We start from the raw sequence: 461,373 nt of genomic DNA on the forward strand, positions 1-461,373 counted from the left end.
ACGAAAAATGGCAGTGTTAAATCTGGCAGCTTCATACTGCCACCACGTCGAATCCAAATTGCTTCCTGCACATAGTAGCGGATCGGTAATTGGCGGTTACTGGCGATAAAAATATCCATAGAAAACTCCCTTCAGTGTCTAATTACAGCCTAATGGAAATGCATGCAGTCGTCAAAAGAAAACAGAGAAAAAGTTGTTCAGTGGAGAATCTGCTGAACAGCTTTTTTATTAGGGGAAGGATAGTTTTATTAAACTGACGGATAGATTCCCCAAATTGACGGATAGAATTTCAAAATTGACGGATAGAACCCTCAAATCGTTGGATAGTCATAAGCTTCTATGGCTTCTAAAAAATGCGTTAGGATGGGAGATTGTACTTCATCCTTACGATAAATAAACCATGTAGGAATATGTGCTTGCTTGTTCTTTATCTTGTGCAATGTTAATGCTTGTGTTGCCATATATTTTTCCGCAATGGCACGTGGTAGCAAGGTAATACCTAACCCAGCAGCAACACAGCCAATAATACCGTCAAGCGTACCAAGCTCCATGCGATTTTGTGGTCGAACCCCTTCTTCATGTAACCAATGTTCCAAGATGGCTCGATAGGAACAGCCATGGCGGAATGTAATCATGGTGCTTCCCTCTAAATCCTGTAGATGCTTAATAGATTTATGCTTGCTAGAAGTGAGAATAACAAGCTCTTCACAGACAAACTCTTTCATCATTATATTTTCTTTATAAACAGGTCCTGTAACAAATGCACCATCTAGTTCATAGTTTTCTACCCGTTCAATATTGTGCAGAGAAGGGCCTGTTAGTATCGTGATATCCACCTGTTCATGTGCTTGATGAAATGTTGTTAAAAGAGTTGGTAAATGCAATGCAGCAGTTGTTTCCATCGAACCAATTCGTAAAACGCCTCGTTGTTCCTCCGTATCTTGCATGACTTCAAAAGACTTTTCATAGAGATGAAGCATTTTTAGGACTAATTCATAAAATTGTTCTCCTTTTGGTGTTAGCCGTATCCCTCGATGTCCACGATAAAAAAAGGTTGTTTCGTAGAGTGCCTCAAGACTTTGTATTTTCATAGAGATGTTGGATTGCGTGTAATTAAGTGCTGTGGCAGCTTTAGAAAAGCTACCTGTTTGGACGACTGTTCGAAAAATCGTTAAATCATTAATATTCATATGCCCTCCAGCTATCAATTTTATTGATACTTATTATAAAGAATTGGGTCTATTTATGATACCTAGATATTCGATATAGTGAAATTGAAGGAGTGATAATATGCACAAGCAAACCGTACGATATTTAATCGGGGGCATTTTTGCTTTAGTAATCGCTATGGGCATCGGCCGTTTTTCGTATACGGTTATTTTACCTTATATGCAAGAAGCTCTTGAATTTAGCCGATCAACAGCAGGTTACTTAGCAACGAGTAATTACTTAGGCTACTTGGTTGGCGCCTGGGTGGCAGGCCGTTTACCAATAGGGAATAAACGTATTCTTTTTTTGCAAATTACACTTGTTGCCAGCATTTTAACAACAGCCTTCATGGGCTTTACAAATGCAATCATCATTTGGTACATATTACGGTTTATTTCAGGTGTTATGAGTGCTTTTATTTTTGTTGTTATAACAAGCCTTGTATTAGACCAATTAGCCAGCAGTAGTCATATGCATCTATCAGGGCTGTTCTATAGTGGGGTGGGAATAGGGATTGCATTAAGTGCGGTGATTGTTTCACCAATCCATGCAATTTTCCATTGGAATGGTACTTGGGTCGTATTAGCTCTATTTTGTATTGTAATGTTTGTCTTGGTAGTGCTATTTATCAAACCCATTCCACAAAGTAAACAACGAGTAGAAAGCCAGAAAATTATTTCACAGAAAACGCTTCCTGGGTCTTGGATGAAATGGTTAATCATCGCTTATAGCTTAGAGGGGCTTGGCTATATTGTCACAGGTACATTTATAGTATCGATTGCACAGGAGTCGACAAGCTTTCATGGAGATGCCGCCTTTGTATGGTTTGTTGTTGGGGTTGCAGCAATTCCCTCATGTATCGTATGGTCTAAGCTAGCACAGCGTTATGGCTATGTGAAAATTTTGCTCATCTCTATGCTACTGCAAGCGATAGGCATTGTTTTACCTGCGCTAGCTACAAATTCGGCGACTCTTTATGCGAGTGCCTTTATTTTTGGGGCAACCTTTATGGGAATCACGACTGTTTGTACAACATTAGCAAGGGAAATTGCACCAGTGAATAGTCATCAAATGATAGGCTATTTAACGGCTGGCTATGCACTCGGACAAATGATTGGTCCATCCATTGCAGGAACACTTGCAAATTATACAAATAGCTATCAGTATGCCTTAGTCGGGGCTTCCTTCGTCGTAATGCTGGGAGGATTATGTTTAATAGGTGGCGTAAAATATGATAGAAGCAATTAAAAAAAGTAAGTAAGGCATGATGCGCCTTACTTACTTTGAAATTAATGGATATCTCGTTTCTTAAAGTTACCACCACGAACTTCTGACACATCAGAAATGACAACAAAAGCGCCCTCGTCGATGTCCTTAATAATCGAAACTAATTTATTTTCTTCCATACGGTTAATGACACAGTTTAAGATTTCTGTTGGTTCATTGGAGAAACCGCCACGTCCATGTGTATAGGTAACACCACGTCCTAAGCGAGCTTGGATAGCGTCTCCAATCTCCTCAGATTTTCCACTAACCACACGAACTTCTTTTGATTTCTCTAAACCAACTTGGATAATATCAATAACGTTTTTGGCAATATAGTAAGTTAACGCTGAGTAAAGAGCACTCTCTAAGCCAAAGATAAAGCTTGCCCCTAAGAAAATAAAGGCATTAATAAATAATATAATATCGCCGACTGAAAATGGAATCTTACGTGATAATAATACTGCTAAAACCTCTGAGCCATCTAAAGCGCCACCATTTCGTAGGACAATCCCAATCCCAACACCAAGCAGCATACCACCCGATAAAACAATTAAGAGGGGATCATTTGGGCCTAAAATGGTTTTGACGTCATGTAAAAGAACGGTCGAGATCGATAAAGCTGCAATACCAGCACTACTCATTAAGGCAAACGTTTTTCCAACTTGCTTATAGCCGATATAAATGAACGGAATGTTTAATACAAAGAGCAGTACGCCTAACGGGATACCAAAGAGGTGTGCTCCCATAATACTAAGACCCGTTACACCGCCATCAATGACAGCATTAGGAATTAGTACTGCCTCTAGTCCGTAAGCGGCAATAACAGCACCAATAATGATCATAATTAATTTTCGTGTATTTTCTAGTGACTTTCTTTTTTTCATAAATCTTCTCCATTTCTTTACGTCAATAGTACCTAAGGTTTTGGAATAATATTTAGAGCAATTGTTTTAGTCTCAAAACCTTTATTTGAGTCGGTCATATTATAGTATTTAGTAAATAAATCGTTTAATTCATTTTCAAAATTCTTGAATTGATCGTTCGTTAATGTTAGGTCGATTAAAGAAAATGTTGCTAAATCTGTCGTGCTTTCTTTTTCATCAAGTGAATGCAAATAATTTTGATATTGAGATAGTAAAGCTAGTTGATAGTAGGAAATATAATTTAACTTTTGCTTGGTTGTGAGTTGGGTCCAATCCTCCTTACTAAGTTTTGCTGCTCCTTCATTTAATGCATAAAACTTCTCTGTAACAGAACGAACTTTTCGCTCTTTCACAATTTTTATGATGTTTTCATCGACTAAAATTTGGATATGACGATATAGAGTGGCTTGTGGTACATCCTTAATGACAGAAATCATCTCCAATGTGCTTAAGCCCTCTTCTTTATTGTGCATCAGAGCTTGTAAAATTTTCATTCTCACAGGGTGCATTAATACCTCTGCTTTATTACGCATAAACCGATCCTCCTACCAGAAAATGAGATAGTATCAAGGGAAGCATTCAAATGTTATCAATTTGAGAACATTATCAAAAAATATACTATAGCGTTTTTTTATAGATGTACAGTAAAAAGGTAATGAAATTTTTTTATCTTTTTGTTATCATTATTGATAATGATAATGAAGGAGGCTATTACAATGAAATTACACTATGGTTTTGAAGACTTAAATCAAATTGATTGGGCAAGCATACTGCCAATTCTTTTACCATTTGTACTCGTAGGTTTTTTACTTATCACTGTTGCACTAATTGATTTATATAAACATCGAGATAGCAGAGAAAACATACTAATGTGGGCAATTATTATTTTGTTCTTTAATACAATTGGTTCTGTTCTATATTTCGTGATGGGGAGAAAGGATGTCAATAAACGTGCGCTTAGAAATTAACAATATTACGAAAAAATTTAATCAGAAAACGGCCGTAAGTAGTTTTTCAATGGTTATAGATTCGAATGAATGTGTAGGGCTTATTGGACCAAACGGGGCAGGGAAATCCACATTAATTCAGATCATTGCTGATATTCTTTATGCAGATGAAGGGGACATTGTCCTTGATGGACAAAAAATTTCAAAGATGAAAAATCATATTGGTTATTTACCGCAGTATCCTAATTTCTACTCATGGATGACAGCATCTCAAACCTTATCCTTTATGGGGACGCTTTCTGGTATTGCGAAAAATCAATTACAAAAAGATATTCCACTTCTTTTAGAAAAGGTAGGCTTAGGGAAGGAAGCACATGCTCATGTTGGAACATTTTCAGGTGGTATGAAACAGCGTCTTGGCATCGCACAAGCTTTATTACACAAGCCAGCTTTCATCATTATGGATGAGCCAGTATCAGCACTAGATCCAATTGGTAGGCGTGAAGTGCTGAATCTATTAAAAGACATAAAAAAAGAAACGACCATTTTACTTTCTACACATATATTAGGCGATGCAGAGGAAGTTTGTGAGCGCTTTGTAGTCATTAAAAATGGTTACAAAATAGAAGATGCAACAAAATTAGAGTTACTTAATCGCTATCAGGATTCAGCTATCTTTTTAATGGTTCAAAAGAAAGATGTTAAGTGGCTAACAACGATTGAACATTTACCTTATGTAAAGAAAATCGAAAGTTGTGGTGATGGTTTTAAAGTATATGTCAATCACTTGGAAGCGGATGCCCATCGATTGCTACAGTATGGATTGGATTCAAACGTAATATTTACAAAGTATGATCTAGGCATGCAGGAAAGCTTAGAAGAAATATTTTTAGAATTGGTGGTGTAACCTGGAGTGAATACGTTTATAGCATTAAGTAAAAAAGAAATGAATCAAATGACAAAGGAATATAAAGTCGTTTGGCTACCGATTGTCTATATCCTACTAGGCTTAACTCAGCCGATCATGATGTATTTCTTACCTACTATTTTACAATCAATGGGTGGTATTGAAGGGATTATGATTGATCCTACAATGGCAAAGCCAGGGGGAGAAGAAGTGCTCGCCTCAACACTGAATTCGCAATTTGATCAATTAGGTATAATCATACTTGCCATTGCAACGATGGGTATTATTCAGGGAGAAAAAGCCAATGGGATGATGGCATTCATTTTAACAAGGCCAGTATCTATCTCATCCTACTTAAATAGCAAGCTTCTTACTCATTATGTTTTAGCTGTTCTATGTATTACGCTTGGCTATGCAATGTCCTTTGGCTATACATCTTATTTATTTACCTCTGTATCGATAACTCGTGCATTGATAGCTTTAGCATTTTATTGTATTTGGCTGTTGTTTGTCATTACATTTGTTGCTATGATTAGTACATTTTTTAATAGTGCACCATTTATTGCATTAATCAGTATTGGTGTCTTATTTATTAGTCGTTTCTGTGCTGGCTTACATCCATTCTTAGATGTCATTAATCCTGCTAGTAATAGTTTGCATGCTACAACGATATTAATGACAGGTGACGTTGAAACATGGTATGGCTTCACTATTGTTATCACACTGTTACTTGTACTATTCATGATGGCTAACATGCATCATTTTATTGCCAAAAAGAAATTTTAATATAGAGGAAATTCTCGACAAATGAATGTAACAATAAATCGAAGAAGCAAAACGCCATATTATCAGCAACTCACACAGCAGGTGCTTTTAGCAATAGTGACTGGAAATTTAAATAAGGGAGACCATTTGCCTTCCATTCGCAATTTAGCGGCACAAACAAATCTCAATCTGCATACGGTTCATAAAAGCTACAAAGAGCTTCAAAAAAAGGGGATCATCACCATTAAACCTCATTCTAGAGCATTTGTTATTGTAGATCCTAGTAAAGCAACGACTATTTCACTTCAACAAATAGCTATGAATATGGAGCAACTATTAATAGAGGCTTATATTTTAGGAATGAAAAAATCCCAACTAAAAGAAATGTTTTATGAGATTTTAAAAAAGTATTATACGGAAAGTGAATGAGATGGCTACTAATATAGTGACCATCTCTTTCCCTTTGGATGAAACTAAATTAAAAACACCGCCACAATTGTCGTCACAATCAGTCCAATGACTACAGGGATCAAGTTTCGTCTTGCCAGCTCAAATGGGCTGACATTACAAATTGCAGCAGCTGGAATTAATGCCCATGGAATTAATGTGCCGCCACCAATCCAAATGGCTGTAATTTGCCCTAAAGCAGTTAAAGTGGCTGTTCCTCCACCAATGGCATTGCCGAACAAACTACCGACAGAGCCAGCAAGAGAAATGCCTGAGAAGCCAGAACCATCTAATCCTGTAATAGCACCAACAACTGCTAGCGTGACAACAGCAATTTCCTTTGTTAACGGAACTATTGCTGCAAGACCGACACCAAGATCATTGACAATACCGTGTGAAGTAGCGGGGAGGTGATCTCCAAGAATTTGTGTAAAGCCAGCATCTCCAAGATAGAAGAAAGCAGCAATTGGAATTACGGGTCCGAAGACTTTAAAGCCGAATTGAAATCCTTGAATCAAATAACTTGTTGTCTTTTCTAAACCCGCTGATTTATGAGCAACCATACTAAGCAACAATAAAATAAAAACAGAGGTTCCCCCGATTAAAGCCGTTGCATCGCCGCCCGTTAAATCGAATACTGACATAGCGATAACGTCTAAGATAAAGGCAATAGGAATAAGTACGGCGAAGAATCGTTTTTGCCCAATTGACAGTAAGTTTTCTGCAGTTTCTTGTTCAACATCCATCTCCTCATTGTTGCCAGTATTTAAAAGTAGCGTTCCTCGTTTCATATCACGTCGTAAAAAAATATAAGCAACAATTGTCGTTACAACACCCATTGTGATAACAAGTGGAATACTAGCTGAAACAACATCTCCAACAGGAATACCCGCAGCATCAGCCGTTAATTTTGGAGCCCCTTGAATGACAAAATCACTCGATAACGCAATACCGTGCCCAAATAAATTCATCGCCATGGCAACCCCCAGCGCTGGGAGGCCCGCCCGAATCGCAACAGGTAAGAGCACTGCTCCTAATAGCGCTACTGCAGGTGATGGCCAGAAAAACCAAGAAATAAGCATCATTAATAGTCCAATTGTCCAATAAGCGAGTGCAGGTGTTTTAATGATCTTTGTGAAAGGGGCCACCATAACCCCATTAATACCTGAAGACATCATGACCCGACTCATCGCTACGATAATCGAAATAATAAGAATCGTTGATAGCAGCTCAGTTATGGCATAAATAAAGCTGTTAAACACACCACTTATAGACGAAGTAAAATCACCAGTAGCAACAATTGCTAGCATAAAGATGCCTACTACACAAATGAGGGTGGTATCGCGACGTTTAACCATAAATCCGATGATGAGCACAATAAAAACAACATAAATCCAATGGAGAGCTGTGAATTCAATCCCCATACGTTTCCCCCTCAATATTCTGATTCTATAGAATATGAAGAGAAAAAAAGTTGGTGATGGTTTCAAAAAAATCTGAAAAATTAGTTGCAAACTTAAAGTAGGAGCTAATAACAAGTTTAGTCGAAAAGTAGAAAATGTCATTTCATTAAATCGTTATCCTTTAGTTTTAAGGGGAGATCATAGAATGTCTATTGGAATATTAGCTGTTGAGAATTTAGGTGTCATTTCGCAAATGCACTTGGTAATCTAAATATATGGAAGTTTATTCTTTCACTATAGTTTGAGATGGACTTTATTCAAATGATGCACCATGTGTTGGGACTTCGATTGTAGTATTAGTTGCTGTTTCACATAAGAAACAGAATGATTTAAATTAGTTGTTTAACTAATGGATGCCTTAGAGGAATAACAAGTACAAAAATAATCAAATTTTATTATTAAAATCCATGCTAAGTAAAAGGATAAATCTATTTTAAATAATCATTTTTAAAAATGAAGTTTGTTTATGTAGCTTTAAGATTTTAAATCAAGAATTACTCAACAATGGAAGTATTGTTAAAATTATAAATTATTTCCAAGTAAAACGAGGATGCATTTCTAGATAATTTCGCAAAGTATATATACTGTAACAAGCAATTCTTAGTATTTATGACATAATACGTTATCTACCTGAACTCAGAACTGAAACATTACGGTCATGTCATTTGTCAAAAAAACAACGCTTTCAAATCAGGTTTTCTGAGAGTTTATTTTAGCTTTATTGTGTAAATATAAGGTTGAAAATTATGAATACATTTATTAATATGTATTTAAATGTAAATACAGGAAAATTAGTTTGGGGGTCATACTATGAAAAAATTTGTAAAGTTATTATTTACATCCTTTTTATGTTTGAGCATTTCCTTATCATTAATCACCTGTGTGTCTGCAAGTGAAAATGTAAATCTTGAAAAATCTATTAGTCCATATCAGGAAGTGCTGAATAAACTGACTAATGAATTTGGCGTAGAATTTTATATTAATCCAGAAAAAAAAGGAACACTTTTATAACAATGTAGGAGATATGAGCACAGATGAATTAGAAAAATTACTAAGAGAACAATATAAAGAGTTCTTAGATAATTTTTATAATGATAAGCTATCTAATAGTGACTCTGCGGTTTCTCCATTATCTATTAGTGAAAATATTACTCAACTAGTTGCATTAAGCTATAATTCTTCAATGTACTTGAACTCAAATGTTTTTAGTGCATCAGGTAATCAAGGAACTTTTACTTATCAAAGTATAAAATCATATGGAACAACTTGGCCATCTAGTTTTACAGGTTATCATTGGGAAGTTGATAGTGCTTCACATAAATTAAGTAGTGATTTAAAAAGTTGTACAGTCTCTCTAAGAGGACATCCAGAAGATGCTAATGGTGTTGCACTTGCACTTTCTTTAACAGCATCAAATACATTCTATGCAAATTAGTTGTTTTATTTATTTAAAACAGGCATACAATTATAATGTGTGCCTGTTTAAAAATGAAAAAAATAAAGATGTGTTTATTATTAAATAATTCGGATATAAGTAAGGGGAAAGGAACAATAAAGGAGAGAAAAAGCATGAAGAAGATAATAAATATTACATTGATTTGTATCATGGTTTCTGTTTTTTGTTCAACTACTCATTATAATGCTGAGTCAACATATGACAATGATATTGAGTTATTACTCGTACCTTACAATAAAATATTGATAAAACTTAGTAAAGAATATGGGATAGAAATGTATATTCCAGAAAAAAACAAAGAAAAGTTTTTAAATAGCATTCAAAATATAACACCTAAAGAATTTGAAAACCGACTAAGACAACAGTACAAGGAATCAAAGAAATATATTAATCAATCTAATGGAGAAAGCAACTTTTTTTATCCTCAACCAATCCCTAATGCAGAACAAGTTGTACCGGCAATTCCGTTAAATTAATAACTATAGCAAAGGTCAGGTGCATAAAGCCTGATCTTTTTTATTGCATATTTATACAGTTTTCTATTGTGGCTTTTTGGAAAGTTCGAAGTATCTCTTGGGCTTTTAATCGAAGCAGTAAATGACAATACAACTTATTACTTCAAAAAAAGAATATAAGTAAATCCTATTTAGAAGTTTATTGTAAAAATAGGCACTCTAAAATGAAATGCTTAGTGCTTTGGAATATTTGATCCACCTCTCTGCGAACAATCCCGCTGTACCTCGCTCATCAGCTTAATAACACTTTCTTAGAATTTGATATTTCTTTTAAAAGATACTATATCCGAAACAAGATAATTGAAAGAAATGAATTTATAGATTAGAATATTTTTATAGATTATCGATAATCTATAATCTATAATCCATAATATATAACACTTTTAGCTAATCACCCTATACACTGAACTATGTTAAAATAAAAAGATATAAATTTATTGGAGTGGTTTAATGGGGTTTGATGAAAATTCAATTTCAAAAAAAACAATTTCTGAGCAAATAGCTGAACGATTATTATTTCGTATATTTTCTGGTTACTATGAACAAGGTCAGCGCTTAATAGAGGCGGAAATTGCAAAGGAGTTACAAGTAAGTCATGCACCTGTCCGTGAGGCCCTTTATCTTTTACAAAAAGATGGTGTAGTTGAAAAAGTACAACATAAAGGTGTAAGAGTGAAGATTATAACGGATCAGGAATTAAAGGATTATTTGGAAGCGCTTTATCATCTATTGGATATTGCACTTACCAAATGTGAATCTAAATGGACTGCTGATTTGCAAAATGAACTATTACATCGTTTTGAAGCGATGAAACAAAGAAAGTCTGCTGAAAATATTTATGAATATGTTGTTTCGTTTGCCCACTTGTTACAATTGTTTTTTGATGTTACAGGAAATATTGCGATGCTACGATTCTTTAAAGAAACAATATTTGTTACAAATGTAGCTGCACAAACAAAATGGAAGATGAATCTAGTTGAATCCTATCATATGTCCATCAATACTTTTATCAAGTGTATAGAAGTGTCGGATTTTGATCATGCACGAGTAGCTATTAAGGATGTTATTTTATGGTACCAATTTAAATAATTTTATGGGGGTAACATAAATGAAAGCTGCAGTTTGGCATGGTGTGAAAGATATTAGAGTTGAAGAGGTTGAATTACGCGCTTTAAGAGAAGAAGAAGTGAAAGTAAAAGTAGCGTGGGCTGGTATTTGCGGAAGTGATTTGCATGAATACGAAGAAGGTCCGGTTTTCGTACCAGTTAATGAAAAAGCTGAATTAACAGGTGAAGTTGCCCCACTTACAATGGGACATGAATTTGCTGGTATCATCGAAGAAGTTGGCTCTAAGGTTACTGACTTTAAGGCTGGGGACCGAGTTGTCATCAACCCTACATTAACATATAGAAATAAACATGAAGAAGTCGATCGTTATGATGGATTTAACTTCATCGGTTTACATGGAAACGGTGGATTTGCGGAATATGTTAATGTCCCTGTAACGAATATACATCGATTAGCAGATAACTTAACATTACAAGATGGTGCATTGGTAGAACCAATGGCTGTTGCTGTACAAGCTGTCAAAGATGCTGGGGTTACATTAGGTGATTCTGTTGCTGTATTTGGGGCTGGACCTATTGGATTATTAACTGTCATCGCTGCAAAAGCATCAGGCGCTAGTAAAGTTATTGTATTAGATTTATCCGATGATCGATTAGAAAAGGCAAAAGAATTAGGTGCAACCCATGCTATTAATTCAGGGAAAGAAAATCCTGTACAAGCAGTTCGCGCGATTGTTGCAGATGGGGTTGATGTATCCTTTGAGGTTGCGGGGGTTGCCCCAACCTTTAAACAAGCAATTGATGTAACAAAACCTCGTGGTAACATGATGATTGTTTCGATTTTTGCAAGACCAATCGAATGGAATCCAATGCAGCTTACAAACACAGGTGTTAATGTATTATCATCCATTGTTTATACACCGTCAATTTTCCAACGAACAATTGATGCAATGAGCGCTGGTCAACTAAATCCTCAAGGGATCATCACAAGTCAAATTGAATTAGATGAGATTGTTGAAAAAGGATTCAAAACGTTAACAAATGACAAAACACAATCTAAAATTTTAGTCGAGATAAGCGGAGAAAATTAATAAAATTGAGAGGAGTATGGCTGATGACAGCCATGCTCTTTTTTATAGTCTGGTGGAGCATGGAGCTTAAGAAAAAATGACAAAAGGAATCGAGAATGAACTTCTCGACTCTTTCAGAACTTAATCTCTTTCTCTTGCCTGCTGTGTGTCTCTAATATTCTTTTGAACCGTGATGGATGCAAATAAACTTAGAACAAATGACATACCATAAAACCCTTTTTCGCTTAAAACAATACTTCCAGCATTATATAGCCCAATGCCCATTAATGAAATCGACACAATAAGTGCAACCCAACTAATACCATAATAAATATTCGTAACTGGTATTCCCTCTTCTTTATCTCTTACAGCTTTTTGTAAGGATATTGCTGAATAGAGTCCAAATACTAAAACAGCTAGGTAATATCCTTTTTCGTTTAGTTGCATCGTTGCATTAAACAAGCCTATAAAATAAGCCGTCACACCTACTAACAATGCTGCCCAGGAAGCCCCCTTGAAAGCAGCAGTAGGTTCTCCCTCTTTTCTTTCTACTTTAACTTTCGGATCAGGCTGTTTTTCCTTATCTAATGAAGACTCATTTTGATTAGACAATATCTTTCTCCTCCTTCTATCACTGTATAAAAACATTCTATCATTCTATAGGGAGGTTATGAGAATAGAAATTTCTCTAAATCTCGCTCTTCAATAATAAAAGTAATTCTCCTTAACGGAGGCTGCTTTAATTTGACTGTTATTTTGCTGGGGGTATAGCGTCAATATGGGTTCATCAAATCTGAAGGATCTGTCCTTCGTTGCAATGATTTTGATACAGATAAGAGCTAGGTGTATAGCTTTTTTTCATATTATTCAACTTGACAGCTAAATATGTTTAGGTCTGTGTGACTGCCTGAGTTACTTTGTTCACTGCTTTTTACAATTCGCGTCAACTATGAACGAATAATTATGGTTGATAAAGCTATGAACCATCGTTTATAGATAAAATAATCGGTAGTCCCAGTTTCCAACAATAAGTTAAGGAACATGAATTAGCCAAAGTTCATTCGACAGTCCGATCACTTAGAAAGCGATTGCGCCACTGTAACCAATTTTTTTACTCCTTCACTTAGCTGTTTTTCATTAGCATAAGAATAGCTTAAACGTATCCAGGATGATAGCTGTTTTAGTGGATCACAAACTTGACCTGGGACAAAGGATATCGATTGTTCGATACTTTTAGATAATAATAATTCAGTTGGAACATCATCTGGGAGCTGTACCCATAAATTCAGACCGCCTTTTGGGCTGATCCAACGCCAGCCTGTTACAGTTAGCTCCTCCTCCATAATTTCCTTCCGAATCTGCAGGGCGATCCGAATTTTCTCCAATTGTTGCTGCAATCTTAGTGAGGAGAAGTAATGGAGAAAAATTTTTTGGTTGAGAAGTGGTGAGCCATTATCAGCTAGCGATTTTTCTGTTAATAGTGATTTCATCAATGATGATGGACAAATAACAGTCGCAATTCTCAAACCAGGAGAGATATATTTGCAAAAGCTTCGGATATAAATGACTGTCCCAGCACTATCATATGTGTAAATCGGTGGAGGTGGGGCTTCATCAAAATAAATGTCGTGATAGGCATCGTCTTCTATTATTAGAAACCGATAGTGCTCAGCTAATTCTACTAACTTTTTGCGCTGCTCGATTGAAACCGTATAACCAGTTGGATTATGGAAGGTGGGGTTGAGATAAAATAGGCGAGGTTTGTATTGTTTAATATAGTATTCAACCTGTTCTAAATCGTAGCCCTCAGGATGGATATCCACGGTTACAATTTGTGCTCCTTGTGCGCTAAAAATATCAATCGCAGCACTATAGCTTGGACGTTCCAATAAAACGACGTCTCTTGGCTTAATAAAAGCTTGAGCAACTAAGTGAATGGCTTGCTGTGAGCCAGACGTTATTAACAGATCATCTGCACTGAGATGAGTTTTATACTGGTTGATAAAATATTGGGTAAGTGTTTCACGCAGCTCTAAATCACCTTGCACAGTGGAGTAGGTTGCCAGTACTTTTGGATAAAGGTCAAACACTTCCTTTACGTAATCAGAAAAATAATGATTTGGCAAAAGATTAGGATCAATCAATGCCTGAGAAAAGTGATAAGAAAAAGATGGTTGATGGATTTCGGATAAATGATTTTTTTTTACGTATGCTGAAATAATTGGATTGTCCGGATTTAGATATTCAAGATTTTTCGATACAGTTGATTGGACAAAATAGCCTGATTTATCTTTTACATAAACTTTGTCATGCTGTTTCAATAATTGATAAGCCTTTAAAACCGTTAGCCGATGAACATTCATTTCAGATGCTAATTGCCGGACGGAGGGAAGCTTTTCATCTTCTTTCCATTCTTTACGCTCTATTCTGTGCAGTACATTATCATAGATTTTCTTAAAAAGATAATCTTCATTTTGAATTGCTTTGCCCACATCGATCCCTCCTATTCAAAACGATTGTACCACGAACTGCTCTAATCTGTTCTATCCTTTTCAATCTGTTCTATCCTCCTTCTTTTATGATAGAAAAAGAGGAGGAGTATGATATGGTAATTTTTAATTATTTCTTTATGTGTTTGATTTTTGGGACAACATTTTTAGCAATTAAAGTTGGGGTTGATGCAGGAGTTCCTCCGTTTTTATCAGCTGGTCTTCGTTTTCTCATTGCTGGTTTACTACTATTTAGTTTTATGGTTTGGCGCAAAAAAACGACAATCCGGTTATTATTTCGGAAAGAAATGTTTTTTACAGGAGTGGGCTTAACCTTTGGAACGTTTGCCACATTATACTGGGCAGAACAGTATGTGACATCTGGAATCGCGGCTGTCTTATCTGCTACAGGTCCGATGATGATTATTGTGATTCAGACATTCCTATTGAAGCAAAAAGGAAATCGGAAATCATTTATTGGCTGTGTCGTCGGAGTCATTGGTGTTACGTTCTTAATCTTACCTAGTTTTGCAATTGAGATTAGTCCTCTCTGGATGGTTGGTTGTTTCGCTATTATTTTAGGTGAAGTTTTTTACGCATCTGGAACGATTTATACAAAGCATGTTATCCAAAAATTCGGAACAACATCCCCAATTGCTTTAAATGCAGCACAAATGATGCATGGAGGGATTTTATTAATCATTTTGTCACTTTTTACTGAGAACATTCAGCTTCATTATCTTTTAAGCCCAGCTTCAATGGGTTCTCTTTTTTATTTGATTATTTTTGGTTCAATGATCGGTCACACTATTTATTATTGGCTTGTTTCACGAACAAATCCTGTTTTTCCGTCCACATGGCTGTATATCTCACCAGTAATTGCCGTTATATTAGGTGTTACCTTCTATCATGAATATATTTCGTGGCTAACAGGAATAGGTACTATGACAATTATTGTTGGAACGATTCTAGTCAATTTCGAAACGTTGAGAGAGTTGCTTTGGCGGAAGGGGACTGTTCTTCAGGATGTAAAAAATTAACTTGTTCCTGAATAATAAAATCTAATTATAAAGGGGAAGAAAATGAAAATTTCTAATGGAGTAGAGATTCTGGAGCTTGAATTTAATGGGGCCTTCATTCATCCAACGCTATTATGGGATCAGGAGATGGCTGTTTTAATTGATACTGGATGTTCAGGACAAATGGAAGATCTACGTATAGCAATGGATAAGGTAGGCGTGTCGTTCGACCAACTAAAAGTTGTGATATTGACACATCAGGATATCGATCATATAGGCAGTCTTCCTGAGATATTACAATATTGTGGAAGTCATATAAAAGTATATGCGCATGAATTAGATAAGCCCTATATTCAGGGGGAATTACCATTGTTGAAAGACGGGCATCTAGCAAATCCACCCAAGAGCAAAGTAGATGAGATCTTGAAAGACGGTCAAGAACTACCATATTGTGGGGGAATACGAGTTATCCATACACCAGGACATACGCCTGGCCATATCAGTTTATATTTAAAGCAAAGTAAAACGCTTGTTGCAGGCGATTCGATGTATAGTATAAATGGTACACTGGGAGGGATTCATGTTCCAACCACTTTGGATATAGAGGTTGCTCAACAATCTTTAAAGAAATATGCAGACCTAGACATTGAATCTGTGATTTGTTATCACGGTGGATTATGCAAGGTGGATATTAAAGAGCAGATTCAAAAGCTTTGAATTTTTAAAAAGATTGATTAAAGATGTAGGCTCCTTAGAATGCCAAGTGCTGGGAGGCTTGCTTGAATCGTAACAGGCAAGAATTCCGTTTTCTAGCACGAGTCAAAGGCTTGTCAAAATCTATTTTATTGTGAGTCAGCTCATGTTATAATGAGGCACTTAAGGTACTTATAACGGATGCCAGGAAAAGCCTCCGCAGAACGATCAAATATGGAGGTGTAAGTGAATGAATAAACGTTGGACGATTGGTGATATTCAGAAATTTGTTGAGAACAATTCAGAAAGTAAGTTGTTAACGACAGAATATCATGGTTTTTCTCAAAAGCTACTATTTAAATGTGCATGTGGTAGTAACTTTGAAAAAACATTTACAAAATTTAAAAATAAAAACCAACGAAAATGTGATGTATGCCAACCGCCAAAAGAGTCACGCTAAACATTTTGCGGCCGTTCATTAATCATATTAGTGAACATTAAAAACATCTCACTTCTATATTTTTTATAGAGGGAGGTGTTTTTTTGATTGGATTATTACAGAGTAAGATTGTAATATGCTGAAGAAAATTGAGAAAAACATTCAATTTAACATACTTTAATAAAAAATACATAGAAAAAAGCCAAACCCTTTATATATGTGAGTTTTGGCTTTTTTTGTCATTTTCGCTACGGGAGAATTCCTTATGAACGAAAAAAAAGATTGTAAAATAACAATCAGTGATATATATTGGAGATTATGATTTTTTTCGACATCTCAAAATCATAAACAAAATTTCATCAAGACAAATTTTGAGAGGGAAGTGAATAATCAAGATGTATCTTTATCCCCTATTAGTAGTGATTGCAGCTAGTAGTTTTGGTATCGTTTCAACTATTATAAAACTGGCAATGCGTAGTGGCTTTTCTGTAGCTGAGGCAGTTACAAGTCAGTTTTTTATCGGGTTTTGTATAGCAGTATGTATTTCCTTAGTTACAAATAGATCAAACTTTAGCTTTAAAGGCGTTAAAATCCTTTTATTTGCAGGCTTGTTAACAGGGTTAACAAATATTTTATATGGTCATTCATTAAACTTTTTGCCTGCGTCCTTAGCAGTAGTATTACTGTTTCAATTTACATGGATCGGTATGTTGATTTCTTGTATCACAAAACGACAATTTCCAAGCAGAATTGAATTCATCTCTTTAATTATATTAGTAGCTGGAACCATACCAGCCGCTGGTATAATTGATGTTGATTTGTCTCAAATACCTTTTCAAGGGTGGTTATGGGGTTTAGCAGCTGCTCTTTGTTACTCCTTATTTTTATATGTAAACGGAAAGACAACCGCAAGTATGACAACCTCCAACCGTTTAGTTTTGGTTTCTTTCTTTGCATTCATGACGACGGCGGCTTTTCAGTCTCCAGAAATTATTTGGAATGGGACTTTGTTTAACGAGGGACTGTGGATTTATGGTTTAGCATTAGGGTTATTTGGCATGATTATACCAGTTTTCTTATTCACAATTGCAGTGCCTAAAGTGGGATTAGGTATGTCATCCATATTGAGTGCTGTTGAATTGCCAATCGCGGTGATGGTATCCGTTATTCTCTTAAGCGAAACGGTTACAACTTTGCAAATAGCAGGTATCGTAACAATCGTTATCGGCATCAGCTTACCTACATTGCTTGATAAAGATGGATTGTTAAAAAACGTCAAAACGAAATACAAAAAATCCAGCAAAAAATTCGCCAAAGGATCTTCGATTTGAAGATCCTCTCAGACTGTAGACAAACTCAATGAATTTTGAGTTTGCCTACAGTCTTTTTTCTTTTACAATAAAATAAAGTAAAGCCGTTGATTTCCACTACGGGCGGACGCTTTCCGCGGGCGGGGTCGAGCTGCTTCCCTCGCTTCGCTCAGTCCAGGATCTCGACTTTCCCGCTTTTCCCGCAGGAGTCGCCACCCTTCGTTCCAATCAACTTCTACATAAAGAATTATTGATAAAAAGTACACTTTCGAGGTGATCAACCATGATGACGAAAAATCAAATCAATGAACGTGAACAATTAGAAATGCTAACGATTGATCAATTAGTTCCCCAAGATCATTTAGTACGAAAACTAGAGGCGGCTATTGATTTTTCATTTATCTATCCTTTAGTAGAAAACCTCTACTCTGCTAAAGGACGCCCTAGTATTGATCCTGTTGTTCTCTTTAAAATGACGTTTATTCAGTACGTTTTTGGTATACGGTCCATGCGTCAAACCATCAAAGAAATTGAAACGAATATGGCGTATCGTTGGTTTTTAGGATTTGGCTTCCATACAGAAGTCCCGCATTTCTCTACCTTCGGTAAAAATTATGTCCGTCGCTTTCAAGACACTGATATATTTGAGCAGATATTCTATCGTATATTAAAAGAGATTATGCATCAAGGACTCCTCCATGCAGACCATTTATTTATCGATTCTACGCATGTGAAAGCGAGTGCGAATAAACGGAAGTATGATAAAAAAGTTGTACGAAAAGAAACACGGGCTTATGAAGAAAAACTTCAATTAGAGTTAAATATGGATCGTGAAGAACACGGAAAAAAGCCCTTTCCCCCGGAGAAGTTTGAAAAGGAAGAATGGAAAGAAATAAAAGAAAGCACGACAGATCCTGAAAGTGGCTATTACGTGAAGGATGAACGTACGAAGCAGTTTGCGTATTCCTTTCATGCAGCGACAGATGAAAAGGGCTTTGTCTTAGGTGCCATTGTGACTCCGGGAAATGTGCACGATAGCCATGTATTGCAGCCACTTGTGGAAAGAGTCATTCAAAACGTTCAAAAACCAATCGCTGTTGCGGCAGATGCAGCCTATAAAACACCAGCGATTACGAACTTTTTATTAGAGAATCAAATGTTGCCTGTTCTTCCGTATACACGACCTAAAACGAAAGATGGATTCTTCCGAAAGCATGAGTATATATATGACGAGCATTATAATTGTTATCTTTGTCCACAAGGACAGATATTGAAGTATGCAACAACGACGAAAGAAGGATATCGGCAATATAAATCGAATCCTTTGATTTGTGCGAAGTGTCCAAGCCTTTCCCAATGTACAGAAAGTAAGCATCATCAAAAACTCATTCAACGCCATATCTGGGAGTCGTATGTGGAGGAAGCTGAACATTTACGCCATTCCTATGACATCAAACAAATTTATGCAAAGCGCAAAGAAACGATTGAGCGTGTCTTTGCCGATGCAAAAGAAAAGCATGGTATGCGATGGACAACCTTAAGAGGTCTGAAAAAATTGTCCATGCAGGCGATGCTTACTTTTGCTGCCATGAATTTAAAGAAACTGGCTACTTGGACGTGGCAGGCAGCTTAAGAAGGTAGCTATGCTCGAAGAGTATGTTGAATTTGGTAGTATATTACCAAATGTTAAAGATAAAATAGGAAGAAAAATGACAAAAGCCCATCGAGAGTGAACCTCTCGATGGCTTTTGTCTACAGTCTGAAAGGATCTTCGATTTGAAGATCCTTTTTTTCATATCAATTAAGTAGTGCCATAACAAATGGATCCTTGGACCCTCTCTATATTTTATATAACGACGTACTATTTTTTTGTTCATACTCCGTTCATATGATTGTCATAGGCAGTACACCTTCATTGTATAAGCTATCCTTAATCACTATTTATATCGTACAAAAGCAAAGGAAATCGTTAAAAACTTTAGAGAATTTTTTTGAACAGAATAAACTGAAGTGATTCTCAACTGAGTGCAAAAGACCAATTATCAAACTATAGCCCTGATCAGCATTTTGTCATTGGATAGTATATCCCTCTGAACAGCAAGTATTTTATCTTGACCACAATTAGTTAATGAAACAACTAACCAGGCGCTTAAATGAGAACCTGGTCTTTTTTTACTATTTGTGAACCCTATGTTTTAATGCCAATGTTTAGATCTCAGAACGGAAGTTGTTACCAAGGTTGCTACCCAAACCAAAATAATGACGAAAATTATAAATGAGAGGACTCCATTTATTTGGGTCAATATGATTTTCTTCTATAATTATATCCTCATGGGCATGAACATGTATCGTTTGGGTCTCAACAATAGCAAAATTAGGAGAATAATCTGGGATGCGAATATGTTTTACCTGGGCTTCGATTTGAATTGGACACTCCATAATTCGAGTAGGAATAACCGTTGTAGATCCAATAGGTGTTAAGCCACTAATATCAAGTTTCTCTTTTCTGAATGTAAAGCCAATCTGTTTCTTAAATTCTGGAACTGGATTTTTTCCTGTGTATGGAGCTAACTGTTCCACGTTCTCCCATAGAGAGGGGGCAGGAATATTAATGACACATTCAGGATGTCGCTCTAAATTTTCAATTGCTTTTCCACCAAGTCCAATGCCTAAGACAATACAGTCTCCTAATACCCAAGAAGAAGATAAAGGGCTAATATTCACTGTACCATCCTCATTTAACGTACTCAGTAAAATTACAGGAAATCCATAATATAAAATTTTAGGGTTTATTATTTTTGTATTTGGTATTTGTTTCATTATTTTCATTATAAGTTCCTCCCGTAAAATATTTTCACTATCAGAACCCATTGTAAAAGATAAATATTTCGACATTCATCGAAGTGTTGATTACAAACAATTGCCCCAACCTAAAAAACGATTGAGCAAAGATAAAGCTCACACTTTTCATTCTTCTACTAGATAAATATCCATAGTTTTCCACTAATTATCGATAATTTTGAGATAGTGAGAGCCCCTAAACGATCTCCTTTTGTTGTTCCTAAACTTGTGCCTCGGTTATTCATGCATCAGTATTTTTCTTCTATACCATCCATTTAATCCAATTTCGCTAAAGATGAGTTCATCTATATAAGTAATTGCATATATTTGAATCCTGATGAAATTTAAGGAGTATAAAAATAAGCGTTTAAAGGAATTATTATTATATTAAAAAAATACTAGAACAAAATTGAAGAAAAAAATAGGTGTCTGTAAAATTCATCCAAATGGATTGTTTTGTCGCACTTCAGCATAATGTTTCCTTATTTTAGAAATTTTTTATGAAAAGATTCCCTACATAGCCAATGTAGTATTAATATTACCTTATTTTTAGCGTTTATTTATTGGTAATGAAGTTATATTATTGTGTTGTAAAGCAAATTACAGTTTGATTGGGATATTTAATCATGGAAAATTTAGAAGATTGCTTTACATATAATTGGTTAAATTATTATTTGTGGGAACGATTTATACATATTTTTATAATTTTATAATTAAATAGCGCGATAATATTGTTCTCACAGAATAATATAATTTATTTAAATTCTGGAGGAATATACTATGACAAAACAAAACAAGGGTCGTAAATTTTTCGCAACTACAGCTACAGCAGCACTTGTAGCATCAGCAATCGTACCAGTAGCATCAGCTGCTGAATTTCAAGATGCAGCTAGCATTTCATCTTGGGCAAAAGAAGCTGTACAATTTTTAACTGATAAAGGCTACATCCAAGGCGATGAAAAAGGAAACTTCAACCCAGCTGGTACACTTACACGTGCAGAAGCTGCTGAAATTTTATCTAAAGCATTAGATTTAAAAGCTACGGGCACAGAAGATTTTTCTGATGTAAATGAAAATGACTGGTTCTATAACGCAGTACTTGCAACTTCACCAGAATTATTTGATGGTATGGGCAATGGTAAATTTGAGCCTAAAGCTCAATTAACAAGAGAACAAGCTGCTAAAGTGATCGTTCAAGGTTACCAATTAACAGGTAAAGCAGATCTTAGCCAATTTGCAGATGCTTCTAAAGCTTCTAAATGGGCTGTATCTTACTTAGAAACAGCTGTAGAAAATGGTGTAATCAATGGTAAAGGGTCATTATTAGCACCACAGGATAAAATCAGCCGTGAAGAATTCGCTACAATGGTAAAACGTACAATTGATGCAACAACTAAAGAGGTAACACCAGCTGTAGATTCTGTAAAAGGACTTAATGCAAAAGAATTGGAAGTGAAGTTCAATACAGCTGTTGATGCTAAAGATGCTGCAGTGACAGCGAAATATGCTATTGAAGGTGTAGCTATTACGAATGCAAAAGTATCTGAAGATGGAATGACTGTTACTTTAACAACTGATAAAGAGATTAAATTAACAAATGGCAAAGTGACTGTAAAGCCAATCAAAACAAAAGCAGATGCAAAAGTTCTAACAGAAGAGTTTAACAAATTGATCACATTTGCAGACACTACTCCTGTAAGTGTAAATACTGTTGAAGCAAAAGGTACTACAGCAGTTATCACTTTCGATGAGCTTGTACAAAGTGAAGGAACTGTAAGCTTAAATGGTGCTGAACTTGCTAAGGATCGCTACACGTTATCTGGTAAAACATTAACAATCAATGGTTTAACTGCTGAACAAACTTACAAAGTAGACATCGTTGGCGCAACTGACTTTGCTAATAATATTGCAAATCCGATTGCTGTTAACTTCACAGTTCTTAAAGCAGACGTTGATAACTCAAAACCAACTGTTTCAACAGCAGTGAACGGTACAGAAATCACTTTCGATTTCTCAGAAGAATTAAAGAAACAAGATTTTGTTGTTGATAAAGATAATACAGTTAAAGGGTATGCAAAAGTAACTGTTGGATCAACTGTTTTCTATTTAACAGATGCTGATATTAAAGATACAGAGGATAAAACTGTATTTACAATTGATGCAAAAACTGCATTAGGTACTGCTACATTCATCAATACAAATGTTAAGGTAGAAGGACAAAAAGATTTAGCTGGTAATGCTGGAGATGCATTTGAGTTCAATGCTATTCTTTCTAAAGATTTAACGCCTGCTTCTTTAGTAGCTGCTTCTTCTAAAATGTTAGTGGCTGATGATGTAAATGCTACTACAGACGTAGATGCTTTATACCTTACTTTTAGTGAACCAGTAAAAGTAGATGGTAAATTAACAGTTAAAACTCAAAATGGTATTGCTTACACTACTGGGAAAGAAACAGCAGTAAAAGCTGTTGCTGGTTTCGATGTAGATGGTAACGGTAAAATCGAGGGTGCAGAGAAAAACACTGTAAAAGTGGACATTGATTTAGATAGCAATTCAACATACACATTTGAATTATCTGCTAAAGCAGTTTCAGATTTAGCTGGCAATGTAACTGCTGATACTGTTACTTTCAATGTAACAACAGGCGTATTTGAAGCTACACCTGAAACACCAACAGATTCATTAGTATTCGGAGCTACTCCAGTTGTTGTAACTGACAATAACGTATTCACAGTTGAGTATGCTAAAGATGTGACTGCAACAGCAACAAATCCTGCTAACTACACAATTGGAGGAAAAGAGCTACCTGCTGGCACTCAACTTCAATTTGTAGATGGTACTAAAAAAGTACGATTCACTTTACCAGAAGGTTCTATCACTGCTAATGGTAGTTATGTACTTGAAGCTAAAAATGTAGTAGATACAAAAGGTAATACACTTAAAGGTGGAAAAGCTACAATTCTAGTAGCACTTAAAGAAAATATTGTGCCTGTAGCATCTAAAGTAACAGTAGTAGATAGCAAAACATTTACTGTTGACTTCACTGAAAGTATTGCTGACCAAGTTGCACCAACAGGTTTAACAGTTAAAATTGCTGGTTCAACTGTAGAGGTTGCTTCAGCTGCTGTAGCTAATGGTAAATTAACTGTGACAACTAAAGCGGATTACGCTTTAACGGATAGTATTGTAGTTGAATTCAAATCTACAAACTTAGTTGATGCTAATAACAACAAAGTAAAAGACGGTTCAATTGCAAAATAATTAAATCGTTCATTGAAATGCCCTGTGGAGAGGTCTCTACAGGGCTTTTTTAATTAGTTTCTTCTTATTAATAATGTATCCCTGAAGAAACCCAAATTTTTTTAAAATATAGCAAGGGTAAATAGGCTCTCAAAGAAATACATAGCCGGTTGACGGAAACTAATCGACAACTGGCTGTGTATATAGAACGGCTATTTGTAAGGGAATTTGCTTGGGATAGGACCAAAGGCAATCCAATGGTACTTAAAGAATCTGCCCATCAATAGTACGACCATCCATGGAACGAAGAGAGAAAAGATAAAGCCCCCAATGCTCCAAAGGTGATAGATAATACTATTACCGCCAGTACTTAATTGACTATAAAGGAAAAGGAAAAATGGATGTAGTAGATAGATGCCAAATGATACTGTTCCTAAATTGATTAAGCCATTTACAATAGCTTGGTTCCATTTATCATAGATCCAGAAAGAAAGCTGTAATAAGACAATACAGGCTGTAAAAGATTGTAGCTGAAAAACTAGCTCAAATATTGTGCTGTTCACTAGATAGGTTTGTGATGAATAAACATAGTAATATAAATATACATTATATATCGTAGAACTTAGCCATATACACCACAAAAAAAGTATCGTGATAGGAAAATTTTCTTTTTTTAGTTGAAGCCATCCTTTGTATTTTTCAAAATAGATTCCTAAAAATGCCCCTGTTAAGAAATAAAAGAGATAAGAGAAAGCGATACTCCCTCTATAGGGATACTGCCAAAACTCCGCATTTAATAGAATAAAGACCCATTGAAGAGCAAAGCCAATCAAAATTAAATGAGGAGATAGGGCTGGTTTTTTCTTTAAAATATATAGGAGTAATGGGAACATAACATAGAATTGGACAATAATAAAAATATAGTATAGATGGGTATACGCTTTGCCTAATAATAGTTTTTCCAGAAATTCGATACTAAATAGGGAGCGCCAAGTTTCTGCTAAATCATATGTCACATAAAATTGCATCGCTACATAATAAAAGATAGAAAAAAAGAGGTAAGGAATGAGAATTTGTGTCACTCTTTTTTTATAAAAATTTTTAATAAGCTCCTTTGTTAAATCCTTTTGTATATAATTGTAAAATAATACAAATCCACTTAAGAAAATAAAAACAGGAACAGCGAATTTAGGGGAAATATTAAAAAATATATAAAATGGATATAGTTTTGAGTCACTAGATAAAGCCGTTACAGGGGTACTAGTAGAATGAATAAGAAGGACAGCTAGAATGGCTAATGCTCGTGTAATATTTAATTCATTAATATGTGCTCGCTTCATACGCTCATCTCCAAAATTTTAATTATAGTATTGAATTCCCAGAAAGCTGTCTACATACTCTATTGGTATGCTTGTTAGTACTAATTTAGACAAGTTTAGGTGCCTAAATTTGTCTAAAGGAAACAGGTGGGTCGTTCATGAGTTACTATAAAGCGCATATATGTCAGGGAGATGTCAACCATAAAAAAAGCTACCACGCTCGCTATGCGTAGTAGCTTATTTGACCACTAGAATTATTTTCTGGGAAATACAATGGAGAAGGAGGCTTGATGAAACTCCTTATAATGTAACAAGGATTCTGCCCCTTGCTTGACCCTTCAGTAAGATAGGTAAAACATCAGGAAGTTGTTGTAGTGTTACCTCTTGCTGAATGAAATCATTAAGGTTTGCTGGTTTGAAATCAGTCGCTAATCGATGCCAAATGTTCAATCGAATGTCCATTGGGCAATAAACAGAATCAACTCCAAGTAAACTCACGCCTCTTAAAATGAAGGGAAATACACTTGTAGGAAGCTGTGTACCTGCTGTTAAACCACTACTTGCAACAGCCCCACCATATTGAATTTGGCTTAATAAAGAGGCAAGTGGCTCTCCACCAACAGAATCAACAGCAGCAGCCCATTTTTGTTTTCCTAATGCTCTAATCTTTCCATCATAAACCTCTTCACGATTTACTATTGTAGTAGCTCCGAGTGATTGTAAATATTCATGTTCAGATTCTTTTCCTGTGCTCGCTTCAACTTGATAACCCAGTGTTGAAAGAATAGAGACAGCAAAGCTACCTACACCACCTGTAGCCCCTGTCACAAGAATTTTTCCCTTTTCAGGATGAATACCATTTTCCTCTAACTTTTGAACAGATAATGCAGCTGTAAATCCTGCAGTACCAATTACCATAGCCTCTTTGAGGGAAAGTCCTTTTGGAAGCGGTACAATCCATTGTGCTGGGATGCGAGCATATTCACTAAAACCACCAAAATGAGAGACACCTATTTCATAGCTAGTCGCGATGACCTCATCACCAATTTTAAAGCGAGAATCCTCAGAAGAAACAACAGTCCCAGCTAAATCAATGCCAGGAACAAAAGGATAAGACGTAACGATTTTACCATCAGGAATAGAGGCAAGACTATCTTTATAATTAATACCTGAATAACTAACTTTAATTAAAACCTCACCTTTTGGTAGATCTTCTAAAGTTAACTCGTTCACTTTCACTGTAAATGCATCGTCTTTATTGACTACTAACGCACTAAAATTTTCTACCGTCATCGTAAACGTCCCCCTATAATTTTATTCCATTAAACAGTAACAAAATTATTCTGACCGGTCAACATAAAATTGGATTGTTGCTACTCTTCATGTATAATAACTTCTATCAAATCATCGGAGGCTCCTATGAAAAAGAAAGAGGAAGAACGTAAAAAACAGATTATGAAAGCAGCCTTTAACGCTGTTTCACAATTAGGGTATGATAAGGTTACACTACAAGACATAGCCAATCATGCCAGTGTCTCAAAAGGGGTAGTTCACTACTACTTTACAAGCAAACAAAACATTTTATTAGAATTACTGGAATCCACTACGAGCAAAATCTACAGCTATGAAATACAAGAAATAGGCAAGCATCAAACAGCTATAGACAAGCTCCAGGCCTACTTAAATGCTGTTTTTGTATCCCCTATAGAAAATAAAAAATTTTACAGCGTTTATTTAGATTTTTTAGCTCAGGCAAATAGCAATGAAGAGTACAAAAAAATTAACTTAAAATTTTATGAGAATTGCTGGAGAATTGGACAAGAAATTATTGAATTAGGAAAAAGTGAAGGGGTTTTTAGTCCAGACATTCATTCCTTAACCTATGCAAAAATGATGAGGGCAATAATTGATGGTTCATTAATCCAGTGGTTAACCTGCGATTTAGAAGAACAACATAAATTTTATAAAGAAACCTGTTTGAATAGTATTGTGCGATTATTAAAATAGGTGATTGAAAAGCCTTATTACTATTGTAGTAAGGCTTTTTTTGCCGTAAAAAAGAAGAAAAATTGGATGGTTTTAGAGATTATTTATTAATATATAGCATTTATAGATAAAATTACCGACGAAATTTTCGGAAAAAACTATAAAAAAAGAACAGTTTTAATATTTTGTTTAGTAATTTCTTACAAAAAAACACGTTTAAAAGGAAAAAAATGTTTTGTTATGCATTGAAATAGCGTTTATGCATTCGTTTATACAGGAATAAATCTATGTTTTTAATAATTTAAACTGTATAAAAATTTAAAAAAATGTCGAGTTGAGTCAATGTTCCAAATTCTTTATACTGTGAAAGTAATTAGTGGAGAGGAGAAAACATCATGAATAAAGAAGTGACAATTATTGGGGTGCCCATGGATTTAGGTCAAACAAGAAGAGGCGTAGACATGGGACCAAGTGCTATCAGATATGCGGGGGTAACTGAACGACTTGTGGGCCTTGGTTATTCGATTTATGACGAAGGAGATTTAACTATTGACTTCGTACACGAAGATAAAGACGCAGAAGGAAAGACAAACTTAAAAAATTTAAAAACTGTCACAGAAAGTAACGAGAAGCTAGGCCAAAAAGTAGACCATGAAATTTCTTTAAACCGTTTTCCTTTAGTATTAGGTGGAGATCATAGTATTGCTATTGGAACATTAGCAGGAGTTTCCAAGCATTATGAGAATCTAGGGGTCATTTGGTATGATGCCCATGGCGATTTAAATACTGGTGAAACATCTCCTTCAGGAAATATCCATGGCATGTCTTTAGCTGTAAGCTTAGGCCTTGGGCATCCAGCACTTACAAATATCGGAGGCTATGCTCCAAAGGTAAAGCCTGAAAACGTTGTTATTATTGGTGCTCGTGATTTAGATCCAGGAGAAAAAAAACTTATTAAGGAAATTGGTATTAAAGTATACACGATGCATGAAATTGATCGTTTAGGAATGACGAAAGTGATGTCAGAAACGATTGACTATTTAAAGGAGCGTACAGACGGTGTTCACCTATCATTAGATTTAGATGGACTTGATCCAAATGATGCACCAGGTGTAGGTACGCCCGTAGCAGGTGGTATTAGCTATCGTGAAAGTCATTTGGCTATGGAAATGCTGTCAGAAGCAAATATTATTACTTCAGCAGAATTTGTTGAGACTAACCCAGTATTAGATCAATACAATAAAACGGCTATTGCTGCAGTAGCTTTAATCAGCTCTCTATTTGGCGATACATTACTTTAAGCCATGAATAGAAGTCATTTTGTATACCAAAAGGAAGAACTTTCTTAAAAAATTAGGTCGCGACAACCAACTATAAGAAAGTAGCTCTCCCTATATTAAGTTTACAATACAATTTAGCTAATCAATAGCCTTTATTTTGTCAGAAAATTGACAGTTCATAAAATATATAAAACAGTTTATCTATTAAACATTCAAATTTTAGATTGTTATCTGTTTTGCACGAAAAAAAGAAAGTGCTTACAAGATAATGAATGTAAGGAGTTTTTTATGGCAGCAGAACAATATGAATTAAAAAGAAGTATGAAAGCAAGACACTTATTTATGATTTCACTTGGCGGATGTATTGGAACTGGTTTCTTTCTTGGATCAGGCTACACGATTAACCAAGCTGGGCCAACTGGTGCCATCCTCGCTTACTTAGTAGGCGGAGCAGTTATGTATTTAACAATGCTATGTTTGGGTGAATTGTCTGTTGCTATGCCGGTATCAGGCTCGTTCCAAACGTACACGACGAAATTTATCGGTCCTGCTACTGGTTTTGCCGTTGGATGGCTATACTGGCTAGGTTGGGCAGTAACTGTTGCTCTGGAATTTTTAGGAGCTGGACAACTTATGCAAAGATGGTTCCCTGATTCACCAGTATGGATGTGGTGCCTAATATTTGCTGCACTGCTCTTTGTATTGAATGGTTTATCAGCAAAAGCATTTGGTGAAGCAGAATTTGTTTTCTCCAGCATTAAGATATTAGCAATTATTATGTTCCTTGCGGTTGGTGGAGCAGCTATGTTTGGGCTAATCGATATGAAAGATGGAACAAATGCACCTTTCCTTACTCATTTTTATGAGGGTGGACTATTTCCGAATGGCGTAACAGCACTGCTTATTACAATGATTACCGTGAATTTTTCATTCCAAGGTACAGAATTAATTGGTATTGCTGCTGGGGAGAGTGAAAATCCTGAAAAGACTATCCCTAAATCTATTAAGCAAACTGTTTGGCGTACGTTGTTCTTCTTTGTGTTATCGGTATTTGTACTTGCAGCTATGATACCAATGGATAAAGCAGGGGTTGTGGAAAGTCCATTTGTAGTTGTATTAGATAGCATAGGTATTCCATATGCAGCAGATATTATGAATTTTGTTATCCTAACAGCCTTATTATCTGTCGCAAACTCTGGTCTTTATGCTGCAACACGTATGCTGTTCTCACTATCTGTCGAAAAGATGGCAAGTCCCGTTTTAGGGAAGGTTAATAAAAGAGGTATCCCAATGAATGCATTACTAATCACACTCGCTGTAGCAGGTCTATCATTACTGTCAAGTGTCTTCGCTGCTAATACAGTCTTTGTGTGGTTATTATCTCTAGCAGGCTTAGGTGCACAAATTGGTTGGATTGCGATTACAGCATCTCAAATTGCATTTAGACGCTCCTATATACGTCAAGGAGGAAAAGTAGAGGATTTAAAATTCAAAGCGCCATTGTATCCAGTGATCCCTATATTAGGTTTATTAGCGAACTGTATTGTAATGGTAAGCTTGGCTTTTGATCCAGCACAACGTTTAGCACTCTACTGTGGTGGTGCATTCTTCATTGGATGTTATATCGTTTATTATTTAAAAGTGAAAAAAGTGACGAACTTAGAAATAAACCAACAAGAAGTCCAATTAAAATTAAATCAAAAAATATATCTTTAATTTCAAAGAGTAGCTGCTTATGTGGCTACTCTTTTCTTCATGAATAAAGAACAACAAAGACGTATTTAACTAGAAATAGTTTCGATATTAAAAGAAAAAATTTATCGTTTTTCGATAAATAAATATTGAAATTAGATAATTTATCGTTTATTCTTCATACAAGAAGCATTAAATTATGAACAAGTTCATTTGAGGTGGATTCATGTTGAAGAATTTTATTAAAGACTTAGGAGTCTTTACGTATCATCAATCATTATCTTGTATTTTTCCTGTTGTGATATTTGCTACACTTGCACTCTCTAAAGCCATTCAAATACCTGGGGTAGGAAGATATGACTTTATTCTGGTTATCTGTCTATTGACTCAGTACTTGATGTATAAATTTGGTTTAGAAACAAAGGATGAAATAAAAGTCATTTGCTTGTTTCACATTATTGGGCTCGTGCTCGAACTATATAAAGTGAATTTCAATTCATGGTCATATCCTGAGGAAGCGTGGACAAAAATAGGGGGTGTGCCTTTATATAGTGGATTTATGTATGCGAGTGTGGCAAGTTATATTTGCCAAGCCTGGCGTAGGTTTGATTTAAAAATTGTAAGTTGGCCAAAAAGTTATGTAGCTATTCCACTTGGAGCCGTTATCTACTTAAATTTTTTCACACACCATTTTATTTATGATTTTAGATGGCTGTTAATGGCACTACTATTTATTGTGTTTTATCGTACTATTGTAAAATTTACCGTACGGAACAAAGTCTTTAAAATGCCCATCGTTGTATCGTTCTTTTTGATTGGCTTTTTCATTTGGATTGCGGAGAATATTGCAACGTTTTTTGGAGCATGGTCATATCCGAATCAGGAGGTATCTTGGTCGATTGTTCATTTTGGTAAAATCAGTTCATGGTTTTTACTTGTAGTCATTAGCATTATGATTGTTGCACAACTTAAATTATTCTATCGTGATGCAGGTGAAAATTTGGAGAAATAATAATTCACTATATGACATTCATTTGTTGAATGATATTTGCGATGAACTATTAAATATAACACTTAGAGATTTGCAAAGCTTCTAAGAGAAATAGTATGGGTTTCTGATAAACTAGTATTTTTACCTTGTACCCATTCCCTTTCATCAAACTGTCCCTTTTTTAGTGTGCAATAGTGCTGTAGACTCCTTTTTAGAAGAGGATGGGGGAATGATCATGGTAACAAATATTCGGATGATCAATAGAGCTTGTACAGACGACAAACAAATTAAGCATTTTTTAGAAGATGCCCAAACTGCATTTCTTGGTTTAGTGGATCAACATATGCCATATGTTATTCCGCTAAATTATGTCTACAAAGACGGAAGTTTTTATTTCCACGGTGCCAACGAGGGAAGAAAAATAGACATTCTAGCAACCAATCAAAATGCATGTATCACAATAAGTGAAAATTATGGAACAATGGTAGATCCCATTCCAGCTAAGACTGATACGGCTTATATGAGCATAATCGCAAATGGCTTGGTGGAAATTGTCACAGATTTAAATGAAGCTACTGCTGCTATGCAGGCCATGCTTGATAAATATGTACCAGATTATTACCAAGTGCCTTTGTCAAAAAAGCATATCGATAAATATCAATCATCTTTAGGGAGCAAAACGCTTGTTCTGAAAGTGAAGCCAACCAATTTAACTGCAAAAGAGAATAAATTAAATAAACAAATGCTATATTACTCAGGCAGGGTGGTAACACAGGATATGAGTAGAAAATCTACTGCTACAGCAATCAATCCAACAAATGAATCACGAGAAACATGAAAGGTTAAGCCTATTGTTTGTGTAGTAATCGTTCATTATTAAGCTATAGCGTATCCTGAGGAAAATAACTTGAATATTTTTTTCGTGTAGCCCCTTTGCTAACATAAACTATCGCAAGTAGAGTTGGAAAGAAGTATTCCATCTCTACTTTTTTCATTAGCTTTCAAAGGTACTACCTTATTAATAGATATAGTCATACGTAAGTGCTATAATGCCTGTGAAAAATCATTGGAAAACAAGTGGGGAGAAGGAGAGGGCAATACAGTTGAATATATTAGTTGTTGACGATGAAAAGGAAATTGCAGATTTAATAGAACTTTACTTGAAAAATGAAAACTATCATGTATTTAAATATTATACAGCGCAAGAGGCTTTGGCATGTATCGAGCATGAAAATGTAGATCTAGCTGTGCTGGATATTATGATGCCTGATATAGATGGCTTTACTATTTTAAGAAAAATACGAGAAACATTGAATTTTCCAGTGATAATGCTTACGGCAAAGGAAGAAGAAATTGATAAAATTAATGGGTTCTCTCTAGGAGCAGATGATTATATAACAAAGCCATTTCGTCCATTGGAGTTGGTTGCTCGTGTAAAGGCGCAAATACGAAGATTTACCTTGTACAACCAGGGCTCGAAGCAACATGAAGATATCATTGATTTTGCTGGCCTGGTGATTAACAAAAACACACGGCAAGTCTTTTTAAATGAAAGGCCTATATCCCTTACACCAACGGAATTCGCTATACTTTGGTATTTATGTGCAAATCGAGGAACAGTTATTAGCTCAGAGCAATTATTCCAAGAAATATGGGGGGAAAAGTACTTTAGCAGCAATAATACAGTAATGGTTCATATTCGACATTTACGGGAAAAAATGAAAGATTCTGCGGAGAACCCAAAGTATATTAAAACGGTTTGGGGAGTGGGGTATACCATTGAAAAATGAGTTTGGTAAACTGAAAAGGAAAATGGTTCTACAAATTATTTCGATACTTGTCATCGCAAGCATCCTAGGCTTTTTTATTAATTTTGCATTTATTGATGGGGTCTTACAAGCTCCCTTTGCAGATGCTTTTATTGCCTTTTGTGAAAATGTCTTGCAGCTTGATTATTATGCCGCAAGTAGTGCCTATCATGTGTTATTTCGACAAAATAAACCGCTTTGGCTAGCCATAGGATTTATTTTATTATTGTTGATTATTTTTTATATCGCCTTGTCTCGATTTACCCGATATTTTCATCAAATTAGTTCAAGTATCACGATGCTTGCAGATGAGTCAGGGAAGGAAATTGAGCTCCCAGCTGAACTCGACTTTTTGGAGAAAAAATTAAATAACGTCAAATATAAATTAGAAAAGCGTGCAAGGGATGCGCAAGAAGCGGAGCAACGAAAGAATGATTTAGTTGTCTATTTAGCGCATGATATTAAAACACCCTTAACCTCCATTATTGGCTACTTAAGTCTTTTAGATGAAGCGAGGGATATGCCTGTAGAGCAGAAAGAAAAATATGTGACGATTACATTAGAAAAATCTTATAGACTGGAACAACTAATCAATGAATTTTTTGAAATAACCCGATTTAATTTACAATCTATCATTTTAGAGAAAGATCCTATTCCTTTACATCATATGTTAATGCAAGTGGTCGACGAGTTTTATCCATTGCTGGCACCAAAGGGGCAAAAAGCCATCGTCAAAATAGATGAAGATATTACTATCTATGCAGACGGTAATAAATTAGCAAGGGTATTTAATAATATTTTAAAAAATGCAATTGCCTACAGTGATCCAAATAGTACAATTGAAATTAGTGCGCAAAGCGAAAATAATCAGACATTTATTTCGTTTACGAATACAGGGAAGACGATCCCTCCTGAAAAATTAAAAATGATATTTGAGAAGTTTTACCGCTTAGATAGTGCAAGGTCTACCCAAACAGGAGGTGCTGGGCTTGGTTTAGCCATTTCTAATGAAATTGTACAGGCCCATGGCGGAACGATTACCGCAACTTCTAGTAATGATACAACCGTATTCACCGTGATGATTCCCACCAATTCTTAAGAAACCTTAAGAATTCACTAATAGTAAATTAAAAATAAGCTCCTTTTTTTATGGTTGAATAAAAGCATAAAGAGAAGGAGTTGTTTTTATGTTCAAGAGAAAAGGTATATTGAGTTTATTGTTTTTATTCGTGATGATATTTATTTATTTACTATTGAAAGAATCGCCAATGGCTTTACGTCAGGAAATAGATCATGCACCAAAAGTAGTACAAACAGCCAGTCAGCATATGCTTGATCTTGATATATACAGTTCGAATGCAATTTTAGTGAATTTAGATGAAAATCAAATTCTCTTAGATAAAAAAAGTGAGGAAAAGATTTATCCTGCTTCTTTGACAAAAATGATGACGGTACTAGTCGCGATTGAGCAGATCTCCAATTTACAAGAAGAAATCATTTTACCTAAACATATCTTTCAGGATTTAATAGAGGAAAATGCTTCAGTAGCTGGATTTCTCCCAAATGAAAAGCTGACATTAGAAGATTTATTGTATGGCTCCATGTTGCCATCAGGTGCAGAGGCATCACTAGGTTTAGCTGAATATGTTGCGGGGTCAGAACGTGGATTCGTGAAACTGATGAACGAAAAGGCGCAGCAGCTAGGCATGAAAAATACGCACTTTGTGAATACAACTGGACTGCACCATTCAGATCATTATACAACTGTAAAGGATATGTCTTTACTTTTACAATACGCCTTAACAAACGATGAGTTTCGAAATGTTTATACAGCAGAAAGATATTCTATAAAATCAACAAACCTTCATCCTGAAGGCATTACTTTTACCAGTCGCATGTTTCAACATATGCCGTCAAGTATATTGCCAGGAGGAGAAATCTTAGGTGGGAAAACTGGCTATACAGAAGATGCAGGCTTATGTTTAGCAAGCTTAGCTCTTATAAATGGACAAGAATATGTGTTAGTGACAGTAGGAGCGGACGGCAACCCGAGAACGGAGCAATATAATATTACTGATGCTATTTCGGTATATAGTCAATTATAACTTCATTACTAAATGGCTAGCCCCTAATAATGTGTGATTGGAGAATATTTCATTTTCTAATCACGCATTTTTGTAGTTATATTATAGAAAATTTCTATTGTTATTATAGAAATAATAGAATTGATTAATAGTTGGGAGATTCCATATAATTCTCTATAAACGAACGTGTTGTTGGTATTACAAAAATAATTTATTAATTTTAATCTTCAGAAAAATGATATATAGTAAATATGATCAAAAACTTTCATCTTTAAGGAGGATATTATGGGGAGATTAGTTCATTTTGAAATTCATGTAAGTGATATGGAGCGGGCAAAGGATTTTTATGGGAAAGTATTTGGATGGTCATTTCAGGACTGGAGTGAATATGCAGGCATGCCTTACTTCGGTGCCGTGACAGGTGAAGATGATGAACTTGGCATTAACGGTGCTTTAATGCAACGCCAGGGTCCTCCACCAGAAACAAACCAAGCATTGAATGGCTTTGCTTGTACAATGGGCGTTGAAAGCTATGATGTAACGGAAGCAAAAATTCTTGAAAACGGTGGTAAAGTAGCCATGCCTAAGTATGCATTACCAGGGATGGCATGGCAAGGCTACTATATTGATACAGAAGGCAATGTATTTGGTATTCACCAGCCTGATAAAAATGCCAAATAGTATTGAGGGGTGAATCGCCTTGACTGGAAGGGCATTCGCTCCTAATAAGGTTAGAGCCGCTCTTAATCAGATGAAAAAACTATAAAGCAGAAAGACCTATGTTCGAGAAAGCGAGCATAGGTCTTTTTTGATCACCTGATAGGTACATGGGGAGAATTGTAAATATGTAATGTTTTATTTTGGTAAATTTGGTATGGTTGAAATAGAGAAGTTATCAAGCGATACATAGCATTCAAGGAGAAATGGCAATGAAAAAAAGTAGGCTTATGTTATTTTTATTCGCACCAATATTGATTTTAGCATCTTGTAGTGGTGAGGACGAAAGTGCTACTGCTAATGAGAAAAAGTATATTTCATCGATTCAGAAAAAGGAAGTCTATGAGATTCAACAGCCTGCAAAAGTCAATATTGCTAGAGGTTCAATCATCAAAAATATGAATAATGCTTTAAATATTAATGAAATTGAAAGAGGACTCATGAATTTATCGGTGAATCATTTTTCAACAGACAAGTTTTATATGCAGGAAGGTCAATATCTGGAAGAGAAAACGATCAGTCAATGGTTAAGCAGAAAAACAGATGAAGGTATTGGGTTAAACCCAGCAATCGAAACGATCAGTGACAATGTGCTAGAGGATGAAAAAAAGTATCCTTTGATTCTCTCACATGTATTAGAAAAAAATTTTATTAATAAAGAAAATAACAAAGTAGAGGGACTATCGATCGCGATCTCGTTAAATGAATTTTATGATATACGAGTTTCCGATGCCAATGGTTTAATTTACACAGGCCAAGTGAAAGTAGACCAAAATAATGATGATATCAACGATGTTAAAAATTATGGGAAGGAAGTAGCTAAAAGGATTCTTGAGGATATTAGAAAAAATGAAAAGTATCCGAGAGTTCCTATTTATTTAGCTTTATATCAAGAATCTAATATAAACGATATTATGCCAGGCATATTTTTAGCTGAAACCTTTATTCCGAAAGATGCAGATACCATAACAAAATGGTTTGATATAGATAAAAAGCATTATATATTCCCATCAGATGCTTTATATAGTTTGGACCAAAATATGTATAATAAATTATTAATTTTTAAAGAGGATATTCAAGGTGGATTTAAACATTTAAATCCTAAAATCATGGGAAAACTTCGTTATGAAGATGGTAAATTAACAGATATTAATCTAGAAATACATGTACCACTGATTAATGATATTGAATTAATTGGCTTGTTACAGCTCACTAGTACAAAAATAAATACAATTTTATTTGACTATATTCCCATTACCATTCGGGTAATCGATCAGAAGCAGGATGTTGGAATTGTTCTCTGGGACCCAACGGAAAAACAAATTTTTGCATCACCTATTTGAATAGAAAAAAGCTAAAGGGTTATATCTACTGTAATTAAAGCTCATTGAACCCTGACCTGTTGGAAGAGTAGCAGGTGTTGAAAGAAGCATGGGAGAACCATCATCCATTCCATCACTTTGACAGCTGTGTTAGTAGAATGAGGTTCTTCAGCAGTAGCAGCTAAGGTAGGCGGAATAGACAAACTGTTTATATGATCAGCTATATATGATGCTCATCACGTGGAAATATAAAAAAGAGGCAAATTTTCTCATGGTTCCTCCGTCTTTACTACTTTAATATCAATACAATAATCTAACTTACTGGTAAATATTAGTTTGGGTGCTCGTTAAAATGGAGTGCCTATTTTTCATTTGTAAATGACCTTCAAAACTTAAAAAGTATTTCATTGCAATCTCTGCCACGAATGATTATTATGAAAATGATAATCATTTTCAATTGGAGGGGGAGTAGCAATGAAAAGACATCTTATTATTGGAATGCATTTAGCTGTTCACAGTAATCATGCCAAAAAGGGCGCGTTTATAGATGATCATATCGCATTTGCACAGCGTGCTGAGGCAGCGAAATTAGATTTTGTATTTAAGGCCGATTATTTAATAGCTCATCCAGAATTAATGGCTAAAATGAAAGGTACAGTTGGCATAGATCCTAGCTTTTTAATGGCGATGGTGGCAAGAGAAACGAAACAGATTGGCTTAGTAACAACGATTTCCACATCATTTACGCCACCTTATCTGATTGCGCGTCAATTGCAGTCTTTGAATTGGATTAGTGATGGGCGAGTGGGATGGAATATCGTGACCTCTATAGATGGAGCACATAATTTCAGCAACGAGCCTATGCCTTCTTCAGAGGCGCGTTATGCTAAAGCGGCAGAATGTACAGAGGTGGTCAAGCAGCTATGGCATAGTCATCCCTATGAAGTGTTAGAAACGGATGGGAATATAGAAAAAATAAAAGAGCTTGTCAAGGCAATTGAGCATGAGGGAGAGTTTTACCATATTAAAGGTCCCCTAAATCTCCCTATGCATCCAGCAGGAGAGATTCCGCTCTTCCAAGCAGGTGCGTCGGATGTTGGGCGTCAATTTGCGGCTACTGTTTCCAATGCGATTTTCGCTGCTACACCAGCTATGGAGGTGGGCATTGAGATGCGGAATGATTTGCGTCAGCGTGCTATAGAAGTAGGTCGTTCAGCCGACGATATTCGCGTATTACCGGGGCTCTATTTCTTTATAGGTGATACATATGAAGAAGCACTCGAAATGCACCGACAAGCACATGCACATTTAACACTTGAGCGACGCTACAGTGCGTTAGAATCTGTGATTGGTATGGATATTTGTCATTTGTCACTTGAAGATCAGGTAACGGTTGATATGCTACCACCACAAGATCAAAAAGTACGTAGTAAAACACATGCAGATTTGGTACGTCGTTATATTTTAAATAATGAACCAACTGTCGCGGTATTGTTAGCACGTCCAGAGGTAATTGGCTCAGCCCACCTTGTAGCAATCGGTACACCACAGGATATTGTCGATCAAATCGTTACTTTTTATGAAGAGGGTGCATTGGATGGCTTTATTGCTGTACCAGGTGGCCCGGCGAAATCTTTAGATTTGTTCTTTAGCGACGTTATTCCCCTGTTAGTAGAGCGGGGGTTATTCAGAGCGGAATATGAAGGGAGCACATTACGTTCCCATTTAGGCTTAGATGGGCGATCCCCCATTAATAGCTGAAAAAGGGCAAGCCATAAGCTTTGCCCTTTTATTGCTAGAAACTCATTCGAATATTGATAGGATAAAGATAAGGGGATTCGGGTTGTTCAATTGTTACCCAATCATCAATATGGATAACAGGTAAGCTTGCACCCTCATATGTTGTTTGACTAATTGTACCAACTACTTCAATCCATGTATCTTCTGTGAGAGTGGGAGCCTCCGGAAATTCTGTCAGAAAGCCGACGATACTTGCATCGGCAACACAATGTGTAATGAGAAATCTTGAAATAACTAGTTGGTTTTCTGTAAAACTTTCTTCTTTTAAAACAAAGCCCTTCAGCTGTATTTTCTTCCCTAAATAGTTTTCTAAATTTTGGTTAATTTCCTCATAGTAGATTGTATAGTCCTCATCGGTCATTTTCAGCATAGATTGTTGGGATAGCTGTTGCTTTAATTTGTCATATTGCTTTTTTGTCATTTCCAGTTTTTCCTCCGTCAGTCGGGGATCAGCTTCATGCTCATCAGAGATGTTTTCATCAATCGTTTCATTTGAAGTGAGGTAATCCTCTATTTTAGCTGATTGATTTTGCTGGGTGAGAATAAAGGCACCACCTTTTTTATCAGCGATGGCAGCATCTAAAATTTTTGCTGGCACGAAGAAGCCTGTCATTATTGGTGTCATGATAATAAGGTAAGCAATCATTTTTTTACGTGTAAAGGCTGAGTGACCATGGTCGTGATGGGAGCAGCAAGCTTGTCCTGCTTGATCACATGAATGGGGAGCCTTTGAAAAAGATATTACTCTTGTCACTTGAACAAGAAATAGTATAAAAAACAAAATGGCGGCTGTTTTACTCAGCCCTTCATATTTCGGGTTGATGAATTTTGTTAGTTCACCGGTCCAATGCAGGTTGGCTATCATAGCTGAAAAGGCAAGTAATAGTAAGGCTCTTAGCGCTAGTTGAACATGAAATTTCATGGTTTTCCCCCTTAGAGATACGCTGAAAGAATCCATATACTAATGTAGACGACTGTAGCCACTAAGGCGATTAACCAAAATACAAATTTTAAGCGAAATACGCTCATCAACATAATGGTATTTTTCAAATCGATCATAGGGCCAAAAATAAGAAAGGCCAGAATGGATGGAGTGGAGAAAATAGCACTAAAGGATGCGCCAATAAAGGCATCTGCCTCTGAACAAAGTGACAGAATGAAGGCTAAGCCCATCATAACTAGAATGGAGGAGGAATCACCATCTCCAATGGCTACGAGTGTTTTCGTAGATACATAGGTTTGTACAAAGGCAGCTAAAAATGCCCCAATTATTAAGTATTTGCCCATATCAAAAAATTCATCGATGGCATGCTTGACCATATTTACTAGTTTAGTGATGAAGGATGTTTGTTGACTAGTGGTTGTCAATGAGTAGGACTGTAAGGAGACCTTAAATTGTGAGCCTTTAAAAAACAAGCTGATAATTAATGCTACTACAATAGCGATGACAAAGCCAATGAGCATTCGAAGGCTCGCTATTCTTAAATCATTGCCAAATGCCATATAGGTAGAAAGGATTACAATAGGATTAATAAGTGGACCAGTTAACATAAAACCCATAGCTGCATGTATTGGTACGCCTTTGGCAATCAATCTTCTAACAATCGGAACAATCCCACATTCACAGGCTGGAAATAATGCACCTACAAAACAACTCATAATAACAGCCATCACAGGATTTCGAGGGATCCACCTTTGGATATGTTCCTCTGTAATAAAAATCTGAATAAAGCCTGCAATCAGTATTCCAATTAAGACAAATGGTAATGCTTCAATTAAAATACTTAAAAATATCGTATTTAAATTGAGTAGAGAGGAACTAAGGTCGTTTAGTGCTGAGACGTTGAATAACAGTAGTGGTAGCATGCCTATGAATAAAATGAAAAGGAACCAAAAATTCAATACATATTTAGAAAAATGAAGACGTTCCACATAGACCTCCTTAAAGTGTAATGATTACGTTTTAATACAGGGTATGACATAGAGGATATGGTTAGTACTTCAAAAAAGGAAAGAGAAAGTAAAAGTTGATTCCTACCTTCTTTTTACTTTCCCTCTATAACGAATTATTTATGAGAATACTTAGTTCTATATTGTTTAGGAGTGATCCCTGTAAATTTTTTGAAAACTTTAATGAAATAGCTTTGATCTGTGAAATTAAGTAATGAGCCGATATCTAGGATTGGATAGTTGGTAAATGTTAAGAGTTTTTTCGCCTCATCAATCCTTTGCTGCTGAATGTATTCACTAAAGGAAGTCCCTACTTCCTTTTTAAATAAAGATGAAAGATAGTTGGGGCTTAGATGGCAAATAACTGAAAGCTGTTCGAGTGTTAGATCCCCATATAATTGATTTTCAATATAATGGATACAGGTTGTAATGGGTGCTGAATATTTCATTTTATTGGCTTCCGATACTCGGCTTGTAAAGTCGTAAATAGCCTCCTCCATTAACGAAAGAATATCGATTAAGCTGTTTTGATCCTCTAGCTTTTGAATGTAAAAATCATTTAATGTAAAGGCTGTTTCTTCATTTAATCCACCCTCAATCGCTGCACGGCAAATAAGTGCAATTCCTGTAATCATCAAATATTGAATACTTCTTAAATTATTACGTTTTGAAAGTATTCCAAGTTCTGCTTGCTCGACAATGGAATAATTCAAAACTTCATTTAATTTCTCCATACGCCCATTTTTCACATTGTCTAACAATATTTTTTCGTAGTAAAGATTTGTATGAATAATATCATTTCTTCTAGCATGGGAGAGCTCAAGCGCCGTATTTTCCTCATGACGAATGAGCGGTTTTAATGCCTGGTTGTGATAAATAACAGCTGTTTTATTTAATTTCTTTTGATAGATGGAGTAATACACAAATAAACTAATGGCTAAACATTGCTGATAATGAAGGATAGGGATCAGCTCTTGATTAACATTTGCCTTTATGTCTTCCACTTCTGCAGAAAAGGAAGGACCAACTACAATTGCCCCTAAATATTGATCATCTGTCTTCAAGTTAATATAGAAGAAATTAAATTCAGCATAAGAGAAAAAAATTGGATAATCATTTGAATTAGTATGGTAAGGGTATGTTTTGAGCTGCTCCTTTAAAGAAATGTAAGATGAATTATTTGTTGATGAATAGTTAAAAATTATTTCCCCCAATGAATTAATATAAGTGACTGGAAGATGGTGTGTTTCATAGATTAATTGGCTTATGTATTGAAGATCGATAGTGGTAATTTTCATGTTCCTATACCTCAGTTCGTAATAGTGCTATCAAAATGAAAGCATTTACATTTTTATTGGATAGACATTGAGAAAGTACTATTTTGTGTAGAATAATACAATAAATGAAGGGGAAGTAGCAATAAAATAAATAATGACTTCAAAATGTTAGGGAGGAAGAGAAGATGGATCTTTTGAATAAAATTGCAGTAGTAACGGGCGCAGGAAGCGGTATTGGAAGAGCCAGTAGTTTGAAACTTGCTAGCAATGGCGCAAAAGTGGTAGTAGTGGATTTCAACAAAGAAACAGGAGAAGAAACAGTAAGCTTGATTAAAGAACAAGGTGGAGAAGGTATCTTCGTTCAGGCTGACGTTTCAAAAAGTGAAGATGTTCAGAAATATGTCAATGCGGCTGTTAATACGTATGGACGCATTGATATATTTTTCAATAATGCTGGGGTTATTCAGAAAATTTCTCCACTAACAGAGATTGAAGATGCAGAATATGACCGTATTATGTCAATCAATGTGAAGGGTGTATTCCTTGGCTTAAAACATGTTTTAAAAGTAATGGAGGGACAAGGAAGCGGCTCTATTATTAATACAGCTTCGACAGCGGGTGTTCGTAGTGAGCATAGTATGGCTGTCTATTCAGCAAGTAAGCATGCAGTAGTTGGTTTAACAAAATCTGCCTCTTTAGAGTATGTAAAAAAAGGTATCCGTATCAATGGTATTTGTCCAGGTGGAGTAGAAACGGCATTAACAAACAGTGTAACGGCCATGTTTGAAACAGGTGGCTATGTGCCAGAGGAAATTCCAAACATGAGAATGGGACGCTATGCGAAACCAGAGGAATTAGCAGAAATGGTTGTGTTCCTAGCATCGGACAAAGCAAGCTATATGACAGGCTCCATCGTATTAGTTGATGGTGGCTTAACTTTATAATGAAAGAAGAAATCCAGTGAATCATTTTCATTGGATTTCTTCTTGTTGTTGAAAAAGATGATGTCAACGGCAGAAGAAACTTTGCAAGGTGAGAGGTTGATTTCCGTTCCGCCAGCGTCCTTTCCAGGGTGCGTCCGATGAGCCGCTTCACTCACTTACGTTCGCTCCAGAGTCTCATCTGTGACGCTAAATCCCCTAGGAGTGACGCTGGCTCCTCTCCAATCAACTAGTAGAATATAGCCTATTATCTGTATTCTTAGTGGGGATAAGCTCATATTTTCAATTCAATGTGGAGAAGTTATGCGTGACAACACCTCTTCATAAAGAGTAGTGAACACCTTCGCTAAAAAGGTAACACTTTTGTAGGTTCAAATGGAAGGCTATTTGACTCCCGTGGGATAGCGAAACAGGGGGCCACTAAATGGAGCGGTAGCGGAGAAAAACGACTCGGTGCTCGCCCACAATAAAGCAAGTAGCCTGCAACGGAAATCCATTTCTACCTTTTAATTGACTGTTTTGTTTTTCAACCATAAGAAGAAATCCAGTGAATCATTTCACTGGATTTCTTGCGGGAAGGAACCGAATCACTATAGGGTGAATTTTTTGAGCTCATTCATCAACGTATCCGTCATTGCCTGAAGCTCGTCTATTTTAGCACTAATTTTTTGGAAGGACAGTAACTGTTCTTGCGTTGATGCGGATATTTCTTCTGTACCTGCAGCCGTTTCTTCAGTAATGGCTGATATATTTTCAATGGTACTATTTACTTGCTGGCTCATTTCATTCGTTTGCGCCATTTCCTTTGTGAGGTATTGTAAATCGTGATGGATATCTGTTATATGCATGGCAATAACAGCAAATGATTGTTCTGTTTCTACCATCGACTGTGATTGCTCATTTGATAGCTGATAACCTCGTTCAGCCGTAGTAAGGATGTGCGTAATGCCATCTTGAATATGCGTGACCATGGAAGTGATTAAATTCGTTGCATTCTCCGTTTCAGAAGAGAGCTTTTTAACCTCCTCGGCGACAATGGCGAACCCTTTGCCTGCTTCTCCAGCTCGTGCAGCCTCGATGGCAGCATTTAGGGCTAATAAATTTGTTTGGCTGGCAATCGTATGGACAGCATTGGCTGCTCCTTCAATTTCTGAAGTAAATTGAGAGAATTGGGTAACAGCTTCTTTAATATCAAGTGAGGTAGTTGAAATATCCTTTGCAATGGAAGATTGTTTTTCTAAAGAATACTGACCATTTTGAACAGCCTCCAGAGCTTGTTTGCCAGTGTCAGCCGATTGCTCACTTGTACGCATTACATCCTTAAATTGATCTGCCATATTATTCATTTTCATTGCCACTGATTGAATGTCTTCAGACATCGTATAGCTGCCTTTTGCTAATTCGTCTGTTGAGGTAGCGACTTGATTACTACTTTCATGAATATTATTCATATGGCTCGTCACTTCTTGTGTAAACAAATTAACATCCTTTCCAATATAATCGATGGATTGTACGGTACTTTTTAAATTATTCATCATCTCTGAAAAGCTTTTTGTTAGTTGATCAATCTCATATCGACTGTTTGCTTGATAGAAAAGGGTAGATGTATCAATGGTTAAGTTTCCTGTTGCTGCGGCCTGTGCACAATCTACAATCTGATTAATGGGTTTGGTAATTCTTTTCGCAGCCACATAGGAATAAAGTATCGTAGCAATAATTAATAACACACTACCTATGATAGTAGTGGTTGTAATGAAACCTATTTTTTGCTTTGTTACCTGAATCATGTCTTGATACCATTCGTTCGTTTCTTTTTTGAGCAAATGCATATCGTTTAAAATCCCTTTTATTCTGATGGACTGCTTTTTAATTTCAGAGCGATTGTTTTCTTGAAAGCCGCTTTCAGTCGCTTTTTCTAGATTTTCAAATTTACTAGCTATTTTTTCGACGATTGTCTGATGCTCAGGCATTCTCGTTAGGGAGGCTAATGCCTCTATATTACTTTTTGTTTCTTGCAAAATAGCGAGCGCTTCGTTTTTATTGGCTTCACTATCCAGGTAGGTAAAATTATTTAAAGATTGGCTGGCAACAACTAAACTTTGCTCTAGTTCTTTCACTGCAAGTAAAAGTTTCGTATCATCCTGTGCTGTTGTTTGGATCGTGAATGTTTGTAGGATAATAAAGCCAATCATTGCCATAGCCAATACGATTGGAATCAATGTGTTCATAAATAATTTCTTACGTAGTGTCACTGGTCATTCCTCTTTTCCGCAGTAACTTTTATCGTACCTGAAATAATGGCTTCTTTGGCTTTTTCGATAGCAGTCTGTTGCTCAGTTGTCAGTTGAATTACACGAATATCTGCTAGTCCCACACCCTGATCCGCTAAACCTAATGCAAAGGATTTTTCTGTAATTTTACCATTTTCCACTAATGTCTTAGCGAGTTGATAGACGGCTAGATCAACATTTTTAAGCATGGATGTGACAACTGTTTTTTCGGCAACAAAAAACTGATCGATATCAACACCTGCTGCATAGATCCCCATTTCCTCTGCCTTTTTTATCGCCCCAAAGCCAGTAAAGCCTGCTGCATGGTAAATAAAATCAACTTTATTTTTGATATATCTTTCTGCTATTGCTGCACCAGCCTGGGTATCGTCAAAGGTACCAGCATAGTCACTCATAATTTCAATCGATGGCTGTACATAACGTGCCCCTTCGATAAAACCATTTTCAAAGTGATGGATAACAGGAGCATCTGCTCCACCAATAAAGCCAACTTTTCCTGTTTTACTTGTCATAGCAGCAATCATGCCAACTAAAAAGCTACCTTCTTGTTCTTTAAAGGTAATCGAAATGATGTTGTTAATATCAGATTGCCCGTCAATCAGTATAAATTGCTGAGAGGGATTTTGTTTTGCAGTCTTTTCTAGTGCTTCTTGTACAGAGAACCCGAGACCAATGATGATATCATATTTTTCTGCTACAAGTTCATTCAGCTTTTCCTCGTATTTACCATCAGGAGCCTCTTTGTAATCAAACAAAATGCCTAGCTCATCGCGCGCTTTTTCTAAGCCTTTAAAAGCGGAATCATTAAATGATTCATCGCCTAGTCCTGCATCTGATAGTAAAATTCCTATCTTATATCCTTCAGTTGATGTTTCTGTCGGTGCTGAGGAACAGCCTGCTATCAACAGAGTGATCAAAAGAATACTAGTGAATAATTTCTTCAAATTTTGTGTACCTCCTGTTGTGTATAAAATATATATCGGCAAAAACTTAATATTTTTAGTCTGATGTCAGACATCCGTGCAAAAAATTTTTAGGATGTCTAAGAATAATGAATCATTTCTATATACATAATAAGTTAATAATATAAAGCTAGATTACTAATAAAGTAATTGATTTATAAAGGTTTTCGTAGCACTTCTTGTATGTACAGCACTATAAAAGCCTAACGCAAATAGCGTCAGGCTTTATATGTTCTAAACAGCGCCGAATAATTTTAATAAATTAATAATAATAATGCCGATTACCCCAAAGTCTGAATCACCGAAGGTTGTGCCCTCATAGCCAATGTCTCCCATAAAGATAAGGAGTATGGCTGGAATAAAGCTAATTAATAAACCATTGGCAAAGGCTCCGGACATCGCACCAATTCTACCGCCAGTAGCATTTCCAAAGACACCCGCCGCAGCACCTGTGAAGAAATGTGGAACAAGACCTGGTACGATGACTTTTAGTCCGATGAAGGGGAGTATAAACATGGAAACCAGCCCTGCTATAAAACTAAAAATGAAACCAATAATAACGGCATTTGGTGCAAAAGGAAAGATGGTTGGACAATCAAGTGCTGGTTTTGTGTTTGGTACAAGTTTATCTGCAATGCCTTTGAAGGCTGGAATAATTTCAGCAATTAACATCCGTACACCTGCTAAAATAATATAAACACCCGCTGCAAATGTAATCGCTTGCATAATAGCGAAAATAATAAAATTTGAGCCAGCTGATAATTGTGACTCAATATAGGAAGGGCCAGCAAAAAGGGCAACAATCACAAAGAACACACTCATTGTTAAAGAAATAGCCACTGAGGTATCTCGTAAAAAGCCTAATGATTTCGGAACCTGTATGTCCTCTGTGGATTTCGTTTTATTGCCAAAGAGCTTACCAATCTTTGCAGAAACATAATAGCCAACACTGCCAAAGTGACCAACTGCAAAGTCGTCACTACCTGTTATTTGCCGAACCGTCGGCTGCAAAATGGCAGGGAACACGACCATACAAAGCCCAAGAATAATAGACCCGACAATAATAAGAGGTGTCCCATTCATCCCCCCAACTGACAATGAAGCAGCGATTAAACAAGCCATAAATAATGTATGATGTCCAGTTAAAAAGATATATTTTAATGGCGTAAATCGCGCAAATAGTAGATTCATAATCATACCAAATACCATGATTAATGCAGTAGCTGTACCAAAATTAGTCTGAGCAGCTGCCACGATGGCCTCATTGTTGGGAATGACTCCCTGTACCTGAAAGGCATGATCAAACATTTTACTAAAATGATCTAAGGAGCCAATCAAGACAGTGGCCCCTGCTCCGAGGATGACGAAGCCCATTATCGTTTTTAATGTACCTGACAGAACAGTGGAACTTGATTTTTTTTGAATGAGTAAACCAATAAAAGCGAATAGGCCGACTAATATAGCTGGTGTTCCTAAAATGTCATGCATGATAACATCTAACATATCAACACCTCATCCTATCCAATTTTTTTATGCTTAAAGCAATGGTTCAAGCTTTTCTTTTATTTCTGCAATACTCATCATATTAACGATGCTCACAATGATTCCTTTGTCTTTCGCTAATTCATTCACGATATCAGCGGCCCCTAAATAAATATCTGCTTTCTCCGCCTTGGCAGACGCTAAATCTGTATGCGTTACCTCTGCATCTTTCCCCAATACTTCTAATGCTTTTTTAACATTCAATTCTAAAATAAAGCTACTTCCTAAACCGCTTCCACACACGACTAAAATTTTCATTCTGTTGACTCCTTTGTCGTATATTGTTTGATTTTCTCCCATATCGTGTCCGCATGTTGACAGGCGATTAGGTCATCAATCTGATCGGGTTCTTGTAATACTGATGTCAAATCAGCCAACACCTGTAGATGTGAAGCATTGTCAATGGCAGCTAGCACAATCAGTAGGTAGACAGGGTGATTAGGGCTAAAAAAAACAGGCTTTTGTAACCGTAGCAAGCTTATGGCTAGTTCATGAACCCCATCAGATGGCCGTGCATGAGGAATGGCTACTTTGGGTGTGATGACAACGTAAGGACCATAGTGTTCAATAGATCGAATCATGGCTTCGACATAGCGCTGTTCAATTTTGTGTTGCTGTACTAATGGGCTAGCCGCTAAATGAATTGCTTCTTGCCATGATTGGACAAAGTTTGCAAGCTGTATACAATCTTTTGTCAACAGCTTGGTTAGCAAGGACAACCCTCCTTTCATAAAAATATCTTCCCATTCCATGTTATTACGACTGTATGTGGAATTATGTCATCGTAGAAGACATTTTTAATTGCTTTGCTATTTCATAAACCGACATTTTTACAAATTCATCCATTTTATGATCTAAGCGCGTTTTCGGATAAATCAATTGAATTTTTCTATTTAGTGTTACATCATGTAGATCTTTCTTCAGCAGTACACCTGATTTTAATTCTTCTTCTATTAAGGAAACAGATAGAAACGCCAAGTTTTTGCCAAAGGTCAGCATCTTTTTAATCGTGCTCACAGAATCCAGCTCAATTGTGTAAATAGAAGGCTGAAAAGGGTCCATCCACTTTTCAATGAAGTGATTCGTGGAGCTAGAGGATGTATGCAACAATAGCTTGTACTTAAGAATATCTTCTTTAGTGATGTCTTTTTGTGCTGCTAGCTCGTGTGATGGGCTGAATGCCAATACAAGTGCATCTTCACCGATCGTTTCGTATTGAAGTAAAGGATTTTCCTGCTTAGTCTCCATGATGAGCCCGAAATCTAATTCTTGTAGTGCTACCTTTTTTTCAATTTCGGGTGCTGTTTTTACTTCTAATGAAATGCGAATCTCAGGATAGGTCGTTGAAACTTGATGAATTAAATCTGGCATAAAAATATGGGCAGGTAAGCCACTCGCCCCAAATCGTAATGAACCGATATGGCCAGCTAAAAGATTTTCAATAAAACGATCCATATCCTTTTGAAGTTGAACCATTTGTCGAGCGTAATGATACACACCTTCGCCCGCTTCTGTTAAACGGTATCCTCCAGCATTTGTTCGAAATAAACGAATACCGTATTCCTCCTCTATAGAGCGAATATGAAAGGATACGGTGGGGGCTGTAATGCCAAGTGCTTTGGCGACAGGGGCTAATTTCTTTAATTCTACAAGTAAGCAAAATGCCTGTAATTTACTATTGTTCATTTTATCCTCCTAAAGAAAATTAGAAAAAATCTTGTATTTGCTTTAGTTTATTAGATTTTTTTTAACGTGTTATTAATAGTAGATTAATATTTTCTAAATATCTGGAATTTATAGTTGTAAGTAACGAGGAGGACACTTATGAAAATCTCATTAAAAAATATCGAGAAAAAATATGGGCAGTCTCAAGCATTATGGCCGATCGATGTGGAGTTAGATCAGCAATTTATTACGATTCTCGGACAATCAGGCTGTGGCAAAACAACCTTATTAAAGTTGATAGCTGGTCTTGAACAGCCATCAAAAGGAGAAATACGATTTGATGACACCGTCATTTATTCTTCGGCGTCTCGTAAAAATGTCAAACCAAATAAACGTAATATTGCCATGGTTTTTCAAGATTTTGCTCTATGGCCACATATGACCATCTTCCAAAATATTGCCTTTGGTTTAAATGGCATTATTCCGAAATCAGCTATTCCTGAACGAGTCGAGCATGTGATGCGATTGGTAAAAATGCAAGGCTATGAGAAACGAAAGCCAGGTGAATTATCGGGTGGACAGCAGCAGCGAGTGGCATTAGCTAGAGCTTTAGCGACCAAACCGCAATTAATTTTATTTGATGAGCCTTTATCCGCTCTCGATGCTGTTTTAAGAGAACAAATGCAAGATGAAATTATGCACCTCATTCATGAGCTTAATTGCCAAGCCATTTTCGTAACACATGATCAAACAGAGGCCATGACAATGTCTGATCAAATTATTGTTATGGAGGCAGGGAGGATTGCTCAAATTGGCTCGCCTGAGGAAATTTATCGTGCACCAGCAACGCCCTATGTGGCAGATTTTATTGGCAAAGTGAATTGGCTTCACAATCGACAATCAATTGTGCGACCTGAAGGGGTTTCGAGAGTCTCGCGTCCTGGTACGATTGCCAAACAAGCGCAGATTGTGAAAAGTACATTTGTTGGCGATCGTTATTTAGTACAAGCACAGGTAGATGGACAGCCTTGGAGCTTTTATGAGAAGCAGCCATTAGAGCATGGAAAAAGATTGCAAGTTTTTATTGATGAAGAACAAATCTATCAATTGGAGGGTTTACATTGAAGAAACGACATTTTAAATTATGGGCAACTGTTGGCATTTTATTGACCTTAGCATTAGCTGGCTGTGGTAATAAAGAGGAAAAAGAGACGAATGAAGCAAGTGCAAAGACACAGGAGGAGAAAGTACTGACAGTGTATTCTGCTGGACCAGATAGTTTAGCTGCAAATATTCAGCAAGCATTTGAAGAAAAAACAGGGATTAAAGTGGAAATGTTTCAAGGAACTACGGGTAAAATTCTCTCTCGTTTAGAAGCGGAAAAAAATAATCCTGTAGCTGATATTGTTGTGCTTGCCTCTGTTGCCTCAATGGATGGGTTAAAAGCAACAGATCAATTGCAAAGCTACGAAGCGGCTAAAAACAAGGACAAAATCAACAGTGATTGGTCGGATCAAGATGGATATTTTTATGGCTACAGTGCCTCGGCTTTAGGTATTGCCTATAATACGAGAAATACGACACAAGCGCCTACGGATTGGTCTGATTTAGCAAAAGCTGATTGGCAAAATAAAATAAATATTCCCGATCCAAGTCTGTCAGGATCTGCTGTTGATTTCTTATTTGGCTACACAGCAGCAGAAAAAACAGCTTGGAGCACGATTGATAGTTGGAAGAAAAATGGCTTACAAGTCAATGGTGCGAATAAAGAAGCCTTGGATGCGGTTATTACAGGCGAGAAAAATGCCACGATTGCAGGTGTAGACTATATGGCTTATAAAGCAAAAGCAGATGGTGAGCCAGTGGAAATCATTTATCCGACGAGTGGGACAGTTGTTAGTCCAAGAGCAGTAGGTATTTTAAAGGATGCACAACATGTAGAATCTGCACAAGCCTATGTTGATTTTTTATTGTCAGATGAAGGGCAAAAGCTAGTAGCAGATGCTTACTTATTACCAGGAAATAAAGATATTGCTGTGAGAAATCGTGCAGCATTAGATGAAATACCACAGTTAACAGTTGATTGGATGGGTGCGGAAGCGAAACAGCTGGAAGTACTAACAAAGTTTACGGATTTATTTCGTTAAATAAAGGGAGGTTAATATACCTCCTTCTAGTTTTCATAGAGAAGGGTTGAAATCGTCATGATAATGGAAGGAAGACGAGCTTTTGGATTTTTACTAACAATTGTCATCATATTTGCTATCGCACCGTTGATGGCCATTTTATTTTATACCTTTATAAAAGAGGGACATGTTGATATTTCACAGTTTAGTCGAATGTTTGCACACGATAGAATATGGAAAACACTTGGGAATTCGATGGTTTTAGGGGTTTTCGTGATTATTGGGACAACAATTATCGCATTACCTATGGCTTTGATTCGCACGAAAACAAGTTTATCTCAATATGAATGGCTCGATATAGTGTTAACAATTCCATTTATGACACCTCCCTATATTGGTTCAATGGGCTGGATTTTGTTTATGCAGCACAATGGTTTTTTACAGCAGCTTATTCCAAGTGCTGCTTGGATGACAGATTCCTTCTTTTCCTTATTTGGCATGGTAATGATCATGTGCTTACACCTGTTTCCGTTTTTGTATTTAATGCTGAAAAATACATTGCTTCGCATAAATGGCTCATTTTTAGAGGCAGCGCTGATTTTTGGGCGAAGCTCTTCGCAAAATTGGCTAAAGGTTGTGTTACCCCTTTTATTTTCAAGCTATGTTTTGGGAAGTCTGCTTATTTTTATTAAGACGCTTGCTGAATTTGGAACGCCAGCTACATTCGGCAGTCGGATTGGGTTTCAAGTGTTTACAACCGAAATTCATTCCTATTTATCAAGATGGCCAGTCGATATTCGCATGGCAACCTCGCTATCCTTATTCTTATTGTCTGTTTGCTTAGTCATTTGGTATTTCCAAAATCTCATTGGACGCAAATATACATATGGTGTGCTATCAGGAAAAACACCTGCTAGACGTGAGATCAAAGACAAATGGTATATAAAAACAGCTTCGTGGACTTTTGTAGGGCTTGTCGTATTGCTATCTATCGGCATTCCTTATTTCTCTATTATCGTGACCTCTTTGCAAAAGGTACGGGGAGATGGTTTACAGGCAGGGAATTTCAGTTTGGCTTCTTATCAAGAGGTCTTCACTAGTGGAAGCGCAGGATTGACAGCATTTTTAAATAGCATCGTTTTCTCTATCATGACGGCCTTGATAACCGCCATAATAGGATTATTCATCGCTCTTTATATTAAAAAAGGTGAAACGAGAAAGCAGCAAATATTAGACTTCTTTAGTTTAATGCCTAATATTATTCCGGGGATTGTCTTTGTTGTAGGTTTAATTATGTTTTGGAATGCTCCTTGGCTTCCCGCAACGATTTATAACACAAAGGCAATGGTAGTAGTCACATACTGTGTATTGTTTTTGCCTTATTCGGTGCAGTATATAAAGTCTTCTTTTTCACAATTAGATGCCTCTATCTTTCAATCAGCCGCTATTTTTGGACGTAGTAACATTACTGTTTATCGTCGTATCATCCTACCACTTTTGATGCAGGGTATTTTAACGGGAATGATGATGACCTTTATTATTTCAATGCGGGAGCTTGTAGCTGGCCTTTTAATTTTGCCACCATCAGTAGAGACAGGGGCAACCTTTATTTATAGCCAATTTGAGCAAGGTAATGTAGGGGTTGGGATGGCAGTAGCTGTTATAACCGTCCTTATGACAGTTATTTTTATGTTCCTATTAGGTTGGCTGCAAAAACGTGGAGGGCAGGCCAATGCTTAGTGTTGAAATTTTAGGTGGTGTAGGCGAATATGGGCGCAATTGTTTTTATATTGAAAATCAGAGGCAGGCTATTTTATTGGATTGTGGCATTATGAAAGATACACAAAAAACGCCACCAAATATTACATCTAATCATATTGAAAAGCTAGCTGCTGTCTTTATTTCTCATTCGCATATTGATCATGTAGGGGCATTGCCATTACTACAGAACATGGGCTATACGGGACCGATACTAATGAGTCATACAACTGCTCAGCAGCTTCCACTGCCTCTTCCACAAGTCCGAACTTTCTATCCAGATACGGTTGGAAAATGGATAGAGGTCAATGAATATCTTGCCTTTCAATGGGGATATAGTGGGCATTTAATTGGAAGCGTGTGGTACAAAATTCGTTTCTTTGATGAAATGATTTTTTTCTCTGGTGATTATGTAGTCGATTCGTATTTATTAAAGGCGACCTTGCCAGCGGAGGATGGAACGGTTTATGATGTAGCGTTTATTGATAGTGGACATGCGGAAAAATGCATTCGAAATCTTGAGGTGTTACAGCAAATGGCTATGTATGTAAAGGCTCATCCCAATCATTCATTTATATTCCCCTCCTCTTTTTCGGGCAAAACAGTTGATATTATGACGTATCTTTCCGAACATACAACTCGAGCCATTCGTGTAGATGTAAAGCTACAATCTTTATTGGCGCATTATGAGGAAGAGCATGAAAATATTTGGCCGAATAAAGTGATGCTTTTAGAACGACTCAAGCAAAAACAGGACAGTGACCATGTATTGTATTTTGTCTCAGAGCAGGATGCGGCTCAAGTGGAGGAGCTTGCAAAGGATTATCCGACGGCAATTTTTGTTCATACAGGCTATTCTCGTCATGCTTACAATCCAGCTAGCTTAAAGCATATCTCTGAGGAATTCTTCTATAAAACACATCCAGACTATTGGGATGTAGTGACACTGTCGCAGAGACTTCGTGCACGACAAACAATCTATTTTCACAGTACACATACAAATTTAACAACAACATTTCCGAAGGAGGAATTAAAGCATGACTAAACTAAAAAATTGGGCATTATATATATGTGTCTTGGGCTTGATAGTGATTAGTATGATGAGTGTGAATACAACACAAGCGAAAGCAGCCATTGAGCCGGGCCATGAAATTAAATTCAATATTAAACCTGAGATTTTTAAGGAATCAACTATTGTCCAGGTTTTTCAAGCAACTAAAAAGGATGACGTAAAAGTTTATTTTTATGATACGCTTGACCAATCGTTTCTCCATAATGATTATATACATCGCTTACGTGTATATAAGGGTAGTAATAAAATGGATGTAACCTACAAAAAGCGTTTTTTAAACACACCTTTAAGTGAAGCAATGGCAGAAACAATGAATCATGGTTTTACTGGTTCTGAGTCAAATTATAAGTTTGAGCTAGATATTAAGGGAGATCATCGTACATTTACGATTAGCCGGAAGGAATCCTTGAAGACTTCTGCTGAGGTCTCTTATGATTCAGTTGATACAAATGTTGCTAAAAAACTAATTCTTGAAAATGCGCCAAAGAAAATTGTAAATTGGAACTCCGAAGCATGGTATAAAAATACGTTGTCTCAAGTTGTCGTATATGGGCCTGCTAGTGCTATGACCTATAAAGGAAGCTTTTTAGGACATGAAGCGGATATAGAGGTATGGCAGTACAAAGGAGACATTATGGTTGAACTTTCTACGAAGGTAGATGATGCGGCTCAAGCAGCTACTATAGAAAAGCAATGGTATGAGCAGCTATTATCCACTGGCTATCTAAGTGGGGATCAACGTGGTAAAACGGCATTTGTTATGGATAAATGAATAGGACGGTAATGATTTCGCCTCATATAGAAATGAGGCGAAATTTTTCTTTGGCCACAGAGAGATTAAAAAAGTAGGCCCATGTTTGTTCTAACTTTGATAATTTCGCTTACACTTACTATAGGACAAACTTTGGGTGATATGAGGGGGAAATAACATAGCGAAAAAAATGGGCATTGTTACACTACTACTTTTCGGTGTTTACGTGCTTTGTATGTACTGGTATATATTCCACAGCGGCGGTGGTAAAATACCGAGTGCCTTACAAGGAACGGCTGCAGATCCAGTGATGTTTATGTCTGGCAAGGAGCTTTTTTTAAGTGGTGAATATTCAAAAATACGGAACTTTTTATTCTTTGTAGCCACCCCTTTAGAATGGCTTATTTACTTCTTTATTTTACTAATGGGTGTATCCCGTTATTTCGAAAAAGTGACGACCTCCCAAACGAAGTGGAAGCTATTGCAAAATGCAGGCTACTTATTCCTATTATCTTTATTACTCTATATCGTGCTATTCCCGCTTGATTATTATCGCTATCATCTTAGCAAAAGCTATGGCATCAGTACACAAGCATTTGCATCTTGGATGAAGGATGGTGTCATTGATTTTTGGGTGAACTTTGGCACTAGCTTGATTATTGTTACGGTGATTTATTGGCTCATTAAAAAGAGTGAAAAAAGGTGGTGGCTCTATGCTTGGCTTTTAACCATCCCTTTTACAATCTTTGTGATGTTCATTCAGCCAGTTGTCATTGATCCTTTGTACAATGATTTTTATCCATTAAAAAATAAAGAGCTGGAAACAAAGATACTTTCACTTGCTACACAGGCGAATATTCCGGCAGAGCATGTTTATGAGGTTAATATGGCAGAAAAGACAAATGCCTTAAATGCTTATGTGACAGGAATTGGGAGCAATTCGAGAATTGTGCTATGGGATACTACATTAAATAGGCTAACGGACAATGAAATTTTATTTATCATGGCACATGAAATGGGACATTATGTAGAAAAGCATATTTATTTTGGCATTGCAGGCTATTTATTGCTAATACTGATAGGGCTATGGCTCACGGCGAAAATTATGCGTCGCTTGATTTCACGGTATGGGCAGGTTTTAAAAATTAATAAAATCAGTAGCATTCGTTCCTATCCATTATTTTTACTCATTACCTCTATTTTACTATTTGCCTCCAATCCAGTATCCAATTTTATATCGAGATATCAGGAAACGAGAGCCGATCAGTATGCGATTAACCTTATGAATGATCGAGAAGCGGCTGTAACAGCATTTCAAAAGCTAACGATTTCAGGCTTAAGTGAAGTGAACCCGCCACTCTTAGTGAAGTGGTTCCGTTATACACATCCACCGATGCTTGAGCGAATCTATAAAGTTGCGGATACCGGGGAACATAAACAAAATATGCCTTTAAAGGAAGAACAGAAGAAAAAGTAAGAGGATAGGTTTTTCATGAGGGAAAATTGGGTAGTCTATGACAAAGATGTATCAAAATTTGGTCGTTGATTGATAGGGGATAGCATTATGCGAAATGTGATTATAATTACACTTTCTTCCATTTTAGTGGCCTTTGCCTATAATTATTTATTGATTCCCCATGAAATCTTGAGTGGTGGGTTGAGTGGTATTGCCATCATGCTTGGGATTATTACCCCTTTGAATACAGGCGTGTTAAATTTACTGCTTAACCTGCCTTTACTGATTTTAGGTGTGATGAAGCTCGGTAAGCGATTTATTAGCTACACCATTCTTTCGGTCGCTGTGTTGTCAGTGAGTTTATATATTATTCCAATACACAAAGCGACACAAGAGCCGATCCTCGCGTCCTTATTTGGTGGTGTTATTGTAGGCTTTGCAATGGGCATGATTTTCCGAGCAGCTGGCTCCTCAGGGGGCTTTGATATTATTGCTATGCTACTTAGTCGCAAACGCGATTTTCCACTCGGTACGTTAATTGCAGCTATGAATGGTATCGTAGTGGCAGCTTCTGGCTTTGTCTTTAGCTGGGATGCAGCATTGTTAACCCTTGTTTCCATTTATGCAACTGGAAAAGTAGTGGATACAATTCATACAAGCCATATTAAATTAACGCTGATGATTATTACGAGTAAAGGGGAAGAGGTCAAACAGCAGCTATTAGAAAAGCTACATCGTGGGGTAACAATTATCGATGCAAAGGGAGCGTATTCAGGCGAGGGTCGGAAAGTATTAATTACTGTTATTACGCGTTACCAACTAGCTGATGTGAAAAGCACGATTAAGGAGACTGATCCAAAGTCGTTTGTGAATATTTTACAGACGACGGAAGTAATCGGAATGTTTGACCGTGGTACAACTAAATAATGCTATTCTCTACACACGTTTTAGGTTATACTTACCATAATCGAACGTGTGTTTTTATTTGAGGGGACGGGGATTGTAAAGATGGAAAAAGAAATAATTTATGCTTACTGTATACAGCTTCATGGAACAACGTATGACTATCAAGAGGAGTGGCAAGCAGATCGCTATCATATCGGTGGAAAAATGTATGCCATGCTTGGAGGAAATAGAACAGGTAAGCCTGTTCTTACATTGAAATGTGAGCCTTCTCGAGCGGAGGAATTACGAGAAGCCTATGCAAGCATTATACCTGGTTACTATATGAATAAAACCCATTGGAATTCCATTTATATGGATGCTGAGGATGTCCCGATGGATTTGGTAGAGAATCTTATTAAGCATTCGTATGAACTTGTTTTCAATAAACTAACGAAGAAAGCACAGCAGGAAATTCAATTGATTGGCAATGCATCAAACAAGTAATGAATAGCGCATTTACCTTTTTGGCATATGCACTATTCTATAATGACTAATTATAACCACGCTCACCATAAGGCTTTAGTGTCTCAAGCCATTTTTGCTCCAGCTTTTCGAGCTCTTTTTTTTCATCGAAATAGCCTTCTTCTTTTTTCTTTAAATACTCAACAATTTCCACCTCAAAGGCTTCTTGACCATATAAATTGTAATCTGCTTGAAGCTCCTTGTTCGTATGTGTATTGGTTTTTAGCATAAATTGAAAGCCATTTAAACGCTTTAAATTATTAAAGCTCCCCACAAATACTTTGTCTGTTTGTGTATTTGTCATTGTAAAAACGCCAGCTTCAATTTTCATCTCTTTATACATTTCTTTTAACTCTTTTTTATGATCCATTTTAATAACCTGCTTTCTTAATTTTTTACCCAATAGGCACTACCATCTGCTTTGCGGTCCAGAAAACCGTATTCAATTAAGTAACGACGTATATGAACATAGTCTTCATACATCGGCTTGATCACTTCATTTAATTCTTTTTCAGTATAATGCTTTTCCTTGTCAAAAAGATTTGCGATAGCACGCAGTACTACAATTTTCTGCTTTTCACGCTTTGGAAAGCGTACCAGTTCCTTTCCAACGCCATTTGGAAATAATTTCGCTAATAATTGCTGCTCTTCCGTGAGGGTTACGTTATAGCGATCGTCAACCATAGTAGCTGTTTTATGAATAGGCACAAATGACTCCTCCTTCTGATCTTGTTCCTTTAATAACTCCATCATTACTAATAATGTTTTGGCTTGGCGTTCCTTTTCTTTTAAAGCAAAACGGTGATGGCGAATCGTTGTGGCACTGCCAATCTCTAATTCTTCTTTTATCTCCTGATCTGATTTTCCCTCATAAAATAAGCGTAAAATATGACTTTGATGTTCTGTTAAGCCTGTCATTTTTTTATTGAGACCGTTTAAATAATGAAAAACAGAATGGTGAGCCAATGTAATATGGTGTTGCATCATTTTCTCTGCTTCATATAATAAGCCCTCTTGAGGATAAATAATGCCTTTTTCTACTTTTTCACCGCATAGTAGGCAGGTGAAGTGTGTCGCTTGATCGATATATCCCTTTTTTAGATCATCGATAGGAGCTTGCCAAAATAATTCATTTACATCCATTGCAATCCCTCCTTAACAAAACAAACGAATTATAAATTTGTTTGTTATTTAATATTTAAAATAACAAAATGTTTGTATTAAAGCAATAAAAAACACATCGTATTCTAAACGATGTGTAAAATGGTTGGCTCATATTTAGTTATACTTTCTCTTAAATAAGATCATAGATGCTAGAGAAAGAACTACGATTGTACAGGCAATCACAATTAGACTTGTTGTGGAGCTAAGTATATGTCCATTTAGTTCATAAACAATGCCATAATTCATTTTATAATCTTCCACATAAGAAACGGGCACACCATCAAAAACATTTGCAATAGAGCTCTCCATAAATGCATTGCGTAATAATAGTGTTGTATGGCTAATTGGAAAGTACATGATTATATGTTGTGCAAAGCTTGGTAGAGCCCCAAGAGGTACATAAACACCACATAAAAATCCAAGTAATGTACCAACAATTGTGCCGAGTGTTGAGAAAGCATTTTGGGTCGACACAAATAACGAAAGAAATAAATTAAAAACACTCGCAAGCAAGACAGATAAAAACAGTATGCTCAATACCTGAACAAAACCACCGAAACTTAGAAGCTTACCTCCTGTTGTGACAATAAAGATTTCACAGCCAATGAGCGCGATAAAGGAAAAAATACAGCCGATAATAAATGCATTGAGTACATAGCTCAACTGAATGGTTGCACGAGAAAGAGGAGCTGTTAAAAAGTCGGCTTGTACCTTGGATTCTTGGTCTTTAACAGCGATACCATAGGCACCAAGTGTAGTCGAAACAGCAATCATGGATAGTAAGCCTGCTACAAGCCACTCATTGACCATGGTGATCAATTCAGGTGTAGCTTCTGTTAGTTGTTCAATGGCATCTACCTGCATTTTTTGGAGAAAGACAGCGTACAGCACAATGACAATAATGACGGACAGTAGGGAGAAGAACACCTGTGTTTTATCCCGTCTAAATATTTTGTTATTACGTAGAACTAAACTAATTAATGCCTCCACTACGCAACCTCCTCCTCTGCCATAATATGAAGAAAGACATCATCCATTGATCCTTTAATGACTTCGAAGGAGGCGATAAGTGGTTCAGCCTCTTTTAAAAGGGGAAGCGCTTGTAAGGTAGAAGTTAAACGGATGGTGTATATCCCTTGGTTCTCGGTAAAGGAAATCGCATTTTCCTCAAGAAATTTTGCTCCCTCCTGAGTATTATGAAAAACAAGAGCCATTGAATCATAGGCATATTTTGTTTTAAGTGCATCGGGCGTTCCCTGTGCAACAATTTTTCCCTGCTTTAAGACCGTGACTTGGTGAGCGACTGCCGCTTCCTCCATATAATGGGTCGTTAAAAAAACAGTCATATTGGTTTCCAGTTGAAGCTGCTTGATTGCCTGCCAAACAAATTGACGTGTTTGTGGATCTAACCCCGTTGTAGGTTCATCCAGAAATAAAATACTTGGACGATGAATCAGTGCACGAGCAATATCTGCTCGCCTTTTTTGTCCCCCAGATAATGCTCCATATTTTTTCTTTTCAATATCCTCTAAATGCAAATAGGTGGAAACAAATTGATAGTTATCGGTAAGCTGTGCTTTCGATAAACCATATGTTTTCCCTCGATGGAGGATATTTTCACGTACAGTTAATCGCTCATCTAATAGACTTTGCTGGAACACGACACCAATAGATTTACGGATATCCGCGTTATCATTGCTTGCGTCGAGTGTGAAACCATTAATAGTTACTTGACCACTCGATTTTTTTAGTAAAGTACATAGTATTTCAATCGTTGTAGATTTACCTGCACCGTTTTCACCTAAAAAAGCGAAGAGGGTGCCTTGTTCGACTGTAAAAGAAATGCCTTTGACAGCTTGCTGTTCACCATACTGTTTACATAAATTTTCAACTTTTATCGCAAACGTCATGAGTGGTTAATCCCTTCTCTTTTGAATTTCTTTATTGATTTTTTCAATATCATTTAATTGAAGAACATATAGAATACACCAAACAATCAAGTAAATAATGGCTTCCGCAATAAGTACATACCATACCCCTGAATCAAACCAGCTACCAAAATAGCCTGCGGTTAGTACACATGCTGTCACCGCTACTAAATGGAGAAGAAGCTGAACTGTAAAAGGCAGTGGCTCAATATCAAAAATGAAGGATAGCAAACCAATAGCAATTCCAAGAATGGCTGCGATCACAATTTGCTCGAATAACTCTGTTCCTGACGCCAACGCATTATTTGATAGGACGCTAAGTGTCACTAAGACATAAGAGGAGCTAAGGGAAATGAGTAGACCGATAATCATCATGCGTAAATACTTCATGCTATGAATCCCTCCCAATACCTAAGTGTCTCTTTAATTCTTTTAAATATTTTCGGCTGACATGAATGGCTACTTCATTTTCAAGTAATAGTTGTGTAGTGCCAATTTTGCCCATTTGAATAGAGGATATTTTATGGATATTGACGAGTGTAGACTTACTCACGCGCACAAAATCTTTGGCTAGCTGAGCCTCTAGCTCATATAATTTTCGCTTTGACTCAAACTCTTGCTCATCTGTCTGCAAAAATACTTTAGCATCCTCTGCGTAAATGGAATAAATATCGGAAATTTTTAATAGATGAATTTCCTGTTGATCATACCCATCTAGCATCGTCGTTTGGGCTGCTTGAAGCTGTTTCATCAATCTTTCAATTTGCTCATTATACTCCTTGGCATGAATATGAACCTCTGTTTCTTCGAGCTCATGATTGATGGTTAAATGAATTTTCATAGGAGGCCTCCTTTAAAAACGCTGAATCAGGTATTACTAATGTAGCATAGATGTTTTTAACAAGGATAAATTGTTCGATAAGAGGTTTTATTTGATGGATAACAGGTTCATTTTAAGCGATAGCATACAGCTCAAAGTCAGTCCACTAGAAAATGCGGATTATAAAGGTCATAATAGGTTTATCGAGTTGAAGGGGTTGCTACCATGTTTGTTTTTGATAAGCATATGTTCATCACATTATGCATTGGATTAATAGGTGCTGTAGTTTTTCAATTTTTACATATACCGATGCCTTGGCTGTTAGGAGCGATTACAGCGGTGCTCACCGTGCAGCTATCCACCAACGTCCAATTAAAATGGCATCATTCTTTCCGCAATTTTGGTTTAGTCGTAGCGGGTTATTCTATCGGCTATGCCTTTACACCAGAAGCAGTACAGGACATCAAGCTTTTTTTAGGAAGCATGGTCGTGTTAAATATCATATTTATTTTGTTATTTTTTGCAGTAAGTTTCCTTGTTGCCAAGCGTACAGATTTGGATTTTGCGACTGCCTTAACATGCTGTGTTCCTGGGGGCATGTCGCAGGTTGTGGCATTTGCGGAAGAGCAACAAGAGATGGATATGGTGGTCATCACATTCTTTCAAATCCTCCGCGTCCTTTTAATCGTTGGCTTTGTTCCTTTAATGGTGGCAGGAGCAGGTGGCAATAGTTCTATGATTGATGGAACATACACATGGAACCTTGTTGGTATACTTGTGGTATGTGGTGGCGCAGGGTGGCTAGCACAAAAGCTAAAAATTCCAACAGGCTATATGCTAGGCCCCGTGTTTTTACTAATGGGCGTTAATATGGCAGGAATAGAAGTACCAAAATTACCATTATCACTTCTACACATTGCTCAGCTCATGCTAGGAATTTATATCGGATTATTATTGAAAAAAGAGGATTTACATTTATCGAAGAAGCATATCTTTTATGCGTTTGTTTCAGCGGGCATTTTTATAGGGGCAGCCTATGGTTTAACATTTGTGATGGCAGCGTTGTACAGCCTTGATTTTAGGACAAGCTTTTTAAGTATTGTTCCTGGTGGTCTTGATCAAATGGGGATTATTGCCGCTTCAGTCCATGCAAATGTCACGATTGTCACGGCCTTTCAGCTTTTTCGTGTCCTAGTTGTCTCGATTTTCCTGGTGCCTGTGGTAAAAATATTTGTGAAAAAAGTGAAAACATGAGGGGCTATGAATCAACCTCTCATGTTTTTCTTTGTGCGAATTTCAAATAGAACTTTGGAATAATGATAAATGAACGTTAAATTTTCCCTTTCCAAATAATTCGAATAATGCTATGATAGCCATAACTACTATGAACGGAGGTGAGAAGGAATGAATAAAAACGCTACGAAAACATGTGTAAAAGTGGATACGGCTATGTATTTTGCACGTGTGATTACTTTCGATTTTGCGAACAACGGGATAGGTCTGTCCATTTTTAAGCAAAATCAAATAACAAACGTAGCGAATTAACCATTCTTTTTCACACATTTAATTGAGAAGAGGACTGCTTGTTAATGAGCAGTCTTTTTTGTGTTGTAAAGATGTTTTCGCACGTTTCATTGGAGGAAAAAACGATGCAAATGAAAGCTGAACAAATTCAAAAAATTATGGGTGGCAATATATTATTCGAGAACCTACAGCTAGAGGTAAATAGTGGTGAACATGTGGCGATTGTTGGTGTAAATGGCAGTGGTAAAACGACTTTATTACAACTGCTTGCAGGGGTAGAGATACCAGACAAGGGACGAATTATTAAAAGTAAAGAAGCGACGATTGGCTATTTACACCAAATTCCACATTATCCACTACATGCTGTGAAAGAAGTGCTGGAGGAAGCATTTGCGGATATTTATGCAATAAAGGCAAAAATGACGGTACTTGAGCAAGAGATGCAGTCGACGGTCACGGATAAAATATTACTGCAATATGGGCAATTGCAGGAGCGATTTATGCTATTAGGGGGCTATGAAGTAGATGCGCAGCTGGCAATGATTGCAAATGGACTGGGTATTTCAGATATGCTAGAGCAGCCATTTAGTAGTTTAAGTGGTGGGGAAAAAACAAAGGTTATGCTTGGACAAATTTTATTGAAAAAGCCCTCTATTTTGTTATTGGATGAACCAACGAACCATCTGGATATGCAAGCCATTGAGTGGCTTGAACATTATGTGCGAAACTTTGAGTGGCTTGTCATTGTCGTATCCCATGATCGTCAATTCATGAATCAAGTAGCCCAGAAGATTATAGAAATCGAGGATGGGGAGGCTTTTACGTATAACGGCCATTATGATGCTTATATAGCACAAAAAGAAGCAAAAATTGAGCAACAGTTTGCAAATTATGAAGAGCAGCAAAAGAAAATTAAAAAGATGCAAGAAACGATAAAACGATTAAAGCAGTGGGCAAATGAGGCGAATCCACCAAACGCATCGATGCATCGACGTGCTAAGAGTATGGAAAAAGCATTAGCACGTATCGAGCGAGTAAAGAAGCCCCTCGCTAAAAGGAAAATGAATTTAGCGTTAACGATGGCTGAACGCAGTGGTAAAGAGGTTGTGCTCTTGCAAGCCATTGATCATGGCTTTGATAAGCCTTTATTGAAGGACAGCAATCTAGCTGTTTATTTTGGCGAAAGATTAGCAATTGTTGGGAGCAATGGTAGTGGAAAATCAACATTATTAAAAATGATGTTAGGGGAAATCATTCCTAATCAGGGAGTGTGTCAGATTGGAAGTAATGTGAAATTTGGATACCTTTCCCAACAATTTGAACATCAAAATCCTGCTATTCGATTAATTGATGCCTTTCGTGAAAGTGTCGCCGTGTCAGAGGCGGAAGCTCGCCATATACTCGCACGATTTTTGTTCTATGGCTATGATGTCTTTAAAAAAGTGAAGGACCTAAGTGGTGGAGAAAAAATGCGTCTTCGTTTAGCACAATTAATGCATGAGGATATCAATGTCTTAATCTTAGATGAGCCAACGAACCATTTAGATATTGAAGCAAGAGAAGTATTGGAAGAGACACTAGAATCCTTTGAAGGCACGATTATTGGGGTATCGCATGACCGCTATTTCTTACAGAAAATTTTTACGAAAACGGCGTGGATTGAAAACCAGGCTATTCAGGTTTTTGAGGGAGATTACGAGTGGGCTAGAGGAAAACGACAGGAACTTGCAATGAAAACGATTGAAAAACAACCAGTAAATAAAACGCAGCCACCTAAAAAAGAATTACCGATTGAACAACAAATTGAAAAATTAGAGACAAAACTACAACAACCATCGCTTGCTAAAGAACAACGGCAGAAGCTTGAACTGCAATTAGAACATTTATATGAAAGATGGTTAGAAGGGGGTACAGAGCATGTTTAATTTAGAACGCATTATGCAGCTTGATATAGAGTATGTGAAGAGTTTCAGTGAAGTGGAGGTTTGTAAGGAGGGGGTCTTATTTTACAATCAGGCTATCCCAACCTATTACGATGCAAATCATGCACAGATTTGGAGAAAGATTGCACAACCTGATTTATTTTTACAAGGCATCAAAGATTTCTACCAATCAAAGTCTCTGATTCCGCGGATTTATTTATATAATCTGGAAGAAAACCAGCTATGTATAGAGGCATTAGAGACGCACGGCTTTCAATATGAGCATTTTGTCAACGAAATTCAGTACTGGGACGGTGAATATGCGATACTTCCACCTAATCCTGCCATTCAAATTGAGCGTGTAACGGATGCAAATAGGGAGGAAGCATTAGCAGTAGAAATGAGCATTGCTGCATTTGGGGATCCTTCATTAATAAAAAAGGCATTTGAGCAAACCTATCATTCGCCACTTTTTACGTATTATCTATTAAGACTAGATGGGGTGGCGTGCTGCTCAGCGTCTATTTTTGTGTCAGGAAATCAAGGAAGGATTGAAAGTGTTGCAACAACTGAAAGCTATCGTGGTCGTGGTTTAATCGGCTATATGCTGCAACATATCCAACAGCAATCGGTCGAGCTGGGATTGGACGATCTTTGGATATTACCGATTAGTGAACAGGTTGCCAAAGTCTATGAGAAGGCGAATTTTAAATCGGTGGGCTCCATTGCATCGATTCATGCGTTTACTGAAGGAAAGAGCATTCAAGACATCCGCCAACAGGCTTAAATAGCTACACATAAAGCTCGCCAAATTCCTTTAGTGCTTACAAGGAATTTGGCGATTTTTTAGATCTGTACTTGCCAATATTGATACAAGCTGCTTTGATGAAGGGATGTTTTAAAATATAATCAGCAAAAATTTTTTTCCTGCTCCTGTAGCACGATAGCTGCTCATTACGACATCAAATTCCTCAGGCCTCAGTTAACAGCATTGTTTTTAATCCATTGTCATCTATTGTTTTGATATGAATTTGCGAGATGCAACCATACATGGGTTAGTGGAGCAGGTGGATAGGTGTTAAAGGATAAGTAGGAATAAATGAAAACTAGTAAAATCGTGAATAGTATCGACTATTCGGGATTTTTGTTTTATTGTTAAAAAGAAGGATTTTCAATTATTAAAAGTTTTTTACTTGAAAAAATGCCGTATTCGATTTATTGTCTTTAGAGATACTTGTTTAATGGACTTGGAGGATATGAAATGCACGGAATTTATATACGCTATAATGTCTCAGATGAAACCCAAGCAGCACAATGGCCCAAAAAAATGGATGCATTTGCGTATGTTCAACGAGGAAAACCACAACAAGACAATGATAACTTGCTGTCAAAAGAGGAGCTAAAAAGCCATGCAATTCGCTATATTAAAAGCTTGAAAGACAATGCAAGTGTCCATTTAGTAGAGCAGCGCAACGGTGAAATTGAACATTTTGATCGACGCTATATGGAATCATTAAAGTTAAAGGAAAGCATCGATTCACAACTTATTAATCTAGAAGAAATACGCTTATTATTGCAATTAATGAATGTCTTGAATTTATCCCATGCTTTTGGAGAAAATGCTGGAAAGCTCTTACGTCAAATAACGCCGTATGCCAAAGAGGTAGAGCATCCAACATTCCAAACAACACGCGTCGAGCGCCATTTTTATTCGGAACTAATAGAACAAATAGAAATGGTTTACGCACGAATTATGCGTCAGCACAACCCATCTACTACGGAAATGCAACAATCAGAAAAGCTATGGACAACAGTCTGTGAGCAAGCAATAGAAAAAGTAGAAGCACGAATCGAACGTTTATCTTCTATTAAGTTAAAGCATGAGAAAAATTTACTAGAGTTTAGTCACTTAAAACAGCAAAATATCGAAGCAAAGGAACGCTTAGATCTAGCTGTCCATGAACTGGACGCCATTTTAAATGTATTAGAATCATAAGAAAAGCATGTCTCTGTCAAAATCGGAGACATGCTTTTTATGTTGTTGTCGGATAGAAGGACAAAAGTGACGGATAGTGCTGTGAATGTAGCGGTTAGCAGTGCGAAAGTGGTGGAAAGCTTCGTAAGGTTGACGGATAGCTATGCTTTACTTCGCTTTCTCCTCTGTTTGATCCCGCTTAGATTGGCGTGAAAGGCGGATTAAATCCAATCCAAGCAGCACAACAATAATATAGAATAGAGGACTTGTGAACGATAAGCCAATTTGTGACTGACCGCCAAGTAATGTTAAAACAATCCATAATCCAACTGTATACAATGTTAATCCGATATAAGCCTTTTTGGATAATCTTTTATATCTACCCTTGTCGAAGGCTAGCTGAATGATGACAAGCCCAACTAATATAAGCAATATTATTTTTTTAGTCAGCATCGCAGCAATAGCTGTATCAGGGAAGAAATCATTAACGAATAATAACGTGAAAAAAATTAAAATTACAAAATTTAAGATTGTCGAAAGCTTCATGCCATTTCTCCTTAGTTGTCAGAATACTTTTCTATTGTAACATGGTTCTAATGAAAGCAAAAAATAATACTTTAAAGAAGAGTTTGAAAAATTTTGAAACTTTTCCTGAGGTACATCCGTATAGTAGGTAATATGATGAAAAGGGGTGAGCAACTTGACGCTATTTGGCTATTCACTCGAGCAGATCTTTTTGGTGGTTTTGATTTTCGCCGGCCTTGCCACAGTATTGGTTATGTTTTTTGGTGATGCAGTCGAAGGTATTGGGGAAGGACTGCCCATTTTTAATCCGAGTGTCATTCTATCTTTCATTACGTTGATGTCAGCAGCAGGTTTTATCTTAGAAAAACTAGCCTGGTTCTCTAGCGTTTGGAACATCATTGCTGCATGTATCATCGGCGCTATTTTAAGTTCCATCTTTTATTTATTTGTCCTCGTTCCGCTACGTTCCGCTGATGTTTCATTAGCTTACACAGAGGAGTCGCTGGGCGGCCAATTAGGAAGAGTTATTGTGCCAATTCCAGTAGATGGTTTTGGAGAGGTTGTTATCGAAACGACAAGTGGTATGATTTCAAAACGAGCAACGGGCTATGATAATGAAGCCATTGACTATGATGAAACCGTACTTGTTGTGGATGTGAAGGACGGAACACTTTTTGTAAGAACGTACGAGAAAAAATTTGTTTAAAGGAGAGATATGTCTATGTCAACCGATATTTTAATTGTTTTAGGAATTGTAGCATTTGTTTTAATTGCCCTAGTTGGCTTATATGTGACAAAGTATCGTACGGCGGGTCCTGATGAAGCACTGATTGTGACAGGTAGCTATCTCGGCTCTAAAAATGTACATAAGGATGAGTCGGGAAATCGTATTAAAATCATTCGTGGGGGCGGTACATTTGTCTTCCCTATTTTCCAACAAGCACAGCCGTTAAGCTTACTTTCTAGTAAACTAGAAGTGACAACGCCTGAGGTGTATACAGAGCAAGGTGTTCCTGTTATGGCAGATGGTACAGCTATTATTAAAATTGGCGGTTCCATTTCAGAAATTGCGACAGCAGCAGAGCAGTTTTTAGGAAAGCAAAAGGCGGAGCGCGAAGGGGAAGCACGTGAGGTGCTAGAAGGTCATTTACGTTCGATTTTAGGGTCCATGACGGTTGAAGAAATCTATAAAAATCGTGATAAATTCTCCCAGGAAGTTCAACGTGTTGCTTCACAAGATTTAGCGAAGATGGGTCTTGTCATTGTATCCTTTACGATTAAGGATGTACGAGATAAAAATGGCTATTTAGATTCACTGGGGAAACCGAGAATCGCACAGGTAAAACGCGATGCTGATATTGCGACAGCAGATGCAGAAAAAGAAACACGTATTAAACGTGCAGAAGCGTCTAAGGAAGCACAAAAGGCAGAACTAGAGCGTGCGACGGAAATTGCTGAAGCAGAAAAAGAAAATCAATTAAAAGTAGCTGAGTTCCGACGTGAGCAGGATATTGCGAAAGCCCGTGCTGACCAAGCGTATGAGCTTGAAACTGCTCGTGCAAAGCAGGAAGTAACAGAGCAAGAAATGCAAATTCGCATTATCGAGCGTCAAAAGCAAATTGAATTAGAAGAAAAAGAGATTTTACGTAGAGAAAAGCAATATGATTCTGAGGTTAAAAAGAAAGCAGATGCAGACCGCTATGCAGTGGAGCAAAATGCCGCAGCTGAAAAGATGCGCGAGCTTGCACAGGCTGATGCGGAGAAATATCGTATTGAATCATTGGCAAAAGCAGAAGCAGAGAAAATTCGTTTGGATGGTCTTGCCAAAGCAGATGCAGAGCGGGCACAAGGGGAGACTGAGGCTGATATCATTCGTCTTCGCGGTCTGGCTGAAGCTGAAGCTAAACGTAAGATTGCCGAAGCCTTTGAATACTATGGTCAAGCAGCTGTACTAGATATGGTTGTACGCATGATGCCAGAGTATGCAAAAGAGCTTGCAAGTCCACTTGGCAATATCGATAAGATTACTGTGGTCGATACTGGTGGTGGAGAAGGCAGTGGCGCTAATAAAGTAACGTCTTATGCTACTAATTTAATGTCTACACTACAAGAAACATTAAAAGAAACTTCTGGTCTTGATGTAAAAGAGCTGATTGAAAGCTATGCTGGGAAGCACACATTGCGTCCAGAATTAGAGCAGATTGCTTTAGGACTTGAAAAAAAGCAAGCACCTGAAGAAACGAAAGAAGCGGTAGAGCAATCCTAACAAAAAGCGACCTGATGAGATATTTCATCAGGTCGCTTTTGTTATTGTTGTTGCTGCCATTCACTGACAAGCATGCCATAAATCACGTGATTTACATAATGATCGTAGAGCCATTCTGCAGCTCGAATGGTTCCTTCTTGCATGAATCCAAGACGTTCTGGGATTGCGCGACTTTTGTGATTGGCTTCCGCAACACGAATTTCAACTTTATGAAGCTTCAATGTTTCAAAGGCATATTGCAATAAAGCTTTTACCGTTTTCGTCATGATGCCATGTCCTTGTGCTCCTTCGCTCAACCAATAGCCAATAGTGCCGATTTTATTGCTCGGGTTAATCGCGTTAAAGCCTGCAATGCCAACAATTTCATTTTTAAAGAGAATGACTAGGGAGAGGCTACTGTTCGCTTCATGCCCCTTCATACAGCCCTCAATATAGGCTTTTGTATCTGCGAGCTCTTTCGTATTATCTAGCCATGGTAGCCATTCTTTCAGGTATTCCCTTGAGGCATCCGTTAATGCAAAAACCTTTTCTGCATCCTCAAGTGCGATCATCCGTAAAGCTAAATCTTGGTTAATGGTAATTTGCATGTTGTTCACCTCATTATTATTTTAACGCATCATGCATAAAGCCTTTCATTTCTCGGCTAAGTACGGTTAATTCTTCTATAATTTCGCTGAAATCTTGTACGAGCTGTGCTTGCTCATTTGTGGCATCATTGATTTGTCCCATATTTTGTTTTAAATTATCTAGATTTCTATTGATATTCCGTAAGGACGACTCTATATTTTCCGTTGCGCTAGATGTCTCGAAGGACAATTTTCGAACTTCCTGTGCCACAATATTAAAGCCTGCACCATGCTGTCCAGCACGTGCAGCTTCGATGGATGCATTTAAACCTAGTAAATTAGTTTGGCGAGAAATACTTTTAATTAAATCAGTCACGGCATTTGTTTTTTCAGAATCCTCTAGGGCATGCTGTGCTTGCTTATTAATTTCCTCACTAGTGGCCGCTAACTCCTCGGAATGGGAAGCAATTGTATGTACTTTATCCTGTAGACTGTTGACGATCTTATCCATCGTAGCCATATAATCTTCAAGTTTGAGCTCATTATCTATTGGTAATCCAAAAGCTAATGCACCAACTACTTGACCATTTTCACGAATGGGGAATGAAAAAGCATTGATTGCTACGCCGTAAACATCCTCTGGAATCACCACATCTGCATTTTGGCCATTAAAGGCGATGAAAACATTCTGGTCATTGGCATTAACTTTTTGTCCATCGTGATAACCGGAATCCACACGTTTACCTGCTAAATATTTAACGACTGTCTCACTTTCCTTTTCGACAACAGCTACAATGGCTTCTTGCTTTAATGCTAGATGAATATAAGGTGTTGCAAGGGCTAATGCTTCAATAATTTTCATAAAAATTCCTCCAAGTCTAGTCAATGAAAATGGTTGTGTCATCTGTCATCATTGTGACAATGGTTCTAGATGATTACTTTTACTGTAGCACAATATTTGCCAAGTCAAAATAGCTATTTATTTTTTATTAAAAGACGTTTATACAAATTTGACATGCTTTTATTTGTCAATTATTTTTTGTGATTCATAGGTGAAAATAATAGCTTTTTTGTCTAATTTTTGACGAGGAGACGTGTGTTTTGCGAAATATTGTATTAGAATAATAGTAGCATGGGGAAGAAGTTAAGGAGAGAGTTTCATGGACTATATACAAAAGGGTACGAGGGCGTTTCATAAAGCGAATTGGGCCTTATTTTTAGCAGGCTTTATTACGTTTGCTAACCTATATGTAACGCAGCCATTACTACCAACATTTTCAGAAGCATTTCACGTCTCACCAGCTGTAGCAAGTTTATCTCTTTCAGTAACTACCTTTGCATTAGCGGTGAGTTTAATAATTGTCAGTTCGTTATCAGAAGCATGGGGAAGAAAATCATTGATGACGATTTCTATTTTTGCAGCTTCTGTCCTGACACTAGCTCTTGCATTTTCACCTAACTTTGAAACAATTTTAGTTTTGCGTGTTGTACAAGGCATCGTTTTTGCTGGTTTACCTGCAATCGCTATGGCTTATTTGGGAGAAGAAATGGAACCAGCAAGCTTAGGGATTGCCATGGGCTTATATATTAGCGGTAATTCAGTTGGGGGACTTAGTGGACGAGTTATTATTGGTACCTTAACGGACCATTATAACTGGCATACAGGCATGATAGTATTAGGAGGGATCAGCCTGCTAGTTAGTTTGTTGTTTGTCTGGATGTTACCAAGCTCCAAACATTTCAGCGCGCGACCTTTACAATTAAAAGCATTGACCAAAACCCTACTGCAACATTTAAGAGATCCTTCTATGCTGTGTCTTTATGGGATGGGGTTTCTTTTAATGGGAAGCTTTGTCACGCTTTATAATTATATTGGCTTTAAATTAATGGCTCCTCCCTATAATTTAAGTGCCACAATTGTAGGATGGATATTTGTCATTTATTTAGTTGGGACATTTAGCTCAGCATGGTTTGGCAGTTTAGCCGATCGTTTTGGTCGCCAACGAATGCTCTTACTGGCCATTGCCATTATGTTAGCAGGAGCTATAGTAACGCTCAACGGGCTCCTTACTTTAAAGATTATAGGGATAACAGTTTTTACCTTTGGCTTTTTTGCAGCTCATTCAATCGCAAGTGGCTGGGTGAGCAAACGAGCATCCCACGATAAAGCACAAGCATCTTCTCTCTATTTATTTTTTTATTATTTTGGTTCAAGTGTTGGAGGAACAGTAGGTGGCCTTTTTTGGATGAAATATGGGTGGATTGGTGTTATAGCGATGATTGCGCTGTTTTTATTCATTGCTTGTGTCCTATCATTTTTATTAAAAAGATTTATTGTTAGACAACGTATCACAACATGATATGAGGTGTCATTTTGCAGGAATTACTTTTCTATTTTTTCATTATTCTAGCAGCTTCTATTTTACAAACAAGTACAGGATTTGGTTTTTCTGTTATGGCAACGCCTTTTTTACTGTTGCTATTTACTCCACAAGAGGCGATGCAAATAAATATAATTCTGTCCCTTGTTATTTCGTTCTCTCTCGTATGGAAGGTGAGACATGATAATGATGTAGCTTTGCTTAAAAAGGTGATGATCGGTAGTGTTGTGGGTGCTCCATTTGGTAGTCTACTCTTTGCCTTAGTCGATGTGACGACATTTAAGCTGCTCATCGCTATCCTTCTTATAGGGCTTACGATTCTGTTGATTAAAAATCTCTCTATTCAACAAACAGGGAGTAGAGATTATGGCGTTGGTTTTATATCAGGTATGTTCACAACCAGTATTGGGATGGCTGGACCACCACTGTTACTCTATTTTGCGAGCACACATAGAGATAAAGAAACCATTAGAGCTGTTTCACTAGCCTATTATATTTTTATCTATCTTATTAGCCTACTTTCTCAAGTTATTTTTGAGGGCACAAGTAAAATGGTTTGGGTATATAGTATGTACGCCTTGCCAATTGTTTTCTTAGGGCTTATTTTTGGACAAATGCTATTTACTCGATTAAATCAAAAGTTGTTTAGAACATTAATTTATATTCTACTAGTAGCAGCAGGATTAATTTTGTTGATCCAAAGTTTATGGACAATGCTATAAACAACAAAAGAAGTATGGGGGATGATACATCCTCCATACTTCTTATTTGTTAACCCATAATATTGTAGCCAGCGTCGATGTAGATTGTTTCACCAGTGACACCACGGGATAGGTGAGATAGCATGACAATCGTCATATCTGCTACTTCGTCTTGTTGAACATTCCGTTTTAAAGGAGCTGTTTCTTCGATTTTGTGTAAAATTGTGTTAAAGGAAGGGACACCTTTTGCAGCTAGTGTACGAATAGCACCAGCTGAAATAGCATTGACGCGAATATTATCTTGGCCGATATCAGCAGCAAGATAGCGCATAGAAGCCTCTAAAGCAGCTTTTGCTACGCCCATCACATTGTAGCCATCAAGTACTCGTTCTGCACCTAAGTAACTCATCGTAACGATAGAGCCACCCTCTGTCATGTAAGGATGAGCTGCTTTTGCTGTCGAAATAAGTGAATAGGCGCTTGTATCTTGTGCAAATGCATAGCCCTCTCGAGTTGTTTCAAGGAAGCGGTTGTGTAAATCTTCTGCATGTGCAAAAGCCACTGAATGGACAATTCCATGAATAACGCCAACCTTTGAGCCGATTTCATCAAAAGCTGCTTTTGTGCTGTCATCACTATTCACATCACATTGAACAACAAGAGAATCAGATTGTCCGATATTTTCTAATTGTTTTTGTAATTTTTTTAATGAGCGTTCTTGACGATACGTGAAGATGACATTTGCCCCAACGTCAAATAAACGTTTTGCAATGCCCCAAGCAATACTGCGATCATTTGCTACGCCCATGACAACAATGTTCTTATCTTTTAATTGTAATAAATTATCCATCATTATGAAGAACTCCTTTGTGAGATAATATCTGTTATTAGTACCAACTACTAAAATCTTATCATACATAAAATATCGTTGCAATAACAAGATGATAAGAGAAGTAGTTTAGAGAGCAAAAAAAATTCATCTCTTGACAGTAGAGACGAATTGAAAAGTGTGCTATTTTATTGTGTTACATAATGATCATACATATCTACTGCTCGATTAACAGCACTACTGACAGTGATTCTAAAGCAATTCTTTGACCGAACGACCTGTGCCAATATTTTGATTGCTCTTGTTTGATTCTTATGGAATAAAGCATTGTCAGTTTGAAAATCATCGTCTAAAAAGGCAAGATAATAAGGTATTCGATTTTGTGGCTGTAATAAATCAGATTCTGCACTTTTTTCAAGTGTATTGTACACCCATAAATCGATGGCATTTCCTAAGTGAAAGGCAGCAAAATACTGAAAATCATCATTGTCGCATTCTTTTATTTTTTGAATTATTTGAATTTTTTGGAGCTCATCTATTAAGAATGTATTGATGGAATAATAGATAGCCTTAGAAGGGTTGAGAATGAGCTCATCGGTCTGCTGTGATTTTAAGAAAACCCAGTTATTTAACACGTTTGCCCAGGCGTCCACTGTATTCAAACATTTTGCACAAACATCTGGAAATATTGATTGCCACTTTGCTGCAAGATTTTTAAATCTATTCATATGGTCTTGATCAATATAAAATAAACTATGCTCAACTTGTAACTGCTCAAACATTCACATTCCTCCAATAGATTGGTATGTATAGCAATGGACCATATGCCTATTATCTTGATGCAAAAGTTAGCCAATATTTTAATCAATAAGAAGGCATCCCCTGAAGGATGCCATTTAAGATATACATCTACTGAAGACTATTCAAATTTTAATGAGTCACCATCGAATGTTTCATCTGCTACTTTGATAGAGTCTGTTGGACAACCTTCAAAAGCGTCCTGCATATCTTCTAATAGATCTTCTGGAACTTCAGCAGTTCCCATGTTATCATCTAAAATAACGAAGGCAATGCCTTCATCATCATAATCATAAATGTCTGGCGCTGCGGCTCCACATGCGCCACAAGCGATGCATGTATCTTTATCAACTATTGTGTATTTAGCCATTTTATTCTCTCCTTTAATGATGTTCCTACAAAGCTTCATACTCATTTTAAAGATGTTTATCTTACATTTCAACTTAAATACTATTAAATTGGAGGAATTTGCGTCAATGTTTCATCAAATTCTATTGCAAATCTTTCAAAAACTCAATAAAGAGCGGACGATTTCGGCTGCCTATCATGTCCTAAGAGGGAAGCGTTCAGGTCAGACAATTCAAGATATTGGTCTTTTTCAATTGCATCAATATTTTGGCCTATTGCCAAAACTATCTCGTACTACTTTTGATGAGGCTGTCAACTTATTTATGCAGAATAGTTGGTTAAACGTGCAGGAATCTGGTCATTTTTACATGGAAACGCTCGGATTACAACGTGCACAACAAACGCCAACCTTTTTCTTTGATGGTTGGCACTATCGGGGAAATGAGCATGTGTTTTTTGCGAGACTCTCTCTCATTGTACAAAGTTTGTCACATCAAGCCGCAGCCATTCGTACCTTTTCACCGATTAGTAGAGATACAATGATTCAAGCGTGGGTGCGATCATTTTTACAGGAGCATCATTATAAGGAAGGTCATTTACAGCAACAATTATTGACAGAATGTACTCATTTGCTAACTAGTCTCCCTGTGTCAGATGCAAGCAAACAGCTTGTTCTGTATCGTTTAAGTGGTTATCAATTACCAGGATGGACATGGCAACAACTTGCAGATAAACGGAAGGAAACCGTACTAGATAGTCAATTAGCTTTTATTGAAACCCTACATATATTATTAAATGAAGTGCATCAAAAAATCGATGATTATCCATTACTAGGGCACGTGGCAGAAGGATTAAAAGTTAAAATATTGCTAACAGATTCTGCACAACAAACCGCACAATTATATGAACAAGGTTATTCAATGGAGCAAATTGTACAAATGAGAAAACTAAAACAAAGTACAATTGAAGATCATTTTGTAGAATTAGCCATGTATGAACCGAACTTTTCTATTGGCCCATTCGTCTCCTATGATGAAGCCCAAAAAGTGTGGCAGGCATCGAAGCAGTATCAAACAAAAAAATTGAAAATATTACATGAAGCTTTAACCGATATGAGTTATTTTCAATTAAGGCTTGTCCTTGCGAAAGGAGAAGTATAAATGGAACTTGAACAATTATTGCATAAGCATTTTGGTTATTCATCATTTCGACCAGGACAAAAAGAAGTCATTGAGGCCTTACTGCAAGAACAAGATGTTATTGCGTTATTGCCAACAGGAATGGGAAAATCACTCTGCTACCAGCTACCAGCCTATACATTAGAGAAACCTGTACTAATTGTTTCACCATTACTGTCATTAATGCAGGATCAAGTTGAAGAGCTGAAGCGTTTTGGGGAAAAGAGGGTGGTAGCTTTAAATTCCTTTTTATCACTAACAGAGAAACGTTATGTATTACATTATTTAGAGCAATATCGTTTCATTTTTACTTCCCCGGAGATGCTACTCCAGCAACAGGTACAAGAGAAACTGGCGCAGATGAAGCTAGGTTTAATCGTAGTAGATGAAGCACATTGTATCTCCCAATGGGGCTTTGATTTTCGACCAGATTATTTACGAATAGGTGACTGGCTATCGAGAGAAAATCGTCCGCCAATTTTGGCATTATCTGCTACGGCAACAAAGAAGGTTGTTCGAGATATACGGGAAACTTTAACTCTCAAAGCTCCATTCGAGTTTATGTATAATGTTGACCGCCCGAATATTCATCTAGGTCGTGTAGTAGTGGAGGATAAGACTGATAAAGCTAGATGGCTCCTGCACCATGTTACGGAAACGGCAGGACCTGGTATTTTATACGTTTCCTCACGTAAACGTGCGCAACAATATAGCGAAGCCTTATTACAAGCTGGCGTTCGTGTTGCTGCCTATCATGCTGGCTATGGGGCGGAGGACCGTCAATTTATTCAACAGCAATTTATAGCTGGAGAACTTGATTGGATCGTTGCAACAAATGCTTTTGGCATGGGCATTAATAAGCTTGATATACGGCAGGTTATTCATGAATCAATGCCAGCCAATATCGCGAATTATATGCAGGAGATTGGACGAGCAGGGCGGGATGGTCACTCTGCACTTGCTATTTTACTGTATGCTGAAGGTGATGAGGAGCTGGCTAAATTTGTTGTGACAGGTGATTTACCAACTTTACATCATGTTGACCGCTATCAGGAACTGCTATCTCAGCAAATACAGCCAATCCAAATGTTGAAAAATGGGGAGTTAAGTGAGACAGCCTTCCGTGTGTTAGATTATTGGCTACAACGAGAGTCTTCGGAACAAGTGAAGGTCCGATTAAATCATTTAGCACTAGAGAAATACAATGCAGTGAATGAAATGCTTCAAATCATACAGACAAAAGACTGTATTCGTGAACATTTAGTCGGGTATTTTGGGCAAAAATTGCAGAAAAAACCGGAAAACTGTTGTGAAAATTGTGGAATCCATTATGATGTAATCAAGAAAGTACGCTTAAAAGAGAAAAAGAAAGTAGAAATGGCAACGTGGGAAAGTCGATTGCAACAACTATTAATGGGTAATTAGACTAAAACTGACGGTCATTTACTTTTTTCGTAAAATTCGTCATAATAGAGATGATAGAAAGCGTAGTAAGGTTGGGGGAAAGGCGAATGAATAAAGAAGATTATCGCGATAAAATAGAAGAGCATCGTCAATCATTTGAAGATGAGCAAAAAGAACAGCAATCCTTATCTAGAGTTTCCAGAATGAATAAAAACGGTAATAAAAACAAAAAGCCAAAAGATTCGAAACGTAAAACACCATTAATGACGATTCTTTTTGTTATTTTTATCCTGATACCATTAACGATTCTTATCTATTTTTGGAAATTTTATGAACCAGGAAAAACGATTGAACAAGCAGAAAAGGATACAGCTGAACAGGTTGTCGAATTAGATCCTTCAGAAGCATCTGCGTCAGATAAAGATAAGGATAAAGAAGATAAGGGTCAAGACGCTCAGGGGGATAAGAAGGCTCAGGAGCAGTCTCAAAAAGATGCTGAAAAATTAGCAGCTGAGCAAAAAGCTGCTGAAGAAGCGAAAAAGGCTCAAGAGGCGAAAAAGGCAGAGGAAGCAAAAAAAGCCGAAGAAGCTCGAAAAGCTGAAGAAGCAAGAATAGCTCAACAACAAGCAGAGGCAGCAAGAAAAGCAGAAGAGGCTAGAAAAGCGGAAGAAGCAAAACAAAATGCTAAAGCAACGACACATACTGTAAAAGCAAATGAGAACTTATACCGAATTGCATTAAATCACTATGGCGATGGCAGTGAAGCGACTTTAGCTAAAATTCGTGCTGCTAATGGGATGTCCTCTAATACTGTAATGGTTGGGCAAGTCATTAAGCTACCTTAATAGAATTTTTTTATCGTTATATAGTTTTTCTAGTATAAAATTACAGACAAACGTTCACACCAAAACGTACGTCTGATTTAGCAAAAAGGCGATTCTTCTTAAAAAACGAATCGCCTTTTTGCTGTCGTAAGGAGAAGTGAGAAAATGCTATATTTAGGGCTATTTCTTTTGGTAGTCATCGCCCTTCTACTTTATATGTGGAAGGTGGCACATGAAAATAATGTATTGTCTCACCAGCTTTCATTACAGGGTGAACAGGAGAAGGTACGATTATTTTTTATTTCAGATGTTCATTTACGTAAAATAAGTAAGAAAATGATTGCACAGTTACAGGGACATCATTTTGATGCAGTAATTATTGGCGGTGATTTTGCGGATAGCCGTACACCGATTGAACGTATTCATGAAAATTTAACATTATTAACGTCCCTTGGACCAACCTATTTTATTTGGGGCAATAATGACAGAGAAATTGGGGAAGAAAGACTGAAGGACATTTTACAGGCATACCATGTTCAAATCATTGTCAATGATGCCGTTCAACTTCCGCTTAAAAATCGCTTTTGGTTAAGTGCTATTGAGGATACAACCGTAAAAGAATATAGTTTTGAAAAAGCTTTTGCAAAGATAGGAGATCAGGATTTAGTTGTTTTCATCGCCCATAATCCAGGGGTTTTTGCGAAAGTTCGTACAAAGTTCCGTGCGGATTTAATGATGGGGGGACATTTACACGGAGGGCAAATCCGATTCGGCCCATATGGTGTCCATCCAAATGGTTCCTATCGTCGACGTGATGGTGTTATGACTTTAGTAAGCAATGGCTATGGGACGACATTAGTGCCTTTTCGATTTGGTGCAAAGCCCCAATGTCATATAATTGACATTGATATTTCGAGTAAATAAACAACCAAAACGTGTGAGAAGGCGTATAATAAAAAGGTATCGTCTATTCTATGATAATGTGAAAGCATGGAGCAGCAATTTTTGCTGTTCAAATTCGATTGGAGTGTCAAGAAATGCAGCAAGCAGATGCAATTATTGTTGGAGGAGGCCCATGTGGCTTAGCAGCAGCAATAGCTTTGCAAAATATTGGTTTACAACCTATCGTGATTGAAAAAGGAAATATCGTCAATGCCATCTATCATTACCCTACACATCAAACATTTTTTAGTACGAGTGAACGGTTAGCCATTGGTGATGTACCATTTATTATTGAAGGACGTAAGCCGAAACGCAATCAAGCCCTTGTCTATTATCGAGAGGTCGTCCGTTTAAAGAATATACAAGTTAATCGCTTCGAAAAAGTACAAAGTGTTGTAAAAAATAATGATTTATTCACTGTTACATCTGATAAGGATACGTATATAACGCCCTATGTTGTCATTGCAACAGGATATTATGATCATCCAAATTATTTAAATATCCAAGGTGAACAGTTACCTAAAGTATTCCATTACTTTAAAGAGGGCCATGAATTTTTTGATACGGATGTTCTAGTTATAGGTGGCAAAAATTCAGCGATAGATGCCGCATTAGAATTAAATAAAGCCGGCGCTCGTGTAACCGTAGCCTATCGTGGCAGCGAATACTCTCCAAGCATCAAGCCATGGGTATTGCCAGAATTTGAAGGGGTAGTCAAAACTGGAGAAGTTGACATGCTTTTTAATACAAATGTATTGGAAATACGAGAGCACGAAGTTGTGTTAGAAGTAGAGGGCCAAGAGAAAATAGTAAAAAATGATTTCGTTTTTGCTATGACTGGCTATCATCCTGATCACTCCTTTATTAAAGCGATGGGAGTGGACATAGAGGAAGAAACGGGTCGTCCTTATGTTACGCCTGAAACGATGGAAACCAATGTTGAAGGACTATTCATTGCAGGTGTTATTGCAGCAGGAAATAATGCCAATGAAATTTTTATTGAAAATGGTCGTTTCCATGGCGAATGTATCGCTCGAATTATTGAGCAGAGAAAAAAATAATGATCGAGGCTGTATAGGCATGTAGCTTATACAGCCTTTTTAGCAAGGAGGCAACTCAATGATTGGCTTGTATTGGCTCTTAAGTTATTTAATAGGAAACATCTTGACGGCTTATTTCGTTGGTAAGATATACGGTGTCAATTTGCAGGAAGAGCGTAGTAAAAATTTAGGCGCACGTAATGCGGGAAGTGTGATTGGGAAAACGGCGTTTATTTTGACTCTTCTTGGCGATTCATTAAAAGGTGTACTTGTTGTTGGATTAGGACGCATGTGGCAATTGGATGAATGGGTCGTGATTGGCGGAGCTGCGTGGGTGATAATAGGGCATCTATTTCCGATGTGGCTGAAATTGAATGGAGGGAAAGGTGTAGCTACGTTTATTGGTGTGGGTCTCGCCTTATCGCCAAGTCTTTTTTTATGGATGATCCTTGGTACTGCACTTATATCTGCATTTACTAGAAGTCTGACACTTGGCATGGTTGGGGGCTTTGTTTTCTATATAGCCGCAATTATACAAGCGGGGGAAGTAGAGTCATATGGACTTTTAATCATGGCAATCGTGTTTATGCTTATAAAGCATATGTCTAATATTCAGGAATCATTGAAAAGAGGGAAGTGAAGGAAATGTATTGGTGTAAAATTGCCAAGACAGATGAAGAATTTGAGGCGATTGCTCGATTGAATTATGAAACATTTGTAGAAGAAATTCCTCAGCATGATGCGAATGCATCGCGAAAAAAAGTTGACCGATTTCATCAGGAGAATACCTATGTCGTTGTTTATAAGCAAACAGAATTAATTGGCATGGTGGCGTTTAGAGATCAACGACCATTTTCTATTGATGAAAAGATTGGTAAGGTCGAACAGTATTTATCGAAGGAAAATTGTGAGAAGCTTTGTGAAATTCGTTTGCTTTCTGTGAAGAAAGGTTATCGAACGGGTCGAGTTCTATTAAAGCTTACTCAAGCCTTAACTACATTTGCCTACGAAAAAGGCTATTCTGCGGCAGTGATTTCAGGTACAACGAGAGAGGAAAAACTATATAAGCAGATGGGTTTTCAGCAGTTTGCGCCAGCTGTCGGGGAAGAGGGTGCGATGTTTTTACCGATGGTGCTCACTAGACATGAATTTGAGCAATCTTTACAACATAGACTAACGACGGAAACCTCTACATTTTATCCTGGACCAGTGAAGCAATTAGAGACAATCGCTCATTCAGATTTATCACATCGTTCACTACCTTTTAATGCGCTTTATGAACGAGTACAGAAGAAGTTGCTACATCTATCGAATGCCAATCATGTTGGTGTAATCGTAGGGACAGGAACGCTAGCAAATGAAGTGATGCTTGCGCAACTAAAGGCACAGCAATTAGGAAAAGGGCTTATTCTAACAAATGGAGAATTTGGTGAGCGTTTACGGAAGCAAGCCGCTCGTTGGTCATTACATTTTGAGGTCGTAGAAAAAGAGTGGGGAACGGTATTTGATGACAAAGAACTGGCTTCACAGCTTGAGACGGGGTCTTATCAGTGGATGTTGGCCGTACATGGTGAGACTTCCACGGGAACTTGTAATAACTTAGACATTCTTAAAAAGCTTGCTAAACAATACAATGTAAAGTTATGTATAGATTGTATTAGTTCGTTCGGTGCCATGCCGTTTTCTTTACAGGACTGCTATTTAGCTACGGCTGTGAGTGGTAAGGCCATTGGTGCATTAAGTGGGCTAGCATTTGTATTTTCGCAATCACTGGTACCCTCATCTGCTACTCTACCCGCTTATCTTGATTTAGCAAATTATCAGCAAGGTGCCATACCATTTACATTACCTGCTGTATTACTGAGCAATGTGGAGACGGCATTGCAAGCCTATCCAGCACGTTATGAGCAGCTACAGCAACGCTTTCAATCACTGCTGCAGCTACCAATCATGCAATTTCAATATCCAACAATTCAATATCCGATGCTGATAACGGTTCAATTGCCTCATACTTATGCTAACGTACTTATTGATTTAGCATTAAACGGACTATTCGTTCATGGTGAAAGCCAGTATTTACGCCAAAAGAATTTCATTCAATTTTCTGTGATACAACCAGATTTTGATGAAGCTTTTCCTCGGCTTAGTGAGATACTGAGCTATTATGAACAGGTGATCGAGGTATGAGGAAAGCTACTTTCACGTTACAGGAAAAAGTCCTTTAAATTTAAAGGCGAGCCAGTTGTGTTAAGGCCTATTAATAATTTTAAGCGTGCCTTTTGGCCATTAATACCTGTGGCAAATATGGCGCCTAAGTCTTCTAACATTTTACCACCACCCACATAGCCATAAACACCTTCTGCGATACCATTAAAGCAGCGGGAAACAAGTACAACTGGAATGTCTCGCTGTATAAGGCTTTCAATTCCCTTTACAACAGATGGTGGGACATTCCCTTGACCTAGTCCTTCTAGCACAACACCATCATATTTGCATGCAAGCACGACATCCAATAAATCTTCTTCCATACCAGCATACACTTTTAGCATTGCGACACGCTTGGATAAATTGTTAACATCTACATATTGTCGACGAATTGGTGCGTGATGGAATAAGATTCGAGATTTTGTAATAAGTCCAATCGGTCCATATTGTGGAGATTGGAAAGTATTTACTGAACTTGTGCTTGTTTTTGTTGTATTTACAGCAAGATGAACCTCATCATTCATCACAACAAGCACACCTTTATCACGTGCTTCTTCATCAACAGCTACTCGGACTGCCTCCACTAAATTATAAATCCCATCTGCTCCAAGTTCGTTAGAGGAACGCATAGCTCCTGTTAGCACAATAGGAATGGCTAAGTTCGTTGTTAGCTCTAAGAAATAGGCGGTTTCTTCCAATGTATCCGTACCGTGTGTGATGACCACACCGTCTATTGGCTGTGCGTCAATTTGTTCCAAAATCAAGTTACGCAGTAAAAGCATCTCTTTCGGTGTGATATGTGGAGAAGGAAGGTTAAAAGCTTCTATTTCGATAATGCTTGCTAGGGAAGCTAGTTTATTACTTTCCTTCATTAGAGGATTTTCCTTATTTGGCATGACCGCTCCTTCAGCACTCATCGCCATGGAGATTGTGCCGCCAGTATGAATTAATAAAATTGATTTTTTCATAAAAAATAAATCTCCTTTTAAAAAGTTTTTTTGTCATTACATGGTATAATAATAGCAGTCTATTGTTGAAAGGAGCCGGCATCATGATCATTTTATTATCTGCTGCCATTGCTCCCGGTCTAGCGCTTTTTAGTTATTTCTATTTGCGCAATCAGATGGCTACGGAGCCAAGAAGAACTTTACTACAAACGTTTTTATACGGCGCATTTTTAACGTTCCCAATCATGTTTTTACAGTATGTATTAACAGAGGAAGGGGTTTTTCGATATCTTTATCTTCAAGACGTACTATTTTCAAGTGTCATTGAAGAGTTTTTTAAATGGTTTGTCCTATTAATTGCCATCTATAATCATATAGAATTTGATGACCCTTACGATGGGATATTGTATGGGGCAAGCATTTCACTTGGGTTTGCTACGATTGAAAATGTTCTTTATTTACTCTCATTTGGCTTGGACACGGCATTTATGCGGGCCTTACTACCCGTATCAAGTCATGCTTTGTTCGGTGTCGTAATGGGCTATTATTATGGACGGGCTAAGTTTTCGAAACTTGTGAAGACAAAAGAAATGATTGCTATGGCACTATGTGCGCCAGTCGTACTTCACATTCTATACAATACAATATTATCATTCAAAGGTCACTGGGTTTATTTAATGATTCCTTTTATGTTGTTTTTATGGTGGTTTGGCTTGCGCAAGGTGAAGCTCGCACATTATCATCTGGTGCAACATCTGCATATGCAAAAGAAAATATAAAGCGTAGAAATCGTCAAAGATTTCTACGCTTTATTTCTTTTTTTCTATGTATAAATTCGTCCTTTTGTTTCAAGCTATAAAAAAAAGGAGTGATAAAAGTGCGTTTAATAAGCATACTTTTTGCTTTGATATTAGGAATTAGTATAATTGCGATTCCTCAAAATGATGCGAATGCATTTAGCGATCAGCAAATTACTCGAGGTGCCTATGGAGATGATGTCATTGAATTGCAAGCAAGGCTACAATACTTAGGTTTTTATAAGAGTAAAATTGATGGCAAATTTGGCTACAACACATACTGGGCTTTACGTAATTTCCAAGAAAATTATGGGTTACCAGTAGACGGGATTGCAGGCGCTAAGACAAAGAAAGCGTTAGCAGGCTTTTCAGATTATGATGAAAAATGGGTGAAAGCTCAATTAAATGCAGGAAATCAATTTACTTATTATGGTGGTAAGCCACTTGATCAACAAGTGAAAAAGAATACTAGTGGTGGCAATGTCAATAGCAATAGCAGTGGAAGTAGCAATAATAATGGAACACAGACACAAGTTCCTCCTAAATATACGGAACGTGATTTACAGCTAATGGCGAATGCAGTATATGGAGAGGCAAGGGGAGAACCTTATGAAGGACAAGTAGCAGTTGCTGCAGTTATTTTGAATCGTTTGGAAAGCCCAGATTTCCCAAATACGATTTCAGGTATCATTTTCCAACCGTTAGCATTTACGGCCGTTGCAGATGGACAAATTTGGCTTGAGCCAAATGAACGAGCAAAAGAGGCAGTTATTGATGCAATGAACGGCTGGGACCCTTCTGAAAATGCATTGTATTATTTCAATCCAAAAACAGCAACGAGCAAATGGATTTGGTCACGTCCACAAATCAAACAAATTGGAGAGCATATTTTCTGTTCATAGAAAGGAGGAAACTAGATGAAAACTTGGCTCGTGGTCTTAACGATTGCCGTTATTGGGTTAGGGGCATACAGCATTGATTTACATGGAGATAAAGAAGATTTACAACGTACCGTGCTAGCACAATATACAGATAAGTTAACGGATGCATCTGAAAAACTTTCCCATCTTCAACGCTCAGTATCACAATCCCTGTTGTTTCAAGATGAGCAGGCGATTCACAATGAACTAGATTCGGTTTGGCGTTTAAGCTCAGAAGTTCGTTCTTCAATTGCGAATATTCCAATAGGACAAGAACTATCAAGTGAATGGATGAACTATCTAGGGCGACTTGGCGATGAAGCAAAAAGGACAGCGAAAACAGGGGATTATGAAGCTTGGCGTGAAAAAATGCCCCAGGTTTCAACGAATTTACAATCTCTTTCCGATGAATGGACAGCTGCTACCGTCGATTTCTATAAGCATGATGGGAAAATGGATGTTTGGCTACAGCAAGTAGATAATAAAAATCCAAATAGCCAATTTGATACTGTAAAAGATACATTAAAGGGCTACGGCGAAAAGGATTTCCCATTAACTTTATCTGAATCTGATTGGCAGAAAAAAATTGAGTTAAAGGCATTACAGGATGCAGTTATTACCGAAAAAGAAGCACTAGAAAAAGTGAAATACTTATTCCCAGTCATTAAAGATGCTACATTTACAGTTACAAAAAGTAGTGATACAGCACCATATCCTTTTTATCATATCCAATTCCACCAAGGGATTCGATTAGGCTATGTTGATTTAACAGAAAAGGGTGGACATTTATTATCCTATTTAGTAGAACGTCCTGTGGATGAAGCCAAGTTATCACAAGAGGAAATCATGAAAAAAGCGCAGGAATATGTGAAGAAATTAGGCATGAAAGATGTAGCCTATGTGGAATCACGAGAAAATCATCAAGCTTGGCATGTGACATTTGCTCGTGTCCATCCTGGAGATAATGCGTTAATCTACGCTGATGGTGTTCAATTGAAAGTGGCGAAAGATACAGGTGAGCTGTTAGGTGCAAATGCAATGGAATATATTCAAGAAGAAAATATTAAAAAGCAAACAGCTAAGCCGATTGATTGGAAAACGTTCTTCCAAGACGATATCCAAGTACAAGAGGTAAAAAATATCTACACAGATAATGGACAATTTGAGCAACGTCTTTGCTATGAGGTCATTGCATTGCGTGATGGTAATACGCAGGAAACATTTAGAATTGTTATTGATGCGGAAAACCATAATGTATTAAAAGTGGAATATCTAACTTAATCAATGATGCTTCCGCTCTGTATCAACTTGACATGAAAATACTACCAATTTTTATAGCCAAAATAAGCTTCTCATGAGATAATTAAACTATATTTTTCGCACGGGGAGATGCTCATGGAAATAAAAATTGGTACACAATTACAACTTGAACCAACTTATACAGAGCGTTTGGAGAAATTCCGCTGTAAAGTTGTAGAGCAAAAAGATAATATTCTATATATTGATTATCCGGTTAATATGGCAACAAAGAAAACGGCATTTTTAATAGATGGCTCAGAATTTAGAGCAACTTTTCGTACCGAGGATAAACAATCCTTTGCCTTTAATACAGAGGTAGTTGGCCGTAAAGCAGGTAATATCCCAATGATTATGTTGCATTGTCCAACACCAGAGGAGTTTATAAAAATTCAGCGACGAGAATACGTTCGTGTGGAGACACAAGTAGACGTTGCTATTCAGTTGAAAGATTATAAGTATCAGCTTGTGACTGTGGATATTAGTGCAGGAGGCCTAGCAGTCATGTTGAAAGGTCAAGTAGCTTTCACTGAGGGTGATGAAGTAAAACTAACTATTGTATTGCCATTTGCCAATGGAGATGTCAAGTATGTCATTACGGAAGCGCTGATCGTACGTATTTTTGAAAAAGAGGATAAACGCATTGCAACAATCCAACTAACAGATACAGATGACGTCGATCAACAGCATATTGTCCGTTTTTGCTTTGAACGTCAATTAGTCAATCGTCGTAAAGAAATGAACCCTTTTAATGTTTAATATCCTTTATGAATATTTTGATGAAGCCCTCTCCTAGTAGAGGGCTTTTTTGAGGTTATATGATACAATAAGAGGTGAAGAAAGTAGGGAAGAATATGAAGAAAAACATTCAAATTGCGATAGACGGGCCTGCTGGTGCTGGCAAAAGTACAATCGCGAAAATTGTTGCTGAAGCACTTGGCTTTACTTACATTGACACAGGGGCAATGTATCGAGCAGTTACGTATAAAGCGATGCAACAAAACATACATTTAGATGATGAAGCAAAATTAGCAGAGATGCTTGAAGTAAGCACAATTGAATTAAAACCATCACCTCAGGGACAGCTTGTTTTTTTAGATGGTCACAATGTGTCAGCGGAAATACGCTCTAATGAGGTCACTTCATCAGTCTCACAAGTAGCTGCCCATGCGAAGGTTCGTGAGCTATTAGTTGCTCAACAGCAAAAACTTGCAGCTAATGGCGGTGTTGTCATGGATGGCCGCGATATTGCTACACATGTCTTAAAGGATGCAGAACTAAAGATTTTCATGTCTGCAACAGTAGAGGAGCGTGCTAGACGACGCTTGATTGATAATCAAAAAAGAGGAATTGAGTCCTCTCTTGAAAAACTTCAGGAAGAAATTGCGCTACGTGATAAAAAGGATAGTGAGCGTGAAGCATCGCCACTGATTCAAGCTGAAGATGCGATTTTTTTAGATACAACAGCATTGTCCATTGATGATGCAGCACAAGCTATTTTAAAATTAGCAGAAGAAAAAATGCTATAAATCCTAAAATTTCAGACATTTTTAGAATTTAAAGGATTTATTTTTGTCTTTGTCTTCAATATCGAATAAAATAGTAAGGGAAGATGCGAAGGAGGGTTACATATGTCTGAAGAAATGAACTATGCAGAACAAACGTTTAACGAGGGTGATATCGTCAAAGGCATTGCCGCGCAAGTTGATGAAAAGGCAGTATCTGTATCAATTCCAGGTGCTCCGTTTGATGGTATTGTACCGATTAGTGAATTATCTAGCTTACACATTGAGAAAGCGTCTGATGTCATCTCAGTTGGAGATGAATTAGAATTGATGATTACAAAGGTAGAAGAAGAAAACTTTGTCCTATCAAAACGTAAAGTGGATGCTTTAAAAGCATGGGATACACTGGAGCAGAAATTTGCCGCTGAGGAAATTTTTGAAGCGGAAGTTAAGGATATTGTTAAAGGTGGTCTTGTCGTAGATTTAGGTGTACGTGGCTTTGTACCAGCATCGCTTGTGGAGGACTATTTTGTCGATGATTTTGAAGGCTATAAGGGACAAACATTAAGCTTTAAAATTGTTGAGCTTGATAAAGACAAGAATCGCCTTATTTTATCTCATCGTGCAGTAGTTGAAGCAGAGAAAGCTTCACAAAAGAAAAATGTTATTAATCAAATAAAAGCTGGCGATGTATTGGATGGTAAAGTACAGCGTCTCGCATCATTTGGTGCATTCATCGACCTAGGTGGTATTGATGGCCTTGTACACATCTCGCAAGTATCACATGAGCATGTGAGTGATGTGAGTGAGGTTTTAGCTGAAGGACAAGATGTAAAAGTAAAAGTTCTGTCAGTGGACCCAGAAAATGAACGTATTTCTTTATCTATTAAAGAAACTATTCCTGGACCATGGTCAAATATTGAAGAACGTGCAGCAAAAGGCACTATTTTAGACGGCAGAGTGAAGCGACTTACTTCATTCGGCGCATTTGTGGAAGTATTCCCAGGCGTTGAAGGTTTAGTGCATATATCGCAAATTGCGCATAAGCACATTAACACGCCACATGAAGCATTAAAAGAGGGACAAGAAGTACAGGTGAAGGTCCTTGATGTCAATGCTGAAGAAGGCCGTCTAGCCCTAAGTATTAAAGAATTACTAGAAAATCCAGAAGCAGAAGAAGTAATCGACTATGAATTACCTGAAGAGAACACAGGCTTCTCATTCGGTGATGTCATTGGCGATAAACTGAAAAACTTTAAATAATGTATAAAGCGAGGATGCTTGAATGTATCCTCGCTATTTTTATGGCTGATAGGATTTTGAAAGTGAAGGATAGCGATTGAGGAGAGGATAAAATCTTTGAATTGACGGTTAAAACTTTAAAAGTAGCGGATAAGATTTCAGAAATGAAGGATAAAACTTTAAAAGTAGTGGATAAGATACCCGAATTGAAGGATAGCAATTAAGAATAGGATAAAATCTTAGAAATGAAGGATAAAACTCTAAAAGTAGCGGATAAGATTCTCAAAATAAAGGATAGTAATTAAAAAGGCGATAAAACCTTTAGAACACCTGATAGCACGCTCAAAAAAAGAGGTAACACCTTTTATCGCCATACATAGCGTTCTACATTATGGATATGATATGATATAATGGCATTTTTCGTGTATAATAGCGAAAGACAAGAAGTTGGAAGGATGAAGTACAGATGACGAAACCAGTAGTAGCCATCGTAGGTCGTCCGAACGTAGGTAAGTCGACGATTTTTAATCGTATCGTTGGAGAACGTGTTTCGATTGTGGAGGATATCCCAGGCGTAACACGTGATCGTATTTATAGTTCGGCAGAGTGGTTGACACATGATTTTAATATTATTGATACAGGTGGGATTGAAATTGGAGACGAGCCGTTTTTAGAGCAAATTCGTCAACAAGCTGAAATCGCCATTGAAGAAGCGGACGTTATTATTTTTATGACAAATGGTCGTGAGGGAGTAACGGCAGCAGATGAGCAAGTTGCTAAAATTTTATACAAAACTAAAAAACCAGTCGTATTAGCGGTCAATAAAATTGATAATCCTGATATGCGTGAAATGATTTATGATTTTTATGCACTTGGCTTCGGTGAACCTTGGCCAATCTCAGGTTCCCACGGCTTAGGCTTAGGGGATTTATTGGACCAATGTGCGAAACATTTCCCGCAAGAAGATGAAGAGCAATATGGCGATGATGTCATTAAATTCTCTTTAATTGGTCGTCCGAATGTTGGGAAATCGTCTTTAGTGAATGCTTTCTTAGGGCAGGAACGTGTTATTGTAAGTAATATTGCTGGGACAACACGTGATGCAATTGATACGCCTTATGCGTATGATGGACAGGAATATGTCATTATTGATACGGCGGGTATGCGTAAAAAAGGAAAGATCTATGAAACAACAGAGAAATATTCTGTGTTACGTGCGCTCCGTGCCATTGAACGCTCAGATGTTGTTTTAGTGGTACTGAATGCAGAAGAAGGCATACAGGAGCAAGATAAGAAAATTGCTGGCTATGCGCACGAGGCTGGAAAAGCTGTAATCATCGTTGTGAATAAATGGGATGCCATTGAAAAAGATGAAAAAACAATGAATGTCTTTACACAGCAAATTCGTGAGCACTTCCTATTTTTAGACTATGCACCAATTATTTTTGTGTCGGCGAATACAAAACAGCGTGTACATCAAATTTTACCGATTATCCAACGTGTCAGCGAGAATCATGCGATGCGTATTCAGTCCTCTATTTTAAATGAAGTGATTGAGGACTCAGTGGCACGTAATCCTGCACCGACAGATAAAGGGCGTCGTTTACGTATTTACTATGCTACGCAGGTAGCAATTAAGCCACCAACATTCGTTGTTTTTGTGAATGAACCGGAGCTTATGCATTTCTCATACGAACGCTTCTTAGAAAATCGCATTCGCGAAACATTTGACTTTGAAGGAACGCCAATTCGTTTAATTACACGTGCGCGTGCTTAAGGCAATAGCTATACACATACAATACGCCAACCCGACATTATTGTTGGGTGGCGTCTTTTTACAAGAAAGAACTTACTTATAGACAACCCAACAAAGGGAGGATTTTGTTATGGAAAAAGTTTGTGTGTTAGGGGCAGGGTCATGGGGTACTGCACTGGCAATGGTACTAGCGGAAAATGGACATGATACGCTTGTATGGACACATAGAGCTGAGCAGGCAGAAGAAATCAATCAACTGCATACGAATAAAAAATATTTACCAGAAACCATTCTACCTGTAAATTTACATGCGACGAGTGATATGGCGAAGGTAGCTTCTCATGCAGAGACCATTGTTGTGGCTGTTCCAACAAAAGCGATTCGTGAAGTATGCGAGAAACTAACGGCTGAATTAACAAAAAAAGTGTTGTTTGTCCATGTTTCGAAAGGAATTGAGCCTGACTCTTTAAAACGAATATCTGAAATTTTAGCAGAGAGCTTACCTGCTATGTATGTGGAAGAAATTGTTGTTCTTTCTGGGCCAAGTCATGCAGAAGAAGTGGTGTTGCATCATCCTACAACAGTTACGGCAGCGTGTGCCAATATTGATGCTGCTGAAAAGGTACAGGATTTATTTATGAATCAGTTCTTCCGCGTCTATACAAATGAGGATATCATTGGTGTAGAAATAGGGGGAGCGTTGAAAAACGTCATTGCTTTAGCGGCAGGTATTACTGATGGCTTAAATTATGGAGACAATGCGAAAGCGGCACTTATTACACGAGGTCTTGCAGAGATTTCACGGTTAGGTGTAAAAATGGGTGGTAATCCATTTACGTTCTCAGGGCTTACAGGTATGGGGGATTTAATTGTAACCTGTACAAGTGTCCACTCACGAAACTGGCGTGCAGGAAATATGTTAGGGCAAGGTATGAAGCTACAAGAAGTACTGGATCAAATGGGCATGGTCGTAGAAGGTGTCCGTACCACGAAGGCAGCCTATCAATTAGCAGAAAAATATGATGTAGCCATGCCGATTTCAACAGAGCTCTATAGTGTGCTATTTAATGATGTTGAACCGAAAGTGGCAGTAGATGCCTTAATGATGCGTATGAAAAAACGAGAAATAGACGATATGAAGCATTAATATTAATTTTTTGATTAGACTTGTCATAAAACGGACATAAATAAGGTGTCTCAACGAATCTGTTGAGACGCCTTATTGTGTGCAACTAGTTGAATAGAAATACATGCTAAAAGAGTTGTCCATTTCTTGATAGTTATGGGACAACTATTTCTTTTTAGCAAAAGCACATAGTATAATATACTTTGATTGTGTCTTGACATTCAAAGAAAGGTGGTTATTTGAAATGGGCCCGTTAGCTCATATGCCTGCACTTGATGTAATGTGGGTGTCGTTTTATTGCATCGCATTTATGATTATATCAGTCGGCTTAATTTATTTAGCTCGAAATAAGATTTCAAATGTATTTTTACGAACAGTCGTAAATTTATGTGCATACATACTGTTTGGACTTGGCACATTTTTAATGGTACTTGTAGTTGCCACTTGGCCAGCATAAAAAATAATGAGGTGTCAGTAACATGAAAAAACTAAGTGCTTTGCTGTTGGTATTTGCAACCGCCATATTGCTAGTAGGATGTGCGTACCCAGAAGACGAAAAAAGGGCTAAGGTCACGCCTGATGTCGATCAACTAGCTGCAGTTCAACGAGCCGTAGATGAATACCGTGAAGCAACAGGTGGGCTAGTACCAATTAAAAATAGTGAGCTAGATACGGATATCTATATCAAATATTTAATCGATTTTGAAAAACTTATGCCGAAGTATTTGACGACAATTCCTGGGAATGCCTATGAAAAAGGTGGAATATATCAATATATCATTTGGGATCCTGAAAATGAGGCATCGGTCAAATTAGTAGATTTAAACGCAGCAGAGCGTATACGGGAAATAGGTATTCGTAAACTATCTACACAGTATTTACCAATAAAAGGGTCAATTTCGGATAATGTTTATCAGATCAACTATAAAGATTTGGGTTATAAAACAGAGGTAACTGTAAAAAGTCCCTATTCTGGCGTCGAGTTACCGCTTTTCATGACTGGTGATGGTGAATTACATGTAGACTATGCTGTGGATTTAGGCCAGCTTTTAAAAGAGGATAAGCCGAATGTAAAGCCTGGTGATGATATTCGCCAATTGCTTGTCGACAAATATCCTGTAGTACCTGCCTATTCGATTCCATATACAGTGGACGAGAATGGAGAGCCAATCTATGATATGGAAACGTATAATGCGGATGTCAAAAAAGCGAAAGAACGACAAAAACAAGAGGCAGAAGCCGCCGAGAAAAAAGAAAAATAGCAAACAAGCTCCTTACATTTGTGAGGGGCTTTTTCATATTTGTCTACAGGCTCGCATATAGTGAAAAAGCGTAGATAAAGGAGGCAGAAACCTTGAGTGAAGCAGTATTTAGAGAAATTGCAGAGCGCACAAATGGCGATGTTTATATTGGTGTTGTCGGTCCAGTACGTGTAGGTAAATCAACATTTGTAAAAAAGGTAATGGAATCAGTCGTGTTACCAAACATTGTGGATGAAACGGAAAGAATGCGAGCACAAGATGAGTTGCCACAAAGTTCTCCGGGGCCAGTCATTATGACTGCTGAGCCGAAGTTTGTGCCTGCTCAAGCAACCCGTATTGTGGTCGGTGAAGATGAAATGCCATTCCAAATTCGATTAGCAGATTGTGTTGGTTATATTATTGATGGGACAAAAGGCTATGAGGATGAAAATGGACCAAAATTTGTTCATACGCCTTGGCATACGGAGCCTATTCCATTTCAGGAAGCCGCTAAAATTGGCACAGATAAGGTGATTCGCGATCATGCGAATATTGGTATTGTCGTGACGACTGATGGTACAGTGAACGGAATCAGTCGCCGGGCAGCAGAAAAGGCAGAAGAGGAAATTGTAGAGCAATTAAAAGACATCGGCAAACCATTTGTCATCCTACTCAATTGCCAAATGCCCGCAAGAGAAGAAACAGTTCAGCTTCGTAATGAATTGTTTGAACGTTACAATGTTCCTGTTATTGCGATGTCCATTGATCAAATGAGAGAAACGGATATTCAATATATTTTACAAGAGGCGTTATTTGAATTCCCAATTCGTACAATTGAGGTGGAGAAACCAGACTGGCTGGATGTATTAGATGCCACACATCCATTAAATGTTGCATTGATTGATTCAATGGAGGAAGTCCTTTCCTCTGTAATGAAAATTCGAGATGTGCAACAGGCTTCGGATGCCTTTAAAGCCATTGACTTTATTGACCAAAGTGAAGTAGTTCATGTAGATGCAGGTGTTGGAACGGCAGTGATTCGGGTATCCCTCCAGGGTGAACTGTATAAATCAGTTTGTAATGAATGGCTAGAGGAACCAATTGAAACGAAAAAAGATTGGTTACTCTTTATCAAAGAGGCAGCAGAGGCAAAAGAGGCCCAAAAACGCTTTAAAAGTGCTATTCACGATGCTGATACGACAGGCTATGGTGTGACATTGCCAATGATGCAGGAATTTGAGCCAACAGCCCCAGAGCTCATTAAACAGAATAATTTCTTTGGCGTACGAATGAAGGCGAAAGCACCATCCTATCATATTATTCGAGTTGACATGGAGTCAGAATTTGCACCTTTAATTGGCTCAGAATTCCATAGTCAGCAACTTCTAAAAGATTTAAATCATGCTTATTTACATGATCGTGATGCCCTTTGGAATACACAACTTTTTGGCACACCATTGCATGAAGTATTAAAAGAAGGAATTCGTTATAAAATGGATGCAGTTCCACCTACTGCCAAAAAACGTATGCGTCAGACGATTGAACGTATGGTCAACGAAGGAGATCGTGGTTTAGTAACATTTATTTTATAGTGATAAAATTCAGAAAAAATGCAAAAAATATACGCAGGGCTTTTCGTTTTTATGCGAAAAGTCCTTTTATTTTTGTTTTTTGGGTGAAAAACTGATTTTTTGGTTATAATCATGTATGAATACAGTTGCGTAGCGGTTTTCTATGTGTTACTCTTTTTACAGAATTGGTTCATGACCCTTTGAGAGGAGGTGAATGGTGTGAATAAAACAGAATTAGTAAACTCTGTTGCTGAAGCTGCAGGTCTTTCTAAAAAAGACGCTTCTAAAGCAGTTGAAGCTGTATTTGATACAATTCAAGATGCTCTTGCAAAGGGTGACAAAGTACAATTAATTGGTTTTGGTAACTTTGAAGTACGTGAACGTGCGGCTCGTAAAGGTCGTAACCCACAAACTGGTAAAGAAATCGAAATCGCTGCTAGCAAGGTGCCTGCTTTCAAACCAGGTAAAGCGCTTAAAGACGCGGTAAAATAATACACGTCTAGTAGTTACATAGAGCAGCCTTCATGTTAACGAACATGAAGGCTGCTCTTTTTAACTTCAAATTTAAATTTTACATAATAATATACAGTGATTTGCTAATCTAGAAACGAATTTCTGATGAATCAGGTAAGTCATTTTGCGCTTACCTTTTGGATGTGCTACGATGCATAGGGAAATGTGTAATGTTTTGATACGCAGGAGGGTTTTTTGAATGTCGAATATTGATTTATTGAAAATAGAAGAAGCGGTAAAAATGATTTTAGAAGCAGTAGGTGAAGATGTAAATCGTGAAGGTTTATTGGATACGCCGAAGCGTGTAGCAAAAATGTATGCTGAAATGTTCAGCGGCTTACATGAGGATGCTAAGGATTATTTTAAAACGGTGTTTCATGAGGATCATGAAGAATTAGTGCTTGTCAAAGATATTCCATTTTATTCGATGTGTGAACATCATCTAGTTCCTTTCTATGGCAAAGCACATGTTGCATACATACCAAATGACGGTGTTGTTGCTGGGCTGAGTAAATTAGGACGTGCAGTGGAGACGATTGCCCGCAGACCACAACTACAAGAGCGTATTACCTCTTCAGTAGCGGACACGATTATGGAGATGCTTGTGCCAAAGGGTGTTTATGTTGTGATCGAGGCTGAGCATATGTGTATGACAATGCGTGGATTGAAAAAACCTGGTTCCAAAACGGTGACATCTGTTGCACGCGGTATTTATGAGGAAGATGAAGTGAAACGTAGAGAAGTGCTGTCATTTATTCAAATGTCTTAAATTGCGTGTCTAATTATGTTATGATGAACTAAGAATTTGTCGGATTTAAGGAGTGTACAAAGATGTCACAAGATTATATTGTTATACAAGCAGAAGAAGATGGTGTACATGTCATTGGATTAACACGTGGAACAGATACGAAATTCCATCATTCAGAGAAATTAGATACCGGCGAAGTAATGATTGCACAATTTACAGAACACACGTCTGCCATGAAAATACGCGGTAAAGCGCAAATTCATACAGCACATGGCGTGATCAATAGCGAAGCGAAAAAATAAGAAAATTTGTTTCTGACGATAGTTTTAATTTTGTTTAGCGTACAACAAGCACATATAAAAACACTAGATGTGAAAAACTGAGTATAAGGTTTATGGGCAGTTAGCATTCCTACATTTAATTATGGGAAAGCTTTACTGCCTGTCCTATGAAGAAAGCAAATTTTTTTTATTCCGCATCGTTGCGTATGCTATAATGACTCAGTAAGCAAGCGTTCAGCCTTGTATAGGGCTAACGTATCTGAAAGTGAAATGGAGTAAGGTCTATGAATGCAACATACATTCAAAATTCAATTGCACAGTTAAAAACAGAGATTTTCATGGATGTTCGTCATAGAACTTTGCAAAAATACACAGGTGTACCTGTGCTAGATGAAAATCAATTGTTTTATTTGCTAATCCCGTTTTTGAATGGTGAAGAGTGGCAACAAGAGCAACAAGAGGCTGCAATTACTGTTGGCATAGTGTACGCAGCATTAGCGGCTCACGATCATATAAAAGAATTAGACGCAACATCAAAAGAACAGCAGCTTACCGTTTTAGCTGGGGATTTTTATAGTGGTCGTTATTATGAAATATTAGCGATGTCAGGGAATGTCGCATTGATTCGAAACCTGTCACAAGGTATTGTGGTACGTTGTGAACAACAAATTAAAGTTTATGAAAATGAACAACGAACAATCGAACAGTGGTATGCATCGATGAGTACGATAGAATCTGGGTTAATTGCTCAATTTTTTGATCTTTATTCTTTCGGTAAATATATACCGCTTGTAGAAAAAAGCTTATTAATCTTGCGTTTAGAAAAAGAATGGACAGCTTATCAACGTGGTCAAATGTCTTTAATGGGTAAGGCACTAGAAGAAAGTGTCAGACGTAATGGCGCAACCTTTAATAGCGTCATCCAAAGGAAAATTGTGCATTTAAAAACAGAGCTATCACAGATTATTAATCAGGCAACCTTTTTACAAAGTGATATCAAACAAGCTTTACATGCACATGTAGAGGCATCCATTGCTTCTACTAACGGATAAGAGAGGTTTTTCAAAATGGCTAAAACGAAAGAAGAACACGTTCACGAAGTATTTGAAAGTATTTCGGAAAACTACGATAAAATGAATGGTGTAATTAGTTTCCAGATGCATGTTGGCTGGCGTAACGATACGATGAAGCACATGGCAGTCAAACCTGGATCAAAAGCACTTGATGTATGCTGTGGCACGGCAGACTGGACGATCGCATTGGCAGAGGCTGTTGGTGAAAGTGGAGAAGTAAAAGGGCTTGACTTTAGTCAAAACATGCTAAAAGTTGGCGAGAAAAAGGTAGAGCCATACCCACAAATTGAACTAATTCATGGAAATGCGATGGAATTACCTTTCCCAGATGATACGTTTGATTATGTGACGATTGGCTTTGGTCTTCGTAATGTACCTGATTATTTACAAGTGTTGAAGGAAATGCATCGTGTTGTTAAACCAGGTGGTATGGTGGTATGTTTAGAAACATCTCAATCTGAAATTCCTGGTTATCGTCAACTGTTCCGTTTTTATTTTAAATATATAATGCCGATATTTGGTAAAATATTTGCGAAAAGCTATAAGGAGTATTCTTGGCTTCAGGAATCTGCGAATGATTTCCCAGGTATGAAGAAGTTAGCGGCATTGTTTCAGCAGGCAGGATTAGAAAAAGTAACGTACAAAGCATACAGTGGCGGGGCTGCGGCAATGCATATGGGCTTTAAAAAGGTACGTTAATGGGGGAAGGTTTTCACACGTGGAAAAGATGAAGTTAAAACTACTCTATTCCGATTTGAAATCAGATATCGATATCATTGAACGAGAGTTAGAAAAAGCGGTGGACTCGTCTTCATATTTGATCAACGATGCTTCTCTCCATTTATTACAAGCTGGTGGCAAACGGATACGACCAATTTTTGTGTTACTAGGCGCAAAATTTGGTGATTATGACATTGAGAAGATGAAGGATGTAGCAGTACCTTTAGAACTCATTCATATGGCATCGCTTGTACATGATGATGTCATTGACGACTCCAATATGCGAAGAGGGCGCCCGACTGTCAAATCACAGTGGAATAACAGGGTAGCGATGTACACAGGCGATTTTATTTTCGCACGTGCGCTAGAATATATAACAAAGTTAGAAGACCCACTTGTTCATCAAATTTTAGCCCGTACGATGGTGGAGATTTGTAACGGTGAAGTCATTCAAATAGAAGATAAATTTAGATTAGATCAAGGTTTAAAAGATTATTTTAGAAGAATCAAACGCAAAACAGCATTACTTATTTCTTCAAGCTGTGAGCTAGGGGCTGTGGCAGCTGGGGTTGATGCTAAAACAGTTCGGCATTTAAAGCGCTTCGGCTACTTTGTGGGCATGAGCTTCCAAATTATCGATGATGTTTTAGATATTATGGCAACCGATAAAGAACTAGGGAAGCCAGCAGGTAGTGATTTACTGCAGGGCAATATTACTTTACCGATTTTATTATTGAAAGATGATCCGGAGATGCAGCCTTACTTAGTTAAAGTGTTTGCAGGCACGTTAACAGAATCGGAACGTCAAAATATGTTGCAATATGTGCGTAAATCTCATGCAATTGAGCAAGCTAATCGTATGAGTGATAAATATTTGAAAAAAGCCTTACAGGAAATTGATGCTTTACCAAAACATCCCGTTAAGAAAAAATTACGTGATGTTGCATTGTTCATGGGTAAGCGCAAATTCTAGCTTTTTGTTGTACAAAGGCTCATTTTTTGTTAATATTTATCGGTAGGTGTAAAACCTGTTAGACGAATTTAAGGAGTGTTTTAAACATGGCAATTGAACAAACTTTTTTAATGGTTAAGCCTGACGGCGTTGAACGTCAAGTAGTAGGAGACATCGTTGATCGTTTTGAACGTCGCGGTTTTGTAATGAAAGGTGCTAAATTAATGGTAATTCCTAAAGAATTAGCTGAAAAGCACTATGCTGAGCATGCTGAGCGTCCATTCTTCGGTGAATTAGTTGATTTCATCACTTCTGGTCCTGTATTCGCTATGGTATGGGAAGGCGAGAACGTAATCAAGCTTGCTCGTACAATGATGGGTGCAACAAAACCTGAAGAATCTAACCCAGGTACAATCCGTGGTGACTACGCAACAACTGTTTCTCACAACATCATCCACGGTTCTGACTCTCTTGCATCTGCAGAGCGCGAAATCGGCTTATTCTTCGGTGAAGATTTAGTTTAATTTCGAATAGATCAAGCAATCTCAATTTATGAGATTGCTTTTTTTATTGCGCAAAAAGGGGAGGGAACATCCCGATATAGAATTGTTAAAAACTTCTTACTCATGTACAATAAATAATGTAATATTCTGATAATTAAGTTAGGAATAGTTTAGTAGACTCGTCAATAAACTATGAGGATGACGTGAAAAAGGGGTTATGGACATGAGAGAAGTGGTGATTGTAGCAGCTGTGAGAACTGCTGTAGGTAGAAGTAAGGGCGCGTTAAGTCAAGTTCGAGCAGATGATTTAGCAGCGGATGTATTACAGGAGGTTGTAAAGCGTGCAGGCATTGGTAAGGAACAAGTAGACGATGTTATTTTGGGATGTGTGACGCAAACAGCTGAACAAGGGGCAAATATTGCGCGTACCTCTTTATTAATGGCTGGATTCCCAGATAGTGTGCCAGGAGTAACCATTGATCGTCAGTGTGGTTCAAGCCAACAAGCCGTGCATTTCGCGGCACAGGCCATTTTAGCGGGAGATATGGACATTGTCATTGCTGGTGGCGTAGAAAGTATGTCAAGAGTACAAATGGGCTCAAACATGCAACACGCACATGCTGGTAAACGCTTACAGGAAAATTATGATATTATTCATCAAGGATTATCAGCAGAGAAAATTGCTTCCCAATGGTCTTTATCGAAAGATCAGCTAAATAGCTATGCTTATCAAAGCCATCAACGGGCAATTTCCGCCATTGAAGCGGGTCATTTCCAAGCTGAAATACTACCTATTCAAGTTCCACAAGAGGATGGCACGGTGACAACAGTTGCTGTTGATGAGGGTCCTCGAGCAGAAACTACCGTTGACATTTTAAATGGATTAAAAACCGTTTTTCAGGAGAATGGTGTGATTACTGCGGGCAATGCGAGCCAAATGAGTGATGGGGCCTCAGCTGTAGTCGTGATGGCATTGGATAAAGCAAGAGAACTGGGCATTCAACCACTCGCTAAAATTGTGACAAGAGTGGTCGTGGGCTCTGATCCGACATTAATGCTGACAGGGCCAATCGAGGCTACTAGAAAAGCATTAGAACGGTCAGGTCTCAAGATAGAGGATATTGACACATATGAGGTAAATGAGGCCTTTGCACCTGTGCCGCTCGTATGGCTGCATGAAATAGGAGGAGACCCAGAAAAGCTCAATCCTGATGGTGGTGCAATTGCACTGGGACATCCATTAGGGGCAACTGGTACGAAATTGTTAACGACTATGCTATATCGCATGGAGCGAGAGAATTATCGTTACGGCTTGTTGGCTATTTGTGAGGGAATGGGAATGGCCAATGCCACAATCATTGAAAAAATGTAAAAGGGGATATGTCTGATGAAAGAACATGAAGTGGTGGCAGTCATAACAGGGGGTGCCTCTGGGTTAGGAGAGGCAACCGTTCGGAAATTGGTAGGGCAGGGTGGCAAAGCGATTATTTTTGATCTGAATGATGAGCGTGGACAAGCTCTAGTGGAGGAATTAGGTCAAAATGTCCTTTATGCACGAGTGGATGTCACAAAGGAAGAGGACGTGGCGGCAGGCCTAGAGCAGGCTGTTGCAGCTTTTGGTAAGGTCAATGTTGCAGTGAACTGTGCTGGCATAGCAGATGCGAGTAAAGTTATTTCAAAGCGCGGTATACATGCCCTTGCTCTATTTGAAAAGGTGATTACGGTTAATTTAGTTGGTACATTTAATGTCATTCGTCTAGTTGCGGATAAAATGCAGCATAATGAGCCAAATGAGGATGGACAGCGTGGCGTCATTATTAATACCGCGTCTGTGGCTGCATTTGATGGGCAAATTGGACAAGCTGCTTATAGCGCGTCAAAAGGGGGCGTAGCGGCGATGACGTTACCGATTGCAAGAGAGCTTGCGGAAATCGGTGTCCGAGTGATGACCATTGCGCCTGGATTAATTGAAACACCGATGTTTGCTTCGTTACCTGAGCCTGCAAGAACAGCCCTTGCTCAAATGACACCGTTCCCTAAACGACTTGGTAAACCTTCGGAATATGCTCTTTTGGTTGAAAGTATTATTCATAATGGCTTGTTAAATGGAGAGGTCATTCGATTGGATGGTGCCATTCGTATGCAACCAAGGTAACGGCCAATTCTCGTTTAAATTGTTTTAGTGTTGATCGTTTCAAAAAATCGTAGATGAAGGGAAGCGGTATAATGCATATGATGGATACACCTTTATTATTAACAAGTTTTTTGAATCGCGCAGAACGATTTTTTCACTCAAAGAAAATCCATTCTCGAACAAGTGCCACTACAATTCACGAATTTACGTATAAAGATTATGTCAAACGGACTCGCCGATTAGCTGATGCTCTGACGAAACTGGGTATGAAGCAAGGAATGAAGGTGGGCACATTTGCTTGGAACCACCATCGCCATTTGGAAGCTTACTTTGCTGTACCATGTGCAGGAGCCGTATTGCATATGATTAATATTCGATTATCCCCTGAGCATATTGCTTATGTCATCAATCATGCTGAGGATGAAATATTATTAATAGATGATAATCTCGTGCCATTGATTGCACCAATCGTATCTCAGCTGAAAACGGTGAAGCATTTTATTATTATGGGTGATGCTGTTGCGGTAGAAACTTTATCGATTCCCAATGCTCTTTCCTATGAAGCGCTACTTGCAGAGGCAGATGAACATTTCACATTCCCAGAAGATTTAGATGAAAATACACCTGCAGGCATGTGCTATACAAGTGCAACGACGGGCATGCCAAAGGGAGTAGTCTATACACATCGCAGTATTGTACTCCATAGTTTAGCAGCTGGTCTTGCCGACAGTATTGCGATTTGTGAGTCGGATGTAGTGTTACCTGTTGTTCCTATGTTTCACGCGAATGCATGGGGATTACCATTTGCCAGTGTCGCATTTGGTTCTACACAGGTTTTACCTGGTCCGATGTTTACACCACAGCTATTGCTTGAATTATTTGATGTGTATAAAGTCACATTGACAGCAGGGGTACCGACCATATGGCTAGGCGTACTACAGGAGCAGCGTCAAAATCCTCGTGACCTATCGTCTATGCGATTAATTGTTTGTGGAGGTTCTGCCTCACCACTTGGTCTTGTTCGAGGTTTTGAGCAAGAACTTAATATCCCGTACATGACAGGTTACGGTATGACGGAAACCTCACCTCTTGTAAGCCTATCCACATATTTAACACATATGCAGGACTATACGGCTGATGAAAAAATGAATGTTCGGATAACACAAGGTATGACGATGCCTCTTATTGATACTAGGATTGTCAATGAAAATGGTGAAGTGCCTTGGGATGGCAAAACGATGGGAGAGCTTACGATTAGAGGCCCATGGATTGCCAATGCATATTATCAGGATGAACGAACGGAAGAGGCCTTTAAAGACGGCTGGCTTTATACAGGCGATATTGCAGTGATGACAACAGATGGCTATATAAAAATCACCGACCGTACAAAGGACTTAATTAAGAGTGGTGGCGAATGGATTTCTTCAGTAGAGCTTGAAAATGCATTAATGTCCCATCCAAAGGTCTTTGAGGCGGCTGTTATTGCCATTCCACATGAAAAGTGGTTGGAGCGACCATTAGCTTGTGTCGTAGCAAAGCCAGAGTTTAAGGATTCGATTACTAAAGAAGAATTACTAGAGAGTCTACAGCAACAATTCCATAAAACATGGATTCCTGATGATATTGTCTTCATTGACGAGGTACCGAAAACGTCTGTAGGTAAATTCTTAAAGGCTAAATTACGAGAAGATTTAAAAGAATACCGCATACAAGTCTAACGATAATGGATAGAATGAAGGTGGTCAAAACTACCTTCATTTTATATTGGAATAAATTCCTGAAAAATGAAACTATTTTTTCCATTTTGCCGTATAATCGTAATAACGAAAGGAAGTGAAGGGATTGTCAATTGCCATTGTAGCGATAATTGGAGGCGTCATTATTTCTTTAGCTGGAATTTTTACAGACGCTCGTACTAGACAACAAAAAATAAAACTGAAAGCTGTTGAAAAAGAAGTAGAATTAGAAAAGCTTAGGTTAGAAACGTATACGATTGAAACAGAAAAAATGAGACTTGAATTAGAACAGTCAAAAGTATTACTTTTAGAGGAAAAACAAAACGCAAGCAAGTAGATTTGCTTACATGAGAAAGACTATTTCAGGATTGGGACTTTTCCGCTATAATGGTAATACGACGCTAGAGGGGAAGATGACCATATGTCTGATTATGAACAGTTTATAGAAGGTATTAAGCGCAAAACAGGAATAGATTTAGCGTTATATAAAGAAGCGCAAATGAAAAGACGATTAACCTCTCTTTATGAGAAAAAGGGCTATCGTAATTTTGTAGACTTTCTAAAGGCACTTGAACAAGATCGTGATTTAATGAATGAATTTTTAGATCGTATGACGATCAATGTTTCTGAATTTTATCGCAATGGAAAGCGCTGGGAAGTATTACAAAAGAAAATATTTCCGAAGCTCTTACAAACTAATAAGCGTTTAAAAATTTGGAGTGCTGCTTGTTCGACAGGAGAAGAACCATATTCTTTAGTAATGGTTTTATCTCAATTGGTGCCTTTATCTCAAATTCAAATTATTGCCACTGATTTAGATGAGAATGTGATACAAAAGGCGAAGTTAGGTGTCTATCCTGAACGCTCTTTAGCAGAGGTGCCAAGTGATATTAAAGCAAAGTATTTTGAGCAAGAAGGCTCCTTCTATCGGGTGAAGGATGAAATTAAGCGTTGTGTAACCTTTAAGAAACATAATTTATTGAATGACGCTTATGACAGCAATTATGATTTAATTGTTTGTCGCAATGTCATGATTTATTTTACAGAAGAAGCGAAAGATCAAATTTATAATAATTTTAGTAAAGCACTGCGCAAGGATGGCGTTTTATTTGTTGGATCGACAGAACAAATTTTTAATCCAGCACGTTATGAATTTGATGTGGAAGACACGTTCTTCTATCGTAAAAATAATTAATAATATGGATGAAAAGCTTTGTACAAATGACACAATTGTACATATAGTTGACCAAGCATTAAACATAGATAATTCATACGCTTTTCGCTTATCATAAGCAAAGGCGTATTTTTTATAAAATTTAGCTAGTTGTTTTTTTACAACTTTCATTCAGAATATTCACATTTAGATCTATGAAAATGGTAACTACTTAAAAGACATTCGTAAAAGGACTGTTTTTTTAAAGAATATATGTTATAGTGAAAAATACATACTTTAGCGAGTTGAAGGGAGAAAGTGTTTATGCGTTACTTAACAGCAGGTGAGTCACACGGACCTCAATTAACGACAATTATTGAGGGTTTACCGTCACTCTTACCCATTACAGCAGAAAAAATTAATCACGATTTAAAACGTCGCCAGGGAGGTCATGGACGTGGGCGCCGCATGCAAATCGAAACAGATACAGTGGAGATTGTAGCTGGTGTTCGTCATGGTCAGACACTTGGATCTCCTGTTGCACTCGTTGTCACAAATGATGACTGGAAGCACTGGACAAAAATTATGGGGGCAGAGCCACTAGCTGACGATATCAATCCTGAAGATATCAAGCGTCAAATCTCTCGTCCTCGACCAGGTCATGCTGATTTAGTCGGAGGCATGAAATATGGTCACCGTGATTTAAGGAATGTATTAGAGCGCTCCTCTGCGCGTGAAACAACTGTACGTGTAGCAGTTGGGTCTGTGGCAAAGGCGTTACTTAATGAACTAGGCATTTCCATTGTTGCACATGTTACAGAGATAGTGGGAATCAAAGCCGATACATCTTTAATAGAAGGAAAAACAACAGAAGAAATTCGTGCCATTGTCGAAGCGGATCCTTGCTACTGTGTAGATCCAATCGCCTCTGCGAAAATGGTTGAGGCAATTGATGAAGCGAAAAAAGCTGGTGATTCGATCGGTGGTGTTGTAGAAGTCATAGTGGAAGGCATGCCAGCAGGTGTAGGGTCTTATGTACATTATGATCGTAAGCTGGATGCGAAACTTGCAGCAGCCATGCTATCCATTAATGCATTTAAAGGAGTAGAATTTGGACTTGGCTTTGAAATGGCACGTCGAAAGGGTTCTGAAGTGCACGATGAAATCATTTGGTCTGAAGAAGAAGGTTATACTCGTGCAACTAATCGACTTGGTGGCTTAGAGGGTGGTATGTCAACAGGTATGCCAATTGTTGTACGTGGTGTGATGAAGCCAATTCCTACTTTATATAAACCATTACAAAGTGTAGATATTGAAACAAAAGAGCCGTTTAAAGCGAGTGTTGAGCGCTCTGATAGCTGTGCAGTACCAGCAGCATCTGTAGTTGCAGAACATGTTATTGCCTGGGAAATAGCGAATGCAATTTTAGAGCAATTCCATAGTGATCAACTACCACAATTACAAGCTCAAATTGACGAGCATCGTCAATATACAAAGGGGTTCTAAGTTATGCGTGTACCAGTAGCAACAAAATCGCATCAATATGAAGTTGTTCTTGGGCATCAATTTCTAACTGAAGCTGTGGAGGCATTTGCTGATAAACTGCAAAAAGCGGATAAGCTCTTTGTGTTTACAGATGTCAATGTTTGGGCAGCACAGGGAGAGTACTTCAAAGCAAATTTCCCGTACCATTTTGAGGTCTTTATTTTGCCAGGTGGTGAAGCATGTAAAACCTTTGATCAATACAACGCAGCTCAAACATTTTTATTAGAGCAAAAATGCTCCCGAAAATCCTTCATTTTTGCCTTTGGAGGAGGAGCAGTTGGCGATTTAACAGGCTTTGTTGCGGCAACCTATATGCGTGGGGTTCCATTTATTCAAATTCCAACGACTATTCTAGCGCATGATTCCGCAGTTGGTGGAAAAACGGCCATTAATCATCCGCTAGGGAAAAATATGATTGGCGCATTTTATCAGCCAGAAGGCGTGATATATGATACAGCCCTTTTAGAAAGCTTATCAGAGCGTGAGGTACGTTCAGGAACAGCAGAGTTAATTAAGCATGCCATGATTTCTGACCCGACCTGGCTAGAGGAATTAATGACAGGAGATTCGGTGATTCATTTTAATCAAAATGAACTAGCAAAGCAGTTAAAAAAAGGAATTGAAGTGAAAGCACAAATTGTTGCTGAGGACGAAACAGAGCAATCCGTTCGAAAGTTTTTAAACCTAGGCCATACATATGGACATGCCATTGAGGCAGCTGCGGGTTATGGCAAAGTGGCTCATGGTGAGGCGGTTATGATTGGACTCGTCTATTGTCTTCTATTGAGTGAACGATATGGAGAACTCGATCGTACGTTCACCCAATCCTTTTTACAGTTTGCGATAAAAAACGGCTATCCTTTTAAGGCTGTGAGTGATTATTCATTTGAACAATTATCTAGCTACCTAATGAAAGATAAAAAAGCGGAATATGGCATTTTACAATTCGTTCTTTTGGATAAAATCGGAAAACCTTTTGTCAAAGCTATTGATTTAGAAGAATGTCAAGAAATAGATGCTGAATATAGACAGTTATTAGCGGAGGTGCTTGTATGATTCGTGGACTTAGAGGAGCAATAACAATTGAATCTGACAAGCCAGAGCTTGTATGGGATGAGACAGCAAGATTAGTGCGTGAGGTTGTGGCAGCAAATAATGTGGACATTGATGATATCGCATCGATCCTCATTTCAACAACGCCAGATATTACCTCAGCATTTCCTGCTCGTGCAGTACGCTTGATGGATGGCTGGCAATATGTCCCTGTTATGTGTACACATGAGATGGATGTGCCAGAAGCGTTACCATTATGTATTCGTGTATTAATACATGCAAACGTAGAGGTTGCCCAAAAAGATGTAAAGCACTTGTATCTCAATGATGCAGTGAAATTAAGACCAGATTTGGCCCAGGCTAAATAAGTAGAGGAGATGTTTTAGATGAAGTGGAAACAACAATTGGACGGTATGCAAGCGTATAAGCCAGGTAAACCAATTGAAGAAGTACAACGTGAATATGGCTTAAAGGAAGTTATTAAATTGGCGTCGAATGAAAATCCATTCGGGTGCTCACCTAAGGTAACAGCTTATTTACAAAATAATGCAGTGAATCATGCACTTTATCCAGATGGCTATGCACAAAACCTACGTACTGCTGTGGCAAATCATCTAGGTGTGAAAGAGACACAGCTTCTTTTTGGTAACGGCTCTGATGACATCATTGCTATTATTACTCGTGCTCTGTTGTATCCAAGGGTAAATACGGTTATGGCCGACCCTTCCTTCTCTCAATACTGGCACAATGCTGAAATTGAAGGTGCTGAAGTACGTAAAGTGCCTTGTCAAGATGGAGCACATGATCTAGAGGCAATGTTGGCTGCAATTGATGACCAAACTTCTATTGTTTGGGTATGTAGTCCAAATAATCCGACTGGCGTTGTCATTCCTGATGCTGCATTGCGTGCCTTTCTTGCAAAGGTTCCAAGCGATGTCCTTGTCGTGCTTGATGAGGCATACATTGAATATGTTACACATCCAGACCACAAGGATACGTTACCAATCATTGATGAATATCCGAATGTTCTTTTACTGCGTACATTCTCTAAAGCTTATGGCTTAGCTTCGTTCCGCGTTGGCTATGCAATTGGCCAACCTGATGTTATTGCTAAGCTAGATCCTGTTCGTGCACCATTCAATAATACAATCTTAAGTCAAGCTGTTGCTGCCATTGCGCTCAGTGACCAAGAATATATTGAAGCCTGCCGTGAAGCTAATGAAATAGGCAAAAAACAATATGTAGAATTTTGTGAAAAGCATAATTTAAAATACTTCCCATCTGATACAAACTTTATTTTCTTTGATACTCATGCTGATAGTGATGTTGTTTTCCAAGAGCTGATGAAAAGAGGCTTTATTGTGCGCAGTGGTAATGCATTAGGGTTACCAGGATTTATCCGTGTGACAATTGGAACAGAGGCTCAAAATGCAGCATTACTTAGCCAACTTGATGAAGTGTTAAAACAACAAGGGGTATTTGCATGACACGCAAAGTACTCGTTATAGGGCTTGGATTGATCGGTGGTTCTATTGCCCTTGCTTTGCAAAAAGCACCTGAAACAAAAATTATTGGCTATGACATGGACGCACAAACACGTGAGCATGCGAAAACATTAAATATTGTGCATGATATTGTCGCAGATCCACTGGCTGTTGCGGCTGAGGTTGATGTTATTATCTTCGGGACACCCGTTAATGCAACACTGGATTGGATGGAGCAATTAAAATCATGGCCATTGAAAAATAAAGTCATCGTAACAGATACAGGGAGTACAAAAAAATTAATTATGCAAAAAGCCAGCGAATTACGAGAACTTGGGATAACGTTTATTGGTGGACATCCAATGGCGGGGTCTCATAAAAGCGGTGTGCTGGCTGCTAAGGCGCATCTTTTTGAAAACGCATATTACATGCTTACGCCACTCGCTGGGGAAGAAATTGTTCATATGGCACAGCTTGAAAGTTTGCTGAAATTTACCCATGCAAAAGTAGTCAGTGTATCTGCCAGTGAGCATGATCACATGACAGCGGTGGTGAGTCATTTTCCACATGTTATCGCGGCCTCACTTGTCCATCAATTAGGTGGCGAAAATGGGGAGTACCCAATGACACGTTCTCTTGCAGCAGGAGGTTTTCGTGATGTGACACGAATCGCCTCTTCGAACCCCATCTTATGGCGAGATATTACGCTGCAAAATCGCGAGGAGCTCCTCACGCAATTAGATGGCTGGGAAAAAGAAATGACGCGCATTAAGAAACTGCTAATGGAGGGTTCTTCACAGGATATTGAAAACTATTTTGCAGTTGCTAAAGAACTGAGAGATGAATTACCGATTAGTGCAGGGGCTATGTATACACCATTCGACCTCTATGTTGATGTTCCTGACTATCCAGGTGTTATTTCTGAAGTGACGGGCTTTTTAGCGGATGAAGCAATTAGTATTACGAATCTACGCATTGTTGAATCACGAGAAGATGTTTTCGGTATTCTAGTCATTAGCTTCCAAAGTGAAAATGATCGCGAACGTGCTGCAGCCTGTATTCAAAAACGAGCAAATTTCGAAACGTATATTTCTTAGCATAAGAAAGCGTCGGCATTTCGGCGCTTTCTATCTTCATATTGGAGGGAATAAAGTTCATGAGTGAAAAAGTATTGCAATACAACAAGCCTTCTTTACAGGGCTCTTTAACCGTTCCAGGCGATAAATCTGTATCCCATCGCTCTGTGATGTTTGGTGCCATTGCTAGTGGAACAACGACAGTAGAGGGGTTTTTACTAGGTGAAGATTGTTTAAGTACAATTGATTGCTTCCAGAAACTTGGCGTTCAGATTGAGGTGGAAGGGACAAATGTAACCATTCATAGTCCAGGGATGGAAGGCTGGCAGGAGCCGACAGAAGTGTTATATACGGGTAACTCTGGTACAACAACACGCTTAATGCTAGGCATTTTAGCTGGTTCTACTGTTCACTCTGTCATGACAGGAGATGCATCCATTGGAAAACGACCAATGCGACGTGTTATAGATCCACTGCGTCAGATGGGTGCACAAATTACAGGGCGTGCAGATGGGCAATATACACCACTAGCCATTCAAGGTACAAAATTACAAGCCATTGATTACAAGATGCCTGTAGCAAGTGCACAGGTGAAATCTGCTATTTTACTAGCGGGCTTGCGTGCTGAAGGAACAACCATTGTTAGAGAAATGGATGTTTCGAGAGATCATACAGAGAGAATGCTGCGTCAATTTGGTGCACATGTAGAAGTAGATAATGGCGTAGTATCCATTGAAGGAGGACAAGCTCTCAATGGGACGCATGTTTCTGTGCCAGGAGATATATCATCGGCTGCCTTTTTCTTAGTGGCAGGAGCCATTTGCAAAAATAGTCAGCTAACACTAAACAATGTGGGCATTAATCCAACACGTGATGGCATTATTGAGGTGCTGCAAAAAATGGGCGCCACGATGACGGTAACGCCGAATGACGATAATCAAGCTGAACCTACAGCAACAATCCAAATCGCGACCTCTTCTTTAACTGGTACAGTAATTGAGGGGGACATTATTCCTCGTTTAATTGACGAAATTCCAATCCTTGCATTACTCGCTACGCAAGCACATGGTCAAACGATCATTAAAGATGCCGAGGAGCTAAAGGTGAAGGAGACTGACCGTATCACGGCTGTTGTGACTGAATTGAAGAAACTTGGTGCCCAGATCGAAGCAACAGAAGATGGTATGATTATTGAGGGACCAACGTCTTTAAAAGGAGCAAACCTTCAAACATATGGCGATCATCGTATCGGCATGATGGGTGCTGTTGCAGCTTTAATAACAGATGGAGCTGTTACACTAGATGATGCACAATGTATTGCTGTATCCTACCCATCGTTTTTTGAGCATATTGAGGCAGTGAAGTAACAATTAAAGAGAGGCTCTCCAAGCTTTTGGGGAGTTTTTTCTTGTTTCAGAAGTAAATGTTTTGTAGCATAAAGGTATCAACGAAAGAATAGGTGAATGACTGTGAACAATGCGATGACTGAAATGATGCAAGCACTTGAACAAGGGGATTTAGCATTAATAGATCAGCTACTAGAATCATTTTTAATGAAGGAGCTACCCGAGGAGATCTATGCTCTTGCGGAGATTTTTATGCAGTATGGGTACATGAAGGAAGCTGACCGTGTGCTGGAGCATTTACAATTTTTATTCCCAGAAGAAGCACAGTTAAAAATAGATCGTGCCAATGTCCTAATGGAGCTTGGTAATGAAGATGAAGCATTAGATTTATTATTAGAAATTGAAGAAACCTCCCCAGAATATCCACAAGCGTTATTGGTTTTAGCTGATTATTATCAAATGCAAGGGTTATTTGAGGTTGCAGAAAAGCGTATAAATGAAGCATTAGCGATTTTACCAGACGAGCCATTATTGCATTTTGCAAAAGCCGAGCTTTTATTTGAAACAGGCCGTTTTTTAGAGGCAGCAAGACTGTATGAGGACTTATATGAGCAGCAAAATGAATTTGCTGGTATTCCACTTGTCGAACGACTAGCGGAAGTTTATCGTGCAGGTGCAGCCTATGAGACGGCATTCGATTATTATGTCAAAGCCCTTGAAGATGAAGTAAAGCCCGATATCTTATTTGGAGCTGCTTATTCAGCCTTCCAGTCACAAAAATACGAGATGGCTATTAAACAACTAGAGGAATTGAAAGAATTAGATCCTGATTACTTCTCAGCCTATTTATTGCTTGCGGAGAGCTATGCAATGACAGAGGATAATCAAAAAGCGTATGCGGCCATTCAAGAGGGGTTAAAGCGTGATGAATATGATAAATCACTTTACTTATTCGCTGGTAAAATGGCCTTGAAAAATGGTTTGCCAGAAGAAGCTGAGCAACATCTGAGAGAAGCTATAGCGCTCGATCCTGAATATATGGAAGCGGTACTGGCACTTATTTCTGTGTTTGGTCAACAGGAGCGCCATGAGGATGTGATCGAGCTATTTGAGACATTACAGCAAAATGATTTTGAATGGAGCACTTTATACCCTTTTGCGGCAGAGGCATATGAAAATTTAGAATTGTACGACCGTGCATACGAATTTTACCGTTTGGCATATAATGATTTTAAGGAAGACGCAACATTTTTAGAAAAATATGTTTACTTTTTATTAGAAGAAGGAAAGCGTTCAGAGGCAAAAGAGGTTCTTAGACAATTAATCAACATTCAACCGGGTGAACCAGAGTGGCAGGAGAAGTTAGAAACCTTAGAATTTGAGTAAAGGAGGGAGTGGGTATGACTGCTTCTGTATCAGTTGTTGATAAAAAAGCATTTGTTCGATGGTTTTTAAAAAATTATCAATTGAAACGTCGTGAGTGTGTATGGATTTTAAATTACTTATTAAGTAATGATGACTTATTAAAAAGAATCCGCTTTGTGGAAGAAGCTCACTATTGTCCTAGGGCAATGGTGATGTCGACAGTAGACTCAACAGGTGTGCCTTTTCGTTTCTATAAAGGCAATGTGATGACGGCAGATGCTGAGAAGTCTTTCCATGATTTACGCTTACATGAACAAGAAGATATGTATATACAATTGAATTTTCCTAATATACCACCAAGTGCACAATACTTAGCAGTTCTTGAAGAAAACCCTTATATGCCAGAAACACTGCTCGTCAGTGAAAAAGATCGTATACTGGCAGAAGAGCTGCTTTCCAATAGCTTACTCGTATTCCAAGAAGAGAAATTACTCGCACAAATTGATGAAGCCCTCGACCAGGGAGATGAAGCGCGTTTTTATGAATTGTCTAATTTGTTACAAGCATTGAAGGAAACGGCTAATTTACGTTAATTATAGGTAAAAATTGAATGTCCTTTATCCATTTCAATATGGTAACATTACTAGTGAATGATTGTTTTCACTTTTAATTGGGTATCCTATTGTAGAGTGGAAAAGGACATTTTTATTTGCGATAAAAGGAGGTTTGTTGAATGTATTTTAATGCAAACGATGTTACATCGTTTATGGCACAAAAAGATTTTATTGATACCGCGATTGTTCCACTTGTATCCATTGATCTCTCTTCTGAAAAAATGAAACAAAGTGGTGCCGAGGTAGATTTTGTCATGTCTTTAACTTCTTTTATAGAGCAGCAGTTTAAAGGACGACTACTAGTCATGCCACCATTTTCTTATATGACAACTTTAAAAAACGATGATTTACCACAGCAATTAGAAGCACAATTACATAATGCTGGATTTAAGCATGTGTTCTTCATTACTTGTGACCATTATTGGACAAAGAGTGGAGAGATAGTCAATATGATTTGGTTACCAGCGATTCCGTTAGAAAGTATGGATGCCAGTGTGAAAAAATCCATTCTAGAAGATCAATTACGTCAAGTGATTCCAATGCTTTCGACTAAATGGGCACAGATTTAACAATTAGTTTCAATAAATGTTCACATTCTCCAGCTTTCCACAGAATGCTATATTGACCAAGCTATGGACTTGATATATCATATATATGTCCTAGTATTACTATTTGTAAAAGTATGTCCGTTGGACTGACCTTTAAGTTAGAGGGGGGAAAATAATGAGTAATAATCGAGTTTCACGTCGTCAATTTCTAAGCTATACACTTACTGGTGTAGGTGGATTTATGGCGGCAGGCATGTTAATGCCAATGCTTCGATTCGCAATTGATCCAGTGTTACAAAAACATGATGGTGGAGATTTTGTAAAAACAGAGCATAAAATCGCTGATCTCACTGATGAACCTGTTAAAGTTGACTTTTCATTCGAACAAGTTGATGCATGGTACAAATCGGACGTTACAAACGTAGCTTGGGTATATAAAAATGGCGATCAAATCATTGCTCTATCACCAGTTTGTAAGCATTTAGGATGTATGGTTGACTGGAATGGAGATTCTGCACACCCAGAACAATTCTTCTGCCCATGTCACGCAGGTCGTTATGAGAAAAACGGGAAAAACATTGCAGGTACACCACCTCTAGGTCCGTTGGATGAATTTGAAGTAAAAGAACAAGATGGCTATTTAATGATTGGTCCAGCAAAAGCAAATACTCTAGTTAAATAAGTAAGGGGGTACGACAACTGTGCTAAATAAAATTTATGATTGGGTCGATGAACGCCTAGATATTACACCGATTTGGCGTGATATTGCCGACCACGAAGTGCCAGAGCACGTTAACCCTGCACATCATTTTTCAGCATTCGTTTACTGCTTTGGTGGATTAACATTTTTCATCACAGTAATTCAAATTCTATCTGGTATGTTCCTAACAATGTACTATGTACCAGACGTTGTGAATGCCTGGAAATCAGTTTATTATTTACAAAACGAAGTAGCATTTGGTGAAATCGTACGCGGTATGCACCACTGGGGGGCTTCATTAGTTATCGTAATGATGTTCTTACATACACTTCGCGTGTTCTTCACAGGTTCTTATAAAAAACCTCGTGAGTTAAACTGGATGGTTGGTGTAGGTATTTTTGGTGTAATGATGGGTCTTGGCTTTACAGGATACTTATTACCATGGGATATGAAAGCATTATTCGCTACTAAAGTAGGTATCGAAATTGCAGCATCTGTACCGTTTATCGGTGGGATGATTAAAGTATTATTAGCGGGTGACACAACGATTCTTGGTGCTCAAACGTTAACTCGATTCTTTGCGATTCATGTATTCTTCTTACCTGCAGTATTGTTTGGGTTACTTGCAGCGCACTTTATCATGATTCGTCGTCAAGGAATTTCAGGACCGTTGTAATTGTCTTGACGGTTCGATGATCTTTAAAAGGAGGGGACACTATGCATCGCGGAAAAGGAATGAAATTTGTCGGCGATTCTCGTATTAAAGCGAATCACAGAATGCCGAACGTTCCAAAGGATTATTCCGAATATCCAGGTAAGACGGAAGCTTTCTGGCCGAACTTCTTACTGAAGGAATGGATGGTAGGTGCTGTATTTTTAATTGGATACTTATTACTAACTGTCGCTCACCCGTCACCACTTGAAGGGCCGGCAGATCCAACTAGAGCATATACACCACTACCGGACTGGTACTTCTTATTTATGTATCAACTTTTAAAATACTCATTTGCTTCTGGTCCATACAATGTAATCGGAGCTATTGTAATTCCAGGTCTTGCATTTGGAGCGCTATTATTAATGCCATTTTTAGACAAGGGTCCAGAACGTCGTCCATCTAAACGTCCATTGCCAACAGCGTTTATGTTATTAACTTTAGCTGCTATGTTCTACCTAACTTGGGAGTCAGTTGTTAACCACGACTGGGAAGCTCAAAAAGCTATGGGTGCAATCGTAGAAACAGTTGAGTTCGATAAAGAATCAGAAGGTTATAAAATCTATGCTGGTTCTGCATGTATTACATGTCACGGTGAAGGTTTAGAAGGTGGAGCTGGTGCGCCATCTCTAATGAACACTGGTTTAACAGCTGATGAGATTAAGGACATTGCACATAATGGTCGCGGCAACATGCCACCAGGATTATGGACAGGTTCAGATGAAGATCTTCAAAAACTTGCTGAATTCATCGAAAGCTTAAAAGCAGAGTAATAGTAAAAGAGTCAGGAAACTGGCTCTTTTTTTTCTACCTTGTTATACTATTGGGACTGGAAGCCATACAAAAAGGTTCCCTTGTATAAAGAATTTTAGCGAAAGATGTCGAAAAAACATTTATTCTTGAAACAAGTAAGCGAATTAAAACAATAAATTAACACATATTGATGGTGAGATACAATTGAAAGGTAGAGTAAAGCTCTAGAATTTCACAACTATACATAAATAATGGATTGTTTTTATCGGAAGGAGTTAACATCATGCAACTAACAATAGCAAATATTTGGTACCTTCTGACCCATAAATCATTCTTGATTGCACTGCTAATTATTAATCTACTAGGTACAATTTATGGCTATTATTGGTATGGGTGGCAGCTCGCCATCACGGAGCCTATTTTTTATATTTTTGTTCCAGATAGTCCGACAGCCAGTTTATTCTTTTGTTTTGTGTTGCTTGCTTGGATTATGGGGAAAAGTTGGCCACTAATGGAAGTACTTGCCCTTGTTACGTTGGTGAAATATGGCTTATGGGCAGATGTGATGAATATTTGGACATTAATTGAAACAGGTTCTATTGGCTGGCAGGGGTGGATGCTAGTTGGTTCACATTTTGCCATGGCTGTACAAGCTGTACTATATATGAGGAAATATGTCTTCACTTATTGGCATGTTGTGATAGCAGCTGTTTGGACACTGCATAATGATGTCATTGACTATGTATTTGGGCAAATGCCTATGTATCGAGATTTAGCCAATTACACAAGCTATATTGGTTACTTTACATTCTGGTTATCAATTGCATGTATTTTACTTGCCATTTTCTCAATTAGGTGGCGCAAATATTTGCCGAATTAGGGTATAAATTATAGAATTATAGTATCGAGGTAGAAAGGGGTTAGAAAATTGTCAACGAGCATGTATATTGTTTATTTTGTGATTATTATGCTGCTTCCACTTTATGCTCAAATGAAGGTAAAGGGTACGTATAATAAATTTGCAAAGCAACGTACAATGAAGGGGCAAACTGGTGCAGAGGTAGCGCGTGCGATTTTAGATGCAAACGGCTTATATGATGTACGAGTTGTGCCAACGCAAGGTGTGTTGTCTGATCATTATAATCCGGCAACCAAAACAGTGGCTTTATCCGAAAGTAACTTTTATGAAGCAAGTGTTGCAGGTGCTGCGGTTGCTGCCCATGAGGTAGGTCACGCCATCCAACATAAAGAAGCTTATTCGATGCTTACATTACGTAGTAAGCTAGTCCCAGTGGCAAATATTTCTTCAAATGCGTCTTGGATTTTCGTAATGATTGGTATTTTTGCAAGTAGTACGAATTTCTTGCTATTAGGTATCATATTATTAGCAGCAGGTGTTGTTTTCCAATTAGTGACACTACCGGTAGAGTTTGATGCTTCCAAGCGAGCATTAGTTCAAATGAATTCACTTGGTATTATTACAAATGAAGAAGAACGACCAGCACGAAAAGTATTAAGTGCTGCAGCATTAACTTATGTAGCAGCGGCAGCGGTAGCTGTACTAGAGTTATTACGTTTAATTTTAATTTTTACCAATATGCGTAGCGACGACTAAAGAAAAAAACTTGTTATAGTGGTACACCACTATAACAAGTTTTTTATCTTCAATGAAGAGGTTGTTTTTGATCGTCTAGTGTGAAGCCTTCTCCTGCCACATCTCGTACTTCAATGATGGAAACAAATGCGTGAGGGTCAACTTCATGCACAATAGATTTTAACCGTACAACTTCATTGCGACCAATCACACAATAGATTACCTCTTTAGGTTGTTTGGTAAAATGACCATGTCCTTCTAAAATTGTGATACCACGTTCCATTCGAAGAGCGATTGTTTCAGCAATGGCTCCAGACTTTTCCGATATGATGAGCGCACCACGAGCCGCATAGGCACCTTCTTGTACAAAGTCAATGACACGGGCTCCAACAAATACGGCTACTAATGTATACATCATCGAACGGGCATCCAAGAACGTCAGCCAAGAAAGGATGATGACGATGGCATCGAAGACAAACATGGTTTTCCCCATACTCCAGCCAAAATATTTATGCCCTAGTCGTGCCAAAATATCGACACCACCTGTAGTGCCACCGAAACGAAAGACAATCCCAAGTCCCAATCCAACAAAGACACCAGCAAAAAGTGCCACAAGCAACATGTCATCCTCTAAATGGATAGTAAATTGATATTTTTGGAAAATTTTTAGAAAAAGAGATACGGATAAAGTGCCGACAAGCGTATAGACAAATGATTTTTTTCCAAGTAATCGATAACCTATGATAAACATGGGAATATTTAATAACAGGTTCATTAAGGCGGGGTCCCATCCTAATGTAAAATATAGTATGAGTGTAATCCCACTTAGTCCACCTTCACCCAGTTGATTTTGGATGTTGAAGTGAACAAAGCCGAAGCTGAAAACGGCTGCTCCGAGCATAATCGCGATAATATTACGAATTTTAATCTGTTTTAGCATTTGACCTCCTGTAGTTCCAAACAAATGAAGTAGTGTTATCTATTATCTGACATTTTATTGGTTTTGACAACAATGGTGTAAATTTTATACGATGGTAAATAGGAGTGTGATTTTTATGGCAGATCAACTAACAATGCAAGCATTACAACAGCGTGTCGATGACTATATAGGTCAATTTAAAGAAGGATATTTTCCACCATTCGAATTACTTGCACGTCTAACAGAAGAATTAGGTGAACTTTCACGCGAAGTTCAGGATGTCTATGGACAAAAAAAGAAAAAGAGTACTGAGGATACAAACAGTATAGAAGAGGAGCTAGGAGACTTTTTCTTTGTACTTGTCTGTTTTGCAAATGCCCAAGGTATTAAACTAGATGAAGCACTTTTACGCGTCATACATAAATTTGAAACTAGAGATAAGGATCGTTGGACTAGAAAGGATGAAGAATGATGTCGATTCGTGTAGCTATTGCGGGAGCAAGAGGAAAAATGGGAGCTGAGGCTGTACATACGGTCATGAAACATGACAAAATGGAATTAGTAGCTGTACTAGATTATAAGGAAGTAGGAAAAACTTTAGCTGATTTAGATATGTTTCCAGCAAGCTATACAGTGCCTATATTTACAGAAATGCATGATCTTGTAGAAGCAACTGCACCGGATGTACTAGTGGATTTAACTAATCCACATGCAGTCTACAAACATACAAAGGAAGCACTGAATTTAAATGTACGACCTGTAATTGGTACAACAGGATTTACAGATGCACAACTAGAGGAATTATCAGCCATGGCCAAAGAAAAAGAGTTAGGTTGCATTATTGCACCAAACTTTGCGATTGGTGCTATCCTAATGATGAAGTTTGCAAAAGAAGCGGCCAAATACTTACCAGATGTAGAGATTATAGAAATGCACCATGATCAGAAGCTTGATGCACCATCTGGAACGGCGGTGAAAACGGCACAGTTAATACAAGAAGTCCGTACGTCAAAGGCACAAGGACATCCAGAAGAGAAAGAAACCATTGAAGGTGCAAGAGGTGGAGACTTTGACGGTATGCGCATTCACTCCGTACGTTTACCTGGATTAGTGGCACACCAGCAAGTATTATTTGGAGGGGATGGGCAGCTACTAACGATTCGCCACGATTCATTAAACCGTAATTCTTTTATGTCTGGTGTTGCTTTTTGCATAGAAGAGGTTATGAAAATGGATCAGCTTGTTTATGGTTTAGAAAACATCATCTAAAGATTGGGATGGAAGCTATATGAAAATCGCATTGATTGCACATGATCGTAAAAAAGATAATTTAGTACAGTTTGCTATTGCTTACCAAAATATTTTACAAGAACATACGCTATATGCTACCGGTACAACAGGACAACGTGTCATCGAAGCTACTGGTTTGGAGGTTACACGTTTTCGTTCAGGGCCACTTGGTGGCGATCAACAAATTGGTGCAATGATTGCCAATAATGATATGGACATGGTGGTATTTTTCCGTGATCCATTAACAGCACAACCACATGAGCCAGATGTTTCTGCACTAATCCGTCTTTGTGATGTTTACCAAGTGCCACTGGCAACAAATATGGGAACAGCAGAAATATTACTAAAAGGCCTACAAGAAGGCTTTGTGGATTGGAGACTGATACAAGAAAGACGAAATTAACAAAAGACGTGATTCAGAAAGGATGATCATCGAATGAAAAAGCTAAAAATCGGCATTACCTGTTATCCTACAGTTGGTGGCTCTGGTGTCATCGCAACAGAATTAGGCAAAATGCTTGCAGAAAGAGGACATGAAATTCATTTCATCACCTCAAGCGTACCATTTCGATTGAATAAAATTTATCCAACCGTCTTTTTCCATGAAGTCGAAGTTAATAATTATTCAGTATTTCAATATTCTCCATACGATATTGCATTAGCGAGTAAAATGGCAGACGTCATCAAGGATGAAGAGTTGGATGTGCTGCATGTGCATTATGCTATCCCACATGCAGTATGTGCGGTGCTAGCACGTGAAATGAGCGGTCGAGACATTGGCATCGTCACAACCCTTCATGGTACAGATATATCGGTGCTTGGGCAAGATTCTACGCTCTCACAGGCCATTAAGTATGGGATTGATAAATCTGATATTGTGACAACCGTGTCACAGGCATTAAAAGAACAAACCTATGAACTGATTGATACAGTAAAACCAATTGAAACGATTTATAACTTTGTGGATGAACGCGAATACTTCCCACGAAATTCAGGAAACTTAAAAGAGCAATTTGGTATTCAAGAAGATGAAAAAGTCCTCATTCATGTATCCAACTTCCGTAAAATAAAGAACCTTCCACACATTGTAGACGCCTTTATGAAAATCCGTGCCAACATGAAAGCAAAGCTCTTATTAGTAGGGGATGGCCCAGAAAAGCATCGTGTCATGGACCAAGTAAAAGGAAGTCCGTATATGAAGGATGTTTTATTTTTAGGGAAACAAGAAAACTTAGCTGAACTGTATGCGATTAGTGATCTTAAGCTATTATTATCACAGCAAGAATCGTTTGGACTGGTGTTATTAGAGGCGATGGCTTGTGGTGTACCTTGTATTGGATCAAATGTAGGTGGTATTCCTGAAGTCATTGAGCATGGCGTAGATGGCTATATCGTGGAATTAGGGGATACAGATGCAGTTGCGGAGTATGCAACCCATTTATTGCAAGATGAGGAACAATTACTGCGCTTCCGAGAAGCGGCCATCCGTGCAGTAAGTGAAAAATTCCACTCATCCAAAATTGTGGAACAATATGAAAATCTGTACGAGAAGGTTGCGGAAAGAAATCATGCAAAACAATAAAGAATGGCAAGCAGCCTATTCAGTCATTGAACAATTAGAACAAGCAGGCTTTGAAGCGGTTATTGTTGGTGGAGCTGTAAGAGATGCTTTACTCGATCGTCCTGCCCATGATGTAGATGTGGCTACAAATGCCTTGCCTGAAGAAGTAAAAACTGTGTTTCAAAAAACTGTAGATATTGGGATTCAGCATGGGACGGTACTTGTTATCGTACCCGCTGGACCTGTGGAAGTGACTACCTATCGGACAGATGGGGAATATACAGATCATCGAAGACCACAGAATGTCCATTTCGTTCGATCTCTAAAAGAGGACTTACAACGCCGAGATTTTACGATGAATGCCATTGCCATGCGTCGTGATGGCTCTTTTGTAGATTATTATGGTGGACGTCAAGATATTGAAAAGCGCGTGATCCGTGCGGTAGGAGAGGCAGAAAAACGGTTTGCAGAAGATGCTCTACGGATGTTACGAGCGATTCGCTTCTCTGCACAGCTTGATTTTACGATTGAGGTGAATACATTAGCAGCCATCCAGCAAAGGGCTGCTGATTTGACCTTTATTGCAAAAGAACGCATTAAAGCAGAGCTTGATAAGCTTTGGGTAGGACAAACCGTTTTTGGGGGTATACAAAAACTAGAGGACAGCGGATTAGCGGCCTATTTAACAGGTGATTTTCAAGCTGCGCAATGGCGTAATTTCCAAACACAGGATGCTCTTCTTGGTTGGGCATACTTTGCCTTACTACAAGGAACGGCATGGCGTGAGGTAGTGCGCGATTATCGATTATCTAATAAGGAAATGGCGTTTATTAAATCCGTTTTAACCGCTTTTGAGGCTTTAAAAGATGGTTGGACAAATCGTCATTATTTTATCTATACAGAGGAAGAACTAGTGGCTGCGCAATATTTTGCACGACTTCTCCAATTAGATGCTTCAATCCCTCAACAATCTATTCGAGAATTACAGGCAAAGCTACCGATTCAACATAAGCAAGAATTAGTGGTGAATGGGGCTGATTTACTGAAATGGTCTGGCAAAAAAGGTGGACCGTGGGTAAAAGCCACATTGGAGGATCTGCTGACAGCCATTCTTCATCATGAGCTTCAAAATGATCGACAACAGATTAAAAGCTGGCTTGAGCAGCAGGATCTTACTTAAAGCCAAATACATGATAGTCAAAAGCCGTCTCTCATTTTCGGGAGATGGCTTTTATTAAATTCCCCATCGTTGGTGGTCATTTACGTTAATTTACAGTATGATTAAGACAAAATAAGTTACATAACAAGAGTACAGTTAACTAAAGGATTGATGTGAAGATGACAAATTCCATAAAGGACGAAATTTTAAAAAGAATATTGGCTGCTGACGGAGAAGCGGTTTCAGGTCAGGAGTTAGCAGATTCTCTTGGTGTCTCAAGAACCGCTGTTTGGAAGCATATGCAAACATTACAAGAGGAAGGGTATACATTTGAAACAATTAAGAAAAAGGGGTATGTATTGACAGGCGTACCAAATAGCTTGAGCCCTACACAGATTGAGCTTTTTTTAAAGACAGAGCATTTTGGACGTGAGATCCATTATTATGATGTAGTTGATTCTACACAAACGATTGCACATAAGCTTGCACAGGAAGGAGCCCCACACGGTACGATTATCATTGGTGAGGAGCAAACAGCGGGGCGTGGTCGTATGGCTCGTCCTTGGGAGTCTGCACATGGGACAGGTATTTGGATGACCGTTATTGTTCGGCCAGATGTTACGCCCCAACAGGCCTCATCCTATACACTTGTGGTGGCAGTAGCTGTCACGATGGCCATTAAAACCTTATATAAACATGTAGAGCCAGCGATTAAATGGCCTAATGATTTATTGATTAATGGAAAAAAATGTACGGGTATTTTAACAGAAATGCAGGCTGAGGCGGATCTTGTGCAAGCTTTACTTGTTGGAATTGGCATAAATGCGAACCAAGCAGCAGCTGACTTTTCACCTGAAATCGCGGATATTGCCACTTCATTACGATTAGAGGCAGGGGAAGAAATCAATCGTGCAGCACTTGTGGCCTCTATCTTACACTATTTAGAACAGTTTACAGAGCTATATGTCAAAGAGGGGTTTGCGAGTCTAAAAACACTATGGCAGCAATTGTCCTGTACAATTGGTCAACGTATTGAGGTAACGACGATACGCGAACGTTTTGAAGGGGTTGCAAGTGGCATTACAGACGATGGTGTCCTACAGCTGACGCAGGATGATGGAACGATTCGCACGATCTATGCGGGAGACATCAAACTATTATAAAAAGAAGCTGCGAGTAACGTTCATACTTGCAGCTTCTTTTATTGACTATTCTTTATTTTAGTGACACATCTATATCACCATGTGATAAGGAAACATTCAGTTGGTGCTCACCCTTCGTTACTTGAGTCACGGTGCCACTTTGTTCTTCATCATTAATGGTCACATCACCGAAATCTGTTTTGAGAGCATAGCCTACATCACTTTGTTTGTTTTGTAAGTGAAGCGTTGTATCGCCAAAACTTGAGGTAATGGTTGATTGGCCATTTAATGTGCCATCTATATCGATATCTCCATGCTCGCTTTCAATAGTCAAGCCGTTACTAATAAGTTTCTGAAGCGTCAAATCACCAAAGGACTGCCTAATCTCTGTTTTGTCACCAGTCGTGTTATTGAAAGTAATATCTCCAAAATCCTGGATGAGATGAAGCTGCTGATACTGTAGCCCATGAATGGCTGTATCGCCAAAATTACTGTCGATCACAATCGCCTCTATTTTTGTATCTTCTGGCACATAGAGTTTGATTGAAGGGGAAGAGAGGTTACCGAAGCCAAATTGAATACCATCCTTTTTCTTTGCCATTGTTTCGATGGTTAAAGTTCCGTTATCTATATGATATGTTACATCTTCTTGCTCACGGACCTTTGTGTCTAATTTATAGTCACTATCACTTGCAACAATTTCCACATCTCCATAATCATTTACGATATTAATACTTGTGAATGCATCTAAAGCATGTGACTGACTTATTAATTTAGTATTACTTGGGACGTAAAGCCCCTCTGAATCTTTTAGAATCAGCCAGCGACCCCCTGAAAAATAGCCAATCAATGCAAGTAAAATGCCTAATGCAATCATTGTCATGGCAATAAGGGTATTTTTTGACGTCATTTTAGAAGTCCCCCTTTTTTCGCTTCTTTGTCATTTTGTGGAATAGTCTGCCTAATGTTTCAACAGAGACAACAACGGTTTTCTTGATAACACGAGCAACAACTGGGAACAGTAAGACTCCCAAGCCCGTTACGATTAACCCGACACCCATAAAAAGCAGTGCAGTCGGCCAATGCTCTGTTAAAATTAAGAAACCTGAAATGATCGCCACAACGCCACCGACAAAAATGCTCATAACAGTTGCGACAATAGCAAAGATTAAGCTGATAATGACTGCGCCAAATGAAAAAATGAGTGCAATGGCTGTTGCAAGTAATGGCAGTGAAAGGGGCGCAGACAGTATAGCTAGAATAATGAGCCAAATGGCAGACATATTCTTTTTTGTTGATTTTGCCGAGGAGGTTTCTAAATCCTTTAATGCGAAATCAGCTAATATTTGTGAGGCGACATGTGAAGGAGAGCCAAGTTGTGAAATGACCTGATGTTCATTTTCCTCTCCAGCTTCCTCAAAGTATTCTTCATAATAGGCAAGCGCAGCGTCTAACTCATGCGCAGGAAGCCGACGTAATTTTCCTCGTAGCTGTTTCAAATAGCTTGCTCTATCCATCTAAATTCCCTCCTAAAAGTACACAATCAACCTTTTCCTTATACATTTGCCATTCTTTTAATAGCTCTAATAATCGTATACGTCCTTGCTCTGTAATTTGATAATAGCGTCTATTTCTACCTTGATAAGGCTGATCGTACGTTGTTAAGTAATGCGCTTTTTGTAAGCGGCGTAATACAGGATACAGTGTAGACTCTGAAATCTCCATGACTGATTGTACCTGCTGTGTTAAAGAATAACCGTAGGCGTCCTCCTTCTCAACAATAGCCAGTACACAAGCATCAAGTAAAGCTGAACCAAGCTGAAATGTCATCTTTTCACCTCACATGTAATACCTATACTTCATTTTATATTATATGGCATATAGTATGTGGATAGTATATGACGTATAACATGGAATGTCAATTCTAAAAGAAAATTTTTTCCAATGTTGTTAGACGAAGATATTGTAAGAAAATAATATTTGAAGATTAGTAGGAAAATCTGTTATAGTATGTGCGAAGGGCAGTATCCATTGTGAACGGCACCTTCAAAAACGCAATAGACTATACTACCAAATATCTGCCTTGATCTTTTAGACAGGGACGGAAGAAAACGATACGTTCAAATATAGCTTTCATTTGCAAGCTATTGCCTCTTTATGGGGTCTTTTTATCATTGAACGACACACTACCCTTCTGTCCATTTTCGACACAGAAGGGTTTTTCTGTTTTCTTCCTTTAAAAAAGGAGGACTACAAAATGAAAACGACAACAGATTTTTTAAAGATGAAAGCGGCAGGCGAGAAAATCGTGATGGTAACAGCCTATGATTATCCAGCTGCTAAATTCGCGGAAGAAGCTGGTGTTGAGATGATACTAGTCGGGGATTCACTTGGAATGGTCGTGCTTGGCTATGATTCTACAATGCCTGTGACTGTAGCGGATATGGTTCATCATGCAAAAGCAGTAAGACGAGGGGCAAAGGATACGTTTATGGTCGTTGATATGCCATTCGGTTCTTATCATGGCGATGTCAATGAGACACTAAAAACAGCCATTTCGATGATGCAGCAAACAGGAGCAGATGCTTTAAAGGTTGAGGGGGCAGGAGAGGTTATACCTGTCATTCGTAAATTAACGTCAGCTGGTATTCCAGTAGTAGCTCACTTAGGCTTGTTGCCTCAATCAGCGGGCGTGCTTGGTGGTTATAAGGTACAAGGAAAAACAGCTGAACAGGCTGCTACACTGCTTGAAGAAGCAAAACAATGCGAAGCGGCTGGTGCATGTGCAGTCGTGTTAGAATGTATTCCTCATCAGCTGACAGAGATCGTTTCAGCTAGTCTTGTTATTCCAACCATCGGCATAGGCGCTGGTGTTGAGGCTGATGGACAAGTGCTCGTGTATCATGACATGCTAAGCTACGGTTCGCACCATGTACCGAAATTTGTTCAACAATTTGCTGATATGGGCAAAGAGGTAAGCACGGGTATGATTCGTTACGTAGAAGCGGTGAAAGCGGGTACTTTCCCCGCTCCAAAGCATTTCTTCACAATGAAAGAGGAAGCGTTAGATCAGCTATATGGAGGCGTTAAATGATGAAGGTCGTTACGACGATACAGGCATTAGCCAAAGAAATTCAAGCAGCTAAGCAGTCTCAAAAAACGATTGGACTTGTTCCGACAATGGGCTATTTACATGAGGGTCATTTAACATTAGCACAAACAGCTCGTGCAGAAAATGATGTCGTTGTAATGAGTATTTTCGTCAATCCAACGCAATTTGGACCAAATGAAGATTTTGAAAGTTATCCTCGTGATTTGCCTAGAGATACTGCATTAGCTGAATCTGTCGGTGTGGATATTGTGTTCGCACCAAGTGTGGAAGAAATGTATCCCCAAGATGGAGGGATTCGCCTACATGCAGGTGAGCAGGCAACGATTCTTTGTGGTGCGAGTCGCCCTGGTCATTTTGATGGTGTTTTACAGGTTGTCTCTAAATTATTTCATTTAACAATGCCAAATCGAGCTTATTTCGGGCAAAAAGATGCGCAGCAGGTTGCGATTATTGCGACGATGGTACGTGACTTTAATTTCCCTTTAGAAATACGTGTTGTCCCAATTGTACGCGAGGAGGACGGTTTAGCAAAATCTTCACGTAATGTCTATTTAAGTGGGGCAGAGCGACAAGAGGCTCCAGCGATCAATGAAGCATTGCAGTTGGCACGCGATAGCTTTTTAGCGAATGGTGATGCTGATAGCGCACTTGCTAAAGCAAAAGCTCATATTCAGACAAGAACACATGGCCGAATTGATTATATTGAATTATTAGCCTACCCCGATTTAACACCAGTGACAGCTACAACACAGCAAGTCTTGTTGGCAGCAGCTGTTTATATAGGTAAAACACGTTTAATTGATAATTGTATTTTTACTGTGAAAGAGGGATTATAGTATGTTACGTATGATGATGAATAGTAAAATCCACCGTGCAACAGTGACACAGGCAGATTTAAACTATGTAGGCTCCATAACAATAGATGAAGATATTTTAGATGCAGTAGGTATGCTGGCAAACGAAAAAGTACATGTCGTTAATAATAATAATGGCGCTCGCTTTGAAACATATATTATAGCGGGTGAACGAGGGTCAGGTGTCATTTGTGTCAATGGCGCAGCAGCAAGACTTGTACAGCGTGGTGATATTGTCATCATTATTTCCTATGTGTATGTAGATAATCATGAGGCTAAAGACCATCAACCAACTGTAGCCATCATGGGAGAGGGCAACACGATTAAGGAAATGATCGCACACGAGCCAGAGGCAACGGTGATGTGAATTCAGCAATAGTCTAAATTAATACTAGAAAGGAGGATGGCAAAGCAATAGCCAATCCTCCTTTTTTGCGATTACGTTTATACCAAAAGTTACTGGCAAAAATTTGCTTTTATTACTATTAAACTAGTTTATAAAATTATAATTTTACAAATGTTCTAGTATTTTGCGTCATATTTATGTAGAATTTAGTTGTTAGTACATCATTTTACTAGTGGAGGTATCATTTGTCATGGAAAATAAACGTAACAAATTTTTAACAGTTACTGCGGCAGCATTAGCTGTAACAGCGGTAGCGGTAGTACCAGCATCAGCAGCAAGTCCTTTTTCGGATGTAAAGGAAAGTCATGCAGATTTTGAAAGCATTGCTACACTTTATGCAGCAGGGATTATTAGTGGTTACCCAGATGGTACATTCAAACCAGATTCAAATGTCACACGTGGACAAGCTGCAAAAATGATTGCAGGCGCATTAAAATTGGATACAAAAGAAGTAGTGGATCCAAAATTTACGGATATTAGTACATCAAATCCTTATTATGGCTCAATTGCAGCCCTTGTAGGATTAAATGTCATTACAGGTTATGGAGATAATACTTTCCGTCCAAACCAAACAATTACACATGGTGATTTAGCAAAAATCTTAGCATCAATTCCAACATTACCAGAGCTAGAAAGTGCAAAAAATCATGCGGCTAGTGAAAAAGTTACACGTGGACAACTGGCAACATTCATTGCAGAAGCTCTAACAAAATCAAATCCAGAAACACCAGAAAAACCAGAAACTCCTGAATCAGAAGATGCATTCTCATTATCGATTTTACATGTGAATGATACACATGCTCATGCAGATAACTTACCTAAATTAGCTACAGCAGTAAAAGAACAACGTGACACAAAGAAAAACGTTTTAACATTACATGCTGGGGACGCATTTAGTGGTACACTATACTTCAACGAGTTCCACGGTAAAGCAGACCTAGCATTATTAAATGAAATTGGCTTTGATGCAATGGTATTTGGTAACCATGAATTTGATTTAGGTTCATCACCAGAAGGCCATCAAGCATTAGCTGATTTTGTTAAAGGGGCTAAATTCCCATTTGTAGATGCTAATACTGATTTCTCAGCAGATGCTAAATTCACAGGCTTATTTACAGATTTAGTTTCAAGTGAGCCTGAGAATGGTAAAATTTATTCTGGTATTGTGAAAGAAATTGATGGAGAAAAAGTAGGTATTTTCGGCTTAACGACTGAGGAAACGATGGATATTGCTTCTCCTGATAAAATAACATTTACAAATTATATTGATGAAGCGAAAAAAGCAGTGGCAGCCTTTGAAGGAATGGGTGTCAACAAAATTATCGCTTTAACACATATTGGCTATAATGATAATCCAAATGTAGATAATGATATTTTATTAGCTAAAAATGTACCAGGGATTGATGTCATCGTTGGTGGCCATGACCATACAAAACTAGAAAAACCATTTGTTGTGGATACAAATACAGTTGGTGAAGCAAAAGATGCTACATTAATCGTACAAGCTAATGAATATGTAAATTATTTAGGTACACTTGATGTAACATTTGATGGCAATGGTATTGTCACGAAGTATGATGGAGAATTAATCGATCTTGGTAAAGTAGTAGAAGATGAAGCGTTAGTGAAAATCCTTGAGCCATTTACAGCAAAAGTAAATGAAGTTAGCAACAAGGAGATCGGTGTTAAAATTGCTGAGGAATTAGCGAATCCACGTGCAACTGAAGACAATCTAAACAGTGTTCGTAGCAATGAAACAGCTTTAGGAAATATTATTACAGACGGTATGCTAGCAAAGGCACAAAAATATACAGATAAAACAGTTGTAATGGCATTACAAAATGGCGGTGGTATTCGTGCTGCAATTCCAGCGGGCAATATTACTGTAGGTCAAGTGATTACAGTATTACCATTTGGTAACACTTTAGCATTAATGGATGTTACAGGTGCAGAGCTTAAAGCAGCATTTGAAGTATCCTTGAAAAATGCGCCAAAAGAAAACGGTGGCTTCTTACACATCGGTGGAGCAAAACTACAATATGACTCTTCAAAAGAAGTAGGCTCACGTGTTGTTTCTATCGAATATTTAGATAAAGCGACTGGTAAATATGTTGCTTTAGAAGATGGTAAAACGTATACAGTGGCGACAAATGCTTTCACAGCTAAAGGTGGAGACGGCTTCGATATGTTTGCTAAAGCATATGAAGAAGGTCGTGTTACAGATTTAGGCTTATCTGATTGGGAAAACCTTCAAGAGCAATTACTATCACTTAAAGAAGTGAAAACAACAACAGAGGGTCGTATTGTTGATGTTGCCAAAAAACAATAAGCTTAACATTGTTGGAGTAAACGCTTAATAACGATTCCACAACGCAACCTTAGGGGATTTCTCTAAGGTTGCGTTTTTTTGTATGGATGCGGTTAGTCAACAAAGGAGGAGAAAGGATGCCGCGGCGATCATTATATGATAAAATTCAACTTATCTAATGTGAACTGTGAGTTGAGATGTATGATGGAAAGTCAAAAATATGCAATTGTAGATTTGGAGACAACTGGTCATTCACCAGCCAATGGGGACCGGATGATTCAAATTGCCATTGTTATTATGAAGGATTGGGAAATTGAGCGTACCTATACGAAGTTCATAAATCCAGGGAAAGCTATTCCCACTTTCATTCAAGATTTAACGCATATAACGAATGAGGATGTAAAGGATGCCTTCCCATTTGAAGCGCATGCGGATTACATATATGAGCTACTTGCTGACTGTGTATTTGTCGCACATAATGCAGATTTTGACTTATCCTTTTTACAAGCAGAGTTTAAACGTGCTGGACTTCCAAAGTGGCAAGGTAAAAAAATGGATACAGTGGAGCTGGCTAAAATTTTATTCCCTATGTCCCTTGGTTTTAAGCTAGGCGATTTAGCGGCTGATTTAAATATTGAGCTAGCAAATGCACATCGAGCGGATGACGATGCACGCGCGACAGCAGAGCTATTCAAGCATTGCTGGAAGGAGCTACTAAGTTTACCACAGCTAACGCTTGAACAGATGCATAAGCGTTCATTTCGCTTGAAATCAAATATTTCTCAGCTTTTTTTTGAGGCGTTGCAAATTAAGCGCCAGCATACAACGGGCCGCGAAAATGTGCATTATTACCGTAATTTTGCGATTGGCAATGGCCGAAATAAGTATGAGCATGTGACAGAAACGATTGCCTACCCTCAATCCGTAGATGAGAAAATAGCTTTAATGTCAAAGGCACTGCCGAATTTTGAGGAACGTCCTGCACAATTTGACATGATGGACACGATTTGGCAGGCATTACATGAACAACAGGAGTGCGTGATTGAAGCTTCTACAGGTATTGGTAAAACGGCTGGCTATTTACTTCCAGCTATCTTATTTGCTCGTGCTGTCAATAAAAAGATAGCCATTAGTACGTATACTTCCTATTTACAAGAACAGCTTGTAGAGGAAGAACTACCAAAGATCGAAAAAATCCTTGGGACAAAAGTGAATTTGTGTGTGCTGAAGGGAATGCAGCATTATATTGATCTCGAACGCTTTGAGCAATGTATGGCACATGCTGATGAATCTTATGATGATACATTTACTATTTTACAAATACTTGTGTGGTTGACCAAAACAGAGACAGGTGTGTTGAGCGAGCTCAATGTTTCTGGTGGTGGACAACTGTTTTTAGAGAAAATCCGAAAAATACCGAATGACAAGCCTTCAAAGGGCTTTGATTTCTATGAGCAAGCTTTAAAAAACAGTGTAGTTGCTGACTGTATTGTAACGAATCATGCCATGGTTTTAAGTGATTTAGTGCGTCAAACACCACTCTTTACAGAAATAGATGGCTGGATTATTGATGAGGCGCATCAATTTATTCAGGCTGCTATGCAGCAGGATGAAGTGGTTTTCTCGTATACACAGTGGAAGTATATTTTTGGACAAATTGGTACGATGGAGGACACGGCTCTATTTCAACAGTTTTGCCAGGCAGCGAAGAAAAAACAGCGAGTGGCCATGCAAAATTTACAGCATCTAGATGCACAATTTATACGTTTGCAGCGGACATTTGATGAAACAATCCAGAGAACTATTCAAAAATTGCAGCAACAAATGAAAGGGAAACAAGCAGGTAGTAAATGCACCTTGTTTTTAGAGGATGTTTCACTTGCGAAAGAATCGTTTGCACAAGTAAGCAAACTAACCCAGCAATGGCTGGATCTCGCTACTAGCATTACACAGTCGTTCGAAAATGCGATTGAGCAGCTAGATAAAAACGATCAATATGTATTATCTGAATGGCAATATTGGATTCGAGAAGTGAAGATAAAAATTGCTGAATGGGACGATATTTTTCTGTCACCACAGGAAGGCAATTCTGTTTGGTTAGAATTTGATGTACGGAGTGTCCCTGGCAGTCTCCATGTTTTTAAGAAGCCTGTCAATGTGACGCCGATAATTGAAAAAGTATTAGCACCATTACGCCAGCAAGCAAGTATTGTTTGGACATCAGGCACATTAACGGTACCAGGCAATGAGCGCTTTGTTACACGCCAGTTAGGCATTTCTGATAATGTTGAAGTCTTGAAACTACAAGCTCCACCAGCCTACTATGCTGGGGCTAAGGCATTTATCGTCACCGATATGCCAGATATTCAGCACGTCAGCCAAGAAGAATACATTGAGGCTGTTGCCCATGCAATTACGCGGACTGTTCGAATGACAGAAGGGCGTTGCTTTGTACTCTTTACAGCACAGGATATGCTACGAAAAACAGTTGAGCTTATCCAAGATAGTGAACTATTAGATGATTACATGCTATTTGCACAAGGTGTTACAGGCGGTAGCCGTATGCGCATTCTAAAATCCTTCCAAAAATTTAGTCATGCCGTTCTATTTGGCACAAACAGTTTTTGGGAGGGGGTAGATGTTCCAGGAGATGCACTTGCCTCTGTTATTGTCGTACGATTACCATTTTCTTCACCAGAAGAGCCTGTTTTTAAGGCGAGGGCAAAGCATCTAACTACTCTAGGCCGCAATTCCTTTACTGAGCTTTCCTTACCAGAAGCGATCATGAGGTTTAAGCAAGGCTTTGGTCGATTAATACGTTCTTCGCAGGATAAAGGAGCTTTTATTGTCCTAGACCGACGAATTACTAGTAAGTCATATGGGAAAGAGTTTATTAAGGCATTACCACCTATCGATGTAAAGAAATTGCAGCTACCCGAATTGTTAAAGGAACTAAATCATTGGCAAAAATAGCAGAAACCCCTTTTAGCATTGCTAGAAGGGGTTTCTTACATACGTTTGAAGAGTGGCAATGTTATATTACTTGCATAATTATTGTTGTTTGTTTTTATTTTGCTCATCAAAAAGATTGGCATTACGAACAATCTCTGTAATATATTTCATAGCGATTTCAGCATCATAAACTTTGTCTCTTTCTATGTAACGAGCAACTCATTGGTATAATCTTGCATGCATCTCATTGTTGCAAAAAATAGAAGATGCGATATTTCTAAAAAATAATTGTTGAAAGTAGCACTGTTGTAGCCTGCTTTATCAGCAAACCTTCGGATCGTGACTTATTCCAGCCCTTCTTCCTGAAATATACCTTTATCACATCTTAATATTAAGGAATGAATGTATCATCCTTCACAAAGCATATCACACCAAAGCTACTTGGTTTGTGACCAACAACTGGAAACGAATGCTGTTCAAGCTGCAGTCTTAGATTTTCAGATAGCTGCACAACATCCTTTAATAAGTATATGGACAAATGACTAAAACACTTCATCACCCCTTCTACCAACGATGTATCCGGCTCGTACATTATTTTCAATAGCTCTGCTACATTCTGTAACACGATAGCACCTACCAGTTGGTCTTATTCATCATTGACGGCTTATCCATATCACAAAATTAGTACAGACCATAACAGCAAGATTGAGGACGAAATAAACGGATAGTTCCTGATAATATAAGGTCTAACAAACAGTATGGAGGCTTATATTATGTCAAAAATTCAGCAATTTCATGATTTACATTTTTCACAAGAGCTATTATTTATTGGGAATGCTTGGGATGTGTTATCCGCATTAACATTAGAAAAGGCAGGCTTTCAAGCTATTGGGACAACAAGCTGGGGCATAGCGAATTCGCTAGGCTATGCGGATGGTGAACAGATCGATTTTCAACGACATCTCACCATTATTCAATCCATTACAGAGCAAGTGAATATCCCCGTATCAGCAGATATTGAAGCAGGGTATGGCCATGATGAGCAGAAAATTATCGACAATGTTTTAAGAACGGCAGATGTGGGGGTAGCAGGGATTAACATTGAAGATTCCCTTAAACATCAAGCAGGCTTAAGAAGCATAATTGAACACTGTCATTTGTTAACAAATGTGAGGAAAGAATTAGATAATCATGGTTATAAAAGTTTCTTTATAAATGCCCGAACAGATACGTATTTTCAATTGGAGCGACCATTTGAGGAAACAATGACAAGAGCAAAAGCTTATATCGAAAGTGGAGCAAGCGGTGTATTTATCCCAGGCTTAACAGATGTCAATGAAATAAAAGCGATGGCTTGTAATGTAAATGCGCCCATTAATCTTCTTTCTTTACCTGGTTTAACGAATGTCAAGCTATTAAAAGAATTAGGGGTAAAGCGTTTTAGTATTGGCAACGCACTTTCAGATAAAATAATTGCGCATTTAACACAACATGCTGCACAATTATTAAAAGACCAAGATACTTCTTCGTTATATGTATAGCCAATAAGAATGAGGTGAGATAATCGTGGACAATGCAATCCATTTATCTTTTGAGGAGAAGTGGGAAAAAATTATAGCTTGTGATCAAACCTATGATGGGCTTTTTTATACAGCGGTTAAAACTACTAAGATTTATTGCCGTCCTTCCTGTAAATCCAGAAAACCGAAAAAAATGAATGTTGAATTTTATGAAGATATCCAAGAGGTGGAGGCGGCTGGCTATCGGGCATGTAAACGATGTCAGCCTGAAATCGAACATTCCCCACATACGCAATTAATTAAAAGTGTCACGACTTTTATCATTAATGAATATAAGCAAAGAGTGACTTTACAGGATATGGCGGAGCATGTTGGCCTCAGTCCCTTTCATCTAGAACGACTATTTAAACAAGAGACAGCTGAGACGCCCCGAACGTATTTAGAAAAAATTCGAATTGATAAGGCTGCCCATCTATTAAAACATACAGACTATACAAATTTAGAAATTTGTTATGAAGCAGGCTTTCAAAGTCCATCTAACTTTTATAAAGTTTTTCGACGACTGAAAAATTGTTCACCTACAGAATATCGTAACCTATCGTAGCAGGGGGACATGATATGAAATGGACGAACAATGGTGGTTATTTAGTTATCGAGTTACCACAAGCATTTAATTATAGAGAGTGTTTGCAGTTCTTAAAGCGTTCACCTCACGAAATTCTTCATCATATAAAGGATGATGTGCTCTACAAATTATTGAAGATGAATGACCAAATTATTTTATGTGAAATAACTGAGCAAGATCATAAAATAATAGTCACATTTCCAATGAAACAGCCAGCTAGCCATGAACAGGCAATCATCGCACAATATGTCGCAGAGTGGTTTGATTTAACAACGGATTTGCAGGGGTATTACCAGATGGCTGAAAACGATCAAATCTTAAAGCCACTTGTGAAAAAATATAGCGGATTACGGTTAATCGGGATTCCTGATTTATTTGAAGCAATCGCTTGGGCGATAATTGGTCAACAAATAAATTTAACTTTTGCCTATACGTTAAAAAAGCGATTTGTCAACATTTTGGAGAATATGTTTACTTTGAAGGGCAAAGCTATTGGTTGTTTCCAACGCCAGAGAAAATAGCGGCTATTCAGGTAGATGATTTGAGAAACCTCCAATTTACACGGAGGAAATCAGAATACATTATTGATATTGCCAAAAGTATAGCAAGCGGTCAATTGACAAAAGATTTGCTATGTCAAAAAGAGGGCTACGAAGCCATGAAAAAAAGTTTAATGGACATTCGAGGAATTGGTGCATGGACAGCAGATTATGTGCTTATGAAATGTCTGCAACAACCGACAGCATTTCCGATAGCAGATGTTGGTCTGCATAATGCTTTAAAAATACAACTAGCATTCGAACGAAAACCAACGATGGAAGAAATGAAGAACTACGCGAAACATTGGCAAGGCTGGCAAGCGTATGCCACCTTTTATTTATGGAGGTCACTGTATGAAACGATATAAATTAGATTATCCATCACCAATTGGAATTATAGAAGTTGAGGGAAATGATACAGCAATTGATGCCATTAACTTTGCAGAGCGAGAGCAGGTCGTCAACACTCCTCAGCATGACACACCTGAAGTTTTACTAGAGTGTGTTAAGCAATTGCATGAGTATTTTCTAGGTGTACGCCAGGCGTTCTCATTTCCTTATGTATTTCAAGGTACAGACTTTCAACAGGCTGTATGGCATGCATTACCGAGTGTAGGTTTTGGTGAAACGGCTTCATATAAGGATATCGCCATTGCCATTAACAATGAAAAAGCTGTAAGGGCTGTTGGCAGTGCGAATGGTAAAAATAATATCAGCATTGTTGTGCCATGTCATCGAATTATCGGCTCCAATGGAACGCTGACAGGTTATGGAGGCGGGATGTGGCGCAAAGAATGGCTGCTTCAGCATGAGCAAACACATAAAAATCCATCCAAGTAATACCGTTCATCAGAGTACGTCATTACGCCATTTGTACACAGTATAAAAAAGTTGTTATTGCAAAAAATAAGACCGTCAAAACGGCGGTTGTAATGACTAGTCTTTGTCATTTTATCGCTTTTTATGACACCTCCCTGCTAAGAAATATAGCTTGGAGTATTGATGATAAAGGAGGTGTACACATGAGCGTGCTATATAGAATCGCCTTAGTATTAGTTATTATAGGTGCAATCAACTGGGGACTCATTGGATTCTTTAGATTTGATTTAGTGGCTTATTTATTTGGTGGACAAACGGCGGTCTTATCTCGTTGGATTTATGCACTCGTTGGTCTTGCTGGGCTAATTTCGATTCCAATTCTTGTAAAGCGATTTGAAGACGAGGATGATGTGGATACATTCACTCGTATGGATAGAAATCCTAGCTATGGCATGGAGGCTGGGGAAGAAGCAGATTTCTCTGAAGTAAGAGAAAAAGAAGTGAAAAAAAAGAACAAGTAGTTAAACTGTAAAAATTGGTGACCCTGTTGGCTTGTCAGTTTTTTCAATAGCAAGCATAAATATTCGCGTAGCTTCTGACTACGCGAATATTTGTTTTTTAGTCTTGATTACTTGGAAATGCAAAGGATGAGGTAACATCATTCCCTTGTTCTATCCACTTTTCTGAAATGGTTTTCGCTTTAGTGAAGAAACGTACTTGGTCAGGTCCAAACATATGCCCCTCCCCAAACCTCGAACGTTTCCAGCCACCAAAGTTATGATAGCCTACTGGAATAGGAATCGGTACATTAACGCCTACCATACCTACTTCAATTTCAGTAGTAAACTTTCGAGCGGCTGCACCATTGTTCGTAAAGATGGTTACACCATTTCCTAATTCATGGGCATTAATAAGGGCGATAGCTTCCTCTAATGTTGCCACGCGGACGATATTACGTGCAGGCCCAAAAACCTCTTGCTCATAAATTTCCATTCCAGGCTTTACATGATCGAGTAATGTAGGTCCAAGATAGAAGCCGTTCGATTGTTTGGCAATTTCCGGATTTCGTCCATCGCAGACCAGTGTAGCGCCTTCTTCTAGGCTACGATTAATATAGCCAATGATGGCGTCCTTTGATTGCTGCGTGATGACTGGTCCAAAATCAACTTCGGCATCTGTATAGGGACCCACTTTTAATTTGGCAATTTTATCGGCAAGAATACCCACTAATTTATTCGCTGTATCCTCACCAACAGGAATAATGGTTGACAGTGCCATACAACGCTGGGAGGCAGCTCCATAGGCAGCCCCTAAAAAAGCATTTGCTACATGTTCTAAGTCAGCATCTGGCATAACCACCATATTATTTTTACCTCCGCCTAGTGCTGTGACACGCTTCCCATGTTTAGAGGCTGTAGCATAAATGGCTTCTGCAACTGGCGTAGAGCCTACAAAGGAAATCGCTTCAATGGCTGGATGACATAATAGTTCATTAACAGCATCTTTATCCCCATTAATAACTGTCCAAACCCCATCAGGTAAGCCTGCCTCTTTCCACAGTTCTGATAAAAATAAAGCAGAGCAAGGAACCCGCTCTGACGGCTTCAGAATCACACAGTTTCCTACAGCCACCGCCATGCTTGTAATTGCTAGTGGTACCATGACAGGGAAATTAAATGGTGAGATAGCTGCTACTATGCCTAATGGTTCTTTCAGAGAATAAGCATTGATATGACCACCAACATTCACAGAATACTCTCCTTTAAGTAAATGTGGGGCATTGATCGCTAGATCAACAGATTCTAAACCGCGTGTAATTTCGCCCTTGGCATCCTCAATCGTTTTGCCACTCTCCGTGCAGATCATATCAATTAGCTCATCGATATTTTCTGTTATGAGCTGGCGGAATTTAAGGACAATTTCAGCTCGTTTACCAACGGATAAGGCGCGCCAAGCAGGAAAAGCCGCTTGGGCAGCATTGATTGCTTCCTGTACCTCTTGTTTTGTTGCCAAAGGAACACGAGCAATGACAGCACCAGTGCTTGGATTGTAAACATCTGAAAACTGACCGCTTTTCCCTAGAGCTGTTTGCCCATTGATAAAATGACCTAACTCCTGTATGTCTGTATTCGTTACCATCTGGCTATTCCTCCTACAGTTTAATAGAATGTAAGGCTTGCACAAATTTTTCAACAATGAAATTCTTCTCATCTGAGGAAATAATCAGAGGAGGAGATAAGGTTAACACATTATTGAAGCCTGCAACGGTTACACCGTTTTTCCCAATGATTAACCCTTGTTCCTTACATTGTGTGATCACTTTGTTCACAAGTGTAATGTCGAGTGGTGTTTTGCTGACTTTATCTTGCACTAGCTCTACGCCAATTAATAAGCCTTTCCCACGAATATCTCCAACATTCGGGTGCTCCTTTAATTGCTCCTGTAATGTAGTGAGTAATGTAGCACCTAGTGTAGCCGAGTGGGCAAATAAATTTTCCTTCTCCATTATTTCAATATTTTTTAATGCGACGGCACATGCTGCTGGTGATCCACCAAATGTGTTGACATGACGGAAAAAGTCATAGTCCTCAGTTCCAGCAAACGCCTCATAAATTTCACGACGAACCGCTGTGGCAGATAGTGGCATATAAGCGCTTGTTAAGCCTTTCGCCATTGTCACAATATCTGGCTGGATGCCGTAGTTTTGGAATCCAAAAGCTTTGCCTGTACGACCAAAACCGCAAATTACTTCATCGACAATGAGTAGTGCGCCATGCTTCTCACAAACAGCTTTAACTCCTTGTAAGTAGCTGTCGTGGGGCATAATTACACCACCGCCAGTAATAATAGGCTCCATTATGACTGCTGCTATGGAATCTGACATTTCCCAAGTCATGACATGATCGATTGCTTGGACGGATGGTAATGCACAAGGGTCCTTACTTTGAATATGGTCTTCATTGGCACGATAAGTGTCAGGTGGTGTGACATGTAAAAAACCTGGTGCCAGTGGCTCATATTTATATTTTCGTTGAGCTTGTCCAGTTGCTGCTAGTGCACCCATGGAGCTACCATGATAGGCACGGTAACGAGAAATAATTTTTGTTCGATTGACGTGACCTTTTTGTTGATGATATTGTCTAGCAATTTTGAAGGCCGCCTCATTTGCCTCGGAGCCACTATTGGAGAAGAAGACAACATAATCATCCCCTAAAAGTTCACTAATTTTTTCGCTTAATTGAATAGCAGGGATATGCCCAACAGATAAGGGTGTATACGTATTTTCTAGCAATTGCTCATAGGCAGCTTTGGCAATATCCTCTCGTCCATAGCCAACGTTTACACACCATAAACCTGCCATTGCATCTAAATAGCGTTTGCCTTCAATGTCGGTAATCCATGCCCCTTTAGAGGATTGGACAATCATTGTTGCTTTTGGATTGTATGGCTTCATAGAGTGCCATACAAATTGTTCATCTTTTACTTGCCAATTGGGACTTGTTACATTTGTCACGAAGCTTCACTCCTTCTGAACAGGTAGTTGATTAGCATGCATATGTTTTCGTCAGATGTGGACAACAAAAATGCACAGTCGACCCCATTTGTACTTTATATGTATGCTTCAAGAATTTTAGAAGGAGTATTTAATGAGAAAGAAAATTCAGTTAATTTAAAGGCGTAACAGGCTACTGATGCATTAAGACATCTTCAATTAAAAAGGCAATATATAAATTAGTCTTTGTAAAGGGATTGCTTAAGTCCATATCCAATAGCATTTCAATTTTCTTAATTTTATAAAGGACCGTGTTACGATGTATAAATTGACGTTCACTAATCCTGCTTGTACTGCCATTTTCCTCAACAAAAATACGTAAAAAAGGTACATAGTCTGTCCCATGTAATTCATCATAGCGATAAAGCTGTCCTAAAATGTCCTGACTGAACGACTTCATGAGGGGCTGGTTTTTTACAGCCATCAATATTTTATAGGCACCAATTTCTTTGTATTTATATAAATAACGATTGTTATGAAGCTGTGCGAAATGAATGACGGTTAAGGACTCATCATAGCTTTTGCGAACATTTTCTAGCTCTTTATGAAAGTTGCCTTTGCCGATAATAATATCCAAGTAGCCATTTTTTAACGTGATTTTTTCATAGATTTCTTCTACAACTTTTGAGAAAGGTATATTAGGTGTATTGATTTGTGCTTTATCAATTAAAAAGATGAGGTGATTTTTATGCTTTAATTTTAAGAAGCGTTGATAGCGATTTTGAAAAGCGAATTGGATCATCACCTCATAACGATCAATAGCTGCCTGAGAGCCAATGGTTGTACAAGTTATGATCGCTAGTTCTCTTCCTTGAGGAAATCCTAGCTGTGCTAGTTGATCTTTCATTGTGTTAGCGTTTTGTTTGAAATGAAATAGTAGATTGAAAAGAACCTTTTCTTCGATAGAAAGCTCTTGATGGTGATTGGCAATAAATTGAAAGGTAGTTTTTAATAGATCGGCAATGCGATAATTCCATGGCATTTGAAAAATAGGGAAATCATGTTGATTGGCAAAAGAGATGACGGCTTCTGGAATTTTAGGAATGAATGGTCCTGTATTAATGATAAAGCCAGCTACTTTTTTCGTGTAAGCCTGTTTGACAAGCTGTTCCAAGGAATCTTGCTGTGCATCTAAATGAATGCCTGTTGTGACGACCAATTCATTGGGTCTACAAAACATGATTAAATCACTGCTTTCCACAACATTAATACCAGTAACTCTGCGATACGTACCACTATGTCCAGCGACTAATGTGAGCATTGGGAATTGAACTCCCTCTACAATTTTACGAATCGTCCCCATACTTCCCCCCCTTAATTATGAACATAACTTACCATATATGATGTGCAGTTGCACATATTTTTTTAGTTTACTATCCATATCTCACAAATTTTATCTATTTTAGAATGTTTATTAACTACTGTGAAAGAGAGGACTTGCATATGTATAAATGTAATAGTAGACGATTGCAAGAGTTAATTGAACAATTTAGTCAATTTGGAGCCACTGAAAATGGTGGCGTCACACGTTTGTCTCTTTCGAATGAGGATGTATTAGCAAGAAACTATTTTTGTGAGTGTTGCAAAGCGTTAGGGATGGCTATCCAGGTGGACGATATGGGCAACATCTATGCCACTCTCCCTGGCAAAAAAAATGTGCCACCCATTGTCATGGGCTCCCATCTAGATTCAGTTGAAAAAGGTGGAAGATTTGATGGCGTGTTAGGTGTACTAACAGCGATCGAGGCCATTCGAACAATAAAGGAAAATGATATCGAGGTGGACATTCCACTTACGATTGTCAATTTCACGAATGAAGAAGGGGCACGTTTTGATCCAGCCATGATGAGTTCAGGCGTTATCACCTCGAAATTCGACAAAGAAAAAATGCTACAATCCACAGATAAACATGGCATACGTTTTCAAGAAGCTTTACAAGCAAGTGGCTATGAGGGAGAGCAAGCCAATCGTCTGAAGGAAGCACTTGCTTATATCGAATTGCATATTGAACAAGGGCCAGTATTAGAAGCAAAACAGCAGGAAATTGGTGTGGTTGAGGGTGTACTAGGCATGGTCTGCTATGAAATTACAATTAGTGGGCAATCAAACCATGCAGGTACAACACCAATGTCAATGCGTAAAGACCCGATGATTGTGGCATCGACCATCATTACAGAGCTATATGAGCAATTAGGAAAAATTGACGAACAACTTGTTTTTACTTTTGGTCGTATGAATGTTTCCCCGAATATTCATACTGTCATCCCAAATAAGGTAACATTTACAATTGATTCACGTCACCAGAAACCAGAGGTCATGCAACAGGTTGAGGATATTCTCAACGCGCTTCCAGAGACAGCAGGCGGATGCCATATTCAGCCTGTCAAGTTATGGGGCAGGGATACCGTGTATTTTGATAGTGCGATTTGCAATGAAGTAGAAAGAGCTTGTCAAAGCTTTGGCTATTCATCTCATCGTATGTTTAGTGGCGCTGGACATGATGCACAGTATATGGCAAGTATGGTTCCTTCCGCGATGATTTTTGTTCCAAGTATTGAAGGGAAGAGTCATTGTGAAGAAGAGGAAACAGCCTTTGAAGATTGTGTAAAGGGCGCAGATATTTTATTGGAAACGGTGTTAACGCTACAAACGAAGTTTAGTATGGGCGAAACATATACACTGCATTAACTATCAAGCATTCTCTAATTTTGTGATGAAGGGTGAGAGGCATAGTGAAAAAAATCATTAAAGGTGGAAGAGTAGCAACAGCTGCTGATGTATTTGAGGCAGATATTTTAATTGATAACGGTAAAATTGTTCAAATTGGACAAAATTTAACGGATGCTGGCGCTGAAATTATTGATGCTACAGGCAAGTACGTATTGCCTGGTGGCATTGATCCCCATACGCATTTAGACATGCCATTCAATAACACGGTGACAGATGATGATTGGAAATCAGGCACCATTGCAGCGGCTTTTGGTGGGACAACTACTATTTTAGATTTCTGCTTAACAGCAGGGGAAGAAAAATTATCGACAGCCGTAGAGAAATGGCATGACAAGGCAAAGGGAAAGTCAGCTATTGACTATGGCTTCCACTTGATGATTGGTGATTTAACACCTGAAACCGAAGCCGAATTACCGCAGCTATTGGAGCAAGAGGGCATTACCTCTGTAAAAGTTTTTATGGCGTATGCAAAAGAATTCCAAGCGACAGATCGTACACTATTTAAAGCCTTTAAAATCGCCAAGGATCTCGGTGCGCTTGTGATGGTCCATTGTGAAAATGGCTCTGTTATTGATGAGCTAGTAGAGGAAGCAAGACGTGCAGGACATAAGGAACCCATCTATCATGCACTGACTCGTCCAGCGGAATTGGAGGGCGAAGCAACAAAGCGTGCTATCGAATTAGCTCATATAGCTGGTGCGAAGCTCTATGTGGTGCATGTGACATGTAAAGAAGCGGTAGATGAAATTATCGCTGCCCGTGAGAAGGGCTATGATGTTTATGGTGAAACTTGTCCACCGTATTTAACGCTCGATCAATCAGCACTAGCACAACCTGGCTTTGAGGGAGCCAAATATGTTTGGTCACCTCCACTTCGACCTAAATATCATCAGGAACATTTATGGAATGCCTTAAAGGCGAAACAGCTTCAGACAATCGGCTCAGACCAATGCTCCTTTAGCTTTAAGGGTAAAAAGCAGCTAGGCTTAAATGATTTCTCGAAAATTCCAAATGGCGGACCATTCATTGAAGACCGCTTCAGTATTTTATACTCAGAGGGCGTGGCAAAAGGTAGAATTTCCATCAATGAATTTGTTGATATGATCTCTACTAGTGCCGCAAAAATATTTGGCTTATTCCCGCAAAAAGGAACGATTGCAATTGGTTCAGATGCGGATATCGTCATTTTTGACCCAGATGCACAGCGCCAAATTTCGGCTAAAACACATCATATGAATGTGGACTATAACCCATATGAAGGCTGGGAGGTAACAGGTGAGCCTGTTAGTGTACTCGTACGTGGGGAATATGTCATTAAAAATAAAGAATTTGTAGGGGTACTTGGCAGCGGGCGATACATTAAACGTCCATTAAAAACGGTAGCTGCGGAAGCACTAAACATTTAGCTTCCTGTAGGATAGGACCGATTGTTTTGACTGGAGAGCAAAGCAATCGGTTTCGTAATTAGGGTATTGGAAAAAATGAACACATGAGGGGGATGTGGAAATGGCTCCGATTCAAGAAAATGCAATGACCGTGCAGCTTAGACGTAATTTTGTAGAATTAAAAGGTAAGATGACAAAGAATGAGGCTATTGAGGAAGCTAATCGTTGTTTGTATTGCTACGACGCACCATGTATTAAAGCGTGTCCAACAAGTATTCAAATACCAAATTTCATAAAAAAAATTGCATCTGGTAATATGAAGGGTTCTGCGACGACTATATTAGAAGCAAACCCAATTGGTGCAAGCTGTGCAAGAGTTTGTCCAACGGAAGAACTGTGTGAAGGGGCGTGTGTCTTAAATTCTTCAACAAAGCCAATTAAAATTGGTGAGTTACAACGTTATGCAACGGATTGGGCAATGGAAACCAATGCTCAGCTATTTAAGGCAGGTCCACATAATGGACAGAAAGTAGCCATTGTAGGGGCAGGTCCTGCTGGTTTGTCGGCAGCACGTGAACTCAGTCGCTTAGGCTATCAAGTAACTATCTATGAGGCTGAAGCGAAGGCTGGTGGCTTAGGAAGCTATGGAATTGTAGCGTTCCGATTACCAAATGATGTCGTAGATTGGGAAGTAGAGCAGATTGAACAGCTCGGTGTGGACATTCAAACGAATACAGCTGTAGGTGAGGATATTTCTGCTGATGAAATTTTGGCTCAGTATGACAGTGTGATTTTAGCTGTCGGTATGGGTGCTGTCCCAAATTTGGGCATTGATGGGGAAGAATTAGAAGGGGTACATGATGCCATTGAGTTTATTCGAAAAACAAAAATGGGACCGCTTACAAATGATATTGTAGGGAAACGAGTAGCCATAATCGGTGCTGGAAACACGGCGATAGACGGTGCTACAAGTGCGGTACGTTTAGGCGCAGACAATGTACAAATTCTTTATAGAAGAACACAAAAAGAAATGACGGCATACAAATTTGAGTATGAATTTGCCAAGCAGGATGGCGTGGAATTTAAATGGCTAACGGCACCAAAGAAAATTATTGGCAATGAAGCAGGTAAGGTGACAGGGATTGAATGTGTGAAAATGAAGCTCGGTGAGGCGGGTCCTGATGGTCGACAACGCCCAGAAGAAGTAAAGGGCTCCAATTTTATCATTGAAGTGGATGCTGTTATTAAAGCCATCGGGCAAACTCGTTTTGTATCGTTAATTGAAGCCTTTGGTTTAGCTCATACAAATGGTGTTGTCGATATTGATGAGACAACAATGCAAACGTCCAATGACAAGGTATTTGCATGTGGAGATGTTGTCTTTGGCAATGGACAGGGTGAAGCGATGGTAGTGACCGCTGTACAGCAAGGAAAAGATGCAGCATATAAGATTCATGAACGCTTAAGAAAACCAAGTGAGATTGCATAAAGTGAACCTTCAATCAGTGGAGGCTCCTCTGATTGTTAGATTCACCAATCGGGTTTTTACAGGCTGTTAATCCCCCATCTGAAAGAATACATGATTCGATGTTTTGAAATGATGGTCATACAGCCTGTTAATACGGGATAAAGTGAACCTTCAATCAGTGGAGGCTCCACTGATTGTTAGATTCACCAATCGGGTTTTTACAGGCTGTTAATCCCCCATCTGAAAGAATACATGATTCGATGTTTTGAAATGATGGTCATACAGCCTGTATCTGGCACTATGCTTTCAGTTGACAAAAGATTGTTAGTACGGATAGAGGGGGAACTTATATGGCAGACTTACGCATTAATTTAGCGGGTATCAAATCGCCGAATCCATTTTGGCTAGCATCTGCTCCACCAACGAATTCAGGCTATCAAGTACAGCGTGCATTTGAAGCGGGCTGGGGTGGCGCAGTCTGGAAAACGTTAGGAGAACCGATTTTAAATGTGTCTTCCCGTTTTGCAGCCGTTAGCTATAATGGCCAACGTGTGGCAGGCTTTAATAATATTGAATTAATTACGGATCGGCCATTAGAAGTGAATTTACAAGAAATTTATGAGACGAAAAAGAAATTTCCTAATCACGCAATTATTGCCTCGTTAATGGTGGAACCAAAGCAAGAAAAATGGCATGAAATTGTCAAACGAGTAGAAGATGTGGGGGTTGATGGTCTTGAGCTTAACTTTGGTTGTCCACATGGGATGGCAGAACGAGGCATGGGTTCTGCCTCTGGTCAAGTCCCTGAATTGGTGGAAAAACAAACGTACTGGGTAAAGGAAGCGGCACGTACACCCGTCATTGTTAAACTAACGCCAAACATTACGGATATTACCGTGACGGCCGAAGCGGCAACACGAGGTGGCGCAGATGCTGTTAGTATGATCAATACGATTAACAGTTTAGCAGGTGTTGATTTAGACTCTTGGAATACCATACCACATGTGGCTGGCAAAGGAGCTCATGGGGGCTATTGTGGCCCAGCGGTTAAACCAATTGCACTGAACATGGTTGCAGAATGTGCCCGTAATCCATTAGTCAATGTACCGATTTCCGGCATTGGGGGGATCTCCAATTGGCAAGATGCAGCGGAATTTATCCTAATGGGTGCGACAGGCGTACAGGTATGTACAGCAGCAATGCATCATGGCTTTAGTATTGTGGAGGATATGATTGATGGGCTGAATAACTACTTAGATGAGAAAGGTCTAGCTTCAGTCATGGATTTAGTTGGTCGCTCTGTGCAAAGGTATTCAAACTGGGGTGATTTAGATTTAAATTATAAAATTGTTGCAGAAATTAATAATGATGTTTGTATTAATTGCAATAAATGCCATATTGCTTGTGAGGATACATCCCATCAATGTATTGACCTTTATACGGAGGATGGTCGTCCAATGCTAAAGGTTCGTGAGGAAGACTGTGTAGGCTGTAATTTATGCTCAATTGTTTGTCCTGTCGATGGCGCCATTTCAATGGTTGAACGTCCATCCACAATTCCGTCAATGACATGGAATGAACGCCAATCACTTCTGAGCAGTCTATCAAAATAAAGCACCTATGTTCAATTTTGAATAAAGATTAAAATCGAAATTCCACCTTCCTTCAGCATTTTTGGGTGAAGGAAGGCACTTCAAGTAGGTTGTCACGGAAATTAGAAAAAAAGGAGAGAAACATTATGGAACGTGAAGGGAATTATTTAAAATCCCCAGATTTACTTCCAGTGACACATCAACAAAGAAATATTGGAACATTTGGTTTTGCAGTGATTTGGATAGGAATGGCAATTGTATTAGCGGCTTTTGCCATTGGTGGTTCGGCTATCATGAATTTATCCTTACCAATGGTGATTGTGGCAACATTGGTAGGTTCTTGTTTAATCGGCGTCTTTATGACGTTAATTGGTGATATCGGCATAGAGCATGGATTATCTTTCCCTGTTTATATGCGCGCACCATTTGGCACATTCGGTACGCATATACCTTCCCTTGTACGTGGTGTTACAGCTGCCTGTTGGTTTGGTTTGAATACGTATTTTGGTGCATTAGCAATAAACGGAATTTTAAATTTATTGTTTGGCTTTGATAATTGGTTTATCTGCTTCCTTGTGTTTGCAGCGCTTCAACTCTTTAATACATCTCTTGGTATTAAATCCATTGAGCGCTTTGCTGATTTAGCAGCCCCTGTCATTATTTTAATTTCTTGTTGGATGTATTACACATTGGCAGATAATGCAACATCTCAGGGGAAAAATATTTGGACGTGGGTGGAAACCCCAACAACAGGCTTCGCTGCTTTTACCGCCTTTATGGTAGTGGTGATGGCAAATATGGGCTTTTGGGCAACACTAGCAGCTGATATGCCGTCCTTGTCCCGATTCTTTAAGGCACCTAAAAATGAGCGTAATTGGTTCAAGCGTAATAAAACACAGCTTGTAGGCTCTTTAATTGTCATGCCCATTACAAATACATTCATTGTGACAATTGGTGCAGTTTGCTATATGGCAGTTGCATCGGCAGACCCAATTAATGCCTTACAGCAGAGTGCGAGCGGCTTTATTCTTGGGATTCTATTGCTGATGATTGTATTAGCACAATGGTCGACAAATACCTCTGCCAACGTTGTACCAGCAGCTACTATTTTCTCTAATATCGGTGGACCGAAAGTGCCATTCTGGGTAGGGGTTGTGATTGCAGGGATTATTGGTATTCTTGCACAGCCTTGGAGTCTATTTGATGTCATGGTCAATGTCCTATTAATCATTGGCGGTATTTTAACAGCGATTGTAGGGATCTTATTTGCTGATTACTACCTGATTCGTAAACGGCGCGTACATGTAAAAGAGCTTTATGAATTAGACGGGCAATTTAAATATTATAAGGGCTTTAATATGGCTGGGTTAATCGCCTGGGTAATCGGCGGTGCAGTGGCCAATATCTTTTCAACTTACTCTTCTTTAGTAGGGTTCGCTGTAGGGGCGATTGTATATTATGTATTAGCGAAGTATTGGTGGTTTAAAAAGTATCCACAAGCTGAGCTAGATGATCCAAACGATGCAAAATATTTAGGTATTACAGTCGGACATAATTTAGACGAAATATTTGGCCAACCAGCAGCTCCAACGGCGGTCCCAGATGAAGATGAACTGGTGGAGCAACCAGATCCTCTGTTAGAGATGAAGGGTGCCGAGTAAGAGAGACAACATCAAGACATTTTCAAAAGAAGGTGAGGTGATGGCATGTCTGAATTCCAACAAAGCACAGAGGAAATCCAAAAAGTAGATCATTATTTAGATAGTGGCTTTAAAATCAAATATGTCTACGAGAATTTAAGTGGGATGTTTGTAGAATTTGCTCGTCAAGAAGAAGTGACATTGCTACAAATTCTAACAGCAGATGCACGTAAATATTTCTCTGCAAAATTACAGGAACAAACATTACTACAATAAAGACGTAAACTCTATTCCTTTCGTTAAATTGGGAATAGAGTTTTTTGTGTTTTCCTTGTATTAAAAAGGGGCGGATTGAGCAAAAAAATCGTGTCTATAGCTGAAAAAGATTTTTTGGCAAAGAGTGGGGTTGCTTTCCGTTCCGCCAGCGTCCGATGAGCCGCTTCACTCGCGTTCGCTCAAGAGTCTCATCTGTGGCGCTATATCCTTTTGATAATTGGGTGAATTACTTTTGTGAAATAAAATATAAAAGAGTGAATTTTCTGAGTTTTATGAAATAAAAGAGGGCAATTTGCTGAAACTATCAAATTATCATTAATTTTTGTTTTTCCTAAAAATACATTTGTCTTTTTTAGAATAATTGTTTATGATTTTTAAAGGATAGTCAACGTAGAAATTACATCAGGAAAGAGGCGTTATGGAGTGGCCAATAAGGAATTGAAAAGAGGATTAGAAGCACGTCATATTCAAATGATTGCACTTGGTGGTACGATTGGTGTAGGGCTATTTATGGGCTCAGCAAGTGCTATTCAATGGACAGGACCTTCTGTACTCCTTGCCTATGGTATTGCAGGTATTTTTATTTTTTTCATTATGAGGGCAATGGGTGAGATGCTTTATATGGAGCCAAGTACAGGCTCTTTTGCCACATTTGGCTATAAATATATTCATCCTTTAGCAGGGTATTTAACAGCGTGGAGTAACTGGTTCCAATGGGTTATTGTTGGGATGTCTGAAATTATAGCAGTAGGAACGTATATGCAATATTGGTATCCGGAATTACCCGCTTGGATACCTGGTTTAATTGCAATGGTGATTTTAGGTGTGGCGAACTTCATATCTGTCAAATCATTTGGTGAATTTGAATTTTGGTTTGCGATGATTAAAATCGTTACAATTATTTTAATGATTATTGCAGGCGTCGGACTCATCTTCTTTGGCTTTGGCAATGATGGGATAGCAATAGGCTTATCTAATCTGTGGCGTCACGGTGGCTTCTTTACGGGTGGTTGGACAGGCTTCTTCTTTGCCTTATCTTTAGTCGTTGCTGCCTATCAAGGGGTGGAGCTTATTGGGATTACAGCAGGTGAAGCAAAGAATCCTCAACAAACGATTACCAATGCCATCCAAAGCATTATTTGGCGTATTTTAATTTTCTATATCGGGGCAATTTTTGTTATTGTTACAGTATATCCTTGGGATGAGCTTGGCACAATTGGTAGTCCTTTCGTGGCGACATTTGCTAAGGTGGGTATCACAGCTGCTGCAGGTATTATTAATTTCGTCGTCATCACAGCGGCAATGTCAGGGTGTAACAGTGGAATTTATAGTGCTGGACGTATGTTATATACTCTTGCTATGAATGGACAAGCACCAAAATTTTTCGCTAAGCTTTCTAGTAATGGCGTGCCTTTATTTGGAACAGCGGGTGTACTAGTTGGATTAGTCATGGGTGTTATCCTAAGTTATATAGCCCCTGAAAACTTATTTGTTTATGTGTATAGTGCAAGTGTTTTACCAGGGATGATTCCATGGTTTATCATTTTAATAAGTCAAATTCGTTTTAGAAAAGCAAAGGGAGCGCAGCTAGCAAAGCATCCTTTCAAAATGCCGTTCGCACCGATTACAAACTATGTAACCATTATCTTTTTAATCATGGTACTAGTCGGCATGTGGTTCAATGATGATACACGCGTGTCATTAATAGTGGGCATTATTTTCTTAGTTCTCGTAACAATTAGCTACTATGTATTTGGTATTGGTAAAAACCGATACAGCAAAGATTCTATAGAATAACCTTTAAGGATGTATCTCTAATTGGGATGCATCCTTTTTTTATGGCTATTTTTGCTAGCACAATTTTTACATAATTAAATGAAAAAAAGACAAACTAATAAAACTGAAAATATGAACTGGTATTTATCGGAACAAAGGGGTGGAGCGCAAATGAACGAGATACCCGAGCAGATTGTCGCTAAATTAAAGCAGGAGATTAACGAAGTCGATGATGTAAAACTGAAAATGATCGCTACAGAGGAAGGGGATGTGACGGTCATTTATTTCTCCTCACTCATCGAGAAAATGACCTTACAAACCATGGTGACGATTCCATTAGCTAATAATTTGAAACAAATACATCAAATGGCTCAATATGTTGACCCGAAGGATGTGCAGGGTGTCGTTAAAAAATTGAATGCGGGGCAAACCCTTCTTTTTTTCCACGAAACCAATGCCCTATTAAGCATCGATACGTATAGTGCGCCTACAAGGGCCATTACGGATACGGAAACAGAGTCAACTGTAATTGGTCCACAGGATGCATTTACGGAATCACTAGAAACGAATATTTCGTTAGTGCGAAGACGTATTCAAAGCTCTATGCTAAAAAATGAAAACCGAATTGTAGGGTCTGAAGCCAATATTAAAATATCAATTATGTATATGGATAATATCGTGAGCCATGAAAATTTAGATGATCTAAGAAACCGTATTGACCAGGTAGATTATCCGTTATTTACAGATATATCCGTGTTGAAGCAATTAATAGAGGATAATCCATTATCGCCCTTTCCTCAATACTATATGACAGTCCGTCCAGATAGTATTTGCCGTTATCTTCTGGATGGGAGAATCGTCGTTTTTATGGATAATAGTCAACTAGCTATTGTCTGTCCCACATCTTTTTTTGAAATGTTCGTGTCAATTGAGGATTACTACAACCGTTGGACAACAGCATCTTTATTAAGGATGTTGCGCTTTTTTGGTTTTTTCTTAACGATCATGATTACACCAATGTATATATCAGCCTTAACTTTTCATCCAGAAATTTTGCCATATGAATTATTACTAAATCTTCAAGAATCAAGAAGTAAAGTACCTTTTCCACCACTGATTGAAGTGTTATTTATCGAGCTTATTATTGAAGTGTTGCGAGAAGCGGGCTCCCGAATGCCTGCTAAGGTCGGACAAACAATTGGTATCGTAGGAGGGATTGTAATTGGTACTGCGGCCGTAGAAGCTGGATTACTCAGTAATATACTCATTGTATTAGTCGCTACCTCTGCGCTACTTTCCTTCTTACCGCCAATTTTCTTAATGAGTAATACGAGCCGATTTATCCGTTATATTTTTATCTTATCAGCAGGATTATTCGGCTTGTTTGGACAGATGCTCGCCTTTGCGTGGTTAATCCACCATTTATTAAGTCTCAAATCTTTAGGAACGCATTATATGACACCTGCCATTCCAAGAAAGCCAAGCGATTTATTGGATAGTGTCATGCGATTTCCAACTAAATATATAAGAAGTAAAACTGGTATTTCAAAAGCACAGAAAAAATAGTGTCAGAATGGGAATGAGGTGGTTAACTTTGAATACAACAAAAGGAAAGGTGTTAAATCGTTATCATGTCATCTTCTTAGCGCAAAGTATTATGATTGGTACCGGTATCCTTTCGCTCCCTCAGAAATTAAGTCCTATGGGCTACACACAATCATTTATGCCTCTTCTCTTTGGTGTGATTGCTAGCCTGACACTATTTGCGATGGTATGGCTTTGTTCGAAGTTTCCCAATGATGATTTATTTCGAATGAATGAAATATTATTGGGAAAATGGCTCGGAAAATTTATAAATCTACTCGTCATTATTCAATTTATTATTTTTAGTGCAGGGATTATTAGTAATTATATGCACTTAATTCAAAGTACAGCATTGCAAGAACAAACCATCACCATGCCTGTCCTTTGCTTTTTACTGCTACTTATTTACATTGTAAGTGGGGGTATTAAATCTATTGCACGGTTTTGTATAATGACATTTTTTATTACCATTGGATTATTCTATTTTACGCGCTGGGCCATTGAAAAAGGTGATCCAAGTCATTTTTTGCCTCTATTTAATTTTACGCCTAAGGAATTTTATGAAGCATTAAAGCAAGGGTATTTTTCGATCCTTGGTTACGAATTAATTCTATTTTATTTTCCATATATCATCGATCAAAAAAAGGCATTTCGTCATTCCTTAATCGGTATTTGGATTAGTATATTTTTATGCTTTATCACAACAGCTATTAGCGTCATGTATTATTCAGAGTGGCAATTAAAAAATGTAGAGTTTTCAGTATTAAACCTATTTAAGGCAGGAGAATTTACCTTTATTGAACGAATCGATATCATTGGCATTACGCTTTGGGTTTTTCTAATCTTATCCTCGATTACAGCCTATGTATGGTGTGCAAAAAGGGGTATGGATACCTTCCTTAAAAAGAAAAAGCAAAGTTATCAGTTGTATATCATCGCCTTGATCATTTTCTTTATTGTAAAAATGCCCTTTTCGCGTGAATTCCAGGAAAAATTATTTATGGCAAGTAACTATGTAGGCTATGTGCTGGTAAGCTGGCCAGTGTTTTTAATCCTGATATATGTTATTCGAAAAAAGCAGGTGCAGGTATGAAAAATAAACGTCTATGCATCATTTCTTTTTTGATTTTCGTTTTACTTGCAGGCTGTTCTAAAAAAGAAATAAAAGTTCCTCTAGAGGATGTTGGGATGGTAGATTCGATGGCTTTTGACTATATCGATGAGAATCAGATGAGACTCACAGTAGCGATCCCCCAATATTCTCCAGACGCAGAAAAAGACACACAAACTTTTTCTATCACAACAGATTTAGTATCAAGCGGCATCGTGGAAATAGAAAAGCAATCCGATAAGAAAATAGTCTTCAATCAATTGCGAGTTGTCTTAGTAAACGAAGATTTTGCACGGAAAGGGAATGTTCGAAAAATCGTTCAGCACTTGTATCGCAATGCGGAAGTAGGTAATAAAGTATTGATAGCTGTTGTGAAGGATAATGCGGAAGCGATTTTAAAAGGGGATTATCCTGATAAGCCGAGTATTACTTTCTATTTGAACAATCTATTAGAGCCTAGTATAAATACTGCTTTTAATCCAAATACCAATATACATGATTTTATGTATTCGATTACCAATCCAGTAGTTGATACAGTATTACCTTATGTTGAAAAACGTGGGGAAAAATTAGAGATTAAAGGCGTTGCCATATTTAAAGGGAATCATATGCATGAATTAATTAAACCTGAGGAAGCACTCGTTATTCAAGCTTTAAGTGGACAGAAAAACCTTGCTCCTTTGCATCTTGATTTAAATGCAGGACATGGAGAAGAAAAGGTAATGATTGATTTAATCGAGAGCAGTGTGAAAAAAGAGAGTAATAAAAATATGGAATCACCCAAATTAACGATTTTCTTAAAAATAAAGGGTAAGCTAAGCGAATATAAGGGAGAAAGAGAATCACATTTATTTACAGTTGAAAGTATTAGTGATCTGGAAAAAGATGTGAATAAACAGCTTGAACAGGATATTAGTGAATTTTTAGCGCGATTAAATAAAACAGAGGTAGACCCAGCTGGCTTAAGTGAAGAATTTAGAATGTATCATCATGGAAAATGGACATCGAAAAAAACAAGAGAGCTTATTAGAAAATTAGACGTGAACGTCCATGTAGAAACGTCCATTATTAGTACAGGTACTTTAAAATAACAGCAAAGACCCATTCGATAAGAAGGGTCTTTGCTGTTAGTGTGTTTTTCGCATAATAAAGCTTAAATGTCTTCCAGCTTGTTTATCTTGACGATAAGAAAAGCCATCGGGGCTAAGGAATGTACAGGTTTCATCAATTTGTATTTGATTCGCTGGAATACCTGCAAGCTCACATTGTCTTTTAACTGTCTGCTGATTATCAATATGGTATTTTTTCGTTTCTGCATTGTAATACATAAATTCTTCGGCATAACCAAGACTGTGAAATTTTTCATATACATCTGCGTCTACCTCAAATTTCTGCTGACTCAGCGCCATCCCGATTTGAACATGAAAGTCCTCAGGTCGACACTGTTCTTCATTCATTAAATGCTGAAACAGCTTGGGTGTTATTTCTTTGACTGTTCCTTGCCATCCCGAATGAATCACACCGACAAGTCCATTCACAGCATTATAGAAAATAACTGGAACGCAATCAGCCGTAAAACTACATAATAGTAAGTTAGGCTCTACTGTATAAAGCGCGTCTGTATCCTTCACCGCTGTATCCATTTGCGCAGCTCCACGTCCTTGATCCGCTAATGTGACTTTATGAAAGTTTGCACTATGTGTTTGCTCTGTACAAATAAAATTTTGCAAATCACAGTTCAATGTCGTGGCTAAATGTTGACGATTGTCAATGATAGCTTGAACATCATGGCAGCTATGCAAAGCCATATTATTGTGTTCTACTTCCATCTCATCTTTTAAGGTAGTCCCCGCGATAATTTGCTCATTATCTATATACATTTTTATTTTCATTCAATCACCTCGTTTTACTATATAGGATTGCTTATGGAATGTATAGGTTGCCGTCATTTAATATTTAGCTACTCCTTTACCCGTCTAGCAAACTTTTAGACATAAAGAATTGATTTCCTCATATAGTAGAAGGAATGCTAGAGAGGGGGAGAGCGTGTATGTTGAGTGACCGAGATATATTATTAATTTGTCAAGTAGGCATGGGTCTTTTTTGGATTTTTACATATATACTTGTTATTTATAAGGGATGGCAAGATAAAACCTATGGCATGCCTATGGTTGCTATTTGTGCCAATATTTCATGGGAATTTATCTTTGCCTTTTTCTACCCACAAAATGACCTCCAACGCTATATTACGCTGATTTGGTTTGTATTGGATGTCTTTATTTTGATGCAATTTTTACGTTATGCTCCAAATGAATATCGTAAGATGCTATCAAAAAAGCTATTGTATTTCTCCTTTTTGATCACGTTAATCTTTAGCATGCTGATCATTTTAGGTATAGTCTATGAATTTCAAGATTTCGAAGGTAAGTATGTAGCATTCTTCCAAAATCTTATGATGTCGGGACTATTTATTGCTTTATTATTGCAAAGAGGGAATTTAGCTGGTCAATCAATGGGGATAGCAGTTTGTAAGATGGTGGGTACATTATTTGCAGCGGTTGGCTTTTATCTATACTTCCGCACACCATTAATTACCATTATTTCTGTAGCAACGCTCTTTTATGATTGGCTCTATATTCTCTTAATTTATCGATTACAGCGTAAGCAATTAGCAAAATAGGATATATTGTGCAGCTATTGATCGCTGAATCTATTAGTAATGTATGCCAATTACAAACATATTGCAACTTGATGACAAGCCGAATGGTAAAGAATAGCGGGATAAAGGGCTTTAATCAAACATATGGAGAGCTTGTCATACAATTGTAAAAATCCTTCCAAATATTTTGTGATGATTATGGCTCATAAACTATTTACGATAATGGTAGAGCAATTAGGAAGGGTGATTAACATGTTTAAAAAAATAAAAAAAGTAGCACTAGCTTCAGTAGTAGCAACTTCATTATTAGTGCCAGTTGCAGCAATGGCTGCCGAATCCTATACAGTGACATCTGGTGATACTCTATGGAAAATAGCATTAAAAACAGAAACGGGTGTACAGGAATTAATTGATGCCAACCCACAACTTGCCAACCCAAATCAAATTTCTCCAGGGCAAAAAATTAACGTCCCTGTAAAAGTACAGGCAACAGTTGAACAAGAGGTTGTGAAACTTGTCAATGCAGAACGGGCAAAAGCAGGTCTTGCAGCATTGCAAGAAGATTGGGAGCTATCTAGAGTAGCTAAATTTAAGTCGCAAGATATGCACGATAAAAATTACTTTGACCACACAAGTCCAACGTATGGTACACCTTTTACAATGATGAAAAACTTCGGTATTACGTATAAATCTGCTGGCGAAAATATCGCACAGGGCCAACGCTCCGCACAGGAAGTTGTAACTGCCTGGATGAACAGTGAAGGACACCGTGCCAATATCCTTAATAAAAGCTACACGCATATTGGTGTAGGCTATGTACAGGACGGTAACTACTGGACACAAATGTTTATTCAAAAATAAAAGTCTGTTTATAAAATAGAGTTGAAAAAGAAGAGTATCTATTGGCTTTTGGGATAGCTAGTAGATGCTCTTTTTCTCGAATCATTCCTCCTAAATCATCGGCAAACTTTAAAATGTTAATCAAGTACAGGAATGGGGATGAAAAAACAACTTTACACGTTGATGTTCATCTTTCAAAACCTCAAACAATCTGGAGTTATGTCAGGCGTAAGGATAATGTAGCGAGTTTTTGCTGTCTTGACAAATAAAATAACCAAAAAACAACACACTATGAGCAATAGACGAATAAGATGTCACTGTAGTATGAAGATAGAGGTGGTGTTTATGGTTGAAAAAGAAGTGGTTAGCTACATGCTGCGTTATCTGTATGATGGGTCTAGTTGGTTGTGAAAAAGAAGCAGTCCATCATAACAAGCTAGAACAAGAAATTCAACAACGTGAGGAAGTACAGCAACCTGTTACATATGAACAAGAACAAATGATTGATCCTATTGTAGAGGTTGTTGATCCAACTACGAGTAAGGTACTTAAAACGATATCTCCAAAGGAATTTGGCTTTGATACAGACCCACAAGCCTATCAAAAACATCTAGAGCAATTAGCAAGGGAATGGGCGAGAGGAACGGACACATCAAATGGCTATGATCAGCGTATGATGCTTGATCGTTTGGATGAAAACGGGCAAGTGATCAAGGGGAAGCCGCAAATCATTTTAAAGGAAAGTGAGCTAGTCGAGCGTATTATCGAAGCTTCTGCGACTGGGGGTCAGGTAGAAATGCCGCTCTATATAACAGAAAGTGGCTATTATTTTGAGGACCTTCCATTATTAGAGGAAGTAGTTGTTGCATCTTATACGACATATTTCAATCGTGCTGATTTAGGAAGAAATAAAAATATAGAGCTTTCTGCCAGAGCCATTCATAATGTGATCGTAGGAAGTGGCGATTATTTTTCTTTTAATACAATTGTAGGTCCAAGAGATGAGGCAAATGGCTATCAACCCGCACCTGAAATTATTAATAAGAAGGTAGTCATGGGAATTGGTGGTGGAATCTGTCAAACTTCTTCAACCTTGTTTAATGCAGTTGACCAAATTCCCATCAAATATGTTGAGCGCCATCATCATTCGTTAGATGTAGGATATGTCCCAAAAGGAAGAGATGCTACGGTTTCTTATGATACGTTAGATTTTAGGTTTCAAAACTCAAATGATGTACCATTTTTAATTAAGGCAAGCTATAAGGACAATTCTCTAACAATTGAAATTCGAACGGCAGAAAAATATGTAGAATTATTGAAAAAATCATAATGTTGTATCGAGACACCACTGGACGTTGGTGTCTTTTTTTGGATCGCATGATATAGTTAAATTGATACAGTTCAGAAAATTTTAGGGAGGAAAAGACAATGCATCCTAAACTACAAGCAACTATTGATTCGATTGATTTATACCAAGCAACTTACCCAGAGGATGCTTGTGTCATCGTGGCAGATACGGAAAGCGTGCTTGCCTACAAACCAGGAAAAAAGATTGATTTAAAAGTTGGGGTTGGTGACCCAGTACATAAATATCGAGGTACAGCAACAGAAATAGCGTTAAGTTCAGGGAAATTTGTGAAAGAGGAGCGTAGTGCAGAAGGTTTTGGTATGGCCTATATCGCCTCTGCCCAGCCTATTTTTGAAGGAGGACGTATTATTGGCGTAGTAAGTGCCATTATTTCGAACGAAAAAATGGATAGTATGCGTCTATTGGCAACCGAGCTTTCAAGTGCTGTAGAAGAAATGACAGCTACAAATGAAGGATTAGCCACTGCCAGTAAGGATGTCTCCAATCGTCTGGAAGAGCTATCTAATTTCTCAGAATCGATGACAGGTGATATTGAACAAATTAATGTGATTGTCAATTTAGTAAAAGATTTAGCTATGAAATCGAGAATCCTTGGTCTAAACGCATCGATAGAAGCGGCACGTTCAGGTGAGCATGGGCGTGGCTTCGCGGTGGTCGCGTCTGAAATACAAAAAATGTCCCAGAGTAGTACAGAAAGTGCTAATAGTATAACTGTGCAACTAGAAAACATTAAACAATCCATCGATCAGGTCAATGCATCATCTAATCAAATTGCAGCGTTTACACAGCAGTTTGCTGCGAGTATGCATGAATTAACAGATGCCTACAAAGGGGTTAATCGTACAGCAGAAAAGCTAATGCAAATTAGTGACATCAAAGGATAGTTATATAAAAAGGATAATAGACAAGTGCTATTATCCTTTTCATGATTAAATGATCTCTAAAATTTCCTGTGGTGTTGTGACACTGTATTCAGGTTCGTCATTTTGCACGACCTCTTTGGCATCATAGCCCCATTCCACCCAAATAATTGGTACACCAGCTTTCTTACACGCAACAATATCCCTTTGTTCGTCTCCAATGTATACGACGTCAGACGAGTCGACATTCGCTTCCTTTAAAAACTTTTTCATTACTTTGTCTTTACCAAAAATGCGGTTGGAGCAAAGTACATCTGCTACACAATGAATACCGTTCATTTTAAGAAATTCTAAAATATTCTCTTTAGAGTTTGAGGAAATAATCAGGATTTTATAGCCTCTTTTATCAATCTCTATTAATACTTCCTTCATTCCCTCGAAAAGATGAACATCATTTAATGATTGACGATACAATTTATAAAATTGCGGTAAAATCATAGGCAATTTATACATTGGGAAGTCAAATAATTTACTGCGTTCTGAAATTGATAATTTTTTTAATGTATCAATTTCCTTCAATTCAATGCCTTTAAATTTATATTTTTGGGCTAAAGTATTCCATGCTGATGCAAACACGGCAGTAGAATCTGCCAGCGTCCCATCAAAATCAAAGATAATATGCTTCATTGCAAACTTTCTCCTTTTTCATCTCGTTGTATTGACGTTCTATGCTAAAAAATGTTACATGGAATGGGCGATCTAGTATTCTTGTAATAACAACCATTTTGAGCGTACGTAAACATCTTATGGTAAATATTATCAGAAAATGCGGCGATTGCAATGAAAATGGTACAACAAAAGGAGGTGTCTCAAAAGTACATGGAGACACCTCGGCATTATTGTGTTTTTTTCAAAAAGAAAGAGAGTATGACATTCATTATTGCCAGTACAAAACTGATAGTAAAGACAAAGGCTGAACCTGAAGCCGCTGCTTCTTGCGTATTAGTTGTTATGTCACTTAGGAGCTGCTGTTGTTTTGCTGAGAACAACGACACCATTACAGCAATACCAATTGCACCAGATACCTGCTGAGAGGTTTGTGTAATCGCAATACCATCTGGAAAGCATTGTCTAGGTAAGGCATTCAGCGTATTTGTTTGGACAGAGGCTAATACCATCCCAACTCATAAAGTCCATAGCCAATCACAACAAGTATAGTACCAGGCGTAAATTTTGGACAAACTTTTTTGACATAGCATTCATTTTTTGAGTGATAAGAGAAGAAACAACGAGCATCTATCACATATGCATGATAGGTGCTCGTAACTGTTTACGAAAGTTTTTCTGTTTTTTCGCGTGTACGAATTAAATAATAGGCATTGATAGAGGAGGCAATTGGAATAATGAGTGCAATGCCGATACCTGCACAAAGAATGGTTGTCATTTCGGCACTAAAAACCTTGGAGTTAATAATTTCCCCAATCGAATAGGAGAGGTCCTTGAACCAGATTAATAAGCTTAAATAGCCACCAAAGAAAGCAAAAAATAACGTATTAGTATCGGTTCCTAATATATCTCTCCCGATACTTAACCCAGCTGTATAAAGTTTTTTTCTACTAATTGAAGGGTTGCGATAAAAAATCTCGTGCATGGAGGTAGCGATAGAAATAGCCACATCCATAATGGCACCTATCGTACTCATAATAATAACTGATGCACCAATTTGCACAAAATTAACACCAATATAGAGAGAAAAGATGCTGATTTCTTCAGTTGATTCTTCACCAAACCCTTGGATCATCGACTTATCCGTTATTAAGGTAATAAATAGCAGTAATACAACAATCGTCACCATTGTCGAGATAAAGGCTGTAATGGTTTTACTATTTGTTTTATTGATATAGAAAAGACTAATACAGCTAATGATCGTACAGGCTATGAACGTCAAGATGATTGGGCTATTTTTAGGGTTTGTCATTAAAAAGATGGTGACAAAGAGCACACCAAAGTTGAGGAATAAAGAAAGAAATGACCGTACTCCCTGTTTACCTCCTACTATCACCATCAACGCAAATAAAATAACTGCTAATAAGACGATAACATTCATTCTTGAACCCTCTTTCGATTAATGAAAAATATAGCGGTATACTGACTGATAGGAATCGTAAGGACAACACCAATACCCCCTGCTAAGGCACGGGCTAATTCTAAAGAAAGATTTAAGGACAATGTAAGCCCTAATGTGGAAGAATTTTTTAAATAGAGAATAATCATAGGTATGGAGCCGCAAAGGTAGGCAAAGAATAAGATACTTGTAATGGTACCCATAATATCTTTACCGATTTCATGTCCCGAAGATTTCAGAGCCTTGACAGAGATTGTAGGATCTTGCTCGTATAAAGCAAAAATTGAGGAAGCCATTGTAATAGAAACATCCATTACTGCCCCAAGTGAGCCAATAAATAAACCTGCCATAAAGACGGTACGATAGGGACGTGTTAAAAATTGCATTTCTTCATAACGAAGACCATTTTCACCTGTCAACCACATTACAATAGAGCTTATGATAAGCGCTATAACAGTGCCTAAAAGTGTGGACACGATGGCTACATATGTTTTTGTATGCAATCCACTAATAAGTAGGAGCGAAATAATCGTAAATAGCAGGGCACAAATGCCGCTGACTAATAACAGGCTTACGCCCCCATGCTTCACATAAAGATCTAATGCGAATGATAAAATCACAGCATTGACACTCAAACTAATGATAGAAAATAAGCCTTGTCTTTTACCTACAATAAGTAGGGCAAAAATAAAAATCCATGCAATCATTACCATGGTTTGATCTCGTTTTAAATCGAGAATGGTTCCTGTTAAAACAGATTGTGTTGTGCGATCATCTAGCGTGACAAAGATTTCATTGCCTACATGGTATTCTTGATCAAAAGCACCAGACGAAGAATAGTCATTCGTCAAATGAATGGATTGCCCCTTATGCTGACCATTTTTGATAATGGCCATAATCTCCTGTGTAAACAAAAAATCCTCATTTTCATACATATCTGTCATCGGTTCTGATGCTGTTACATCCACTTGCGTTATTTCCGCTATCGGTCGATCATAAAATTGTTCGTTATGAAGTACGAAAACGATCGAAACCCCACAACAGAGTGCTAATAGGGCATAGAAAATAGCTTGTTTAAAAGGTATATTTTTAAAAAATGTCAAGTAAATGACCTCCAAACTGCTAGACTGAATAGTCACTTGTAAAGGAACGTTTTTTTGATTAAGAAGTTCCATAAACAGGTTAAATGTCATCATTTTAATAACATCTTTTACATTTTTCAAGTCGAGTCAAAGCTGTTTAAAATTTATGCTTCGAAAAAAATTTAAAAAGAAGGATGGATAATATAATAAAATAGTGTTATCGTAAGACTAGCTAAATAAAAATATTCTTCGGGGTAGGGTGAAATTCCCGATCGGCGGTGATGAAGCAATTCAAAGTCCGTGAGCGCAAGCTGATTTGGTGCAAATCCAAAACCGACAGTTACAGTCTGGATGGGAGAAGGGTAAAAATGCGAACTTTTTAAATTGATTCTAATTTAGAAGGTTTATTTGACTATGCATTTATTACAAAACTTCCCAATCATCTTGTGGGAAGTTTTTTTATTTAGCTACAATCGAATAGAAGATGTTCTTCGGGGTAGGGTGAAATTCCCAATCGGCGGTGATGAAGCAATTCAAAGTCCGTGAGCGCAAGCTGATTTGGTGCAAATCCAAAACCGACAGTGATAGTCTGGATGGGAGAAGAACGAGTGAGATGACAGTCTATGAAAAAATTGTTTTCAAATAGGCTTATTTGTTGATGTCTTATACTCCCAAAACCCCTTTGATGTAAAGGGGTTTTTATTTTTTATTGCTAACGAGAGAAGGGAGAAGGATAAGGCACAAAAACAGGTGGATCAACTTTAAAAGTTAAGGATAGAAGTGCTAATAAAGTAGAGTAGGTGATGGAATGTTTACAGGACTTGTAGAGGATATTGGTATCATAAAAGCCGTGCAAAGCGATCGGGACAGTATGAAAATTACGGTTCAATCAGCCAAGATAACGGAGGATGTCAAGCTTGGTGACAGTATAGCGGTCAATGGCGTTTGTTTAACGGTGACAAATTTCACACAACAGCAGCTTACGATGGATGTTATGCCTGAAACAGTCAAAGCAACAAATCTACAGCAGCTGGCAATAGGTGATTCTGTTAATTTGGAGCGTGCCATGCCTGCTAATGGGCGATTTGGTGGCCATTTTGTTGCTGGTCATGTTGATGGAGTCGGCAAAATTTTGCGAAAACGTCCAGTAGCAAACGCCGTATATATTGATATCGAAATGTCAGAGGAGCTAACCAACTTTTGTATTCCAAAGGGTTCCATAACAATTGATGGCACAAGCTTAACCCTTTTTCATGTTGAAGCCAAGAGTGTCACAATTTCACTTATTCCTCATACTTACAAAGAAACCGTTTTAGGTATGAAGAGGGTTGGAGCAATCGTTAATATCGAAACCGATTTAGTTGGAAAATACATTATAGGGCAATTAAAAAAGGGGCAAACAACGCCAGCTATTACAAGAGATTATTTAGCACAACATGGTTTTTAAATCACAGAATAGGAGTTGATCATCGTGCTACATTCAATTGAAGAAGCCATAGAGGATTTAAGGCAGGGCAATATGATTGTGGTGGTTGATGATGAGGATCGAGAAAATGAAGGAGATCTTCTGGCACTCGCTGAATTCATCACACCAGCAACAATCAACTTTATGGCAACCAATGGTAGAGGTTTAATTTGTACGCCGATTTCACAGCAGCTTGCACAAAAGCTAGATTTATATCCAATGGTTCAGCACAATACAGATAACCATCAAACCGCATTTACGGTAAGTATCGATCATGTAGAAACAACGACAGGGATTAGCGCCTTTGAGCGTGCGCTAACGATACAAAGGATGGTAGAAAAGCAAGCTAAGCCGACTGATTTTCGTCGACCAGGCCATATTTTTCCGTTGATTGCGAAAGAGCAAGGCGTGCTGGAACGGAGAGGACACACGGAGGCCACTATTGATCTAGCGAAGCTTTGTCATAGCGTACCTGCAGGTGTTATTTGCGAAATTATGGGTGATGATGGGCACATGCTTCGGTTTGAAGAACTAACAAATTACGCTGCACATCATGGCTTAAAAATGATCTCGATAGAAGCATTGGTTGCTTATCGTCAACAATTATCCACTAATAAAACTAAAATTTCTATGTAAAAAGGAGAAGGAACAATGGGTCAAACATTTGAAGCACAATTAATTGGAACGGATTTGAAAATTGCAGTAGTAGTGGGTCGTTTTAATGAGTTTATTACTAGCAAATTATTGGATGGGGCAATGGATGGTTTAACTCGTCATGGGGTTGATTCTGCATCTATTGATGTCGCATGGGTGCCAGGAGCTTTTGAAGTTCCTTTTATAGCGAAACAACTGGCAGAAACCAAGAAATATGATGCTATTATTGGTTTAGGTACTGTTATTCGTGGCTCTACAACACACTATGACTATGTTTGTAATGAATCGGCAAAAGGCATTGCCAATGTGTCATTGTCAACGAATGTACCTGTTATTTTTGGAATTGTTACTACCGAAAATATTGAACAGGCAATTGAACGTGCAGGAACGAAATCTGGTAATAAAGGCTATGATGCTGCAATGTCTGCAATTGAGATGGCAAATCTAAAGAAAATGATTGGATCAGGACAATTTGAATAGTCGTCACAACATTTGTTTCTTTGAATATTTTGAACAACCATGGGAAAAATATGCTTAAGTGTATTTATTGAAGGTGATTGTTTCATAAATGTACTAATCTTGAGCTGGCTCAGTAGGAGATGAGAAGTATTTCATCAATTGAACAAATTAATTTGAAAATGTTGAAATCACTATTTCAACGCTCTGCTGATGTGATTTTCCAACAATATAATTTTCAGCAATATACAGTACATTTGATAACTTGTGATGCAATGGTCAATGAGCAAATACTTCAAACTGTGGTTGTTCAACGTGTTCAATCTTTGTTAAGCAATGTCACGGAGGACATGCTAGAAGAAGAAATTGAACAGCATTTACACATTCCCTATTTACAAAAGATTTTATCGAAAGAGGATGCGGTAACTAGGATCTATAAAGGCCATGTTTTACTGTATTTTGAAGAAAATCAATTACTTTATTCTAGTGATATTTCAAAAAGACCCAATCGGGAGCCTGGGGAAACAACATTAGAACTAGTGGTAAAGGGACCTAGAGATGACTTTATTGAAGATGTTTTTATTAATATTGCTTTATTAAGAAAACGATTACCGACTAATTCTTTTAGTGTAGAGACATTAGAAATTGGTAAGCGTTCTAAAACAACCGTAGCCATACTATATATGGAAGACATTGTGAATTTAAATATGCTAGAACAAATTCGACTTCAATTACAAAAAATTGATACGGATATTGTTATCAATGGCGACTTATTAATGGAAAAAATTGAAAAGACAGCGACAATTCTTCCAAGACATGATTATACAGGAAGACCTGATTTTGCTATGCAGGCGTTAATTAGAGGAAGAATACTCTTAATGATTGATGGTGTGTCCTATGCCATAATTACACCTACAAATATTATGTTGCTCTTTAAATCGGCAGAGGATAATGAGTACCCACTCATTGTTAGCTCGATGGAACGATTACTCAGAATTGTCGGTATATTAATAAGTATGCTACTGCCAGGTTTTTGGCTTGCATTGACGACTTATCATCAAGAGCAGCTTCCGTTTCTTCTACTTGCTACGGTTGTAGAATCGAGGTCAGGATTGCCCTTTCCAACCATTCTAGAAATTTTAATGATGCTATTTATGTTTGAATTGTTTCGAGAGGCTAACTTGCGCCTTCCTAGTGCAATCAGTGGCTCAGTTAGTGTGGTAGGGGGACTAATTATTGGGGATGCAGCGATTAAAGCAGGTGTTACAAGCCCCTCAATGATAGTTGTGATTGCCATTTCTAGTATCGCTGCATTTACATTGGTCAATCAATCCTTTGTGACGGCTATGAGTATTTTTCGATTAATCATTATTATGGCTTCGGCGTTTTTTGGCTTATTTGGTTTTTTTATAGCCGTGTTTTTCATTCTTTTATACACTGCAAATATGAAAGTCTTGGGAGTGCCGTATGTAAACTTTAGTGCCGATTTCGAAAAAGGCAATATACGTAAGTCCTTATTGCGACTGTCTCCAAAAGGTTATAGTAAACGACCTACCTTTTTAAAGCCACAGGATCAAACACGTACTTCAAGTAAAAAATAAGCAAATTGTATTAAAGATCAGGTATTGCTGGCACCTGATCTTTTTTTGTTACCTTTTCTTTAGTAGTCTTTTCATTTTTCCATTTAAATAGGAAATGAGACATAAAACGTTATTCCTTACCTTTTTAGTTTACTTTCTTGTCAAGGATTATTAAACTATTTGTTACGGTGTGTAATTTTGGGTATGAATAAAATAAAAATTGATTTTGTGTTTTAATTTATGTAGGATATACAAGCAATGTTTGCTTTACAAACAAAAAATAGAGTTAATTATAATATAATAGTATTCTAGAATATTTACAGATGAGGAAGTACCGTGTTTTATGAAAAATAGAAAAATAAAACTAATATTAATTCTATCAACGATTTTATTATGTTTGTTTACAAGTTTAAACATCTTTACATCCTATGTAAAAATAAAAAAGACCGTTGAAGAGTCGATTGCCAATCAAAGTTTAGAGGCAGCCCGTTCTATTGCTGCATCCATCGATACCGATGCCTATCAGCAATTTTTAAATAATCCACAGGAAAATGATTATTATTGGAAAGTAAGAAATTATTTAAACGACGCAAGGATAAAACTAGGTGCACTATTCGTATACACCTTAAAGGTGGACAATCCTGAAGTATCAATAGCCATGATTACAGGGATGCCAAAAGAAATGAAAGAGGGCTTCGGTATAGGAGTGGTTTGTACTGTTCCTGCAAAGCATGTTGAAAAAGCCTATAATGGTGAAACCTATGTTACAGAGGTAATTCATGATTCTGAACATGGGTCTTATTTATCTGTTGGTGCACCCATCAAAGATGATAATGGAACAATTATCGGGTATTTAGGCATTGACATTAGTGCAGATACACTAAATGGTATCAAGGGTAAAGTCATTGAAGACAACCTTTTTAATTTTATTTTTAATGGTGTACTTATTTTAATAGTCATCGGTTCTTTTTTCTTTTTACAAAGATGGTATCAAAAAGAGGTGGCGAAGGAAGTTGGCGCTACAGAGGACACGTATTTAGCAGAAATCAAAACATTGATTACTTCGGTGTCGTCACTACGTCATGATTTTACAAATCATATTCAAGTGTTACATGGTTTATTGCAATTAGAAAAAACAGATCAGGCGAAACAATATTTATCCTCACTTTCGAAAGAGGTTCAAGCCATTAAATCATTAAAATTAAATATTGATCATCCAGGTTTGTCCATCTTATTGCAAACGAAGAAATTAACGGCTCAAAATCTTCATATTGATATGGATTTTACGCTTTCTCAAAATGACTTTAATAGGATTAAAACGACAGATTTAATCAAGATTCTATCCAATTTAATTGATAATGCGATTGATGCAGCTGTTGAATTACCTGAGGAACAACGTAAAATTAAAATTTGCTGTACAGCAGATGAGGTACAGTATGAATTTAAAATTACCAATACAGGGCCAAATATTGCGTATCCTGATCAAATATTTAATCAAGGATTTTCAACGAAAAAACATGAGAATGGAAGAATAAGAGGACAAGGCTTATTTATTGTGAAAGAAATTGTCACGAAATATAATGGTCATATTTCAATTGATTCATCAAAACATTTAGAAACGACTGCTATTGTCAGAATTCCAATAAAATAACAGAAAAAAGCTCCCTACCAAAAATAAACTGTACCCTATAAGATAGACACTTTGAAAAAAGTCTATCCTATAGGGTATTTTTGTTTATAATGAGAAAAAAGATGTTGGGGTAGAGTGAAATGACCAAAAGATATTTTACGAAAATGGAACAAGAACAACTAAAATGTAATCCAAATGTGCAAGCAGTTAGCGAGAAAGCGATCACATATACTGACGAATTTAAACGTCATTTTATTGCGGAAAATGAAAAAGGTAAATTCCCAAGAGAAATTTTTGAAAATGCAGGTTTAGATGTTGAATTAATCGGTATAAAACGAATCGAATCTTCAGGCAAACGCTGGCGAGCTTCTTATCGTAAAGCAGGTGTCGGAGGTTTACAAGATACACGTAAAACAAATTCAGGTAGACCTTCCGAACGCGAATTGACATTAGAAGAAAAATTGAAGCGTTTAGAGGCGAAAAATCGGTTACTTGAAGCAGAGAATGAATTGTTAAAAAAGCTCGATCTACTCGAAAGGCAGATGTTGAAGAAGAAATAAAAATCGCTACGACACTAAAATTTGAACTCATCCATCACACGATGAAAAAGTATAAATTAAAGCGTTTAGTCAGCTATTTATGTGATGTGATGGGTATATCTCGGTCTGGCTATTACAATTATTTTTTAGAAAAATCAGCTCAGAAGCGTGTGGAGCAAGAACAAGCAGATGAAGTGGTAAAGGAAATCATTTTAAAAGCGTATCATTTCAGAGGGCGAAAAAAAGGAGCACGTCAAATTAAAATGACGTTAGAAAATCAATATGGAATTACGTACAATCTGAAACGTATTCGCCGTGTGATGAAAAAATATCAGATTATCTGCCCGATTCGAAAAGCGAATCCAACTCGACGTATGGCAAAAGCAACGAAAGAACATCGTACGTGCCCAAATGAATTACAACGCAACTTTAAACAGGGTATGGCCGGAAAAGTGTTACTGACAGATATCACCTATTTAACGTATGGAAGCAGTAAACGCGCTTATTTATCAACGATTAAAGACGCTGAAACGAATGAAATTTTAGCGTATGAAGTGTCGTCTTCATTAAGTATAGATATTGCCCTCAATACGCTTCATCAATTGAAGAAACACCGCCATTTAACGGAAGATGCCTTTATTCATTCGGATCAAGGATTCCATTATACCAATCCACAATTCCAAAAACTTGTGAAGAAAATGGGGTTAGGACAATCCATGTCTCGCCGTGGAAACTGTTGGGACAATGCGCCACAAGAATCATTTTTTGGACATTTTAAAGATGAAACAACTATCGAGAAATGTGAAACATTAGAAGAAGTCAAACGAGAAATTAAGAGTTATATGATGTATTACAACCATTATCGAGGGCAATGGCATTTGAAAAAGCTGCCGCCTGCAAAATACAGACAGCAGCTTCAACAAGTTACCTAGCTTTTTTTAAAATGTCCTTTACAAAGGGTACAGTTTAAAATTGTGGGGAGCTTTTTTCTATGTATAACACATACATTACAAAGTAGAAGTGATATGATGAAGGAGATGAAGAAAATGGAAAATGGTCTCCTGGCGCTATTAAGAAAGGGTGGGCTAACGTTATATGCAAGACATGGGACAGCGACTGTTGGTGTAGATCAAGCATATGGCACATTGCAATGTTGTCAAAATCAACGGAATTTATCCGATCAAGGCCGGAGGGAGGCAATTTATTATGGTCAAATGCTGCGTTATTGGCAAATTCCCATCCTTTCCACCATTAGAACCAGCCCTTTTTGTCGGACGATTGAAACTGCCCGATTGGCATTTCCAAACAGCAATATCCAAATTGACCCCTTCTTGTTTGAAATCTTTATGCTAGGTGGCAACCTCCCTCCAGTAGTGCAAAGCAGTATATTAACGATTTCTACATCAATGCTGGAAATCATCCCACCCGAGGGCATAAACAACATAATTATTGGTCATAGCTTTCCAAGAGATGTGGGGCTGGGTATCATTTCGAATATGGGGACAGTTGTCATAAAGCCTAAAGGTCAAGGACAAGGTTATGAGATTGTGAGAAAACTAACCTTAGAAAATTTAGCAGCATTAGATTCCATTTGAAGAGAGGGAGCATATGAAGATTAAAACAGTAGCACAATGCACATTGGATGAAGTATTGAAAGCATGGAATAAAGGCTTTGAAGGCTATTTTATTGAAATCAATATGACAGCAGAAATGTTTTTACAGCGACTAGTGGGGGAGGGGTTATCTCCTGAGCATTCGATCGTCGTTTTTGATCAAGAGGAACCGATTGCCATTGTGATGAATGGCTTTCGTACCATCGATGGCAAAAAGACAGCTTGGAATGGGGGGACTGGTATTTCCCCAGCGTATCGTGGTAAGGGCGTCTCGCGCCTTTTAATGGAGGAAACCCTAGCTATTTATCAGCGAGAAAATGTAGAATTGGGTACGTTAGAAGCCATTAAGGAAAATCAGGTAGCCATTGCTTTGTATGAAAAATATGGTTATGTGATTGCCAATCAATTACTATTTTTAAGCGGCGAGTATGAAGCAAAGGTGACACCTACAGCAGCCCTTCGTATGGCGACCATTCGCCCAGAGCAGCTAGCACATCTATCTTTCTATCGGGAAAATGTTCCCTGGCAGTGTAGCTGGCAGAGCGTGAAGCAGGGAGAAGCAAGGGTATTTTATAATGATAGCAATGAACCACTTGGCTATATGCTATACAAAACCTTGTGGAATGAATGTGGTGAGGTGGAGCGTATTCTACTTTATCAAATGGCAGTACTAGAGGAAAGTAATGTAGAGTTAATAACACAGTTTTTAGCAAGTATTACAACAGATAAAGTCCATTTGACGACAGTGAATTTCTTAGCGAGCAATCCAGCAACGAGCTATTTGTTAAAGCATGGAATAAAGGTGACAACAGAGCAGGTACAGATGACAAAGCAACTATAAGCCAGGCTGTCGTTCAGTATACTAAGTGAAGTGGAAATAGAGCAATGAAGTATATAATGCAATAGGATCATGTTTTAAACAGAGAAAAGTAATCTATTATTACAAAACAAGCAGGTACTCCTTATGGTGATGTATACACCATAGGAGTACCTGCTATAAAAAATAATGGACCTATTGATTAATTTGAGGGCCTTGGGACGCCTCATTCTGGTTATTATCAGGATATTTCTGGAGTTGCACCGAATTAATTGATGTGTTCGATAGCGAATAAGTTCCTTTCGCCAAAATCAGAACCTTAGCAACATATTCTGTAGATGAATCAAGTTGATTACCAAATGCATCTACTGGTGTGCTTAGCGCTTGGCTAACGTTGGAGAGAGGATTCGGATGAATTCTGGTACTATTTGGATTGCTAATAGCATCCTCCAATTTGAAACTTTCTGCTTTATCCTTCGGCAACATAAACACTCTATACTCCGTTACGCTTTGACCATTTTTGACATCGAAGCTAATGTTTATATCGTTATATTTATATCCCTTATTCAAGAGACTAAGTGTCACTTTCTCCACTGATCCAGCGGCTGAAAGGTCTTCCAAAACAATGTAAGGAGATGGGTAGGATAAGCTATACATTTCCTTAGAATTTCCACCACCTACAGACAATATATATACGCGATATTCTTCGCCATTCGATATAAGTCTTCCGTCTGTATCTCTACTAGTAGCCCCCAATTTCATACTATATTGGCCTTTACTCCAACCTGTATAATTAGTTGCTCTAATAGCTGTGTTCAGATCAAAGTCATTTGCCTTTGATGCGGGTACAACTAGAATACGGTAACTATCTATATTTGATTCATCAGAAGGTTTTGTAAACGATATCTGTAGATCTCGACCATCTCCATAATCACCAACATCGCTTACATTAATATTGCTTACTGCCTGAACAGCTTTGCTTTTACTAATTGTAATCACAGATGAAGGAGAGGATAGAGCAGAGGCGTTTGAAGAGTTACCATTTGCAACAGTCAGTACATAGACGCGATAGCTAGTTCCTTCTGTAATAAAATTACCTCGTACATCCCTAATCCCATCTAACGTTCTATTCGCTACTAAATTTCCACCTTTGCCTTCTGTGATATAGTAAGAGCTGCTATTGGCTTGTGAAAGATTAAAGCTACTGTAATATGCAGTTGGAACCATTAGAATCCGATAATGATTAACATTCGATTCATCTGTAGGCTTCGTGAACGTTACTTGCACATCACGGCCATCCCCTTTATCATCTATATCTGCAACATTCAGATTAGTTACAGCTTGCACTGTGAAGTTTTTAGTTAGTGTAATCGAAGATGTTGCGGCAGTTAGCGCATTGTTTCCTAAGGTATTTCCATTGGCAACCGACAAGACATAGATACGGTAGTTCGTACCTTCTTTAATAGTATTTCCGCGCACATCCCGAGTATTTTCAGATAATACTTGCTCATATGTGGATTTCCCAGATTTGTTAACAGTCGTGTAATTGCTGCTGGATACGCTATTAGCATCCGTCAGACTAAAATTATTGTAATTTGCTGTTGGTACCACCATAATCCGATAGTGATTAATAGGTGCCTCATCAGCAGCTTTATTAAATGACACAAAGAGGTCACGACCGTTACCATTATCACTCACATCGCTGGCAATGATATTCGACACTGCACCGACATTGTTGCTTAGCAGCGAAATCATATTGGAGGCTGGAGAAAGCACATTATTTGCAGAGTTATTAGTTACTGCCATAATAAATACACGGTAACTAACGCCATTTTGAATGGCATAACCGTCAGTATCTTTTGCTCCTGCAGAGAGCACCTGCGTAATATTGTTGCCTGTTTTGTTCACTTGTGTGTAATAAGTGTTAGGTAAACTGTTGGCTTTTGTCAATGTAAAGTTCATATAGTTGTTAGCTCTTACAACAAAAATTCGGTAAGAGAGAACATTCGATTCATCAGACATTTTGTTGAAGCTAACTCTCAAATCGCGTCCATCGCCAAAATCATTAACATCATCTACTTGTGTAATAATCGGAGTAGATACAGTAAGCGTTACTGATAATGAAGCAGGTGAGAGTTTATTCATGCTAGAATTTGTATTACTTACAGACATAACGAACGCTGTGTAGGATTCGTTATTCTTTATAAAGTCACCTGAAGTATCTCGTGTTGAGGAGGACAGAGTTGCTATCAACGTACTGCCGTTGCTTCCCGATTTGTCCACTGTTGTATAATAATTGCTGGATAAATTATTCGCAGTGGTAAGACTAAAATTGTTAGCATCCTTGGTCTTTACTATAAACACACGGTAATTGGATGTATTGCTATCATTCTGTGGACGAGTAAAGCTAACTGAAACATCACGTCCATCGCCAAAATCGTTAATATCGCTAATCTTCACATTTGTTACTGCGGTAACAGTAGACATGTTTGTTAGAGTAATCTTCGGAGAAGAAGTTGATAATACGCTAGAATAAGAACCTTTACCAATCGCAAGTATATAAACCACATAAGACTGATCATTTTTTATGTAGTCTCCGTCCACATCTCGCGAGCTTTGCGATAAAGTTACGACACGATTCGAATTTGAAGTCGATACCACCGAATAATTAGATGAGGAGACTTTAAGAGCTGATGACACATTGAAACTTTTAGAAGCCTTCACAACCATAACCCGATAATGATCTACATATGATTCTGTAGACGATTTAGAGAAGCTAACCTCAAGATCACGCCCATCTCCCTGATCATCCACATCTCGAACCGACACATTGCTCACTGGCGCAATACTATTATTACTTGGCGTGTCAGTTTTAATAGATACTTGCTGTTTTTCCGAGTTCCAATCAACATCCTGACCAAGTGCTTCACTGACGAAGCGTACTGGCACCATTGTTCTACCTTTTAATACCTGTGCTGGTACATCAAGCGTTACTGTCTGGTTATTAATAGTAGCTGTCTTCGATTTAATCTTGAGAACTACCGTTGTATCCCCTTTTATCCCTGTGACTGTTTGAGTCTTTGGGTTCCAGTTTACGCTTGCATTTAATGCTTCAAAGATCGCTCTAAGTGGTAGCATAACACGTCCTTGAATCATCGCAGGCGGCTGATCGGTTTTTAATTGCACTCCATCCACATTAATTGTGATGGCTTTTGCCGCTTGTGCGGTTGCCGGCTGCAATACTAACGGTACAATAAGCATCACAGCAAAAAGTAAAGTCCATATTTTTTTCATAAATTCCACCCTTCTTCATGCCATTTGATTGACTTAGCAAGACATCTAATTAAACGTATGAGCAGTCTAAAAGTTTCACCCTTTTACCTTTTGAAGAAAATTTAACCAATACGCAGTTTTGATACTTATTCTGGCTTACTTTCCTTACAAGTAGACTGAAAAGAGTAAGGGAATTTTGAGTGGATAACGTTACACTATTCGACGTAGGAGAGTTGAATAAAGCAGGTTCAATTGAAGTGTTACAATTTACAGGAAGTGCAATTTTCTTAAAAATAACCGCACGAATGTATGTATATTACCAACTAAATTTTTTATGACATATTTTTTGTACACTTTCACCAAACTAATGGAAAGGCAGAGGAAGGTGAAAAGATGCAACAACCATTTGATGTGGGAGATATTGTTTATATTTTTTACCGCAATCCACATATTCAAGATGTAACGAATATACAGGAAGCGGCAGTAGTGAATCATCCAGAAAAACCAGAGGAGCTAGCGCTATTTTTATTTGAAACATATTATCCAATCACGAATGATATGGTAATTTTTGTAAGTGAGATGGCGGCTGAACAGGCCTATCATCAGTATTTTCATTAAGGGAGGACTCGCATGATGAAGCCGTTTACCCCTCAGCTTGTTTATTTTGAGCCAGATGCTCTCCACTATCCACTAGGTCAGGAGCTAAAAGAGAAATTTGAGCAGATGGGGATTGAAATTCGCTATACAACTTCGCACAATCAAGTGAGAAATCTACCTGGTGACAATGATTTTCAAAAGTATCGGGTAGCAAAATCGACCTTAGTAGTGGGCATTCGAAAAACATTAAAATTTGATACATCTAAACCTTCAGCGGAATATGCCATCCCATTTGCGACTGGCTGTATGGGGCATTGTCATTATTGCTATTTACAAACAACGATGGGCAGCAAACCTTATATTCGGACATATGTTAATGTCGATGAGATTCTAGAACAGGCCGATCATTATATGGCTGAACGAGCACCTGACATCACACGCTTTGAGGCTTCCTGTACCTCTGATATTGTAGGAATTGATCATCTTACACACACCTTAAAGCGAGCCATTGAGCATTTTGGACAAAGTGAGCTAGGTCAGTTACGATTTGTAACGAAGTTTCATCATGTGGATCATCTATTGGATGCCAAGCATAATGGTCGGACAAGGTTTCGTTTTAGTGTCAATGCTGATTATGTCATTAAACACTTTGAACCAGGTACATCACCATTGGAAAAGCGCATTGAGGCAGCGGGGAAAGTGGCAAGAGCTGGATACCCACTCGGATTTATTGTTGCGCCAATCTATCTTCATGATGGCTGGCAGGAGGGCTATTATCATATGTTTGAGCGATTGGATGCTGAATTGCCAAAGGATGTGCGCAATGACATCACCTTTGAATTTATTCAACATCGCTTTACAAAGCCTGCCAAACGAGTGATTGAAAAAAATTATCCAATGACAAAGCTAGAGCTTGACGAGACGGTAAGACGATATAAATGGGGCAAATATGGCATTGGTAAATATATCTATCAAAAAGAGGAAGAGGAAGATATAAAGGAGCATCTGTACGATTATATGCAGAAATTTTTCCCTCAAGCAAAATTAGAATATTTTACATGACAATTAGAGAGAGAACGGCTTGTTTTCTCTCTAAATTAATTGTGTGATATATGGTTCAATATATCGACGATCTTTTAAATCGTTTGGTAAATGGTAAAGAGAGAAATATTGCATTGTCTCTGATTCATTGTAATCAATCACTAAATTACCAAGCACATTTCTTGTATAGAAGACTGCTATAACGGCGTATAATTCGTCCCCATTCGAAACTTTAAGGTAACAATCCGGACCAGAAAAAACACCTAGTAACTGTAAATCTGTGATGGCTAGTCCTGTCTCTTCTTGTACCTCTCTTTTGGCAGTATCCTCTAAGCTCTAGCCTAATTCCATTAAGCCTCCAGGGAGCCCCCAACCGCCATCATATCTTTTTTGTAGTAATATTTCGTTTTCAGTATTAAGAATGAGAACCACCGAACCAGGTAAAATAATTGGTTGGTGTCCTACATACTGTCTTAAAAATTTATAGTATTCCATAATGACACCCCTTTCTCTAAATAATTATAATTGGTAAATTCTTCTTAATTATGATCCTTGTATAATCCGAAAGTCAATGGTAACGCTAACAGAGATCGTCGTGAAGAAGGAGAGAATACTTGAATGGATTCATTTCAACTAAATTGTTGGTCAGAACATGGGGAACTGAAAGCGGTAATGCTTTGTGCACCCTCCATCGTAGATGTAACGGATCTAAAAATAGCGGAGCAGGTTGGTTGGAGTGCTACGGTCAACCATCAGAAGGCAATGGAGAATTTCATGGCATTAAAGACAACATTAGAAAACGCTGGGGTACATGTACTAGATTATGCAAGGGAACTAGCTCACGATCAGCAGCTATTAAGTGAGCAGTTGCTGAATCGTTATTTTGTGCGTGATCTCGCCTGTGTCATTGGTAATCGACTATTGCTTGGAAAGGCAGGAAGTTCGCTTAGAAGACCAGAGTATCCTCTTGCACATTCATTTTTAGAGAAATGGTTTCCACAACAATGGCTAGCAAAATCACAACCGCTTCATTCATTCGAGTGTGGCGATTTGTTAATTTTAAATAAAGATGCCGTGCTCATTAACCTTGGGATGAGAACAACGATAGAAGCTATCGAAAGCTTGAAGGAAAGCATTTTTCAAGAGGGATTTTCTGAAATCGCCATAATTGATTTACCGAAAAGCAATGATACGCTGCATTTAGATATGAATTGTAATGTTGTGAATCCGAATCTGGTAGTTGCTAAAAGCTTTGTACGCCATTTTCCTGTACAGGTGTTAACAGCTCAAAGCAGTCGTTTTGACATGGTAGAGCCATTTTTAAAGCGTCATGGTTTGGATGTTTACTGGCTTGACTCGTATAAGACCATTCCTGACATCAACTTTATTAACCTGAATCCAGAAACAATATTAATAAGCAAGCAGGCAACACCACAACAATTATTGACGCATCCTCTGCTGAAGAATAAAAATTTGCTTGAGGTTGACGTTACTGAGCTTGAAAAAGGCGGTGGTGGCATTCGATGTATGACATTACCTTTGGTAAGAACGTAACGAGGGGTTGATAAAAATGACTTCAAAAGCAGCTAAGGGAAGTATGGCCTGGTGGCAGCTTTCGCTTCTCGGTATCGGTTGTACTTTGGGAACTGGTTTTTTTCTTGGGACAAGTATGGCCATTCATAAAAGTGGGCCTGCGGTATTAATTCCTTTTTTGCTAGCAGCCATTTGTACGTATATCGTGTATGATGCACTTGTTAAAATGTCTGTGGAAAACCCAGATAAAGGCTCTTTTCGTACCTATGCCAAGCAAGCCTTTGGACACTGGGCAGGCTTTAGCAATGGCTGGGTGTACTTGATTTCTGAGCTATTAATCATGGGAAGCCAGCTGATGGCGCTCGGCATTTTTACGAAATTTTGGTTTCCGGCGTTACCACTCTGGATTGCTGCATCGATTTATGCTGCTATCGGTTTAGTCGTAATTCTCACAGGCATGAAGGGCTTTGAAAATTTCCAAAATATCTTCGGTGCCTTAAAGGCAGCGGCCATCATTATGTTCATTATTGTAGCAGTGGTCATCATCATGAGGGGCACATCATCTACTACGATGGCTTCACTTCAGGCTAATTATGAAGCATTTTTCTCACAAGGAATAAAAGGTATTTGGCTCGGATTACTTTATGCCTTTTATGCCTACGGAGGAATTGAAGTGATGGGTTTAATGGTCATCGATTTGAAAAATCCGAAAGAGGCGCCAAAAGCAGGGAGAATTATGCTGAGCGTGATTACCTTTATTTTCATCATGGCCATTGCCCTTGCATTGGCACTCGTTGCATGGAAAGACTTTTCGATTGATGAAAGTCCTTTTATTACTGCGCTTCAAGGATACCATATACCTTTTGTGGCAGATATTTTTAATGGTGTGCTGATCATTGCTGGTTTTTCAACAATGGTTGCCTCGCTATACGCGGTTATTACCATTCTCACTACACTTGCTGAAGACCATGATGCACCGGCAATACTCGCAAAGAAAGGAAAAATGAAAGTTCCTTTTCCCGCCTTTTTGTTTTTAACGAGTGGTTTAGTGATCACGATTGTGATTGGTTTTTTGATGCCAGAAAAAATCTTTGAATATTTGATCACGGCTGCGGGTTTAATGTTGATCTATAATTGGCTCTTTATTTTGGTGACCTACTGGAAGCTCATGGAGTTAACGAAGTGGGGGCATGTAAAGAATGGTATAGGGATGTTGCTCATTGCTGTGACGGTGTCTGGCACTTTAGGTGAAAAAACAAGCAGACTCGGTTTTTACGTGAGCCTGCTCTTTATAGTCTTAATCAGTGTGGCGACCTGGATTGTTGTGAAAAGGCAAAGAAACATTACGGAATGAACCGTTTTCCTGAGACATCCTTAAAAAAGGACATTTGGATGGACTATGGTTATCATCACTTAAAAAATACTGCTTCCATTCATAACTATCCTCTTGCCCGTACCATTTTAAATCTGGATGTCCTGGAACTGTGTCATAGTCTGCAATTCGCTGACGAATGAGCTTTTTGATTTTTCGTCCAAAGGCCGTTGAGTTGTTTATATCATCGAATATCCAACGTGGCTGAATGGCCATTAATAAGGTGGAAAAATGGCGACTCTTTCGCAATTTATGGGCTGGTGTTGCACAAGAGATAAAATAGGGCTCTCCATGAAAGCAAAACTCCCATTCATGGTGAGTAGGCTCCATTGGTATACTCTTAGGCCATTCCATCTCATCCATATTGGTTAAATTATTTAAGATAGACCAAAATAATTGCTGATAATCTGCCACCTCAAAGCGATCTCGCATATCGTGAGGGGTATGAAAGAACACAGTGAGTGTTGTATACTTCCCGAAAGTTCGTGAGGCTTTTGTATAGTCCTTTAAGCATTGTGCTAACATCCTAATCGATTGCTCCTCGCGTGGATCCCCGACAAAACTATAGCGCAAATGGTTTGATAAAAAGCCCATTCTTGCTGGTATACACGGAAACGTATTCGCTTCATCTGCAATCGTGGCAGCAAAATCAGTATAGGCTGACTGTTGCCATAATGGAAGTGTTTCAAACTGTTCCTCAATCCACTCCCGATCAAACACTACTACTTCCACTTAAGACTCCTCCTTCTACTCACCTTTATACTATTAAAGAAAAGACAAAGTGGTTACGAATCTCGGGTGAGTGACACGGGTATGCTGATAAAGATTTTTTAATGATTCATTTCAAGTTATGGCTAACCTTTTTGCGTGAAAGATGAATAATTCCAAGAAGAATGAGTAGCTTTTGGTTTAGAAGAGATCACTCCGAGCAAGGAAATGAGCAATTTTGAAGTAAAAGAGAGCGCTTCAAGCCAAGGAAAGAGCGGCTTTGAATCAGAAGCGAGCACTTCAAACTAAGAAAGAGCAATTTCAGTCAAAAAAGATCTCGTTCCCTGCTTCACGAATAGTAGCGATCACCACACCCCAAAAGCAGCATGGTCTTAGCCATTTTGGCGTAAAACCTTTTCCTCTAAAATGGCTAGAGCATGCTGGATGTCCTTTAGATCATCCTGTGTTGCGTGTTGGATAAGCTGTAGAAAGCGTTCTTCGATACAGGCAAATGCCTCCTCCATCATTTTTTCACCTTCTTTGGACAAACGGACATACTGCTTTCTGCGGTCGGCTGTGTCGCTAAATTTTTGGATTAGCTGCCGTTCCTGCAATTTCCGTAGTTCACGGCTTGTATTGGGTAAGGACATATGCTGACATTCACTGATTTCGGTTGGTGTGACGGGTTGGCTTACTTTAATATATTCAAGAATTTTATATTGTAGCGGTGTGATATTCGCAGCGGTAATATTTTGTGTGAGATCATGTGTCACTTGATGGATTGTAGCTGTAAATGCTACAAACTGATGAAATAAAGCGCTTTTATTCAATGGGATCACCTCTTACTGTCAAGATAACAAATAACTTGTCCTAAAACAATTATCATTTGACAACTAAAATGAAGTGAACTATTATTTTGTTATCAAATGATAAGTAATGAGGAGGCACACATTGAAAACGTTAATTGTTTATACATATCCCAACCATAAAAGTTTAAATTATGCTTTTTTACAAGAAGTGATAAAGGGGTGTCGAGAAAATCCTGCCATCGAGGAGATTCAGATACTAGATTTATATGAAGAACAGTTCGATCCACGCTTAATTTTCCATGAACATAAACGACGTCGTGATATGTATCGAGATCCGAAAATGGAAAAATACCGTCAACAGCTCTCTTGGGCAGATCAAATTGTATTTGTTTATCCAATCTGGTGGGGGAGACCGCCAGCCATGCTGTTAGGGTATATTGACCAATTATTTGCGGCAAACTTTGCTTATCGAGATACAAAGGGGTTATTTCCAGAGGGTCTTTTAAAAGGGAAGTCTGTAGTCTGTGTATCCACGATGAAGGGACCAACCAATTATCCATTTTTATGGTTGAACAATGCACATAAAATTTTGATGAAGAGAGCGTTGTTTAAGTTTGTTGGGATGAAAAAAGTGAAGTTTTTTGAGTTTGGTAACATGGAAAGCGAAAAAGGAAAGCAACAGCAAAAACTAAATAAAATATATCAATACTTTAGCAAAGTAGTTTACTAGAAAAAATAACTCGTGCAGACGGTTTTAGTCGTTTGCACGAGTTGGCGTACTGTCGATGGGTACAGTAATCAAAAATTTTGTATATTCAGCTATTTTGCTCTCTACAGCAATGGTTCCTTGATGCATATCAATTATTTTTTTGACAATGGCCAGCCCTAATCCGCTACCGCCATTTCCAGCAGTTCGCGATTGATCGGCCTTATAAAATCTTTCAAAAATATGCTTTTGTTGTTCTTCGGTTAAGCCAATGCCAGTATCTTCAACCATCACGGTTATCGTGTCGAATTGCTTTTTCATAGATAATGTGATGGTTCCATTGGTAGGTGTAAACTTAATACTGTTTGTCAGTAAATTCATCCAGACTTGATTTAGCAAATCCTCATCTGCAGTGATGCTCAGGTTATCAAGATCGAGATCGAAGTCAATTTGTTTGGCTAACCAATTCGGTTCAAGTGCCAGCACCACATTGCGTAATTGTTTATCCAGTCGATAATTTGTAGGCTCAAATGGATGATGCTGCGATTCTAAGGAAGTGAGCTTGAGTAAGTTGTCGCTAATTTTTGATAATCGATTACTTTCTAATTCAATTATGTCTAAATAATGCTGACGCTTTTCTTCAGGTAGATTAATATTCTTCAGTGCCTTTGCAAAGCCATTAATAGATGTTAAAGGTGATTGAATTTCATGGGAGACGTTGGAAATGAACTCCTGACGCATTCTTTCCAGTTCACCTAACTCAACGGCCATATGATTAATACCATGAATCAATTGCCCAAATTGATCCTCCTCATCTGCCCTCAGATCCAACTGAACATCAAAATCACCTTTTGCCATGCGGCTTAATGCATCTACAATCGTATCCCAATAGTTGCGTTGTCGATTTAATCCGATTAAAAAGATAATGGCAGCTGAACAGGCAAAAAGTGCAAACACACCAATCACTGTACCTAGCTGTAGCCAAAATCCATGAGGCTCAGTCCCTAACCGTCCATACAGCCATGAAGTTACATGATAGGAAATAAAAGCGAAAACGGTGTTTGCAATCAGAAACAGGCAAAAGACCATCGCTAATCTTAACATGAATCTTCGTTTTCTCATGTGCTTAGTTCCAAGCGGTAACCAAGACCACGAATGGTGCGAATGACAAAGCCGCTTGTCTCCTGTGGAAAGCGTTCTCGTATTCTTTTGATATGGACATCAACTGTTCGTTCATCTCCCTCATAGTCGTAGCCCCAGATTTCTTCGATCAACTGTTCACGGGAAAAGGTTTTGCCAACATAGCTTGCAAGTGTAAATAATAGCTCGAACTCCTTCAAACGAAGCAGAATCGTCTCGCCGTTCATTTCCACTTCGTGTGTAAGGCGATTTAGTTTAACATTACCAGCCTCTACAACTTGAGAAAGGGAAATACGATATCTTTTTAAAATAGACTTAACACGTACGATTAGCTCGGCAGGCTCAAATGGCTTCACAAGGTAATCATCTGTCCCTAAATGAAAGCCCTTGATTTTTTGAGAGGTTTCTCCTTTAGCTGTAAGCATAAGGATTGGTAGATCTGTATTGAATGAACGTATTTCCTCACATAATGCCCAGCCATCCATATTGGGCATCATAATGTCCATCACGACCATATCGACTTTTTCAGTGTCTAATTTAGACAGTGCATCAACACCATCGATAGCCTCTATCACTTCTAAGCCCTCATTTTGCAGAAACACTTTTACCAATTCTCGAATATGTGCATCATCATCCACGACTAATAGTTTTGTCATCTCAACAAACCCCTTTATTCAACGTCTTTAATGCGTAATTGCTGCATGGCAAACTCACGATACATAGCATGTGTTTCAAAGAGAGTTTCGTGTGTACCACAGCCTGTAATATGCCCTTTCTCGATAAACAATATTTGATCGGCATCTACCACTGTCGATAAACGGTGCGCAATGACTAGTGTTGTGCGCCCTTGCATTAAGTTGTCTAATGCCTTTTGTACATAAATTTCTGATTTACTATCTAAGCTTGATGTTGCTTCATCTAGCATTAATATTTGCGGATTACGTAAGAGCGCTCTTGCGATAGAGATACGCTGACGTTGTCCTCCTGACAGCTTGATGCCTCGTTCTCCAACTTCAGTGTCAAACTTATCTGGAAGCTCGTTAATAAATTGATCTGCATAGGCCATTTTTGCCACTTTTTCTAGCTCATCATCTTGTACTTCACGGTCAATACCATAGCAAATATTTTCTCGAATTGTTCCTGATAGCAGGGCACTTTCCTGCGCCACATAGCCGATTTGACTGCGCCAAGAGTGGAGTGAGAATGTTTCGATTGGTGTATCGCCTAGTGTGATACTGCCGTTCGTTGGCCGATAATATCGTTCTAGCAGTGAAAATGTGGTTGTTTTACCGCCACCGCTTGGCCCTACGATGGCTGTTACTTTGCCTGGCTCAATTGTGAAGTTAATATCATATAAAATGGGCTCCTCACCATAAGAAAAATCAACATTTTTAAGATAAATGGGTTGATCTATTTTTTCTACTGTTAAGCCTTCTTCAATATGTTCTTCCTCGTATTCAAGCAATGCACTAATTCGTTCTGTAGCACCCATGGCTTTTTGGAGCTGGGTAAAGAACATCGTTAATTGCGTCATTGGCATAATGATTTGGATTAAATATAAAATAAATGCCACCATATCGCCAGCCGTCAGCTCTCCAGAGGAAACACGGACACCACCATAGCCAATAATAGCTACAAGCACAGACATCAGAACGAATGAAATCAGCGGGGAAATAAGGGCATGGATTTTTGCTTCTTTTAAGCCAAATGTAAAGAGATTAGTAATGCCCTTTTTTCCACGCTCATATTCAATTTGCTCAGCATTTGAAGCCTTGACTAGGCGCGTTTCAGGTAAAACTTGATTTAATACAGACGTAAATTTCGCTGTTTCATCTTGCATCCCTTTTGAAATCACAAACATACGTCGCCCTAACAACATTAAGATCACCATTGCCAGTGGTACGGCAATCAGCATGACCAATGTCATTTTCCAATCTAAAAATAGAAGAATGATGATAGAACCTATAATGGAGATAACGCCAGATAAACAGTTTGCTAAATGCTCTGTTATAAGCTCTTTCACAACCGCTGTGTCATTCGTAACACGGCTCAATGTTTCACCTGTGTCATGTTCATCATAATAGGGGATTGGTAAATGCAACAGCTTTCTCCATAGCTGGTCGCGTAATTTTGCCACAACATGATGGCCAACTCGATTTAAATAATAAATGGATAATCCACTGGCAATAGCCTGTGCGATAAAGGCAATCCCCAGTATAATGATTTGCCAATAATTAAGCGATTCTAACGAAAAGCCATCCACTAGTTGTTTTGTAAATAATGGAACAATAAACCCTACACCTGTCGTTGCTAAACTCATCACTAAAGCGATGACAAGTAGCCAAATCGGTGGTTCGGCACGTTTTACTAATTGTATAAAACGGCGCCAATCTTTTTGCTTAGATGTATCATTTGATGTTTCTTGCAAAGAAATAAGCCTCCTTCATTGTCCGAAAACAATGTATTTCGTTTCTATGGCTTTTACTATAGCATGCGTTTATGAACTGAATATGAAATGAATAATCATCAAAAAAAGGGGGATGCGATCACCAGCTTTTGATGCTAGTCTGCGAATTCATCGTGGTATAAAGACTTACCAAGCAAGCGATAGATTCTTAAGGCTAGCTGGATTTGTAACAGCTCCTCATAGCTTTTTAGATCGGTTTTTAAAATTTCTTTAATCTTTTCAATTCGATAAATTAACGTGTTGCGATGAATAAACATTTCCTTGGCTGTTTCACTTATATTCATATGATTGATAAAGTAATTTTCTAATGTAAGTAGGTAGCTTGTCCCATGTAATAGATCGTGCTCAAAGACAGCACCCAAGCTTTCTAAGAAAAAGTCCTTTAGTGGCACTTCGTTAATATTCGAATCTAAAAAATGATAAATGGAGTGATCCGCATAATGAGCCACTGCTCCACGTTCTTCGAAGCGGCGCATAAGACGGAGTGCTTCATGTGCCTCTGCAAAGCTTTTATGAACAAAACGAATATGTTTATATTCTTTGCCAATTCCAATTAAGAAGGAGGTTTGCGTATGTTGCTGTACTAATAATTGGAGAATGTTTTCTGCGTATTGCTTAGTTTCATTGATCGTGAAATCTTGTTTGCCGTCTTGCTGTCCAACTAATACGATGATTTGGTTGTTGCGATAAAGGCATGTGATCTCTCCATTGATCGTGCTAGAGTGCTCATAAATTAAGTTCATACATTTTTTTGCAATATTATCGGTTTCGTATTTTCTAGAAATTAAATCATGCTGGTTTTGAAGGTTTTCATGGCTAAAAGAGATGACGACGCAATAATATTTATGGTTGATCTTTAGACCGTGGAGATCACATAGTGTTTGTAGCGTTTCAAGCGAAGTGATTTTTCCAGTCAATAAATCATCAAAAAACTCTTGTTTAATTTTTAGACGTACACCCTCAATTTCCTTCTGTTTAATCCTTTCTAGTGCCACGATCGTGGAGGCTTGCTCTAAAACGATGAAATCAAACTCATTCAGATCCCGTACAGTTTGCCAAATGACAATATAGCCATAAATATAGTTGGCCACTGCAACAGGGAGAATTCTACATGTTACTGCTAGATCTTCTAATTGATAGATTCGTGTAATGGATTTTTGCATTTCGTTGAGATCGTTTGGAATGGTATCAATAAAATCCTTTGAAAATGTTGGACGATTCTTCTTTAGGTTGATCCCATAGGCAAGTGGCACAGGATTCGTATCAAGATCTGTATAATGCAGTAAATTCCAGTCATTATCTAAAAAGATTATCGGGTTATTAATTGTTTCGGCTAATTTTGAGGAAATGGATTCAATGCCTCCTCCTTCAAGCGCCACCTTAAATAGCGTATTGTGCATATCCAATGATTTTCTATTTAATAGATCATAACGTCCAGATGCCTTTTCATTGATGATCGAGATCACCTTAGACAAGGTGTAATTATAAGGCAACTCCAATAACGGCAATCCGTGCTGATTGGCAATATCGATCATGTTTTGAGGCGTCTTTTGTAAATAGCGCCTCATTTTAATAACAAGGCCTGCACAATTAATTTTAGAGATTTCTTGGATAATTTTATTTTGTAATGCTTCATCATCTTGGAAGATGTAACCAGTCGTTAACAGTAATTCATTCGGTGTCAGCCAATCAAAAGCATCAGGATTTTCAATAATGTTTACAAGGGCAATTTCATTGTGAATTCCTTGTTCTCCAGCAACAATTTTAATTCCTTCAAGTGCTTTTATCTCTAATATATCTTTAATTGTTAGCAAATGATTTCACTCCTTTGCCATCATCTTATCACAAAACATTGTACATATTGCCTAAATCATCTCCATTCTTTTTGGTATTGCTAAACAATGATATACACGGCATAAGAGAATAAAATAAAGCATGTAAGACGGAAATGTGAAAGTAGTAACATTCTCGCGGTTTATTTCTTTTTAGTTGAAATGAACAATAGGTCAGAGAAATGGAGGAAAGAAATTGGTAGATATGAATGTGGTCTCAGATTTTTTAACTGCAGCCGAAGCAGGTGATATTAACGCTCTGAAAGGTTATTTACAACAAGGTGTGGATATTAATTCTCAAAATAAGCGCAAGCGTACAGCAATTTTACTTGCTGCGATGAATGATCAATTAGAAACAGTAAAATTTTTAATTCAGGAAGGGGCAGATATTGACCTTCAAGATCAAATTTGTTTAAACCCATTTTTGTATGGATGTATAAATGGAAAGTTAGAGCTTGTGAAAATAATGCTACAAGCAAACACAGATTTAGAGCGTTTAACACGCTTTGGTGGTGTAGGGATTCATCCAGCAAGTGAGAAGGGCTTTGTTGAGGTAGTTCGTGAACTTGTAACGACTACAGACATCAATGTCAACCATACAAATATTTGTGGATGGACACCATTGATTGAAGCCATTCTCCTCAATGATGGGGGAGAAAAGCAACAAGAAATAGTTCGTCTATTAGTAGAACATGGAGCAGATACACAATTAGTGGATCAATATGGTGTGACACCATTAACAATGGCTAAAGAAAAAGGATTTACTGAAATTGAAAAAATTCTACTAGAAGCAGGAGCGAAATAGTAGTACTCCTACGACATAAAGAGGTGTACATATGATACATGCCAAATTGGGTGATGATTATTTCCTGCAGCAAATAGTGGCGACGTTTACGGGAACGGTTCATAGTGTGTTTAAACATGCCTTAAATATACGGAGTGATGGTAATGATGAAATTTTTACACTTGCTACGAAGGCAATGGATCGGGCACCCAATACACTTGTCATTGATCTTGATACATTGGATCACCTGGGCATTCAGCAACATGACAGGGTATCGGTTCGCCATAATCAACTATTAATAGAAGAAAAATTAATAATAGCGATCCCAACCGCCTCTCGTTGGCAATGTCAGCTACCTATTTATCCAGCAAATTGTACACGCTTAAAAATGAATATGATCCGTGTAAAACAATTCATTGATTTACATGGGAAAGGCGGCGGCATAAAACGTAATGATTCTCCCGTCAGTGAATTTGAAGCGGAGACATCGAGATTATTACAGCAGCGTACAACTTTACTTTATGAGGAAATATTGAATCAACGTTTGGATCGTTTTCAGGCATATGCTGCTGATTTAGTAGGCTTGGGGCCAGGGCTAACACCATCAGGGGATGATTTTTTAGTAGGCTTATTTGCTATCATTCACTTACAAAATAGCCCGTGTTCTATGTATAAACCTTTGTGTGAAAGCGTCATCAAAGTGATTCAGCCTTTGACCAACGAGATTAGCTTTACAACATTGAAGAAGGCAGCATATGGACAAGTAAGGGAGTCCATCTGTTCATTCATACACGCCATTTTATATGGCACAGAAGTGGAATCCATTGAGGCTCTGAGAAAGGTGCTTGCTATTGGCTCTTCCTCAGGAACAGATATTGCCTTAGGGCTGATAAGTGGCTTAGAAGCCAATATAAAATTAGGAGGATAATGATGAGTATTAAAGTCGTAATTAAGCGCAACACATATTTTGATTCAGTGTCATTGATGTCACTATCTACAAAAGCGAATCAAATTGAAGGCGTTGAGCAAGCAATTATTGGTATGGGTACGGAAATGAACAAAGGAGTCATTCGTAACGTTGGTTTGATGACACCAGAAGTGGAGGAAGCAACAGCAGGGGACTTAATGATTATTGTCAAAACTCCTAGTGCGGATCAAACAGAAAGCGCTTACCTAGCAGTGGAAGAATTACTAACAAATAAAGATAAAGCACAAGCAAAAAGTGATATTAAATATGCAACGATTGATTCTGCTGCACAAGGAATCCCTGATGCAAACTTTGCGGTCATTTCCGTCAATGGTGCATTTGCCGTTCGCGAAGCACGCAAAGCACTTGAAAATGATCTACACGTGATGCTGTTCAGTGATAATGTAAGCGTTGAAGACGAAGTAGAATTAAAAACTTTAGCACATGAAAAAGGCTTATTAATGATGGGACCAGACTGTGGTACCGCCATTATTGGTAATACAGGACTTTGCTTTGCAAACGCTGTAAGAAAAGGCAATATCGGTATCGTAGCGGCATCTGGTACAGGTAGCCAAGAAGTAAGTGTTCGCATTCATGACTTCGGTGGGGGTATTACACAACTGATTGGTACTGGCGGAAGAGATTTAAGTAAAGAAGTGGGCGGTATGATGATGCTTGATGGCATCAAAGCACTAGATGCCGATGAAGCCACAAAAGTGATTGTACTTGTGTCGAAGCCACCTGAAGCAAGTGTTGAGAAAAAAGTACTCGCACAAATTAAAGAATGCAGCAAACCGGTAGTGGTTTACTTTATAGGTGGTAATGAAGAGGCTGTAGTGGCAGCTGGTGGACAATTTGCTAAAACATCGAAAGAAGCAGCATTAAAGGCAGTCTTACTAGCAGGTATTGATGAAGCAGGCATTAACAAACGTGCACTTAACATTCCATTAGTTGAAGAGGTTCGTGCAAAATTAGCGCCAGAGCAAAAATACATTCGTGGGTTATTCTGTGGCGGTACGCTTTGTGATGAATCTATGTATCTAGCGATGGAAAAATTAGATAATATTTACAGTAACATCCAAAAGAATCCTGATTTCTTATTAAAAGATATCAATGTGAGTCAAGAACATACGTTCATTGACTTCGGTGATGATGATTTTACAAATGGTAAACCACATCCAATGATCGATCCATCTTCTCGCATTGAGCGCTTCTTACAAGAAGCAAAAGATCCGACAGTTGGTGTCATTGTGATGGACTTCGTATTAGGCTTTGGCTCTCATGAAGACCCAGTAGGCGTTATGCTTCCTGCCATCATTGAAGCTAAACAATTAGCTGAAAAAGAAGGTAGACATTTAGAGATCATTGGGTATGTCCTTGGAACAGACTTAGATACACCAAACATAGATGAGCAAGTGGAAAAATTAGTCAATGCAGGTGTTACACATGCAAGCAGTAGTACAAATGCAGGATTACTTGCTAGAGAAATGGTGTTGAAAGGAGAAAATCATGAGTAAGATTAATGAACTTTTCACAAGTAAAATTAACGTAATTAACGTAGGTATTGAACTTTTTAAGGATGATATATTAGCACAAAATGCAAGTGCTACACACCTAGAGTGGTCACCACCAGGTGGAGGTAAGCCAGAAATTATTGCAGCACTAAACAATATCGATAAAGCAGAACTTGCCGAAAAAATCGAAGCAGCAAATCGTCTTGCGGTGGAAAAAATTGTGAACTCTCAACCCGTGCTGATTGGTTTCGATCAAGCGATCAATGTTGTACCTGGCATGACGAAAAAAACAATCTTACACGCAGGACCACCCATTACTTGGGAAAATATGAATGGACCAATGAAGGGCGCTGTTATGGGTGCTCTTGTATTCGAAGGATTAGCGAAAGATTTAGAAGAAGCAGCAGAGGTAGCGGCGTCTGGAGATATCACATTCTCACCTTGCCATGAGCATAATGCAGTTGGTTCAATGGCTGGGGTAACATCTGCTTCGATGTTTATGCACATCGTTGAAAATAAAACGTATGGCAATATCGCCTATACAAATTTAAGTGAGCAAATGGCAAAAATCTTACGGATGGGTGCCAACGATGATAGCGTTGTCGAGCGATTAATATGGATGCGTGATGTGTTAGGACCAATTTTACGTGATGCAATGAAATTAAATAAAGATGGCATCGATCTACGATTAATGCTTGCACAAGCGCTCCACATGGGCGACGAATGCCATAACCGTAATAATGCAGGTACAAGCTTATTAATTCAAGCACTGACACCATATATCTTAGAAACAGATTATCCTGTTGAACAGAAGCGAGCAGTATTTGATTTCGTGGCAAGTAGTGATTATTTCTCAGGTCCTACATGGATGGCATGCTGTAAATGTGCATTAGATGCTGCACATGGCATCGAATATAGTACAGTCGTGACAACAATGGCACGTAACGGTGTAGAATTTGGTGTTCGTATTAGTGGCATGCCAGGTAATACATGGTTTACTGGCCCAGCACAAAAAGTAATCGGACCGATGTTTGCTGGCTACAAACCAGAGGACTCAGGTCTTGATATAGGGGATAGTGCTATTACAGAAACTTACGGTATTGGTGGTTTCGCAATGGCTACTGCACCAGCAATCGTTGCTTTAGTAGGTGGAACAGTGGATGAAGCAATTGGTTATTCTCGTAAAATGAAAGAAATTACGACGACAGAAAACCAAAATATTACCATTCCATTATTAAACTTCATGGGAATTCCTACTGGTATTGATATTCGCAAAGTCATCCAATCAGGTATTCTTCCAATTATTAATACAGCGATCGCACATAAAGAGGCTGGAATCGGTATGATTGGTGCTGGTATTACAAATCCTCCAATGGAAGCTTTTGAAAAGGCATTAATTACAATTAGTGAGAAGTGGGCTTAAGCCCACTTCCTATAAGTAGGAGGAGCTTTCTATGGAACATGCAAAAATTGAACAGTCCAATCAAGATTATAGAGCACTTGGCTATTCGGAAGAACTTTTACCAAAAGGTCCTCAAGAAAGAGACTGGGGAATCTTTAACTACATTACCGTGTGGATGGGCGCAGTTCACAATATTATGTCTTATATGACGGTTGCAGGGTTTTTTGTCTTAGGATTATCAGTTAATCAAGTTTTCTTAGCCATTATGCTTTCAGCAGTAATCGTCTCAGCAGGCTATTGCTTAAATGGATATTCCGCCTCTAAATATGGCATTCCATTTGCCATATTACTAAGAGATTCATTTGGAGTGAAAGGCTCTATTATTCCGGCGTTATGTCGAGGGTTGATTGCAGGGGTTGTATTCTTTGGAACGACGACCGTTGTGGGCGCTCAATCCCTTAATGTATTATTTGCAAGATTCATTCCGAACTATATGTCTATTGGTGGAGACTTCGCTATTTTTGGCTTAGATGTTCCGACTATGATTTCTTATATTATTTTATGGGTAATTACAGTTTTACTATTTTTAGGCGGCATGGACATGCTAACAGTCTTCGGTAAATACTCATCACCAATTGTTTATATTTTCATTATTGGCGCAGCGATTTGGGCAATTAATATTGCTGGAGGAATTGGACCAATTTTAGACTATAAGCCTTCAACAACGATGGAAAGTCCATTGGTCTTTATTGCATGTGTTAGCGCATTGGTGTCTAACTGGGCTGGTCCAATTGTAAACATTGCAGATTTTACGCATAGAGCTAAATCACCAAAAGCAATGATCTATGGCTTATCCATTGGTATGATCGGCTCGTATCTATTATTTGCGATTACTTGTATTAGTTTAATAGCAGGGACAGAAATTGCTTTCGGGCAACCAATTTTTAATATTGTGGACGCTATTGATAAAATTCAAAATCCCTTTTCAGTAATTGTGTTAATTTTAGCCTTAAATGTGGGCGCAACAGCTTTTGTAGTTTTCGGTAATTTATTACCATCTGGATTACAAATGACAGCTTTATTCCCTAAAGTCTTTACTGTCAAAACAGCAGGTATTTTAACAGCGATTATTGGCACAGTCATTTTGCCTTGGAAACTCGTATCGAGTACAGAGACGTTGTTTTTCTTCTATAGTTTTATAGGCTCTATGTTTGGACCAATCGCAGGTATTATGTTGTCTAGCTTCTTTATCGAGCGTAAAAGACGTTTAGATTTATCTTTGATTTATGTGGAAGAAGGTCATAATGGCGCTTATAAATCTGGCTATAACATCGTAGCATGTATCGTTCTATTAATAAGCTTCCTCTTACCAATGTCAGGTGCTTTCCTGAAAAGTGTGCCGTTTTTAGTACAGCTAAATAACTTTGCTTTCTTTAGCGGACTGATCGTGTCATTCATTTTATATACGCTGTTATATAGATTTAATCAGCAAAATGTTCAAAATAGTGTAGAAAAAGAAGTAGGGGTGTAGTTGTGAATAAATTAGTAATTGTAGCAATCGGCGGTAACTCGTTGGTAAAAGATAGTGGTAGCGAATCCATTCAAAGTCAGCAACAGGCAGTTGCTCAAACTGTTGAACATATCGCGGATATGATTCAGGAAGGATATAAAGTGGTTGTCACACACGGCAATGGTCCACAAGTTGGTTTCACATTACAAAGAAGTGAAATTGCTAATGAGGTATCGGGTATGCCAGCAATTCCTCTAGTAAACTGTGTGGCTGACACACAAGGTGGAATTGGCTATTTAATTCAGCAAGCATTAATTAACGAGCTGGCTAAACGTCAAATTAATAAAAAGGTAGTTAGTGTAATTACACAAGTTGAAATCAATGAACATGATCCCAACTTTATTAACCCTACAAAGCCAGTTGGTTCATTCTTTACAAAGGAGCAAGCGGAGGCGATGCTAGTAGAGCATCCAGATTGGAAAATGGTAGAGGATTCTGGCCGTGGTTATCGTCGCGTTGTGCCTTCACCAAAACCAATCGATATCGTGGAAAAAGATGCGATTAAATCATTAATTGATAATGATTATGTCGTGATCGCTGTAGGCGGTGGTGGAATTCCAGTTGTGAAAAAAGAAAACAACGTCTACGAGGGTGTAGATGCAGTCATTGACAAAGACTTTGCGACAAGTCTATTAGCGGCACAAATAAATGCAGATTCATTAATTATTACGACGGGTGTTCCTCGTGTGTTTATTAACTTTGGAAAACCTGAACAACAAGCACTTGAAGAAATTACTGTTGAAGAAACAAAGCAGCATGTTCAAGATAATCAGTTCCCGCCAGGAAGTATGCTACCAAAAATCGAAGCAAGCTTAAGCTTCTTAGAAAATGGTGGTCATCGAGTAATTATTACAAACCCTGAAAGTCTGAAAGAAGCGATCAATAATCAGGCTGGTACTCATATTATTAACTAGGAGGAATCACGGTATGGATTATATTCAACTAGCTGTTGACAAAACAAAAGAAGGTATCGAACAAAATATTGGTGGACCATTTGGTGCAACCATTGTAAGAGGTGATGAAATCATCGCTGTTGTTGGCAATACAATGATGCGTGATACAGACATCACTGCACATGCAGAAATAGTAGCCATTCGTGAAGCCTCTAAAAAGCTTGGCACAATGGATTTATCGGATTGTGTTATCTACGCTACTTGCGAACCATGTCCAATGTGTGTGGGCGCTATCATTTGGTCTGGTATAAAAGAAGTTCATTATTGTAATACAGCAGAAGATGCTCATGTACATGGCTTCTCTGATATGCATCTACGTGATTACTTAACGGGTAAAGATAAAAGTGTACTGAACATGCAAAAAATTGAAACGACCGAAGAATGTGATGCATTGTTCCATCATTTCAATGACAAAATGGCGAATAGTAAATAGATTGGAGCAGTCATAGTCTGCTTAAGTCTTTCCAGTGAATTAGAGTAGGGATCTCGTTATGGAGAATCCCTTTTCTAATTTTCAATCAAAAAAGTGTAAAAGAATTGATACAATGAAAAAAGATACTATACAAGCGTACATTTGGTTGATTTTCATCTTCGTAATTCTTCAAAAGGAGCTGTTTACATGATCTATAAAGAACGTTATCAACAATTACTAGATAAAATGAATCAATACAATTCAGGCGAGAAAGGAATTACGAGAGTTGCCTATACGAATGAAGAACAGGCTTGTTTACATGCCTTTATTCGTTTATGTAAAGATGAAAATCTTCAAATTCATATTGACCATTGTGGTAATCTTATTGCTCGAAGAGAAGGCAGTGTGCCAGGATTGCAGCCTGTTGTCATGGGATCCCATTTAGATACTGTCTATCAAGGCGGTAAATATGATGGTGTTGTGGGCGTAACTGCTGCCCTAGAAGTCATCAAGCGATTAAACGAGCGATCTATTGTGACAGAACATCCAATTGAAATTATCGCCTTTGCCTGTGAGGAGTCTTCAAGATTTGGTGTGTCGACAGTAGGCAGTAAAGCAATGGCAGGACTAATCGATAAAGAAAAATATCGCCATTTAGTTGATCGAGATGGTATTACGATGGAGCAGGCTTTTGCGCATTGTGGACTTGATTTTAGTAGTGTTGATCAAGCAACAAGAGTAGAGGAGGGATTCCATGCCTTTTTTGAATTGCATATTGAACAGGGACCATTGCTAATTAACTATGAAAAGAAAATTGGTATTGTCACAGGGGTAGCAGCACCAGTTCGCCTTTTAATGAAGTTAAATGGAAAAGCGTCCCATTCAGGCACGACTCCAATGAATATGAGAAAGGACGCTCTTTTAGGAGCATCCGAATTGGCATTAGAATTGGAAAAAGCAGCGATAGCAGAGCAGGAGTTTGGCACTGTGGCAACAGTTGGGATACTAGAGGTCGTGGCAGGTTCAATGAACGTAGTTCCGGGTGAAGTGGAGTTAACTGTAGATAACCGATCATCCTCTGTGGAATCAAGAGAAAGAGTTCTTCAGCATTTTTATACGGTTATTGCAAACGTTCAACAAAAGAGACAGCTTACGATTGAATACAATGTCATTAGCTCAGAGGAGCCTGTCCTACTTTCTCCAAAGCTAATGCAAGATTTAGAAACGATTTGTGTAGAGAAGAAACTCTCCTATCACTATATGCAAAGTGGAGCAGGTCACGATTCTATGAATATGACGAGGCTCGGACCAGTTGGCCTTATTTTTATTCCTTCAGTGGATGGTTTAAGTCATCATCCTGATGAACATACAGAGCTTGAAGATATATTAATAGGAATTGATGTTTTAGAGGCAGTTGTTCTAAAATATGCTTCAGTCAGCTAATTAGCAATTATCATGTGAAGACGCTACATGTATTGCCAGTGTCACCCCCTGTAGGCAATACAACAAAGGCGCAAAATCGATTCCATTATCAAAAGACGACCTTCCTTGTTAGAAAGTCGTCTTTTTCATGTGAATAGGATGTATTTGCGGTTCCTTCTGGTTTCCAATTTTAAGTTGAATCAAAATCATCACAATGACGAGGATAATCATGCCAATAATGGCAGTTGTAAAATTGCCTGTGAAATCTCGAACAAGACCGACAAAGAAAGGGCCCAAAGCAGCAAATACAAAGCCAACTGATTGTGTCATGGCAGCTAAGAAGCTAGCCTCGTGAATATCTTTTGCCTCATCAATTGGCAATGTTAGCCCTAATGAGAATAGCCCACCTGCACCAATGCCAATTAGCATACTGCTCAGCCAAGGATTATAAGAAAACAGTAGCATCAATAAACCAATTAATTCTAATGATGAACTACCTACTAGCCATACGGCTCGATGCTGAAAACGGTTATTTAAAATAGGCACTAAAAATGTAGCTGGCATTTGGGCAACAGTTAATAGTGTCAGCATCATTCCAGCGTCGTGTTTGCTATAGCCTAAATTTTCAGCGATGGGAGGTAACCAAGCCATGATGGTATAAAACATGAAGGCCATCAAACCAAAAAAGCCTGTTAAAAGCCATGCCTTTTGACTCAGTAACATTTGCTTCGCATTGATGCTTAAACTAGGTGAATCTGTGACTGTTGCTGTAGCTGCTTTCTGTTCGATTGGCTTCCACCAAAAGAATAAAGCGATTAAAGCAAGAATAGCCCAAGAGGCAACAGAAGCTTGCCATGAATGAAAAAGATGGCTTAATGGAATAGAAAGCCCTGAGCCAAGTGCAGCTCCTACTACAAGTGCTAGCGAGTAAATACCTACTACACGGGAAGGGTTTGCAAATTTCTCCTTAATATAGCCTGATAATAATGGTCCCACGATGGCAATGCCAATGCCTGATAGCAAGGCCGTTACTAGCATGGCCCAGGCAGTATTAGCAAAATATCTGGCTGCAGTTGCTAGTCCAATAAGAATAAGAGCGTAAGCGATAGTTCGCTCGATGCTCCAACGATTGGCTAGTTTGATTGCGAAAGGTGCAAATAAGCCCATACAGAGCACAGCTAAAGAAGTTAGCAAACTAGCAGTAGCTGCGCTCATTTGTAAAGTCTGACGAATAGTTCCTAATAAAGGGGACACTGAAGTAATGACAGGCCGTAAATTAAAAGAAGCTAAAATAATGGCGATAATTGGTATAATTTTGCGATTTATATGCATTGTCTTTTCTCTCCGTCATATCAAATAAATAGTAAGCCCAAATTGAAGTCTATAGGAATTAGAATGATTGAACAATACTATTATTACTATTACAATGATAGTTATAAACTATGATAGGGCGTGATCCATGTGGAAATACGGCATCTGCATTATTTTATGGCAGTCTGTGAGGAGCTACATTTTACAAAAGCTGCTGAGAAACTTGGCATCTCTCAGCCAACATTAAGCCAGCAAATACGAGTGCTGGAGGATGAGCTAGGAATGCCATTGTTCGATCGTATTGGCAAAAAAATTGTTGTGACTGAGGCAGGCTCCCTTTTGTTTAGCTATACGACAGAGGTATTTAATACATTACAAAATGTCAAAGATTCGATTAAAGATTTACAGGCGCTTGAAGGGGGACAAATAAGTATTGGCATCATGCCATCTGACCTTGATTATCGGATCACACAGCTTGTGATAGATTTCCATCAAAAGTTTCCAAAGGTAAAATTAAAGATACTTGCTTCCATCGATATTATGCGGCAGGTTCTCGAAAATGAAGTGGATATCGGTATTGGGACGAATGTTGAATCAGATGATCGATTGGTCATTATCCCTTTATGTAAAGAAGAATATGTACTAACCGTTTCAAAGGAGCACCCATTGGCAAAGCAAACAGTGATCCCAATTGCTGAATTAGAGGGCCTTCCTATGGTGATGTATCCAGAAGGCTTTCTTGGTAGAGAGGTTGTAGAAGAGGCTGTAAAAAAGCATGGTTTTCATCTCCATTCTATTCTTGAGACAAGCTCTGTCACGTCCATTCTGAATCTTGTTCGAGCCAATATTGGTGTAACAGTGCAACCCTATCCTTTGCTCCAACAAATGAATGATCCTACATTGTGCAGTATACGTATTTCAAATGGTGCTCCAAGCCGTAGCTTATCCATTATTTACCGCGTAGATCGCTATGTCAGTCAGGCAACAACAGCTATGATTGAGCAAATTAAACATTACTTTAAAAGCAAATAGGAATAACAAAAAGGAAGATATAAAAATATGTTCCTTTTTTTGGAGCGTTCACATATACTATTTATAAACCGACAGTCAGTCTATTTCTGTAGGGCAAGACCAAGAAGCTTGTAAAGCCTCAACTTGCGCCTACATTTTTTTAACACATTAAATGACCGACTGTCGGTCTAAGAATAGTAAGGGGTGTTTTTTATATGGAAATGCTAGTCAAAGAAAAAGGCTTTTCGAAAGATTTTATCATTATGGTAGTGGGGCAGATTATTTCTATTTTGGGCTCTGCGCTTTTAAGATTTGCTCTTTCACTTTTTGTTTTAGATATAACAGGACGGGCAGATCTTTTTGCTGTACTTTTTGCAATTTCAAGCCTACCTGTTTTACTTACACCATTTGGTGGTGCTCTAGCAGATCGTTTTAATCGACGAAATCTAATGGTCCTATTTGATTTTATCAGTAGTGGCATTGTATTGATTTTTTTTATTGTATTACTAACAGACAATCATTCTGTACTATGGATTGGCTTGGTTATGGTGCTTCTTTCATTCATTAGTGCAATGTACACGCCAGCTGTAATGGCTAGTATTCCGCTATTAGTTAGCGAACAAAAGCTTGAGCAGGCTAATGGGATCGTCAATGGGGTCCAGGCATTAGCAGGAGTGACAGCACCTGTGCTAGGGGGGATACTATATGGAATGCTTGGCCTCAAACTTCTCGTCATAGTAAGTGGTTTATTATTTTTCTTTACGGCTATTGTAGAAATGTTTATGACAATCCCATTTGTGAAACGTAGCTATGATGGTCATTTGATGCCGACCTTAATCAAAGACATGAAAGAAGGTTTTACTTATGTGGTGAAGCAAACTTTTATTTTAAAATGTACGCTACTTGCTGCTTTATTGAATTTACTATTGACTCCACTTTTTATCGTTGGTGTGCCTATTATTCTTCGTGTCACGATGAAAAGTAGTGATACATTGTATGGAATAGGAATGGGCATTATTGATTTTGCGACGATTTTAGGCGCGTTAACAATGGGTTACTTTGCAAAAAAGCTGCATATTCACACCCTCTATATTTGGGTATTGGTGTCAGCCTTTTTGGTAATTCCCATGTCTATGGCTGTGCTCCCTCGCGCACTTCAAATTGGCTATTATCCCTCGTATAGCTTATTTATTGGCTGTGCTCTTATCATTGCGATGATGATGACGATCATCTCCATTTACGTAATAACCCTTGTCCAAAAAGAAACACCCAATGAACAATTAGGGAAGGTCATGGCGATTATGATGGCAGTATCACAGTGTATGGCACCACTTGGGCAAATGGGGTATGGGTTGTTATTTGAGTTCTTTCAAGGCAACATCTATATACCAGTCCTTATGATATCTATGTGTGTATTATTATTAGCCTTCGTAACGAAAAAAATATGGCGATTGGAGGCTAAATAAATTGCTAGAACAAAGAAAACCACCTTTTCATTGGTAGTTTTCTTTGTATAGCAATACTTAGCTAAAATCTTCGGGTTCTACGCTGAGGCCTATTTCTGCTGGTATTAGTATTGGAAGGAAGGGCTGGAAACAGTAGTGTTGGCATATGTTGTGTATTATCTCCTATATGAAAAGTAATGGATTCCTCTTCAGTAGGTGAGTCTACCCTTTCTTCCTCATGTGATGAGTGTTCTACCGCATTTAATAGTGGTGCTGAAGATTCGCTATGATGGGTAGTACTTGTCGTGCTCGTAGGATTTGTGGGAGCTGTTGCTTCTTGATGTGTTGCTGGATGTTCTACTGCTACATGCGGCTGCTGGACAGCATGGACGTCTTTCATAACGAGAATGGGTCGCATCATATCATGATCCTCATGCTCTAGGAAATGACAATGCCACATATAATTCCCGATATGATCTTTCCAATGCATAATAATTTTCGTCACCTTTCCAGCGTCAGCCTTCACCGTATCCTTCCAACCTCGCTCATAGTCTCTTGGTTCTTCAGGCGGCCCTGTAAATTGAACGATGCCTTCATTTTGATAGATATCTAAATCAAACGGCCTTCGTTCCAGAATTTTAAATTGAATGAGATGCAGGTGAATAGGATGGATAAAGGGTGTCGCATTAATAAAATTCCAAATTTCCACACTATCTAAAGAAGGTTTTTCCGTTGCCGGATCATGGTACATACGATCATTTAATAGCAACATAGGTCGCCCAAACTCATCGGTAGTCGCCGTCAATGGTAGTTGTCTTTCAATATGTGCATGGTGTGGATGTAGATCCATAGAAACGGCAAGTCTTTCTGGAATATCACTTGTATCTCCACATTTCAAAGGCACAGTTACTCGAAACTGCATAATCACGTTTGTATGTTCATCACTAAAATCGGTATCAGTATTAAGTAAGGTAATTTCCTGTCCAGCACAGCTTGAAAAATCGATAATGACATCCGTACGTTCAGCTGGTAGCAACTCGACAGATTGAATAAGTTGTGGGGCTGGTAAGAAACCACCATCTGTACCAATTTGAAACATTGGCTGATCATTTGACAGACTGATGACATAGCCACGTCGATTAGAGCCATTTAGAAAACGAAATCTATATTTACGTGGCTCTACATCTAAATAAGGCCATAGTTTTCCGTTAACCACTATCGTATTGCCAACAAAGCCTGGTGTGATAGAGGGGTGAACGGGCACGGGAAAGGGGGGTTCATCAGGATAAAACAATGAGCCATCCTCATTAAATGATTTATCTTGTATTAAAATCGGATATTCATAGTCGCCACATGGTAAGTTAGAGCGTTCCTCAAGGGCATCCCTGAGTAAATAAAAGCCTGCTAATCCTGCATATACATTTAAACGTGTTAAAGCCATGGCATGGTCATGATACCACATGGTAGTGCCAGGCTGATGGTTCGTATATTCATGTATTTCCTTATTAAATTTTGGACCAGTATGCCGATAGTCTCTTGTGTACCATGCTTCAGGATGGCCATCACTCTGCCAATCCACATTGGCACCATGTAAGTGAGTAACTGTTCTTACTTCTTGTGAATCGTTGGCAGCATGAAGTGTAAAATCTACTGGCAAAAAGTGCTGTAAGGGCAGCTGATTTTTATATTTCACATAAATCGTTTTATCTTTAGAAGCTTCGATGGTTGGTCCTGGGTAAAGCCCATTGTAGCCCCAAATTAATGAGTTTGGAAAATGCTTATGAAAACGATGCTGGCCTTCCATCATGACCAATTCGTAATAATCATTCTTCTGTTGCCCTCTGCTGTATTTTGGTTTGGCGATCATTGGTTTTGGAAGTTCATCTACAAATTTTGGAATCGTTGCTGGATCAGAAGGGTTAATTTGCATACTCACAACATCACGTCCCTTTTCGATACTAAAAAAGCTAATTGACTCATCATATGGGTAAAAACAACAGGTAACGGGGACAAAAATGGAGAAAAATGTGTAAAGAACATAAAAAATTTAACTACATATTATGGGAATAAAATGATTCATTTTAAAGCAAACAGATGTAAGGTTTTTAAACAATCATCACAAGAGATGTATGCGTTGTAGGTAATAGTTGGTATCTTACGAAAAAGGCGGACGAAGTGAATAAATATGTCTTATAATTGAGAAAGCACAAAGTAAACTGGATGATATGGAGCATGGAGAAGTGGTGAAACGGTGGAATTAACATTAGAAGAATTAAATAAAACGATAATGGAGATGCGCACAAAGGGGTATTTAACGGAAGCACTAAAGCTTGCTGATCAAGGTCTTTTAGTCGCATTAGAGAGCAATAACTATCCATATGCTATGGATTTGTACTATCAAAAAATATTAGTTCATCATTCTTTAGGTGACACATTAAGCATGGTCAGCCTAATTCATGAGTATGAGGCCATTTGTCAAGATTATGGTACGACAAAAGATTTAATGCAGTATCATTTAGTGATGTCCTTAATCTATGATTTAGTTGGCATCCGTGAAAAAACGGTGGAGATGACAAAAAAATCTATCGCCTATGCACAGGAGCTACAAGATCCTATCATGCTTGTTCGCTGTCATAATAATCTGTGCTATTTAGAGGTAGAGAAGGGCTGTACAAAGGAAGCACTTCAAGCGGGGCTATTAGCTAGAGAGTATAATAAATCCTTAGCTAGAACAATGCCTGATCTAGCAAAATTACATGATATTCGTATTAATAATAATTTAGCAGATGTGTATATTTTAGAAGGGGATTTTATAACGGGGAAGGCATTGCTGGACAGGACGTTATCTTCTGACATTATTCATCACCATAAACGAGAAAAGGTAGCGGCATTGTTTGGCTACGGTTTTTTATTTGAAAAGCAACAAAAGCTTGAAGAAGCCGTATTCTATTATAAACAAGCCATAGATCTTGCCCAATCTTATGGAGATAAGCCTATTACAAAAAAAGTGATGCGCTTACTCTTAAATGTATTGTATCAATTGGATTGGCGAGATGAAATTTTTGATGTACAGCGTGAATATATTGATCTCTCGGAAAAAATGAGTGTTGCAAATTTATTACAACAAGTAATGAATTTGGAATTTAAGCGACAAAAGGAAAAGCTTGAGAAAAAAGCGCATTATGATCCATTAACAGGCGTTTTAAATCGTCATTTTTTAGATTATGAGCTACAGGAATGGCTCAATGCAGCCGAAATAACGCAATCCTATGTATGTATTACGGTTTTGGATGTCGATTATTTTAAACTATTTAACGATACGCATGGTCATTTATTTGGAGATATGATTTTACAGCTTTTAGCTAACAGCTTGCAGGATTTTTTACAGGATGAAGATGTGAAAATTATTCGTTATGGTGGAGATGAATTCATCCTTTGTTTCAGGCATTCGCAAAAAGACTATATCAAAACATTGGTCCATAACACACATGCCTATTTGCTCTCACTAAAGCTCGAACAAGAACAGCAAAGCTATCCTTTACGTGTCAGTATGGGGGCTTGTGTGAATAATCAGAAAAACTATCAATACAAGGAGCTATTTGAGCAAGCAGATAGCTGTTTATACCAAGCAAAAGCGAATGGTCGTGCTAGCTGCGTGCTATACGAATTATCATAATGACAGAGAGGCTGGGACATAACTAGCTTCAATTAGTGAGAAATCCGAATTTGAATGAATTCAAATTCGGATTTCTCTATTTTTATGTAGTCTTCCTATAGATCTTAGCTAATGGCTGTGAATTTTCTTAAATTCACGGCCATTAATGCGAGGCCCATCTCGTTTTCAACCTTCGATTTTCCTCGTACAGAAAATCGGGTGAAACGCAAATTAGCCTTCAAGAATCCAAAAACTGGTTCCACGTCAATTTTACGTTGACGATAAATGGTACTTGTTTTTTCTTCTGAAAGCTTTGCTCGCACATATTCTTTTTGTTCTTCCCACTTCTCATTCACCATTATCTTACGATTATTTCCTTCTTTTGCTTTTGTACACGATGAACGGAGAGGGCATCCGGAACAGTCTTCACATTCGTATATCTTAAACTCACGCTTGAAATCATATTGATCTGTTTTCGTGGTACGATATTTAAATACAAGCTGTTGTTGGTTTGGGCAAGTGTATCGATCATGTTCTTTATCATAATCCCAGTTCGCTGTATTGAATTCGTTGTGCTTATGCTTTTTCTTCTGTTCTTTTAAATACATATTGTACGTGATTAAGGCTTCTCTCTTACGATTCGAAAGGATATCATCATAATTTTGTTCACTGCCATATCCGGCATCTGCGACAATGTGTTTGGGTAACTTAAAATAACGTTGTTCGATTTCATCTAAAAATGGGATTAATGTACGTGTATCTGTTGGGTTCGGAAAAATGCTGTAGGCAAGCACATACTGACCTTCTGTTGCCACTTGTATGTTATAACCTGCCTTCAATTGACCATTTTTCATATAGTCATCTTTCATACGCATAAATGTCGCATCCGGGTCTGTTTTCGAATAACTATTTCGTTCGTCAAAGATTTCGAAGTCTCTTTGATATTTTAGTTTGCGTTCAATATAGTCGATTAATTTTTTCCGAGCTTGCTTTGGGAATTTCCGTTCCGTTCTTAAAGCCTTTCGCTCTGCTACATCTGATGAATCCTCAATTTTTCGATCATATTCAGAAATTACTTCATCTACTTTTTCAACCATTCGAGCGAGGTCTTCCAATGCTAATTCATTTTCATTTTCCCGTTCAATTTCTGGCATGATTTCTTTTTCAAGCAGCTCATCGTAAAGCTGGTTTGACTTTTCAATTAGTCCGTTATGATATTTTTCAATCGACTTTTTCCACACGAATGTAAACTTGTTCGCATTCGCTTCAATCTTTGTTCCATCAATAAAAATAGCTTCCTGGTCAATTAATCCCCCTTGTACCAACTGGCAGCGGAATTGAACGAAGCATTGACGAATTAACTCTTTTACGTCTGGTTGGACACGGAATCGGTTGATTGTGCGGTAGGTTGGTTCATGCCCTTGAGCTAGCCACATCATCCGAATACTGTCTTTTAAAAGCGCTTCAATTTTACGACCAGAAAAGACAGATTGCGTGTAGGCGCATAAGATAATTTTAAGCATCATTCGTGGATGGTAGGCAGGACAGCCCTCATTTCGAAGGAATGGTTCAAACGCTTCAGGCGGGACACTTTCGACTAAATGATGGACATGGAAGGCAATATCATTCTTTTGTAATTTTACTTCTAAATCTAAAGGCAAAACTAATTGATTCATGTTATAATCTTTAAACATAAGGATCCTTCTTTCTGTATAATTTGGTTGTGGTGACTTAATTTTATCAGAAGTGGTCCTTATTATTTATGAAAAAATTTAAAGCCGATGAAATTTTACTAATCGTAAAATTTCATCGGCTTTTTAGTTTAGAGATGGGTTTTGTCCCAGCCCCTTTTTCTTGTGAAAGGACCATGTTTTTTATACCCAAAATGAGGCTTCTATGTGGTGGAATGAAATTTACTGTAGTCATCATTTGAAAACGTTGTTCTAGCAACGTACAATATATGAAATTAAGAAACACGACAGCACAAAATTGTTGTATAATGTTGTGGTATGAGGAAAGAAAGCAGGTTGACAAAATGGAAAGCAAAATGAATGGTTACACAGTTATAGACACACACATGCATCAGCTATGTGTTATGCCAAAACAGCTCGATGTGAAACATAAGGTGAATAGATGAAAAACTGGTTAATTTTCATTTCTGTCTTTATTGTTTCGTTGTCACTTGTCATTAGTATTTTAGTACTCTGGAAAGCCGAGGCTCCGTTCCGTTCAATTGAAGAGCAGGCTGAACAGTTGGCACTCGATGCCAAAGCCCTCGCAATTGTATCGGAGTCCTACACATATAATGGCAAACATTCGTATGTTACTGTGTTCGGGGTAGACGAATACGGTGATAAAAAAGCTGTCTTTGTTCCGACGAATCTAGACGAGGATTCCATTCAGGAAGTGTTATTAGAAGATGGTATTACGGAAAAGCAAGCATTATCGGTTTTTAAAAATGAAGGAAATGTACAAAAAGTCCTCCACATGAAATTAGGCTATGAGGAGCCTGGCGCAGTTTGGGAAATTACGTATTTGAACGACCACGACCAGCTCAACTATGTCTATATTTTGTTTAAGGATGGCGACTGGTGGAAGCGCATTACGAATTTATAAGAGGAGTAGATCCCGAATGAAAAATTTATTAGCAACACGTGTAAAAACTTTAACACCATCTTCAACATTAGCGATTACTGCAAAAGCAAAAGCATTGAAAGAGCAAGGTATTGATGTTATTGGTCTTGGAGCTGGTGAACCAGACTTTAATACACCTCAAAATATTTTAAATGCTGCCATTGATTCAATGGAAAAAGGATATACAAAATATACACCTGCTGGTGGACTTCCAGTTCTGAAAAAAGCCATTATTGATAAGCTTCAACGTGACAATAGCCTTGCCTATCAGCCAAATGAAATCATTGTTGGTGTAGGGGCAAAGCATATTTTATACACGCTATTCCAAGTGATTTTAAATGAGGGCGACGAGGTTATTATTCCAATTCCTTATTGGGTGTCTTATCCAGAACAAGTGAAATTAGCTGGCGGCGTACCAGTATATGTTGAAGGTACACGTGAACAAAGCTATAAAATTACAGCGGATCAACTGAGAGCAGCTGTGACAGACAAGACAAAAGCAGTGATTATCAATTCTCCTAGTAACCCATCAGGCATGATTTATTCTCGTGAAGAGCTAGCAGAACTTGCTGCTGTTGCAGAAGAAAAAGATATTTTAATCGTGTCAGATGAAATTTATGAGAAGCTTGTATACAATGGTATTGAGCATTTTTCAATTGCACAACTTTCTGATGCAGTGAAAGCACGTACAATCGTTGTAAATGGTGTGGCAAAATCTCACTCTATGACAGGCTGGCGTATTGGATATGCTGCAGGTGACGCAGACATTATTAAAGCAATGACTGACCTTGCATCACACTCAACATCTAATGCGACAACAACAGCACAATATGCAACTGTGGAGGCGTATAATGGCTCTCAGGATGCGGTAGAGGAAATGCGTCAAGCATTTGAATCTCGTCTTGAAAAAATTTACCCGCAGCTAAGTGCTATTCCTGGCTTCCATGTATTAAAGCCGCAGGGTGCATTCTACCTATTACCAGACGTTGCAGAGGCTATGGCTCACACTGGCTATGATTCAGTAGATGCATTTGCTGCGGATATTTTAACAGAAGCAAACGTAGCAGTGATTCCAGGCTCTGGCTTCGGTACACCAACTACTATGCGATTATCTTATGCTACATCTTTAGACTTATTAGAAGAGGCAGTCCGTCGTATTGATACATTTGTAAAATCAAAATGGCAAGACTAATCCTTCTAGTCAACTTTGGAGGATTTCTATGAAAAAAATTATGATTAAAGATATGCCACAGCATATCGGTGAAACAGTCAAAATTGGCGCTTGGTTAGCCAATAAACGTTCAAGCGGAAAAATCGCGTTCCTACAGCTACGTGATGGCTCTGGCTTTGTACAAGGCGTTGTAGTGAAAGAAGAAGTAGGCGAAGAAATTTTTGCTACGGCAAAAGGGATGACGCAAGAAACTTCTATGTATGTGATTGGAGAGGTGAAAGCTGACGAACGTTCAAGCTTTGGCTGTGAGCTTGCTATAACTGGTATCGAGGTACTACATGCAGCAACAGATTTCCCAATCACACCAAAAGAACATGGTCCAGAATTTTTAATGGATAACCGTCATTTATGGCTACGCTCTCGTAAACAACATGCCATTATGAAAATTCGTAATGAAATTATTCGCGCTACATACGAATTTTTCAACAACAACGGTTTTACAAAAATGGACCCACCAATTTTAACAGGTTCTGCGCCTGAAGGTACTTCAGAGCTGTTCCATACAAAATATTTTGATGAAGATGCTTATTTATCTCAATCTGGTCAGCTTTACATGGAAGCGGCTGCGATGGCTTTAGGAAAAGTATTCTCATTCGGTCCAACTTTCCGTGCTGAAAAATCTAAGACTCGTCGCCATTTAATCGAGTTTTGGATGATTGAGCCTGAAATGGCATTCGTAGAATTTGAAGAAAATTTAGAAGTACAAGAGCAATATGTAGCGCACATCGTACAATCTGTACTTGCAAACTGCAAATTAGATCTTGAGCGACTTGGCCGTGATACATCAACACTTGAAAACATTAAAGCGCCATTCCCTCGAATTTCTTATGATGATGCGATAAAGCTTTTACACGAAAAAGGCTTCGACGATATTGAGTGGGGCGATGATTTTGGTGCGCCACATGAAACAGCGATTGCGAATTCATTTGACAAACCAGTATTTATTACTTGTTACCCAGTAGGCATTAAACCGTTCTATATGCAACCACACCCAGATCGTGATGATGTTGTATTATGTGCTGATTTAATTGCACCAGAGGGTTACGGAGAAATTATTGGTGGTTCTGAACGAATCCATGACTACGATCTATTAAAATCACGTCTGGAAGAGCATAACCTATCATTAGATGCCTATGCTTGGTATTTAGAGCTTCGCAAACATGGCTCTGTCCCGCATTCAGGCTTTGGTCTAGGGTTAGAGCGAACTGTAGCATGGATTTCAGGCACAGAGCATATCCGTGAAACAATTCCATTCCCACGTTTACTGAACCGCTTATATCCATAAGCTAATCAATTTAAAAGTCGCGTAGTGAACTATCTACGCGGCTTTTCTACTTACTTAAAGAAGGAGTCTGGAGAATAATGAACGTAAATAATCATCGACTCCGTACATGGACTGAGCAGAGAATGATTCCCATTCCTCAGCTTTTTTTTCAGTTTTATAAGGAGTTAAATATGGAGGATGAAGAGGCACTAATTGTCATGCACTTATTAGCCTTTCATATGGAGGAGAATGACTTCCCAACACCTAATGATCTAAAGAACCGTCTCACAATGTCTGACAATGACATTACATCACGTTTGCAGCGATTAATGCAGAAGGGTTTTCTTGAAATTACACGAGATGTTGATGCGGGTGGGAAGCTTTATGAAAAGTATTCCGTATACCCGCTATGGGAGCGCATTTTGCAGATGATCGATATGAAAGAGCAGCAACAAACGGCAGTGACACTTCAACAAGAAGAAGGGGAGATATTCCGTCTTTTTGAAGAGGAAATGGGGCGCCTTTTATCTCCTTTAGAACTTGAAAAAATTGGATGCTGGCTTGATGAGGACAAGCATAGTCCAGCACTCATCAAAGAGGCGCTCAAGGAGGCTGTCTTTGCTGGGAAACTGAGTATTCGCTATATTGATCGCATTTTATTAGAATGGAAAAAGAAAAATATTACAACACCACAAGCAGCACAAAAGCAAAGTGAACAGTTCCGTGAGAAACAGACCATTAACAGAGCACCAGCTCGAACAGTTCAACAAGAAACACAATCAACGGGTAGAGTTCCTTTTTACAATTGGTTGGAAGAAAGAGAATAGGGGGCATCCAGTTTGTTAACGAAAAAACAGTGGGAGCATTGTCTAGAAGAAATGGATCGAATGTTTCCCGATGCACATTGTGAGCTCGTCCATGACAATGCTTTTGAGCTAACGATTGCCACATTATTATCTGCACAATGTACAGATGTACTAGTCAATAAAGTAACGAAAACCTTATTTCAAAAATATAAAACACCAGAAGATTATTTAGCTGTTTCTTTAGAGGAGTTGCAACAGGATATTCGCTCTATTGGCCTTTATCGCAATAAGGCGAAGAACATTCAGGCTCTATGTCAACGTTTACTAGATGAGTACGGTGGCGAAATCCCTGCAACACGTGAAGCATTGGTGACATTACCAGGTGTAGGAAGAAAAACGGCCAATGTTGTGCTGTCAGTAGCCTTCGATATTCCAGCGCTTGCAGTGGATACCCACGTGGAGCGAGTATCCAAACGCCTTGGGCTCTGTCGATGGAAAGATTCGGTGCTTGAAGTGGAAGAAACGATTATGAAGAAAACGCCAATGGACAAATGGTCAAAAACACATCACCAATTAATTTTCTTTGGACGTTATCATTGTAAGGCCCAAAATCCTGGATGCCATACTTGTCCTTTACTCGACGATTGTCGTGAAGGGCAAAAGCGTTTAAAGAAAGGCCTGGTGAAGGAAGCATGAATAGTGAAGCCATTGCAAAAGACAAAGTAGATGCATGGTTTGCCCAATGGACTACACTACAAGCCGCTATCCATACAGCGCATGATGCCAGAAACGGTCTAGCAAAAGGGCTAATGGAAGAAGCTATTGAGCTATTTGAACAACTAGTGCAAGCTGCAGGCGATGAAGTGCTACCCATTAATGGGGTTGAGCGACTAGCCTTTATCAAAGCTAAGCCAGGTCAATATGCATGCTATCGTCAACTAGATGAGCTATTTAAAGAAACGAAAAAGCGCACAGCACGACTGCGGATTCAAGCTAGTAAAAGCTAGAGTAGATGGATAGGACGCGAAAAGTGGCGGATAGACTGTGTAGAGTGAAGGATAGAGTGTAAGAAGTGGCGGATAGAACGTCAAAACTGACGGATAGCCTCCTCAGATCCTTCATTAATAAAAAACCGAGAAGCAGTGAATGAACTGCTTCTCGGTTTTTTTTATTCTGAGCTTTGGTCTTCTTCATTTGGGTTGGTAGGCTCTGTAGGAGGTGTTGGCTGCTGATTACCATCATTATTGCCATTGTTTCCACCATTGCCGTTATTACCATGCCCATTGCCATTACCATGCCCATTATTACCATTATTATTGTTGTTATTGCCGTTATTGCCATTGCCATTATTGTGATTACCTTGATCATTGTCCTCTTGACCAGGATCAATCGGTAAATCAATATCTGGTTCATCTGGATCTTCCGTTTCCAAATCTTCCTCAGAGGTACTTGTAATCTGGAAGGTAGTTGTTCCAGGCTCACTGCGTGTGCCATCTACAATAGCTACGACAGAGATTGTATAATTACCATCTTCAAGCGTGTTGGCAACCGTTAAGCCTTTAGTATCTGCTGTGCCAAGGATAACCGTTTCTCCACCTTCACGTGTGGCAGAAACTTCAAATGAAGTTGGTAATGGTTCATCCGTTTCTGGATTTAGGATGGCATCATGTTCCCAAGAAATATTGATAGACTGTGCTCCTAAATCTAAGCTTGCTGAAACATTATAAGGTGTAGATAATTCTGGCGCCTCATATACCTCAGAAACCTCTGTTGGTTCAGTTCCGCGAACGAATAACTCTGTTTGCCGTAGTTCGCTAGGTGTATAGTCACTTGCCAATCTTAAAGGATTAGAGCCTACTTCCACCGTTGCTTCTACAACAGTACTTGGCTTTTTAAAGCTAGCTGTCTCAACATTCGCTGAAATTTCTTGCATAATCGTCTTAAATAAGTTTTGTGGTAAACGACGTTCTTCCCACGTTGTAATTGGATCAAAGTGTTTTTCATAGCCACTCCATATAGCGATGGAATAGTTAGTTGTGTAACCAGCAAACCATGAATCTGGCACACTTGTATTTGGTAAATTATATTTGTTAAAGTCTTCTGCTGAATAGTTGGTTGTACCTGTTTTACCTGCGATATCTAAGCCAGGCACATTGGCAGCAGTTCCTGAAGCATCAGGCTTATTGCTGACTACATCACGTAGCATGTCTGTTACCATATAGGCCGTATAATCATTCATAGCCACTTTAGACTCAGGTGTATAGTTTTTAGACGTTTTACCATCACGATAAACAATTTTTGTAATCGAATGTGGATCTGTATAGACCCCGTTATTACCGAAAGCAGCATAGGAAGCTGCCATTTGAATAGGAGAGATAGTAATAGCACCACCGCCAATTGCATCTGACTCATAAAGGTTTTCTGTTTCAATTCCTAAACGTCCAACAAATTCCTTGGCTTTGTCAGTGCCTACCTCCTGTAATGTTTTGACAGCTGGAACATTTCGTGAAGCATATAATGCTTTACGTGCAGTCATGGCACCCATATATCTGCCATCCCAGTTTGTGATTGTTTGCTTTGTACCTGTATAATTCATTGGTTCGTCGACAAGTGTTTGACCTGTAGACCATTTTAAATATTCGATTGCTGGCCCATAGTCAACTAACGGTTTCATTGTGGAACCTGGTTGATTATTTGTTAAGTCCTCGGCATAGTTCCAGCCACGTTCTGCACCATATTTACGACCGCCACCAACGGCTTGAATGGCACCTGTTTTTGTATCAACAACCGCCACACCTGACTGAATATCTTCAGTTGGGAAATTACTATCATCATTCATCACATTTTCTACAACTTGTTGAGCATTTGGATCAAGCGTCGTATAGACTTTGATTCCTTCTGCCATTGCCGAACCGTCACCATTATTTTCTAATTCGTTAATAACAACATCAAGGAAGGCATCATATTTGGAACCTGCAAATGATTGTCGTGTTGCGTCATCCGCTAAACCTGATTGAACTTCTGCTTTCTTCGCTTCTTCCATTTCGGCTTTAGTAATTTTTCCATGTTGATACATTAAACCTAAAACAGTATTACGTCTTTTTTTTGCAAGCTCAGGGTTTTTTAATGGATTATACGCATTTGGTCGTTGCACTAACCCTGCTAATAATGCTTCTTCATCTAATGTTAAATCTTTTAATTCTTTACCATAGAAATATTGTGCGGCTGTGCCGAAGCCATAGATACGACCTGACATAAGCATTTTATTGAAGTACATTTCAAAAATTTCTTCTTTTGTATACTTACGCTCTAATTGGAAGGCAAGCCATGCTTCCTGTGCTTTACGCTTTAATTTCTTCTCGTTTTGTAAAAATGAGTTTTTGACTACTTGCTGTGTTAAAGTCGATGCACCTTGCGCACCAAAGCCATCACGGAAGTTTGCTAGAATAGCACCGCCTAGACGATAAAAATCCATACCATGATGCTCAAAAAAGCGTACATCTTCTGTAGCCAGAATAGCATTGATCATATCTTCAGGTATATCTTCATATTTTATATATTTACGGTTTTCAGCACCGATTGTTGCAAATAATTCACCGTTTTTATCGTAGAACTCTGAAGAAACGGGATCTTTCAGTAATTCTTCATCGAGCTCTGGAGCCGAGCTTGCATAGAAGGCAAATAATGCAGCTCCTCCGATTAAGCCTGCTACACCGATTGCTAAGACTGTTAAGAAAATGCGTTTAAACCATGACTTAGCCGATGAGGCTGGTTTCGTTTTTTTCTTTTTATTTTTTTCAGCGAGAGCTTTTTGATGCTCTCCACGTGTTCGACGACGTTCAGTCATTCTTATTTCTCCTCACTTTCAGACCCGTAGCATTTTGCATCAATCAATTGTTGGATGATGGGTAAATAATCGATACGCGGATAATAGCTCGTGGGAATTTCATATGCCTCTTCTTCGATGATCGAAAAGGGTATCGATTTACGATCGCCATTCTCCATTGCTTGCCAGGCCTTTTGTAAAACTTCATATGGCACAATAAAATATCGTTCATAAGCAGAAAAGCGAACGATAATAAAAGCCACACCATTTTGTTCCGTCACTTGCTGCATATGTGTCATTTGATGCTCATGAATATTTTTTAAGGGGAAACTCGTTTTGGAAGCTGTTTCCTTTGCATCAAAATCTATATAATGCCCATTCCAAACACCATTGTAGTCGGTTGTAGAGGGTGTTCGAAAATAAGCTTCACGAATGACAGCAGCACTTCGTGAAGGGTACTCTACTTTGACGATTTGCACAGGAACAGGTTTCTTATGAATGATAGCAAGTCGCCTTTTTATATAATAGTCGTTTGCTTCATTAATTTCATCTTCTAGCGTCTTCCCACGATTACTAAAAGATAAATCTTTGTTTTTGCTCTTTTTTTCTGTTTTCTGTACAGAAGCATTTGGGGTATACAATTTCCCGTTTGGATAACGAATTGTCATTAAGCTCACCCTTTACCTTACTGCTTTTCTATCCACTAGTTTACCATGTTTTAATAGCGGTTCTCTACCTCCATCAGTCATGAAATTGTTACTAGAATAGTAGAAAACAGATGGTAAGTATAAATAATTTGCGTCGAAAAATCGCCAGCTTCATTATTACTCAAATCGTCAAAATAACTGATAAATTTAAGTAGGTCATTGGGATGAAAATATACTCACACAGTGACCTTTCATTCATGACGATTTTTTTGGTGGGAGGTTCGCTCTTAAAATTTTATCGAAAATCTTCTTCTTTCAGCTAACTTACGCTTATTTTGTCACGTATGAAGGTAATTCTATACATACGAGGAATACTAAAGTAAAGCAAAGGAGGCGTTATTTTGAACAAGTTAGAACAATTAGTTGCGCAGTTAGATCTGGTCAATCAATTACTTTTCACGAGAGTGTCACTGGAAAACAATGCTCATCGTTTGCATTTTTTTATGCAGCTCAAAGCGGTTAGCCAGAAAGTAAGCTTAGCAGAAAAGAACTGGCAAGTAAAGAATGCTTGTTCGCCTATTAGTAGTGAAAAATGATAGACTTTGGTACACTTATCTCATAGCAATTGAAGTAACGCAATAGCATGAAGAATGATACAATATTTGCCATAATGCTGTGGTAAATTGGTGTCATCAGCAGTGATATTTCCATAGCTGAAGTGGTGGACAAGACATACTCACCATGTATATGCCATCACTACGAAATATATTTGCTATTTGTAATTGATGAGAGATGAGGTGCAAAATTGTTAGTTATCCAGCAAACATCCAAATTAATAGATGAATGTGATCAATGCGTTTCCCGGTTTTGGCAAATGCGTGAGGAAGATCGAACACCTGATTTTTTTCAAGAGGTAAAGCCACATGCAGATGAAATCCATCAACTTTTGAAGGAATGGCAGCAAGAAGCCAATACATGGATTCAAAAAAATCGACCGAAATACATGCATACGCAACAAATTGCTTCAGCCGTAGAGTCGATGGAGCAATTTGTTGTGCAATCTTTTTATAAAGAAACGAGTAAAAAACGTTTTTTAGATGCGATTCATTCTACTTCCTATACATTGAAAATATTTGAACGATTAGTAAAGGAGGCAGTAACGGATGCTATCGAAGAAACGAACGATTAGTGAGCTTTTACAAGAGTGGAGATATGATGAAGAACTGAAAGAGCGTATCCTGCACTGGCAAACATTAGAAGGTCGCCCGGCTAACTATGCACCTTTTCCGAGGAATTTACATCCGTCATTAGTGAAAGCCTTACAGGCACGTGGTATTGAGCAGCTTTATACACATCAGCGAGAGGCTTTTGATTTGGCGCAGAGTGGTACGTCTTTTACTGCGGTGACGCCAACTGCTTCCGGTAAATCCTACTGCTATCATCTACCAGTGCTACAAAAAATAATGGAAGATAAAAATGCACGTGCCATTTATTTATTTCCAACAAAGGCACTGGCACAGGACCAGAAAAATGATTTGAATGAACTAATCGAGCAAAGTGGTGAGGAGATTTTAAGCTATACCTATGATGGAGATACAGCTCCAGGTATTCGCCAAAAGGTTCGTAAGGCGGGGCATATCGTGATGACGAATCCAGATATGCTTCATTCGGGGATTTTGCCGCATCATACAAAATGGGTTTCACTCTTTGAAAATCTACAATATATCGTGATTGATGAATTGCATACATACAAAGGTGTGTTTGGTTCCCATGTGGCGCATGTTATTCGGAGATTAAAAAGAATTTGTGACTTTTATGGTAGTAAACCTGTGTTTATTTGTACATCAGCTACCATTAAAAACCCTAAAGAGCTTGCTGAGCTGTTAACGAATGAATCACATATGCTCATTGCTGATTCGGGTGCTCCAGTTGGTAAGAAAACCTTTCTTTTTTACAATCCGCCGATTATTCATAAAACATTTGGCGTGCGTAGAAGTGCAGTATTAGAGGTTAGTGATTTAGCTAAAAGGCTGTACACGGCCGGCATTCAATCCATTATTTTTGCCAAAAGTCGGGTACGAGTAGAAATGATTGTAACCTATTTAAAGGAACTGACACGTAATAAGCTACTCGATGAATCTGTACGTGGCTATCGCGGTGGGTATCTACCATCTGAGCGACGTGTCATCGAAAAAGGCTTGCGTGATGGGACGATTCAAACAGTAGTTAGCACCAATGCATTAGAATTAGGTGTCGATATCGGTCAATTACAAGCATGTATTATGACCGGTTATCCAGGAAATATTGCGAGTGCTTGGCAGCAAGCAGGACGTGCAGGGAGACGTCAGGATGAGGCATTGATTATTTATGTTGCGCAATCTTCGGCATTGGACCAGTATGTGGTCAATCATCCACTATTTTTACTAGGCAGTACACCAGAGGAAGCACGTATTTATCCAGAAAATATGTTGATTTTAATGGATCATTTGAAATGTGCCGCCTTCGAGCTACCTTTCTCAACAGGCGATACGTATGGAGAATATGACATACAGGAATTGTTGGAGTATTTAGCAGAGGAAGGGGTAGTATTTAAGACAAGTGATAAATGGCATTGGATGAGTGATCGTTTCCCGGCACATGATATTAGCTTACGTTCAGCGTCACAGGAAAATGTAGTCATTATTGATCTTACCATTCCTGCACAGACAAAGGTTATTGGTGAAATGGATCGTCATAGTGCCATGACACTCTTACATGAAGAAGCCATTTACTTGCACCAAGGTATTCAATTCCAAGTAGAGAAGCTTGACTGGGAGGAAAAGAAAGCCTACGTACGTGAAGTAGATGTTGATTACTATACAGATGCCAATCTAGCCGTTGAAATGAAAGTTTTAGAGGAAGATCGTAACCGTTCATATGCGGGCGGTACGATTTGCTTTGGCGATGTTGGCTTAGTTGCACAAGCAACGATTTTCAAGAAAATCCGCTTCGGCACACATGACAATATTGGCTCAGGACCTATACATTTACCACCAGATGAAATGCATACAAGTGCTTCGTGGCTATCGTTTACAGCACCAGATAAATGGACTGAGGAAGAGCTAACAGATGCTATGACTGGAGTAGCCTATGCGATGAACGCCTTCATTCCTTTATTTATCCAATGTGATAGTAGTGATGTAGCCGTTGTACCGCAGGTGAAGGCTACACATAATGAGCAGCCAACGTTTTTTGTCTATGATAAGTATCCTGGTGGCATCGGCTTAAGTGAAAAGGTATATGAACTCTGGGAAGAACTAATCATGAAAACATATGAGCATGTCGCAAATTGTGCATGTGAATCAGGCTGTCCTTCCTGTATTGGGGCACAAGAATCATTGCTTCAAACAAAAGGGAAGGTAGCTAAATTACTGCAACAATTAATGGCTTAGCAAACAGAGGGTGAAGAACGCGAATTGGTTCTTCCACCCTCTTATTTGTATTCATGGTAAGTCGAGGCGAAGAATATTTTGAATGAGGTTAACAATCATGTTACTCTTGCAAAAGAGATGTCTTATACTATAAGCAGAAAATGAGTGAAATTCATGTCTTACGAAAATAAAATATTACAAATGAAAAAAATGCTTGGAAAAAAACCAGTGACTGCTAAACAAAAAGTTGAAGAACCAGCGTTCCAAAAACCTGCTAGGCCGAGCTATACAGAGCAATGGAAACAGGCGGGATTAACGGTTGTTGAAAATGATTTTGGCATCGTCTTTAAGCGTCAAGTAAGCTATCCGTTTAGCTATCAGCATGGTTATTATCAGCTAAAAACATTCTTTGAAGCCCTGAAAAAATGGCAAGATGCTGAGTTTGATCATCCTTATGCGCTCGATATGGAAGAGTCCGTCTTATTTTTTGATACGGAAACAACAGGTTTAAAGGGCGTTGGGACCCATATTTTTTTGCTTGGATTTTTAGAGGTAGCTGAAGAATCCTTCATCCTCACACAATATATTATGGCAGATCCAGCACATGAAGCAGCCTTCTTGTTTGAATCCAAGCTTTGGCAAAAGTCGGCTACCGTGATTACCTATAATGGGAAAAGCTTTGATTGGCCACAGCTTGAAACACGATGGACATTGCATCAAAAAACTTTACCCAAATTACGCTCGCAGCGGCAGATCGATTTGTTGCATAGTTCGAAGCGTTTATGGAAAAATGATATGGAGCGCTTAAAATTAAAATCTGTCGAGGAAGAAAAGCTTGGTTTTTCGCGTAAAGGGGATATCCCAGGCCATCTCGCACCTATTATTTATTTGGATGCTGTAAAAAGTGGCGTACCTGATGCACTTATGAAGGTATTGCATCATAATGAGTGGGATTTACTATCACTAATCACACTGTATAGTCATTCTACGTATTTATTGTTTGAGCAGGACCAGGAAGAATCGGCAAAAACTTTCACCAACATCGGGAAATGGTATGGTGATTTAAGAGAAAGCACACAAAGTGTGAGGGTTTTAGAAAAAGTGACATCGAAATTTGATGCACTAGAAGCGGGCCATGCTCAATATTATTTAGCAATACAGCACAAAAAGAATAAACGCTACAGTGAAGCTATTGACTCATTCGTGGCCTCTCTTCATTTTGTTGAAGCAAGAACAAAGTTACATGCCCTTGAGCAGCTAGCCATACTTTATGAGCACCAAATGAAGGATTATGAGCAGGCCCTTTATTATACGCAAGAAGGCATACGTCTCATTCAAGATCATGAGCAATGGAGAGCAGAACAAAAACAAAAATGGGAAATTTCTTGGGAAAAGAGACTACGCAGATTAGGAAATAAGAAATAAATTCCTAGGTAAGCGCATGAAACGACAAGTTTAGCCTTACAATTAGTGTTTTCAGACGATATAATGTGATGAAGTATGCTATTATAATGTATATGTGTATGTAGTGTGAGGAAGGGCGATGTGAATGGACATTAAATTAACGTCAAAAATGATCCTTGAAAAGGAATTTAAAAAGAACTTTAAAGGCTACAATGTAGAAGAAGTAGATTCTTTTCTTGATGAAATTATTCAAGACTATGAAACGTTTGAAAAAGTGGTGGCCCAACTACGTGAAGAAAATAGACAATTAAAAGAAGAAATTGAAAGCACACCTAAGAGACAACCTGTTGCTTCAGCGGCAGCTGGTACAACGAATTTTGATATTTTAAAACGTCTTTCTAATTTAGAAAAACATGTATTTGGTAGCAAGCTGTACGAATAATTTTAGTCAATTATATTGTATTTAACATAAAACTCTAGTATAATCTTTCGTATCATCACGAAATTCTGGTAATCGCTGCGGCGCTAGACGTCGTAGAGGAAAGTCCATGCTCGCACGGTTCTGAGATGACCGTAGTGTTCGTGCTTACTGAAAAAATAAGGTAAGGCAGCTATTAAGGCTGACGGCGGAAGGAAAACCTAAGTCCTTTGGATATGGTTGACACTTCCTGAAAGTGCCACAGTGACGAAGCTTGCTTGGAAACTTGCAAGGTGGAACGAGGTAAACCCCACGAGTGAGAAACCCAAATTATGGTAGGGGCACTCTCTAGAAGGAATTGAACGGATAGAGGGACAGAGTTTGCTCTGTAGATAGATGATTACCACCCGATCGTACGAGGCGCAAGCTGTTTGAGTACTCGGGAACAAAACATGGCTTATGGAATTTTTTGATGCTTATCTACGAAATAACAAGCGCTCTCCAACTCGGTGGAGAGCTTTTATTTTGAATTCATGAGGAAAAAGTAACCTTGTTAATCAAGTCTTGGTATGCGCTATACGTTTGAGAAGTATCGCTACCGCTTCTAAGTCACAACATCTGAAAACGGTTATCGCATCAATGTGATGTATTGATCTTGACTGCTCACATATTTTGTAATGTAAGCAAATGCGCCAGGTATCCAGGACAAACAGTTCTTTAAATGATTTATCATTTTAGATGATGTAGTGCTACCTGTTCATCAAGAGATTGCCTTAGGCGATTGTCACAGATTTACGTGAGACGCTTTTCGAGCTAGTTCGAAAAATCTGGACGCATTCATTGCGCGAAAGAGAAGCGTCAGTGACAATTACGCCGAGCGTAATAGATTACATAGTGGTTGGCCTGACGAAATGCCCTTCTGAGGGGGAGTATAGAGAGATAGGATGGAGCGGAAACATGAACGGAGTAAACAATTGGGAAAGTACGGATAAACTGAAACTGATATCTAAATATCCGACTACCTTAATACTTAAAATCTTCGAAAATGTATCTGAAGGTATCATGATTACTGATGAATACAAAAAAATAGTAATGGTTAATCCTGCCTTTGAATTTGTGACAGGCTATACATGTGATGATGTGGTTGGCAAAACGCCAGCCGTTTTACAATCTGGTGTACATGAATTGCCGTTCTATTTAGAGATGTGGGAGCAGATACGACAAGAAGGCATTTGGCAAGGTGAGATATGGAATCGTCGTAAAACTGGAGACGTATATCCTGAATGGTTAACAATTGTTTGTGTAACCAACGATGAGGGTGAGGTTACAAATTACTGTGGTATTTTCACAGATTTGTCTGAAAGAAAAATAGTAGAAAATGAATTAGAAAAGCGTTTGCTCACGGATTCATTAACAGATGTATCCAATCGTTTTGCCTATATCGAAAGAATGGATAATCTTTTGGAATCGACTTCTGCTATTTCTCATTCAGTGCAGCATGCGATCTATTTCTTAGATTTGGATCGATTTAAGCAAATTAATGATACATTAGGCCATGCTGTTGGAGATTCAATTTTAATAGAAGTAGCAAATCGACTAAAAAAATTACTGAAAAATAAAGATATTATTGCAAGATATGGCGGAGATGAATTCGTCATTACATTAACCAATGTGAAAAATGTGAAAGAGGCTGCAAAATTCGCTGAACAAATTATTAGTAGTATTGAACAGCCAATGATGATAAATGATCAGGAAGTTTTTATTTCTACAAGTATTGGTATTAGCGTTTATCCAGTTGATAGTAAGAACACAGAAGAACTAATCAATTGTGCAGATAGAGCAATGACGTATTCAAAAAAGAATGAATTGAACGGCTATTCCTTTTATTTTGATGAGCTGCAAACAGACGCACAACGAGTGCTATTGCTAGATTCTGAGTTAAGAAGAGCAATAGAAAACCGTGAATTTGAACTATATTTTCAGCCAAAGATTGCTATGGAAAATGAGCAGATTCAAGGTTTAGAAGCACTAGTCCGCTGGAATAGCGAGAGGCTAGGCTTTGTGTCGCCTGCGGAGTTTATCACTTATGCGGAGGATACAGGTCTAATCATTCCATTAAGTGAGCTTATTATCGAAAAAGCATGTGAGGCAGTCATTCAAATGCAACAATATGGTTGGAAAACACCTGTCGCCATTAATATCTCGAGCATTCACTTTAAACAGCAGAATTTTTTGGAGTCGATACAAACAATATTAGAGCGCTATAATATGCCAGCTAACAATTTTGAAATAGAAGTGACAGAGCGAACGGTGATGAATAGTGCCAATGAGACTGTCAGTAAATTGGTTCGTTTAAAACAATTAGGCTTTAAAATCTCAATCGATGATTTTGGGACAGGCTATTCGTCCTTAAGCTATTTAGTTCGCTTCCCATTAGATTGTTTAAAAATTGATCGTAGCTTTATTCAGCATATTGGATCACTCGATGAAAAACAGGCAGTTGTAGATGCTATTATTCAAATGTCCCATCGCCTAAAAATGAAAGTTGTTGCTGAAGGTGTAGAACAAGCACAACAAGTGGATATACTACGTAAAATGAACTGTGATATTATCCAAGGCTATTATTACAGCAAACCACTCCCGTTAAACGAATTGATGGAGTTTATGGAGTATTGGGAAATTGAGCATCAAGGAAGGAAATAATTTATGGCAAACTATCAATTAGTAGCTACGTCAGCAATGGGCTTAGAAGCTATTGTGGCACAAGAAGTAAAAGCACTTGGCTATGAAACAACCGTTGACAATGGCAAAGTATATTTTGAAGGTGATGAAACGGCGATTGCTCGTACCAATTTATGGCTACGTGTAGCGGATCGTGTAAAGATTGTCGTTGGGCAATTCCCAGCAAAATCGTTTGAACAATTATTTGAAAGTGTGAAGGCACTCCCTTGGGAGAAGTATTTACCAGTGGACGCTGCTTTTCCTGTTTCAGGAAAGTCCGTAAAATCGAAACTATTTAGTGTACCTGATTGTCAAGCCATTACCAAAAAGGCAATCGTTGAGCGAATGAAACAGCATTATAAACGACTTGGCTTTTTAGATGAATCTGGAGCGACTTACAAAATTGAGGTTTCAATTTTAAAGGATATGGCGACACTAACGATTGATACATCTGGTGCTGGCCTACATAAGCGTGGCTATCGTCAGGCACAAGGTGAGGCACCATTAAAAGAAACATTAGCTGCTGCACTTGTACAAATTTCAAAATGGAATCCAAATCGTCCGTTTGTTGACCCATTCTGTGGCTCTGGTACTATTACATTGGAAGCGGCGATGTTTGGACAAAACATAGCTCCTGGCTATAACCGTGAATTCATTTCTGAGGACTGGCCATGGATGAAAGCTGCAATCTGGGATATGGTTCGTGATGAAGCAGAGAGTTTAGCGAACTATGATCAGCCATTAGAAATAATTGGCTCCGATATTGATCACCGCATGGTCAGCATTGCACAAGAAAACGCAACGGAAGCAGGCTTTGGAGAGTTAATCACGTTTAAGCAAATGCAAGCACGTGATTTTACAACACAGTTAACGGATGGCGTCATGATTGGAAACCCGCCGTACGGAGAACGTATTGGTGATGTGGAAGTCGTGGAACAGGTGATCCGTGATGTTGGGAAGGTCATGAAAAACTATCCAACTTGGTCTGTATATATGCTATCCTCCATGAAGAATTTTGAAGAATTATATGGACGCCAAGCGACGAAAAAGCGTAAATTATTTAATGGTTTTATTGAAACAAATTATTATCAGTTCTGGGGTCAAAAGTCTAAAAGAGATTAACGAATAGTAACGGAAGATAAGATTTTTTCTTATCTTCCGTTTCGTCGCGTATAATAGCATCAGATAGTTAGAGGGGGAACACTAATTGCGTAAATCTTTACCATTTGCATTATCAAAGGACCGTTCATTTTTCGATTCATTAGGTGACTGGATGGGCGATGTTCTTTATGATGAATTACCAGAAAAGGGCTTTGAATGCCGTGATGAGCAAATCTTTATGGCTTATCAAATAGAACAAGCACTAAAAGAAAAGAATGTTCTTTTTGCAGAGGCAGGAGTGGGAACTGGCAAAACGATCGCTTATTTGCTTCCAGCCATTTCCTATGCACGCTACACAGGGAAACCTGCGTTGATTGCTTGTGCAGATGAAACATTAATCGACCAACTTGTAAAAGAGGGGGGCGATATTTATAAACTCCAAAAAACGTTAGGACTTGATATTGATGTTCGTCTAGCAAAATCGAGAGATCAGTATTTATGCTTAAAACGCTTTGAGGAAGCAGAAAAAGTGGAGTCGGATGAATGGATTGACGATATTGCCTTTTCTATCCCTGATGGTGTTTATGCACAGGGTTCGATGATTGCTGTTCATCCATATGGGGAACGCAGTGATTATCCAACTGTCAGTGATGAGGATTGGCAAAAGGTTAATTACAATTCGATTATGCAATGCTCGGTTTGTGATCTTCGTAATCGCTGTGGGCAAACATTGCATCGCTCTCATTATCGAAAATCAACTGATCTTGTTATTTGTTCACAAGATTTTCTAATGGAGCATTTGGCTACAAAGGAATCTCGTGAGCGTGAAGGTCAGCTAGCATTACTGCCTGAGGTATCAATGATGGTGCTGGATGAAGGACATTTATTGGAGTATGCTGCGCAAAAAGCGATGACCTATAAAGTACAGGCAACGACCATTGTGCAATTACTGGAGCGCTTGATGGTAGATGGTGTACGCGAGCGCACACTGTATGCAATGGAGAAATTACAGGATGATCATGAACTATTTTTTGATCAACTTCGTGATGATATCGTCGCTTCTAATGAAGATCGCAAACGCATAAACAAATCAAAAACATTGCTCGCTTACGGGAAGCAGTTAATAGATGATGTAGAAACATTGATGGAGGAATTCGTTTTTGAATCAGAAATGTACATGATTCCTGAATATGAGCTAAATATGGCGGAAGAATATTTAGAACAATATGAGGCTTCATTGCGTATTTTCATCGCACAGGGAGATGCAGTAGATTGGTTAGAGGAAACAGATGGTGAAGAAACGCTCGTCATTATGCCTCGTTTAATCACAGAAGTTTTAGCAGAAAAATTATTCTCTAAAAAGCTTCCAATCGTCTTTTCTTCTGCCACGTTATCGGTCAATAAAGACTTTTCTTATATTGCCTATAGTTTAGGAATTCGAGATTACCAATCATTTTCTGTACCATCCCCATTCGACTATGAAGAGGTTATGAAAATCTATTTACATGAGCTTACACAGCGAGACAAAACAGCGCGTGTTCAGCAGTTGCTGCGTGATGGCGAGCAAACGTTAATTTTATTTAAATCGAAGCAAGCCATGCTAAACTTCAAGGCGGAATTACCGCTAATGGAACGTATGTATGTAGCATTTGAGGGAGATCGAGAGCTATCAGCCATTGTTCGAGACTTCCAGCAAGGAACAGTTAAAACATTATGTTCATATCATTTATGGGAAGGGTTAGATTTGCCTGAGGAAGCATTAACGCGTGTGATTATTTATGATTTACCGTTTCCTCCACAGGACCCATTATTTGATGCGAAACGTACATTTGCCGAAAACCCATTTGAAGAGGTGGAGCTACCTTTCATGCAATTACGCTTGCAGCAAGGGATGGGGCGTTTAATTCGGACATCGAATGACCATGGTGATATTCACATATTATTAAATGAAGATGAACAAAAACAGCGTGCAGCCTTTGAAAATATAGTAGCAGTTGTTCCAGAAATCATGTAGAAAAAAGCGAGTTTACCCAAAAGGTAAGCTCGTTTTTTGCTATTTTAAAATAACATTATGTGCGTAGTTAAATTATGGTTCTTTAAAAAACTGTTGAATATTTCTCTTTTAAGCTATATAGTTCTTTGTAATGCAACGAAATCTTGTGGAAGAATATATTTTTTGTATTGAAAATAATTTCACAAAAGGTTTATAATAATGACAAAGATTTTTAAGAATAGTCAATTTGCTTGCTGACTATTCCTTGATAGGGGGCTTGAACCTGTCGAACATTCAATCATTGTGTAGAAAATATACAAATCTATCGGCAACGGATATTGACAAGTTAATAGAAATAGAGGCTACGCTAACGTATTATGCTGAGTTGACTGATTGTTACATGTTCATAGATTGCTTGTTGGAGAATTTACCGCATGCAATTGTTGTGGCAGAGGCATTCCCAAAGAAAGAGATTGGTTTATACGAAAAATCAGTTATCGGAAAATTCGTATTTGAAAGTTTTGAACCAGCCGTATTTGCTGCGTTTAAACATAAAGAAAAATCATCCATTTCCAGAGCAATTACGCAGGAAGGCATTACGGTGGAGCAAAATGTCATTCCCATTTTTAATGAGCAGCAGCAAGTAATTGCTGTATTGATTCAGGAAAAAATGGTGAAGATGCAAACGACACCGAAGGATGATTTTCAGAATATGCCTTTTGCATTAATTGAGCATATTGTTGAACCAAATTCTCAACCGATTCCAGTTGTTTCTGATTTACTCGTAGAGTCGATTATTCTCACAAATCACGAAAATAAAGTGATTTATAGTAATCCTGCTGGCTATCATTTTATTTCAGAGCTATCTGGATTAGAAAATTTTGACAATGTAGCATTGGATAAAATCTTACCTTTTTTACAGGAGGTCTATGATAAAGGCGACGATGTCTTTTTCCTTGAAATTACGATTGATCGTAAATCCTTTATTGTGAAGAAAATTCCAATTCGCAGTCATAACGAGAAAGTCACACTACTCATTATTCATGATCTAACAGAGCTTAAGCTGAAAGAAAATGAGCTAATGATGAAAACATTTGCGATAAGAGAAATTCACCACCGCGTGAAAAACAATCTTCAGACAGTGACAAGTCTATTACGTTTGCAAATGCGCAATGAGCTGTCTGCTTCGAATGCAAGTGCTTTTCAAGAGGCATTAAATCGAATCTATAGTATTTCATCGGTTTATGAGCTGATTTTAGAAAATGAAGATAACGCTGAAGAAAGAGTAGACGTTATCGCTTTAGCTAAAAAAATTGGTCATAAAATGATTGATACGTCTAATACAGCAACTATTCAACTAGCCTTTCATCATGAAAATTTGCGGGTATTCTGCCATTCAAAAAAGGCAGTCTCTTTAGCACTCATTATTTGCGAGCTACTGCAAAATGCATTAAAGTATGCGTTTATCGGACGTGATGAAGGAATCATCGATATTCAATTCATTCAGGAAGATTCTACAATTTCGCTTCATATTTCTGACAACGGCGTTGGAATGCAAGAGGTGAAGGCATCTTTTGGTATGGAGATTATCACAAGGCTTGTAGAATATGATTTAGCTGGCTCATTTTCAATTATCCCTAGTAATGAAGGTACACATACTCAGATTCAGTTCCCTGTAAGTGAGGAGGTATTTATCGTAAATGACTAGGAAAGTTATGATTGTCGAAGATGAATCACTGATTGCGATTGATTTGAAGTTTATGTTAGAAGATAACGGCTACGAAGTTGTAGCTCAAGCGAACAATGGAGAAACTGCCATTGAATTAGCCTTTTTACATAAACCACAGTTAATCTTAATGGATATTAAAATGCCTAAACTTGACGGTTTAAAGGCAAGTAAAATTATTGAACAACAGCTTGGTATACCTGTTCTTTTCATCTCGGCATATAGTGAAAAAGAATTGTTGCTATACATGAAGCAGGATAATATATTAGGATATGTAATGAAACCGTTTTCTGAAAAAAATGTTTTGCCTGTGCTAGAGGTTGCTTTTCATCAAATTGATAAATTCAACCGTCTCAATGGGGAGATCTTGCATAAGCAAACACAATTAGATAAGCGAAAAGTCATTGAACGAGCGAAGGGCTTGCTGATGCAGGCTGAAAATATAAGCGAGGACGAGGCTTACCGTAAGATTCGCAATGAAAGTATGCAAACACAACAGGAAATGGTGCAGATTGCACAGCAAATTATTAACAACTTACAAGTCAATAGTTGAAGCAAAGGCGCTTTAAAGAGATTTCTTCTTTAAAGTGCCTTTTTTTATATAAATTTATAAATAAAAAAGGGGTGATGAGTAAGATGGCAATGATAGGAACGATTATCGTTTATATTATTATGATTTGTGCTGTTTTAGGGGCAATCGGAGCTATCCGAGATGCTGAGTATGGAATTGGGAAAGAATTTATGAATGGGATTCATACGGTTGGTCATATTTTTGTTCCAGCAGCAGGGATCATGGCAGCTATACCTTACTTAACATGGTTTATTAGTCATTTTATTAGTCCGATTTTTGAGTTAATTGGTGCAGATCCTGCGATCGCAGCGACGACGATTTTAGCCTCGGACATGGGTGGTTACCAATTAGCCAATGCGTTAAAGGAGTCTTATGAGGGATGGGTAATGGCTCTTGTTGTTGGTTTTATGTCAGGTGCTACTATCGTATTCTCGATTCCAATGGGTCTTGCGATGTTGGATAAGCGTGATCATAAATATATGGCGCTAGGAATTATGGCTGGCGTATTAACAATCCCGATTGGTGCATTTATTTCTTCCATCATGATTGTGCTATTCAACACAGAAGTACGTGAAGTCATTAGTACAACAGAGGCGCCTACATATGTATTTGCCATTTCTGTTTTACAAATATTAATTAACTTACTACCTTTATTCATTTTCGTTATCTTAATCGCACTAGGCTTAAAGCTGATTCCAAACGGCATGATTACTGGCTTCATGGTCTTCGGTCGTGTAATGGATGCGGGAATTAAACTGGTGTTAGTGTTCTCTATTGTTGAAATTTTTACAGGTATTTTTACAAAGATTTTTGGTGCGTGGGGCTTCGATCCAATCATGGCTGATGAAATCGACCAGTTCCGAGCATTAGAAACAGCCGGCTATATCGGGATTATGCTAGCGGGTGCCTTCCCAATGGTGTATCTAATTCGAAAGTATGCTTCCAAGCCACTTGAAGCAGCTGGTAAAAAATTAGGCTTATCCTCTGTAGGAAGTGCTGGGATTTTAGCAACGATTGCGAATATTTTAGCGATGTTTACACTCATTCGCCATATGCCACCAAAAGACAAAGTGATTAACATTGCATTTGGTGTATGTTCGGCCTTCTTATTAGGTGATCACTTATCATTCACGGCTAACTTCCAGCCAACTATTATTTTACCTGTTATTGCAGGGAAGTTTTTAGCGGGTGTTATTGCGATTATTTTAGCCTATAAGCTTTCAGTACCAACTGCATTAAGGTTGGAAATTGAAGATCGCAAGGCTGGCATTATCAAAGAAGGCGAGTATTTAACAGATCAAAAATCTTAATTGATTAAAAAGTGAGGTGATGACGTGTGAGTGAAGAGAAAAAACGATTTATTCAGGAGTTTGTGCCGGGTAAACAGCTAACATTGAGTCACCTTATTGCCAATCCTGATCCAGAAATGTTTCAAAAGCTAGGTATCCAAGAAGCAGGTGCACTTGGCATTATGACTTGTACACCAAGTGAAACGGTAATTATTGCAGGGGACTTAGCAACAAAGGCTGCCAATGTCAAACTTGGGTTTTTAGATCGTTTTACAGGTAGTCTCGTTATTGTTGGTAGTGTGTCAGAGGTAGAAATGGCGATGTTGGAAATCAATCGTTTTTTATCCGAGGTATTAGGCTATACACCATCAAAAATAACAAAATCTTAGGATGTGTCATATGAAAAATCGAGTAATGATAATAGGCGGTGTGCAAGCAGGAAAGTCAACATTGATGAATACATTGTTGGGCAAAGAAAGCAGTGCCAACAAAACACAAGCACTCGTTTATGATGACTGGATTGTTGATACACCAGGTGAATATGTTGAAAATCCAATGTATTACAGAAATATTATGGCAACATCTTTGGAAGTAACCCATGTGATTTACTTGCAGGATGCCACATCAGCAAGGAGTGTATTCCCTCCGCAATTCAGCTTAGGGATTCCCAAAATACAAATAGGTGTGATTACCAAGATTGATGCCCTTGATGCAGATGTAGAAAGGGCTACCACCTTATTAAAAAATGTTATGACGCAGGGCCCTATCGTGCAAACCTCTTCCTGGCAAAAGCTTGGCATTGAATTGATTGAACCATTGATTCAACTCAAGACAAATGAAGAAATTCGACAATTTGTTAAGGAAAGCGATAGTCCGTATCTCATGTATTGCTCACAGTAGCGAGAGGGAGGTGTAGGGTGAAAACAGAAAAAATATTTAGTGCAGGCATTGATATTGGGACAAGTACCACAAAAATGGTTGTCAGTAGTTTTCTGTTAAAGAATGTGGCTGGCATAACACATGTGCCAAGGATTGAAATTATTGAGAAAACGGTGTTGCATCAAAGTCCAATTATTAGAACACCTTTTATCAATAAAGACATCATTGATATGAAAAAGATAGAGGAATTTATTTCTCAACAGTATCAATTGGCACAAATTGCTCCATCTGATATTGCAACAGGGGCCATCATCATTACAGGTGAATCAGCCACGAAGGAAAATGCAAGTGAGGTTGTCCATACCATTGCTGATGGCGCAGGTCATTTTTTAGTTGCTACCGCAGGTCCTGATTTAGAGGGCATCATTGCTGCCAAAGGGGCAGGTACTTTACAGCAATCAAAGAATACATCCAAAGTCATCGCCAATATCGACATTGGTGGAGGGACAGCGAATATTGCTGTTATGCAATTTGGAGAGATCATTGGTACATGTACCTTACATGTTGGTGGTAGATTGATTGAGTTTAAGGATGGCAAGATTCAATCAATTTCTCCGCCACTCATGCGATTGATGGAACGATGGGCTAATCCGTTAGCGGTCGGTGATGCGGCCGAAGATATTCGAGTGACACATTGTATTGAAGAAATGGTGCAAACACTTGCCATGATTCTTCATGGGCAATGCAGAGATGAAAAGCATCCATTATTACTAGGGCATTTACCAAACTGGCATAAACCAGTGGATGCCATCGTTTTTACGGGTGGTGTGGCCTCTTGTATTTATGAAAATGAGTGTACACAGCGTCAATATGATGATATTGGTGAAAAATTAGCGAAAATGCTACAACAGCATGAACAGCTACAATCATTTTTATGGTTACAACCAGAGGAAACAGCACGTGCAACAGTGACGGGTGCTGGTACACAAACCACTGAAATCAGTGGGGCAACCATTCAGGTGGATGCACAAGTGTTGCCACTAAAAAATGTACCTGTCTTCAATTGTCATATAGATCCTTTAACAGACTTTAACTCGACAGTGAAGACAGCAGTAGAGAGAGCAAATGATTTATTTTCTATAGAGGACAATCGTTCGCCATTTGCACTTTATTTTAGTGAATTGCCGTATTTAAGCTTTCAGGATGTACATGCATTGTGTCAGGCCATTTTGCTACATTTGGCAACAAGATGCTCTAAGGACATACCAATTATCATAGTCATTCAATCAGATTATGCAAAGATTATTGGACAGACCATACAAGCCATAAATGCGACAGTACCAATTATTTGCATCGATCAAATTAAAGTGGAAACGGGCGATTACATCGACATTGGAGAGGTTCTGCCATCTGGCGTTGTTCCTGTTGTGGTAAAGACCCTTGCCTTCCATTCAAAGTAAGGAGGATGAATGTGAACTTATCGGTGATATTTGGTGGAGAAAAATATAATTTTAAATCATTAAAAGATGTTATGGCTAAGGCCAATGAAGAAAAATCAGGCGATCAGCTAGCAGGTATTGCCGCTGAGACGGTTCAACAACGAATCGCAGCAAAGGCAGTATTAAGTGAGCTTTTAGTTAAAGATATCCGCGAAAACCCATTAGTGCCACAAGAAAATGATGAGGTTTCACGCATTATTGAGGGCGATATTAATGAGCAAATATATGGAGAAATCAAAAACTGGAGCATCGAGCAGCTACGTGAATACATTTTATCAAATGACACGGGTGATCGTGAATTAAAGCGTTTAAGTAAAGGGATGAATTCCGAGATTATTGCTGCTGTTACAAAACTAATGTCCAATTTAGATCTTGTGCACGCAGCCAATAAAGTTGAAATACTTTCAACGTGTAATATTACGATTGGTCAAAAAGGGACGCTGTCATCTCGTCTACAGCCAAATCATCCGACAGATAATATTGATGGCATCATCGCCTCTCTAAAAGAAGGACTGTCCTATGGTATTGGGGATGCTGTTATCGGCATTAATCCTGTAGATGATTCAGTTGAAAGTGTCAAAAAAGTGCTTACGGCTACAAAGGAATTCATCAATGATTGGTCTATTCCTACGCAAAACTGTGTATTGGCTCATATTACAACACAGATGAAGGCAATTAAACAAGGCGCCCCAGCAGATATGATTTTCCAAAGTATCGCAGGGACAGAAATTGCTAACCGTTCGTTCGGTATATCTGCTGATTTAATAAGAGAAGCAGAGGAGCTCATTAAAAAACAAGGAACAGGTACTGGCCCAAATTTATTCTACTTTGAAACAGGTCAAGGCTCAGAACTATCGGCAGAGGCACATATGGGCATTGACCAAGTAACACTGGAATCGCGCAATTATGGATTTGCTAGACATTTTAATCCTTATATTGTGAACACAGTAGTTGGTTTTATTGGCCCAGAGTATTTATACAACAATAAACAAGTAATTCGAGCAGGTCTTGAAGATCATTTCATGGGCAAAATGCATGGTATTCCTATGGGGGTAGATATTTGCTATACCAACCATATTAAGGCAGACCAAAATGATGTGGAAGATTTAAGTGTACTGCTGACAGCAGCTGGCGTTAACTTTATTATTGCTGCGCCAATGGGCGATGATGTGATGCTCAACTATCAATCGATGAGCTTCCATGATGTGGCTACATTACTCCAAACATTTGGTAAAAAACCAGCACCAGAGTATTTAGCATGGTTAGAGAAAATGGGCATTTATGAAAATGGTCGACTTTCAGCAAGAGCTGGCGATTTATCCATTTTTGAAAGGTAGGTGAGTCAAGTGAATGATCAATTAGTTTCAATGATTACACAGCTTGTCATGGAGAAGATGGAGAAAAGTACTGGTAGTCAAGCACCTGAAATAGCTACTGCTTCAACAGAACAACCACTTATTAAATTTTATGATACAGTGGAAAATCGTTCTTCAGGAACAACAGAAGCTACAGCAACATCACAGGAGCCATTAATTCAGCTGTATCAGCATGGAGCTCCCCAGGAAGTAACAACGTTTGCTTCTACTACTTTCAACCAACCAGTAAATGACGCTGTGCCCATCAAGCCCTTTCAGTTTGAGGAAGAATCGTTAACTGAAAGTGTACAGGCTGCTAAGAAACATACACCTGCTCGTATTGGTGTAGGGAGAGCAGGGACAAGACCGAAAACGAAAACCTGGTTAAAATTCCGACTCGATCATGCTGCTGCGGTAGATGCTGTGTATGGTGAAGTGTCAGAAGATCTTTTACAAAAGCTTGATGTCTTTCAGGTCACAACGAAAGTCACAGATAAAGAGGAATACATTACAAGACCTGACTTAGGGCGTCGTTTATCAGAAGAATCAAAGGCATTGATTCAGCAAAAATGTAAACCACAGCCAAAGGTACAGATTATTATCTCGAATGGCTTGAGTGCAAGTGCAATTGAAGAGAATGTTCAAGATGTTTACTTAGCCCTTCAGCAAAGCCTTAGCAATTTAAATATTGACATCGGTACTACGTTCTATATCGATAAAGGGCGTGTTGCTTTAATGGATGAGATTGGTGAGCTGCTACAGGCAGAGGTTATTGTTTACCTAATTGGTGAGCGTCCAGGGCTCGTATCGGCAGAATCAATGAGTGCATATTTATGCTACAAGCCAAGAATTGGGACAGTGGAAGCGGAACGCATGGTAATTTCAAATATCCATAAGGGTGGTATCCCACCATTAGAAGCGGGCGCTTATCTTGGCACAGTCGTAGAAAAAATCCTGCATTATCAGGCAAGTGGCGTAGATCTTGTCGCAAAAGAAGGTTAGGAGGCTGAAATATGTATCCTCAAAAAATTATGGCGCAAATCTTGGCGATGCAAACCATTCCAAGAGTCAACAGTGAACTAGCAGAGCAGTTAGATTTAAAGCCACATCATCATAGCATTGGGCTTGTCACACTGACAATCGACGATGTTGGCTACGTAGCCTTAGACGAGGCGACGAAAAAGGCAGATGTCGATGTTGTCTATGCAAAAAGCTTTTATGCGGGAGCGGCACATGCATCTGGTCCATTGTCAGGTGAAGTGATTGGCATTATTGCTGGAAGCTCACCTGATGAAATTCGTAGTGGTCTTGATGCCATTCAACAAAAAATTGAATTTGATACGTATTTTGAAGCCATTAATAATAATGACAATCATGCCTTGTTTGCCCATACCGTGGCAAGCTGTGGGACGTATCTTGCTGAGCTTGCAGATGTAAAGGTTGGTACCCCACTTGCTTATTTAATCGCACCGCCGCTTGAGGCAGTTGTTGGATTAGATGCAGCATTAAAGGCTGCAGATGTTGAGCTAAAGGTTTTCTTTGGTCCTCCATCTGAAACCAATTTTGGGGGCGGCTTATTAACTGGCAGTCAATCTTCATGCGAGGCTGCGGCACATGCATTCAGAGAAGCTATTGAAAATATAGCTAGAAACCCAGTGATCTAGAAGGGAGGCGGCTTTATGGCCACATTAGACAAAGACTTATTAGCGATTCAGGAAATGAGAGATGCCGTTAAACATGCTAATACAGCACAGGCTGCCTATATGCAATTTTCTCAGCAACAAGTAGACAACATTGTAAAGGCTGTCGCGGATGCTGCCTTTAAGGAAGCAGATCGTTTAGCAAAAATGGCTGTGCAAGAAACAGGAATGGGTATTCCTAACCATAAAAAGATGAAAAATGAAGTAGCTTCACGAGATGTCTATGAAGATATTAAAGAATTAAAAACAGTTGGTATTGTGGGCTATGATCGGATGAAAAAAGTAGCCGAAATTGCAAGTCCTTTCGGTGTCATTGCTGGTATCGTACCAACAACAAATCCAACCTCTACAGCGATCTTTAAGACACTTATTTCTTTAAAAACGAGAAATGGGTTAGTGCTTAGTCCACACCCATATGCAGTGAAATGTACAAAAGAGGCTTTAGATATTTGTCGAGTAGCTGCTGAAAAAGCAGGTGCGCCAGAAGGATTACTACAATGTTTAACAATGTCCTCCATGGAGGCAACACAGCAGCTAATGAAGCACCCAAACATTCATTTAATTTTAGCTACGGGTGGTGGTGCATTGGTAAAGGCTGCCTATAGCTCTGGCAAACCTGCCTATGGGGTTGGGCCAGGAAATGTACCAGCTTACATTGAAAAATCGGCTAATATTCAAAAATCTGTACGTCAATTGGTGCAAAGTAAATCATTCGATAATGGCACAATCTGTGCAACAGAGCAAGCCATTATTGTGGATAAGGTGATTGCAGAGCAAGTGCAAACAGAATTAAAGAAAAATGGTGCCTATCTATTAAATGCCGAAGAAAAAGCTAAAATGGAAAAATTGATCTCGCCAGTTCCTGGGAAAGTAAATCCCCAGATTGTCGGTAAATCAGCTACTTGCCTAGCTGATTCTGTTGGTATTACAGTACCAGACGATACAAAAGTTCTTGTGGGCTTAGAAACAATGATTGGTAAAAATATTCCGTTTTCTCTTGAAAAACTATCACCAATCTTTGCGCTTTATATTGTGGAAAACAGTACAGAAGCCAAGCAGGTGATGATTGACCTGCTAAATATTGGAGGACGCGGACATACATGCTCAATTCACACTGAAAATGCAGCATTAGCAGAGCAATTTTCTGTCGAATTACCAGTATCACGGATTGTGGTTAATACATTATCCTCAATTGGTGCAGTAGGTGGCACAACGGGCTTAGCGCCATCCTTTACATTAGGCTGTGGGACATTTGGCGGCAATATTACGTCAGACAACATTACAGCAAGACATTTATTAAATATCAAACGTATGGCGTATGGCATTAAAGATGTCGAAGTGCCAAAACCAGAATTCGAAGTACAGTCCGTTGTTGAGTCGGTAGTTTCACAAGAGCCTGCTCTAGATACAACAATGGTTCAACAAATTGTCGATCAAGTATTAAAACAAATCACATTACAAAACAAATAAATTATTTGGAGGAATGACAAATGAGTACAGCATTAGGAATGGTAGAAACAAAAGGTTTAGTAGGAGCAATTGAAGCAGCAGACGCAATGGTAAAGGCAGCAAGCGTTAATCTAGTAGGAAAAGTTCATGTTGGTGGCGGGATCGTAACAGTTCTTGTACGTGGTGATGTAGGTGCAGTAAAAGCAGCAACAGATGCAGGGGCAGCAGCAGCACAACGTGTAGGAGAGCTATTATCTGTCCATGTAATTCCACGTCCACACCACGAATTAGAAATGATTCTACCAAAAGCAGAAGCATAATTTCATATTCTTTGGATAGAAAATTCCCAACGCTATAGATGGAAAAATAACTACCATTTATAGAGGAGAGCTGGATCTAACTTTAGAACAGCTCTCAACTTGTTCTGATAATACAATCCATAAAATAAAGAGGTGGCTAACATGACAACAGCAATAAAAACTTTTCCAGTGGCCATTTCGGCTCGTCATATCCATCTAAGTGAAGCGGATTTACAAGCACTTTTTGGCCCAAATGCGACTCTAACGAAAGATTTTGACTTATCACAGCCAGGGCAATTTGCTGCAAAAGAGCGCGTCTCTATTGAGGGACCTAAAGGCGTTATTCATAATGTCCGTGTCCTTGGACCTGTAAGACCAGCAACCCAAGTAGAGGTAAGCCGCACTGATGCCATGAAGCTAGGAGTGACACCACCTTTACGCCAATCAGGTGATATAGACAATTCTGCGGGCATTAAAATACTTTCTCAAGACAAAGAAATAGAGATCCAGCAGGGAGTCATCATTGCGCAAGCGCATATTCATATGACTGAGGAAGATGCCAAAGCATTGGAAGTACGCAATAATGAAATAGTTTCAGTGGAAGTTGTAAGTGATCGACCTGTCACTTTCCGAGGTGTCGTTGTACGTGTTTCCAATGATTTTAGTCTGGAAATGCACATTGATACAGATGAAGCAAATGCTGGTTTTATCGAACAGCAGGCACAGGGTAAATTAATAAAAGTATCATCGTAAGGAGGAGGCAAGATGCAAGAAAATTTAGTGCAAAAAATTGTGGAAGAAGTTCTGCAACAGGTCTTAAAAAATCAATCTTCCCCTCCACATGACGGTAAAATTCCGATTGGTGTTTCTGCCCGCCATGTCCATCTTGCACAAGCAGAAGTGGAACAGCTCTTTGGTGAAAATTATCAGCTCACACCGAAATTCGAGCTTTCACAGCCAGGGCAATTTGCTGCGGAGGAAACTGTAGTAATTGCAGGTCCAAAAGGGTCAATTGAGCGCGTGCGTATTCTTGGTCCCGCTCGTTCCTTATCTCAAGTGGAAGTAAGCTGGACAGATGCTATGAAATTAGGTCTGAAGCCACCATTAAGAATTTCTGGTGATATTCAAGGTTCCAGTCCTGTTACATTAATTGGTCCAAAGGGAAGTGTTGTGTTAAAGGAAGGCCTCATTATTGCACAGGCACATATTCATATGTCCCCAGCGGATAGTGCGAGATTCCAAGTCGCAGATGGGCAATCTGTCCAAATTAAGGTAGAAGGTATTCGCCCAATTATTTTATCGAATGTGGTTATCCGTGTTTCAGAGCGTTATCGCTTAGAAATGCATATTGATACAGATGAAGCAAATGCAGGGTTAATTCAACAAGGAACGCTTGCAGAAATCGTGCATCATCAAGTAAGTGAACCTATGATCACTGTGAAAGAGCAGTCGCCAGTCGTACAGAAAGTAGAGCAACCGTCCGTCTATCATTATGACAAAAAGCTACTTTCACAAATAGAAGTGCTCGATATCGATGCACAAGAAATTGTCGTTCCAAAGAAAACCATTGTGACAGCATTGGCTTATGATAAGCTGCGAGAGTTAAATAAAACATTAACGATTCGTTCAGAGTAATTAGACAATGTGTGTCGCATAAAGAGGGTGAAGTTCATGCAAATGGGAAGAGTGATAGGCAGTGTATGGGCAACACGCAAGGAAGAGGGACTGAATGGTTTAAAGCTACTAATCATTCAACCTATTGATTCCAATCAACAGCCGATTCGCACAGAAATGGTTGCAGCTGATCGTATAGGAGCGGGTATTGGTGATGATGTCCTGATTACAAGTGGTGGGTCATCTCGCTATATCATGAAAGATAATCCGTTACCGATTGATGCAGTTGTCATTGGTATTATTGATTCTACGGAAGTAATGAGAGGTGAGGACAATGAGTAGCGCAATTGGAATGATCGATACAAAAGGATTAGTAGGCTCTTATGAAGCTGCTGATGCGATGATTAAAGCGTCAGACGTCACAATCGTCAAACAAGAGTTTGTGGATGGTGGCATCGTGACGATTGTCGTGAAGGGTGACGTAGGTTCTGTACAAGCCGCAGTAGAGGCTGGAAAAGCAGCCGCTATGCGTGTTGGTGAATTATTAGGCGCTCACGTCATTCCGAGACCTGATGAAGATGTCTTTAAAATGATTAAAGGACCAGAGGCACCAAAGAAAAAGGCTGTCTCTGCACCAGCAGCAACGCGTGCTAAAAAAACAACAGAAACAACATCAGCGACAGATAATCGAGGTGATGCATAATGGCATTTCGTAAAAATAAAATCGCTGTTATTGGAGCAGGCCACACCGGTTCCACACTGAGTTTATTTTTAGCACAGAAAGAATTAGGCGATGTAGTGCTTGTTGATATTCCAGAGGCCGAGAACCCGACAAAAGGGAAAGCTTTGGATTTGCTACAAACAGGCCCCATCGAAAAATTCAATGTGTCCATTAAAGGCACGAGTCAATATGAAGATATCGCTGGTGCGGATATTGTTGTCATTACAGCAGGTATTCCACGTAAACCAGGGATGAGTCGTGATGACTTAGTCACAACAAATGCTAAAATTATTCAACAGGTTTCAAGACAAATTAAACACTATGCTCCAAATAGTATTGTTGTTGTGTTGAGTAATCCTGTTGATGCCATGACGTATGTGTGTCATAAGGAAACAGGCTTTGCCAAAAATCGTATCATTGGTCAATCTGGTGTATTAGATACAGCTCGCTTCAACACATTTGTGGCGCAGGAGCTTCACATAGCACCAGAGGATGTATCAGGCTTCGTCCTAGGAGGACATGGCGATGAAATGGTACCATTAATCCGTTATTCCTATGCAGGCGGCATTCCATTAGAGAAACTAATTCCTCAGGAACGACTACAGCAAATCGTGGAGCGTACGCGTAAAGGCGGCGGTGAAATTGTTGGCTTACTAGGTAATGGTAGTGCCTACTATGCACCAGCAGCAGCGTGTGCCCAAATGGTTGAAATTATTATCAAAGATCAACGAAAAATTATCCCTTCTATTGCCCTATTAGAAGGAGAATATGGGTACCACGATCTCTTTTTAGGGGTACCAACTATTTTAGGTGGCAATGGCATCGAATCTGTCATTGAATTGCACCTAACAAATGAAGAACAAACAGCCCTTCAGCACTCTGCAGAGGCTGTGAAACAGGTAATTGCTATTTGCCAAAACATTGAATAGAGTAAACAGACTCTATTTTTCAATGGATCGAAAGAATCCCCAACTTTCTTTCCAATAAAGCTTCATGATAGCTCAAAAAATGTTTGATTGGAAACCGAACATGACTTGAAGGCTAGTATAAATCCCCAATTATATAGAAAGCTCTCCTGTATTTATGGGAGCAGAAACTGTAGCAGACTTTAAAGTTTGCTGCAGTTTTTTTCATTCACAACTTATATCATAAAAATCATTATCGCTTCTACTATAATGAAATTAGGAGGGATGTGGATGAACAACATTGTACAGGAGATGATTGATTGGATTGAGCGTCACCTATCAGAAGGATTTTCATTGGAGCAATTAGGAAAGGATATGGGTTATTCTCCTTATTACTGTTCTTTTAAATTCCATCAGGCGACAGGGATGACGATTAAAAAATATAGATCACTACGTAAAATTTATCTTTCTACTATTGCATTAAAAGATCCCCAAAAGAAAATAATCGACATCGCCTTTCACTACGGCTTTTCATCGCAGGAATCCTTTTCTAGAGCTTTTAAAAGGTACTTTGGTATAAGTCTGAATGATTACAGAAAGTCCCCTCAACCTTTACAAACCTTTGTAAAGTTGAGATTACAGGAGGATGGAGGATGGTTGACGATGGATATTTCCCAGAAATTAAAAATTGAAGCATTACAAGAGAAGAACAATGCGCAATACGGTCAAGAGCTATTGAATGTATTAAATGGTCAAATGATGTATGAGGAGTTCACAAAACAACAATTAATGGGCAACAGTGATTACGTTCCTTTCAATGAAGCGATGTGTGCGAATCCAACGATTAATCCGATTTTCAGTGAAGAATTTAATAAACTGCGCGCTATAGGGCATGAGGTGTCTTTACAACAATATGAGCAGGTGACATTGAATCCGTTAAAGCCATTGTTAACAAATGACTATGAATGTATTGTTTTATGGTTTGGAGATGATATGTTTTGTCAGATGAATTTATTGACAGTCCTCGCTTTCCTAGAGCAACAAAGCTATCAAGGCAAAGTCTATTATTATATGGTCAAGGAAATGACCTATGAAGTGGAAGAAACAGAGATAGAACTTGGACCGTATGGGGAGGTCTATCAGGAGGTATTGATGCACCATCGTCTACCCAAGACAACGCTTATACCTGTCATGTATCAGGGCATTCAATTATTTTTCAGCTATTTAAATGAAGAGAATGAGATCACTACGTATATAAAAAAACACCTCCATCTATCCCAAAATGACCTGTTAAAGCAATTATTTTCCCTATTTCCACACTATGGATTGGGGGATAGACAATATATTAAAATAATAGAGAAGATAAAAAAGGAATATTCTGAATGATTATCCTAGAAAGTCCGCAATATACAAAATTTTCGAAAATATGATAAAATAATAACGTGAAAAGGAGGATGAATGCATGACTGTTCAACAATTTACAGACTATGTGAAGAAAATGCAGCATTATGAGGAAGCGCTCAATGTGATTTATTGGGATATGCGGACGGGTGCACCGAAAAAGGGGTTAGCACAACGTTCTGAGGTAATTGGTACATTATCAGCCTCCTTATTTGATATGCAGACGAGTGAAGAACTAGGAGAGCTTCTAGCAGCATTAGAGTCACAAAAAGCTGATCTTGACTATGTAACACTGCGTCTAGTAGAAGAAGTAAGAAAGAATTACGATCAAAATAAAAAAATTCCTGCGAATGAATACAAAGAATTCGTCATTCTTCAATCGAAGGCAGAAACGGCTTGGGAAGAAGCGAAGGCAACGAATAATTTTGCTCTATTCTTACCATACCTAGAAGAAATCATTCAATGGCAGAAAAAATTCATTCAATATTGGGGCATTAAAAATGGATCTCCCTACAATACATTACTAGATTTATATGAGCCAGATATGACAACAGATGTCGTAGATCAAGTATTTGGTGAATTACGAGAATCTATTGTGACGCTTGTTCAAAAAATTGCTCATTCATCGAATAAACCTGATACTAGCATGCTATTTAAGCATTTCCCGCGAGAGGCACAGCGTGAAATATCGTTAGAATTGCTTACTCAGCTCGGCTATGACTTTGATGCTGGTCGCTTGGATGAAAGTGTCCATCCATTTATGATCGGCTTAAATTATGGTGACGCTCGTATTACGACTAAATATGATGAAAATGATTTCCGTTCAGCTATTTTTGGCACGATTCATGAGTGTGGTCATGCGATGTATGAGCAAAACATTGATGAAAAACTTGCAGGTCTGCCATTAGCTACTGGTACATCGATGGGGATTCATGAATCCCAATCATTATTTTATGAAAACTTTGTCGGTAGAAATGAAAAGTTCTGGGAGCATAACTATGAGCGTCTTCAACACTTCTCACCAGCTCAATTTGGCGATGTTGCATTAGCCGATTTTTTACGTGCCATCAATATGGTAGAACCATCATTGATTCGCATTGAAGCAGATGAACTAACATATCCATTACATATCATGATTCGCTATGAAATTGAACGTGACCTCTTCAATGGCGATTTACAGGCGAAGGATCTCCCACAGGTATGGAATGATAAATATGAGGAATATTTAGGTATTCGTCCTGAGACAGATGCACAGGGAGTATTACAAGACATGCACTGGTCAGGTGGCATGTTTGGCTATTTCCCATCCTATGCGTTAGGAATGATCTATGCAGCGCAATGGAAGCACGCGATGGACAAGGATATTCCTAATTTTGATGAATTACTAGAAAAGGGAGAGCTACTACCTATTCGTGAGTGGTTAACAGACAAGGTCCACCAATATGGAGCATTGAAAAAGCCATTCGAGCTATTACAAGAAGCGACAGGGGAAGGCTTAAATGCGAAGTACCTAGCAGACTATTTACAAGAAAAATATACGAAACTCTATCAATTATAAAGTGAAAAGAGCGATTTCTCGTTACAGAGAAATCGCTTTTTTATAGGAAGATGCGTTTGGATGCTTACCACAATTGATAGCCTTTGGAGCCGGCTGGTGAGTTTGAAATAATATCGATAATTGGTACTGTGTAAGCGAATAAAATTAAGGCTACTAAAATAACAAGCCATATTTTAAAGTTTTCTAAAATAGCTGGTGTCGGACCGCTAAGCTCATGTACATCACCTACTGGGAATTCCTCTTCGCCTTTAGGTGCGAACCAAGCTAATTTCACCACGATATAAATGATCACTAGGATGGCGATAAAGAGAATTGTTCCACCCACAGCTTGTGCGATTTGATAAGGAATCCAATCGTAAGCCTGCTGAGCGCCACCATATTCTGAGTAATCTGAGCGACGAGGCGCACCAATCAGACCAGCAATATGCATTGCTGAAGACATAATCGTCATACCAGTAGCCCATAAGATACCAGCGAAATTACTAAGATTATTTAAAGACTTCGAAAGTGTACGGCCTGTTAAATGTGGAATTAACCAGAATGCCGCACCGAAGTAAGTTAAAACAACAGCTGTGGCAATCGTTAAATGGAAATGCCCTGTAACCCAAATAGTATTATGAATTAATTGGTTCATTTGATAAGAGGCATTGACAATTCCGCCTGCACCACCTGGAATAAATGACACCATACCGATAAATGGTACGAAGAAACGAGCATCCTTCCAAGGTAATTTTTTAAACCAACCAAATAGTCCTTTGCCACCTAATTCACGTCCACGTAACTCGAACATTGCAAACATCGAGAAGGCCGTCATGAGAGAAGGCACGATTACAGCAAATGTTAAAACAACTTGAATGAACTTCCATGTACCATCAATACCAGGCTCTGTTAACTGATGGTGAATCCCAACAGGAATAGAGAAGAGTAAGAACAGCATAAACGAAAGTCTTGCTAAAGAATCGGAGAAAATTTTCCCGCCAATTACTTTTGGAATAATCACGTACCACACCATATAGGCAGGTAATAACCAGAAGTATACGAGCGCATGGCCAAAATACCAGAAAAGGGTACGCGATAATGCCACATCGACACGCTCAATTAAACCTAAGGACCATGGTAACAATTGAATTAAAACAGAAGCTGCCACACCAAGCGTTGCCACGAACCACATTAAATTATTAACAACTACCATAAATGATAGTAATGGGCTGCGTTGTCCACTCGCTTTATTTTCTTTGCGCCACTGGACATAACGTAAAATTTGACCTGCGCCGCCAACCCAAGAACCAACTACGACGAATGTAAGACCTAAATAGAAAATCCAATGTGCCTTTAATGGCGCATAGAATGTATAAAGAACAGTTGCCTTATTCAATAAAACCATCGTTGCTGCAGCAGCTGTACCAATAGTCATTAACCAAAAACCAATCCAGCCAAGTTTTCTCTGAGTATCAGTGAATGTACCAGATGTTCGACTTACGCTTGCAATTTGGAAGCCGTAAATAAAGAATGTAGTTAATATAAGACCGAGTAATACACCATGAACTGTTAGTACTTGATAATAACCAATGCCTGCTGGTAATGTAAATTGACCAGAGCGTACAAAAACCTGTAATAAACCTGCAAGACCACCTAATAACAATGCGATAAATGCCACGTAAATATGTGCCATTGCTAGCTTTGCATCTCGACGATCCACTTTTGTCATTGAATTAGTGTGACTCATTTGAATCCACCACCTTTAGCATAGAGTGCATCATCGTATGTCCAGTACCACAATACTCATTACATACGATTAAAAACTCGCCAACCTTATTGACTTCTGTCACATATTCCGAAATATAGCCAGGCTCAAGCATCATATTGATATTCGTACCTGCAACCTCAAAACCATGCATAACATCCTCGCTTGTTGCGATAAATTTCACTTTTGCACCAAGTGGAACCTCAATTTGTGGAGGATTATAATTGAATGCAGAAGCAATTACCACCACTTCGTAATCCCAATCCTTACCTTCTACCTTATGGACACCTGGATTATCAAAAGGTGCTGTCTCTTTCACTTTCTCGTAATCTAGTGTTTTTTTACCATTGTTTGGATGGGAGCCTTGATGAAATGCTCCGATACCGAGAATGATCAGGAATGCCACTAAAGTGGTAACTCCAAACACAAGCCAGTATTTCTCATACTTATGTATGTGCATATGTTTCTGTCCCTTCTTCGTAGATTAAAACCGTCCAATGAACAAATCGAAGCAGTACACCCAAAGTAAAATGATGATAATACCTACTCCAAAAACTGCATAGAGTGAACCTTTTAAATTTTCATCTGACTTCTTTTTATTTGCCATTTTTGCTCCTCCTACGCTTTTTATTGTTGTGTTTCTTACAGTCATCATATAAAAATCCCCTGCATTTTGATGTGAAAAAAATCACACTTCTAGAAGAATTATGTGAAGAAAGTGTGAAGGATTTAAGAGAGAAAAAAAACAAGCCATCTCAAAAGTCATTGAGATGGCTTGCTTAATGATTGTAATTAACTTTTTTTAATAAAAATAATAGATTTTAAGGAAGGGAGAACAGTCCTTCTCATTCCCTTGTGGGCGAAAGGCAAATCTTACACATACATGCTGAATGTCTTGCATACAATGTCTTATTTGGAACAGACTTTAAACCTACCAAGCTTCTATTCCGCTTCTTCTTCAATTGTTAATAGAACTGTTAGGGCACCGACGCTTGGGACCGAAACTGGGAGAGCAAAGGCCTTTTCAAAGCCATATAATTTTGTATTGCCCACCATCACTGTTGGCGGAGTGATATCAATTTCTAAGCTTTCTTGCCCAACAGCTGTACATAAATTTCCTGCAATCATGTTACCAAATTCCCCTGTAAAGGATTCTAGCATTTCTCCTTCAAGCGGCATACCGAACATAGTACTACCGATCCCGCTGAACACTTCGGGAGAGGAGTCAATGATAACGCGTCCCTTTAAATCTCCGATTAAGCCAATTAATACGCCCATTTGTTGCTGTTGAAAGGGTTCAGAAATAATACTAGGCGACTTTACTTCTATATCCATAGGAAGAATGGTTTTTAAAGCGTGGATTGTCCCGTTTAAAATAGTTTGAAAGTACTTCGAATTACTCATCATTACCGCATCCTTTTTCCGACTTTTCTACATCTTACCATGTAAAAAGGGTAAGATGAAAGTATGTCTTGACGAATTAACGTGAAATTTATAATATATTAATGAGAATGATTTTCAAATTCAATGTAAACGTCTGAAAACTTAACGAAAAATAACTAAGAAGGAGCGGTTCGCAATGACTTTCGTATTGATTGGAGCAGCAGTAGTGATCTATATTGGAGTTGGAAAATACGTCATGAACCAGGCAACTGCACATTTGAAATAAGAGCTAATACTTGTTAAACATCTATAGGCATGGTCCGAATATTCGGACCATGTTTTTTTGTATTTCTAGGAATGATAAAAAAATTAAATGTTTTTTCGGAATAATTTAATTAAGATGAATTTTTATTTTTTTCTGAAAACTATTGAAATAACCAAGTTTTTCTGTTAAGATTTTAAAAAATGGAATCGCGTTTCATATTTTGGAACGGAGGGGGAAATGAGTTTGAATATTTTAGAAGTAAGCGATTTGAAAATAGGTATTCAACAAAATAAAAAAGATATTGCCATTGTGAATGGAGTATCATTTCAACTTGAAAAAGGAAAAACTTTGGGGATTGTAGGGGAATCAGGTTGTGGAAAAAGCATGACATCACTTTCACTTATGGGATTGTTACCTGCTGGGGTTAACTGGCAAGGTGGAGAAGTTTACATAGATCAAAAACAAATTAATAAAAAGTCGAATAAGGAATGGCGAAAGATTCGTGGGAAAAAAATTTCTATGATATTTCAAGAACCAATGAGTTCGCTCAATCCAGTATATAAGGTTGGTTCTCAAATTATGGAAATGATTCATAGCCATGAAAAAATTTCAAGGAAAGAAGCTCATGAACGTGCCGTTGATATGCTTCGTCTCGTAGGTATTCCTCGTCCAGATAAAGTAGTGAATGAATATCCTCATCAATTATCAGGAGGAATGCGACAAAGGGTTATGATCGCCATGGCATTGGCTTGTGGACCAGAAATATTAATTGCAGATGAACCTACTACAGCATTAGATGTGACAATCCAGGCTCAGATTTTAGATTTAATGAGAGACATACAAGAAAAACTAGATATGTCCATCATTTTAATTACCCATGATCTTGGTGTAGTAGCAGAAATATGTGAGAAAGTAATTGTGATGTATGCTGGTGAAATTGTTGAAGAGGCAACAGTGCTAGATTTGTTTAATTATCCGCTTCATCCATATACAAAAGGGTTATTAAATTCATTGCCTGACATTGAATCAGAACAAGAGTACCTTCCATCAATAGAAGGGGTGGTGCCATCACCATCCGATATGCCTTCAGGTTGTAGATTTTTCGATCGCTGCGAATTTGCAACAGATCAATGTAAAAAGAAGCCTGATCTATATACAACCTCTATTGGTACCAAAGTTAGATGTTGGCTGTACGAAGAGAACGAAGTAGGAGGGGGAATTGTCAATGGGCAGTCCATTGTTAGAAGTTAAACACTTAAAGAAATATTTTCCAGTTAAAGGATCACGTTCAGGTCATTTAAAAGCAGTAGATGATGTTTCATTTTTTGTAAATGAGGGTGAGGTTTTAGGAATTGTCGGAGAGTCTGGGTGCGGAAAGTCCACTATGGGTAAAACATTAATTCAGCTTCTAACACCTACTGAGGGTGAAATTTTACTGAATGGAGAAAATATTGCCACTCTTAGCCCAAAAGAGGTACGTCAAAAGCGCCGTGATATGCAAATCATCTTTCAAGACCCTTTTTCTTCCCTTAATCCTCGTATGAAGGTGTTTAAAATAATCGAAGAACCTTTGGTGAATTTTGGAATAGGTACAAAGGAAGAGAGAAAACAACGCGTTTATGAAGTAGCTAAACAGGTTGGACTTACACAAAAGCAGTTAGAACGTTTTCCACATGAATTTTCAGGTGGTCAAAGACAACGGATTGGAATTGCTCGAGCATTAGTGTCCAATCCAAAATTGATTGTTGCAGATGAACCAGTATCTGCTCTGGATGTTTCCATTCAATCTCAAGTATTAAATATTATGAAAGATTTAAAAAAGGAAATGAACCTTACCTACATTTTCATATCACATGATTTAAGTGTAGTGCATCATTTTTGTGACCGCATAGGGGTAATGTATTTAGGAAAGTTAGTGGAAATGGCAGATAAACACGAATTATTTAATAATCCTAAACATCCATACACAAAAGCTTTACTATCGGCATTACCAAAATCTCATCCTTCAAAAGTAAAGGAGCGAATTGTGCTAAGTGGAGATGTTCCCAATCCTGCTAATCCACCATCGGGTTGTACATTCCATACACGATGCCCAAACTGCATGGAAATATGTAAAGTGACACCTCCAAAATTCAAAAAAATTGGCGATAAGCATGAAGTTTCCTGTTTACTTTATGAAGAGCAAATGGAGCGATTAACATGAGCAAAACATTGGAAAAAGGTATTAATATTTTAACGTTATTTACTGAAGAAAAACCTTCTTGGCGGTTAGACGAGCTAGCGATCGAAACGGATATTCCTAAACCGACTTTACATAGGTTTTTAAAAACATTTACAGATTTAGGCGTATTAAAACGTCCTTACGTTCAAAGCGGTGGACAGTTAGTATTGAGTGATCATTATCTACTTGGGAATAAACTCATTGAATTAGGTGCAATTGCTGCAAATTCAATTGAAATTCGTTCTTTGGCTATACCGTATATGAAGATGTTGCAACAGAAGTTTGACTTGGCTGTTCAACTAAGCATACTGGATGAAACAGATGGTCTTTATATCGAAAAAATCGAAAGTTTAAAACCAGTTTTATTATATACACGGGTGGGGAGAAGAGCACCTCTTTATGCAGGCGCTTGTTCAAGAATACTTTTATCCTTTCAATCAGAGGAAAAAATTAGTGAGGTACTTCAAAAAACTCGTAAAAAATATGCTAGTGGAACACCTGTTACTGATGAAGAGATATTTGAACTAATTGAATTTGGGAAAAAAAATGGCTATGCCTACAGCGTGTCAGAATTGGAAGAAGGCACTGTATCAATAGCAGTACCGATTTTCAATAGTGAACGCAAGGTAGAATACTCGATTAGTATAGCGGGCATAGAGACACTCATACCAAAAGAAAAAATAAATGAATTTTTAGAAGGTCTGTGGGAAACGGCAGCTTCAATATCTGCTGAACTAGGTTATTCGATGCCATATCCTTATGGCGTATAGATAGCACAAATACAAAAGGGGATGAACAATGTATGAAGAAACAAAAATGGATTGCGCTATTACTTGTTTGTATAATGATTGTTTTAACAGCATGTAGTGGCGGTACATCATCAAAAGACGAAAGTAAAAATAGTAGTAAATCATCTGGTGAAAATCCAGCAGCAACACGTGGAAATGAATTAGTTATTCGTGTGGCAGGAGACCCACAAAACTGGGACCCAATTGATACATTTTTACTTGCTTGGAGTACAGTAGCAACATCGGTATTTGAAGGATTAGTTAGTCGTTCTTTAGATTTAGAAATTCAACCAGGGTTAGCGGAATCTTGGGAATATATAGATGATAAAACGATTGTTTTTAAACTACGACAAGGTGTTACCTTCCATAATGGCGAACCGTTTAATGCGGAAGCAGTTAAATTTACATTTGATCGTCTACTAGGAGAAGAAGGTCAACAAGGTCCGCAATATTCAAACTATACGTCGATTGACAATGTTGAAGTGACAGGTGACTATGAAGTCACTATGCACCTAAATGCCATTGACCCAGTATTATTGACTAAACTTTCAGGATATGGTGCTGTCATCGTACCACCTAAATATATCCAAGAACAGGGTGCAGAGAATTTTGACATGAAGCCTGTTGGTACTGGTCCATTTAAAATGACTGATTATCAACGTGATAAACAAGTAGTTATTGAGCGATATGAAGATTATTGGAATAAAGATGCTATTAAACTAGATAAAGTAACATTTAAAGTGATTCCAGAGACAGCGACGGCACTGGCAGAATTACAAACAGGAAATATTGATATTATGACACGTTTAGAGGTTTCGCAAGCGGCAACAGCAGAAGGAACTGATTTCATTGAATTAAAGGATGTGTCCACTCCTACAGCGTATTCAATTCGTTTTGATACAGCACAAAAGCCTGTTGATGATGTACGTGTTCGTCAAGCGATTAACTATGCCATTGATAAGGAAACAATAGTGAAAGAAATTTTAGGTGGCTATGGCAACCTCATTAGTTCGTTCCAAAGTAATCTATCTTTTGGCTATAACAAAGATTTAGAGCCATATCCATATGATCCAGAAAAAGCAAAAAAATTACTTGCAGAAGCTAAGGTTCCTGAAGGTACTACACTTGAATTCTTTATTCCAGGTACGGATGGAACATTTAAAGAAATAGCCCAAGCAGTAGCATTTTATTTACAAGAAGTGGGATTAAAAGTTTCTATTAATAGTGTGGAAAATACTACATTCCAATCAGAGTTAATACCACAAGGGAAAGCTGGTCAAATGTATAAAAATGGCTGGGGTGGTTGGACTTTAGATTTTGATAATACAGCTTATTTAATGTATCACGAAGGGGAATTCTGGAATCCATCCTATAAAAATGAAAAAGTTGAACAATTATTAGCGGCAGAGCGAGCAACGATTAATAATGAGGAGCGTCAAAAAATCTTTAAAGAGCTGACAGAAGTGTTATATGAAGATGCTGCAGAAGTTAATTTATATTCTGAGGTTGAAATATACGCAGTGAATAAACGAATAAAAGATTTCCAACCACCTCATGATGGCCGCTTTAGATTTGAAGGTGTCACTGTCGAGTAAGTAAAAAATTATGAGATAGTATGCTTGTCATACTATCTCTTTCATTTCAAATTAGGAGGATGGAATTATGCTTTCCTATATACTACGACGTTTATCGCATACAGTGTTGGTGATAATTGCTGTCTCATTAATTATATTTTTCGCCATTCGTTTAACGGGGGATCCGGTAAGCATCATGTTCGGTGCTGGGGAACCTTCACAACAAGCAGTAGAGGAACTGACAGCAAAGTTGGGTTTAGATAAGCCTATTTGGGAGCAATATATCATATTCATGAAAGATTTAGTAACGCTTGATTTTGGTACATCGTATCGTTCGAATAGTCCAGTTTTGGAAATGTTGTTAGAACGAGCATGGCCAACACTAGCACTTGCTTTAGGGGGGATGACTGTAGCATTGTTAATCGCTATTCCTATCGGTATCCTATCTGCAGTTTATAAAGGCAAGTCCATTGATATTTTTGGTCGTATTTTTTCTTTATTAGGTATCTCTTTCCCTAATTTTTGGTTAGCGTTTATGCTAATCTTGATCTTTGCTGTTCAGTTAAAATGGTTACCTGTATCGGGCTTTGATGGGTTTAGCTCATTGATCCTTCCATCCATTGCATTGGGTCTGATTTTATCTGGTATTTTAGTTCGATTAATTCGTACCTCTATGCTTGAGGTGCTTAAAATGCAATATGTGACAACTGCTCGAGCAAAAGGAATTAGAGAATGGCTTGTCATTATTCGACATGCCTTTCGAAATGCCTTATTGCCAACTGTGACGTTTGTTGGGTTACAGTTCGGTGGACTTTTAGGGGGGGCTGTTATTGTAGAGCAAGTATTTTCTTGGCCAGGAATCGGAAGATTAATTGTTGATTCTATTAATCAACGAGATTATCCAGTCGTACAGGGTGGAGTAATTCTCCTAGCTCTTATCATGATTGTCGTTAATCTAATTGTGGATTTATGTTATTCATTAATTAACCCAAAAATACGCACTGGAAGAGGTGACAATTAATGACACAGATAATGGAAGCAGAAACAGTCGAAATAAAAAAGGTTAGTAGAATAATAAGTATTTTAAAGTTTATTAAAAATAATCCAACTGGGATAATCGGTCTATTATTAGTTGTCACGACTATTCTATGTGCGATATTTGCCCCTTATATTGCTCCACATGATCCAGGAGCAGCTAGCTTAGGACATCGTCTAGATTTGCCTAAATGGTTAGACGATACTGGTAAATCTCAATATTTACTTGGGGGAGACCAAGTTGGACGGGATTTGCTAAGTAGGATTATATATGGTGCTCGTATTTCCCTTTTGGTAGGGATTTGTGGTGTGCTCATTTCGTTAGTCCTTGGAACATTTCTTGGAATTGTGTCAGGGTATTTTGGGAAATGGATGGACGATTTAATCATGAGGTTAGCTGAAGTTCAATTAGGTCTGCCATTTATTTTACTAGCAATTGTAATTATGAGTGTATTTGGAACAGGGATTGAAAAAATCATTATTATTCTTGGACTTACATATTGGGTTAGTTTTGCTAGGCTAATTCGAGGGGAGATTTTAGCTCTAAAGGAACAAGAATATATACAGGCTGCAAAGGCAATCGGAGGCACACATTTTAAAATTATCCTTAAGCACATCTTACCAAATGTTGCTTCTTCGATTTTAGTGTTAGCAACGATGTGTATCGCAGAGTTTATCTTATTAGAGGCTTCACTAACATTTTTAGGGTTAGGTGTTGAACCGACAGTACCTTCGTGGGGCGGAATGTTAGCAGACAGTCGGAATTATATGACGTCAGCTTGGTGGATTTCTGTATTTCCAGGTATTGCAATTATGTTAACTGTACTAGGCTTTAATTTACTAGGAGATTGGCTACGAGATCGCTTAGATCCAAATATGAAAGTTTAGGTGATAGTGTGAACTCTAAAATATTTTCAATTTTATTTAATAAGAATGAAACCCTAAAAAAGCCTTCTTTATTTATAAACTTACCTACAAATCTTGTTCCAATCGGATTGATTGATTTTTGTGCGAGGTTAGGCTTAGAGTCAAATGAAATAGATTTTGATTTATTTCAAGCGTCTAATCAGCAGTACTCAATGGAATTTTTACAACATAGTAGTACATTTATTTCACAGAATGGGTCTATCTTTACACTCTATTATGAGACTGAGTCTTCGCTGTCAACGTTGTTAAGTACGATAGCAAGTGAAGGAATGGCCGAAACGCATACAGATATTCCATCCTCTTATTATGAAAGTTTAAGTCATCTGTGGTCAGCCTATGGAACTGGTGAGAAGGACGAGGCACATCCACATCAGCATTTAAGTGTGAAAATTAATTTACAACAAGAAATCACGTCAAACGCCATTATAAAAGAAGTTTGCTATCTTGCATTACGTTTAGGACTGTATGCTACCTCTGTTTCTTTACCAGTTGTCACAGAAGATCATCGACAGTTCTCGATTGATATCAAGCAAGGAACTGAAAATTTCATGGAGTTAAGTTCTAGAAACGTTATTCAAATTTGTGGTACTAAAGATTGCTTACCGACTGTCCTACATTCAATAGCAAAAGAAAAGCATGTGTCTGAAGGTGGCTTATTTGGTGTTTGGGAGCTAAACGAAAAACAAGTAAATGTAGCAGATTTGTTGTATGAAACAACATGGGAAGATGAATCGGAAGCATCGTATATTTTAAATGCTTTGCAAGATGAACCAAATAAAATGCTTGATGCTGAAATCTATCTTACAGCTTCTAAAAAAAATCGAGATGAATATTGTTTAGATTTGTATAAGAAATTTTCAAATTTAAAGACAATTACAGTTCGCTCTGCGTTTAAAACAGGGTTATACTGGATATTAGAGGAAGTACTTCCATCTGTTTCGGGTCATTTTGAACAAGTAAAAATAATATGTAAAGATGGGGTTAATCAAAATGGTTTAGAACAACATAATCGCTGGATTATGGAACTTTACCCAGTGGACGAATTGATTGAAATGCAATATGGCATACCGAAAGAAAATGTACAATTTGAGCTTTCAAGCACACAGCAGCACATCTATAGTGTCTATGTTGATGATCTATTAATTGCTGAATTAAATCCGCTGATTAGTGAATTGGATTATGTTGATGGTCAGAGAAAAGTCTATCCAACTACAGCGGGGTATAGGTTATTTGAAGATGGGAAACTGGTTCAAGAAAATGCAATATTGTCAGATCGTGAGCGTTTCTATAAAACGTATATCAATGAGTTTCTTCCTCAGATAGTGGGAAAATTAAATATTGATGTAACAAATCGTGATCAAGGACAATTGTTCCCTTTATTTGATCGCATCGAAATTGACTTTACTTCATCTGGAATTGAAGAAGAATTAAACGTGAAGCAAGAAGCAAACTCGTCCTTTGAAGCGTTATACGAAGACCTTTATTTTAACACGCTTGATTATTTTAATGAACTCGGTCGCCGATTAGTTAATCAACCTTATCAAGCTCCTGGTGGTATTATTCCCTTTATTCATATAGAGGAAAATATTTATAAGCCTATTAAAAGTGTAATACGGGCATACAAATGGCATGAAAAAACCAATTTAGTTCCAGTTACAAAAAGAATTTTATTTAACCAAGAGGGGCAATTTGAAACAGTAGAAATGTATTTAGGTAATTATCTGAAAGTAATGAAAATGAATGATAATTTAAAATACAAAATTAAAAATGTTTATCAACTATCAACGCGGTATCAAAATTATTCTGAGGTCAAACTAAATTATGGGGATATATCTTACAAAGGGAATGTCATTCCATTTTTTGAAGTGACTGAGCCTATTACTAGTGACTTTTATTCAGGACTTAAAAAATCGGATGAAAAGCATACGATTGTCTTTGAAGCGGGCCATCATCCAAACGAAGTATCTAGTACACCTGCTATATTAGAGCTCATGGAAGATATTATTTGTCACCATCCTGAAATCTTAAAAAAGATTAATATAATCATTATTCCGCTATCAAATCCAGATGGTTATGAAATAATGGAGAGCTTGACAAAAGAACATCCAAAATGGAAACATCATGCTGCAAGATTTAATGCGGTAGGTTTAGAGTTTGCCTATGTCAAATTCCAAGAAAGTGTATTTGGTGAGGCAAATGTTTTACCACTTATCTTAAAAAAATGGGCACCTGATATAGTGATTGATGATCATGGAATCCCTGCTCGTGAATGGGTTCAACCATTCGCAGGATATGCGTGTCCACCTATTTTCCCTGTTTCTTACACGCTTCCAAGTGCTAAGATCTACGGAATTGGTCGATATGCGGATTATGATACGAGGGAAGTCCAGGCTACGAATCTAGAACGAGTAGCTGAAAAAGTGAATATGATTTTTGAGGGTACAATATTTGCCCAAGAAAATGCATATTGGCGTGAACGCTACTATAAATATGGCACAAAGTGGGATCCACAAAAGTACCCAATTGAAGAAATGGGAAATATAAATTTTTATCGAAGTATGGAAGTTACGCCAACATACTCATCTGTAAGTATATTACGCTACCCGCAGTGGGTGGCTCTAGATATCATTTCTGAAGTGTCTGATGAAATTGTTTATGATGAAGAATTAACTTCTTGTATTGAAGCACATAAATTATTTAATCAAGCTATTATTGAAGCAGCACTTTCTACTAAAGTAAATAAAATTAAACAATTTGGACGCTACTTTAAAAAACGTCCGATAGAAATCAGGTGACAAATATGACAAAAATATTAGTAACAGGGTTTGAACCATTTCTTGATTTTAAAATAAATCCAACAATGCAAATTGTGGAAGCATTAAATGGAAAGAAGATAGATAGCTATGATATCGTCGGACGAATTTTATCTGTTGATTTTCAGCAATCAGCGGAGCAATTAAAACAACATATAGAAGAAGTGAAACCACAAATCATCATTTCATTAGGGTTAGCAGGAGGACGTTTTAAAGTAACACCAGAGCGCATTGCCATTAATGTGAAAGACGGAGAGCCTGATAATAATGGCTATACACCCGTTGATGAGAGTATCTATGAGGAGGGGGAGGATGCTTATCTAACAAACTTACCGATTCGCAGTATGGTAAATCGTTTGCAGGCAGAAGGATATCCAGCGGAAATCTCTAATACAGCGGGTACATACTTGTGTAATAACATTATGTATGAAGGGCTTGCTTATGCCCAGCAACATAAAGGGGTTCGTGCTGGCTTTATTCATATTCCAGCATCATTTGAGCTGGCAATCCAACATGGCAAAATTCCCGGCTGGAATATCGGAGATTTGATAGCTGCAGTAAAGCTTTGTATTGAGGAGACGGCACGTGCAACCAATCATTGATTTTCCTCATTCGATGTGGATTAGTCAACATACTATTCGTTTTGCATTCAAGGAGGAAATCTCCCACTCAAACTTTCACGCGGTCCAAACGTTTAATCGTTTTCTGAAACAGCAGCTACGACATAACCTAGTTGAAAGTGTTGCAAGCTACCATACAGTAACAGCTTATATTAAACAAAATATAGATGTTGAACGTTTAGAAATGCAGTGGCTTGAGATGCAAGCCTCCACAACAATTGATAAAGGAACGAATCGATTTTTAAAAATACCTGTCTGCTATGATGAGGAATTTGCCTTAGATTCAAAGCGCGTCATGAATTTTACAGGTTTACCTTTTGAGGACATTAAAACATTGCATATGTCCAAAAGCTATTATGTGTATTTAATCGGCTTTTTACCAGGCTTTCCTTACTTAGGCGAGCTTGATTCTAAATTATTTGTGCCACGCTTACAGAAACCAAGGGCATCTGTATCAGCAAGCTCTGTTGGAGTTGGGGGTGGACAAACAGGAATCTATCCTGTCGATTCACCCGGTGGCTGGAATATTATAGGGAAAACACCGTTGGATTTATTTGATGTTCATGGCAAAGAGCCATTTTTATTTGAACTTGGTGATGAAGTTCAGTTTTATGAAATAACCAAACAGCAATTTTGGGAAATGAAAAGCAAAGGAGTGTAGCGTTTGAAGCCACTTCTGCTCGTAACAAAACAAGGGGTTTATGGTAGCTTACAAGACAAAGGAAGGTACGGCTATCGGGCATTTGGTATTCCGTTATCTGGACCAATGGATAACCGATCGTTTCAAGCAGCTCAGAGAATCTTACATCACCACCATGATCAAACGTCTTTTGAAATGTTTGTGGGTGGTTTTGAATTCGAGGCGCTTGCTGATTGTGTTTATGTATTAACAGGGGGGCATAGTACATGCTTGGTTAATCATGTACCAATCGAAATGTGGAAAACATTCCATTTAACGAGGGGAGATAGATTAGCTATCAAGGGTGTCCATCAAGGCTCTATTGTTTACTTAACTCCATTAGGAGGTTTTCGTACAAACGATGAGCTTGGTAGCCAATCCTGCCTTCCGCTTGGCAATTTGGGAACACGGATTACAAAAGGAAGTATTTTGTATGGGCAGGTATCATCGTCTTTAAAATATAATAGAGGGCTATATGCACCCTATCGTCCGAAATTTGACAGTTCCATTACGGTTCGATTGTTTAAAGGACCGCACTTTCATTTATTTACAGAAAAGAGTCAGCAACAATTTTTACAAAATCCTTTTCAATTTATCGGCGGCAATCGTATGGGCTACTACATAAAAGGACCTGCCTTACAACTTCAGGAAATGAAAGATATACTGTCAGAAGCTACACAGTTCGGTACGATCCAAGTGCCGCAAAGTGGTGATCCCATTATCCTAATGGCTGATGCTCAAACAGTAGGTGGCTATCCTATTATTGCGACAGTTCATGAAGAGGATTTACATAAAGTAGCGCAAATGCGTATGTTTAACACTATTCACTTTGTACTGGAGGAAGCATGATGCCAATTGATATTAATTGTGATTTAGGTGAAAGCTATAATGCATTTATCACAGGTAAAGACGAAGCACTATTAGACTATGTAACTTCCATCAATATTGCATGCGGCTACCATGCTGGACATCATTCGATTATGCATCAAATTGTCCGCAGTGCCATTAATAAAAATGTTCATATTGGTGCACATCCAGGCTATCCTGATCGAGAGGGATTTGGTCGCCGCAATATGGAATGTAGCCCAGCTGAAATTTATGATATGTTAGTTTATCAGATTGGTGCCTTACAAGCATTTGTGCAGATTGAAAAAGGTACGCTTCATCATGTTAAACCACATGGCGCTCTCTATAATCAATGCGCGAATGACCGTGAAAAAGCGTTAGCTGTAGTCAATGCAGTGTATGATTTTAATCCACAGCTTATTTTATATGCCTTATCTGGTAGCCTCATCGTAGAGATTGCTAGAGACATAGGGCTTCCGGTATATGAGGAGGTTTTTTCGGATCGACGCTATAACGATGACGGCACATTAGTGAACAGACAGGAACCAAATGCCTTAATACAATCGGAAGAAGAAATGCTAGTGCATGTAAAAGGTATTTTGACTGCTAATGAAGTGTTGTCAGTCCAGTCCCGAAAAATTAAAGTTGCGGTGCAAACCTTATGTATTCACGGTGATGGCCCCCATGCGCTAGATTATGCGAAAAAAATTGGAGGTATTAGACAGCAATTATAATAAAATGTAAGAATGGATGCCCTAAACAAGGCATCCATTTTATTTAGATTGTTGTCACTAGCTCAACAGCTTCTAGCACAATGGGCGTACCAGCAGAAAGTGTACCTGTGACAGTATTGAACGTTATTTCAGTTGTAGAAACTGTATAGGCACCACCCTCCTGAAGAACACCATTGATATATAAGTTATAGTAACCATTTGCGACTTCTGGGAATGCTGTTGCGGCTGTACCGCTATCATTTAAAAACGTTGTTGCAGCGACTGTTGTGCCATCTGCAATGGCTAGTGGTGCAGCTAAGACGTTAAAAAATCTTGTAGAACTACCGGTTACATTGACGTGAATATTAATAATGGAAAGTGCCACCCGTTTCACCTCCTTTCATTTCCTTTATTTTGTTGTAAAGCCTAGCGATTCAATAATAATGGGTGTTCCTCTATACAATGTCGCATTATAGGGTACGATTGTCAGGGAGGCTGGGGTTACCGTATAAATACCGCCTTCCTGCATTACTGCATTAATATAAAGGTTAACGTAACCATTGGGTGAAAAAACTGCAAACTCAGTAACGGAATTTGCTTCATCATTCCAAAAGAGATCGGCTGGAAGAGTTGCCCCATTAGATAGATCAAGATCGGCTGTAACGATATAAAAATATCGTTGGATCGTTGGTATAACCGTTCCTTCTGGGACTATTTCAGGAGGAGGATTAATGGGTATGCCGCTAGTTGCCTTTATACGGGGCCAGATAAATCGATCCTCACAGTTACATGAGCAATATTTTTCAATGATTTGATGAGGCTTAGGATTCATCATATGGCATCACACTCCCTTCATAAAAAAATATAACTTTGCCCCGAATATGCTTACTATAAAATATGAAGTAAATACAAAAAGAACTAGTTGACCATCTATCATTTGGCATAGATTTTTTGTATAAACATGTTTTTGTAAGGATGGAAACGTTGGCATATATGCTTTAAATTAGTGTTATACTTTGCTAGTTGAATAAGGTAGAATACTAATTATGAATAATTAATGATAAAGGGGTTACTGGTTTCATGAAAGATTTTGAACAACAATTGGAGGGGCTATTAAAGCAAGCCTCTTTGCAATACATAATTTATCAGCATAATGGTGATACAGAGCGCATGGATAAAACATCACTTTTTGCTCGAAAAATTCAGCAAAAAGAGTATGTGATTGGCTTTGCAGGCCATTTCTCTGCAGGGAAATCAAGTATGATTAATGCGCTGTCTGGTGAAAATCTACTGGCATCTAGTCCAATTCCAACAAGTGCGAACATCGTAAAAGTCCATAAATCAGAGGAAGACTATGCGATTGTTTACATGCACAATGAAAAGCCTGTAAAATTTGAGGCTGGCTATGATTTTAAAACAGTAAAAGAGCTAAGTAAAAATGGGGATTTAGTGTCACAGATTGAGATTGGACACAGTGCCTCTACACTACCACTAGGTGTCACTGTAATGGATACGCCAGGGGTAGACTCCACAGATGATGCACACCGCATGTCAACGGAATCAGCATTACATATTGCTGATATCGTATTTTATACAATGGACTACAACCATGTGCAGTCGGAATTAAATTTCCAATTCACAAAGCAATTAATGAAATATAATCCAAATGTTTATTTAATTGTCAATATGATTGATAAGCATAAAGATAATGAATTGAGCTTCGAAGAATTTAAAGCAACTGTTCATCAATCCTTTGCAGCATGGGGTGTTGTACCGAAGGGTGTTTTCTTCACATCATTAAGAGAGCCTGAACATCCACATAATGATTTTGAGGCAGTAAAGAAAATCGTGATGGACAGTATGAATGATTGGCAGGAGCAGCTTGTACAAACAGCTACGAATACATTGCGTTTATTGCAAAGCGAGCATGACAATTATTTAATGGAAGAAAGACAGGATCGTTTAGCAATTGATGAAGAAATTTTAAGTGCGGATGACTGGGCACACCATCAAGATATTTTAGAGCAATACAATAAATTAAATCGTCAGGTTGAATTATTCTCAGTAGAAGCTTGGAACGAAACGTTTGAGGAGCAACGTAAGGAGTTGCTCGCGAATGCTGCAATTATGCCAGCTGATTTACGCGATCGCTTACGCCTTTATTTAGAAAGTATGCAGGAAGGCTTTAAAGTTGGTGGGCTCTTTACTGCAAAGAAAAAAACAGAGGAAGAGCGAAACCGACGTAAAGAGGATGCGTATAGTGCCTATCAAAATGTGGTCCATGCACAAATCACGGGGCATTTAAAAGGCCTTATGAAAAAGGCATTGAAGGACGTTAGTGCATTAAACGAGGAACGTGCCGCTGCCATTGATGCCTATGTATTTGACTTACCTTTTTCATTAATTGAGCAGCAAGTTCAAACAGGCGCTATTTTAACAGGTGATGCTGTGCTAAACTTCGCTAACCGTGTCGCAGAAGCAACAAAGCGCTACTTCATTCAGGAGACAGATAGCTGGAAAAATGCGCAAGCGCCAACACTTGAAGCTGTAGCAACAGAAACTGCTGCACCGTCAAAATTAAAAATGGCGGGTATGCAGGACAAAGTAGATGCCATTAATGCAGTCCTTGAAATTGAAGGCTATCAGCAATATAGTGCAAGCACTATGCATCAAGCGAGCAATGAAATTCGTCAAGTTGCCAATCAACAGCTTACAAATTGGGAACAATCATTTAAGCAAGATTTAGCAGAAATTCGATTATTTGACGAGTCCATGTTGCAGCCAAAAGAGCAAATCGTCCAACAAGAGGAAGCTCAGCAAGCTATTAGTGCAACGACTCTACCAATCGAAGGTGTGATTAACCGTGCACTCCATACTGCCAATGCAGTCAAAGAGGTGCAAGGCTTTGCCGAAGTTGCCCAATACCTTGAAAATAAAGTAGAACGTTTACAGAAAAAGGATTTTACGATTGCTTTGTTTGGCGCATTTAGTGCTGGGAAATCTTCCTTCTCGAATGCTTTAATGGGAGCCAAGGTGTTACCTGTATCGCCAAACCCAACAACTGCGGCCATCAATAAAATTCGTCCAGTTACACCTGAGCACCCACATGAAACAGCGGATGTACAGCTTAAAACTGCAGAACAAATGCTAGAGGATATTCAAGGCTCCTATGCGGCGATTGGTTTGTCTGTCTCGTCATTGGAGGAAGCCTATAATCGTGCTGATGAAGGGCTTGCCGTTCAGTTAACGGACGAACGTTTAAATGTTCATAAATCATTTATTCGTGCCTATAAAGAAGGCTATCCAACCTTTAAGTCTGAGTTTGGCTCTATTCTTCGTGTAGACCGTGAAGAGTTTGAAAAATTTGTAGCACAAGAGAATAAATCTTGCTTTGTTGACAATATCGACTTCTATTATGATAGTCCATTAACACGTATGGGCGTGACACTTGTTGACACGCCAGGAGCGGACTCTATTAATGCCCGCCATACAGGCGTAGCATTTGAATATATTCGTAATGCTGATGCCATCCTATTTATTACGTACTATAACCATGCCTTTGCCAAAGCTGACCGCGAGTTTTTAATCCAGCTTGGTCGTGTGAAGGATGCATTTGAGCTTGATAAAATGTTCTTTATTGTCAATGCGATTGATTTAGCAACAACGGATGAAGAACAGGAAGATGTAAAAGGCTATGTACGCTCAGAGTTACAACGCTTTGGCATTCGCTTCCCTAGACTATATGGGGTATCTAGTCTTTTAGCGTTGAAGGAAAAGGTAGAAGGTGCCGATTTAACATCAGGTATGCCACCATTTGAAAAAGACTTCCATACATTCTTAAATGATGAATTGAGTGCATTAGCCGTTCAAGCTCTTGCAGAGGAAGTTGATAAAACAGAGCAACGTTTGGCGGATTTAATTGCCCAAACAGAGGAAAACTTAAAACGTAAAGATGAGCGACTAGAGGAATTAGCAACACTTGAAAAGCATATTCAATCGAAGTTCAGTGTGCTGAATACGAGCATGTTAGAGAGTGAAACAAAACAGGAGCTTGATGAGCTACTCTATTATGTTCTTCAGCGTGTTTATTATCGTTACCCTGAGTTCTTTAAGGAAGGCTACAATCCTTCTACCTTTGCTGCAATGCCAGCACAGCAAGCGTTGGAGCATGCATTAAAAGAAGTGATGCAAAGCTTGCGTTTTGATTTTACTCAAGAAATGCGTGTAACAAACTTCCGTTTATCGCAGTTCATTAGCAAAAAGATGCAACAACGTTTTAAAGATGAAGTGCGCGAATTGAAAGAGTTAAATCGAAGCTTCTCATTCCTAGCCTTTGAATCCTCTGAGCCAAATTTATTGGATTTTGAAGGACCGTTTGCGGATATTTCCAAATATGCTAGCGTAAAATCTCATTTCCGCAATCAAAAAGCTTTCTTTGAAAAGAATGAAAAAGTGAAGCTGAGTGAGGCATTAGAAGCTGTAACAAAACCAGATGCACAAGATTATTTAGATGCACAGAAAGTTTCCCTCATGACATGGGCGATTACGTTTATAGCAGAGGAAGCCGAAAAATTACGTTACTATATCTATCATCAAGCGCTTGAACAAATTGACACAGAAAGATTAGCCTTACAAGAAGAGAGCCGTTTAGCTTCTTGGAAAGCGATTTACGCACAATTACAATACGCATGAGGTGATTCCAATGGGAAAAGTATTCAAATCAGTGGATGAAATTCAGTTTGATAACGTCCGTTTTATCGATGCTCGTTTCGATCTTCAGGACAAAGAGGCTGGCAAAAAGGCATTCGAGGAGGGTCATGCTACTGGTGCTATCTATATTGATTTAGAACAGCAGTTATCGGATATGGACAGCAAAGACGGTCGTCATCCGATGCCAAGCAAAGAAAAATTGGCATCCGTTTTTCAAGAACTAGGATTACGCTATGAAGATCAGATTGTAGTTTATGACCAAGGAGCAGCTCCATTTGCCCCACGCGCCTGGTGGATGCTTACCTACGCTGGTTTCCCAAATGTAGTGATTGTCAACGGAGGTGCCCCTGCGCTTGAGGCGAAAATTCCTTTTACCAAGGATATTATTAAATATCCACCAACCATCATTGAGTTTGATTGGAAAGATGAGCTTTACGCACCACGCCAAGCCGTAAAAGCCATTGTGGATGGAGAGGTGAAAGCCACTTTACTTGATGCGCGCGCTGCTGAACGGTATAGAGGGGAAGTAGAGCCATTGGATAAAGTAGCTGGCCATATCCCAACTGCGAAAAACTTTGACTGGGAGCAATTGAAGTCAAATGGTCAACTAAAGGCAAACGATGCATTACGTCAAAAAGTTACACCTGATGAACAGGTTGTTGTTTACTGTGGAAGCGGCGTAACCGCCTCTCCGCTTTATGCTGTATTAGCAGATGAAGGCTATGAAAACATCCAATTATATGTAGGCAGCTTCAGTGATTGGATTACAGAATATGACGTGGAAAAAGGCACAAACGAATAACAAGAAACGCTCACTTCGGTGGGCGTTTTTTTAGCGCTTAGAGAAGTGGATAGAAAGCATAAATTGATGGATAGAACAGAAAAAGAGGTGGATAGAAAGCTTAAAATAAAGGATAGGCTTCATCGAGGTGGATAGAATGTGCAAAGTGATGGATAGAACAGAAAAAGAGGTGGATAGAAAGCTCAAAGTGAAGGATAGGCTCCATCGAAGTGGATAGAAAGCATAAATTGATGGATAGAACAGAAAAAGTAGTGGATAGAATGTACAAAGTGAAGGATAGAACAGAAAAAGTAGTGGATAGACTGCTCGAAGTATCAGATAGCACGATTAAAATAGTAAAATGTACTTAGAGGATCAAAAATAAACACTGTTTACTTTTTAAATTTAAGATGATAAAATATTCTTAAAATTTAGAAAAGGAGTGTGTGTATTGGTGCATGTTGGAGAAAAAACATATAGTTTTCGAGAATTTATTGACAAAAGAGATGCTATGAATGATTTAGATAATCCTTTTTTATTACAAGTTTTGCAACAGTTTTGTCATGAAACATGGGATGAGATGCTGCCGAGACTGGAGCCTTTTGTGAAAAAACTATCATCGGACTGGCGTGCAATAGCTGCTGAAAGTGCACGTCCGGAAAATCAGCCTAAAATAAGACATTACAATGCATATAATGAGCGCATTGATCGCATTATTCGTTCAAACCAGATGCAACAAATGGAGAAAGACATATTTGGACAGGGTCTATTTTCTAAGGAACAGTTGAAAAATGAAGGGATCATTAAGCGCTTTTTTTTACATGGTAATGGAGAAGCTGGTATTACTTGTCCACTAGCATGTACAGACGGACTGGTTGCTTTAATCGATCATTTCAAGGAGGAGGTTCCTGATGAAGTAAAGCGTATATATGAGCATGTGACAGAAGGCTATGAGGGACATTTTGGCATCGGTGCACAGTATATGTCAGAGATTCAAGGGGGATCAAACATTCCAGCGAATGTACTAATGGCTAAGCCTGAGGGCGATCATTATCGGCTATTTGGCAATAAATTTTTCTGCTCAGCGGTGCATGCCGATTATGCTGTAGTGACTGCGCGCATCGAGCACACTGATGATATTGCGGTGTTTATTGTACCTACTTGGCTTCAAGGGGATAAGGAAAAAGAGAAAAGAAATCATCACGTGATCAATCGTTTGAAATGGAAAATTGGTACTGCAGAGTTACCATCAGCAGAAATCGATTATCAAGGAGCTATTGCTTATCGCGTAGGCCCACAAAATAGAGGTGTTGCTCTTGCTGTTAGTATTGTTTTAACCCGCTCAAGGTTGGATATTGGATTTGCTAGTGGTGCTTTTTTAATGAGAGCAGCACAAGAAGCTAAGCTATACGCAAGCTTTAGATCAGTATTTGATCGGCGCATTGATGAATTTCCAATGGCTGCAGCACAGCTTGAGGATTTAGAATATGCCGCTAAACGTATTGTAGGCTCAGCCTTTTATATTTACCAAGCGTTTCTTCAAACACAACAAGAACCTAATACTCTTGAAGCGTTCGTTGTGCGTGAATTAATTTTATTGCAAAAAATTTATGCTTCTAAAGAAGCTGTAGATAAGCTAAGGTTGGCTATTTCTATTTTTGGTGGACATGGGGCGATTGAAGATTTTTCAGTCATTCCAAGATTGTTTAGAGATAGTCTAGTAAATGAATTATGGGAGGGGCCAAGAAATGTTTTATTATCTCAGATATATAGAGATCTTGTGAAGATGAGACCGCAAATTTCTATTTATGATTTAATTGCTAGTATTCTTGTAGATAGCTCGACGAAGGAAGTAAAGCGGTTTGCAGAGCAAATCGAACAATTAATGCAAGTGAATTTAACCGCGTTACCAAACTTTGAAAATCGACAAGCAGCAAGGAAATGGGAACAAATCTGGGAAGAGATTTTTACCTTATTCCAGGAACAAACGATAAAGGATATAAAGGATTTACCAATTGCACTAGATTAGTATGTGGACAAAAATTGTTTAGGGGTGACAATTATGAACATTAATATTGGTAAGTTATTACAGGATCGTGCAGTTTTAATGGGGGAGAAGGAGGCTTTTATTCACAAAGACAAGCGGTGGACATTTCAACAAATGAATGCGAGGGCCAATGGCTTTGCTCATTTTTTAAAGAAGCAAGGTTTTGCTAAAGGGGATCGTCTAGCGATTTTATCCAAAAACAATGAGGATTTCATTGCAGTGTTAATGGGAGCAGCGAAAATTGGTGTCATCACCGTTGTTTTAAATTGGCGTCTACAAGTGCCGGAGCTTCAATATATTGTGGAGAATAGTAAAGTAAAACTCATTGTTTATGATGTTGATTTTGCGTCAATGATGCAAGCATTACAAGTACAAGGTGTCAATACTGACATTCTATCACATGCAACTGTCCCTTCCTTGCAAGCTATTTTTGAAGAGAACAGTCAAGAACCTGTTTATGATGCAAGTAATGATGACGTAGCGCTTATTATGTATACATCGGGTACAACAGGTAAGCCAAAGGGAGCGATGATTTCCCATAATAATTTATTGGCTGCTGGGATGGGGTTATCGCAAACCATCGATTGGTGGGAGGATGATCGTTTTTTAATGGTGGCACCATTTTTTCACATAGGTGGCATCGCTCCGCTCATCACAAATATTCTGTGTGGTTGTACAATGGTACTCATGGAAGCGTTTGAACCTATGGCAGCTTGGAAAATTGTCGAACAAGAAAAGATTACGACCATGATGACAGTACCAACAATGTTAGCATACTTATTAAAAACGTATGAGGTTGCTAACGCTGACTCATCTTCTATTCGTAACATTACCTGTGGTGCTTCATCTGTGCCTGTGCCACTTATTTTAGGATTTCGTCAACTAGGTATTCCGATTCAGCAGGTATATGGTATTACGGAATACACAGGGGCAGTGACAATATGGAAGGAGCAGATGAATAAAGATAAGTATGATTCTATGGGCAAATCGATGATGCATGGTGAAATAGCCGTAGTTGATGTGAAATCAGGCGAAGTGTTACCTGCAGGTGAGGTAGGAGAAATCCGCTTACGTGGCCCACAAGTGTTTGTTGGCTATTTCGAAAATAGGGAAGCGACAAAGCAAGTATTAAAGAATGGTTGGTACCATACTGGAGATGTTGGTTATATAGATCGTGATGGCTACTTATATGTTGTTGATCGAATAAAAGATATGATTATTAGTGGCGGAGAAAATATTTATTCTGCAGAATTAGAATTAGCTCTTGCCAAACATCCAGCTGTTGCTGATGTAGCGGTGATTGGCATGCCGGATGAAAAGTGGGGCGAGATTCCAAAAGCTTATATAGTGGTAAAACCAAACATATCGATAACAGAAGCGGACATAATGGCGTTTTGTAAAGAAAATTTAGCTTCTTATAAAGCAGTGAAAGAAATAGAGTTTGTTGAACAGCTTCCTCGCAATGCTGTTGGAAAATTACTCAAGCATCAGTTAAAGCAGGTAGTCAAACAACCATAAAAAAATAAAAGGCAGGTATTATTTTTCCTGCCTTTTTATTGTATGGACCAAAAGATTTGTTAGTTGCTTAATATGTTGCAAATTGGAGTCTGATGAACGACCAGGTAAATTTTTATAGGTAATTAATAGGCCATTTAACGATGCGAAAAAAAGTTGAACAGTATGTTTAAGATGGTCATCAGGGAGATGTTGTCTTAAAGCTTCTCTGAAAAGTGAAAATAACTCATCGATTATGTCATGTAGCTCTTGTGAGACATTGCCATGTTGTTCGTTTTCTAGCATGAAATAGGTCATCATATGATATAAATTATCGTGCATATACATGTATTCTATATATTTTGTTGCCAGTAATTCGAGTTGATGATCTTGTCCCTCGACGGTTTGGTGCAATACGTTTAAAAGGCTGGAGCTTTCAATTTTAAATGCCGTCATAAATAAATGTTGTTGGTCATCAAAATATTGATAGATTAGACCTGGAGAAACGTTTGCATGTTTAGCGATAGCCCGCATGCTCACCTCAGCAAATGACTTTGAACTAAATAATTCGATAGCGGCATTAATAATATTTTCTCTATTGATCGTTTTCTTCTGTTGTCGTTTGGATACATGCTGAACCTCTTTTGTCTCCATAAGTATTGCTCCTTTACACTTTATATAAATAAGATTCTATAAAAAACATCAGATATTGACAATCAAATTACGTGATACTTAGTGTAATAAAATTGTATTTTTTAAGATAAATGGATTTTTTTGTGTTAACTGGGAGGTAAGCAAGTCCAGTTAACACGCAACTGTAAGAGTGTTAAAAACTTTTCATCATTGTTAGTTAGAAATTTTTACAAATGACTGGCAGGTAGTCATACATTGCTTTTGCTGACTGTCAATATATGTTTATTTCTTTATGTGTTAGCATTTCGGAAAATATGTAAAGAAAAATTCCGTTGTTGTTATCTATTCGCAAAAATGACTCGCCATTCATTATATGCTACACTTTTTTGTACAAGGGGCAAAGGGGGAAGAGGATGTTTACACGTGAGAAAAGTATAGAGATTGAACAGCATCATGATGTACGATGTGCACATGGTAAAGTAGCAGTTCAGGGGATTGGCATGAGTGTGTACAGTTTTTTTGTGGATGGGTTACTGATTGATACAGGCTCCTATTCGCTGTCGCAGGAATTCCAATCCTTTTTTAATGAAATACCAATAGAGCAATTGGCCTTAACGCATTCTCATGAGGATCATGTAGGCAATGCTGCATGGATTCAACACCATCATAAAAATGTACCTATCTATATACACCGAGATTCAGTCAGCATTTGTGCAGTGGATGGAGATTATCCGCTTTATCGTCAGGCACTTTGGGGGGAACGACCGGCGTTTGTTGCCCAAGCAATTGGCGATACTATTCAAACGAAATCAGCTACATGGGATGTCATTGAAACACCTGGGCATACAACAGATCATTTGTCGTTTTACAATCGGGAAACAGGTGCTATGTTTACAGGAGATTTGTTTATCCAGCCAAAGACGAAGGTTGTGCTTGATGAAGAAAACATCGTACATACCTTGGCGTCTTTGAGGAAAATAGTCAACTACGATTTCGATGTCGTCTATTGCTGTCATGCGGGCTTTATAGCAGATGGGCGAACAAAAATACAGGAAAAAATGGCTTATTTAGAAGACATGGAGGGAAAAGTAAAGCAATTGTTTATGCAAGGTTATACGATTGAAGAAATGACCAAAACAATTTTTCCTCGTGATTATCCGATTACGAAAGTATCTGGGGAACAATGGTCTTCCAAGCATATTATCACGGCTTTTATCCATCACTTTACGCAGGAGTCCTTAACATAAGGGCTCTTTTTTTGTTGGTTAGCTGTGACTTACATAAATACTTTGAGATACATAATAAAAAACTTTGTGAAAAAATGTGAATAAATTGTGACAAAGTCAATAAGGACAATGGATGCGCTTACAAAAGTTTGTGAAAAAATTCTCATTTACATAAGAAAAATACTATGTGAAAAGTTGAACAGGCTAAATGGCTCTATGTGTACACTTTATAATGTGTTAACAACTGCATTAATTATCTTAAAATAATTGATTGTGAAATGTTTAATTTGACAGAAAAGTGTAATGAAAGTCATTAAATAATGGTTTTTTGAAGATTAAAATAAATTGACAGAAAATTCGTTGACTATATTTTCACAAAGTATTATGATTCTGAAATATAATAAAAATTCAAAGGGAAAAGGATGGGATGGAATGGACGTAATGAAAAAGGCATTAGAAATGCATGCACACTATAGCGGGAAATTAGAGGTGAACTCAAAGGTACCTGTACAAGATTCCTATGATCTTAGTTTGGCTTATTCACCGGGGGTAGCAGCGCCATGTGTAGAGATTGAGAAAAATCCTTCGCTTGTGTACGACTATACAATGAAGGGCAATATGGTAGCTGTTGTGTCGGATGGGACAGCGGTTTTAGGGTTAGGAGATATTGGACCAAAAGCGGCATTACCTGTAATGGAAGGGAAGGCGATTTTACTAAAGCGTTTTGCCAATGTTGATGCTTTTCCAATATGCTTAGATACAAAAAATACGGATGAAATCGTCAGCATTGTGAAGGCGCTTGCCCCGACATTTGGTGCGGTAAACTTAGAGGATATTTCAGCACCAAGATGCTTTGAAATTGAAGATCGCCTACGTCAAGAATGTGATATTCCCGTTTTTCATGACGATCAACATGGAACAGCGATTGTTGTAGGAGCGGCGATGATAAATGCTAATCGTATTGTGAAAAAGGATGTAGCAACGATGAAGGTTGTGATTAACGGTGCTGGTGCTGCAGGTATTGCGATCTTACGCATTCTTGTGCAAATGGGCTATAAAAATATTTATATGTGCGATACAAAGGGTATTATTTATGAGGGTCGTACAGAGGGGATGAATCCGATTAAAGAAGCGGTTGCTCATTTGACAAATCCTAATAAGCAACATGGTACACTGGAGGATGCACTAACAGGTGCAGATGTCTTTATTGGTGTTTCTGTAGCCAATCTATTAACGGAGGCACATATTGCGTCCATGAATGAAAATCCAGTTGTCTTTGCCTTAGCTAATCCAAATCCTGAAATTACGTATGAAAATGCCAAAGCATGGGGAGTACGTGTTATGGGAACGGGCCGTTCTGATTATCCAAATCAGATTAATAATGTTCTCGCATTCCCTGGTATTTTCCGTGGTGCTTTAGATGTGCGTGCTACGGATATTAATGAGTCGATGAAGCTAGCTGCTGTAGAAGCCATTGCCTCCCTTGTGAGTGATAAGGAACTAAAGGAAGAATATATTGTGCCTAAATCTTTGGACGAACGCGTTGTGGCAATCGTCTCACGCGCAGTAAGTGGGGCAGCTGTAGAATCTGGCGTATCGGAGCTATTCCAGCAAAGTACAGCACTATCTGTTTAATAAAATTTAAAAAAGCAGATAGAGAAAAGTTACAGGCTTTTTCTCTATCTGCTTTTATTATTATGCTGTGTCGATTAAACAAAGGCTTTATCTCGAGTTTTTACATCATGCCAACACCAATAATACCGATGAGTATGACAAAGAAAAGAACAAATAATACGATGAAGATAATAATGGCTGGAATAAAGATGGTGAAGAAAGCCATCCAGTTTGAAATTTGATGTGCTTCAGCGACTACACCTACAGAAATAACAAATGACCAAATCGTCACAATGATGCTTACTAAAATAGTTGGCCAAAAAATCCACGGTAATGAACCCATAAAATTAGGATCCAATAATGAATCGGGTGAAGTCATTAACCAAATAATATAAAGTGGAACCAGCACGATATATGGGATTGCAGTTAAGCTTAACCCCTTAAATAAGTCCGAGTAAGTCCCAGTACCTTTAAATAATTTCCCGAATAGCCAAGAGATGAGTGCAGAAATAGCTGTGCCAATCATACCTGCGATAGGAGCAAAAATGACACATAATAGGACTAAAAGCCATGGCGAAAAATCAGGAAGAAATTCTGAATCAATTAATCCAGACATAAGGGAGCCAATATAACCAATAGACAAAACCAAAATTGCAAAGCCGATAGATTTTTCATTAATCATATAACGAGTCGTTTGCTTTGGATGCATCCAAACCGATAAAAATGGATTTAGTTTTGACCTTTCTTCTTTTGATGTCTCATTCAAGTTTTCCATCAAACTACCTCCAAAATAATAGAATAATTGCTTGTTACATATAGTTAATATACGAGTGAAGTAAAGAAAAGTTTCATGGAAAATAAAAATAAGCCCACACATAAAAAAAGAGTCGTAATTGTCGACTCTTTTTAGGGTTGTTTCTATTATTCAGCTAACATAATTTTCTCAAGTTCTAACGGCTCAATATACTGATCACCTTTGTAAGCACGCATATTACCGCCTGAAATTTCATCGATTAATAAAATTTCATTCGTTTTCGCATCGCGGCCGAATTCTAATTTAATGTCATAAAGCGTTAAGCCTTTTTTAGCAAGCTCTGCCGCTACAAATTTGGAAATTTCAATTGTACGTTGTTTTAAAATGGCGTATTCTTCATGAGTTAACAGGTTTAACATCGCTAAAGCATCTTCAGAAATTGGAGGATCTAAACGATCATCATCTTTGATTGTTACTTCTACAAAGGAGTCTAAATCTTGTCCTTCCTTTACATAGGCACCATAACGGCGTAGGAATGAACCAACTGCCTTAAAGCGGCAAATCACTTCTAAACCGTTACCGAAAACAGTTGCCGGTTTTACTGTCATGGTTGCATCTTCGAAGTTAGCATCAACGAAATGAGTAGGAACCCCTTGTTCGTTTAATTTTGAATAAAAATAAGAAGTTAAACGTAAACCAGCCAAGCCAGCCCCATCAATTGTTAAACCAACAGTATTTGCACCTGGATCAAACACGCCGTTTTCTCCTGTAACATCGTCTTTAAATTTTAATAAATAATGACCATCTTCTAATTTGAACACATTTTTTGTTTTACCTGTATACAATAATTCCACAAAAAACCCTCCAATATTTTTCATAGTACTCTAAAATTATAACACGAATGTTCTAAATATTTAATGGTAAAAATGTTCGTTTAAAACGTTTATTTTGATGTTTTATAACGGAATTGAAAATAAAAAATAAGGTGATAACGAATGTTCGTTACCACCTTGGTTGAAATTAAGAATATTCCGAAATCAAATCCTAGGAAACATTGAAAATAGAAGGTTATTAATAGACGCCTTCAGTAAGCATTCCATCTGCTACTTTGATAAAGCCAGCAATGTTTGCACCAACTACTAGGTTACCTGGGAAGCCATACTTTTCAGCTGCTGCTTTGCTGTCTGTATAAATATTTTTCATAATTTGATGAAGTTTCGCATCTACTTCTTCAAATGACCAAAATACACGGCTAGAATCTTGTGCCATTTCAAGAGCAGATACTGCAACTCCACCAGCATTCGCTGCTTTTGCTGGACCAAATAATACGCCTGCCTCTAGGAATTCATTGATTGCTTCAAGGTCTGATGGCATATTAGCACCTTCACCGATTGCTTTCACACCATTCGAAATTAATGTACGAGCTGACTCACCGTTAATTTCATTTTGCGTAGCACATGGTAGGGCGATATCACAAGGAATTGTCCAAATACCTGTACAACCTTCTGTAAAAGTAGCATTTGGTCGGTAATTAACGTAAGTTGAGATACGGTCACCTTTTACTTCTTTAATTTCTTTGATGGCATCTAAATCTAAGCCTTCTGGGTCATAGATATAGCCTGAAGAATCTGAGCAAGCAACCACTTTGGCACCATACTGTTGCGCTTTTTCAATGGCATACGTAGATACATTACCAGAACCAGAAACAACCACTGTTTTACCTTCGAATGAGTCATTAGCATCCTTTAGCATTTCGTTCACAAAGTAAACAGTACCGTAACCAGTTGCTTCTTTACGTGCTAAAGAGCCACCATAGCCAGGAGTCTTACCAGTTAATACGCCTGATTCATTTGCTTTTGTTAAACGCTTATATTGGCCCCATAAATATCCTACTTCACGAGCACCTACGCCAATATCACCAGCAGGAACATCGACATCTGGACCAATATGGCGGTATAATTCAGTCATGAATGCTTGGCAGAAACGCATAATTTCTGAATCTGATTTACCTTTCGGATCAAAGTTTGAACCACCTTTACCACCACCGATTGGCTGCCCTGTTAAAGCATTTTTAAAGATTTGCTCAAAGCCTAGGAACTTAATGATGGATTCGTTTACGGAAGGGTGGAAGCGAAGACCGCCTTTATATGGGCCCATGACATTACTGTATTGTACACGATAGCCACGATTTACTTGTACTTGATTGTTATCATCTTGCCATGCTACACGGAAAGAAATAATGCGATCTGGCTCCACAATACGAGATAAAATATTGGCTTTAATATATTCAGGATGTTGCGCGAATACGGGTACTAATGAGATGAAAATTTCTTCAGCTGCTTGTAAAAATTCAGCTTGATGACTGTTCTGTTGTTTAAGTTGCTCAAATACGCCATCTACGTATTCTTTTGCTAATTGTTCATTGCTAACAGTTGTAATTGTCATAAATAAAACCCCCATTTAGTTGATAGATGTATCGTATATCTATTTTTCAAACTATTCAATAAAATACTTTTAAAGTTTGTGAAAAATTGAGCAAGAGAGGTTGTTTTGAAATTATATTAATATAATTTAGTTCTAAGTGATTCATCTAATTACGAGAAAGGAATGATGCCTTATTGTGAAGGTTCTTATAGACGCTGATGCCTGTCCAGTCGTGGATTTGGCACTATCTATATCATCTGAGTTTGAGATAGAAACTATCTTATTTTGCGATACATCCCATCGTGTTGAACGTGATAATGTAATAACAATTATTGTACCCAAAGGTCCAGATTCGGTTGATTTTACGCTAGTGAACGCGCTTTCAAAACACGATATTGTTATTACACAGGATTACGGATTAGCAGCCATGGTTTTAGCACGAGGGGGGTATCCGATTGATCAAAATGGACGAGAAATGTCTGATGAAAACATCGAACGTTTGCTCGATATGCGACATGTTGGTCAGAAAATTAGAAGGGCAGGTGGACGAACAAAGGGACCTAAAAAAAGAACACAAGAAAACAATATTTCGTTTGAAATGAAATTTCGACAAATTTGTGAACGAGCAATTTTAGCCCATAAACTGGAGGAATCTACAGGTGAAAAATGAACATAAACACGAACTATTTGAACAATATCCGCAGTTGAACGAACTAGCAAATAAAGCTACTGTATTGTGGGAAAATACAAATTGGACGAAAAATCCTGGAACAACGCTCTTTACGATGCCTGAAGTGGATGATGCGGAAGCAACATTACTACGTTTTTCTTCTTATTTAAAAGTAGCTTTTCCAGAGCTTCTAGAAAGCGAGGGTTTAATTGAGTCAACGATCAAGGCGATTCCTACAATGAAAAATGCTATTGAACAAGCATATGGTGTGGCGATTCCTGGCCAATTGCTTTTAAAATGTGATCATGCACTACCGATCTCTGGCTCAATCAAAGCACGCGGAGGAATTTATGAGGTATTAAAACATGCAGAAAGGCTAGCTTTTGCAAGTGGAAGACTCAAAGAAGTGGATGATTATGCGATTTTAGCAACAGAAGAATTTCAGTCGTTCTTCCAACAATATACGATTGCAGTAGGCTCTACTGGAAATTTAGGATTAAGTATCGGCATTATGGGCAAGAAGCTCGGCTTTAATGTCGTTGTACATATGTCGAGTGATGCCAAGGAGTGGAAAAAAGCCTTACTGCGTGAAAAGGGTGCGACAGTGATTGAATATGAAGCTGATTACAGTGTAGCTGTTGAGCAGGGGCGACAGGAAGCTGAGCAAGATCCAAAATGTCATTTTATTGATGATGAAAATTCTAAGGATTTATTTGCTGGCTATGCCGTAGCTGCCAAGCGTTTAAAGGAACAGCTAGAAAGGACGAATATTTCAGTGGATGAAGCACATCCATTGTTCGTCTATTTACCATGTGGCGTAGGTGGAGGACCAGGTGGTGTTGCCTATGGATTAAAAGAAATTTATGGTGAGCATGTGCATATTTTCTTTGCAGAACCTGTTGCTTCTCCTTGTATGACGATTGGGCTGATGACAGGCTTACATGATGCAATTAGTGTAGAAGATATAGGCCTTGACAATCGAACAGAAGCGGATGGGTTAGCTGTTGGACGCGCCTCCAAATTTGTAGGAAAAGTGATGGAGACCTATATAAGTGGTTGCTATACAGTATCAGATGAAGAATTATTTACATCTCTAGGATTAGCCATGGAAAGTGAAGATTTATTTTTAGAGCCATCTGCACACGCAGGGATGTTTGGAGCCATTCGTTTATTGCAACAAGGTCAATCCTATCTTGAAAAGCATGCATTAGTAAGCCATCTCCCACAAGCCACACATCTCGTATGGGCCACTGGTGGCAGTATGGTCCCACCTACAATGCGAGCTGCTTATTTAGCAAAGGCCAAGGAATTTAATTAAAGACGATGTGGAGCTATGTTTGGATGGAAGCTCGACCTCTATTAGTTAGATCCCGCTCGAGCATAGGGTAAAGCATTCAAATAGTGAGATGCCCCGCTCCAATAGGAGACCAAAGAGCTCGCAAAATGTATGGATCCGCTCAAGTAGGAGACCAAAGCGCTCACAAAATGTGTAGACCCGCTCAAATAGGAGTCCAAAGAGCTCGCAAAATGTATGGATCCGCTCAAGTAGTAGTCCAAAGCGCTCACAAAATGTATGGATCCGCTCAAATAGGAGTCCAAAGCGCTCACAAAATGTGTGGATCCGCTCAAGTAGGAGACCAAAGCGCTCACAAAATGTGTGGATCCGCTCCAATAGGAGTCCAAAGCATTCACAAAATGTATGGACCCGCTCAAACTGGGGTCTTAAGCTCTCAAAAAGTGAAGCAACCTGCTCAGATTAGCGTCCACAAACGCGCAACGCAACTTCAAGTTTAGTAGAAAAAAATCCAATTAAAAAACAGGTGGAAAATTCTCCACCTGTTTTTGCTGTTTTAACGTTGTAGTGCTTTACGTTGTGCGGCTAAGTATACTTCTTGTGCGGCAAGGATGCCTGCTCCTAGTTCGAAATCATAGGAGAAGTCTTGTAGGGCAGCCTCGAGTAGGGAAACGGCTTGTAAAATGTCACTTGGGAAGCAATAGCCCATATGGCCGAATCTAAAAATTTTACCCTGTAGATGACCAAGTCCGCCTGCGAAATCTAAATGATAGTGTTGCTTAAGGTGCGTCAAAAATTCACCAAGATCAATTCCTTGAGGTGTTTTAATTGCTGTAATAGTTGGAGAAGCATATTGATCTTCAGTTAATAGCTCAATGTGTAATGCTTGCATTGCATTTCGCACCATGTTTTTCATAAGTTCATGGCGGGCAACCGTTTGCGTAAAGCCACCTTCCTGTTCAATTAACTTACACACCTCGTGCAGTCCATAAATCAGTGTGATAGCAGGGGTATTAGGTGTCATGCCCTTTTCCGCCCAGCTACGATAGCTTTGAAGATTCAAATAATAAGCAGGTGTTTGATTTTCTTCAATGACTTTCCAAGCTCTTTCGCTTACGCTGACAAGAGAGAGTCCAGGTGGGAGCATCATTGCTTTTTGAGAGCCTGTCACGAGAATATCAATGCCCCAAGCATCCATTTCAGCAGGAGCACCACCGATACAGCTTACACCATCAACGATAACGAGGGCATCTGTTTCTTCACGGATTACCTGTGCTAGTTCAGCAACAGGGTTTAAAATACCTGTGGATGTTTCATTGTACGTAACAAAAACGGCTTTAACAGTTTGTAATGGCTGTAAAAATGCTCGTAGTTCGTCTGCTGTGCAAGCTTGTCCCCATTCTTTTTCAAGCTTATGTACGTGGAAGCCATATTGCTCACAGATAGAAACGAAATAGTCGCCAAAAGCTCCAACTGTGATGACGACAACCTCTTCACCAGCAGATACCGTATTAACAGCCGCAGCCTCAAGTGCAGCAGTCCCGCCTGATGGTAAAAGTAAGATGTCCTGTGTCGTACCGAAAATGGGCTTTACTAATTCAATAGTTTCTCGGTATAATTCTACAAATTCCTGACTACGATGACTAAAAATATCCCGATTCATCGCAAGCTGTACCTTTTTTGGTATCGGTGTTGGTCCCGGATGTCTTAAAATATTTTCATACATATTCATCAATCCCCTTTGTTAGAAATTCTAAATTTTCTAACTATAATAATAGCATATTTATGGTGCTAGCTAACTACTTTTTTGAAAAATGATGGAAGAGATTGTCATTGTGGTACAATTTTTAAAAAGGAGGCTGTGCGAATGGAAACATCCATGCATTATCCATTTATCTATTTCTTCTACGGCACAAACCAGGTGCTAGTATACAAAATTCAAGCGCTAGAGTATATCACAATAGAAGATGTGATGAGGAAGGGGGAATGGCAGGGGTATGAGCTTGAGCCATCTGAATCATTTACAGCATTCCATCATGAACAAAGCACCCCTCAGCAGGGATGGTCTTTCTTTATGGGGCAGGAAGAGCTCTATCATTTGGTAGAAATTATGAATGATTATATTCAACAGGTCATAACCACTACTTCTGCACAAATGGTACATATTGTTTGCTCGGAATCTGCAGCAGGCTCCTTACGAGCGGCGCTTGCTCCACCGAAATATGTGATCGGGTTTCCAGAGGATTTGTCGATTGGACCATTGTGGAAACTCGATGAAAAAAGAGGACAGGCATTCCGTGATGAGTGGCTAAGAGAAAATATGAATGATGGAGTGGATGATTTTGTAAATCGTAATAAGTTGATGAACACAATTAGAGAGATACAGGATATTCCAAGCAACCTGCCGATTTACATTTGGTGTGGGTACAATGCAGAAGAACAGTGTGGTCTTAGATTTCTACTTTATTTATTACGTGATAAAACCAATGAAGTTGTGCTTATCAACACAGGTGAACAGCGGGCTATTGACCACCAATGGAACATGGAACTTTATGACATTAAGCGATTATCCACGAAGGAGCGTCTAATTTTTCAGCAGCAGTGGGAAAGTTTAGCGCAGACAAAGGATGTTTGTCGTCTATGGCTACATCAACAAATTCAAGCAGTCCACGAGAATTATTATGATCATTTGATTATGTCAACGATTGGACAACTTCATGAGGAGCAAGGGGATACTGATTTTATACAAACAGGTGTAGTCATCTCAGAGCTATTAACCAGAATGGATGCTCCCCCAAATATCTTCTTTTTAGAATATAGAATTCGCTATTTAGTATATAGCGGGGTCTTTGAGTTAAAGGGAATTCCTAAATCAATGCACCATTACTCTGTGAAATTACGTAAAAAACCTCTTTAGCCTGAGGGCATAAAGAGGTTTTAAAACAATTAAGCAACGAAAGGTCTGTTCATACGCATTAAGCCGTAGATGGCAAAGAACAATCCACCTGTTAGTACCATTAGGATTGTGTATAATACAGCCTTACCTGTTTCACCACACCAGCGGTAGAATAGGCGATACGTGAAATAGAGTGTAAAACCTGCCGCTCCTAAAGAAGCCAGAATACCGATAAATGGAATAAATGAAACAATGATTAAGCCCGCATAAATCAGCGTATTTTTTAAAGCGGTTGCACGTATTGTTTCTCGAGTATCCCCACCAGCTGTCAGCAGGAAGAGACTATATACATTAATAATGGGAATCCAAGCAATATAGGCTACATCTCCAAAACCATTTGTTTTAGATGTCATAAAATAAATAAGTGCACTAATAATGTAGGCAATTAAACCAATTGCAAGAGCGGCTAGTATAAAGATAAAAAATAAACCACCCATGGCTGCATCTAAATCTGAGTAATAATAAGAATCATTATAGTCATAATTCATCAGAAAAACCTCCCTTCATTTGAAAATACCTCCTAATCATAACAATACTCAAGTGTTTAGGCTACAACAATTTAGATGTAATATTTAGTAGAAATCACACAAATGTACTAGAATGATGTGGATTATTTAAGTCTTTAATGATGATTTTTTGAGTACCTTATGATAAAAATACAAAAAATATCCTGAGGAACATTATTATGCTAGTTTTTGAGAATCATTTTCCGTTTTATTAATTTTAACAAGTACGTACAAAAACATTACTATCCTATGATGGTAGATGCACAAGAAATGCCACAAAAAATAAAAATAGCCATCTTAACTACAGTGTAAGATGACTATTTTCACGTGTATTAAATGAATTTGGCGATGTGCTCAAGTTCAATACGGGAAGAATTGTAAGCAGGTGCGGCTGCCTTACCAATTGCAATTAAAATAACTGGGACGATATGGTCAGCTAATTCAAAGCGTTGAGCAAAGGCTTCTTTATTAAATCCACCCATTGGCACTGTATCATAGCCCATGTCTTTCGCTAGTAGCATAATCTGCATGGAAATTAGACCAGCATCAAATGTAACGATATTTTTTAACACTTCTTGGGGAAGTTGAGAATATAGATTGATTGAGTTGTTAATCATTGAATCTTTTGTTGCCTCATTGATATAGCCAAGATCGAAGTTCTTTGTATAGACAGCCTCGGCATTTTCGTACATCTTTGTATCACCTAAAACGGCAATAATTGCTGAGGAAGTTTCTACTTGTTCTTGGTTATTGGCAATAGCACGTAGCTCTTTTTTGACCGCTTCATCCTGAATTACTAAAAAGCGCCAAGGCTGTAGGTTACTAGACGATGGAGCAGACGTTGCTTCTACAAGTAATTCTTCTAATTGTTGCTGCGGGATTTTAAAGTTTTCATCGTATTTACGAACGGATTTACGCTCGTGCATAACTTTAGTTAAAGAACTTTTTGTCACTGTCATTATTTTGTCTCCTTCATGGTATGATGCGTTTTTTACTATACGATAAATGAATTCATTTTCCAAGTAAATTGCTCGAATTAAAGAGTCTTGAATCTAGGATTTAAAAGTTACAAAAAAAACATATTTTTGTAGGTATAATCCATTTATACTAGAGATGGAATAGAGCAATAATAATAGATATGGAGTGAAGGTGAATGAAAAAGCTATTAGGAAATTTAAATATTATGGCAAAAATCGCAATGCTTATTCCTGTCATCACTGTTTTTTTAGGTGGTATGACCTTCCTTAACTATTTGAACGTATCCAATGAACTTGAAAGCTCTATTGAAAATGAAATGTCTATACTAGCGGATGATGTTGCAGGTTCCGTTGAGAGCAAATTGCATGCACACATTCAGCTCATAAATAGTGCAAAGACAACAATAGAATCGGCTGACAGTCTGATGACCAGAGAGCAATTTATTCGCTACGTACAGCAGCTATTGCCTTTCAATAAGGAAACGTATGGTATGGGCTTATGGCTAGAGGAGGATGTGGCAAAGGGAGAAATTTTCGGGCCGTATGCCTATAAGGAAGAAGAAAAAATTGTCTCTACGGATGCTTATGAAGATCCTGCCTATCATTTTCACGAGCAAGAATGGTATCGCAATAGTATCCAATCGAATAAGGTAGTTCATACTGCACCTTATTTTGATGAAGCTCTTGGGGAAATGTTTATCTCATTTGGTACACAAATTGTCAAAGATTCTACGCCCATTGGTGTCATTACAGGGGATTATGTATTAGATTCAATTCAATCCATTGTTTCTGACGTGAAAATTCGAGAGAGTGGTTATGCGTTTTTAATTGATGATAGTGGCAAAATTTTAACGCACCCTGATGTAAATAAAGTGAATAAAGAAACGATCCAGCAGTTGTTGAATATGCCTGTGGAGCAGATTTCTGAGCAAAAAAAGTTAATACATACAAGCAGTGAGGGTAGTGATTTTACCTTACAATTTATGCAAATACAAGATATGCCATGGAAGCTAGTTTTACTGGTTCCGACAACTGAGCTTTACGGCGAAATACAGGCAATGCTCCAACAGCAAATCGTGATTAGTGTTGTTCTAATCTTGCTAATCGCAATTAGTATTTATTTCCTTGCTCGTTATATCCGAGGGGAAGTGAAAACGATGAATACTCATTTAGGCTTTCTTGCTACGGGTGATTTAACGCAACAAATGGCTGTTCAAACAAAGGATGAATTTGGTGAAATGGCACAGTATTATAATGACTCTGTGGAAGCATTAGGTTCGATGATGCAGCGCATTGTAGCTGAAACCGAGACAGTTGCTTCTACTGCAGAAGAATTAACGGCAAGTGTGCAAGAGGTCAATAAAACTGTCACAGAAGTTGCTGTTTCTATGCAAGAGGTGGCAGAAAATACGAGTTCACAACAACAGGTGAGTGGGGAGTTAGAGGGTGTAACAACACAGCTAGGTGGGGATATGAAGACCGCCATGGACGATTTACATGAAGCTGTCCAACAATCACAAAAAACCTCTGAGCTCGCTACTGGCGGATCACAAAAAATACATGGTTTCGTGAATGATATTGTCCACCTCCATGCACAGGTTGACAGTAGTGCCAATCTGGTGAATGGCTTGAAGGAGCACTCGATTCAAATAGAGCAGATGAGTCAGCTCATTTCGGCTATTACCGACCAAACCAATTTACTATCGCTTAATGCTGCCATTGAGGCGGCACGAGCAGGGGAAGCAGGGAAAGGCTTTGCCGTTGTTGCAGGAGAGGTCAAAGCACTAGCTGAACAAACTAGCCGTGCCTCGTTAGATATTGCAAACGTTGTGCAGACGATTCAGGAACAAATGAATGACGCGGTAGAGATGATGGAGCAAAGTCGAAAAATAGCCCATCAAGGCATTGGCTCTGTTCAACAAGCAGGCACGACCTTCGATACAATTGCCAGTGCAATTGAAGATCTCCAAAACACCATGCAAAAGACAAGCAAAACGACAGCAGAAGCTTTTGAAAAGCTGCAGGCAGTAACCGAAAAGGTGCAAGCAATTAGCAAACAGGCACTTGCAACAAATGATCATACATTAAATGTATCGGCCATCACGGAAGAGCAGGCATCTACGATGAATGAGATGTCCGTAGCCTCTGAGCAGTTGGCACAACTTGCTCAAAATCTGCAAGAAGAAGCAACTAAATTCACGATTTAATGGTAAGGTGTACATCTAGGTTTAGGTGTACACCTTTCTAAGATCTAAATGAAAAAGCTTCCCACTGTACATTATTCTTAGGAGCAGCTGATTTGAAATGCTTAATCATTTTTTCTGGTCCACATATAAAAATAGTTGTTTGTGAAGAGAAGGATAACTCATCAATAGAGAGTCTATTTCGCTGTGTTGTATCAATAAATGTGACAGTAAAATGGTCGTTTGCTTGTGCATAATCCTCTAAAAAATCTTTGTAGATGACATTATCTTGCCCGTGAAAAGAATAATATAAGTCAATTTTCTTATCAGGCTTCGTGTGTAAATAGGCAAGAAATGGGGTGATGCCCATACCTCCTGCAATCCATAGCTGCTGTGCATCCCCGCTGTCGAAGTCAAAATGACCATAGGGGCCATCTACAGCAACCTCTGTATGAACCTGAATAAGGTTGTACACCTGTTTGGTATAATCTCCTATAGCCTTCATCGTAATATTGATTTGTTGTCCACACCCTCCAGAAATAGAGAAGGGATGTGGTGCTTTTTCGATCCCCTCTTGAAAGACTTTCAGAAAGAGAAATTGTCCTGGTCGATAATTCAGCTGATTTGTAAGCTTCAGCCTAATTTCCAATACCTCAGGGGTTAGCCTTTGAATGGATGAAATATGACCTTTATAGGGAAAGAACATATCCTGATACATTGTCAGCATATAAAGGGCTGACATAAATCCAATTGTAGTTGTTAGTGCTGTAAAAATCCCTAAAGCTGAGGGTTGTAATAAATCATATTGGCTAGAAAAATAAGCATGATAAATGCCAAATGTATACGGCACAAGTAATAATCGATGAAGCCAGCGCCAATGCTCGTACTTCAGGAATTTTGCAATATAGGCAAGAATGATTAGGATGATAAAGCCGTATTGGGCAAGCTCGCCAAGATCTTTTGCGAATTCGTTGAGTGGTGTTTGTTGTGTTAGCTCTTCATCAGGAATCATTTTTTGTAATTGCCCGTGAATAAGAATCAATACAAGTGAAAGGATTGCTAGTAATTTATGATAAAAATAGACATGCTCAAGACCACTAAACCATCGCTCTAACATTTTTATTCTTGTAGCTAATAAGAATACAAGAAATAAACAAGTTATGGCTAAGCCTCCAATGACATGACTTAGTGTGTTCAATGGATGGATGGGTGCCATTGGTTTGGCAAAATACCAAAGCAAAGCACTACCGCACATAATGAATAAAATAAAAAGTATTCCTTTATAAGCTCTCATAGTTAACCTCCATTACTATGTTTATCCATAATTTAACTAACTATACAATCAGAGAGGAAAAAGTTTCGAGCATACGTTCGGAATGTATGTTCCCTTTTATGTCGAATTATGTTACATTAAGAAGGAAAAATAAGAGAGAGAAGGAGTGGAAGTAATTTATGCAAGGGAATACCCATATTGTTGGGGGCATTACAGCAAGTCTTGCCTTTGCACAGTTTTCAAATGATAACCCACTTGTCTTAGTTGGTGCAGGGGTTATTGGTGCGTTACTTCCAGATATTTGCCACAGAGGTAGTAAAATAGGTCGAACATTTCCCCTCATCGCGAAGCTAGTGACTACAGTATTTGGACACCGTTCCTTTACACATAGTTTGTTGTTTTTAATAAGCATGATGGTGTTATTACATATGTTGATTCCTTATCGAGCGATATCTATTGGAATTATTATTGGAATGGCTAGTCATATCGTACTTGATATGTGTACAAAAAAAGGGGTTAAACTATTTTTTCCTGCGTCTATCTCCATTCGTTTTCCACTTACAACGAAAACTGGTAGCAAGGTAGAAGGGGTCGTATTGATGTTGTTATCGATGCTATCCATCTATTTGAGCTATGAACTAATTGTAAGATTTATTGTTGCGATATAAATAAGAAAGCCCCAGTATTTGTTTACTGGGGCCTTTGGTGTTAGTCTGCCTGTACCTCTTCAACAGTTTGCTCAACCTCGGCACGAGTCATTTTTTCTCGTCCTTCTTGCATTGCCTTTAGTGTTTTGTGGGCTAAGGCAAGTGGTAGGCGACAGAACAGCAGAATAGTACGTTTATTGATATCCTTCATATATAAATCTGCTTTGGCTAAATTTTCTTCTGCATACGCAAATAAATCCTCGCGTGTCCATCCCTCTGGTACGAAACTTACACCACGTTCATCTAAATCCTCATGCTGATTACGTAAGATGTTGATAGCCTGCAACCCACGACCGTAGCCTATTGCTAGCTCGCGATCCGTTTGAACGCCTGCACCCCATGCCCAAAGCTCAGACAGCATTGTCCCTACAAGCCCAGCCACGTAGTATGTATAATCGTCCAAATCCTCACGTGTGCGGACCTGCCAATTCGCCTTTGCCCATTTTGCCATCCCAAAAGCCATTTCACTTGTGGAAGCCTGGACAATTTTTCGGGATTCCTCAGGGCAAAATGTCAGCCAATCTGCTAAACGAAGGGATACTTCAGGTAATAGCTCTGCATAAGGTGCGAGTAATGCCTGATAGGCTTCGTTATTGAAAGTGTCCTTTAGTAATTCACTCGTTGCTGACAGTAAATCAAATTTTACATCATTAGCAAGTTCTTCATGGTCTTCAATTTCATCAATTGCACGCATCGCTAAATAGGCAGCAGCCACTGATATCTTTAAATCATTTTTTAAAAATGTAATAGGTATATAAAACGTGCGGCTTGTATCTTTCAAAACCTGCATCGCTTCTTTGTATAGTCTTTTTTGCTCGTTCACTTGTATTCCTCCGTTCAAATGGTTCCACATCTATAGTATATCGTATCGTAAAAAAAGGGAAAGATAAAACAGATTGTTCTTATTTAGAGAGATATTCTTTGAAAACGTTTCCTAAAGATGATATAGTTTAGTAGTAAACTATTTAAAACTATACTTTTAATGTGGACGAAAGTATAGGTTAAAACCACATTTCAGAAGAGAGGAAGTTTAGAAAATGGGACGTTTAGATAATAAAATTGCGATGATTACTGGTGGTGCATCTGGTATGGGTGCAGCAATGGCGAAATTGTTTGCACAAGAGGGAGCTACAGTAATTGCAGCTGATATTAATGAAGATAACCTAGCTAAGATCTCTGAGCTAGACAATGTAGAGGGTATGAAATTAGATGTTTCCTCTGATGAAAACTGGGCAGAAGTGACAAAGGCCATTGTGGAGAAATATGGTCGCATTGATATTTTAATTAACAATGCTGGTATTTCCTCCGAAAAAGGACCAGATCAAATTACACAAGCGGACTGGTCAATCATGCATAATATCAATGCCTTTGGACCTTTCCTGGGCATTAAACATGCCTCTAACTATATGAAAGAAGCTGGGAAAGGCTCTATCGTTAATACATCCTCTTACACAGCAATTATTGGCGCTGGCTTTAATGCCTATACAGCCTCTAAAGGATCTTTACGTGCGATTGCTCGTGCAGCGGCATCCGAGCTTGGTGCTTTCAATGTTCGTGTCAATACAGTATTCCCTGGTGTCATTGAAACACCAATGACTGCTAAATTATCAGAAGCAAAAGAAGCAATGGATATGTTAGTAAGAGCAACACCAATGGGTCGCCTTGGCCAACCAGAGGAAGTAGCAAATGCTATTTTATTTTTAGCATCTGATGAAGCTTCTTACATTACAGGTGCCAAGCTTGTCATTGATGGTGGCTATTCAGCACGCTAATTAATCGTTTTAGGAAAGTGAAAGTGCCTGCTCAAGCAGTGCATTTTCACTTTTTTTATGTTTCTCATGGGGAACGTTCGATTTGGTCAGTATTTCATAAACCCCCTTTTAGCACCTTACATACTTAGGAATACAATGTGCCCATTACGATAGGCATCGTGCATGCACTAATGAGCGTTCTCCTGGAATCTGTTTAGATAAATCTTCGTGTACTGCTTTAGAATATTCGTTAAATTTCAAAAACAGCATTATGCTTTAACAAAGCTTTATTTTTTTAGTAGAATGATAATAAAGCTTTAGAAATGCGTTAAAATTCAGCGATCGAATAGAAAAAATTTGATATTTTCCATGATTTTTTCATGAAAGTTTACGAAGTTATTGCACAATCATTTCAACAGCGTTAAAGTTTAGAAAGGGCGAAAATGTCATTACACAATTTGGGGGATTGTACTGAGCGTTTAGCTTTTGTACGAACAAATTAATTGGTCAGGATTTTGGCACACAAAACTCCTTGCAAAATCCTTCGTACCAAAGAGGGCATGTACTTTATTAGTTTGCCTTAATCATCGCGTAAACTGCGTAATAAAATCAAAGGAGAATTGTATGCCAAAGGCTATAGGTATTGATGCAGGCGGCACATTGACAAAGGTTGCTTATTTAGATCAACACAATGAACTTGTTTTAACAACCTTTCCGTCTAATGATCTGCAATCTGTAAAAAAATGGATTATCGACCATCCAGATATTGAGGATATTGGTGTTACGGGGGGACGTACAGAGCAATTACTTGATGTCATTAAAACAATGAAATCGATTCATTATATAGTGGAGTTTGAAGCAACTTTAAAGGGTGTCCGATTTTTACTAAATAAAGAAGGCTACTTTTTTGAGCGTAGTATGATTACCAATATCGGGACAGGCACTTCCATTCATTATATGGAGGGCAATACCCATATTCGCGTTGGCGGGACAGGCGTTGGTGGTGGGACATTAATTGGATTGTCAGCGCTTACAACAGGGATTACAGATTACAATGAAATACGAGAAATGGCTGACAAGGGCCATCGTGAGAGCATTGATTTATTAGTTAAGGACATTTATCAGGGCATGGATACACCCATTGATGGTCATTTAACTGCAAGTAATTTTGGGAAAGTAGGCATTACCCAGTCCATGAAACATCCAGCAGAGGATATTATCGCGACGGTTCAGGGACTAGTAGGCGAAGTCATTACAACACTTAGCATTCAATATGCGGAAGAAAAAAAGGCACAGCATATTGTTTATATTGGTTCAACTCTCAGCAATAATGCTCATCTTGCCCGTGTGATTGCAAATTATACACGTACGAAAAAGCATACACCTGTCTTTATTAACGATCATGGTTTTTCAGGCGCTGTCGGAGCATTGCTCAACATTACAGAATATACAATTGTCTAGGGACGAAATAAGAATGAACATGACTAATACATTTTAGTCATGTTCATTTTTTTACAATTAGCGAAGAAACTGACCTACATAGTAACGCCTCAATTTGAACAAATTATGTGCAGGAGGTGATGTTACGTGGGCAAACGTAATAATCGAAATAACAGTAAAACCATGAATATGCGAACGCATAATCCTTTTGGTACCTACAAAAGTAAAGATCTTGATCGAAGTAATAGCAATAATAACAACCCGAATGATAACTTAAACGAAGAATTCGCAGCAGAATTTGATGCAAAAGCTAAAAATAAAAACAATAAAACGAATCATGATAAAAACCAGCAGTCCAATAAAACAAAATAGCGGAGGTGAAAATCATGGCAAAAAAGAGAAAAACAAGCTTTAAAAAGAAAAAGAAGGAAGATACGCATAAAAAGAATGATCGTGAGGAGTACTCAGCAGAGTTTAACCAAGTCATTCATAATAACCCTCAACAGCCAAAGCAATAAAGACAAGCTGCTCCAAAACTTTTTTGGAGCGCTTATTTTTTAAAGGAGTGATTCAAGTGAGGCAGTTATATTTACTTGGGCTTCTGCTTGTTTGTCTTGCTGTGTTTATACAAACACCAATGGTCGCCAATGCACAACAAGAAACACCAGCCTATGCCAAATGGGGACAAATGGCTATCAAAGAGGTAAAGACAAAATATCCTTCAGCCAAAATTATCGATTATTTGCATGAGGGTAAAGAAGTACATGGGGCGTCAACAATCGAAAAGTTTAAGCTTTGGCTCAAGCAACCCGATAAGGAATTTGGTGTCTATGTAAGAATTAGTTATCAAAGTGCAACACAAAAGGTGGAAAAAATTGAATTACAAGAAAGTACGTCATGAAAAAAGGATGCCCAGAAAAGGCATCCTCATTCATTTAATCTTCAAGCTTTTGAATAAACGCACGCATCAAGCCTGGTAAATCAGGCCATGCATGTCCACTTACTAAATTGCCATCTGTATGAAGATTGGCTTCAATATAAGTAGCGCCAGCCACTTGTACCTCTGGCTTGCAGGCAATATAGGCTGTCAGCTCACGTCCTTTTAGCGCTTCAGGAATGGTCGCGAAAATTTGTGCTGCATGGCAAACGGCTGCAATCGGTTTATTGGTTTCGAAAAAATGGGACACAAGTGGTGGAACATGCTCATTTAAACGAATGTATTCTGGCGCACGACCACCCGGAATAATCAATCCATCAAAATGTGTTGGATCAATATCAGCAAAAGAAGCATGTGCCTCTAATCCATAGGCAGGTCGCTCGATGTATGTATCGACGCCATCTACAAAATCATGTAATACGGTCTGTAATTTTTTAGCTGATGGTGCTGCAATTGTGACATCATAGCCTGCCTCAAGACAACGATAATAAGGATAAAAAATCTCTAAAGCCTCTACTGCATCTCCTGCAAGTATTAAAACCTTTTTCCCCATGATTCCATCTCCTTTTCATTGTGAATCTATTATGTTTTATTCGACACATGCAAAAAATTCCCTGCTGATGATTGAGCCATCTTTCCAAATTCCTTCCTTTACAAAGAAAAAAATGAAGCGTATAGTATTTATTTAGCTAGGTAAATAATTTTAGGAGGTAGATAGTGATGAATCCAATTTTCCATGCTTTATTCCAAAAAAATCGCTATTTAACTAATTGCTTAAATGAAGTGCTGAAGCAGCATCATTTATATAGTTCTCAATGGACCATTTTGTATTGCTTACATAAAAATGGACCCATGACATTGACGCAAATTTGGAAATATTTAAATGTAGAAGCACCAAGTATCACAAGAGCGATTACAAGGCTTGAGGCATTGGGCTGGGTACAACGATTAGATGGTGAGGATAAACGAGAAAAGATTGTGACATTATCCGCACAAGCAGAGGAACGCCTACCAGCCATTACAGCAACTATTCTAGCGTTTGAGGAAGAAATGGTTGGGTCTTTAACTGCTGAAGAACAAGAGCAACTTCTGAAGCTATTGGAAAAAATGAAAGGTTGATGGACATGCAGCAAGAAGAGAATACACAAATATGGACGAAGCGTTTCATTAGTCTATTTTTAACGAATATCTCAGTTTTTTTTGTATTTTATGGACTTGTAACGACTTTGCCACTATATGCAATAGGGGAGCTACATCAGACAGATAAGGAGGCAGGGCTTCTATTGTCTGGCTTTTTATTGTCAGCTATCATTGTACGCCCGTTTTCAGGAAAGCTGTTGGATGTCTTTGGTAAGAAGAAACTGTTAGTCCTTTCGATAGTGGGCTATTTTATATGTACCGTCTTATATTTATTTATTCATCCATTCGGACTTTTACTTGGTCTACGTTTTATTCAAGGGATTTTCTTTAGTATTATTACAACAGCTGCAGGTTCTTTAGCGGCTGATATCGTTCCAGCTAAACGAAAAGGAGCAGGCCTTGGCTATTTCACGATGTCTACAAATCTAGCTGTCGTTATTGGTCCATTTATTGGGCTATTATTAATACAATATAGTACCTTTAACGTATTGTTCATCGTTATGAGTATTTGTATTCTAGCAGGAGGAATTCTAGCGTTAACGGTCAATACCGATGATTTACCGAAGCCTATACATGAAGGAAAACTAACCTTTAAATTTGATGATTTGTTTGAGCGAAAAGCGTTACCTGTTGCTGCGATTGCTAGTTTAGTAGCCTTTTCGTATGCCAGTGTTTTATCCTTTTTATCGGTCTATGCACAGCAAAAGGATTTAATGGCTGTGGCCAGTCTTTTTTATGCAGTGTTTGCTGCATCCATGTTAATTACGCGTCCGTACACAGGTAAACTTTATGATACGAAGGGACCGCAATTTGTTATTATTCCCGGCATTATCTCCTTCGCTATCGGGCTCGTTATGCTCGCATTTGTAGAAGGACCTGTGTTATTTTTAAGTGCTGCTATTTTTGTAGGCTTCGGCTATGGAGCTGTGACGACAAGCTTGCAAGCATTAGCCGTTCAATCCACAGCCATCCAGCGAAGTGGCTATGCTACAGCAACCTATTTTACGATGTTTGACCTTGGGATCGCATTAGGTTCCTATATTTTGGGAATGGTAGCTGTGCAGGCAGGCTATGCTTCAGTCTACTTGTCAGGTGCAGGCTTACTAGGGGTTGTCTTTATTATTTATCTATTACGCCTTGCAAAGATGAAACCGAAAAAAGTTGTGAATATATAGTAAAACAGTTGGGTCTGTCCCAACTGTTTTTATTTTTGTGTGCTTTGAAAACCCCCTGCTATGCAGGGGGTTCCGGAAAGCTTTTAGCTATGGACAATAAAAAAACTCCAAACGTACAATAAAGTCAGGTCTAGTCAACCGACTTCGTACGAAAGGAGCCCCCATAAATGGATAATAAAAGTTTAGCACATACAACGTGGAATTGTAAGTATCATATCGTCTTTGCGCCAAAGTATAGAAGGCAGATTATTTATGGTCAAATTAAAGCGGATGTTGGAAGAATATTGCGCCAATTATGTGAAAGAAAAGATGTAGAAATCATAGAGGCAACAGCCTGTCCTGACCATATTCATATGTTGGTAAGTATTCCACCGAAATTGAGTGTATCTGCGTTCATGGGTTATTTAAAAGGGAAGAGTAGTCTAATGATTTTCGACCGACATGCAAATTTAAAGTATAAATACGGTAATCGTCAATTCTGGTGTCGAGGATACTATGTGGACACAGTCGGCCGAAATAAGAAAAAGATACAGGAGTATATAAAAAATCAATTACAAGAAGATATCCTGCAAGATCAAATGACGATGAAAGAATTCATTGACCCATTCACAGGAGAAGAAATCAAGAGAAAGAAAAAATAAGTAAGCCGCTTTAGCGGTTTGTGTGAAAACGGAGTGCGGTTGGCGGACCATTCAGAATGTCTTTAGACATGGGCCAGTACCCCAGCGTTTCACGCGCAGAGCAAACCACCAGTTATACTGGTGGTTCTGATTATAGGCAATCATGTAGCGTGGCCGATTTAGACCAAAATATGGTATAATAAGAGCGTAACTAGATAGAGGTTTCATGGGCGGTTGGCACAATTTTAACCTATCTCATTCAACTTATTGAAGAGAAAGGAGTTGATGCCTTTGACTATTTTTGAAGCAATAATGGTTGCGATAAGTCTATCAACACTTATTGTTTCTGTACTTGCATTGTCATTTACTTTTACACAAAAAAAGTAAACCGCCCCTGCCTCGCCAGCATGTGAGATGGTTTACTTTCATCACCTTGCAAATCGCCTTTGAAGCGATTCGTCTTGTTACTAGGACCATTGGTGTTCCAGCACCAATGGTCTTATTTACTTATATACATCTTCACTATGAATTATAACATGGATAAACGGTTTTTTTCAAATAATGTAAAATAAATTGTTATGGACTACAAATGATTTTTGGGGAATCAGTTGGTAGGGTGAAATAAACTACTTAGACGATGGATATCAAGCATTCAAAGCTTACCATGCTTTAGAAGCAATCGATCTTATTCGAGATCAAGTCAAGGTAGCGGATTAGGTTTGTCAATTACTAAAAGCCTTATTCACATCCAGAACAGCAAATTCTTATTTTTAAAAGTATATTTGTTCTAATAACGCAAAAAAATGTTAGACCAAACTTGTATATGGTCTAACATTCTTTCTTTTGTCCCATCCTCTTTTCTGTACATAAAAATCTGTAAAAAAAGAGAGCGGCATAAGCCAGCTCTCCTTTAACTTAGTTAAAATTCTTTTGTAAAAACGCCTTTGTACGGTCGTTTTGAGGGTTTGTAAAGAAGTTGTCTGGATGGTCGGTTTCAATAATTTGACCACCGTCCATAAAGACTACCTTATTTGCTACCTCTCGTGCAAAGCCCATTTCGTGTGTCACGACAATCATCGTCATCTGATCCTCTGCTAGGCTTTTCATAACCTTTAATACTTCGCCTGTCAGCTCAGGATCTAAGGCAGAGGTAGGTTCATCAAATAACAAAATTTGAGGATTCATCATTAGGGCACGGGCGATCGCTACACGCTGTTTTTGGCCACCAGAAAGATTGGCTGGATAAGCCTTGGCCTTGTCGGCAAGCCCAATTTTTTGTAGTAAATCTTGACAGCGTTTCGTAATGGCTTCTGCCGATTCTTTTTTTAATAAGCTCGGTGCCATTTCGAGGTTTTGCTGAACGGTTAAGTGGGGGAACAGGTTAAAGTGTTGAAAGACCATCCCCATTTTAGCTGTGATTGCTTTAATGTCCTGTGGCTTTGTATAATGTCCATCCTGTACAAGATAGTCACCATCTACTACAATACTGCCACCATCGATTTCTTCTAAATGTATTAAGCTTCGAAGCATTGTACTTTTCCCAGATCCAGAGGGACCGATAACTGCAATGACATCGTTCTTCTCTACCGAAAATGTAATTTGTTTCAGAACCTCCACCTGATCGAAAGATTTCTTCAAATTTGTTACTTCCATCAATGCCATATGTGTCACCTCTATTCGAATTTAAAGCGTTTTTCCAGCCATTTAAAGAACACGGTCAATACAAGGGTCATGACTAAGTAAATTGCACCCGCAATAAAGAACGGTGTAATTGTGAAGTCACGATTGACAGCTGTTTGCGCAAAATGTAGTAATTCTGGAACAGCAACTGCATAAAGCAGGGCTGTATCCTTAATTAGTGTAACGGATTCATTTGATAATGCGGGTAAGGCGACACGAAACATTTGTGGCAAAATAACACGTGTGGTCGTTTGCCATTTGGATAAGCCGAGTACCTGGGCTGCCTCATATTGTCCTTTATCGATGGCAAGAAGACCACCACGGAATATTTCTGCAAAGTAGGCAGCATAATTTAAAATAAAGCCAAGGCAAGCGGCCACAAAACGATCGAGTACTAAATATTCACCGATTACTGGTAGCATAGGTAAACCGAAGCAAATTAATAATAATTGCAGTAATAGTGGTGTACCACGCATGATATAAATATACGTATGTGCAAGCCAAGCGAGTGGTTTAATCCGACTTTTTACGGCGAGTGTTAGTAAAAAGCCGAATGGAATCGATACCAAAATGGCGATGAAAAACAGTAAAACTGTCATTTTTGCCCCTTCTAGCATCGGTAATATCATAGTTTGCCAGTAATCCGCCATAACGATGTCCCTCCAAAAAGAGTAAGAGTTCCACTAAGGAAACTCTTACAGTTGATGTATCCTGTCATTATTTTAATACTTTGTCTTCTCCGAACCATTTTGTTGAAATGTCAGCCGCAGTACCGTCTTCATTCATTTTGTCTAACGCAGCTTGTAGTTTTTCTAATAAGGCTTCATTTCCTGGTTTCACACCAATACCGTATTGCTCAGGTGCGAGTGATTCCTCTAATAATTTGAATGTGTCAGGCTCTTGTGTCATGTAATATTCTGCAACTACAGCATCTATTACCACAGCATCAACACGGCCTGTTTTTAAGTCTGATAATGCTAAAACATTATCCGCAAATTCTGTAATTTTTTTCACGTCTTTGTGAATTGGGTTACCGTTTAATGCATCTGCCGCAGATGAAAGGGATTGAATACCTACTTCTTGTCCTGCTAAATCACTTAGCTTTGTAATCTTTGAATCTGCCTTTGTTATCACAACTTGAGAGTTTTCAAGATAAGGCTTTGTAAATAAAACCTTTTCCTTACGCTCATCTGTAATGGTATAACCGTTCCAAATTAAATCAATGCGTCCACTTAATAATTCAGCCTCTTTTGTTTTCCAATCGATTGGCTGGAATTCCGCTTCAACACCCATATGCTCTGCTGCAGCACGAGCTAAATCAATATCGAATCCAACGATGTCATTTTTATCATCGCGGAAGCCCATTGGTGCAAATTTATCGTCAATTCCAATAATAATTTTTTCTTGATCTGCTGCTGTTTCGTCTTTTTCTGCTGTCTTTTCTTTTGAAGTACCGCATGCTGCTAAAACGATGACAGCTGTCAGCATCATAAATAAAGTCAATCCACGTTTCATTTTTGTTTCCCCCTATAATCTATCGCTTTCGTTTGCTAAACTACTAATGTGTTAAAGGATAACATCGTGCTTTAACAATGTCAATATCGTTTTGGATTAATCAGAAAATGAGCGGCGTTTTCTAGCATTTTTTTGCATATCATAAAATAATGAAATGGGGGATAATAAGTAACTGAAGAATAGGGGAAAGAAAAAGGGACTGCTCCTAACGAACAGTCCTGTGAAATGAGATTAACTATTTTTGCTTTGAATTGCTTTGCGGGCCAGGGCATCAGCCGCTTTGTTTTGTGAGTCGGGCACCCATTTGATAAAGAATAAATCAAAGCTTGTGGCAAGCGCTAAAGCTTTTTCTAAATAAGGTTTAAATTCCTCATTTTTCACATATTCTTTTTCCATAGAGGCGACAACGATTTTGGAATCTGAACGCACCGAGACAAGTGGGGAGCCTAGCTTTTGTGCTTCTTCTAGGCCACGAACCAATGCCGTGAATTCAGCAATATGGTTGTTTGTCTCACCAATATACTCGCTGATTTGGATATGGTGACCTTCACCTTTAATAAATATGCCTATCCCACTTGGACCAGGATTTCCTGCACTGGCAGCATCTATATAAACTTCTAACATATCATCCCTACTTTGCATTTTGACTTTCTCTATAATTGTACAACAAGGCTATGGTGCAAAGCATCCTTGTGAGCAATTCGTGTTTGAAAAAAATACGTAGGAAGCAAACAAAATAGTTGCGTGTAGAAATTGAACGCTTCATAATAGTAGGAAGTGAATTTTGGACGTGAAAGGAGCGAGAGTTCGACATGGATAAAGTGACGGTTATGAAGGATATTGACGAACTGCATGATACGTATTGTTCGGATTGCTTAGTAATTAAGCAATTACGTAAAGAACGTGGTAAACCAGGGGCTCATCGTTTCTGCATTGAAGCCTGTTCAGTTGGAGAAAAGCTACAGTTCCTAGGGGAAGAGCTTTTAAAAGTTTATAGTAAATGAACACATGAGAAAAAGCTACATGTATTAGAAACGCTAATACATGTAGCTTCTTTAATTGTCATGATTATTTCGTTTCAGCATAGCTGCTTAAGTCTTGGTAATACTTTGTAAGAGAGGAAGCCGAAATATCAAATGTTGCAGCGATTTCTTTCACGGTCATGGATAGAGACTCGAATAGTTCTTTTTCCTGACCATAACGAATTGCACCAGCTGCAATGGCTGCTTCTTTACGTGCAGTCGGTTGACCTTCAATTAAATAGTCCTCTAAAAGCTCAAGCATTGGTGCTGTTTCACGCTCATTTTGCTCTAAGAAGTCTTTTACTTGTGTCAGGACATTGCTCTCAAAGTTGGAGAATTCCTCACCTTTATAGCCATTTGATACTAATAACTCCCAGAATGCTAGGTGCTCTTCTTTTAAGAAGGAGCCAACCTTCTTCTCTGAAGCCTCAAAGCTCTTCTTGAATTCTTCAAAGACCTTCGCATGATCCTCTGGGAAGAAAATCAGTGTAGACACAGCTAAATAATGAGACGATTTCTTCGTACCATCTGGTAAAATGAAGGCAAATACATGCATACCTTCAGGGATTGGTTTGTTATTTTCACGTCGAATATAAAGCTCATCATTTGTAAGTAAATGATTAGCCTTGAAATATTTTTCCTCAACAACAGACACTGTACCAATAAATAAAGTAGGCTGAGACCAATCTTCAAGTACTTTGACCGTAGAAGGTCTTACCGCCTTTTTCTTCGTTTTCTTCAGATAATTTTTCCAAATAGATGGCTCTTGATGGAAGAAAAAGTCGTCTAAAGCGATGGCTTCGATTAGCTCTCGCTGTAAAACGCTCTCTAATTTAGGCTGCCATGTGCCCACATGCTCAATATAGGCACGAACATCTTTACGTTCAGGATATTCTAAGTAAAATGTTTGTAGCACACGCTCTAATTCTTCGATTTGTACTGTTTCCACTGTTACTTGTTGTTTGCCTTCACAACATTTTTTATATTTTTTGCCGCTACCGCATGGGCATGGATCATTACGTTTTACCATAATTAGAACACTTCCTTTAATCATTGTTAATCGTATATTGCTAAATAATTTGCGTACTATTAATAATAACGGTACTTTTGTATGAAGAAAAATGATTGTCTATTTTGAAATATCTAAAAAATGTAGAGGGACGCCCTGATTCTAGTATATGTACGTATTTTTCTACTTAGAACTAAAAAAAGAAAACGACCTACACCTTTGAATAGGCAGGACCGTTTTCTAGTTAAATTATTGCTGAACGGCTTCGATTTCCACTGTCAGACGTTCAAGCTCATCAATTAAATGGCCAATGTAGGCAATTGTATCACGAAGTGGTTGGTCGGTCGTAATATCAACCCCAGCCATTTGCGCTAACTCCACTGGTGATTTTGTGCCGCCAGCCCGAAGAACTGCTAGCCAATCTTCAACAGCTGGAGCGCCCTCTTTTAAAATACGTTGAGACACTTGTGTGGAGATGGTTAACCCTGCACTATATGTGTATGGATAAAGGCCCATATAATAGTGGGGCTGACGCATCCATGTGAGTTCAGCACCTTCAGAAATAGCGACTGTATCACCCCAGAAATCTTCCAATACGGAACGTTTTAATTGATTGAGGATGGTTGCATTCACTGCTTCTCTAGCATCAATTAATTCATAGACTTTGCGTTGATAGGCAGCTTCTAGTAAATGTGTAACAAAGTTATGATAATATGTTTTCGCTACAATATTGGAAATCACCCAACGTTTAAAGCGTAGATCATCATTATGTGTTAGTAGATAATTCGCTAACAGCATTTCATTCATTGTCGATGGCGCTTCAATAAAGTACAGAGATGGTCGACTATTAAGATAAGACTGATGCTCATACGTATTTGCAAAATGCCCAGCATGACCAAGCTCATGAATAAGTGTAAAGACTTCATTCATTTGTTCATTCCAAGACATTAAAATATAAGGATGGCTACCATACGGACTTGAGCAGAATGCCCCTGTAGATTTTCCTTTGTTTGGCGCATAGTCAATCCAGCGTTCATTAAAGGCTCTCTCCATTAATTGATTATAGTCTTCACCCATAACGGCTAAGGCCTTTTCAACATATTCTTTTGCCTCAGCCATTGATAATCTTGGATCATACTCAGGATCCAGCGCAATTTTTAAATCTGCAAATGTCATTTGGTCGATTCCGTTGGCTTTTTGAATTAACGTTGCATAACGACGCATATGCGGGGCAAGCTCTTTTGTAATTAAATCAATTTGACGATTATAGAGGGAACGATCGACATCTTGATCAAATAATAAATAATCAATGACAGAATTAAAGCCTCTTAGGTCAGCCATTGTTTTTTCCTGTTGAATATGTGTGTTATATACTTGTGCCGTTGTATGCTGGTAATCGCGTAGCTTGTTTGAAAAAGCTTGAAATGCAGCACGGCGTACATCTGTATTTGCTTCAAACTCCCAGTCATTTTCGTACAGCACAAAGCTAAGAGGATGCTTTTCGCCATTGGCTTCAAATTCGCCAAAATCCATGTCCACTAATTTCGTCGTATTGTACGTTTTATATGGCGCGTCAAATGTGGCACTGAAGGCTGCCAGCGCTTTTTCCACTTCAGGATGGAGCTGGTGTGGTTTTTGTTTTAATAATTCCTCTAGATAGCGTTTGTAAAGAGGGCTTAATGCTGCTGCTTCTTGTAAAACAGCTTCATCCAATGCCAGTAACTCGCTACGCACGAAGGATAGTGCACTGCTGACTTTTCCGATAGCTGTACCAAACTTTGCCGCACGCATTTGGGCTACATCATTTGTGCGATCTGTTTCGAGATTTAAGCTTGCATATGTGCCAATCGGAACAAACTTTTTTTGCAGCTCTTCAAAGGCTGTTAACACGTCAATTACTTTTTGTGCATTTGTAATCGTACCTTTGTATTGTTGCTCGAAGCTAAGTGCATCTTCCACTAATTGTGCTAAGGTAGGTTCAAAATCAGCCTCATTGCTCAATAAATCTGTTAAATCCCAAGTTTCTTCTGCTGCAACATCTTTTCGTAATGGTAAAACTTTCATTTATGGACACCCCTTTACATATAAGTGATTTCATTATAACGAAACTATTTCGGAAAGTGAAATAATTTCGTAGAATAGTTGAAATATTCTTACTCTAAATCGTTTCTTATGAAGGATGTTTGAAATATTGTCGGTCGGGAACAATGAGTGTATAGCCAACATCTTTAATTACGCATACTAATGGCTAGAACGAGACATATTGGAGGAGAAATTGATTATGACACAAAACTTAAACAAACAACTAAATAAGCTAGTGGCGACATGGTCTGTGCTTTATACAAAGCTACACAATTATCATTGGTATGTCACAGGTCCAGCCTTCTTTACATTACATGCAAAATTTGAAGAGCTGTATAATGAAACAACATTGAATTTAGATGAAATAGCAGAGCGTATTTTATCAAAGGATGGCAAGCCAGTGGCGACATTAAAAGAGCATCTAGAGCTATCCTATGTAGAGGAAGCTACAGGTGAAGAAACGACAGAGGACATGGTTGCAACGACAATCTCAGATTTCCAAAAGCTGATGAAAGCTTTAAACTCTACAATGGAGCTAGCTGCAGAAGAAGGAGACGACCGTACAGAGGATTTACTCAATGCCATGTACCAGTCTCTTGAAAAGCATACATGGATGTTAAAAGCCTTTCTTGACAAGTAAAAATTGACAATTGGCATGCTGGAGAAGACATTCTCTCCAGCATGTTTTTTTCTGCCCTGAAGGCATTATGTCAAATGGGCAACGTAGTTTAAGGCAATTTAACAATTATTACAGTTGAGTAAAAGGGGTTTGCTTGTGTGCAGTGCGGGTAATTATCTAGTAAGCCATACAACATAGGAGGAATTGAACATGATGAATGAACAAAATCCAAAAATTGAGGTGGCCCATACAAGGGATGAAATGCTTCACATTTTAGAGAATATGCGAATGGAAGGTTATCACCAAGACGATATTCATATTATTGCGAGAGATCCCCAACAGTTTGAGGATGTAAAATGGGATGCCGATGTGCAAACGCATGAGGCTGGAAATTGGGTAGACCAATTTAAATCTTGGTTTACAGGCGACTCAGCCGTTACAGAGGGCTTAAAACGATTTAATCTGTCAGAGGGACAAATCGCTTACTATGCACACCTTGTAGAACAAGGCAGTATTGTTTTATATGCAGAGCATGAGGATGATGTTGATACACTCCAAACATATCCAGAGACTGCTGAAGAGCAAGAGGAGCGTTTAAGAAATCAACAACGTATGATAGAGGCAGAGCAATATAGAAGATTTTTATAAAGAGTAAAACAGAGTGATCCCAGTGATCACTCTGTTTTACTGTATGACTTTTTCTTGTGCGTCTTTTTTTATAAAGCGTAGGGCATGGAAGTGCTCTAATTGAGCCACTAAATTACCAATAAGAATAAAGCTACCACCAATCATTAATTTCATTGTTAAGCCTTCTCCGATAAACATCATGGCAAACATAGCGGCAAAAATAGGTTCTAAGGAGAAGATAAGACCTGTATGTGTAGCAGAAGTATACTGTTGTGCAACAGTTTGACCCACAAAGCAAAACGCACTACAGATGATGCCAAGCCCTAAAATAGCAATCCAGGAAGTTGTTGAGTTTGGCAATGTTGGTGTTTCGAATAGAAAAGTTAACACTAGCGCATAAATACCAGCAAAGCCAAGCTGATAAATTCCGTATGAAATGGACTCTACATTTCGTGTGAATGAGCTATTTAAAAGTAAATAAATTGAATAACCTAACGCAGCAATTGCGACTAATAAATCGCCTTTATGGAAAGTGAATGTGCCGTGTGCTGTTAAGACGGTAATCCCAATCATGGTACAAATGATCGCAAAGCTAACTGCACGTGAAGGTAACTTTTTTTCAATAAAGCTACTGAAAATCGGCACTAACACGACTGTTAGGCTCAAGATGAAGCCAGCATTTGAAACAGAAGTAGACTGTAAACCAAATAAACTTAACGCGAACACAATGAATAGTAAAAATCCTTGAATAGCCGCATATTTTAATGTTTTACCATTTACTTTGATCATCCGTTTGTAAAAAATAAGTCCTGCTACGAAAAATGCGATGATACAACGTAATGCCACCACATTATAAACTGCCAACGTTTCTAGCCCCATGACCATAAAGGTATAAGAGAGCCCCCAAAACATTGTGACAATAACCATCAATACATTTGCTTTTCCTTGGATACTCATTATGTTCACCTACCATCTGTGTACTAAAACAGTTTTTATACTAAAAATTACTATATATCTTGTATTGTGATTAGTAAAACGAATGTTTATAATGAATAGGATTAAAAAAATTCATGTATATTGAGGGATTGCGGATGAGCTTAGTTAAATATGAGATTTTAACAAAGGTGGCAGAGGTGGCAAGCTTTACAAAAGCAGCGGATGCACTAGGGTTAACACAGTCTGCTGTGAGTCATGCCGTATCAAGTTTAGAAAAAGAGTTTGGCTTTGCTCTCATTCATCGAAGTCGGGTAGGTGTAACATTAACGAGTGAGGGACAAACAATGCTAAGGGCAATGCGTCAGGTTTTGGATGCTCAGGAATTATTGCAACAGGAAGCAGCTCATATTCTTGGGGTGACACGCGGTAAGGTTCGAATTGGTGTAATATCGAGTATTTCCTCGAATTGGATGCCAGAAATTGTTCAGATCATGGATAATCAATTTCCAGGGATTCAGGTGGAGTTACGAGAGGGAGATTACTATGAAATTGAACAATGGCTTTTAAGCGGTGAAGTGGAAGCAGGATTTTTGAATGGTCAAAAGTCAGAGCAATATCAGTTCACTGAGCTCCAACAGGACCCATTGTTATGTATTGTTTCGGATAAAAGTCCTTTATTTAATAAGACAGAAATTGATATCGTAGATCTAGAGGATATGCCATTTATTATGACTTCCTATAAAGGGACAAATGATGTCAAGGTGCTATTAGAGCAATATCATGTCAAGCCGAATATCCGCTTTGAGCTTTCTGAGGAGGTAGGGATTCTTTCCATGATTTCTCATCATTTAGGGATCAGTATTTTACCTCAGTTGGTTATTCAAAATTTACCGCCAACATTGAAAGCGATTCCATTAAAGCAAGGTGGCTACCGAACGATTGGTATTGCTATGAAACATCATGCTTCGCCCGTCACAAAGAAATTTGCAGAGATATTAAGTGCTTGGCTAAAAGAGCAAAACAGCTCCCTAAAATAGTGGCTATTGAAGCATATCCTTACATTACGTTAAAATAGTAATTGTATATATTTCAGAAAATAGGTGAGTGTATGGGGACATTACAGGGCAAAACCGTACTGATTACAAGTGGGGGAACACTTGAAAAATGGGATCGTGTACGAGGTCACACGAATTTATCAAAAGGCACAATGGGGTGTTATTTAGCAGAGGCGGCGCTGGCTGCTGGCGCTAATGTAGTATACATGCATGGTTACTTTGCACAGCTCCCAGAAAACCAAAATGATATGACATTGATACAATTTGAAGGCATAGAGGATTTAGGACAAAAGGTGCGTCATGCAGTTCAACAACAACATATCGATATTGTCATTATGGCGGCTGCGGGCTCTGATTGGGTCATTGACAAAGTATATGATCAATCAGGTAATTTAATGGAGGAAACGGGGAAAATGCCTTCTGACGAACCACCTATTATTCATTTTAAAAAAGCGCCAAAAGTATTAGGTCAAATTAAGGGCTGGCAACCGAATGTAACATTAGTAGGCTTTAAGCTCGAAGCCACGAATGATGAGGAATTCTTGTTAGCTCGCGCAAGACTGCGTATGGAAACAGCCAATGCTCAATTTATGGTAGCAAATAGCTCTCAGTCTTTATATGGGGGGGATGAACCTCATTGGATTGTACCTGCTGATGGACAGCCTATTAAAGTAATGGGTAAGCAAAAAACAGCAGAAGCTTTAATGATGCATTTACAAAATCAATAAATGTGAACTGTGTAGAGAACTATTTCTACACAGTTTTTTCTTGTCTAAAAGGTTAGCATCCTATAATATTTACTTAACGGTCGGTAAAAAAGGAGGGTAATAATGGGAAATAAAGAACAAACCTTTCAAAAGATTATAGAAATTGCTTATGTGATGTTTGCGGAAAATGGGTTTGAAAAAACAAGCTTAGCAATGATTGCTACAGAGGTAGGTATTTCAAAACCAGCCATTTACTATTATTTTCAATCAAAAGATCAATTAATCGCTTACATATTTGACGAATTGTATAAAGAAATTCAACAGGATATCGCTGTGGATTATAAAGAGCTTTCTTCCGCTAATTTTAAGGAAAAATTACTCGAGCTTGGCTATAAGTCTATTGAGGCACAGGGCAAGGATCCTTATTTTAATAAAATATTTAATCAATATGTACTATTAGCGGCTCGCGATGAAAACTATAAGAGACAATTAGTGGAGCTAGAAACCAGCTTTTTAACAAGCTTTGTTGAAGTCCTACAATGGGGTGTGCGGCTAGGAGTTCTAGACGATACGCCTCATATAGAAGCAAAGGCACAGATGCTAGCCCTGGTCTATGATAATATCGGTAATTTCATGTTAACAGGTAACCAATTGAACTATAGAGCTATTTGGAAGGAGGCTGTACATAGCGTTATTCAAGGGGGCAAAGATGACAAATAGAAATGATGATCGGCGCATTGAAGGTCTTGATTTTGCAAGAGCTCTCGCTATGCTTGGTATGTTCATTGTCAATTTTGGCGTCATAACAGGTTCTACAACGAATGGTTCAACACGGTTGATTGCCTTACAAAATATGTTTGAGGGGCGTGCGTCGGCCGTATTTGTCATGCTAGCAGGAATAGGAACAGCCTTAATGACTCGTCAGGCTAGAGAGAGTAAGGACCCCATGCTTCTTCGTCAGAATCGACTTATTTTGTGGAAGAGGTCGCTTTTGTTATTCGTGATAGGGATAGTACTATATGCGATCGGTTGGACAGGAGATATATTACATTATTATGGCGTGTATATGTTTGTTGCCGCATGGTTGATTGCCCAATCTAAGAAAAGGATGATGTTTATTATCGGTGTCATTCTTATCCTTTCACAATGGCTTCAAATTCAATTTAATTACCTTGCTGGCTGGCATCCAACATATGTGTTACTAGAGTATCTGGATTTTTGGACACCAGTAGGATTTATTAGAAATTTGCTGTTTAATGGCTATCACCCACTTTTCCCCTGGATTTGTTTTTTTCTGATCGGCATGTTAATCGGCACATTAGATTTAACAAATCGTACATTACGAAAAATCTTATTGGTGACTGGTTTATTGCTAGTCATCATGACTGAGGCTTGTTCAACAGTATTCATTAAGATGACAACCATTCATTTATTGGATGTAGAGAGTGCATTGTATTTATTTGATACAGGACCGATTCCACCAAATATGATGTATGTCCTATCTAATTCGGCTTCGGCTATTGTCCTTATCGTGGGCTCCATCTATCTTGTAGAGACATATAAAAATAAAGTCATTCAATCTTTAATCTTAACTGGACAAATGTCTTTAACGCATTATGTTGGCCATGTTTTTATAGGCATTGGAATACTAATTGTTTGCCAAAAGCTGGAGAACCAAACACTTGCTTTTTCTATGCTGTATGCCTGCTGTTACTTTTTAGGATGTGTCTTTGTTTCTGTATGGTGGAGGGCTAAACATCATCGAGGCCCACTTGAATTCATAATGAGGAAATGGAGCTCGTAATAAATTAATGGATTGCCATCTATTTCTCACTGACTAGGCATAAAATACTTTAGGTATAGGGAGTCTTTTAATCTAAACGACATATTGCATAGTATTCAACTAGGTTTTCTAATATTTTGTATTGACATTCCTATAGCGGAATTATAGAATTATTTTCAAGAAACGCAGTACTCTTATCAAGAGAGGTGGAGGGACTTGGCCCAATGAAGCCTCGGCAACCGAAAAACAGGTGCCAAATCCAACAGATGGTGTCTGAGAGATAGGAGGGGCTATCAATCAGTTTGATGCGTTGGCCTCTTTATGAACAATAAGGAATAAGAAAGAAGGGGTGTTTCGTATGGCTCAGTCAGTAAAAGTAGATGATAAGAAGCTAGAGGCAATTGCGAAGGCGATTCAAAATCTTGAATTTGGTGAAGTGCATATTACGATTCAAGATGGTGTAATTGTGCAAATTAATAGGCTTGAAAAGCAAAGATTTCCGCAGAAAAAATAACAATGATTTCAGTAGAACTTATGTCAAATGGCCACCTATAAGCATGAAGGATATCCTGTGCTTACAAGTGGCCCTTTTTTTGTGTGATAGGCTAGCTATAAAAGCCTTTTGGTATGGGACCGATATGACGGCGATGATAAAGCAAAGGCTCTTTTTGAGCATTTGTAATGTCTACCACCTGCCCAATAAAAATGGTATGGTCGCCCGCATCGATTTGCTGAAATGTTTTACATTGTAAATTAGCTGCTGTATCATGTAGAATCGGTAGTCCTAAAGTGGAAGTTGACCACTGTGCTTGTGCAAAGCGATCAGGGATTTTACTAGCAAAAAGTGTACATAAATGCTCTTGATCACTCGCTAAAATATTGACCGCAAAATTTGGCGCAGCCGTGAAATAAGGATGGAGCTGAGATTTTTTATCGAGTGACCACAAAATAAGGAGCGGGTCGATTGAAACAGATGCAAAGGAATTGACGGTTAAGCCAATAGGTTGTGTGTCATGACATGTCGTGACAACTGTTACGCCTGTAGGATAATTACCTAATGCCAATTTAAAGGCAGCTACTAAATCTGTCATTCAAATCACCTCTTTATGAAATTAGTGAACGGAGTTTGTAGGTAAACGAAACTTTTTTTCATATCCTACTAGTAACTCCTTTTCTTGAGTAAATTTTAAACTAATCAAACATATAGGTAAAGGTAATGGGGAAAGAAAGGGGAATGGCCATGACTTTATATTTTGATCATCTGGTTCATCAAGTGGAATCACCAGAAAATATAAAGGTTTTCTTCAATAAACGAAATGTTCATACAGTGAATGGTGGGCAGCACACGATGTGGGGGACTTATAATACGTTAAGCTACTTTGGCTTAAGCTATATTGAACAAATTGCTATTTATGATCGTGATTTATTTGAGCAAGCGGCACAATACCCATATTCCCTACATTATACGTTTAAACGTGATCAAGAGCGCCAGGGATTTTCTCGAATTGCCCTGCGTACAAAAAATATTGAGGAAGAGGGTCGGCGCTTGCGAGCATTGGGCTATGAAGTATATGGGCCAGATGCATGTAGCAGAACAAGACCAGATGGCACAGTGGTAGAATGGAAGCTACTGCATTTTGGTAAGCCAGATCTTCCAATTGATTTTCCATTTTTGATTGAATGGGCGGAGGAAGATGAAGAGCGTTTGGCTCAATTAAAGGCAAGTGGTGCCATTGATGTAAAACAGGCTATAACGATGGAATCCGTCCAATTCTATGTCAGGGACATGCAGGCAACCGTTCAGCTGTGGCAAGAGGTGCTACAGCTACCAGAGCCTACGCAATATGAGCAGTATATGTCACTACAGCTACCGAATATGCGTTTAGATTTCTACAAGGAAGAGAGTGCGAAGGCAATGACACTCGGTCATGTCAAAGAGGGACCATTTGGCGTGACATTAAAGGATCCTAAGCGAACAAAGGAAACATTAGTTTGCCCAGGTGCTTTTTATTGGATAAATCGATAATGAAAAAAGGCTGGAACATAACTAACATGGACCTTCATTAAGCCGAATAATCTTTAAACATGATAACTAGAAAAACCGACTATTCCGAAACACTTCGTAAGCGTTTTAGTGGATAGCTCGGTATTTTTATGGGCTGAAACACCTTTGCTCCAACCTCTTTACATAAGTATTGAAAAACAAACCCATTAATAGAATTTCTGATACAGGCTACTTGCTTTCCTGTGGATTTAGCGTTACACAGGAGACCCTAGAGCGAAATCAACCCCTCACCTTGCTAAAAGATCTTTTTCTAGTGACATGCTCTTTATTCAATAATATGGAAAAATCCACTTCTTTGATGAAGTGGATTTTCGCTGCCTATTATTATTCGATTGTCATTTTTTTCGGTGTTTCTGTACCTGTGTACCAATCAAACTCAATTTCAAATGAATGCTTGTCGCCCTTTTTTGTATAGGAGTATTCGATTTTGAGCTGTTCACTTGGGCTGACAACTGTTGGCTCTGTGCCTTGAACAAAAGTGAATTCACCATTTTCTTTAAGCTTTTCTGCAATCGTTTCCAGTGTTGCCGCAAATTCTGCTACACTTTGTCGTTCTTTATGCTTCAAAATAACTTCTGTCATTGGTTTTTGCATCGAAATCCTATTACTTCTATTATAACATGGAGGGGTCATTAAGCTTATAAAACAGCACAAAAAGCGGATGAAGGAAACGATTCATTTCCTAATCCGCTGCTAATCTGGAACTACACGGATAGCCCCATTATGTTTATAGTTTTACCACATTTGATGCTTGGGGTCCACGATTGCCTTCCACAACATCAAATGAAACCTTTTGACCTTCTTCAAGTGTACGGAAGCCTTCCTCCTGGATGCCCGTAAAATGAACAAATACATCTTCGCCATCATCACATTCAATAAAGCCATAACCTTTTTCATTATTGAACCACTTTACGATCCCCTGTTGCATAAGCATTCGCCTCCAATGCGCTTGAATGTAAAATAAAGTTAAATAAATGGTGCTCTCATTGAGAAAATGTGAAAAAATTGCATTTTCTCTTAGAACATACAGGAATTGAACAAAGATGTCAATTGATTGACGAAATGCTTGCGTATCTGGCTTTCTTTTTTTTCACAATTAAGACTATAATGGAAATGAACAACATAGAAAGTAGGATGCCAAATGACAACGAAAAATCAACCATTATCAGATTTAGAAATCGCTAGTCAAGCAGTGATCAAACCTATTACGGAAATTGCCAATGCTGCGGGTATTCCAGAGGATGCTCTTGAGCAGTATGGACGCTTCAAAGCAAAGATTGACCCATTAAAAATTACTGCGCAGGGCGAGGATGCAAAGGTAGTATTAGTATCAGCTATTAGTCCAACCCCAGCTGGTGAAGGAAAGTCGACTGTGACTGTTGGACTAGCAGATGCCCTTCATCAATTAGATAAGAAGGTGATGGTCGCATTACGTGAACCATCATTAGGTCCAGTCATGGGCGTAAAAGGTGGCGCAACTGGTGGAGGTTACGCACAAGTTATACCAATGGAGGATATTAATTTACATTTCACTGGTGACCTTCATGCGATTACAACTGCTAACAATGCCTTATCCGCATTTATTGATAATCATATCCACCAAGGAAATGCACTTAACATTGATCCTCGACGCATAATTTGGAAACGTGTCATGGACTTAAATGATCGTGCCCTTCGTAAGGTAGTGGTGGGATTAGGTGGTCCTGTTCAAGGCATGCCGCGTGAGGATGGCTTTGATATTACGGTTGCCTCAGAAATTATGGCGGTATTCTGTTTAGCCACAAGCATTGAGGATTTACGCGAGCGCATCGCAAGTATCGTGATTGGCTATACTTTCGAGCGTGAGCCTGTCTTTGTACGTGATTTACAGGTAGAGGGTGCCTTAACACTATTATTAAAAGATGCCTTTAAGCCAAACTTAGTTCAAACATTAGAGGGAACACCTGCTATTATCCATGGTGGTCCATTTGCGAATATTGCCCACGGCTGTAATTCCATTATGGCGACACAAACCGCTCGTAAGCTAGCTGATATTGTGGTCACAGAAGCGGGCTTCGGCTCTGATTTAGGTGCTGAAAAATTCATGAACATTAAAGCTCGTAAGGGAGGCTTTAAACCAAGCGCAGTTGTCATTGTAGCGACAATTCGTGCATTAAAAATGCATGGAGGTGTACCGAAAACAGCGCTTGTAGGCGAAAATGTGGAAGCACTCCTACAAGGAATTGAAAACTTAGCTAAACATGTAGATACTGTTCGTACATTTGGCGTTGAACCAATTATTGCCTTAAATCGTTTTATCACGGACACAGAGGTTGAGCTAGAAGCCGTTCTGAACTGGTGTCAAGAAAATCATGTTCGTATTGCCCGTACGAATGTCTGGGAAGAGGGCGGTAAAGGTGGTCTAGCCTTAGCTGAGCAAGTACTAGCTGTGCTAGAGGAAGAAAACAACTTCTCTCCTTTATATGATGTAACAGAGTCGATTGAAGAAAAGGTACGTACGATTGTGCAAAAGGTATATGGCGGGAAAGATGTACAATTTACAGACCAAGCCAAAAAACAAATTGCCCAAATCGAAAAATTCGGCTGGGACTCTCTTCCAATTTGTATGGCGAAAACGCAGTATTCTTTATCAGATCAACCAAGTTTACTCGGTCGTCCAGAAGGCTTCACCATCACAATTCGTGAAGTTATTCCTAAGCTTGGTGCGGGCTTCCTAGTTTGTCTAACGGGCGATATTATGACAATGCCAGGACTTCCAAAAGCACCAGCTGCCCTACGCATGAATGTCGATAATGAAGGACATGCGGTAGGATTGTTCTAATAGAATATTAAAAGCTGCCTACTTATAAACTGTACCCTTTGTAAAGGACATTTTAAAAAAAGCTAGGTAACTTGTTGAAGCTGCTGTCTGTATTTTGCAGGCGGCAGCTTTTTCAAATGCCATTGCCCTCGATAATGGTTGTAATACATCATATAACTCTTAATTTCTCGTTTGACTTCTTCTAATGTTTCACATTTCTCGATAGTTGTTTCATCTTTAAAATGTCCAAAAAATGATTCTTGTGGCGCATTGTCCCAACAGTTTCCACGGCGAGACATGGATTGTCCTAACCCCATTTTCTTCACAAGTTTTTGGAATTGTGGATTGGTATAATGGAATCCTTGATCCGAATGAATAAAGGCATCTTCCGTTAAATGGCGGTGTTTCTTCAATTGATGAAGCGTATTGAGGGCAATATCTATACTTAATGAAGACGACACTTCATACGCTAAAATTTCATTCGTTTCAGCGTCTTTAATCGTTGATAAATAAGCGCGTTTACTGCTTCCATACGTTAAATAGGTGATATCTGTCAGTAACACTTTTCCGGCCATACCCTGTTTAAAGTTGCGTTGTAATTCATTTGGGCACGTACGATGTTCTTTCGTTGCTTTTGCCATACGTCGAGTTGGATTCGCTTTTCGAATCGGGCAGATAATCTGATATTTTTTCATCACGCGGCGAATACGTTTCAGATTGTACGTAATTCCATATTGATTTTCTAACGTCATTTTAATTTGACGTGCTCCTTTTTTTCGCCCTCTGAAATGATACGCTTTTAAAATGATTTCCTTTACCACTTCATCTGCTTGTTCTTGCTCCACACGCTTCTGAGCTGATTTTTCTAAAAAATAATTGTAATAGCCAGACCGAGATATACCCATCACATCACATAAATAGCTGACTAAACGCTTTAATTTATACTTTTTCATCGTGTGATGGATGAGTTCAAATTTTAGTGTCGTAGCGATTTTTATTTCTTCTTCAACATCTGCCTTTCGAGTAGATCGAGCTTTTTTAACAATTCATTCTCTGCTTCAAGTAACCGATTTTTCGCCTCTAAACGCTTCAATTTTTCTTCTAATGTCAATTCGCGTTCGGAAGGTCTACCTGAATTTGTTTTACGTGTATCTTGTAAACCTCCGACACCTGCTTTACGATAAGAAGCTCGCCAGCGTTTGCCTGAAGATTCGATTCGTTTTATACCGATTAATTCAACATCTAAACCTGCATTTTCAAAAATTTCTCTTGGGAATTTACCTTTTTCATTTTCCGCAATAAAATGACGTTTAAATTCGTCAGTATATGTGATCGCTTTCTCGCTAACTGCTTGCACATTTGGATTACATTTTAGTTGTTCTTGTTCCATTTTCGTAAAATATCTTTTGGTCATTTCACTCTACCCCAACATCTTTTTTCTCATTATAAACAAAAGTACCCTATAGGATAGACTTTTTTCAAAGTGTCTATCTTATAGGGTACAGTTTATTAATTGGGCAGCTTTTTTTACTGATAATGGGTAAACATGGCTCGTAGGAGGTGACCTAATTCATCGTCTATCTACAATGCAAACATGGTATAAAAGTAAAATTTCGGATGATTTCCTCATCCATTCCTTGAGTAAAAATTCACAAAAATTAATTTTTTCAAAGCGATTTTAAGATTCTAGTGAAAACTAGGATCTTTTTTGTGTTGCAAAAAAATCATGAGAACCTTCCTTATATAAATGTGTTTGGTATTTTTTATCAATAGTTCTCTGATATTGGAAAGATAGAGCGGATTTTTACAACGAAGGACAATTGTCAAATGAATTTTTATTTAAAAAATACATTGAATTTTCTTTTTCTTTTAAATATAATTTATTTAATTCTAATTCGGAACACTGTACCGATAATAGGAACACGGAGGGATGAAGTCTTGAAAATCGCAACAGATATTGGCGGTACTTTTACTGACCTAGTTTTCACAGATGAAAAAGGAAATCTTCATTTTGATAAGGGACATACGACACCTGGTCACTTTGAGGATGGCATATTAAATGTATTAGGACGACATGTAACGGAGGATTCTCTAATTGAATCTTTTATTCATGGATCGACGGTTATCATCAATACATTAACGGAAAGAAAAGGGGGCGTAGTTGGGTTAATTACAACAAAGGGCTTCCGTGATGTTATAGAAATTGCACGCGGTAATCGACCAGACTTATATAACTTCAAATATAAAAAGCCAGAACCATTTGTAGAGCGTTACTTACGACAAGAAATCGATGAGCGAATCGATTTTAAAGGAAATATTATGAAAGCGCTTAATACCGAGGAAGTTGACGAGATCGTTCATAAATTTAAGGAATTGGGGGTTGAGGCGATTGCCATTTCCTTAATTCATGGCTATAAAAATCCAATTCATGAACAACAGTTAAAAGAAGCTATTTTAAAAATTTGGCCTGAAGTGTATATCACACTTTCAAGTGAAACGATTAAAGAATACCGTGAGTATGAAAGAACAAACACAACAGTCCTTAATTCTTATGTAAAGCCAATTGCACATGCCTACTTAAAAAGCTTAAAAGAGAAACTAAGCACAATTGGCATTACAGACCATTTAAAAATTATGCAATCAAATGGCGGGACTACAAGCTTTGATAAAGCAATGGAGCTACCGATTAATCTTGTAGAATCGGGTCCAGTAGCAGGTATGTTTGGAGCTGCAAAATTAGGTCAACTTCTCAATGAATCCAATATTATCGCTTTTGATGTTGGTGGGACAACGGCAAAATGCTCGCTGATTACAGATGGCAAAGTCAATGTCACAACAGATTACTATATTGAAAGAAATGAAAAATTTGCGGGCTATCCGATTAAAACACCTGTAGTGGATATTGTCGAAATCGGGAATGGTGGTGGCTCCATCGCACGTGTAGATCAGTTTGGCTCATTAAAGGTTGGACCAGATTCTGCGGGGGCAAATCCAGGTCCTGTAGCATATGGCTTAGGGAATACACAGCCAACAATTACAGATGCCAATGTTTTTTTAGGAAGATTATCTTTAGAAAACTTTGATAACCCGATATCCATTGACAAAGTGGAGGAGGCTCTTGTAGAAGCAATTGCGAAACCATTTAATGTGTCAGCAGAAGAAGCAGCACAAGGTATTTTAGATATTGCAAACTCCAATATGTTAAATGCACTGAAGCTGATCTCTATTCGTAAAGGCTATGACCCTGAAGACTTTACAATGGTGGCATTTGGTGGTGGTGGTCCACTACATGCGATTAATTTAGCAGAAGAACTTGGCATGAAAAAAGTCATTATTCCTTATGGCTCATCCGTCTTTTCAGCATTAGGAATGATGATGACTGAATACCGACAAGATTATATTCAAACAAGTTTAATGAACTTTGACAAAGACCATCTTGCGGCTATTCAAGAAAATATTGATCAAGTGATTGCCAATGCCTATGCAGATGCACCATTATCAAAGGATCATTATTATTTTGAAATTAATTATGATTTACGCTACAAAGGTCAAGAGCATGCCGTTAAATTAAATGCATCGACGACTACGCTTGATGAAGTGGGGCTCCTTGAATTGGCTGAAGCCTTCCACGTCAAACATAAACAAGAGTTTTCTTTTGATTTACCAGCTACGCCAATCGAGTTAGTCAACTTACATCTTACAATCTACGGTAAAGATGAGGCGGTTCAATTTAAAGAGCTAGACTTCTCTCATATCGACAATTCCACATGTATTAAGGCACAACGCAATTTATATGTGAAGGGAACAGGTTGGGTAGAGGTCAATGTCTATGACCAACAAAAATTAGTACCTGGCTATGTCATTACGGGTCCTGCTATTGTGGAAAATCCAACATCTACGGTTGTAATCAATGACAAGCAATCGATTGAAATTGATAAATATGGCAACTTGATTGTAGAGATGGAGGGGAAATAAAACATGAAAAAAGATGTTTTTGCAGTAGAAATTATTCAAGATTCATTGCTAGCTATAGGAGATGAGATGTTTGTTGCCCTAGCACGTTCTTCTATGAGCCCAGTTATCTATGAAGTATTAGACTACGCTTGTGGTTTAACAGATGCCAAGGGTAATTTAATTAGTCAAGGGAACGGTGTAACGAGCTTTATTGGGATGCTAAGTCCAATGGTACAGCGTGTTATTGAAAAGTTTGATAATGGGAAAAAACTACACGAAGGGGATGTCATTATTATTAATGACCCTTATGTTGGAGGCGGCTCGCATTTATCGGATGTCGGCTTAGTTCTCCCTATTTTCTACAACGGTGAAATTATTGCGTACTCTGCCAATAAAGCACACTGGACAGAGGTAGGGGGTATGGACCCTGGTTCGTTTACAAGTAATTCTAATGAAATCTATCAGGAAGGTTTACAGCTACCAGGTGTCAAACTTTATCATAAAGGTGAATTGAACGATGCAGTCTATGAAATCATTTCTACGAATGTTCGTTTACCAGAGCTTTCAATTGGTGATATGTTTGCACAAGTAGCCGCCTTAAAAACAGGAGAAAAACGAATCGCAGAGCTTTGTCAGAAGTTTGGTGCGGAATCGGTGAAATTGTCCATTCAAAAATTATTGGACAAGGGTAAGAAAATTGTAGAGCATGAGCTTCAACACCTACCTAAAGGTGAATTTTATGCGGAGGACTTTATTGAAGGCGACCCTTTAAAAGGTGGACCTTATCCAATTAAAGTGAAAGTCACAATCAGTGATGAGGAGTTTATTTGTGACTTCAGAGGCTCACATCCTGCGGTCAATGTGCCAATGAACTGTTCTCAATTTGGTTTAATGGCAAGTGTGCGCGTTATGTTCCTAGCATTACTGGGCGATATTGACGTAATTAACGAAGGTGTCTTTAAACGCTTAACGATTATCACAGATGACAATTCCATTGTTTCAGCCAAACGTCCACATCCTGTGTCTATGAACTTTGAGGCACGTATTGGAGCAGCAGATCTCATTTGGAAAGCTCTTGCCCCACATTTACCAGAACGCTTATCAGCAGGGCATCTACAATCTGTTTGTACGTTTATTCTCACTGGGAAAAATCCTGAAAATGATGAGTCATTCCTAATTGTTGAGCCATCTGTTGGTGGCTGGGGAGCAGCGAATGATGAGGATGGGCAAAGCGGGCAATACTGTATGGGAGATGGTGAAACTTATAATCTTCCAGTTGAAATTGCAGAAACAAAATATGGTATTCAAATTGATGAATATAGCTTAAATTGTGACGGTGCTGGTGCTGGTCAATTTAGAGGTGGCTTAGGTGTTCGTCGCGTTTATACAGTCAATCATGATGGTCAAAAGGTTTCTGTGAACTTAGGTAGACATCAATTCGCGCCATTCGGTTTAAATGGTGGTGGAGAAGGCTCTCACAACTATTTAATCATTCATAAAAAGGATGGAACGAAAATTGGACCTGTTGGCGTACTTGCCAATTATGAATTGCAAAAAGGCGATCGTATTGAGCTTGTTACAGCAACTGGCGGTGGGTATGGTCATCCACATGAACGAAGCACAGAGGCCATTGAACGTGATCTATTAAATGAATATATTTCTGTAGATGTAGCGAAAGAGCGATACGGTTATCAAAACGCTTAAAGGGAGAAATAGATGACTGTCAAGACATTAAAAAACTCATTGGATATACTAGAATGCTTTGCAACGAAAGAAAATGCATTAGGTGTTCGTGAAATTTCACGCATGATGAAACTGCCGACAAGTGTCGTGCAAAGAACCATTAATACATTTACAGAAGCGGGTTACTTAATACAGGATGAACACACGAAAAAATATAAATTAGGTTATAAAATGTATCTTTTTTATGATGTGTTATCGAATTCCAAAGACCCTCACTCGACCATTTATGAATTGATGCAAAATCTTGCCAGTGAAATCAATGAATCAGTATTTCTTACTTATATGGACAATGAATATGGTGTCACAACGAAAATAGCCGAAAGCAATAAAAATGTAAAGTATGCGGTGTCTTTAGGAACAAAGACACCCCTTTACATCGGTGCTTCCTGTAAGGTAATGTTTGCTTATTTAGATGAGGACAGGCAGTTGGAATTAATCGCCTTCTTTCATGAGGAACAATCGAAGGAAGAGCAAATTTCTTTCCTCGCATCATTAAAGGAAGAGCTGCAACAAATTCGCCAAAACAATTGGTGTGTTACCGTCGGGGAGTATAATGAACATGCATTTGGCATCAGTGTACCATTATTTAACTATAAAAAGGAAATCACTGCGTCTCTTACAATTTCTGGGTTAGTATATGATTTAGATGATCAAAGGGAGAAAAATATGCTTGAACAGTTAGTGAAAGTAGCTCAGCAAATACAATCACACATTTCAAAATTATAACAACAATAGGGGAGCTGACACTATGAATAATAAAGTATTACATCCAAGGGCTTTAGAGCCTGTAACTCTACTAATGATCGTCTTAACATCTGTTGTGGGGGCAATTATTGGGATACAGCTAATTACGACTTTAGGGATTTCTGCCAATACATCAATCGTAGGGGCAATATTTGCGATGATTCTTGGAAGAATACCGATTGGCAAGCTAATTGCCTTTAAATCTGTACACAGACAAAATATTATTCAAACGGCGATTTCTTCTGCTACATTTAGTGCAGCAAGTAGTTTAATGTTGCCAATTGGTATTCCATATGTATTAGGCTATGAAAATTTAGTATTACCATTGTTTATCGGTGTTATTTTAGCGATGTTTGTTGATGCTTTATTATTATATAAATTTTTTGATACAAAGATTTTCCCAGCAGCGGGTACTTGGCCACCAGGGGTTGCAACAGCTGAAGCCATTAAAGCAGGCGATAAAGGCGGTAAGAATGCAAAGGTATTAATTGGTGGTGTGTTAATTGGTATCGTGGGATCTGTGTTGAAAATTCCAATGTCAGCTTTTGGGGTAGCGTTCATCGGTAACATTTGGGCGCTGACAATGTTTGGGATAGGTCTTTTACTAAGAGGCTATTCTGTTCAATTATTTAATGTTGACTTAAATGCTTACTATATTCCACATGGTATTATGATTGGTGCCGGCATTGTGGCTCTTTTCCAAGTAGCGTTTACATTATTGAATAAACGCTCTGCGAAAAAGTCAGAAGAGTTAAGCTATTCGAAAGATCCAAAAGAAATTCGTCAAGGCTTCGGTGTAGGATTTATTGCCTATCTAGCCATTGCGTTATTAATCGCCATTTTAGGTGGTATTATTACGCATATGTCTTTCGGTATGTTAATAGGATTCATCATCTTTGCAACGATTGCCGCATTTGTCCATGAGCTAATTGTAGGGATCGCGGCGATGCATGCGGGTTGGTTCCCAGCATTTGCAGTGGCATTTATTACACTAATTGTTGGTATTTTAATTGGTTTCCCAGCTCCAGCACTTGCGTTATTAGCAGGGTATAGTGCCGCTACAGGGGTAGCATTTGCGGATATGGGCTATGACTTAAAAACTGGTTTCATTTTACGTGGTAATGGTAGTGATCCTGCTTTAGAAAAAGAAGGACGTAAACAGCAAATGATTGCTGGGATGTTAGCCTTCTCCATTTCAGCAATAGTTGTACTACTTTCTTATAAATCTTATTTTGCACAAGGTTTAGTAGCACCTGTTAACCATGTGTATGCAGCAACAATTCAATCAGGCGTTACAGGCGATGTAGCGAAACAATTAATGATTTGGGCGATTCCAGGTGCATTAATTCAGCTAATCGGTGGTTCAAAACGTCAAATGGGTATTTTATTTGCAACAGGTCTATTACTTGTCAATCCAATTGCTGGTTGGGCTGTATTAGCTGGTATCTTACTTCGTGTTATTTTCACATATATGACGAAAGGTAAGAGAGAATCTGAAATGACGGTCTTTGCAGCAGGTGTCATTGCTGGGGATGCGTTGTATAGCTTCTTCTCTTCGATTCTAAAAATAGGGAAATAGAAAGGGGTAATAGAGGATGACAAAAGTATTGTCCTATGAGGATGGGATTGCTGCCGTTTATGGAGGAGCAATCCTTGGCGGTGGAGGCGGTGGTCTCCTAGAGGAGGGACTCAAGCTGGTAGAGGAAATCTTTGCAGCAGGCGAACCTCAAATCGTGGATATTACCGAATTAGATCAAGAAGATTTAGTTGCCTGTGTGGCAATGGTAGGTGCGCCATCAGCAGCCGATCAATACATTTCGAATGAACAGCTTTGTTGGAGCTATCGCCATATGAACAACCATACCAATCAACGTCTAAAGGGCATCATTACCAATGAAAATGGTGCCATCACGACGATCAATGGCTGGCTGCAGTCCATCTTATTAAATGTACCGGTTGTGGATGCTCCTTGTAATGGACGAGCACATCCAACGGGAATCATGGGCTCTTTAAATCTCCATGAAAAACGAGACTATCAATCCGTACAATTTTATGCAGGAGGAAAAGATGACTTCGCCGTCCAAGGCTTTGTGGAAGGGAATTTACACAGCACCGCAAAAACGGCACGTCAAGCATCTATTTTAGCAGGTGGGCTAGTAGGGGTAACTCGAAATCCTGTGACGATTGACTATTTACAAAAACATGGAGCGCCAAATGCAATCACAATGGCCATAGAGCTTGGCTATCGCTTCTTAAAAGGGCAAACCTTTGAAGAAAAGCTAGCCCATGTGTTGCAGTATTTGAATGGGGTGCACATTATATCAGGTGAAGTCACAAATTATTCGTTAACAAAGGAAAATGGCTTCGATGTCGGGAAGTTATCAGTGGGTGATTACCATCTGACGTTCTGGAATGAATATATGACATTATCGAAGGAAGGACAGGTACAATCCAAATTCCCAGATCTCATCATGACGTTCGATACGGAGAAAATGCTTCCTGTTCCAAGTGCAAGTATCCAAGAAGGAATGCATGTCGCAGTGATTCATGTAGACCAATCTAACTTAAAATTAAGTTCAACAATGCAAAACGAAGCACTGTTGCAGGAAATTGATGAAGTGATCAAAGGCGTTCTATAAAGAAAGAAAACAAAACAGTAAAAGCTGCCATCATCTACTTGAATGTAAGATGGGCAGCTTTTATTTGTCCTTCAGCGGGAGGGTAATACATTTTATCACAATCGTTCCTACTTCCTTTTTCACTTCATACATTGATGGCTTAAATGAATTTTCTTCTTGATTTGCACAACTCATAAAACGTGATATTCACAAGCTGTAAGCAATTATTGTGTACGATTTTCATTAAAGGGAGGAGCTACGTTCATACATAATCAAGGAATTGACTAGAAGAAGGTAACAACCAGTAATGAAAAAACAATGCACTTCTGCTACAACTGGCGAAATCCTTTTGGTCATGCAACAAACTAACCTGTTGTTCACATTTTCGGCATGTACATTTGGCTATGCGGGTTAAACAAAGAATTTCTAAGGGAAAGTGTTCACTTTTATTTGTTTAGATGATTGGTTTTCAATACGCACGTCATCTTTTAAACAGTTATTCAATTGTAAGCCCGCTGAAGTTAATGTTAAATCAGTTAAACACACAGCTGTTGTACAGTGCTGAAAAATATGAGGTACAGAACAAATAGCTGTTCTGTACGTTCATCATGCAATATTCTGAAAAATTAGTCAATTGAAATAGATTTGATTTTTAATTTTTCTAGATTACCTCTTATGTAATAAAATACAGTATAATTTTGTAGGAAAGGAATGAGTGTAGACTATGGATCATTTAATGAATAAAGTACGTGAAATATATGAGCAATTTGATGCTAGTCATGATTTTCAACATATTGAACGTGTCTATCAAAATGCAGTAGCTATCCTACATAGCGAGCCAACAGCAGATGAAGAAGTTGTGAAAATAGCGGTGCTTTTACATGATGTCAGTGACAAAAAGTATACCGATAGCAAGGAAAAGGAAGAACAGCTTATTGCGGAATTACCTGTTAGCGAGGAAAAAAAGCAACATATTCGTGATTGTATTGCCCAAGTGTCCTTTAATGGTGGGAATGAGCTAGAAGCAACATCATTAGAAGCAAAAATCGTTCGAGATGCAGATCGTTTAGATGCGATCGGAGCTATTGGCATTGCTAGAACATTTGCTTATGGTGGAGCAAAAGGTCGCAAGCTTTATGATAAGGAAGAAGAAGCACGAACAACTATGTCAGAGACAGAATATCGTCAGAAAAATACCTCGTCTGTTACTCATTTTTATGAGAAATTATTATTGCTAAAAGATTTAATGGTAACGGAAAAGGGCAAGCAAATGGCACTTGAACGACATCAATTTATGGAAAGTTTTTTAAAGCAACTCCAGCAAGAAATCGGTCAGTAGCACATAATACAAAAACCGCCTTTTTTAAAATAATATAGGGTAAATAGTATAACAAAACAAAACCAGACCTTATGTTTAGAGGATTTAAGTTTGATTATATATAATCAAACTTTATAATCAAACTTTTCGTATATAAAAATACATCCATTAAATCTTTATTGAGATAATGGATGTATTTTTTATTGTGGTTTTTTAAATAAAGATTGATGATTTATAATTAAGTTCGATCATTTATAATAAAGTTTGATAAAAAAACTGTATGGAATGCAGTTTTCTTATTCCACAATCGGGCCAGATTGTGGAATAAGCAGGAACTAATAATTATTAGGAGAAATATAAAAGTATAGTTCAAATTAACGAAGAGGATTGTTATGAAATGGAGGACGGTAATTATGAAAATTTATAATACAGTTCCATATTTTTTATTAAACTACATGCCCTCGGAGCGGTTCTTAAAACACTACCATGAAAAGTTCTCACAACACTTCAAGGAATACTTTCTGTATCATTGTAAAAATCCAGATGAGAAGATTAAAAACGCAATTCAAAGATACCCTTCCAAAATGAGTGAGATAAAGGAATCGAGTGGAAAAATCGAAAGCCTAATTCAAGAAGTGGTGTTAACTTACAGACAAAAATATAATGTCGAGTTCACTAAAGATGTACATATTATTGTTGGAGCATATGGGTCAAATGCATTTACACATCGTCAAATTATTCCTGAAGTGACATTTTGTTTAGAAAAGCTCTCTTCTGATGATAAACATTTAAAAGTAATTATTGCTCATGAATTTGGTCATACTCTTCATAATATTTTATCAGATCAGGAGGGGGTGGATTGGTCTAAAGTTCAGTGGTTTCATCCCTTTACAACGTTGTTTCAGGAAGGATGTGCAACGTATTTTTCAGAACAAGTTGCTGATGCTGACAAATCGGTCTATTTTTTATATGAAGATAATGGAGAAGAATGGTTAAAATTTGCAGAAGATAACAAAAATGATATTATCATTACTTTTTTGGAAGATATAAATAAACGTACACAACCTGAAGTTATCCATGAATGGTTTTCAATTAATGGAGGTTCCTACTTTGGTTTCACACGTTTAGGGTATTTTATTGGATACAATGTGATTCAAATCTTAATTGAAAAGTATCAAGAGAAAGAGGCCGTTACACTTTGGAAAGAATCTACATTCAATAAAGAAATAGAGACTGTGCTTTTAGAACTTACTTAAAATGTTTAATTTACAGTTAAGTTATTCGACAATCGGGCGCATTTCTGTAGCAAGAATTGTGCTTTTTCTTTTTTTTGGGGGATATTATAGTGTATGGAATCTGTCATTTATCAGTGTATATTTTGGAAAAATCTGATAAAATTTAAATAATTATAATTAGAAGGAGGCGGTATATTATGAAAATCGCGAACATATTTAACGGGGTGAATCTATTTTAAGGGAAGAGCGTATAAATCCCCTATAAACTGCGTGGTCCCTAAAATCCGGAGGGAAAAAAGTGATTATTAGAGACTATAGGGTTAATGACGAGACTGGTTGGGTAAGATGCCGAACACTTGCGTTTCTACAGACTGCCTATTTTGATAATGTACTAAATAAGAAAGAATGTTATGAAAATCCAGCAATCGAGCTAGTCGCAGAGTTGGACGGTCAAATCGTTGGGCTTATTGATGTAGAATATGAAATAGAAGAACGAACAGTTTGCTCCAGGGGAGAAGGGTTAGGAGGGATGATTTGGCATATCGCTGTTCATCCGGATTTCTCCCGGCGTGGAATAGGACAACAATTACTCTATGCTGCTGAAAATAAAGCTAGAAGAGTGAATTTAAATCGTTTTGAGGCTTGGACAAGAGATGATTTATGGGTTCAGAAATGGTATGAAAAAATGAATTTTAATATCGTTGATTCCTATTATCACGTTTATTTTGAAGAAAATGAAATGAATCATCGAATTCAAAGCAAAATGCCCAATCTATACTTAGTTAATGCTTTTACTCATTACGTTGGGAAAGATATTGACCAATTTACAAATAATAAACGTATTCACCAATGTGTTTGTTTTGAAAAATCATTTTAATCATTTCTAAGTTATGAATGACATATTTATCAATAATACTATTCAACAATCGGGCGCGTTTATGAAGTAACGCTGTAGAAAATGATCAAATTTTTTTATAATAAGCAAACTAAAAAATGCTAAAGAAGCAACCATTTTGATTAATCTTTTTTCAAAATGGTTGCTTCTTATTAATCTTAATTTAAGGATTAACGAGGTGTTTTTGTACAAACTTTATTTTAAAGCTACATTTATATCTCATTAAGAATTTTTTGTATGGCAGTTACATATATGGCATTTCTCAGTGCATCTATTTCGGTATCTGCCAGATTATAAGAAGGCTCGACTATAACGACATCCTTATTTTTGCTTAGATCGTTTATAGGACGCATATCAATCGTAAAGGTTGTTTGTTCTTTAAGCAGAGAGTTTTCTCTTTTGAGCTTTTTATTCTCTGCCATAAGCATTCCAACCAATGCCTTTGTTGTTGGTTCGGAGATACTTGCTAAGATATCATCGTTTACAGGCAAAAGGCACTGATTCCATTTTTACGTTCAGACCGAATGCATGCCCATTTAGAAAAACTGCGCATTGCGCTTGAGATAAGAAGAGATCAGACGATTGCATTGTTGAATAAGCATGCACCAAAGGGCGTTACGTGGATCGAACCAAAGGGAGGGCTTAATATTTGGGTGTCTTTACCTAGTAATGGCAATACGGACGAGCTGTTATGGAAGGCTCAACAAGCCCAAATGACCTTTTTACCAAGCTCAGCTTGTTATCCAGGAGAGCCACAATATCACCATTTGAGAATTAGTTATTCTTTTCCTGAACCGCACGACTTAACACAAGGAATCATCAAACTTTGTCAGCTTATGGAATCCTATTTACAGGACATGCCACCAGTTCGTTGATAGTTTGTTGTTCTTTGTTTACCTGCTGTTTGATGTTATGATGAATAGTGGATATCAATAATCGTCTACATAAAAATCGTGTGGGCATGAACAATACCTAACATGAAAGAGATGGAATAGTGGAATGAGTCATTTAATTGTACAAAATTTAACCAAAACAGTGGGCGATAAAACGCTTTTTCAAAATATTGAATTTACCATTTATGAGGGAGAGCGGGCAGGCTTAATCGGTATAAATGGAACGGGAAAATCAACCCTGTTATCCATTTTAGCTGGGGACATGGAAGCGGATTCGATGACAGTAGATCGCCCGAATAAATACCGTGTTGCTTATTTACCTCAGGAGCCTACATTTAAGTCGGGCGAAACGGTTTTACAAGCTGTCTTTGCAGGCGATTCGCCCATTTTACAGCTGAATCGTCAATATGAGGAAACGGTTGCTGCACTAGCAAGTAACCCAACATCCGAAAGTTTACAAAAGACGTTATTTAGTCTGCAACAGCGCATGGATGAAGAGCAGGCATGGGATGTCAATGCCCTTGCGAAGACAGCTTTAACAAAGCTAGGGATTGAAACTTTTGAAAAAGAGGTACTAACGCTATCAGGCGGCCAGCAAAAACGTGTTGCATTAGCGAAGGTGTTAATTGAACCAGCTGATCTTTACTTATTGGATGAGCCCACCAACCATTTAGATGTACAGTCTACCGAATGGCTTCAAGAGATGGTCTTACGATTAAAGGGTGCAGTGATTTTCATCACCCACGATCGTTATTTCTTAGATGAATTATCAACACATATTTACGAGTTAGCGAATCAAACCTTGTATCGTCATACAGGGAATTACGGTGATTATTTAGAGGCGCGAGCTATTCGTGAGGAGATGCAAGCTGCTTCCGCACAGAAGGATCGCAATCGTTACCGTTCAGAATTAAAATGGATTCGTCGTGGTGCGAAGGCGCGTTCAACCAAGCAAAAGGCTCGTATTCAACGCTTTGAAAAGCTAGAAGAAAACCTAGAACGTAAATCAGAAGATGTTTCCTTGGATATGGGACTTGCGACAACACGTCTTGGTCGTAAAGTGCTGGAGGCTGAGAATATTTCGAAAGCCTTTGGACAGCAAAAAATCCTTGAAAACTTCTCATTTTTACTACAGCAGGGTGATCGAATTGGCATTATCGGCGCAAACGGTGTAGGAAAATCAACTTTATTGAACATGCTAGCAGGAGAGCTGACACCCGATCAAGGTGAAATTCTTGTTGGGTCAACAGTCAAGCTGGCACATTTCAAGCAAACATTGCCGAAAATGAATGAAAATGAGCGCATGATTGAATATATACGTGAGGCTTCAAATGATATTACAGATGCAGAGGGTGTCCGTTACTCAGCTGCTCAAATGCTGGAGCGCTTTTTATTCCCGCTGCATGCTCATGGTACACCAATTGGAAAATTATCGGGCGGTGAGCGCAAGCGCCTTCATTTATTACGTTTATTGATGGAGCAACCAAACGTGTTATTACTTGATGAGCCCACGAATGATCTGGATATTGAAACATTGGGTGTGCTAGAGGATTTCATCGAGCATTTCCCAGGCGTGGTTATCACGATTTCCCATGATCGTTTCTTCCTCGACCGTATTGCGAAAAAGCTATGGATACTAGATGGTCAGGGACAAGTAGAGGAAACGCTGGATCTATACAGTGAGTATCTGGAGAAACGTGAGCAGGCAGCTACTGTCAAAGTAGAAACGCCAAAAGTGGAAAAGGCCAAATCCGAAAAGCCAAAATCAGACAAGAAAAAGCTTTCATTTAAAGAGCAAAAAGAATGGGAAACGATTGCAGACGAGATAGAGAAAACAGAAACTGCTATTATGGAGACCGAAGAAGGAATCGCAAATGCAGGCTCAGATTTTAGCAAGCTACAGGAATTAACTGCTAAGTTGGATGAGCTAAATGCACAGTATGAGCATCTAATTGAAAGATGGTCGTACTTAGATGAAATAGTTAACGGATAAGGAGCGATAGACATGAAGATTATTACCATTGAACCGACGCCAAGTCCCAATTCTATGAAGATTGTTGTTGATACAGAGCTACCGTTTGGGAAAAGCTATAATTTTACAAAGGATAATAAAGACGAAGCAACTGGCGAGGCGGCTGCTATTTTAGCGATTGAAGGAGTAAAGGGCGTTTACCACGTAGCCGATTTCTTTGCGGTTGAGCGCAATGCCAAATATGCATGGGAAGGTATTTTAGCAGGTATTCGTCAAGTGTTAGGGGAAGATGTCCAAACACAAGAAGAAACGGTTGTGGCCAATGAATTTTATGGAGAGGTTTATGTGCATGTACAGTTTTACAAGCAGGTGCCTTTACAAGTAAAAGTTTTTGATAACCAACGCGAATATCGTATTAGCTGTGGAGACCGTTTTGTCGATGCTTTTAATCAAATTATTGAGTCAGCAGTAGATGAAAACTATATTTTCCAACGTAAGTGGATTGATTATGGAGTTCGCTACGGTGAGCTGGAGGAAATCGCTGAAACAGTCAAGCAGGAGATCGATGTCACTTATTCTGCAGACCGTTTAGCGGAAATTGTCGCAGCAATCAATAATGATGGTGAAAAAGCGGCTGTGAAAACGGACAAACTCAAAGTGACGGTAGAGCAGTTCCAGCAACCTGAATGGGAGAAACGCTTCCAGCTGCTCGATCAAATGGCTGATCCTGAGCTAGACGATCTACCGCTATTAGATTTAGCCTTACAGGATGAACAAATGTCTATCCGTCGACTAGCTACCGTGTACTTAGGCATGATTGAGGATGTGGCAGTTGTACCTTATTTAGAAAGAGCCCTACAAGATAAAAGTGCAGCAGTGCGTCGAACAGCAGGTGACTGTATGAGTGACCTTGGCTTTGTAGAATTTGAAGAAGCCATGCAGCAAGCCTTACAGGACAAAAACAAATTGGTTCGCTGGCGGGCAGCGATGTATTTATATGAGGTCGGCACGGAGCAATCCTTACCAGCATTGAAGGCTGCTGAGGACGACAAAGAATTCGAAGTGAAGCTACAAGTGAAAATGGCCATTGCCCGTATCGAACAGGGCGAGGAAGCAAAAGGCTCGGTCTGGAAGCAAATGACCGAATCCCGTCAACAATAATCAGGAAAAAACCAGCATGTGCTGGTTTTTTTCTGTTTTGTCATGGTTGGGATTTGCTCTCATAAGTGGTTGAGGCTGCTCCGAATAGTGAGGGTCCGCTCCAAGAAGTGAGCGAACCACTCCAAAGGAATGAAGACCTACTCCAAAAAATTGGAAAGCCGCTCCTCAGAAGTGAGGACCTGCTCAAAAGAACCAAAGACTCTTTCTCCAAATTAAAGAAATCCGCTCAAAAAAGTATTGCCCTCTTCCAAACTAACAATATTCTAACCAACTCAAAATTAAAAACAATACTCTCTTTCATTCGATGAATTGATCGAAAAACCGTGTAAAACAGAAAAAAATGTTGTTTTCTAGTGATTTATTGCTAAACAAAAAGTTAAGGGCGTTCTTTGAATCATTAACATATTGTCTAGTTTCATAGAGAAAGGACAATGTTAAAATAACATAAATTCAGAATATTCTTTAAAGATAGGAGGTCCTTTGCATGACAGTAACTAGTTTAAAGACAACAAAATCGTATGTGCGTGATCGTGAGGCGGTCATCGATCTAACACAGAAGCTCGTGCGCATTGAAAGCGTTTACCGTGAGAACGATCCGAAGGGCAATGAGCAAGAGGTGGCAACTTTTGTAGCGGCGTATTTACGAGATATCGGGATCGAGACGCATATCGAGGAGGTTGTGCCAGGGCGACCGAATGTCATTGGCATTATTGATTCGGGCAAGCCTGGGAAAACATTACTTTTCGAAGGACATACGGATGTGGTGACAGAGGGCAATCGAGAGGCTTGGGCCTATGATCCATTTGGAGCAGAAATTGTAGATGGGCGTATGTATGGCAGGGGAACGAATGATACAAAAGGGAATCTTGCTTGTATGATTACGGCTTGTCAGTCATTGCTACTAGATCAAGAGGCGTTTACGGGCAAGATTATTTTATGTATTCCTTGTGATGAAGAAGGGCTTATGCTAGGCATTAAACATTTTATTAAAAATGGTTGGGCTGATGGTGTGGATGGTGCGATTATCTGTGAACCACAGGAAAATAATGTGTGTATTGCACAACGTGGGGCTATTCGTTTACAGGTAGATATTTTCGGAAAAATGGCGCATGGTGCGATTTCATGGAGTGGCATCAATCCTAACTGGCGTATGGCGCGCTTCATCGTAGAGCTTGAAAAGCTGGAAAAAGAGGAGCAAGCACGATTAGGGCGTGATCCAATGCTGAATTGGCCATCTATTACACCTACGATTTTACGTGCGCCTGTAAAAGGCGATGCACAAATCAATGTTATTCCGGATCATTGTATGACAACACTCGATATTCGTACGGTGCCTGCGCAGGACCATGATGAACTGCTCGGCAAGATTGAAGCGATTATTAAACGATTACAAGCAGATGATCCTGATTTCAAAGTTGAACTGACGGTTCTTGATAACCGACCTGCAACTGCAACAGCGAAGGAAGACCCTGTTGTACAGGCTATTTATGAGGCTGTGGCAGAGGTAACAGAAAAGGAACCAAAATATAACGGTGTTCCAGGTGCGACAGATGGTACGTTTCTTCATGTGCATGGTATTCCCATTGTAACGGTTGGTGCAGGAGATCGAGAAATCCCTCATCAAATCAATGAGTATGTGGATGTTGAAGAATTGGCAGAAACAACAGCCATTTACCGTTTAGCAGCATTAAAATTTTTGGCGGGTGATGCACAATGACGGCTATCAAAATAGCAGTAATACCAGGAGATGGCATAGGAAAAGAGGTTATGCAGGAAGCGTTAAAAGTTTTAAATTGTTTGCAAGAACAACATAGCTCCTTACAAATTGAAACAACCATCTTTCCTTGGAGCTCCGATTACTACGTGCAGCATGGCTGTATGATGCCTAATGATGCACTGGCAACACTTCAAACATATGATGCGATTTTATTTGGTGCTATTGGCGATGCTCGTGTGCCTGATGATGTTACCGTTTGGGAATTAATTATGCCCATTCGAAAGCATTTTCAGCAATATGTGAATTTCCGTCCTATTAAATCGCTACCTGGAATAGCGTCGCCCTTGGCTAACGGAAAAGAAATTGACTTTGTGATCTTCCGTGAAAATGCAGAGGGTGAATATTCGGACAGTGGTGGCCGACTGTACCAACAGCAGCCGCAGGAAATGACGATTCAAAATACAATCATGACACGAATTGGGATTGAAAAGATTGTCCATGCTGCCTGTGATTATGCGAAGCAACACGGTAAAACCAAAATAACAAGTGCGACAAAATCGAATGCCATTATTCATTCGATGAAATTCTGGGACGAGCATACTAGCAAAACGGTGGCGCAAAGCTCACCAGCACTACAGCTTGAATCCATTTATATCGATGCACTCGTCGCCTATTTCGTAGAACGACCACAGAATTTTGAGGTGGTGGTGGCGTCCAATTTGTTTGGCGATATTTTATCCGATTTAGGCTCTGCTATTGTTGGAGGACTTGGCCTGTCTCCATCGGCCAACCTAAATCCAGAAAAGGATTTTCCATCGATGTTTGAGCCTGTTCATGGCTCAGCACCAGATATTGCAGGTAAGGGCATTGCCAATCCAATCGCTCAAATTTGGTCGCTTGCTTTATTGCTTGGCCATCAAGGCAGACCAGATTTAGAACAGCTCATTGTTAAAGCCATTACAGCAGTGCTACAAGAAGGGGTCGTGAAAACGGCAGATATTGGTGGACAAGCGACAACAGCACAAATGGGTGATGCGATCTGTCAGGAAATTATTAATAGAACTTTAACAGCAGGAGGTGTTTAGCATGTCAGTTGAGCAAAAGGTGATTGTGGTTACTGGTGCAGGAGGCGGTATGGGAAAGGCTATTATTCAAGAGCAATTAAAGCAGGGCAATCGAGTTGTTGGACTTGATCTATCCATAGATGCCTTATCAGATATTGCACAGGATGCCCTTCAATGCTTTGAGGTCAATGTATTACAGGAGGAACGTGTGCAAGACATCTGTCAGCAGGTTTTTGATAAGTATGGCAGAATAGATGGTCTTGTTAATGCACTGGGAATTGCCCAGTCAGCTACACCGATTGAAGAGGTCACAATGGATGAATGGAATCGTTTAATGGATGTTAATGTGAAAAGTTTATTTATCACGACAAAGGCAGTTGTCCCTTTTATGAAAAAACAGCAAAGGGGTTCTATTATTACAATTGCCTCCATTTCAGCAGTGCGACCAAGACCAGGCTTACAGGCTTATATTGCGTCAAAGGGTGCAGCAGAGAGCTTTACGAGAGGACTGGCAATTGAACTAGCATCTAGTCAAATTCGGGTTAATACAATTCATCCAGGACCAGCAGACACACAAATGCTTGGTCAATTTGCCACACAGGGTGCAGACGTAGAGCAGACGAAGCAAAGTGTCTTTGTGCAATCAGTGCCATTAGGACGATTAGTGAAGCCAGCGGATATAGCAGGAGCTGTTAATTATTTACTCTCAGATGCAGCAAGCATGGTCACAGGAACGACATTACATGTAGATGGTGGCCGTGGATTATAGGAGGGGTACAATGAAAAAAATTCCTATGTTGATAGATGGTGAGTGGGTCCACGGTAATGCACAGGCATACCTCGATGTTAAGAATCCCTCAACAGGTGAAGTGATTGCACAAATTAGCAACGCGAGTAAAGAACATGTAGAAGAAGCAGTACGTGCAGCTCGTGTAGCCTTTGAGCGAGAGGACTGGCGTCAATGGAAAGCCTATGAACGTGGGCAGCTATTGATCGAATTTGCTCATTATATTCGTAAGCATGCAGAGGAATGGAGTTTACTAGAATGTCGGGATGTAGGAAAGCCCTTATCACAGGCAAGAGCAGATATTGAATCAGCGGCTCGCTATTTTGAATTTTATGGCGGTGCAGCGGATAAGGTGATGGGAGATACAATTCCGATTGAGGATGGGCTATTAAATGCAGTAGTGCTAGAACCAGTGGGCATTACGGTACATATTGTGCCATGGAATTATCCGATTCAAATTACGGCAAGAAGTGTAGCAGCCGCTATAGCAACTGGTAATGCAGTCATTGTGAAAAGTGCGGAGGATACACCGCTAACAACGCATGCCATTGCAGAATGGTTCGCCGATAAGTTGCCGAAAGGGATTTTCCAGCATATTACGGGCTTGGGACGAGAGGTTGGTCCTTATTTAACCTCACATCCCGATATTAATCATATTACGTTTACAGGTTCTGTTCCGACAGGAATTGCGGTGATGAAGGCGGCTGCAGAAAATGTTGTGCCTGTGACATTAGAGCTTGGTGGTAAATCTCCTAATATTGTTTTTGCGGATGCTAACATGGAGCAGGCATTAGAGGGAGTCGTACGTGCGATTATCCAAAATGCTGGTCAAACTTGTTCAGCAGGGGCACGTTTACTCATTGAGGAACGTATAAAAGACTCCTTCATTTCACGATTAGCGCAAAGATTCCAAGCGATCCAAGTAGGACCAGGTGAAGCAGATATGGAGATGGGACCATTACTGAATGAACAACAATATAAAAAAATCACTGCATTATTACAGCAAGCAAAGGTAGATGGCTATGTTGTGACAGGTGGGGAACCATTGACATTGGCAGGCTATGAGAAAGGCTTTTATGTTCAGCCAACTATACTTGATGGTGTCGATCCAAATGATCCATTAGCTCAGGAGGAAATTTTTGGTCCAGTGTTAACCGTCTTGACATTTTCCACTGTAGAGGAGGCCATCACATTAGCTAATAGTACGGACTATGGCCTAGTGGCGGGCATTTGGTCACAAAATATCGATACGGCTCATTATGTGGCAAGTCGTGTGCAGGCTGGCCAAGTATTTGTCAATAATTATGGGGCTGCTGGAGGCATTCAAATGCCATTTGGAGGCTATAAAAAAAGCGGAATTGGTCGAGAGAAGGGCTTTGTTGCACTGCGAAACTATACGCAAATGAAAAATATCGCTATACGCTATGCACCACCTAATCAACACTGAGATGGAGGGACGCATATGGAACAGCCAAAAGAAAAAGATGTACTTTTAGAGGTCAATCACTTATCAATTAAATTCCATTTAAAGAATGGGAAAGAGGCAAAAGTAGTTGAAGATGTGAATTTTACTATTCATAAAGGAGAAACCGTTGCACTGGTCGGTGAATCGGGAAGTGGCAAAAGTATTACATCCTTAGCCATTATGCGGTTGCTACCTATACCTCCAGGAGAAATTACGACAGGCTCTATCACTTTAAACGGTAAAAATCTACTTACCTATAAAAATAAAGAAATGAGCCGTATTCGAGGCAATGAAATTAGTATGATTTTTCAAGAGCCTATGACCTCTTTAGATCCCGTTTTTACGATTGGCAATCAAATGATTGAAGGCATACGAAGACACCAAAAGGTATCGAAAAAAGAGGCATGGAATAAAGCGCTACAGCTTTTAAAAGAAGTCGGGATTGCGAATGCAGAAAAGGTCATTGCGGAATATCCTCACCAACTATCAGGCGGGATGCGACAACGCGTTATGATTGCGATCGCAATGTCTAATAATCCGCAGCTATTGATTGCGGATGAGCCAACTACTGCACTTGATGTCACGGTTCAGGCACAGATTTTAAAGCTGATGCTAAAAATGAAGGAAGAGCATCGATCGGCCATTTTATTCATTACCCATGATATGAGCGTTGTTGCAGAGACAGCAGACCGCGTTATGGTGATGTATGCAGGACAGATTGTCGAGGAAGCCCCAGTAAGAGAGCTCTTTTTAAATCCACAGCATCCTTATACAACAGCACTTTTAAAGACGATGCCAAGCCTTGAAACAGATGTCAAAAGGCTACCATCGATTCCTGGTACAGTGCCACCAGCATATGCATTACCTGACGGCTGTCGCTTTGCGCCACGTTGTCCTCATGCGCTGGCACATTGTCATCAGGAGCAACCTGCTGTTTATCATATTCAAGAAGCACATAAGGTACGCTGTCATTTATTCACGGAGAAAGGAGAGCTGGCTCATGACGGAGAAAGAAGTTTTGTTGGAAATTAATCATTTAAAAGCCTACTTTCCTGTGAAGCGTAAGTCGATGAAGGAAGAGAAAAAGGTCATTAAAGCGGTTGATGATATTTCGATTGAGATTTATAGAGGGGAAACACTTGGTATTGTTGGCGAATCAGGCTCAGGAAAGTCCACCTTTGGGCGAACAATTTTAAAGCTTGTTGAACCAACAGCAGGAGAAGTGTTGTATAAAGGACAACCCATCCAGCATTTAAAGGGGAATAAGCTACAAAGTTATCGCAATCAAATGCAAATGATTTTTCAAGATCCCTTTGCCTCTCTCAATCCGCGGATGCGAATCGGTTCTATAATCGAAGAACCGATGAAGCTGCAACTAACATTGACGAAGGAGCAACGCAAAGAGCGTGTGAAGGAGCTATTACAAAAGGTAGGGCTACCTGAGGATGCCATGCATAAGTTTCCCCATGAATTTTCTGGTGGGCAGCGGCAGCGTATTGGGATTGCACGGGCATTAGCGATTCATCCAGAATTCATAATTGCTGATGAGCCCGTTTCAGCACTGGATGTGTCGGTGCAATCACAAGTGCTCAATCTCATGATGGATTTACAGGATGAATTTCAATTAACCTATTTATTTATTTCACATGATTTAAGCGTTGTGAAACATATTAGTGACCGTGTGGCAGTGCTGTATTTAGGGAGAGTAGTGGAGGTTGGGACAAAGAAGGAGCTATATGCCAATGCGTTACATCCCTACACACAAGCATTACTATCTGCAATACCCGTTGTTAATTTTGATGAGCCCAAACAAGAAATACTTTTACAGGGCGAGTTACCAAGTCCAATGAATCCACCTGTTGGCTGTGTCTTTCATACACGTTGCCCGTATGTGATGGAAAGATGCCATCAGGAGAGACCGCAGCTTCTCAATGAAAATGATCATCAACGAGTTGCCTGTTTTTTATATGACAAAAAATCAGAAAATTATAATTATTTAAAAAGTGAGGTGTGAAGAATGTTTGGCAATATAACGGATGTGCCAGGTGTTAAGGTAGGACATCGCGAGAATAAGGAGGGCATCACAGGCTGTACGGCGCTAGTAGTGGAAAACGGAGCTGTTTGTGGAGTGGATGTTCGAGGCTCTGCACCAGGTACTCGTGAAACTGATGCGTTAGATCCCATCAATGAAATTGACCGGGTCCATGCCATTTGTTTAGCTGGGGGTAGTGCGTTTGGGTTAGATGCTGCTACAGGCGTCATGCAATTTTTAGAGGAGCAAGGGATTGGGGTCGATGCAGGGGTAGCGAAAATACCGATTGTACCAAGTGCAGTACTCTTTGACTTGTTTATCGGTGATCCGCATGCACGACCTACAGCACTTATGGGCTATGAAGCGGCACAAGCGGCACAAGTTGGCTCATTTCCAAACGGCAATGTAGGCGCAGGCTACGGAGCAACTGTAGGCAAATTAGCTGGTCCAGAATTTGCAATGAAGGGTGGGCTTGGTAGTGCTTCCTATGCGGGGAAAGATGGTCTTGTAGCAGGTGCTATCGTGGCTGTCAATGCAGTAGGAGATGTCAAGGACCCTACAACAAGGCAAATTTTAGCTGGAGCAAGAGATAAGCATTCTGGTCAATGGGTGGATTGCTGTGCCTATCTAGAGGAGCATGCGCAATCAGAGGCTTTAGCGGGTACCAATACAACCATTGGTGTTGTGGCAGTGAATGCCAAGCTAACGAAGGCAGAGGCTAAAAAGATTGCGCAGCTTACGCAAAATGCCTTAGCACGCACGATTTATCCTGTTCATACGATGCTGGATGGCGATACGATTTTTGTACTCGGTACAGGAGATCAATGCTATGCACTTGATTATTTAGGGCAGCTAGCGACAAAGGTGATGGAGGAAGCGATTCTAGCTGGCATTAAAGCCGCTGAGCAATTGGCGGATGTTGAAAGTTATACAAGCATTCAAAAGAAAAGCATTTAGGAAAAGGGGGAACAGCCATGCAATGGAAGAAAAGCGGATTGTTACTACTAACAGTGTTGATGGCAATCGTTATGGCAGCTTGTTCAAGTGATGGAGAGAAAACGACGACTACTTCAGGTACTACAGATGGTCAAACGGCAACAGATGTTCCACAGGAAATTGTTGTTCGTGTGAATGATGATCCAGATTTTTTAGATCCACATAAAGCGACAGCGTCCATTTCGTATCAAATGATTCTAAATATCTTTGAGGGGCTAATGGCTCCTGAAACGGATGGCTCCTTAAAAGAGGGACTTGCTGAAAGCTATGAAATTTCTGAGGACGGCTTAACCTATACGTTTAAAATTCGCCAAGGTGTGAAGTTTCATAATGGTGATGATTTAACGATGGAGGATATTCAATATTCCTTTGACCGTTTAATGGGGAAAAATGGTGGAGAAAAAATGTCCAATAGCTTTGATAATGTAGCATCTACAGAGGCGCCTGATGCAAGTACATTTGTGATTAAGCTAAAAGAGCCAAATTCAAATTTCTTGTATTCATTAACAGGCAGACAATCAGCTATTATTCCAAAGAGCAATGATGGGAAGCATAATGAAAATCCAATTGGTACAGGTCCATTTGCCTTTGTGAAATATGCACCAGGTACAAATTTAGAGCTTAAGAAAAATGAACAGTATTGGCAAGAAGGATTACCTTATTTGAATAAAGTAACCTTTGCCTTCCAATCAGATGATCAGGCAGCCATTATGAGCTTAATGGCAAACGAAGTTGATTTAACGAGTGTTCCTTGGCACCGTGTGAGCGAGGTAGAGGGAAGCTATAATTTATCACACCAAAATAATAACTCTTCTCTTATTGTTACATTTAACGAAACAAAGGCACCATTTGACAATGTGAAGGTTCGTCAAGCAATCAATTACGCAATTAGTAAAGCCGATATTATTGACTCTGTGTTTGCAGGCTATGCTGTGCCACTTGGCTCTAATATGAGTCCAGCGATGGGCGATTTCCAAAAGAAGGGCTTAGAAAGCATGTATGAGCGAGATGTGGAAAAAGCGAAGGCGTTATTAGCAGAAGCAGGATATCCGGATGGCTTTAAAACAAAAATTACAGTGTCTTCACACAATGATATTTACTCAAATATTGCACAAATTGTCGTAGCTAATTTGCAAGAAATCGGAATTGATGTAGAAATTGAAGTAGTGGAATGGGGAATTTGGCTAGATCGCGTTTACTTTGGCCGTGACTATGCAATGACAACGATTGACTTAACAGGTCGTGCATCTGCTTTTGAAGTGTTGAATGATTACATTTCTACAAACGATAGTGAAAACTTCTTCTTATTTAAAAATGAAGAATACGACAAAATTATGGCTGATGTTTTAAAGGAAACCGACCAAGCCAAGCAAATAGAGTACTATCATCGTGCACAGGAAATATTAGCTGAGCAGGCAACAGCAGTGTATATTGCGGATTATCAAATCGTTTGGGGATCTGACAAACAGGTGACGGGGCTCAAGAGCTATCCATTCTGGTTCCACGATATGTCAGAGGTCAAGTTTTCAAACTAGAAAGGGATGAGTGCTTATGATGTATATCCTACGTCGAATCATCCTGTTAATAACAACCATCCTTCTAGTATCCATTATTACATTTGGTGTTTTTCAAATTTTACCTGGTGATCCAGTTCGCACAATGCTAGGAACAGAGGCGGATCCCACTCAAATTGAAAATTTACGATCTGAGCTTGGCTTGGATCGTCCTCTTTATGAACAATATGTGGATTGGATGAAGGGCTTATTGACAGGGCAATTAGGGAATTCCATTCGATTTTCCATGCCAGTAAAAGAATTACTATTTGATCGACTTCCTGTCACCATGTCATTAGCAGGACTCACCCTTATCATTGTCTTAATCATCTCATTACCTTTAGGGATGTTTGCAGCAAGAAGACAAAATAAATTAAGTGATGTGTCATTATCGACTGTAACCCAGATCGGTATGGCAGTGCCTTCCTTTTGGCTAGGGATGATGCTTATTCTTTACATTGGCCTACAGTTCAGCTTCTTTAAAATAAGTGGCTATATACCTTGGACACAAAGTGTAGCAGGGGCGCTCAGTACCCTAATACTTCCAGCCTTAACGATTGCGATTCCACAAATTGCGGTGAATTTTCGTTATGTTCGTACAGCCATTTTGGAGCAGGTCCAGCTCGATTATGTCCGTACGATACGCAGTAAAGGGATGTCTGAACAAAATGTAATGTATAAGCATGTTTTGAAAAATTCCATGATTCCGATATTGACGGTTTTTGGGTTGATTATGGCGGAGGTTGTGGCAGGAACGATTATTGTGGAGCAGGTGTTTTCATTGCCAGGGATTGGTCAGTTATTGATTACGGCTATCAGTAATCGTGATTTTCCACTCGTACAAGGGATCGTTATGTATATTACAGTAGCTGTCGTCATGATTAATTTTATCGTCGATGTTTTATATTCTGTGTTGGACCCTAGAATTCGATTACGTTAAGAGGTGACTACCATGAAACAATTACAGCGCTATACTAAAAAAATCAATTTAGTCATTGGTCTCCTCGTCATTGTTGGCTTTCTGCTCGTCATGATTGTTAGCTTTTTTTATACACCCCATGATGTCAACGCGATGAATATACCTGAAAAATTGCGTGGTCCAGGTGGTGCCTATATGTTTGGAACAGATGAATTTGGGCGAGATATTTTTAGTCGCATTATGAAGGGGACACAAACAGCCTTTGCCGTGGGTCTATTAACGGTTGCGATTGGAACGATATTTGGTATTCTCATAGGCGGAATTGCAGGCTATGTTGGTGGCTGGATCGATGAAATATTTATGCGTACGATGGACGCTTTAATGGCCTTTCCAGGAATCATCTTAGCATTAATGCTTGTAGCAGTATTCGGCCCAGGAATAACGAATACAGCGATAGCGCTGGGGATTATCGCGATACCTGCTATTGCGAGGATTGCCCGCAGTGGCTTTGTGCAACAACGTGACTCGGAATATGTGCTGGCAGCGAAATTAATTGGTGTTAAGCCTTATAGCATCATGTTTCGTCATATTTTGCCAAACATTTCGTCGCAAATTATTGTGGCAGCAACCGTGACTTTTGCGACAGCAATGTTAGCCGAGGCAGCACTGAGCTATTTAGGGCTTGGGGTACAGCCACCAAACCCTAGCTGGGGTAGAATGTTAAAAGATTCACAAGCCTATTTAATCGGTGCCCCTTGGTATACGTATGCCCCTGGGGGAGCCATTACGATTCTCGTTTTAGGCTTATATATGCTCAGTAATGCTTTACGAGATTTTATGGACCCACGTTCAAAATCGTAATAGATCAGGTGCTGTCTTTTGCAACAGTTCATAGGCCTTAACAGCCATCTCAATATTGAGGCGATGGGGAGCTTGTAAAAAATCAGCACCTAGTATACTTTCTAATCGTTCTATTCGTTTGTAAAGTGTTTGACGGACAATAAACAGCTGTTCTGCTGTATCATTTTTAGCTCCATTACAGGACAGATAAACAGCTAATGTTTGAAATAAATCATGGCTACTTTTTTGATCTAATACTAAAATTTCCTGTAAATAATCTTTTACAAATTGTAGGAGAGCTGTTTGATCCTGCTGTAATAACAATCGATAAACACCTAAATCCTTATAATAGATGGAGCTCGTCAATTGATGATGCTGCATTTGGATGGCTGATTTGGCTTCCTTATAGCCCAGATGAACACTTTCGATCGTTTGATAGACATTGCTAATACCACAGCTAAGGGTAAGTTGCTCAAAAAATTGTGCTGCTTTTCTTGCAATGATTTGTGAAATTGCTTGATCAAAAGCGTCGCGATTGTCTTTCATATAATCTGCGGCAATGAAAAAGGCTAAAATAATTATCTCGTGCTGTCTTACTGAAACAGTAGGGAAAAATCCAAGCTTTTTCAGGATCGAACGAACATACATGGCATTTTGTAGCTGGATTTCCTGCCATTCTTCTTCAGGTACAGTATTGGCTTCATCATGTAGATTGAACACGACGACTCGGTAAAATAAATTACGACTTTCGATTGGTAAATAGCTTTGGTAGTATTGAATATCTACTGGCTGACCTTGAATTAAGGCTAGTATGAATTCATCTTCCCGGCTTTGCTGTCGCTCCTGAAGCATGCGGTTACGCATTAAAATATGGGCAATTGACATAGTTGCTCGTTCAAGATTTAACAAGGTGTAATCACTCTGCTTTGGCAGTTCAGAATGCATACATAAATAGCCCCACACTTGTCCAAGTCCATTAACAGGAATAATGACAAAATGGTCTTTACCCAAGGATAGAAGGTGCAAGGGCTCTTGTAGTTCTAACTGCTGACAATGCTCCTCCATGACACGTAAATATTTTTTAGCCTCCATAGGATAATAAAAGCTTTTTGTATCTTCTGAAACAAATAGAAAGGGAGCATTTGTATCTTGATGGAGCACTTGTAATATTTTTAAAATACCATTTGGCATTAATGATAATTCCATAAAAGTTTTGGATAGTGTATCTAGCTGTGTAAGTGCCTGCTGGTGTTGATTAATTATGTACGTGTGCAAATCTTGCGTAATATCAATAAATCGTACAATTTCTTCAAAGATGATGATAGGGAAATGATGGGCATTTGCCATGGCAATCAATTCTACGGGAACATGGTCAAAATAGTCGCCAATTTCGATACAAAGACCAGCTGCCTCATTACGAATAAGGTTTTGTAAGTAGGCTATTTGTGTTTCTCGTTCTAGCTGTAAACCGACACCCGTGGTTAAAATTAATTCACCACCATTGATTAAGGTTTCAAAATCTTTAATTTCTAATATATGTGTCCACAATACTTGGCGATCTAGGCCGTGCTGCCCTGCAATAAGTTTCGCCGATTCAAAATGCTTGCGCTTGAGGACATCACGTACGAGTAGAGGATGTTTCGACATCAATTAGCACCTGCCCTTCGAATGTACAATGTCTATTTCATTATGTTAGAGAAATCAGAAAATTTCAATATTAACTAGCTTAATAGGGAAAATGGTGATAGACAAAAAGACACCGATGATACACGATTGGAGGTCATGATATGGAGCGAAACGATCAGTTTACACATACTTTACAGCAAAAAGATCATGAAAACATTTGGCATCACATGTCTATCTATAACGACAAAGCACCTCCCATTATTGAACAGGGAGAAGGGGCGTGGATTACAGATAGTTTAGGCAATCGCTTTTTAGATGGTATGTCAGGCTTATGGGCAGTGAATGTAGGGTATGGGCGTGAGCGTCTTGCCAAGGTTGCGTATGAGCAGCTAAAAAAGCTTTGCTATGCTCCTTTAACACAAAGCCATGAACCTGCTATTAGGCTCGCTGAAAAAATTAACAGCCTACTTGATGATGACTATATGATGTTTTATTCCAATAGTGGCTCAGATGCGAATGAAGTGGCGTTTAAGTTAATACGTCAATACCATCAACAAAATGGGGAAGGGAACCGCTATAAAATCATTGCTCGCTATCGGGGCTATCATGGCAGTTCACTTGGGGCATTAGCAGCTACAGGTCAGGCATTACGTAAATTTAAGTACGAGCCGCTGACACCAGGCTTCTTACATGTTGCTCCACCTGATCACTATCGTCGTCCAAAAGGGCAGTCAATTGAGACATACAGCCTAGCACTTGCCCGAGAAATGGAAGAAAAGATTATTTGGGAGCAAAAAGAAACCATTGCGGCTGTCATTATGGAGCCACTCATCACGGGTGGTGGAGTGCTGATCCCACATCCTACATATGTCAAAGAAGTCGAGCGCATTTGTAGAAAGCATGGGGTATTACTCATCATGGATGAGGTCATATGTGGCTTCGGACGGACAGGTAAGCTATTTGGCCATCAGCATTTTGATATTCGACCAGATGTTATTACCATGGCGAAAGGATTAACGAGTGCCTACCTACCACTATCCATTACAGCTATACGTAAAGACATTTATGAAAAATTTAAAGAGACGGACGGCTATAGTCATTTTCGCCATATCAATACATTTGGGGGCAATCCAGCAGCTTGTGCAGTGGCCTTAGAAAATATAAAAATCATGGAAGAGGAAGGACTTGTGCAGCGAGCAAGAGATTTGGGTATTCAATTCCTACATGATTTGCAAGACCTATTAGAGCTGCCCTTCGTTGGCGATATTCGTGGGCTTGGGCTACTCATTGGCATCGAGCTGGTCGAAGATAAACAATCTCAAACACCTGCCAAGCCCGAGCTAATAGCGAAAATCATGGCTGATTGTCAAGCAAATGGCTTAATTGTTGGAAGAAATGGTGATACAGTCGAAGGCTTCAATAATATCATTACGTTAAGTCCACCGCTTTGCTGTACAGACGAGGACTTTGAGTTTATGGTTGCTGTATTAAAAAGAGTATTTGCAGCCAACGTCTAGCCTGAGGCGATTCCAAATGTGCAAAAAACACGAGGAATCGCCTTTAATACTGTCGTTTATGCCCTTTCTTCACCTCTTCCCAGTCAATTTCGATGTTATGCAACACACGTGTTAGTAGACTGTGAATGCTGTTAATCTCCTCATTGGAAAACCCCTCAAGCGCACGGGCATTGGAATATTCGCCCTCCCGTTTTAAAAAAGGATAGATGTCCATGCTTTTAGCTGTAGGAAAAAGTAATTTATTTTTCTTATTCCCTTGTTCAATTCGTTTTTCAATAAAGCCTTTAGTCTCCAATTTTTGAATAGCTCGTGAAGCCGTTGTGCGGTCTACCTTCAATAGCTCTGCGACTTTCTCTTGAATAATACCTGGATTTTCACAAATACGGATGACATATAAATATTGCCCCTTCGTCAAATCCAATTCCTTGAATTCAATATTGCTTATGGAGTCTAATGCCCGTGCAATGGCACCTATTTCACGTAAGATTTCTTTCATGTTCGATCCTCCTGAGATTTTTGTTGTAATTGCAATAAAAATCATTCTATACTAATACTATCATCTTCAAAGTGAAATTGCACCTAGAGAAGATGATTCAGGAGAAACTAGGAGGAATAGTAATGAATATAAAAAAAGTAACAACGGAAGCAGAATTACAAACAGCATTTGATTTTAGACGGAGCGTTTTTATTGAAGAGCAGCAAGTCCCTGAGGAAGAAGAATATGATGAATTTGATGCACTAGATGCTCCATGCGATCATATTTTGGTGTATTACAATGAGCAACCGGTTGGAACAGGTAGACTACGAGTTGTAGAGGGCTATGGCAAATTGGAGCGTATTTGTATATTAGAAGAATACCGCAAATTTGGCCTTGGTAAGGAAGTTATTGCGGGCCTAGAGCAAATTGCACGAGATAAAGGGCTAACAAAGGCAAAATTAAATGCCCAGTCCTATGCAGAAGGCTTTTATGAAAAATTAGGCTATCAGCGTGAAGGTGAAGAATTTATGGATTGTGGCATTCCCCATATTTTAATGAAGAAATACTGGTAGCAGATGAAAATCACACGATGATAGAACATGCCAGACTTAGCATAATACTTTGTAACTTTTTAATCGTTGCTTGGGTCTACTGCTTAAAGGGGGGATGTTGTTGAAGAAATGGATATGCCTTTGTACCATGTGTTTGTTACTGACTGCTTGCGGTAGTCAAGTCATCATCGAATGGGTTGATTTAATCAAATGGGATGGTAAGCAATATGAAGCTGTATATGAAGTAGCGTTAGCCGATCGTTCATTCATTGATAAGGAAATAGGGGAAGTTGATTTTAAAGTAGCTGATCATATCAAAAGAACTTCCTATCGTTTTAAGGATGGCGATGCAGCCTTCCACGAGAAGGGGACAAAGCTTTATGCGATAAAGGGTCTTGACGATACCATTGCGGTAGAAGATCAGTCGGTTATTAATGGCTATCGAATTTATATGATAAGAGATGAAGCTGCGCCGCGACGGAATTTTGATCAGGTTCCATTAGAAGAAGTGAAGAAAATAGAATTTTACGCATCTATGGAAGAAGGCGATCGGAAAACGGCTAGCTATACAGATCAGTCTGACATGGAAAATATAAAGGCAATTTTAGCCAACAGTAAACTAGACCCATCCTTTGAGCCAAATGGAGATACGAAACGTTATGATATACTCCTATATACAGACGATGCCATTGCTTTTCAATATGGCATACAATTTGATGGGACTACTTATTTTTGGTTTCCGTCAGAAAACGCGCTTTTATCGGATGATATACAGCCGTTTATTTCCAAAGATTAGTGTACTTCTCGAAAGACGCTTATATTGAAGGATAATGCCATGCTACCTTCTGTAATGGTTCAGTCGGATTATCACTTTAGCAAAATGCGCCAATTAAAGAAAGCTGCCCAAACATAAGGCAGCTTTTATTTATTTTTGCTTTACAACCGTACCTGCAAAGCTATCATGAGGAAGACGTTGACCGTGCTGCTGCTCGAAGGCTTGGCGATCTTTTAGATAATCGAACGTACTGATAGTATCTCGATATGCCATGCGTTTAATAATTTGACCTGCTGATAATGGACGACCATCTTCATTTTCGAGTGCTAATCCCATTGCTTTGTAGCCAATCGTTTGTCCGTTTTTACGGAGTTGTGCATATTCTAGCGCCCACAATACTACAGTTGGCGTAACGAGTGCATGAACAGCCTCATTTTTTACTTTTTTTCGTAGGAGGTATTCAACCCCAAACGTGACAGCCGTTGAAACAGCTGTATCGATTAAAAATGCTGCTGTGCGTTTTTTTGTCATCAATTCCATATAAGCCCTCCTTTAATGACCTGTCACTAGTACATACGAACAATAAGGACAAAAAGTTTCGATTTATCCTAGATTCATATCTAATGAAAGTACAGGATAGGATGGAATTGCCCCATGCTTTGTTGTTGAAATGCCCGCATATCCGTTTGCAAAAGATAGCAGAGACATTGCATACTGTTCACAATGAGCTACCACTTGATCTACTGTTAGTTGATGATGAAGAAATTGACTTAAAATCGCGCCAATAAAAGCATCACCAGCCCCAGTTGTATCAACGGTTTGTACCTTGTTAGCAGGAGCCTTCATATGATGCTTTTTCGTATATAAGGTAGCCCCAGCAGCACCATGTGTAATGATGATAACTTCTACATATCCCTTGAATAACGTTTGAACAGCTTCCTGTTCATCTTCTAGAGTTGTTAAAAACAACAGTTCTTCCTCTGAAAGCTTGACAATATGGGCTTTTGGTAAAAAGGCTAAAATGGTTTCACAACACGCCGTCTTATCCTGCCATAAAGGAAGGCGCACATTCGGATCGAAGGATATAAGGCTTCCTGCTTGATGTGCCTGTTCAATAAGGGCAAGATGTGCTTGTTTCATAGGACTCTCTACAAGATTAACAGAGCAAAAGTGAACGATATCGTGCGCTGTTAATAGCTGCGAGGGGAGGTATTCCTGTTTGTATAAGAGATCTGCAGCATGCCGGCGATAAAATTGAAAATCTCGTTCGCCATGTTCATTTAATGAAACAAAGGCAAGACTTGTTTCACCATCCGTTGATTGACGAATAAACTGTGTATCTACACCTGCTTGCTGCAACGTTTTGATTAGGAAGTCACCAAAGGCATCCTGACCGACTTGTGTAAGAAGGGCCGCCTGCTGTCCTAGCTTTGCACAGACAGCGGCTACATTGGCAGGTGCTCCTCCTGCATGTTTAGTAAAATGCTCAATGTTGGCTAGGGAGCCGTGCTGCTGTGTCGGTGTAAAGTCAACTAATAATTCTCCAATTGTGAAGAGCTTGCCCATTATGAGACCTCCTGTGGTAGTCGCTTTTTCTTAGGAACATAAATGGTATAAAAAATACCAGCGAAAATGAGAAGGATCCCCATCGTTTGCGTAAAGCTTGGCATAAAATCAAGCAATAGCATATCCAGTAAAATGGCGACAACAGGGTCGACAAAAACCAATACAGAGACAAGAATCGTAGACAGGCTACGAATACTATCAAAAAATAAATAGTAAACAAATCCTGTATGAATAAAGCCTGTGCCGAGTATATAAAACCAATTGGTTGACGTTAATCCATCAAACAGCGAGAAGTCGATAAAAGGCAGTAGTATCACGATTCCAACTGTTGTTTGAATATAGGTTAACGCATACGAGCTAAGCTTCGTGATGGTTTTGCTTGTTAGCATTGTAAGGGCATAAAATACTGCTGACAGTAATGCCCAGATAAAGCCAGATTGCATAAATTCTGAGAACGACACAAAATTATTGAGACCGATGATAAAAATACTACCGATAAAGCAAGTGATTGTTGCGACAAGTGCCTGAATGGTCATTTTTTCCTTCAAAAAGATAGCGCCTAAAATTAACACAAATATGGGGGCTAAATTATAGATGGAAATGGCAATTGAAATGGACATTTCCTCAAAGGCTTTAAATAAAAATACCCAGTTTAACACAATAAAGACACCGCAAATAAGCGTTTGAAAAATTTCTTTCTTATCCCATACCTCTGTTTTATGTCCACCAGTGATGAGCCACATACCACCTAGAAAGAGGGTTGCGCAAATGCATCTAACAAAGACAAGCTCTGTAGCGGGAACACCAGTGTGAACGGTAAAAAAGCCGATGGAACCAAACAGTGCCATGGAGACTGTTAGTTTAATGATTGCTGAGATGTTCATACGAAACCTTCCTTCTATTATTTTATTAAGCTATACGTATACAACTATTCACGAATTTGGCCGTTGCCATGAATAACATATTTTGTTGATGTTAATGCAGGCAAGCCCATTGGTCCACGGGCATGTAGCTTTTGTGTACTAATACCGATTTCTGCACCATAGCCAAATTCAAAGCCGTCCGTGAAGCGGGTGGAGGCATTATGATACACTGCTGCTGCATCGACATTGTTTAAGAACGTCTCGGCGGTTAATTGATCCTCTGTAATGATGGCCTCAGAATGATTCGTTCCAAAGTATTGAATATGCTCAATCGCTTCATAGACATTTTCCACCAATTTAACGCTTATTTTTAAATCAAGGTACTCTGTCGCATAATCATCCGCTGTAGCTGGAAGGGCAGCTTCAAATTGCTGACATACTTGCTCATCACCGATGATGGTTACACCTGCATTGTGGAGTGACGTTAAAAGCTGGACGCCGTGTTCTTTAAACCAAGCCTGATGAATGAGTAAGCTTTCTGCTGCATTACAAACAGAAGGACGCTGTGTTTTAGCATTCAGACAGATTTTTTCTGCTTTTATGTAATCCGCCATTTCATCCACGTAAATGTGACAGTTGCCTGCACCTGTTTCGAGTACAGGAACAGTCGCCTCATTGACAACTAAATCAATCAGGGCTTTGCCCCCACGAGGAATGAGCACATCTAAGTACTCTTTTAAATGGAATAGTTCTTTGGCTGTTTCGCGGTTTGTATCCTCAATTAATTGAACAGCATCGGTAGGGATAGAAGTTTTAGCAAGCGCGCGATGAATACTTGCGACAAGAGCCATATTAGAAAACTTAGCGGAGGAGCTTCCGCGCAAAATAACTGCATTGCCCGTTTTTAGAGATAGTGTTGCTGCATCGATCGTCACATTTGGTCGAGCTTCATAGATCATACCAATAACACCAAGTGGCACAATTCGTTTTTCAATGCGTAGCCCATTGTCCTTTTCAATATGTTCAACAATTGTACCTACTGGATCGTTTAAGGAGACGAGTAAATGAATGGCGTCGGCCATTGCCGCAATCCGTTCTTCATTGAGCATGATACGATCCAACGTAGATGCAGGTATACCTTGCTGCTCACCTTGTGCCAAATCCTTTGCATTTTCAGCCATAATGTCATGTTGATCGATTAATAGCTGTTCTGCAATTTTTTTCAATGCCTCATTTTTCTCGCAGGTAGTTTTAATATTTAACATATAGCTTGCGGCTTTTGCGCGTTGTCCTTTTTCTTGAATTTCACTTGTCATTTGTCATTCCTCCTTAATTCGTTTGAATTTTCAGCCATTTGTCTCGGTGAATTACCTCAATAGGGCTTTTCAGCAATGTATCAGTCCGTTTTCCCATGGCAGAGAGAAGCTCTTGGGAAGAGTACAGTACTTCGCCACGTCCTAGTAAGTCCTTCTCACTATAGACTTCTACAACATCACCATTGACAAACTCACCTTCTACACGATAGACGCCAGCAGGTAATAGACTTTTACCATTATTCATTAAAGCCTGTTCTGCACCACTGTCTATAAAAATTTTACCAGAAATTTCCGTGAGTGCAATCCACTGTTTATGATTTGTTAACACAGCGAGCTCATCATGCCCCACATAAGTGCCATCACCATGTCCTGCTAAAATTTCGACGAGCTTCTGTGCACCATGACCTGTACCGATAAATACCTTCACCCCTGCACGTAGCGCTGTTCGTGCTGCCAGAAGCTTTGAGGCCATGCCTCCTGTGCCAACCTTTGATCCTGTACCATCCGCAAAGCTTAGCAAGTCATCCGTAATGGCAGCTAATCGATCAATGCGCTCTGCCTGTGGGTTTTTATTGGGATTGGCATTATAAAGGCCATTGATATCTGTTAAAATGATGAGCTGATCGGCGTGAACAAGTCCACTGACGAGTGCTGAAAGCATATCGTTATCTCCAAAGGTTAATTCACTAATAGACACTGTATCGTTTTCATTAATAATCGGTAGCATGGATCGTTCTAATAACTCCTCGAAAGTCGCATAGGCATTTTTATAGCATTCTTTTTTAGAAAAATCTGTTCGTGTCAATAATATCTGGGCAGGCATGATATCATAAATACTAAACAAAGCACTGTACGTTTGAATGAGTAGGCTCTGTCCTACAGCAGCAGCTGCCTGCTTACCCTTCACTGTCACAGGACGAGCAGGGTAGCCGAGTTGTTTAAAACCCGCCGCTACGGCACCAGACGACACAAGCAAAACTTCATGCCCCAATTTCTTCAACTCGGCGATTGCCTGCACATGGTCCATTAAGCGAACTTTATCGATTTCACCCTTTGCATTCGTTAAAGAGCTACTGCCAATCTTAACAACAATTCTTTTTCTCTCCATCTCACGACCTCCATCATTGCTGAATCAAGATAAAAAAAGCCTTTTCATCCTAAAAATTAGGACGAAAAGACTTGCCTTCCGTGGTACCACCTACATTGAATATCATGCGACATTCCACTTTTCTCATAACGCTAGAGACTGCGCCTAGTTTGGCTAGGACGTTTCACAAAGTAGGTTTCATTAGTCTTCCTTGTACAATGCCTTGCAGCCGATGGGCATCGCTCTCTTTTCAAGCAGTGGCTAACTACTGGTCTTCGTTCGTTTTCTCATCTATTGACTAAAGGATGCACTACTTCTATAAGTCTGTCAAGCTGAATGGGTAAATTACTTGAAAGTTTTGATAAATTAAGAAAGGGATGCGTTAAAATGATGAAAAGGCCAATTATTCGATTATTTAAACCACCAAATAGCAATGAAAAGGGGAAGCATCGCCAACACAATGACAAAGAAGCTCCAAATGACCTGTTTCCCAGATGACATATTTTTGGGTTTGATGCTCATTTGTTCATATAACTGGTTAATGGCTCGTTGCTCTTTCGCATAAAGCATTGCTTGAAATTCTTCGTAATCTTGAATATAGCTAGATGGAGCACGTGGACTGAAGCGTAAATTTCGAATGGAATCCGTAATCTCTTTGTCAGCCATCCAATACGTGATGACAGGTGCTAAGCCTGCGTTTTGTGTAGCCTTCACCTCAATGTCATGGGATTTCATTTTATAGTAAACCTGTCCATGCTCATCCTCATATTGCGTGACAATATCACTTACTGCCATTATCAATCACCTCTTATGGAAGTTATCTGTTTTATCATGAGTTTCTACTATTATAATGGATTAGGGAAGAAAAGTATCGCTTGAGCGAGCATAAATTGTGAAACCGAAATTTAAAAAAGTTTTGGATAAAGTCATAAACTTACATCTAGTGAGAACAACGTCATGTAGTATAATGTAAATAGTTTTTTAAAAGAAGTTGAAGGAAGGGAAAGTTTTGGAAATCTCAACGTTATTTGCGTTTTTAGGGGCTGCGATTATTTTAACCATTATGCCAGGGCCCGATAATTTATTTGTGCTTGCCCAAAGTATTACACAAGATAAAAAAGCGGGTATTGCCACATCACTTGGATTGTGTACAGGACTACTTGTTCATATTAGTGCCGCAGTACTCGGTATTTCTGCGATAATTTATCAATCGACCATTATTTTTTCAATCGTCAAATTTGCAGGAGCAGCGTATTTATTGTATCTAGCTTGGCAATCATTTCGTGCTAAGGGGGACCCCTTTACGTTGCAACAGCAAAATACGCAAGCTTATATCAAATTATATAAAAAAGGAATATTAATGAATATTTTAAATCCTAAAGTATCGTTATTTTTCCTAGCGCTTTTACCACAGTTTGTTAATCCATCGCAAGGACATGTGGCGTTTCAAATGCTTATTTTGGGTATTGTATTTTTAATACAAGCACTTGTATTATTTTCATTGTTTAGCATATTTGCAGGGAAAGTTAGACAAGTCATTATTGGTAAACCTGCGATTGCTAAACGACTAAATACAATTCAAGGTATCCTATTCACATTTATCGGGATACAGATTGCCATCAGTAAACAGTAGGGAGGAATGGACATGTCTATTTTACATATCACCTTTAGCTTAGCAACTCAGGGTTCTATGAAACTCGCAATCCGTCAACATCGTTTGCAGCGAAATGAATCAGTTCTAAGTGTCCATGATGATCTCTCGATTGGACCTCTTCAAAACTTTGAAGAACGTAAAGCTTGGTTAGCCGCGCATATTTTAGACAATGATGACCAGCAATTGTATGATGAGATGTATGAAAACTGGAAGAAGAAAATTGCTAATTTACCCTGTGATGTGGATGTGTGGATTTGGTATAGTCACAACACACATGAACAAATAGGATTGCGCTATGTAATGAGTGAGTTAATTCATAAATGCAGTATGGTGTATGGAATTGATGCTACGGAGGGTCTGAAGAGTATTCACCCCAATCTAGACATTCGCCATACAGGCGAGCTTTCCTCAGAAATGCTAATGAAGCTTCGCCCTAGTGCAAAGCGATTCTCTGTGCAAGAATGTCAGCAACTCGCTAAGGAATGGGAAAACATCAAAGAACAGCCAAGTACATTACGGTTATGGAAAAGTGAACTATTGCATGTAGAGGAAGATGCAATGGATGCATACATTATCGCCAGTGCAAAAAATTTGCATATACAGCAAAATGAAGAGTGGCTAATGCCCACGCATATTGTGGCACAGACATTTGAAACATTTGTCCATTATGTAGGAAATGATTTTGTAGAGTATCGCTTGCTAACGCTCGTCGAACAAGGCGTATTTGCCATGAAAGGCGATACAACGGATATTTTTTCCTATCAGGTTAAATTACTTTAATACATTTAAGTGAATGAACAGTAAAAAATCAGGCGAGCAAAGCCTGATTTTTTATTGTTCCAAATGCATGAAGCTGTTTGTATTAGTAGTGCTCAAAGTCAGTCGTTTCAACATAATGATTCAGCACAGTAACTTAACCGTTTTAATTTTGATAACACTTTTCATATTCATCTTTCATCAACAAACTTTGACAAGCCAAGCCATTTTCATGATAAATTTCTTTATCAATACTTAATACTATACTTCTATTTGAATTGGTATAATTAGGCTCTTTATTAATAATGGATAATTTTTCTTCGTCTAGCCAATTCATCGAAAATTGACTTTTAGCCTCTGCATAATAGACGATTTTGTTTGTGTGAGCTTTATTATTTAAAATTTCTATCCATACATGAACACCACCACTTGGGCCTGCACCACCATATGGTTCATAATAAGCGTGCGCTGTATATTCCCCTGTAGGAGATGAGACAGATTCGGGCACCTGTTGCGTATTTTTTTTATCTAAAGTACCAAACGTAAAAAAATATTGGATATATATAAATATCCCAAAAAACAGGACTAAACCTGCCAATAGTGCTGTTAGTGTTTTTTTAGGGAAGTTTTTCTGTTTAAAAAAGAAAATCATTAATTTGATTACAAAAATGAACAATACGATCAAGGTAAATAAAAATACAAAGAAACCTAATGTATTAAGTAATAAATTCAATTTATTACCTCCCTAGTATGGTGAAACAGTGTCTTTTAGAAAATAAAGCGAGTAACATGGACATCTAGACGATGTTGTTACTCGCTCTTTCTATTTATTGTCATAAAAATCAAAGACAAATTGTTTAAACTGACGTGCAGATGGCGGTAAATAACGATTTTCGATCCAAGCCATGCCGATAATTCGTTCACATACCATATCCTCAACATGGATTTTAACGATTTTTTTCGGGTTTAAATCCTCATCATCAGGTAGTAAGGAAACGCCAAGTCCCGCACCAACAAATCCAGCGATGGTCGACACTTCGTCGCCTTCATAAGAAATTTTTGGCTTTATGCCCGCAGCATTTAATAAGCGATCAGCAGAGCGGCGTAGTGCATAGCCCTTTTTCATTAAGACAAAACTTTCATGCTCCAATTCTTTCATTTTGATGCTTTTACGATGGGCTAAAGGATGGTCAATGGGGACCATTATAAAGAGCTCATCTCGCCATAATTCCTTCCAACATACTGGCGGCTCTGTATCAATCGCAGCTAATAGGCACAGGTCTAACTCACCCGCCAGCAATTGTTTTAACTGAGAATGGGAGTAGTTTTGTGTGAAATGAAAACGGATATGGGGATGTTTCTGACGAAAGGCACGAATCAAGTCGGGTACAATACTCGTTCCAAGTGTATGTAAAAAACCGAGTGATACGTCTCCAAGCTCTGGATTATTAAGCTCCTGTAATTCTAAAACAGCCTTTTCATATTCTTTCCGCATGCGCTGAACACGATATAAAAATAGCTCTCCATATCGGTTTAGCATAATTGAGCGCCCTTGTCTGTCGAAAAGCGGTACACCTAATTCTTCCTCCAGCTTTGAAATTGAACGACTAAGTGCTGGCTGTGAAATCGCTAATGCTTCGGCAGCCCGTGTCATATGCTCTAACTTTGCAACCGTTACAAAATATTCTAATTGTTGCCACTCCATTTTTTCACCTCTTTTCTTGTTATTTTTAAGTTATCTGCATTATAACGAGAAACAGACGGGAAGTATAGGGAACAAAAAAATTTTAAAAGCAGATTGCAATTATTTAGCAGAATGGAAAAGTTAAGTAGCAGAAAGTGTGATAGTACAGCCATTAAGTTGACATCATTCATGCACGATACACATTGATTTGATAAAAACTATAAATTGTACATTATGAATAAAGGGTGATAAGATAGACACATAAAATACACAATTATTAATTTCCGTGAAGGGGATATCATAAAATGAAGTTAACAAAGCCACAACCTCTAACAATTGAGGGAGGCAAAAAAGCCGTACTATTACTGCATGGTTTCACAGGTAGCACAAAAGATGTGAAAAAGCTAGGAGAATTTTTATCTCAACGAGGTTATACTGTGCATGCACCAATTTATAGTGGGCATGGCGTAGAACCAGAAGCATTATTAGAAACAAAACCAGAAGATTGGTGGAACGATGTAGTAGAAGGTTATAACTTCCTACAAAAGAAAGGCTATGAAGAAATTGCTGTTGTTGGGATTTCACTTGGTGGCGTCTTTTCATTAAAGGTGGCAGAGACATTCCCAGTGAAAGCATGTGTAGCGATGTGTGCACCGATTACACGTGATAATTCAAAAGGCTTATTTACACGTTTGTACCACTATGCTCGTTTATATAAACACTTTGAAAATAAATCAAAAGATCAAATTATTTCAGAATTACATGAATTACGTATTTCACCGAAGGATTCATTGGACGGCGTAACACGTTTAACAACAGAAACGCGTGAAGAATTATCAACGATCAAAGCACCAACTCTTGTGTTACAAGGCTCACTAGATGATGACCTATATCAAGAAAGCGCACCTTTTATTTTAAATACTGTGGAAACAGACGACAAAGAAATCATTTGGTATGAAAACTCTGGCCACATTATTACATTGGATAAAGAACGCGATAAAGTGTATGAAGATGTTTATAAATTTTTAGATCATATTGAATGGTCAGTTGCAAACTAAGAAGGGGCTGTCAGCAGACAGCTCTTTTTTTGTTGAATCTCACTGGATAAACGAAAAAACTATTGTAATTATAATAAATGCTTGATAACATGATGAAATTGTAGTGAAAAATCATTCGATTAAAATAATTTGCTATAGTTTAAAACTTCTAAGGAGCACATCAATTATGCAACAAAAAATACCTTTTTCAACTTACGCAGTCATTGGAACCATGTTATTTGGACTGTATTTTGGAGCAGGGAACCTAATTTTTCCTATTCAAATGGGTCAATTTGCTGGGACAAATTTTTGGTTTGGATTAATCGGTTTTTTAGTGACGGCTATCGGCTTACCATTCCTCGGAATTTTGGCAATTGGCTTATCAGGTAGTAATGGTTTACGTGATCTAGCCAATCGTGTTCATCCTATATTTGGCATTATTTTTTCATTGGCACTGTACTTAACAATCGGACCATTCTTTGCCATCCCACGTACAGCAACTGTACCTTTTGTAGTAGGGTTTGAGCCATATATTCAAGCACAACATGCAACACTGCTACTAGCTGTATTTAGCTTTGTATTTTTCGCTATTGTCTACTATTTTTCTTTAAATCCAGCGAAAATAATGGATTATATCGGTAAATATTTAACGCCCGCATTTTTAGTTGTTTTATTTATTTTAATTATTACAAGCATTACGAAGCCAATGGGCCATTTCCAGCAGCCAATCGGTGCATATATGGATGCTGCCTTTATGACAGGCTTTAAAGAAGGCTATAATACGATGGACGCCCTTGCCTCTCTAGCCTTCGGAATTGTTGTCATTAATGCAATTAAAAGTGCAGGGATTACAGATCGTAAGGAAATTGCCAAGGCTACATGGACATCAGGTATTTTTGCGATGGCTTTAATGACGCTTATTTATGGTCTCATTACGTATATGGGCGCTTCCAGTATGAATGCTGTCGGGACTTTTGATAATGGTGGTTTAATCTTTGCGGCAGTGGCCGATCATTATTTCGGCTCATTTGGAGCTATTTTATTGGCCGTCATCATCGTGCTCGCTTGCTTAAAAACAAGCATCGGCTTAATTACATCTTGTAGTGAGTTTTTCCATGAGGTATTTCCAAAAATCAGTTACAAATGGTTTGTGTTCCTGTTGTGTGCCGTATCCTTTACGATTGCAAATTTTGGTTTAAACAATATTATCAAATATGCTATTCCAGTTTTAATGTTCTTATATCCATTAGCAATCGTCCTAATCTTGCTTGCTCTAAGCTCATCCTTCTTTAAGAATAAGCAGACAGTGTATGCCATAGCGATGATTTTTACATTTTTCATTAGCCTGATTGATGGCTATAAAGCGCTGGTAGAAAGTGTGCCAGATGCGAAGTTAGGTATATTGGATGCAGTAGAGAAATACTATTCTGCGATACTTCCTTTTTATGATATTGGCTTAGGATGGATACTGCCAGCGTTAATAGGGGCAGTAATTGGAAGCATGATTCCGTCTCGAAAAGTTATATAATGAAAGAAACGCGCACAGAAAATGTCTCTGTGCGTGTTTCCTTATGGATTAGTAAGCTGTCCAGCCACCATCAACGGCAATAACTTGTCCATTCACAAAGCTAGCCTCATCTGAGCCTAGGAAGATCGCTAATTGAGCGATTTCTTCTGGCTGACCAGCACGTGGATTAATGGATAGTCCTAGTGCTTGTCGTGCAGCACCAGTTTGGCTCATATTTGTCATAGAAGAGGCGATATTGGTCATCACTGCTCCTGGCGCAATACCATTACAGCGAATATTTTTATCAGCATACATAAAGGCTGTATTTTTTGTTAAACCAACTACCGCATGTTTTGAAGCTGTATAAGCAGCCCCAGCCCGTGCACCATATAAGCCACCAGCAGAGATATTATTGACAAAGACACCGTGTCCTTGCGCAAGGAAGATTTCTGTCGCCATACGCATAGAGCGCATAACAGCTGTTGTGTTTACTGCAAATACTTTTTCCCATCGTTCATCAGAAATTTCTCCAACTGGCTCCATACCATCCATAATACCTGCATTGTTGACTAAAATATCTAATTGACCATAGTTCGTTTTTGTTTCATCAAATAAACGTTGTAAGTCTTCTGTTGATGCGACATTGGTTTGAATGGCAAATGCTGTTCCTCCAGCCGCTTGAATACCCTCCACAACCGCTTGGGCACCCTCTAAATTTAAGTCTGAAACGACAACCTTAGCGCCTTCTTTTGCATATCCTTCTGCAATGGCTTTCCCCATACCTGAAGCTGCACCTGTCACAATGGCTACTTTACCTGCTAATCTCATCTCAAAGACCTCCTCATAGTAATTTCATTAGTTATTGAACATCTGTTCATTAAAATCATATAATAAAGATGAAAGCGATTTCAATATGCAAAAAAGCGGGATGTGTTGAGTAATCAACACATTTGGACAAACTGTTTATTAAGGAGCTGAAAAAATTGCGTACAACGGATTTACGGATTATTAAAACGAAGCAAGCTCTCCACGATGCCTTATTGACCTTGCTTAGCCAAAAGCCATTGGAGCAAATCTCCATTGCTGAAATTTGTAGAGAAGCAAAGGTCAATAGAGGAACGTTCTATTTACATTACGAGCAAAAAGAGGGACTCTTTGAAGAATACTTTCAGGAGATTATGGAGGATTTATATCAATCCTATGAAGAACCCTATCGTGCCGTCACGACATTGGACACAAATCAATTAGATCCCAATACTATCCGTATTTTTCATCATATTGAACGCTTTAAAATGTTTTATCGTATCGTCTTTTCTAAAAATGTCCCGTTGACCTACTATTACATGCTTTTTGATGGTATTTATTCCCTACTAAAACGAGATATTACCACACATCACCTGCATCAAATGGAGGATCATATCTCGATCGACTATTATAGTGCCTATCAAGCAAACGCCATCATCGGACTCATCATCCAATGGTATCGCGGCGATTTCAGCGATAGCGTGACCATGTTAAATCAGCAGCTAGCAGCTATTTTAAAGAATGTGAGGAGTGGCGGATAGAACGCTCAATTTGAAGGATAGAGAGAGAAGCAGTGGATAGAACGCCCGATTTGAAGGATAGAGAGAGAAGTAGCGGATAGGGCGCCCAATTTGAAGGATAGAAGAGAAAAAGTGGTGGATAGAACGCTCGATTTGAAGGATAGAGAGAAAAGTGGCGGATAGGACGCTCGATTTGAAGGATAGAAGAGAAAAAGTAGCGTATAGAACGCTCAATTTGAAGGATAGTGAGAGAAGCAGTGGATAGAACGCCCGATTTGAAGGATAGAAGAGAAAAAGTAGCGGATAGCCAGCTCAAAGTGAAGGATAGAACAGAAAAAGTAGCGGATAACCACGCAAAGAGAAGGTCTACATCAGCATGTAGACCTTCTTTTTTCTATTAAATCATCGGACTGGAGCTGGCTTAAATGTGACGATCAGCGTAGCAATGGCTAGTGTTACGAAGATAATGATGCCTAAGGAGCTACTGTTTTGCAGGAGATTGTCGGTACTACCACCAAAGATGATCGTGTAGTAGCCATCTGCTCCATAAGTGGCAGGTAGCATAGCAGCGACCTGCTTGTATCCTTCAGATAGCATGGTTTTTGGAACAAGTACGCCTGATGTTACTAATTGGAGTGAGAGAGCACAAATATTAAATACCATCCCCATATTCCCAAAGGCAATCACAAATACTTGGGCCAAGCTAAGGAAAGCAAGATACATTACAGATTGAAAGAAATAAATCGACAGTAGGCTTTCCTGACTAGCGATATTAAAAAGGTGCATCAAACCAATTGTTATGAATGGTAATGTAAAGGCTACGCCCACATTGAGTAGTTGTCGGGCGAGGAACAATTGCCATTTTGATAGGCTTTCTTGAACGAGCTGTGCTGCTTGCTGGTGTTGCATAATCATGACCATCGCTCCTACGAAGGAAGAGATGATGACCATAAGTGGGACAAAGTTTGCGGCAAATCCCTTTACATTATTTGTTTTTATAATGGTCCCATCGACGACATGGTCTTTGACATTCATTACAGTTGTTTTGACAGAAGTGGTAATTTGTTGGGCAGTTTGTTGCTCAAAGGGAAGCTGAGCAAATTGTTGAGCGAAGACCTCAACTGCTTGATTTTGTTGCATTGGATAAAGGGCTTGATTGATCTCTTCTGTTAATTGCTTTGCTACCCCCTCCATCATATTTTTCGCTACACTTGCATTGGCTTGATTAATCGCATAAATAATTTCAGCCACTTTCCCTGCTTGTATTTGATTTGTAAAATCGGCAGGAATTTGCATTATCATATTAATTTGTCGTTCGTTTAATGCGCTCTCAGCTTTCTTCATTGATGGATAGTCCTCCATTGAAAAGGGGATGGAGCCTTTGATGTTCTGTGCTACCTGCTGACCCATTGCAGAATCTTCCACAACAAGACCAATGCTTAACTGTTCAGCTCTTTCATTGACACCATCATAGGCAGTCATCCAGATCGTAAAAAAGATTAATTGAAAGGCAATGGTTGCAACAATGCCGATATAGGTTTCACGAACTCGCAATAGTGCTTGTAAACCTGTCATTTTTTATTCCCCCTAATATTAAGTAAGTACTTACTTGCATTGATTGGAAAAATTTTTTCTAGGAAACAAGTCCCCTAGAAAAAATAGCAACACTAGTTTGTAAAAGTTCTTCAGTTGGTAAGTCAGACACGATAGTTCCAAGTCGAGCACGTGACATAAAATGACCAAAATTCAAAGCAATAAGCGATAACGCTGCTGCTTCAAAATCAACTTCTCTTATTTTCCCTTGCTGATGCATTTCTTGAAAATAGTGAATGAGCTCCTTTTTGATGAGGAGAGGGATATTGGCGATTTCCTCACTAATTTCAGGAAATTGAATGGATTCCTTAAAGCCGATCATGACAAAATCTTTAATCGACATTAAAAAATGAAAATGCTTCAATGAGAAATTTAATAAATCCTTTTCTAATTCCCACGTTACATTTTGATTGATCTCCTGCTGTAGAAGAGGATAATAAGAAAATTGCTCAATGATGGCCTTTAATAAACCACGTTTGTTGCCAAAATGACGGAAAAGAGTGACCTCATTGACACCTGCTAATTCTGCAATGGTTTTGGTAGTTGCAGCTGTATAGCCTTTTTCACTGATCAATTGTAGAGCAGCTTCGATAATTCGTTGTGCAGTTCCTTTCGTTGTCAAAAACATACTTCCTTCCATGCAAGTAATTACTTACATCCTAGCATAATGTACGGTGAACTGCAACACCATGAATGAACGTTGACAATTATATCGACTGCTGATATATTTTAAGTATATCGACTGACGATATATTGATAGGCGATATAAAGGAGGATTTGTATGACGCAGGAACATCCGCCATTAACAGAAGGCGTTTATTATATTTTGTTAGCATTATATGAGGCGAGGCATGGCTATGGCATTATGCAATTGGTGGAAGAAATGAGCAATGGAAGAGTGCGCTTAGGGGCCGGAACCATATATGGTGCGATTAAAACATTGTTGGAACGAGGATGGATAGAGGCACTTGATGGAGATGGCAGAAAGAAAGAATATATTATTACTGAAACTGGAAAAACAGTGGTGGAATATGAAATTTTACGATTAAGGGAACTTTTTGACAATGGTATCCGTATAACGAGAGGAGTTGAATAATATGCATAAATATCGATTGATGATTAATCCCTATGCAATAGAGAAGTGGGTCAATGACATGGCTTGTGCGGGCTGGCATTTGAAAAAATTCACATGGATTCGCTTTACATTTGAACGGGGAGCGCCAAATAGTAATATTTATCGCCATGATGAATTAGGGCGATTCGGTTCGCCCTATGAAGAGGACTATGAGCAAGTAGATCGCTCTGGCCATATTGTATTTTTTAGAAAAGCAGCACAGGAAGGTCCATTTGATAAAAAAACGAAAATTGGTAACCTGTCAAAAAAGATGATGCTCTTACTTTCTCTTATTCTACTTAATTTGTTCATTGGTCTCATCGGTTTAATTGGTGATTTTTCGGAGAAAACAACAGACTGGGTTGGTTTCATGTTAAATACGCTGAATCTTGTGGTTGTTGTATTATTCACCCTCCCATTCTATAAGCTTATGCGTATACGTAATCGATTAAAGAGAGAATTAAATGTATTTTCGGATTAACGAAGCGTCTATTATTTTCCGGGAAATCAGAAAATAATGAAAAAGGAAGCGTGATTTTATAGTAGGGGTGATGCAAAATGAAAAAAAGAATGTTTCGTTTTTTTATTGATTACGAAAAGGAAGAACGATGGGTCAATGACATGGCAGATTGGGGGTGGAATCTTAAAAAGACAGTGGTAGGCTACTTTGTTTTTGAAAAAGGAACACCAGGTCAATATATTTATCGAAATGAATTTGTCAATAGAAAATCGAAGGATTACTTTGAGTTTCTAGACGAAATGAATATCGAGTGTGTGTCTAAGTTTGGTGGGTGGGCCTATTATCGAAAACCAAAATCGGAGGGGCCTTTTGAGATATTTTCAGATGCTTCCTCGAAAATAAACTATATTAAATCCATGAATCGCATATTTATATTTGTGTTACTGTTAAATTTAATCATTGGTATTTACAATCTATCGCTAGGTTTACAGGAATTCGCTGCAGGACCTATGAACACAAGCGTGGGGTGCATAAATTTGATTGTAGCCTTACTGCTATTCATTCCTATAGTGAAAAATGGAAATCGTAAAAAGGGCTTGAAACAAGACTTACATATATTTGAAGGATAAGGAGGATGACAACATGACGTTACAGTTACAGCATGTTACAAAGAAGTATAAGGATTTTACAGCTGTGGATGATTTGAATTTTACCATTGAAAAGGGTGAAATTTTCGGTCTAATTGGTCAAAATGGTGCAGGGAAAACAACAACATTCCGAATGATTTTAGATTTACAGGAGACGACGGCGGGAACAATTACGTGGGATGGCCGGCCAGTTAATGCCATAAACCGAGATGTCCTTGGTTATTTGCCTGAGGAGCGTGGTATTTTTCCAACAATGAAGGTAGAAGAGCAGCTTTACTTTTTTGGTGAGCTACGTGGCATGAAACGAGCAGAGCTGAAAAAGGAAATTGATTTTTGGATTCAACGTTTTGAACTGGAAGAAAAACGCAAGGATAAAGCAGAAACTTTATCAAAAGGGAATCAGCAAAAGGTACAGCTAATTGCGAGCTTTATCCATAAACCAGCGTTTTTAATTTTAGATGAGCCGTTCAGTGGGCTAGATCCCGTCAACAAAGATTTACTAAAGGATGCTATTTTACTATTGAAAGAGCAGGGTACGACGATTTTGTTCTCCAGTCACCAAATGGACAATGTCGAGGAGCTTTGTGATCATTTATGCTTATTAAAACGAGGTGTTTCTTTATTTTCTGGAAGCTTACTAGATTTAAAGAAACAATATGGTAAAACAAAGCTTGCTGTTCGTACGGATTGGTCAACGACACAGTTATTGGCACTAGAGGGTGTCAAGGATGTGCGCGTAGAGAAGGAACAAACAGTGCTTACATTAGCAGACGAAAGCTTTGCTCAAAGTATCTTTGAGCAGCTATCCAACGGGAAGTATATTGAAAAATTCAGCTTAGATTATTTATCCTTAGATGAAATCTTTAAAGATAAGGTAGGTGGCCATGTTGTCGAAGTTTAATTTATTAATGAAGCAATTATATAAAGCTAAAATTAAATCAAAATCCTTTATCTTAATGACTTGTTTATATGTCCTTGTCATGTCTGTGGCTGTCTTCTGGTCAGAAATTAAGGAACTATTCACAGGTGATGATGAAGCACAGCAAATCGCGATTATCAATGAAACCTCTGCCGATTTAAGTGGTATTTTTGTCTCGAATGGAGATATGGCCTTTATTCAGGATGAACAAGATGTTTCAGCCCTTGAAAAAAGGGTAAAGGACGGCAAGCTTGATGCTATTGTAACGATTAACGATCAAAATGGTCAGCTACATGCGGAAATTGCTACGTTCACACCACTGAAATTGAACGATCAATCTACATTATCATCCTTATTACAGTATGCTGGTCAGCATTATGCTGTTCAGCAATTATCGCTTTCGCCAGAGCAAGCAGCACAAATTATGGCGGCTCAAACAACGATTTCAACGAAAAACTTAAATGAGGAATCAGCAGGAGGAAAAAGTGAGGAAGAAAAGCAATCTGGTTTAGTGGTTTCCTATGCGGTTGGGATTTTAATCTATTTCTTTATCTCTACATTCCTATCGATGATTACGACTGAAATAGCCTCTGAAAAGGGCTCACGCGCAATGGAAATGCTCTTAGTAAGTGTCAAACCTGGGACACATTTTAAAGCAAAAATTGCTGGCGTTTTATTGCTTGCTTTAACACAGATGGGCATTATTGCGGCCGTGTTCCTTATCTATGCGAAGTTTATCAAAGGTGGGATGGTTTGGGATGCAGCTGCTAGCATTGTCAAGGAATTGTCCGTTGGCTATGTCATCTATGCTATCGTATTCCTACTGTTAACAGTTATTCTTTATCTTATCATCGGTGCATTATTCGGCTCTTTAGTATCGAAAGTAGAAGAGGCGGGTCAAGTATTAATGCCTGCGATGATTATTACGATCATCGGCTTCTATGTTATGCTGACAGGCATGGGTAATCCAGATACAATTATTATCAAAATATTCTCTTATATCCCACTAACTTCTGGCATGATCATGCCAATGCGTATTGGCGCTACAGATATCGGTGGCATTGTACCATTACTTTCATTAGGAATTTTAATCGTAACGATTGTTGTTGTGTACCTATTTAGTTTATCGTTCTATAAACGTAGTGTATTGACATATAGCTCTGGCGGTGTCATTCAAAAAATTAAAACGGTATTAAAAGTAACAACATAACATAATGGCAGCTACATGGATAATGTAGCTGCTTTTTTAGTGAGATGATGCCATTGTTAGCAAACAATGTAAAGGAATTTACGGAATGAGTCGAATTTTGGATAGAAAGAGGCTATAATTTATAAAAGGGGATGAGACGATGTTAGCTAAATCAGAGGTGGAGGCAATTCTTGACCGATCATCAAATCAGCGTTTAGCAACAATCGAAGAAAAAGCGCAGCTCTTTCAAAAGCTTCAACAGCTATGCCCTACTAGTAAAGAAATAGAAGCAATTCTTCACTATTGGACAGATATGGAAATTTTTGTTAATGATGCTCACCCTAACCAATATAGTTTGCAATATAAAGTACACCAGAATGGCTATTGTATAGCAGATTCGTATTTTTTCATCCTATAGAAAATGAAACTTTTTTACATGGTAATCGTAAGTAATTAGTAGAGATAAATTGCAGGGGGTAAAACGTATGTCTGAATTCAACAATGATCTTTTAAAATCCAAGGACCCATTCGCTTCAGAAAATCCTTTATTACAGCCAAATCCACTTTTACAGCAGGCAACTGAGCAAAAGCCGGTGCTTGTATCTGAGCAGGAGCTATCACAAATCGCACAAAATCAGCTAATGTTAAAGCAAGATCCAGAGGTTCATACACTTGCACAAAAAATTGATGTCAAAGATCAAATTGCCATGCTAGAGCTCGGTAAAGAAACAGCAAGTGGCATTTCGACCTTTTCAGATAAAATGCTCGCAACGATGAAAGCTAGTAAGCTGGAAGAATCGAGTGTGCTATTAAATAACCTGAATAAAATTATGGATAAATTCGATCCACAGGATTTTGCGGAAGAGAAAAAGGGCGGTTTCATCTCCAAGCTCTTTAACAAAGGAAAAGAGCAATTGGAAAGGTTCTTATCTAAGTATGACAGCATGAATAAAGAAGTGGATGTCATTTACCGTGAAATTCAAAAATATGAAGGGGAAATGAAGCGTAATACCATTGACCTTGAAAATCTGTATGAACAAAATTTAAACTACTTCCAATCATTAAGTAAATTTGTTGCAGCTATTGAAGTGAAAACAGAAGAGGTCCGTGCCTCTTTACCAGCACTTGAACAAAAGGCTCAAAGTGGTGACCAATTGGCAGCTATGGAATATGAAACAATGCTTCGCGCTGTGGAATTATTAGAGCAACGTCGCTATGATTTAGAAATGGCACAACAAGTATCATTCCAATCAGCACCTCAAATTCGCTTAATGCAGCAAGGGAACAATCATCTGATTGCCAAGATTAATTCTGCCTTTGTCACAACGATTCCGATCTTTAAGCAGGGGCTAATTCACGCAGTGACATTAAAGCGTCAAAAGCTGATTTCTGATTCTATGGTAGAGCTAGATCGCCGTACGAATGAAATGCTTGTCCGAAATGCTGAAAATATTAGTAAGAACAGTGTGAATATCGCTCGTCAAGCTGGTAGCCCAAGCATTAAAATCGAAACCATTGAAACAACATGGCAAACAATTATGGCTGGTATTCAAGAAACGAAGCAAATTCAAGCAGAAACAGCAAGAAACCGTGAAGAAGGTCGTAAACGTATTGAGCGTTTGCAATTGGAATATGAGAAACTGAAAAAAATGTAAGGCTAAAGCTTCTTGCAGCTATTGTTGCAAGAGGCTTTTTTTATGGAAAGTGTAGGTGAGCAAGGACTCCTTCTACGTGTGAGAAATGATCTTTGACAAAAAGCAAAATAGTGATTATGATAAAATCAAATGAGAATGATTATCAAATGAAGAGGAAGCGGAAAGATGCTGCACAAGGGTATTCGATTACATGTATTTATTCGTGGAGGAGTGAAAATAAATGGCAAATAAGATAAATGCCTCTACATTGTCGTATGAGCCTTTTAAAGATGGAACGCTTGCTCTATACACGACAGATAGCTTAATGATTGTACCGCAAAGTCGCTATCAAGAGCTTTTGCATATGGAAGAGTTACATAATGCTATGCATAAAGATTTAGATAACAAGCAAAATGGTTTAGAACGAGAACGAAAAATGTTAAAAAAACAAAATACACAGCTAACAGAAGATCTACAAAAGTTAAAGCAGCAAAACACAGTCTTGCAGAAAAAGGTAACTGAATACAATTGTGTAGTGGAGGAGATGAAGGTGCTTCGCCAAGAAAACACAGATCTTCTTATGGAGCTAAGTAAATATACAGCGATGTCAAGAGAGTCATTGACGGGGCCTGTGAAGTCGATGATTCGAGCTATGCGTGAGCAAGGAGTTGGAATTAAAGAAATCCATATTCGCATTAAGCGCCAAATCAATCCAGAGATTAGCTATAGTACCGTACGCAAGTATATTTCTGAGCTAGAATCGGAACAGAAAGGTTAACAGCTTTTAAAATGAACTAGAAATTTGGCATTTACAGCAGCTACTCAAAGTCCTATAATGAGTCTATTCTTTAACTAGTTTAAGATTATAGGAAATCGTTGACCGATTTCAATAAGAGTAGGAGCGTTAGTATCATGTCAAATGAGAAAAAAGGAGTTTTGGCTGCCTTTTTTGCCTATGCCTTTTGGGGAGCATTCCCACTATATTGGAAATTACTTGAGCATGTACCAAGTATGGAGATTTTATTATCCCGTGTCATTTGGTCCTTTGTCTTTACAGTGCTGGCAGTGATCGTATTTCGCATGCGTCATGACCTCGTAGCAGATTTAAAATATTTATGGTCACATCAAAAGCACTTCTGGCAGCTTGCGGGTGCGTCCTTTGTCATTTCAATGAACTGGTATTTATATATTTGGGCAGTGACGCATAATCATCTCATTGAAACGAGCTTAGGTTATTATATTAATCCGCTCTTGTCTGTAATCTTTGGGGTGATTTTCTTTAAAGAATCGCTCAGTCGTGCACAATGGGTAGCGACAGGAATTGCTTTTATTGCGGTGATTATTTTAACAATGAATTATGGCTCTGTCCCGTGGGTAGCTTTATTGATTGCGCTATCCTTCGCAATTTATGGTGTGCTGAAAAAGAAAATTACATTGGATGCAACAAGAGGGCTAGCCATTGAAACGTTATTGATTTTACCCTTTGCATTAGGCTATTATGTTTATCTTTTTGCTACACATCAAGCTTCGTTTTTACATGTCGATGTTAAAACAGATATTTTGATGATCTTCAGTGGCTTAGTAACAGCCGTCCCGCTTATTTTATTTGCGAAGGGTGCACAAAATATACCTTTATACTTACTAGGGTTTATCCAATATGTATCGCCAACCATTGTCCTGATTTTAGGCATCGTGCTATACAAAGAGCCATTTAGTCAGGTTGAGCTCCTTGCATTCAGCATTATTTGGGCAGCATTACTCTTATTTTCTGGTTCTAAAATTATCGAAACAAGAAAAGCCCATCATAAATCAGTTTCGTAAAAGACTTGTAGATTTTTCTACAGGTCTTTTTTTAGGTAACTTTTACCACTTCGCTTTGTAATGCACAAAACTTTTTTATTTCTTTATCGGATTGCCCGCTATTTTGTTTAATCGTATTTTAAAGATCAATAAAATTCATCCACTAATATGGTAAAAAATAAAGGTAGCTTCTTGAATTGTCTGGTTGAGATGAAGTGCCTGTTTGAAAACTATTAAAATCGCTAGAACGAATGGTAAAACGGTTACGATGGCTGCTGGATTTTTCAGTTCATGCTTTTGCTTTCTATAGAATAGCCAACAAATAATGGCAGCCATTAGGAGTGCACTGAGTAGGATGAGGCTAACAATGAATGTAGCGTGTAACTTATTCACGGCTTACTCTATATTGCATTGTCTTGACTCTCATTCCACTTAAAGTGGTCATTCTCATGCAAGACTGCATAATGAAAGCCCATTGCGTTTCTTTCATCAATCACAGTTGATGTGGCAGAGGCTGTAGGGATTATAAAAATTAATAAAAAAATAATGGTAAACAGGCAAAGGGGAGTCTTTTGTTGCATTTAGGTACTCCCTCCAAATAGAGTCTTTTTGATAGATTCGACAAAATTAGGAGAAAACCTTTTGAAGCGTAGGCACCTTTACTTTCATGCCAGCATATAGTAAAATGTCAATAATTAGATAACAATGATCAATTAATGAGAGGTGCTTTTTGTGAGTGCGGTAGGTTCTAACTAGGTAAAAATTGAATGAAATAGTGGCGATGACGACAGCAGGGGATATATGTTATGAACACCCCTTATTTTGTCATGGACCTATTTCAACAACCTATGTAGATACCTACAATACTTTATTAAGCGTGGCATAAAGGATAGAAACTTCAATTAGATGAAGTTTTATTTGTGATGCCGAGAAAACGCGCCTTTTAAAGATAGAGCTGTGGGGATTCCTCACAGCTTTTTTATGTTGTTTAAACCATCATTGCTATCTAATATTGGGTAGGTATCTTCATGTATGATAAAACATGACAATGGGGAGCAAAAAGAAATGAATAATACTACACTTGAAAAATTACAATATCATGAATTAAAGGACATCGTTAAATCCTACTGTGTCAGCGGGTTAGGAAAACAGCTTTTAGATAAATTAATGCCAAGCTCAAGCTTAACAGTGGTAAAAAATCGGTTGAATGAAACAACAGAAGCTCGTGCAATATTGGATGCAGAGGGGCATGTTCCGTTTTTAGGGGTATCGAATATTGAGCATATTATGACTAAGCTTGAAAAGGGAATGCTTCTAGATCCCAGTGAGCTAGTGAGTATCTCTGATTTTTTAAGAGGCTGCCGCAACATCAAAAAATTTATGTTAGATAAGGCATTTTTTGCGCCTGTTCTTTCCTCTTACGCTCATTCTATGGCTGAATTTAAAAGCGTGGAGGAGGAGATAAATTTTGCGATCAAAGCCAATCGTGTAGATTCGGCTGCTAGTCGTGAATTAAAACGCATCCGTCATCATATGGAAACGACAGAGGAAAAAATAAAAGAACGTTTAACGAAATTTTTAAATAACAGTGCCAATAAACCGTATATCCAGGAATTTTTTATTAGTCAAAAGGATGATCGCTATACGATTCCGATTAAGGCGACCTATAAAAATCATGTACAGGGAACAGTCGTTGAAATTTCCTCAAAAGGGGCAACCGTTTTTATGGAGCCAAGTGTTGTCGCTAAATTAAATGTTGAATTAGCTACCTTAAAGGCTGAGGAAGCGGTGGAGGAATATCAGATTTTAGCGTCTTTATCAGGGCTATTGATGGAACATCTGCATGCCATCACCATTAACATGGAGTTGATCAGTCAATACGATATGGTTTTTGCCAAAGCGAAGTTCAGTAGACAAATAGGTGGTAGGGAGCCGCTTATAAATGATTATGGTTATATTCAACTGATCAATGGTAAGCACCCATTACTACCAGGAAATGCGGTACCCCTTCAATTTTCCATCGCGAAAGACTACCGTAGCTTAATTATTACAGGGCCAAACGCTGGCGGGAAAACGGTTGTGTTGAAAACCATTGGCCTTTTAACATTAGCTACAATGTCAGGCTTCCATATTGTAGCGGACGAAGGAACGGAAATGGCTGTATTTGATCATATCTTTGTTGATATTGGCGATAATCAAAGTATAGAGAATGCACTTAGTACGTTTTCTTCTCATATGAAAAATCTTTCCGATATTATGAGAGCTGCTAATAATCATACACTCTTACTGTTTGATGAAATTGGCAGTGGAACAGAGCCAAATGAAGGAGCAGCACTAGCCATTGCGATACTAGAGGAATTTTATCAAATGGGCTGTATAACTGTGGCAACTACACATTATGGTGAAATTAAACGATTTTCTGAAATGCATCCTGATTTTATGAATGCAGCAATGCGCTTTCATGCTGAAACATTAGAGCCTTTGTATCAATTACTCATCGGCACGTCTGGAGAAAGCAATGCTTTATGGATTTCCAAAAAAATGAATGTCCGCGAAGCTGTTTTACAAAGAGCGAAGGATTATATAAATAATAAAGAATATCAGCTGACGCTCGTTCAGGACAGTAAAATTCGTAAGCCTAAAGAAGAGAAAAAAAGCTTGGCAGCAGTTTATACATTTGCCAAAGGGGATCGTGTGAAATTATTGGACTATGATGATGTGGGATTGGTATATGAAGAAATGAATCCGTACAATAATGTCAGGGTATTCTATCAGGGGCAAATACTAGAAGTGAACGTAAAGCGACTTGCTCTTGAATTACCTGCAACAGAGTTATACCCTGAGGGATATGATTTAGAGACATTATTTGTAGACTATCAGGATCGGAAGCTTCAGCACGATATCGAGCGTGGTTCGAAAAAAGCGTTACGCAAGATCCATAAACAAATTAAGAACGATCGTCAGCAATAAAAACAAGGGATTGCACAGCCTCGTGCAATCCCTTTACTCATTAGGTTATGGAATCAATCTGTGCCTTAATCGTTCGATAGACTTCCTCGATTTTTCGTTTATAGGGTAAATCCACTAAATCCAATGAATCAGTATAGGCCATTTTTGCAATTTCATAGGCTGTTGTTAGCTCACCAAAATGTGCATAGCAAAGGGCTTTATAGGAAAAGCATTCATTTAAGCTTAAAATATCATATGGATGACTAATATAGATCGGGATGTGTTTATACTGTTCAAATGCAGCTTTCGCTTCCTCATAACGACCAAGTAAATATAAGGATTTTCCTTTTTCAGCATAATAAAAGTTTGGATCAAGCTTGTCTAAATAATCATCGTGTCGAAGCTGATTAAAACGTTCTATTTCGATCAGAGCCTGCTCAAAATTATTGCTGTAATTATTATAATAATGTGCCTTCAATACAAAAATAAAAGCATCAACCTCAACACGTTCAGCAAATGCCTGATATTGCTCCAGTTTCATAAACATATGATTGGTTTGTTCAAAATCATGATCAATCATCGCACAATAGGCTCCAATTCTGTACATATTATCAATCTGATAGAACAGTTGGTTTTTATGAGCATTGGCAATCGTCTCTTGAATTAATTTTTTCCCTTCCTCATGTTCACCAATTGCAAGTTGGAAAATACTTGTATAATAAGTCATTAATAAGGCATCACGAGAATCAAGCTGATAGTCCTCTTGTTCGATAATGTCTTTTGCCTGTAAGATACGATCGTAAGCCAATGTATATTGACGTTTTGCTGCTAAAATAGCCATCTCTAGGATAAAGGTTTTGAACCAATGGCTGAGTAAATTAATTTCCTTAAAAATAGTGCGGGCTTGCTGAAGCGGGACTTCCCATGTTGTTAATCCTGCTTCATACTGGGCATCTGCGTAAATATACAATAAACGGCCAGCTTCATAACTTTGAGGTAGGCCCTCCACAGACGGCTTTATTAAATCGACAATTTCTTGATGATGATCGGCATCTCCACGTTTTACTTCTGCAAATAAACTTTCCACCTGTTCTAATAGCTGGCGAATGGAGGATGGCGTTACTTCTTCCAGTAATTCACTAGCTTTTACACCTAAACGTTCAGCAATATAGTCAAGGCTTTCCATGGAAGGCTTGGCCTTATCATTTTCTATTTGGCTTAACATTCCTTTAGTTAGACGATCACCGGCGAGTGCCTCTAATGTTAATTTTTGTTCTTTCCTTAATTTGCGAATTCGTGTGCCTAAAGAGTCCACTGCCTCGCCTCCTTTTGTTTAATTATATTAAACTTTTGCTTGCGTGAAAAGAGGGAGCTATGGTATATTTTGTTTAACTTAATTAAACTTTTTAATTTAGTTAAATAAAGGAGGGGTTTAAATGAATGAGGTAGAAAAATTAAAAAAGGCGACCTACCACTTATGGACGTTCACTGCGAGTAAAATGATTGCCATGTTGGGTGCAAATGTCATGGCATTTGGTTTCAGCTTGTATATTTTAGCGATGACTGGGTCAGCAATGAGCTTTGCTACCAATATGATTTGTTCCGTATTACCACGCGCTCTTGTGGCACCATTAGCTGGCTATGTCGCAGATAATTTTTCAAAAAAGCGTACGATTTTACTAGCACAGGCAGGCACCATTTTGACAGTAGGGGGATTACTGCTTTATACAGAAACAGTAGGAATGTCCGTTTATGCTATTTACATAGCTACTGTTTTTAATACGATTTGCTCAGCCTTTTCTGGTGTAACGTTTTCATCGGCTATTGCCACACTTGTCAATCCAGAGCGATTACAGCGTGCGATGTCATTTAACCAAATGTCAATGTCTGTAGCTGCAATTGGAGGACCAGTCATTGGTGGTATGATGTATGGATTTTTTAATATGGATGTATTTTTAATGGTGAATATGGTGGCCTATGCGATTGCCTTTTGTTTAGAGGCAACAATGGATTTTAACCTTTATAGTACAAGAGGGGAAGATACGAAAAAAGAAAAGATGTGGGAAGGGCTGAAAAGTGGTTTTCATTATATCAAGCAACGTAACGTCATTAAGACCATTATGTGGGTTGCATTGTGGATCAACCTATTCTTTTCTGCCATCGCTGTTGGAGGAACGTACATCATTATTGAATTGCTAAAAGTAAAATCTACACACTTTGGCTTTATTGAAGCGTCTGGTGCATTAGGTATGCTCTTGGCATCCCTTTATTTCGCAACAAGACCTGAAGTAAAGGTCCCTTTACGCTTTTCCAAAATCAGCTTATTACTATTGGCGGGAAGTGTTGGCTTAGCAGTCATCCCATTAGTCACTGATTTTTCCTATATTGCTATCGTGATCTTCTATCTCATCATTTACTTTATTTTCGCAATTTTCGAAATAGGGATTAATATGCCCATCGGGGTGTATATGCAAAAAATCATTGCGGAAGAGTACCGTGGGCGTGTTTTTGGGCTAATGGAGACGATGGCGATGTCCATGATGCCGATTGGTATGGTAGTCTATGGCATGTTATATGATACATTACCAGCAACGATTATTTTACCAGTAACGAGTATCATTATTATTATCATTTCACTTGTGATGCTGCGCTCCTCTATTTTAAAAGAGGCACATCCAGAGTATTATGAAAAAGCAGCTCTACCAGAAGGGGTCGCGAACACAACAACGTAAAAGAACAGGCATGCATTTCACTGCATGCCTGTTCTTTTACTGATCCTCAATGACAATATAGGTTGCTTGAATAGGACCATGAACTCCAACGATAAGAATCATTTCGATATCGGCTGAGTTGCTTGGTCCCGTAATAAAGTTAATACAGGAAGCAATTTTTTCACCCTGACGGATTTTTTCACTAATCCAGCGTGCTGCCTGTGTCATACGAGGTACAATTGTACTTTTAGGAATGAAAATGATCGACTTTTCGGGTAAAAAGCTAATGCTTCTCCCTTTATCTTTGCTACTAAAGAGCACGGCAGTTCCCGATTCTGCTAACGTCATTTCACTAATTGTCATTCCGATATTTGCCTTTTCAGCTTGTCGTATATTTTCCTCAGGATGCTGTGGATCCCATTCATAAAGCTGAATATTGGCTTGGGACCATTGTTCGTTCATAAGCGCGGATAATCCATAATCTTGGAAACGTTTATCCTTCCATGTAATAACGGACTGACCTCCATAATTATCAACAACTTTCTGTAAATCCTGTGGAAGTGTGGCAGTACTAGAAATGACAATATCGGTATGAATGTTGGCGCACTGCTGGATTAATATTTCTACCAATTCATCCTTTGTCGCATCTTTGAGCACACGATCTTGAGGCTGATACTGCCAAGTTGGTCGTGGAAGTTCTGTCTTAGGCGAACGTCCGAGTTGCTTCGCGATATTTGCTAAAAAGGTTTCTCGCTGCTGAATCATACCAGTCATTATTGCTCGCCTCCTTTTGTACGATGCTTCATCCAGTCTCTAAAGCTGTCTTTACTCGGGGCAGGAAAATCCCTTGCCTCGGTCCAGGCTTTTAATGGGCCTGGCCCTTTAGAAATGGTCTTGTCTTTGGTAAATGGAGACATGGCAGGTGCAGCCATTTTTGTCGCCATTTTATAAAGGGTAGGGGAGGAAGCCCCTAGTCCAAATGCCTTCATTAAAAGCTTTTCAGAGATAGGTGCCTTGCCCTCATTTTCAACAATGACCTGACGATGGCGATGAATGAGCTGATGTAATGGAATTTTAACAGGGCATGCATCTGTACAAGCACCGCACAATGTAGAAGCATAGGGCAGTTCTTTAAAATCATCGTAGCCTCCTAAAAGTGGAGAGAGCACAACACCTACAGGTCCAGAGTAGATAGAGCCATACGTATGCCCACCCACATGACGATAGACAGGGCAAGCATTAACACAGGCAGCACAGCGAATGCATTGTAAAATAGGCTGGAATTCACTACCTAAAATAGCCGAGCGTCCATTATCAACAATAACTAAATGAAATTCCTCTGGTCCATCCGTATCCTCTTCGTCCTTTACGCCTGTTAACGTTGTAATATAGCTCGTTAGCTTTTGACCGACAGCACTTCTTGTTAATAAACTAACAAGGACCTCCATTTCTTCAAATGTAGGAACTATTCTTTCCATTCCCATAACTGTGATTTGTGTTTTGGGTAGCGCTGTTACTAAATCAGCATTGCCCTCATTCGTAACGAGTGTAATCGAGCCACTTTCAGCAATAGCAAAATTACAGCCTGTAATACCAATATCGGCTGTTAAATATTCCTGTCGTAATTTTTCACGTACATAAAGGGCAAGTTCCTCTGGCTTTTCTGTTTGACTGTAGCCTTGTTTTTCCTTAAAAACATCTCGAATTTGCTCCTTATTTTTATGCAAGGCTGGCGCCACGATATGCGAAGGGGGCTCGTGATCTGCCACCTGCAAAATATATTCACCTAGGTCCGTCTCAATCACTTCACAACCAAGCGCTTCTAAAGCTGTATTTAAGTTAATTTCTTCTGTCACCATTGATTTGGATTTCACAATTTTTGCCGCATTTTTCTTTTTGGCAATGCTTTGAATATAGTCGGTTGCTTCCTGTGCAGTTTGCGCAAAGAACACATGCCCACCTCGTTTAGCAACATTTTCACTTAATTGATAAAGGTAATAATCAAGATTTGCTAAAACATGCTTGCGAATTTCCTCTCCATGAGAACGCCATTCTTCCCAATGTCCTAATTCCTCTGCTTGTTGAAGGCGACGTGTTTGAAAACGTTCTTGGGCACTCGAAACTGCACGACGCATAAATTGATTATCTAGCTCTTTCGTGACACGTTGTTGAAACCGATCATCACTTGTTTTCATGGCCATGTTTATTTCCCCCTCTTATCGGCAATTTAATACTTCTGCAATATGCATCACTTTAATCGGCTTATCCTGACGTTGAATGCGACCACCGATATTCAATAAGCAGCCGGCGTCTGCGCCTATTAAAATGTCAGCGCCTGTTTCTTCCACATTCAGCACTTTTTCATTGACCATTTCTCCAGAAATATTGCCCATTTTAACTGAAAAGGTACCGCCAAATCCGCAGCATCGATCCTTGCCAGGGAGGTCCACATAATGTAAGCCCTTGACGTTCTTTAATAATTGCAAGGGTGCCTCCGTCACACCAAGCAATCTTGTCATATGGCATGACGTATGGTAAGTAGCTTTGCCTTCTAGACGCGCTCCCACATCTTCTGTCTTTAACACGTTGACAATAAATTCTGTGAACTCATAGGTTTTAGCTGCTAATGTTTGCGCTTTTGGCTCCCATATTGGGTCTCCTTTAAACACTGCTGGATATTCCTTCAACATATAAGCGCAGGAACCAGAAGGAGAGACAACATATTCAGCATGTTCAAAGGCTGTAATCATTTTTTTCATCGCATTTTTCGATTCCTTGACATAGCCGCTATTGTAAGCAGGCTGTCCACAACATATTTGATCCTCTGGAAAATCAATGTCACAGCCAAGTCTTTCTAATACTTCGACAACTGCTTTTCCCACATTCCCTTGAAACATATCCACTAAGCAAGTGGCGAACAGTGTGACTTTCATATTCATCGCTCCTTTTTTAAAACAACTGGTCATCAGATGACTTATCGATATTTTAATCATACAACAAATTTGAAAGACTGAAAACGTTTTTTAATGAATTTTCAGAAAAGAAAAACTACCTAGCGTGTACTAGGTAGTTTTTAGTGTGAATTGGATTCGGTTGTTTCGAAATATTGTAATAGCACTTTTTCAACATTGCTTAAATGAGATGCCATCGCATGCTTGGCTAGCTCTTCATTTTGCTGTTTAATCGCGAGGAAAATCTGCATATGTTCATCATATAATTGTTCGCTCGTTGTTTTTTGTGAGTATAACCAAATTCGCCGTGTCTCTTTCATCGTTTCGATCATTAAACCAGAAATTTGATTTAAAATTGTAGTGAGTAGGGGATTTTGAGAGGCATTGGAAATAGCTGCATGAAATTGATAATCTACTTTTTCACCAAGCTCGCCATCACCATGTGCCTGCTTCATATCCTCTAAAATTTGTAGCATTGCCTGAATATCCTGATCTGTACGTTGGAGGGCTGCACGTCCTGCTGCTCCCACCTCAATAATTTTGCGCACTTCTAGTAAATGAGCAATATCCTGTCTATTCGTTAACATAGCTGTGGATAATGGAAAGTCAAGCTGATGGGCTGGTACACTTTTGACAAACGTTCCAGAGCCTTGTTTAATTTCAATCAATCCCATAGCTTTTAATGCAGATAATGCCTCCCGTACAGCGGAACGACTCACTTGCAATTGCTCGGCAAGCTGCTCCACTGAGTCAAGCCGATCGCCTGGCTTTAGGACACCAGCTCGTATTTTTTCATGTAATATTTCGGATACTTCTTCATAGATCTTTTTTGGTCTAATCTTTCTTAATTCCAAGGGCTACACCTCTTTTTTCGCTCATTTGCTATCATCATTATACATGAAAATAAGTCATTTACTCATGGTTTAACATGAACACTTTGTGTAGGGTAGAGGATTGTCGAAATTTGAGGAAAAAATCAGGGATCATATAAACCTATAATACGGTCATCAGATGACTTGGTTTTCAGATAGATTGGATGATGAATGAAAAAATAAATGGTTTCTTACTATAATACGGTCGTGATAGTGAATTTGAAATACAGCAGCTTCTTTCAACATTAACGACAAGTAATCGACACTGTCAAGAAAAAGGTAGAAAAGCAGCTAAACTCTCTTTGAAAAGGGGGAAGATTAGCGGATTTTGTTGACAGAAAATCAACAGGAGCGCATAATGCAGAAGTAGCTTGATGGGACTTCTTAAAAATCTCATTATTTTGCCATGAAACGTTCACAAATTAGAAGGGCGCTTTTTATTTTGATTTTTGGTACGATGGATGCAGTAAATGTAAGGAGCGAATAAAAAATATGGGATCTGATATTAACGTATTTTTAGCTTTTGGTGCAGGGTTCTTAAGTTTCATTTCACCGTGTACTCTCCCACTGTATCCAGCATTTTTATCGTACATAACGGGTATGACATTAGATGAGCTAAAATCAGAAAAAGGTATGCTACAAAAACGTGCCATTTTCCACACACTATTCTTTTTACTAGGCTTTTCCATTATCTTTATCATTATTGGACTAAGTGCTTCATATGCAGCAGAATTCTTCCTGAATTATCAAACATTATTACGACAGGTTGGGGCTATTTTAATCGTCGTATTCGGTTTAATGATAGTAGGATTATTGCAAATAGACTTCTTAATGAAGGATCGAAAGTTCCAATTTAAAAATAGACCATCTGGCTATTTTGGGTCTGTCTTAATTGGTATTGCCTTTGCGGCAGGCTGGACACCATGTACAGGACCCATCCTTGCATCGATTATCATGTTAGCAAGTACAAACCCAGGTGCGGGCTTTAGCTATATGTTTGCGTATTATTTAGGGTTCGCCATTCCATTCTTCGTGCTATCTTTCTTCATTTCACGAATGACGTGGATTCGTACACACAGCCAGAAAATTGTAAAAATCGGCGGGTACATCATGATTGCCGTTGGGATTTTATTATTCTTTGATGGCTTAACGTATATTACACGCGTTTTACAGCCTATTTTCGGTGGATTTACAGGCTTTTAATTTGTTAAACTAAAGAGGCATACCGAACTTTAACGTGGAGGGAGATGAACATGTGCCTACAGTTTTAGTAGTAGACGATACGCTATTTATGCGTGTTGCAATCAGTAATATGTTTACAGAATGGGGCTATGAGGTAGTCGGTAAGGCAGTAAATGGTAAGGAAGCTGTGGCGATGTATCGTGAGTTACAACCAGATTTAGTCACAATGGATGTAACGATGCCCGTTATGACAGGTATTGCAGCCGTAAAAAAAATCATCCCAGAATTTCCAGATGCGAAAATCATTATGGTAACTGCACTAGGTCAGCAAAAATTAATCGTAGAAGCGATTGAGAGTGGGGCAAAGGATTTTATCACAAAGCCGTTCGAGCCGGAAAGATTAAAGGCTGTAGCTGATCAATTACTGGGGCAAAATTGTTAATTAGACATTAGAGGAGGATTTTTTATGTTAAGCAGTATCCCTTCTCACTATTATGTTATAGGGTCGACCATTATGGCCATTCTTATGGGAAGCTTTGTGATGGTCATACGAATGAGAGCTTCCAAAATGCCGACAAATGAGAAGAAAATTATTATTCCACCAATAGCGATGTCCTCAGGTGCATTGATGTTTTTATTCGAGCAATTCCGTGTACCACCGATGCAAATCTTAGAGGCGGCAGCGGTAGGAATGGTGTTCTCGACAATATTAATTGCTACTTCTAAATTTGAAGTAAAAGGTCGAGATATTTATTTAAAGCGTTCAAAAGCATTTGTTTTTATATTAATCGGATTGTTAATATTCCGAGTGGTGGCGAAAATGATTTTAAGTAGCTCCATCGATGTCGGTGAATTAGCAGGTATGTTCTGGATTTTAGCCTTTGCCATGTTAGTACCCTGGCGTATCGCAATGCTCATCCAGTTTAAACGCGTCAAAAAAACAATTCCAAAACTACACTAGTGCTGAAGCTAGTGTAGTTTTTTTATGCTTGTAAGCGCGGATAGGAGTCCAAATGTAGAGGATAGAACTAGCAAAGAGCAGGATAGCATCTAAAAAGTGACGGATAAAGCCTCAAAAGTAGCGGATAGAACAGCAAAGTGTGGATAGGAGTCCAAATGTAGGGGATAAAGTAGCAAAGAGCAGGATAGCATCTTAAAAGTAGCGGATAAAACAGCAAAGCATGGATAGGAGTCCAAATGTAGAGGATAAAGCTAGCCAAGTATAGGATAGCAAAGTGACGGATAGAACCTCAAAAGTAGCGGATAGAGCAGCAAAGCGCGGATAGGAGTCCAAATGTAGAGGATAAAGCTAGCAAAGAGCAGGATAGCAGCTTAAAAGTAGCGGATAAAGCAGCAAAGCGTGGATAGGAGTCCAAATGAAGAGGATAAAGCTAGCAAAGAGCAGGATAGCAGCTTAAAAGTAGCGGATAAAACAGCAAAGCGCGGATAGGAGTCCAAATGAAGAGGATAAAGCTAGCAAAGAGCAGGAAAGCATCTTAAAAGTGACGGATAGAACCTCAAGAGTAGCGGATAGAACAGCAAAGCGTGGATAGGAGTCCAAATGAAGAGGATAAAATTAGCAAAGTGCAGGATAGCATCTAAAAAGTGACGGATAAAACCTCAAAAGTAGCGGATAGAACAGCAAAGCGTGGATAGGAGTCCAAATGAAGAGGATAAAGCTAGCCAAGTATAGGATAGCATCTAAAAAGTAGCGGATAAAACCTCAAAAGTAGCGGATAGAACAGCAAAGCGTGGATAGAAGTCCAAATGAAGAGGATAAAGCTAGCAAAGAGCAGGATAGCAGCTTAAAAGTAGCGGATAAAATTTCATAAGTAGAGGATAGAGCAGCAAAGCGCGGATAGGAGTCCAAATGTAGGGGATAAAATTAGCAAAGAGCAGGATAGCATCTAAAAAGTGACGGATAGAACCTCAAAAGTAGCGGATAGAGCAGTAAAGCGCGGATAGGAGTCCAAATGTAGAGGATAAAATTAGCAAAGAGCAGGATAGCATCTAAAAAGTAGCCAAAGAGCAGGATAGCATCTAAAAAGTAGCGGATAAAAATTCAAAAGTAGCGGATAAAGCAGCAAAGCGTGGATAGGAGTCCAAATGAAGAGGATAAAATTAGAAAAGTGCAGGATAGCATCTAAAAAGTGACGGATACAACCTCAAAAGTAGCGGATAGAACAGCAAAGCATGGATAGGAGTCCAAATGAAGAGGATAAAACTAGCCAAGTGCAGGAAAGCCTCATAAAAACACAGGTTAGGATAATATCCCTATAGCTAAGTAAAAACGCTGCACAAATCTTTGTGCAGCGTTTACTTATTCGAATAGATGTTCATAGGGGGAGATGTCAATTTGCATTTGCTCTAATTTTTTGCGTAAAAATTTGTGATCGCGTTTTGGTGTTGCTTGGATATAGCCGCGAATAATGAGGTCATTGTTAATGGCAGCTGCTTTTTCTTCTAATGCGAGCTCGCCAATTTTTCCTGCAATCTTTTCCTTCGCCACTTGTCTAAAAAGCTCAGGGACAGGGCTTACGAGTTCATAGAGTAATTCTTTTTCAGCTTGTCCCCACAAGTGAACGGTTTTATCTAAATAATATTCTTGCCAATCTAAATCTGATTTTCCATCCTGCTTTGGGAGTGCTTTTAAAAATTTGCGGAACATGAAGAATCCGCCAATAGCCATCAATGAAATGAGGACGACAACCCAAAATAAAATAAACCATAAAAACCAACCTTGTAACAAATCGTTCACCTCTTTGCCTTCTCTCACTCTATTATAAAAGCTTCCGAAAAAAAATTCATCCTTAATGTCCCTTTTTTAGCAATTCGCCTTTATATAGTGTGCAGAAGGGAGGTGATGCTATATGGCTAATGTTAACTTTGTAAATGCTACACTTCGTCTCAAGTATGTGGATGGCTATGATGAGAACAATGAGCCTACGTTCACAACGAAATCGTATCGAAATATTAACAACACCCATAGCGCGGACGATTTGTTAGCTGTTGCTCATGCCATTGCTAGTCTTTCATCACAGTCACTGGCTGGCATTGCGAAACAGGAAACACACGATTTATCTTAAGGAGGGATCACAGAATGACACAAGTTCTAGAATTGCAATTTGCAACAACTGATGGAAAAACGACAACCCTTTCGATTGATGCACCCAAGCCGAATATTACAGTGACTGAAATTCAGCAGGCAATGGCAACGATTATGGCTAAAAATGTTTTTACTGGGCAAGGTGGTGCTCTGTCAGCCATCAAGGGAGCTCGTATTGTAGATCGTCAAGTAACGGAATTTGAAGTAGCAACAGAATAACTCAGTAATGGTCTTTGCTACGAGAAGTGCAAAGACCATTTTTAACGTGAGAGAGGAGGAGGCAAATGGAACAGTGGTTGAACATGATATCCGATATCGGTTTTCCGATTTTAGTGTCATTTTATTTATTGCACCGCGTCGAAGTAAAGCTTGATGCGATTCATGCTGCGCTTGTTTCATTAAAATGAAATGGATTTCACAAAGATGTACGAAAGCTGTCACTTAGAAGTTCTTGTCAACGCTTACAACCTACGTTAGGATGGGGAGAGTGTAGGTTAGGGAGAGTGTTGACATGAAACATAAGTTAATAGGGCTAGTGCTGCTGTTAGCCTGTGCATCTGTGCTAGGCGCATGTGGAAATTCAAAATTTAAAGCAGATTATAGTCTAGAAATACCCGATTTTGAACATGTTAATCAACGTGGTGAAACGGTTTCGCTTGAAAGCTTAAAAGGTAAGCCTTGGATTGGCATGTATATTTTCACAAACTGTGTGTCGATCTGTCCGCCCATGTCATTAAACATGGCACAAGTCCAAGAAAAGCTCCAGAAAAAAGGAGTAGAGGACTATAACATCGTTGCCTTTTCAGTTGACCCAGATGTAGATCAGCCAGATGTGCTAGCGAATTATCTTAGTAAATACAATGTTCCAGATGAATCTAAATGGAACCTTCTTACAGGGTATTCACAGAAATATATCGAACAATTTGCGGTGAAAAATACAAAGATTTTAGTGAAAAACCACCCTAACAGTGACCAAGTCATTCATGGTAATCAATTTTTCTTAGTCGATAAAGATGGTGTCCTCGTCAAAATGTATAATGGCTATGCTGAAAACATAGAAGATGTACCGATTGATACGATAGCTTCTGATATCGAAACATATATTGATGAAAATTTATAAAGTAACAGTAAACCGTCTCAAAGGGTTGAGGCGGTTTTTTTTATGGTGGGAAAATAATCTTTTTCTGGTTGGGAGTCGTTTATAGTGTAGAAGGAGGGTGATGGCGTGGCTGATCATGAAAAATTCGAGCAGCTAATGGCTATACATACGGAGCAATTGTTTCGAATTGCATATTACTATACAAAGGATTTACAAATAGCTGAGGATATTGTACAGGATGTTTTTATTAAGTTCTATCATCAAAAACACTATGAGGAACGAGGAGAGATGAAGGCATACCTTGCTCGCATGACAATCAATAAATGCAAGGATTATTTAAAAAGCTGGGCATACAGAAAAATAACATTTCAGCATAAATTTTTTACCAAACAAAAATTAATATTGCAGGACACACTGATTCGTCAAGATGAACAAGCACTGTTAGATGATGCTATTTTACGCTTACCTCTCAAGCCACGAGAAGCGATTGTCTATTTTTACTTGGAGGAGATGACGATTAAGGAGATTGCGGAACTACTTGCGATTCCTGAAGGTACTGTGAAATCTCGTTTAAAGAAAGGAAAGGAGCTATTAAAAGTAGAGTTACAACATATTGAGTGGGAGGTACTTTTCCATGGATAAGCATACAATGCAGGTACTACAAGATGTTTCAGCACATAAGGAAGCCATTATTCATAAGGTTCGACAACAAATTCAGCATGAGCCTGTTATGGCCAAGTCAAAGTGGATATATCGTGTCGTGACGATGATGATTACCTGCTCCATTTTATTATTCATTGCCTGGCAAGCTGCAAAACCGATGGATGAGCTGGTGACACAGGATGAAGGGGAACCACCTACATTCACGAAGTTTTTTCAAACAGAAGTGGAGGGAAAAGACACAGCATACAGTAATTTTCTTCCGCTTGCTAATTATTTAAGTCAGGCAAAGCATATCCAATATTATGCACCACTTCAAGGTTTAGAGGCTATGCAATCAGTAGCAACATCACTGGAGGATGTCGTTCATCTCACGGATCCTGAAAATTTACCATTTCAACCAAATATACAGGAGGTCTATGCAGTTTCAGCACAAATGGAGGATGGTAGCAAACAAACGCAATTTCAATTTAGCTTTAAAGAAAAATCCTCCACTGGGGTGGATTTACAATTTATTAATTTTACCGTGACAAATGTAAAGTATAATCCCTTGGCGAGCTATGTGAAGTCGAAAAATATGGAAGAAACTTTAGGGATGAACGTTTCAAATATAGGCTTAAACTTTATGAATCCTCTGTATTATCGGGAGATGTTACCAGAGAGAGGTTATTTGTATATTTACTATAATTACGATGAAGCGGATAAGCGAATCTATCAGATGGCTACTAGAGCCAATGAGTTTTATTCTTACTATAACGGCTATGTCTATCATATCGGGTATCAACTTGATGGAGACCCACAGGAGGTTCAAGAAAAAATGGCGATCCTTGCAAGAGATTTTATTCTTGGCGAATAAGTCATGAGACATTTCACTTGAGCTATAATAGAATGATAGAAAAGAGGGGATGGAGGTTCGACTATGACAATTGCACAAACCTATTTACAAGTTGTTCAGAAAAGATTTCAAAGTGTGAAAGAGCTAGGGGATAAAACGCTTGCCCAAATGGAAGAGGCACAATTACACTGGGCATACAATGAAGAATCCAATAGTATTGCAGTGATTGTAAAGCATGTAAGTGGTAATATGATTTCTCGCTGGACAGATTTTTTAACGACAGATGGAGAAAAGCCTACGAGAAATCGGGATGATGAGTTTGAGGATAGTCTTCACACCAAAGAAGCAATCATCTCAGCTTGGGACAAGGGTTGGCAAGTGTTTTTAGAAACCTTGGCGAGTTTAACAGAATCCGATTTACAGGGGCATGTTACGATTAGAGGGGAGCAGCTAGGGGTCATTGATGCCATTGAAAGACAAATGGCGCACTATGCACAGCACGTCGGTCAAATCATTTATATAGCCAAACAGGTAAAGGGCTCTGATTGGCAAACACTCAGTATTCCTAAAGGACAGTCACAAGCCTTTACAGAAGCCATGCTAGACATACATCAACGCTAACGAAAAAAGATCGTAGCCAGTAGTAGGTGCTACGATCTTTTTTCTGCTAAATAAAGCTTGTATAGGGCTGTTTCTAGATCGGTCGCTTGAGCCAGTTCAAAGGCCTCCTGCTGACTTCTATGATTTGTGATTATCTCATAGAAAAAGTGAATTAGAAACATGAGATTAGCATTACCCTCAATATAATCATCAGGTGCTAGGTAGGAATGACAGCCACTCTCTAAAAAGGCTGTCGCTAGCTGCTGCCAGCCTAATGTACAGCCTGCTGCAATGACCTTGACACCCTGTAGCTGACAATAGGTTAAGACATCCTGCGGTTCAAAATAGATACTCCTTGGTTCATTTTCTTCATATACCTCTTCTCCTAGCTCAGGCAGACAAAAGCGCCCCTCATCGCCGTGAAAGTTCAATAGCAAATAATCCATTTTGTGAGGAAGATCATTTCCAGATAAAATATCAATTAAATCATTTGGTCTGCCAATTAAATCAAGTGTCACGCTTGCACCAAAGGATTCCAGTGCCGCTCGAATGGCCATGGATTCAAAATCACAATCAGGACCGACTACTAAATGTACGTATAATTCTGGTCTACTCATATATCATCACCTCTATTTAAGTATAGCTGAAACTTATTAGAGTAGTAAATCGTATATGACAATAATTACTATAAATGTAAAGTGGTAAAGGAGGTGATAAAGTGCACAAGGGTGGTTATATTTATACACTTATTCTGGGCATTGTTTTGAGTATAAGCACACTACTACTCTTCCTTTACAATGAAAGGCAGCGGGAGGAGCTAGTGCCGCTGCATACCCCCATTCAATCGATTAAAGAGGCTTGGTATTTGTCTGGAAGTAATGGCAAAGAGCAATATTTATATCCATTAAAGCAAGTATTCTACGTCGACCGCTATGAGGTGAAAGATACAGATCGCCTTCAGCAAATTTTACAAACTAAAAAGAATTTTAGCAGTCGACCAGTTGACCATGAAGCAGTAAGTGATTTATACATACGGTTCCATAATGGCAAGGAAACAGCCTTGAAAGTAATAGTCGAGGATGAACGATTCTTCCTAATGGATCAAAAAACAGGATTGTATTATGTACTGCAAGCACAAGAAGCTGAGGATTATTTTCATTTGTTAAATGAGAAAAGCAAAATGTCGTGGCTATTATTTATTGTTTATACAATTTTATTTTTTGGTCTTGTCTATATGCTTGCAAAGATACTAACAGCCGCTAAATCCACAGAGAAAGAAAGCATTCCCTCCAATACGAGGGAAAAAAGATCACTAGCAGATTCTATTTATCCAGCCATCCTGCCCTTGGTCATCACATTCTCTATGCAGATTTATGGGGCTCAACATAGCTTACTATTACTGAGTGCGATGATGCTGACTTCAGGCATTCGAGAGTTTTTAGAAAAAAGAGGTCATTTTCTGAAAATGCTTCTGCTTCTCCCGCTCTTTTGGTGTTATCTCTATGGTTTCCAAATGATTACTTCCTATTTCAACTAGTAAAATAGTGGATATTATTGTCAATAGATTAGATGCGAAATTCTCATTATTGTTAAATTTTAGCGATAGTTTAGGAGGAGAAGCATAGATTTTATAGGCTAATAGGTTTAGGTAGGCTATACTCAAGTGGATTATAGAAGAATAGAGGGAATCATATGAGACTAACTGTGGAACGGAAATTGCAATTTGCTTTTGGTATTGTCCTCATCTTTTTACTGCTTATTTCAGGGATTGCTATGTACTACTTGAATAATAATAATCAGACATTAGCAGAAATCGAAGACAATACGGAATTAATCCATTTATATCAAGATATCTCGTTCCAAACCGTACGAGCGAATGCGGCTATTCGTGGGTATATGTTATATGGCAAGGAAGAAATGCTCAACAATCATCATGAAATCCGAAATACCTTACATACGTCGATTAATCGACTTCAAGAAATAGGCGATCGCAATCAAGATTTTGACCAATTTTTAGCGCAGCTTGACGACTGGGAAAAGGCTATAGATGGGCAGATTGTGCCTCTTTATCAACGAGGGGATCACCAGCAAGCACAACAAATGGCTTTACCAATTTTAGGTGAGGGCTCTCAGAAATTGGTTGTCTTTGGAAAAACGATGGCTACAGCTCAGCAAGAAGATATGCAGGCTCATATTGAGGCTACCAAGCAAAAAGGAGAGAGAAGTGGCCTCGAAATTATGATTCTAGTGGCTATTTCTCTACTTATAAGCATTATCATTGCGACACTATTCGGTAGACGGATCGCAAAAAATATTCAACAAACCGTGGTTGAAATGGATAAGTTTTCGGAAGGGAATTTGCAAACGCATTTACAATTTAAAACCAAGGATGAGTTTGCGCACTTAGCCGATTCCTTCAATAGTATGTCAGAAAAGCTTCGACTGATGATGAAACAAGTCGGAAACTCCTCTGAGCAAGTTGCCGCAACATCCGAACAGCTAACAGCAAGTAGCATGGAGGTTACACAGGCGACAGAGGTGGTAACAGAATCTATTCATGATATTGCACAAGGTATTGATCAGCAGGATATTTTAACTGGTGATGTACGAAATTTATCTGCTCATATTTTGAAGAAAATGAATGATATTTCTGCAAGCATACAAAGCGTGAATCAGGCAACAGTCGACACGAAAAATATGGCACATACAGGTCGTACTTCTGTGCATGATGTTACAGCGCAAATGAATGAAATCTCTGCCAACACAAGTGAGCTGAATACACGGGTGCAAGATTTAGATGACAATACAGCAGCAATTGTATCAGCAGTAAATGTCATTAAGAGTATAGCGACACAGACCAATTTACTAGCGATCAATGCTTCCATTGAAGCGGCAAGGAGCGGGGAGCATGGAAAAGGCTTTGCTGTTGTGGCAGAGGAAGTCCGCAAGCTAGCAGATGAGTCAAATCTTGCTGCAGTCGATATTGAAAAAGTAGTGGTCCAAATTACAGATAGCACGAGGATTATCGAGGAAGATATGGTCAATAGTAATGATTCTGTTCATGTAGGTCGTGAAAAGGTCAATGTGGCAAGGGATAATTTTATACAAATTGATGATGCCATTAATGATGTACAAGCACAGACCGAGCTAGTTACCGCAGCCATTCGAACAATCCAGCAAGATATTGAAAAGTTAGTGCAAGAAATCGACTATATTAGTGAAGTGTCGATGAAATCAAGCCATCATGTGCAAAGTGTTGCAGCCTCTTCAGAGGAACAAAATGCAGCGATGGAGGAGGTAGCAGCAGCCTCTACCCATCTAGCAAAGATGGCGATAGACCTGCAAGAATCCATTCAGTCGTTTAAATACTAAATCCAATTTACCCCTGTCTAGTTACAGGGGTTTTTATTTGTCGGTAAAGCCTGAATAATATGAAAATCGTAAAAATGTTAGAAAAAATTTTTTTCGTCCGATAAAAGCTTTGGGAGAAATGTTAAGCAGATAAAGAGAGGGAGAGGAATCAAAAGGAGATTGATATATGAAGAAACTATTTAGCAGTTTTAAGGGCAAGCTTTATACGCTATTCGCGCTAGTATTACTTATCCCTGTCATATCTGTTGGGAGTTTGTCTTATTTATCTGCAAAAGACTCGATTGAAGAAGAAATCTTATTTAGTGCCAATGAAAGTGTAGGCATTTTAAATAAACTCATTGACAAAACGATTAGTGAGAAAATGAGTGACATCAATGTGTTTAGTAGTGAAATAGATGCGCGCCAATATGAAGAAGCACAAGCTTCTATTGTGGCTAAATTTCAGCAATATACAAAGCTTAATGCAGATGTATTAAGTGTTTATATTGGCATGAATGACGGTCGATTTACACAGGAGCCAAAATTGAATAGTGCAGATTATAATCCATTAGATCGAGATTGGTATAAAGAGGCGACAGCTTTAAAAGGAGAAACCTTAATCACCAACCCTTACAAGGATGCGGGGACGGGTGATATGGTGGTAACAGTTGCTAAGCAGACGAAGGATCATGCTGGAGTTGTGGCAATTGATATTAAATTAACCGATCTTCAAAAAATTGCTGATTCAATTCGAATCGGAAAAAATGGGTATCCTTCTATTTTTGGAGAAGACAAGATGGTCATTTCACATCCTACACTTGAAGCGGGAGGGGAGCTGAAAGAAAGCTTCCTTGATAAAATGTACGAAAGTCCATCAGGTACGTATGAATATGTCTTTAATGGTGATGATCGTTTATTATTCTATACGACAAATGAACTGACAAATTGGAAAATAACAGGAACGATTTTTGCTAAAGAAATTGATGAGTCTGCTTCCTCGATTTTATACCATACGATTCTAGTCCTCATCGCAGCAATTATCATCAGTTCCATTATTTTTTATTTTGTAATGAAGGCTGTCATTAAACCGATTAAAGCCTTAAAGGATAGTGCGGTTACGATCAGCAAAGGCGATCTTACGGAAGTGGTAACGATTACGTCAAAAGATGAGATTGGCCAATTAGGACAAGCCTTTAATGATATGCAGGAAAGCTTACGGACACTTATTCAAAAAATTGAACAAAATGCAGAGGAGGTTGCTTCTTCAGCAGAAGAGCTAACCGCCAATGCCAATCAGACAAGCATTGCAACAGAAAAAGTGGCGATTTCCATTCAGGATGTTGCAACAAGCGCTGATTCTCAAACGATGAGTGCCACTAAAAATGCAGCTTCTTTACATGAGCTTTCTACTGCCATTCTGCATATTGCAGAAATCTCTTCGGCAGTGACGGACCTTTCACAGCATGCGACATTACAGGCGGATGAAGGCGGACAAGCTGTCCAAAATACAAAGGATCAAATGCAATCCATTCATTTATCCGTAGCAGACTCCAATGCGAAAATCCAGACATTGCATGAACGCTCTCAGCAAATTACATCCATTTTAGATGTAATTACAAGCATTGCAGATCAAACAAATTTACTGGCTTTAAATGCAGCTATCGAAGCAGCAAGAGCAGGAGAGCATGGGAAAGGCTTTGCAGTCGTGGCAGACGAAGTGCGTAAGCTTGCAGAGCAATCTCAAGAATCAGCTAAACAAATATTTGAGCTTATCCGAGGCATTCAGCAAGAAACGGAGCAATCTGTCAGCATTATGGCGAAGGTTACAGAGGATGTGCAAAATGGATTGCATATTTCCGATGAAGCCATTGCAAAATTCCAAGTCATAATGACAAGTATGAATGAAATTACCCCTAAAATGGAGGAGGTCTCTTCAGCCTCTGAGCAAATGTCTGCAGGTGTTCAAGAGGTAGCGGCAGTAACCGAAGATTTGGCATTCTCCGCGAAAGGCAATGCAGCGGCGTCTGAGGATGTAGCAGCATCAACAGAGGAGCAATTAGCCTCGATGGAGGAAATCAATGCCTCTGCGCAAGCACTCGCACATATGGCGGATGAATTAAAGCTACTGATTAGTCAGTTTAAATATTAAAGCCCAACGCCACCCCAAATTTTGGGGTGGCGTTAAGTATTTTATCGATCTTCTTCTTCCCAACAGTCTGTGTTTTTTAAGGTTGGAATTGATTTTGCGTAGAAGACAGGATTTTTGCCTGCTCTACGTTGCTCAGTAAAGTCGTCTAGCACAAGGAAGGCAATTTTACCGAGCATCATAATGATGGCAATATTGATGAGCGCCATCAGCCCCATAAAGAGGTCAGCGAGATTCCATACAAGCTGTACCTGTGCAATGGAGCCGAACATAACCATACCTAACACTAAAATTCGATAGCAAAACATCCAAGCTTTATGAGCATCCATAAACTCAATATTGGATTCACCATAATAATAATTACCAATAATCGAACTAAATGCAAAGAAAATGATGGAGATGGCAATAAAATAAGGAGCCCAATCACCAACATGAACAGCTAAAGAATTTTGCGTCAAAATAATACCATCACTCTCACCTTTATCATATAAGCCCGCTAAAATAATGATAAAGGCAGTCGCTGTACAAATCATAATCGTATCAAAAAAGACACCTAAGCTTTGTACAAGTCCTTGCTTAGCAGGATGTGAAGTATTGGCAGTTGCCGCAGCATTCGGCACACTCCCCATCCCTGCTTCATTGGAAAATAAACCGCGACGTACACCCTGCATGATTGCAGCCCCAATTGCACCACCAGCAGCTTCCTGTAGGCCAAATGCATGAGTGAAAATTAATGAAAAAACATGGGGGATTTCCGATAAATTGGTCACCACGACAAAAAGAGCAACAAGCAAATAAAAGATGGCCATAACAGGGACAAGAACTTGTGTCACCTTTACAATTCGATGGACACCACCAAAAATAATTAAGGCAGTTAAAACGACAAGTATAGCCCCAATAATCTTAGGACTTACATCGAAGGCTTCGCCGACTGAAGTGGCAATTGTGTTAGATTGCACAGCATTAAAAATAAAGCCAAAGCTTAATGTTAATAAAATACTAAAAATAATGCCAAGCTTTCGTTGACCTAACGCTTTCTCCATATAGTAGGCGGGACCACCACGGAATGTATCGCCATCCTTTACTTTATACACCTGTGCTAAGGTACTTTCAATGAAGGCAGTGGCCATCCCTAAAATCGCGATTATCCACATCCAAAATACTGCACCAGGTCCACCTACACCAATGGCTAAGGCTACCCCTGTAATATTCCCTGTACCGACACGTGAAGCAGCGCTAATGGTAAAGGCTTGGAACGGAGAAACCCCCGAATCGCCCTCTCTTTTTTCTACAATTAAACGAAACATTTCAGGAAAAAGACGAATTTGTACAAACTTCGTACCGAATGAAAAATATAGTCCTGCTGCTAAAAGTAAGATAATGAGGATATATGTCCATAACATATTATTTCCGCTATCAACTATTGTTGAAATCCATTCCATAAGTTGTCCTCCTTTCACAATACGCTCTAGTCTACACTGTTTTTTTATTAAAAATTAACTTTTCTAAAATAATAAATTATGCTAAAATTTTGATATTTTATAATTTGCTAATTGAGAAAATTCACTTTATATACTATTTTCCAAACCTTGTATATTGCTTTTGGAAAATTCTCTTATTTTTGTGAGAGGGAGGCGTATAATAATAGAAAAAGGAGTGATGTAGACATGAAAACAATTGGCTTAATTGGTGGGATGAGCTGGGAGTCATCTGCTGAATATTACAGACTTATCAATGAACAGGTTAAACAGAGGCTAGGGGGCTTACACTCTGCGAAATGTATTTTGTTTAGTGTTGATTTCCAGCAAATTGAGCATTTTCAAGCTAACGGGGAGTGGAATAAAGCAGGTGAGGTTCTAGCTCAAGCTGCACAAGCACTTGAGCGGGTAGGTGCAGATCTAGTCATCATTTGTACCAATACCATGCATAAGGTCATTGATGTTATCGAGCCTGCTATTACCATCCCTATTTTACATATTGCGGATGCCACAGCTAAGCAAATCAAAGAAGCGGGATTACAGAAAATTGCACTGCTTGGCACAAAGTACACAATGGAGCAAGCGTTTTATAAAGCAAGAGTAGAAGGCTTTGGCATAGAGGTGATCGTACCTGATAGCAACGAAAGAATGGAAGTAAACCGAATTATTTACGATGAATTGTGTCTTGGCACCATTGTACCAGCATCTAAAACGTACTATAGCCAAGTGATCGAGGAGCTTGTGCAAGCGGGCGCACAAGGGGTAATTTTGGGCTGCACGGAAATCGGCTTACTGATTCAGCAGGAGGATGTCAGCATTCCTGTGTTTGATACAACGGCTATCCATGCACAGGCTGCTGTGTTAATGGCGATTCAGGAGGATGCATAGTATGCAGGGAAAGGTAAGACAATTGGGCATTGAAATTGGCGTGTTACCAGTTGGTCAGAAAAACTGCATCACCGATGTAGAAGGAGTCCAAGTGGGACATGTTACATTGGATGAGCCATTAGATCAGAATGGGGCCTATGCGTGTACAGGCGTTACAGCCATTTTACCGCATGGAGGCAATGTATTTCAGCACAAGGTAACAGCGGCAAGCTATGTACTAAATGGCTTTGGGAAAACAACGGGACTTGTGCAAGTGAATGAACTAGGTGTACTGGAATCGCCCATTATGTTAACTAATACTTTTGGCGTACCAGCTGTTACACAGGGTACATTAAGCTATATGCTTGATAGGAATGAAGACATTGGACTGACAACAGGAACCATTAATCTCGTTGTGGGCGAATGTAATGATAGCTATCTTAATTCGATTCGAGCTTGCCCAGTAACACCTGCGCATGCCATAGAAGCCATTCGTCAAGCCTCTGCACAGACGGCACAGGAAGGCGCTGTTGGTGCAGGGAAGGGGATGATGTGTTTCGGCTATAAAGGAGGAATTGGTTCTTCCTCTCGCATCGTCAAGGTAGAATCAAATGAAGTGAACTATACAGTAGGCTGCCTAGTTCTTAGTAATTTTGGACAAGGTAGGGAGTTTTTAGCCGAGCATTACAAAGTCTCCACTACGCAAAACCAATCTACCCTATCACCAACAGATGGCTCCATTATTATTGTCCTTGCGACAGATGCCCCACTGAGTAGTCGACAATTAACACGTGTCATTAAACGTTGTGGAATCGGTTTAGGACGGACAGGCAGTCATTTTTCACATGGTAGTGGCGATATTGTGATTGGCTTCACGACGGCACACTGTATTCCTCATACCGCTGATCAGCTTGTTGAGACAAGAACTCAGCTACGTGAGGATCATCCCATTATGAATCAATTGTTTACAGCCGCTGCTGAAGCGACAGAGGAAGCGATACTAAATTCGTTATCCCAAGCACAGACAACAACTGGTCGCAATGGTCATACTGTGCAAGCTTATTCCTTTCAACAGGCATAAAAGAAAAAGCTATTGAAACAACATTTGGGTTTCAATGGCTTTTATTATGCCTTGAAACAGGATTCTGCTTTTTTTTAGCATGAACGAGCCATAAGATGAATAAAATCCTTAATTAGAGGATAAAAGTGGTTTTTCGACCCGTCAATTGCTGGAATATGTATCATTATAAGAGTATATCCAGTATTTTGTAATTATTCTTTTTTTATCTAGTCAATGCTAGAGAGATGTGATAACATTCAATTTAAAAAAACTGAATTATCTAACTATTTAAAAGGGGGGTCATTGATTATTAACCTTTTTCAACCGATAGCACCCTCTCTAAATCGAAGTACCTTTCCATCACCCGTTGTATGTGAAAACAATGAGCCGCTTATCCAGCTTACAGCTGCTCATCCTAGGATATTTATGGAGCCAATCTATTATCAGCAACAGATTCCTGATAGTTTACGAGTTATTTATGTAAGAGAAGGTGTCTATGAACGTTTGCAACAGGCGTTAACATTATTACCTCAAGAGTATTGCTTATTACTTTATGATGGCTATCGCCCATTTCAAGTACAGCAGTATTTGTTTAGCCATTTTTCACAGCAATTAGCAAAAAGGATGCCACAATCAACACCACAAGAGATTGTGCAGGCAACCAAAAAATATGTAGCATTTCCAAGTAAAGATGTAGCCTATTTAGCCCCGCATTTAACAGGGGGTGCCATCGATGTAACGCTGGCTGATGTTCATGGTAAAGCCCTCGATCTGGGAACAGCGTTTGATGAAATGAATGAAAAATCAGCGACCCGTTATTTTGAACAGCATACGCAAGAAAATCCGTTTGCCTGTCAGCACCGACGTTTATTGTATAACTGTATAACACTTGCTGGATTTACGAACTATGGGGAGGAATGGTGGCATTACGATTATGGCAATGTGGCATGGGCTAGACGTGTTCAAACACAGGTAGCCCAATATGGAGCAGTACACGCAACAATTCAAAATCACAATGTAAAGGAGTTTCGATTTCTATGAAAGTTTATATTAGTGCGGATATTGAAGGGATTACAGGTACAACTTCGTGGAGTGAGACCGAGTTAAACGCGCCTGACTATCAGTTTTTCCAAAAACAAATGACACGTGAAGTAGAAGCTGCCATTGAAGGAGCGATAGCGGGAGGCGCAACCGAAATTTTATTAAAGGACGCACATGATTCAGCCCGCAATCTAGACATTTCTAATTTACCAATCAATTGTAAAGTCATCCGTGGCTGGACATACGATCCGATGTGTATGGTAGCAGGTCTTGATGAAAGCTTCGATCGCGCCGTTTTTATCGGCTATCACAGCAAGGGTGGCAGCGAGCGTAACCCACTAGCCCACACGCTTTGCACATATGCGGATGTCAAAATCAATGGCGAATATGCGAGTGAATTTCTGATCAATACGTATGCAGCAGCCTTACACGGTGTTCCTGTGTCCTTTGTGAGTGGGGATGTGGGGTTGACAGAAGAGATTCAGATCGTAAACGAACACATTGTCACATTTGCTACTAAGGAAGGCATCGGTAATGCGACGATTAGTGTTAGTCCACAACTAACCATAATGGAAACCAAGCGACTGGTAGAGTCTTCTATGAAGGTTCCTCGTACCGCATTACAGGTAACGTTGCCAGAACACTTTAGGGTGGAGCTAATTTATCGTGACCATACACGAGCCTATCGCAATTCATTTTATCCAAATGCCCAATTCAAACCACATAATACTGTAGAGTTCATGACCAATGATTTTTATGAGGTGCTGCGTGTCCTTCAATTTTTAACATGATGGGAAGGTTTTGTGAGAGCTTTTACATCAAGTGAGGGTTCTATTTCATGAAAGGTGAGAAGTGATCAAAAAAGTGATGGACCCGCTCACAAAGGCATGAGAAGTGATCAAAAAAGTGATGGACCCGCTCACAAAGGCATGAGAAGTGATCAAAAGATAGATAGACCCGCTCACAAAGGCATGAGAAGTGATCAAAAGATAGATAGACCCGCTCAAAAAGCGGTGGGACACGCTGTCTGAGTGGTTTGAATCTCATAACCGTGACATTGGATATGTACCGTTGTTTATTTCATCGATAGATGGTCGAGTTAGACAGACCTAGCCTATGTTTGAATGATCCTATTGAAGATGCAATCCATCCTACCAATAGGATTTTCATTATAAAAAGATGACTAGGGGGATGCTTGTGAGAAAATATTGGTTGCTGTTCGTATGTCTGGTCGTATTATTTTGTGTAGCCTGCAATGACAAATCAGCGAGTGAAAAAGCATCGGAATATCGAGTGGTGTATTCAGGGGAAATTAAAACGTTAAATTATTTAAAGACGTCCGAAACAAATGAATTTGCGGTGGCTGCGAATATGGTGGATGGGCTCATTGAATATGACAACTATGGGGTGGTCCAGCCAGGATTAGCGAAAGAGTGGTCTGCGAATGAGGATGCTACGGTGTGGACATTCAAATTGCGTGATGACGCAAAATGGGTGACACATGAGGGCAAGGAATATGCAGATGTTGTGGCACAAGACTTTGTGGATGGCTTACACTATGTGCTTGATGCTAAAAATGAATCGTCGACAGCTTGGATTGCGACGGTGGTGAAAAATGGGGAAGCCTTCTATAATGGCGAGATGAACGATTTCAAGGAGGTAGGCATAAAGGCGTTAGATAAACATACAGTAGAATATACTTTAGAGGCGCCGACACCCTATTTTCTTTCTATGTTGAATTATGTTTGTTTCTTCCCTGTAAATGGCAAGTTCATTGCGGAAAAAGGGGAGGAGTTTGGCACAACACGTGAAAACTTCCTCTATAACGGTGCCTATATTTTAGATAAATTTGAGCCACAAAATGAACGCGTTCTTGTAAAAAATGAAACGTACTGGGATAAAGACAAGGTGCTGATTGACCGTATTCGCTATAAATACAATAAAGAAGCGGCAACTGTGGCGCCTGAGCTGTTTTTACGTGGCGAAATCGATTCGGCTAGTATCCCGACCTCCATCATTGATGAATGGTTTAAAGATGAAAAGAAAAAATCTCAGGTTCGTCAAACACAAAATAACTTCTATACCTACTTTTATGCACTCAACTTCAACCCACAATTTGACGCACAATACGAGCCTGAAAATTGGAAGATCGCCGTCAATAATAAAGATTTCCGCAAATCCTTATTCCATGCGCTTGATCGTGTCTCCGCGATGCTAACGGTTGAGCCTTATAATCCAGCAGATCTGCTGAGCAATACCATTACACCGAAAAACTTTGTTGATGTGGAAGGAGTGGATTATACACAACTAGCACCACTTACATCCATTTCCAATGAGGATTCCTTCAATAAAGAGTTGGCCCTAGAGTACAAAGAAAAGGCAAAAACAGCATTAGCAGGTAAGGCCACATTCCCTGTAAAGGTATTAATGCCTTATAACGCTGGTATGCCAGATTGGGCTAATCGCTCTCAAGTAGTCGAGCAGCAAATTGAGAAATTGTTAGGGACAGATTATGTCGACATTATCGTAGAGGCTGGTCCATCGACAGGCTTCTTATCAGAGGTACGTCGTCCAGGTAAATTTGCACTCTTAGAGGCGAACTGGGGTCCTGATTTTGCAGATCCATCTACGTATACAGATCCTTTCACAGTAGATGGTACTTACAATAAACCAGAATTAGCAGAGGGCTATAAAGAGGCGAATGGTAAAACAACTTATCAAAATCTTGTGGATCAAGCCAAAGAAACAATTGACACAGCCAAACGCTATGAGCTATTTGCGAAGGCAGAAGCATTTTTAATTGATGAAGCCTTTGTTATTCCCTATTCAGTTGGTGGTAGTGGCTATATGGCATCTAAATTAAATCCATTCGAAGCGCAATATTCGCCATTTGGTGTAACAGCAGAGAAATTTAAAGGCCAGCAAGTGCTAGAAAAGCCAATGAGTAATGAAGAATTTAAAAAAGCGCTTGCCGAGTGGGAGCAAGAGCGTGCAGAAGCACTAGCCAATGCTGAAAAGTAGTAGAATTTCGTAGATGAAAAGGAGATACCGAAAAGAGTAGTCGGCATCTCCTTTCGTCTTTTTGACAAAGGAGGATGGCGTGATGTTGCAGTATATAGGAAAACGACTCTTACAATCCGTTTTAACCCTTTTTATTATCATCACCATTGTCTTTTCATTATTACGGCTAATGCCAGAGGAAGGCTATTTAGGAGCGGCAGCCGATAAAATGTCACCTGCTCAGCAGGAAATTTACTTAACAAGTCTCGGCTTGCGCGACCCAATCCTTGTCCAGCTAGGGAATTTTTACAAGAATTTACTGCAGGGGGATTTGGGGAAATCTGTGACCTATCGTACCGATGTCCCAGTAGTGACGATTATTGCAGATAAAATCACGTATTCTTTGCTTTTTGGTTTAGGAGCAGTCGCGTTATCACTACTGATTGGTGTGCCGCTAGGAATAATGATGGCCTATCGTAAGGGACGTTGGCTGGATCGACTTGGGACAGGCTATATCGTATTTGTTGTTGCAGTCCCTGCAGCCGTTTATTACTTAGTCATTCAAATGTATATTACAGAACTCTTTCAATTACCGATGCTGTTTGATGAATACAGGCCGATTACTTGGATTCTTCCACTTACGTCAATGGCATTGGCTCCAACTGCCTCCTACGCGATGTGGATGCGACGCTATATGGTCGATGAACTGAACAAGGACTATATTAAGCTGGCTAGGGCGAAGGGCGTAAGGGAGCGGACATTGATGTTCAAGCATGTATTACGTAATGCCTTTATTCCTATGGCACAATATTTACCTGCTACGATTCTGTTTACGATTACAGGCTCAATCTATATAGAATCGTTGTATTCCATTCCGGGGATGGGGGGCTTGCTTGTGGATGCTATTCAGCGACAGGATAATACGATTGTGCAGGGCCTAGTGTTAGTGTTTTCTTCCCTTGGTATCATTGGCCTTATTTTAGGGGATATTGCCATGGCACTTGTCGACCCTCGTATTAAATTAGGCAAGGGAGGGGGTGTGCGTTAATGGGGATGTATACAGATGAAATCAATAATATTTCAAATAAATCACGTGAAACCTTGTTTGAATTTGCTGAAGTGGACGCAAGGCAGGCAGAGGAAACGGGCTATTCAAATTATTCTTATTGGCGGTCTACATGGCAATCCTTTTTGAAAAATCGACTGGCTGTTTTTTTATTAGTTGGAGTGATCATCATTGTAGGCTTTACTATTTTACAACCCTATTTACCAGCGCAAAAATCACCAACTGAAATTTACTTGGATGAACAAACAGGGATGCAGGCACGTAATATTGCACCTAATGCAGAATTTTGGTTTGGCACGAATTCGATTGGTCAGGATTTATGGTCTCGTATTTGGGCAGGGACGAGAACTTCTCTCTTTATTGGCTGTGTTGTCGCCTTAGTGGAGGCAGTGGTGGGCATAACCATTGGCACGCTATGGGGCTTTTCGCGGAAATTAGAAGCGCCTATTACACAGCTTTATAACGTCGTCGATAATATCCCCACAACCATTGTGCTCATTTTAATGTCCTATATCTTACGGCCAAGTATTTCAACCATTATTATTGCCATGTGTATTACGGGGTGGGTGGAAATGGCGAGGTTTATCCGCAATCAAATTGTTATTTTGCGTGACCGCGAATACAATCTAGCCTCAAAATGCTTAGGCACACCTGATTATCGTATTATTCTAAAAAATCTATTACCCTATTTAATTTCTGTCATTATGCTACGCATGAGCTTAGCGATCCCCTTTGCAATTGGGGCAGAAGTCTTTTTAACGTATATCGGCTTAGGGCTTCCGATCAGTGAGCCATCCTTAGGAAATTTAATCAATGAAGGACGTGTCCTTATGATGTCACCAGATCTACGTTATCAGCTTATTTTCCCAAGTATTGTGCTAAGCGTTATTACGATCGCATTTTATATTATTGGTAATTCCTTTGCAGATGCAGCAGATCCGAAAAACCATGTATAAGGAGAGGAAGCGAGTGACATTGAAAAAATCACGCATATTAGGCATTCAAAATTTAGTGATTCAGTTTACGCTACGTGGGCGAGTTTTAACAGCGATTCGCGGTATTTCACTCGACCTTTACAAGGGAGAAAGTTTAGCCATTGTGGGCGAATCAGGTTCGGGTAAATCCGTGCTGATGAAATCCATTATGGGCTTGCTTGATAAAAATGGTCGTATTAAGCAGGGACAAATTATTTACAATGCGCAGGATTTAGGCAAGTTCACAACAGAGCAAGAATGGCTAGGGATTCGTGGCAAGGAAATAGCGATGGTGACACAGGATCCGATGACATCGTTAAACCCGCTCAAAACCATTGGAAAGCAAATTGAAGAATGTGTGGTTATGCATCAGGGCTTAAGAGGCAAGGAAGCCTATGCGGAAACACTAAAGCTGTTAACAGATGTCGGCATTACCGATGTACAAAAGCGCTATAAGCAATACCCGCATGAATTTTCAGGAGGGATGCGCCAACGCATCGTGATTGCGATTGCGATTGCCTGTAAGCCGAATATTTTAATATGTGATGAACCCACGACAGCCTTGGATGTAACCATTCAGGCACAAATTTTACAGCTCTTAAAAAGTCTTCAGCAAAGATACGGCTTAACAATCGTCTATATTACGCACGATTTAGGCGTAGTCGCAAAAGTGGCTGACCGTATTGCCGTGATGTACGCGGGTGATGTCATCGAGGTTGGGGAAACACATGAAATTTTCTTTCATAGTAAGCATCCTTATACGTGGGCGCTTATTTCCTCTTTACCACAGCTTGGCTCAAAAGGGGAACAATTGTATTCCATCAAGGGCACACCTCCGAATCTTTTTCAGGAAATAAAGGGAGATGCCTTTGCCCCACGCAATCCATATGCATTGAAAATCGACTTTATCGAGCGGCCACCTTTTTTTCAGGTCAGTGATACCCACTATGCTCGTACATGGTTATTAGACCCACTTGCACCAAAGGTAGAGCCTCCAGCAGCCTTACAAGCATTCTTTGCCGAGGGGAGGCAGTATGCGAATGACTGATAAAGAGGTTCTAGTAGAGGTGAAAAATTTGAAAGTTGTGTTTGGTAAAGGGAAAAATAAGTTTACGGCCATTGATGATGTCAGCTTTCAAATTTATAAAGGCGAAACATTTGGCATTGTAGGTGAATCAGGCTCAGGTAAGACAACGATAGGTCGGGCGATTATGCGCATCAATGAGGTCACAGAGGGACAAATTTTGTACCATGGTAAAAGTATTCAGGGGAAAATCTCGAAAGATTGGGATAGAGAAATTACGCAAAAAATCCAAATGATATTCCAGGACCCTATGGCATCTCTAAATGAACGAGCAAAAGTCGATAATATTGTCTCAGAGGGCTTATACCCTTCGGAAAAATTTAAAGATGAGGCAGAGCGGCAACAAAAGGTGCGGGATGCTTTATTGAACGTTGGGCTACTTCCAGAGTTCTCAAGCCGCTTTCCGCATGAGTTTTCAGGAGGTCAACGCCAACGTATCGGTATTGCTCGTGCGTTAGTGATGGAGCCTGAATTTATCATTGCAGATGAGCCTATATCTGCCTTGGACGTATCCATTCGAGCACAGGTTTTGAATTTATTAGCAAGCCTTCAACAGCGAAATCATTTAACGTATTTATTTATTGCCCATGACTTATCGATTGTCCGTTTTATTACGGATCGAACGGCGGTTATTTATAAGGGGAAGATTGTGGAGCTAGCGGAAACAGAAAAGCTTTTTGCTCATCCGCTGCATCCTTATACAAGGGCTTTGTTATCAGCAGTACCAGAGCCGAATCCCTATAAGGAGCGGGACAAAGTTGTAGAAGTGTATGATCCGTCCCAGCACCGTTATGATGAAAATCCCCCCTCATTTGTTGAGATAGAGGAAGGTCATTTTATTTTAGCCAATGAAGAGGAACTTGCCCATTATCGTACTTCACTGAAAAGGGAGGAAAAGATATGATTTGTCCAAAGGCATTGAAAAAGGGTGACACAATTGGTCTTATTAGTGCTTCTGGCGCAACGCCACCCGAAAAGCTGCAGCCTGCTATTGCTAGTATCGAAAAGCTCGGGCTCAATGTGGTCGTTGGGGAGACCTGTCACGTAAGACATGGCTATTTAGCAGGCACAGATGATTTACGGGTAGCAGATGTTCATCGTATGTTTGGCGATCCAATGATTGATGGCATTTTTTGTATACGTGGGGGCTATGGTGCGACGAAAATTTTAGCCCAATTAGACTTTGACTTGATAAGTGCCAATCCAAAAGTATTTGCTGGCTATAGTGATGTGACCGCTTTACATATAGCGTTTAATCAGCTATGTGGCTTTGTAACCTATCATACACCAATGCCATCCACAGAATTTATTAGACAGGAGATGGATGACTATACATGGCAGTCGTTCATTCAGCTGATTATGGAGAATGAAAGAAAGGCGTACTACTTAAAAAATCCTTCTCACCAGCCCATGTCCTCACTGGTGGCTGGGAGTGCTTCAGGTCAACTTATCGGTGGCAATTTAACATTAGTGACAGCTTCACTTGGCACACCCTATGAAATTGATACACGAGGTAAAATTCTGTTTTTAGAAGATATCGATGAAACGGAGCAACGGGTGGATCGTATGCTGACACAATTAAAACTGGCAGGAAAGCTAGATGACGTGGCAGGCATTTTATTGGGCGCTTGGACAAATTGCGAACCTGAAAATCCCGCACACAGCTTATCATTACAAACTATTTTTCAAGAAATTCTAGTGCCTTTAGGGAAGCCTATAATTGCAGATTTGGCATGTGGTCATTGTTTACCAACAATGTCGCTTCCTTTAGGAAGAACCATCAAGATGGATGCGGACAATCAGCGTATCCATGTAAATGGGTAGGTGGTCTATGGAGCAGAGGATTACTACACTTATTCAAGAATCGCCCTACAACGTACATTTGTTTATTAAAAATTTAACAACGAATCAGTTGCTCATCGGTCATCAGCTAGAGGCTTCATTTTCAAGTGCAAGTTTAATCAAAGTGCCGATACTGCTAGCCCTGCTCTCACATATAGAGAAAAACAAATTATCACTTGATTCAACGCTTACGATTTCATCAGCTGATTGGGTGGATTTTAGTGTAATTAGTGAACAAAGACTTATACAAAGCACTTTCTATGAGCTGCTAGTGTGGATGATTATTACAAGCGATAATACAGCTACGAACGTCCTAATCGATGTAGTTGGCATGGAATATTTGAATGACTATTTTCAGCATATCGGTTTACAGGACACATTGCTACAGCGAAAAATGATGGATGTGGAGCGGCTAGCAAAGGGCATAGATAATCGCACATCAACAAGGGATATGGCGCATCTATATACGCAAATCTATCAGCAAGAGCTTTTATCGCCTCCCTACAATAAACTAGTCATTGATATTTTAAGCCGTCAGCGTGTACATGACTCCCTAAAGCGCTATCTAGTAGATGATGTGAGGCTGGCACATAAAACAGGCGGACTGGATACCGTCGATCATGATGTGGGGATATTTTACACGCATGCAGTCGATTATAGTATGGGTGTTTTTATAACAAATGTTACGGACAATGATCACGCACGCCAACTCATTGGTCATCTATCAAAAGTTGTCTATGACCAGCTGGTGAAGCGGAGGGGGGAGAAGGATGAAGGCTATCGTTACAGCCATGATTGCTAGCTTGCATGCCATGCCAGATAAAGCTTCTGAACTAGTTGATGAAGTGCTTTATGGGATGACCGTAGAGATTATCAGTGATGTCAATGACGCTTGGGTTTCTATTCGAACGGTCTATCGTTACGAGGGCTATTGTCAGAAGGCAGACTTACTGCAAGAGGAAGCACTTGCAGCTACATGGCAACAAGATGCACAGTATGTAGTCTGTCAAAGCTTTGCAGATGTTTTGCAGCAACCACGTATTCAAAGTACAAAGCTGCTAACGCTTGTAAGAGGCTCTTCCATTCGTGTCATGTCAGACGAAGCAGTACCTGAAGAATGGTCAGCTGTACAGCTAGTGTCAGGACAAATAGGGTATGTCCGAACAAAATGGCTACAGCCTAAAATAACAGCACATTCATTACCGGAGCAGCAGTTCCGTGAAAATGTGGTGGACACAGCGCTCAGCTATTTAACGGCCCCTTATCGCTGGGGTGGCAAATCGCCACTAGGTATTGATTGCTCTGGTTTATGTTCAATGGCTTATATGTTAAACGGTGTCTATATTTATCGTGATGCCCGAATAGTAGAGGGCTTCCCGATCGTTAACATAGACCAAGACCAAATGCAGAAGGGTGATTTAATCTATTTTCCAGGTCATATTGCTCTATACATGGGTGATGATTTGTATGTCCATTCATCGTTAGGTGGTAATGAAGTAACCATTAATAGTCTAGATGCCAAACATCCCCTCTATCGACAGGATTTAGCCACAACCATACTAGCAGTAGGTACTTTATATAACTCGCAGAAGGACTAGTTAAGCCTTGATGCTATTAAGCTTTTTTGAAGGTCAGTCCCATTTTGAGGATGATAAACGTACTGAGGTGGATCAGTACTAACACGATGAACTGCCATAGCCCAATTAAAAATGTACTCATGCATAAATCAAACACTGCTTCACCTGGCGGCATATCTGGATAGGGCTTTAATTGCCCATAATGCCACACAAAATAACAGGCGATAGAGGTGCCTTGTCCGACATAGACAAAGGTCCAATGGATAGAAGCGGCTACTCTTTGCCGACTACAACATAGTAAAAGGTTCGATAAAATAATAAGAGTGGGGAAAATAATAAGATAAAAGGAACCCTCTGCTATGTTTGGTATGAAATATAGGTGATAGCTAAGCTGAATCAATGGCAATAGCACAAGGTTAACGGCGAAAAGACTGAGCAATTGTGTACGCTTCACTGTGTTCCTATCCTTTCCGTATTTTTTCACTAAGACGTTTTGACAAACGAATTAGTTTCATGAGAAAAAACGTCCATACTCCTTGATGAGTCATGGACGTTTTTGTGTTAATAATGATAAATATTAAGTTGCTGACCTGCTTCAAGTCGTTCTGTTCGAAGCTGATTCCATTGCTTAAGTGATGTCACTTTCACATTATAGGCTTCGGCAATCTTCAAAAGTGAATCTCCATCAGCCACCGTGATGGTTTTCTTATCTTTTACAGGACTATCATACTGTTGAAGGTCATATTTTGCGATTAATGTATTTAATTTTTCATTGTAAGCCGAATCAGTTGCATAGGAGCCTGTTAAAAACTTCGTCGCATCTGTATAGGTAGTGGTGTTGCTTTTGAAAACGCCTGCGTAAAAATCTTTATTCCATGAAACGCCATTACGCATTAATTTTACATAATCCTGCATGGACGCTTCATAGGAAGGGTATTTGCGGAAGTCAGCCATGATGGTAGAAAGGTTACCTGACCCATCATCCTCTGTGGTTTCGAGTGTGACGGAATTATTTTGATAGCTGCCTTTCATTCCAAAAAGATTATAATTAGGGGCAGAGCCAAGTCCACTTTGCCCATGCTCACTTTCTAGAATCGCCTGAGCGATCATCACGGATGCATATAAGTCGTTGTCAGCACCAAGATCTCGTGCGGTCTCTGCAATCTCACCGATAAACTCTTCCACACTTGGACGATCATCAATAACCACAGACTCTTCTCTTTCAGTCGTATTAAATAACTGTGTAACCATATAAAACGAAATACAAATAACAACAACGGCAATCATAAGTCCTTTAAAAAAGTTTAGCACGTATTTCATTGTAGCTGGATGTTGGTCGTGACCACATCTCCCTCCCTTCTATTAAAAGTTTAGCTATCTCTCATTATTACAGAGAGTGAAAGAGATGTATAGTTGAATAGACTTCATCATTAATAGAACGTCTCCTGCCTTAAGTTAGTTCCTAAATCTATCTTAAAATTCTGAGACATAAATTGAATCTCTCAAAATCCCCTTATTCACTAAAATCCTTGTAAAACTTTGCCCACCAAGAGTCTGCTGGAAATGTTGTGAAATTGTCTATTACAGTTTTTCTTATCTTCTCACAGCTAGTAATTGGCAGTCAATTTCATAGAATGGTAGAGACAAGAATAATTTCATAGAAAATGGTATTATAAACCTTTAAAACAATTAGTTGAAAGGGCGTTTTGATTGAATACGATTTATAATGTGACACAAAAACAGCTATATGATTTTCTACTGAATGTAGCGACAATAAGACCAGTCTTTATTTGGGGAGCACCTGGCATTGGGAAATCAGCGATTGTTGAAAATTTCGCCAGTGAATTAGGGCTACCCTGTGTGTCGTTATTGGGCAGTCAGCTAGCACCTGAGGATATTATTGGTGTTCCGCAGATAAAGGATGGCTACAGTGTTTTTTGTCCACCCAAAATAATTGCACGCGATGAACCTTATTGCCTTTTTTTAGATGAATTAAATGCTTGCTCACAGGAAGTACAAAAAGCGTTTTATAGTCTTATTCATGAACGCAGAATTGGAGAGTTTACATTGCCAGAGGGCACGATTGTTATTGGTGCAGGCAATCGGGCTCAGGATAATGCGATTGTTAAGCCGATGTCCTCCGCATTAATCAATCGGATGGTTCATGTTCAGCTGAGGGCATCACATAAAGATTGGCTTGAATGGGCCTATGCACATGAAATACATCCATATGTGATTGAGTATATTCAAATGCGTCCCGATCATTTATGGAGCGAACCACCGAAAACAGAAGAACCCTTCTCCACGCCTCGTTCATGGCATATGTTAAGTGATTGTTTGTATGCATATGGCAGCAGCTTACAAGAACAAACAATCGATCTATTAGCAAGTAGCTGCCTATCCGCGCATACTGCCAGTCAATTTAAAGCCTTTATCAAGCAAGTGCAAAGTAAATACGATCTCGCTAAAATTATTCAAGGAGAATTACGTTGGCCCGATCAACCTGATGAAAGAGATTTGCTTTATTTCCTGGCACAATCCTTCCGTGCTCAGTTACTGAAGGAGCTTCCGAACGAGCATACGACATTGAAGGGAAATCAACGGCAATTAGCCTTTCGAGCCAAAGACTTGATCAAGGACCTATCATCCATCAGCTTAGAAATTGCACAGATGGTTGTGTCAGAGCAAAAGGGTGAAGCATTGCCTGCCTGGTTTATGCTGGAGGTTATCCGTGATTTACCACGTTTAGTAGCCAAAAAGGAAGGGTAAGCTTATGGCCAAAAAAAAGAAAGCATTACAGCAGGAGCATAAAAATGAGAAAGCCATCGCACGTGGGCATGACATTGTCTGTACACATCCCCTGTTTGAGGCGTTGTGTCATGCTGTTTACATGCAATACGAAAGTATGCCACAAAAGGATTGGGCTTACGTTACAAGCACAGGTGTTATTTATGTGAATCAGGATAAAAAAGGTCAGCCAAATGAATGGGCTTATGTGATTGCGCATTGCTTGCTACACCTTGGCCTACATCATCATCAACCAAAAGAGCAGCAGGAGCTGTGGAATATTGCCTGTGACTGCTATATAACAAAATTTTTAGCAGAGCTAAAATTTGGTCAAGCACCAAAGGAAATGAATAATCCTCTTTTTGTGGCCATTAGCTCTGAGGAAAAATTATATGAACGATTTTTACGCGAAGGTGTACCAGATGATTTGAAAGGCTATAGTACAATGCCAGGTCAAGTGGACTTTGTTATTTCACAAAATCAAACAGGCTATCTATATCGAGGGAATAGTAATTTCGCTGCATTATTTGCAGAAGGTTTAGCGAAAGCCGTGCAAAGTGCCATTCGCGTAGCGGGAGGGGTAGAAAATACATTTGGAGGCACAACGAGGGTAACACAAGCACAACGCGCAAAGGCATGGTTTATGAGCTCCTATCCCTTATTCGGTGCTTTGGCAGCAGATTTTACGATCATTGAAGACCCACTTATTTGCACAAGAATGGATATTTCGGTCGCAGCCATTGCAGTGGAAACGAAGGAGATTTATTTGAATACCGCTATGGGAATGACCGATGAGGAAATGCGGTTCCTCATGGCACACGAATTGCTGCATGCGGGTTTAAGCCATGCGACCCGCAGACAAGGACGTGATCCCTACTTGTGGAATGTTGCTTGTGATTATGTTATCAATGGCTGGCTCATCGATATGCAAATCGGCGAGATGCCAGCATTTGGCGGGCTATATGATCCAGCATTAAAGGGACTTTCAGCTGAATCTATTTATGATCGTATAGTTACAGATATGAGGATGTATCGCAAATTAAGAACCTTTCGAGGGCAGGGCATCGGAGATATGATCGAAACGAATCCACCAGATTTTTGGGAAGGCAAGGTTGGCGTGGATTTAGATGCTTTTTATAGAAGGGCATTGAGTCAAGGGTTAAGCTATCATATGACCCAAGAGAGAGGCTATTTGCCACAAGGGCTCATTGAGGAAATTCGTAGCCTAGCACAGCCTCCTATTGCCTGGGATGTGGCATTAGCCAAATGGTTTGATCGGATGTTTCAACCGATAGAGAAAGTTAGAACGTATACCCGCCCCAGTAGAAGGCAAGCATCGACACCTGATATAGCTAGACCAAGATGGATTCATCAAAGCGGTGAGGAAGATGGACGAACTTTCGCAGTCCTTATTGATACATCAGGCTCCATGGACCGTCTCTTACTAGGAAAAGCACTCGGCACAATAGCGAGCTATAGCATCGCTAGAGATGTTCCCTTTGTTCGCGTTATATTTTGTGATGCTGTTGCCTATGACGCGGGCTATCTAGCACCTGAAGAACTATTAACGAAAGTGAAGGTAAGAGGTAGAGGAGGCACAGTGTTACAGCCTGGTATACAGCTACTTGAAGCCGCACAGGATTTTCCAAAGGATGGTCCTATCCTGATTATTACAGATGGACAATGTGATCGTTTAGCCATTAAAAGACAGCATGCCTTCGTACTACCACAGGGGGCCAAGCTACCATTTGTGCCCAAAGGCGAGGTATTTAGAATGAAATAGTTTCACCTACCTACAAATGTTTGAAATGATTTTTGTTGGTGAAATATAAAAAGTGAACGCATTTCATGAGCGAATTCTAAAGGAGATGACAGATGATTACATTTGATAATGTCTCAAAACAATATGATAACGACCAAATAGCTGTCAAAGCACTAAATGTAGAAATTAAAAAGGGTGAATTCTTTGTTATTATTGGCCCTAGTGGATGCGGCAAAACTACTTTGTTGAAGATGATTAATCGATTAATACCCTTAACAGCAGGCACCATCTGGATCAATGATAAAAGAATTAGCGATTATAATATCCATGAGCTGCGTTGGAGTATTGGCTATGTACTACAGCAAATCGCCCTATTTCCGCATATGACAATAGAGGAAAATATTGCGGTTGTTCCAGAACTGAAGAAATGGAGTAAAACGAAAATCCATCAGCGTGTAGACGAACTATTAGCGTTGGTGGGGCTGGAGCCAGCGAAATATCGTCAGCGTAAGCCAAAGGAGCTGTCAGGAGGCGAACAGCAAAGGGTTGGCGTTGTTCGTGCCTTGGCAGCTGACCCAGAAATTATTTTAATGGATGAGCCCTTTAGTGCGCTAGACCCTATTAGTCGCACCAAACTACAGGATGATCTACTAGAGATGCAGCGTACCATCCAGAAAACCATTGTATTTGTATCACATGATATGCAGGAAGCACTGAAATTAGGAGATCGTCTCTGTATTATGAAAGATGGCGAAATTGTTCAGATAGGTACTCCACAGCAATTGCTACAAAATCCTGTAAATGATTTTGTCCAACAGTTTATTGGAGGTAAGCAGTCGGATCAATTGTTTACGATCCATGATGTGTTACAGCCAATCACTGTGACAAACGACTTTGGGCATACCATTCCTGTTGATGCCCCATTTCCGACGATTCTTGAAAAATTAGCCGAGCATGACTTGTTAGGTGTCGAAGAGAATGGCAAGCTCATTGGCATGGTGACAAGAGCTTCCACGCTTCGTTATTTAGCAGCGGATTCTAAGAAAAGAGGGCATGTGCATGGTGGCTAATGTGGTAGATGTATTTCAGGAACGGAAGGCACAGCTGCTGGCTGCATTACTAGAGCATATCCAAATCTCTTTTATTGCGCTATTTTTTGCTGTCCTCATCGCTATTCCCCTAGGTATCTATTTAACCAATAAAAAGAAAATAGCCGAGAGTATTATTGGAATCAGTGCTGTGCTGCAAACGATTCCTTCCTTAGCGTTGCTCGGCTTATTAATCCCTTTATTCGGTATTGGGAAAGTTCCCGCAATTATTGCGTTAGTCGTCTATGCGCTGTTGCCTATTCTACGAAACACCTACACGGGCATCAATGAGGTTGACCCATCACTGAAAGAAGCGGCATTAGCTATGGGAATGAATCGATCAAAGCGTTTAGTAAAGGTTGAGCTACCACTTGCTATGCCTGTTATGATGGCTGGTATTCGGACAGCAATGGTGCTGATTGTGGGAACAGCAACATTAGCTGCTTTAATTGGTGCAGGAGGCTTAGGAGATATTATATTACTTGGGATTGACCGAAATAACACGGCACTCATTCTTATAGGAGCCATTCCCGCTGCTATTTTAGCCCTGATTTTTGATGTGGCGCTTAAAAAGTTAGAATCTCTGTCCTTTAAAAAAACAATAACGACGTTGAGTCTCATTAGTTTAGCGGCACTGGTAATGATTTTCTTCCCGCTCCTAAGCAATAAACAGCAAGATGAAATTGTCATTGCAGGAAAGCTTGGTGCGGAGCCTGAGATTCTCATCAATATGTATAAATTATTAATTGAGCAGGAGACCGATTTAACGGTGACATTAAAGCCAGGGCTTGGTAAAACTTCATTTGTATTTAATGCATTGAAATCGGGCAGTATTGATATTTATCCTGAATTTACAGGCACCGCTATTTCGGAGTTTTTAAAGGAAGAAGCCATTAATAATAACCAAGAGGACGTCTATCTTCAGGCGAAAGAGGGGATGCAGGAGCAATTTGATATGGTCATGCTAAGCCCCATGAACTATAACAATACGTATGCACTCGCTGTATCAGAGGAGCTGGCTGAGAGCTATCAACTGCAAAAAATCTCTGATCTTAAACCGATAGAGCAGAAGGTGAAAGCAGGCTTTACATTAGAATTTAATGACCGTGAGGATGGCTATGTTGGCATACAAAAACGGTATGGGATAGCCTTTACGACACTTGCAACGATGGAGCCAAAGCTTCGCTATCAGGCAATACAATCAGGTGATATTAATTTGCTCGATGCTTATTCAACGGATAGTGAAATTCGTCAATACAAGCTACGTGTATTGGAGGACGATCAAGCATTATTCCCACCATACCAGGGAGCGCCTTTACTAAGGAAAGAAACGCTGATTGACTATCCAGAGATTGGAGAAGCGTTAAATCAACTAGCTGATCACATTACAGATGATGAAATGCGAGAAATGAATTATCAGGTGAATGTAGAAGGAAAGCTTGCAGCAGAAGTAGCAAAAGAATATTTAATAAAGATAGGATTATTAAAATAAACCCTCTAGCTTTAGAGGGTTTATTTTTATCAATAATTTATTAATGATAAACATTAAAAAATTATTGATAGAGATAAAAGGGGATGTATAATAGAGAGAAGGGAGGGAGAGGTTGATAATGGGGCAAACAATTCAAAGTAAAGAATTTCGATGGATGACAAAGGGGCTTCGTACCGCTTTTACCATCATCATGGTGATGATGATTTTTGTCTTGACGATGCTCGCGATATTTATGGTGGGAGCAATGGTGGTATCAGAGCAACAAGTGAATCATTTATTAGCAAAGGGCAGTGTGACCGCTGCCGTTCAGTTAGAAGGATTGGAAATGAAGCTGGCAGACCATGTGACAAGGGACATTCACTATTCAAAAAAAGATGTCATGATCTTTCTATTTACTGCTACAATATACATAGCTATTTTATTAATGATTATTGTACAAGTGAGGAATATATTAAGTAACTTATCAAAAGGTATTGTATTTTCACTCGCTAATAGTAAAAAAATGGAGAGAATTGCCTACTGTGTGATTGTATTGAGTTTGACAGTGAATGCATTTCGTACATATACCGTCTATCTAATCATGCAACAATTCCAAATGGAGTCCCGATTTGTGGAGACCGGTTTGATTAAGGGGATTAGCTATCATTTTACAGGCATTCATTGGACTCTTTTACTATGTGGTGTGGTGATTTGGACCTTTGCACGTATTTTCCGATACGGTGCATTCCTTCAGGATGAATATGATGCAACAGCTTAGGAAGTGAAAACATGACCATAATTATTCGATTAGATCGTATGCTAGCTGATCGTAAAATGCAGCTGAGTGAACTTGCAGAGAAGGTGGATGTCTCGATTGTCAATCTCTCTAATTTAAAAACGGGCAAGGTAAGAGCCGTACGTTTTTCTACATTAAATGCCATTTGTAAAGCTTTGGGCTGCCAGCCAGGAGACATATTGGAGTATGTAGAGGAAGAAGATGACATCTAGAAGCAAAGCAGAAAGGATTTTTTAAATGACGGCTTTTAGTTTTTTAATGCTCGCTATTATAGCAGAGGTTTTTGCCAGTTCCATGCTCAAGCGTACACAAGGCTTCACACGAATAGGACCTTCAATTGGTGTGGTAGTAGGCTATGGAACGGCTTTTTATTGTTTAGCCTTAACATTGAAAGTGATTCCTATCGGCACAGCCTATGCAATATGGGCAGGCTTAGGGACAGCGTTAACCGCTATTGTGGGTGTTGTCCTCTATAAGGAACGATTTAATCGCAAGAAAGTATTAGGGATTCTGTGCATTATTCTGGGTGTCGTAGTACTCAATCTTGCGGGTGGTCATTAGGAGGCTGAACAGGATGAAAGGCTATTTATTTTTAACACTATCGATTATAAGCGAGGTTTTTGCAACAACCATGCTGAAGTTCTCAGACGGCTTTACTGTCCTTGCTCCCTCCTTGGCGGTCGCAATTGGCTATGGTATTTCGTTTTATAGCCTATCGCTCTGCTTAAAAACCATGCCATTAAGCTTGGCCTACGCTATCTGGTCAGGTGTCGGCACAGCTTTAACCGTTCTAGTAGGCATTGTCATTTGGCACGATATTTTTACTGTTTATTCTGCGATCGGTATTGCCCTCATTATAGGAGGCGTTATCTTGTTGAATCAGGGGGATAAAGGTGAAGAAGTGGTGGATAGCGATAGCATAGCAAAAGGGTCAGATCTGTGAGGAGAAGCGGATAGAAAGGCGAAAGTAGCGGATAGCAGGTCTAAATTGATGGATAGAATTAGTAAAGTGGTGGATAGCCTGGCAAAAGGGTCAGATCTGTGAGGATAGGCGGATAAAAATGCGAAAGTAGCGGATAGCAGGTCTAAATTGATGGATAGGATTAGTAAAGTGGCGGATAGCCTGGCAAAAGGGTCAGATCTGTGAGGATAGGCGGATAGAAATGCGAAAGTAGCGGATAGCAGGTCTAAATGGATGGATAGGATTAGTAAAGTGGTGGATAGCCTGGCAAAAGGGTCAGATCTGTGAGGATAGGCGGATAGAAAGGCGAAAGTAGCGGATAGCAGGCTGAATTCAACGGATAGCCCTGCCAAAACCTAGGCTTAGTTCATCGCAAAAGACCGTTGAGAAGGCAAACCAATAGAATGGAGAGAATTTGATGATAAAAGCGCTAATTTTTGATTTTGACGGTACAATCATTGATACGGAAACAGCATGGTATAACGTTTTTAAAGATGCCTATGCACAATATGGTGTTCAATTATCGCTAGCAACCTATGCTAAGTGCCTTGGGACCAATCTTCAAACTTTTAATCCCTATACATATCTTGTTACACATCATCACATACAACTGGATGTGGAGGCTTTTCAAACATCCATTCAGCAACGCCATGCACAATGGATGGAAACGGAAACGCTAAGACCTGGTATTTTAGCATTGCTGCAGCAGGCAAAGGAAGCGGGTTTGAAAATTGGACTTGCTAGTAGCTCCAGTCGTCAATGGATTGATATGTATGTGGATCGGCTGGGTATCCGACATTACTTTGATTGCTTTTGTAGCGCTGATACGGTGACAAATGTTAAGCCTGATCCAGAGCTTTACTTGCAGGCGCTTGAACAATTAGGAGTAGAGGCTGATGAGGTCGTGGCAATTGAGGATTCACCGAATGGCGCACAAGCCGCTGTAGCAGCGGGGCTTTATACAGTGGTCATTCCGAACGAGATTACCAAGCAATTACCATTCCATACAAAACACCATACCGTAACTGCATTAGAACATTATACAATACATGATCTCCTCGCATGTTTGGCAAAAACCTCCCCCTCATTGGTGGAGGTTTTTTTAGTTTCTTTAGGAAGAAGTCGCCATATTTTTTGTCGCAACATATGATAACGAGAGGGCAACTTACACGGATCAAATCGTATAGTCAAACTAAGAGAGGGGGCTACGAATTGAATAGTGATAAGAAAAGAAATCACTTTTTATGTGAAGCTTTAAGTGATTTAAAGGATCTTCAGGATATTATGATGAATTTTCATTCTAAATATTTTGGTCAGCTACTTATTAAAATTGTCGGGAGTGATACGATTCCATTTTTTTTAATTACCCATAGTGGTGCGCATTTAAGCTTATTGGATACAGTGAAACAGTTTGAGACAGAGTTTTTCCGCATTGAGGCTGTTGATAGAGAGCGTTGTCGTGGCACAGTATCGTTGTTGCGTGCTTTTGATTATGAAGGAAACGATACAAATTCGATTGCAGATGTGGTGAGGCTAGAAAAAACAAGTACAAAGAAATCTATTGAACTCAGTGGTATATCGGCCATTCAGCTCTTAAAGCCAGACATGTTGAAAGGGAAATTTATCATAGAGCCGAAATGGTAGTACCATATTAAACTACTAAAGCTAGAGCATCTGTCTATATGCAAGGGATACAAAGTGAATGTAATAGAGAGAGAATCTAATGAAAGGAAGTTTAGCTATGACGATTATTGGTATGCTGCATCATCGACTTGATCCAACAACAGTGCTCAAGTCCTATGCCTTTGCAGCAGTTGCGAAAGCTGAAGGCGCAACATTTTTTTACTTCACACCTAAAAGTGTGGACTTTGCCAAACGGTCTATTCGAGCAAAGGTCTATGAGAATGGGCAATGGCAGGAAAAAACGATGCCCTTTCCTGATGTTATCTATAATGCAGGAAGCCCTGAGAAATTATCTGTTTCGAAGGAGATTATTGATCGTTTAAAAGAGGAGATACCATTTACAACTCATTCAATCGGGAACAAATGGAATGTGATGAAACGATTAAAGGAAGCGAAGGAATTTGAACAGTATTTGATTCCCTCTGAAATTGTAAAGGATGCCGATTTATTTCATAAGTTCGTTAATTATTATAAACGAGTTGTGTTTAAGCCAATTGATGGACGAAAAGGGAAGGGTATTTATTTTATAACGAAGGCGGGAGCCAAGTATTTTGAGGTGAAAAAGGATAGCACCACGACAACCTATACAAAGCCACAATTGGATTCCTTGATAAAGGAGCAACTTGCGTCTGGCACCTTTATTATGCAGCCGTATATTCAATCTGTTACAAAATCAGGTCAGGTCTATGATTTCCGCCTGCATGTTCAAAAAAATGGAGAAGGTAAATGGGTAGTGACAACGGTGTATCCACGCATTGCACCGAATGGCTCCATCATACCGAATATTAATAATGGTGGCTATACCAATTATTTAGATCCTTTTTTGGAGCAGGAGTTTAAGGAAGAGGCCTATAATATTCGGCGAATGCTTGAGCATTTTTCACTAGCGCTGGCACATCATCTGGATGAAATTCAAATGGCGAAATTTGGGGAAGTTATTGATGAAATTGGCATTGATGTAGGGTTAGATCAAAATCAAAAAATTTGGATGTATGAGGTCAATTGGCGCCCAGGCTGTCCTCCTGCCTTTTACTTGGAATTAGATGTGGTCATCCATTCCATCCGTTATGCGATGTATCTAGCCAAAAATCAAAAACCGCTGAAAAAGAAAATTGACCAACAAAAAAGTAAGCAGGTGGAGGCAAAGAAAACCCTGCCGATTATTGCGATTACAGGAAGTGCGGGGAAAACTACTACAAAGGCATTTGTTGGTTCGATCTTATCGAAAAAGTGGAATGTATTTGAATCAAAGGATTATTGGAATACGACAGAGCATACGAAAAAACATAAGGAAGAAATCAATGATACACATCAGGCTGTTGTATTAGAGTATGGTATGGCTTACCCAGGCATTATTACCAATCACTGCAGCATCATCCAGCCGAATATTAGTATTGTAACGAATATAGGCTTAGCCCATGTTGGGAACTTTGATGGAGATGTAAGGGGCGTTGCCAAGGCAAAATCGGAATTGATTCATGGCATGGACCAACAGGGCTTGCTCATTGTCAATCAAGATGATGACAATTCAAGATACTTAGAGACACAGCAATTTAAAGGGAAAATCATCACAGTAGGGATTAAAAAGGAAGCGGATTACCGTGCATATGATTTGCAATATAAAGATGTCGGCATGTCCTTTAAAATGAAGCTGCATGGGCAAGAAATAGAATTATATATTCCTATTTTAGGAGAACATCATGTATACAACGCATTGAATGCAGTGGCAGTGGCTGATCTTTTAGGATTTAGTCCACTTGATATTCAGGCAGGGCTCAACTTTAAAAAACCACCAAGACGTTTAACGATTTATAATTGCCGTGATGATATAACGGTTATTGATGATACAGTACACTCTCATCCGCAGGGGGTTCGTGCTGCGCTCGATGTACTGAAGAATATCGCGACAAATCGCAAGGTAGCCATTATTGGACAAATGCGAGAACTTGGTGTCTTGAGAGAAGAGGAATATCGTAAGGTTGGGGAGTATGTATATGAGATAGGCATCGATGAATTTATTACCTATGGCTTTAGGACAGATGAAATGAGTAATGCTGCCATCGCGAAGGGCATGGACCCATCCAGAGTACATCATTTTATTAATAAAGATCAAATGCATGTCCTCCTTGAAAAGCTCATTAAGCCTCATGATACCATTCTTGTGAAGGGTGCAAGTAAAACCAATATGTTCGAAACCGTGAAATTTTTAGATCAAACGTTTAAAGAAGAATGATCCATTATGACTTATGAAGATAAAAAAGCCCGAGTAACTGTCCACTGGCAAGCGGCAATTATTCGGGTTATTTTTTTCAAACTCTCAAAATGAATTTTATTTCCTTCGCTGCAGTGATTGCGTGATTTCTTGCTTCCTTCAAGGTTGCTCCCTCTGCTATGACATAGGCGTAACGATGACCCATCGATAAAGGTGGGGTGAGGAGGGTGCCTCTTCTCGGTTTGACATATACTTCAACGACGCCAGTTGATCTTGTCGCTCTTGCCTTGCCAATAACCTTTTCTAAAATTCCTCTACTTTCCACAATGACATATTTTGTATACACAAATTTTTTATGTCTTGGTTGCAGATTAGGCTGTTCTCCTAGCAAAATCTTCAGTGTTTCTTCTACTAAACTAAAACCTAGAGCTGCTTGTAGCATATTATTCATAGCGCCACCTGAAATTCGAGGATTGATCTCGATAAGTTTCCAACCATTTTGGGTTAATCGAAGCTCTAAGTGAAGAGCCCCATTCTCAATACCAAAGGCTTTCACGATGGAATGGAGTACCTCCTCGATGCCTGATTGGATGTCTTTAGGGGCTTTCACTAGAACACCATAGCCAGTAATGATAAATCGTTTTCCTTGGGTAATTTCTTGCTCAATTATACCAATGACATGTGGTTGTCGTTGATAAACAACCGCCTCTACTAAATATTGAGGGCCATCTAGATATTCTTCAATCATGATGGTTTCATAGGGATTTTTACTGCGTAGTGCTTTGAGGTGGTTATTGAGCTGGTCGGCATCCGTTGCTAGTAAGACATCTTTTGAGCCAGTTGATTTAGGAGATTTTACGATTAATGGAAAGGTTAAATTTTTAGCTATAGGTTCGTTCGGTTTCATGAGCGAAAATTTTGGCGAATAGGGCTGGTCTTGTAAAAACTTTCTTGTTTTTTCTTTATCCTCCATAGTTTCAATGGCACTGGAGGATGTATAGTTCTGACAAAATTCATCACATAGTATTGAAGCAATATGGACAAATGGATCAACAAAACTAACGATACTTTTAATATTTAATCCAGCTTTTCCTAGTTTCTCAATTTCATCTTTCATGCTCTCGATATCAAAAGTATCAATGAGTATCATTTTATGGATGTCGGGGTAGGCTCTGCGCTGCTGAAGTTGTTTTTCATTATTTGTGAAAAGTACTGTGAAGTAGCCTAATTTTTCTGCTGCCCTTGTTGCTTCACGACTAGACCCAGATTTGTTTGTACCGATAAATACAATGGCTTTCAGGTATATCACTCCTTCTATTGGTACTTAGATACTTAATCACCTTTATATATATGCAATGAAATAGATTTCCTCTAGTTATGTATCTTGTCTACATCCAAGCAACTTTTAAAAGGTTACATATACTAGAAAAGAAAGGAGGGAGAAAAGATATGAAGCCTCTTTCGGTGAAAAATTTAGCAATGATTACGGCAGGCTATCTAGTGCACGGATCAGAGGATACACTGATTCAGCATGGGGCTTATCGATTAAAGCAAGTGAAAAAGTCCAATACGGCACTTTTTACAAGTAAACGTATTGTTAATTGGAAAAATCTTGAGCCACTTTCTCCTCTAGTGCTAGTGACCGATAGAGCTTATCGGCCAACTGACATTCCCAATCATGTCATTATGATACAGGTAGCGAATGCAGAAGAGGCCTATTGGAAATTTGTCCATTTTTATCGCAGCCAGTTTCATATTCCGATTGTCGCGATCACAGGTACATCAGGCAAAACAACGACAAAAGAGATGATTAAACATATTCTTTCGGCTGATCGGAAAGTGACTGCGACGACATTGAGCAGCAATTCTAGAACGGCTTCTTTGCAATATTTACTGGGCATTGAGGATGAAACCGAGGCTGCCGTTTTTGAAACAGCAGTGGGCTCACCTGGAGACGTTACGAATGCAGGGAGATATTTCAAACCGACAATCGGTATTATTACGAATATCGGAGCCCATCATTTAAATTATTGCAAAACATTAGAAGGCTATATTCAAGCAAAGGGAGAAATGCTAGATATCATTCATCCAAAAGGTACATTAATTATCAATGCTGAAGATATGAATACGAAAAAAATAGATGTTACGAGATTTCGTGGGCGTTTGATCAAGGTGGGAAAGCATGACTCCTGTGATTTTCAAGCGAGCCATATCCACTACTATCAAAAAGGCATGAAATTTGTCCTGCATCATGATAGAAAAAGCTATGACATTCTTGTACCAGGGTTTGGGGAGCATCAGGTTTATAATGCTCTTGCTGCCATCGCAGCGGTCCACGATATGGGCGTGCCTATTCCAGTCGCAGCAAATCAGCTCCAATCATTCCGTCAATTGAAAAAACAATTGCAACTCTTTGAGGGCATTAATCATTCCATGTTATTGGATGATACATGGAGTATTACAACCACTTCCTTAGAGGCTGCCTTAAAAGTGTTGAATGAGCTAGGTGATGGCAAGAAAAAGATCGCTGTTATTGGTACAATTACCGATTTAGGTTCGTGGGGCTACATTATTCATGAACAAGCGGGAGAATTAATTCGACGTATTGGCGTGGATGTTCTGATTACCATTGGAGAACACGCAAGGATTATGGCCGATCATGCAGTAAAGCTAGGATTTAGCGCACCTGTTTATACATTTAAAAATAGTACGCTCGTCTATCCGTTACTGCAGAGGATTGTGGATGAAAATACCATCATTCTCATAAAGGGAGATATGTATAGCAAACAGGTCTCTAAACTTGCAACGGAGCTAAAGCTAAAGCCTCCACCACCTGCTGATTAGCTTCTTTCAATATAGGATATTGACTGTGCCACATAGAAGAGCTTTCTAATAAGGTATAGTAATTGATCAAAAAGCAGCACGCTAGATCAAGAGAAGAAATAAGTCATCTACAAGATTGATAAAGAGAGGAGGCGTAGTACACTTGCAATCCATTAGTGTGCAGAAACTTAGGAATGTCCTACAGGGAAAGCTCCTTCACGGATCAGAACAATGGTCTGTTAAGCAGGCGATCTACTATAATCGACATGATTTAACAAAAAGCCATTCGCTCCTGTTTGTTAGTCGAAACGATCAAATCAACTGGCAAGAGATTGATCGGAAAGGTCCATCTCTTATCATATCCGATAAACCGTCTACAGAGTTAAAAAATGCGCAATCAAATACAACCGTTTTACAAGTGAAAAGTGTTGCACAGGCATACTGGACATTTATCGAGTATTATCGTGGGCTCTTTGAAATTCCCGTTGTGGCTTTAACAGGCACTTGTGGTAAAACAACGACAAAAGAGATGTTAAAACATATTGCTAGTAAGCATTGGCAAGTGCAAGCATCCATCAGCAGTAAAAACGAGCCAAGGCAATCACTACCTTATTTAACGGGCATTGATGATAAAACGCAAGCCGCTATCTTTGAATTAGGCTTAGGGAATACAGGGAATATTAAACATCAATGTATGATCTATCAACCAACTATCGGCATCATTACAAATATTGGTGTCCATCATCTAGATGGCTGTCTTAATTTAGAAGGCTATATTAAGGCCAAGTCAGAAATTGTGGAAGGTATTAAAGAAGATGGCACGTTAATCATCAATGCAGATGATGCCAATACCAAAAAAATCTCATTGAAAAGATTTAAAGGGAAGATTATCAAGTTTGGCTTACAGGATACGGCAGATTACAAGGCTTCGAAAGTGGAGTTTGCCAATACGGGCATGAAGTTTGTTTTAGAGGTAGCGGATGAAACATACAATGTGTTTGTCCCAGGCTATGGAGAGCATCAGGTCTATAATGCCTTAGCCGCGATTGCAGCTAGCCATGAAATGGGGCTGACTATTCGTCAGGCAATCGCAGGACTAAGAACATTTAAACAGATGGCAAGACATTTAGAATTTACGACAGGACTTGGTGACAGTACGATTATTGATGATACATGGACAAATAACCCAACATCTGTAGAGGCAGCCTTAAAAGTGCTAGATACGGTGGGAAAAGACAAAAAGGTCATTCTTGTTTTAGGGGATATAAAGCGATTAGGCAATTTTGAAGAAAAATATCATCGCGAAATCGGCTCCATGGTAGCACTAAGAAAGATCGATACATTGATTACCATCGGCAAAAGGGCAGAGAAGATTGCCGATCAAGCGCAAAAGGATGGAACCAGCGCAGAGGTTCATACGTTTAAAGAGGTAGCAGGCGTTTTAGAATTATTGAAACCAAAGCTAGATGTGGACACGATAGTTTTAATTAAGGGACCGATGTCTAGTAGATCCATGATCGAATTTGCCAATAAACTAAAAAACGCATAGAAAAAGGGTGTCTCAAAATGAATGAGACACCCAATTCTTACTTATTTTAAAACACGCCGAGCTGTTACCCATGTTATGCTTAAACTTTGTTTCACAACAGTTCGTAGTCATATTAATATATTGATTACTCCCTATAATAGATCCTCGTTTGTGTGATTTCTATTGGTAGAGATGAATAATAAATCTACTTTTTGAAACTGAGATTTTTGAATACGTTTACCAACTAAAGCTTGTGTTTGCTAATTTATTCTTCAACTCAATACCATGTTTCTTAAAGACATAGTAAGTAAAACCACTTGTAAAAGTCAGTGCACTTAACAGGGCGTAGAGTTATTTAGTAGAGATAACGCGCTTCGCAGTAATATAGTGTTGAGCATAATAATCAACAAATAATACTCTTGTCATGACACCATCGGAATTAGGGATGATGATACGGTGATCGCCTGCATAAATCCCTACAAGAGAAGGTTTTTTTGAACCTTTCACACTATTAAAGAAGACTAAATCACCCTTTTTCAAATTAGCACGCGCTACAGTTGATCCTTTGCTCATTAAACCGCTTAAAGAAGTTGATCCGAGTTTAACGCCACTTTTACGATAGATGAAATCGACAAATGCTGGAGCGGTAAAGCGTAGACTTGACTCATTTGTTGTCGAGCTAATCGTTACTTTATTTTTATAAGTCAGCGCATTCTCAACAATTTTATCGCCTTTTGTTGCAGGGTTGGCTGATAGCAGAGTAGGTAATACTCTACGTGCCGATACATAGTTTTCTTTATAATACGGCTTACTATTTAAATCAGAGATAACTATATTTTGTTTGGTATCAGCCATATGGATGATTTTATTGTCGCCAATATACATACCGACATGATCGGGATCAGTTCCCGTTTTTTTACTTTTAAAGAACACTAAATCGCCTTTTTGTAATTGGTTTCTCGCTACATAAGTCCCTTGCTGAATCATATAATTTTCGTTATACGTACCAAGGTCTACCCCATTTTTCTCGAAGATGTACATTAAAAATGAAGCACAAGAAAATTTGTATGGGTATGTACGCTTGTAAACCGAATTGCTGTATGTTGCTTGCCCCATTAAGCTTTTACCAGTCTGAATTAATTGGTCTGCTTTTACAGCTACCGCCTGTGCGTTGTTCTGAGCATTTGTAGTCGCAGCCTCTACTTGTATTGGCTGGATCGCTGTTTGCACCATTCCAAATGAACTAAATCCAATTGTTAATGCAAGTGTTGTAGATAAAAATCGTTTATTCATGTTGTGTAACCTCCTAAAGCATCTAGTAGGATTTCTCCTGTATACCTTTGCCATGGAAATAATCGTAGCATGAAAAAGTAGGGCTTCTGGGCGGTAAATGTTACCAGGGTAACTGAAGGGAGGGCTTCAACACTTGCTATAAAAGGCTTTATCAAGGGAATTTACAGTTTTATTACAAATGTTTCAGTAAGATGTAATATGGAACAATTCCATGAAAAAAGCTGCCCCAAAACGAGGCAGCCTACACGATTTTCTGTATCATTTCTACACGATTACCAAAGGGATCACGGAATTCAAAGCGCTCGTAATGGGGAAGAGGCACCGAATCGAGTATCTTGATTTGATGAGCTGCGAGTTTCTTCCGCCAATACTGAATATCCGCTACTTGATATGCAATATGCGCCTTTGTGGTCAAACGATCGAAGCCATCCTCTGTCCCTACATGGACTGTAACCAAAATCCCCCACGTCCTTTGAGAGAGTCAGGCTTCTCTAATTCTTGAAGTCCTAAGACATGACAATAAAAATCCTTCCCTTGCTCCTCACAACCTTTCGGAATTGTAATTTGCACATGATGTAAACCCATTATCATCTCAGACCACCCCCTTTTTTTCTTAATTATAGAGTAATTTCTAAATATTTGAAATGGATGGGAGGATAGAGCTTAAACTAGCGGATAGAACTTCAAAAGTGAAGGATAGCATTCTAAAACTAGCGGATAGAATCATCAAATTGAAGGATAGAGTTTAAACAGGTGGATAGAACTTCAAAAGTGAAGGATAGCATTCTAAAACTAGCGGATAGAATCATCAAATTGAAGGATAGGGTTTAAACTAGCGGATAGAACTTCAAAAGTGAAGGATAGCGTTCTAAAACTAGCGGATAGAATCATCAAATTGAAGGATAGAGTTTAAACAGGTGGATAGAACTTCAAAAGTGAAGGATAGCATTCTAAAACTGGCGGATAGAATCATCAAATTGAAGGATAGGGTTTAAACTAGCGGATAGAACTTCAAAAGTGAAGGATAGCATTCTAAAACTGGCGGATAGAATCATCAAATTGAAGGATAGAGCTTAAACTGGTGGATAGAACTTCGAAAGTAGCGAATAGCGCTTCAAATTAAGAGGATAAATCCTTAAAAGAGAGGGATAGCGCTCTAAATGTGAAGAAAGCTGTTAAGATTTAATACTATGGTATAATAATAAAAACGGAATAATAGGATAGAGGTACAAATTAGATTTGTTTAAAAGGGAAGATCGGTGTGAATCCGACGCTGTCCCGCAACTGTAAATGGGAGCACATTTCAACAGGCCACTGTTACGAGTCGTAATGGGAAGGTGAAAGGTGTGATGAACATAAGCCAGGAGACCTGCCTTTATCTAGTACAGCCAAAAAACCTACGCGGATAGGGGGTGTTGAGTGTGACTAGAGAATTTCTCCTGCATGCTCATAGTACGATGATTGCTAAAAAGGGTGCTTCTATGTTTAATAGAAGGCTTCTTTCCATTTGGCGATCACCGTATTATGTCGTGTATTTGTCATAGTAGACATCTTTCTAATGAGGGAAAGATGTTTTTTTATGTAAAAAATTAAAGGAGCGGTCCACATGAATCCACAAGTTGTTGAGTACTATGAAAGCTTATTCAAATTTGAAATTATGCAAGAGCCTAAACCCTTAAAGGAGCTTGTCGAACAATATGTTGGGCATGATGCTACACATGAGCAATCTATTTTAGCAGCATACGCAAATGTTTTGAAAGAATTAAGAGGATAGAATATGTTTGGCTACTTCGAAAAACGAAGTAGCCATTTTTTAATAAGCGCATGCTTTGACAATTAATAATAGTAGGCGTACAATTTCGTTGAACAATTGTTTTGAACGTTTGTTCAAAAAAGAGGTGAGAACTATCGATCAAAAAGAAAAAAATAAAGAGGTAAAGGATCAAATTTTACAAGCGGCAAAAACCTTGTTTTCATCAAGGGGCTTTGATGGTACCACGGTGAGACAAATTTGTGAAGAAGCAGATGTGTCACTTGCACTTGTTTCCTATCATTTTGGTGGCAAGGAAAATGTCTTTAATGCATTATTTGAACCGCTACGCCACACCTTTATGAATGCTCATTATGACGTTCAAGATTCAATCGGTGCGCTTCGTAGCTTTTGTCGTAACTTTGTTCTTTACCGAATCCAGGAGCATGAGTTAATTGATATATTACAGCAAGAAATAGTCATGAATAGTCCTAGGCTTGAGATGCTAAAGGATGTGTTTTTACCTTCCTGGGAGCAACTTCGGACAATTTTATTGGCTTGTCAGGAGCAACAGACCATTTACTTCGAGTCACTTGATGTTGCACTGAACTTTATTATGGGAACGTTAATGTATTCGTTGAACAATCCCTTTTTAAACCGTTCTTCATTACAAGCAACACCCGATCAGATAGCGGAGCTTGCAGTCAACTTCGTGTTCCATGGTCTTCAAACTAAATTATAAAAAGAAGGTAATAGGATGAAAGCAGCAAAATTTTACGGTGTAAAAGATATTCGAGTAGAGGAGGCACAACTGCCAGCACTAGAGCCAGGCATGGTGAAAGTAAAAGTTGCCTTTGCAGGAATTTGTGGTAGTGATTTACATGAATATGTTGGTGGGGCTTATGCATTCCGTACACAACCCGTATTAGGGCATGAATTTGCAGGTGTCGTTGTAGAGGTTGCAAAAGGCGTTACACAGACAAAAGTAGGAGATCGTGTGGCAGTGGAGCCACCAATTCCATGTGGTAAATGTGATAATTGTCGACGTGGCTATTCCAACTTATGTAAACGTGGTCAATCTTATGGCTATACAATTTCTGGCGGATTTGCAGAATATGCAGTTGTACAAGAAGAAAATATTCACCTTCTTCCTGACAATATGAGCCTAGAGCTAGGCGCACTTGTTGAACCTACAGCAGTAGCGGTACATGCAGTGCGTCAAAGTCAATTAAAGCTAGGCGATACAGCTGCTATTTTTGGTGCGGGTCCTATTGGATTATTGGTCTTGCAGGCTGTGAAGGCAGCGGGAGCAAGTGAAATTTTTGTCGTAGAGGTTTCGGATGAACGACGCCAAAAAGCACTTGAATTAGGCGCGACCTATGTCATTAATCCAATTGATACGGATGCAGTAGCGTTTATTCGTGAAAAAACAGCTGGTGGGGTCGATGTTGCGTATGATGCAGCAGGTGTGCAAGCAACATTTACTAGCGGTGTGAGTGCTGTTCATCCAGGCGGCGAATTTAAAATCGTCAGCGTATGGGAAAGACCTGTAGAATTTAACCCTAATGCGGTGGTTTCTCCAGAGGTAAAAATCAGTGGCTCGTTCGCCTATGTGAATATTTTCCCTGAAGTGATTCGATTACTTGCTCGTGGTGTGATTGATGGACAAGCTGTTATCACAAGCCAAATTGCTTTAGAGGATATCGTGGAAAAAGGCTTTGAGGCTTTAACAAAAGACCGTAGCCAATGCAAAATTCTTGTAAATATGAATATGTAATTTAATAAAATCATAGCCGAACTTGAGGTTTGGCTATGATTTTTTTGGCTACCTTAATAATATAATACCAATTGGAATACATTTGTTTGTCATAAAACTGCCTTTAGGACTTCATTCATATTTCACTTTTTACTTATATAATTAATCTGCTATAAATAGAGAGATTGGAGATTAAATATGAAAAATTTGCTTTATTCTAGATTTTGGCGGCTACATTTTTTCGCAGCACTTTTTATTACGCCTTTATTGCTGTCTCTCACATTGAGTGGGATTGGTTATTTGTTTTTTACAGATGTAGAAAATCGCTTATATGACGATTATTTCTTTGGTGAGAGCCATAAGGAAGAGGTCTTAACAATTGATGAGGCCGTGGAAAAAGCGGAGGCGGCATTTTCAGGATACTCTACTACAAAAGTGATTAGGTTAGAGGAGCCTTATAATACACGTTTAACTTTATCAAATGGTACTAAACAAAAGTACGTATTTTTAGACGATCACAATCAAATGGTTGGTAGTCAGGATGCCGATTATACATTTTCAAATATTATGCGAAATACCCATAGCTCTCTCTTTATTGGTGGTACCTTTGTAAACTATTTAGTGGAGCTGGCAGCATGTTGGACGATCTTTTTATTACTGTCAGGGCTTTATATGACATTCAAAGGAAATCTCTTAAAGAAGGGCAAGTCGGAGAATAAGAGACAAAAAAGTAAGAGGTTGCATGCACTTGTTGGGACAATCATTACGATTCCGATGGTGATGTTCATCTCAACAGGGCTATTATGGTCTGCTTTTCAAGGTTCCATGCTAGCAGATATAGCTTCAGAAAATCCTACTTTTGGGTATCCATTGCTCCAACAAAAGCCACCAACATCTGATGTCTCTGAAATACCATGGGCGACTCGTCAATTAGAGGCACCTACATCAGAAGGAGAACATGCACAACATCATGGCGGTGGAGCTGTCCGTTATACGAACGATAGTCAAATGACGATTGCTCAACTTGAAAAAGAAATTAATGCCATGAATATCGCTAAGCCTTATTCAATTATTTATCCGTCAAACGGTGAGGGCGTCTATACAGTGGCGAAGGCTAGTAATTCTGGTGTAACAGGGCTAGATGTAAAACCTACAGCGGAAGCCACAATGTATTTTGATCAGTATAGTGGCAAGTTTATCGATCAAGTGAATTATGACGATTATGGCCCATTAGCTAAATTCTTTACATGGGGCATACCATTACATGAGGGGCATTTATTCGGCTGGCCGAATAAGCTTTTAAACTTAGTGGTTTGTCTAGCCTTCTTAGCCGTAATCGTGTGGGGCATTCGCACTTGGATTTTACGTAGAAAAAAAGGGGAGCTGTCTGCGCCACCGCAAATTTCTCATAAAATATCCATGCCATTCATCATTTTCCTTGTCATTTTAGGGATTATGATGCCACTATTTGGTGCGTCATTAATCGCTGTAGTATTAATTGAATTACTCATTTTAGGTTGGCAAACAAAGAAGAAGCTAAGAGCACAAGAAACGAAATAAAGCAAAGGGATACGGCACAGCAGGATTGTGCCGTATTTTTTTGTTTATTTCATTTATTGGAACGCAATACTATACTGAAGCGGTAAAAATGTTTATAGATTTTTCAGCATGATTTTATAAAGTTTTAAGATTTGTATGGTACATTGCTAGTAGTTTCAGCTTATTGGGGGAATGTAGATGTCAATTAAAACAAGGTTTTTGCTATCATATGTGGGTGTCATAATCATTGCCATCACGCTATTACTAGCAGCGGTTTTTCTTTTTTCCTTTGCCATCACTGGTGATATTAAAGCGATTGAGCATTTTTATAAAAAATCTTATGTCCAAAAGCCTTTGACGACAGTAGAGGAAAATGCATTTCTAGATTTAAAATTACTAGCTAAAAATAATCCCCAGCAGCTTTTAGATCTCGAACAGCTTGAACAAATCAATGCGCCTTCGATAGAGATTGTGGTACGAAAAGATCATCAAATTGTTTATTCAACACAGAAAGAGCATAAACAATTATTGCTTCAAAGCTTACCTGGTTTTGAAGCGACCAATATTAATTCTCGTGACACAATCATGATCAATCAAGCCTTTTATACGTATGTCAAATTTGATTTTTATTTTCCAGATCAAACAGAGGGTAGTATTTTTGTATTGCGAGAGGTTAGTTCCCATGCAGAGGTAACGAGGGAGCTGTTACCGATTCTTTTAGGTATTTTATTCGTTCTGTTTATGATGATTATTGGCTTTTTAAATTATTTAGTCTCAAGAAGTATTATTAAACCGATTTCGGCATTAAAGGAAGGAGCAGAACGTATTAAATCGGGCGACTTGGATTTTGAGATTGCGACCCACTCGAAGGATGAAATTGGTCAGCTGAATCGATCCTTCGAGGAAATGCGAGTCAAATTAAAAGAATCCATCCAACTTCAGCTTCAATATGAGGAAAATCGAAAGGAGCTCATCTCCAATATTTCCCATGATTTAAAAACGCCGATGACTTCCATTATCGGCTATGTGGAGGGCATTAAAGATGGTGTGGCGAATACAGAGGAAAAAATGGATAAATATTTAACTACTATCTATACAAAGGCAAAGGATATGGATGTATTAATTGATGAGCTATTCTTATTTTCTAAATTGGATTTAAAAAAGATTCCCTTCCAGATGGAAAGCGTCAATCTTCAGCAATATATGCATGATTATGTAGAGGATGCAAGCTTTGATTTTATTGCACGAGACATTCATTTACACTATATAGCAGAAGGCTCGCCGCTTTTGGCTATGGTGGACCGAGATAAATTAAGACGTGTCCTGACAAATCTTTTAAGCAACAGCGAAAAATATATGGATAAGCCATATAAGCAAATCATTATTTCCTTGCATGAGCGAGCAGAGGATGCGATTATTCAGGTAACAGATAATGGTGCAGGCATTGATCCTGTCGCATTGCCCTATATTTTTGATCGATTTTACCGTGCGGAGCCTTCACGTAATTCGCAAACAGGAGGCAGTGGCTTAGGGTTAGCCATTGCAAAACAAATCGTTGTTGAAATGGGTGGCGATATTTGGGCAAAGAGTGAATTAGCAAAGGGGACGAGCATATTCATTTCATTGAAAAAGGCTGAGGAGAAGGTGAATCATCATGAAAAAAATTCTGCTAATTGAAGACGAAGTGAGCATAGCTGAGCTTCAACGAGATTATTTAGAGATTAATGGCTTTACAGTAGATATCCAACATCATGGAGAGGATGGGCTACAGCAGGCACTTAAAGGTAATTATGATTTAATCATTTTGGATATCATGCTACCAGGGATAAGTGGCTTTGACATTTGTAAACAGATTCGAGCCGTACACAATATTCCCATTTTATTTGTTTCAGCTAAAAAGGAGGATATTGATAAAATTCGTGGTCTTGGACTAGGAGCGGATGATTATATTACAAAACCATTTAGTCCGAGTGAATTAGTGGCAAGGGTCAAGGCCCATTTATCGAGATATGAGCGTCTGGCGACCCATCAACAAACAAATCATATGATGTCCATTCATGGTATTACAATCGATACTTCGGCTAGAAAGGTGTTTGTTAATGGTGAGGAGATTGCCTTTACAACGAAGGAATTTGATTTACTTGTCTTTTTTGTTAGACACCCCAATCAAGTATTAAGTAAGGAACAGCTATATGAGCGAAACTGGGGCTATGAATCAGCTGCAGACGTTTCGACTGTCACTGTTCATATACGAAAGCTACGTGAAAAAATTGAACGAGAGCCAGCGCATCCCAAGTTTTTGGAAACAGTATGGGGTGCAGGCTATCGCTTCAATGTTTAAGTAAAACTACCTCGTCCTTGTGGCGGGGTAGTTTTTTTAGACTTTTTTAAGAATTCGTTAATGGGCAATTTAGCATTACCGCTTACACTGAGGAAGGAAAGGCGGTGTATTAAAATTGAAAAAAAGGCAGGCAGTAATCATTGCATTAACATTTTTACTTCAAGGGTGTGCCTCAATTGATACAGAAACAATACAGCATGATAAAGGTGGGAGTGAAGTGGTGGGAACAGAATGGGCGAGTGAGTTGCTCAAGGCAGCTGAAAGGGGAGATATCGATGGGCTTCAACATGCTTTGAAACAAAAAGGGGACATCAATGTACAAGATTCAAATAATCGAACAGCTTTGATGATAGCTACCTATAATCAGGATATAGAGGCAGTTAAATTATTAATAGATGCAGGAGCAGATGTTAATATTCAGGATAATCAGCAAAATACGCCATTTCTCTATGCAGGTGCGGAGGGCTATCTGGCTATTTTAAAGATGACCATTCAAGCTGGTGCTGATCCGACTATTTTAAATCGATATGGAGGAACAGCACTCATACCAGCAGCAGAGCATGGTCATGTGGAGGTCATCGAGGAGCTATTGAGCAATACAGATATTGACGTCAATCATGTGAATCATTTAGGCTGGACAGCCCTGATGGAGGCGATTGTCTTAAATAACGGCAATCCAACACAGCAAACCGTAATACAACGACTAATTGAACATGGTGCTGATGTAAATATTCCCGATCAAAATAACGTGACACCTCTGCAACATGCAAAACAACGAGGATTTAAAGCAATCGAACAAATTCTACTTGCAGCAGGCGCAAAGTAACCCAAACTGTAGAGACGGCTCTCTACAGTTTTCTTAGTGTTGAAAAACAAAACAGTCAATTGAAAGGTAGAAATGGATTTCCGTTGCAGGCTACTTGCTTTCCTGTGGGCGAGCGCCGAATCACTTCCTCCGCTACCGCTCCGTTTAGAGTTTCGCCTGTCTTGCTATCCCACGGGAGTCAAGCAGCCTTCCACTTCAACCCACTAACTTATTAGCAAAGATTTTCAAATAAAGTGAAGGTGTTCACTACTCTTTATGAAGAGGTGTTGTCATGCTTCACTTCTCCACATTGAAAATAAGAACTTATCCCCTCTAAGAATACAGTTAATGGACGATTTGTTACTATAAAAAAGTAAAGACACTTTGCAGAATGGTTGATTGGAGTGGAGCCAGCGTCACTCCTAGGGGATTTAGCGTCACAGAGGAGACCCTGGAGCGAACGTAAGTGAGTGAAGCGGCTCATCGGACGCCCCCTGGAAAGGACGCTGGCGTAATGGAAATCAGCCCCTCGACTTGCAAAGTTGCTTTTTCTGGCGTTGACATCATCTTTTTTCAACAACATGCAAACTGTAGAGACGGCTCTCTACAGTTTTTTTGTTCTTAAATTATTTTTCCTATTTTTTAATTCTTTTTTAATAGTTTATTTATTAGCAGTTTAGATATGGACTTTATGATAAATTTTGTAAACCAAATTACACCATAAAGGAGAGTTCAACAAATGAAATTAAGAAAACGTATTGTCCCAGCAGCATTGGCTTTATCCGTAGTATCAGCAGGTCTAGTAACCATAGGCGAGCCATTAAATGCAGATGCGACAAGCAATAAAGCAGTAGAAGCGGAAAACGAGCAAGTAGCTAAAATTACAAACATCAAGCCATTAAATACAATGACACTACAAATTACATTTAATCAGCCCTTAGCAGCAGCTGATGTAGACCTAAATAATTTAGATGCTATAAAAAAACATTTTACGTTTAATGGAGATTTAGAGATTGTCAATGTGCCACGCTTAATGACAGGCGCTAAGAGTACATATATTGTACCAACAACATTCCAAGAAGATGATTTTATCTATACATTGAGCTATAAGGAGCAACGCAATAAAGTTTTTGAGGGCACAGATGAAAAGGTATATGTACGCAATGTGGAGCAAGTCACAAATGATACATTCACATTGGAATCCTTTCAGGAGGATGGCGTAGTAGATTATGCTAATATTATTGAAGCCTATCGCGCAGGTCGTGGAGATTTAGCATTTAGCTTAGATGGTCATAATCGAGATGCTAGCGGAAAACGCTTTGATGTTATTTCTTCATTACGTGATCGCTTTGTGACGGTGAGAACAAGTGAGGGAGAAGAGTTTGTTGCTAATTATGTACCATTTACACAAGCAGCTGATGGCAGACAAGCTCCTCAATTTAGACTCCCTGCTGGCAAACTTTTAAAACCAGGTGTGACTTACCGTGTGTACGCACAATGGGCGGAAATAGATGTAAAGAGCTTTGTGGCGAAAGAAATCGCGCCATTCACTCTGCAATCAGCGAAAGCCATGGATGAAAAATCCTTTGAATTACAATTAAGAAACGATCCGCAATCTGATTTACTTGCTGGTCGAAGTGTAGCGTTAAAAGGCAATGATGGGAGTACATTGCAAGCACAATATCGTTATTCATCACGTAAAGGTGCTGTGGGCATTTTTGATCTAACGAATGGTGGTACGTTGAAAGCAAATGTCAGCTATACCGTAATCCCATTAAACAACTGGGCTACAGCAACAAATGTAGTTCTACAAGGAAAATAAACGTTCTTTTGCTTAATAAAATAATGAATCTGTCATTTGAAACCTAATAAATGGAACATATTTTATGCTAACATTGTAAAAATCTCGTCACAGCTGTGGCGAGATTTTTTTTATAGCCAGCCTTTTTCACCTGCTACCTGAGCGGCTTGCTGTCTGGATTCAACTTGTAGCTTCTGAATAGAGGTTGATAAATAATTGCGAATCGTGCCCTTCGTTAAAAATAATTGCTTACTAATCTCGTTTGTGGTCAAGCCCTTCTTGACTAGCTGAAGTACCGCAATTTCTCGCTCATTTAAAGGGTTTTGCTCCTTCATAAATAAGGAGGCGGCTAAATCCTTACTGACCACCTTTTCTCCCTGCATGATTTTTCGAATAGTAGCAATTAAATAATCGATGGGTTCATCTTTCAATAGATAGCCGTGTACCTCGCAATCCATTGCCTTCTGCAAATAGCCAGGACGTGCGAAGGTTGTTACAATCATTACCTTGCAAGGGAGGTTGGCTTGTTTAATTTTTTCAGCAAGCTCAAGCCCTGATAGATGGGGCATTTCAATATCGACTAGGCAAATATCTGGTGGCTCCTGCTGGATCAATTCCCATGCTTGTTGACCATCCGCCACCTCAGCTATGACCTCAATATCAGGCTCAAAGGCTAGTAGCGAAGTTAGGGCACCACGTAACATTTGTTGGTCTTCTGCTAGTAATACACGTATCATGTTAGAGGCTCCTTTCCATCTTGAATTGGTAGAGTAAGTGTGACGCTGGTGCCGATAGGTGTGTCACTTTCAATCAGGGCATAGCCTTGCAGCATATGCATTCTTTCTTTAATGGAGTGGATGCCATTCCCACGTCCCTGTGACTGTAAACCGATGCCATCGTCTTTCATCACAAGTGTATAGTGTCCAGCACAGCATTGAATGGTGAAATGACATTTTTTTGCCTGACTATGCTTGAGAATATTCGTAGTCGTCTCTCGTACACATAGAGCAAGCATCGTTTCCTCCACACTAGAAAGTACGATTTGAGGACATTGATTGTCAAGGGTTGTGGTAATATTCGCGCTTTGTAAAAGCTGTTGGCAATGGACAAGCTCTGTTTGCAACGAAATAAAATTCATATCAGACACTAACTCACGTACCTGTTTTAAGGCGGTACGGGTAGTGGCTAATATGTCATGTAGCTCAGGCTTCACGCTTGAAGGATCTCTATCAATCAGTTTGGTCGTTAGTTCGGTTTTTACTTTAATCATTGTGAGCGTATGGCCAATTGTATCATGAAGGTCTCTAGCGATCCGTTGTCGTTCCTCTTGCTGAACAAGCTGTGTATTAACGTCTGCTAGCTCAGCTTGCAGATTTTTCGACTTTTCCACAAAATAAATGAGTACCGGGAGCACTAGCTGAAACATCATAATCGGTACTAGCACCTGTGATTCCTTTGGTAAAAGGGAATCTGTTGTCATGGACAAAACCGTCAAAAACATGGCAGCGATGGCAACAATCCCACAGGCAATATGCCATTTTGATTTCGCCCGTCCTAGCAAATCGGCAAAGGTAAAGCCAAAAATAAGCATAAAAGGATCGACAAAAATGCTAAGTAAGGCAATAAGAACAAAGGCTACTAGAGAGGCGACAAGTAGCCTCCAATCTCGATGCCATAAAGCGATGTAGAAGGCTATTAGATATAAAAGGAGCACTGTTATTTTCATAGCTAAGGGAAGGGAATGAGACCCGAGTACTAGCGCGAATAAGAAAATGACAGAAGCGGCATCAATGATTAAATAATGCTTAATTTGTTCTCTTGGATATAATTTTATTACTAGCACCATCCTTTGTTGCTAATTACTGTGTCATCGCTTGAAGGGCTTTTTTACGAATCCATTCCATAGGGCCCATTTGAAATTGCTGTAGCCAAGCGAACGCTATAACAAGTTGTAAGATTGATAGAGATAGCCAAATACCAATGACAGTGATGCTATTGACTTGCCCACCTAAGCCAAGCCCCCAACCATAAAAAATCATCGACGCAAGCACGTTTTGGAGGACATAGCAGCTTAAAGACATTTTACCGACATGAGCAAAGCGCTGCCAAAGCCAGTCTAGCTTCTTATATTCTACCAGTTTACCTAAAATTCCAATATAGCCAATGGATAAAATAGGGGCACAAAGGTAGCGAACAGGTAAATCAAAAAGCCCACCAGGAATAAAAATAAGCAGATTGATAGGAAAACCAATGAATACACCGATTTTAAATAGCTTTTGTCTAGTTTGGCGTCCTTTGTCTGTTGGTGAAAATACCTCATTACGCATAAACTTCACGCCAAGTAAAAATAAAAAGACATTCATTGGGATAATAAATATTGCTTCTGAGCGATAAAATAAAAAGTTTGTGAGACGATGCTGCACCTGCGCAAACCATGTGCCATGCTCATAGAGCTCAGTAACGGATGCCATACCATTTAAGGAAACACCAGCTCCTTGTAAGGTACTGATAAAAATAAGCAGAATCAATAGGATGTGAAAGCCACCAAAAAAATAAAAGGCTCCTGTCATGAACTTGTCACCTAAACGTACAATAAAAGCGACGATGAATGCTGTGACAGCATAGCTCATTAAAATATCATATTCCATCACCAGGGTGTAGTGCAGCAATCCCTCCAATCCTAAAAAGACGATAGTCCACAGATACACGCCAGGCCAAGCTGTACCTCTTCGTAAGGCTTGCTGATATTTTAATTGTAAGCCTACCCCAAACATAATTGTTAATAATCCAAGTAGCTTACCATTAACGAAAAATAATACGACCATACGTAAAAAATCATTGAAGGACCACCAACCAGAATGGTCACTTGTTGTGATATACGATAAATCGCCAAGATAAGCAAAAATCCAAATATTTGTGCCGAGCGTTCCTAAGACGGCAAAGCCTCTTAACATATCGATAAAGGGAAGTCTTTGTTGTGTTTGCATAAGTTCGATCACTCTTTCTTTTTTTTCTTACCTTAAGGATAAGAAAATCTCTTAAGAAAACCTATTCACACCAGTCAAAAAATCTTGATGACAGGTGTCATAAAGTTTGCTGTGACAGCACAAAAAACCAGCAACGCTTTTGCTGCTGGCTCATTACTTTGTACAGGTATAGATGCGATAGTCTAAAATATTTTCGTATTTTTCATTCATGGCAATATGCTGATCCATGATTTCATAGAACTCGGATTCCATATGTGAGGAAACTTGAAATTCAGGCTTGGATGAGATGGATTTATTCTTTTGTATACGTATTTCATAAAAGCCAGCCTGATGTAGGAGTCTTACCCAATCCTTTTTCATGAGGAGAGACTGAAAGCCGTAAAATTGTTGGATGTCGTCTGCAAGTTCGGTGCGAAGTGTTTTGGGAATGGTGAATTCTATAGCAATGAAGCGGCCACCTTTCTTTAATAAACGATAAATTTCCTGCAAAGCCTGCTGCAAATTAACAAAGGCCAGAACCGACTCAGCTAGAATCAAGTCAAATGACTCGCTCCCTAAGGAGGTTTGTTCAATAGAGCCTTGTATAAGTTTGACAGGTAGACGGGCTTTATGCATACGCTGACGCGCCTTTTCTATCATGATGGGCTGAATATCGAGACCTGTGACGTTTGCTTGATAGGAAGATGCTAAATAAGCAGCCGTTTGTCCTGTACCACATCCCACATCTAAAATATATGCGTTTTGCTCAATATTCTCTGCTTGCAAGACAGCCTTTGATAGATTAATGCCCCCAGGATGGGCGCCTCCAATCCCGAACTTAGCTAAAAAGGTAAGATAATGAGAGTCTTGAATAGTACCACCTTCTTTTTTCTTATAGTATGACAGGGAAACTAGTATGGTTCCCTTATTATTTTTAACCTCTTCTTCAAAAGTCTAATTCGCTATAAAAATTTCCACATATACTAGTTAGAAGGCTTTCCGATAGGGGGTGTATAAATGCCATATTTTCAGCCGAATGCTAGAAGAGGTCCATACCCGCCAAACAACAGGCAATATTTTGGCCCACCTTTTCGAGGTAGAATGGTGCAACCATACTATTCTCCCAATCAACAACAGCAAGGCTCTAGATTAGGAAATTTACCAGATCATTTAAATACAATTATGGGGCATGCTGGGACGATAACAAATGGAGTAAATATGTTGAGACAGATGGGAGCGCTATTAAGTTTATTTAGATAAAAACTAGAAACCCTCTTAAGATCATGATCTTAAGAGGGTTATATTTAGGTTTAACGGGCTGGTGCAAATTGCTTTTCGATAATTGAGCGATTTTTCTCTTTAAATAGCTCATTATGTGAGGACACCATGCCATGACGATAGGCAGTTGGTTCTAAATACGTTTTAATAGAATTGACCGCATTGGCTGCATCTTGGAATGTCCCAAGTAGCAAATTGATTTTTCCATCAAATGATAAAATATCACCCGCAGCAAAAATACCAGGATGGGCTGTTTCACCTGTTGCTTTTCCTTCAAAATAATAATCATCCTTTTTCGGAATGGCAATGGCCTCGTCAAATGCAAGAGACGCCTCACGATTATAGCCATGACTGACAATCACCTCATCGATTTGACGCGTATAACTTTGCTTTGTTAGCGTATTCTCGCATGTCACTAATTGAATAGCCGTTTTATCAGCATTTGCGGAAAGCTTTGTAATGGTTGTATTACACTCAATGCGCACACCTGCTTTCAGTGCTTCCTGTACAGTGGCTTTTTTGGCAATCGGACTTAATTCAACAGCCCAATCAATGGCTGCATTACCACCGCCTGAGATGATGATATCCTTATCGACAAAACGTTTATACGATTGCACAGTGTAATGTAGATTGGACATTTCATATTTTTCAGCGCCTTCAAGTGTTAGCTTTTGAGGGCTAATAATGCCGCCACCTACAGCTAACAGTACCGTTTTAGAATAATGCTTTTCACCTGCTGCTGTATGAATGACAAAAATATCATTGTGACGTTCAATTAAATCTACTTTTGTACCTGTCAAAATTGTAGGATCAAATGTTTTGGCTTGCTCGATTAATTGTTTAACAAATTGTTCACCCAAAACGGGAGGATGTCCCCCAATATCCCATATCAGCTTTTCAGGATAAAGTAATACTTTACCGCCAAGCTGTGGTTGACTTTCTAATAATTTTGTTTTTAAACCCCGTAAACCACTATAAAAGGCACTATATAAGCCAGCTGGGCCACCGCCAATAATTGTCACATCATACACATGCTGCATTTTTATTGCCACATCCTTAACAAATAGTAAAAAAGTAATTGACAAAATCTTATCAGGTAACTAGACTAATTCTAGTGATAATGATTATCATTTTTAGCTTTGAATATCATAGCATGGAAAGAAGTAAAAAGAAAGTGAGGGTCCGATTTGCGTTTAGAAGTTGAATCGATTCGTGTTGGTTATGAGAATAAAACGATTGTGCATGACTTATCGCTGCAAATTCCTGATGGCAAAATCACGACAATCATTGGTTCAAATGGTTGTGGAAAATCAACCTTGTTAAAAGCTATCACACGGATTTTAAAGCATGAGAGTGGACAGGTCATATTAGACGGTCAAAATATTTCCAAGATGAAAACAAAAGAATTAGCAAAAGAACTGGCAATCTTACCACAGAGTCCAGAAAGTGCACATGGTTTAACAGTGGAAGAGCTTGTATCCTACGGTCGATTTCCTTATCAAAAGGGCTTCGGGAATTTATCACAAAAAGATAAAGATGTTATTGGCTGGGCTTTACAGGTAACCAAAACAGAAGAATTCCGTTTACAATCTGTAGATGCTTTATCTGGTGGACAACGTCAGCGCGTATGGATTGCGATGGCCTTGGCCCAAGAAACCGACATTATCTTTTTAGATGAACCGACAACTTATTTAGATATGGCTCATCAGCTAGAAGTTTTAGAGCTACTTTACAGGCTGAATGAAGAACAGGGGCGCACGATTGTCATGGTCCTCCATGATTTAAATCAAGCGGCACGTTTTTCAGATTATATTGTAGCGCTTTCACAAGGTGAGCTTGTAAAATTCGGAACGGCTGAAGAAGTGATGGTTCCAGAAGTATTGAAAAAAGTATTTAATATAGATGCAGTTATTGGCAAAGATCCACGAACGAACAAACCAATGTGCATTACATATGACTTATTACAAACCATTTAAAAGGAGAATAACAATGAAAAAGTGGCTATTACCAATGTTTATGATGCTTGTGCTAGTACTTGCAGCATGTGGCAGTAAGGAAGAAAAAACAGAGAAGGCTGATGAAGGCTCAAAAGAGGAAGCTTCAACAGAAACAATCACATATCAATCAGAGTCAGGTCCTGTAGAAGTACCAGCAAATCCGAAACGTGTTGTTGTACTATCTTCTTTTGTAGGAAGCTTATTACAGCTTGATGTAAATGTTGTTGGTGTGGATGCATGGGCAGCAAAAAATCCCAACTTCGAAGATGCGATTAAAGATGCTGTTGTAGTTGAAAATACAGATATTGAAAAAATTCTTGAGCTAGAACCAGATTTAATTATTGGCTTAAATGGTATTGAAAATGCTGATAAATTAGCAGAAATCGCGCCAACTGTATTATTTACGTATGGTAAAGTAGACTATTTACAGCAGTTCATCGAAATCGGTAAAGTGGTGAATAAAGAAAAAGAAGCAACTGCTTGGGTAGAAGATTTTAAAACACGTGCAGCAGAAGCTGGTAAAAAGATTAAAGAAAAAATCGGTGAAGATGCGACTGTAACAGTAGCAGAGAACTTTAATAAACAGTTCTATATTTATGGCGATAACTGGGGTCGTGGAACAGAGATTTTATATCAAGAAATGGGCTTGAAAATGCCTGAGAAAGTAAAAGAAACAGCGTTAGAGCCTGGCTACTATGCTATTTCTCAAGAAGTTTTAGGGGAATATGCAGGTGACTATGTGATCTTCAGTATGTTCCAAGATCAAGATAATTCCTTTACAGATGCAGCATGGTTTAAAGATTTAGAAGCAGTGAAAAATGGTCATTTATTTGAAGTGAATGCAAATGCCTTCTATTTCAATGACCCTATCACATTAGAACATCAACTGAAGTTCTTTGAAGAGAAATTTTTACAATAATTAGTAGAGAGTAGCGAAGGCGAATGACAAAGTTTCGAAAGCTTCCATTTTGGCTTCAAGTATTGCTTGCATTGCTTGTATTAATTGGTACTGCCAGTATCTCGCTGTGCTTAGGGGCAGCGAATACAAGCATTCAAGATGTCTTTCAAGCAATTGTCGGACAAAGTGGAGGTAAACATTACACGATTTTACGTGAAATTCGATTTCCTCGTATCATTGCAGCTATTTTTGTTGGGAGTGCCCTCGCAGTCGCTGGGGCGATTATGCAAGGGGTTACACGGAACCCATTAGCTGATCCAGGGCTGCTTGGTTTAACGGCAGGGGCAAATGCTGCCCTTGCTTTAACAATGGCATTTATCCCTAAATTCTCGTATTATACGTTAATTTTAGCCTGCTTTATTGGCGCTGGAATTGGAATGATGTTAGTTTATGGGATTGGTGCCTCTACTAAAAAAGGCTTTTCCCCTTTAAAGCTTGTTTTAGCTGGTGCAGCTGTCACAGCATTATTACAGGCAATTGCTGAGGGGACAGGTATTTTATTTCAAATCTCCAAAGATGTTTCGATGTGGACAAGTGGCGGTTTCATTGGCACGACATGGCAGGCTTTATTGATCGTACCCGTTATTATTATTGGCTTACTGCTTTCATTTGCGTTTAGTCGTCAATTAACGATTTTAAGCTTAAATGAGGAAGTAGCAGTGGGCGTTGGACAAAACACTACACTCGTAAAGGGTGTCATGATGTTCGTTGTGGTTATTCTGGCTGGCTCTGCTGTGGCTCTCGTAGGGAATCTAGCTTTTGTTGGCTTAATGGTACCGCATATTGTCCGTGCGTTTGTAGGGACAGACTATCGTTATGTCTTACCGATGAGCGCCATTGTTGGTGGCTGGTTTATGGTGTTGGCTGATTTTGCAGGGCGCATGATTAACGCACCTTATGAAACACCAGTTGTCGCCATTATTTCAATTTTAGGTCTTCCATTCTTCCTACTATTAGTGCGGAAGGGAGGGCGTCAATTTGTTTAAAGAAGGTCGCAGAAAACAACGTAAATGGTTACTCATATGGCTTGTGGTAACCTTGTTCATTTTTATTTTAGGGATTTCATTAGGTGCTGCTTCGGTATCTATTGACCGCATTCTTCCAACCTTACTGGGAGATGGTAGTTTTAAGGAGTCCTTCGTGCTTTTTTCAGTCCGTTTACCAAGAATGTTTGTGCTAGCGGCTGCGGGTATGGCATTAGCACTGGCAGGGGCCGTATTGCAGGGCGTAACCCGCAATGATTTAGCAGACCCAGGAATTATTGGTATTAGTGCTGGCGCAGGTGTTGGGATTACTGTCTTTTATTTACTAGTAGATGGCGACCTTCCTCACTTTGCCTATATTTTACCGATTGTCGGCTTTTGTAGTGCCTTAGTGACAGCACTGGGCATTTACTTTTTCTCTTATCAGCGTAATAAGGGTGTCCATCCTGTGCAGTTTATTTTAGTAGGGGTAGGCGTAGCATCAGCCTTATCAGGGGTCATGATGGTATTAATATCCTCTGCTGAGCGGAGTGATGTACAATTTATTGCACAATGGCTAGCCGGAAATGTGTGGGGCACAGATTGGCCATTTTTCTGGGCGCTAATGCCTTGGCTTGTACTAGGTATCCCTTACATTTTCTATAAAGCCAATGTTTTAAATGTCTTGGCCATGACGGAGCAAACAGCAGTCGGTCTTGGTATGAACATTGGGCGAGAACGTTTCCGATTATTAATTGTTGCGGTTGCACTAGCGGCTGCCGCTGTATCCGTAACAGGTGGTGTAGCCTTCATCGGTTTGATGGCTCCTCATATTGCAAAACAGCTCGTTGGTCCGCGCTACCAATTCTTTTTACCACTGACGCTTTTCATTGGCGCAAGCTTGCTAATGCTGGCTGATACCATCGGACGTGTTGCTATTGCAAGTGCAACGGTTCCTGCTGGGATTGTTGTTGCATTTATTGGCGCACCCTACTTTTTGTATTTATTGCGTAAAAATGTGTAGGCACGTATTAGTTATTGCTCACAAAAACAGTCTTTCGATCTAATAAAAATTGTGAAAAGAAGATTTTACATCATCTACCTTTCAAGTTTTTGAGAACCTCATTTATTGAGGTTCTTTTTTTGTATAATCAGAACAGGAGGTGAATACATGATTCTATTAGCACGACAACCATCGGATTTGCAAAAAATACTAGAGGTGGTGCTCCGTAGATTGCCACAGACGCATAATAACTACGCCTATTATGGTGAACGTTTGAGCCGTGTCCAAGCAGGTCTTGCGGGGGAACAGCGTGTTGATGCAGAATGGCTCGAAATCGATTTACCAACCCCACATTATTTTCTACATGATTTTCAAACCACAAATAGCTACGGATCTACCTATCAAATGGATACCATCTTTCTCTGCCCACATTTTTTACTTATTCTTGAAATCAAAAATATAACAGGAAATCTCTCATATGATGTCCCTTTTGCGCAGTTTACACGGACAACATTGGATGGCACGGTGGAAGGAATGACTGATCCATTTGTTCAGCTGGATCGGCATGTCATATGGATGAAAAAGCTTCTACTGCGAGAACATATCGAATTACCTATTGTACATGCAGTAGTGCTGGCAACGAAAAATGGCATTTTAACAAAGGGTTTTGAGGGGCAACCTATATTTCATGTAAAAGGGTTACGATTTCATCTACAAAAATGGATAGAGCATTATCAACCTAGAGAAAGAGTTGATCTTTTACAATTAGCCAACCTTCTATTATCCCTGCACACAAAGTTGAAAAAAGAGGTAGAGGTGCCGCTCAAGGAAATAGCGAAAGGTGTGCTATGTCCACAGTGCGGCTCAGGGCAGCGTTTAATGTATCACTATAAGAAATGGATTTGCCCTCGCTGTGGATTGGTGGACGATGATGCATTGGTTCGAACATTAGAGGACTACAGGTTACTAGTCGGGCAGCAGGTAACCAATCGAAGCTTCCGCGAATTCTTTGGCATTGACTCTCCCGATTTAGCGTATAAGTTGTTGCAACAACTCCCATTAAAAGCGGAGGGTGTCAAAAAGCATCGGAAATATTGGATTAAGGAATAAAGAGCTAAGAGCTACAATTCAAGCGGTCTGAATTGTAGCTTTTAGTGTTGTAGAGGGAAAGGGCGCTTGAAGTAGGTGGATAGAATGCTGAAAGTGACGGATAGAGCAAGGAAAGTAGCGGATAGAACGCGCAAAGTGGTGGATAGAGCAGAGAAAGTGGAGGATACGCTTCGAATTGGTGGATAGAAAGCTGAAAGTGACGGATAAAACAAGAAAAGTAGCGGATAGAACGCGCAAAGTGGAGGATAGAGCAGAGAAAGCGGAGGATACGCTTCGTGTAGGTGGATAGAATGCTGAAAGTGACGGATAGAGCAAGGGAAGTAGTGGATAGAACGCGCAAAGTGGTGGATAGAGCAGAGAAAGCGGAGGATACGCTTCGAATTGGTGGATAGAAAGCTGAAAGTGACGGATAAAACAAGGAAAGTAGCGGATAGAACGCGCAAAGTGGTGGATAGAGCAGAGAAAGTGGAGGATATGCTTCGAATTGGTGGATAGAATGCTGAAAGTGACGGATAGAGCAAGGAAAGTAGCGGATAGAACGCGCAAAGTGGTGGATAGAGCAGAGAAAGCGGAGGATACGCTTCGAATTGGCGGATAGAATGCTGAAAGTAGCGGATAGAATGCGTAAAGTGACGGATACCACTCTTAAAAGCAATCATCCTGCTTTAGCGGTGTTTCGCTTATTTCCTACTAGACAAATAGAGTTTTTAGGTATATAGTTAGCTAGGCTAACTAATTTAAAAGGAAGTGATAGTGTGACAATTGAACAGGATTTTTTTAATCAGTACCGCTTAATGTATCGGCCGTTTATTAATCAGCTGAATGTGCAGCTTGAACCCTATCAGTTATATAGCTCGCAGTGGGCAGTGCTTCGTTTCTTGAATGATAAGGGTCCACATTCATTTGTAGATATCGCGAATTTCATGTCTATAGAGAAGCCAAGTGTCACGAAGCTTGTACATAAACTTGTGGAGCTAGGCTATGTGGAAACGATGGCGGGCAAGGATAAGCGGGAAAAGCTCGTACACTTAACAATGCATGGGGAAGAGCTTGTGCAGGAAATAAAGTCGCATCTAAATCCGTTTTTTGAGCAGGCTTTGGCTGGCGTGCCAAAGCAGGATATTGACATTGCGACACAGGTTTTAGCAAGAATTTGTATGAATATCAATCAATAGGAGAGAGTACCGTGGAAGCAACCAGAAAGAAACTATGGACAAAAGATTTTTTAATTGTCTCACTTATTAATTTTACCATTACGTTAATCTTTTATTTATTAATGGTTACGATAGCAGCATATGCGGTGGAGCATTTTAATGCCTCTACAAGTACAGCGGGGCTTGTATCGAGTATTTTTATTATCGGAACACTATTAGGTCGTCTTGGGACAGGGCGTATTATTGGAGACTGGGGTAGCAAAAAAACATTATTTTGTGGACTATTATTATTTATGTTATCAACAATGTCTTATTTTATAGCAGGCAATTTACTGCTGCTGATGATCAATCGTTTAGTACAGGGGATTGCACTAGGGATTGCAAGTACAGCAACAGGTACCATTATTGCACAAATTTTATCAGCTGAGCGTCGTGGAGAAGGGATTGGTTATTATAGCTTAAGCGCTATTCTAGCCACAGCCATTGGCCCATTTATTGGAATATTATTAACACAGCTATTTGCAGATTATCGTATGATTTTTGCAGTAGATTCTGTGTTAGCGATTATTTGTTTCTTTATGTATTACATTGTGACCGTGCCAGATGCACCGAAAAAAGCAAAGGATACAGCTGTAAAGGCTGGGTTTAAAGTGACGAACTTTATTGAAATGCGTGCAGTACCGATTGCCTTTGTGGCACTTGTGATTGGCTTTGCTTATTCAGGTGTGATGTCGTTTATGACGTTTTATGCAAAGGAGTTAGATTTAGTATCAGCAGGTAGCTACTTCTTTATTATCTATGCTATTGTCATTTTGGCTACACGTCCATTTACAGGGAAATTGCTTGATACAAGAGGGGCAAATATCATTATCTATCCATGCTTAGTGTTGTTTGCAATAGGCATGTATGCCTTTAGCTCAGCAACAACTACGATTGCCTTTTTAATCGCTGCCGCTTGTATCGGGATTGGCTATGGGAACTTCAACTCGGTGGCACAGGCAATTGCCATCAAAGTAACACCAAATGAGCGTTTAGGACTTGCGACATCTACGTATTTTATTTTTTATGATTTAGGATTAGGTGTCGGGCCTTATTTCTTAGGCTTATTTGTACCATCTATGGGCTACAGCTCGATTTTCTTCTCGATGGTCTTTGTTATTTTAGTGTCGATTGTGCTTTATTACCTTTTACATGGAAAACATGAAAATTTGAAACAAGCAAAAATTTCATAGATTAGAATCATTATATTGTAGAAAAAACGTCTTTTTTCTAGTTTTTCGTAAAGAATAACTGAAAAAATGACGTTTTTTTCTATTTACAAAAATAGTTGTTGCAATAGATGATGATAATCATTATCATCACAATATAAAACAAATTCGGAAGTAGGTACGAAGTATGAAAAACAAATCATTTTTGTCGGTATTAGTAGCAGGAGGCATTTTAATGGCTGGCTGTGGCAATACAGAAGAAGTAAAAAAAGAAGATAAGCCAGCAACAGAACAGGCAGAGCAAGCTACAAAAGAGGTGGATTTATCTTCTGAATTATCAGCCTATCAACAATTTGCGTTAGAGCAAATGGATCAATTTTTACTAGATACAGAGAAATTTGTGAACCTATTCAAAGCGGGTGATATTGAAGGGGCAAAGGCAGCGTATGCGCCAGCACGTATGTATTTTGAACGTTCTGAGCCAATCGCGGAAAGCTTTGGTGATCTTGACCCTCGCATTGATGGGCGTTTAGCAGATATCCAAGAAGAAGGTAAAGGTGAGGAAGAATGGTCAGGCTACCATAAGCTTGAGTATGCACTTTGGGAAGAAAATACAACAAAAGGTTATGAGGCTGTAGCAGATCAGCTTCTTGCAGATACGAAGGAATTGCATGCACTTGTACAAACAGTGGAAGTGACACCTGACTTAATGATTACAGGTGCAGTAGATTTATTAAATGAAGTATCAACATCTAAAATTACAGGTGAGGAAGAAATTTACTCTCACACAGACCTGTATGATTTTAAAGCAAATATTGAAGGCGCAGAAAAAATCTTTGAGATTTTACGCTCAAAATTAGAAGCGAAAGATTCCTCATTAGTGGCAACACTTGATGAAAAATTCAAAGCAGTGGACGATTTATTAGCACAGCATGCAACGGCTAATGGTGGCTATGTATCCTATGAGGAATTAACGGAGGAAAATACGAAAGCACTTGCAGCAGCAGTGAATCAGCTTGGAGAACCATTAAGTCAAATGGGAATCATTTTGGAGTGAACATAAACAATGACAACGTCAAACGAGGAAAAATTTATTCATAAAAAAATTTCTAGACGTGATATGTTAAAGCTAACAGGTATCGGGGTGGCAGGTGTTGCCATCGGGGCCTCTGGCTTGGGTGGTGTCATGAAAGCAATGGGCTATGATGTCTTTGAGCCAGTAGCAGATAGCACGACGGCTAGCAATAAGGTCAATTTCTATGGCAAGCATCAGTCAGGTATTGTGACACCTGTACAGACGAATATTTATTTTGCTTCTTTAGATGTATTAGTGACATCAAAGAAGGAACTACAAGCGTTGTTCCAGCAATGGACACCCCTTATTGTGCGTTTAATGAATGGTGAAGCCATGGTCGATGTATCGACAAATTCAAGAGTGCCAACTGGAGATACAGGAGAGGCAGAGGGCTTAGATGCATCAAATCTATCCATTACCATTGGTGTTGGGCCATCATTATTCGATAAACTGGGCATGCAGCATTTAAAACCAGCGGAGCTAAAGGATTTACCACATTTCCCTAAAGACCAGCTACAGAAAGAATATACAGGTGGTGATTTGTGTATTCAGGCCTGTGCAGATGATCCGCAGGTGGCCTTCCATGCTGTTCGTAATCTAGTACGAGCTGCTTCAGGTAAAGTAGAAATTAAATGGTCGCAGGCGGGCTTTAACTCGTTTCCAGCTGGTGGAGGAACACCACGGAACCTCTTCGCCTTCAAGGATGGTACGGTCAATCCAGCGATTACCGATGAAAAAGACTTAAATGAAGTCGTGTGGGTGGATAAAGGCTGGCTAAAGGGCGGCTCTTATTTAATCGCGCGTAAAGTTCAAATGCATCTTGAAACGTGGGATCGTACATCATTGAAAGATCAAGAGGCAACATTTGGCCGTTACCGTGACAGTGGCGCACCATTTGGCAAAACAAAGGAATTCGATGATTTTGATGTTGAGGCAAAGGATGAGAAGGGCAATTATATTATGCCTGATACATCACATGTCCATTTAGCACGGAAATCCGGTGCGCGTATTTTGCGACGCTCCTATTCCTATGCTTCTGGCGTGATGTCGAATACAGGGACCCATGATGCGGGGCTAATCTTTATCTCTTTTCAAAAAGACCCAGCCCAATTTACAACAATCCAAAATAGCTTAGGGCGTATGGATAAAATGAATGAGTACATTACCCATCGAGGCAGTGCCGTGTTTGCTTGCTTCCCTGGTGTACAAAAGGGGAGTTATTTAGGTGAAGCACTTTTTAACGCGCTGTAGTATTGTAATCGCCCTTATGCTGACTTTAGCTTTACCTGTGCACGCTGCGCAATCCTATAGTCATCTATATATTGCGATTAGTGATGCACTGATGAATACAAAGCAGGATAAAGAGACGGAGGCCAAGCAGGCACTTGAACAATTTGCTGTGGATTGGGCTAAAGTATCTTCTGCTCAAACTGAGGCAAAAACCAAGATCGATGAAATTCTTCAGCAGGCCACAGAGGCAACTTCCAAGGAAGAACGCTTAAAGGCGTTGTCGGCTCTATCGAATGCGTTACGTGATCTAGAAAAGCTTGAAAATCCTGTAGATGAAGCGGCACAACGAGCGGACTTTGGCCAAAAATTTAAGCCAATTATGGCAGACTTTGAAAAGGCTTTAGCAAGTGGTGATAGTGAAGCTATTGATGAAGCTTATAAAGACTTTAATAGTAAATGGAAAAAAGTAGAGCGACCTGTGCGTGAGCAAAGTATTGCAATGTATGGGCAAATCGAAACACAAATGGCGTTTTTACGTATTGCGATTTCAGCTGAGGAACCAGATATCGCTTTAATGAAAACGCAATTTGCTGAGTTGCAAAAAACAATTGAGGATTTTGTAGCTGGTAAGGAAACAGCGGAAGTAGTAGAAGGTAACTATTCCTTAGCAACATTGCTCGCCTATATTGACGAGGCACAAGATCTAATTGATGCTGGTGATTATCAGGCAGCTTCTAATAAAGTACGCGAATTTATTACGATATGGCCAAGGGTAGAAATTGAAATCTCCACACGTAATGGCAGTCTTTATACGAAAATTGAAAGTGATATGCCGATTATTGCGAGTGATTTATTAAAATCAAACGTCGATCAGCAAGCCATTACCAAACAATTAAATACATTCCGTACGGAAATTGAGCTGATTCAAGGGGATTCCGATTACACAATTTGGGATGCTGCGTTAATTTTATTACGTGAAGGGCTAGAGGCATTACTCATTATTTTAGCCTTAGTATCATTCCTTGAAAAATCAGGACAGAAGAAGATGCGGAAATGGATTTATATTGGCGCATTTGCGGGTGTGCTAATATCAGCCATTGCAGCCATCCTTATGTCGACCATTTTGAATTCAGCTACGATTGATACGAATCGAGAATTAATGGAAGGCTATGTGGGCTTACTAGCAGCAGCTATGATGATTGGTGTTGGCATTTGGCTGCATAGTAAATCGAACGTAGTCAGCTGGAATCGCTACATCTCCAAGCAAATGGGCCATGCGATTTCTAGTGGCTCTCTTGTAGCGATGGCCGCTATTAGCTTCTTATCGGTCTTCCGTGAAGGGGCAGAAACACTTGTCTTTTACGCGGGCATTGCACCAAAAATGGAGACTGCGCAATTTATCCTTGGGATTGTTGTGGCATTGGTCATACTAGCAGTGCTGGCTATTGTGTTATTTAAAGCAAGTGGCAAAATCCCTATTCACAAATTCTTTGCCGTAGCGACGATTTTAATTTACGTATTAGCCTTTAAAATTATTGGTGTCAGTCTGCATACATTGCAGCTAAATAATCACCTACCAACAACGATTGTCGATGGCTTGCCAGTCATAAGCTTGATTGGCTTCTATCCAACTGTAGAAACAATGATAGGTCAAGCTATTTTACTAGTGTTAGTGGTAGCGACTATCATCTATAAAAAGAAACAAGCTTAGCAAAAAGGTAGATGACCGAAAATGTCATCTACCTTTTTTATTGCCAATGGGCAGGTCGCTTTATATAGGTTGGTAATTTCGTATAGCGATCACCCTGTGCAGCATTGATTTGCATTTGGGTTAAAAACATACTTGTTGAAAGGTCTGCGCCGCACAAATTGGCATCCCGCAAATCCGCCCCAATAAAGTCTACCTCTCGTAAATTAGCATCTTGTAAATTGGCCGCAATTAAATAGCCACCACGAAGGTCCGTTCCACGTAAATCCTTGCCCTTTAAATTTTTGCCCATCCAATCAGCTCCACGCTGATTCAATTGTCTAGAGTTTTTCCCTTTTATGCGATGTTGACGAACTTGTTCACTTGTTTGTAGCAATAATGCATTGACAGGTACACGAATAGCCACGATATCTAGTGCTAATAAGGCATTTGCATCTAATTCGGTTGTTTGTTGGAGCAATTCCAATTCAGCTTGAAGCTGCCCAGAAAGGTCGTGATCCACTTGATACGACAATGCCTCCGCTACATACGCAATCATTTCGTAAAGCTGTTCCATAATGGGGAAAACGCGAAACATCTTGTCAGCATGCTCACGGGATTGTCGCCAATCTTGCCCCTGAAACGTAACTTGGGAAACCTGCTGTCCTGCACCTAAGCAATCAAAAACAGTACAGCCTTTGAAGCCTGTTTCTCTTAGCTGGCTATGAATGTGACAGCTATAGTTTTCTCGCAAATTAGGGCAGGGAGAGCCTGCGGGTTTGTTGATGGCAAAGTCACTTGATGCCACAATATTTAAAGCCGTACAGCATAAGCCAAAACAGTTTTGACAATCGGCCTGTAAGCTTTCACGGATGTTGATGCTAACTGATGAATCTCTATTTGTCACATTTGACATCATTATTTTCCTCTCTTACCTTCTAAACTTAGTTTTATATTATCACTAAAAAGGTTGTAGTTGAAATAGAGAGAAAATGGTTTTTTGAAAGATCATAGGGGATATGGTATTCTTCTTCAAAAGAGTTGTAAAGAAAAGTGGTGGTGGAACATGGGGTAACGGTCAATGAATTATTACAATTGCCATCTTTTCGAGGGGCAGAGGTGTTAACAGGGCGAGATAATCTGCACCGTACCGTATCATCTTTATCTGTATTAGAGGTATCGAATGTTGATTTTTATTCGAAAATTATTAACCGTGTACAGGAGGAATGGTATGCAGAGGAGCTTGTCATTAGCTCCTTTTACTCCATTCGAGATAGTGTGGAGCAACAATGTGAAACAATTCAGCATTTACATGATTTAGGAGAGCTGGGGCTAATTTTATATTATGTCGGCATTGTATTGCCTGATATTCCAGAGGAAGTGCTTGCGTTAGCGGAGGCACAAGGCTTTATTATCATTTGTATGCCAAAAAATGATTATTCACTGCGCTATAACGAGGTTATTTATGAGGTTATGGAAGCGATTATTAGTCATCAAGGTGTTAATGATCATTTTGTCAAAGAGACATTAGAAAAGGTATCATTACTACCTGAGCATTTAAGAAGTGTTGAAATTACACTGAAAATGCTTTCAGATCGTTTGAAGGCTAATATTGTGCTCACCAATAGTCATTTTGACATTGTGAACCAAGTGATGTGGCCTCGAAATTCATCATTAGATGTAGCGAATGTCATTGAAGAATGCTCCCAATCCAATTTTCAGAGGGAAGCAGGCAAGCTCGAGCTACTAAGAAGTGATGTCTCCTGTGTCGTAGACTATAAAAGAGTACATCAAAAAAATGGCGAGCCGCTATTTTTATTTCTGATTAAAGAAAATACAAAATTACCTGCTAAGACAATTGAAAAAGTAAGTGAGGTTGTGCAAGTAGCTATAAATTTATGGGGAGACAAGCATGATGAGGTTAGTGAATATGCCTTAGTTAAAGCTATTATCAATGATGAGGGGGAGAAAATGAGAAGATTAGCCAATCTTCTTCATATTGATGTTTCCGCCATTCAAATGATGTGGCTTGTCTACATGCATGATTTAGCAGACGAAAAAAGAATTCGCGATGAATTAGAAGAGCAACTGTCCAAATATTATCAAACAAGAGTCATCCAATGCATTGACCATTGTATAATTGTACTGGTAGGCAATTGCTTTTATAAGCATCATGAATTTGAAATTGCCATTGAATATAGTGAAACTACTCAATACGATGCCCAAATCGCTGAAATTGTTTATGCACCTAAAATGAGAAATACAAAGTCTGTTCGTCAAATGTATCAATTGGTCAATCAGGTGGGGGACAAAGCCCATACGATTTATCCGATGCGAAAATTGTTTACTGCTGCGGAAGTGCGCTCCATGAAAAGGGCAATTGATGTCAGTAAGCAGGGCGAGGAAATGATTGAAGAATATTTGTCTGTAATTGAACCCATTTTACGTGACCATGATGCCTTGCAAACATTGATAACCTTTTTATTAGATGCAAATGCTAGTGTGGAGCGCTGTGCAGAGCTCCTCTATATCCATAAAAACACGGTGAAATACCGCATCAAAAAAATTAGTGAGCTGATTGGCACAGATATTACCGTATATTCGGAATTTTATGATGCCTACATGGCTTGCATGCTATATCGATTGATTAATGATTAGAATAATCTGAAATTTTGTCATTTTGAACAAAATTTCAGATTATTTTTTTCATTTGCGCAAAAGACTCGACTCCTACCTTTCTTCTATAATTAAAAACATTAATCCATCACCAATAAGGAGGGAGTCACATGCAAGATGAAAATAAAGGTCAATCTTGGTATAGCTTAGGCATTATTTGGGCTGGTGCCATGATTTGTATTCCCAGTTTATTAGTAGGTAACGCACTGATTACCAACATGAGTTTATCAAAGGCACTGGCTGTTGCTTTTGTAGGCTATGCGATTGTCGTGATCATCATGATCTTGCAAGGCATGCAAAGCAGTGACCTAGGAAAGCCCACTGTCCATATAGCAGGACAGGTGTTTGGTAAAAAGGGCTCTCGTACAATATTATCCATTATCTTAGCTATTGCTTGCTTAGGATGGTTTGGCATTCAGGCCAATGTATGTGGTGTAGCCCTAGCAAATTTATTAGCAATCTATCATTTGAATATACCCATTCCAATCGCTTCATTCATTAGTGGTATGGTCATGGTTGTATCCGCACTTTATGGGATGAAGGTGTTGCGTATTTTAAGCTATATCGCCGTACCCTTGCTCGTTATCATTTGCCTGTACGGTTTAGGTCAAACATTAACTGGCGAGCAGCTGCAGCTCATTCGGGATTATCACCCTCAAGGCAATATGAGCTTTATGGATGGTTTAGCTGTAACGATTGGGTCCTTTGCATTAGGGGCTGTTATAGCGGGTGATTATTCGCAATTTTCTAAAAAGCGTTCAGACGTTTTCAAAGCCGCTACATTAGGGATTATTCCTGCAGGGGTGCTAATGATTGCTGTGGGAGCTGTCTTAACGATTGCCTATCAAACAAGTGATATTACAGCAGTCTTTCTGCATATCGCAACACCCTTTATTGGTGGAGTGGGTCTAATTTTAGCAACATGGAAAACCAATTTGGTCAATGCAATTTCAGGTGGCATTGCCTTAATAAATGTATTCGATGTGGCTAAAAACAAAGAACGATTAGCAATTGGTGTGGCGGGTACAATTGGCACAATCTTAGCCGTTGTAGGGATTTTAAATTATTTTACACCGATCATGTCAATTTTATCGGCGATGATTCCGCCTGTTGCAGGGGTGATGATTGCTTCCTACTGGGTCATTCATAAAGGCAAAACAGATAGCTGGCAGGAGGTTGAAGGGGTCAATCGATTAGGTGTATTGTCTTGGCTAGTAGGTGCTGTAATTGCCTGTATGCCAGTGGTATTTTCCTTATTCCCTGCATTGCCAGCGCTACCAAACCAACCGATGATTGGTATCATTATTTCATTCGTGATTTATTATGTTGGGTATCGTGTATCTGTACAAAAAACGGTCATATTGGAGGAGGAACATAGATGAGATATTTAGATCAGGCAGCTATTGAACATATTGCCATAGGGGCAGCATTTCTAGGAACAGGTGGGGGAGGAGATCCCTATATTGGAAAATTAATGGCACTTTCTGCCATCGAAAAAAATGGCCCTGTAAAATTGTATTCAGTGGATGAAATTGCGGATGATGATTTTTTCATTCCAGCCGCAATGATGGGGGCACCATCAGTTTTAGTAGAAAAATTTCCACGTGGCGATGAGTTTGTTAAGGTTTTCCAAAAACTTGCCCAATATTTGGGGAAAGAAAAAATTGCAGGCACCTATCCAATGGAAGCAGGTGGGGTCAATTCGATGATTCCTATTGTAGTAGCAGCACAGCTTGGCTTACCCTTGATTGATTGTGATGGCATGGGGCGTGCATTTCCGGAATTACAAATGGTGACATTCCACTTAGATGGGATTTCGGCAACGCCAATGGCCATCACCGATGAAAAAGGGAATATTGGTATTTTTGAAACGATTGATAATAAATGGACCGAGCGTATCGCCCGAACAGCAACAGTAGAAATGGGCGCTAGTTCTTTAGTGAGCCTCTACCCAACAACGGGTGCGCAAATTAAACAAAGCGGTGTTCATCATATAGTGACGCTTTCTGAAAAAATTGGTGAAATTATTGCCTCGAAAGACCAAGAGGTGAACGATAAGCTACAAAGCCTTTTAAAGCTTACGGATGGATATGAGCTTTTCCAAGGAAAAATAGTGGATGTTATTCGTGAAACGAAGGGTGGCTTTAACCTAGGTAAAATGAATCTTGAAGGTATTGAATCTTATAAAAATGATCAAATGAAGGTTCATTTCCAAAATGAAAACTTATTAGCTGAGAAAAACGAGCAGGTTATAGCGATGACACCAGACTTAATTTGTTTGGTGGATTATGAAACTTTATTGCCTGTTACAACAGAGAGCTTAAAATATGGTAAACGTGTGCGTGTGATTGGCTTACCAGCACATGAAAAATGGCGTACAGCAAAAGGGATTGAAACAGCTGGACCCAAATACTTTGGCTATGAATATGAATATACGCCAATTGAGGAATTGGTGAAAAAGGAGGTAGCAGAGCATGTATAAAATTGGAATCGATGTAGGTGGAACAAACACAGATGCCATCCTTTTAGACCATAATAGCCAGCTTATTTACAGTGTGAAATCACCAACAAGCTTAGATATTAAAACGGGAATTGAAAAGTCTCTACAACAATTACTAGAGGGTGCAAATATTGACAAAACAAAAATTACTCATGCCATGTTAGGGACAACGCAATGCACCAATGCCATTGTGGAACGTAAAAAGCTAGCAAAGGTGGGTGTCATTCGACTAGGCTATCCAGCGACGGCTTCCGTACTCCCTTATACAGCTTGGCCATCCGATATGATTGATAAATTATCAGGAAATTATGCCATCGCACATGGGGGCTATGAATACGATGGCCAGTTATTGAGTGCGCTTGATCAACAGGAAATTACAAAACTACTAGAGGATTGGCGTGGTCAAGTAGAATCCATTGCGATTGTGGGTGTCTTTTCCTCTATTAAAAATGATCAAGAATTGCAGGTTCGTGAATGGATTCAAGAAGTTTATGGAGAGGAATTTCCGATTTCCTGCTCCTCATTAATAGGTTCAGTCGGGTTAATAGAACGTGAAAATGCTACGATTCTAAATGCTGCATTATGTAAGGTGATTGAGACAACAACACAGGGCTTTGTACAGGCGTTACAAGCGGAAGGCATTTTTGATGTAGAGGTGTATCTATGCCAGAATGACGGTACATTAATGTCTATCGACTACGCCAAGCAATTCCCAATTTTAACAATTGCCTGTGGACCAACAAATAGTATCCGTGGAGCATCGTATTTATCTCAAATTCAAAACACAATGGTATTGGATGTTGGGGGTACCACTTCAGATATCGGTGTATTACAGGATGGTTTCCCGCGAGAATCCTCGGTCGCAGTTGAAGTGGGAGACATTCGGACAAACTTTAGGATGCCAGATATTATTTCAGTCGGACTTGGCGGGGGAAGTATTGTTCGTGTGAACGGCAACAAAATTACAGTTGGGCCGGATAGTGTAGGCTATAAAATCAGTGAGGAGGCCCTTGTTTTCGGTGGCTCGACCTTAACGACAACAGATATCGCTGTCCGTTTAGGCTTAGCAGATGTAGGTGATTCCACGTTAGTGGCACATATTGATGAAGCCTTTGCCAAAGCCGTTCAAGAAGAAATTTCTTCGTTACTAGAACAGGCGATTGATAAGATGAAAACTTCCTCAGAGGATGTGTCATTAGTCTTAGTAGGGGGTGGTGGTATCATTGTGCCAGAAAATATTCGGGGCGTTTCCACAATTGTAAAATCTGAATACGGCGGTGTTGCGAATGCCATCGGAGCCTCGATTGCACAAATTAGTGGTCAATATGAGCAAATTTATATTTATTCCAAAGAACCGCGTGAGGAATCCTTAAAGGATGCACAAAACAAGGCTGTGAAACAAGCCGTATTAGCAGGTGCTCTTGAGGATACCATTGAGCTAGTGGAAGTAGAAGAAACACCTCTCGCGTATCATCCAGAAAATGCAACAAGATTGAAGGTAAAAGTAGTAGGGAAAATGGTCTAAAGTTAAAGGAAGAGTCCTAGTCAAACAGGTCTCTTCCTTTTATTAATTGCTCAAATGAATGAATCACTGCATCAGGTTTAATGTCAGTCGGATTCGTGAGCCGATGAGGATTGTACCATATGCCCTTCATCCTTGCTTGCTGACAACCAGCAATATCTTTTGCTAAGTCATCCCCAACGAATAAGGCTTCATTTGGCTGAACTTGGAGCTGATGTAGAGCTAATTCAAATATGCGTTTGTCAGGCTTAGTTAAGCCTACTTCCTCCTACTTCCTCAGAAATAAGGATGACATCAAAATAGCTAGCTAAGCCTGTATGCGTGATTTTAGCCTTTTGTCGCTGAGTAGTGCCGTTTGTGATAATGCCAACCTGTACATGCTTCTTAATCGTTTGGAGAACCTTCAACGTATGTTGATCGATAGAAAAGCAATATGGAAACTGCTGATCCCAAAATTCTTGCATGTCATGGCGAGGCAATTGACAGGTTGATGGAAACGCATCAAAAAACGATGATAAAACATTGGTTTTATCAGCACACCCATAGTCTCTTTTATCGTATTCCTTAAATTTTTGCAGCATGTCCATTTTGAGCGTATCCTGAGTAGCTCCATAGTATTTTTCCAAAATAATATAAAACAGGTGATCGACAGCATGATCTCGATTAAGTAAGGTATCATCTAAATCAAATAGTATTGCTTTCAACGAGCTTCATGTCCTTTCTTGCTCATTAAGAGGTTTTCGTTTATGTTTTTCATTCATAATTTTCTTGTTTAGGATCGTTACCTTGCTAACCATGAGCAGCCTCATATCTTCCACAATATACTTAGCTAGCTCTTCGTCCGATATGTCATCTCCATCAATATCAAGGCGAAATTCCTGCCCTTGTATGCCACCACCATTGGTAAATTCAATTTCAAAATCAAAGACAACTCTTTTATCCATTCAAGTACCACCTTACGCTTAGTGTTAGAGTGCTATCCATATATTCTGTGTTTAATAGGTGAATACCTTCTTTGAGCATAAGCGTAATTGTTGAGTAAACAAAATTTCCTTTTTCTTGTATTTACCACTTGCCAACAAAAAAGTCATAGTGTAATATGTGACTAGTACACTATGACACGAGGTGTTGTGATTGAAAAGCTTTACAGGACTTTTAAAAAAAGAATGGGTACTTTATCGCTCATGGTTTCTAGTAGGGATATTTATGGGACTTATGCTATCTTGGATCGTTCCATATATCTTACATCAGTATGTCGATCTCTTTGCACATGAGCATCAACTAGCATTTGCATTTACGATGCTCGTCCTTTTTCTAGGTGGATTCTATTCTATCTTACAATTTTTAGCATCGATGCGTTTGGATATTAAAGCAAAGGAGAGCTGGCTCCATTCAACAAGCTCTATCACAAAGCTTATCGGAGCAAAATTGGTTTGCTCATTAGTAGGTTATGTCCTCTTCACTATCCTTTTCACGAGTATAGCCATTTTCAATATTAAGGATGAGCTGATCGCGAGCGCTGGACAAATTTTATTAGTTTTGGTAATAATTGTTATTATATTGGCGATTTTACAATTAATGCTATTTATCGTTCTTTTATTCTTTTTAGCTTTTTATTTGCAATTGAAGCGCATAATAGGTCGTTTTTCAATTGTGCTGACAATGATTGTGTTTTATGTAACCACAGCTGGTTGGGCGCGGGTAACGGAGAGTCAGCTGTATCGAACGATCTTCCTCCATGGAGAAGTTTCGCTTCAAAACATCGAACACTATCTACCAAAAGCGAAAGAAATGACGATGGAATGGATGCTTGGCTCGATATATGTCGTTGAGGAAATAGCCATTACGTTATTATTACTACTGCTGTTTTTAGCAGCATCGAAGTGGCTTGAAAGGGTGGTTTTACGATGACGATGGATTTTTCGCGTGACAAACCCATTTATAGCCAGCTTGTCGATCGAATTTGTGGAGACATTTTGAAGGGGAAGTTGGAGCTAGGTGATCGACTTCCCTCTGTTCGAGAATATGCAGTAGAAACAGGTGTCAATGTCAATACGGTGCAACGTGTATACAAGGAGTTAGAGGCAATGAATATAACGGAAACCAAACGAGGACAGGGTACATTTATTACGAGCAATGAGGAGCGCATTGAGTTATTGCGTGAAGAGATGAAAAATCAGCTGGCTGAAAATTTTTTAACATCGATTGAGGCATTAGGCTTTTCGAAGGAAGAGATGCTTGTGGTTTTGAAAAATAAAGCGTGAGGTGAAGGGATGTTACATCTATCAAATGTATCTTTTCAATATAAGAAAAAGCCAGTTTTACAGGATCTATCCTTCTCCTTTCCGATTGGACAAATCATTGGACTAGTTGGAGAAAATGGTAGTGGTAAATCTACGCTTATGAAAGTTTTAGCTGGTTTACTGCGACCCACTGCTGGTGAGATTACACTAGAGGGTAAGCCAGTCACACGTAGAAGTGCTGACAAAATTGCTTATTTACCAGATACAGATTTGTTTTTTGAGTACTACACGGGTGAACAGCTTTTCCAGCATTATGCTTCGCAATTTGAAGATTTTTCCTATGACAAAGCCTGTATCGTCGCACAATTTTTACAGGTAGATACGCGCACAAAGCTACGCCAATTATCAAAGGGTAATCGTGGTCGTATGAAAATGGCTGCCACCCTTGGACGAGAGGTTCCTTATTATGTCATGGACGAACCATTTGCTGGGCTAGACCCAATTGTGAGAGAGCAGTTGATTAAAGGCTTAATTCAATTTACGGACATCGAAAATCAAACGATTTTGCTATCCACACATGAATTATATGAGGTAGAGCCTATTTTAGATCAAATTATTTTATTGCAGGCAGGATCAATCATGGCCTACGAGAATGTGGAAACATTACGCGATGTGGCTAATAAGGATGCAGTTGAGTGGATGAAAGGGTTTTATCGTCCTTCAGTAAAAAATATTGACAGCTAAAGGTGAAGAAAGAATCGTCAATAAAGCAATGTTGTCGTGCCAGACTGCATAATGCTCAGGCGAAAAAGATTAGAAAGGGTGAAAAATATGACAGAACCGATTGTACAATTGCAAAATTTATCGAAAACTATTCGAGGCAAGCAATTAATTCAACAGTTAAACATTGATTTATATCCAGGCCAAATTACAGGATTCTTAGGACCGAATGGAGCGGGGAAAACAACAACAATCCGAATGATGACAGGGCTTATGCATCCAACAGAGGGCAATGTCATCATCGACGGGCTTTCACTGAAGGAGCATTACGAGGAAGCCATTAGTAAGGTTGGTGTGATTGTTGAAAATCCAGAAATGTATAAATTTATGTCAGGCTATAAAAATTTACTACATTTTGCACGTATGCATAAAAATGTAACAAAGGAACGAATTCAGGAGGTCATTCAACAGGTTGGGCTCGAAAATCGTATACATGAAAAGGTCTCTACGTATTCACTTGGTATGAGACAACGACTAGGATTAGCCCAGGCGTTATTGCACAGACCGAAATTTTTGATTTTAGATGAGCCGACGAATGGCTTAGACCCTGCTGGTATTCGTGAGTTTCGTATGTACCTGCGTAAGATTGCTTCAGAAGAGGGCGTATCCGTCTTTGTCTCAAGTCACTTGTTATCAGAAATTGAATTGATGTGTGATCGAGTGGCTGTGATTCAAAATGGGCAGCTGATTGATCTGCGCGATATTCATAATGAAAGCTCATCGTTTTATTATGTGGAGGCACAGCCAAAAGAGCAGGTGTCTGCTTATCTGGAACAGTGTGACTTTAACTTTGTAGCAGAGAATCAAGGCTATGTGGTGGAAATGAAGAAAGAGGATGTCCCAGCTATGACTACACAACTAGTCCAAGCGGGTATTCAATTATTTGCTGTACAGCCACATCAGAAAACATTAGAGGATCAATTCTTAGAAATGACTGGAGGCGGACAAATTGCTGAAGCTAATTCAAAATGAGTGGATGAAATTATGGCATAAAAAAGGAACATGGGCAATGGTGGCCATGCTGATTCTTGTCATTCTTGTTCCTGCTGGAATCACCAAATATTATGAAGTAAAATCCCCGACGGAGGGCTCCTGGCAGGACATAGAGCAGGAGGCCATTCAATCCTATAAAGAGACGCTAGCAGGTGAAGATTTAACGGAGGAAGATAAGGCATACTTTCAAGAGCAGATGGCTATTTCTGAATATCGTTTAGCGAATGATGCACCAAGTCAAAAGGATAGTAGTCTTGCAAGCTTTATGTCCTTTACAAGCGGTATGCTTACGCTTGTTACTTTATTTACAGTCATTACCGCAGCTAGTATTGTATCGAGCGAATTTTCAACAGGGACGATTAAAATGCTCTTAACGCGTCCAATGTCCCGTGCCAAAGTGTTAACATCTAAATTACTAACAACATTCCTTTTTGGTTTGTTATTGTATGTGGTCAATGTTGTGGTAAGTGCCCTTATCGGCTTAATCTTGTTCGGCATAGGAACAGGTGTGGAATTAGAAATGGTCAATGGACAGGTCGTTGAAAAGGCTGTATGGAGCGATTTAGCCTATCATTACCTATTATCTGGTGGCGATTTTGTGATGTCTACATTATTTGCCTTTTTGATTGGCTCAGTATTCCGTTCAAGTTCATTAGCAATCGGTTTAACGATGTTCCTTTCTTTTACAGGCGGCATGATAGTTATGTTTTTAAGCCGATACGACATCGTCAAATATATTTGGCTCACACATTCTGATTTAACACAGTATGAGCATGGTGGTGGCTCCATGATTGCTGATGTGACGTTGCCCTTCTCATTAACAGTACTTGCTATATACGCAGTAGTTTTCCTTGTCATTAGTTATTCAACCTTTATGAAACGTGATGTCACGGCATAAGCTAAAGAAGAACTGTGCCCTAATTTTGGATTAGGGTGCGGTTTTTTTGTTTAACATCACGAAATATTAAAAAAGTATTTATTTTTTTTTGAATTGCGCCTATAATAATAGCAACTTAGTGAAAACGCTTTTTTTTTACTGAAGTGGTCTAGACAACTATACCAAAGGGGGATAATGAATGTTTGCTTTCTTACAAAAAATCGGTAAGTCGCTCATGTTTCCAATCGCAACATTACCAGCAGCAGCATTACTATTGCGTTTAGGTTCAGCGGATATGCTTGGGGCCGTACCGAATGAAGCCATCCAGTACATTGCTAGTATTATGGCCGCTTCTGGTAATGCTATACTAGGGAATTTACCAATTATTTTTGCTATCGGTATTGCGATGGGGTTTGCACATGATAGCAGTGGTGGCGCAGCTCTAGCAGGTGCGATTGCGCATCTTGTTTTAGTCGCCGTTTTAAAGACTGTTAACGAAGAATTAAATATGGGTGTGTTTGGTGGTATTATTGCCGGTATTACGGCAGGCTTATTATATAACAAATATTATAATGTGAAATTTCCAGAATGGTTATCATTCTTCGGTGGACGGCGCTTTGTACCGATTATTACGTCCATCACCATGGCAATTTTAGGTAGTATTTTAGCGATTGTTTGGGGACCAATTCAAGGTGGCATTGATGCTTTCGGCAATTGGATGATCGGTGCAGGAGCACTTGGCGTAGGGATGTATGGCTTCTTCAACCGTCTATTAATTCCAGTGGGTCTACACCATGTAATCAATACAATTATTTGGTTTGATTTCGGTGAATTTACAAATGCTGCAGGCGAAATCGTGAAGGGAGATATCAACCGCTTCCTAGCAGGAGACACATCAGCTGGACATTTCCAAGCTGGTTTCTTCCCAATCATGATGTTTGGCTTACCAGCAGCTTGTTTAGCAATGTATTTTGCAGCGAAAAAAGAAAAGCGTCCAATCGTTGGAGGGATGTTCGTTTCCATCGCTTTAACAGCCTTTTTAACGGGTGTTACAGAGCCTATTGAATTTTCCTTTATGTTCTTATCACCAGTTCTTTATGGTATCCATGCTGTATTAACAGGTATTTCATTGGCTGTGGCCTATCTTGTTGGATTCCGTGATGGCTTTGGCTTCTCTGCAGGCTTAAGTGACTACTTACTCAACCTTGGTCTGGCAGATAAACCATGGCTCTTATTACCTTTAGGTTTAGGCTTTGGGGCGATTTACTTTGTAGTATTCTATTTCTTAATCAAAAAATTAGACTTAAAAACACCTGGACGTGAAGACGATGAGGATGAGGATGGCGAAGTAAATGCTATTGCGGATGATGTCGATTTACGTGCATATTATACAATTGAAGCATTAGGTGGAAAAGACAATATTAAGCAGGTGGATTATTGTACAACCCGCTTACGCTTGTCTGTACAGGATTCTGGGAGCGTCGATGAAAAAACATTGAAGCAAACAGGTGCAAGAGGGGTTATGCGTATCAGTAAAACCAATGTCCAAGTAATTATTGGGACATCTGTTGAGTTTTTAGCTGAAGCCATAAAAGAACGTTTGAAAAAAGGCAATCCAGCACCAGCCAATGCAGGACTTCCAGCTGCACAGCCTGTCATGGAAGAAACAGTGAAGAATGACACGATGACATTCCGTGATTTCGAAATGCCAATGACTGGCGATTTATTACCTTTAACAGAAGTGCCTGATGAGGCATTTTCAGCAGGCTTGATGGGTCCAGGTTTCGGGATTCGTCCGACAGATGGATCAGTCTATGCACCATTTGATGGTCAAGTAGTGATGGTGTTCCCAACAAAGCATGCAATCGGCTTAAAATCGGATACGGGCATTGAGGTATTAATTCATGTTGGCTTAGATACGGTCAAATTAAATGGTGAAGGCTTTGATCTGCTCGTTACAGATGGTCAAAAAATTAAGCGTGGGGATGCGTTATTAAAAGCAAACCTTGTACAGATTGAAGATCAAGTACCTTCTGTCATTACACCAGTTGTCTTCACAAGCTTAATGGGGCAAGAGATTACACTTGAAAAGACTGGCTATCAACGAGCAGGCTCAACGAATATTATTACAATGAAGAAGTAACGACTAATGGGGCTGTTAGCGAAGGTATACAGAGGCAATGAGCTATTGCACACGGATGCCTTTTCGACAGCCCTTGTTCAAGAAGGAGATGTTTTTCTTGAGTTTACTCATTCGAAATATCACAGTAGTGAATGGCAATGGACGAGATGAACAGGTAGATGTATGGATGAAGGATGGTAAAATTGCGCAAATTGCTCCTCAGCTTAATATCCACGATGTAGAACAGCTTGATGGTTCAGGGAAATTTTTATTGCCAGGATTTATTGATATGCACATTCATGGATCCGCTCAAATGGATACGATGGATGCTTCTGATGAAGGGCTTCATACGATGGCTCAATCCCTTTTAAAAGAAGGAACGACAAGTTTTTTAGCCACAACGATGACACAAAGCTATGACAACATTGAACGAGCTATTGAAAATGTGGCACAGTTCCAGCCACAGCCAGACGAAGCAGAGGTACTCGGTATTCATATCGAAGGACCTTTTGTCTCGAAGCAGCGCGCAGGGGCACAGCCTCTTGAATATATTGTCGAGCTAGATTTAGATATATGGTCAAAATGGCAGCAACTAAGTGGCCATAAAATTAAGCAAATTACGCTAGCACCTGAAGAACCAAATGGCATGGCAGCTGTGCAAAGTATTTCTGCTAGCGGTGTCATTGTTTCAATTGGTCACTCGGATGCTACCTTTGAGCAAATGCAACAAGCGGCTCAATTAGGTGCCACACAGGGAACACACTTATACAATCAAATGCGTCCATTCCACCATCGAGATCCAGGTGTAGTTGGTGGTGTCCTGCTGCTTGATGCGATTAAGGCAGAACTGATTGTTGATTTTATCCATATGCATGAAGGTGCGGTGGAAATGGCTTATCGCTTAAAGGGAGCAGACGGGCTTATTTTAATTACCGATGCGATGCGCGCAAAGGGAATGCCCTATGGAGCGTATGATTTAGGCGGTCAAACAGTTCATGTGACAGAAGCAGGCGCTCATTTGTCAAATGGTTCGTTAGCAGGCAGTATTTTAAAAATGGATCAAGCTGTACGGAATATGCATCACATAACGAATTGTCCGCTAGAGGAGCTTGTCAAAATGTCCAGCTTTAATGCTGCCGAACAATTGAAGCTAGGTAATAAGGGTCAGCTTGTACAAGGC

Annotated in this window: 439 protein-coding genes, 1 other RNA gene, 5 pseudogenes and 4 riboswitches (2 of these 449 only partly in view); of the genes and pseudogenes, 324 read left to right on the forward strand and 121 right to left on the reverse strand. The window is 38.9% G+C overall.

The genetic code is table 11. The annotated features are described in order from the left end of the window. Together MKZ14_RS06410 and MKZ14_RS06415 are read right to left on the reverse strand one after the other, a co-directional pair. On the reverse strand, positions 1 to 119 hold the start of the coding sequence (locus tag MKZ14_RS06410) for a hypothetical protein (RefSeq protein WP_016994847.1). The gene continues 187 nt to the left of window position 1, outside the view; 119 of the gene's 306 nt are visible here — the first part of the coding sequence; its start codon is at positions 117 to 119; its stop codon lies off the left edge, out of view. A gap of 192 nt (positions 120 to 311) precedes the next feature. Then, entirely contained in the window at positions 312 to 1,190 is an 879-nt protein-coding gene (locus tag MKZ14_RS06415) for a LysR family transcriptional regulator (protein WP_312125727.1), read from the reverse strand. A gap of 100 nt (positions 1,191 to 1,290) precedes the next feature. Here MKZ14_RS06415 and MKZ14_RS06420 point away from each other — a divergent pair, with 100 nt between their 5' ends. Further along, a complete protein-coding gene (locus MKZ14_RS06420) occupies positions 1,291 to 2,457 on the forward strand; it encodes a YbfB/YjiJ family MFS transporter (RefSeq protein WP_339280689.1) in 1,167 nt (388 codons plus the stop codon). 41 nt (positions 2,458 to 2,498) lie between these two features. On the opposite strand, the gene MKZ14_RS06425 is transcribed toward MKZ14_RS06420, so the two are convergent. Both MKZ14_RS06425 and MKZ14_RS06430 read right to left on the reverse strand, forming a co-directional pair. After that, positions 2,499 to 3,359 (reverse strand): YitT family protein, encoded by an 861-nt coding sequence (locus MKZ14_RS06425; RefSeq protein ID WP_036080023.1) that lies wholly within the window; start codon positions 3,357 to 3,359, stop codon positions 2,499 to 2,501. Positions 3,360 to 3,391: 32 nt separating this feature from the next. After that, positions 3,392 to 3,931 (reverse strand): transcriptional regulator, encoded by a 540-nt coding sequence (locus MKZ14_RS06430; protein WP_036080020.1) that lies wholly within the window; start codon positions 3,929 to 3,931, stop codon positions 3,392 to 3,394. A 183-nt stretch (positions 3,932 to 4,114) separates the two neighbouring features. On the opposite strand from MKZ14_RS06430, the gene MKZ14_RS06435 reads away from it, so the two are divergent. Genes MKZ14_RS06435 through MKZ14_RS06450 form a run of 4 tightly spaced genes read left to right on the forward strand, consistent with a single transcriptional unit; the run spans position 4,115 to position 6,446 of the window. Then, on the forward strand, positions 4,115 to 4,366 hold the full coding sequence (locus MKZ14_RS06435) for a PLD nuclease N-terminal domain-containing protein (protein ID WP_016994843.1): 252 nt from the start codon (positions 4,115 to 4,117) through the stop codon (positions 4,364 to 4,366). Continuing rightward, positions 4,350 to 5,252 (forward strand): ABC transporter ATP-binding protein, encoded by a 903-nt coding sequence (locus tag MKZ14_RS06440; protein WP_339281004.1) that lies wholly within the window; start codon positions 4,350 to 4,352, stop codon positions 5,250 to 5,252. The genes MKZ14_RS06435 and MKZ14_RS06440 overlap by 17 nt, the downstream gene beginning before the upstream one ends. Positions 5,253 to 5,258: 6 nt before the next feature. Then, entirely contained in the window at positions 5,259 to 6,038 is a 780-nt protein-coding gene (locus MKZ14_RS06445) for an ABC transporter permease (protein ID WP_258860941.1), read from the forward strand. Positions 6,039 to 6,059: 21 nt separating this feature from the next. Next, positions 6,060 to 6,446, forward strand: a complete 387-nt coding sequence (locus MKZ14_RS06450; RefSeq protein ID WP_339280690.1) for a GntR family transcriptional regulator — start codon at positions 6,060 to 6,062, stop codon at positions 6,444 to 6,446. 44 nt (positions 6,447 to 6,490) lie between these two features. On the opposite strand, the gene MKZ14_RS06455 is transcribed toward MKZ14_RS06450, so the two are convergent. Further along, entirely contained in the window at positions 6,491 to 7,888 is a 1,398-nt protein-coding gene (locus MKZ14_RS06455; RefSeq protein ID WP_339280691.1) for a hypothetical protein, read from the reverse strand. An 849-nt stretch (positions 7,889 to 8,737) separates the two neighbouring features. On the opposite strand from MKZ14_RS06455, the gene MKZ14_RS06460 reads away from it, so the two are divergent. The 5 genes from MKZ14_RS06460 to MKZ14_RS06480 all read left to right on the forward strand — a co-directional run bounded on the left by MKZ14_RS06460 (position 8,738) and on the right by MKZ14_RS06480 (position 12,056). Beyond that, positions 8,738 to 8,938: a hypothetical protein gene (locus MKZ14_RS06460; RefSeq protein WP_258860945.1), complete on the forward strand. Its 201-nt coding sequence runs from the start codon at positions 8,738 to 8,740 to the stop codon at positions 8,936 to 8,938. A 13-nt stretch (positions 8,939 to 8,951) separates the two neighbouring features. Beyond that, a complete protein-coding gene (locus tag MKZ14_RS06465; protein ID WP_312125742.1) occupies positions 8,952 to 9,362 on the forward strand; it encodes a hypothetical protein in 411 nt (136 codons plus the stop codon). Positions 9,363 to 9,496: 134 nt separating this feature from the next. Further along, positions 9,497 to 9,859: a hypothetical protein gene (locus MKZ14_RS06470; protein ID WP_339280692.1), complete on the forward strand. Its 363-nt coding sequence runs from the start codon at positions 9,497 to 9,499 to the stop codon at positions 9,857 to 9,859. Positions 9,860 to 10,348: 489 nt separating this feature from the next. Beyond that, the gene (locus MKZ14_RS06475) at positions 10,349 to 10,987 is read left to right on the forward strand and encodes a GntR family transcriptional regulator (protein WP_036080013.1); all 639 of its coding nucleotides are present in this window, start codon (positions 10,349 to 10,351) and stop codon (positions 10,985 to 10,987) included. A gap of 19 nt (positions 10,988 to 11,006) precedes the next feature. Continuing rightward, on the forward strand, positions 11,007 to 12,056 hold the full coding sequence (locus MKZ14_RS06480; RefSeq protein ID WP_339280693.1) for a 2,3-butanediol dehydrogenase: 1,050 nt from the start codon (positions 11,007 to 11,009) through the stop codon (positions 12,054 to 12,056). 120 nt (positions 12,057 to 12,176) lie between these two features. On the opposite strand, the gene yiaA is transcribed toward MKZ14_RS06480, so the two are convergent. Together yiaA and MKZ14_RS06490 are read right to left on the reverse strand one after the other, a co-directional pair. Further along, positions 12,177 to 12,647, reverse strand: a complete 471-nt coding sequence (gene yiaA, locus MKZ14_RS06485; RefSeq protein ID WP_016994835.1) for an inner membrane protein YiaA — start codon at positions 12,645 to 12,647, stop codon at positions 12,177 to 12,179. Between the two features lie 461 nt (positions 12,648 to 13,108). Further along, entirely contained in the window at positions 13,109 to 14,527 is a 1,419-nt protein-coding gene (locus tag MKZ14_RS06490) for a PLP-dependent aminotransferase family protein (protein WP_339280694.1), read from the reverse strand. 113 nt (positions 14,528 to 14,640) lie between these two features. Between MKZ14_RS06490 and MKZ14_RS06495 the strand changes: the two genes are divergently transcribed. From MKZ14_RS06495 to MKZ14_RS06515, 5 genes are all read left to right on the forward strand, one after another. After that, complete coding sequence (locus tag MKZ14_RS06495) at positions 14,641 to 15,564, forward strand: EamA family transporter (RefSeq protein WP_339280695.1); 924 nt, start codon at positions 14,641 to 14,643, stop codon at positions 15,562 to 15,564. A gap of 42 nt (positions 15,565 to 15,606) precedes the next feature. Then, entirely contained in the window at positions 15,607 to 16,260 is a 654-nt protein-coding gene (locus MKZ14_RS06500) for an MBL fold metallo-hydrolase (RefSeq protein WP_312125753.1), read from the forward strand. A 226-nt stretch (positions 16,261 to 16,486) separates the two neighbouring features. Further along, positions 16,487 to 16,696, forward strand: coding sequence for a hypothetical protein (locus MKZ14_RS06505; protein WP_016994831.1), 210 nt, complete (start codon positions 16,487 to 16,489; stop codon positions 16,694 to 16,696). A 374-nt stretch (positions 16,697 to 17,070) separates the two neighbouring features. After that, on the forward strand, positions 17,071 to 18,006 hold the full coding sequence (locus tag MKZ14_RS06510; protein ID WP_036079994.1) for a DMT family transporter: 936 nt from the start codon (positions 17,071 to 17,073) through the stop codon (positions 18,004 to 18,006). A 262-nt stretch (positions 18,007 to 18,268) separates the two neighbouring features. Further along, on the forward strand, positions 18,269 to 19,618 hold the full coding sequence (locus MKZ14_RS06515; protein WP_339280696.1) for an IS1182 family transposase: 1,350 nt from the start codon (positions 18,269 to 18,271) through the stop codon (positions 19,616 to 19,618). Positions 19,619 to 20,193: 575 nt separating this feature from the next. Here MKZ14_RS06515 and MKZ14_RS06520 read toward each other — a convergent pair. Beyond that, positions 20,194 to 20,814, reverse strand: coding sequence for a flavin reductase family protein (locus MKZ14_RS06520; RefSeq protein ID WP_339280697.1), 621 nt, complete (start codon positions 20,812 to 20,814; stop codon positions 20,194 to 20,196). A 792-nt stretch (positions 20,815 to 21,606) separates the two neighbouring features. Between MKZ14_RS06520 and MKZ14_RS06525 the strand changes: the two genes are divergently transcribed. Next, the gene (locus tag MKZ14_RS06525; protein ID WP_016994828.1) at positions 21,607 to 24,087 is read left to right on the forward strand and encodes an S-layer homology domain-containing protein; all 2,481 of its coding nucleotides are present in this window, start codon (positions 21,607 to 21,609) and stop codon (positions 24,085 to 24,087) included. 191 nt (positions 24,088 to 24,278) lie between these two features. Here MKZ14_RS06525 and MKZ14_RS06530 read toward each other — a convergent pair whose 3' ends face one another. Both MKZ14_RS06530 and MKZ14_RS06535 read right to left on the reverse strand, forming a co-directional pair. Then, positions 24,279 to 25,406: an acyltransferase gene (locus tag MKZ14_RS06530; protein ID WP_339280698.1), complete on the reverse strand. Its 1,128-nt coding sequence runs from the start codon at positions 25,404 to 25,406 to the stop codon at positions 24,279 to 24,281. Positions 25,407 to 25,685: 279 nt separating this feature from the next. After that, entirely contained in the window at positions 25,686 to 26,678 is a 993-nt protein-coding gene (locus tag MKZ14_RS06535) for an acryloyl-CoA reductase (protein WP_339280699.1), read from the reverse strand. 126 nt (positions 26,679 to 26,804) lie between these two features. Between MKZ14_RS06535 and MKZ14_RS06540 the strand changes: the two genes are divergently transcribed. The 11 genes from MKZ14_RS06540 to MKZ14_RS06590 all read left to right on the forward strand — a co-directional run bounded on the left by MKZ14_RS06540 (position 26,805) and on the right by MKZ14_RS06590 (position 39,026). Further along, positions 26,805 to 27,392, forward strand: coding sequence for a TetR/AcrR family transcriptional regulator (locus MKZ14_RS06540; RefSeq protein WP_016994825.1), 588 nt, complete (start codon positions 26,805 to 26,807; stop codon positions 27,390 to 27,392). A gap of 374 nt (positions 27,393 to 27,766) precedes the next feature. Then, the gene (rocF, locus tag MKZ14_RS06545; RefSeq protein ID WP_312125769.1) at positions 27,767 to 28,672 is read left to right on the forward strand and encodes an arginase; all 906 of its coding nucleotides are present in this window, start codon (positions 27,767 to 27,769) and stop codon (positions 28,670 to 28,672) included. 267 nt (positions 28,673 to 28,939) lie between these two features. Continuing rightward, on the forward strand, positions 28,940 to 30,367 hold the full coding sequence (locus tag MKZ14_RS06550) for an amino acid permease (protein ID WP_016994824.1): 1,428 nt from the start codon (positions 28,940 to 28,942) through the stop codon (positions 30,365 to 30,367). A gap of 202 nt (positions 30,368 to 30,569) precedes the next feature. Further along, a complete protein-coding gene (locus MKZ14_RS06555) occupies positions 30,570 to 31,355 on the forward strand; it encodes a DUF817 domain-containing protein (protein WP_258860416.1) in 786 nt (261 codons plus the stop codon). A 214-nt stretch (positions 31,356 to 31,569) separates the two neighbouring features. Further along, on the forward strand, positions 31,570 to 32,172 hold the full coding sequence (locus MKZ14_RS06560) for a pyridoxamine 5'-phosphate oxidase family protein (RefSeq protein ID WP_339281005.1): 603 nt from the start codon (positions 31,570 to 31,572) through the stop codon (positions 32,170 to 32,172). A 259-nt stretch (positions 32,173 to 32,431) separates the two neighbouring features. Beyond that, positions 32,432 to 33,124, forward strand: coding sequence for a VanR-ABDEGLN family response regulator transcription factor (gene vanR, locus MKZ14_RS06565; RefSeq protein WP_164835479.1), 693 nt, complete (start codon positions 32,432 to 32,434; stop codon positions 33,122 to 33,124). A gap of 22 nt (positions 33,125 to 33,146) precedes the next feature. After that, positions 33,147 to 34,241 carry a HAMP domain-containing sensor histidine kinase gene (locus tag MKZ14_RS06570; protein WP_339281006.1) on the forward strand — a complete coding sequence of 365 codons (1,095 nt, stop codon included), beginning with the start codon at positions 33,147 to 33,149 and terminating at the stop codon, positions 34,239 to 34,241. 88 nt (positions 34,242 to 34,329) lie between these two features. Then, the gene (locus MKZ14_RS06575) at positions 34,330 to 35,247 is read left to right on the forward strand and encodes a serine hydrolase (protein ID WP_339280700.1); all 918 of its coding nucleotides are present in this window, start codon (positions 34,330 to 34,332) and stop codon (positions 35,245 to 35,247) included. A gap of 264 nt (positions 35,248 to 35,511) precedes the next feature. Then, on the forward strand, positions 35,512 to 35,907 hold the full coding sequence (locus MKZ14_RS06580; protein WP_016995501.1) for a VOC family protein: 396 nt from the start codon (positions 35,512 to 35,514) through the stop codon (positions 35,905 to 35,907). A 242-nt stretch (positions 35,908 to 36,149) separates the two neighbouring features. Continuing rightward, on the forward strand, positions 36,150 to 37,286 hold the full coding sequence (locus tag MKZ14_RS06585; protein ID WP_339280701.1) for a CamS family sex pheromone protein: 1,137 nt from the start codon (positions 36,150 to 36,152) through the stop codon (positions 37,284 to 37,286). A gap of 477 nt (positions 37,287 to 37,763) precedes the next feature. Beyond that, positions 37,764 to 39,026: an NtaA/DmoA family FMN-dependent monooxygenase gene (locus MKZ14_RS06590; RefSeq protein WP_339281007.1), complete on the forward strand. Its 1,263-nt coding sequence runs from the start codon at positions 37,764 to 37,766 to the stop codon at positions 39,024 to 39,026. A 34-nt stretch (positions 39,027 to 39,060) separates the two neighbouring features. Here MKZ14_RS06590 and MKZ14_RS06595 read toward each other — a convergent pair whose 3' ends face one another. The 3 genes from MKZ14_RS06595 to MKZ14_RS06605 form a co-directional block, all read right to left on the reverse strand. Next, on the reverse strand, positions 39,061 to 39,987 hold the full coding sequence (locus MKZ14_RS06595) for a TIGR03943 family protein (protein WP_339280702.1): 927 nt from the start codon (positions 39,985 to 39,987) through the stop codon (positions 39,061 to 39,063). Positions 39,988 to 39,998: 11 nt separating this feature from the next. Next, positions 39,999 to 40,997, reverse strand: coding sequence for a permease (locus MKZ14_RS06600; protein WP_339280703.1), 999 nt, complete (start codon positions 40,995 to 40,997; stop codon positions 39,999 to 40,001). 134 nt (positions 40,998 to 41,131) lie between these two features. After that, positions 41,132 to 42,313 (reverse strand): AraC family transcriptional regulator, encoded by a 1,182-nt coding sequence (locus MKZ14_RS06605; RefSeq protein WP_339280704.1) that lies wholly within the window; start codon positions 42,311 to 42,313, stop codon positions 41,132 to 41,134. 164 nt (positions 42,314 to 42,477) lie between these two features. Between MKZ14_RS06605 and MKZ14_RS06610 the strand changes: the two genes are divergently transcribed. Continuing rightward, positions 42,478 to 43,236: a glucose 1-dehydrogenase gene (locus tag MKZ14_RS06610; RefSeq protein ID WP_339280705.1), complete on the forward strand. Its 759-nt coding sequence runs from the start codon at positions 42,478 to 42,480 to the stop codon at positions 43,234 to 43,236. Positions 43,237 to 43,823: 587 nt separating this feature from the next. Here MKZ14_RS06610 and MKZ14_RS06615 read toward each other — a convergent pair. The 6 genes from MKZ14_RS06615 to MKZ14_RS06640 form a co-directional block, all read right to left on the reverse strand. Beyond that, the gene (locus MKZ14_RS06615; protein ID WP_339280706.1) at positions 43,824 to 45,485 is read right to left on the reverse strand and encodes a HAMP domain-containing methyl-accepting chemotaxis protein; all 1,662 of its coding nucleotides are present in this window, start codon (positions 45,483 to 45,485) and stop codon (positions 43,824 to 43,826) included. Beyond that, on the reverse strand, positions 45,482 to 46,468 hold the full coding sequence (locus tag MKZ14_RS06620; protein ID WP_339280707.1) for a BMP family ABC transporter substrate-binding protein: 987 nt from the start codon (positions 46,466 to 46,468) through the stop codon (positions 45,482 to 45,484). Before MKZ14_RS06620 ends, MKZ14_RS06615 begins: the two co-directional genes overlap by 4 nt. A gap of 252 nt (positions 46,469 to 46,720) precedes the next feature. Then, entirely contained in the window at positions 46,721 to 47,989 is a 1,269-nt protein-coding gene (locus MKZ14_RS06625; RefSeq protein WP_339280708.1) for a PTS ascorbate transporter subunit IIC, read from the reverse strand. Positions 47,990 to 48,022: 33 nt separating this feature from the next. Continuing rightward, the gene (locus tag MKZ14_RS06630) at positions 48,023 to 48,286 is read right to left on the reverse strand and encodes a PTS sugar transporter subunit IIB (protein ID WP_312127122.1); all 264 of its coding nucleotides are present in this window, start codon (positions 48,284 to 48,286) and stop codon (positions 48,023 to 48,025) included. Continuing rightward, on the reverse strand, positions 48,283 to 48,741 hold the full coding sequence (locus MKZ14_RS06635; RefSeq protein ID WP_258860428.1) for a PTS sugar transporter subunit IIA: 459 nt from the start codon (positions 48,739 to 48,741) through the stop codon (positions 48,283 to 48,285). Before MKZ14_RS06635 ends, MKZ14_RS06630 begins: the two co-directional genes overlap by 4 nt. A 61-nt stretch (positions 48,742 to 48,802) precedes the next feature. Next, on the reverse strand, positions 48,803 to 49,714 hold the full coding sequence (locus MKZ14_RS06640; protein WP_036079945.1) for a LysR family transcriptional regulator: 912 nt from the start codon (positions 49,712 to 49,714) through the stop codon (positions 48,803 to 48,805). A gap of 138 nt (positions 49,715 to 49,852) precedes the next feature. On the opposite strand from MKZ14_RS06640, the gene MKZ14_RS06645 reads away from it, so the two are divergent. The 8 genes from MKZ14_RS06645 (at position 49,853) to MKZ14_RS06680 (ending at position 58,245) form a co-directional block, all read left to right on the forward strand. Then, positions 49,853 to 50,818, forward strand: coding sequence for an ABC transporter ATP-binding protein (locus tag MKZ14_RS06645; RefSeq protein ID WP_339280709.1), 966 nt, complete (start codon positions 49,853 to 49,855; stop codon positions 50,816 to 50,818). Next, entirely contained in the window at positions 50,815 to 51,840 is a 1,026-nt protein-coding gene (locus MKZ14_RS06650; RefSeq protein WP_339280710.1) for an ABC transporter substrate-binding protein, read from the forward strand. The genes MKZ14_RS06645 and MKZ14_RS06650 overlap by 4 nt, the downstream gene beginning before the upstream one ends. Before the next feature lie 57 nt (positions 51,841 to 51,897). Next, a complete protein-coding gene (locus MKZ14_RS06655; protein ID WP_339280711.1) occupies positions 51,898 to 53,559 on the forward strand; it encodes an iron ABC transporter permease in 1,662 nt (553 codons plus the stop codon). Continuing rightward, positions 53,552 to 54,622, forward strand: coding sequence for an MBL fold metallo-hydrolase (locus MKZ14_RS06660; RefSeq protein ID WP_339280712.1), 1,071 nt, complete (start codon positions 53,552 to 53,554; stop codon positions 54,620 to 54,622). Before MKZ14_RS06655 ends, MKZ14_RS06660 begins: the two co-directional genes overlap by 8 nt. Beyond that, the gene (locus MKZ14_RS06665) at positions 54,615 to 55,421 is read left to right on the forward strand and encodes a hypothetical protein (protein ID WP_339280713.1); all 807 of its coding nucleotides are present in this window, start codon (positions 54,615 to 54,617) and stop codon (positions 55,419 to 55,421) included. The genes MKZ14_RS06660 and MKZ14_RS06665 overlap by 8 nt, the downstream gene beginning before the upstream one ends. Positions 55,422 to 55,578: 157 nt before the next feature. Continuing rightward, positions 55,579 to 56,877, forward strand: coding sequence for a M48 family metallopeptidase (locus MKZ14_RS06670; protein ID WP_339281008.1), 1,299 nt, complete (start codon positions 55,579 to 55,581; stop codon positions 56,875 to 56,877). Between the two features lie 87 nt (positions 56,878 to 56,964). Beyond that, the gene (locus tag MKZ14_RS06675; RefSeq protein ID WP_016995490.1) at positions 56,965 to 57,783 is read left to right on the forward strand and encodes a YitT family protein; all 819 of its coding nucleotides are present in this window, start codon (positions 56,965 to 56,967) and stop codon (positions 57,781 to 57,783) included. 81 nt (positions 57,784 to 57,864) lie between these two features. Continuing rightward, entirely contained in the window at positions 57,865 to 58,245 is a 381-nt protein-coding gene (locus tag MKZ14_RS06680; protein WP_339280714.1) for an MmcQ/YjbR family DNA-binding protein, read from the forward strand. 46 nt (positions 58,246 to 58,291) lie between these two features. Here the strand turns inward: MKZ14_RS06680 and MKZ14_RS06685 are convergent, their stop codons facing one another. The 6 genes from MKZ14_RS06685 to MKZ14_RS06710 form a co-directional block, all read right to left on the reverse strand. After that, entirely contained in the window at positions 58,292 to 58,633 is a 342-nt protein-coding gene (locus MKZ14_RS06685; protein WP_339280715.1) for a GIY-YIG nuclease family protein, read from the reverse strand. A 17-nt stretch (positions 58,634 to 58,650) separates the two neighbouring features. Then, complete coding sequence (locus MKZ14_RS06690; protein WP_339280716.1) at positions 58,651 to 59,406, reverse strand: DUF2087 domain-containing protein; 756 nt, start codon at positions 59,404 to 59,406, stop codon at positions 58,651 to 58,653. 135 nt (positions 59,407 to 59,541) lie between these two features. After that, positions 59,542 to 60,417, reverse strand: a complete 876-nt coding sequence (locus tag MKZ14_RS06695; protein WP_339280717.1) for an ABC transporter permease — start codon at positions 60,415 to 60,417, stop codon at positions 59,542 to 59,544. After that, on the reverse strand, positions 60,417 to 61,337 hold the full coding sequence (locus MKZ14_RS06700; protein WP_339280718.1) for an ABC transporter ATP-binding protein: 921 nt from the start codon (positions 61,335 to 61,337) through the stop codon (positions 60,417 to 60,419). The genes MKZ14_RS06695 and MKZ14_RS06700 overlap by 1 nt, the downstream gene beginning before the upstream one ends. A 6-nt stretch (positions 61,338 to 61,343) precedes the next feature. Continuing rightward, positions 61,344 to 61,745 (reverse strand): DUF3021 domain-containing protein, encoded by a 402-nt coding sequence (locus MKZ14_RS06705; RefSeq protein ID WP_339280719.1) that lies wholly within the window; start codon positions 61,743 to 61,745, stop codon positions 61,344 to 61,346. Between the two features lies 1 nt (position 61,746). Further along, entirely contained in the window at positions 61,747 to 62,196 is a 450-nt protein-coding gene (locus MKZ14_RS06710) for a LytTR family DNA-binding domain-containing protein (protein ID WP_339280720.1), read from the reverse strand. A gap of 204 nt (positions 62,197 to 62,400) precedes the next feature. On the opposite strand from MKZ14_RS06710, the gene MKZ14_RS06715 reads away from it, so the two are divergent. The 5 genes from MKZ14_RS06715 to MKZ14_RS06735 all read left to right on the forward strand — a co-directional run bounded on the left by MKZ14_RS06715 (position 62,401) and on the right by MKZ14_RS06735 (position 67,617). Beyond that, a complete protein-coding gene (locus MKZ14_RS06715; protein ID WP_036079916.1) occupies positions 62,401 to 63,429 on the forward strand; it encodes an AbrB family transcriptional regulator in 1,029 nt (342 codons plus the stop codon). A gap of 150 nt (positions 63,430 to 63,579) precedes the next feature. After that, a complete protein-coding gene (locus MKZ14_RS06720) occupies positions 63,580 to 63,720 on the forward strand; it encodes an RAxF-45 family protein (protein WP_004232534.1) in 141 nt (46 codons plus the stop codon). A gap of 104 nt (positions 63,721 to 63,824) precedes the next feature. Next, positions 63,825 to 65,624, forward strand: coding sequence for an ABC-F type ribosomal protection protein (gene abc-f / locus MKZ14_RS06725; protein WP_339280721.1), 1,800 nt, complete (start codon positions 63,825 to 63,827; stop codon positions 65,622 to 65,624). After that, positions 65,617 to 66,408, forward strand: coding sequence for a GNAT family N-acetyltransferase (locus MKZ14_RS06730; protein ID WP_036079910.1), 792 nt, complete (start codon positions 65,617 to 65,619; stop codon positions 66,406 to 66,408). The genes abc-f and MKZ14_RS06730 overlap by 8 nt, the downstream gene beginning before the upstream one ends. A gap of 474 nt (positions 66,409 to 66,882) precedes the next feature. Then, positions 66,883 to 67,617, forward strand: a complete 735-nt coding sequence (locus MKZ14_RS06735; RefSeq protein ID WP_016995241.1) for a hypothetical protein — start codon at positions 66,883 to 66,885, stop codon at positions 67,615 to 67,617. A gap of 147 nt (positions 67,618 to 67,764) precedes the next feature. Here MKZ14_RS06735 and MKZ14_RS06740 read toward each other — a convergent pair whose 3' ends face one another. Next, positions 67,765 to 68,142, reverse strand: coding sequence for a hypothetical protein (locus tag MKZ14_RS06740; RefSeq protein WP_312126855.1), 378 nt, complete (start codon positions 68,140 to 68,142; stop codon positions 67,765 to 67,767). 154 nt (positions 68,143 to 68,296) lie between these two features. On the opposite strand from MKZ14_RS06740, the gene MKZ14_RS06745 reads away from it, so the two are divergent. Further along, on the forward strand, positions 68,297 to 68,827 hold the full coding sequence (locus tag MKZ14_RS06745) for a hypothetical protein (RefSeq protein WP_004232545.1): 531 nt from the start codon (positions 68,297 to 68,299) through the stop codon (positions 68,825 to 68,827). Positions 68,828 to 68,842: 15 nt separating this feature from the next. Continuing rightward, complete coding sequence (locus MKZ14_RS06750) at positions 68,843 to 70,387, forward strand: flotillin family protein (protein WP_004232547.1); 1,545 nt, start codon at positions 68,843 to 68,845, stop codon at positions 70,385 to 70,387. 41 nt (positions 70,388 to 70,428) lie between these two features. Here MKZ14_RS06750 and MKZ14_RS06755 read toward each other — a convergent pair whose 3' ends face one another. Then, positions 70,429 to 70,974, reverse strand: a complete 546-nt coding sequence (locus MKZ14_RS06755; protein ID WP_036079901.1) for a GNAT family protein — start codon at positions 70,972 to 70,974, stop codon at positions 70,429 to 70,431. Positions 70,975 to 70,990: 16 nt separating this feature from the next. Beyond that, positions 70,991 to 71,815 (reverse strand): methyl-accepting chemotaxis protein, encoded by an 825-nt coding sequence (locus tag MKZ14_RS06760; RefSeq protein WP_016993329.1) that lies wholly within the window; start codon positions 71,813 to 71,815, stop codon positions 70,991 to 70,993. A gap of 298 nt (positions 71,816 to 72,113) precedes the next feature. On the opposite strand from MKZ14_RS06760, the gene MKZ14_RS06765 reads away from it, so the two are divergent. Both MKZ14_RS06765 and MKZ14_RS06770 read left to right on the forward strand, forming a co-directional pair. Beyond that, positions 72,114 to 73,313, forward strand: a complete 1,200-nt coding sequence (locus MKZ14_RS06765) for an MFS transporter (RefSeq protein WP_339280722.1) — start codon at positions 72,114 to 72,116, stop codon at positions 73,311 to 73,313. 14 nt (positions 73,314 to 73,327) lie between these two features. Beyond that, the gene (locus MKZ14_RS06770; protein ID WP_339280723.1) at positions 73,328 to 74,056 is read left to right on the forward strand and encodes a sulfite exporter TauE/SafE family protein; all 729 of its coding nucleotides are present in this window, start codon (positions 73,328 to 73,330) and stop codon (positions 74,054 to 74,056) included. Between the two features lie 49 nt (positions 74,057 to 74,105). Here MKZ14_RS06770 and MKZ14_RS06775 read toward each other — a convergent pair whose 3' ends face one another. The 3 genes from MKZ14_RS06775 to MKZ14_RS06785 all read right to left on the reverse strand — a co-directional run bounded on the left by MKZ14_RS06775 (position 74,106) and on the right by MKZ14_RS06785 (position 76,032). Continuing rightward, positions 74,106 to 74,888, reverse strand: a complete 783-nt coding sequence (locus tag MKZ14_RS06775) for an SDR family oxidoreductase (RefSeq protein WP_016993332.1) — start codon at positions 74,886 to 74,888, stop codon at positions 74,106 to 74,108. A 164-nt stretch (positions 74,889 to 75,052) separates the two neighbouring features. Continuing rightward, positions 75,053 to 75,646, reverse strand: a complete 594-nt coding sequence (locus tag MKZ14_RS06780) for a hypothetical protein (protein ID WP_339280724.1) — start codon at positions 75,644 to 75,646, stop codon at positions 75,053 to 75,055. Positions 75,647 to 75,783: 137 nt separating this feature from the next. Further along, the gene (locus tag MKZ14_RS06785) at positions 75,784 to 76,032 is read right to left on the reverse strand and encodes a ferredoxin (protein ID WP_004232564.1); all 249 of its coding nucleotides are present in this window, start codon (positions 76,030 to 76,032) and stop codon (positions 75,784 to 75,786) included. Positions 76,033 to 76,138: 106 nt separating this feature from the next. On the opposite strand from MKZ14_RS06785, the gene MKZ14_RS06790 reads away from it, so the two are divergent. The 7 genes from MKZ14_RS06790 to MKZ14_RS06820 all read left to right on the forward strand — a co-directional run bounded on the left by MKZ14_RS06790 (position 76,139) and on the right by MKZ14_RS06820 (position 83,585). Continuing rightward, positions 76,139 to 77,170: a helix-turn-helix domain-containing protein gene (locus MKZ14_RS06790; RefSeq protein WP_312126867.1), complete on the forward strand. Its 1,032-nt coding sequence runs from the start codon at positions 76,139 to 76,141 to the stop codon at positions 77,168 to 77,170. Then, a complete protein-coding gene (locus tag MKZ14_RS06795) occupies positions 77,171 to 78,613 on the forward strand; it encodes an ATP-dependent DNA helicase RecQ (protein ID WP_312126868.1) in 1,443 nt (480 codons plus the stop codon). An 86-nt stretch (positions 78,614 to 78,699) separates the two neighbouring features. Further along, positions 78,700 to 79,437 (forward strand): LysM peptidoglycan-binding domain-containing protein, encoded by a 738-nt coding sequence (locus MKZ14_RS06800; RefSeq protein ID WP_036079881.1) that lies wholly within the window; start codon positions 78,700 to 78,702, stop codon positions 79,435 to 79,437. A 144-nt stretch (positions 79,438 to 79,581) separates the two neighbouring features. Further along, entirely contained in the window at positions 79,582 to 80,340 is a 759-nt protein-coding gene (locus tag MKZ14_RS06805; protein WP_016993338.1) for a metallophosphoesterase, read from the forward strand. 113 nt (positions 80,341 to 80,453) lie between these two features. Continuing rightward, positions 80,454 to 81,419 carry a YpdA family putative bacillithiol disulfide reductase gene (locus tag MKZ14_RS06810; RefSeq protein WP_339280725.1) on the forward strand — a complete coding sequence of 322 codons (966 nt, stop codon included), beginning with the start codon at positions 80,454 to 80,456 and terminating at the stop codon, positions 81,417 to 81,419. A gap of 58 nt (positions 81,420 to 81,477) precedes the next feature. After that, a complete protein-coding gene (locus tag MKZ14_RS06815; RefSeq protein ID WP_036079876.1) occupies positions 81,478 to 82,038 on the forward strand; it encodes a glycerol-3-phosphate acyltransferase in 561 nt (186 codons plus the stop codon). Between the two features lie 5 nt (positions 82,039 to 82,043). Beyond that, on the forward strand, positions 82,044 to 83,585 hold the full coding sequence (locus MKZ14_RS06820; protein ID WP_339280726.1) for an aminotransferase class V-fold PLP-dependent enzyme: 1,542 nt from the start codon (positions 82,044 to 82,046) through the stop codon (positions 83,583 to 83,585). 17 nt (positions 83,586 to 83,602) lie between these two features. Here MKZ14_RS06820 and MKZ14_RS06825 read toward each other — a convergent pair whose 3' ends face one another. Then, a complete protein-coding gene (locus MKZ14_RS06825) occupies positions 83,603 to 84,571 on the reverse strand; it encodes an asparaginase (RefSeq protein ID WP_016993341.1) in 969 nt (322 codons plus the stop codon). Positions 84,572 to 84,654: 83 nt separating this feature from the next. Here MKZ14_RS06825 and prsW point away from each other — a divergent pair, with 83 nt between their 5' ends. The 37 genes from prsW to MKZ14_RS07010 all read left to right on the forward strand — a co-directional run bounded on the left by prsW (position 84,655) and on the right by MKZ14_RS07010 (position 118,628). Further along, positions 84,655 to 85,329, forward strand: a complete 675-nt coding sequence (gene prsW / locus MKZ14_RS06830) for a glutamic-type intramembrane protease PrsW (protein ID WP_004232588.1) — start codon at positions 84,655 to 84,657, stop codon at positions 85,327 to 85,329. 98 nt (positions 85,330 to 85,427) lie between these two features. Continuing rightward, on the forward strand, positions 85,428 to 86,249 hold the full coding sequence (gene sleB / locus MKZ14_RS06835; RefSeq protein ID WP_339280727.1) for a spore cortex-lytic enzyme: 822 nt from the start codon (positions 85,428 to 85,430) through the stop codon (positions 86,247 to 86,249). A 15-nt stretch (positions 86,250 to 86,264) separates the two neighbouring features. Next, positions 86,265 to 87,548 carry a PepSY1/2 domain-containing protein gene (locus MKZ14_RS06840; RefSeq protein ID WP_048389800.1) on the forward strand — a complete coding sequence of 428 codons (1,284 nt, stop codon included), beginning with the start codon at positions 86,265 to 86,267 and terminating at the stop codon, positions 87,546 to 87,548. A 114-nt stretch (positions 87,549 to 87,662) separates the two neighbouring features. Continuing rightward, positions 87,663 to 88,322 carry a flagellar brake domain-containing protein gene (locus MKZ14_RS06845; protein WP_054550705.1) on the forward strand — a complete coding sequence of 220 codons (660 nt, stop codon included), beginning with the start codon at positions 87,663 to 87,665 and terminating at the stop codon, positions 88,320 to 88,322. A gap of 95 nt (positions 88,323 to 88,417) precedes the next feature. After that, complete coding sequence (cmk, locus tag MKZ14_RS06850) at positions 88,418 to 89,092, forward strand: (d)CMP kinase (protein ID WP_103117716.1); 675 nt, start codon at positions 88,418 to 88,420, stop codon at positions 89,090 to 89,092. Between the two features lie 102 nt (positions 89,093 to 89,194). Beyond that, positions 89,195 to 90,331, forward strand: a complete 1,137-nt coding sequence (gene rpsA, locus MKZ14_RS06855; protein ID WP_339280728.1) for a 30S ribosomal protein S1 — start codon at positions 89,195 to 89,197, stop codon at positions 90,329 to 90,331. 445 nt (positions 90,332 to 90,776) lie between these two features. Next, complete coding sequence (gene der, locus MKZ14_RS06860; RefSeq protein ID WP_339280729.1) at positions 90,777 to 92,087, forward strand: ribosome biogenesis GTPase Der; 1,311 nt, start codon at positions 90,777 to 90,779, stop codon at positions 92,085 to 92,087. Between the two features lie 109 nt (positions 92,088 to 92,196). Continuing rightward, the gene (locus MKZ14_RS06865) at positions 92,197 to 93,213 is read left to right on the forward strand and encodes an NAD(P)H-dependent glycerol-3-phosphate dehydrogenase (protein WP_258859203.1); all 1,017 of its coding nucleotides are present in this window, start codon (positions 92,197 to 92,199) and stop codon (positions 93,211 to 93,213) included. Between the two features lie 223 nt (positions 93,214 to 93,436). Beyond that, positions 93,437 to 93,649, forward strand: coding sequence for a DUF2768 domain-containing protein (locus tag MKZ14_RS06870; RefSeq protein WP_004232605.1), 213 nt, complete (start codon positions 93,437 to 93,439; stop codon positions 93,647 to 93,649). A gap of 22 nt (positions 93,650 to 93,671) precedes the next feature. Next, positions 93,672 to 94,454, forward strand: coding sequence for a hypothetical protein (locus MKZ14_RS06875; protein WP_036079857.1), 783 nt, complete (start codon positions 93,672 to 93,674; stop codon positions 94,452 to 94,454). A 92-nt stretch (positions 94,455 to 94,546) separates the two neighbouring features. Beyond that, the gene (gene spoIVA, locus MKZ14_RS06880) at positions 94,547 to 96,025 is read left to right on the forward strand and encodes a stage IV sporulation protein A (protein ID WP_016993351.1); all 1,479 of its coding nucleotides are present in this window, start codon (positions 94,547 to 94,549) and stop codon (positions 96,023 to 96,025) included. A gap of 198 nt (positions 96,026 to 96,223) precedes the next feature. Continuing rightward, complete coding sequence (locus MKZ14_RS06885) at positions 96,224 to 96,496, forward strand: HU family DNA-binding protein (RefSeq protein ID WP_004232618.1); 273 nt, start codon at positions 96,224 to 96,226, stop codon at positions 96,494 to 96,496. 220 nt (positions 96,497 to 96,716) lie between these two features. Then, entirely contained in the window at positions 96,717 to 97,286 is a 570-nt protein-coding gene (gene folE, locus MKZ14_RS06890; protein ID WP_339280730.1) for a GTP cyclohydrolase I FolE, read from the forward strand. Between the two features lie 62 nt (positions 97,287 to 97,348). Next, positions 97,349 to 97,567 (forward strand): trp RNA-binding attenuation protein MtrB, encoded by a 219-nt coding sequence (mtrB, locus tag MKZ14_RS06895; RefSeq protein WP_339280731.1) that lies wholly within the window; start codon positions 97,349 to 97,351, stop codon positions 97,565 to 97,567. Between the two features lie 263 nt (positions 97,568 to 97,830). Then, positions 97,831 to 98,598, forward strand: a complete 768-nt coding sequence (locus MKZ14_RS06900) for a heptaprenyl diphosphate synthase component 1 (protein ID WP_016994418.1) — start codon at positions 97,831 to 97,833, stop codon at positions 98,596 to 98,598. A gap of 15 nt (positions 98,599 to 98,613) precedes the next feature. Next, a complete protein-coding gene (locus MKZ14_RS06905) occupies positions 98,614 to 99,318 on the forward strand; it encodes a demethylmenaquinone methyltransferase (RefSeq protein WP_036079853.1) in 705 nt (234 codons plus the stop codon). A gap of 19 nt (positions 99,319 to 99,337) precedes the next feature. Then, positions 99,338 to 100,312, forward strand: a complete 975-nt coding sequence (hepT, locus tag MKZ14_RS06910) for a heptaprenyl diphosphate synthase component II (RefSeq protein WP_016994416.1) — start codon at positions 99,338 to 99,340, stop codon at positions 100,310 to 100,312. An 86-nt stretch (positions 100,313 to 100,398) separates the two neighbouring features. Next, positions 100,399 to 100,815, forward strand: coding sequence for a nucleoside-diphosphate kinase (ndk, locus tag MKZ14_RS06915; RefSeq protein ID WP_016994415.1), 417 nt, complete (start codon positions 100,399 to 100,401; stop codon positions 100,813 to 100,815). 202 nt (positions 100,816 to 101,017) lie between these two features. Beyond that, positions 101,018 to 102,166 carry a thiolase family protein gene (locus MKZ14_RS06920; RefSeq protein WP_339280732.1) on the forward strand — a complete coding sequence of 383 codons (1,149 nt, stop codon included), beginning with the start codon at positions 101,018 to 101,020 and terminating at the stop codon, positions 102,164 to 102,166. A 15-nt stretch (positions 102,167 to 102,181) separates the two neighbouring features. Beyond that, positions 102,182 to 102,949, forward strand: coding sequence for a 3-hydroxyacyl-CoA dehydrogenase (locus MKZ14_RS06925; RefSeq protein ID WP_036077701.1), 768 nt, complete (start codon positions 102,182 to 102,184; stop codon positions 102,947 to 102,949). Between the two features lie 71 nt (positions 102,950 to 103,020). Further along, positions 103,021 to 104,646, forward strand: coding sequence for a long-chain fatty acid--CoA ligase (locus MKZ14_RS06930; protein WP_339280733.1), 1,626 nt, complete (start codon positions 103,021 to 103,023; stop codon positions 104,644 to 104,646). Between the two features lie 124 nt (positions 104,647 to 104,770). Next, complete coding sequence (locus tag MKZ14_RS06935) at positions 104,771 to 105,001, forward strand: hypothetical protein (protein ID WP_016994411.1); 231 nt, start codon at positions 104,771 to 104,773, stop codon at positions 104,999 to 105,001. 84 nt (positions 105,002 to 105,085) lie between these two features. Then, positions 105,086 to 105,859, forward strand: coding sequence for a protein-glutamate O-methyltransferase CheR (locus MKZ14_RS06940; protein WP_036077697.1), 774 nt, complete (start codon positions 105,086 to 105,088; stop codon positions 105,857 to 105,859). A gap of 282 nt (positions 105,860 to 106,141) precedes the next feature. Further along, on the forward strand, positions 106,142 to 107,323 hold the full coding sequence (gene aroC / locus MKZ14_RS06945) for a chorismate synthase (protein WP_004232644.1): 1,182 nt from the start codon (positions 106,142 to 106,144) through the stop codon (positions 107,321 to 107,323). A 3-nt stretch (positions 107,324 to 107,326) separates the two neighbouring features. Then, positions 107,327 to 108,418, forward strand: a complete 1,092-nt coding sequence (aroB, locus tag MKZ14_RS06950) for a 3-dehydroquinate synthase (RefSeq protein ID WP_339280734.1) — start codon at positions 107,327 to 107,329, stop codon at positions 108,416 to 108,418. After that, positions 108,415 to 108,783, forward strand: a complete 369-nt coding sequence (aroH, locus tag MKZ14_RS06955; RefSeq protein WP_004232646.1) for a chorismate mutase — start codon at positions 108,415 to 108,417, stop codon at positions 108,781 to 108,783. Before aroB ends, aroH begins: the two co-directional genes overlap by 4 nt. 18 nt (positions 108,784 to 108,801) lie before the next feature. Next, positions 108,802 to 109,902: a histidinol-phosphate transaminase gene (gene hisC, locus MKZ14_RS06960; protein ID WP_339280735.1), complete on the forward strand. Its 1,101-nt coding sequence runs from the start codon at positions 108,802 to 108,804 to the stop codon at positions 109,900 to 109,902. Beyond that, positions 109,899 to 110,996 carry a prephenate dehydrogenase gene (locus MKZ14_RS06965; protein WP_036077692.1) on the forward strand — a complete coding sequence of 366 codons (1,098 nt, stop codon included), beginning with the start codon at positions 109,899 to 109,901 and terminating at the stop codon, positions 110,994 to 110,996. The genes hisC and MKZ14_RS06965 overlap by 4 nt, the downstream gene beginning before the upstream one ends. 59 nt (positions 110,997 to 111,055) lie before the next feature. Beyond that, complete coding sequence (gene aroA / locus MKZ14_RS06970) at positions 111,056 to 112,342, forward strand: 3-phosphoshikimate 1-carboxyvinyltransferase (protein WP_016992622.1); 1,287 nt, start codon at positions 111,056 to 111,058, stop codon at positions 112,340 to 112,342. Between the two features lie 96 nt (positions 112,343 to 112,438). Continuing rightward, positions 112,439 to 113,707, forward strand: a complete 1,269-nt coding sequence (locus tag MKZ14_RS06975) for a tetratricopeptide repeat protein (protein ID WP_312124534.1) — start codon at positions 112,439 to 112,441, stop codon at positions 113,705 to 113,707. Positions 113,708 to 113,721: 14 nt separating this feature from the next. After that, positions 113,722 to 114,279, forward strand: coding sequence for a ReoY family proteolytic degradation factor (locus tag MKZ14_RS06980; protein WP_004232655.1), 558 nt, complete (start codon positions 113,722 to 113,724; stop codon positions 114,277 to 114,279). 140 nt (positions 114,280 to 114,419) lie between these two features. Then, positions 114,420 to 114,869 (forward strand): DUF2487 family protein, encoded by a 450-nt coding sequence (locus MKZ14_RS06985; protein WP_312124535.1) that lies wholly within the window; start codon positions 114,420 to 114,422, stop codon positions 114,867 to 114,869. Between the two features lie 154 nt (positions 114,870 to 115,023). Continuing rightward, positions 115,024 to 115,530, forward strand: a complete 507-nt coding sequence (locus MKZ14_RS06990; RefSeq protein WP_036077685.1) for a ubiquinol-cytochrome c reductase iron-sulfur subunit — start codon at positions 115,024 to 115,026, stop codon at positions 115,528 to 115,530. Between the two features lie 19 nt (positions 115,531 to 115,549). Continuing rightward, a complete protein-coding gene (locus MKZ14_RS06995; RefSeq protein ID WP_004232663.1) occupies positions 115,550 to 116,224 on the forward strand; it encodes a cytochrome b6 in 675 nt (224 codons plus the stop codon). A gap of 41 nt (positions 116,225 to 116,265) precedes the next feature. Continuing rightward, positions 116,266 to 117,033: a c-type cytochrome gene (locus tag MKZ14_RS07000; protein ID WP_313471002.1), complete on the forward strand. Its 768-nt coding sequence runs from the start codon at positions 116,266 to 116,268 to the stop codon at positions 117,031 to 117,033. A 263-nt stretch (positions 117,034 to 117,296) separates the two neighbouring features. Continuing rightward, positions 117,297 to 117,893, forward strand: coding sequence for a DUF1405 domain-containing protein (locus MKZ14_RS07005; protein ID WP_312124537.1), 597 nt, complete (start codon positions 117,297 to 117,299; stop codon positions 117,891 to 117,893). Between the two features lie 60 nt (positions 117,894 to 117,953). Then, the gene (locus MKZ14_RS07010) at positions 117,954 to 118,628 is read left to right on the forward strand and encodes a zinc metallopeptidase (protein WP_036077718.1); all 675 of its coding nucleotides are present in this window, start codon (positions 117,954 to 117,956) and stop codon (positions 118,626 to 118,628) included. 49 nt (positions 118,629 to 118,677) lie between these two features. Here the strand turns inward: MKZ14_RS07010 and MKZ14_RS07015 are convergent, their stop codons facing one another. Then, positions 118,678 to 119,547, reverse strand: a complete 870-nt coding sequence (locus MKZ14_RS07015; RefSeq protein ID WP_004232676.1) for a YitT family protein — start codon at positions 119,545 to 119,547, stop codon at positions 118,678 to 118,680. Between the two features lie 115 nt (positions 119,548 to 119,662). Here MKZ14_RS07015 and MKZ14_RS07020 point away from each other — a divergent pair, with 115 nt between their 5' ends. The 6 genes from MKZ14_RS07020 (at position 119,663) to MKZ14_RS07045 (ending at position 124,699) form a co-directional block, all read left to right on the forward strand. Further along, a complete protein-coding gene (locus MKZ14_RS07020) occupies positions 119,663 to 119,998 on the forward strand; it encodes a nucleotide pyrophosphohydrolase (RefSeq protein ID WP_036077682.1) in 336 nt (111 codons plus the stop codon). After that, entirely contained in the window at positions 119,998 to 120,795 is a 798-nt protein-coding gene (gene dapB, locus MKZ14_RS07025; RefSeq protein ID WP_036077681.1) for a 4-hydroxy-tetrahydrodipicolinate reductase, read from the forward strand. Before MKZ14_RS07020 ends, dapB begins: the two co-directional genes overlap by 1 nt. Before the next feature lie 19 nt (positions 120,796 to 120,814). Then, complete coding sequence (gene mgsA / locus MKZ14_RS07030; protein WP_036077680.1) at positions 120,815 to 121,219, forward strand: methylglyoxal synthase; 405 nt, start codon at positions 120,815 to 120,817, stop codon at positions 121,217 to 121,219. Positions 121,220 to 121,252: 33 nt separating this feature from the next. Then, positions 121,253 to 122,398: an N-acetyl-alpha-D-glucosaminyl L-malate synthase BshA gene (bshA, locus tag MKZ14_RS07035; RefSeq protein ID WP_016992614.1), complete on the forward strand. Its 1,146-nt coding sequence runs from the start codon at positions 121,253 to 121,255 to the stop codon at positions 122,396 to 122,398. Further along, positions 122,385 to 123,557, forward strand: a complete 1,173-nt coding sequence (locus MKZ14_RS07040; RefSeq protein WP_036077679.1) for a CCA tRNA nucleotidyltransferase — start codon at positions 122,385 to 122,387, stop codon at positions 123,555 to 123,557. Before bshA ends, MKZ14_RS07040 begins: the two co-directional genes overlap by 14 nt. Positions 123,558 to 123,715: 158 nt before the next feature. Beyond that, positions 123,716 to 124,699, forward strand: a complete 984-nt coding sequence (locus MKZ14_RS07045; protein ID WP_036077677.1) for a biotin--[acetyl-CoA-carboxylase] ligase — start codon at positions 123,716 to 123,718, stop codon at positions 124,697 to 124,699. Positions 124,700 to 124,751: 52 nt separating this feature from the next. Here MKZ14_RS07045 and MKZ14_RS07050 read toward each other — a convergent pair whose 3' ends face one another. From MKZ14_RS07050 to MKZ14_RS07060, 3 genes are read right to left on the reverse strand one after another with little or no spacing between them, the layout of a single operon-like run. Then, entirely contained in the window at positions 124,752 to 125,588 is an 837-nt protein-coding gene (locus MKZ14_RS07050) for a DUF4097 family beta strand repeat-containing protein (protein WP_339280736.1), read from the reverse strand. A 1-nt stretch (position 125,589) separates the two neighbouring features. Beyond that, entirely contained in the window at positions 125,590 to 126,195 is a 606-nt protein-coding gene (locus tag MKZ14_RS07055; RefSeq protein WP_016992608.1) for a DUF1700 domain-containing protein, read from the reverse strand. Further along, a complete protein-coding gene (locus tag MKZ14_RS07060; protein WP_004232706.1) occupies positions 126,188 to 126,508 on the reverse strand; it encodes a PadR family transcriptional regulator in 321 nt (106 codons plus the stop codon). Before MKZ14_RS07060 ends, MKZ14_RS07055 begins: the two co-directional genes overlap by 8 nt. Before the next feature lie 427 nt (positions 126,509 to 126,935). Here MKZ14_RS07060 and panB point away from each other — a divergent pair, with 427 nt between their 5' ends. From panB to dinG, 5 genes are all read left to right on the forward strand, one after another. Then, positions 126,936 to 127,772 (forward strand): 3-methyl-2-oxobutanoate hydroxymethyltransferase, encoded by an 837-nt coding sequence (gene panB, locus MKZ14_RS07065; protein ID WP_036077671.1) that lies wholly within the window; start codon positions 126,936 to 126,938, stop codon positions 127,770 to 127,772. Next, positions 127,772 to 128,626 carry a pantoate--beta-alanine ligase gene (panC, locus tag MKZ14_RS07070; protein WP_339281009.1) on the forward strand — a complete coding sequence of 285 codons (855 nt, stop codon included), beginning with the start codon at positions 127,772 to 127,774 and terminating at the stop codon, positions 128,624 to 128,626. Before panB ends, panC begins: the two co-directional genes overlap by 1 nt. Position 128,627: 1 nt before the next feature. Next, positions 128,628 to 129,011: an aspartate 1-decarboxylase gene (panD, locus tag MKZ14_RS07075; protein ID WP_009370842.1), complete on the forward strand. Its 384-nt coding sequence runs from the start codon at positions 128,628 to 128,630 to the stop codon at positions 129,009 to 129,011. Between the two features lie 229 nt (positions 129,012 to 129,240). Beyond that, positions 129,241 to 131,379: a 5'-nucleotidase C-terminal domain-containing protein gene (locus MKZ14_RS07080; RefSeq protein WP_339280737.1), complete on the forward strand. Its 2,139-nt coding sequence runs from the start codon at positions 129,241 to 129,243 to the stop codon at positions 131,377 to 131,379. 180 nt (positions 131,380 to 131,559) lie between these two features. Beyond that, a complete protein-coding gene (dinG, locus tag MKZ14_RS07085) occupies positions 131,560 to 134,331 on the forward strand; it encodes an ATP-dependent DNA helicase DinG (protein ID WP_339280738.1) in 2,772 nt (923 codons plus the stop codon). Positions 134,332 to 134,701: 370 nt separating this feature from the next. On the opposite strand, the gene MKZ14_RS07090 is transcribed toward dinG, so the two are convergent. Further along, a complete protein-coding gene (locus MKZ14_RS07090; RefSeq protein ID WP_339280739.1) occupies positions 134,702 to 134,935 on the reverse strand; it encodes a hypothetical protein in 234 nt (77 codons plus the stop codon). A gap of 148 nt (positions 134,936 to 135,083) precedes the next feature. Between MKZ14_RS07090 and MKZ14_RS07095 the strand changes: the two genes are divergently transcribed. From MKZ14_RS07095 to MKZ14_RS07115, 5 genes and pseudogenes are all read left to right on the forward strand, one after another. Beyond that, a complete protein-coding gene (locus MKZ14_RS07095) occupies positions 135,084 to 135,851 on the forward strand; it encodes an isocitrate lyase/phosphoenolpyruvate mutase family protein (RefSeq protein WP_339280740.1) in 768 nt (255 codons plus the stop codon). A gap of 25 nt (positions 135,852 to 135,876) precedes the next feature. Next, a complete protein-coding gene (locus MKZ14_RS07100) occupies positions 135,877 to 136,434 on the forward strand; it encodes an Ada metal-binding domain-containing protein (RefSeq protein WP_016992601.1) in 558 nt (185 codons plus the stop codon). Between the two features lie 14 nt (positions 136,435 to 136,448). After that, a pseudogene (locus tag MKZ14_RS07105) lies at positions 136,449 to 137,362 on the forward strand (DNA-3-methyladenine glycosylase). After that, entirely contained in the window at positions 137,349 to 137,834 is a 486-nt protein-coding gene (locus MKZ14_RS07110; protein ID WP_258859219.1) for a methylated-DNA--[protein]-cysteine S-methyltransferase, read from the forward strand. The pseudogene MKZ14_RS07105 and the gene MKZ14_RS07110 overlap by 14 nt, the downstream one beginning before the upstream one ends. Before the next feature lie 182 nt (positions 137,835 to 138,016). Then, entirely contained in the window at positions 138,017 to 138,334 is a 318-nt protein-coding gene (locus tag MKZ14_RS07115) for a DUF378 domain-containing protein (RefSeq protein ID WP_036077648.1), read from the forward strand. A 97-nt stretch (positions 138,335 to 138,431) separates the two neighbouring features. Here MKZ14_RS07115 and MKZ14_RS07120 read toward each other — a convergent pair whose 3' ends face one another. From MKZ14_RS07120 to MKZ14_RS07130, 3 genes are all read right to left on the reverse strand, one after another. After that, the gene (locus MKZ14_RS07120; RefSeq protein ID WP_339280741.1) at positions 138,432 to 139,952 is read right to left on the reverse strand and encodes a CoA-acylating methylmalonate-semialdehyde dehydrogenase; all 1,521 of its coding nucleotides are present in this window, start codon (positions 139,950 to 139,952) and stop codon (positions 138,432 to 138,434) included. 13 nt (positions 139,953 to 139,965) lie between these two features. Further along, the gene (locus tag MKZ14_RS07125; protein ID WP_333005940.1) at positions 139,966 to 141,327 is read right to left on the reverse strand and encodes an aspartate aminotransferase family protein; all 1,362 of its coding nucleotides are present in this window, start codon (positions 141,325 to 141,327) and stop codon (positions 139,966 to 139,968) included. A 172-nt stretch (positions 141,328 to 141,499) separates the two neighbouring features. Then, entirely contained in the window at positions 141,500 to 142,669 is a 1,170-nt protein-coding gene (locus MKZ14_RS07130) for a PucR family transcriptional regulator (protein WP_016995304.1), read from the reverse strand. 140 nt (positions 142,670 to 142,809) lie between these two features. On the opposite strand from MKZ14_RS07130, the gene MKZ14_RS07135 reads away from it, so the two are divergent. The 10 genes from MKZ14_RS07135 (at position 142,810) to MKZ14_RS07180 (ending at position 156,019) form a co-directional block, all read left to right on the forward strand. Further along, complete coding sequence (locus MKZ14_RS07135; RefSeq protein WP_312124552.1) at positions 142,810 to 144,054, forward strand: Zn-dependent hydrolase; 1,245 nt, start codon at positions 142,810 to 142,812, stop codon at positions 144,052 to 144,054. Between the two features lie 44 nt (positions 144,055 to 144,098). After that, positions 144,099 to 145,502: a dihydropyrimidinase gene (hydA, locus tag MKZ14_RS07140; RefSeq protein WP_333005941.1), complete on the forward strand. Its 1,404-nt coding sequence runs from the start codon at positions 144,099 to 144,101 to the stop codon at positions 145,500 to 145,502. A 100-nt stretch (positions 145,503 to 145,602) separates the two neighbouring features. Then, the gene (locus tag MKZ14_RS07145; protein WP_339280742.1) at positions 145,603 to 146,970 is read left to right on the forward strand and encodes an NAD(P)-dependent oxidoreductase; all 1,368 of its coding nucleotides are present in this window, start codon (positions 145,603 to 145,605) and stop codon (positions 146,968 to 146,970) included. A gap of 329 nt (positions 146,971 to 147,299) precedes the next feature. Beyond that, positions 147,300 to 148,562 carry an NAD-dependent dihydropyrimidine dehydrogenase subunit PreA gene (preA, locus tag MKZ14_RS07150; RefSeq protein ID WP_016995346.1) on the forward strand — a complete coding sequence of 421 codons (1,263 nt, stop codon included), beginning with the start codon at positions 147,300 to 147,302 and terminating at the stop codon, positions 148,560 to 148,562. Positions 148,563 to 148,687: 125 nt separating this feature from the next. Then, a complete protein-coding gene (locus tag MKZ14_RS07155; protein WP_339280743.1) occupies positions 148,688 to 150,202 on the forward strand; it encodes an NCS1 family transporter in 1,515 nt (504 codons plus the stop codon). Between the two features lie 45 nt (positions 150,203 to 150,247). Further along, positions 150,248 to 150,457: a hypothetical protein gene (locus MKZ14_RS07160; RefSeq protein ID WP_016995612.1), complete on the forward strand. Its 210-nt coding sequence runs from the start codon at positions 150,248 to 150,250 to the stop codon at positions 150,455 to 150,457. Positions 150,458 to 150,880: 423 nt separating this feature from the next. After that, positions 150,881 to 152,254, forward strand: a complete 1,374-nt coding sequence (locus tag MKZ14_RS07165) for an amino acid permease (protein ID WP_258859226.1) — start codon at positions 150,881 to 150,883, stop codon at positions 152,252 to 152,254. A 150-nt stretch (positions 152,255 to 152,404) separates the two neighbouring features. Continuing rightward, complete coding sequence (locus MKZ14_RS07170) at positions 152,405 to 153,799, forward strand: spore germination protein (RefSeq protein WP_312124556.1); 1,395 nt, start codon at positions 152,405 to 152,407, stop codon at positions 153,797 to 153,799. Between the two features lie 28 nt (positions 153,800 to 153,827). After that, the gene (locus MKZ14_RS07175; protein ID WP_339280744.1) at positions 153,828 to 154,910 is read left to right on the forward strand and encodes a GerAB/ArcD/ProY family transporter; all 1,083 of its coding nucleotides are present in this window, start codon (positions 153,828 to 153,830) and stop codon (positions 154,908 to 154,910) included. Beyond that, complete coding sequence (locus MKZ14_RS07180) at positions 154,907 to 156,019, forward strand: Ger(x)C family spore germination protein (RefSeq protein ID WP_339280745.1); 1,113 nt, start codon at positions 154,907 to 154,909, stop codon at positions 156,017 to 156,019. The genes MKZ14_RS07175 and MKZ14_RS07180 overlap by 4 nt, the downstream gene beginning before the upstream one ends. 36 nt (positions 156,020 to 156,055) lie before the next feature. Here MKZ14_RS07180 and pgeF read toward each other — a convergent pair whose 3' ends face one another. Next, on the reverse strand, positions 156,056 to 156,820 hold the full coding sequence (gene pgeF / locus MKZ14_RS07185) for a peptidoglycan editing factor PgeF (protein WP_036077623.1): 765 nt from the start codon (positions 156,818 to 156,820) through the stop codon (positions 156,056 to 156,058). 158 nt (positions 156,821 to 156,978) lie between these two features. On the opposite strand from pgeF, the gene MKZ14_RS07190 reads away from it, so the two are divergent. The 4 genes from MKZ14_RS07190 to MKZ14_RS07205 all read left to right on the forward strand — a co-directional run bounded on the left by MKZ14_RS07190 (position 156,979) and on the right by MKZ14_RS07205 (position 160,680). Next, positions 156,979 to 157,608 carry a hypothetical protein gene (locus tag MKZ14_RS07190; RefSeq protein WP_339280746.1) on the forward strand — a complete coding sequence of 210 codons (630 nt, stop codon included), beginning with the start codon at positions 156,979 to 156,981 and terminating at the stop codon, positions 157,606 to 157,608. 231 nt (positions 157,609 to 157,839) lie between these two features. Next, positions 157,840 to 158,448: a CAP domain-containing protein gene (locus MKZ14_RS07195; protein ID WP_339280747.1), complete on the forward strand. Its 609-nt coding sequence runs from the start codon at positions 157,840 to 157,842 to the stop codon at positions 158,446 to 158,448. Positions 158,449 to 158,776: 328 nt separating this feature from the next. After that, entirely contained in the window at positions 158,777 to 159,757 is a 981-nt protein-coding gene (locus MKZ14_RS07200) for a VanW family protein (protein ID WP_258859233.1), read from the forward strand. Between the two features lie 98 nt (positions 159,758 to 159,855). After that, entirely contained in the window at positions 159,856 to 160,680 is an 825-nt protein-coding gene (locus MKZ14_RS07205; protein ID WP_258859234.1) for a methyl-accepting chemotaxis protein, read from the forward strand. A gap of 45 nt (positions 160,681 to 160,725) precedes the next feature. Here MKZ14_RS07205 and MKZ14_RS07210 read toward each other — a convergent pair whose 3' ends face one another. The 4 genes from MKZ14_RS07210 to MKZ14_RS07225 all read right to left on the reverse strand — a co-directional run bounded on the left by MKZ14_RS07210 (position 160,726) and on the right by MKZ14_RS07225 (position 163,884). Beyond that, a complete protein-coding gene (locus tag MKZ14_RS07210; protein ID WP_016995506.1) occupies positions 160,726 to 161,343 on the reverse strand; it encodes an HAD-IA family hydrolase in 618 nt (205 codons plus the stop codon). A 209-nt stretch (positions 161,344 to 161,552) separates the two neighbouring features. Further along, positions 161,553 to 161,834: a hypothetical protein gene (locus MKZ14_RS07215; protein WP_258859235.1), complete on the reverse strand. Its 282-nt coding sequence runs from the start codon at positions 161,832 to 161,834 to the stop codon at positions 161,553 to 161,555. 152 nt (positions 161,835 to 161,986) lie between these two features. Further along, a complete protein-coding gene (locus MKZ14_RS07220) occupies positions 161,987 to 162,763 on the reverse strand; it encodes a YibE/F family protein (protein ID WP_339280748.1) in 777 nt (258 codons plus the stop codon). After that, positions 162,760 to 163,884: a YibE/F family protein gene (locus MKZ14_RS07225; RefSeq protein WP_339280749.1), complete on the reverse strand. Its 1,125-nt coding sequence runs from the start codon at positions 163,882 to 163,884 to the stop codon at positions 162,760 to 162,762. The genes MKZ14_RS07220 and MKZ14_RS07225 overlap by 4 nt, the downstream gene beginning before the upstream one ends. A 220-nt stretch (positions 163,885 to 164,104) precedes the next feature. Then, a riboswitch (FMN riboswitch) is annotated at positions 164,105 to 164,230 on the forward strand. 116 nt (positions 164,231 to 164,346) lie between these two features. Beyond that, positions 164,347 to 164,472: riboswitch (FMN riboswitch) on the forward strand. A 199-nt stretch (positions 164,473 to 164,671) separates the two neighbouring features. Here MKZ14_RS07225 and ribE (MKZ14_RS07230) point away from each other — a divergent pair. The 8 genes and pseudogenes from ribE (MKZ14_RS07230) (at position 164,672) to MKZ14_RS07265 (ending at position 172,641) form a co-directional block, all read left to right on the forward strand. Continuing rightward, entirely contained in the window at positions 164,672 to 165,310 is a 639-nt protein-coding gene (ribE, locus tag MKZ14_RS07230; protein WP_257961396.1) for a riboflavin synthase, read from the forward strand. Positions 165,311 to 165,334: 24 nt separating this feature from the next. Next, positions 165,335 to 165,961 (forward strand): annotated as a pseudogene (ribB, locus tag MKZ14_RS07235) (3,4-dihydroxy-2-butanone-4-phosphate synthase); the annotation flags it as partial. An 18-nt stretch (positions 165,962 to 165,979) separates the two neighbouring features. Next, positions 165,980 to 166,462 (forward strand): 6,7-dimethyl-8-ribityllumazine synthase, encoded by a 483-nt coding sequence (ribE, locus tag MKZ14_RS07240; RefSeq protein ID WP_048389922.1) that lies wholly within the window; start codon positions 165,980 to 165,982, stop codon positions 166,460 to 166,462. 119 nt (positions 166,463 to 166,581) lie between these two features. Further along, positions 166,582 to 168,039 (forward strand): spore germination protein, encoded by a 1,458-nt coding sequence (locus tag MKZ14_RS07245; RefSeq protein WP_339280750.1) that lies wholly within the window; start codon positions 166,582 to 166,584, stop codon positions 168,037 to 168,039. A gap of 322 nt (positions 168,040 to 168,361) precedes the next feature. Next, positions 168,362 to 169,669, forward strand: a complete 1,308-nt coding sequence (locus MKZ14_RS07250; protein WP_339280751.1) for a GHKL domain-containing protein — start codon at positions 168,362 to 168,364, stop codon at positions 169,667 to 169,669. A 119-nt stretch (positions 169,670 to 169,788) separates the two neighbouring features. After that, positions 169,789 to 171,119 (forward strand): IS3 family transposase gene (locus MKZ14_RS07255; protein ID WP_339280167.1). Its coding sequence is split into 2 segments (ribosomal slippage): positions 169,789 to 170,170 and positions 170,170 to 171,119, totalling 1,332 coding nucleotides; the frame shifts between segments, so codons are not numbered across the junction. 114 nt (positions 171,120 to 171,233) lie between these two features. Continuing rightward, positions 171,234 to 171,782: a histidine phosphatase family protein gene (locus MKZ14_RS07260; RefSeq protein WP_016994322.1), complete on the forward strand. Its 549-nt coding sequence runs from the start codon at positions 171,234 to 171,236 to the stop codon at positions 171,780 to 171,782. 13 nt (positions 171,783 to 171,795) lie between these two features. Continuing rightward, positions 171,796 to 172,641, forward strand: a complete 846-nt coding sequence (locus tag MKZ14_RS07265) for a GNAT family N-acetyltransferase (RefSeq protein WP_312125216.1) — start codon at positions 171,796 to 171,798, stop codon at positions 172,639 to 172,641. 171 nt (positions 172,642 to 172,812) lie between these two features. On the opposite strand, the gene MKZ14_RS07270 is transcribed toward MKZ14_RS07265, so the two are convergent. Then, entirely contained in the window at positions 172,813 to 175,911 is a 3,099-nt protein-coding gene (locus MKZ14_RS07270; RefSeq protein WP_312125213.1) for a copper amine oxidase N-terminal domain-containing protein, read from the reverse strand. Between the two features lie 372 nt (positions 175,912 to 176,283). Here MKZ14_RS07270 and MKZ14_RS07275 point away from each other — a divergent pair, with 372 nt between their 5' ends. Together MKZ14_RS07275 and splB are read left to right on the forward strand one after the other, a co-directional pair. Continuing rightward, positions 176,284 to 176,508 (forward strand): transcriptional regulator SplA domain-containing protein, encoded by a 225-nt coding sequence (locus MKZ14_RS07275; protein ID WP_339280752.1) that lies wholly within the window; start codon positions 176,284 to 176,286, stop codon positions 176,506 to 176,508. A gap of 12 nt (positions 176,509 to 176,520) precedes the next feature. Next, positions 176,521 to 177,549 (forward strand): spore photoproduct lyase, encoded by a 1,029-nt coding sequence (gene splB, locus MKZ14_RS07280; RefSeq protein WP_312125210.1) that lies wholly within the window; start codon positions 176,521 to 176,523, stop codon positions 177,547 to 177,549. Between the two features lie 30 nt (positions 177,550 to 177,579). Here the strand turns inward: splB and MKZ14_RS07285 are convergent. Continuing rightward, positions 177,580 to 178,023: pseudogene (locus tag MKZ14_RS07285) on the reverse strand (NUDIX domain-containing protein). A 123-nt stretch (positions 178,024 to 178,146) separates the two neighbouring features. On the opposite strand from MKZ14_RS07285, the gene MKZ14_RS07290 reads away from it, so the two are divergent. Continuing rightward, the gene (locus tag MKZ14_RS07290; protein ID WP_258860649.1) at positions 178,147 to 179,082 is read left to right on the forward strand and encodes an arginine deiminase family protein; all 936 of its coding nucleotides are present in this window, start codon (positions 178,147 to 178,149) and stop codon (positions 179,080 to 179,082) included. Positions 179,083 to 179,098: 16 nt separating this feature from the next. After that, positions 179,099 to 180,415 carry an amino acid permease gene (locus MKZ14_RS07295; RefSeq protein ID WP_339280753.1) on the forward strand — a complete coding sequence of 439 codons (1,317 nt, stop codon included), beginning with the start codon at positions 179,099 to 179,101 and terminating at the stop codon, positions 180,413 to 180,415. Here MKZ14_RS07295 and MKZ14_RS07300 read toward each other — a convergent pair. Together MKZ14_RS07300 and MKZ14_RS07305 are read right to left on the reverse strand one after the other, a co-directional pair. Continuing rightward, the gene (locus MKZ14_RS07300; protein ID WP_036077593.1) at positions 180,359 to 181,165 is read right to left on the reverse strand and encodes a YqcI/YcgG family protein; all 807 of its coding nucleotides are present in this window, start codon (positions 181,163 to 181,165) and stop codon (positions 180,359 to 180,361) included. The genes MKZ14_RS07295 and MKZ14_RS07300 overlap by 57 nt on opposite strands. 368 nt (positions 181,166 to 181,533) lie before the next feature. Next, positions 181,534 to 181,971 carry a MarR family transcriptional regulator gene (locus tag MKZ14_RS07305; protein WP_053996092.1) on the reverse strand — a complete coding sequence of 146 codons (438 nt, stop codon included), beginning with the start codon at positions 181,969 to 181,971 and terminating at the stop codon, positions 181,534 to 181,536. A 121-nt stretch (positions 181,972 to 182,092) separates the two neighbouring features. On the opposite strand from MKZ14_RS07305, the gene MKZ14_RS07310 reads away from it, so the two are divergent. Beyond that, positions 182,093 to 182,680 carry an NAD(P)H-dependent oxidoreductase gene (locus tag MKZ14_RS07310; protein WP_339280754.1) on the forward strand — a complete coding sequence of 196 codons (588 nt, stop codon included), beginning with the start codon at positions 182,093 to 182,095 and terminating at the stop codon, positions 182,678 to 182,680. A 24-nt stretch (positions 182,681 to 182,704) separates the two neighbouring features. Here MKZ14_RS07310 and MKZ14_RS07315 read toward each other — a convergent pair whose 3' ends face one another. From MKZ14_RS07315 to MKZ14_RS07330, 4 genes are all read right to left on the reverse strand, one after another. Then, the gene (locus MKZ14_RS07315; RefSeq protein WP_339280755.1) at positions 182,705 to 183,778 is read right to left on the reverse strand and encodes a HAMP domain-containing sensor histidine kinase; all 1,074 of its coding nucleotides are present in this window, start codon (positions 183,776 to 183,778) and stop codon (positions 182,705 to 182,707) included. Next, positions 183,775 to 184,452, reverse strand: a complete 678-nt coding sequence (locus MKZ14_RS07320) for a response regulator transcription factor (RefSeq protein WP_339280756.1) — start codon at positions 184,450 to 184,452, stop codon at positions 183,775 to 183,777. The genes MKZ14_RS07315 and MKZ14_RS07320 overlap by 4 nt, the downstream gene beginning before the upstream one ends. Positions 184,453 to 184,466: 14 nt before the next feature. After that, positions 184,467 to 186,224, reverse strand: a complete 1,758-nt coding sequence (locus MKZ14_RS07325; protein WP_339280757.1) for an ABC transporter ATP-binding protein — start codon at positions 186,222 to 186,224, stop codon at positions 184,467 to 184,469. Positions 186,225 to 186,358: 134 nt separating this feature from the next. Then, positions 186,359 to 188,077: a PucR family transcriptional regulator gene (locus MKZ14_RS07330; protein WP_258860643.1), complete on the reverse strand. Its 1,719-nt coding sequence runs from the start codon at positions 188,075 to 188,077 to the stop codon at positions 186,359 to 186,361. 214 nt (positions 188,078 to 188,291) lie between these two features. Between MKZ14_RS07330 and MKZ14_RS07335 the strand changes: the two genes are divergently transcribed. The 8 genes from MKZ14_RS07335 to MKZ14_RS07370 all read left to right on the forward strand — a co-directional run bounded on the left by MKZ14_RS07335 (position 188,292) and on the right by MKZ14_RS07370 (position 197,140). Continuing rightward, positions 188,292 to 188,900: an ankyrin repeat domain-containing protein gene (locus MKZ14_RS07335; protein WP_339280758.1), complete on the forward strand. Its 609-nt coding sequence runs from the start codon at positions 188,292 to 188,294 to the stop codon at positions 188,898 to 188,900. 31 nt (positions 188,901 to 188,931) lie between these two features. Beyond that, complete coding sequence (locus MKZ14_RS07340) at positions 188,932 to 189,807, forward strand: DUF2877 domain-containing protein (protein WP_048389949.1); 876 nt, start codon at positions 188,932 to 188,934, stop codon at positions 189,805 to 189,807. 2 nt (positions 189,808 to 189,809) lie between these two features. Beyond that, positions 189,810 to 191,363, forward strand: a complete 1,554-nt coding sequence (fdrA, locus tag MKZ14_RS07345; protein ID WP_339280759.1) for an acyl-CoA synthetase FdrA — start codon at positions 189,810 to 189,812, stop codon at positions 191,361 to 191,363. Further along, a complete protein-coding gene (locus MKZ14_RS07350; protein WP_016994305.1) occupies positions 191,356 to 192,783 on the forward strand; it encodes a DUF1116 domain-containing protein in 1,428 nt (475 codons plus the stop codon). The genes fdrA and MKZ14_RS07350 overlap by 8 nt, the downstream gene beginning before the upstream one ends. Before the next feature lie 31 nt (positions 192,784 to 192,814). After that, positions 192,815 to 194,293 (forward strand): cytosine permease, encoded by a 1,479-nt coding sequence (locus MKZ14_RS07355; RefSeq protein ID WP_339280760.1) that lies wholly within the window; start codon positions 192,815 to 192,817, stop codon positions 194,291 to 194,293. A gap of 2 nt (positions 194,294 to 194,295) precedes the next feature. After that, positions 194,296 to 195,246 carry a carbamate kinase gene (arcC, locus tag MKZ14_RS07360; RefSeq protein ID WP_339280761.1) on the forward strand — a complete coding sequence of 317 codons (951 nt, stop codon included), beginning with the start codon at positions 194,296 to 194,298 and terminating at the stop codon, positions 195,244 to 195,246. Between the two features lie 13 nt (positions 195,247 to 195,259). Continuing rightward, positions 195,260 to 195,718, forward strand: coding sequence for a nucleoside deaminase (locus MKZ14_RS07365; protein ID WP_016994301.1), 459 nt, complete (start codon positions 195,260 to 195,262; stop codon positions 195,716 to 195,718). A gap of 186 nt (positions 195,719 to 195,904) precedes the next feature. After that, positions 195,905 to 197,140: a Zn-dependent hydrolase gene (locus tag MKZ14_RS07370; RefSeq protein ID WP_339280762.1), complete on the forward strand. Its 1,236-nt coding sequence runs from the start codon at positions 195,905 to 195,907 to the stop codon at positions 197,138 to 197,140. 108 nt (positions 197,141 to 197,248) lie between these two features. On the opposite strand, the gene MKZ14_RS07375 is transcribed toward MKZ14_RS07370, so the two are convergent. After that, complete coding sequence (locus tag MKZ14_RS07375) at positions 197,249 to 198,451, reverse strand: MFS transporter (protein WP_339280763.1); 1,203 nt, start codon at positions 198,449 to 198,451, stop codon at positions 197,249 to 197,251. 129 nt (positions 198,452 to 198,580) lie between these two features. On the opposite strand from MKZ14_RS07375, the gene MKZ14_RS07380 reads away from it, so the two are divergent. Both MKZ14_RS07380 and MKZ14_RS07385 read left to right on the forward strand, forming a co-directional pair. Then, positions 198,581 to 199,462: a LysR family transcriptional regulator gene (locus MKZ14_RS07380; RefSeq protein ID WP_016994297.1), complete on the forward strand. Its 882-nt coding sequence runs from the start codon at positions 198,581 to 198,583 to the stop codon at positions 199,460 to 199,462. Between the two features lie 194 nt (positions 199,463 to 199,656). Further along, on the forward strand, positions 199,657 to 200,907 hold the full coding sequence (locus MKZ14_RS07385) for an MFS transporter (protein ID WP_339280764.1): 1,251 nt from the start codon (positions 199,657 to 199,659) through the stop codon (positions 200,905 to 200,907). A gap of 61 nt (positions 200,908 to 200,968) precedes the next feature. Here the strand turns inward: MKZ14_RS07385 and MKZ14_RS07390 are convergent, their stop codons facing one another. Continuing rightward, positions 200,969 to 202,816 carry a multicopper oxidase gene (locus MKZ14_RS07390; protein ID WP_339281010.1) on the reverse strand — a complete coding sequence of 616 codons (1,848 nt, stop codon included), beginning with the start codon at positions 202,814 to 202,816 and terminating at the stop codon, positions 200,969 to 200,971. 321 nt (positions 202,817 to 203,137) lie between these two features. Between MKZ14_RS07390 and MKZ14_RS07395 the strand changes: the two genes are divergently transcribed. Next, positions 203,138 to 204,562 (forward strand): tetratricopeptide repeat-containing diguanylate cyclase, encoded by a 1,425-nt coding sequence (locus MKZ14_RS07395; protein WP_339280765.1) that lies wholly within the window; start codon positions 203,138 to 203,140, stop codon positions 204,560 to 204,562. Positions 204,563 to 204,666: 104 nt separating this feature from the next. On the opposite strand, the gene MKZ14_RS07400 is transcribed toward MKZ14_RS07395, so the two are convergent. After that, entirely contained in the window at positions 204,667 to 206,235 is a 1,569-nt protein-coding gene (locus MKZ14_RS07400; protein ID WP_339280766.1) for an IS1182 family transposase, read from the reverse strand. 439 nt (positions 206,236 to 206,674) lie between these two features. Between MKZ14_RS07400 and MKZ14_RS07405 the strand changes: the two genes are divergently transcribed. From MKZ14_RS07405 to MKZ14_RS07430, 6 genes are all read left to right on the forward strand, one after another. Further along, positions 206,675 to 207,157, forward strand: coding sequence for a DUF5590 domain-containing protein (locus MKZ14_RS07405; protein WP_016994292.1), 483 nt, complete (start codon positions 206,675 to 206,677; stop codon positions 207,155 to 207,157). 16 nt (positions 207,158 to 207,173) lie between these two features. Continuing rightward, positions 207,174 to 208,367: a pyridoxal phosphate-dependent aminotransferase gene (locus MKZ14_RS07410; RefSeq protein WP_016994291.1), complete on the forward strand. Its 1,194-nt coding sequence runs from the start codon at positions 207,174 to 207,176 to the stop codon at positions 208,365 to 208,367. Between the two features lie 28 nt (positions 208,368 to 208,395). Then, positions 208,396 to 209,691, forward strand: a complete 1,296-nt coding sequence (gene asnS / locus MKZ14_RS07415; protein WP_333005871.1) for an asparagine--tRNA ligase — start codon at positions 208,396 to 208,398, stop codon at positions 209,689 to 209,691. 77 nt (positions 209,692 to 209,768) lie between these two features. Further along, positions 209,769 to 210,497: a DnaD domain-containing protein gene (locus MKZ14_RS07420; protein WP_339280767.1), complete on the forward strand. Its 729-nt coding sequence runs from the start codon at positions 209,769 to 209,771 to the stop codon at positions 210,495 to 210,497. 12 nt (positions 210,498 to 210,509) lie between these two features. Then, positions 210,510 to 211,172, forward strand: a complete 663-nt coding sequence (gene nth / locus MKZ14_RS07425) for an endonuclease III (protein ID WP_016994289.1) — start codon at positions 210,510 to 210,512, stop codon at positions 211,170 to 211,172. Next, a complete protein-coding gene (locus MKZ14_RS07430) occupies positions 211,169 to 211,483 on the forward strand; it encodes a YpoC family protein (RefSeq protein ID WP_016994288.1) in 315 nt (104 codons plus the stop codon). Before nth ends, MKZ14_RS07430 begins: the two co-directional genes overlap by 4 nt. A gap of 161 nt (positions 211,484 to 211,644) precedes the next feature. Here the strand turns inward: MKZ14_RS07430 and MKZ14_RS07435 are convergent, their stop codons facing one another. Together MKZ14_RS07435 and recU are read right to left on the reverse strand one after the other, a co-directional pair. After that, on the reverse strand, positions 211,645 to 214,323 hold the full coding sequence (locus tag MKZ14_RS07435; RefSeq protein WP_258860635.1) for a penicillin-binding protein 1A: 2,679 nt from the start codon (positions 214,321 to 214,323) through the stop codon (positions 211,645 to 211,647). A gap of 2 nt (positions 214,324 to 214,325) precedes the next feature. Continuing rightward, positions 214,326 to 214,970 (reverse strand): Holliday junction resolvase RecU, encoded by a 645-nt coding sequence (gene recU, locus MKZ14_RS07440; RefSeq protein ID WP_036077562.1) that lies wholly within the window; start codon positions 214,968 to 214,970, stop codon positions 214,326 to 214,328. A gap of 380 nt (positions 214,971 to 215,350) precedes the next feature. On the opposite strand from recU, the gene MKZ14_RS07445 reads away from it, so the two are divergent. The 27 genes from MKZ14_RS07445 to MKZ14_RS07575 all read left to right on the forward strand — a co-directional run bounded on the left by MKZ14_RS07445 (position 215,351) and on the right by MKZ14_RS07575 (position 242,962). Beyond that, complete coding sequence (locus MKZ14_RS07445; RefSeq protein ID WP_036077560.1) at positions 215,351 to 215,545, forward strand: hypothetical protein; 195 nt, start codon at positions 215,351 to 215,353, stop codon at positions 215,543 to 215,545. Between the two features lie 209 nt (positions 215,546 to 215,754). Beyond that, on the forward strand, positions 215,755 to 216,138 hold the full coding sequence (locus MKZ14_RS07450; RefSeq protein WP_036077559.1) for a YppE family protein: 384 nt from the start codon (positions 215,755 to 215,757) through the stop codon (positions 216,136 to 216,138). Then, positions 216,113 to 218,380 carry a DEAD/DEAH box helicase gene (locus MKZ14_RS07455; RefSeq protein ID WP_258860633.1) on the forward strand — a complete coding sequence of 756 codons (2,268 nt, stop codon included), beginning with the start codon at positions 216,113 to 216,115 and terminating at the stop codon, positions 218,378 to 218,380. Before MKZ14_RS07450 ends, MKZ14_RS07455 begins: the two co-directional genes overlap by 26 nt. A gap of 153 nt (positions 218,381 to 218,533) precedes the next feature. Continuing rightward, entirely contained in the window at positions 218,534 to 219,784 is a 1,251-nt protein-coding gene (locus MKZ14_RS07460; protein ID WP_339280768.1) for a ribonuclease H-like domain-containing protein, read from the forward strand. A gap of 124 nt (positions 219,785 to 219,908) precedes the next feature. Further along, on the forward strand, positions 219,909 to 220,205 hold the full coding sequence (gpsB, locus tag MKZ14_RS07465; protein ID WP_004269307.1) for a cell division regulator GpsB: 297 nt from the start codon (positions 219,909 to 219,911) through the stop codon (positions 220,203 to 220,205). 60 nt (positions 220,206 to 220,265) lie between these two features. Beyond that, an RNA gene (gene rnpB, locus MKZ14_RS07470) (RNase P RNA component class B) lies at positions 220,266 to 220,646 on the forward strand. A gap of 492 nt (positions 220,647 to 221,138) precedes the next feature. Then, positions 221,139 to 222,884, forward strand: a complete 1,746-nt coding sequence (locus MKZ14_RS07475; protein ID WP_036077551.1) for a GGDEF domain-containing phosphodiesterase — start codon at positions 221,139 to 221,141, stop codon at positions 222,882 to 222,884. Positions 222,885 to 222,887: 3 nt separating this feature from the next. Then, positions 222,888 to 224,024 (forward strand): class I SAM-dependent RNA methyltransferase, encoded by a 1,137-nt coding sequence (locus MKZ14_RS07480; protein ID WP_339280769.1) that lies wholly within the window; start codon positions 222,888 to 222,890, stop codon positions 224,022 to 224,024. Positions 224,025 to 224,109: 85 nt separating this feature from the next. Beyond that, positions 224,110 to 226,017, forward strand: coding sequence for an ATP-dependent DNA helicase (locus tag MKZ14_RS07485; RefSeq protein ID WP_339280770.1), 1,908 nt, complete (start codon positions 224,110 to 224,112; stop codon positions 226,015 to 226,017). Between the two features lie 256 nt (positions 226,018 to 226,273). Further along, positions 226,274 to 227,704: a sensor histidine kinase gene (locus MKZ14_RS07490; RefSeq protein WP_258860630.1), complete on the forward strand. Its 1,431-nt coding sequence runs from the start codon at positions 226,274 to 226,276 to the stop codon at positions 227,702 to 227,704. Next, positions 227,697 to 228,275, forward strand: a complete 579-nt coding sequence (locus MKZ14_RS07495) for a response regulator (RefSeq protein WP_036077542.1) — start codon at positions 227,697 to 227,699, stop codon at positions 228,273 to 228,275. Before MKZ14_RS07490 ends, MKZ14_RS07495 begins: the two co-directional genes overlap by 8 nt. A gap of 83 nt (positions 228,276 to 228,358) precedes the next feature. Further along, positions 228,359 to 229,603 carry an ethanolamine utilization protein EutH gene (gene eutH / locus MKZ14_RS07500; protein WP_036077540.1) on the forward strand — a complete coding sequence of 415 codons (1,245 nt, stop codon included), beginning with the start codon at positions 228,359 to 228,361 and terminating at the stop codon, positions 229,601 to 229,603. 26 nt (positions 229,604 to 229,629) lie between these two features. Continuing rightward, positions 229,630 to 229,971, forward strand: a complete 342-nt coding sequence (locus MKZ14_RS07505) for a BMC domain-containing protein (protein WP_004269314.1) — start codon at positions 229,630 to 229,632, stop codon at positions 229,969 to 229,971. Between the two features lie 10 nt (positions 229,972 to 229,981). Next, positions 229,982 to 230,482 carry a EutP/PduV family microcompartment system protein gene (locus tag MKZ14_RS07510; protein ID WP_016991937.1) on the forward strand — a complete coding sequence of 167 codons (501 nt, stop codon included), beginning with the start codon at positions 229,982 to 229,984 and terminating at the stop codon, positions 230,480 to 230,482. Positions 230,483 to 230,499: 17 nt separating this feature from the next. Further along, positions 230,500 to 231,921: an ethanolamine ammonia-lyase reactivating factor EutA gene (locus tag MKZ14_RS07515; RefSeq protein ID WP_339280771.1), complete on the forward strand. Its 1,422-nt coding sequence runs from the start codon at positions 230,500 to 230,502 to the stop codon at positions 231,919 to 231,921. Positions 231,922 to 231,926: 5 nt separating this feature from the next. Next, positions 231,927 to 233,297: an ethanolamine ammonia-lyase subunit EutB gene (locus tag MKZ14_RS07520; RefSeq protein ID WP_008176446.1), complete on the forward strand. Its 1,371-nt coding sequence runs from the start codon at positions 231,927 to 231,929 to the stop codon at positions 233,295 to 233,297. A 9-nt stretch (positions 233,298 to 233,306) separates the two neighbouring features. After that, positions 233,307 to 234,317, forward strand: coding sequence for an ethanolamine ammonia-lyase subunit EutC (gene eutC / locus MKZ14_RS07525; protein WP_339280772.1), 1,011 nt, complete (start codon positions 233,307 to 233,309; stop codon positions 234,315 to 234,317). Positions 234,318 to 234,328: 11 nt separating this feature from the next. Next, a complete protein-coding gene (gene eutL / locus MKZ14_RS07530; RefSeq protein ID WP_036077522.1) occupies positions 234,329 to 234,979 on the forward strand; it encodes an ethanolamine utilization microcompartment protein EutL in 651 nt (216 codons plus the stop codon). A gap of 15 nt (positions 234,980 to 234,994) precedes the next feature. Then, positions 234,995 to 236,485, forward strand: a complete 1,491-nt coding sequence (locus tag MKZ14_RS07535; protein WP_052125369.1) for an aldehyde dehydrogenase family protein — start codon at positions 234,995 to 234,997, stop codon at positions 236,483 to 236,485. A gap of 20 nt (positions 236,486 to 236,505) precedes the next feature. Further along, positions 236,506 to 236,784 (forward strand): BMC domain-containing protein, encoded by a 279-nt coding sequence (locus MKZ14_RS07540; protein WP_004269321.1) that lies wholly within the window; start codon positions 236,506 to 236,508, stop codon positions 236,782 to 236,784. Between the two features lie 141 nt (positions 236,785 to 236,925). Continuing rightward, on the forward strand, positions 236,926 to 237,516 hold the full coding sequence (locus MKZ14_RS07545; protein ID WP_016991932.1) for a phosphate propanoyltransferase: 591 nt from the start codon (positions 236,926 to 236,928) through the stop codon (positions 237,514 to 237,516). A 12-nt stretch (positions 237,517 to 237,528) separates the two neighbouring features. After that, positions 237,529 to 238,398: a phosphate propanoyltransferase gene (locus tag MKZ14_RS07550; RefSeq protein WP_016991931.1), complete on the forward strand. Its 870-nt coding sequence runs from the start codon at positions 237,529 to 237,531 to the stop codon at positions 238,396 to 238,398. Positions 238,399 to 238,434: 36 nt separating this feature from the next. Continuing rightward, entirely contained in the window at positions 238,435 to 238,719 is a 285-nt protein-coding gene (locus tag MKZ14_RS07555; protein WP_004269324.1) for a EutN/CcmL family microcompartment protein, read from the forward strand. Beyond that, positions 238,712 to 239,080, forward strand: coding sequence for a BMC domain-containing protein (locus MKZ14_RS07560; RefSeq protein WP_339280773.1), 369 nt, complete (start codon positions 238,712 to 238,714; stop codon positions 239,078 to 239,080). The genes MKZ14_RS07555 and MKZ14_RS07560 overlap by 8 nt, the downstream gene beginning before the upstream one ends. Next, positions 239,080 to 240,027 (forward strand): malate dehydrogenase, encoded by a 948-nt coding sequence (gene mdh, locus MKZ14_RS07565; protein WP_016991928.1) that lies wholly within the window; start codon positions 239,080 to 239,082, stop codon positions 240,025 to 240,027. Before MKZ14_RS07560 ends, mdh begins: the two co-directional genes overlap by 1 nt. A gap of 267 nt (positions 240,028 to 240,294) precedes the next feature. Then, positions 240,295 to 241,389: an AraC family transcriptional regulator gene (locus MKZ14_RS07570; RefSeq protein WP_339280774.1), complete on the forward strand. Its 1,095-nt coding sequence runs from the start codon at positions 240,295 to 240,297 to the stop codon at positions 241,387 to 241,389. A 76-nt stretch (positions 241,390 to 241,465) separates the two neighbouring features. Next, entirely contained in the window at positions 241,466 to 242,962 is a 1,497-nt protein-coding gene (locus MKZ14_RS07575) for a carboxypeptidase M32 (protein ID WP_339280775.1), read from the forward strand. Between the two features lie 64 nt (positions 242,963 to 243,026). Here the strand turns inward: MKZ14_RS07575 and MKZ14_RS07580 are convergent, their stop codons facing one another. From MKZ14_RS07580 to MKZ14_RS07595, 4 genes are all read right to left on the reverse strand, one after another. Continuing rightward, on the reverse strand, positions 243,027 to 244,688 hold the full coding sequence (locus tag MKZ14_RS07580; protein WP_016991925.1) for a b(o/a)3-type cytochrome-c oxidase subunit 1: 1,662 nt from the start codon (positions 244,686 to 244,688) through the stop codon (positions 243,027 to 243,029). Next, positions 244,675 to 245,166, reverse strand: a complete 492-nt coding sequence (locus tag MKZ14_RS07585) for a cytochrome b5 (RefSeq protein ID WP_016991924.1) — start codon at positions 245,164 to 245,166, stop codon at positions 244,675 to 244,677. The genes MKZ14_RS07580 and MKZ14_RS07585 overlap by 14 nt, the downstream gene beginning before the upstream one ends. A 24-nt stretch (positions 245,167 to 245,190) precedes the next feature. Continuing rightward, positions 245,191 to 245,361 carry a hypothetical protein gene (locus MKZ14_RS07590; RefSeq protein ID WP_175400755.1) on the reverse strand — a complete coding sequence of 57 codons (171 nt, stop codon included), beginning with the start codon at positions 245,359 to 245,361 and terminating at the stop codon, positions 245,191 to 245,193. 287 nt (positions 245,362 to 245,648) lie between these two features. Further along, positions 245,649 to 246,110, reverse strand: coding sequence for a chemotaxis protein CheX (locus MKZ14_RS07595; protein WP_004269332.1), 462 nt, complete (start codon positions 246,108 to 246,110; stop codon positions 245,649 to 245,651). A gap of 481 nt (positions 246,111 to 246,591) precedes the next feature. Between MKZ14_RS07595 and MKZ14_RS07600 the strand changes: the two genes are divergently transcribed. The 11 genes from MKZ14_RS07600 to MKZ14_RS07650 all read left to right on the forward strand — a co-directional run bounded on the left by MKZ14_RS07600 (position 246,592) and on the right by MKZ14_RS07650 (position 258,591). After that, entirely contained in the window at positions 246,592 to 247,605 is a 1,014-nt protein-coding gene (locus MKZ14_RS07600) for an ABC transporter ATP-binding protein (protein WP_026023343.1), read from the forward strand. Beyond that, on the forward strand, positions 247,580 to 248,557 hold the full coding sequence (locus MKZ14_RS07605) for a dipeptide ABC transporter ATP-binding protein (protein ID WP_036077504.1): 978 nt from the start codon (positions 247,580 to 247,582) through the stop codon (positions 248,555 to 248,557). The genes MKZ14_RS07600 and MKZ14_RS07605 overlap by 26 nt, the downstream gene beginning before the upstream one ends. Next, positions 248,554 to 249,345: an IclR family transcriptional regulator gene (locus MKZ14_RS07610; protein WP_016991920.1), complete on the forward strand. Its 792-nt coding sequence runs from the start codon at positions 248,554 to 248,556 to the stop codon at positions 249,343 to 249,345. The genes MKZ14_RS07605 and MKZ14_RS07610 overlap by 4 nt, the downstream gene beginning before the upstream one ends. A 32-nt stretch (positions 249,346 to 249,377) precedes the next feature. Next, complete coding sequence (locus MKZ14_RS07615; protein ID WP_016991919.1) at positions 249,378 to 250,958, forward strand: ABC transporter substrate-binding protein; 1,581 nt, start codon at positions 249,378 to 249,380, stop codon at positions 250,956 to 250,958. Positions 250,959 to 251,025: 67 nt separating this feature from the next. Further along, positions 251,026 to 251,958: a nickel ABC transporter permease gene (gene nikB, locus MKZ14_RS07620; RefSeq protein ID WP_036077499.1), complete on the forward strand. Its 933-nt coding sequence runs from the start codon at positions 251,026 to 251,028 to the stop codon at positions 251,956 to 251,958. Further along, complete coding sequence (locus tag MKZ14_RS07625) at positions 251,958 to 252,860, forward strand: ABC transporter permease (RefSeq protein ID WP_016991918.1); 903 nt, start codon at positions 251,958 to 251,960, stop codon at positions 252,858 to 252,860. Before nikB ends, MKZ14_RS07625 begins: the two co-directional genes overlap by 1 nt. 8 nt (positions 252,861 to 252,868) lie before the next feature. Continuing rightward, positions 252,869 to 255,694 (forward strand): M14 family metallopeptidase, encoded by a 2,826-nt coding sequence (locus MKZ14_RS07630; RefSeq protein ID WP_339280776.1) that lies wholly within the window; start codon positions 252,869 to 252,871, stop codon positions 255,692 to 255,694. A gap of 5 nt (positions 255,695 to 255,699) precedes the next feature. Continuing rightward, a complete protein-coding gene (gene pcp / locus MKZ14_RS07635; protein ID WP_016991915.1) occupies positions 255,700 to 256,314 on the forward strand; it encodes a pyroglutamyl-peptidase I in 615 nt (204 codons plus the stop codon). Further along, a complete protein-coding gene (gene pxpB / locus MKZ14_RS07640) occupies positions 256,298 to 256,993 on the forward strand; it encodes a 5-oxoprolinase subunit PxpB (RefSeq protein WP_036077491.1) in 696 nt (231 codons plus the stop codon). The genes pcp and pxpB overlap by 17 nt, the downstream gene beginning before the upstream one ends. Before the next feature lie 3 nt (positions 256,994 to 256,996). Beyond that, the gene (locus MKZ14_RS07645) at positions 256,997 to 257,860 is read left to right on the forward strand and encodes an allophanate hydrolase subunit 2 family protein (RefSeq protein ID WP_339280777.1); all 864 of its coding nucleotides are present in this window, start codon (positions 256,997 to 256,999) and stop codon (positions 257,858 to 257,860) included. Beyond that, on the forward strand, positions 257,860 to 258,591 hold the full coding sequence (locus tag MKZ14_RS07650) for a 5-oxoprolinase subunit PxpA (protein WP_339280778.1): 732 nt from the start codon (positions 257,860 to 257,862) through the stop codon (positions 258,589 to 258,591). Before MKZ14_RS07645 ends, MKZ14_RS07650 begins: the two co-directional genes overlap by 1 nt. A 43-nt stretch (positions 258,592 to 258,634) precedes the next feature. On the opposite strand, the gene MKZ14_RS07655 is transcribed toward MKZ14_RS07650, so the two are convergent. Next, positions 258,635 to 258,955 carry a DUF4183 domain-containing protein gene (locus tag MKZ14_RS07655; RefSeq protein WP_016991913.1) on the reverse strand — a complete coding sequence of 107 codons (321 nt, stop codon included), beginning with the start codon at positions 258,953 to 258,955 and terminating at the stop codon, positions 258,635 to 258,637. Positions 258,956 to 258,979: 24 nt separating this feature from the next. Beyond that, complete coding sequence (locus MKZ14_RS07660; protein ID WP_312124488.1) at positions 258,980 to 259,405, reverse strand: DUF4183 domain-containing protein; 426 nt, start codon at positions 259,403 to 259,405, stop codon at positions 258,980 to 258,982. 245 nt (positions 259,406 to 259,650) lie between these two features. Between MKZ14_RS07660 and MKZ14_RS07665 the strand changes: the two genes are divergently transcribed. The 4 genes from MKZ14_RS07665 (at position 259,651) to menE (ending at position 267,626) form a co-directional block, all read left to right on the forward strand. Continuing rightward, on the forward strand, positions 259,651 to 263,262 hold the full coding sequence (locus tag MKZ14_RS07665; protein WP_333005879.1) for a dynamin family protein: 3,612 nt from the start codon (positions 259,651 to 259,653) through the stop codon (positions 263,260 to 263,262). Between the two features lie 10 nt (positions 263,263 to 263,272). After that, complete coding sequence (locus tag MKZ14_RS07670) at positions 263,273 to 264,082, forward strand: sulfurtransferase (protein WP_258860621.1); 810 nt, start codon at positions 263,273 to 263,275, stop codon at positions 264,080 to 264,082. A 433-nt stretch (positions 264,083 to 264,515) separates the two neighbouring features. Further along, positions 264,516 to 266,090: an acyl-CoA dehydrogenase family protein gene (locus tag MKZ14_RS07675; RefSeq protein ID WP_339281011.1), complete on the forward strand. Its 1,575-nt coding sequence runs from the start codon at positions 264,516 to 264,518 to the stop codon at positions 266,088 to 266,090. A 33-nt stretch (positions 266,091 to 266,123) separates the two neighbouring features. Continuing rightward, entirely contained in the window at positions 266,124 to 267,626 is a 1,503-nt protein-coding gene (gene menE, locus MKZ14_RS07680) for an o-succinylbenzoate--CoA ligase (protein WP_339280779.1), read from the forward strand. 18 nt (positions 267,627 to 267,644) lie between these two features. Here the strand turns inward: menE and MKZ14_RS07685 are convergent, their stop codons facing one another. Then, a complete protein-coding gene (locus MKZ14_RS07685; protein ID WP_058844658.1) occupies positions 267,645 to 268,256 on the reverse strand; it encodes a TetR/AcrR family transcriptional regulator in 612 nt (203 codons plus the stop codon). A 392-nt stretch (positions 268,257 to 268,648) separates the two neighbouring features. Here MKZ14_RS07685 and MKZ14_RS07690 point away from each other — a divergent pair, with 392 nt between their 5' ends. Further along, positions 268,649 to 269,482 carry an MBL fold metallo-hydrolase gene (locus MKZ14_RS07690; protein WP_339280780.1) on the forward strand — a complete coding sequence of 278 codons (834 nt, stop codon included), beginning with the start codon at positions 268,649 to 268,651 and terminating at the stop codon, positions 269,480 to 269,482. 411 nt (positions 269,483 to 269,893) lie between these two features. Next, positions 269,894 to 271,096: a malic enzyme-like NAD(P)-binding protein gene (locus MKZ14_RS07695; RefSeq protein WP_258860617.1), complete on the forward strand. Its 1,203-nt coding sequence runs from the start codon at positions 269,894 to 269,896 to the stop codon at positions 271,094 to 271,096. Between the two features lie 100 nt (positions 271,097 to 271,196). Here the strand turns inward: MKZ14_RS07695 and MKZ14_RS07700 are convergent, their stop codons facing one another. From MKZ14_RS07700 to gdhA, 3 genes are all read right to left on the reverse strand, one after another. Continuing rightward, positions 271,197 to 271,850 carry a Yip1 family protein gene (locus tag MKZ14_RS07700; protein ID WP_333006524.1) on the reverse strand — a complete coding sequence of 218 codons (654 nt, stop codon included), beginning with the start codon at positions 271,848 to 271,850 and terminating at the stop codon, positions 271,197 to 271,199. Between the two features lie 146 nt (positions 271,851 to 271,996). Then, complete coding sequence (locus MKZ14_RS07705) at positions 271,997 to 272,683, reverse strand: phosphoribosylaminoimidazolesuccinocarboxamide synthase (RefSeq protein ID WP_004269355.1); 687 nt, start codon at positions 272,681 to 272,683, stop codon at positions 271,997 to 271,999. A gap of 217 nt (positions 272,684 to 272,900) precedes the next feature. Then, a complete protein-coding gene (gene gdhA, locus MKZ14_RS07710) occupies positions 272,901 to 274,274 on the reverse strand; it encodes an NADP-specific glutamate dehydrogenase (protein ID WP_004269356.1) in 1,374 nt (457 codons plus the stop codon). A 175-nt stretch (positions 274,275 to 274,449) separates the two neighbouring features. Between gdhA and MKZ14_RS07715 the strand changes: the two genes are divergently transcribed. Then, positions 274,450 to 274,923, forward strand: coding sequence for a YaiI/YqxD family protein (locus MKZ14_RS07715; RefSeq protein WP_258860615.1), 474 nt, complete (start codon positions 274,450 to 274,452; stop codon positions 274,921 to 274,923). Continuing rightward, the gene (locus tag MKZ14_RS07720; protein ID WP_339280781.1) at positions 274,913 to 276,241 is read left to right on the forward strand and encodes a D-serine ammonia-lyase; all 1,329 of its coding nucleotides are present in this window, start codon (positions 274,913 to 274,915) and stop codon (positions 276,239 to 276,241) included. The genes MKZ14_RS07715 and MKZ14_RS07720 overlap by 11 nt, the downstream gene beginning before the upstream one ends. A gap of 532 nt (positions 276,242 to 276,773) precedes the next feature. Here MKZ14_RS07720 and MKZ14_RS07725 read toward each other — a convergent pair. Further along, positions 276,774 to 277,943, reverse strand: coding sequence for an alanine--glyoxylate aminotransferase family protein (locus MKZ14_RS07725; RefSeq protein WP_339280782.1), 1,170 nt, complete (start codon positions 277,941 to 277,943; stop codon positions 276,774 to 276,776). 141 nt (positions 277,944 to 278,084) lie between these two features. Between MKZ14_RS07725 and MKZ14_RS07730 the strand changes: the two genes are divergently transcribed. Further along, positions 278,085 to 279,134: a DUF1835 domain-containing protein gene (locus MKZ14_RS07730; RefSeq protein ID WP_339280783.1), complete on the forward strand. Its 1,050-nt coding sequence runs from the start codon at positions 278,085 to 278,087 to the stop codon at positions 279,132 to 279,134. 29 nt (positions 279,135 to 279,163) lie between these two features. On the opposite strand, the gene MKZ14_RS07735 is transcribed toward MKZ14_RS07730, so the two are convergent. Together MKZ14_RS07735 and MKZ14_RS07740 are read right to left on the reverse strand one after the other, a co-directional pair. Beyond that, positions 279,164 to 279,661 carry a hypothetical protein gene (locus MKZ14_RS07735; protein WP_339280784.1) on the reverse strand — a complete coding sequence of 166 codons (498 nt, stop codon included), beginning with the start codon at positions 279,659 to 279,661 and terminating at the stop codon, positions 279,164 to 279,166. A gap of 350 nt (positions 279,662 to 280,011) precedes the next feature. Then, the gene (locus MKZ14_RS07740) at positions 280,012 to 280,638 is read right to left on the reverse strand and encodes a nitroreductase family protein (RefSeq protein WP_036076309.1); all 627 of its coding nucleotides are present in this window, start codon (positions 280,636 to 280,638) and stop codon (positions 280,012 to 280,014) included. Between the two features lie 194 nt (positions 280,639 to 280,832). Between MKZ14_RS07740 and MKZ14_RS07745 the strand changes: the two genes are divergently transcribed. After that, positions 280,833 to 282,863 carry a methyl-accepting chemotaxis protein gene (locus tag MKZ14_RS07745; RefSeq protein WP_339280785.1) on the forward strand — a complete coding sequence of 677 codons (2,031 nt, stop codon included), beginning with the start codon at positions 280,833 to 280,835 and terminating at the stop codon, positions 282,861 to 282,863. A gap of 37 nt (positions 282,864 to 282,900) precedes the next feature. Here the strand turns inward: MKZ14_RS07745 and MKZ14_RS07750 are convergent, their stop codons facing one another. Further along, the gene (locus MKZ14_RS07750) at positions 282,901 to 284,133 is read right to left on the reverse strand and encodes a ferric reductase-like transmembrane domain-containing protein (RefSeq protein ID WP_339280786.1); all 1,233 of its coding nucleotides are present in this window, start codon (positions 284,131 to 284,133) and stop codon (positions 282,901 to 282,903) included. 158 nt (positions 284,134 to 284,291) lie between these two features. Here MKZ14_RS07750 and MKZ14_RS07755 point away from each other — a divergent pair, with 158 nt between their 5' ends. Continuing rightward, positions 284,292 to 284,780: a metal-dependent hydrolase gene (locus MKZ14_RS07755; protein ID WP_016992497.1), complete on the forward strand. Its 489-nt coding sequence runs from the start codon at positions 284,292 to 284,294 to the stop codon at positions 284,778 to 284,780. Positions 284,781 to 284,820: 40 nt separating this feature from the next. On the opposite strand, the gene MKZ14_RS07760 is transcribed toward MKZ14_RS07755, so the two are convergent. Continuing rightward, positions 284,821 to 285,642, reverse strand: a complete 822-nt coding sequence (locus MKZ14_RS07760) for a squalene/phytoene synthase family protein (RefSeq protein ID WP_016992498.1) — start codon at positions 285,640 to 285,642, stop codon at positions 284,821 to 284,823. A 214-nt stretch (positions 285,643 to 285,856) separates the two neighbouring features. Between MKZ14_RS07760 and MKZ14_RS07765 the strand changes: the two genes are divergently transcribed. From MKZ14_RS07765 to MKZ14_RS07785, 5 genes are all read left to right on the forward strand, one after another. Continuing rightward, a complete protein-coding gene (locus tag MKZ14_RS07765) occupies positions 285,857 to 286,591 on the forward strand; it encodes an SDR family oxidoreductase (protein ID WP_339280787.1) in 735 nt (244 codons plus the stop codon). Between the two features lie 603 nt (positions 286,592 to 287,194). After that, on the forward strand, positions 287,195 to 288,031 hold the full coding sequence (gene coaW, locus MKZ14_RS07770) for a type II pantothenate kinase (RefSeq protein ID WP_036076313.1): 837 nt from the start codon (positions 287,195 to 287,197) through the stop codon (positions 288,029 to 288,031). Positions 288,032 to 288,157: 126 nt separating this feature from the next. Beyond that, the gene (locus tag MKZ14_RS07775; protein WP_004269369.1) at positions 288,158 to 288,382 is read left to right on the forward strand and encodes a hypothetical protein; all 225 of its coding nucleotides are present in this window, start codon (positions 288,158 to 288,160) and stop codon (positions 288,380 to 288,382) included. A 14-nt stretch (positions 288,383 to 288,396) separates the two neighbouring features. Continuing rightward, positions 288,397 to 288,528: a hypothetical protein gene (locus MKZ14_RS07780; RefSeq protein ID WP_004269370.1), complete on the forward strand. Its 132-nt coding sequence runs from the start codon at positions 288,397 to 288,399 to the stop codon at positions 288,526 to 288,528. 56 nt (positions 288,529 to 288,584) lie between these two features. Next, on the forward strand, positions 288,585 to 288,911 hold the full coding sequence (locus tag MKZ14_RS07785; RefSeq protein ID WP_339280788.1) for a DUF3889 domain-containing protein: 327 nt from the start codon (positions 288,585 to 288,587) through the stop codon (positions 288,909 to 288,911). A gap of 34 nt (positions 288,912 to 288,945) precedes the next feature. Here MKZ14_RS07785 and MKZ14_RS07790 read toward each other — a convergent pair whose 3' ends face one another. Continuing rightward, positions 288,946 to 289,500, reverse strand: coding sequence for a DJ-1/PfpI family protein (locus tag MKZ14_RS07790; protein WP_016992501.1), 555 nt, complete (start codon positions 289,498 to 289,500; stop codon positions 288,946 to 288,948). A 167-nt stretch (positions 289,501 to 289,667) separates the two neighbouring features. Here MKZ14_RS07790 and MKZ14_RS07795 point away from each other — a divergent pair, with 167 nt between their 5' ends. From MKZ14_RS07795 to tnpA, 3 genes are all read left to right on the forward strand, one after another. Continuing rightward, positions 289,668 to 290,066: a MarR family transcriptional regulator gene (locus MKZ14_RS07795; RefSeq protein ID WP_016992502.1), complete on the forward strand. Its 399-nt coding sequence runs from the start codon at positions 289,668 to 289,670 to the stop codon at positions 290,064 to 290,066. Further along, entirely contained in the window at positions 290,066 to 291,262 is a 1,197-nt protein-coding gene (locus tag MKZ14_RS07800; RefSeq protein WP_339280789.1) for an MFS transporter, read from the forward strand. Before MKZ14_RS07795 ends, MKZ14_RS07800 begins: the two co-directional genes overlap by 1 nt. 167 nt (positions 291,263 to 291,429) lie before the next feature. After that, positions 291,430 to 291,903 (forward strand): IS200/IS605 family transposase, encoded by a 474-nt coding sequence (tnpA, locus tag MKZ14_RS07805; RefSeq protein WP_036129052.1) that lies wholly within the window; start codon positions 291,430 to 291,432, stop codon positions 291,901 to 291,903. Between the two features lie 894 nt (positions 291,904 to 292,797). On the opposite strand, the gene MKZ14_RS07810 is transcribed toward tnpA, so the two are convergent. From MKZ14_RS07810 to MKZ14_RS07825, 4 genes are all read right to left on the reverse strand, one after another. Continuing rightward, positions 292,798 to 293,544, reverse strand: coding sequence for an amino acid ABC transporter ATP-binding protein (locus MKZ14_RS07810; protein WP_312124466.1), 747 nt, complete (start codon positions 293,542 to 293,544; stop codon positions 292,798 to 292,800). 11 nt (positions 293,545 to 293,555) lie between these two features. Beyond that, positions 293,556 to 294,212, reverse strand: coding sequence for an amino acid ABC transporter permease (locus MKZ14_RS07815; RefSeq protein ID WP_004269380.1), 657 nt, complete (start codon positions 294,210 to 294,212; stop codon positions 293,556 to 293,558). A 67-nt stretch (positions 294,213 to 294,279) separates the two neighbouring features. After that, complete coding sequence (locus MKZ14_RS07820; RefSeq protein ID WP_339280790.1) at positions 294,280 to 295,077, reverse strand: amino acid ABC transporter substrate-binding protein; 798 nt, start codon at positions 295,075 to 295,077, stop codon at positions 294,280 to 294,282. A gap of 231 nt (positions 295,078 to 295,308) precedes the next feature. After that, positions 295,309 to 295,701 (reverse strand): ribonuclease HI family protein, encoded by a 393-nt coding sequence (locus tag MKZ14_RS07825; protein WP_036076318.1) that lies wholly within the window; start codon positions 295,699 to 295,701, stop codon positions 295,309 to 295,311. A gap of 188 nt (positions 295,702 to 295,889) precedes the next feature. Between MKZ14_RS07825 and MKZ14_RS07830 the strand changes: the two genes are divergently transcribed. Then, positions 295,890 to 296,081 (forward strand): zinc-finger domain-containing protein, encoded by a 192-nt coding sequence (locus MKZ14_RS07830; protein WP_004269383.1) that lies wholly within the window; start codon positions 295,890 to 295,892, stop codon positions 296,079 to 296,081. 64 nt (positions 296,082 to 296,145) lie between these two features. On the opposite strand, the gene MKZ14_RS07835 is transcribed toward MKZ14_RS07830, so the two are convergent. Both MKZ14_RS07835 and pepF read right to left on the reverse strand, forming a co-directional pair. Next, positions 296,146 to 297,129: an SEC-C domain-containing protein gene (locus MKZ14_RS07835; RefSeq protein ID WP_333006533.1), complete on the reverse strand. Its 984-nt coding sequence runs from the start codon at positions 297,127 to 297,129 to the stop codon at positions 296,146 to 296,148. Positions 297,130 to 297,357: 228 nt separating this feature from the next. Then, positions 297,358 to 299,172, reverse strand: a complete 1,815-nt coding sequence (gene pepF, locus MKZ14_RS07840; RefSeq protein ID WP_339280791.1) for an oligoendopeptidase F — start codon at positions 299,170 to 299,172, stop codon at positions 297,358 to 297,360. A gap of 217 nt (positions 299,173 to 299,389) precedes the next feature. Here pepF and MKZ14_RS07845 point away from each other — a divergent pair, with 217 nt between their 5' ends. Together MKZ14_RS07845 and MKZ14_RS07850 are read left to right on the forward strand one after the other, a co-directional pair. Then, positions 299,390 to 299,830, forward strand: coding sequence for a DNA starvation/stationary phase protection protein (locus MKZ14_RS07845; RefSeq protein ID WP_016994902.1), 441 nt, complete (start codon positions 299,390 to 299,392; stop codon positions 299,828 to 299,830). A 189-nt stretch (positions 299,831 to 300,019) separates the two neighbouring features. Then, positions 300,020 to 300,457 carry a general stress protein gene (locus tag MKZ14_RS07850; protein WP_036076320.1) on the forward strand — a complete coding sequence of 146 codons (438 nt, stop codon included), beginning with the start codon at positions 300,020 to 300,022 and terminating at the stop codon, positions 300,455 to 300,457. 36 nt (positions 300,458 to 300,493) lie between these two features. Here MKZ14_RS07850 and MKZ14_RS07855 read toward each other — a convergent pair whose 3' ends face one another. After that, on the reverse strand, positions 300,494 to 301,393 hold the full coding sequence (locus tag MKZ14_RS07855; RefSeq protein WP_036076321.1) for a DMT family transporter: 900 nt from the start codon (positions 301,391 to 301,393) through the stop codon (positions 300,494 to 300,496). A gap of 134 nt (positions 301,394 to 301,527) precedes the next feature. On the opposite strand from MKZ14_RS07855, the gene MKZ14_RS07860 reads away from it, so the two are divergent. The 5 genes from MKZ14_RS07860 to MKZ14_RS07880 all read left to right on the forward strand — a co-directional run bounded on the left by MKZ14_RS07860 (position 301,528) and on the right by MKZ14_RS07880 (position 305,431). Further along, positions 301,528 to 302,409 carry a LysR family transcriptional regulator gene (locus MKZ14_RS07860; RefSeq protein WP_339280792.1) on the forward strand — a complete coding sequence of 294 codons (882 nt, stop codon included), beginning with the start codon at positions 301,528 to 301,530 and terminating at the stop codon, positions 302,407 to 302,409. A gap of 71 nt (positions 302,410 to 302,480) precedes the next feature. Next, on the forward strand, positions 302,481 to 303,155 hold the full coding sequence (locus MKZ14_RS07865) for a phosphopantothenoylcysteine decarboxylase (protein WP_036076322.1): 675 nt from the start codon (positions 302,481 to 302,483) through the stop codon (positions 303,153 to 303,155). Positions 303,156 to 303,257: 102 nt separating this feature from the next. Beyond that, complete coding sequence (locus MKZ14_RS07870) at positions 303,258 to 303,854, forward strand: TetR/AcrR family transcriptional regulator (RefSeq protein ID WP_339280793.1); 597 nt, start codon at positions 303,258 to 303,260, stop codon at positions 303,852 to 303,854. Continuing rightward, entirely contained in the window at positions 303,844 to 304,938 is a 1,095-nt protein-coding gene (locus tag MKZ14_RS07875; protein WP_016994897.1) for a heparan-alpha-glucosaminide N-acetyltransferase domain-containing protein, read from the forward strand. Before MKZ14_RS07870 ends, MKZ14_RS07875 begins: the two co-directional genes overlap by 11 nt. A gap of 170 nt (positions 304,939 to 305,108) precedes the next feature. Then, positions 305,109 to 305,204, forward strand: a riboswitch (SAM riboswitch). 71 nt (positions 305,205 to 305,275) lie between these two features. Continuing rightward, positions 305,276 to 305,431, forward strand: coding sequence for a YezD family protein (locus MKZ14_RS07880; RefSeq protein ID WP_004269393.1), 156 nt, complete (start codon positions 305,276 to 305,278; stop codon positions 305,429 to 305,431). Between the two features lie 91 nt (positions 305,432 to 305,522). Here the strand turns inward: MKZ14_RS07880 and MKZ14_RS07885 are convergent, their stop codons facing one another. After that, positions 305,523 to 306,008 (reverse strand): flavin reductase family protein, encoded by a 486-nt coding sequence (locus MKZ14_RS07885; protein ID WP_036076325.1) that lies wholly within the window; start codon positions 306,006 to 306,008, stop codon positions 305,523 to 305,525. Positions 306,009 to 306,157: 149 nt separating this feature from the next. Here MKZ14_RS07885 and MKZ14_RS07890 point away from each other — a divergent pair, with 149 nt between their 5' ends. Continuing rightward, positions 306,158 to 306,943 carry a VOC family protein gene (locus MKZ14_RS07890; protein ID WP_016994895.1) on the forward strand — a complete coding sequence of 262 codons (786 nt, stop codon included), beginning with the start codon at positions 306,158 to 306,160 and terminating at the stop codon, positions 306,941 to 306,943. A 363-nt stretch (positions 306,944 to 307,306) separates the two neighbouring features. Here the strand turns inward: MKZ14_RS07890 and MKZ14_RS07895 are convergent, their stop codons facing one another. Together MKZ14_RS07895 and MKZ14_RS07900 are read right to left on the reverse strand one after the other, a co-directional pair. After that, positions 307,307 to 307,576: an amphi-Trp domain-containing protein gene (locus MKZ14_RS07895; RefSeq protein WP_016994894.1), complete on the reverse strand. Its 270-nt coding sequence runs from the start codon at positions 307,574 to 307,576 to the stop codon at positions 307,307 to 307,309. Positions 307,577 to 307,709: 133 nt separating this feature from the next. After that, positions 307,710 to 307,910: a cold-shock protein gene (locus MKZ14_RS07900; RefSeq protein ID WP_004269397.1), complete on the reverse strand. Its 201-nt coding sequence runs from the start codon at positions 307,908 to 307,910 to the stop codon at positions 307,710 to 307,712. A 213-nt stretch (positions 307,911 to 308,123) separates the two neighbouring features. Here MKZ14_RS07900 and MKZ14_RS07905 point away from each other — a divergent pair, with 213 nt between their 5' ends. Then, complete coding sequence (locus MKZ14_RS07905; protein WP_339280794.1) at positions 308,124 to 309,803, forward strand: formate--tetrahydrofolate ligase; 1,680 nt, start codon at positions 308,124 to 308,126, stop codon at positions 309,801 to 309,803. 62 nt (positions 309,804 to 309,865) lie between these two features. On the opposite strand, the gene MKZ14_RS07910 is transcribed toward MKZ14_RS07905, so the two are convergent. Beyond that, positions 309,866 to 311,196 (reverse strand): IS3 family transposase gene (locus MKZ14_RS07910; protein ID WP_339280167.1). Its coding sequence is split into 2 segments (ribosomal slippage): positions 309,866 to 310,815 and positions 310,815 to 311,196, totalling 1,332 coding nucleotides; the frame shifts between segments, so codons are not numbered across the junction. A gap of 524 nt (positions 311,197 to 311,720) precedes the next feature. Here MKZ14_RS07910 and MKZ14_RS07915 point away from each other — a divergent pair. The 8 genes from MKZ14_RS07915 to MKZ14_RS07950 all read left to right on the forward strand — a co-directional run bounded on the left by MKZ14_RS07915 (position 311,721) and on the right by MKZ14_RS07950 (position 322,271). Then, complete coding sequence (locus MKZ14_RS07915; RefSeq protein ID WP_036076328.1) at positions 311,721 to 313,757, forward strand: hydantoinase/oxoprolinase family protein; 2,037 nt, start codon at positions 311,721 to 311,723, stop codon at positions 313,755 to 313,757. A gap of 3 nt (positions 313,758 to 313,760) precedes the next feature. Next, positions 313,761 to 315,440, forward strand: a complete 1,680-nt coding sequence (locus tag MKZ14_RS07920; RefSeq protein ID WP_339280795.1) for a hydantoinase B/oxoprolinase family protein — start codon at positions 313,761 to 313,763, stop codon at positions 315,438 to 315,440. A gap of 12 nt (positions 315,441 to 315,452) precedes the next feature. Continuing rightward, the gene (locus MKZ14_RS07925) at positions 315,453 to 316,205 is read left to right on the forward strand and encodes an IclR family transcriptional regulator (RefSeq protein WP_036076329.1); all 753 of its coding nucleotides are present in this window, start codon (positions 315,453 to 315,455) and stop codon (positions 316,203 to 316,205) included. A 22-nt stretch (positions 316,206 to 316,227) separates the two neighbouring features. Beyond that, a complete protein-coding gene (locus tag MKZ14_RS07930) occupies positions 316,228 to 317,802 on the forward strand; it encodes an OPT/YSL family transporter (RefSeq protein ID WP_016994349.1) in 1,575 nt (524 codons plus the stop codon). A 16-nt stretch (positions 317,803 to 317,818) separates the two neighbouring features. Beyond that, on the forward strand, positions 317,819 to 318,862 hold the full coding sequence (locus MKZ14_RS07935; protein WP_333005781.1) for a DUF917 family protein: 1,044 nt from the start codon (positions 317,819 to 317,821) through the stop codon (positions 318,860 to 318,862). 703 nt (positions 318,863 to 319,565) lie between these two features. After that, positions 319,566 to 320,180: an HD domain-containing protein gene (locus MKZ14_RS07940; RefSeq protein WP_333005780.1), complete on the forward strand. Its 615-nt coding sequence runs from the start codon at positions 319,566 to 319,568 to the stop codon at positions 320,178 to 320,180. Positions 320,181 to 320,572: 392 nt separating this feature from the next. Next, positions 320,573 to 321,415 carry a DUF5700 domain-containing putative Zn-dependent protease gene (locus tag MKZ14_RS07945; RefSeq protein WP_036076332.1) on the forward strand — a complete coding sequence of 281 codons (843 nt, stop codon included), beginning with the start codon at positions 320,573 to 320,575 and terminating at the stop codon, positions 321,413 to 321,415. A gap of 277 nt (positions 321,416 to 321,692) precedes the next feature. Further along, complete coding sequence (locus tag MKZ14_RS07950; RefSeq protein ID WP_333005779.1) at positions 321,693 to 322,271, forward strand: GNAT family N-acetyltransferase; 579 nt, start codon at positions 321,693 to 321,695, stop codon at positions 322,269 to 322,271. A 230-nt stretch (positions 322,272 to 322,501) separates the two neighbouring features. Here the strand turns inward: MKZ14_RS07950 and gmtX are convergent, their stop codons facing one another. Next, positions 322,502 to 322,780, reverse strand: coding sequence for a gamma-mobile-trio protein GmtX (gene gmtX, locus MKZ14_RS07955; RefSeq protein ID WP_333005778.1), 279 nt, complete (start codon positions 322,778 to 322,780; stop codon positions 322,502 to 322,504). A 33-nt stretch (positions 322,781 to 322,813) separates the two neighbouring features. Here gmtX and MKZ14_RS07960 point away from each other — a divergent pair, with 33 nt between their 5' ends. The 13 genes from MKZ14_RS07960 to MKZ14_RS08020 all read left to right on the forward strand — a co-directional run bounded on the left by MKZ14_RS07960 (position 322,814) and on the right by MKZ14_RS08020 (position 337,709). Then, the gene (locus tag MKZ14_RS07960) at positions 322,814 to 323,164 is read left to right on the forward strand and encodes a hypothetical protein (protein WP_016994354.1); all 351 of its coding nucleotides are present in this window, start codon (positions 322,814 to 322,816) and stop codon (positions 323,162 to 323,164) included. Between the two features lie 124 nt (positions 323,165 to 323,288). Then, positions 323,289 to 325,175, forward strand: coding sequence for an ABC-F family ATP-binding cassette domain-containing protein (locus MKZ14_RS07965; RefSeq protein WP_333005777.1), 1,887 nt, complete (start codon positions 323,289 to 323,291; stop codon positions 325,173 to 325,175). 12 nt (positions 325,176 to 325,187) lie between these two features. Continuing rightward, on the forward strand, positions 325,188 to 326,315 hold the full coding sequence (locus MKZ14_RS07970; RefSeq protein WP_016994356.1) for a virulence factor: 1,128 nt from the start codon (positions 325,188 to 325,190) through the stop codon (positions 326,313 to 326,315). A gap of 484 nt (positions 326,316 to 326,799) precedes the next feature. Beyond that, positions 326,800 to 328,032, forward strand: coding sequence for a M20 family metallopeptidase (locus MKZ14_RS07975; RefSeq protein ID WP_333005776.1), 1,233 nt, complete (start codon positions 326,800 to 326,802; stop codon positions 328,030 to 328,032). Beyond that, positions 328,029 to 329,117, forward strand: coding sequence for a tartrate dehydrogenase (locus tag MKZ14_RS07980; RefSeq protein ID WP_036076337.1), 1,089 nt, complete (start codon positions 328,029 to 328,031; stop codon positions 329,115 to 329,117). The genes MKZ14_RS07975 and MKZ14_RS07980 overlap by 4 nt, the downstream gene beginning before the upstream one ends. Position 329,118: 1 nt before the next feature. Further along, on the forward strand, positions 329,119 to 329,865 hold the full coding sequence (locus MKZ14_RS07985) for a glucose 1-dehydrogenase (RefSeq protein ID WP_333005775.1): 747 nt from the start codon (positions 329,119 to 329,121) through the stop codon (positions 329,863 to 329,865). Between the two features lie 10 nt (positions 329,866 to 329,875). Continuing rightward, a complete protein-coding gene (locus MKZ14_RS07990) occupies positions 329,876 to 331,330 on the forward strand; it encodes an aldehyde dehydrogenase family protein (RefSeq protein WP_333005774.1) in 1,455 nt (484 codons plus the stop codon). 15 nt (positions 331,331 to 331,345) lie between these two features. Beyond that, a complete protein-coding gene (locus MKZ14_RS07995) occupies positions 331,346 to 332,380 on the forward strand; it encodes an ABC transporter ATP-binding protein (RefSeq protein ID WP_016994360.1) in 1,035 nt (344 codons plus the stop codon). Next, entirely contained in the window at positions 332,349 to 333,362 is a 1,014-nt protein-coding gene (locus tag MKZ14_RS08000; RefSeq protein WP_333005773.1) for a dipeptide ABC transporter ATP-binding protein, read from the forward strand. The genes MKZ14_RS07995 and MKZ14_RS08000 overlap by 32 nt, the downstream gene beginning before the upstream one ends. A gap of 3 nt (positions 333,363 to 333,365) precedes the next feature. After that, a complete protein-coding gene (locus tag MKZ14_RS08005) occupies positions 333,366 to 334,337 on the forward strand; it encodes a P1 family peptidase (protein ID WP_333005772.1) in 972 nt (323 codons plus the stop codon). A 17-nt stretch (positions 334,338 to 334,354) separates the two neighbouring features. Next, positions 334,355 to 335,911 carry an ABC transporter substrate-binding protein gene (locus tag MKZ14_RS08010; RefSeq protein ID WP_036076341.1) on the forward strand — a complete coding sequence of 519 codons (1,557 nt, stop codon included), beginning with the start codon at positions 334,355 to 334,357 and terminating at the stop codon, positions 335,909 to 335,911. 16 nt (positions 335,912 to 335,927) lie between these two features. After that, a complete protein-coding gene (locus tag MKZ14_RS08015) occupies positions 335,928 to 336,869 on the forward strand; it encodes an ABC transporter permease (RefSeq protein WP_009374228.1) in 942 nt (313 codons plus the stop codon). Between the two features lie 12 nt (positions 336,870 to 336,881). Further along, complete coding sequence (locus tag MKZ14_RS08020) at positions 336,882 to 337,709, forward strand: ABC transporter permease (protein WP_103117800.1); 828 nt, start codon at positions 336,882 to 336,884, stop codon at positions 337,707 to 337,709. Here MKZ14_RS08020 and MKZ14_RS08025 read toward each other — a convergent pair. Next, positions 337,698 to 339,335 (reverse strand): PucR family transcriptional regulator, encoded by a 1,638-nt coding sequence (locus MKZ14_RS08025; protein ID WP_004229580.1) that lies wholly within the window; start codon positions 339,333 to 339,335, stop codon positions 337,698 to 337,700. The two genes, MKZ14_RS08020 and MKZ14_RS08025, sit on opposite strands and share 12 nt — an antisense overlap. A 140-nt stretch (positions 339,336 to 339,475) precedes the next feature. Here MKZ14_RS08025 and MKZ14_RS08030 point away from each other — a divergent pair, with 140 nt between their 5' ends. Continuing rightward, positions 339,476 to 340,831, forward strand: coding sequence for an aspartate aminotransferase family protein (locus MKZ14_RS08030; protein WP_016994367.1), 1,356 nt, complete (start codon positions 339,476 to 339,478; stop codon positions 340,829 to 340,831). Between the two features lie 43 nt (positions 340,832 to 340,874). On the opposite strand, the gene MKZ14_RS08035 is transcribed toward MKZ14_RS08030, so the two are convergent. Further along, positions 340,875 to 341,327, reverse strand: a complete 453-nt coding sequence (locus MKZ14_RS08035) for a MarR family transcriptional regulator (RefSeq protein WP_016994368.1) — start codon at positions 341,325 to 341,327, stop codon at positions 340,875 to 340,877. Between the two features lie 122 nt (positions 341,328 to 341,449). Here MKZ14_RS08035 and MKZ14_RS08040 point away from each other — a divergent pair, with 122 nt between their 5' ends. After that, complete coding sequence (locus MKZ14_RS08040; protein WP_333005771.1) at positions 341,450 to 341,881, forward strand: GNAT family N-acetyltransferase; 432 nt, start codon at positions 341,450 to 341,452, stop codon at positions 341,879 to 341,881. 94 nt (positions 341,882 to 341,975) lie between these two features. Next, a complete protein-coding gene (locus MKZ14_RS08045) occupies positions 341,976 to 342,656 on the forward strand; it encodes a hypothetical protein (protein WP_339280796.1) in 681 nt (226 codons plus the stop codon). Between the two features lie 129 nt (positions 342,657 to 342,785). Here the strand turns inward: MKZ14_RS08045 and MKZ14_RS08050 are convergent, their stop codons facing one another. The 6 genes from MKZ14_RS08050 to MKZ14_RS08075 form a co-directional block, all read right to left on the reverse strand. Continuing rightward, complete coding sequence (locus tag MKZ14_RS08050) at positions 342,786 to 343,175, reverse strand: RDD family protein (RefSeq protein WP_036076345.1); 390 nt, start codon at positions 343,173 to 343,175, stop codon at positions 342,786 to 342,788. 63 nt (positions 343,176 to 343,238) lie between these two features. Next, complete coding sequence (locus tag MKZ14_RS08055) at positions 343,239 to 344,201, reverse strand: carbohydrate kinase (RefSeq protein WP_279494563.1); 963 nt, start codon at positions 344,199 to 344,201, stop codon at positions 343,239 to 343,241. Next, positions 344,201 to 345,085 (reverse strand): DMT family transporter, encoded by an 885-nt coding sequence (locus MKZ14_RS08060; RefSeq protein WP_004229564.1) that lies wholly within the window; start codon positions 345,083 to 345,085, stop codon positions 344,201 to 344,203. Before MKZ14_RS08060 ends, MKZ14_RS08055 begins: the two co-directional genes overlap by 1 nt. 44 nt (positions 345,086 to 345,129) lie before the next feature. After that, positions 345,130 to 346,380 carry a glutamate-5-semialdehyde dehydrogenase gene (locus MKZ14_RS08065; protein ID WP_333005769.1) on the reverse strand — a complete coding sequence of 417 codons (1,251 nt, stop codon included), beginning with the start codon at positions 346,378 to 346,380 and terminating at the stop codon, positions 345,130 to 345,132. A 13-nt stretch (positions 346,381 to 346,393) separates the two neighbouring features. Continuing rightward, entirely contained in the window at positions 346,394 to 347,488 is a 1,095-nt protein-coding gene (gene proB / locus MKZ14_RS08070; RefSeq protein WP_333005768.1) for a glutamate 5-kinase, read from the reverse strand. 390 nt (positions 347,489 to 347,878) lie between these two features. Next, on the reverse strand, positions 347,879 to 348,262 hold the full coding sequence (locus MKZ14_RS08075) for a hypothetical protein (RefSeq protein WP_004229554.1): 384 nt from the start codon (positions 348,260 to 348,262) through the stop codon (positions 347,879 to 347,881). Between the two features lie 214 nt (positions 348,263 to 348,476). Between MKZ14_RS08075 and MKZ14_RS08080 the strand changes: the two genes are divergently transcribed. Then, positions 348,477 to 349,100, forward strand: coding sequence for a LysE family translocator (locus MKZ14_RS08080; protein ID WP_016994376.1), 624 nt, complete (start codon positions 348,477 to 348,479; stop codon positions 349,098 to 349,100). 12 nt (positions 349,101 to 349,112) lie between these two features. Beyond that, entirely contained in the window at positions 349,113 to 349,901 is a 789-nt protein-coding gene (locus tag MKZ14_RS08085) for a DUF1835 domain-containing protein (RefSeq protein WP_333005767.1), read from the forward strand. A 142-nt stretch (positions 349,902 to 350,043) separates the two neighbouring features. On the opposite strand, the gene MKZ14_RS08090 is transcribed toward MKZ14_RS08085, so the two are convergent. Both MKZ14_RS08090 and MKZ14_RS08095 read right to left on the reverse strand, forming a co-directional pair. Further along, complete coding sequence (locus MKZ14_RS08090) at positions 350,044 to 350,610, reverse strand: DUF5412 family protein (protein ID WP_333005766.1); 567 nt, start codon at positions 350,608 to 350,610, stop codon at positions 350,044 to 350,046. A gap of 90 nt (positions 350,611 to 350,700) precedes the next feature. After that, positions 350,701 to 351,582, reverse strand: a complete 882-nt coding sequence (locus MKZ14_RS08095) for a LysR family transcriptional regulator (protein ID WP_016994379.1) — start codon at positions 351,580 to 351,582, stop codon at positions 350,701 to 350,703. 284 nt (positions 351,583 to 351,866) lie between these two features. On the opposite strand from MKZ14_RS08095, the gene MKZ14_RS08100 reads away from it, so the two are divergent. Continuing rightward, positions 351,867 to 352,619 (forward strand): alpha/beta fold hydrolase, encoded by a 753-nt coding sequence (locus MKZ14_RS08100; protein ID WP_048390156.1) that lies wholly within the window; start codon positions 351,867 to 351,869, stop codon positions 352,617 to 352,619. A 166-nt stretch (positions 352,620 to 352,785) separates the two neighbouring features. Further along, positions 352,786 to 354,126: a branched-chain amino acid transport system II carrier protein gene (brnQ, locus tag MKZ14_RS08105; RefSeq protein ID WP_333005765.1), complete on the forward strand. Its 1,341-nt coding sequence runs from the start codon at positions 352,786 to 352,788 to the stop codon at positions 354,124 to 354,126. 48 nt (positions 354,127 to 354,174) lie between these two features. Here brnQ and MKZ14_RS08110 read toward each other — a convergent pair whose 3' ends face one another. Next, the gene (locus tag MKZ14_RS08110; RefSeq protein WP_016994382.1) at positions 354,175 to 354,933 is read right to left on the reverse strand and encodes an SDR family oxidoreductase; all 759 of its coding nucleotides are present in this window, start codon (positions 354,931 to 354,933) and stop codon (positions 354,175 to 354,177) included. A gap of 155 nt (positions 354,934 to 355,088) precedes the next feature. Between MKZ14_RS08110 and MKZ14_RS08115 the strand changes: the two genes are divergently transcribed. Continuing rightward, positions 355,089 to 355,670 (forward strand): TetR/AcrR family transcriptional regulator, encoded by a 582-nt coding sequence (locus MKZ14_RS08115; protein WP_333005764.1) that lies wholly within the window; start codon positions 355,089 to 355,091, stop codon positions 355,668 to 355,670. A 381-nt stretch (positions 355,671 to 356,051) separates the two neighbouring features. Here MKZ14_RS08115 and MKZ14_RS08120 read toward each other — a convergent pair whose 3' ends face one another. Together MKZ14_RS08120 and MKZ14_RS08125 are read right to left on the reverse strand one after the other, a co-directional pair. Then, positions 356,052 to 357,224, reverse strand: coding sequence for an ABC transporter permease (locus MKZ14_RS08120; RefSeq protein WP_333005763.1), 1,173 nt, complete (start codon positions 357,222 to 357,224; stop codon positions 356,052 to 356,054). A 58-nt stretch (positions 357,225 to 357,282) separates the two neighbouring features. Then, positions 357,283 to 357,870: a TetR/AcrR family transcriptional regulator gene (locus tag MKZ14_RS08125; protein ID WP_036076372.1), complete on the reverse strand. Its 588-nt coding sequence runs from the start codon at positions 357,868 to 357,870 to the stop codon at positions 357,283 to 357,285. Positions 357,871 to 358,023: 153 nt separating this feature from the next. Here MKZ14_RS08125 and MKZ14_RS08130 point away from each other — a divergent pair, with 153 nt between their 5' ends. The 9 genes from MKZ14_RS08130 to rarD all read left to right on the forward strand — a co-directional run bounded on the left by MKZ14_RS08130 (position 358,024) and on the right by rarD (position 365,026). Further along, entirely contained in the window at positions 358,024 to 358,338 is a 315-nt protein-coding gene (locus MKZ14_RS08130) for a PadR family transcriptional regulator (RefSeq protein WP_009374222.1), read from the forward strand. A 1-nt stretch (position 358,339) separates the two neighbouring features. Next, positions 358,340 to 358,837 (forward strand): DUF2812 domain-containing protein, encoded by a 498-nt coding sequence (locus MKZ14_RS08135; protein WP_333005762.1) that lies wholly within the window; start codon positions 358,340 to 358,342, stop codon positions 358,835 to 358,837. Between the two features lie 77 nt (positions 358,838 to 358,914). Then, positions 358,915 to 359,445: a DUF2812 domain-containing protein gene (locus tag MKZ14_RS08140; protein WP_333005761.1), complete on the forward strand. Its 531-nt coding sequence runs from the start codon at positions 358,915 to 358,917 to the stop codon at positions 359,443 to 359,445. A gap of 13 nt (positions 359,446 to 359,458) precedes the next feature. Next, positions 359,459 to 360,364 (forward strand): ABC transporter ATP-binding protein, encoded by a 906-nt coding sequence (locus MKZ14_RS08145; RefSeq protein ID WP_036076356.1) that lies wholly within the window; start codon positions 359,459 to 359,461, stop codon positions 360,362 to 360,364. Then, on the forward strand, positions 360,348 to 361,592 hold the full coding sequence (locus MKZ14_RS08150; protein WP_333005760.1) for an ABC transporter permease: 1,245 nt from the start codon (positions 360,348 to 360,350) through the stop codon (positions 361,590 to 361,592). The genes MKZ14_RS08145 and MKZ14_RS08150 overlap by 17 nt, the downstream gene beginning before the upstream one ends. 139 nt (positions 361,593 to 361,731) lie before the next feature. Beyond that, positions 361,732 to 361,989 (forward strand): hypothetical protein, encoded by a 258-nt coding sequence (locus MKZ14_RS08155; RefSeq protein ID WP_333005759.1) that lies wholly within the window; start codon positions 361,732 to 361,734, stop codon positions 361,987 to 361,989. Positions 361,990 to 362,056: 67 nt separating this feature from the next. Then, entirely contained in the window at positions 362,057 to 363,226 is a 1,170-nt protein-coding gene (locus tag MKZ14_RS08160) for a toxic anion resistance protein (RefSeq protein WP_016995219.1), read from the forward strand. A gap of 220 nt (positions 363,227 to 363,446) precedes the next feature. Further along, positions 363,447 to 363,983 (forward strand): hypothetical protein, encoded by a 537-nt coding sequence (locus tag MKZ14_RS08165; RefSeq protein WP_333005757.1) that lies wholly within the window; start codon positions 363,447 to 363,449, stop codon positions 363,981 to 363,983. 134 nt (positions 363,984 to 364,117) lie between these two features. After that, positions 364,118 to 365,026: an EamA family transporter RarD gene (rarD, locus tag MKZ14_RS08170; RefSeq protein ID WP_036076361.1), complete on the forward strand. Its 909-nt coding sequence runs from the start codon at positions 364,118 to 364,120 to the stop codon at positions 365,024 to 365,026. Positions 365,027 to 365,161: 135 nt separating this feature from the next. Here rarD and MKZ14_RS08175 read toward each other — a convergent pair whose 3' ends face one another. Then, positions 365,162 to 365,398 carry a hypothetical protein gene (locus MKZ14_RS08175; RefSeq protein ID WP_333005756.1) on the reverse strand — a complete coding sequence of 79 codons (237 nt, stop codon included), beginning with the start codon at positions 365,396 to 365,398 and terminating at the stop codon, positions 365,162 to 365,164. A gap of 672 nt (positions 365,399 to 366,070) precedes the next feature. On the opposite strand from MKZ14_RS08175, the gene MKZ14_RS08180 reads away from it, so the two are divergent. Then, the gene (locus tag MKZ14_RS08180) at positions 366,071 to 367,975 is read left to right on the forward strand and encodes a mannonate oxidoreductase (RefSeq protein WP_026023545.1); all 1,905 of its coding nucleotides are present in this window, start codon (positions 366,071 to 366,073) and stop codon (positions 367,973 to 367,975) included. Positions 367,976 to 368,015: 40 nt separating this feature from the next. On the opposite strand, the gene MKZ14_RS08185 is transcribed toward MKZ14_RS08180, so the two are convergent. Further along, positions 368,016 to 369,269, reverse strand: coding sequence for a helix-turn-helix transcriptional regulator (locus MKZ14_RS08185; RefSeq protein WP_016995213.1), 1,254 nt, complete (start codon positions 369,267 to 369,269; stop codon positions 368,016 to 368,018). A 121-nt stretch (positions 369,270 to 369,390) separates the two neighbouring features. Here MKZ14_RS08185 and MKZ14_RS08190 point away from each other — a divergent pair, with 121 nt between their 5' ends. Then, positions 369,391 to 370,686, forward strand: a complete 1,296-nt coding sequence (locus MKZ14_RS08190) for an MFS transporter (RefSeq protein WP_333005754.1) — start codon at positions 369,391 to 369,393, stop codon at positions 370,684 to 370,686. Between the two features lie 36 nt (positions 370,687 to 370,722). Here the strand turns inward: MKZ14_RS08190 and MKZ14_RS08195 are convergent, their stop codons facing one another. From MKZ14_RS08195 to MKZ14_RS08210, 4 genes are all read right to left on the reverse strand, one after another. Next, positions 370,723 to 371,439, reverse strand: coding sequence for a lactate utilization protein C (locus tag MKZ14_RS08195; protein ID WP_016995212.1), 717 nt, complete (start codon positions 371,437 to 371,439; stop codon positions 370,723 to 370,725). After that, the gene (locus MKZ14_RS08200; RefSeq protein ID WP_016995211.1) at positions 371,439 to 372,866 is read right to left on the reverse strand and encodes a LutB/LldF family L-lactate oxidation iron-sulfur protein; all 1,428 of its coding nucleotides are present in this window, start codon (positions 372,864 to 372,866) and stop codon (positions 371,439 to 371,441) included. Before MKZ14_RS08200 ends, MKZ14_RS08195 begins: the two co-directional genes overlap by 1 nt. A 15-nt stretch (positions 372,867 to 372,881) precedes the next feature. Further along, positions 372,882 to 373,598, reverse strand: a complete 717-nt coding sequence (locus MKZ14_RS08205; protein WP_016995210.1) for a (Fe-S)-binding protein — start codon at positions 373,596 to 373,598, stop codon at positions 372,882 to 372,884. Between the two features lie 140 nt (positions 373,599 to 373,738). Next, positions 373,739 to 374,470 carry a FadR/GntR family transcriptional regulator gene (locus tag MKZ14_RS08210; RefSeq protein WP_333005753.1) on the reverse strand — a complete coding sequence of 244 codons (732 nt, stop codon included), beginning with the start codon at positions 374,468 to 374,470 and terminating at the stop codon, positions 373,739 to 373,741. A 510-nt stretch (positions 374,471 to 374,980) separates the two neighbouring features. Between MKZ14_RS08210 and MKZ14_RS08215 the strand changes: the two genes are divergently transcribed. Genes MKZ14_RS08215 through MKZ14_RS08225 form a run of 3 tightly spaced genes read left to right on the forward strand, consistent with a single transcriptional unit; the run spans position 374,981 to position 376,631 of the window. Next, entirely contained in the window at positions 374,981 to 375,691 is a 711-nt protein-coding gene (locus MKZ14_RS08215; protein ID WP_016995208.1) for a cytochrome c biogenesis protein CcdA, read from the forward strand. Between the two features lie 34 nt (positions 375,692 to 375,725). After that, a complete protein-coding gene (locus MKZ14_RS08220; protein WP_004229473.1) occupies positions 375,726 to 376,112 on the forward strand; it encodes a response regulator in 387 nt (128 codons plus the stop codon). A gap of 24 nt (positions 376,113 to 376,136) precedes the next feature. Continuing rightward, on the forward strand, positions 376,137 to 376,631 hold the full coding sequence (locus tag MKZ14_RS08225; protein ID WP_016995207.1) for a cytochrome c biogenesis protein CcdC: 495 nt from the start codon (positions 376,137 to 376,139) through the stop codon (positions 376,629 to 376,631). A 1,359-nt stretch (positions 376,632 to 377,990) separates the two neighbouring features. On the opposite strand, the gene MKZ14_RS08230 is transcribed toward MKZ14_RS08225, so the two are convergent. Next, positions 377,991 to 378,419 carry a DUF2621 domain-containing protein gene (locus MKZ14_RS08230; RefSeq protein ID WP_004229468.1) on the reverse strand — a complete coding sequence of 143 codons (429 nt, stop codon included), beginning with the start codon at positions 378,417 to 378,419 and terminating at the stop codon, positions 377,991 to 377,993. Positions 378,420 to 378,540: 121 nt separating this feature from the next. On the opposite strand from MKZ14_RS08230, the gene MKZ14_RS08235 reads away from it, so the two are divergent. The 7 genes from MKZ14_RS08235 to MKZ14_RS08265 all read left to right on the forward strand — a co-directional run bounded on the left by MKZ14_RS08235 (position 378,541) and on the right by MKZ14_RS08265 (position 381,991). Beyond that, positions 378,541 to 378,756, forward strand: a complete 216-nt coding sequence (locus MKZ14_RS08235) for a DUF1659 domain-containing protein (protein WP_258860086.1) — start codon at positions 378,541 to 378,543, stop codon at positions 378,754 to 378,756. A 14-nt stretch (positions 378,757 to 378,770) separates the two neighbouring features. After that, positions 378,771 to 378,995, forward strand: coding sequence for a DUF2922 domain-containing protein (locus tag MKZ14_RS08240; RefSeq protein ID WP_036081551.1), 225 nt, complete (start codon positions 378,771 to 378,773; stop codon positions 378,993 to 378,995). 65 nt (positions 378,996 to 379,060) lie between these two features. Beyond that, entirely contained in the window at positions 379,061 to 379,183 is a 123-nt protein-coding gene (locus tag MKZ14_RS08245) for a YvrJ family protein (RefSeq protein WP_004229459.1), read from the forward strand. Between the two features lie 104 nt (positions 379,184 to 379,287). After that, entirely contained in the window at positions 379,288 to 379,896 is a 609-nt protein-coding gene (locus MKZ14_RS08250) for an SCO family protein (protein WP_036081548.1), read from the forward strand. 105 nt (positions 379,897 to 380,001) lie between these two features. Further along, a complete protein-coding gene (locus tag MKZ14_RS08255) occupies positions 380,002 to 380,517 on the forward strand; it encodes a sigma-70 family RNA polymerase sigma factor (RefSeq protein ID WP_312125959.1) in 516 nt (171 codons plus the stop codon). Then, positions 380,510 to 381,391, forward strand: a complete 882-nt coding sequence (locus MKZ14_RS08260) for a hypothetical protein (RefSeq protein WP_036081545.1) — start codon at positions 380,510 to 380,512, stop codon at positions 381,389 to 381,391. Before MKZ14_RS08255 ends, MKZ14_RS08260 begins: the two co-directional genes overlap by 8 nt. 63 nt (positions 381,392 to 381,454) lie before the next feature. Continuing rightward, positions 381,455 to 381,991 (forward strand): DUF1572 family protein, encoded by a 537-nt coding sequence (locus tag MKZ14_RS08265; RefSeq protein WP_036081543.1) that lies wholly within the window; start codon positions 381,455 to 381,457, stop codon positions 381,989 to 381,991. 29 nt (positions 381,992 to 382,020) lie between these two features. Here MKZ14_RS08265 and MKZ14_RS08270 read toward each other — a convergent pair whose 3' ends face one another. Beyond that, positions 382,021 to 382,587 (reverse strand): hypothetical protein, encoded by a 567-nt coding sequence (locus tag MKZ14_RS08270; RefSeq protein ID WP_036081540.1) that lies wholly within the window; start codon positions 382,585 to 382,587, stop codon positions 382,021 to 382,023. A gap of 101 nt (positions 382,588 to 382,688) precedes the next feature. Here MKZ14_RS08270 and MKZ14_RS08275 point away from each other — a divergent pair, with 101 nt between their 5' ends. The 3 genes from MKZ14_RS08275 (at position 382,689) to MKZ14_RS08285 (ending at position 387,470) form a co-directional block, all read left to right on the forward strand. Further along, complete coding sequence (locus MKZ14_RS08275) at positions 382,689 to 383,507, forward strand: hypothetical protein (protein ID WP_333005746.1); 819 nt, start codon at positions 382,689 to 382,691, stop codon at positions 383,505 to 383,507. A gap of 155 nt (positions 383,508 to 383,662) precedes the next feature. Further along, entirely contained in the window at positions 383,663 to 385,342 is a 1,680-nt protein-coding gene (locus MKZ14_RS08280) for a methyl-accepting chemotaxis protein (RefSeq protein ID WP_333005744.1), read from the forward strand. Between the two features lie 166 nt (positions 385,343 to 385,508). Next, positions 385,509 to 387,470 carry a methyl-accepting chemotaxis protein gene (locus tag MKZ14_RS08285; protein WP_333005743.1) on the forward strand — a complete coding sequence of 654 codons (1,962 nt, stop codon included), beginning with the start codon at positions 385,509 to 385,511 and terminating at the stop codon, positions 387,468 to 387,470. Positions 387,471 to 387,511: 41 nt separating this feature from the next. Here the strand turns inward: MKZ14_RS08285 and MKZ14_RS08290 are convergent, their stop codons facing one another. After that, on the reverse strand, positions 387,512 to 388,909 hold the full coding sequence (locus MKZ14_RS08290) for an alanine/glycine:cation symporter family protein (protein ID WP_333005741.1): 1,398 nt from the start codon (positions 388,907 to 388,909) through the stop codon (positions 387,512 to 387,514). Positions 388,910 to 389,134: 225 nt separating this feature from the next. Here MKZ14_RS08290 and MKZ14_RS08295 point away from each other — a divergent pair, with 225 nt between their 5' ends. The 12 genes from MKZ14_RS08295 (at position 389,135) to MKZ14_RS08350 (ending at position 401,477) form a co-directional block, all read left to right on the forward strand. Next, positions 389,135 to 389,833 (forward strand): aspartate/glutamate racemase family protein, encoded by a 699-nt coding sequence (locus MKZ14_RS08295; protein WP_333005740.1) that lies wholly within the window; start codon positions 389,135 to 389,137, stop codon positions 389,831 to 389,833. A 1-nt stretch (position 389,834) separates the two neighbouring features. Further along, positions 389,835 to 390,893 carry a P1 family peptidase gene (locus MKZ14_RS08300; protein ID WP_036081523.1) on the forward strand — a complete coding sequence of 353 codons (1,059 nt, stop codon included), beginning with the start codon at positions 389,835 to 389,837 and terminating at the stop codon, positions 390,891 to 390,893. Positions 390,894 to 391,175: 282 nt separating this feature from the next. After that, positions 391,176 to 391,913 carry a M15 family metallopeptidase gene (locus MKZ14_RS08305; protein ID WP_333005737.1) on the forward strand — a complete coding sequence of 246 codons (738 nt, stop codon included), beginning with the start codon at positions 391,176 to 391,178 and terminating at the stop codon, positions 391,911 to 391,913. Further along, positions 391,910 to 392,704, forward strand: a complete 795-nt coding sequence (locus tag MKZ14_RS08310; protein WP_333005736.1) for a M55 family metallopeptidase — start codon at positions 391,910 to 391,912, stop codon at positions 392,702 to 392,704. Before MKZ14_RS08305 ends, MKZ14_RS08310 begins: the two co-directional genes overlap by 4 nt. Before the next feature lie 406 nt (positions 392,705 to 393,110). Then, complete coding sequence (locus MKZ14_RS08315; protein ID WP_333005735.1) at positions 393,111 to 394,934, forward strand: peptide ABC transporter substrate-binding protein; 1,824 nt, start codon at positions 393,111 to 393,113, stop codon at positions 394,932 to 394,934. Between the two features lie 82 nt (positions 394,935 to 395,016). Continuing rightward, positions 395,017 to 395,961: an ABC transporter permease gene (locus MKZ14_RS08320; protein WP_036081513.1), complete on the forward strand. Its 945-nt coding sequence runs from the start codon at positions 395,017 to 395,019 to the stop codon at positions 395,959 to 395,961. Further along, entirely contained in the window at positions 395,961 to 396,935 is a 975-nt protein-coding gene (locus MKZ14_RS08325; RefSeq protein WP_016992041.1) for an ABC transporter permease, read from the forward strand. The genes MKZ14_RS08320 and MKZ14_RS08325 overlap by 1 nt, the downstream gene beginning before the upstream one ends. Next, entirely contained in the window at positions 396,928 to 398,001 is a 1,074-nt protein-coding gene (locus MKZ14_RS08330) for an ABC transporter ATP-binding protein (RefSeq protein WP_333005734.1), read from the forward strand. Before MKZ14_RS08325 ends, MKZ14_RS08330 begins: the two co-directional genes overlap by 8 nt. Beyond that, the gene (locus MKZ14_RS08335) at positions 397,994 to 398,941 is read left to right on the forward strand and encodes an ATP-binding cassette domain-containing protein (protein WP_333005733.1); all 948 of its coding nucleotides are present in this window, start codon (positions 397,994 to 397,996) and stop codon (positions 398,939 to 398,941) included. The genes MKZ14_RS08330 and MKZ14_RS08335 overlap by 8 nt, the downstream gene beginning before the upstream one ends. Continuing rightward, the gene (locus MKZ14_RS08340; RefSeq protein WP_333005732.1) at positions 398,938 to 399,861 is read left to right on the forward strand and encodes an LD-carboxypeptidase; all 924 of its coding nucleotides are present in this window, start codon (positions 398,938 to 398,940) and stop codon (positions 399,859 to 399,861) included. The genes MKZ14_RS08335 and MKZ14_RS08340 overlap by 4 nt, the downstream gene beginning before the upstream one ends. Before the next feature lie 7 nt (positions 399,862 to 399,868). Further along, on the forward strand, positions 399,869 to 400,681 hold the full coding sequence (locus MKZ14_RS08345) for a serine hydrolase (protein ID WP_333005730.1): 813 nt from the start codon (positions 399,869 to 399,871) through the stop codon (positions 400,679 to 400,681). Next, positions 400,650 to 401,477, forward strand: coding sequence for an SH3 domain-containing C40 family peptidase (locus tag MKZ14_RS08350; RefSeq protein ID WP_333005728.1), 828 nt, complete (start codon positions 400,650 to 400,652; stop codon positions 401,475 to 401,477). Before MKZ14_RS08345 ends, MKZ14_RS08350 begins: the two co-directional genes overlap by 32 nt. A gap of 16 nt (positions 401,478 to 401,493) precedes the next feature. Here the strand turns inward: MKZ14_RS08350 and MKZ14_RS08355 are convergent, their stop codons facing one another. After that, positions 401,494 to 401,910, reverse strand: coding sequence for a hypothetical protein (locus MKZ14_RS08355; RefSeq protein ID WP_036081500.1), 417 nt, complete (start codon positions 401,908 to 401,910; stop codon positions 401,494 to 401,496). Positions 401,911 to 402,017: 107 nt separating this feature from the next. Next, entirely contained in the window at positions 402,018 to 402,776 is a 759-nt protein-coding gene (locus MKZ14_RS08360; RefSeq protein WP_036081496.1) for a glucosaminidase domain-containing protein, read from the reverse strand. 390 nt (positions 402,777 to 403,166) lie between these two features. Here MKZ14_RS08360 and MKZ14_RS08365 point away from each other — a divergent pair, with 390 nt between their 5' ends. From MKZ14_RS08365 to MKZ14_RS08415, 11 genes are all read left to right on the forward strand, one after another. Next, entirely contained in the window at positions 403,167 to 404,225 is a 1,059-nt protein-coding gene (locus tag MKZ14_RS08365; RefSeq protein ID WP_333005725.1) for a MoxR family ATPase, read from the forward strand. Positions 404,226 to 404,229: 4 nt separating this feature from the next. Further along, entirely contained in the window at positions 404,230 to 406,026 is a 1,797-nt protein-coding gene (locus MKZ14_RS08370; RefSeq protein ID WP_333005724.1) for a VWA-like domain-containing protein, read from the forward strand. Between the two features lie 92 nt (positions 406,027 to 406,118). Beyond that, entirely contained in the window at positions 406,119 to 407,075 is a 957-nt protein-coding gene (locus MKZ14_RS08375) for an ABC transporter ATP-binding protein (protein ID WP_333005723.1), read from the forward strand. Continuing rightward, positions 407,065 to 408,585: an osmoprotectant update ABC transporter permease/substrate-binding subunit OpuFB gene (gene opuFB, locus MKZ14_RS08380; RefSeq protein ID WP_333005722.1), complete on the forward strand. Its 1,521-nt coding sequence runs from the start codon at positions 407,065 to 407,067 to the stop codon at positions 408,583 to 408,585. The genes MKZ14_RS08375 and opuFB overlap by 11 nt, the downstream gene beginning before the upstream one ends. A 118-nt stretch (positions 408,586 to 408,703) precedes the next feature. Further along, positions 408,704 to 409,342: a DUF2975 domain-containing protein gene (locus MKZ14_RS08385; protein WP_333005721.1), complete on the forward strand. Its 639-nt coding sequence runs from the start codon at positions 408,704 to 408,706 to the stop codon at positions 409,340 to 409,342. An 11-nt stretch (positions 409,343 to 409,353) separates the two neighbouring features. Next, the gene (locus tag MKZ14_RS08390; RefSeq protein ID WP_016992054.1) at positions 409,354 to 409,572 is read left to right on the forward strand and encodes a helix-turn-helix transcriptional regulator; all 219 of its coding nucleotides are present in this window, start codon (positions 409,354 to 409,356) and stop codon (positions 409,570 to 409,572) included. 25 nt (positions 409,573 to 409,597) lie between these two features. Continuing rightward, positions 409,598 to 409,921: a multidrug efflux SMR transporter gene (locus MKZ14_RS08395; RefSeq protein ID WP_016992055.1), complete on the forward strand. Its 324-nt coding sequence runs from the start codon at positions 409,598 to 409,600 to the stop codon at positions 409,919 to 409,921. Between the two features lie 13 nt (positions 409,922 to 409,934). Then, complete coding sequence (locus MKZ14_RS08400; RefSeq protein ID WP_312125916.1) at positions 409,935 to 410,303, forward strand: multidrug efflux SMR transporter; 369 nt, start codon at positions 409,935 to 409,937, stop codon at positions 410,301 to 410,303. 436 nt (positions 410,304 to 410,739) lie between these two features. Next, a complete protein-coding gene (locus MKZ14_RS08405; RefSeq protein WP_333004393.1) occupies positions 410,740 to 411,471 on the forward strand; it encodes an HAD family hydrolase in 732 nt (243 codons plus the stop codon). A gap of 62 nt (positions 411,472 to 411,533) precedes the next feature. Then, positions 411,534 to 411,965: a hypothetical protein gene (locus tag MKZ14_RS08410; RefSeq protein ID WP_036081468.1), complete on the forward strand. Its 432-nt coding sequence runs from the start codon at positions 411,534 to 411,536 to the stop codon at positions 411,963 to 411,965. A 79-nt stretch (positions 411,966 to 412,044) separates the two neighbouring features. Continuing rightward, positions 412,045 to 414,237 carry a YheC/YheD family protein gene (locus MKZ14_RS08415; protein ID WP_333004395.1) on the forward strand — a complete coding sequence of 731 codons (2,193 nt, stop codon included), beginning with the start codon at positions 412,045 to 412,047 and terminating at the stop codon, positions 414,235 to 414,237. Positions 414,238 to 414,313: 76 nt separating this feature from the next. On the opposite strand, the gene MKZ14_RS08420 is transcribed toward MKZ14_RS08415, so the two are convergent. Next, positions 414,314 to 415,525: an ATP-grasp domain-containing protein gene (locus MKZ14_RS08420; RefSeq protein ID WP_048390271.1), complete on the reverse strand. Its 1,212-nt coding sequence runs from the start codon at positions 415,523 to 415,525 to the stop codon at positions 414,314 to 414,316. Between the two features lie 140 nt (positions 415,526 to 415,665). Here MKZ14_RS08420 and murF (MKZ14_RS08425) point away from each other — a divergent pair, with 140 nt between their 5' ends. Together murF (MKZ14_RS08425) and murF (MKZ14_RS08430) are read left to right on the forward strand one after the other, a co-directional pair. Next, positions 415,666 to 417,060: a UDP-N-acetylmuramoyl-tripeptide--D-alanyl-D-alanine ligase gene (murF, locus tag MKZ14_RS08425; RefSeq protein WP_333004396.1), complete on the forward strand. Its 1,395-nt coding sequence runs from the start codon at positions 415,666 to 415,668 to the stop codon at positions 417,058 to 417,060. Between the two features lie 142 nt (positions 417,061 to 417,202). After that, positions 417,203 to 418,588: a UDP-N-acetylmuramoyl-tripeptide--D-alanyl-D-alanine ligase gene (murF, locus tag MKZ14_RS08430; protein WP_333004397.1), complete on the forward strand. Its 1,386-nt coding sequence runs from the start codon at positions 417,203 to 417,205 to the stop codon at positions 418,586 to 418,588. 330 nt (positions 418,589 to 418,918) lie between these two features. Here the strand turns inward: murF (MKZ14_RS08430) and MKZ14_RS08435 are convergent, their stop codons facing one another. Together MKZ14_RS08435 and MKZ14_RS08440 are read right to left on the reverse strand one after the other, a co-directional pair. Then, a complete protein-coding gene (locus tag MKZ14_RS08435; protein WP_333004398.1) occupies positions 418,919 to 419,860 on the reverse strand; it encodes an NlpC/P60 family protein in 942 nt (313 codons plus the stop codon). Between the two features lie 241 nt (positions 419,861 to 420,101). Then, positions 420,102 to 420,451 (reverse strand): annotated as a pseudogene (locus tag MKZ14_RS08440) (VOC family protein). A gap of 616 nt (positions 420,452 to 421,067) precedes the next feature. Beyond that, a riboswitch (cobalamin riboswitch) is annotated at positions 421,068 to 421,252 on the forward strand. Positions 421,253 to 421,466: 214 nt separating this feature from the next. Here MKZ14_RS08440 and MKZ14_RS08445 point away from each other — a divergent pair. From MKZ14_RS08445 to MKZ14_RS08480, 8 genes are all read left to right on the forward strand, one after another. Then, positions 421,467 to 421,634: a hypothetical protein gene (locus MKZ14_RS08445; RefSeq protein WP_333004399.1), complete on the forward strand. Its 168-nt coding sequence runs from the start codon at positions 421,467 to 421,469 to the stop codon at positions 421,632 to 421,634. Positions 421,635 to 421,722: 88 nt separating this feature from the next. Beyond that, positions 421,723 to 422,352 carry a TetR/AcrR family transcriptional regulator gene (locus MKZ14_RS08450; protein ID WP_333004401.1) on the forward strand — a complete coding sequence of 210 codons (630 nt, stop codon included), beginning with the start codon at positions 421,723 to 421,725 and terminating at the stop codon, positions 422,350 to 422,352. 15 nt (positions 422,353 to 422,367) lie between these two features. Beyond that, entirely contained in the window at positions 422,368 to 423,387 is a 1,020-nt protein-coding gene (locus tag MKZ14_RS08455) for a 2,3-butanediol dehydrogenase (protein WP_333004402.1), read from the forward strand. Positions 423,388 to 423,564: 177 nt separating this feature from the next. Continuing rightward, positions 423,565 to 424,926 carry a PepSY domain-containing protein gene (locus tag MKZ14_RS08460; protein ID WP_339280798.1) on the forward strand — a complete coding sequence of 454 codons (1,362 nt, stop codon included), beginning with the start codon at positions 423,565 to 423,567 and terminating at the stop codon, positions 424,924 to 424,926. Between the two features lie 177 nt (positions 424,927 to 425,103). Beyond that, the gene (locus MKZ14_RS08465; RefSeq protein ID WP_333004405.1) at positions 425,104 to 426,582 is read left to right on the forward strand and encodes a HAMP domain-containing sensor histidine kinase; all 1,479 of its coding nucleotides are present in this window, start codon (positions 425,104 to 425,106) and stop codon (positions 426,580 to 426,582) included. Then, positions 426,560 to 427,246: a response regulator transcription factor gene (locus MKZ14_RS08470; RefSeq protein ID WP_048390285.1), complete on the forward strand. Its 687-nt coding sequence runs from the start codon at positions 426,560 to 426,562 to the stop codon at positions 427,244 to 427,246. The genes MKZ14_RS08465 and MKZ14_RS08470 overlap by 23 nt, the downstream gene beginning before the upstream one ends. Positions 427,247 to 427,361: 115 nt before the next feature. After that, positions 427,362 to 428,072 carry an ankyrin repeat domain-containing protein gene (locus MKZ14_RS08475; RefSeq protein ID WP_082148102.1) on the forward strand — a complete coding sequence of 237 codons (711 nt, stop codon included), beginning with the start codon at positions 427,362 to 427,364 and terminating at the stop codon, positions 428,070 to 428,072. Positions 428,073 to 428,790: 718 nt separating this feature from the next. Further along, positions 428,791 to 429,873 (forward strand): hypothetical protein, encoded by a 1,083-nt coding sequence (locus MKZ14_RS08480; protein ID WP_339280799.1) that lies wholly within the window; start codon positions 428,791 to 428,793, stop codon positions 429,871 to 429,873. A gap of 110 nt (positions 429,874 to 429,983) precedes the next feature. Here the strand turns inward: MKZ14_RS08480 and MKZ14_RS08485 are convergent, their stop codons facing one another. The 4 genes from MKZ14_RS08485 to MKZ14_RS08500 form a co-directional block, all read right to left on the reverse strand. Then, positions 429,984 to 430,589 carry a response regulator transcription factor gene (locus MKZ14_RS08485; RefSeq protein ID WP_004229368.1) on the reverse strand — a complete coding sequence of 202 codons (606 nt, stop codon included), beginning with the start codon at positions 430,587 to 430,589 and terminating at the stop codon, positions 429,984 to 429,986. Continuing rightward, positions 430,586 to 431,698, reverse strand: a complete 1,113-nt coding sequence (locus tag MKZ14_RS08490) for a sensor histidine kinase (protein WP_333004411.1) — start codon at positions 431,696 to 431,698, stop codon at positions 430,586 to 430,588. Before MKZ14_RS08490 ends, MKZ14_RS08485 begins: the two co-directional genes overlap by 4 nt. A 13-nt stretch (positions 431,699 to 431,711) precedes the next feature. Next, positions 431,712 to 432,839: a DUF418 domain-containing protein gene (locus MKZ14_RS08495; RefSeq protein WP_258859332.1), complete on the reverse strand. Its 1,128-nt coding sequence runs from the start codon at positions 432,837 to 432,839 to the stop codon at positions 431,712 to 431,714. A gap of 153 nt (positions 432,840 to 432,992) precedes the next feature. After that, complete coding sequence (locus MKZ14_RS08500; protein WP_333004414.1) at positions 432,993 to 433,604, reverse strand: class I SAM-dependent methyltransferase; 612 nt, start codon at positions 433,602 to 433,604, stop codon at positions 432,993 to 432,995. 231 nt (positions 433,605 to 433,835) lie between these two features. Here MKZ14_RS08500 and MKZ14_RS08505 point away from each other — a divergent pair, with 231 nt between their 5' ends. Next, the gene (locus tag MKZ14_RS08505; RefSeq protein ID WP_016995552.1) at positions 433,836 to 434,078 is read left to right on the forward strand and encodes a hypothetical protein; all 243 of its coding nucleotides are present in this window, start codon (positions 433,836 to 433,838) and stop codon (positions 434,076 to 434,078) included. Between the two features lie 50 nt (positions 434,079 to 434,128). Here the strand turns inward: MKZ14_RS08505 and MKZ14_RS08510 are convergent, their stop codons facing one another. Then, positions 434,129 to 435,136 carry an NAD(P)/FAD-dependent oxidoreductase gene (locus tag MKZ14_RS08510; RefSeq protein WP_333004417.1) on the reverse strand — a complete coding sequence of 336 codons (1,008 nt, stop codon included), beginning with the start codon at positions 435,134 to 435,136 and terminating at the stop codon, positions 434,129 to 434,131. Positions 435,137 to 435,283: 147 nt separating this feature from the next. Between MKZ14_RS08510 and MKZ14_RS08515 the strand changes: the two genes are divergently transcribed. The 10 genes from MKZ14_RS08515 to MKZ14_RS08560 all read left to right on the forward strand — a co-directional run bounded on the left by MKZ14_RS08515 (position 435,284) and on the right by MKZ14_RS08560 (position 446,504). Then, positions 435,284 to 436,072 (forward strand): ABC transporter ATP-binding protein, encoded by a 789-nt coding sequence (locus MKZ14_RS08515; RefSeq protein ID WP_048390300.1) that lies wholly within the window; start codon positions 435,284 to 435,286, stop codon positions 436,070 to 436,072. Between the two features lie 13 nt (positions 436,073 to 436,085). Continuing rightward, positions 436,086 to 437,012, forward strand: a complete 927-nt coding sequence (locus MKZ14_RS08520; protein WP_048390303.1) for an iron-hydroxamate ABC transporter substrate-binding protein — start codon at positions 436,086 to 436,088, stop codon at positions 437,010 to 437,012. Between the two features lie 23 nt (positions 437,013 to 437,035). Continuing rightward, entirely contained in the window at positions 437,036 to 438,037 is a 1,002-nt protein-coding gene (locus MKZ14_RS08525) for an iron ABC transporter permease (RefSeq protein WP_333004420.1), read from the forward strand. Then, positions 438,030 to 439,037, forward strand: a complete 1,008-nt coding sequence (locus MKZ14_RS08530) for an iron ABC transporter permease (RefSeq protein ID WP_016992070.1) — start codon at positions 438,030 to 438,032, stop codon at positions 439,035 to 439,037. The genes MKZ14_RS08525 and MKZ14_RS08530 overlap by 8 nt, the downstream gene beginning before the upstream one ends. Positions 439,038 to 439,184: 147 nt before the next feature. Further along, on the forward strand, positions 439,185 to 440,126 hold the full coding sequence (locus MKZ14_RS08535; protein WP_333004423.1) for an NERD domain-containing protein: 942 nt from the start codon (positions 439,185 to 439,187) through the stop codon (positions 440,124 to 440,126). A gap of 755 nt (positions 440,127 to 440,881) precedes the next feature. Then, complete coding sequence (locus MKZ14_RS08540) at positions 440,882 to 441,301, forward strand: MarR family transcriptional regulator (RefSeq protein WP_016992064.1); 420 nt, start codon at positions 440,882 to 440,884, stop codon at positions 441,299 to 441,301. A gap of 11 nt (positions 441,302 to 441,312) precedes the next feature. Continuing rightward, positions 441,313 to 442,512 carry an MFS transporter gene (locus tag MKZ14_RS08545; protein ID WP_333004425.1) on the forward strand — a complete coding sequence of 400 codons (1,200 nt, stop codon included), beginning with the start codon at positions 441,313 to 441,315 and terminating at the stop codon, positions 442,510 to 442,512. A gap of 163 nt (positions 442,513 to 442,675) precedes the next feature. Then, positions 442,676 to 443,545 (forward strand): iron uptake system protein EfeO, encoded by an 870-nt coding sequence (gene efeO, locus MKZ14_RS08550; protein WP_333004427.1) that lies wholly within the window; start codon positions 442,676 to 442,678, stop codon positions 443,543 to 443,545. Positions 443,546 to 443,554: 9 nt separating this feature from the next. Then, positions 443,555 to 444,814 (forward strand): iron uptake transporter deferrochelatase/peroxidase subunit, encoded by a 1,260-nt coding sequence (efeB, locus tag MKZ14_RS08555; RefSeq protein ID WP_036081411.1) that lies wholly within the window; start codon positions 443,555 to 443,557, stop codon positions 444,812 to 444,814. Continuing rightward, a complete protein-coding gene (locus MKZ14_RS08560) occupies positions 444,789 to 446,504 on the forward strand; it encodes an FTR1 family protein (RefSeq protein WP_333004429.1) in 1,716 nt (571 codons plus the stop codon). The genes efeB and MKZ14_RS08560 overlap by 26 nt, the downstream gene beginning before the upstream one ends. Positions 446,505 to 446,541: 37 nt before the next feature. Here the strand turns inward: MKZ14_RS08560 and MKZ14_RS08565 are convergent, their stop codons facing one another. Continuing rightward, positions 446,542 to 447,396 (reverse strand): pentapeptide repeat-containing protein, encoded by an 855-nt coding sequence (locus MKZ14_RS08565; protein ID WP_036081406.1) that lies wholly within the window; start codon positions 447,394 to 447,396, stop codon positions 446,542 to 446,544. Between the two features lie 137 nt (positions 447,397 to 447,533). Here MKZ14_RS08565 and MKZ14_RS08570 point away from each other — a divergent pair, with 137 nt between their 5' ends. The 4 genes from MKZ14_RS08570 to MKZ14_RS08585 all read left to right on the forward strand — a co-directional run bounded on the left by MKZ14_RS08570 (position 447,534) and on the right by MKZ14_RS08585 (position 453,181). Further along, the gene (locus tag MKZ14_RS08570) at positions 447,534 to 449,138 is read left to right on the forward strand and encodes a PucR family transcriptional regulator ligand-binding domain-containing protein (protein WP_333004431.1); all 1,605 of its coding nucleotides are present in this window, start codon (positions 447,534 to 447,536) and stop codon (positions 449,136 to 449,138) included. A 128-nt stretch (positions 449,139 to 449,266) separates the two neighbouring features. Beyond that, positions 449,267 to 450,538, forward strand: coding sequence for a cytosine permease (locus MKZ14_RS08575; protein ID WP_339280800.1), 1,272 nt, complete (start codon positions 449,267 to 449,269; stop codon positions 450,536 to 450,538). Continuing rightward, on the forward strand, positions 450,535 to 451,638 hold the full coding sequence (locus MKZ14_RS08580; RefSeq protein WP_103117851.1) for a DUF917 domain-containing protein: 1,104 nt from the start codon (positions 450,535 to 450,537) through the stop codon (positions 451,636 to 451,638). The genes MKZ14_RS08575 and MKZ14_RS08580 overlap by 4 nt, the downstream gene beginning before the upstream one ends. Continuing rightward, complete coding sequence (locus tag MKZ14_RS08585; protein WP_339280801.1) at positions 451,631 to 453,181, forward strand: hydantoinase/oxoprolinase family protein; 1,551 nt, start codon at positions 451,631 to 451,633, stop codon at positions 453,179 to 453,181. Before MKZ14_RS08580 ends, MKZ14_RS08585 begins: the two co-directional genes overlap by 8 nt. A gap of 16 nt (positions 453,182 to 453,197) precedes the next feature. Here the strand turns inward: MKZ14_RS08585 and MKZ14_RS08590 are convergent. Further along, positions 453,198 to 453,882 (reverse strand): annotated as a pseudogene (locus tag MKZ14_RS08590) (HAD family hydrolase). Positions 453,883 to 453,888: 6 nt separating this feature from the next. Then, positions 453,889 to 454,122, reverse strand: a complete 234-nt coding sequence (locus MKZ14_RS08595; RefSeq protein ID WP_339280802.1) for a cyclase — start codon at positions 454,120 to 454,122, stop codon at positions 453,889 to 453,891. 190 nt (positions 454,123 to 454,312) lie between these two features. Between MKZ14_RS08595 and MKZ14_RS08600 the strand changes: the two genes are divergently transcribed. The 7 genes from MKZ14_RS08600 to nagA form a co-directional block, all read left to right on the forward strand. Next, a complete protein-coding gene (locus MKZ14_RS08600; RefSeq protein WP_115673969.1) occupies positions 454,313 to 455,089 on the forward strand; it encodes a hypothetical protein in 777 nt (258 codons plus the stop codon). Then, positions 455,086 to 455,442 carry a GntR family transcriptional regulator gene (locus tag MKZ14_RS08605; RefSeq protein WP_048390347.1) on the forward strand — a complete coding sequence of 119 codons (357 nt, stop codon included), beginning with the start codon at positions 455,086 to 455,088 and terminating at the stop codon, positions 455,440 to 455,442. The genes MKZ14_RS08600 and MKZ14_RS08605 overlap by 4 nt, the downstream gene beginning before the upstream one ends. Before the next feature lie 9 nt (positions 455,443 to 455,451). Continuing rightward, complete coding sequence (locus MKZ14_RS08610) at positions 455,452 to 456,165, forward strand: ABC transporter ATP-binding protein (RefSeq protein ID WP_333004444.1); 714 nt, start codon at positions 455,452 to 455,454, stop codon at positions 456,163 to 456,165. An 87-nt stretch (positions 456,166 to 456,252) separates the two neighbouring features. Then, positions 456,253 to 457,173 carry an ABC transporter ATP-binding protein gene (locus MKZ14_RS08615; protein ID WP_009370928.1) on the forward strand — a complete coding sequence of 307 codons (921 nt, stop codon included), beginning with the start codon at positions 456,253 to 456,255 and terminating at the stop codon, positions 457,171 to 457,173. Then, positions 457,151 to 458,092, forward strand: a complete 942-nt coding sequence (locus MKZ14_RS08620) for an ABC transporter permease (RefSeq protein ID WP_333004448.1) — start codon at positions 457,151 to 457,153, stop codon at positions 458,090 to 458,092. The genes MKZ14_RS08615 and MKZ14_RS08620 overlap by 23 nt, the downstream gene beginning before the upstream one ends. A gap of 178 nt (positions 458,093 to 458,270) precedes the next feature. Next, positions 458,271 to 460,214, forward strand: a complete 1,944-nt coding sequence (gene nagE, locus MKZ14_RS08625) for an N-acetylglucosamine-specific PTS transporter subunit IIBC (protein ID WP_333004450.1) — start codon at positions 458,271 to 458,273, stop codon at positions 460,212 to 460,214. A 97-nt stretch (positions 460,215 to 460,311) separates the two neighbouring features. Then, positions 460,312 to 461,373, forward strand: partial view of an N-acetylglucosamine-6-phosphate deacetylase gene (nagA, locus tag MKZ14_RS08630; protein ID WP_333004453.1) — the 5' portion only. It continues 105 nt past the right edge of the window; only the first 1,062 of its 1,167 coding nucleotides appear in the window; it begins with the start codon at positions 460,312 to 460,314; its stop codon lies beyond the right edge, outside the window.

Origin of the sequence: Lysinibacillus sp. FSL P2-0066 (assembly GCF_037969495.1) — a bacterium.
Classification (GTDB): Bacteria; Bacillota; Bacilli; order Bacillales_A; family Planococcaceae; genus Lysinibacillus; species Lysinibacillus boronitolerans.

Coding starts and splice junctions, on each gene's coding strand:
- MKZ14_RS07695 (WP_258860617.1), top strand. CDS start 269,894: ATGGACGTAATGAAAAAGGCATTAGAAATGCATGCACACTATAGCGGG.
- MKZ14_RS07970 (WP_016994356.1), top strand. CDS start 325,188: ATGAAGATTATTACCATTGAACCGACGCCAAGTCCCAATTCTATGAAG.
- MKZ14_RS07095 (WP_339280740.1), top strand. CDS start 135,084: ATGTCAAAAATTCAGCAATTTCATGATTTACATTTTTCACAAGAGCTA.
- folE (WP_339280730.1), top strand. CDS start 96,717: ATGTCGAATATTGATTTATTGAAAATAGAAGAAGCGGTAAAAATGATT.
- MKZ14_RS07885 (WP_036076325.1), bottom strand. CDS start 306,008: ATGACAGATTTAGTAGCTGCCTTTAAATTGGCATTAGGTAATTATCCT.
- MKZ14_RS06475 (WP_036080013.1), top strand. CDS start 10,349: ATGGGGTTTGATGAAAATTCAATTTCAAAAAAAACAATTTCTGAGCAA.
- MKZ14_RS08150 (WP_333005760.1), top strand. CDS start 360,348: ATGTTGTCGAAGTTTAATTTATTAATGAAGCAATTATATAAAGCTAAA.
- efeB (WP_036081411.1), top strand. CDS start 443,555: ATGACAACGTCAAACGAGGAAAAATTTATTCATAAAAAAATTTCTAGA.
- MKZ14_RS06510 (WP_036079994.1), top strand. CDS start 17,071: ATGTATCTTTATCCCCTATTAGTAGTGATTGCAGCTAGTAGTTTTGGT.
- MKZ14_RS06450 (WP_339280690.1), top strand. CDS start 6,060: ATGAATGTAACAATAAATCGAAGAAGCAAAACGCCATATTATCAGCAA.
- MKZ14_RS07610 (WP_016991920.1), top strand. CDS start 248,554: ATGAGCAAAACATTGGAAAAAGGTATTAATATTTTAACGTTATTTACT.
- der (WP_339280729.1), top strand. CDS start 90,777: ATGACGAAACCAGTAGTAGCCATCGTAGGTCGTCCGAACGTAGGTAAG.
- MKZ14_RS07435 (WP_258860635.1), bottom strand. CDS start 214,323: ATGACTGAACGTCGTCGAACACGTGGAGAGCATCAAAAAGCTCTCGCT.
- MKZ14_RS07160 (WP_016995612.1), top strand. CDS start 150,248: ATGTCTGAATTCCAACAAAGCACAGAGGAAATCCAAAAAGTAGATCAT.
- MKZ14_RS07480 (WP_339280769.1), top strand. CDS start 222,888: ATGGCAAACTATCAATTAGTAGCTACGTCAGCAATGGGCTTAGAAGCT.
- MKZ14_RS07020 (WP_036077682.1), top strand. CDS start 119,663: ATGGCAGATCAACTAACAATGCAAGCATTACAACAGCGTGTCGATGAC.
- MKZ14_RS08565 (WP_036081406.1), bottom strand. CDS start 447,396: ATGTCAAATGTGACAAATAGAGATTCATCAGTTAGCATCAACATCCGT.
- MKZ14_RS07475 (WP_036077551.1), top strand. CDS start 221,139: ATGAACGGAGTAAACAATTGGGAAAGTACGGATAAACTGAAACTGATA.
- MKZ14_RS08610 (WP_333004444.1), top strand. CDS start 455,452: ATGTTACATCTATCAAATGTATCTTTTCAATATAAGAAAAAGCCAGTT.
- MKZ14_RS07765 (WP_339280787.1), top strand. CDS start 285,857: ATGGGACGTTTAGATAATAAAATTGCGATGATTACTGGTGGTGCATCT.
- MKZ14_RS07215 (WP_258859235.1), bottom strand. CDS start 161,834: ATGGTATTAGCCTCTGTCCAAACAAATACGCTGAATGCCTTACCTAGA.
- MKZ14_RS08055 (WP_279494563.1), bottom strand. CDS start 344,201: ATGGGCAAGCTCTTCACAATTGGAGAATTATTAGTTGACTTTACACCG.
- MKZ14_RS06435 (WP_016994843.1), top strand. CDS start 4,115: ATGAAATTACACTATGGTTTTGAAGACTTAAATCAAATTGATTGGGCA.
- MKZ14_RS07245 (WP_339280750.1), top strand. CDS start 166,582: ATGAGAAGTATTTCATCAATTGAACAAATTAATTTGAAAATGTTGAAA.
- MKZ14_RS06800 (WP_036079881.1), top strand. CDS start 78,700: ATGAATAAAGAAGATTATCGCGATAAAATAGAAGAGCATCGTCAATCA.
- MKZ14_RS07015 (WP_004232676.1), bottom strand. CDS start 119,547: ATGCTAAAACAGATTAAAATTCGTAATATTATCGCGATTATGCTCGGA.
- MKZ14_RS06530 (WP_339280698.1), bottom strand. CDS start 25,406: ATGAAGCGAGCACATATTAATGAATTAAATATTACACGAGCATTAGCC.
- MKZ14_RS08095 (WP_016994379.1), bottom strand. CDS start 351,582: ATGGAGTGGCAACAATTAGAATATTTTGTAACGGTTGCAAAGTTAGAG.
- eutH (WP_036077540.1), top strand. CDS start 228,359: ATGGCAATGATAGGAACGATTATCGTTTATATTATTATGATTTGTGCT.
- MKZ14_RS08395 (WP_016992055.1), top strand. CDS start 409,598: ATGACGGCTTTTAGTTTTTTAATGCTCGCTATTATAGCAGAGGTTTTT.
- panB (WP_036077671.1), top strand. CDS start 126,936: ATGAAAACGACAACAGATTTTTTAAAGATGAAAGCGGCAGGCGAGAAA.
- MKZ14_RS07410 (WP_016994291.1), top strand. CDS start 207,174: ATGAAAAATTTATTAGCAACACGTGTAAAAACTTTAACACCATCTTCA.
- MKZ14_RS06930 (WP_339280733.1), top strand. CDS start 103,021: ATGCATATGATGGATACACCTTTATTATTAACAAGTTTTTTGAATCGC.
- MKZ14_RS08335 (WP_333005733.1), top strand. CDS start 397,994: ATGACTGATAAAGAGGTTCTAGTAGAGGTGAAAAATTTGAAAGTTGTG.
- MKZ14_RS06580 (WP_016995501.1), top strand. CDS start 35,512: ATGGGGAGATTAGTTCATTTTGAAATTCATGTAAGTGATATGGAGCGG.
- MKZ14_RS07385 (WP_339280764.1), top strand. CDS start 199,657: ATGGAAATGCTAGTCAAAGAAAAAGGCTTTTCGAAAGATTTTATCATT.
- splB (WP_312125210.1), top strand. CDS start 176,521: ATGATGAAGCCGTTTACCCCTCAGCTTGTTTATTTTGAGCCAGATGCT.
- MKZ14_RS06865 (WP_258859203.1), top strand. CDS start 92,197: ATGGAAAAAGTTTGTGTGTTAGGGGCAGGGTCATGGGGTACTGCACTG.
- MKZ14_RS06690 (WP_339280716.1), bottom strand. CDS start 59,406: ATGGATGTAAATGAATTATTTTGGCAAGCTCCTATCGATGATCTAAAA.
- MKZ14_RS07355 (WP_339280760.1), top strand. CDS start 192,815: ATGGAACATGCAAAAATTGAACAGTCCAATCAAGATTATAGAGCACTT.
- MKZ14_RS06590 (WP_339281007.1), top strand. CDS start 37,764: ATGCATTTAGCTGTTCACAGTAATCATGCCAAAAAGGGCGCGTTTATA.
- MKZ14_RS07990 (WP_333005774.1), top strand. CDS start 329,876: ATGAAAAAAATTCCTATGTTGATAGATGGTGAGTGGGTCCACGGTAAT.
- MKZ14_RS08285 (WP_333005743.1), top strand. CDS start 385,509: ATGAAGAAACTATTTAGCAGTTTTAAGGGCAAGCTTTATACGCTATTC.
- MKZ14_RS07590 (WP_175400755.1), bottom strand. CDS start 245,361: ATGATGACTGTAAGAAACACAACAATAAAAAGCGTAGGAGGAGCAAAA.
- MKZ14_RS07835 (WP_333006533.1), bottom strand. CDS start 297,129: ATGGTAAAACGTAATGATCCATGCCCATGCGGTAGCGGCAAAAAATAT.
- MKZ14_RS06430 (WP_036080020.1), bottom strand. CDS start 3,931: ATGCGTAATAAAGCAGAGGTATTAATGCACCCTGTGAGAATGAAAATT.
- MKZ14_RS07750 (WP_339280786.1), bottom strand. CDS start 284,133: ATGAGAGCTTATAAAGGAATACTTTTTATTTTATTCATTATGTGCGGT.
- MKZ14_RS08280 (WP_333005744.1), top strand. CDS start 383,663: ATGAGACTAACTGTGGAACGGAAATTGCAATTTGCTTTTGGTATTGTC.
- MKZ14_RS08360 (WP_036081496.1), bottom strand. CDS start 402,776: ATGAAATACGTGCTAAACTTTTTTAAAGGACTTATGATTGCCGTTGTT.
- MKZ14_RS07790 (WP_016992501.1), bottom strand. CDS start 289,500: ATGGGGAAAAAGGTTTTAATACTTGCAGGAGATGCAGTAGAGGCTTTA.
- MKZ14_RS06900 (WP_016994418.1), top strand. CDS start 97,831: ATGAATGCAACATACATTCAAAATTCAATTGCACAGTTAAAAACAGAG.
- MKZ14_RS08250 (WP_036081548.1), top strand. CDS start 379,288: ATGAAACATAAGTTAATAGGGCTAGTGCTGCTGTTAGCCTGTGCATCT.
- MKZ14_RS08345 (WP_333005730.1), top strand. CDS start 399,869: ATGGAGCAGAGGATTACTACACTTATTCAAGAATCGCCCTACAACGTA.
- MKZ14_RS06705 (WP_339280719.1), bottom strand. CDS start 61,745: ATGAAGTATTTACGCATGATGATTATCGGTCTACTCATTTCCCTTAGC.
- rarD (WP_036076361.1), top strand. CDS start 364,118: ATGTCAAATGAGAAAAAAGGAGTTTTGGCTGCCTTTTTTGCCTATGCC.
- MKZ14_RS06825 (WP_016993341.1), bottom strand. CDS start 84,571: ATGAAAAAATCAATTTTATTAATTCATACTGGCGGCACAATCTCCATG.
- abc-f (WP_339280721.1), top strand. CDS start 63,825: ATGCAAATGAAAGCTGAACAAATTCAAAAAATTATGGGTGGCAATATA.
- MKZ14_RS07455 (WP_258860633.1), top strand. CDS start 216,113: ATGCTATCGAAGAAACGAACGATTAGTGAGCTTTTACAAGAGTGGAGA.
- MKZ14_RS07170 (WP_312124556.1), top strand. CDS start 152,405: ATGAACGAGATACCCGAGCAGATTGTCGCTAAATTAAAGCAGGAGATT.
- opuFB (WP_333005722.1), top strand. CDS start 407,065: ATGGTGGCTAATGTGGTAGATGTATTTCAGGAACGGAAGGCACAGCTG.
- gpsB (WP_004269307.1), top strand. CDS start 219,909: ATGGACATTAAATTAACGTCAAAAATGATCCTTGAAAAGGAATTTAAA.
- MKZ14_RS07195 (WP_339280747.1), top strand. CDS start 157,840: ATGTTTAAAAAAATAAAAAAAGTAGCACTAGCTTCAGTAGTAGCAACT.
- MKZ14_RS06780 (WP_339280724.1), bottom strand. CDS start 75,646: ATGTTTGAGCAGTTACAAGTTGAGCATAGTTTATTTTATATTGATCAA.
- menE (WP_339280779.1), top strand. CDS start 266,124: ATGAACATTAATATTGGTAAGTTATTACAGGATCGTGCAGTTTTAATG.
- MKZ14_RS06655 (WP_339280711.1), top strand. CDS start 51,898: ATGATAATGGAAGGAAGACGAGCTTTTGGATTTTTACTAACAATTGTC.
- MKZ14_RS06920 (WP_339280732.1), top strand. CDS start 101,018: ATGAGAGAAGTGGTGATTGTAGCAGCTGTGAGAACTGCTGTAGGTAGA.
- MKZ14_RS08605 (WP_048390347.1), top strand. CDS start 455,086: ATGACGATGGATTTTTCGCGTGACAAACCCATTTATAGCCAGCTTGTC.
- MKZ14_RS07960 (WP_016994354.1), top strand. CDS start 322,814: ATGCATGCCCATTTAGAAAAACTGCGCATTGCGCTTGAGATAAGAAGA.
- MKZ14_RS06845 (WP_054550705.1), top strand. CDS start 87,663: ATGGAAATAAAAATTGGTACACAATTACAACTTGAACCAACTTATACA.
- MKZ14_RS07735 (WP_339280784.1), bottom strand. CDS start 279,661: ATGAATTATGACTATAATGATTCTTATTATTACTCAGATTTAGATGCA.
- MKZ14_RS08535 (WP_333004423.1), top strand. CDS start 439,185: ATGATTCTATTAGCACGACAACCATCGGATTTGCAAAAAATACTAGAG.
- MKZ14_RS06660 (WP_339280712.1), top strand. CDS start 53,552: ATGCTTAGTGTTGAAATTTTAGGTGGTGTAGGCGAATATGGGCGCAAT.
- MKZ14_RS07260 (WP_016994322.1), top strand. CDS start 171,234: ATGGAAAATGGTCTCCTGGCGCTATTAAGAAAGGGTGGGCTAACGTTA.
- MKZ14_RS06625 (WP_339280708.1), bottom strand. CDS start 47,989: ATGTTAGATGTTATCATGCATGACATTTTAGGAACACCAGCTATATTA.
- MKZ14_RS06680 (WP_339280714.1), top strand. CDS start 57,865: ATGGAAAAAGAAATAATTTATGCTTACTGTATACAGCTTCATGGAACA.
- MKZ14_RS07540 (WP_004269321.1), top strand. CDS start 236,506: ATGAGTACAGCATTAGGAATGGTAGAAACAAAAGGTTTAGTAGGAGCA.
- MKZ14_RS07005 (WP_312124537.1), top strand. CDS start 117,297: ATGCAACTAACAATAGCAAATATTTGGTACCTTCTGACCCATAAATCA.
- MKZ14_RS07550 (WP_016991931.1), top strand. CDS start 237,529: ATGCAAGAAAATTTAGTGCAAAAAATTGTGGAAGAAGTTCTGCAACAG.
- MKZ14_RS06720 (WP_004232534.1), top strand. CDS start 63,580: ATGAATAAAAACGCTACGAAAACATGTGTAAAAGTGGATACGGCTATG.
- MKZ14_RS07900 (WP_004269397.1), bottom strand. CDS start 307,910: ATGCAACAGGGGATCGTAAAGTGGTTCAATAATGAAAAAGGTTATGGC.
- MKZ14_RS08595 (WP_339280802.1), bottom strand. CDS start 454,122: ATGGATAAAAGAGTTGTCTTTGATTTTGAAATTGAATTTACCAATGGT.
- MKZ14_RS08270 (WP_036081540.1), bottom strand. CDS start 382,587: ATGAGTAGACCAGAATTATACGTACATTTAGTAGTCGGTCCTGATTGT.
- MKZ14_RS08245 (WP_004229459.1), top strand. CDS start 379,061: ATGGAACAGTGGTTGAACATGATATCCGATATCGGTTTTCCGATTTTA.
- MKZ14_RS08470 (WP_048390285.1), top strand. CDS start 426,560: ATGAAAAAAATTCTGCTAATTGAAGACGAAGTGAGCATAGCTGAGCTT.
- MKZ14_RS06810 (WP_339280725.1), top strand. CDS start 80,454: ATGCAGCAAGCAGATGCAATTATTGTTGGAGGAGGCCCATGTGGCTTA.
- MKZ14_RS06870 (WP_004232605.1), top strand. CDS start 93,437: ATGGGCCCGTTAGCTCATATGCCTGCACTTGATGTAATGTGGGTGTCG.
- MKZ14_RS07650 (WP_339280778.1), top strand. CDS start 257,860: ATGCCAATTGATATTAATTGTGATTTAGGTGAAAGCTATAATGCATTT.
- MKZ14_RS07460 (WP_339280768.1), top strand. CDS start 218,534: ATGTCTTACGAAAATAAAATATTACAAATGAAAAAAATGCTTGGAAAA.
- MKZ14_RS08050 (WP_036076345.1), bottom strand. CDS start 343,175: ATGGAATTGATGACAAAAAAACGCACAGCAGCATTTTTAATCGATACA.
- tnpA (WP_036129052.1), top strand. CDS start 291,430: ATGGATAATAAAAGTTTAGCACATACAACGTGGAATTGTAAGTATCAT.
- MKZ14_RS08435 (WP_333004398.1), bottom strand. CDS start 419,860: ATGAATAAACGATTTTTATCTACAACACTTGCATTAACAATTGGATTT.
- rocF (WP_312125769.1), top strand. CDS start 27,767: ATGAATAAAGAAGTGACAATTATTGGGGTGCCCATGGATTTAGGTCAA.
- MKZ14_RS07800 (WP_339280789.1), top strand. CDS start 290,066: ATGGACATGCAGCAAGAAGAGAATACACAAATATGGACGAAGCGTTTC.
- MKZ14_RS06740 (WP_312126855.1), bottom strand. CDS start 68,142: ATGAAGCTTTCGACAATCTTAAATTTTGTAATTTTAATTTTTTTCACG.
- MKZ14_RS07980 (WP_036076337.1), top strand. CDS start 328,029: ATGACGGCTATCAAAATAGCAGTAATACCAGGAGATGGCATAGGAAAA.
- MKZ14_RS08310 (WP_333005736.1), top strand. CDS start 391,910: ATGAAAGTTTATATTAGTGCGGATATTGAAGGGATTACAGGTACAACT.
- MKZ14_RS07875 (WP_016994897.1), top strand. CDS start 303,844: ATGACAAATAGAAATGATGATCGGCGCATTGAAGGTCTTGATTTTGCA.
- MKZ14_RS07115 (WP_036077648.1), top strand. CDS start 138,017: ATGAGCGTGCTATATAGAATCGCCTTAGTATTAGTTATTATAGGTGCA.
- MKZ14_RS07965 (WP_333005777.1), top strand. CDS start 323,289: ATGAGTCATTTAATTGTACAAAATTTAACCAAAACAGTGGGCGATAAA.
- MKZ14_RS07825 (WP_036076318.1), bottom strand. CDS start 295,701: ATGTTAGAAGTTTATATAGATGCTGCCAGTGCAGGAAATCCTGGTCCA.
- MKZ14_RS06550 (WP_016994824.1), top strand. CDS start 28,940: ATGGCAGCAGAACAATATGAATTAAAAAGAAGTATGAAAGCAAGACAC.
- MKZ14_RS06425 (WP_036080023.1), bottom strand. CDS start 3,359: ATGAAAAAAAGAAAGTCACTAGAAAATACACGAAAATTAATTATGATC.
- MKZ14_RS06495 (WP_339280695.1), top strand. CDS start 14,641: ATGGTAATTTTTAATTATTTCTTTATGTGTTTGATTTTTGGGACAACA.
- MKZ14_RS07320 (WP_339280756.1), bottom strand. CDS start 184,452: ATGACAAAACTATTAGTCGTGGATGATGATGCACATATTCGAGAATTG.
- MKZ14_RS07250 (WP_339280751.1), top strand. CDS start 168,362: ATGAAAAATAGAAAAATAAAACTAATATTAATTCTATCAACGATTTTA.
- MKZ14_RS08415 (WP_333004395.1), top strand. CDS start 412,045: ATGAAAGGAAGTTTAGCTATGACGATTATTGGTATGCTGCATCATCGA.
- MKZ14_RS08030 (WP_016994367.1), top strand. CDS start 339,476: ATGGAGCGAAACGATCAGTTTACACATACTTTACAGCAAAAAGATCAT.
- MKZ14_RS06990 (WP_036077685.1), top strand. CDS start 115,024: ATGAGTAATAATCGAGTTTCACGTCGTCAATTTCTAAGCTATACACTT.
- MKZ14_RS08190 (WP_333005754.1), top strand. CDS start 369,391: ATGAATGAGGTAGAAAAATTAAAAAAGGCGACCTACCACTTATGGACG.
- MKZ14_RS06470 (WP_339280692.1), top strand. CDS start 9,497: ATGAAGAAGATAATAAATATTACATTGATTTGTATCATGGTTTCTGTT.
- MKZ14_RS07700 (WP_333006524.1), bottom strand. CDS start 271,850: ATGGAAAACTTGAATGAGACATCAAAAGAAGAAAGGTCAAAACTAAAT.
- MKZ14_RS07755 (WP_016992497.1), top strand. CDS start 284,292: ATGCAAGGGAATACCCATATTGTTGGGGGCATTACAGCAAGTCTTGCC.
- MKZ14_RS08125 (WP_036076372.1), bottom strand. CDS start 357,870: ATGTTTTTGACAACGAAAGGAACTGCACAACGAATTATCGAAGCTGCT.
- MKZ14_RS07350 (WP_016994305.1), top strand. CDS start 191,356: ATGAGTAAGATTAATGAACTTTTCACAAGTAAAATTAACGTAATTAAC.
- recU (WP_036077562.1), bottom strand. CDS start 214,970: ATGACAATTCGTTATCCAAACGGGAAATTGTATACCCCAAATGCTTCT.
- MKZ14_RS06685 (WP_339280715.1), bottom strand. CDS start 58,633: ATGGATCATAAAAAAGAGTTAAAAGAAATGTATAAAGAGATGAAAATT.
- MKZ14_RS07370 (WP_339280762.1), top strand. CDS start 195,905: ATGATCTATAAAGAACGTTATCAACAATTACTAGATAAAATGAATCAA.
- MKZ14_RS08140 (WP_333005761.1), top strand. CDS start 358,915: ATGAAAAAAAGAATGTTTCGTTTTTTTATTGATTACGAAAAGGAAGAA.
- aroA (WP_016992622.1), top strand. CDS start 111,056: ATGAGTGAAAAAGTATTGCAATACAACAAGCCTTCTTTACAGGGCTCT.
- MKZ14_RS07575 (WP_339280775.1), top strand. CDS start 241,466: ATGACTGTTCAACAATTTACAGACTATGTGAAGAAAATGCAGCATTAT.
- MKZ14_RS06785 (WP_004232564.1), bottom strand. CDS start 76,032: ATGGCTAAATACACAATAGTTGATAAAGATACATGCATCGCTTGTGGC.
- MKZ14_RS08525 (WP_333004420.1), top strand. CDS start 437,036: ATGACAAAGTTTCGAAAGCTTCCATTTTGGCTTCAAGTATTGCTTGCA.
- MKZ14_RS08075 (WP_004229554.1), bottom strand. CDS start 348,262: ATGGCAGTAAGTGATATTGTCACGCAATATGAGGATGAGCATGGACAG.
- MKZ14_RS07795 (WP_016992502.1), top strand. CDS start 289,668: ATGAATCCAATTTTCCATGCTTTATTCCAAAAAAATCGCTATTTAACT.
- MKZ14_RS06750 (WP_004232547.1), top strand. CDS start 68,843: ATGTCAACCGATATTTTAATTGTTTTAGGAATTGTAGCATTTGTTTTA.
- MKZ14_RS08015 (WP_009374228.1), top strand. CDS start 335,928: ATGATGTATATCCTACGTCGAATCATCCTGTTAATAACAACCATCCTT.
- brnQ (WP_333005765.1), top strand. CDS start 352,786: ATGCAACAAAAAATACCTTTTTCAACTTACGCAGTCATTGGAACCATG.
- MKZ14_RS06965 (WP_036077692.1), top strand. CDS start 109,899: ATGACACGCAAAGTACTCGTTATAGGGCTTGGATTGATCGGTGGTTCT.
- MKZ14_RS08020 (WP_103117800.1), top strand. CDS start 336,882: ATGAAACAATTACAGCGCTATACTAAAAAAATCAATTTAGTCATTGGT.
- MKZ14_RS06585 (WP_339280701.1), top strand. CDS start 36,150: ATGGCAATGAAAAAAAGTAGGCTTATGTTATTTTTATTCGCACCAATA.
- MKZ14_RS08130 (WP_009374222.1), top strand. CDS start 358,024: ATGACGCAGGAACATCCGCCATTAACAGAAGGCGTTTATTATATTTTG.
- MKZ14_RS07420 (WP_339280767.1), top strand. CDS start 209,769: ATGAACGTAAATAATCATCGACTCCGTACATGGACTGAGCAGAGAATG.
- MKZ14_RS06540 (WP_016994825.1), top strand. CDS start 26,805: ATGAAAAAGAAAGAGGAAGAACGTAAAAAACAGATTATGAAAGCAGCC.
- MKZ14_RS08200 (WP_016995211.1), bottom strand. CDS start 372,866: ATGGCCATGAAAACAAGTGATGATCGGTTTCAACAACGTGTCACGAAA.
- panD (WP_009370842.1), top strand. CDS start 128,628: ATGTTACGTATGATGATGAATAGTAAAATCCACCGTGCAACAGTGACA.
- bshA (WP_016992614.1), top strand. CDS start 121,253: ATGAAAAAGCTAAAAATCGGCATTACCTGTTATCCTACAGTTGGTGGC.
- MKZ14_RS07690 (WP_339280780.1), top strand. CDS start 268,649: ATGTTTACACGTGAGAAAAGTATAGAGATTGAACAGCATCATGATGTA.
- MKZ14_RS07895 (WP_016994894.1), bottom strand. CDS start 307,576: ATGCAAAAACCAATGACAGAAGTTATTTTGAAGCATAAAGAACGACAA.
- MKZ14_RS08065 (WP_333005769.1), bottom strand. CDS start 346,380: ATGACAAGTGAAATTCAAGAAAAAGGACAACGCGCAAAAGCCGCAAGC.
- MKZ14_RS08320 (WP_036081513.1), top strand. CDS start 395,017: ATGTTGCAGTATATAGGAAAACGACTCTTACAATCCGTTTTAACCCTT.
- MKZ14_RS08495 (WP_258859332.1), bottom strand. CDS start 432,839: ATGCAAACACAACAAAGACTTCCCTTTATCGATATGTTAAGAGGCTTT.
- MKZ14_RS06605 (WP_339280704.1), bottom strand. CDS start 42,313: ATGAAAATTACCACTATCGATCTTCAATACATAAGCCAATTAATCTAT.
- MKZ14_RS06595 (WP_339280702.1), bottom strand. CDS start 39,987: ATGAAATTTCATGTTCAACTAGCGCTAAGAGCCTTACTATTACTTGCC.
- MKZ14_RS08010 (WP_036076341.1), top strand. CDS start 334,355: ATGCAATGGAAGAAAAGCGGATTGTTACTACTAACAGTGTTGATGGCA.
- MKZ14_RS07995 (WP_016994360.1), top strand. CDS start 331,346: ATGGAACAGCCAAAAGAAAAAGATGTACTTTTAGAGGTCAATCACTTA.
- MKZ14_RS07040 (WP_036077679.1), top strand. CDS start 122,385: ATGCAAAACAATAAAGAATGGCAAGCAGCCTATTCAGTCATTGAACAA.
- MKZ14_RS06715 (WP_036079916.1), top strand. CDS start 62,401: ATGTTTGTTTTTGATAAGCATATGTTCATCACATTATGCATTGGATTA.
- MKZ14_RS06805 (WP_016993338.1), top strand. CDS start 79,582: ATGCTATATTTAGGGCTATTTCTTTTGGTAGTCATCGCCCTTCTACTT.
- MKZ14_RS06710 (WP_339280720.1), bottom strand. CDS start 62,196: ATGAAAATTCATTTAACCATCAATCATGAGCTCGAAGAAACAGAGGTT.
- MKZ14_RS08160 (WP_016995219.1), top strand. CDS start 362,057: ATGTCTGAATTCAACAATGATCTTTTAAAATCCAAGGACCCATTCGCT.
- MKZ14_RS08465 (WP_333004405.1), top strand. CDS start 425,104: ATGTCAATTAAAACAAGGTTTTTGCTATCATATGTGGGTGTCATAATC.
- panC (WP_339281009.1), top strand. CDS start 127,772: ATGAAGGTCGTTACGACGATACAGGCATTAGCCAAAGAAATTCAAGCA.
- MKZ14_RS08155 (WP_333005759.1), top strand. CDS start 361,732: ATGTTAGCTAAATCAGAGGTGGAGGCAATTCTTGACCGATCATCAAAT.
- MKZ14_RS07570 (WP_339280774.1), top strand. CDS start 240,295: ATGAACAACATTGTACAGGAGATGATTGATTGGATTGAGCGTCACCTA.
- MKZ14_RS07060 (WP_004232706.1), bottom strand. CDS start 126,508: ATGACATTTCAGCTTGGTTCAGCTTTACTTGATGCTTGTGTACTGGCT.
- MKZ14_RS08585 (WP_339280801.1), top strand. CDS start 451,631: ATGTATAAAATTGGAATCGATGTAGGTGGAACAAACACAGATGCCATC.
- ribE (WP_257961396.1), top strand. CDS start 164,672: ATGTTTACAGGACTTGTAGAGGATATTGGTATCATAAAAGCCGTGCAA.
- MKZ14_RS07815 (WP_004269380.1), bottom strand. CDS start 294,212: ATGGCGGATTACTGGCAAACTATGATATTACCGATGCTAGAAGGGGCA.
- MKZ14_RS08290 (WP_333005741.1), bottom strand. CDS start 388,909: ATGGAATGGATTTCAACAATAGTTGATAGCGGAAATAATATGTTATGG.
- proB (WP_333005768.1), bottom strand. CDS start 347,488: ATGGAGAGAAAAAGAATTGTTGTTAAGATTGGCAGTAGCTCTTTAACG.
- ribE (WP_048389922.1), top strand. CDS start 165,980: ATGGGTCAAACATTTGAAGCACAATTAATTGGAACGGATTTGAAAATT.
- MKZ14_RS06820 (WP_339280726.1), top strand. CDS start 82,044: ATGTATTGGTGTAAAATTGCCAAGACAGATGAAGAATTTGAGGCGATT.
- MKZ14_RS08035 (WP_016994368.1), bottom strand. CDS start 341,327: ATGAAAGAAATCTTACGTGAAATAGGTGCCATTGCACGGGCATTAGAC.
- MKZ14_RS08215 (WP_016995208.1), top strand. CDS start 374,981: ATGGGATCTGATATTAACGTATTTTTAGCTTTTGGTGCAGGGTTCTTA.
- MKZ14_RS06525 (WP_016994828.1), top strand. CDS start 21,607: ATGACAAAACAAAACAAGGGTCGTAAATTTTTCGCAACTACAGCTACA.
- MKZ14_RS07925 (WP_036076329.1), top strand. CDS start 315,453: ATGACTGTCAAGACATTAAAAAACTCATTGGATATACTAGAATGCTTT.
- MKZ14_RS07940 (WP_333005780.1), top strand. CDS start 319,566: ATGGATCATTTAATGAATAAAGTACGTGAAATATATGAGCAATTTGAT.
- MKZ14_RS06460 (WP_258860945.1), top strand. CDS start 8,738: ATGAAAAAATTTGTAAAGTTATTATTTACATCCTTTTTATGTTTGAGC.
- MKZ14_RS06640 (WP_036079945.1), bottom strand. CDS start 49,714: ATGAACAATAGTAAATTACAGGCATTTTGCTTACTTGTAGAATTAAAG.
- pepF (WP_339280791.1), bottom strand. CDS start 299,172: ATGAAAGTTTTACCATTACGAAAAGATGTTGCAGCAGAAGAAACTTGG.
- MKZ14_RS06790 (WP_312126867.1), top strand. CDS start 76,139: ATGTTTCATCAAATTCTATTGCAAATCTTTCAAAAACTCAATAAAGAG.
- MKZ14_RS07685 (WP_058844658.1), bottom strand. CDS start 268,256: ATGGAGACAAAAGAGGTTCAGCATGTATCCAAACGACAACAGAAGAAA.
- MKZ14_RS06610 (WP_339280705.1), top strand. CDS start 42,478: ATGGATCTTTTGAATAAAATTGCAGTAGTAACGGGCGCAGGAAGCGGT.
- MKZ14_RS08240 (WP_036081551.1), top strand. CDS start 378,771: ATGACACAAGTTCTAGAATTGCAATTTGCAACAACTGATGGAAAAACG.
- MKZ14_RS07830 (WP_004269383.1), top strand. CDS start 295,890: ATGGATAAAGTGACGGTTATGAAGGATATTGACGAACTGCATGATACG.
- MKZ14_RS07145 (WP_339280742.1), top strand. CDS start 145,603: ATGGCTCCGATTCAAGAAAATGCAATGACCGTGCAGCTTAGACGTAAT.
- MKZ14_RS07580 (WP_016991925.1), bottom strand. CDS start 244,688: ATGAGTCACACTAATTCAATGACAAAAGTGGATCGTCGAGATGCAAAG.
- aroC (WP_004232644.1), top strand. CDS start 106,142: ATGCGTTACTTAACAGCAGGTGAGTCACACGGACCTCAATTAACGACA.
- MKZ14_RS07725 (WP_339280782.1), bottom strand. CDS start 277,943: ATGTATGAAAATATTTTAAGACATCCGGGACCAACACCGATACCAAAA.
- MKZ14_RS06940 (WP_036077697.1), top strand. CDS start 105,086: ATGTCTGATTATGAACAGTTTATAGAAGGTATTAAGCGCAAAACAGGA.
- MKZ14_RS08120 (WP_333005763.1), bottom strand. CDS start 357,224: ATGACAGGTTTACAAGCACTATTGCGAGTTCGTGAAACCTATATCGGC.
- MKZ14_RS08615 (WP_009370928.1), top strand. CDS start 456,253: ATGACAGAACCGATTGTACAATTGCAAAATTTATCGAAAACTATTCGA.
- MKZ14_RS08180 (WP_026023545.1), top strand. CDS start 366,071: ATGAATAATACTACACTTGAAAAATTACAATATCATGAATTAAAGGAC.
- MKZ14_RS08025 (WP_004229580.1), bottom strand. CDS start 339,335: ATGTCGAAACATCCTCTACTCGTACGTGATGTCCTCAAGCGCAAGCAT.
- MKZ14_RS08085 (WP_333005767.1), top strand. CDS start 349,113: ATGTCTATTTTACATATCACCTTTAGCTTAGCAACTCAGGGTTCTATG.
- MKZ14_RS07855 (WP_036076321.1), bottom strand. CDS start 301,393: ATGAGTATCCAAGGAAAAGCAAATGTATTGATGGTTATTGTCACAATG.
- MKZ14_RS06840 (WP_048389800.1), top strand. CDS start 86,265: ATGAAAACTTGGCTCGTGGTCTTAACGATTGCCGTTATTGGGTTAGGG.
- MKZ14_RS08350 (WP_333005728.1), top strand. CDS start 400,650: ATGAAGGCTATCGTTACAGCCATGATTGCTAGCTTGCATGCCATGCCA.
- MKZ14_RS07845 (WP_016994902.1), top strand. CDS start 299,390: ATGACACAAAACTTAAACAAACAACTAAATAAGCTAGTGGCGACATGG.
- efeO (WP_333004427.1), top strand. CDS start 442,676: ATGAAAAACAAATCATTTTTGTCGGTATTAGTAGCAGGAGGCATTTTA.
- preA (WP_016995346.1), top strand. CDS start 147,300: ATGGCAGACTTACGCATTAATTTAGCGGGTATCAAATCGCCGAATCCA.
- MKZ14_RS07820 (WP_339280790.1), bottom strand. CDS start 295,077: ATGAAACGTGGATTGACTTTATTTATGATGCTGACAGCTGTCATCGTT.
- MKZ14_RS08445 (WP_333004399.1), top strand. CDS start 421,467: ATGAATCCACAAGTTGTTGAGTACTATGAAAGCTTATTCAAATTTGAA.
- MKZ14_RS07935 (WP_333005781.1), top strand. CDS start 317,819: ATGACAAAAGTATTGTCCTATGAGGATGGGATTGCTGCCGTTTATGGA.
- MKZ14_RS07850 (WP_036076320.1), top strand. CDS start 300,020: ATGATGAATGAACAAAATCCAAAAATTGAGGTGGCCCATACAAGGGAT.
- MKZ14_RS07585 (WP_016991924.1), bottom strand. CDS start 245,166: ATGCACATACATAAGTATGAGAAATACTGGCTTGTGTTTGGAGTTACC.
- MKZ14_RS08505 (WP_016995552.1), top strand. CDS start 433,836: ATGCCATATTTTCAGCCGAATGCTAGAAGAGGTCCATACCCGCCAAAC.
- MKZ14_RS07130 (WP_016995304.1), bottom strand. CDS start 142,669: ATGGGGACGATTCGTAAAATTGTAGAGGGAGTTCAATTCCCAATGCTC.
- pgeF (WP_036077623.1), bottom strand. CDS start 156,820: ATGAAAATAAAAATGTATATAGATAATGAGCAAATTATCGCGGGGACT.
- MKZ14_RS06500 (WP_312125753.1), top strand. CDS start 15,607: ATGAAAATTTCTAATGGAGTAGAGATTCTGGAGCTTGAATTTAATGGG.
- MKZ14_RS08005 (WP_333005772.1), top strand. CDS start 333,366: ATGTTTGGCAATATAACGGATGTGCCAGGTGTTAAGGTAGGACATCGC.
- MKZ14_RS07870 (WP_339280793.1), top strand. CDS start 303,258: ATGGGAAATAAAGAACAAACCTTTCAAAAGATTATAGAAATTGCTTAT.
- MKZ14_RS06795 (WP_312126868.1), top strand. CDS start 77,171: ATGGAACTTGAACAATTATTGCATAAGCATTTTGGTTATTCATCATTT.
- hisC (WP_339280735.1), top strand. CDS start 108,802: ATGAAGTGGAAACAACAATTGGACGGTATGCAAGCGTATAAGCCAGGT.
- MKZ14_RS07340 (WP_048389949.1), top strand. CDS start 188,932: ATGATACATGCCAAATTGGGTGATGATTATTTCCTGCAGCAAATAGTG.
- MKZ14_RS06925 (WP_036077701.1), top strand. CDS start 102,182: ATGAAAGAACATGAAGTGGTGGCAGTCATAACAGGGGGTGCCTCTGGG.
- MKZ14_RS07595 (WP_004269332.1), bottom strand. CDS start 246,110: ATGAGTAATTCGAAGTACTTTCAAACTATTTTAAACGGGACAATCCAC.
- MKZ14_RS08100 (WP_048390156.1), top strand. CDS start 351,867: ATGAAGTTAACAAAGCCACAACCTCTAACAATTGAGGGAGGCAAAAAA.
- MKZ14_RS08045 (WP_339280796.1), top strand. CDS start 341,976: ATGTTGTTGAAGAAATGGATATGCCTTTGTACCATGTGTTTGTTACTG.
- MKZ14_RS07270 (WP_312125213.1), bottom strand. CDS start 175,911: ATGAAAAAAATATGGACTTTACTTTTTGCTGTGATGCTTATTGTACCG.
- MKZ14_RS08165 (WP_333005757.1), top strand. CDS start 363,447: ATGGCAAATAAGATAAATGCCTCTACATTGTCGTATGAGCCTTTTAAA.
- MKZ14_RS07780 (WP_004269370.1), top strand. CDS start 288,397: ATGGCAAAAAAGAGAAAAACAAGCTTTAAAAAGAAAAAGAAGGAAGAT.
- dinG (WP_339280738.1), top strand. CDS start 131,560: ATGATGGAAAGTCAAAAATATGCAATTGTAGATTTGGAGACAACTGGT.
- mdh (WP_016991928.1), top strand. CDS start 239,080: ATGGCATTTCGTAAAAATAAAATCGCTGTTATTGGAGCAGGCCACACC.
- MKZ14_RS06465 (WP_312125742.1), top strand. CDS start 8,952: ATGAGCACAGATGAATTAGAAAAATTACTAAGAGAACAATATAAAGAG.
- MKZ14_RS08135 (WP_333005762.1), top strand. CDS start 358,340: ATGCATAAATATCGATTGATGATTAATCCCTATGCAATAGAGAAGTGG.
- MKZ14_RS07010 (WP_036077718.1), top strand. CDS start 117,954: ATGTATATTGTTTATTTTGTGATTATTATGCTGCTTCCACTTTATGCT.
- MKZ14_RS06570 (WP_339281006.1), top strand. CDS start 33,147: ATGGTTCTACAAATTATTTCGATACTTGTCATCGCAAGCATCCTAGGC.
- MKZ14_RS08340 (WP_333005732.1), top strand. CDS start 398,938: ATGATTTGTCCAAAGGCATTGAAAAAGGGTGACACAATTGGTCTTATT.
- MKZ14_RS08195 (WP_016995212.1), bottom strand. CDS start 371,439: ATGACTGGTATGATTCAGCAGCGAGAAACCTTTTTAGCAAATATCGCG.
- prsW (WP_004232588.1), top strand. CDS start 84,655: ATGATCATTTTATTATCTGCTGCCATTGCTCCCGGTCTAGCGCTTTTT.
- MKZ14_RS07945 (WP_036076332.1), top strand. CDS start 320,573: ATGAAAATTTATAATACAGTTCCATATTTTTTATTAAACTACATGCCC.
- MKZ14_RS06905 (WP_036079853.1), top strand. CDS start 98,614: ATGGCTAAAACGAAAGAAGAACACGTTCACGAAGTATTTGAAAGTATT.
- MKZ14_RS06560 (WP_339281005.1), top strand. CDS start 31,570: ATGGTAACAAATATTCGGATGATCAATAGAGCTTGTACAGACGACAAA.
- MKZ14_RS07510 (WP_016991937.1), top strand. CDS start 229,982: ATGAAAAATCGAGTAATGATAATAGGCGGTGTGCAAGCAGGAAAGTCA.
- MKZ14_RS07210 (WP_016995506.1), bottom strand. CDS start 161,343: ATGAAGCATATTATCTTTGATTTTGATGGGACGCTGGCAGATTCTACT.
- MKZ14_RS07390 (WP_339281010.1), bottom strand. CDS start 202,816: ATGCAAATTAACCCTTCTGATCCAGCAACGATTCCAAAATTTGTAGAT.
- MKZ14_RS06665 (WP_339280713.1), top strand. CDS start 54,615: ATGACTAAACTAAAAAATTGGGCATTATATATATGTGTCTTGGGCTTG.
- MKZ14_RS07905 (WP_339280794.1), top strand. CDS start 308,124: ATGACAACGAAAAATCAACCATTATCAGATTTAGAAATCGCTAGTCAA.
- mgsA (WP_036077680.1), top strand. CDS start 120,815: ATGAAAATCGCATTGATTGCACATGATCGTAAAAAAGATAATTTAGTA.
- MKZ14_RS08455 (WP_333004402.1), top strand. CDS start 422,368: ATGAAAGCAGCAAAATTTTACGGTGTAAAAGATATTCGAGTAGAGGAG.
- MKZ14_RS07745 (WP_339280785.1), top strand. CDS start 280,833: ATGAAAAAGCTATTAGGAAATTTAAATATTATGGCAAAAATCGCAATG.
- MKZ14_RS07275 (WP_339280752.1), top strand. CDS start 176,284: ATGCAACAACCATTTGATGTGGGAGATATTGTTTATATTTTTTACCGC.
- MKZ14_RS06775 (WP_016993332.1), bottom strand. CDS start 74,888: ATGATGGATAATTTATTACAATTAAAAGATAAGAACATTGTTGTCATG.
- gdhA (WP_004269356.1), bottom strand. CDS start 274,274: ATGACAATTACAACTGTTAGCAATGAACAATTAGCAAAAGAATACGTA.
- MKZ14_RS06535 (WP_339280699.1), bottom strand. CDS start 26,678: ATGACGGTAGAAAATTTTAGTGCGTTAGTAGTCAATAAAGACGATGCA.
- nagE (WP_333004450.1), top strand. CDS start 458,271: ATGTTTGCTTTCTTACAAAAAATCGGTAAGTCGCTCATGTTTCCAATC.
- MKZ14_RS07860 (WP_339280792.1), top strand. CDS start 301,528: ATGAGCTTAGTTAAATATGAGATTTTAACAAAGGTGGCAGAGGTGGCA.
- MKZ14_RS07000 (WP_313471002.1), top strand. CDS start 116,266: ATGCATCGCGGAAAAGGAATGAAATTTGTCGGCGATTCTCGTATTAAA.
- coaW (WP_036076313.1), top strand. CDS start 287,195: ATGCCAAAGGCTATAGGTATTGATGCAGGCGGCACATTGACAAAGGTT.
- MKZ14_RS07400 (WP_339280766.1), bottom strand. CDS start 206,235: ATGTTTAAAGATTATAACATGAATCAATTAGTTTTGCCTTTAGATTTA.
- MKZ14_RS07190 (WP_339280746.1), top strand. CDS start 156,979: ATGTTGAGTGACCGAGATATATTATTAATTTGTCAAGTAGGCATGGGT.
- MKZ14_RS06735 (WP_016995241.1), top strand. CDS start 66,883: ATGCACGGAATTTATATACGCTATAATGTCTCAGATGAAACCCAAGCA.
- MKZ14_RS08295 (WP_333005740.1), top strand. CDS start 389,135: ATGAAAACAATTGGCTTAATTGGTGGGATGAGCTGGGAGTCATCTGCT.
- MKZ14_RS08060 (WP_004229564.1), bottom strand. CDS start 345,085: ATGAACATCTCAGCAATCATTAAACTAACAGTCTCCATGGCACTGTTT.
- MKZ14_RS07055 (WP_016992608.1), bottom strand. CDS start 126,195: ATGGATAGAGCAAGCTATTTGAAACAGCTACGAGGAAAATTACGTCGG.
- MKZ14_RS07045 (WP_036077677.1), top strand. CDS start 123,716: ATGACAAATTCCATAAAGGACGAAATTTTAAAAAGAATATTGGCTGCT.
- MKZ14_RS08265 (WP_036081543.1), top strand. CDS start 381,455: ATGACAATTGCACAAACCTATTTACAAGTTGTTCAGAAAAGATTTCAA.
- mtrB (WP_339280731.1), top strand. CDS start 97,349: ATGTCACAAGATTATATTGTTATACAAGCAGAAGAAGATGGTGTACAT.
- MKZ14_RS06480 (WP_339280693.1), top strand. CDS start 11,007: ATGAAAGCTGCAGTTTGGCATGGTGTGAAAGATATTAGAGTTGAAGAG.
- MKZ14_RS07110 (WP_258859219.1), top strand. CDS start 137,349: ATGAAACGATATAAATTAGATTATCCATCACCAATTGGAATTATAGAA.
- MKZ14_RS08300 (WP_036081523.1), top strand. CDS start 389,835: ATGCAGGGAAAGGTAAGACAATTGGGCATTGAAATTGGCGTGTTACCA.
- MKZ14_RS07120 (WP_339280741.1), bottom strand. CDS start 139,952: ATGGTAACGAATACAGACATACAGGAGTTAGGTCATTTTATCAATGGG.
- MKZ14_RS07985 (WP_333005775.1), top strand. CDS start 329,119: ATGTCAGTTGAGCAAAAGGTGATTGTGGTTACTGGTGCAGGAGGCGGT.
- MKZ14_RS07740 (WP_036076309.1), bottom strand. CDS start 280,638: ATGACAGTGACAAAAAGTTCTTTAACTAAAGTTATGCACGAGCGTAAA.
- MKZ14_RS08575 (WP_339280800.1), top strand. CDS start 449,267: ATGCAAGATGAAAATAAAGGTCAATCTTGGTATAGCTTAGGCATTATT.
- rpsA (WP_339280728.1), top strand. CDS start 89,195: ATGTCTGAAGAAATGAACTATGCAGAACAAACGTTTAACGAGGGTGAT.
- MKZ14_RS06515 (WP_339280696.1), top strand. CDS start 18,269: ATGATGACGAAAAATCAAATCAATGAACGTGAACAATTAGAAATGCTA.
- MKZ14_RS08480 (WP_339280799.1), top strand. CDS start 428,791: ATGAAATTAAGAAAACGTATTGTCCCAGCAGCATTGGCTTTATCCGTA.
- MKZ14_RS06575 (WP_339280700.1), top strand. CDS start 34,330: ATGTTCAAGAGAAAAGGTATATTGAGTTTATTGTTTTTATTCGTGATG.
- MKZ14_RS07430 (WP_016994288.1), top strand. CDS start 211,169: ATGAATAGTGAAGCCATTGCAAAAGACAAAGTAGATGCATGGTTTGCC.
- MKZ14_RS08370 (WP_333005724.1), top strand. CDS start 404,230: ATGGCCAAAAAAAAGAAAGCATTACAGCAGGAGCATAAAAATGAGAAA.
- MKZ14_RS07135 (WP_312124552.1), top strand. CDS start 142,810: ATGTATAAATGTAATAGTAGACGATTGCAAGAGTTAATTGAACAATTT.
- nikB (WP_036077499.1), top strand. CDS start 251,026: ATGCTTTCCTATATACTACGACGTTTATCGCATACAGTGTTGGTGATA.
- MKZ14_RS06630 (WP_312127122.1), bottom strand. CDS start 48,286: ATGAAAATTTTAGTCGTGTGTGGAAGCGGTTTAGGAAGTAGCTTTATT.
- MKZ14_RS07265 (WP_312125216.1), top strand. CDS start 171,796: ATGAAGATTAAAACAGTAGCACAATGCACATTGGATGAAGTATTGAAA.
- MKZ14_RS07495 (WP_036077542.1), top strand. CDS start 227,697: ATGACTAGGAAAGTTATGATTGTCGAAGATGAATCACTGATTGCGATT.
- asnS (WP_333005871.1), top strand. CDS start 208,396: ATGAAAAAAATTATGATTAAAGATATGCCACAGCATATCGGTGAAACA.
- MKZ14_RS08145 (WP_036076356.1), top strand. CDS start 359,459: ATGACGTTACAGTTACAGCATGTTACAAAGAAGTATAAGGATTTTACA.
- MKZ14_RS08040 (WP_333005771.1), top strand. CDS start 341,450: ATGAATATAAAAAAAGTAACAACGGAAGCAGAATTACAAACAGCATTT.
- MKZ14_RS07545 (WP_016991932.1), top strand. CDS start 236,926: ATGACAACAGCAATAAAAACTTTTCCAGTGGCCATTTCGGCTCGTCAT.
- MKZ14_RS06505 (WP_016994831.1), top strand. CDS start 16,487: ATGAATAAACGTTGGACGATTGGTGATATTCAGAAATTTGTTGAGAAC.
- aroH (WP_004232646.1), top strand. CDS start 108,415: ATGATTCGTGGACTTAGAGGAGCAATAACAATTGAATCTGACAAGCCA.
- MKZ14_RS08325 (WP_016992041.1), top strand. CDS start 395,961: ATGGGGATGTATACAGATGAAATCAATAATATTTCAAATAAATCACGT.
- MKZ14_RS08385 (WP_333005721.1), top strand. CDS start 408,704: ATGGGGCAAACAATTCAAAGTAAAGAATTTCGATGGATGACAAAGGGG.
- MKZ14_RS08260 (WP_036081545.1), top strand. CDS start 380,510: ATGGATAAGCATACAATGCAGGTACTACAAGATGTTTCAGCACATAAG.
- MKZ14_RS07880 (WP_004269393.1), top strand. CDS start 305,276: ATGGCTCAGTCAGTAAAAGTAGATGATAAGAAGCTAGAGGCAATTGCG.
- MKZ14_RS06675 (WP_016995490.1), top strand. CDS start 56,965: ATGCGAAATGTGATTATAATTACACTTTCTTCCATTTTAGTGGCCTTT.
- MKZ14_RS07405 (WP_016994292.1), top strand. CDS start 206,675: ATGAAAAACTGGTTAATTTTCATTTCTGTCTTTATTGTTTCGTTGTCA.
- MKZ14_RS07600 (WP_026023343.1), top strand. CDS start 246,592: ATGAGTTTGAATATTTTAGAAGTAAGCGATTTGAAAATAGGTATTCAA.
- MKZ14_RS08110 (WP_016994382.1), bottom strand. CDS start 354,933: ATGAGATTAGCAGGTAAAGTAGCCATTGTGACAGGTGCAGCTTCAGGT.
- MKZ14_RS06415 (WP_312125727.1), bottom strand. CDS start 1,190: ATGAATATTAATGATTTAACGATTTTTCGAACAGTCGTCCAAACAGGT.
- MKZ14_RS07920 (WP_339280795.1), top strand. CDS start 313,761: ATGAAAAAAGATGTTTTTGCAGTAGAAATTATTCAAGATTCATTGCTA.
- MKZ14_RS06980 (WP_004232655.1), top strand. CDS start 113,722: ATGACTGCTTCTGTATCAGTTGTTGATAAAAAAGCATTTGTTCGATGG.
- pcp (WP_016991915.1), top strand. CDS start 255,700: ATGACAAAAATATTAGTAACAGGGTTTGAACCATTTCTTGATTTTAAA.
- MKZ14_RS07080 (WP_339280737.1), top strand. CDS start 129,241: ATGGAAAATAAACGTAACAAATTTTTAACAGTTACTGCGGCAGCATTA.
- MKZ14_RS07555 (WP_004269324.1), top strand. CDS start 238,435: ATGCAAATGGGAAGAGTGATAGGCAGTGTATGGGCAACACGCAAGGAA.
- MKZ14_RS07050 (WP_339280736.1), bottom strand. CDS start 125,588: ATGACGTCAAAAAATACCCTTATTGCCATGACAATGATTGCATTAGGC.
- MKZ14_RS07930 (WP_016994349.1), top strand. CDS start 316,228: ATGAATAATAAAGTATTACATCCAAGGGCTTTAGAGCCTGTAACTCTA.
- MKZ14_RS06875 (WP_036079857.1), top strand. CDS start 93,672: ATGAAAAAACTAAGTGCTTTGCTGTTGGTATTTGCAACCGCCATATTG.
- MKZ14_RS08485 (WP_004229368.1), bottom strand. CDS start 430,589: ATGATACGTGTATTACTAGCAGAAGACCAACAAATGTTACGTGGTGCC.
- MKZ14_RS06645 (WP_339280709.1), top strand. CDS start 49,853: ATGAAAATCTCATTAAAAAATATCGAGAAAAAATATGGGCAGTCTCAA.
- MKZ14_RS06700 (WP_339280718.1), bottom strand. CDS start 61,337: ATGACGTTTGCGATAAAAGTTGAAAATTTATGTAAACAGTATGGTGAA.
- MKZ14_RS06455 (WP_339280691.1), bottom strand. CDS start 7,888: ATGGGGATTGAATTCACAGCTCTCCATTGGATTTATGTTGTTTTTATT.
- MKZ14_RS06520 (WP_339280697.1), bottom strand. CDS start 20,814: ATGAAAATAATGAAACAAATACCAAATACAAAAATAATAAACCCTAAA.
- aroB (WP_339280734.1), top strand. CDS start 107,327: ATGCGTGTACCAGTAGCAACAAAATCGCATCAATATGAAGTTGTTCTT.
- MKZ14_RS07315 (WP_339280755.1), bottom strand. CDS start 183,778: ATGAGAAAACGAAGATTCATGTTAAGATTAGCGATGGTCTTTTGCCTG.
- MKZ14_RS06815 (WP_036079876.1), top strand. CDS start 81,478: ATGATTGGCTTGTATTGGCTCTTAAGTTATTTAATAGGAAACATCTTG.
- MKZ14_RS08225 (WP_016995207.1), top strand. CDS start 376,137: ATGTTAAGCAGTATCCCTTCTCACTATTATGTTATAGGGTCGACCATT.
- MKZ14_RS07290 (WP_258860649.1), top strand. CDS start 178,147: ATGGATTCATTTCAACTAAATTGTTGGTCAGAACATGGGGAACTGAAA.
- cmk (WP_103117716.1), top strand. CDS start 88,418: ATGAAGAAAAACATTCAAATTGCGATAGACGGGCCTGCTGGTGCTGGC.
- MKZ14_RS06760 (WP_016993329.1), bottom strand. CDS start 71,815: ATGAAAATTATTGAAGCATTAGCCCTTGCAACACCTTATATTCATCTA.
- murF (WP_333004396.1), top strand. CDS start 415,666: ATGAAGCCTCTTTCGGTGAAAAATTTAGCAATGATTACGGCAGGCTAT.
- MKZ14_RS06975 (WP_312124534.1), top strand. CDS start 112,439: ATGACTGTGAACAATGCGATGACTGAAATGATGCAAGCACTTGAACAA.
- MKZ14_RS06420 (WP_339280689.1), top strand. CDS start 1,291: ATGCACAAGCAAACCGTACGATATTTAATCGGGGGCATTTTTGCTTTA.
- MKZ14_RS07365 (WP_016994301.1), top strand. CDS start 195,260: ATGGATTATATTCAACTAGCTGTTGACAAAACAAAAGAAGGTATCGAA.
- MKZ14_RS07220 (WP_339280748.1), bottom strand. CDS start 162,763: ATGAATGTTATCGTCTTATTAGCAGTTATTTTATTTGCGTTGATGGTG.
- MKZ14_RS07665 (WP_333005879.1), top strand. CDS start 259,651: ATGAAAGATTTTGAACAACAATTGGAGGGGCTATTAAAGCAAGCCTCT.
- MKZ14_RS08390 (WP_016992054.1), top strand. CDS start 409,354: ATGACCATAATTATTCGATTAGATCGTATGCTAGCTGATCGTAAAATG.
- MKZ14_RS08405 (WP_333004393.1), top strand. CDS start 410,740: ATGATAAAAGCGCTAATTTTTGATTTTGACGGTACAATCATTGATACG.
- MKZ14_RS07560 (WP_339280773.1), top strand. CDS start 238,712: ATGAGTAGCGCAATTGGAATGATCGATACAAAAGGATTAGTAGGCTCT.
- MKZ14_RS08375 (WP_333005723.1), top strand. CDS start 406,119: ATGATTACATTTGATAATGTCTCAAAACAATATGATAACGACCAAATA.
- MKZ14_RS07605 (WP_036077504.1), top strand. CDS start 247,580: ATGGGCAGTCCATTGTTAGAAGTTAAACACTTAAAGAAATATTTTCCA.
- MKZ14_RS08205 (WP_016995210.1), bottom strand. CDS start 373,598: ATGAAAGTCACACTGTTCGCCACTTGCTTAGTGGATATGTTTCAAGGG.
- MKZ14_RS07535 (WP_052125369.1), top strand. CDS start 234,995: ATGGCCACATTAGACAAAGACTTATTAGCGATTCAGGAAATGAGAGAT.
- MKZ14_RS08460 (WP_339280798.1), top strand. CDS start 423,565: ATGAAAAATTTGCTTTATTCTAGATTTTGGCGGCTACATTTTTTCGCA.
- MKZ14_RS07810 (WP_312124466.1), bottom strand. CDS start 293,544: ATGGCATTGATGGAAGTAACAAATTTGAAGAAATCTTTCGATCAGGTG.
- MKZ14_RS06555 (WP_258860416.1), top strand. CDS start 30,570: ATGTTGAAGAATTTTATTAAAGACTTAGGAGTCTTTACGTATCATCAA.
- MKZ14_RS07865 (WP_036076322.1), top strand. CDS start 302,481: ATGGGGACATTACAGGGCAAAACCGTACTGATTACAAGTGGGGGAACA.
- dapB (WP_036077681.1), top strand. CDS start 119,998: ATGTCGATTCGTGTAGCTATTGCGGGAGCAAGAGGAAAAATGGGAGCT.
- MKZ14_RS07660 (WP_312124488.1), bottom strand. CDS start 259,405: ATGATGAATCCTAAGCCTCATCAAATCATTGAAAAATATTGCTCATGT.
- MKZ14_RS07975 (WP_333005776.1), top strand. CDS start 326,800: ATGACAGTAACTAGTTTAAAGACAACAAAATCGTATGTGCGTGATCGT.
- MKZ14_RS08235 (WP_258860086.1), top strand. CDS start 378,541: ATGGCTAATGTTAACTTTGTAAATGCTACACTTCGTCTCAAGTATGTG.
- MKZ14_RS08490 (WP_333004411.1), bottom strand. CDS start 431,698: ATGGTGCTAGTAATAAAATTATATCCAAGAGAACAAATTAAGCATTAT.
- eutL (WP_036077522.1), top strand. CDS start 234,329: ATGTATCCTCAAAAAATTATGGCGCAAATCTTGGCGATGCAAACCATT.
- MKZ14_RS06730 (WP_036079910.1), top strand. CDS start 65,617: ATGTTTAATTTAGAACGCATTATGCAGCTTGATATAGAGTATGTGAAG.
- MKZ14_RS08510 (WP_333004417.1), bottom strand. CDS start 435,136: ATGCAGCATGTGTATGATGTGACAATTATTGGCGGTGGCCCAGCTGGC.
- MKZ14_RS07730 (WP_339280783.1), top strand. CDS start 278,085: ATGGAAACATCCATGCATTATCCATTTATCTATTTCTTCTACGGCACA.
- MKZ14_RS06755 (WP_036079901.1), bottom strand. CDS start 70,974: ATGCAAATTACCATTAACCAAGATTTAGCTTTACGGATGATCGCACTT.
- MKZ14_RS07890 (WP_016994895.1), top strand. CDS start 306,158: ATGACTTTATATTTTGATCATCTGGTTCATCAAGTGGAATCACCAGAA.
- MKZ14_RS07670 (WP_258860621.1), top strand. CDS start 263,273: ATGGGAAAAGTATTCAAATCAGTGGATGAAATTCAGTTTGATAACGTC.
- MKZ14_RS07520 (WP_008176446.1), top strand. CDS start 231,927: ATGAATGTGAACTTATCGGTGATATTTGGTGGAGAAAAATATAATTTT.
- MKZ14_RS08520 (WP_048390303.1), top strand. CDS start 436,086: ATGAAAAAGTGGCTATTACCAATGTTTATGATGCTTGTGCTAGTACTT.
- MKZ14_RS07615 (WP_016991919.1), top strand. CDS start 249,378: ATGAAGAAACAAAAATGGATTGCGCTATTACTTGTTTGTATAATGATT.
- MKZ14_RS06985 (WP_312124535.1), top strand. CDS start 114,420: ATGTATTTTAATGCAAACGATGTTACATCGTTTATGGCACAAAAAGAT.
- fdrA (WP_339280759.1), top strand. CDS start 189,810: ATGAGTATTAAAGTCGTAATTAAGCGCAACACATATTTTGATTCAGTG.
- MKZ14_RS08400 (WP_312125916.1), top strand. CDS start 409,935: ATGAAAGGCTATTTATTTTTAACACTATCGATTATAAGCGAGGTTTTT.
- MKZ14_RS08580 (WP_103117851.1), top strand. CDS start 450,535: ATGAGATATTTAGATCAGGCAGCTATTGAACATATTGCCATAGGGGCA.
- ndk (WP_016994415.1), top strand. CDS start 100,399: ATGGCAATTGAACAAACTTTTTTAATGGTTAAGCCTGACGGCGTTGAA.
- MKZ14_RS07295 (WP_339280753.1), top strand. CDS start 179,099: ATGACTTCAAAAGCAGCTAAGGGAAGTATGGCCTGGTGGCAGCTTTCG.
- MKZ14_RS07625 (WP_016991918.1), top strand. CDS start 251,958: ATGACACAGATAATGGAAGCAGAAACAGTCGAAATAAAAAAGGTTAGT.
- MKZ14_RS07155 (WP_339280743.1), top strand. CDS start 148,688: ATGGAACGTGAAGGGAATTATTTAAAATCCCCAGATTTACTTCCAGTG.
- MKZ14_RS08000 (WP_333005773.1), top strand. CDS start 332,349: ATGACGGAGAAAGAAGTTTTGTTGGAAATTAATCATTTAAAAGCCTAC.
- MKZ14_RS07180 (WP_339280745.1), top strand. CDS start 154,907: ATGAAAAATAAACGTCTATGCATCATTTCTTTTTTGATTTTCGTTTTA.
- MKZ14_RS06765 (WP_339280722.1), top strand. CDS start 72,114: ATGGACTATATACAAAAGGGTACGAGGGCGTTTCATAAAGCGAATTGG.
- MKZ14_RS07205 (WP_258859234.1), top strand. CDS start 159,856: ATGCATCCTAAACTACAAGCAACTATTGATTCGATTGATTTATACCAA.
- MKZ14_RS07375 (WP_339280763.1), bottom strand. CDS start 198,451: ATGCATATAAATCGCAAAATTATACCAATTATCGCCATTATTTTAGCT.
- MKZ14_RS08330 (WP_333005734.1), top strand. CDS start 396,928: ATGTATAAGGAGAGGAAGCGAGTGACATTGAAAAAATCACGCATATTA.